This window comes from Amycolatopsis sp. NPDC049691 (genome assembly GCF_040675005.1).
Taxonomy (GTDB): domain Bacteria; phylum Actinomycetota; class Actinomycetes; order Mycobacteriales; family Pseudonocardiaceae; genus Amycolatopsis.
This window is the reverse complement of record NZ_JBFANX010000001.1, coordinates 1-448,678: the sequence shown is the minus strand read 5'-3', so window position 1 is coordinate 448,678 and position 448,678 is coordinate 1. Positions and strand designations below refer to the sequence as shown.

The window sequence follows — 448,678 nt, the reverse complement described above, 5'->3', positions numbered from 1 at the left end:
TGAGGAGGACACCGTGACCGGCGACTACGCGGTGATCGCGCTGTACATCGCGGGCATGCTCGGGGTCGGCTGGTACGGCCTGCGGCTCGCGAAGACGAAGTCCGACTACCTGGTGGCCGGACGGCGGCTGGGCTGGTTCATGTACTCCGGCACGATGTCGGCCGTCGTCCTCGGCGGCGCGTCCACCGTCGGCGGCGTGAAGCTCGGCTACAAGTTCGGCATCTCCGGCATGTGGCTGGTCGTCAGCATCGGCGTCGGCATCCTCGTGCTGCACGCGCTGTTCGCGCGGCGGCTGGTCCGGCTGAAGGTCTACACCGTCGGCGAGATGCTCGACCTGCGCTACGGCGGCCGCACCAGCGCGGTGTCCGGCGTGGTCATGTGGGGCTACACGCTGATGCTGACCGTGACCTCGACGCTGGCCTTCGCGACCATCTTCAAGGTGCTGTTCGACCTGCCGAACTGGGCGGGGATCGCGGTCGGCGGCTCGATCGTCGTCCTCTACTCGGTGCTCGGCGGCATGTGGTCGATCACGCTCACCGACATCGCCCAGTTCGTCATCAAGACCATCGGCATCCTCGCCATCCTGCTGCCGGTGGCGATCACCTCCGCCGGCGGCTTCTCCGGCATGAGCGAGAAGCTCGACGCGAGCTTCTTCAGCTTCACCTCGATCGGCACCGACACGATCATCACCTACTTCGTCATCTACACCTTCGGCCTGCTCATCGGCCAGGACATCTGGCAGCGCGTGTTCACCGCCCGCACCCCGGCGATCGCGACGTCCGGCGGCATCACCTCCGGCGTCTACTGCCTGGTCTACGGCCTGGCCGGCGCCCTGATCGGCACCGCCGCGCACGCGCTCTACCCGGACATCGCCAGCGCGCAGGACGCGTTCGCGACGATCGTCGAGCGGCTGCTGCCCACCGGCGTCCGCGGCCTGGTCCTGGCCGCCGCGCTGTCGGCGATGATGTCGACGGCCAGCGGCGCGCTGATCGCCTGCTCGACCACGACGACGTCCGACCTGCTGACGAAGCTGGGCCTGAAGAAGGGCGGCGAGGTCAGCCGCAACCGGATCGCCACGCTGGTGCTCGGCCTGCTGGCCATCGGCATCGCGATGGTCGTCGACGACGTCGTCAACGCGCTCACCATCGCCTACGACATCCTGGTCGGCGGCCTGCTGGTGGCGATCGTCGGCGCGCTGTTCTGGAAGCGCGGCACGCGGCAGGGCGCGTACGCGTCGATGGTCGCCGGCACGGTGTCCGTGATCGCGTTCATGATCATCGACGGCGTCGACGCCAACACCCCGATCTACTGGGGCCTCGGCGCGAGCCTGGTCGTCTACCTGGCGGTCAGCCTGGCCACGCCCCGCACGGCCGACTCGATCCTCTCCGTCTGGACCCGCCGCCTGAGCGGCGCGGAAGAAACACCCATCTCGAACCGGGAACAGGAGCCCACCAGTGCCTAACATCGGACCCCTCGACTCGTCGCGCGTCCCCCGGTTCGCCGGCTTCGCGACCTTCGCGCGGCTGCCGCGGATCGACCAGGTCGAGCGCGCCGACGTCGCCGTCGTCGGGGTGCCTTTCGACTCCGGGGTCTCCTACCGGCCCGGCGCGCGGTTCGGCCCGGCGGCCGTCCGCGAGGCGAGCCGGCTGCTGCGGCCGTACCACCCGGAGCTGGACGTCTCGCCGTTCGAAGAGAAGCAGGTCGTCGACGCCGGGGACATCGCGGTCAACCCGTTCGACATCGGTGAGGCGATCGAAACGCTGCAGCAGGAAGCCGAAGCGCTGCAGGCGGACGGCACGCGGCTGGTGACCGTCGGCGGCGACCACACGATCGCGCTGCCGCTGCTGCGGGCCGTGGCGAAGAAGCACGGACCCGTTGCCCTGCTGCACTTCGACGCGCACCTCGACACCTGGGACACCTACTTCGGGGAGCCGTACACCCACGGCACGCCGTTCCGCCGGGCGTCCGAGGAAGGGATCCTGGACACGAGCGCGCTGTCGCACGTGGGCACTCGCGGTCCGTTGTACGGCAAGCGAGACCTCGAAGAGGATCGCCGCCTCGGCTTCGGCATCGTCACCTCGGGCGACGTGCTGCGCCGCGGCGTCGCCGAGACGGTCGACGCGCTGCGGCAGCGCATCGGCGACCGGCCGCTGTACGTCTCGGTCGACATCGACGTGCTCGACCCGGCCCACGCGCCCGGCACCGGCACCCCGGAAGCGGGCGGGATGACCAGCCGCGAGCTGCTGGAGATCCTGCGCGGCCTGCGGGACCTCAACCTGGTCGGCGCGGACGTCGTCGAGCTGGCCCCGGCCTACGACCACGCCGAGATCACCGCCATCGCGGCCTCCCACGTCGCCTACGACCTGGTGAGCCTGCTGTCGCTGGGGAAGGGCGAATGACCCGCATCGGCGGCGACGTCGTCGTCGAAACCCTGCGCGCCTTGGGCGCCGACACGGTGTTCGGCCTGCCGGGCCAGCACGCACTGGGCCTGTTCGAAGCGCTGCGGCGGGCCGGCGACCTGCGCGTGATCAGCGGGCGCGTCGAGAACAACCTCGCCTTCGCCGCGGACGGGTTCGCCCGCGCGCGGCTCGCGGCGGACCCGGACGGGCCGGTGCCGGTGACGCCGCTGGTCGTGTCGACCGGCCCGGGTGCGTTGCTGACGTTGGCTTCGCTGCAGGAATCCCGGGCCGCGTCGGTGCCGGTGCTCGGCATCTCGAGCCAGGTCCCGGTCGCCGGGCTGGGCGGCGGGCGGCACGGCTACCTGCACGAGCTGCCCGACCAGCAGGCCAGCTTCCGGGATGTCGTCAAGTCGGTGCACGTCGTGCGGCGGGCGAGCCAGATCCCGACCGCGCTGCGGGAGGCGTGGACGTCGGCGGCGACCGCGCCCTACGGCCCGGTGTGGGTCGAGATCCCCCAGGACGTGCTGCTCGGCCCGGCCGGGGTCCCGCCGATCACGTCGGTTTCCGCCACTCCCCCGGCGCTGGAGCCGCTTCCGGAACTGGTGACCTCCGCGGCGGACCTGCTGGGTGCGGCGGCAAACCCGGTCATCCTGGCCGGCGGTGGCGCGTTGCGCTCCGGCGCTTCCGCCGAGCTGAAGGCACTGGCCGAAGCGCTGCGGGCGCCGGTGATCTCGACCTTCGGCGGCAAGGGCGTCTTCGGCTGGGACCACGAGCTGTCCGGGCGGTCGTGGCTGGAGGACTGGCACACCACGGAGTTCCTGGCGGACGCCGACGTGCTGCTCGTGCTCGGCTCCGGGCTCGGCGAGCTGTCCAGCAACTACCGCGAGTTCGCGCCGCGCGGCCGGGTGATCCAGGTCGAGGCCGATCTCGGCAAGCTGGAGTCGAACTACCCGGCCCTGGGCATCCACGCCGACGTGCGGCTCACCCTGCAGGCGCTGCTGGAGCAGGTGCCGATGCGGGCGTCCGACGGCCGGGCGGAGAAAGCGGTCTCAGGCTTGCTCGCGCGTGTCGAGTCGCGATTGGACGGCCAGGACCTGGCCGCCGAACGGAAGCTGATCGACGACATCCGCGCGGCGCTGCCGGAGGGCACGCAGACGTTCTGGGACATGACGATCGCGGCGTACTGGGCCTGGTCGGCGTGGAACCCCGAGGGCGCGCCGATCCACACCGCACAGGGCGCGGGCGGGCTGGGCTACGGCCTGCCCGGCGCGCTCGGCGGCGCGGCGGCCGGCGGTCCGGCGCTGGCCGTGTCGGGTGACGGCGGCGCGATGTACGGCGTCGCCGAGCTGGCCACGGCGGTGCAGCACGGCCTCGACGTGACGTGGCTGATCGTCGACGACGGCGGCTACGGCGTCCTGCGCGAGTACCTGACCGACGCCTTCGGCCAGACGACGGCGACCGAGCTGACCCGGCCCGACTTCGTCGCCTTGGCCTCTTCGTTCGGCGTACCCGCGCGCATGTCCTCTTTGGACACGGTGGGCGCGGACCTCGCCGAGGCGCTGCGCACGCCGGGTCCGTCCGTCGTCGTGCTCCCCGCGTTGCTGAAGCTGTTCGCGCCGACCCACCTGGAGCAGGCATGACTCGCACGCTCGACCTGACCGACCCGGCGACCGGCGAGGTGGTCGGCACCAGCCCGGTCGCCTCGCAGTCCGATGTGGACAAGACACTCGAAGCCGCCGCGCAAGCGTTTGCGGTGTGGCGTCGCAGTACCCCGGCCCAGCGGCAGCTGGCACTGCTGAGGATCGCCGACGCGCTGGAGGCGCGGGCTGCCGAGTTCGCCGACCTGGAGGTGCGCGAAACCGGCAAGATCCGGTCGGTGGTGCTCGAAGAAGAGATCCCGGAGTGCGTGAGCGCGCTGCGGTTCTTCGCCGGCGCCGCGCGGCACCTGGAAGGCACCGCGGCCGGGGAGTACGCGCCGGGCCACACGTCGGTGATCCGCCGCGAGCCGGTCGGCGTGTGCGCCCAGATCGCGCCGTGGAACTACCCGCTGATGATGGCGGTCTGGAAGATCGCGCCGGCGCTGGCGGCGGGCAACACGGTGGTGCTCAAGCCGGCCGAGACGACCCCGTCGACAGCGGTCCTGCTGGCTCGCGTCGCCGCGGAGTTCCTGCCCGAGGGCGCGTTCACCGTGCTGACGGGCGACCGCGACACGGGCCGTGCCCTGGTCAAGCACCCGATCACCGCGCTCGTCTCGATCACCGGGTCGACGCGGGCGGGCATCGACGTCGCCACGGTGGCGGCGGCCGACCTCAAGCGCACCCACCTGGAGCTGGGCGGCAACGCACCCCTGCTGGTGTTCCCGGACGTCGACCTCGCGGCGACGGCCGAAGGCATCGTGGGCGCGGCGTTCTACAACGCGGGTCAGGACTGCACGGCGGGCAGCCGGGTGCTGGTGCACGAGTCGATCCACGACGACTTCGTCGCCGCGCTGGCGAAGACCGCCGCTGCGCAGACTCCGGGCGTCGACTTCGGGCCGCTGAACAGCGCGACGCAGTTCTCCCGCGTCGAGGGCCTGATCTCGCGGCTGCCATCGCACGCGCCGATCGAAACGGGCGGTACCCGGTTCGGCTCGCGGGGGTTCTACTTCTCCCCCACGGTGATCTCCGGCGTGCATCAGGACGACGAGATCGTCCAGGAGGAGATCTTCGGCCCGGTCATCACGGTCCAGTCCTTTTCGGACGAGGCACAGGCGGTTTCGCTGGCCAACGGCGTCCCGTACGGACTGGCGTCGTCGGTGTGGACGAAGGACCTCGGCACCGCCGCGCGGGTGACGGCCGAGCTGGACTTCGGCTGCGTGTGGGTCAACACGCACGGGCCCCTGGTGGCGGAGATGCCGCACGGCGGGTTCGGCCACTCCGGCCACGGCAAGGACCTCTCGGCCTACGCGTTCGCCGAATACACCCGCGTCAAGCACGTGATGACGAGGTTCGCATGAGCGACAGGATCACGGAGGTCGAGCAGCACGGAATCGCCCCGATCCCGCCGGACGAGCAGACGTCGCGGCCACGCGACCTGTTCCGGATGGCGTTCGGCGGCGCGAACACGTTCGCGACGATCATCCTGGGCACGCTGCCGATCGCGTACGGCCTGAGCTTCCGCGACGCGGCGCTGGCAACAACGCTCGGCGTGGTCGTCGGCGGCCTGATCCTGGCACCGATGGCGTTGTTCGGCCCGCGCACGCGCACGAACAACGCGGTGTCGTCGGGAGCGCACTTCGGCGTGGTCGGCCGCTGCGTGGGCTCGTTCCTGTCACTGCTGACGGCAATCACGTTCTTCGCGATCTCGGTGTGGGTGAGCGGCGACGCGGTGGCCGGCGCGGCCCAGCGCCTGTTCGGCTTCGACGGCGGCCCTCTGTTGCGTGGTCTCGCATATGGCGTGATCGCGATCGCGACACTGGTGGTCTGCGTCTACGGCTACCGGTTCATGCTGCTGGTCAACCGGGTGGCGGTGGTCCTGGGCACGCTGATCATGCTGCTCGGCGTGCCGGCGTACGGAGGCTCGTTCGACCCGGGCTACGCGGGCACGGGAACGTACGCACTGGGAACGTTCTGGCCGACGTTCACGTTGGCGGCGCTGACGGCACTGGCGAACCCGATCAGCTTCGGCGCGTTCCTCGGCGACTGGGCCCGTTACATCCCGTCCCGCTACAGCAAGCGCTCTCTGCTGGCGGCGCCGTTCCTGGCCCAGGTGGCAACGTTGCTGCCGTTCGGCTTCGGCATCGCAACGGCAACGCTGGTGGCGAACCCGGCCGACTACATCACGGGCCTGACGGCGATTTCCCCGCTGTGGTACGCGATCCCCCTGATCGTGGTGGCGTTGATCGGCGGGTTGTCGACAGGAACGACGTCGCTGTACGGAACGGGCCTGGACTTCAGTTCGATCTTCCCGAGGTTGTCCCGGGTCCAGGCAACGCTGCTGATCGGAACGCTGAGCGTGGCGTTCATCTTCATCGGCAATTTCGTACTGGACATGGTGTCGAGCATCAACGCGTTCGCAACGCTGATCGTGCTGTGCACGAGCCCGTGGATGGTGATCATGATGATCGGCTTCGTCCAGCGCCGAGGCTTCTACGACGTAGAAGACCTGCAGGTGTTCAACGAGGGCCGCAAGGGCGGAAGGTACTGGTTCGCAAGAGGGGTGAACTGGCGGGCAATGGCGGCCTGGATCCCGGCAACAACACTGGGGTTGTTGTGCGCGAACACACCGATGATCGCGGGCCCGCTACGAGACGTGGCGGGTGGAGTGGACATCAGCTTGCCGGCAACACTGCTGACGGCAGCGGTGACCTACCCGGTGTTGGTGAAGCTGTTCCCGGAACCACCAGAGGTGTTCGCCTCGGTGCCACTACCGGCAGCCGAAGCCCTCCCCGCGGAGGCCTGAGCTGGTGGTCATCCCAGAGCCTGCCCGTCCGGCGAGGACAATCTTTCACCCACAGCAAAAGCAACGCCCACAGCCGCTCAACTACGGTTGGCATCCTTCTTGGCAGCCTGCTCCTCAGAACCCAGCCGCCCGGAAGCCCACTCGGTAACCCGCCGAGCAACATCCTGAGCGGTCAACCCGATCCGCCCAAGCACCTCATCCCGGCTCCCGAGGTCATGGAAAGCCTGAGGCACAGCCAAATCCCGCAGGGGAACATCACACTCGGCATCCCGGAACAGAGCGGCCAAGGCCGACCCGAACCCACCATGCCGCCCACTGTCCTCGACGGTCACAACGAGCTTGTGCTGCGAAGCCAAAGCCACAAGCTCAGCCGGAACGGGAAGAACCCACCGCGGATCGACGACGGTAACCCCGATCCCCTGATCGGCAAGCCGGTCCGCGGCCGCAAGCCCCAGGGTCGCGAACGGCCCCACGGTCACCAGCAGAACATCCGCACCCTCGGTCGGACGGCGCAGCACGTCAACCGTGCCCAGCCGCTCAACGGCGGCGACATCCGTCCCCACCTTGCCCTTGGAGAACCGCAACGCGGTGGGCCCATCGGAAACGGCAACAGCCTCCCGCAGCTCTTCCCGCAGCGTCCCCGGATCACGCGGAGCAGCCACGCGCATCCCAGGAACCATCCCGAGCAACGAAAGATCCCACATGCCGTGATGGCTGGGCCCATCCGGCCCGGTGATCCCCGCCCGGTCAAGCACCAAAGTCACGGGCTGCCGGTGCAACGCGACATCCATCAGCACCTGGTCGAAGGCCCGGTTGAGGAACGTCGAGTAGATAGCGACAACCGGATGCAGCCCACCCATCGCCAACCCGGCCGCGGACGTCACGGCGTGCTGCTCGGCGATCCCGACGTCATACCACCGATCCGGGAAAGCTTCGGCGAACTTGTCCAACCCGGTGGACCGCAGCATCGCCGCGGTGATGGCGACGACGTCCTCGCGCTCGGCACCGATCTTCGCCAGCTCGTCGCCGAACACACCGGTCCAGCTGGGCCCCTTCACAGGCGGCAGCCCGGTCTCGGGATCGATCGGATCGGTCTGGTGCATCTGGTCGTGCTCGTGGTTGACCGCGGGCGCGTAACCGTGCCCCTTCTCGGTCACGACGTGCACGATCACCGCGCCGCCGAACGCCTTCGCGCTGAGCAGCGCCTTCTCCAGCGCCACCTGGTCGTGGCCGTCGACCGGGCCGAGGTACTTCAGGCCGAGGTCGGAGAACATCGCCTGCGGGCTCAGCGCGTCCTTCAGGCCGGCCTTCGCGGCGTGCAGGGCGGCGTAGATCGGCTTGCCGACGACCGGGGTGTGCTTGAGGATCTCGCGGCCGCCGTCGAGCAGGCGCTCGTAGCCCGGCTGCAGGCGCAGCGCCGCGAGGTGGTCGGCGAGGCCGCCGATGGTCGGGGAGTACGAACGGCCGTTGTCGTTGATGACGATGACGACCGGGCGCTCCTTGTGCGCGGCGATGTTGTTGAGCGCCTCCCAGCACATGCCGCCGGTGAGCGCGCCGTCGCCGACGACGGCGATCGCGTGCCGCCCGGCACCGTCCAGGGCGAACGCCTTCGCCAGGCCGTCCACATAGGACAGACCGGACGACGCGTGGCTGCTCTCGACCCAGTCGTGCTCACTCTCCGCGCGCGATGGGTAACCGGTGACGCCGCCGGTCTGGCGCAGCCGGTCGAAGCCCTCCGCGCGGCCGGTGACGATCTTGTGCACGTAGGCCTGGTGCCCGACGTCCCAGACGATCGCGTCGCGCGGCGAGTCGAACACGCGGTGCAACGCCAGCGTGAGCTCGACGACGCCGAGGTTCGGGCCGAGGTGCCCGCCGGCGCGGCGGACCTTGTCGACGAGGAAGTCCCGGATCTCGGCGGCCAGTTCGCCGAGGTCCTCGACACTCATGCGCTTCAGGTCCGCCGGTCCGCTCAGGGACTCCAGCAACGTCACTCGTCTCCACCTCACTTGATCGGCACCGCCCCGCGTTCGGCCCAGTCTACGGAGACCCGCCAGGGTGGTTCCGCCCGCCGCGTCCGGCGTCACAGGCGGAGCGCGACCAGGCGTCATCACCCGGGGTGAACCTCGTCTCCGTGCGTCGCTGTGGCAGTCACGCCGCGTGGCCACGAGAATGGGTCCATGGCGGACTTCTTCATCGGCGGCGACTGGGTGGACGCGATCGACGGCGGGCGCCGGGAGATCCGCTGCCCGGCCGACGGCTCCCCGGTCGCGACGGTCGCCGAAGGCACCGCGAAGGACACCGAGGCCGCGATCGCGGCGGCGCGCCGGGCGTTCGACCGGGGGCCGTGGCCGGGCACGCCCGCGCACCTGCGCGGCGACCTGCTGCTGCGCACCGCCGACCTGCTGGACCGCGACGCGGAGGCGTTCGCCCGCGCGGAGTCGCTCGACACCGGCAAGCGGCTGGTCGAGAGCCGCTACGACATGGCCGACATCGCCGCGTGCCTGCGGTACTTCGGCAAGCTCGCGGCCCAGGACGCCGGGCGCGTCGTCGACACCGGCAACCCGGACGCGATCAGCCGGATCGTGCACGAGCCGGTCGGCGTCTGCGGGCTGATCACGCCGTGGAACTACCCGCTGCTGCAGACCGTGTGGAAGATCGCGCCGGCGCTGGCGGCGGGCAACACGTTCGTGCTCAAGCCCAGCGAGCTGACGCCGCACACCGCGATCCTGTTCATGAAGCTGCTGACCGAGGCGGGCCTGCCGCCCGGCGTCGCGAACCTGGTGCTCGGCGCGGGTACCGAGGCCGGCGCGCCGCTGGCGTCGCACCCGGACGTCGACCTGGTGTCGTTCACCGGCGGCCTGGCGACCGGCCGGGTGATCGCCGCGGCGGCGGCCGGGACGGTCAAGAAAGTGGCCCTGGAGCTGGGCGGGAAGAACCCGAACGTGGTGTTCGCCGACGCCGATTTCGAGACGGCCGTGGACTACGCGCTGACGGCGGTGTTCCTGCACTCGGGCCAGGTGTGCTCGGCGGGCGCGCGGCTGATCGTGCAGCGGGAGTGGCACGACGAGTTCGTCGACGAGCTGGTGCGGCGGGCCGAACGGATCCGCCTGGGCGGCCCGTTCGACGAGCGTGCCGAAACGGGCCCGCTGATCTCGGCGGCCCACCGGGAGAAGGTCGAGGCGTACGTGGCGGCGGCGCTGGCCGAGGGCGCGGTGCTGCGCACGGGCGGGCGCCGGCCCGAGGATCCGGCGCTGGCCGACGGCTTCTACTACCTGCCGACCATCCTCGACCAGGTGAAACAGGGGTCGTCGGCGGTGGTGGAGGAGTCGTTCGGGCCGGTGCTGACGGTCGAGACGTTCACCGACGAGGACGACGCCGTCCGCATCGCCAACGACACCCACTACGGCCTGGCCGGGGCGGTGTTCACGCAGGACGCGTCGCGGGCGCAGCGGGTGGCCGGGCGGCTGCGCCACGGGACGGTCTGGATCAACGACTACCACCCGTACCTGCCGCAGGCCGAGTGGGGCGGGTACAAGCAGTCCGGGTTCGGCCGCGAGCTGGGGCCGACGGGGCTGGGCGAGTACACCGAGGTCAAGCACATCTACCAGAACCTCCGGCCGGCGCCGCAGCGCTGGTTCGCCGGCTGAGCGGTCCTCCGATCGGGATCCCCCGGACGGCCCAGCGCGCAAAAGGTGATCGGAAAGCCGTTTCCGGCGAATTATGCTGCGTGCGTGACGCGAGCTTGGCGGGTTCCACGGGCGGTCGCGGCGGGGATCGCCGGCCTCGGGGTGATCGCCGGGCTGACCCTGCGCACGGCGGACTACCCGGGGATGCTGCCCCCGGGCACCCCGGACCCCGAGCTGGCCCTCGGCCTGCGCCTGGTCTGCGCGGCGGCGGTCCTGATCACGGGCACGCTGGCGTACTTGACGTTCGCCCGCCACCAGGACGAGCCCTTGGCGATGGCCTGCCTCCCGGGGCTGGTGGTGACGGGGGTGGTGCTGCGCCATTTGGTGGTGACGCTGCCGGGAGTGACGCGCATCCAACCGGCGGCGCGGGTGGTGCCCGGGGCCGGAGCGTGGGTGCTGCTGGTGTCGGGGATCGCGATGACGGCGACCGGCTTGGCGGCGGCTTTCGCGGTCCGCAGGGCAGGCTGAGGCGGGGCCCTGCGGGCGTGGGGCAGCTTCGGAAGCCAGACTCGGGCCGCGCTGGGCGGCCGCGGGGCCCGGTCGGTTCGGTGCCAGACCGGTGACGGCCGGCGCCGGGTTACCGCGAGGCCGGGCAGGAGCCAGACCGATCATGGCCCGCACTGGGCTGCCGCGAGGCCGGGCAGGTCCGGAACCAGACCGGCCACCGCCCGCACCGGGCACCGCGAGGCCCGCTCGATTCGGAACCAGACCGATCGCGGCTCGCGGCGGGTTGCCGCCACGGCGAGCCGCAACGCAGCCTGCCCTGGGGACGGCCACTCCCCCGCCGCTTGCAGCGCCCTGGCCCGAAGCCGACCGGTTCGAGCCGACCGCAGTCAGTCGCCGCGCCGCCTCCCCTCAGCCGCTCACCGCCTTCCGGCCCAGGAACGCCGCCAGCCGGTCCGCCGCCGTCGCGCCCTCTGGGGCGTCCACCTCCGGCCCGAACGGTCCTCCCGGCTGCCGCGGCGTCGAACCGAACCGTGCGCGCCACTGCTCCAACGCTCGTGTCGCCAGTTCCGGCAGCAAATCCGTCGAAGCGCCCGTCGCGTCGGCGATGTCCCAGCCGTGCACGAGGTACTCGTTCACCCGCATGTGCACCAGGAACACCCCCGGCACCTCGCCGAGCGGGGTCGTCACCTGCCGGTAGAACAACCCGGGCGTAGCCAGCACCGACCGCGCCGCCGCCACCGACGCCGTGAACGCCGGAACCGGCGCCGCACCCAGGTAGTCGCCCTCCGGGGCCGGTGGGCCCATTCCCGCCCAGAACGCCACTTTCGCGTTGCCGTGCGCCAGGTGGTTCACCACCGCGCGCACGTCCCAGTCCGCGCACGCCGTGGGCGCGTCCCAAGCCGAGGTGCCCGAAACCAAGCCGGTCACCGTCGAAGCCGCCAGGTCGAACTCGTCGAGTGGGGTCATGCGAGCAGTGTGACGGCCACCACCGACAAAAACTCAGGACAGCAGCGCCACGCACTCCACGTGGTGCGTCATCGGGAAGGCGTCGAACGCCCGCAGGTCGGTCAGCGAGTACCCGTGCCCGGCGAAGAACGCCAGGTCACGGGCCAGGGCCGCCGGGTCGCACGCCACGTAGACGATCCGATCGGGTGAACCCGCCACGATCGACTCCACCACCGCGCGGCCCGCGCCCTTGCGCGGCGGATCCAGCACCACGACGTCGACCGGCTTGGCCGCCGACGCCAGCACGTGCTCGACGCGCCCCGCCTGCCAGGACACCTGGGGCAGGTCCGCCAGGTTCTTCTCCCCGTCGGCCACCGCCCGCCGCCCGGACTCCACCGCCAGCACCCGGCCCGCCGGGCCGACCTGCGAAGCCAGCACCGACGCGAACAGCCCGACCCCCGCGTAGAGGTCCCACGCCGAACCGCCGGACGGCGCCTCCGCCCACTCCCCCACCACCGCCGCCAGCGTGGCCGCCGCGTCCGGGTGGACCTGCCAGAAACCGTGCGCGTCCAGGTGCCAGTCGCGGCCCGCCGCGTGCTGCACCGCGATCCCGCCGGCCAGCTGCCGCGCCCGGACCTTGCCGCGGACCGTCGACAGCTCGCGGACGTGCACGCCGCCGTCGCCGTCGCTGGTGACCTCCAGCTCGCTGCCCGGCCGCCAGCGCCGCGCCAGGACGTCGTCGAGCGCGCCGGGCACCGCGATCGGGCAGTCGTCCAGCGCCACCACCCGGTGGCTGTGGTGCGCGCGCAACCCCGCGCGCCCCTCGCGGTCGGCGACCAGCCGCACGCGGCTGCGCCAGTCCAGCGGGCCGCCCTTGAGGGCCTCGACGACGACTTCGCGTTCGATGCCGGCCAGCCGCTGCAGCTGCTCCGCCACCACCGCCGCCTTCAGCGAACGCTGGTAGTCCGGGTCGGCGTGCTGCCAGTCGCAGCCTCCGCACCCGCCGGGCACCGCGAGCGGGCACGGCGGCTCGACCCGGAACTCCGACGCCGAGAGCACCTCGACCGCGTCGCCGCGGCAGAACGAGCCGCCGTTGTCCTCGGTCACCTCGACGCGGACGTGCTCGCCGGGCAGCGCGTGCCGGACGAACACGACGCGGCCTTCCGCGCGGGCCACGCAGTGCCCGCCGTGCGCCACGGCGCCGACCTCGACCTCGAGGACCCGGCCCAGCCAGCTCGTCATTCGGCAGGCTCCTTGGGCTTCGGCGCCGCGACCGGCTTGCCGTTGGGCGAGAAGCCGCGGCGGACGTCGCCGGCCGCGGGCCGCTCGTTCCGGACGCGCGCGGCCGCCTTGGCCGACGACTCCAGCTGCCACGGCACGCTCGCCACGATCACGCCGGACTGGAACAGCAGCCGGCCCTTGAGCCGCAGCGCGCTCTGGTTGTGCAGCACCTGCTCCCACCAGTGCCCGACCACGTACTCCGGAATGAACACGGTGACCACGTTGCGCGGGTTGTCGCCGCGCACGCGCTTCACGTAGTCGAGGACCGGCTTGGTGATCTCGCGGTACGGCGACTCGACGACCTTCAGCGGCACCTTGAAGTTGTGCGCGTCCCATTCGGCGGTGAGCCGGCGCGTGTCGGCATCGTCCACATTGACCGTCACGGCCTCGAGGACGTCCGGGCGCATCGCCTTGGCGTAGGCCAGCGCGCGCAGCGTCGGCCGGTGCAGTTTGGACACCAGGACGATCGCGTGGTTGCGCGACGGCAGCACGGTCGGGGTGTCGCCGAGCTCCTTCAGCTCGTCGGCGACGCGGTCGTAGTGCCGCCGGATCGCCGTCATCAGCACGTAGATCGCGACCATCGCGGCGATCGCGATCCACGCGCCGAGCAGGAACTTGGTGATCAGCACGATCACCAGGACCGTCGCGGTCATGGTCAGGCCGATGGCGTTGACCGTCTGCGAGCGCCGCATCCGCCGCCGCACGCCCGCGTCGGTTTCCTTGGCCAGCAACCGGTTCCAGTGCCGGATCATGCCGGCCTGGCTCACCGTGAACGACACGAACACACCCACGATGTAGAGCTGGATGAGCCGGGTGACCTCGGCGTCGAAGGCGATGATCAGGACCAGCGCGAACGCCGCGAGGAACAGGATCCCGTTGGAGAACGCGAGCCGGTCGCCGCGGGTGTGCAGCTGCCGGGGCAGGTAGCGGTCCTGCGCGAGGATCGAGCCCAGCACCGGGAAGCCGTTGAACGCGGTGTTCGCGGCCAGCAGCAGGATGATGCCGGTGGAGAAGGAGATGTAGTAGAACGCGGGCGGGAAGTCGGCGAACACCGCGTGCGCGATCTGCGCGACGATCGTCTTCTGCTCGTAGCCGGCCGGCGCGCCGGCGAGCTGCCGCGCCGGGTCCTCGGCGAACTTGACGTCGGTGATCGAGGCGAGCGTGATGATGCCGACCAGCATCGTGACCGCCAGCAGGCCCATCATCAGCAGCGTCGTCGCCGCGTTCTTCGACTTGGGTTTCTGGAACGCCGGGACGCCGTTGCTGATCGCCTCGACCCCGGTCAGCGCCGCCGCGCCGGACGAGAACGCGCGCAGCACCAGGAACGCGTACGCGACACCCGCGAAGGTCCCCTCGGCGTTCAGCGTGAAGCCGGCGCTCTCGGCCTTCATCTCGGTGCCCGTGGCCGCCTGGACCAGACCCCACGCGACCATGACCAGAATGCCCAGGATGAACCCGTAAGTCGGGATCGCGAAGGCCTTCCCCGACTCCCGGATGCCGCGCAGGTTCAGCGACGTCAGCACGACGACGATGACGATCGAGGCCAGCACCTTGTGCTGCGCCACCCACGGCACGGCCGACCCGATGTTGGCCACACCGGACGAAGTGGACACCGCGACGGTCAGCACGTAGTCGACGAGCAGCGCGCTGGCCACCGTCAGCCCGAACTTGCCGCCCAGGTTGGTGTTGGCGACCTCGTAGTCGCCGCCGCCGCTCGGGTAGGCGTGCACGTTCTGCCGGTAGGACGCGACGACGACCAGCATGACCAGGGCGACCATGACGCCGATCCACGGCGCCAGCGCGTACGCCGAGAGACCCGCCACGCTCAGTGTCAGGAAGATCTCTTCGGGTGCGTAGGCCACGCTCGAGAGCGCGTCGGACGCGAAGATCGGCAGCGCGATGCGCTTGGGCAGCAGCGTGTGGGACAGCCGGTCACTGCGGAACGGGCGTCCGAGGACCAGGCGTTTCAGCACGGTCGGGAACTTCGACACCACGAAAGCGTAACCGTCGGGCTGCACGGTAGGTTCGGCGCTGGCATGTCGGGGTAGCAACGGACGGGTAACCGCCGAATGAGGAGGCAGGGCGTGCACGTGGTGATCATGGGATGCGGCCGGGTCGGCGCGTCCCTGGCCGCTGCGCTGGAGCGGCTCGGCCACGAGGTGGCCGTCATCGACAAGAACCAGCAGGCGTTCCGCCGGCTGGGCAGCGACTTCCACGGCCAGCAGGTCGTCGGCGTCGGGTTCGACCGCCAGGTGCTCATCGAGGCGGGCATCGAGCGGGCCGGCGCGTTCGCCGCGGTGTCGAGCGGCGACAACTCGAACATCATCTCCGCGCGGGTCGCGCGCGAGAACTTCGGCATCGAGCACGTCGTCGCGCGGATCTACGACCACAAGCGCGCCGCCGTGTACGAGCGGCTGGGCATCCCGACGGTGGCGACGGTCCCGTGGACTACCGACCGGTTCCTGCGGACGCTGCTGCCGGACGGCGTGGCGTCGGCGTGGCGGGACCCGTCGGGCAACGTCGCGCTGCTGCAGCTGCCGCTGCACGAGGGCTGGGTCGGGCACTCGGTGAAGTCGCTGCAGGAGGCGTCCGGCGCGCGGGTGGCGTTCATCATGCGCTTCGGCACCCCGGTGCTGCCCGACAACAAGACCATGGTCCAGGACGGCGACGACGTGTGGGTCGCCGCGCGCTCCGGCACCGTCAGCGACGTGACCAGCGTGGCGCAGCGCGAACCGGAGGACGAGAACTGATGCGGGTCGCGATTGCCGGCGCGGGTGCCGTCGGACGTTCCATCGCCAACGAGCTCATCGACGGGCGCCACCAGGTGATGCTCATCGAGCGGGAGGCCGACCAGTTCGAGCCGCACACCGTCGAGCAGGCCGACTGGGTGCTCGGGGACGCGTGCGAGGTGTCGATCCTGGAGGAGTCCGGGATCGAGCAGTGCGACGTCGTGATCGCCGCGACGGGCGACGACAAGGCGAACCTGGTCGTCTCGCTGCTGGCGAAGACGGAGTTCGCGGTCCGGCGCGTGGTGGCGCGGGTGAACAACCCGGCGAACGAGTGGCTGTTCAACGACTCGTGGGGCGTGGACGTGGCGGTCTCGACCCCGCGGATGCTCGCGGCGATGGTCGAGGAGGCGGTCAGCGTCGGCGACCTGGTCCGGCTGATGACGTTCCGCCAGAGCAACGCGAACCTCGTCGAGCTGACGCTGCCGGCGGAGACGCCGCTGGCCGGCAAGCCGGTGAGCGAGCTGACGCTGCCCCGGGACGCCGCCCTGGTGACGATCCTGCGGGGTGACCGCGTGATCGTGCCGCAGCCGGAGGACCCGCTGGAGCCGGGCGACGAGCTGCTGTTCGTAGCGACGGCGGACGTCGAGCCGGAGATCCGGACGGCGCTGGGTTACTGACCGTGTGAGAGAGGCCCCCGGCGAGTGTGCCGGGGGCCTCTCTCGTGGTCCGAAAACTGTCGGTGCCTGCCGGTAACGTGGAAACCGGGGGCTCCCCTACGCGCGCGGGTTGTGCAGGCGCGGGTCAGGCCTCGGGGGCCGCGTACTTCTCGCGCAGCCGGGCCTCGATCTCCGCGTCGGTCTCCGGCTTCGGCTCGTCCTCCGCCAGCGCCTTCAGGCGCTTGTCCGACCGGCGCACCGCCCACACCACCACCAGCAGGCCCAGCGCGTACAGCGGGTAGCCCATCGCGATCTTCGCGAAGGCCAGCCAGCCCGTGTAGTCCTCCTGGTACAGCCACCGCTGCACCACGAACCGGGCGGCGAACACCAGCGCCAGCGCCAGCGTCGCGATGTCGTAGCCGTAGCGGGACGGCTTGTCCTTGCGCCACGCCTGGCCCGTGCCGTTCAGCACGTTCCAGACCACGCCCGCGATCGGCCAGCGCACCACCACCGACAGCACGAAGATGCCGCAGTACACCAGGCTCGCGTAGATGCCGAAGAGGAAGAACCCCTTCGCCGAGCCCGTCCGGTAGGCGATGAACGCCGCGATCGCGACGCCGAAGAAGCCGGAGATCGCCGGCTGCAGGGGCTCCTTGCGGACCACCCGCAGCACGGTGATCGCCACCGCGCTGCCCACCGACGTCCAGATGGCCGCGGTCAGCCCGAAGAACGCGTTCGCCAGCACGAACACGATCACCGGCACCGAGGAGTAGATCAGGCCGGACACGCCGCCCATCTGCTCCAGCAGGGTCGGCTGCGGTTCGTCCGCGTCGGTCTTCTTCTCGCTCGGGGCGGGTTCAGTCACGATGGGTGATCAACTCACTGGGCTCTGGAGCTCGTAATAGGGGTTGTACAGCACCTTCTGGCCGTCACGCTCGGCCATCCGGCCGCGCACCTTGATCGTCCGGCCAGGCTCGATGCCCGGGATCCGGCGGCGGCCGAGCCAGATTAGCGTCACGCCCTGTGTTCCGTCGAACAGCTCCGCCTCCAGCGTGGCGGCCTCGTTCGTCGGGCAGAGCTCCACGCTGCGGAGTCTCCCCATCACGGTGACCTCTTCGCCGGAACGGCAGTCGCAGGCCCGCTGCGCCCCTTCGGCGCCGGACCTCATGGACATCTCGTCGGCGTCGAGCTCGTCGACGTCGCTGGTCAGCTTGCGTACCAGCCGGCTGAAGTAGCCGCCGTCTTTGGCGGACATAGGTGCTCCTGTGCTCCGGGGCCCCCGACAAACTGCTTGCGGCCCGTGCGATTCCAGCGTACTGCGGTCCCCGCCAGGGAAACGCCTTTGCGCAAAGATCGCAACGTGACGTCCGCAATCAGAGTTCCCGCCGCGGTGCTGCTGCCCGGCACCGGCTCGGACGAGGTGTTCGTCCGGGCCGTCTTCGGCGGCCCGCTGCGCGCCCTCGGTGTCCCGCTCATCGCGCCACCGCCGCCGCCCGGTGCGGCCCTTGCCGACGGCTACCTGGCCACCCTCGACGCGCTGGCGGACGAACACGGCGAACTGCTCGTAGGCGGCATTTCGTTCGGCGCCCACCTCGCCGCGGAGTGGGCGGTCGCCAACCCGGGGCGTTGCGGGGGCCTGCTGGCCGCGCTCCCGGCCTGGAACGGCGCCCCGGGCTCGGCACCCGCGTCGCTGGCCGCGACGCTGTCCGCCGATCTGGTGGCCGGCTCGGGGGTCGGCGCGGCGCTGGCGCAGACGGCGGGCAGCCCGGACTGGCTGCGGGCCGAACTGGACCGGGCGTGGCGCCGCCACGGCGCCGGGCTGGCGATGAGCCTGCGCGTCGCGGCGGGCCGTCCCGCCCCCACTCTCGACGACCTCGCCGCCCTCGACGTCCCGGCCGGGATCGGCACGTGCACCGACGATCCGATCCACCCGACGAAAGTCGCGTCGGAGTGGGCTCGCGCACTCCCCCGCGCCGTCCTCGGCGAGACGACGCTCACGGCGCTGGGCGCGGACCGCGAGTCCCTCGGCCGGGCGACCGTCCTGGCCTTCCTGAAAGCGCTTCGAACGCCGTGAGGGGCACCTTCACGAAAGCCGTGGAGGTGCCCCTCGTGGACGTGGGCTCAGCCCTGTTGCTGCTGGGCCGCGATGTGCTCGGCGACCGCGTCGGGCAGCGTGATGGTGAGCGGGGTGCGGACCGGCATCGGCGCGTCGCCGCGGTCGACGATCGTGCGCCGCACGATGCCCCGCAGCACCTCGACCGCCGCCGCGGCCTCCGACTGCGGCCCGGCGATGACGCCGCGCAGCATCCAGCGGGGCCGGTCGACGCCGACGAAGCGCAGCGCGACGTCGCCGACGATGGCCGAGATCTCCAGGCCCCACACGCCGCGGCCGATGTTGACCTTCGCGCCGTCGGCCCGCAGCTGCTCGGCCAGCTCGGTGCTGACCTCGCGCCACAGGCCGCCCGAGCGCGGCGCGGCGTAGGCGCTGACCGTGATCTGGCCCTGCTCGGTGACGACGTGCACGGCGCGCACGCCCTGCGTCTCCGGGTCCATCTCGACCTGCACCTGGGAACCGTCCGGCACCGGCACCTTCACCGAGCCGAGGTCGATCCGCGGGACGCCGTCGTCCTCGAAGTCCGCGACGTCGAACGGGCCGTCGGAGACGTCCGAAAGCTCCGATTCCTCGTCGTCGTACGCCTCGTCCTCGATCGTGTCGTCGGCCTCGGGCGCGGCGTGCCGTCCGGCGGACCCGCCCTCGGTCCGCCGCTTGCGTCCGAAAATCCCCACTACTTCTCCGTTCCTTCCCCCGTGCCGGCGCTCGCGGCGAGCGCCGGTGCTCCCAGTGTGGCGTGTCCACCCGTGGAGCCGTAGCCTCCGTCGCCCCGCTCGGTCGTGTCGAGCTCGCCGACCTCGACGAACACGGCGTGCTCGACCCGCTGCACGACCAGCTGGGCGATGCGGTCGCCGCGCGCGAGCTCCACCGGGTGCACCGGGTCGTGGTTGATCAGGCAGACCTTGATCTCCCCGCGGTAGCCCGCGTCGATCGTGCCCGGCGTGTTCACCACCGAGAGGCCGACCCGGGCGGCCAGGCCCGACCGCGGGTGGACGAACCCCGCGTACCCGGGCGGGAGGGCGATGGCGACGCCGGTGCCGACGACGCCGCGTTCCCCGGGTTTCAGCACGATATCCGAGGTCGTGACGAGATCGGCGCCCGCGTCGCCCGGCCGGGCGTAGGCGGGCAGCGGGACATCCGGGTCGAGCCGGGAGAGGAGTACCTGAACGCTGGACACGGGCGGCGAGATTACTCTCTACCCGTGGGTGAATCTGCGAAGACGGCCGCGAGTGCCGCGGTCCGGCACTCCGAGCGGCTGTACGTCCCGTGGTGGGGCTGGCCGCTGCCGGTGCTGGGCGCGATCCTGCTCGCGGCCGAGGTCGACATGGGCTACCCCGGCGTCCGGGCGTGGCTGCCGTACGTGATCGCGCTGCCGGTGGTCGTCGGGCTCATGCTGTCGCTCGGCCGGTCCAAGGTCCGCGTCACCGGCGGGGACGAGCCGGAGCTGTGGGTCGGCGACGCGCACCTGCCGCTGCGGTACGCGGGCGAGGTCGAGATCTTCGACAAGGAGGCCAAGCGCAAGGCGCTGGGCCGCGACGGCGACCCCGCCGCCTACGTGCTGCACCGCGGCTGGGTGGGCCCGGTCGTCCGGATCCGGCTGACCGACCCGGCCGACCCGACGCCGTACTGGCTGTTCAGCACCCGCCACCCCGAGCGCGTCGCCGAGCTGGTCAAGGGCGCCTAGACATGGGAAGGGGGCCGGCCTGCCGGCCGGCCCCCTTGTCCCCAGCGCTGCTCCGAGCCTCCCCCTTGGTGCCCTCGAGGCTCTTCGTCGCGTCTGTTCGTCCCCTGTCGAGAACCCCTGCGCTTGTCAGGCGCAGTCGCGGCAGATCAGGCGTCCGCCGTTGTCCTCGGCCAGCCGGCTGCGGTGGTGCACCAGGAAGCACACGGAGCAGGTGAACTCGTCCGCCTGCTTCGGCACCACCTTCACGGTCATGTCCTCACCGGAAAGCCCGGAGAGGTCGGCACCCGGCAGCTCGAAGTTCTCGGCGGTCGCGTCCTCGTCGACGTCGACGACGCCGGACTGGTTCTCGTTCCGCCGGGCCTTGAGCTCCTCCAACGAGTCTTCGGCCAGCTCGTCGGCTTCGCTGCGGCGCGGAGCGTCGTAGTCGGTAGCCATGTTGTCCCTCACCCCTGCGATCAGCTTGTGTAGTCGTTTTCCCGGACCCCCGGGTGCGCCCGTGAGTCCGCCGTGCCGCTGGTCAACGTTCCAGGGCCCCTGTTTGTGCCCGACGGCCGAAGTGACCGAGGTCTCTTCTTTATGGGCCTCTTCCTGCGGCCGGAGCCCGGGAAGGGTAGCTCACGCCCGCGACGGTTCTGCAACGAGTCAGACATTGCCGGGGAATCGTCACCCGACAGGGGGAACCCGCAGGTAAGACGCGGTGTCGTCCATTCGGGTTGCCCGGAGGTGGAGAACCTCACCGGCGGCCCGTGTCCGCTTGCCCCCGCGGGCGCCGCCGTGGTGCGATCGCCACACGGGGATCGGCCGCGCGCGGGGCACGCGGCACGGGGTGTTTCCGTCCGTGGTGACCCGGAACGGTGTGCGCCCGCCGCAGCGCCTAGGCTGAGCGGCCACGACGGTGCCGGGATCGCACCGGCCGGGTTCGGTGTTCGGGAAGGGACGGGCAGGTGGCGTCGGGGAACGGCATCGGGGACCGTGGGGCGCGGCCGTATCGCAAGCACAAGCCGCTGCCGGCGCTGATCGTCATCGGCGTGCTCGCGCTCGGCGCGATCATCGTCTGGATCAACGCGGCGGTCGGCAAGGGCGACGTCGACGAGGCCGTGAAGTGCGACCCGCCCGCGAGCCCGCCGCCGGGGGTCACGTTCAGCTCGCTGCCCCACAACGCCCTCGACGACCGCGCGCCGGTGCCGCCGGACAAGGTCGCGGTGAAGGTGCTCAACGCGTCCAGCACGCGCGGCCAGGGCGGCATCGCCACGACGGCGCTCAAGGAGCTGGGGTTCACCGGAGCGGGTGAACCGGCCAACGACCCGGCGTACGAGGGCCGCGAGGCGAAGTGCCGCGGCCAGATCCGCTTCGGCGAGAACGGCACGACGGCGGCCCGGACGCTCAGCCTGGTGGTGCCGTGCGCGGAGCTGGTCCAGGACAACCGCAAGGACGCGAGCGTCGACCTGGTGACGGGCACGCTGTTCGGCGACATCCGCCCGCGCGCGGAGGCCCGCCAGATCCTGACCCAGCTCGCCGACTGGTCGAAGGCCCACCAGGGCGGCGGGTCGAACGAGCAGTCGGCGGGGGCGAAGGCCCCGGTCATCGACCAGACGCTGCTGGCGTCGGCGCGCGACGTCGCCTGCTGACGGCCCGCTCGGGACCGTCCGCTCAGACCTCCGCCGCGCCGCAGTCGGCCAACGCCTTCCGGAGCGGGTCCGCGATCGACGGCGCCGCCGCGTACGTCGCGTCCGCTCCCAGCTCCGGGGCCGATCCCGGCAACCGCACCCGCGCGCCCGCCTCCGCCGCGATCAGCGCCCCCGCCGCCCAGTCCCAGCGGTGCAGCCCGTGCTCCACGTACGCGTCCAGCCAGCCCGCCGCCACCGCGCACAGGTCCAGCGACGCCGCGCCGTTGCGCCGGATGTCGCGGACGCGGCCCAGCAGCTCCGCCGCGAAGCGCGACTGGCGCGTCCGGCGCTCCGGCGAGTACGCGAAACCGGTTCCGACGAGCGTCAGCTCCAGCCGCGCGGGTGCCGACACCGCCAGGCGGCGGCCGTCCAGGAACGCGCCCTGCCCGCGCGCCGCCGACCACACGCGCCCGCTCGCCGGCTCCACCACCGCGCCGGCCACCGACTCGCCGGCGACCTGCGCCGCCACCGACACCGCGAACCAGGGCAGGCCGTAGAGGAAGTTGACCGTCCCGTCGATCGGGTCGACGACCCAGGTCACGCCGTCTCCGGCCGCGCCGCCGCCCTCCTCGCCCAGCACCGGCTCCCCCGGCCGCAGCGAGGCCAGCCGGTCGCGCACGAGCCGCTCGGACTCGTGGTCCACCGCGGTCACGACGTCGGTGTCCCCCGACTTGGTCCCGACGGCCACCGACCGGCCGGCCGCCATGCCCTCCCAGGCCTCCCGGACCAGCTCGGCGGCGTCCATCGCGACCTGCACCGCGACGCTTTTCAGCAACGACTCGTCAACTCCCACGTCCGACATGTCACCACATCCGGTTAAAGTCTCCGAGGCAGGCTTCTGAATCGTGCGAGAAGGGACCACGTCCGTGGTGGAGGCGACCCGCCGAGGTTTCGGCATCGACATCGGCGGCAGCGGGATCAAGGGCGCCTTGGTCGACCTGGACGCAGGACAGCTCATCGGCGACCGGATCCGGATCGAGACGCCGAAGCCGTCCACGCCGTCGGCGGTGGCGGACGTCGTGCACGACATCGTCACGCAGGCGGGCTGGGACGGCCCGGTCGGCGTGACGCTGCCCGCGGTCGTCAAGAAGGGCGTCGCGCACACCGCGGCCAACATCGACAAGCAGTGGATCGGGACCGACGCCGACGCCCTGTTCGCCAAGCGGCTCGGCCGCGGCGTCGACCAGATCGCGATGCTCAACGACGCCGACGCCGCGGGCATGGCCGAGATCCGCTTCGGCGACCCGGTCGCGCGCAAGGGCGTCACCGCGCTGCTCACCTTCGGCACCGGCATCGGGAGCGCGGTGTTCCAGGACGGCAAGCTCGTCCCGAACACCGAGTTCGGCCACCTGGAGATCGACGGCCACGACGCGGAGAAGCGCGCGGCCGCCTCCGTGAAGGACAACGAGGGGCTCTCCTACCCCGAATGGGCCAAGCGCGTGCACCGTTATCTGACCGTGCTCGAAAACCTGATCTGGCCCGACCTGTTCATCGTCGGCGGCGGGGTCAGCAAGAAGGCCGGGAAATGGGTGCCGCTGCTGGACATCCGCACTCCGGTGCTGGTCGCGACGCTGCAGAACAACGCCGGGATCGTGGGTGCCGCGGCGGCCGCCGCGGAGGGCATCCAGCACTGAATCCGGCCCGAAACCGGGCCGGAGGGTGATCGCTTCGCGACGCATGCGCGTACCGTCGTTACAATGGAACACGGCCCACGGCTGCGGAGGTCAAAACCGCAGGCCGAGGCGTGATCCCCGAATGTGAGGCAGCAGTGGCACCCGTGCCGTTGCTCGTCATGATCGACCGCTGCGAAAGGGCGTAAGTGGCAGCCGCAAGAACCGCAACCCGAGGCGGGACGAAGACCGCGACCGCAGCCGGCGAGCCGGCCGAAGAGGCAGCCACCGGGACGGCGAAGCCAGCGGCGCGCAAGACCACCACCGCCAAGAAGGCGCCGGCCAAGAAGGCTCCGGCGAAGAAGCCCGCGACCAAGGGCGCGAAGACCGAAGACGGCGAGCCGGACGGTCCCGGCGAGCTCGACGAAGCCGAACTCGACTCGCCCGACCTGTCGGACCTGGAAGAGGTCGAGGTCGACGTCGTCGACGAGACGGTCAACGACGAGCCGGACACCGACTCGGCCGACGACGACGATGACGACGAGGAAGCCGACGAGGAGACGCCGGCCCAGCGTCGTCGCGGCGCCGCGGCCGACAAGGCGGCGAAGAGCTCCGACAACCCGGACTTCGTCTGGGACGAGGAGGAGTCCGAGGCGCTGCGCCAGGCGCGCAAGGACGCCGAGCTCACCGCCTCCGCCGACTCGGTGCGTGCCTACCTCAAGCAGATCGGCAAGGTCGCGCTGCTGAACGCCGAGGAGGAGGTGGAGCTGGCCAAGCGGATCGAGGCCGGGCTCTACGCCGCCGAGCGCGTGCGCACCGCCGAGGAGGAGGGCGAGAAGCTCGTCACCCAGATGCGCCGCGATCTCAAGTGGATCGTGCGTGACGGCGAGCGCGCCAAGAACCACCTGCTCGAGGCGAACCTCCGGCTCGTGGTTTCGCTGGCCAAGCGCTACACCGGCCGCGGCATGGCGTTCCTGGACCTGATCCAGGAGGGCAACCTCGGCCTGATCCGCGCGGTGGAGAAGTTCGACTACACCAAGGGCTACAAGTTCTCGACGTACGCCACGTGGTGGATCCGCCAGGCGATCACCCGCGCGATGGCCGACCAGGCCCGCACCATCCGCATCCCGGTGCACATGGTCGAGGTCATCAACAAGCTCGGCCGCATACAGCGTGAACTGCTCCAGGACCTCGGCCGCGAGCCGACCCCGGAAGAGCTCGCGAAGGAAATGGACATCTCCCCGGAGAAGGTCCTGGAGATCCAGCAGTACGCGCGGGAGCCGATCTCGCTGGACCAGACGATCGGCGACGAGGGCGACAGCCAGCTCGGCGACTTCATCGAAGACTCCGAAGCGGTCGTCGCGGTGGACGCGGTGTCGTTCACGCTGCTGCAGGACCAGCTCCAGTCGGTGCTGCAGACGCTGTCCGAGCGCGAGGCGGGCGTGGTCCGGCTGCGCTTCGGCCTCACGGACGGCCAGCCGCGCACGCTCGACGAGATCGGCCAGGTGTACGGGGTGACCCGGGAGCGCATCCGGCAGATCGAGTCGAAGACGATGTCGAAGCTGCGCCACCCGTCGCGGTCGCAGGTGCTGCGCGACTACTTGGACTGAGTTTCCTTACGGGACAACGAAACCCCGCCACCTCGAGCAGGTGGCGGGGTTTCGTTCGTTCAGGGCCGTCCGGTGAGCGTCGCCCACGGGACGTGGACCACCACGCGTTCCCGCAGCTGCTCGTTCAGCAGCCACAGCTCGCCCGTCGCCGGCCAGTACGACAGGTTCTGGCTGTTCACCGGGGCCTGGCCGGCCAGCCGCGACGTCGACACCCCGCCGACTCCGCCGTGCAGGCAGGACGGGTGGTCGCCCGCCACTCCCGCGTACTCCGGGCACACTCCCGTCAGCACGAAGTAGCCGTTGCGCGACACCGCGCCCTGCACTCCCCACACCGGCGAGGAAAACCCCTCGACCGCGTGCACCAGTCCGTCGGCCGACGTCTTCAAGCGGCCGGCAGCCGGGTCGAACGGCCAGCGCAGGACCCGGCCGCCCGCTTCGGGTGCGTGCTCGGCCGTCACGAACGTGGAATCGCTGTGGTCGATGGAAAGCGTCGACAGGCACGGGCGGGCTCCCGTCGCCGTCGTGCACGCTCCGCCGCCCGGGTACCAGTACGCGCCGATCTGGGGCATCGCGTAGTCGTAGTACGCCGCGTGGTACTTGCCGTCGGTGCCGAGGCCGACCGTGGCCGCGCTGTCGTCGACCTTCCAGAAGTGCGTCGTGTCGAACACGCGGATCAGGCCGCCCGTGGTCGCGACGAACAGCAGGTTGCCCGACCACGTCATGCCGTGCCCGTGCCCGGCGACGGCCGCGAAGTCGGTGTCGGACGTCGGTTCCACCAGCAGCACGTGCCGGTAGCCCAGGCCGCCCGCGTCCACAAAGGACAGCCGGACCATAGTGTCGCCGGGCGTGTGCCACGACGTCGCCACGACGCGCTTGCCGCCCACCGTCCCGGTCGCCGGGTCGGCGTCGCCGGAGCCGGTGAGCCCCTGCGGGATCCAGTCGTTGGTCTTGTCGTCACCTCCGTCCTCCCAGCAGAACCCGGCGGGCTTCAGCGCGGCCGCGAGGTACGTGCCGTGGCAGAGCGGGCGGGCCGCGCGGTTGGCGTCACCCAGGACCGACGACAGCGCGCGCGGCGGGAGCTTGCGGTCCAGCGCGGTGATCCGGCTGCCGTAGGTGGCGAAGGAGCCGCCCGGGGTCAGCTGGTAGGCGTCGACGCCGGTGAGGCGGGGGAAGTTCGCGGCGGCCTGGGCCGTCGTCGTCAGGCCGAGCAGCAGCAGTGCCACGAGGCCGAGCACGATTCGCATGCCGCCAGCGTGCCGCGGCCGCGTACACGAGCCGTACAAGTCAGGGCACGGCCAGGCCGCGCTCCCGCAGCGACTCCTCGACGCGCAGGCGTTCGATCTCGCGGTCCATGCCCTCGGGCAGCTCGCCCAGCCGGTGCGGGACGCCCACCTGGCGGCACGCCTGGGTGAGCAGCTCGTCGTACGCCTGGCGGGTGCCCAGCCGCCGGGCGGCCGGGGTGCCGGAGGGGTAGCCGGCCAGCAGCCGGTGCACCCGCCGCAGGTCCGCGGCGACGCGCTCGATCGGCGGGCCTTCGGGTTGCGGCTTCGCGTGCTTCTCGCGGATGCGGTGGACGAGCTTCGGGACGCGGAGCGCGCACCAGAACAGCACCGTGGGGGCGATGCAGACCACGGCGAAGAGGATCAGGTTCACGAGGACGCCGCCGGCGCCGGTCATGCACCGATGGTAAGCCCGCGCGGGGGTGCGAGCGGAATCTTTTGTGCGCCGGGGCGGCACTTTCCCGGGAAGGTGCCGCCCGCGACGTCAGGTCAGGTCGGGGTCGGGCGGGGTCTCCTCGACCAGCCACAGCACACCCGCGGGCGGCAGCTGGAGCACCGCCGAGGCCGGCTGGCCGTGCCACGCGTCCTCCGTGGCTTCCACCGCCCCGAGGTTCCCGACGCCCGAACCGCCGTACGCCTCCGCGTCGGTGTTGACCACCTCGAGCCAGCGCCCCGCCGACGGCAGCCCCACCCGGTAGTCGTGGTGCGGCACCCCCGCGAAGTTCGCCACGCACGCCAGCCGCGAGCCGTCCGCGCCGATGCGCAGGAAGCTGAGCACGTTGCCGCTGGAGTCGTTCGCGTCGATCCAGCGGAAGCCGTCCGGCGAGGTGTCCTGGCTGAACAACGCCGGCGTCGACCGGTAGATCGCGTTCAGCGACCGCAGCAGGTCCTGCACGCCCCGGTGCAGCGGCTCGTCCAGCAGGTGCCAGTCCAGGGACCGCTGCTCCGACCACTCCGCGGGCTGGCCGAACTCGCCGCCCATGAACAGCAGCTGCTTGCCCGGGTGCGCCCACATGAACGCCAGCAGCGACCGCAGCCCGGCCGCCTTGTTCCACGCGTCGCCCGGCATGCGGCCCCACAGGGATCCCTTGCCGTGCACCACTTCGTCGTGCGACAGCGGGAGCACGAAGTTCTCGCTCCACGCGTACACGAGCGAGAACGTCATCTCGTTGTGGTGATACGCGCGGTGGATCGGCTCGTGGGAGAGGTACCGGAGCGTGTCGTGCATCCAGCCCATGTTCCACTTGAAGCCGAACCCGAGGCCGCCCAGGTGCGTCGGCCGCGTGACGCCCGGCCACGCCGTCGACTCCTCGGCCACCATCACGATGCCCGGGTGTCGCTTGTAGACGGTCGCGTTCAGCTCCTGCAGGAACTTCACCGCGTCCAGGTTTTCGCGGCCGCCGTACTGGTTCGGCAGCCACTCCCCTTCCTTGCGGGAGTAGTCGAGGTACAGCATCGACGCCACCGCGTCGACGCGCAGGCCGTCGAGGTGGAACTCCTCGATCCAGTACAGCGCGTTGGCGACGAGGAAGTTGCGGACCTCGTTGCGCCCGAAGTCGAACACGAGCGTGCCCCAGTCGGGCTGTTCGCCGCGGCGCGGGTCCGCGTGCTCGTACAGCGCGGTGCCGTCGAACTTCGCCAGCGCCCAGCTGTCGCGCGGGAAGTGCGCCGGCACCCAGTCCACCAGCACGCCGATCCCCCGCTGGTGCAGGCGGTCGACGAAGTAGCGGAAGTCGTCCGGCGAGCCGAAGCGGGACGTCGGCGCGTAGTACGACGTCACCTGGTAGCCCCACGAGCCGCCGAACGGGTGCTCGGACACCGGCAGCAGCTCGACGTGCGTGAAGCCCGTTTCGACCAGGTAGTCGCCGAGCTGGTCGGCCAGCTCGCGGTAGTCGAGCCCGGGCCGCCACGAGCCGAGGTGGACTTCGTAGACGCTCATCGGCGCCGCGGACCAGTCGGTCGCCTCGCGCTGCGCGACCCAGGCGTCGTCGTCCCACATGTGCCCGGAGGTGGTGACGACCGACGCCGTCGCGGGCGGCTGCTCGGTGCCGAACGCCATCGGGTCGGCCTTCTCGTGCCAGTTCCCGTCGGCGCCGAGGATGCGGAACTTGTAGCACGTGCCGGCGCCGACGCCGGGGACGAACAGCTCCCAGATCCCCGACGAGCCGAGGGAGCGCATCGCGTGGCCGCGCCCGTCCCAGCCGTTGAAGTCGCCGATCACGCGGATGCCGCGCGCGTTGGGCGCCCACACCGCGAACGACGTCCCTTCGACGACCCCACCGGGGGTCTCGTACGACCGGACGTGCGCGCCGAGCACCTCCCAGAGCCGCTCGTGGCGCCCCTCGCCGATCAGGTGCAGGTCGAGCTCGCCGACCGTGGGCAGCCACCGGTAGGGGTCGTCGGCGGTGGCGGTGTGCCCGTCGTACTCGACTTCCAGGCGGTAGTCGCCCGGGTGCTCCGGCACCCCGACCGCGAACAGCGCGTCGATCACCGGCTCCATCGGGTACCGGTGCGCACCCGCCCGCAGCGTGACGGCCTTGGCGCCGGGCAGCAGCGCCCGGGCCACGAAGCCCTTGCCCGCCGGGTGCACGCCCAGCACCGAGTGCGGGTCGTGGTGCGAACCGGCCAGCAGCCGGTCGATGTCCGCGGCCGGCGGGGCCGCGGCCGGGAGGCCTTCCGGAACCGCGTTCACGGCGTCATCCCTCTCCGTCGGTGATCCGGGCGATCGAGGCGAGCGGCACGCCCAGCCAGTCCGGCCGGTTCGCGTGCTCGTAGCCCACCTCGTAGACCGCCTTGTCCAGTTCGAAAGCGCGCAGCAGCTCACCCTGGTCGCGCGGGTCGGCCGCCACCGCCGCGTAGCCCTCGCAGAACGCCGCCCGGTTGCGCTCCGACCACTCGTGGGCGCGCTCGGCCAGCCCCGCGTCGTCCGGCTGCCCGACCAGCATCTGCTGGGCCGCGTAGTCGAACGACCTCAGCATGCCCGCCACGTCGCGCAACGGCGACCGCAGCGCGTGCCGCTCCTCCACCGGGGCCGCGGGCTCGCCCTCGAAGTCGATGAGCAGCCAGCCGGTGACGGTCCGCAGCACCTGCCCGAGGTGCAGGTCGCCGTGGATGTACTGCATGGTCACCGAGCCGGTGGGCAGCGCGCGCAGCTTCTCGAACGCCGCCCGCAGCGCCGGGGCGTGCGCGGCCAGCTCCGGGACCCGGCCGGCGATCGTGTCGAGCCGGTCGAGCATCGCCTTCGTCGAGCGTTCCAGCTCGTCGGCGTCGACGGGCTCGGTCCCGAGGGCCTCGGCCAGGTCGGCGTGCACCTCGGCGACGGCCCGCCCGAGCCGTTCGGCTTCGCCGGCGAAGTCGCCGCCGACCTCCTCGGCGTGCAGGTCGGCCACCGCCATCAGGTCGCGGACGCTGGTGGTGGCCATGGCCCAGCCGTCGACGGCGTCCGGGACGAACTGCTGGAGCATGCCGACCGTGGTCGGCTCCCCGTCGAGGTCGCCGGTGATCGAGCCGAGCGGCTGCGCGATGTGCTTGCTGCCGACGCCCTGCAGCGCGCGGTGCAGCAGCAGGTCCTTGTTCTTGCCGGGGGTCAGCTTCCGGAACAGCTTGAGGATGTACTGCCCGCCGTAGACCAGGGAGGTGTTGCTCTGCTCCGACGAGATCGGCCGCGCGCGCAGGCCGGTCTCCAGCTCCACGCCCGGCTCGTGCTCGAAGACGAGCGAGCCGACGCTGCCCTCCCGCGCCATCAGGTCCAGCAGCACGCCGGTGACGTCGAGGTCGCCGGACGCCTCGTAGGCGTTGAGGTCGCCGACCGCGCCGATCCAGCTGGTCGAGGCGATCTCCGGCGGGTGCGTCCGCCGGCCCACCAGCAGCTGGTAGGGCTCGCGCCGGTCGTCCTGGGCGACCTCGATGACCACGTGCAGCAGCTGCGGGTCGCCGGCGACCAGCTCGGTCACGCCGAGCGGCCGGACGCCGGTGACCGGCCGGTCCTTGCCGGCGAACCAGCGCTGCTCCGGCAGCCAGCGCTTCAGGTCCTCGGTCAGGTCGTCGACCAGCTCACGCGGGTCGGACAAGGGACTCACCTCGCTTCGCCTTCGTCTCCCGAGCTCGTCAGCTGGAACCAGTAGAAGCCGTGCCCCGGCAGCGTCAGCAGGTACGACAGCTCCCCGATGCTGGGGAACCGCACGCCGCCGGTGAGCTCCACCGGCGTGCACCCGCGGTGCGCGGACAGATCCAGCTCCACCGGCTGCGGGAACCGGGAGAGGTTGTTCACGCAGAGCACGACGTCCTCGCCGCCGTCCGGGCGCTTCCACTGGCGCTTGTAGGCCAGCACGCTCGGGTTGGACCCACCGAGGTCGACGAACTCGCCTTCGGCGAACGCGTGGTGCTGCTTGCGCACCTCGATCATCCGCCGGGTCCAGTTGAGCAGCGAGGCGTCGTTGTTCGACTGCGCCTCGACGTTCAGGCCCTGGTAGCCGTACACCGGGTCCATGATCACCGGCAGGTAGATCCGGCCGGGGTCGCAGGAGGAGAACCCGGCGTTGCGGTCCGGGGTCCACTGCATGGGGGTGCGGACCGCGTCGCGGTCGCCGAGCCAGATGTTGTCTCCCATGCCGATCTCGTCACCGTAGTACAGAACGGGCGATCCCGGCAGGGAAAGCAGCATCGCGGTGAACAGCTCCTGCTGGTTGCGGTCGTTGTCCAGCAGCGGGGCCAGCCGGCGGCGGATGCCGATGTTGGCCTTCATGCGCGGGTCCTTGGCGTACTCCGCGTACATGTAGTCGCGCTCTTCGTCGGTGACCATCTCGAGGGTCAGCTCGTCGTGGTTGCGCAGGAAGATGCCCCACTGGGTGCCGCTGGGGATTTTCGGCGTCTGGGTGAGGATCTCCGAGATCGGGAACCGCGACTCGCGGCGCACCGCCATGAAGATCCGCGGCATCAGCGGGAAGTGGAACGCCATGTGGCACTCGTCGCCGCCGACCGCCGGGTCGCCGAAGTACTCGACGACGTCCGAGGGCCACTGGTTGGCCTCGGCGAGCAGGATCCGGCCCGGGTACTCGTCGTCGACGACCTTGCGGCAGCGCTTGAGGAACTCGTGCGTGCGCGGCAGGTTCTCGCAGTTGGTGCCCTCCTGCTCGAACAGGTACGGCACGGCGTCCAGGCGGAACCCGTCGATGCCCAGATCGAGCCAGAAGCGCAGGACGTCGATCATCGCGTTCTGGACGTCGACGTTCTCGTAGTTCAGGTCCGGCTGGTGGGAGAAGAACCGGTGCCAGTAGAACTGGCCGCGCACCGGGTCGTAGGTCCAGTTCGACGTCTCGGTGTCGACGAAGATGATCCGCGCGTCGGCGTAGCGGGAGTCGTCGTCGCTCCACACGTAGTAGTCGCCGTACGGGCCGTCGGGCTCGCTGCGGGACTGCTGGAACCACGGGTGGGCGTCCGAGGTGTGGTTGAGCACCAGGTCGGTGATCACCCGGATGCCGCGCCGGTGCGCCTCGTTCAGCAGGAACACGAAGTCCTCGACGCTGCCGAACTCCGGCAGCACCGCGCGGAAGTCGCTGATGTCGTACCCGCCGTCGCGCAGCGGCGACGCGTAGAACGGCGGCAGCCACAGGCAGTCGATGCCCAGCCAGGCCAGGTAGTCGAGCCGGCCGGCCAGCCCTCTCAGGTCGCCGGTGCCGTCGCCGTTGGAGTCGGCGAAGGCGCGCACCAGCACCTCGTAGAACACCGCGCCCTTGAACCACTCCGGGTTGCTCGGCGCCTGCTGCGCCGACCGGAAGTCCCCCGCCTGGGGTTCCACGAGCATGCCGTCGGCGGTCATCGCCTCACCGGTGTGCGGCACGCCTTCCAGCCCCAACGCGGCGTCGGGCCGGGCATCTTCCGCCATGAGCTCCACCTCGTCCCTCGAGTCCCAGTCCTTCCGCCTCAGCCGGCCAGCCGGCGTCGCACCGACACGACGTGCGCCACGGCCCGCCAGGGTTCGAGCCGGACGAAGTTCGCCTGACCCCAGTCCCAGGTGTCGCCGGTGACCTCGTCGTGGGCGATCAGCCGCTCGTGCGCCTCGAACCCGAGCGCCCCGGTGTCCAGCCAGAGCGTGCCCTCCTGGGGCCCGTACGGGTCGAGCGTCACGACGGTGACCACGGTGTCGCCGGTGGCCGGGTCCTGTTTGGAGTAGGCCAGCAGCGCGTCGTTGTCGACGTGGTGGAAGTGCAGGGTGCGCATCTGCTGCAGCGCCGGGTGCGCGCGGCGGACGGCGTTGAGCTTCGCGATCCACGGCTCCAGCGAGCGGCCTTCGGCGAGCGCGCGCTCGAAGTCGCGCGGGCGCAGCTGGTACTTCTCGGAGTCGAGGTACTCCTCGCTGCCTTCGCGGACCGGCACGTGCTCGAACAGCTCGTAGCCGGAGTAGACGCCCCACGTCGGGGAGATCGTCGCCGCCAGGGCCGCCCGCAGCGCGAACATGCCGGGGCCGCCGCGCTGCAGCGACTCGTGGAGGATGTCCGGGGTGTTGACGAACAGGTTCGGCCTGCCCTCGTTCCAGTGGTCCCGCAGGTCGATGGCGAAGTCGATCAGCTCCTGCTTGCCGGTCCGCCACGTGAAGTACGTGTAGCTCTGGGTGAAGCCGAGCCGGGCCAGGCCCCACAGCCGCGCCGGGCGGGTGAACGCCTCGGCCAGGAACAGCACGTCCGGGTGGGCGTCCTTGACCGACTGGATCAGCCAGGCCCAGAAGTCCGGCGGCTTGGTGTGCGGGTTGTCGACCCGGAAGATCTTGACCCCGTGGTCGATCCAGACCGTGATGACGCGGAGCATCTCCTCGTAGACGGCCTTGGGGTCGTTGTCGAAGTTGATCGGGTAGATGTCCTGGTACTTCTTCGGCGGGTTCTCCGCGTAGGCGATCGAGCCGTCCGGGCGGGTGGTGAAGAACTCCGGGTGCTTCAGGACCCACGGGTGGTCGGGCGCGGCCTGCAGCGCGAAGTCGAGCGCGACCTCCATGCCGAGCTCCTCGGACCGGGCGACGAACGCGTCGAAGTCCTCGAAGGTGCCGAGGTCGGGGTGGATCGCGTCGTGCCCGCCTTCGTCGGCGCCGATGGCCCACGGCGAGCCGACGTCCTCCGGCTTCGCGTCGAGGGTGTTGTTGGGGCCCTTGCGGTTGACCCGCCCGATCGGGTGGATCGGCGGCAGGTAGACGACGTCGAAGCCCATCTTCGCGACCCGGTCGAGCGCGGCCGCGGCGGTGGTGAAGGTGCCGTGCACCGGCTTGCCCTCGGCGTCGAGACCGCCGGTGGAGCGGGGGAACAGCTCGTACCAGGACCCGAACGCGGCCCGGCGGCGGTCGACCCACACCTTGTGCGGCTTGCCCTTGGTGATCAGCTCGCGCACGGGGAACTCGCGCATGAGCTGCCGGACCTCGGGCGAGAGCGCGGGCCCGACGCGCTCGGCGAGGGCGCGCTCTTCGTCGCGCAACGCCGCCACCGCACCGGTCAAGAGCGCTTTCTCGGCCCGCCGGTCCGGGCGGCGGGAGACGCGCTCCAGCAGCCGGGCGCCGTTCTCGAGGTCGTTCGCGAGGTCCTCGGGCCCCTGCCCGGCGGCGACCTTCACCTCGACGGCGTGCTCCCACGTCGCCCAGGGATCGCCCCACGCGTCGATCCGGTAGGTCCACAGGCCGGTGGTGTCCGGGACGATCACCGCGGCGAAGGAGTCGGGGTGGTCGGGTCCCCGCGGCACCATCCGCGTCTGGCGCGTCAGGCGGTCGCCGGGGCCGCGCCAGGCGACGGTGGCGGCGACGGCGTCGTGGCCTTCCCGCCAGACGGTCGCGGTGACCGGGATGTGTTCCCCCACAACGGCTTTGGCCGGATACCGGCCGCAGCTCACGCTGGGGGAGACGTCGTCGATGCCGAGCCGGCCGGTCATGGGCAACGCCCCTCGGTGTGTCGGTTGGACGCAGGCGACGCCAGTCTGCCTGACTCGATCAAGCGCCTGGGAGGCAGGGTTCTCTTCGGTGTACCCACACGGCGGCGGACGAAACGCTTTCCCCGCAACGAATTTCCGGCGGATGTCCGGGACGTTAAGATCGCGCGCGAACGCGGCCCGCCGACACGCGGACCCGAACGGCCGACACCCGTACCCGAATGGACGAACGCCCCGGCCGCGAGGTCGCGCCGACCTCGCACCGGCGGTACGGGTCAGGGGCCTTCGACCGGCGCCTCCGCCGCCAGGCGCGGGGCCCGCAGCAACAGCAGCGAGCGCGACTGCAGCGTCACCCGGCTCTTGGCCTCCAGGACACCCGGGTTGGCCGGGCTGCCGTCGGCGGTGCTCGTGTCCAGCGTCGGCTTGAACGTCTCGCCGTACTCGCGGCCCGGCAGCACCACCTCGGCCGGCTCGTCGCCCGCGTGCAGCCACAGCAGCCACGAGTGGTCGGGCACCAGCTCGCCGTCGCGGTTGCGGGCCTGGCTGTTCGAACCGTCGATCCACATGCCGAGCGTGTGCCGGTCCTCGAACCAGTCGGTCTCGCCGAACTCCTCGCCGTCCGGCCGGAACCAGACGAGGTCGGGCTGGCCGGTGGGGGTCGTCCGGCCTTCGAAGAACTCCGGCTGCCGCAACGCCGGGCTGTTCGCCCGCAGCCGCACGACCCGGCGGGCGAAGGTCAGCATGGCCTCGGCCTCGGGGGCTTCCGGCGTCCAGTCCAGCCAGGACGTCTCGTCGTCGAGGCAGTAGGCGTTGTTGTTGCCGCCCTGGGTCCGCCAGAACTCGTCGCCCGCGGTGATCATCGGGGTGCCGGTGGACAGCAGCAGCGTCGCGAACATGTTCCGCACCTGCCGCGCGCGCAGCTCGCGGATCCCGGGGTCGGCGGTGTCGCCCTCGGCGCCGTGGTTCCAGGAGCGGTTGTCGTTGCCGCCGTCGCGGTTGTCCTCGCCGTTGGCCTCGTTGTGCTTTTCGTTGTAGGACACCAGGTCCCGCAGCGTGAAGCCGTCGTGGGCGGTGACGAAGTTGATCGACTGCCACGGCCGCCGCAGGTTGTGGTCGTACAGGTCCGACGAACCGGACAGCCGGTAAGCGAGGTCGCGGACGCCGGTCGCGCCGCGCCAGAAGTCGCGCACGGTGTCGCGGTAGCGGCCGTTCCACTCCGCCCACTGGGCGCCGAACCCGCCGACGCGGTAGCCCTCGCCGGTGGCGTCCCACGGCTCGGCGATGAGCTTGCAGCGCGAGAGCACCGGGTCGGTGGTGATCGCGGTGAGCAGCGTCGAAGCCGGGTCGAACGGGCCGCCGCGGGCCCGGCCGAGCGTGCTGGCCAGGTCGAACCGGAAGCCGTCGACGCCCAGTTCCTGCGTCCAGTACCGCAGCGAGTCGGTGACCAGCCGGACCACCGTCGGCGAGCCCGCCTCGAGGGTGTTGCCGCAGCCGGTGATGTCGGCCATGTGCCCGCGGTCGGTGTGCAGGTAGTACACGGGCGCGTTCAGCCCGCGGAAGCTCAGCGTCGGCCCGTCCGGCCCGCCTTCGCAGGTGTGGTTGAACACGACGTCGACGATCACCTCGATGCCCGCCGCGTGCAGCGCGGCCACCATCAGCCGGAACTCCTCCACCTCGTGGCCGGGCTCGCTGGCGTAGGCCGCGTGCGGCGCGAAGAAGCCGAGCGGCGAGTACCCCCAGTAGTTGTGCCGCCCGGCCCGCACCAGCGACGGCTCGTCGAGGAACGAGTGCACCGGCAGCAGCTCCACCGACGTGACGCCGAGCCGGGTCAGGTACTCGATGGCCACCGGGTGGGCCAGGCCGAGGTAGGTGCCCCGCAGCGCCTCCGGGATGAAGGGGTGCTGCTGGGTGAACCCCTTGACGTGCAGCTCGTAGATCACCGCCTCTTCGAACGGCACCTCCGGCTTGATGCCGGTGTCGGGGCCGCCCGGCGAGGTGACCACCGACAGCGGCACGCTGCCCAGGGAGTCCACAGTGGACATCGGGCCGCGCTCGGGGTCGCCGGTGAAGCCCTGTGCCGCGGTCAGGTCGGTGAGGCCGCCGGTGATCTGCCGGGCGTAGGGGTCGACGAGCAGCTTGTGCGGGTTGCAGCGCAGGCCGCGGGCGGGGTCGTACGGGCCGTGGACGCGGTAGCCGTAGCGCTGCCCCGGCGTCACGCCGGGCACCAGGCCGTGCCAGACGCCGAACGTGCGCTCGGTGAGCGCGATCCGGCGTTCCGACCCGTCGGCGTCGATCAGGCACAGGTCGACCGCGTCCGCGACGGCGGAGGTGATCGCGAACCGGACCCCGCCCGCCTCGGGGTGGGCGCCGAGCGGGAACGGGCGTCCGGCGCGGACGTGCTGGGTCGAGGGTCGTGTGGCCATTCCTGAATCGTCCCAGATCCGGCCGGTCCGCCGCGCCCCTATCCCGGGACGGTTACCGGGCCGCCGCCGTTTCGACGAGGGCGAAGGTGTCCGGCGGCAGCTGCGCGGCGCCCCCGTCCACAGTGGCGTCCGCCCAGGTCAGCACCGTCGTCGTGGCCCCGAGGGGGAGCGTGACCGGGCCTTCGCCGAAGTTGACGGCCAGCCGCAGCGCGCCGCGGTGCAGCACGAGCCAGGAACCGTCCGGCGCGGCGTCGACGCGCAGGCCGTCGACCCGCGGATCCGCCAGCTCGGGGTGGTCGCGGCGCACCCGGATCAACGCGCGGTACAGGTCCAGCACCTCTCGGTGACCGGGCCGTTCGGCCTCGGCCCAGTCGAGCCGGGAGCGCTCGACGGTCGCCGGGTCCATCGGGTCGGGCACCTCGGACTCGCCCCAGCCGTGCCGGGCGAACTCGCGGCGGCGGCCCGTGCGGACCGCCTCGGCCAGCTCCGGGTCCGGGAAGGAGGCGAAGAACTGCCACGGTGTGCTCGCCGCCCATTCCTCCCCCATGAACACCATCGGCGTGAACGGCGAGCAGAACAGGATCGCCGCGCCGCAGGCCAGCCGGCCCGGCGAGACCGTCGCGGACAGCCGGTCGCCGGTCGCGCGGTTGCCGATCTGGTCGTGGTTCTGCAGGTAGGCGAGGAAGCGGTGGCCCGGCACGGTCCGGGTGTCGACCGGGCGGCCGTGGGTCCGCTCCCGGAATGACGACCAGGTGGCGGCGTGGAAGAACACCTCGCGCAGGACCCGCTCGACGGCGTCCGGCGCGGCGAAGTCGGTGTAGTAGCCGGACGTCTCGCCGGTGAGCTTGACGTGCAGTGCGTGGTGGAAGTCGTCCGACCACTGCGCGTGCAGGCCGTACCCGCCGCGCTCGCGGGGCGTCACCAGCCGCGGGTCGTTCAGGTCGGACTCGGCGATCAGCGTCAGCGGCCGGTTCAGCGCCGCCGACAGCGCCTCGGTCTCGGTGGCCAGCTGTTCGAGCAGGTGGACCGCGCGCCGGTCGAGCAGCGCGTGCACCGCGTCCAGGCGCAGCGCGTCGACGTGGAAGTCGCGGAACCAGCTCAGCGCGTTGTCGAGCACGTACCGGCGGACCTCGTCCGAGCCGGCGCCGTCGAGGTTGAGGCCGGGGCCCCAGTCGTTCTGGCCGGCGAAGTACGGCCCGAACTTGTCGAGGTAGGCCCCCGAGGGGCCCAGGTGGTTGTAGACGACGTCGAGCACGACGGCCAGACCGCGCGCGTGCGCCGCGTCGACGAACCGCTTGAAGCCGTCGGGCCCGCCGTAGGGCTCGTGGACCGCGCCCCAGAGCACGCCGTCGTAACCCCAGCCCGCGGTGCCGTCGAAGGAGTTGACCGGCAGCAGCTCGACGTGGGTGATGCCGAGGTCGACGAGGTGGTCGAGCCGGTCGATCGCCGCGTCGAAGGTGCCGCCCTCGGTGAACGTCCCGACGTGCAGCTCGTAGAGGACGCCGCCGGGCAGCTGGCGGCCGTGCCACGCGTCGTCCGTCCACTGGAACTCGCCGTGGTCGTAGACGCGCGACTCCCGGTGGACGCCGTGGGGCTGCCACCGCGACCGCGGGTCGGGCAGCGGCTTCTCGTCGTCGTCCAGCAGGAAGGCGTAGTTGATGCCGTCGGCCTCGGCGTGCCACCAGCCGCCCTCGCCCGCGGTCATCTCGTGCACGCCGGCGTCGACGCTCACCCGGACCCGCCCGGCGGACGGGGCCCACACGCTGAACCTCATGCGTCTCCTCGCACCAGCAACGCGACGGGGTACCGATCGAACAGGGTGGCCACGTCGGAAGTCGCTTCGCGGCCGGTCAGGACGTCGGTCCAGACGCCGTCGGGCAGCGGCAGCACGGTGCCGCGCCAGCCGCCGGCGGCTGCCAGGCCGACCGGCAGCCGGGTGACCGCGACGGCCAGGTCGGCGGACCTCGTGAAGGCCAGCACGTGCTCCGCCGCGGGCCCCTCGGCCCGCAGCGGCCGGTAGCCGCGGAACAGCGCCGGGTGCTCCCGGCGCAGCCGCAGCGCCTTGTGCACGACCAGCAGCTTCGCCGCGCCGGACGCGTCGATCTCCGGCTGCTCGCCGTCGGCGATCCGGGCCAGGATCTCGCGGCGGACCGCGTAGTCGACCGGGCGGCGGTTGTCCGGGTCGACCAGCGAGAAGTCCCACAGCTCGGTGCCCTGGTAGACGTCGGGGACGCCGGGCGCGGTCAGCTGGACGAGCTTCTGGCCGAGCGAGTTCGCGTAGCCGGGCTTTTCGATCCGCGCGACGAACGCTTCGATGTCCGCCGCCAGCTCGGCGTCGGCCATGACGTCTTCCGGCCACGCGGCGACGTCGGCTTCGAACGTCTCGTCGTGGTCGGTCCAGCTGGTCCGGAGCTTGGCTTCCTTGGCCGCCTTGTCGAGGTAGTCGCGCAGGCGGGCCGGCTCGATCGGCCACGTCGACACGAGCGTCTGCCAGGCGAGGAGGTTCAGCGCCGGCTCGGCGATCGCGCGGCGCACCGTCCAGCGGCGGACGGCGTCGGCGAACTCGCCGGGCAGCTCCGCCAGCACGGCCATCCGCGCGCGGGTGTCCTCCGAGCGCTTGGTGTCGTGCGTGGTCAGCGTCGTCATCGCGGCCGGGTGCCCGGCCTCGCGCTCGGCCGCCAGCCGGTGGAATTCCTCGACGGCCAGGCCGAACCGGTCCGGGTTGCCGCCGACCTCGTTGAGCGCGGCGAAGCGGGTGTAGCGGTAGAACGTCGTGTCCTCGGTGCCCTTGGCGACGACCATGCCGGACGTCTGCTGGAGCCGGGTGGCCAGCTCGCCGTCCGGCTCGGCGCGGACCTGCGCGTCGAGCGTGTCCAGCGCGGCGGCCAGGTCGGGGCGCGCCTGGCGGGCCCCGGCGATCGCGGCCGCCCAGTGCGCCGCGCCTTCGGGCAGGTACGAGCGGTAGACGGGGAACGCGACCATGGTCTCGGCGACGGCCTCGCGCGCCGCGTCCTGGTCGATCCCGCGCACCAGCGCCGCGATCCGCCGGACCTCGGCGACGAGGATGCGGTCGGTGACCAGCCGCCGGGCCTCGGCCTCGACGCGGTGGTAGCCGGTTTTCACGCCCAGTTCGGTGGCCAGCTCGGTGAAGCCGGGCTCGCCCGCCGGGTCGACGAAGACGCCGGCGATCTCGCGCAGGGCGTCGTAGCCGGTGGTGCCGTCGACCGGCCAGCTCTGCGGCAGCGGCTCGCCGGGGTGCAGGATCTTCTCCGCGACGATCCACGCGTTCGGCGCGTTCTCCCGCAGCCGCCGGAAGTAGCCGCCCGGGTCGGCGAGGCCGTCCGGGTGGTCGACGCGCAGGCCGGTGACGTCGCCGTCGGCGACCCAGCGCAGCACCTCGCCGTGCGTCGCGGCGAACACCTTCGGATCCTCGACGCGGACCGCGGCCAGGTTCGTGATGTCGAAGAACCGCCGGTAGCCCAGCTCCGCGTTGCCGCGGCGCCAGCCGATCAGCCGGTAGTGCTGGCGCTCGTGGACCTCTTGGGGCGTCCCGCCTCCGGTGCCGGGCGCGATCGGGAACCGGTGGTCGTAGTAGGCCAGCTCGTCGCCGTCGACGGTCAGCTCGGCGACGGCGTCGTCGTCGCCGAGCACCGGCAGCAGCAGCGGGCCGCGCGCCCAGTCGATGTCGAAGAAGGACGCGTATTCGGAGTCGCGGCCGTGCTCGAGCACGTCCCACCACCACTTGTTCGCCTTCGGCACCTCGACCGACATGTGGTTCGGCACGATGTCGACCACGAGGCCGAGCCCGAGCTCCTTGAGCAGTGCGCTCAGTTCGCGGCGGGCGTCCTCGCCACCCAGCGCGGGCCGTGCCCTCGTCGGGTCGACGACGTCGTAGCCGTGCGTCGAGCCGGGTGCCGCGTCCAGCACCGGCGAGGCGTAGAGCGCGCCGATGCCCAGGTCGCGCAGGTAACCGGCGATGCCGGCGGCGTCGCTGAAGGTGAACTCCGGACGCAGCTGCACCCGGTAGGTCGACTCCGGCACCGTCATTCGGACTCCGTCTCCGTCCGCTGCAGCACGATCAGGGAACGGGCGGGCAGGGTGAACTGGCCACCCCCTTCGATGGGTTTCGCGTCGGCGGGCTCGACCTCGCCGGCGGCGGTGTCGATGACGACGGTCCAGGCCTGGCCGTAGCCGTTGCCCGGCAGCTTGGCGTCGATGTCCTCGTAGTGGGCGTTGAACGCGAGCAGGAACGAGTCGTCCTCGACCGGCATGCCCCGGGCGTCGAGGTCCGGGATCGCCTGGCCGTTGAGGAAGACGACGACCGCCTTGCCGAAGCCGTCGTCCCAGTTCTGCTCGGTCATCTCCTCGCCGGCCGGGGTGAACCAGGCGATGTCGCCGAGCTTGTCGCCCTTGCCGACCGGGCCGCCCTGGAAGAACCGGCGACGGCGGAACACCGGGTGCCGGTGCCGGAACGCGCCCAGCCCGGCGGTGAACCGGACCAGGTCGGCGTGCTCGGTGGCCAGCTCCCAGTCCATCCAGGACAGTTCGGAGTCCTGGCAGTAGACGTTGTTGTTGCCCTGCTGGGTCCGGCCGAACTCGTCGCCGTGCAGGATCATCGGGACGCCCTGGGACAGCATCACCGTCGCCAGCATGTTGCGCTGCTGGCGGGCGCGCAGCTCGTTGACCTCCGGGTCGTCGGTCTCGCCCTCGACCCCGCAGTTCCACGACCGGTTGTCGTCGGCGCCGTCGCGGCCGTCCTCGCCGTTGGCCTCGTTGTGCTTTTCGTTGTAGGACACCAGGTCCCGCAGCGTGAAGCCGTCGTGCGCGGTGACGAAGTTGATCGAGGCGAAGGGGCGGCGGCCGTCGTCCTGGTAGAGGTCCGACGAGCCGGTGATCCGGCTCGCGAACTCCCCCAGCGTCGAGGGCTCGCCGCGCCAGAAGTCGCGGACGGTGTCGCGGTACTGCCCGTTCCACTCCGTCCACAGCGGCGGGAAGTTGCCGACCTGGTAGCCACCGGGGCCGACGTCCCACGGCTCGGCGATCAGCTTCACCTGGCTCACGATCGGATCCTGCTGCACGAGGTCGAAGAACGTCGACAGCCGGTCGACGTCGTAGAACTCGCGCGCCAAGGCCGAGGCGAGGTCGAAGCGGAAGCCGTCGACGTGCATCTCCGTCACCCAGTAGCGCAGCGAGTCCATGATCAGCTGCAGGGTGTGCGGGTTGCGCACGTTGAGGGAGTTCCCGGTGCCGGTGTAGTCCATGTAGTACTCGGGCTCCCCCTCCACCAGCCGGTAGTAGGCCTCGTTGTCGATGCCCCGCATCGACAGCGTCGGCCCGAGGTGGTTGCCCTCCGCGGTGTGGTTGTAAACCACGTCGAGGATCACTTCGATGCCGGCCTCGTGGAAGGCCTTCACCATCCCCTTGAACTCCTGGACCTGACCGCCCTCGCCGGGCATCGCGGCGTAGGAGTCGTGCGGCGCGAAGTAGCCGATCGTGTTGTAGCCCCAGTAGTTCGTGAGGCCCTTCTCCTCCAGCCCGTGGTCGGAGACGAACTGGTGCACCGGCAGCAGTTCCACCGCCGTCACGCCGAGCTTCTGCAGGTGCTCGACGACCGCGGGGTGCGCCATCCCGGCGTAGGTGCCCCGCAGCGCCTCCGGCACGAACGGGTGATTCACCGTCATGCCCTTGACGTGGGCCTCGTAGATGACCGTCTCGTTGTACGGCCGCTTCGGCTGGCGGTCGTTGCCCCAGTCGAAGAACGGGTTCGCGACCAGCGAGTACGGCACGCGGCCGGCGGAGTCGGCGTCGTTGCGCTCCTCCGGGTTGGCGAACTGGTAGCCGAACAGCGACTCGTCCCACTTCACGCCGTGCGAGACGGCCTTCGCGTACGGGTCGATGAGCAGCTTGTTCGGGTTGCAGCGCAGGCCGCGGGCCGGGTCGTACGGACCGTGCACGCGGAAGCCGTACCGCTGTCCCGGGCCGACGTTGAGCAGGTAGCCGTGGTGGACGAAGCCGTCCACCTCTTCGAGCGCGTACCGCGTCTCGTTGCCCTCGGCGTCGAACAGGCACAGTTCGACTTGCTCGGCCACCTCGGAGAAGAGGGCGAAGTTCGTGCCCACTCCGTCGTAGGTCGCGCCGAGCGGGTAGGGCGTTCCGGGCCAGGGCCGCACTGGGGTCTCCTCGAGCTTTCGGGTCGTGCCGGTCGTCCGCGCTGACGGACGAGAGTCGTGTGCGCGGGGGTACCCGTTACCCGGGCAGGGGACGCGCCGCTGCGAGCGGCGCCACCGCGGCGCGCACCCCCTTCGCGGTGAAGAAGCCGTCGACACTGACGGGAAGGGGGATCCGCCAGTTAGGGTACTGGTCGACCGTCCCGGGCAGATTCGGCTGCCGCACCTGGCCCGAGACGTCCGCCGGCGACGTCAGCACCAGCCGGGACGCGGCCCGCGCGAGCAGGGTGTGCAGCGCGACGACCATGTCGTCGTCCGGAATCCCTTCGCGGGCAAGGAGTTCCCGCAGGGCCTGCCGCTCGGCGGCGGCCGCCTCTTTCTCCGCTTCGACCCCGCGGTCCAGCAGGCCCAGCTCGGCCCGGACCCGGACGTGCTCACCCTGAAGCCAGCCCGAGACCGTCGGCAGGTCGTGCGTCGAGATGCTGGCCATGGCCTCCGGGTCCCAGGTGCCCGGGCTGGTGAACGGCTTGCCCGGCGCGTCCCAGTCGCGTTCGAACCACAGCACGGCCGAGCTGAGCATGCCGCGTTCGTGCATGGTCTCGGTGACGGTCTCCTCGACCGTGCCGAGATCCTCCCCCACGACGACCGCGCCGGCCCGGTGCGCCTCGAGCGCGAGCACGCCGACCATGGCGTCGGCGTCGTAGTGGACGTACGTGCCGCGGTGCGCGGGCTCGCCCGGCGGGATCCACCACAGCCGCCAGAGCCCGGCGATGTGGTCGACGCGGATGCCGTCGGCGTACCGCAGCACCCCGCGGATGACGTCCCGGAACGGCGCGTACCCGGCCTCGGCGAGCTTGTCCGGCCGCCACGGCGGCAGGTTCCAGTCCTGGCCCTGCTGGTTGAAGGCGTCCGGCGGCGCGCCGACGCGGACGTCGGCGGCGAAGACGTCGCGCACCGCCCAGGTGTCGGCCCCGCCTGGGTGCACGCCGACCGGCAGGTCGTGCACGATCCCGACGGCCATCCCGGCCGCGCGGGCCCGGCTGCGGGCGTCGTCCAGCTGGATCCGGCAGAGGTGCTGCAGCCACGCGTGGAACCCGACGCGCTCCTTCAGCTCTTCGCGGGCCTTCTCCACCTCGGGCCCGGCCGGGTCCCGCAGGGGCTCCGGCCAGTCCCGCCAGTCGGCGCCGTGCTGCTCGGCGAGGGCGCAGAAGAGGGCGAAGTCCAGCAGGTCCCGGTCTTCGGGCAGCTCCTCGGCGCGGTGCGGCCACAGCAGCTCGAGGGCGGCGCGCTTGGCCGTCCAGACCTTGTCGTAGTCGATGAGCTCGCCGTCGCGGTCCGGGACCAGCGACTCGACCGCTTCCCGCGTCGCCGCGTCGGCCTTGGCGAACGTCTCGGTGGCGGTGACGCGCAGGTAGATCGGGTTGGCGAAGCGCCGGCTCGCGGGCGAGTACGGCGACCGTTCGACCGGGTGGGCCGGGCTGAAGGCCTGCACCGGGTTGACCAGCAGGACGCCGGCGTCCAGCTCCGAGGCCGAGCGGGCGGCGAAGGTGGCGAGGTCGGCGTAGTCGCCGATGCCCCACGAGCCGGCCGAGTGCAGGGCGTAGAGCTGGAGCATCCAGCCCCAGGCGGGCGGGACGTCGGGGAGCTTCGCGGGGACGACGGCGAGCACGACGTCCTGCTCGGCGGTGACCACCCGGTGCCAGCCGAGCGGCAGGTCGCCGGGGATTTCGCCGGTGGTGGCGCGCCGGCTGCCGTCTTCGAGCACGATCTCGGCGTCGCCGGGCAGCGGCCGGCTGACGCCTTCCTTCAGCACGATCGTCGGCGGCAGTTCGTCGGGCGCCCGCGCCGCGAGTGCTTCGGCGACGGCGTCGTCGCTGGTGGCGTCGACCCCGAACTGGCCCAGCACGGCGACGACGACGTCGTCTTCGACTTCGACCCACTCCTGGTCGGCGTTCTCGTACCGGGTGGCGACGCCGTAGCGGTCGGCGAGCTGGTGCAGGGCGCTGCGGGCGGGGATCTCGTCGGGCACGGTGACCAGCATTCCGGTGCCGGGCCTTTCCCGCCATCTGCACGGCCGCTTTGGGGGGTCCGGGTGGCGGAGCCCCCGGCCCGGGGCGAAGCCCCGATCGACACGGACGACGTCACCCCCGTCCTCTGTGCCGCCGGCCTGCCACCAGCACCCCCGCACCCGCCAGCACCATCACGACGCTCGCCGCGACGTGCAGCGACGGCGGCAGCAGGTGCAGCTGGAGGAACCAGCTCGGCGAGCCCGCCTCCAGCAGCCGGTTGAGCAGCCCGCCCGCGCCCTGGACGACCAGCAGGATCCCGAGCAGCTCGATCACGACCGCACCTCCGCCTGGCCGGCCAGCTCCTGCCAGAGCGGGCCGGTGACGAACCAGATCGCCGCGACGGTGCCCAGCCGCGGGAACCAGTCCCACAGCGGCGCGACCTGCTCCGGCGTGCCGATCGCGAAGATCGCCGCCAGCAGCGCCACGGCCGCGAGCCCGCAGGCGAGCAGGCACTTGCCGAACTCGCGCCATTCGTGCCGCGCCTTCTCCCGCCCTTGCCGCTTCGGCGGCGGCCCGCTGTGGCAACCGGGGCTTCGCCCCGGGCCGGGGGCTTCGCCACCCGGAACCCCCCGAAAGCCGACGGCGAACCGGTGCGCGAACCGCGCGTCGGCCCACCGGACCATGCCGGGCCCGAAGACGACGCTGAACCCGAGGTACACGGCGGCGAGGCCGTGGGTGAAGTTCGCCTTCGCCCCGCCGGCCAGGTCGAGCGCGGTGGCCACCAGCACCACGACGTCGATCAGCGGCACCATGGCCAGCAGGAGCACGGAGGCGCGCCGGGCGCGCAGCACGTACCGCACGGTGAGCCCGGCCGCGATCAGCACCCAGAACCCGATTTCGCCCGCGGCGACCACGGCGGCGGCCGGATTCTCCGCGAGGAACTTCCCGATCTCGTTCACGCTCCCAGGCTCGCCCGCGGGCCGCCCGGAGCGCGTCGTCGGAAAGCAGGACCGGGAGTCATCACTTCGTAGGACGCGCCCCGGTCACCCGGTGTGCTGGGATGGTCACATGTCCATTCCCCGCCTCCGCGCCCTCCCGGCGTGGCAGCAGGACGCGGTGATCGCCCTGGCCACGTGGGTGGTCGGCGTCCTGGTCTACGCGAGCGGCATCCACCGGCTGGTGACCGCGTACGACCACGCGCCCGTGTGGGTGCGGCTGCTGGAGCTGACCGCGCTGTGTGGTCTGGAGCTGCTCCGCCGGTGGGTGCCGGGCGCGCTGCTGCTGGCCACGGCGGTGCTGGCGGTGGACATCGGGCTGGGCCCGTCGCTGCCGGTGGTGGTCATCTACACGGACTTCCTGTACGCGGCCACGCTGTACGGCTCGCGGCGCACGAGCCGGGTGATGATCGGCGTCGCGGCGCTGTCGGTGGTGACCGTGCTGGCCGGGGTGCTGCTGCTCGGGCAGGAGTGGCGCACGGCGGTGCTGGCCGCGGTGGGCACGCTGCCGTTCGTCCTGACCCCGGTGTGGTGGGCGGCGAACATCCGCCAGCAGCGCGACATCGCCGACGCCGAGCGGGCGAACGCGGGCCAGCTGGCGAAGATCGCGGAGCTCGACCGCCGGGCGGCGGTGGCGGCCGAACGCGGCCGGATGGCGCGTGACCTGCACGACGTGATCGCCGGGCACCTTTCGGCCATCGCGATCCAGTCGGAGGCGGCGTTGTCGCTGTCGGACCCGCAGCTGGCGAAGACGGTACTGGCGTCGGTGCGGGCGAACAGCGTGAGTGCACTGGCGGAGATGAGGGCGATGATCGGCCTGCTGAAAGCCGAGGGCACGAGCGCGGAGACGACGGCGCCCGCCCGCCTGGCCGAACTGTCCCGATTGGTCGAGTCGGCGAGGGCGAGCGGCCTGGCGGTCAAGGTCGAGTCCACAGTGGACAAGAAGGTCCCGCTCCCGACGGCGGTGGACCTGACGGCGTACCGGATCGCCCAGGAGGCCCTGACGAACGCGGCGAAGCACGCCCCGGACGGCGGCCAGGTCGACGTGGACATCCGGCATTTCGACGGGATCCTGGAGGTCCAGGTCCGCAACGAGGTGAGCCACCCCCCACCCGAGGCGGCCCACGGCTCGGGGACGGGGCTGCTGAACATGCGCGAGAGGGCGGACGCGGTGGGCGGAACGCTGACGGCCGGCCCATCGGGCGAAGGGTGGCTGGTCCGCGCGGAGCTTCCGGTAGGCCCACCGGAAGGCACCGCCCGATGACCATGCTCCCCGCCGCCGAGCGACAAGCCCGCGCGCTGGCTGCCGCTCCGGACGGCCGGCATCCGCTCGGCCACCCGGCAAGCCCTGGACGCCACCTGATGGCCGCCCCCACCAAACGGCGAACCCGCGCGCTGACCACCGCCCCGTCCAGCCAACGCGCGCTCGGCCTCACACACCCGATGGTCACGACTGCCGAGCGGCAAGCCCGCGTGCCCACCACCGGCCAACTCCCCTTTGGCCCCACCCGATGACCGTCACCGTCCTGGTCGCCGATGACCACACCGCCATCCGCGACGGCCTGGCCATGATCCTCGACAACGCCGAGGGCGTCCGGGTCGTCGGCCAGGCCGCGGACGGCGCCGCCGCCGTGCGGCAAGCCCGCGCCCTCCGGCCCGACGTCACCCTCATGGATGTCCGGATGCCCGGCACCGACGGCATCACCGCCACCCGCCAGCTGCTCGCCGAAGGCCTGTCCGAAGTGCTCGTCCTCACCACCTTCGACCTCGACGAGTACGTCGACGGCGCGCTCCAGGCCGGCGCGGCCGGCTTCCTCCTCAAATCCGTCGAGGCGCCCCGGCTGATCGAGGCCGTCAAGCGCGTGGCGGCCGGGGAAGGCGTGCTCGCCCCGGAGGTCACGCGGCGCCTGATCACCGCCTATGCCGCCAACCGGGAGCCGGCGCCCGTCCCGCGCGGGCTCGATACCCTCACCGACCGCGAACGCGAGGTGCTCGGCTGCCTCGGCGCCGGCCTGTCCAACGCCCAGATCGCCACCCGGCTCTACATCGGCGAGACGACGGTGAAGACCCACGTCTCCCGCGTCCTGACCAAGCTGGACCTGCGCTCCCGCGTCCAGGCGGCGATCCTCGCCCAGGAGAACGGCCTCGCCGCCGCCGATCTGCGGGAACCCCCGTGACCTTCTAACTTCTCCTCATGGGTGTGCGGAGAACCTTGAACGTGGACGAAGTCCTGAAGCGCCAGGACTCCGGGGAGCTCAAGCGGCGGCTGCGCGGGCGCGACCTGGTCGGGTTCGGCGTCGGGATCATCATCGGCACCGGCATCTTCACCCTCGCGGGCGTCGAGGCGAAGACCCACGCCGGGCCGTCGGTGACGCTGTCGTTCGTGCTCGGCGCGATCGTCGCCGGCCTCGCGGCGCTCTGCTACGCCGAGCTCGCCTCCAGCGTGCCGACCGCCGGGAGCGCCTACACCTACGCCTTCGCCACCCTCGGCGAGGTCTTCGCCTGGATCATCGGCTGGGACCTGCTGCTGGAGTTCGCGCTCGGCGCCGCCGTGGTGTCGCGCGGGTGGTCCGGCTACCTGGCCAACCTGCTCGGCCTGTCCCCGGACTGGTTCGGCGAGGACGCGAAGGTCAACGTCGGCGCGGTGCTGATCATCGCCGTGCTGACCGTGGTCGCCGTGCTGGGGATCAAGGAGTCGGCCTGGCTGACCAACCTGCTCGTCTGCGTGAAGGTCGCCGTCTGCGTGCTGGTGCTGGCGGTCGGGCTGTTCTTCGTCAAGGGCGCGAACCTGACGCCGTTCATCCCGCCCGCCCAGGCGCCCGAGAGCGGGTCGACGGTGCTGGAGCAGCCGATCGTGCAGGCCGCGCTCGGGCTGGAGCAGTCGGTCTACGGCATCGCCGGCATGGTCACCGCCGCCGCGGTCGTGTTCTTCGCCTACACCGGGTTCGAGGCGCTCGCGAACCTCGGCGAGGAGACGCTCAACCCGCGCAAGGACCTCCGCGTCGGCATCCTCGGCGCGCTCGGCGTCTGCGCGCTGCTCTACATCGGCGTGTCGATCGTGCTGACCGGCATGATCCCGTTCACCGACATCGACACGGGCGCGCCGCTGGCCGACGCGTTCGACCGGGTCGGCCAGCACTGGGTCGGCGCGCTCATCTCCCTCGGCGCGGTGACCGGCCTGACGTCGGTGATGATGGTCGAGCTGGTGACGATCGGCCGCATCGGCTTCGCGATGGGCCGCGACGGCCTGCTGCCCAAGGCACTCGGCACCGCGCACCCCAAGTGGGGCACCCCGCACCGGATGACGATCGGCGGCGCCGCCCTGATCGCCGTGCTGGCCGCGTTCGTCCCGATCTCCGAGCTGGCCGACATGGTCAGCATCGGCGCCCTCTCGGCGATGATCATCGTGGCGGTGGCGGTCCCGGTGCTGCGCCGCCGCCGTCCCGACCTCGACCGGCCGTTCAAGGTGCCGTTCTCGCCGGTGGTGCCGGTACTCGCCGCGCTGGCGTGCCTGTACCTGATGCTCAACCTGAACGTGCTGACCTGGATCCGATTCGCCGCGTGGCTGGTGATCGGCCTGGTGATCTACTTCGCCTACGGCCGCAGGCATTCCCGCTTCGCGGCCGAGGCGGAAGTCAGTCCCAGTAGGACGGAGTGAGCCCGGCGACGCGGGCCGTCTCGCGGGTCGCCGCCACTTGGTCCGCGTCGACCACCACCAATACTCCCGATCCGGCCAGTGCCGCCGTCATCCACTCGATCGGCTGGTCGTGGATCCCGTTGTCCCCGAACGACGGGTAAGTGTCCACAACGGACAGCAGGGTGCCTTCGGCGCCGATGCGGATGCCCGCGACGAGCACGAAGTGGCCGCCGGGCGGGCGCCAGCGTGACGTCCACAGTGGAGGGACGCCCGTGTCGAGGTAGTCGAGCAGCGCGCGTTCCGGCGTGTCGTGGGCGCCGAGCTCGGCGGCGTCGATCCGGGCGATCACCGCGACGCGCGGGACGTCCCACAGGCCGGCCAGCAGGTCGAAGAGCGTCTCGGTGGTCCACTCCCCCGTCACCGGCACCGCCGCCAGAGCGCCGCCCGAGAGCGTGCCGACCGCCGTGGCCAGCCCGGAGACGCGCGTTCCCGCGGCGGCCGGGTCGTCGGCCACGGGCACGGGCAGCCGGAACTCCGGCCGGCCCGCCTCGCCCGGCGGGCGCTGCACCGGGCCGCGGACCGTGCCCGCGGCCACCGCGACGGCGTCCTGGTCGCGCACGTCGAGCCCGGCCGCGCGCAACGCGGCGAGGCCGCAGAACGCCGCGGCCAGGCCGTCCTTCTGGGGCAGCTCCGCCTGGGCCACCGCGGCCAGCCGGGCGCCGCCCGGCAGCCACCGCACCCCGGACAGGTCGAGCTGCCCGCCGTCGATCCCCGAAGACATCGGTCCCCTCAGGTCCTCAGTAGCGCCACAGGTGTGCGGCGACGATCTCCTCGACGCTGCGCTCGGCCGCCCACGCCGCGTCGGACGCCCGCACCGCGCGGAAGGCACCCAGCAGCTCTTCGCCGAGCACGCCGGCGATCCGCGGGGACGCGAGCAGCGCGGCGTCCTGTTCGGCGGTGTCGGCCGGGAGCCGGCGCACGCCGCGCGTCTCGCGTTCGCCTTCGGTCCAGCCGCCGGGGTCCTCGGCGATCGGGCCGGGCAACGCCACCGCGTCTTCGATGCCCGCCATCCCGGCGGCGAGCACGACCGCCAGGGCGAGGTACGGGTTGGCGGAGGCATCGGACGTCTTGAGCTCGACGTTCGCGTGGTCGGCGCCCAGCAGCGGCGAGCCGGGCACGTACCGCAGCGGCGCTTCGCGGTTTTCGATGCCCCAGAACGCGTACGCGCCCGCGAAGTAGCCGGGGCGCAGCCGCAGGGTCGACGGGACGCTCGGCGCGGTGATCGCGGTCAGTGCCGGGAGGTCCCGCAGGAGGCCGGCGAGGTAGCCGTCGTCGGCCGGTTTGCCGTCGCCGCCGGTCTCGAGGAGGTTGCGGCCCTTGCGACGGACGGAGGTGTGCAGGTGCCAGCCGTTGCCGGCGGCGCCGAGCCCGATCAGCGGCGCGAAGCTGGCGACGAGGCCGTGCGTGCGTGCCGCGGCGTGGATGGTCTGGCGGGCGAGGAGCTGGTCGTCGGCCGCGGAGACGGGATCCGTGGCGGCGAGCGACAGCTCGAGCTGGGCGACGCCGTATTCGGCGTGCAGCTGGCCGATCCGCAGGCCGTTGGCGGCGAAGTCGTGCAGCAGGGCTGCGACGAAACCGTCGAGGCCGACGAGGGCGTGCGGGCTGTAGGCGGGGCCGGGGTGCCCGGGCGAGGTGACGACGTCGGTGCTGCCCGCGGGCGCGACGGCGAACTCGAGTTCGTAGCCGGCCCGGAACTCCAGCCCCCGCCGCGCGCCCTCGGCGACCTGCGCTTCGAGGACGGCCCGCTGGCAGTACGGCCAGGGGGCGCCGTTCTGGGTGACCTGCCGGACGGGAGCCCAGGCGAGCGCGGGCTGCCCGGCGAGCCGCCGCAGCCGCTCGACGACGGGCACGAGCCGGATGTCCCCGGAGGGCGTGCCGAGGCCGGCGTGGCCGTACGTGATGGCGTCGTGGCTGTCGAAGACGGCGAAGAGCGAGGTGGCCCCGACCCCGCGGGTGGCGGCCTCGGCGAGCCCGGCGACGGGGACGATCCGCGAGCGCGGGATGCCGTTGTTGTCCGCCCAGGCGAGGTGGACCCCGCCCACTCCGGCGGCCGCGAAGTCCTTCGCCGCCGCCGACGCCGCCTTGGTCATGGCACCCCGCCTCCTCAGGCCCGAGCAGGCCCCGCCCATCCCGGGGGACGAGCCCCGCTTCAGCGTATCGGGAGGGTCCGACGAAAGGCGCGGGAAAAGGGGGTGGCGGGCCGGGTAGTCCACATCACGGGCGGGCTGTGGACAACTCCGTCGGGGGCCGGTGGCCATCGCCGAAGCGCAGCCGGTCGGCAGCATCGCGGCGGCGAAAGGGGCAGGGGTACTTCACCGTGGTCTCGTCCGTAGCGCAGCCGGCCCGCAGCACCTCGGCGGCGAACAGGAGCCGGGTTACTTCACCGTGGTCTCGTCCGTAGCGCAGCCGGCCCGCAGCACCTCGGCGGCGAGCAGAGGCAGGGCTTCTCCACCGTGGTTTTGTCGCAGCGCAGCCAGCCGCCAGCACTCCGGCGGCGAACAGGAGCCGGTTACTTCACCGTGGTTTCGTCCGTTCCGGGAGCCGGCGGGGTTGCCTCACCCCGGCGGCTCCGACGCGGGCCCCGCGGACTCGTCCCGGCTCCGCAACGCCACCCCGGCCACCACGGCCAACGTCCCGACAGCCTCCGGCACCGACGGCACCTGCCCCAGCAAGACGAACCCCATCACCCCCGCCGTCACCGGGAGCAAAGCCAGCAGCACCGCGAACCGGGCCTGTCCCACCCGCCGCAGAACCACCTGGTCCAGCGCGTAGGGCACCACAGTCGACAGCACCCCGACCCCGACGCCGAGCAGCAGCATCCGTGGCGAAGACCACACCTCACCCGTCCCGAAGGCCAACGGTGACAGCACCACCGTCGCCGCCGTGAAGCCGATCGCCAGGCTGTCCAAGCCCGACGACGAGGTCGAAGCCACCCGCTTGCCCAGCACGATGTACCCCGCCCAAGCCGCCGCCGCGCCCAGTGCGAACAACACGCCCGGAACCGACCCCGACAGCTGGACGTCCGCGATCGCCACCACGCCGCACGCCACCAGGACCACCGCCAGCACGTCGCGCACCGAGCGCGTGCCGAACGCCGCCACCAGGACCGGGCCGGCGAACTCCATCGCCACCACCGTGCCCAGCGGGAGCCGGGCGATGGCCTCGTAGAACAGCACGTTCATGCCCGCCGTCACCACGCCGAACACGATCGCCAGCACCAGCCCGCGGCCGCGCCAGGCCGCGCGCCCCGGACGGCGCCACGCCAGCAACACCACCGCCGCCCCGAGGCACCTGAGCCACGCCACTCCGGCCGGCGTCGCGTGGCCGAAAAGGTCGACCGCGATCGCCGCGCCCGCGTACATGGAAATTCCGCTGAGAACGAACAAGAGCGGAGCGGGTACCCCGGAAACCCGTCGGGGCGAAGTCACCGTACTCACCACCCCATGGTGCCTGACCACGGAAAACGTAACTCTCCGGGTATTCGTCTCCTGCATTGCGGGACGCGGCTACGACATCCGGGGTAAATCGGCGTGACTCAGGTCCCACCGGCGCGGGAACACTTGCGGGCCGCGAAACGTCTGCAAGAGTGGAAGCACGAACACCGCGGAGCCGGGAGCGAGCGTAGCGCCCGGCATCAGTCCCGAAGTGGGCGTAGCTGGATCGATGGCACCGGGCGACCGGTGCCGGGACGGAGGGAGACCCCCATGACATCGCCGACGCTCACCCGCCCCGAACTGACCGCCGCCGACCGCTGTGACCGGTGCGGAGCTGCAGCTCAGGTACGAGCCATCCTCTCCGGAGGTGGCGAACTGCTCTTCTGCGGGCACCACGCCCGCGAGCACGAGGCCAAGCTCAAGGAACTGTCCGCCGACATCCAGCGGTAACCACGCAGACGCGAAAGGCGGCCGGTGCGCACAGGCACCGGCCGCCTTTCTGCATCTTGCAAAGTGCGTGGCGTTTATCACGGCGAGGCCGCGAAAAGCAGTGATTCCGGACACGAAACCGGACAAGAAATCAGACAGAATCCAGTACGACTTCGAACGCCACTTCCGCGGCACCCAACAGCTTCACGTCGGCCCCCAGCGCGGAGCTGACGATCCGGGTGCCGCCGACCGCCCGGCTCACCAGGCTGCGCCGCCGCACCTCCGCGCCGACGTGCCGCAGCACCGCCTCCGGCAGCACCGTCAGCAGGTCGCCGAGGATCACCAGCTGTGGCCCGAGCAGGTTGACGACGTTGATCAGCCCCAGCGTCAGCCACTCGGCGAACTCCGCCAGCCGCGTCAGCGCCGCCTCCGGGTCACGCCCCAGCTCGCGCAGCTCGAACAGGATCGCGCCGCGCGGCGTGTCCTCCGGCAGCCCGAGAGCCCGGCACAGCGCCGCTTCGCCGACTTCGGTCTCCCAGCAGCCGCTGCTGCCGCAGTAGCAGGGCCGGCCGTCCGGGCGGATCACCATGTGCCCGATCTCGCCGACGTACCCCGAGCCACCGCGCAGCGCCGCCCCTTCGGCGATGACGCCGCCGCCGACGCCGACGTCCGCCGAGATGTACACGATGTCGGACGCCCCGCGGGCGGCCCCGCGCAGGTGCTCGGCCACCGCGCCGAACTCGGCGTCGTTGCCGACGAGGATCGGGATCTGCAGCACCCCGCCGAGCCGCTCGCCCAGGGCGACGTCGGTCCAGCGCAGGTTCGGGGCCTCGTGCACGTACCCGTCGGCCCGCCGGATGACGCCGGGCACCGACACCCCGGCCGCCACCGGGGTCACGTCGAGGTCGCCGGCCAGGATGGCCGTCGACTCGATGACGTGCGTGATGACCTCGTCGGGCTGGCCCATCCGGCCGCGCAGGTTCCAGCTGTTGCGGCCCAGGATCTGCCCGCCCAGCCCGACCAGGGCGATCGCGACGTGCTCGACCTGCAGGTCGACCGCGAGCACGACCGCCGCGTGGGGCTGGGGCAGGACCAGGAGCGAGGGGCGGCCCGCCCCTCGTCCCGGCCTCGGCACCTTCTCCTCGACGACGCCGGCTTCCGCCAGCCCGTCGACAAGGGTCTTGATCGTGCTCCGGTTGAGCCCCAGCTCGGCGGCCAGGGTCGCCCGGGTGCTCGGCCCGCCGACGTGCAGCAGGCGGAGCAGGGTCGTGCGGTTGTGCCGGCGCACCTCGTCCGGACGCGCGACGGGTGAGCTGGACACGGGCTTGATCATCCCATGCTGGTTCAGCGAGTCGACGCAGCCGCGCGGCGCCGGGACAGCGCGTCGACCGTGGCGGCGAGCAACAGGACCAGGCCGGTGACGATGTTGACCACCGCGGCCGGCTGCTTGAGCAGGCCGAGGCCGTTGATGACCACGGCGATCACCAGGCCGCCGACCACCGCGTCGGAGACCCGGCCCTTGCCGCCGAACAGCGAGGTCCCGCCGATGACGGCGGAGCCGACCGCGAACAGCAGCGTGTTGAGGCCACCGGACTGCGGGCTGACCGAGCCGACCTTCGACGCGGCGACGATGCCGCCGATGGCCGCGACCGCCGACCCGATGACGAACACGCTCGCCCGGATCTTCGGCACGTCGATACCGGCGCGGCGCGCGGCTTCCTTGTTGCCGCCGACCGCGTACACGAACCGGCCGTACTTGGTCCGGTTGAGCACGTAGGTCCCGGCGACCAGCAGCACCAGCATGAGCGGGATGACGTACGGGACGCCCTCGATCGTGACGACCGTCTTGTTCGGCGACCGGTTGATCGTCAGCAGCCAGGTGCCGACCGCGGACAGCACGACGAGCGCGCCGACCTTGATCAGCACCAGGGCCGTCGGCTGCACGACCAGGCCGCGCTGGAGCCGCTTGAAGTGGCTGAGCAGCGTGACCACGGCGAAGCCGCCGGCCGCGACGAGGAAGAAGATCCAGCTGCCCAGGGTGTTCAGGTTGCCGTTGGCGATCTTGTACAGGACGTCGGAGTTCGTGATGCCGATCGTGCCGCCCTCACCGATGAACTGCAGCAGGACGCCCTGCCACACGATGAACAGCGCCAGCGTCACGACGAAGGACGGCATGCCGATCTTCGACACGAGGAACCCGGTGATGCAGCCGATCGCGGTACCGACGCAGATGGCCAGCAGGATCTCCAGCCAGGCGTTCGCGGGCACGCCGATCGCGACGATCAGGAGACCGATCAGCGACAACGCGGCGCCGGCCCAGATCCGCTGGTAGGCCGACAGCAGCATGGCCGCGGCGAGCACGGCGATGAACGTGATGAAGACGCCGGAGCCCATGGAGCCCAGCAGGTTGCCCGCGTGGACGTAGTGCAGGGCCATCACCGACGCGGCCGTCCCCGAGGCCACACCGGCGGCGAGGTCGATCTCGCCGAGCAGCAGCACGAAGACGATGCCCATCGCGATGATGATCACGCCGGCGCCCTGCGGGAAGACGTTGGCGATGTTCGCCAGGGTCAGGAAGTTGTCCGACAGCGCGCTGAACAGGATGACGAGCACGAGCAGGCCGAACAGCGACGGCAGCGCGCCGAGTTCACCGGCCCGCAGGCGCGCGAAGTAGTCGCGGATCGCTTCGCCGGTTGACATCGATGTCGTGTCGATGCCGAAGTCGGCGATGGCCGCGGTGGAGGTCTGGGTCTGCGCGAGCGCGTCGGCGGGTGAGCCGACCTCGTGCTTGGCGGGAGTCTCAGTCATTTCCGGATCTTTCTTCGCGCTCACAGGACCACGGCTTCGGGCCGGGCCAGGCCGAGGTCACCGGAGCGACCCGCGGTGATCAGTTCCACGACCTGGCCGTGGGTGACGTCCTTCGTGTGCACCTCGGCGACGAGCCTGCCGAGGTAGAGCACGGCGATGCGGTCGGCGACCTCGAACACGTCGGCCATGTTGTGGCTGATCAGCACGACCCCGAGGCCCTGCTCGGCCAGCCGGCGGACCAGGTCGAGCACCTGCCGGGTCTGCGCGACACCGAGCGCGGCGGTCGGCTCGTCGAGCACGACGACCTTGCTGTTCCACAACACCGACTTCGCGATGGCGACGGTCTGGCGCTGACCACCGGACAGCGAGGAGACCGGCGTGCGGACGGATTTGACGGTCCGCACCGACAGGGAGGCCAGCGTCTCGCGAGCGGCCTTCTCCATGCTGGCTTCGTCCAGCTTCCAGCTGCTCCCGCGCTCGCGCCCGAGGAACATGTTCTGCACGATGTCGAGGTTGTCGGCGAGCGCGAGGTCCTGGTAGACGACCTCGATGCCGAGGTCGGCGGCGTCCTTCGGACCCCGGATGTGGGCGTCCTGCCCGTTGAACCGCACGGCCCCCGAGTCGTACGGGTGGATGCCGGCGATGCACTTGACGAGGGTCGACTTGCCGGCGCCGTTGTCGCCGACCAGGGCGGTCACTTCGCCCGCACGCACGTCGAAGTCCACGTCGTGGAGGACGTGGACGGGGCCGAAGCTCTTGTTCAGGCCCTTGATCTCGAGGATGGGCTCACTCATGGCTGGATGGTTTCTCCTGGGTGGGGACCGGGCCGGGACGCGCCGTCGGGGTGCGCGTCCCGGCCCGGCTGTTCATGGGTTGAGCGGACAGCTCAGGAGATGCCGAGCGAGGTGCACTTGGCGGCGAGGTCGCCACCGCAGATCTCGCTCGCCTTCACGTAGCCCTGGGTCACGACCGTCTTGACGTCCTTCTCCAGGATCGTCTGCGGCGTGAGCAGGACCGACTTGATGTCGCGGTTGCCCTTCGGGTCGTGGAGCTTGCCCGTGGCGACGGCGTCGGCACCCGCGGTGTCACCCTTGGCCAGGGCGGCAGCCAGCTTGGCGGTGGCCTCGGCCTCTTCCTTGATCGGCTTGAAGACCGTCATGTACTGCTCGCCGCGCATGACCGCCATCAGGCCGTCGGCGGTCGCGTCCTGGCCGGTGACCGGGACCTTCCCGTTGAGGCCGTTCTTCTTCAGGATGGTGATGACCGCGCCGGCCAGGCCGTCGTTCGCCGCGACGACGCCGTCGACCTTGCCGCCGTTGGCGGTGAAGATCTGCTCGAACGTCGTGCCACCGAGCTGGTTGTCCCAGTCGTTGATCGGCTGCTTCTGGATCCGCTTCAGCGTGCCCGCCGCGAACAGCGGGTCGAGGACGGAGTCCTGGCCCTTGGTGAACAGCGTCGCGTTGTTGTCGGTCGGGGCGCCCTCGATCTGGACGACACCCGCGCCCGGCTTGCTCTTCAGCGCGTCGGCCATGGCCTGGCCCTGCAGCTGGCCGACCTTCTCGTTGTCGAACGAGACGTAGTAGTCGGCGGAGCCACCGAGGCTCGGGCGGTCGTAGTCGATGACCGGGATGCCCGCGGTCTTGGCCTTGGCCTCCACCGCCGCACCGACGGCCGGGTCACCGGGGGCGATGACCAGGACCTTGACGCCGGAGCTGATGAAGCCGTCGGCCAGCGTCGAGAACTTCTGGTTGTCACCCTGGGCGTTCTGGACGTCGACCTCGAAGCCCTGCGCCGACAGCGCGGCGGTCAGCATCGGCTTGTCGAAGGCTTCCCAGCGCGCCGAGGTGGCGGTCTCCGGGAGGATGACGCCGACCTTGCCGTTGGCGCCGCCACCGGCGGCCGGGGCGGACGAGGAAGCGGAGCTGCTCCCCGTGCCCCCGCTGTTCGAACTGTTGGCACCGCAAGCGGTCAGCACCAGGGCGGTGCTCACCGTGGCGGCGAGGAGGGTAAGGGTTCTGCTGCGCATCCTCGTTCCTTCCGGATCCAAGCATTGGTGACGAGCGGGCCCTCGGCGTCGCTCCGGGCCCTGCGGGGCGGTGATCCGGAGGGTCCCGGCGCACCGACGCGCATATGTTGTGGGCGACAACATATGCCGCTGAGCGGCTGCGGGGAAGATAGCTGGATCGATTAAATGACACCAATTGGACACGGTTCGGCAACACGGGCTGAACCTCGCCCGGAAAGAGTAGATCCGCTGACGATGTGATCGCCAGCACTCACCCTCTGTTACATCCAGGTTTCTTGACGGCTTGAAGGTACTCCGCCGGGGTGTACTCAGCGCAATCCGCCGCGAAGTGGTGGTGAACCCACGTGACGGACCGCTGATTGGTCGCCGACTTGCGAACTTCGGAGCGGAAGGTGCCCGGAGGGGCAGCGAGTGGGGGACGCGCGGGCAGGTTCGCGGTGACACGGATGACACGGAGTGTCACGTACTGCCTGGTACGTACCAGGAACGGACGGTGACGGCGGAGTTCAGCCGCCTGGGCGACCCCCAGCGGGCTGGCGGGCCTCTCCGGCCGGGCGCGCGGACAGGCGGTTCGCGCCGGGGTGAGGTCCGGTCTCAAGCGCCCAATGTGGCCTTGGTTGCGTCAGACGCACCGAAGGCCACATTGGGGCGCTGGGTCGGCCGGCTACCAGGACCGCAGCGTCACGATCCGCTCTTCCAGCTGCTCGACAGTCGCCATCGCGGTCACCGGCCCACCGCAAACCCGCCGCAGCTCGTTGTGGATCGCGCCGTGCGGCTTCTTCGTCCGGTGGTGGTACATCCCCACCAGCGCGTTCAGCTCCTTGCGCAACGCACCGAGCCGCTCGCTCACCGACTGGGGGCGCGCCGCGGGCGGGGGCGCTTCCTCCTTGGCCGGCTTGCGGCGCTTCTCGTCCGCTATCTGCTCTTCCTGGCGCTTGCGCAGCAGCGCCCGGACCTGGTCCGGCTCCAGCAGGCCCGGCAGCCCGAGGTACTCCTGCTCCTCGTCGGAGCCCGAGAACACCGCCGTGCCGAAGGAGTTGCCGTCGTAGATGACCTGGTCGAGCTCGGCCGAGGCGCCCAGCGACGTGAACGCCTTCTCCTCCTCGCCCGGCTCGTCCTCGGTGCGGTTGGCCTGGGCCAGGAGCTCATCCTCCCAGCCCTCCTTCTCGCGGTGCGGCTTGCCCAGCACGTGGTCGCGCTGGGCCTCCAGCTCGCTCGCCAGCTCCAGCAGCACCGGCACCGACGGCAGGAAGACGCTCGCCGTCTCGCCCTTCTTGCGGGCCCGCACGTAGCGGCCGATCGCCTGGGCGAAGAACAGCGGGGTCGACGCGCTCGTCGCGTACACGCCCACCGCCAGCCTCGGGACGTCGACGCCTTCCGAGACCATCCGGACCGCGATGATCCAGCGTTCCTTCGTCTCGGAGAACTCCTTGATCCGGCCCGACGCCTTAGGGTCGTCCGAAAGCACCAGCGTCGGCGTCTCGCCCGAGATGCGCTCCAGGATCTTCGCGTACGCCCGCGCCGTCTCCTGGTCGGTCGCGATGACCAGGCCGCCCGCGTCCGGCACGTGCTGGCGGACCTGCGACAACCGGGTGTCCGCGGCCTGCAGCACCGCCGGGATCCACTCGCCGGCCGGGTCGAGCGCGGTACGCCACGCCCGGGCGTTCTGCTCCGCGGTCAGCGGCTCGCCGAGCCGCGCGGTGAACTCCTCGCCCGCGCTCGTGCGCCAGGACGCCTCGCCCGAGTACGCGAGGAAGACGACCGGCCGGACCACGCCGTCGGCCAGCGCGTCCGCGTAGCCGTACGTGTGGTCGGCCTTGCTGCGCTGGAAGCCGCCCGCGTCCGGCTCGTAGGTGACGAACGGGATGGCCGAGTCGTCGGAGCGGAACGGCGTCCCGGTGAGCGCCAGGCGCCGGACGGCCGGGGTGAACGCCTCGCGGATCGCGTCGCCCCAGGACTTCGCGTCGCCGCCGTGGTGGATCTCGTCGAGGATCACCAGTGTCTTGCGGTTCTCCGTGCGCACCCGGTGCAGCGTCGGGTGCGCCGCGACCTGCGCGTACGTCACCGCGACGCCGTTGTAGTCCGACGAGGTGACGCCGGTGGTGTTGCGGAAGTTCGAGTCGATGGCGATCCCGGCCGCCGCGGCCGAGGCCGCCCACTGGTGCTTCAGGTGCTCGGTCGGGGTGACGATGGTGACCGCCTCGATCGTGCGGTCGCTCAGCAGCTCCGCGGCGATCCGCAGGCCGAACACCGTCTTGCCGGCGCCGGGCGTCGCCACCGCGAGGAAGTCCTTCGGCTTCTGCGTCAGGTACTTGGTGAGCGCCCGCCGCTGCCACGCCCGCAGCGGGCGCGCGGTCGAGTCCTTCTCCGCGGGAGGCGCCCCGAGCTGCGTCTCCGTCATGCCGGTCCCCCCTCGCTCAAGTGCTTTGACGTGCGAAAACCCTCACTGTGGTACCGACTGCTGCGTCGGCGACTGCGGTGAGGGCACTGGAGCGAGTCTACCGGCCGGGTCCGACAGTTCCGGGCACCGGCACGGGTGATGTCCCCCGACACGCCCGGCCGCAGGGGGTGTGACGAGCCAAATCAGCACGGATGGACCATGCTGGACACGTCATGGGTGAGGTGCAGCCGTCCGCAGCGACGAAGGTGGCCCGCAAGGGGCCGTGGCGCCTCCTCACGCGCACGCTCGCCAAGGCCTGGGACGGCAACATCTTCTCCGAGGCCGCCGAAGCGGCCTTCTGGCAGACGTTGTCGCTGCCCCCGCTGCTGCTCGGGCTGCTCGGCAGCCTCGGCTTCGTCGGCGAGTGGTTCGGCCAGGACGTCGTCGCCGCGGTGCACGACCGCATCATCGGCTTCTGCCGGACGGTGTTCAGCCAGAACGCCGTGCACGACATCATCGAACCGACGGTGAACAGCATCCTCACCGTCGGCAAGGGCGAGATCGTCTCGGTCGGCTTCCTGATCTCGCTGTGGGCGGGTTCGTCGGCGATGTCGTCGTTCGTGGACGCGATCACCGTCGCGCACGACCAGTACGGCGTCCGCAACGACGTCTGGCAGCGGATCTTCGCGCTCCTGCTCTACCTGTGCGGCCTGGTGATCCTGGTCGTCGGGCTGCCGCTGCTGGCGATCGGCCCCGACCTGCTGCCGGAGTTCTTCCCGGCCGACTGGCGCCCGACCGTGACGTCGTGGGTGAGCGCGCTGTACTTCCCGACCCTCGGGGTGATGATCACCCTCGCGCTGACCACGCTGTACAAGCTGGCCCTGCCCCGGAAGCTGCCGTGGCACCGCGGGCTGCCGGGCGCGGTGCTCGCGATGGTCGTGTTCCTGCTCTCCTCGGTCGGCCTGCGCATCTACCTGAACTGGATCACCAAAACCGGCTACACCTACGGGGCGCTCGCCGCGCCGATCGCCTTCCTGCTGCTGATGTTCTTCATCGGGCTCGCCGTCGTCGGCGGCGCCTACTTCAACAGCGCGATCCAGGAGCTGTGGCCGGCGAAGGCGACCCGGCGGCAGCGGCGCAAGTGGCGGCGGCTGGAGATGGAACGCGCTTCCGAGCGGCTGCGCTCCGAAGAGGGCCGCAAGCTGTGGGAGCGCACGACCACGCCGCTGCGGCGCCCGCGCGCCGAAGACGTCTCCCCCAACGGCGACGCGCCACCCGGAGCACCACCGTCCGAAGAGGACCAGCCGTCACCGAGCGCGCCCGAACCGGCACCCAGCGCGCCTCAGGGTCGCGTCTCCTCCCAGGGGACGACCCGGAATCCACCCCCAGACTGAGTCGCTCCTCAGCTCGGACATGGCACGCTTCCCCCATCGTGCGCGCCGGCGTCGGCCGCCGCGTCCTTCCCGAGGGGGTTCCCACAGTCATGTCCGTGCTGGCCAGATTGAGCCTGCGCAACCGAAGCCTGATCGGCCTGCTCGCGCTGGTGGTCGTCGGCTTCGGCGCTTTCGCGCTGCCGCAGATCAAGCAGCAGCTGTTCCCGTCGCTGCAGTTCCCGCAGGCCCAGATCGTCACCTCCTACGCCGGCGCGTCGCCGGACGCGGTGGACCGGCAGGTCACCGAGCCGCTCGAAGGCGCGCTGCAGGGGCTGAAAGGCCTGGAGGAGATCGATTCGACGTCCTCGGACGGCGTTTCGCGGGTCGTCACGCGGTTCGAGTTCGGTACCGACCTCGACGCCGCGGTCTCCCAGATCCAGCAGGCGGTGAACCAGGTCCGGCCGCGGCTGCCGCAGAACTCCGAGCCGTCCGTGTCCGCCGGCAGCACCGACGACCTGCCGGTCGTGCTGGTCGCCGCGGGCACCGCCGGTGACCCGCAGCGGCTCGCGCCCGCGCTGACCGACCAGGTCGCGCCGGAGCTGCGCAAGATCGAGGGCGTCCGCACCGTGACCGTCACCGGCGTGCGGCAGCCGCGCGTCACGATCACGCTCGACTACGCGAAGCTGGCCGCGGCCGGCGTCGACCCGGCGTCCATCGCGACCACGCTGCAGACCGCCGGCGCCGCCGTGCCGGCCGGCACCCTGACCGAGGGCGGCAAGACGCTGAGCGTCCAGGTCGGCGGCGGACAGACCACTGTGGACACCCTCCGCAACCTCTACCTCACGCCGAGCGCAACGGCCCGGCAAGGCGCCCCGGCGCGGGGGCCGGTGAAGCTCGGCGACGTCGCCGACGTCCAGAGCGGCTTCGCGCCGCCGACGTCGATCACGCGCACCAACGGGAAGCCGAGCCTCGGCCTCTCGATCACCATGGTGGACAACGGGAACGCCGTCGCGATCTCCGACGCCGTCCGCGACAAGCTGCCGGACCTGGCGAAGAAGACCGGTTCCGAGATGAGCGTCGTGTTCGACCAGGGCACGCCGGTGAAGGACGCGATCAGCGGCCTGACCACCGAAGGCCTGCTGGGCCTGGCGTTCGCGGTCGTCGTCATCCTGCTGTTCCTGCTCTCGGTGCGTTCCACGTTGGTGACCGCGGTGTCGATCCCGCTGTCGGTGGTGGTCGCGCTGATCGCGCTGTGGACCGGCGACCTGTCGCTCAACCTGCTCACCCTCGGCGCGCTGACCATCGCGATCGGCCGGGTGGTCGACGACTCGATCGTGGTGCTGGAGAACATCAAGCGGCACTTGGGTTACGGCGAGGAGAAGCAGCGGGCAGTGCTCGACGGCGTCCGCGAGGTGGCCGGCGCGGTGACGTCGTCCACGCTGACGACCGTCGCGGTGTTCCTGCCGATCGCGTTCGTCGGCGGCTTCGTCGGCGAGCTGTTCTCGCCGTTCGCCGTCACCGTCACGGTGGCGCTGCTCGCTTCGCTGCTCGTGTCGCTGACCGTGGTTCCCGTGCTGGCGTACTGGTTCCTGAAGCGGCCCTCGGTGCCCGCGGACGCCATCGAAGCCGAGCGGGCGCGCGAAGCCGCCGTCGAGAAGGAGCGCCGCAGCTTCCTGCAGCGGGCCTACCTGCCGGTGATCCGGTTCGCGACCAGGCGGCGGCTGACCGTCGTCCTGCTGGCGCTGCTGATCTTCGCCGGCACGGTCGGGCTCGCGACGCGGCTGAACACGAACTTCCTGGACCAGTCCGGGGGCACCACGCTGAACATGACGCAGAAGCTGCCCGCGGGCACGAGCGTCGAGGCGAAGGAGCAGGCGGCGACGGCGGTCGAGCAGGCCCTCGCGGCCGAGCCGGCGGTGCAGACGTACCAGGTCAGCATCGGCGGGGGCGGCACCTTCGGCTTCGGCGGTGGGACCAACACGAGCATCTCCGTCACCGTCGCGAAGGACACCGATCTCGACGCGCTGTCGGACCGGCTGCGCTCGAAGCTGACGTCGCGGCCGGAGCTGGGCGAGATCAAGATCGGCGCGGACGCGTCCGGGTTCAACTCCGACCAGGTCTCGGTGACGGTGACCGCGCCGTCGGAGGCCGCGCTCAAGCCCGCGTCCGACCAGGTCGTCCAGGCGTTGTCGGGGGTTTCGGGGCTGACCGAGGTGAGCAGCGACCTGGCCGTGGGCTCGCCGCGGGTACAGGTCGAGGTGGACGACGCCGCGGCGGCCGCGCACGGGCTGTCGGCCAGCACCATCGGCCAGGTCGCCAACCAGGCGATCGCCGGCCGGACGGTGACGCAGCTGCCCGTCGACGGCCAGCGCACGGACATCGTGCTGCGCGCCGGCACGGCTCCGGTGACCGTCGACCAGGTGAAGGGCCTGCCGATCCCGGGTCCGGCCGGGGTCGTCCGGCTCGACGAGGTCGCGCAGGTGTCCACTGTGGACGGACCGGCGTCGGTGCACCGCACCGGCGGCGACCTGAGCACCACGGTGACGGCCAAGAACACCGGCGACGACCTGACCAAGACCACCGCGGACATCAAGTCCAAGCTGGACGGTCTGACGTTCACCGGCGGCGCGTCGTACTCGCTCGGCGGGGTGAGCCAGGACCAGCAGGAGGCGTTCTCGAACCTGTTCCTGGCGCTGCTGGCGGCGATCGCGATCGTGTTCCTGATCATGGTGGCGACGTTCCGGAGCCTGGTCCAGCCGCTGATCCTGCTGGTGTCGATCCCGTTCGCGGCCACCGGCGCGATCGGGCTGCTGCTGGCCACCGGCACCGCGCTCGGCCTGCCGGCGCTGATCGGCATGCTGATGCTGGTCGGGATCGTGGTGACGAACGCGATCGTGCTGATCGACCTGATCAACCAGTACCGCGCGGAGGGCATGAGCGTCACCGACGCCGTCACCGAGGGCGGCCGGCGCCGGCTGCGCCCGATCCTGATGACCGCGGCGGCGACGATCTTCGCGCTCGTCCCGATGGCACTGGGCATCACCGGCCAGGGCGGCTTCATCGGCCAGCCCCTCGCCATCGTGGTGATCGGCGGCCTGGTCAGCTCGACGCTGCTGACGCTGGTGCTGGTCCCGACGCTGTACACGATGGTCGAGACCCGCAAGGAACGGCGGCGCGCGCGGCGCGAAGCCAAGCGGACGCCGGCGAAGGCGCCGGAGTCGGAGTCCCTGGACCCCGCCCCGACCGCCTGACCGCCTGACGAAGGGCCGTGGCTTTCACGTGAAAGCCACGGCCCTTCGTGCGTTCACTGCTTGAAGCGGTAGGTCATCGAGTCGAAGAGGACGCAGATGCTCGGCGACATCACGATCACCCGCAGGGTGCCGTCGCGCTCGTCGAAGTCGATGCCCTCGACCTCGAAGTTCCCGCCGCAGCCGCTGCGCAGCGGCAGCTGGCCCAGCGACGTTACGTGCCCGGTGACGTCGGCGCCGTTGAGCGCCCCGGCCAGGTCCACCTGCAGCAGCGGCTTCGTCGTGCCGAAGAGGCTGCCGTCCGGGTCGTCGGACGCGCAGAGCAGGCGGGTCGCCGTCTGGAAGTCGCAGCCCTGGACGTCGCGGACCGGGTGGTCGAGGCGGATCGCCGAGGCGTAGGGGAGGTTCTGCGCCGGGTCCGTCGCCACCACGCCGGGCATCGGGTGGACCAGGAGCCGGTCCATGGTGCCCCACTCCCCCGCCACCAGCCAACGCGCGTCGGGCGACACCGCGGCGAAGGAGTTGTTGTTGGCTTCCCACGACTCGAGGTTGTGCTTGTAGTTCTTCCACGAGCCGTCCGGGGCCTGGACGCGGAAGAGCTTCGCGCCGCGGTCGTCGCGCTGGTAGGGCTCGACGTACCAGCCCTGGGCCGAGCCCGGGTCGCCGACGTGGTTCCAGCCCTGCGAGCCGAGGTCCGCCGGGATGGTGCCGATCCCGGTGTAGCGGATGGTGGTGCCGGACGGCCGCACGATCGTGGCGAGCCCCTGGCTCTCGTCGAGGGCGCGCGCGGAGTCCCGGCCGACCTCCGTCCAGCCGGTGACGGCCTGGGCCAGCGCGGGCGAAACCACGGCGAGCAGGGCGGCGAGGGTGAGCACGATCCCGGTTCTGCGCATGTGCGACTCCGGTGGGTGAGGGAACCTGGCCAGCTGGATTTACCAGGACTCCCGCACCCGGCACACCCGCCGAATGAAGGTTTTTCACGTTTGTTCGACGACTTGTCCGTTTCCGGACAGCCCGAAGACCCGGCGGGAACACCCGCCGGGGTTCAAGCCGGGGTCACTCCCCGGGGCGCAGCCCGTCGAAGATCTCCTTGCAGGCCGGGCAGACCGGCGACCCCGGCTTCGGCGACTTCGTCACCGGGAAGACCTCGCCGCACAGCGCCACCACGTGGTTGCCCATGACCGCGCTCTCGGCGATCTTGTTCTTCTTCACGTAGTGGAACATCTTCGGCGAGTCGTCGTCGGTGGTGTCCGTGCCCTCGGGCGTGGTTTCCGGCTTCGTCAGCGTCTCGGTGCTCACCCGTCCATTGTGCCCGAGACCCCGCGCGACGGGTCCTCGGCCTGGCAGGATCCACGGCATGTTCCAGAAGGTGCTCGCGACGTTCGGCTCGGGCGGGGCGAAGATCGACGCCCGCCTGCTCGACCGGACCGCCACCCCGGGCCGTCCCCTGCACGGCGAGGTCCTGCTGGCCGGCGGCGACGTCGACCAGGAGATCAAGGGCCTCGCCGTGACGCTGCTGGCCCGCGTCCAGGTCCCCGGCGCGGACAAGACCGAAGACCTCCCCTTCGGCACCCAGCACCTGGTCGGGCGCGAGGTCATCCGCGCGGGGCAGCAGGTGCGCGTCCCGTTCGAGGTGCCGCTACCCTGGGAGACGCCGGTGACCAGCGTCTACGGCAAGCCGCTGACCGGCATGGCGGTCGGCGTGCGGGCCGAGCTCGACCTGGCGACGTCGGTGTCCGACCCGTTCGACGCCGACGCCGTCGCGATCGAGCCGCTCCCGGCGCAGAAGCGCGTCCTGGACGCGCTGAGCCGCATCGGCTTCACCTTCCGCGAGGCGATCCTCGAGCAGGGCCGGATCACCGGCGCCCAGCAGCAGCTGCCGTTCTTCCAGGAGGTCCGCTTCACGCCTTCGCCCCGCTTCGCGAGCGTGTTTTCCCAGCTCGCGGTCACGTTCCTGGCGTCGCCGGACCGCACGGACGTCGTCCTGGAGGTGACCAAGCGGGTCCGGGTCGCCAAAACGGGCGGCTTCGGCGGGCGCGGGCAGGACTTCCTCGGGATGTTCACGATGAAGCCGGACGTGAACTGGGAGAAGCAGCTCGACGACTGGCTCGACCTCCTCGCCCGGCCGCGCGGGATCTTCGACTGATGGAGTGGGCCGAAGCGGTCGCCGTCCTGGGCGGCACTCCCGACGCCTGGCCCGAACTCCAGGCCCGCTACGGCGAACCCCACCGCCGCTACCACACGCTCGCCCACGCGGCCGCCGTCGTCCGCGACTCCGCCTGGCTGGCCGAAGGCCTCGGCGAAACCGACCGCGCGATCGTCGCCGTCGCCGCGTGGACGCACGACGTCGTCTACGACGCGAACCCCGGCGAAGACGAACGCGCCAGCGCGCGGTGGGCTCGCGACGCGCTGGACCTCGCCGACCGCCACCAGGACCGCGTCGAAAACCTCATCCTCGCCACCATCAAGCACGACGCCCCGCCGGAGGACGCACTGGCCACCGCCCTCCTCGACGCCGACCTCGCCATCCTCGGCGCCCCGAAGGAGCTGTACGCGGCCTACGCGCGAGGCGTGCGCGAGGAGTACGCGAAGTACCCCGACGACGTCTGGCGCGAAGGCCGCATCGCCGTCCTCGAGGGCATGCTCGCGCGCCGGCTCTACCGCAGCGAAGCCGCGCGAGCACGCTGGGCGAGCGCGGCCGAAGCGAACCTGACCGCCGAGCTGACCCACTGGCGCGGCAGGCGACCCGATCACCGATGATGGTCCCTCGTGACTACCGCACTCTCGCTGCACGAAGAGGTCGCCTCGGCGCTGCGTGACGGGCACCCCGTCGTCGCGCTGGAGAGCACCATCCTGTCCCACGGCCTGCCGCCGGGCCGCAACCTCGACGTCGCCCGCCGCCTCGAGCGCGTCGTGCGCGACGGCGGCGCCGTCCCGGCCACCATCGCCGTGCTCGACGGGCGCGTCGTCGTCGGCCTCTCCCCCGCCGAGCTCGAGCGCGTCTGCGCGCCGGACGCCGGCCTCGACAAGCTCTCGCTGCGCGACCTCGGCCCGGCCGTCGGCCTCGGCCGGTCGGGCGCGACGACCGTCGCGAGCACGTCGGCGCTGGCCGCCGCGGCCGGCATCGGGATGTTCGCCACCGGCGGGCTCGGCGGCGTGCACGTCGGCGCCGCGCAGTCCTGGGACGTCTCGGCGGACCTCGGCGTGCTGGCGAAGGTGCCGACCGTGGTCGTCTGCTCCGGCGTGAAGTCGGTGCTCGACATCCCCGCCACGCTCGAAGTGCTGGAGACGAACTCGGTGCCGGTGCTCGGCTACCGCACCGACGACTTCCCGGCGTTCTACCTCCGCTCGTCCGGGCACGCCGTCGGCTGGCGGGTCGACGAGCCGAAGCAGGCCGCCGCCGTGATCGACGCCCACCGCGCGTACGCGGATTCCGGTGTCCTGCTGGCGAACCCGATTCCCGAAGCGTCCGAAATGGACAAGCAGCTGCACGACCGGCTGCTCGCCGAGGGCCTCGCGCTCGTCGAGGAGCAGGGCGTGCACGGCGCCGACGTCACGCCGGTGCTGCTGGAGCACTTCCACACCGCGAGCGGCGGCGTGAGCATCGACGCGAACGAGGCGCTGGTGCTGAACAACGCCAAGCTGGCCACCGAAGTCGCGGTGGCGCTGGCATGAGCGGGATCGTGGTGGTCGGCGACGCCGCTCTGGACGTGATCGCCCGACACGACAAGCCGTTGCCGCACGGCGGCGACGCCCGCGCGAAGATCCGGTTCACCGGCGGCGGCTCGGGCGCCAACACCGCGCTGTGGCTGCGGCACCTCGGCGCGGAGACGACGCTGCTCGCCCGGATCGGCGACGATCCGGGCGGCCGGCTGATCCGGGCCGAGCTGGAGGCGGCGGGCGTGCGGTGCGCGTTCGCCGTCGACCCCGAGGCGCCGACGTGCTGCGTCGTCGTCATGGTCGACGGCTCCGGGCAGCGCAGCATGCTCGCCGACCGCGGTGCGAACCAGCGTTTCGCCCCCGAAGACGTCACGCCCGAGGCACTGGCCGGGGCGAACCACCTGCACCTGTCCGGGTACGTGCTGCTCGACCCGCCGTCACGCGCGGCCGGGCTCGCCGCGCTGGCCGCCGCTCGCGAAGCGGGGCTGACGACGTCGGTCGACCCGCAGGCGGCCGCGCACATCACCGACCCGGCGGCCTTCCTCGACGACGTCCGCGGTGTCGACCTGCTGATGCCGAACACCGAGGAGCTGGTGGCGCTGACCGGCTCGGCGGACCCGGTGTCGGCGAAGGAGCTCCTCGGCACGGTCGGCGCGGTGGTCGTGACGGCCGGGCTCGACGGCGCGAGCTGGGTGGACCGCGACGGCGTGACGAGCGTCCCGGCGGTCGAGGCCGACTGCATCGACTCGACCGGCGCGGGCGACGCGTTCGACGCGGGCGTGCTCACCGGCTGGCTGGCCGGGGAGTCCATTGTGGACGTCCTGCGGCACGGGACGCGGCTGGGCGCGCTGGCCGTCGGGAAGGTGGGCCCGCAGCCCGGCTGACGCTCAGCCGTCGATGACGCGGTGGCTGGTGCCTTCGATCGCCTTCGCCTCGCGCTGGTACCTCGAGACGTGCTCGGACTTGCGGGGCGGGCGGTCGTTGGCGATCAGCACCGCGACCCACGGCAGCGGCACCGAGATCGCGAGGAAGCCCAGCGCCAGCCACCACGTGTGGTAGGTCAGCCCGGCGAGGATCAGGCACGGGATCCGGCAGGCCATCATGATCACGTACTTGCGCTTGCGGGCGGCGAACTGCTCTTCGTACGACGGGGCCGCCCCGGTGATCAGCACCGGGTCCGAGTCCTTGGCGGGCGTGGTCACTGCACCACCTCCACGTCCCATCGTCCCACCTGTTCCGGTCATCCGTCAGCTGGGTGGGACAACTTGCTCAACGCGGCCGTGACGAGGGTCTCGATGCCCGTGCGCAGCGTCGGGTGCAGCACCGGGGCGAAGCGCGGCGAGTGGTTGGACGGGATGTCGCGCTCGAACCGGCCCTCGGTCATCGCCGTGATGACCGTCTGCGGGTCGAAGCCGCCGACCAGCCAGAACACCGACGGCACGCCGGCCGCGCGGCCGAACTCGCTGAAGTCCTCACTGCCGGTCACCAGCGGTGCCGGCAGCACCACGTCGGCACCGAAGTGGCCGCGGAAGACCTCGGTGAGCGCGTCGTTGGCGGCTTCGTCGTTCTCGGTGACCGGGTAGGAACCGGACCGGACGATCTCCGGCGGCTTCGGCGCGCCCGCCGTCGCCGCCTCGCCGTTGACGATCCGTTCGACCGCGGCCAGCACCCGTTCGCGGACGGCCTGGTCGAACGACCGGACGTTGACCTCCAGCACGGCGTCGTCGGCGATCACGTTGCTCGCGGTGCCCACGTGCAGGGAGCCGACGGTGACCACGGCCGAGTCGGTGGCCGCGATCTCGCGCGAGACGATCGTCTGCAGCTTGAGCACGACGGACGCGGCCAGCACGGCCGGGTCGACGGTCGTCTCCGGGCGCGAGCCGTGCCCGCCGCGGCCGTGCAGGGTGATGCGCAGCGTGTCGGTCGCGGCCATGATCACGCCGGGGCGGGTGAGCACCCAGCCCGCCGGGCCGGGCACCAGGTGCTGGCCGAACACGACGTCGGGGGTGCCCGCCCGGTCGAAGAGGCCGTCGCGGACCATCCGGACGGCGCCGCCCGCGCCCTCCTCGCCCGGCTGGAAGACCACCTGCAGCGTGCCCGACCACGTGTCGCGGCCCTTCGCGAGCAGCGCGGCGGCGCCCGAAAGCCAGGTGGCGTGCATGTCGTGCCCGCACGCGTGCATGACCGGGACGTCCTTGCCCTGCTCGTCGGTGCCGCGCGCGGTGCTCGCGTACGACAGCCCGGTCTTCTCCTCGACCGGCAGCGCGTCGATGTCGGCGCGCAGCAGGACCGTCGGGCCTTCGCCGTTGCGCAGCACGCCCAGCACCCCGGTGCCGGCGATGCCGGTGTGCACCTCGTAGCCGTCGTGCTCCAGCCGCCGGGCCAGCTCGGCCGCCGTCCGGGTCTCGGCGAAGGACAGCTCGGGGTGGCGGTGGAGGTCGATGTACAGCGCTTCGAGCTCGGGCAGCGCCGCGTCGAGCGGGGCGAGGACGCGTTCAAGGGTCACGGGGGCCATCGTGGCAGCATTACCCACCGTGAGCACGCGAAGCGTACTGCCCGACCTGTCCGACGACGTCTGCGCGCGGCTGCGCGAGGCCTTCCGGCGCGCCTCCTACGACGCCGACGGCGTGGTGGCCGCCCTCGGCGGGGCCGCCCACGCGGCGCTGGGCCGCGGCGAGCCGGTGCCCGCCGAGCGCGCGAGCCGCGACGCCGGCGACCTCGGGACGCTGATCCGGCTGTTCCTGCTGGGCGGCACCGAGCCGGAGACCGCGGTCAAAGCCGCCTTCGCGCCCCTGTCGCCGGAAGACGCCGTCGCCGCCGGGGTGCTGGCCCCGGTGGCGGACGGCTACCGCGCCGCCCTCGACATCCGGCCGCACGGCGACGACGAGGGCTCGTGGTGGGTCGTGTCCGACCTCGACGCCGACGTGCTCGGCACCACCGTGCCCGAGGACCACGTGCTCGGCGTCGGGCACGCGTCGCTGTCGCTGATCCGCGCGACCAGCCGCCGCCCGGTCGGCACGCTGCTCGACCTGGGCACCGGCAACGGCGTCCAGGCCCTGCACGCGACCCGGCACGCCCAGCGCGTCACCGCCACCGACGTCTCCGAGCGGGCCCTCTCCCTGGCCGCGGCGACGTTCCGGCTCAACGAGCTGGACGTCGAGCTGGTGCGCGGTGAGTGGTTCGCGCCGGTCGCGCGGCGGAAGTTCGACCAGGTCGTCTGCAACCCGCCGTTCGTGGTCGGCCCGGCCCGCGTCGACTACACCTACCGCGACTCCGGCCTGGCCGGCGACGACGCGAGCGCGCTGGTCGTCCGGCAGCTGCCCGGCTTCCTCAACGAAGGCGGCGTCGGCCAGCTGCTCGCGTCGTGGGTGCACACCGGGAAAGAGGACTGGGCCGACCGGGTGAGCCGCTGGCTGCCCGCCGAGACCGACGCTTGGTTCGTCCAGCGCGACGTCGCCGACCCGGCGCTCTACGTCGGCACCTGGCTGCGGGACGCGGGCCTCGACCCGCGCTCGCCGGAAGGCCGGGCGAAGGCGGCGGCGTGGCTCGACTGGTTCACCGCGAACGACGTCCGGGGCATCGGCTTCGGCTTCGTCACCTTGCGGCGCGCGTCCGGGCGGACACCGACCGTCGTCTGCGAAGACCTCCGGCAGGCCTACGACGACCCGCTGGGCCCGGAAGCGGCCGGCTGGCTGGACCGCGTGGAATGGCTGCGCGAATCGGGTGATTCATTGCTCGATGTCCGTTTTGTGGTGCCGGACACGGTTTTGCTGGAAAGCATCGAGGAACCCGGCGACGACGGCTGGGCGACGACCGTCCGGCGGCTGCACCGCACCGACGGGCCGGGCTGGCAGCACGAGGTCGACGACCTGGCCGCCCGGCTCCTGGCGGGCTGCCGCGGCGCGCTGCCCCTGGAGGACCTGATCGAGCTCCTCGCGTTCTCGCAGGGCCTCGACGCTTCGGAGCTGGCGGCCACCGCGCTGCCCGTCGTCCGCGAGCTCGTCCGGCACGGGATGCTCGTCCCGGCGGACCGGTGAAGGCGGTCGCGGCCCGCGTCACGCGGGCGGACGTGACCGTCGACGGCGAGGTCGTCGGGGCGATCGACGAGCCGGGTTTGCTTGTGCTGCTGGGGATCCACGTCGACGACGACGCGGCGAAGGCCGTGACGATGGCGCGCAAACTGCACGAGCTGCGCGTGCTGCGCGACGAGGAATCATGCGCCACGGCGAATGCGCCGCTGCTCGTGGTGAGCCAGTTCACGCTCTACGGCGACACGAAGAAAGGGCGGCGGCCGTCGTGGACCCGAGCCGCCCGGCCGGAGGTCGCGGAGCCGTTGGTGGACGCCGTCGTGGCCGAGCTGCGCGGCCGCGGCGCCACCGTGGCGACGGGCCGTTTCGGGGCGATGATGGCGGTCTCGAGCGTCAACGACGGTCCGTTCACCGTTCTCGTGGAGGTCTAGACCACCCCGCCACGGTTCACGTCTTGACATGATTCACATGGGATTCTCAGGTTTCCCGCCTCCCCGGCGTTCTCAGCAAAAGCTCAGCAATGGTCGAGCAACCGGAGCGCGCCGGCAGCCGTCTCCCTTTTAGGCGAGCCGGGAACGTTTTGGAAACCCGGAGCGTTGTGCCAGATGTCCAGCCAAGCCGGCCGGACCGGCGTACCGGGTTCCACAGGCCCCGGTCCGCGGGTACGCACCCGGTGGGACGACCGCAGCAGCACGTTCAGCCCGTGACCGGGGAGGCAGAATGTCAGTCCAGACTCTCGAACGCGAGTCGCGCGGGATTCGCGAGCGCATCCCGGCTCAGGTGTCCGAGGAGCCGGCGAGCGTGGGGGCGCTCACCGACGCCGACCTCGACGCCCAGAGCCCCGCCGCCGACCTCGTCCGCGTCTACCTCAACGGCATCGGCAAGACGGCCCTGCTGTCCGCGGCCGACGAGGTCGAGCTCGCCAAGCGCATCGAAGCCGGCGTCTTCGCCCAGCACATGCTGGACACCGGGGAGAACCTCACCCCGAAGCGCCGCAAGGAGCTTTCCGCCCTGGTCCGTGACGGGCACGTGGCCAAGAACCACCTGCTGGAGGCCAACCTCCGCCTGGTGGTCTCGCTGGCCAAGCGCTACACCGGCCGGGGGATGCCGCTGCTCGACCTGATCCAGGAGGGGAACCTGGGCCTGATCCGCGCGGTGGAGAAGTTCGACTACTCCAAGGGGTTCAAGTTCTCGACCTACGCGACCTGGTGGATCCGCCAGGCCATCACCCGGGGCATGGCCGACCAGGGCCGCACCATCCGGCTCCCGGTCCACCTGGTGGAACAGGTCAACAAGCTGGCCCGCATCAAGCGCGACCTGCACCAGCAGCTCGGGCGGGACGCGACGAACGAGGAGCTCGCCGCCGAGTCGGGCATCCCGGCGCACAAGATCTCCGACCTGCTCGACCACTCGCGCGACCCGGTAAGCCTGGACATGCCGGTCGGCACCGAGGAGGACGCCCCGCTGGGCGACTTCATCGAGGACTCCGAGGCGACCGACGCGGAGAGCGCCGTGATCTCGGGCCTGCTGCAGGACGACCTGCGCCGCGTACTGGCGACGCTGGACGACCGCGAGCAGCACGTGATCCGCCTGCGCTACGGCCTCGACGACGGCCAGCCGCGCACGCTCGACCAGATCGGCAAGCACTTCGGGCTCTCCCGCGAGCGCGTCCGCCAGATCGAGCGCGAGGTCATGTCGAAGCTCCGCCAGGGCGAGCGAGCCGACCGGCTCCGCGCGTACGCCAGCTGATCGCTTCTAGTGAAGGGGCGGGTGCAGAGTGCACCCGCCCCTTTCGCACGTGTTCGACCAGCGGTTCCACGTTTCACGCGGCCGCCGTCGAAAATTCTTCACGAAAACGGGGTTTCACCGCCTCCGGACGTGGGTAGCAACCCGTGGCCAGCACCCGTTCGGCAGCGTTGACTTATGACGTTCGTCACGACAGCCTCGTCTGAGGTGGCCAAAGGTGCAGGCACAGGCTTCGCAACCGGATGTGCACGCATCCGGAAGCGTTCCCCGGGAGGTCGGGTCCGTCGGGGTGGACCCGGCCTCCCGACCAAAAAGACCAAAAGACGGGGGCGCCCCGCGAACGCACGCCGGCAGCACAAACCCGCACCCCCACGAACCAGTCCGCCCCGCAACCCCGATCCGAAGCCAGAACACGGCCGGCAGTGCCGGGTCAAGGCACGCTTTCCCGCCTTGACGCGGTACTGCCGGCCGTAGTCACAATCGGGCTTCGGGGTTGTGGGGATCCCCAGCCTGCAGCCGAACGCGGAACGAGCGTGGGGTGGCCCACAGTGATCGCATGCCTCTTCGGCGCAACGACCGCCGCCGCATAAGGTGGGCCGATCCCGGAGCTGGCAAAGGAGCCTGGCAGTGCCGTCCACCACCACGTTTCAGCACACCGAAGTCCTCCCGCTGGGCAAGGACACCACGACCGAGTACCGGCTGGTCACCGACGAGGGCGTCGAAACCGTCGAAGCCGCCGGCCGGAAGTTCCTGAAGATCGCCCCGGAAGCACTCACCACCCTGGCCCGCACCGCGATCACCGACATCCAGCACCTGTTGCGCACATCACACCTGCAGCAGCTGCGCGCGATCGTCGACGACCCGGAAGCGAGTGGCAACGACCGCTTCGTCGCCATGGACCTCCTGCGCAACGCCGCCATCTCCGCGGGCGGGGTCCTCCCCATGTGCCAGGACACCGGGACCGCCATCGTCATCGGCAAGCGCGGCGAGGGCGTCCTCACCGGCGGTGACGACGAGCGCGCCCTCTCCCGAGGCATCTTCGACGCCTACCAGCAGCTGAACCTGCGCTACTCGCAGATGGCGCCGGTCAACTTCTGGGACGAGCGCAACACCGGCACGAATCTCCCCGCCCAGGTCGAGCTCTACCACAAGGACGGCCAGGACGACCCGGCCTACGAATTCCTCTTCATGGCCAAGGGCGGCGGCAGCGCCAACAAGACGTTCCTCTACCAGGAGACCAAGGCCGTCCTGAACCCGAAGCGGCTCGCGCGGTTCCTCGACGAGAAGCTGCGCGGCCTCGGCACCGCGGCCTGCCCGCCGTACCACCTGGCGATCGTCGTCGGCGGGATGTCGGCCGAGTTCAACCTGAAGGTCGCGAAGCTCGCCTCCGCGCGCTACCTCGACAACCTCCCGGCCGAGGGCTCCGAGCTCGGCCACGCCTTCCGCGACCAGGACCTCGAGCAGCAGGTGCTGGAGATGACCCGCCGGTTCGGCATCGGCGCGCAGTTCGGCGGCAAGTACTTCTGCCACGACGTCCGCGTCATCCGGCTCCCCCGCCACGGCGCTTCGTGCCCCGTCGGCATCGCCGTGAGCTGCTCCGCCGACCGGCAGGCGAAGGCGAAGATCACCGCCGACGGCGTGTTCATCGAGCAGCTCGAGCGCGACCCGGCGCGGTTCCTGCCCGACGTCACCGAGGAAGACCTCTCCGACGACGTCGTGAGCGTCGACCTCAACCGGCCGATGGCCGAGATCCGCGCGCAGCTTTCGCAGCTGCCGGTCAAGACGCGGCTTTCGCTCACCGGGCCGCTGGTCGTCGCCCGCGACATCGCGCACGCGAAGATCGCCGAGCGCCTCGACGCCGGCGAGGAGATGCCGGACTACCTGAAGAACCACCCGGTGTACTACGCCGGCCCGGCGAAGACGCCGGAAGGCTACGCGTCGGGTTCGTTCGGCCCGACGACGGCGGGGCGGATGGACTCCTACGTCGAGCAGTTCCAGGCCGCCGGCGGCTCGCTCGTCATGCTGGCCAAGGGAAACCGCTCGAAGCAGGTGACGAACGCGTGCCAGGCGCACGGCGGGTTCTACCTCGGTTCGATCGGCGGCCCGGCCGCGCGGCTCGCGCAGGACTGCATCAAGAAGGTCGACGTCCTCGAGTACGCCGAGCTCGGCATGGAAGCCGTCTGGAAGATCGAGGTCGAGGACTTCCCGGCGTTCATCGTCATCGACGACAAGGGCAACGACTTCTTCGCCAGCACCGGCGACCCGGTGCTGCAGATCAGCTTCCGTTAGGACGCAGGGGAAGGGGACACCGGCCCGCCGCCGGTGCCCCCTTTCTTCCCTGCTCCCTCAGCCGACGCGCTCGATCCGCGCGCGCCGGATGAGGAACTTTCCGGGTTCCCGAACCTGTTCGAAGGCCGCGTTGTTGAGCAGCGTGCAGCTGCCCGACACCGACGTGACCTCCACCGTCGTGGACTTCGAGTTGTCCAGGTTGGTCACCTTCAGTTTCGTCCCCGCCGGGAACTGGTTGCTGGACGCGGCGGGCGCGCCGCCTTCGCCCGAGAGCGTCACGGTCGAGCCCGGGCAGACGACTTCGCCGACGGCGCCGGTGTCCACTCCGGACTGGTTCTGCTGCTGGTTCTGGTTCTGCTGCTGGTTTTGCTGCGCCGGCGCCTGCTGCGCCGGCGCCTGTGCGGCCGGAGCCTGCGCGGCTTGGCCGTTGTTCGCGACGACGTTCGCGGTGCAGCCCGCGACCTGCCGCCGTTGCTGGATCAGGTCGACGACCGCCTGCCGGTTGGCGATCCGCGCGGCCGACTGCGCGTCCGGGTTCGCCTGCTGGCCCGCGATGAAGTTCAGGTTGTTCTGCAGGGCCGTGTCGAGTCCCCCGCAGTTTTCCTTGGGCGCTTCGGCGGCGTTGCCCGCGGGACTGCTCAGCGCGATGGCGGCCGCGGTGATGCCGGAAACGCCCAGCAACGCGGCCAGACCGACGGTCGCCTGCTTGCGGTGCCGACCACTGCTCAACCGGGGCATGTGCCCCTCCTCTCTGATCACCACCTCACCCTTGGATACGGCCCGGTAACACGGGCGGTTCACCGGAATCGCGGGAATTTTTTCGACAACTTCGATGCGTGAACAGAAATAGTGGTCCGGACCACTGACGACGAACCGGGCGATGACCAGCGCGGGGACGCGGTGTTCACACCACCGGGGCGGACTCGTGGTCCGAACCATTCACCCGAGCCGCGGTCGCCGATGCCCAGCGGCCCGTCGTCACCAGCCCCAGTACGAACACCACCACGCCGCAGCCCGCCACGATCGCCCACACCGCGTGCCCCGTTCCCGGTGGCGTCCCGGCCTGCGCCGCCACCACCGCGCCGATCACCGCCACCCCCAGCGACGTCCCCACCTGGCGGCTCGTCGACGCCACCGCCGCCGCCAGACCCGCCTGTTCGCGCGGCATCCCGGACACCGCCGCGTTCGTGATCGGCGCGTTGAGCAAGCCGTAGCCGATGCCGAAGCACACGTACCCCGTCACGACCGCGGCGATCGGCGAAGCCGGGCCGATCCCCGCCAGCACCACGCCGGAGGCCGCGATCCCCGCACCCGCCACCAGCAGCGGGAGCCGCGGGCCGCGCGCGCCGGTCAGGCGGCCCGACAGCGGCGCTCCCACCGCCGTCAGCACCGCCATCGGCAGCGTCAGCAACCCCGCGTGCAGCACCGAAAACCCGCGCGTCTCCTGCAGGTACAACGTGGTGAGGAACAGGAACCCCGACAGCGCCGCGAACCCGGCGATCGCCGTGAGCGTCGCGCCCGAGAACGGCACGCTGCGGAAGAACCTCAGCTCCAGCAACGGATCCCGGCGCCGTCGCTCGTACGGCAGCAGCGCCGCCAGCGCCGCGGCGGCGACCACGGAGCAGCCCACCATCACCGCGGTCCCCGAACCGCGGCCTTCGATGATCCCGTACGTCAGCGCCGCCAGCAGGACGATCACCAGCAGCTGCCCGACCGGGTCGAGGCGGCGCGGGCGCGGGGCGCGCGACTCGGGGACGAACAGCGCCGTCAGCACGATCGCGGCGATGCCGACCGGGACGTTGATCCAGAAGATCGAACGCCAGCCCGCCCAGTCGACCAGCACGCCGCCGAGCACCGGGCCGACCGCCAGGCTCAGCCCGTTCACCCCCGCCCACACGCCGATCGCGCGGGCGCGGTCACGGGGATCGGTGAAGACGTTCGCGACGATCGACAGCGCGACCGGGTTGAGCATCGACCCGCCGACCGCCTGCAGCGCCCGGAACGCGACCAGCAGCCCGATGCTCGGTGCGATCCCGCACAGCAGCGAGCCGAGACTGAACAGCGCCAGCCCGGTCTGGAACGTCCGGCGCCGCCCGATCCGGTCCGCGGTCGAGCCGGACAGCATGAGCAGGCTCGCCAGCACGAGCGTGTACGCGTCGATCGTCCACTGCAGACCGGAGACCGACGCGCCCAGCTCGCGGCGGATCGACGGCAGCGCGAGGTTCACGATCGTGTTGTCGAGCCCGACGATGAACAGGCTCAGGCAGCAGGTGGCCAGGACCACCCGCCGGCGCACCGGCTGCGGCACCGCACTCCCCAACTAGTTGCACGGACAATATTAAGCACTGTACAACTAATTGGGCGGGCCGCTCGTCAGGCCGGGAACAGCTCCCCGAGCCGCGCCAGCGTCTTCTCGATGCTCTCGGCGTTCTTGCGCGGGAACGGGCTGAGGCTGATGGCGAGCGGGAACTTCGCCGTCGACCAGTCGAACGTCTCGGTGACCTCGGTGCGGCCGTCGCCCAGCGGCTCGAGGCGCCAGCGCCAGCGGTGGCCGTTGAAGTGCCGCCAGGCGATGAGCCTGCCCTCTTCGAACTCGACGACGGTGTTGAGGATCTTGTACGACGCGCCCAGCTTCATGTCCATGCCGAACTTCGCGCCGAGCGCAAGCCGGTCCGGGCCGCCCGGCTGGGCGGCCCGGACCGTGCCGGATCCGTCGATGAGCGGGTGCTGGGCCGGATCGGCGAGCAGCCCGAAGATCTTCTCGGGCGGCGCGGCTACGATCGCGGTGCGTGAGACCTGGCGGCTTCCCATCACCCGAGCCTAGGCCAGGGTGATCACTTCGGCGGCGTGGTCTTCAGCACGACCTTGCGCTGGTCCAGCGGCGCGGCCAACGCGACCGAGATCACCGGGTACCGGATGTCCATGGTGCACATCTGCCCGGTCTGGGCCTTCGTCTCGCTCAGGTTGACGACGACGTGGTCGCCCGCCTGCTCGGTCGCCTCGCCGAGCGCGTGCCCGCAGCCGCCTTCCTGGGCGCGGACGTTGAGGATGGTGCCGCCGTTGGCCGTCCACACCTCGCGCGGGTAGCCGCCGGGCAGCGCCGAGGCGTCGACCTGGCCGGGCGGCACCGGCGTGCTCCCCTCGGGCACGGTGAGCCGCGGTTTGCCCGGCGGGTTGGCCGACGGCGACGTCGGCAGCACCGACTCGGTCGGCGACGTCGAAACGCTGCCGGTGGGCGCGGCGGTGTCACCCCCGGCCGCGGGCTGGCCGGTGGGCATGTCCCGGCCGGCACAGGCCGTCGCCATCAGCAGGAACGCGCCTGTCCCGACCACCTTCGCTAAGTACCTCATGTCCCGAAGACGGAACGGGCGGCGCCGCGGGTTGCACGGAAGATCGGCTGGTTCGTGCCTTTTTCACGAACCGGTCCCGGACGTGGTCCGGGAGGGCGGTCCCGGGCATCCCGGGGCCGCCCTCCCAGCGTCGGGGGAACTCCTCAGCCCTGGCGGAGCACCACCGTGCGCGTGCCGAGCGGCTCGGCCAGCGTCAGCGGGATGCTGACCTCCTTGAGGTAGTCCGGGCACATCTGGCCCTTCTTCGCCGCGATGACGGAGACCAGCACGACCACCTGCTGCGGCGTCTGGTCACCGACGTGCGCGGCGACGCGGCGGCAGCCACCCTCCTCCGCCTGGAGGATCACCGTCCGGCCGTCGAGGCTGCGGGTGAGGCTCCGGGGATAGCCCTCGGGCAGCCCGCGCGCGTCGACCTGGGACTCGGCGATCACGTTGTCGCCCGGGGCGATGCCCTGGGTCGGACGGCCGACGGTCTGCGACGGCGGCGGGGCGACCGTCGGCGAACCCGGCACCACCGGCGATGCCGACGTCGTGGGCGTTTCCGGTCCGGTGCTGCCCGGCGCGCCCGCGGTCCCCGCCGCCCCGCACGCCGTCAGCGTGAGGAGCAACAGACCCGTTCCCAGCAGTGTGCGCATACCTGCCAGACGGAGTGGACGCCGAAACGGTTGCACCTGCCGGTGCGAGGGCGTCCCGCGCAGTGGCGGAATCAGAGCCGGCCGGCCGCCACGAACACGCACACCGCCAGGATCAGCGCGTTCACCCCGACGTTCCGCCACTCGGCCGCCTTGTGCCGCACGACCGCCAGCCGGGTGTGCATCGCCATCGCGCCCACCATCACCACGGCCAGCCCGACCGCCGCCCAGCCGGTCAGCTCCGGCGCAACGCCGACGAGCACCGGCAGGACCAGGCCGGCCACCGCGAACAGCTCGCAGATCGCGGTGAAGCGGACGACCGGCAGCGGGTACGCCGCCGCGCCCGTCTGGCCGGTTTCGAGCAGCCGCTGCCGCGACATCGTCGACTTCAGCACGCCCGACAAGGCGAAGATCGCCGCCAGCAGGATCTGTCCGGCCCACAGTGCGATGTTCATGACGTCCTCCCGTTCGGTTGTGCGGGAGGAACGAACCGGCCGGCGGGAACGTGACAGTCAGGCGCGGCCCAGCCGGGTCAGGAAGCTCAGCCGGTCACCCCGGTACAGCGACCGCACCCGCTCGAACGGTGCCCCGTCCGGGCCCCAGGCGATCCGGTGCGTCAGCAGCATCGGCAGCGCCGGGTTGGTCCCGATCAGCAGCGCCTCGCGCGGCGTCGCCAGCACCGTCTCGACGCGCTCCTCGGCGCCGTCGAACACCACCCCGAGCTGCTCGCTCAAGCACGCGTACAGCGACTGCTCGGGGTCGAACACCTCCAACAGCGTCGGGAACCGCTCCGCCAGGAGATATGTCGACTCCAGCCCGACGCGCTCCTCGTCGGCCAGCAGGACCCGCTCGATGTGGATCACCTCGGCGTCCGAGGTGACCTGCAGGTCCGCCGCCAGCGCGCTGCCCGCCACGCGCCGCTCGAGCGTGATCACCGTGCGGCCCGGCCGGATCCCCTGGCGGCGCAACCCTTCCGTGTAGCTCACCAGGGCCAGCGGCTGCACCAGCTTCGGGCCGGCGACGAACGTCCCGCTCCCCTGGCGCCGGCTCAGCCTGCCCTCGAGCACCAGCTCGCCGACCGCCTGCCGTACCGTCGCCCTCGACACCTCGAACCGCTCGCACAGTTCCCGTTCCGTGGGCAGCACCGAGCCTTCGCCCAGTTCCGCGATCACCGCCAGCAGCTCGACCTTGACCGCGTAGTAGCGCGGGACACGGCCGTGCTCGGGAATCCCGTCGAGGACGGGACCGTCGGCGGACAGGCGGGAATGGCGTAAAGGGGCGGGCACGGAATCGACCCTATTCGTTTCCCGCCGCGCCGTGGTTCGCTGTGGCGCGTAACACGGCTGTCACACGGAGGATCACCCGGATGCGCTCGACACCACTCGCCCGCCGGCTCGGCCTCGCCGACGCCGTTTTCCTCGGCCTGGGCTCGATGATCGGCGCCGGCGTCTTCGCCGCGTTCGCCCCGGCGGCGCGGGCCGCGGGGGCCGGATTGCTCATCGCGCTGGTCCTCGCGGCCGTGGTCGCCTACTGCAATGCGATGTCTTCCGCCCGGCTCGCGGCCATTTACCCCCAATCCGGCGGCACCTACGTTTACGGCCGGGAAAGGCTCGGTGAATTCTGGGGTTACCTGGCCGGCTGGGGATTCGTCACCGGGAAGACGGCCAGCTGCGCCGCGATGACGCTGACCGTCGTCGCCTACGCCGCGCCCGGGCTCGGGCAGCCGTGGCGCGGCCTCCTCGCCGTCGCCGTCGTCGGCGCGCTCACCACCGTCAACTACTTCGGCGTGCACCGCTCCGCGCTGGCGACGCGGGTGATCGTGTCGTGCACCCTGCTCGTGCTCACCGCCGCCGCGGTCACGATGGCCGCCGGGGCGTCCGCCGGCGGCCCGCTCGTCGCCTGGCCCGGCACCGGCGGCGTCCTCGAGGCGGCCGGGCTGCTCTTCTTCGCCTTCGCGGGGTACGCCCGGCTCGCGACGCTCGGCGAGGAGGTCCGCGACCCCGCCCGGACCATCCCGCGCGCCATCCCGCTGGCGCTGGGCCTCACCCTCGTCGTCTACGCGGCGCTGGCGGTGCTGCTGCTCGTCCGCCTCGGCCCGGCCGCGCTCGCCGCGAGCCCCGACCCGATCGCGGCCGCCGTCCCGGGGTGGCTCGCCCCGGCCGTCCGGGCCGGCGCGGCACTGGCGGCGCTCGGCTCGCTGCTCGCGCTCATCCTCGGCGTCTCGCGCACGACGCTGGCGATGAGCCGCGACGGCCACCTCCCCCGGTTCCTCGCCGCCGTGCACCCCCGCTACGACGTGCCGCACCGCGCGGAACTCACCGTCGGGCTCGTCGTCGCCGTGCTCGCCGCGTTCCTCGATCTGCGCGACGCGATCGGCTTCTCGTCCTTCGCCGTCCTGACGTACTACGCGGTCGCCAACGCCGCCGCGCTCACGCTGAAGGGGAAGGTGCGGGCCGTCCTGGGCCTGGCCGGGTGCGTGGTGCTGGCCTTCAGCCTGCCGCTGCCTTCGGTGCTGGCCGGCTGCGTCGCGTTGGTGCTGGGCGCTTCGGCCTACGGCGTTCGCCGGATCCGGCGGTGAGAAATCACCCAACCGCCCGAAAGATCCGAAGAAAGTCGGTTGTCCGGGTATGTGAGCACCTGCTGTAGTCGTGGGGTCACCTTCGAGCTCGGCTTCCACTGTGGACACTGGAAGGACTGATCCCCTTGGCTCCCAAGCGCTGGTTCACCCTGCTCAGAAACGCCACCACCGCACTGGCCGCGCTCGCCGCGGCCGCGTCGTTCGCCACCCCGGCGATCGCCGCCCAGCCGCCGTCGACCGACGTCGTCGGCGGAACCCGGGCCGCGCAGGGCGAGTTCCCGTTCATGGTGCGGCTGTCCATGGGCTGCGGCGGCGCGCTCTACACCAAGCAGATCGTCCTGACCGCGGCGCACTGCGTCAGCCGGACGGGGTCGAACACCTCGATCACCGCGACGGTCGGCGTCGTGGACCTGCAGAGCTCGAGCGCGCAGAAGATCCGCTCGACCTACGTCTACCAGTCCCCCACCTACGGCACCTCGACCGGCGGTGACTGGGCGCTGATCAAGCTCGCCAGCCCGGTGAGCGGGCTCTCCACGCTGCCGATCGCGACGACGTCGGCGTACAACAACGGCACGTTCACCGTGGCCGGCTGGGGCGCGGCCCGCGAAGGCGGCGCGCAGCAGCGGTACCTGCTGAAGGCGACCGTCCCGTTCGTCGACGACGCCACCTGCCAGGCCCAGGGCGGCAGCTACCCCGACCTCATCCCGAGCGCCGAGATCTGCGCGGGCAACCTCGCCTCCGGCGGCGTCGACACGTGCCAGGGCGACTCCGGCGGCCCCATGTTCCGCCGCGACAACGCCGGCGCGTGGATCCAGGTCGGCATCGTCTCCTGGGGTGACGGCTGCGCCCGTCCGCACGCCCCCGGCGTCTACACCGAGGTGAGCACGTTCGCGTCGAAGATCGCCGCGGCCGCCGCCACGCTGTAACCGCTTCCGCGAAGAGGGGGCCCGCCGCGGCGGGCCCCCTTCAGCGCGTCTTGTCCAACCGGGACAGTGCTTTTTCGTAGCCGTTCACCAGGTCCGCGACGACGTCGGCGACCGGGCGGACCGCGTTCATCCGGCCGACGATCTGGCCCACCGGCATCGACACCACGCTCGGGTCGTTCGCCGCGTGGATCCGGTTGTGGGCGTGGGAAACCAGCAGGTTCTGCAGCGGCATCGGCAACGGCTCGGGCGCGTCCGGCGCGGCCCACGCCTCGGTCCAGCGGGTCTTGAGCAGCCGGGCCGGCTTGCCGGTGTAGATCCGCGTCCGCACGGTGTCCGACGAAGTCGCCCCGACGAGCGCCTGCTGCATCGCCACCGACTCGCCCATCGTCTGCAGGTACTCCTCGGTGGCCAGCCACATCGAGCCCATCCAGACGCCGGACGCGCCGAGCGCGAGCGCCGCGGCCACCTGCCGCCCGGACCCGATCCCGCCCGCGGCGAGCACCGGCACGTCGACCGCGTCGACGATCTCCGGCACCAGCACCATGGACGCGATTTCGCCGGTGTGGCCGCCGGCTTCGTAGCCCTGCGCGACCACGAAGTCGACGCCGTTCTCGACGTGCCGGACCGCGTGCTCGGCCTTCCCGGCGAGCGCCGCGACCGGCACGCCCTTGTCGTGGCACTGGGCGATGACGTCCACCGGCGGCGAGCCGAGCGCGTTGGCGATCAGCTTGATCGGGTGGTTGAGCGCGACCTCGACGTGCGAGCGGGCGACCGAGTGCAGCCAGCCGAGCACCCCCGCGCGCTCGTCGGTGTCGTCCGGCAGCGGCGGCACGGAAAGCTCTTTCAGCACCCGGTCGACGAAGGCGCGGTGGCCGTCCGGGATGTGCTTCGCCAGGTCGACCTGCGTGCCTTCGGCCGGGATCTTCGCCGGCATCACGATGTCGACGCCGTAGGGCTTGCCGCCGGTGTTCTCGTCCATCCAGGTCAGCACCCGGTCGAGCTCGGCGGCGTCGTTGAACCGGACGCAGCCGAGCACGCCGAGCCCGCCGGCGCGGCTGAGTGCCGCGGCGACGTGCTCCGAGGGCGTGAACCCGATGATCGGCAGGTCGATGCCGAGCCGGTCGCACAGGGGTGTCCGCACTTGCGCTTTCCTCTCAGACGGGCTGGGCCGTGGCCGGTTCGTGCTCGGCCGCGTAGCGCTGGGCCCACGGGTAGTCCGGCTTGCCGCTGGGCGACCGGCCGATCTCGCCGGCCAGCCAGATCGTGCGCGGCACCTTGTACCCGGCGATCTCGCCGCGGACGTGCTCTTCGAGCGAGGCGAGGTCCGGCGAAGCACCCTCGCGCAGCTGGACGACGGCGGCGACGCGCTGGCCGAGCCGCTCGTCCGGGACGCCGATGACGAGCGCGTCGAAGACGTCGGGGTGCGACTTGAGCGCCCCTTCGACCTCTTCCGGGTAGACCTTCTCGCCACCGGTGTTGACGCACTGGGAGCCGCGGCCGAGCAGCGTGACGGTGCCGTCCTCCTCGTAGCGGGCGTAGTCGCCCGGCACGACGTACCGGACGCCGTCGACCTCGACGAAGATCTTCTTGCTCTTCTCGGGATCGCCGTAGTAGCCGAGCGGGACGTGGCCGCGGCGGCCGATCAGCCCGACCGCGCCGGGCTTCTTCTCGACGACGTTGCCGTCGTCGTCGAGCAGGATGGCGTCCTGGCCGAAGGTCACCCGCGGACCGGCGCTGTGGTCGGAGTCCTTGCCGACCATGCCGATCCCGGTGAAGCCGCTTTCCGACGACCCGATCGCGTCGGTGATCACGGCGTTCGGCACGAGCTCGACGAACTCCTGCTTGACCGACTGGGAGAACAGCGCGGCGTGGCTAGACACGGCGACGAGCGACGAAGCGTCGTAATCGCCCTCGCGGAACGCCTCGATCAGCGGCCGCGCCATCGCGTCGCCGACGATCGTGAGGACCTGGACCTTGTGCTCCTGCACGGCTTTCCAGATCTCGTGGGCGTCGAAGCGCGGCACGAAGACCACCGGGCTGCCGGTGAACAGCGCGCCGAACGCGGCCCACTGCGCGGCGCCGTGGATGAGCGGCGCGGCGGGCAGCCGGGTGAGGCTCCCGGCCTTGCCCTGCTCGGCGAGCGTCCACTCGTCCGGGATGTACTCGCCGGTGACGAAGTTGATCCCGCCGCCGAGCGCGCGCCAGACGTCCTCCTGGCGCCAGAGCACGCCCTTCGGGTAGCCCGTGGTGCCGCCGGTGTAGAGGATGTAGAGGTCGTCGTTGCTGCGTTCCTCGAAGTCGCGTTCCGGGCTTTGCGCCTCGAGCGCGGCCTCGTAGTCGACGCCGCCGTAGCTCTCGTAGTCGCCGTCACTGCCGTCGTCGATCACGACAACGTGTTTCAGTTTCGGTGTCTCCGGCAGCACCGCGGCGACCTTGTCCGCGTAGCTTCTCTCGTGCACGAGCGCGACGATTTCGGCGTCGTTGAAGAGGTAGGCGAGTTCGCCGTGAACGTAGCGGTAGTTGACGTTGACGGCGATCGCGCGCAGCTTGTACGCCGCGACCATTGCCTCCAAGGCCTCGATCGAGTTGCGGGAATAGACCCCGATGTGGGACCCGCGTCCCACGCCGTGCGCGGCGAGGTGGTGGGCGAGCCGGTTGGCCCGCGCCTCCAGTTCGGCGAAGGTGACCCGCCGGTCGCCGCACACGACCGCGACGCGCTCCGGCACGGCGTCGACGGCGTGCTCCAGAAGATCCGCGATGTTGAGTGCCACGCCCTCAAAGTAGAACATGTTATCGTTCTGGGCAATGGCACTGCTCCTTCAGGAGGTCTCCCGTGGGTGAACCGCACGCGCTGGTTTCGCAGGAAGGGGCGACACTGGTCGTCACCATGAACCGCCCCGAGGCGCGCAACGCGATCACCGGCGAGATGATGTCGATCATGGTCGACGCCTGGGACCGGGTCGATTCGGACGAGGAGATCCGCAGCTGCGTCCTGACCGGCGCGGGCGGCGCGTTCTGCGCCGGCGCGGACCTGAAGTCGATGTCTCGCAACTCCCCGTCCGACTCGTTCGCCTCGGGCAAGTTCGACCCGTCCCGGATCCCCGGCCTCCTGAAGGGCCGCCGCCTGACGAAGCCGCTGATCGCGGCGGTCGAGGGACCGGCGATCGCGGGCGGGACGGAGATCCTCCAGGGGACGGACATCCGGGTCGCGGGTTCTTCCGCCCGGTTCGGGGTGTCGGAGGCCCGGTGGGGACTGTTCCCGATGGGCGGGTCGGCGGTGCGGCTGCCGCGTCAGATCCCGTACACGGTGGCCGCGGACATCCTGCTGACCGGACGTCATCTGTCCGCTTCCGAGGCGTTGGCGATCGGCCTGATCGGGCACGTGGTCCCGGACGGACAGGCCCTCTCGCGCGCGTTGGAACTGGCCTCCCTGGTGAACGCGAACGGGCCGGTCGCGGTGCGGGCGATCCTGCGGACGATCCGGGACACCGAGGGGCTCCACGAGGAGGAGGCCTTCAAGCTGGACTCGCAGTACGGCATCGAGGTGTTCGCTTCGGAGGACGCCAAGGAGGGGCCGCGGGCGTTCTCGGAGAAGCGGAAGCCGGAGTTCAAGGGCCGCTGACCTAGAACGCGTTCCACTGAAATCCGACCGCCTCGCGGAGGAACCTTGTCGACAGAACAAGAACATGTTTCACTCATGGACGTGACCGAGACACCGCTGGCGGCACCCCTCAACGTCGGTTTCGACTACACGCGCTCGACCGGGCCCGTCCTGGGCCGGTTCGTCACCTCCCTGCGCGAACGCCGGATCGAAGGCGTCCGGGGCAGTGACGGCCGCGTGCACGTCCCGCCCGTCGAGTACGACCCCGGGACCGCCGAACCGCTCGGGGAGTTCGTTCCCGTGGCCGACGAGGGCACCGTCGTCTCGTGGTCGTGGTGTCCCGAACCCCTCGACGGGCAGCCGCTGAACCGGCCCTTCGCCTGGGCGCTCGTCAAGCTCGACGGCGCCGACACCGCACTGCTGCACGCCGTGGACGCCGGCAGCCCGGCGAACATCCACAGTGGACAGCGGGTCCGCGTCAAGTGGGCCGACGAGACCGTCGGGCACATCCGGGACATCGCCTACTTCCTGCCCGTGGACGCCGAGGACACGAAGCCCACCGAGCCCGCTCCCCCGGTCGCCGAGCGCGAAGAGGGCGCCCCGGTCAGCGTGATCATCACGCCCGTGCACCTGAAGTACCTGCACTCCGCCTCCCCCGAGGAGAGCCGGTACCTGCGCGGCCTCGCCGAAGGGAAGCTGATCGGCCAGCGCTGCCCGAAGTGCGGGAAGGTCTACATCCCGCCGCGGGGCGCCTGCCCGACCGACGGCGTCCCCACCACCGACGAGGTCGAACTGCCCGACACCGGGATCGTCACCACGTTCTGCATCGTCAACGTCCCGTTCCTCGGCCAGCGCATCAAGCCGCCGTACGTCGCCGCGTACATCCTGCTCGACGGCGCCGACATCGCCTTCCTGCACCTCGTCCTCGGCTGCGACGCCCAGGACGTCAAGATGGGCATGCGCGTGCGCGCCGCGTGGAAACCACGTGACGAGTGGTGGACGTCGCTGGAGAACATCAGCCACTTCGAGCCGACCGGCGAGCCGGACGCGGCCTACGAAACCTTCGCCCACCACCTGTGAGGTCCTGATGCCAGACGTCGCGATCGCGGGCTTCGCGAAGGCCCCCAACGTCCGCGAGACCCCGGGCACCACCAACGGCGTGGAGATGCTCGTCCCGATCTTCGCCGAGGTCTTCGAGCGGACCGGTTTGTCCAAACAGGACATCGGCTTCTGGTGCTCCGGCTCGTCGGACTACCTGGCCGGACGCGCCTTCTCGTTCATCGCCGCCGTCGACGCGATCGGCGCGTTCCCGCCGATCCACGAGTCGCACGTCGAGATGGACGCCGCCTGGGCGCTCTACGAAGCGTGGCTGAAGATCAAGATGGGCGAGGTCGAGACCGCGCTCGTCTACGGCTTCGGCAAGTCCAGCGCCGGGCAGCTGCGCCGGGTGCTCGCCCTGCAGCTCGACCCGTACGTCGTCACGCCGCTGTGGCCGGACTCCGTGTCGATCGCCGGGATCCAGGCGCGCCTGGGCCTCGAAGCCGGGCTGTGGTCCGAAAAGGACCTCGCCGAGGTCGCCGCGCGCGGCACCGGCAAGGACGTCGCCGAACTCCTCGACACGCCGTACTACGCGGACCCGCTGCGCCGGCACGACATCGCGCCGATCACCGACGGTGCGGCCGTGATCGTCCTGTCCACTGTGGAACGAGCACGGGACATCGTCGACCGGCCCGCCGTGATCACCGGCATCGAGCACCGGGTCGACTCCCCCGTCCTGGGCGCCCGCGACCTCACGCGCAGCCCGTCCACCGAAGCCGCCGCGGCGGCCCTGGACCTCGACGGCGCCGACCTGGCCGAGCTGCACGCGCCCTTCACCCACCAGGAACTGATCCTGCGGACGGCGCTGAAGCTCGACGATTCCACGAAGATCAACCCGTCGGGCGGGGCGCTGGCCGCCAACCCGATGTTCTCCGCCGGCCTCGCCCGCATCGGCGAGGCCGCGGCCCGCATCCACAGCGGCGAATCCCGCAAGGCCGTGGCGCACGCGACGAGCGGCCCGGTCCTGCAACAGAACCTGGTGACCGTGCTGGAGGCCCGATGACCAAGCAGCTCACCGCCGTGCTCGGCACCGGCCAGACGCACCACCGCGCCAAGCGCCAGGACGTCTCGATGCCGGGCCTGCTGCGCGAGGCGATCGACCGCGCGATGGCCGACGCCCAGGTCGAGTGGGCCGACATCGACGCCGTCGTGCTCGGCAAGGCCCCGGACCTGTTCGAAGGCGTCATGATGCCCGAGCTGTTCCTCGCCGATTCCCTCGGCGCCACCGGGAAACCGCTGCTGCGCGTGCACACCGCCGGCTCGGTCGGCGGGTCGACGGCGCTGGTCGCCGCGTCGCTGATCCAGGCCGGCGTGCACCGCCGGGTGCTGACCGTCGCGTACGAGAAGCAGTCCGAGTCGAACGCGATGTGGGGCCTGTCGATCCTGCCGCCGTTCCAGATGCCGGTCGGCGCCGGCGCGGGCGGCTACTTCGCGCCGCACGTGCGCTCCTACATCCGCCGCTCGGGCGCGCCCGAGCACGTCGGCGCGATCGTCGCGGCCAAGGACCGCCGCAACGGCGCCCTCAACCCGTACGCGCACCTGCAGCAGGCCGACATCACCGTCGAGTCGGTGCGGAAGTCGCAGATGCTGTGGGACCCGATCCGCTACGACGAGACGTGCCCGTCGTCCGACGGCGCGTGCGCGATGGTGCTCGGCGACGAGGCCGCCGGGGACGCCGTCGAGGGCGGCGCGGCCTGGATCCACGCGACGGCGATGCGCACCGAGCCCACCACGTTCGCCGGCCGCGACCAGGTCAACCCCCAGGCCGGGCGCGACGCCGCGGCCGCGTTGTGGGCCGAGGCCGGGATCACGGACCCGATGTCCGAAGTGGACGTCGCCGAGATCTACGTGCCGTTCTCGTGGTTCGAGCCGATGTGGCTGGAGAACCTCGGGTTCGCGCCCGAAGGCGAAGGCTGGAAGGTCACCGAAGCCGGCGAGACGGCGATCGGCGGACGGCTGCCGTGCAACCCGTCCGGCGGGGTGCTCTCGTCCAACCCGATCGGGGCGTCCGGCATGCTGCGCTTCTCCGAAGCCGCGAAGCAGGTGATGGGCCGGGCCGGGGACTACCAGGTCGACGGCGCGCGGATCGGGCTCGGGCACGCCTACGGCGGCGGGTCGCAGTACTTCTCGATGTGGGTGGTCGGCGCCGACAAGCCGAATTGATACGCTCGACCCACCATGCCCAGACTCGCCGACCACGAGCAACGCCGCCGCCAGATCGCCGAAGCGGTCTGGCGGATCGCCAGCACGCGCGGGCTCGAAGACGTGTCGCTGCGCAAGGTCGCGGCCGAGGCCGGCGTCTCGCTGCGGCTGGTCCAGTACTACTTCGGGACGCGGGACGACCTACTGCTCGGCGCGCTGGAGATCCTCAACGCCGACGCCGGGGAGAGCATCCGCGCGGGCCTCGGCCCCGAGGAGGACGCGACGCCGCGCGAGGTGCTGCGGGCCATGCTCGTCGGGATGCTGCCGGTCGGCGACGAGCGCCGCACGCGCTACCTCGTGCACCTCGCCTACTTCGTCCGGTCCCTGTCGGACACCGGGCTCGCGTCGGCGTTCAGCGCCGCGCCGCCCGAGCTGGAACGGCTGACCGCGGACCTGCTGGCATGGGGCCGCGACCGCGGGGAGGTCGCCCCCGAGCTGGAGCTGCTGCCGGAGGCCGAGCTGCTGCTGTCGAGCGTCGACGGCCTGCAGACCAGCATCATCCTGGGCCAGCGGACGCCGGAGGCGGCGATCGCGCTCATCGACCACCAGCTGGACCGGCTCTTCAGCCTCGCGAACGTCGCCACTTGAGCGCCAGCAGCGTCCCGAGGACGCCCGTGACGACGCCGACGGTGGCCGGCACCGCGACCGGCGGGTCCACCACGACCACCGGGTTCAGCACCACCGGCGCCGGCGGCTGGACCGGCTTCGGCGGCGCGTCGGAGCCGGTCGCCGTCCACGCCGTGACGTAGACGAGCAGCCGCGCGACGAGCGAGATGAAGAAGATCAGGCCGATGACCGAGCCGAACGCGATGCCGGTCGGCGAGTCGCCGATCAGCCGCAGGTAGAAGCCCCCGGCCAGCTTGAGCACCTCGAACCCGACGGCCAGGGCGACCGCGCCGCGCACCGCGCTGCGCACGCCCACCTTCTGCCGCGGCAGCCGCGTGAGCACCCACAGGAACACCAGCCAGTCGGCGGCCAGCGACAGCGGCACCGAGGACGCCGAGACGAGCTGGTGCCCCCAGCTCGTGTCGTCGAGCCCGGCCAGCCGCAGCAGGTAGCTGCCGAGCGCGGTGCCGGAGATGGTGAGCGTGAACGACACGAGCAGCGCGGCGCTGAGGCCGAGCAGCGCGAGCAGGTCGACGGCGATGAGCCGCAGCAACGGCTGGTCGGACCGGTTCTGCCCCCACAGCGCCGTCAGCGAGTCCCGCAGCGCGTTCATCCAGTTCCAGCCGGAGTAGAGGCCGATGACCAGCCCGAATACCCCGACGCTCGTGCGCTGCTCGACGAAGCCGGTGAGCAGCTCGGTGGCCTTGTCGCCCAGGCCGCCGGGCAGCGTGGAGACGATCGCGTGGACCATCGTGTCGAGCAGGTGCGGCTGGCTGGCCAGCACGAACCCGGCGACCGACGAGGCGACCATCAGCAGCGGCACCAGCGACAGCAGGCTGAAGTAGGTGATCGAGGCGACGTAGTGGTAGCCGCCGCGGTCGATGTAGCGGTTGGTCGCGCGGGCGATGTGGTCCAGCCACCGGTACCGGGCGCGGGCCCGGGCCCAGGGGCTCGGGGTCTTGGGGGAACTGTTCACGGTCACTGTCTACCCAGCCGGAGCGCACTTCGCTCAGGCAACACGCGGTCGGACCATCAGCTCAGGACGACGAGCCCGGCGCCGTCGTCCACCGGGAGCGCGGCGTCCGTCGTGGCGAAGACCGTGCTGCCGAGGAAGTCGAGCTCGCAGCCGAGGGTGGCGAGGAAGGACGTGTCCGCGGCGTCGCGCCCGGTGGAGATCCGCAGCATGGTCTGCCGCGGCGCCAGGCGGGTGGCGTCGAAGACGTACCAGTGGCCGTCGATCCCGGCCTCGAAGACGGCGTGGAAGTCCATCGGTGACAGCCCGGGCGCGTAGACGCCGACGTAGCGGGCGGGGATGTCGAGGAACCGGCAGAGCGTGACGCAGACGTGCGCGAAGTCGCGGCAGACGCCCTCGCCGGCGAGCAGCGTGTCGACGGCGTCGTCGGTCGGCCGGCTGGAACCGACCACATAGGACAGTCGCTCGTGGACGTTCCGGACGATGGCGTCGACCCTCGCCTTGGTGCCCTTGGCCTTGAGCGCGGCGGGCGGGACGAGCCCGGCGACGCGGTCGGAGGGGCAGTACCGGCTCGGCCGGGTGAACACGGCGGCGTCGGCGAGCGTGACCGGCTCGGGTTCGGGCTCGGCCAGCGCGCGTTCGGCGTGGTAGGTGACGCGGTGTTCGCCCGGGGGCAGCGTGAAGACCTCGGCGCGGGTGCCGTGCTCGAACTCGACGAGTTCGCTGTCCCCGTGCCAGGAAACGGTGAGCTCTTCGGTGTCGGCGTGCGCCGCGGCGACGGAGATCGCCGCGGGACCGGGTTCGGTGACGCGGAAGGAGAACTCGACGTCGACGGTCGCTCGCGGGGCCATCACCCCATGATGTCACCTCCCGGCGGAATCGCCGGGTGGCCTGACGGGGCGGGGTCGTCCAGGAGGTGCTCCCCGGACGACCCGCCACCGCGTCGAGCGGTTCCTCAGGCGTAGTTCACCGGGTAGTGCTTGATGCCGTTCAGCCAGCTGGACCGCAGCCGCACCGGGGGTGCCGCCTCGGTGATGCCCGGCATCACGTCCGCGATCGCGTTGAAGATCAGGTCGATCTCCAGCCGGGCCAGGTTCGCGCCGATGCAGTAGTGCGAACCCGTGCCGCCGAAGCCCACGTGCGGATTGTCCTCGCGGAGGATGTCGAACTTCTCCGGGTCCTCGAACACCTCGTGGTCGAAGTTGGCCGAGCTGTAGAACATCCCGACGCGGTCGCCCTTGCGGATGTGCGCGCCACCCAGCTCGGTGTCGCGGGTGGCCGTGCGCTGGAACGCCACCACCGGGGTGGCCCAGCGGACGATCTCGTCCGGCGCGGTCTTCGGCCGCTGCTCCTTGAACAGCTCCCACTGGTCCCGGTGGTCCAGGAACGCCTTCATGCCGTGGCTGATCGCGTTGCGCGTCGTCTCGTTGCCGGCGACGGCGAGCAGGATGACGAAGAAGCCGAACTCGTCGGAGCCGAGCGCTTCGCCGTCGACGTCGGCGTGGATCAGCTTCGTGACGATGTCGTCCATCGGGCACTTGCGCCGGTCCTCGGCCATGTTCCAGGCGTAGCCGATGAGCTGCGCGGACGCTTCCAGGGGTTCGACCTCGTACTCGGGGTCGTCGTAGGCGACCATCTGGTTCGACCAGTCGAAGATCTTGAGCCGGTCCTCCTGCGGGATGCCGATCAGCTCGGCGATCGCCTGCAGCGGCAGCTCGCAGGCGACGTCGGTGACGAAGTCGCCCGACCCCTTCTTGCGCGCTTCCGCGGCGATCCGCTCGGCGCGCTCGCGCAGGGTGTCCTCGAGCTTCGCGATGGACCGCGGGGTGAAGCCCTTCGACACGATCCGCCGCAGCTTGGTGTGCTGCGGGGCGTCCATGTTGAGCAGCACCAGGCGGTTCGCGTTGAGGTTGTCCTCGGTCATGCTCTCGTCGAAGCGGATGATCGCCGTCTTCTCGCTCGACGAGTACAGCGTGCTGTCGCGGGACACCTCCTTGACGTCCGCGTGGCGCGAGACGACCCAGTAGCCGTCGTCGCGGAAGCCCGCGGTGTTGTGCTTCTGGGGGTTCCACCACACGGGCGCGGTTCGCCGGAGCTCGGCGAACTCGGCCACGGGCAGCCGTTGGGCGTAGAGGTCCGGGTCCGTGAAGTCGAAACCGGCGGGGATGAGCGGAGCGGCCACGGTGCCTCCCACGGTTCGCCTTTGAAACACGTTCTAACGGCGATTAGAGCATACGGTGTTAACTTGCGGAAGACCGTTCAGTGAAACCCGTTAACTTGACCGATGAGGCCAGGTGAGCGAGCGCTCACTCTTCGAAGATCAAGATCCCGCAGATCCTGGGGCCGCTTGCCTCAAACGATAACTTGTTCTAGTTTTCTGGTTACAGGACAGTGTTTCCCGACGAAAGGGACGACATGGGCGTGCCGGTCATCGTCGAAGCCGTGCGGACCCCGATCGGCAAGCGGGGCGGGCTGCTGGCCGGCCTGCACGCGGCCGAGCTGCTGGGCGCCGCGCAGCAGGCCCTCCTCGACCGCGCCGGGATCGACCCCGCGCTGGTCGAGCAGCTGATCGGCGGCTGCGTCACGCAGGCCGGCGAGCAGTCCAACAACGTGACGCGCACGGCGTGGCTGCACGCAGGCCTGCCGGAAACGGCGGGCGCGACGACGATCGACGCCCAGTGCGGCTCGGCGCAGCAGGCGACCCACCTGGTCGCGGGCCTGATCGCGGCGGACGCGATCGAGGTCGGCGTCGCGTGCGGCGTCGAGGCGATGAGCCGGGTGCCGCTGGGGACCAACCGGGCCGGCGCGTCACCCCGGCCGTCGTCGTGGTCGATCGACCTGCCCAACCAGTACGGCGCGGCGGAGCGGATCGCGGTCCGCCGCGGCCTGACCCGCGCCGACGTCGACGCGTTCGGCGCCGCGTCCCAGCAGAAAGCCGCGGCGGCGTGGGAAGCGGGGCGCTTCGACCGCGAAGTGGTGCCGGTGAAGGCACCGGTGCTGTCCTCCTCCGGTGAGCCGACGGGCGAAACGCGGCTGGTCGGCCGCGACCAGGGCCTGCGCGAGACGACCGTCGAAGGCCTGGCGCGGTTGAAGCCGGTGGTCGAGGACGGGATCCACACGGCGGGGACGTCGTCGCAGATTTCCGACGGCGCGGCGGCCCTGCTGCTGATGGACTCTTCGCGGGCTTCGGAGCTGGGACTGCGGCCGAGGGCCCGGATCGTGGCGCAGGCGCTGATCGGCGCGGAGCCGTACTACCACCTGGACGGCCCCATCCGCGCGACCGAACGGGTGTTGTCCCGGACCGGGATGACGGTCGGTGACGTGGACCTGTTCGAGGTGAACGAGGCGTTCGCGTCGGTGGCGCTGTCGTGGCAGCAGGTCGTGGACCCGGATCCGGCGCGGGTGAACGTCAACGGCGGCGCGATCGCCCTGGGCCACCCGGTGGGCAGCACGGGAGCCCGGCTGCTGACGACGGCGTTGCACGAGCTGGAGCGCCGCGACGCGTCGACGGCGTTGGTGACGATGTGCGCCGGCGGAGCACTGGCGACGGCGACGGTCGTCGAACGGCTCTAGCTGGCCAGCGCGCCGGGGTAGCGGGTCATCTCGGCGAAACCGACAGCCAGCGCCTGGGCCGCCGGTTCGGCGGAAAACGACCAGTGCACTGCGAACCCGTGCCCGGTCGAGAGGCTCACTTCGCCGTAGCGCATGACCGGTAGCCGGCGGTTGTTCTTGAACCGCCGGTCCGGACCACCCCGCTTGTTCACGTACTGCCAGGTCGTGTCCACCTGGACGGCGTCAGGCGGCACCGACCCGTCCTCGATGAACCGGGTCGATCCCGGAACGACGGAAACCGCTTGGTACGTCACATCCGCATAAGTGTTCCGATCGCGCACCAGGATGCGGTCAGGGAGGAAGTAGACCGACCGAGTAGCCGACTGCAGGGAGGGAATGGCGATGTTCGACTTGAGGTGGACCGAGCCGCCCAAACCTCGGCGTAGCGGCTCACGCCGCACCAGAGAACCCGCGCCCGCATTCACCTTGCGCTGGTAAGCGGTCTGCAGGTCGCCGCGCGCGACAGTGCTCCACGCGCTGTGCGACCGGCAGACGTCGTCGAAGGACCTGAGCAGGCGCTCGAACTGCGACTGAGCCGGGGCGTCCACCTCGTAGAAGGCCACCACAGTCCGGCGAATCCCGTCTCGCCAGCCGGTCCAGAGGGTGAGCGGAAGACCGGCCAGGAGAACCCACGGAGTCACGGCGGCGAGCAGGACGCTCACCACGAGCACCCAGGGCCAGATCCGGTGCGCTCCCGCAGCGGCGTTGAGCTGCGAGACGAGCGCGCTGGGGGACGCGGGCAGGAGCTCCTCAGCGCGCTTCCCGGTCACGTCGGAAAGCACGACGTCGCCGGGGTCCGGCAGAACCGGCGCAGAAACCGGCGCCGGTCCGCGACCGGCGGGATGCCGGGCCCGGCGCCCACCGACGGTCGCGCGGTACGACACGCCGCCGACACCGACCCGCACGTAACTCCCGCGCGGGCCGCCACCCACGCGCAACCCCGGAATACCCGCCGAGATTCCGATTCCCGACTTCGAAACGCCCACCCGGACCGGTCCCAGCCGGATGCTGGTGCGCAGGTAGATCGACATGCGTGCCTCGCTTCCCGTCGAACACCAGGTCGTAGTGAAAGCGGAGATCGCTACGGAGGACCACCGACCGCAACCAGGCCGTGATCGGCGCGAGACGAAGCCCATCAGGCGGACATCCACCTCGACTTCGACCTTCACGCGGGATCCACCGGACGCTGCCCCATCGCCGCGGCCAGCGGATTCGAAGCGGCCGTGCCGGACGTATCCGCGGGCGCTGCCGACCACCACGCCGTCGGGCGATGCGCTTGTGCTTGACTTCGGTGCATGATCTCGGAAAGCCGTTGCCCGGTGGAGAACGGTGAGCTCCTCGTCCGCCGCGGCGGCGAGGGTCCGGCGCTCCTGCTGATCTCCGGCGGCACCGGGTCGGGTGACTCCTACCGCGCGCTGGCGAAGCTGCTGTACGCGGGCTACACGGTGATCACCTACGACCGGCGCGGCCACTTCGGCAGCACGGATTCGACGACGGGCCCGGTCCCGGTGTCGTTGCAGGCGGACGACGCGCGGGCGGTGCTGGACCACATCGGCCTCGGCCCGGCGATGGTGTTCGGCACGAGCGCGGGCGCGCTGATCGGGCTGGACCTCGTGGCCCGGTTTCCCGATCACGTGACGACGCTGGTGGCGCACGAGCCGCCGGCGGTCCACCTGATGCCGGACGCGGGCGCGTGGCTGGAAGCGGCGGCGGAGCAGGTTCGCCTGGCCCGTTCGGGCGAGCTGATGACGGCGGTCACCCGCTTCGCCGACGCGATCGCCGGCGCGGCACTGCCGGACCTGCCGAACCTGCGGCTGCCGCACGAGGCCGACTGGATCCGGTTGTTCGACCGGGAGTTGACGGAGTTCTTCGACTACCTGCCGGACTTGCGCGCGTTGCGCAAGGCGAGCACGGAGATCGTGCCGGTGGCCGGGGAAGGCAGCCGGGGGCGCTACCACTACCAGCCGGCGAAGATCTTGGCATTGGAGCTGGGGTTGCCGTTCACGGAGATGCCGGGGGCGCATCTGGCTCCGCAGCGGAACCCGGGGAAGTTCGCGGCGGCGTTGAAGGACCTGCTGAGCCCGGAGCTGTGAGGGAAAGGAGCGCGCCGTGTGGTCACCGGACGAGCTGGTTCTCCTGGACACGGCCCAGGAGCTGGAGATCGCCGTCGAGCGCGCCGACGGCAGCTCGCGGCGGTGGACGCCGATCTGGGTCGTGTGCACCGGCGGGCAGGTCTACGTGCGGACCTGGTACCGACGGGACACCGGCTGGTTCGGGGACGCGGTGCGGTCCGGCCGGGGCCGGATCCGCGTGCCGGGCCTGGAAACCGAGGTCGCCATCGAGGACCTCGGCGCTCAGGTCACCGCGGATATCGACGCCGCCTACCGCACCAAGTACCCCGGCGGCGGCACCGACGCCATGGTGACGGCCGAGGCGGCGGCGACCACCCTGCGGCTGGACCCGCGCTAGCGTCAGACCACCCGGACCCCGTCCTTCCAAACCTCCCGGATGTTGGCAGCCAACCCCGGGAAGTCGTACGGATCCCCGCTCACCACGACCAGATCCGCCCGCAACCCCGGCGCGACCCGCCCCAGCTCGCCGTCCAGACCCATCAACCGCGCCGCCGAGGACGTGGTCGCCTCCAGAACGTCCCCCGGCGTCATCCCGCACGCCGCCATCAAAGCCAGCTCCTCCAGGTTCGTCCCGTGCGGCCCCACCCCGCTGTCCGTCCCCATCGCGATCCGGACCCCCGCCGCGTACGCGCTACGGACCGAATCCCGGTGCACCTCGACGACTTCCCGGGCCTTGGAAACCACCGCGGCGGGCAGATCCACCCCCGCGTCCGCCGCACGAACGACGTTCACCGGCGCGATCAGCGTCGGGACCAGCCACGTCCCGTGGCCCAGCATCAGCTCGATCGCCTCGTCGTCCAGGTAGATCCCGTGCTCGATCGAGCGCACCCCCGCGCGGACCGCGTTCTTGATGCCCGCCGCGCCCTGGGCGTGCGCCATCACCGGGCGGCCCTGCGCCGCCGCCTCCGCCACCAGGACCTCCAGCTCCTCCGGGGTGTACTGCGAGTGCCTCGGGTCGTCGCGGGGGGACAGCACGCCGCCCGTCGTGCACACCTTCAGCACGTCCGCGCCCGCTCGGAGCAGCGTGCGCGCGACCCGGCGCATTTCGTCGGGGCCGTCGGCCGTCGCGTCCGGGCGGCCCGGGTGCGGTACCAGCAGCGGGACGCACAGACCCGACGGGTTCCAGCTGTCGCCGTGGCCGCCGGTCTGGCTGATCAGCCCGATCGAAATCTGCAGCCGCGGCCCCGGGATCAGGCCGTCGTCCACGGCCTGCTTGATGCCGAGGTCGGCACCCGACGCGTCGCGGACCGTCGTGATGCCCAGCCCGAGCGTCGCCCACAGGTTCCGCGCGGCCTCGTAAAACTGGTAGGAGAACGGCTTCTGGACGCGCGCCAGCAACCCGATGTCCGACACCGTGACGTGCACGTGGCAGTCGAACAGCCCCGGCAGCAGCACCGCGCCCGAGCAGTCGACGCCCTCGTCGCCGTCGAGGTCCGTGCCGACGTCGACGATCCGGCCGTGCTCGACCACGACGTCGGCCGGCGCCGGGTCCGCGCCCGTGCCGTCGAACACCGAGCCGCCGGTGAAAACCGTGCGCGTCACGCCGCCTCCACGAGAGAAGTCCGTCGCGGCGCCACCACCGCGGCCGCGGCGAGGACGACGACGTTGACGCCGAGCCCGACCAGGCCCACGTTGACCGTGCCGACGAGGTGAGTGTCCACAAAGGTCAGCCAGACGACCACCAGCTCGCCCGCGATCAGCCCGGCGAACACCGGGCCCTTGCCGACCGGCACCCGCTTCAGGAAGCCCAGCAGGTTGGCCGGGGCCAGCTGGACCGACCCCGAATAGGTGAGCAGGAGCAGGTTGGCCAGCAGGTCCGGCCGGAAGATGCCGAGCACGAGGGCAAGAGTACTCGCGAGCACAACCGTGCCGTGGTTGATCCAGAACTGCCCGCGGCCACTGCGGACCCGGACTATGTTGCGCGCCACCAGCGACGAGATGCCGATCAGGATCCCGGCCGCCGGGACCATCGCGGTGGCCGTCGCGGCGACCACGATGATGCCGGTCACCCAGGTCGGCAATGCGTCCTTCGACAGCGTCAGCAGTACGCCGTTCGGATCACTCCCCTTGGGCACCACGATGATCGCGGCGAACCCCACGATCATCGGCAGCAGCAGGCACAGCTCGTAGATCGGCATCCAGGTGTAGTTGCGGCGCAGCACCTTCGGGTCGCGCGCCGACATCAGCGCCGGCCACGAGTGCGGCAGCGTCATCAGCCCGACGCCGATCGCGCTGACCAGCATGCTCGTCACGAACCACACGTGATCGTTCGCTCCACTGTGGACGATCAGCTTCTCGGGGTGCAGCTGCTCGATCTTGTGGAACACCCCGCCGATCCCGCCGGCGAAGTGCGTCGGCACGGCGATGATCAGCACCACCAGCGCGACCAGCATGATGCCGTCCTTGAAATAGGACGTCGCCGCGACGCCGCGCAGCCCCGCCCACAGCACGAACGCGACCACCAGCACGCTGCCGGTGACCATGCTCAGCGTGCCGGACGCGCTGTCGCCGGTGACCAGGCGGACGATCAGGCCGAGCCCGGTGATCTGCAGCTGCAGGTACGGCAGCACGAAGATCACGCCCAGTACCGCCGACAGCGTCCCGAGCGCCCGGCTGGAGTAGCGGTCCTCGAGGAAGTCGCCCTGGGTGAGGTAGCCGCGCTCCTTGCCCATCGTCCAGAGCCGCTTCGCGAGGAAGAACAGCACGACGTAGGCGATCGGGACGTACGGCAGCGCGTACATCGCCGCGACGCCGCCGGAGAACGCGAGGCCGGCCATGCCGAGGAAGGTGAAGGTGGTGAACACCTCGCCCGCCTGCAGGAACCACATGGTGAGCGCGCCGAAGCGGCGGCCGCCGACGGTCCACTCGGCCAGGTCGGCGACGGGCTTGCGCCTGCCGACGAAGCCGAGGACGCCGATCAGCACGATGCCGGCGAGGGTGAAGGCGAGGATCACCGGTCCTCCTCCCGCCCGCGCAGCAGGCGCTCGGACAGCAGCAGCGCCGGGGTGAACATGAGACACCAGAACGCGCCCCACACGATCATCCGCGGCAGCCCGAGCCACAGGCCGGTGGTGTTGACGAACGGCAGGAACGGCATCAGAACCAGCGCGACGACCGGGAGCACCGGCGGCCAGTGGTAGCTGCGCACGCGCGTCACCCCGCCAGGAGCCCGAGGCGGCGGACGGCGAGCTCGGCCAGCAGCGCGGCGCCGTCGCCGAGGACGCTGTCGTCGAAGCGGGCCCGCGGCGAATGGTTGTCCGGCGCGGTTTCCGGGTCGGTCGGGCAGGCGCCGAGGAACAGGTACGCGCCGGGAACCCGTTCGAGCACGCGGGAAAAGTCCTCCGAGCCGGTGATCGGATCGGCCATCTCGGTGAACCGCTCTTCCCCGAAGACGTCGCGGATCGTGTCGGCGACGAAGTCGTACGCCGCGGCGTCGTTGACCGTCGCCGGGTACTCGGGCTCGTAGGTGACTTCGACGTCGAGGCCGTGCGCCTGGGCGATGCCCTTGCACACCTGGACCGCCCGCTCCCCCACCCGCGCGGCGACCTCCGGCGAGAACGACCGCAGCGTCGCCTCGAACTTCGCGTCGTCCGGGATGATGTTGCGCCGCGTGCCGGCGTGGAACGAGCCGACCGTGACCACGACCGGGTCGAAGACGTCGAAGGTGCGCGTCACCATCGTCTGCAGGGCGGTCACCATCTCGCAGGCCGCGGGGATCGGGTCGCGCGCGTCGTGCGGCGACGAGCCGTGGCCGCCGTCGCCGACGACGCGGACTTCGAGGGCGCCCGACGCCGCCATCAGCGTGCCGGGCCGGGCGACGAAGTGGCCCTTCGCGTAGCTGGCGGCCGAAACGTGCAGGCCGTACGCGGCGTCGACGTGCTTGCCGGACGCCGTCAGCACGCCCTCCTCGATCATGTGGCCGGCGCCGTCCCAGCCTTCTTCGCCGGGCTGGAACATGAAGACGACGTCGCCGGCGAGGTCTTCGCGGCGGGCGGCGAGCAGGCGGGCCGCGCCGACCAGCCCCGCGGTGTGCAGGTCGTGGCCGCAGGCGTGCATGGCACCGTCGAGGGTGGAGCTGAACTCCTCGCCGCTGGCTTCGGTCACCGGGAGCGCGTCCATGTCGCCGCGCAGCAGCACGGCCGAAGTACTCCTTCCCGGTGAGGCCGCATCAGACGCAGTGCCGCCGGGTTTGCCGCCGCGGAGGACTCCCGTGATCGACGAGAGGTTCTTGCCGAGGCTCAGTTCGAGGGGAAGGCCGTCGAGGGCGGTGAGCACCCGCTCCTGGGTGCGCGGGAGGTGCAGGCCGATTTCGGGGATGCGGTGCAGGTCGCGGCGCAGGGCGACCAGGTCGTCGAGCAGGTCAGCGGCGTCCGAGCGCAGGGTCATCCGCAGATCATGCAAGTGTCGAGCACAATGGCCGGGGAAATTCCCGCAAACCACCGCTGCGAGAGCCGATGACCGAAGAATCCGCCATGTTGACCGAGCAAGATCTCAAACTGGTCGACGCGCTGCAGGCGGCGCCGCGGGCGTCGTGGTCGACGCTCGGCCGCGCGCTGGGCCTCGGCGCGGTGACGGCCGCCCGGCACTGGGACACGCTGGTCGAGCGCGGCGACGCGTGGCTCACCGCGTACGTCGGCGGCGAGCTGAGTGCGCGGCTGACCCTGGCGTTCGTCGAGATCGAGTGCCTGCCCGGGACGGCGTTGTCCGTGGCGGCCGAGCTGGCCGCGGACCCGCACGTGGCGACGGTCGAGTACGTGGCCGGGCCGTGCGACCTGCTCGCCCACGTCGTCGCGCCGACGCTGCGCGAGCTGGGCGCGCACGTGCTGGACCGGGTGGCGGCGGTGCCCGGGGTGGCACGGGTGCGGACGGTGCTGTCGCCTCGGATGTTCACCGAAGGCAGCCGGTGGCGGGTGCGGGCGATCTCGCCGGGGCAACGGGAGGCGCTGTCGGCGAAGCCGGCGAAGAACCGCGCGCCCCTGCGGTTCGACGACGCGGACCGCGCGCTGATCCTGGCCCTCGGGGTGGACGCCCGGGCGTCGGCGGCTTCGTTGGCGGCCGAACTCGGCGTCGGCGCGACGACGGTCCGGCGCCGGCTGGACGCGTTGCTGGCCCGGGGCGCGGTCCGCGTCCGGTGCGAGATCGCGCGGTCGGCGTCGCCGGCGCCGGTCACGGTGACGCTGTGGCTGAGCGTGCCGCCGGACAAGCTGGAGACGACGGCGCGGTCGCTGGCGATGCTGCCGGAGGTGCGGATGTGCGCGGCGCTGACCGGGACGGCGAACCTGATGCTGGTGGTGTGGTTGCCTTCTCAGCAGGAGACGCTGGGGCTGGAGGCGGTGCTCGCGGCGAAGCTGCCGTGGCTGGAGGTGGTCGCCCGGGCGGTGACGCTGCGGAGCATCAAGCTGATGGGCCGCCTGCTCGACGCGGCGGGGCGCGGGGTGGGCCGGGTGCCGCTGGACTTCTGGGCCGCGGTCCCCGTGCCGGAGCACGGGGACCGCAGCGTGGGCCGGTCCGGGGGATGAGGGGGGTGAGGTGGAGGGAAGCATCCACCGGACCGGGGTCTTTGGGGAGGAGCGGACTTCGGGGCCTGCTTGGCGGCTGAGGTTCCGGGCTGAGGTTCCGGGGCTGAGGTTCCGGGGCTGAGGTTCCGGGGCTGAGGTTCCGGGGCTGAGGTTCCGGGGCTGAGGTTCCGGGGCTGAGGTTGGGGCGCCGACTTCGGGCGCCGGGTTTCGGGGCCGGCTTTGCGCCGCCGGCTCGGGACCGGGGTTCCGGAAGCAATGCCTGCGGACTTTGTCGGAGCTCCGGCTCCGGCTCCGGCTCCGGCTCCGGCTCCGGACCGAGGTTCCGGAACCACCACCTGCGAACCTTGCTGCAGTGCCGGCCTCGCTGTGCCGGCTCCGAGCGGCCGTCCCGCCCGCCGCCCGAAGGGCGGGCGCCGGACCGGGAAGCCTGGAGGCAAATCTTCTCCGATCGGAACCGTGGCTCGCATGCCCGGCTGGAACGGATCTGGCCTGATCGGAATCTGCGGCTCGGGTGAACCGAAGCCGAACTCGGGGGGCGGGGAGGAGTTCCGGCGCGGTGAACTCGGGGGGTGAGGTGGAGGGAAGAACGTCCACCGGCCGGAACTCGCGGGCGGGAACTGCTCCCGCCTTGTTCCTCCTTCGCTGATCCGGCGAACCGGATCGGTGGGGGTGCGGAATCCCGGCCCGGGGGGACTTGGGGGGTGAGGTGGAGGGAAGTGTCCACCCGGGCCGGGGCTCGGGGCGCGGGACGGGGGTCCCGCGGTTCTTCGGGTGGTGCGACCGGCCCGGCGGACTGGGGGGTGAGGTGGAGGGAAGTGTCCGCCGGGCCGGGGTTCGTGGGGCGGGTCAGTGCCCGCCGGCTGTGGCGCCGTGGCGGGTCGCGCCGGCCTTGGCGGCGTCGGCGAGGACCGTGCCGAGATCCTCCACTGTGGACGGGACCTGAACCGTGCTCGCCGCGAGCTGCTGTCGTGCGACCGGCGCGAAACCGGCGATGGCGGCACTCGGACGAGCACGGTTCATCGGACGTTCTCCCTGGTGTGGAGTGACCGGACGGGGAGGGCTATTCCGCGCAGGCCTTCCCGGAGTTGATGCAGTTGACCAGCCGGCCCATGATCTTGCGGTTCATCACGTTCGCGAAGTCGTCGTGGTCGGACCGCGGGTTGTGCTTCTCCTGGGCGAAGGCGTCCACTTTGTACTGGCCCTTCTGCTGGACGTCCTGCGGGATGTCGTAGACCAGCGTCACCTGCAGCTGCGGCACGTTCTTGAAGCCCTGCGGGCACTTGCCCTGCTGGTTCGCGAACACGATGTGCGTGCGGTGGTTGGCGCTGTCGGTGTTCTTGCCGTCCCAGCAGTTCGGGAAGGCGTGGATGCGCTCGACCTTGCTGCCGGCCGGGCAGATCGGGTAGAGGTCGGTCAGCCGGTCCTCGAACCCGGTGCACGTCCAGCTGGGCCGGGCGTTGGCCGGGCCGTTGGTGCTCTGCTTGGCGTCACCGTAGAGGATCTTCAGGCCGAGCGGCATCGCGACGACGTTCTGCGCGCCACCGCCGATGAACTTCAGCGTCGCGGACTCCGGCTCGACGATCTCACCGTCGTTGTCGCCGACTTCTTCGTTCGCACCCTGCGGTCCGCCCAGCTCTTCGGCCGGCGGCGCGGCCGCCGAGCTGCTCTGGTTCTGGCCGCCGTTCTGGTTGTTCTGGCCGCCGTTCTTCCCGCCGCGACGGCGGTCCTGGTTCTGCTGCTGGGCGTTCTGGTCCTGGCCGTCCTGCTGCTGGGCGTTCTGGTCACCGCCGCGGCCCGCGCCGCCCCCGGTGTTGCGCCGCTTCTGCTGCTGCTGTTGCCCGTTCTGGTCCTGCGCGTTCTCGTCCTGCTGGTCCTGGTTCTGGGCGTCCTGGTTCTGGGCGTCCTGCTGGCCCTGCCCGGCGTCCTGCGCGTCCTGGGCGTCCTGGGCGCTCTGGTCCTGCTGGACGTCGCCGGTCTTGCCCTGCTGCTTCTGCTGGGCCTGCTGGTTCTCGCTCTCGTTGGCCGCCTTGTCTTCGCGGTCGATGCGGATCACGGGCCAGAAGTAGGCCGACTTGTCACCGTTCTTGCAGGTGGTGCCGCCGGCGAGGAGGCTCTTGAGGCTCGAGTCGGCGTCGGTGGTCACGTTGCCGACGTAGTCGTGCAGGTGCTGCGCACCGTTCTTGATCCCCGGCTGCGCGATGAAGTTGTCCGGGTTGTGGTGCGCGCCGTCCGCGTTCGTTCCACAGTCGACGGTGAAGGAACCCTGTACGCCCTTTTTCTTCAGGGCCGCGTTGACGTTGTTGCCGGCGGGAACCTTGTTGATGTCGATGAAGAACGACGGGTCCGCCGGGTCCGCGCTGGCCTCGCCCGTGCGGCCCGTCGTGACCGCGACGGCGAGTGCGCCGACGGCGATCGCCAGGCCGATCGCACCCATCGCGATCTTGGTTCGGCGGGCGACGCGATGCTTGCCCGTCACGGGGGACCGAGAATGGTTCCGGGCCATAGACTAGTTCACCTCGTTCGTTATTCCGGGCACGCCGAACACCGCGGTGGCCCGGGCAAGAACTACCGTTAGTTGAGGTCGATATCGCACGGAACCCGGGGGATGCTTGCGGTTCCGGCTGTCGGGATGCATCGGGGGATGCATTGGGGGATACGGACGCCGGCGCGGTGAGGTTCAAAAGCGACCAGCCCGTTATCTGTTCGTTATCGAGCGGAACGCAACCGGACGCCATTAACCCAGGTCACGGCTTCGCGGACGAAAAAAGGAAGCCGTGAACCGCCGACGTGGTTCAGACCAGAAGGAGACAACGGGTCAGCGCTGCACGACGACGAGCACCGTGCCGTCGTCGCCGCGGACCTCGAAGCGGCTGATCTGCTCCACCGCGAGCGAGGTGGAACCCTGCAGCCGCAACGGGTCCGGCGAGCCCGGGATGCCGAACCCCTTGGGCGGCACCGACCAGCCGGACACGACGCGGTCGTCGCCGGTCGTCGAGATGGCGACCAGCTGGCACTTGAGCGGGCCGACGATGCCGCGCAGCTCGAGGTCGACGCGGCTGCCCCACTCCACCGGGGACACCGTGACGACGGCGCTCACGGCCGACCCGCCGCTGCCGCGGCCGTAGGTCTGGCCGCCGCCGGGCTGGCTCGGCGCTCCGGCGGCCGGTGGCGGCACCGACGTCGCCAGGACGCTCGTCGCGGGCGGAGGCTGCTTGCTCGTCGGCGCGGCGAGGGCCGCGGGCGGGACGGCGTCGGCCGGCCGGACCGCGAGGGTCACCAGGGGGCCGGCGATCACCGCCGCAGCGGCCGCGGCGCCGGCGAGGATGCCGATCCGCTTGCGGCGGCGCCGCTTGACGGCGGCCTCTTCCATCAGGCCGCGCAGGACGCGGGGCCCGGGGGCCAGGGTGCGCGGGCCGGGCGCCGGCATCGGCGGCTCCGGCCAGCTGCGCTTGACCAGGTCGAGGACGTCCGGCAGCTGGTAGAGCTCGATCAGGTCGAGCTGGCAGTGCGGGCAGTTCATCAGGTGGGCTTCGAACTGGGTGCTCTCGGCCTCGCTGAGGACGCCGAGCACGTACGCGGCGACGTCGGTGTGTGCGGACCCGGCCACCCTCAGTTCACCCCCGCTCCCGCAGGGCCCGGCGCAGGGCGCGGACGGCGTGGTGGATGCGGGACTTGATGGTGCCCGGGGGCACGCCGAGGGTCGCCGCGACCTCGTTCACGGTGCGATCGCGCAGGTAGGTCTGCTGGATGGCTTCCCGCTGCTCGGGCGAAAGGCCCTGCAGCGCCTCGTAGACGATCATCGCGGCGAGCGTCCGGTCCGATTCGTCGGACACCGCGATCGCGTCGGACTCGATCTCCTCGAGCTCCTGGGGCCGGACACTGCGGCTGCGCCACCCGTCGATGACGGTGCGCCGGGCGACGGTGAACAACCACGCGCGCAGCATCTCCGGCTGCCGGTCGAGCTTGTCCGCGTTCCGCCACGCCTTGATCAGGGTCTCCTGCACGACGTCTTCGGCCCACTGCCGGTCGTGGCCGGTCAGCCGCAGCGCGAACGCCATGAGTGACCCGCCGAACTCCTGGTAGAGCGCCTTCGCCAAGTCATCGGAGGCGTCGCTGCGCTCGACAACGACTTCCTGATCTTGAACGGGTCTCAGCGCTCGGGTGTGCCGTCCCACGCGGGACATCCTGGTGCGCCGAAGGGCCTACGTCCAGTACCAAACAGACCCGAAACTTTTTTGAACCGTTTCCGGACCGTGTCCGTATCCCCTACCGAAGACCCCGACAAGGCGTTGTCCCCCGCAACGCTCCGTATCCACTCCGGACCGAATGTCCACTGTGGATCCTTCGCGCGCATTTTCGCCTCACCCCAGGCCAGATGCGCGTAGTCATGCCCTCGGAGGAGCAGTGATACGCATTCCCCGTACGGTGGTCCCCGCCGCCGTGTGCCTCACCGCACTCGCCCTGCTCACCGCCTGTACCGCCGGCGCGGCCACCACCTCGGGCGGCTACGCCGCCGGTGGCGCCGCCGGGATGCAGATGCCCGGTATGCAGCAGCAGGTCCCGATGACGATCGCGATGCCGCAACCGATCACGGCCAACCCGAACGACCCGGCGAAGAGCCAGCTCAGGGCCGCGAAGACCTTCGACCTCGGCCTGATGCTCGTCGACGGAACCGGTTACACGATCTACCGCTACGACCGCGACTCCACCGACCCGTCCCGCTCGAACTGCAACGACGCGTGCGCGACGAAGTGGATCCCGGTCAAGGCGGGCGGCCCCGCGCCGATCGACGTGGACCGGTCGCTGATCGGCCAGATCACCCGCGACGACGGCACCCAGCAGGCCACCCTCGCCGGCTGGCCGCTGTACCACTTCGCCGGTGACAGCGAACCGGCCGACACGTCCGGCCAGGGCGCCGACGAGGCCTGGTACCCGATCGCACCGGACGGCAAGAAGATCACGATGACCCAGGACCAGTGGAGGGAAAATGCTTTCGGCCTCTGAGCTCGTGGGGCTGGAGTCCCCCGTCGGGCGCTCCCGCCCGCTGGTCCGGATCCTGTTCGTGCTGGTCGCGGTGCTGACGCTGCTCGCGTCGGTGTCGCCCGCCTCCATCGCCCAGACCACCGCCGTCTCCCCCGAAGACGCGGTGCTGCTGACCAAGGTCCGCCAGGCGGGCCTGTGGGAGATGCCCTCGGGCATGATGGCGATGCAGAAGGGCAGCCCGAAGGTCCAGGCGGTCGGCTTCGCGATCATGATGGACCACGGCCGGCTCGACGTCGCCACGCGCGCGCTGTCGCAGAAGCTGAACTCGCCGGTCCCCGACCAGCCGTCGGCCGAACAGATGGGCTGGCTGGCCGAAGAGATGGCGGCGCCTCCCGGGGCGTCGTTCGACAGCGTCTTCGCCAACCGGCTGCGCGCGGCGCACGGCCAGGTCTTCGCGATCCTGGCGCAGCTGCGCGCCGGCACCCGCAACGACGACGTGCGGGCGTTCGCGACCGTCGGCAACCAGGCCGTGATGCGGCACATGACGATGCTCGAGAGCACCGGCATGGTCGACTACACCGCACTCCCCGCGCCGGCCGTCTCCACCACGGCCGCGCCCGTCGGGCAGCCGCTCGGCCTCGACACGTCCCAGATCGCCGTGGTGGCGGCGCTGTTCCTCCTGGTCGGCGGCGGCCTGTTCTACGTGCTGCGCCAGATCAAGGGCAACCGTGGCCGGGCCAGGGCGACGCGCCGGCCGGCCACCGTCAGAACCGGGGGTAGCCATGGTTGAGACCTGGCACGACGCGACGATCTTCCTCACCCAGCAGTTCCAGCCGAAGACCGACCCGGCGGCCCGCGGCCTCGCGGCCTTCGCCGCCCGGGCGTCCTACGCGGCGATGATGCTGACGCTCACCTGGGGCGTGCTCACCGCCACCGGCTGGGTGCGCTCGGTCACCGGCCGCAAGGCACTGCGCAGCACCCACATGGTGCTGGCCACCGGCACGCTGATCTTCGGCGGCATCCACGCGCTGGGCTTCTTCTACCTGACGGTCCAGCCGTACAGCCTGCAGTACCTCTTCCTCCCCTTCCTGTCGGGCCAGGAGACCCGGCACAGCATCGGCATCGTCGGCTTCGAGGTCATGCTCGCCATCGCGCTGACCGCCGGCCTGCAGCGGTTCACCTCCTACCGCCGCTGGCTGTGGCTGCACCGCTGCGCGTACCCGGCGGTCGCGCTCACCGCGCTGCACGCGTGGTTCGGCTCGATCGCCAACGGCCACCTCGCGGTCGTCTGGCTGGGCGGCATCACGCTGCTCGTCCCGGCGGTCACGGTGTCGCTGCTGCGGTTCATGCCCGCGCGGACCCTGGAACGCATCGGACTCGTGGAAGAGCAGGTGGCCTGAGATGCCTTTCCGTCTGCCCGGCAGCGGGCCCCGGATCAGCGTCGACAACGACCGGTGCGAGCTCTACGGCATCTGCGCCATGGAGGCGCCGGACGTGTTCGACCTCGGCCAGGACGGCCGCCTGCGCTTCCACACGCGGCTGCTGGACGAAACCACCATGGAACAGGCGAAGATGGCCGCCCGCTGCTGCCCGATGCAGGCGGTCGTGATGAGAGGGGACCTCGATGGCTGACGGCGACCGGATCGTCATCGTCGGCGCGGGCGTCGCCGGGCTGCGTGCCGCGGAACGCCTGCGGGAACTGAACTTCGACGGCGAGATCGTGCTCATCGGCGACGAGGCGCGGCGCCCGTACCACCGCCCGATGGTTTCCAAGGCGCTGGTGATGGGGACCGAACGGCCCAGCGACGTGGGCCTTTCGCACTACCTGCCGGATCTCGACGTGCACTGGCGCCTCGGCGCGCGGGTCACGCACCTCGACACCACCGAGCGCGTCGTGCACCTGCCCGGCGGCGAATCCCTCTGGTACGACGGCCTGATCGCCGCGACCGGCGTCTACCCACGGCACCTGCCCGGCGCGCCGCGGCACGACCCGCGGGTGCGGATCCTGCGCACGGTCGAGGACTCGATGGCCGTGCGGCGCTGCCTCAACGCGAGCAAGAAACCGGCCGTCGTGATCGGCGCCGGCCTGATCGGCAACGAGTTCGCCGCGAGCATGCGGCACATCGGCCGGGACGTCACCCTCGTCGGGCACGCGAAGGCGCCGCTGCACCGCTTCGGCGACCGCGTCTCCAGCGGCATCGTCGAGGCGCACCACGAGCACCGCGCGAAGCTGGCGATGAAGAGCGAAGTGCGGCACTGGATCAGCACGAAGGACACCGTCGGGCTGCACCTGACGAACAACCAGCTGCTGGTCGCCAGCGTCGTCGTGCTCGCCATCGGCAGCGTCCCGTCGGTCGACTGGATGCGCGGCTCCGGCCTCGACATCAGCGACGGCGTGCTCTGCGACTCGAAGCTGTTCGCCGAGGGCGCCTCCGACGTCGTCATCGCCGGCGACATCGCGCGCTGGCCGAACCTGCGGTTCGACGAGACCCCGCGGCGGGTCGAGCACTGGATCAACGCCGTCGAGTCGGCGCGGCACGCGGCCGAGAACCTGCTGATGGGGCACTCGAGCGCGAAGCCGTTCACCCCGCTCCCCCGCGCGTGGTCGACGCTGTACGACACCCGGCTGCAGATGTGCGGGATGCCGTCGCTGGCCGAGGACACCGTGTCGCTGGCCGACGGCATCACCGGTTTCATCCGCGACGGGCGGCTGGTCGGCATCTCCGCGTGGGACAAGCCGCGCGCGATGCTGGACTGGATGGCCGAGCTCGACCGCCGGCTGCCCGCGCCCGACTACGTGCCGGAGCCGGAGCCCGCTCCCGCCCCGGAGGTCGCGGAGGTCCCCACGGTCGAACCGGCGGTGGCCGCGCTGGCGGCCGACGTGCCGACGGAGTTCGACAGCGGCTTCGACCACCAGGCCTTCGAGCGCGAGTTCGAGAGCGAGTTCGCCAACGACATCCCCACGACGGCGTTCCCCGCGCTGGCCGCCCCGCCGACCACGGCGTTCGCGGCGCAGCCCGGGGCCGCGGCACCGCCGACCATGGCCATCCCGATGGGGAGGTAGTGAAGCCGGGACGTGGCTGCGCGCGGCGGCCATCGTCCCCTCGCCGGTCACCACACCCCCTCCGCGGCTGGGCGGTGTGGTGACCGGCCCCAACGTCCCCCTGCCCGCCTCGCGTGATTGCCACGAGCGCCCGGCGGGCCAGGAGAGGGCCATCCCGAGGGAACCCGACGCCCCCGGGGTGGCCTTCTTCCGGCGCACCGGGCGGGGGCCCGGGGTCGAGCGCCGCGGCGGTCTCGCACCGCCACGGCGTGCACGTCCGTACCGGCCTTTCCCGGGGGAAGGGTATGCCGCCGGGAAGGCCGGTACGGGCGCAAGTCGGGTTCGGGGTTGCACCGGCGAAGGCTGTCTCGAGGGAAACGGGAGCCCTCGAGGCGGCCTTCACCTCGTCCGCCGCCAGGACTCCGCCACGACCAGCGCGCCGAGCACCAGCACCACCACGCCGACCACGCGCAGCCCGGCGTCCGCGCCGGCGACGAACGCCGTGACGGCGCCGGATCCGCGGCTGGTCGCGGACATGACCGTGCCGATGACGGCGACGCCGAGCGCGCTGCCGAACTCGCGGGTGGTGGCCTGCAGCCCGGTGCCGACGCCCGCTTGTTCCGGTGGCAGCGAGCCGGTGATGACGCCCGACAGCGTGGGCAGCGCGAGGGTCACGCCGATCCCGGTCACCACGAGCCAGGCCGCGTAGGCCGCGTACGGCGTTTGCGTGTCGCTTGTGGACAGTCCGAGCAGGCCGCCGCCGACGGCCGCGAAGGCGAGCGCGACCGTGGCGTCCAGGCCGATGCGCCGGGTCAGCAGGCCGACGTGGCGGCCGCCGAGGATGATCGGGACGGTCAGCGGGACGATGCCCAGCCCGGTGCCCAGCACCCCGAACCCCTTGGCGTACTGCAGGAACGACGCGTTGACGTAGAACAGCGCGAACATGCCGAAGAAGACGGTCGTCAGGCCGAGGCAGGCGCTGCGCAGGCCCGGGATCCGGAACAGCCGCGGGTCCAGCAGCGGGTGTTCGGCTTTCAGTTCCCGCAGCGTCCAGGCCGTGAACAACACGGCCGCACCGGCGAACCCGGTCACGACGACCGCGCTCCCCCAGCCCGCCTCCGGACCCTGGACGATCCCGACGAGCAGGGCGACCGATGCGCCGACGAGCAACAGCGCGGCCACGGGGTCGAGCCGGCGGTCGTGGCGCGAGGACACCGGGGCCGTACGCGCCACGAGCGCGGCTTCGGCGAGCGCGATCGGCACGGCGGCGGCGAACAGCCAGCGCCACGACCCGGTCGTCAGGACCAGCCCGCCGCCGACGTTGCCGAGGACACCGCCGATGCCGGTCATCGACGCCCAGACGGCGATGGTCGAGGCCTTCTTCTCCGGCGGGACGGCGTGGAGCAGGACGGCCAGCGAGTTGGGCAGGACCGCGGCGGCCCCGACGCCGGTGAGCGCGCGGCCGGCGAGCAGGAGGACGACGTCCGGGGCCAGCGCCGACAGCAGCGCGCCGGCGGCGAACAGCCCGAGCCCGGCCAGCAGGACGCCCTTGCGGCCGTACCGGTCGCCCGCGGCGCCGCCGGGGATCACCAGGCAGGCGAACACGATGACGTAGGTGTCGACGATCCAGACCAGCGTGGCCGCCGTCGGGTGCAGCCCGCTCGCGGCGAGCATCGGGACGGCGAGGTTGACCGCCGCGACCATGCCGACGACGAGCGCGACGCAGGCGCACATGAGCGTCAGCAGGCCGCCGGTTCGTTGCTTGAGGTGCATGGGACCGACGGTAGGAACCGGCGCGGGTGTCGTGCCACGCAACTTCGGCAACAGTGGTTTGCGTACAGTGCAACCATGGCGGACCAGCTGGACCTGAACCTGTTGCGGGTGTTCGACGCGCTGCTGCGGGAGGGGAGCGTGACGGCGGCGGCCGAGCGCCTCCACCTGTCCATCCCGGCGGCGAGCCGCGCGCTGGGCCGGCTGCGGCGGGCGATGGGCGACCCGATCCTGGTGCGGGCGGGCCGCGGGATGGCGCCGACGCCGTTCGCGCTCCGCACGGCGCCGCGGGTGCGATCGCTGCTGGAGGAGGCGGCGTCCCTGGTCAACGTGGACTTCTCGGTCGCCGGCCTCGAGCGCACGTTCACGATCCGCATCAACGACGGCGTGGCGGCGACCCTGGCGACGGCGGCGGTCGAGGCCACGGCGGCGGCCGCCCCGGGCGTCACGCTGCGGTTCGTCGCGGAGGGCACCGAAAGCACGGAGGCGCTGCGCGACGGCTCGGTCGACCTCGACATCGGCGCGGGCGAGGTGCCGGCGCCGGACATCCGGACGGCGGTGCTGTACCGCGAGCGGCTGGTCGGCATCGTCCGCGCGGACAGCCCGCTGGGCCGCCGCCCCACGCTTGCGCAGCTGTGCCGCCACCCGCACGTGTCGGCCTCCCGCCGCGGCCGGGCGCGCGGCCCGCTGGACGACGCCCTGGCGGCGGCCGGCCTGCAGCGCCACGTGGCGGCGGTGGTACCGACGTCCGCGGTGGCGCTGCTGCTGGTGGCGTCGAGCGCGCACGTCGGGCTGGTGCCGGAGCGGCTGGCCGAGCAGCACGGGCCGGCACTGGGCCTGCGCTGGTTCCCGATCCCGGCGGAGCTGCCGGAGGTCGAGGTGAGCCTGTTCTGGCACGCCCGCCTCGACGCGGACCCGGCCCAGCGCTGGCTGCGCGACACGATCCGCGCCGCGCTCCGCTGAGTGCCGTTAACCTTTCGGGCGCCGCCGAAGCGTCCCGCGGCGGCCGTCCGGTGTGGCACGATCGTGCCGTGAGCAGCACGTCCGCCTCCGAGCAGTACCTGCGCGACCTCGCGCTGCTGCGTCGCGTCAAGGACCGGATCGACCGGGAGTACGCCCAGCCGCTCGACGTGGAGGCGCTCGCGAAGGGCGCCGGCATGTCCGCCGGCCACCTCAGCCGCCAGTTCCGCAAGGCCTACGGAGAGTCACCGTATTCGTACCTCATGACGCGGCGGATCGAACGCGCGATGGCGCTGCTGCGCAAGGGCGAGCTGAGCGTCACCGAAGTCTGCTTCACCGTCGGGTTCTCGTCGCTGGGCACCTTCAGCACCCGGTTCGCCGAGCTGGTCGGCGTGCCGCCGAGCGTCTACCGCGAAGAGCAGGCCCAGGCCACCGTCGGCATGCCGCCGTGCGTGGCCAAACAGGTCACCAGACCGATCAGGAATCGAGAAGCGCGGCCCTCGGCGGCCACCTAGGGTGACGACCATGGACGTCACCATTCACTCGAGCTTCCTCCCGCACACCGACCCGGAAGCCTCCCTCGCCTTCTACCGCGACCTGCTCGGCTTCGAGGTCCGGATGAACGTCAAGTACGGGGACATGGCCTGGATCACCGTGGGTCCGCCGAACCAGCCCGACACCGCGATCGTGCTGGCGCCGGCGACCGCGACCCCCGGCCTCACCGACGACGAGCGCCGCACCATCAACGAGATGATGGCCAAGGGCACCTACGCCGGCATCAACCTCGCCACCAAGGACCTCGACGCCCTCTTCGCGAAGCTCGAAGCGGGCAACGCCGAGGTCGTGCAGGAGCCGGTCGAGCAGCCCTACGGCGTCCGCGACTGCTCCTTCCGCGACCCCGCGGGCAACCTCCTGCGCATCCAGGAACTCCGCTGACCGAGGTCGCGGCCCGCTCCTACCGCCAGGTCCTGCGCGACCGGCGGGTGGCCGGGCTGCTGCTCGGCGACCTGCTGGCCAACGTCGGCACCGGCATGATCATCGTCGCGATGCCCGTGCAGACGCTGTCCCTGCACGGCAACGTCCCGAAGGCGATCGCGATCGGGCTGGTGGAGGCCGCGCCGTTCGTGCTGTCGACCGTCCTCGCGCTGGCCATCGGGCTGGGCCGGGTGCGCGTCCCGCCGCGCACCCTCCTCGTCGCCGACTGCGTGCTGCGGTCGCTCACCTTCGCCGCGCTCGGCGTCCTGGCGGTCACCGGCACGCTCACCCTGCCGGTGCTGATCATCGGGCTGCTGTTCGGCGCGACGGGCAAGCTCGCCGGGTCGAGCAGCCGCCGTCTCCTGGCGACGTCGGCGGCGGGCGAGGCCGGGCGGTTCTCGGTCAACGGCCTGCTCGGCCTGAACACCACGTTCGCGCTCTACATCGCCGGCCCGGTGCTGGGCGGGCTGGTCGTGGCGACGGCGGGCGCGGGGTACGCGCTCTTCTTCGACGCGGCCGGCGCGCTGGTCCTGCTCGCGGCCACCCTCCTTTTCGTCCCCCGCGCGGCCGAGGACCGGGACGCCTTGCGCGAGCCGAAGACGTCCGGCTGGCGGATCCTGCGGCGGCGCCCGGTGGCCGCGCGGCTGCTCGTGGTCGAGTTCTTCTTCAACTTCCTCTACATGCCCATCGAAGTGGCGCTCCCGCTGTACGTCAGCGGGACGCTGCACGCCGGCGCGTCCGGGCTGGGGCTGCTGTGGGGTGCGCTCGGGGTCGGCGCGTTCCTCGGCGCCGCGCTGGTCAACCAGCTGCGGAACCTGCCGCAGCGGCCGCTGCTGGTCGCGATCATCGGGCTGTGGGCGCTGTGCCCGATCGGGCTCGCGGTCACCGGCGACCTCACGCTCGCGCTGGTCGTCTTCGGCCTGGGCGGCCTGGTGTACGCGCCGTTCACGCCGGTTGCCTACAGCTTCCTGCAGTCGGGGCTCGCCCCCGGCGAGCAACAACAGGTCGTCACGTTGTGGACGACCGGCGCCACCGTGGCCGCGCCGCTGGGCCTGGCCCTCGGCGGCCCGCTGATCGAACTGACCGGCACCACCGGCGGGCTGGTGCTCTCCGGCGTGCTGACGTTGCTGCTGCTGCCAATTGCGGCCCGGGCGGTGCTCGGCCGCACGTCGAGAGGGGAACCGACATGTGTCTCGGCCTGACCGCCGCCGCGCGCGAGCACTTCCGCGAATTGGTGCTGCTGCGCCGCGTCCGCGACCGCATCGGCCGCGAGCAGTCCCTCGACGTCGAGGTGCTCGCCCACAGCGCGGGCATGACGGCCGAGCAGTTCCTCCGCCGCTTCCGGGACGCCTTCGGGCAGACCCCGCACGCCTACCAGCGGGCCGCCCGGGCGGCCCGCACGCTCACCTTCGACCGAGTCCTGGAGCCCCGATGAGCAAGCACGTCGCCGACAGCCACGACCTGATCCGCGTCCACGGTGCGCGCGTGAACAACCTCAAGGACGTCCACGTCGAGCTGCCGAAAAGACGGCTGACGGTGTTCACCGGGGTCTCCGGCTCCGGCAAGAGTTCCCTGGTGTTCAGTACGATCGCCGCGGAGTCGCAGCGGCTGATCAACGAGACCTACAGCACCTTCGTGCAGGGGTTCATGCCGACGCTGGCCCGGCCCGACGTCGACGTGCTCGACGGGATCACCACCGCGATCATCGTCGACCAGGAGCGGATGGGCGCCAACCCGCACTCGACCGTCGGCACCGCGACCGACGCCAACGCGATGCTGCGCATCCTCTTCAGCAGGCTCGGGCAGCCGCACATCGGTTCGCCGCAGGCGTTTTCGTTCAACGTCGCTTCGATCAGCGGCGCCGGCGCGGTCACGATCGAGAAGGCCGGGCGGCAGATCAAGGAGCGGCGCAGCTTCAGCATCACCGGCGGCATGTGCCCGCGCTGCGAAGGCCGCGGCAAGGTCAACGACATCGACCTGACCGCGCTGTTCGACGAGAACAAGTCGCTCAACGAAGGCGCGATCACGATCCCGGGCTACAGCATGGAGGGCTGGTACGGCCGCATCTTCCGCGGCTCCGGCTTCTTCGACCCGGACAAGCCGATCAAGAAGTACACCAAGAAGCAGTTCAACGACCTGGTGTACAAGGAACCGACCAAGATCAAGGTCGAGGGCATCAACCTGACCTACTCGGGGCTGGTGCCGGCGATCCAGAAGTCCTTCCTGTCCAAGGACGTCGACGCGATGCAGCCGCACATCCGCGCGTTCGTCGAGCGGGCCGTCACGTTCACCACCTGCCCGGACTGCGACGGCACGCGGCTGTCGGCGGAGGCCCGGTCGTCGAAGATCGACGGGATCAGCATCGCCGACGCGTGCGCGATGCAGATCAGCGACCTCGCCGCGTGGGTGGGGAAGCTTTCCGAGCCGTCGGTCGCGCCGCTGCTGGAGGCTTTGCGGCGCACGCTCGACTCGTTCGTCGAGATCGGGCTCGGCTACCTTTCGCTCGACCGTCCATCCGGGACGCTTTCGGGCGGGGAAGCCCAGCGCACCAAGATGATCCGGCACCTGGGCTCGTCGCTCACCGACGTCACCTACGTCTTCGACGAGCCGACGATCGGCCTGCACCCGCACGACATCCGGCGCATGAACGACCTGCTGCTGCAGCTGCGGGACAAGGGCAACACGGTGCTGGTCGTCGAGCACAAGCCGGAGGCGATCGCGATCGCCGACCACGTCGTCGACCTCGGCCCGCGCGCCGGGACCGAGGGCGGCGAGATCGTCTTCGAGGGCACGGTCGCCGGCCTGCGCAAGAGCAAGACGCTGACCGGGCGGCACCTGGACGACCGCGCGTCGCTGAAGTCGTCGGTGCGCTCGCCGTCGGGCTTCCTGGAGGTGCGCGGGGCTTCGACGCACAACCTGCAGGACGTCGACGTCGACATCCCGCTCGGCGTGCTGGTGGTCGTGACCGGCGTGGCGGGCTCGGGCAAGAGCTCGCTGATCCACGGTTCGGTGTCCGGCGGCGAAGGCGTGGTGACGGTCGACCAGACCGGGATCCGCGGCTCGCGGCGGAGCAACCCGGCGACGTACACGGGGTTGCTGGAGCCGATCCGCAAGGCGTTCGCCAAGGCCAACGGCGTCAAGCCGGCCCTGTTCAGCGCGAACTCCGAGGGCGCGTGCCCGAACTGCAACGGCGCCGGCGTCGTCTACACCGATCTGGGCATCATGGCGGGCACCGCGACGCCGTGCGAGGTGTGCGAGGGCAAGCGGTTCAACGCGGAGGTGCTGGAGTACACCTTCGGCGGCCGGGACATCAGCGAGGTGCTGGGGATGTCGGTGGCCTCGGCGCTGGAGTTCTTCTCCTCCGGCGACGCCGCATTGCCCGCGGCGCACAAGATCCTGACGCACCTGTCCGACGTCGGCCTGGGGTACCTGACGCTCGGCCAGCCCCTGACGACGCTGTCGGGCGGCGAGCGGCAGCGGATCAAGCTGGCGACGCACATGGCGGAGAAGGGCGGGGTGTACGTCCTCGACGAGCCGACGGCGGGCCTGCACCTGGCCGACGTGGAGCAGCTGCTGGGCCTGCTGGACCGGCTGGTGGAGTCGGGCAAGTCGGTGATCGTGATCGAGCACCACCAGGCGGTGATGGCGCACGCGGACTGGATCATCGACCTGGGCCCGGGAGCGGGCCACGACGGCGGCCGGGTGGTGTTCGAGGGGACCCCGGCGCAGCTGGTCAAGGCCCGGAAGAAGACGCTGACCGGCGAGCACCTCGCGGAGTACGTCGGCTGACGCCTCGTGAGTGTTCAGGGCGGTTGGAACCGCCCTGAACACTCACGACCGGCCTCCATCAGGAGCAGAGTTTGCCGGCGGCTCTGCAGAAGCATCTGCCGGCGCCAGACGATCTCGCTCGTGTGGGCACTGGCTTCGCCTCGCCCCACCAGTAGCTCGTTGTCGGGCACCAGCCCCAATGCTTCGGCTGACCACGGATCTCCCTTCCGTCGGACGCGCGAGCCGTTCGGCCACGCCTCGGCTGGTCGCCCGTGACACCTCGCGGAACGGTTTCCGGCAAGGGCCGCGCCCGCCTATACCAGAAGCCGGGGTAGGGTGGGCCCCCGCAAATTGCCTGGTGCGGTCCGGGTTCCGGCGCGGCCCCCTACCGCGAAGACTCGGGTGGGTGACCACCACAGAGATCAGCACCGGCAGCGACTTCGCCCGGCTGAGCCACCGCATCTCCGCCGCCGGCCTGATGGTGCGGCGGCCCGGCTACTACACCGCCCGGTTCGCCGTCGTCGGCGGGTTGTTCGCCGCCGGCTGGGTTGCCTTCGCGCTGCTCGGGAACTCGTGGTGGCAGCTGGCCGTCGCCGCGTTCCAGGCCGTCATGTTCGCGCAGATCGCCCTGCTCTCGCACGATCTCGCGCACAAGCAGGTCTTCCGGCGACGGCGGCCCACCGAGCTCGCCGGGATGCTCGCCGGCAACCTCGGCATCGGGATGAGCTACGGCTGGTGGATGGACAAGCACACCCGACACCACGCCAACCCCAACCACGAGGAGCTCGACCCGGACGTCGATCCCGACATCCTCGTCTGGTCGAAGGACCAGGCCCGCACCGCGAGCGGCGTCGCCCGGTTCGTCGGCAGGTACCAGGCTTTCCTGTTCTTCCCGCTGCTGACGCTCGAAGGCCTGAACCTGCACTGGTCCGGCATCCGCGCGGTGCGCAAGCCCGGCCTGCGGCGCCGCGGCCTCGAAGCCGCGTTGCTCGCCACGCACTTCACCGTCTACCTCACGGCGTTGTTCACGGTCCTCTCCCCCGGCATGGCGCTGCTGTTCCTCGCCGTCCACCAAGGACTCTGGGGTGTCTACATGGGATCGATCTTCGCGCCCAACCACAAGGGCATGCCGACGCTCACCGGGCGGCCCGAGCTCGACTTCCTCCGCAAGCAGGTCCTCACGTCCCGCAACGTCCGCGGCGGCGCCGTCACCGACGTCGCCCTCGGCGGCCTCAACTACCAGATCGAGCACCACCTGTTCCCGAGCATGCCGTCGCCGCACCTGCGGCGGGCGCAGCCGATCGTCCAGGCCTACTGCGCCGAGCTGGGCATCCCCTACCTGCAGACGAGCCTGGTCGAGTCCTACCGGCAGGCGCTCACCCACCTGCATGAAGCTGGGGCCCCTCTCAGGAACCGTTCGTAGACTCGGGGCATGAGGAAGACGATCGCGGCGCTGAAGGACCTGCCGGCGGCGTTCGGCGCGAAGGCCACCGGCGCCCGGGCCGAGCGGGTCCGCTCGTCGCCGCAGTTCGACGGCAAGGTCTTCCGCAACGTCGCACCGCGGCACCCGATGACCGCGGCGGCGATGCGGACGATCTTCCGCGAGATGTTCTTCGGCGAGCACCGCGAGCTGCGCAAACCCAACGGGGCGGTGCCGCTGGTCGCGGCGGCGCCGGTCGAAGCGACCGAAGGCCTGCACCTGACCTGGTACGGCCACGCGTCGGCGCTGGTCGAGCTGGACGGCGCCCGCGTGCTGCTCGACCCGGTGTGGAGCGACCGCGTGTCCCCCGCGGCGTTCGCCGGCCCCCGGCGGCTGCACGAGCCGCCGGTCCCGCTGTCCGGCCTCGGCCGGATCGACGCGGTGGTGATCTCGCACGACCACTACGACCACCTGGACCTGGCGACGGTCCGGGCCCTGGTGGCCGCTTCGGCAGCGCCGTTCCTGGTCCCGCTCGGGGTGGGCGCGCACCTGGAACGCTGGCGCGTCCCGGCCGACCGGATCATCGAGCTGGACTGGCACGAGGAGGCGACGGTCGCGGGCGTCCGGTTCGTGGCGACCCCGGCCCAGCACTTCTCCGGCCGCGGCATCACCAACGACGACACGCTGTGGACGTCGTGGGCGCTGCTGGGCCCGGAGCACCGCGTGTTCTACAGCGGCGACACGGGCTACTTCGACGGGTTCGCCGCGACCGGGGAAGCGCACGGCCCGTTCGACGCGGCCTTGATCCAGATCGGCGCGTACGCCCCGCACTGGCCGGACATCCACATGACGCCGGAGGAAGGCGTCGCGGCGGGGATCGACGTCCGGGCGAAGCTGCTGGTCCCGGTGCACTGGGCGACGTTCCAGCTGGCGATGCACCCGTGGGGCGAGCCGGCGGACCGGGTGTGGCGCGAGGCGAAGGCGGCGGACCTGCCGCTGGCCATCCCCCGGCCGGGCGAGCGCATCGACGCAGGCGCTCCCCCGGCGGTCGACGGCTGGTGGCAGGCACTGTGAAGCTGAAGCTCGACCTCCACGACATCTACAACCGCGGCGGCGAGATCGACCGGGCGCTCAAGGCGATCATCGACGAGGCCGTCGCCAAGAAGGCGCCGCTGGTCGAGATCATCCCCGGCAAGGGCTCGGGTCAGCTGAAGAAGCACGTGCTGCGGTTCCTCGAGCGCAAGGACGTCAAGGCGCTCTACCACCGCGTCGAAAAGGACAAGGACAACTTCGGCAGGGTGTTCGTGCACTTCCGCTGGAAGTGACGGTCAGAACCGGCTGTCGTGGCGGGCTTCGGCCCAGGCGCGGTCCCACGCCGACGCGTGGACGCGGCTCACCGCGAACCGGCCGATCCCGTACAAACCGGCCAGCGAGCCGGTGATCGCCACCCACAGCAGGATCGCCGCGAAGATGCCGTCGGCCACCGACGTCGACGGCGAGAGCGGCTCGTTCGTCAGCTCGCCGCGCTGGTCCAGCCACACCGAAACGCGGGTGCCCGCCGGGCTGCCCGCGTCGGCCAGGACGTCGCCGGTGTGCCGGTTCCCGCGCGCGTCGAACCAGGCCGCCTGGACCGTCGTCTGGTCGGCCGGCGCCCCCGCGCCGTCGGTGCTGTACGCCTGGTTGGGCGCCGCGGCCAGGGACACCGCGGTGGCCGGGTGACGGGTGACGCGTTCCTGCTCGGCGCGGGCGGTCTGCGCGGCGTAGGTCTCGGAGCCGAACGCCGCCGCGAACGGCAGCGCCAGCAGGGCCGCGGCGAAGACCAGCACCAGCAGCGCGGCTTCGACGCGGTCACCGAACCTGGTCAGCGGGTTGCGGCCGGGGTGCAACCGGCGCCGGAACCGGGCGATCCGTCCGCTGGGCCCACGCATGCGCGACACACTCCTCCCGGAAACACTGCAACTAGGTAACAGTGTGCGCGCGAAGGCTCGACTTTCTCTCGTAAATGGGATGCGGCCCACCTGTGAAACCCTGCACAACCACCCGGTCGCCTCAACTCCCGGCGAGCACCGATGACAGTGCGTGACCGATCCGGCCGGCGCCCGTCACTCAGAGCCAGTCGTCGGGACGCGGCCACGGCATCAGCGCCGACAGCGCGTCCTTCGCGGGTTCGGTCACCGCGTACCGGCCCCGGTGGAAGAGCAACGGCCGGGCGTCCGACGGCGCGCCCAGCGCGGTCACGCGGCCGATCACGACGTAGTGGTCGCCGGCCTCGTGCACGGCTTCCAGCGCGCAGTCGATCCAGGTCAGCGCGCCGTCGAGCAGCGGCGCCCCGGACGGCGCGGGCGTCCAGCCGACGCGGGCGAACTTGTCCTCGCCGCGCGCGCCGAACACCGCGCTGACCTCTTGCTGGTCCTCGGCCAGCACGTTGACCGCGAACCGGCCCGCCGCCGCCAGCACCGGCCACGTCCGCGACGTGCGCGCCGGGCAGAACAGCACCAGCGGCGGGTCCAGCGACAGCGCGGCGAACGACTGGCAGGCGAACCCGGCGAGCGTGTCGCCGTGCCGGCCGGTGACCACCGTGACGCCCGTGCAGAAGTGCCCGAGGACGCTGCGGAAGCCGGCCTGGTCGACCGCCACGGCGGTCATGCGCCCGGGGGCCGCGCGCCGACCGAGAAGTCGTGGCCCCACAGCGAAACCGCGGTGCTTTCGCGGGCGATCCAGTTGTCGTCGTCGACCTGCCGGCCTTCGCAGCCGAACTCGACGTCGAACCCGCCGGGGGTCTTCATGTAGAACGACAGCATCAGGTCGTTGACGTGCCGCCCGAGCGTGGCCGACATCGGCACCTTGCGCCGGATCGCGCGGTCGAGGCACAGGCCGACGTCGTCGGTGTTCTCGACCTCGACCATCAGGTGCACGATCCCGGACGGCGTCGGCATCGGCAGGAACGCCAGGCTGTGGTGGCGCGGGTTGCAGCCGAAGAACCGCAGCCACGCGGGCGGCCCGTCGGCGGGCCTGCCCACCAGCTGCGGCGGCAGGCGCATCGAGTCGCGCAGCCGGAAGCCGAGGACGTCCCGGTAGAACCGCAGCGACGCCTCGTCGTCCTTTGTGGACAAGACGACGTGCCCGAGCCCCTGCTCGCCGGTGACGAACTTGTGGCCGTACGGGCTCACCACCCGCCGGTGCTGCAGCGCGAGGCCGTGGAACACCTCCTGGGTGTTGCCGGACGGGTCGTCGAAGCTGATCAGCTCGTCGACGCGGCGGTCGGCCAGCTCCTCCGGGGTGCCTTCCTTGTACGGCACCGACGCACTGTCCAATCGCGACCGGATCTCGGCGAGCTCGCCGGCGTTGGCGGCCTCCCAGCCGGTCACCGCCAGCCGGTCCGCGTCGCCCGGGGAGATCACCAGCCGCGCCGGGAAGTCGTCCATGCGCAGGTAGAGCGCGTCCGGGTCGGTGCCGCTGCCTTCGACCATCCCGAGCACCTTGAGCCCGTACTCGCGCCACGCGGCCAGGTCGGTGGCTTCGATGCGGAGGTAGCCCAGTGACCGGATGCCCATCAGGAACTCCCGAGGAAGTCGAGGGCCAGCCGGTTGAACTCGTCGAACTTCTCCAGCTGGGCCCAGTGCCCGCAGCCGCCGAACACGTGCAGCTGTGCGCGCGGAATCGTCTTCAAGGCCACCAACGCGCCGTCCAGCGGGTTGACGCGGTCTTCGCGGCCCCAGATCAGCAGCACGCGCTGGCGCAGCCGGTGGGCCTCGCGCCAGAGCATGCCTTCTTCGTAGGTTTCGGGGTGGGCGAACGACTTCCCCATCGCGCGCATCGCGGCCAGCGACTCGGGGGTGTTCGCCGCGGCGAACCGTTCGTCGATCAGCTCGTCGGTGATCAGCGCCTGGTCGTGGACCATGATGCGCAGGAACGCTTCCATCCGCTCCCGGCTCGGCTTCGCGCCGAACTTGCCGAGGTTCTTGACGCCCTCGGTCGGGTCGGGCGCGAAGAGGTTGACGCTCAGCCCGCCCGGCCCCATCAGCACCAGGCGCCCGGCGCGTTTGCCGTGGTTCAGAGCGAACCTGACCGCGGCCCCGCCGCCCAGGGAGTTGCCGACGAAGTGGGCGCGTTCGATGCCGAGGGCGTCCATCAGGCCGGCGACGGCGTCGGCGCTGTGCCGGAAGTACTGCGGGTGCTCGGTCGGCTTGTCCGACCGCCCGAAGCCCGGCTGGTCGACGGCGATCGTGCGGTAGTGCTTGGCGAACTCCGGCAGGTTGCGGCCGAAGTTGCTCCACGCCGACGCGCCGGGCCCGCCGCCGTGCAGCAGGATCACCGTTTCGGCGTGCTCGGCACCCGCCTCGTGGTAGTGGAGGCGAAGGCCGCCCGCCTCGACGTACTTGCCTTCGGGAGCGGCCATCAGTACATCGCGTTCTCGACGGGGAGCCCGAAGGCACCAGTGCCGAACATGACGTACGCGCGCTCGGCGTCGTTGGCCGCGTGGACCCGGCCGGCGTGCGCGTCGCGCCAGAAGCGCTGGATCGGCGTGCCGCGCTGGATCGCGCGGCCGCCGGAGTTCTCGAAGAGCCGGTCGATCGCGGCGATCGCGCGCTCGGTGCCGCGCACCTGGTCGCGCCGGACGCGCAGCCGCAGATCCGCGGGCAGCCGCTCCTCGCGCTTGGCGAGCTCGTACAGCTCCTCGATGTTGCGGGTCAGCTGCAGCCACGCGGCGTCGATCTCGCTGGCCGCCTCGGCGATCCGCACCTTGGCGAACGGGTCCTCTTTGGACTGTTCGCCGGCGTACGCGGCCCGCACGCGCTTGCGCTGGTGCTCGACGTGCGCGTCGTAGGCGCCTTGGGCCATGCCGATGATCGGCGCGGTGATCGTGGAGGGGTGCACCGAGCCGTACGGCAGCCGGTACAGCGGACCGGGGTTGACCGCCTGGCCCGGCACCTTGCACTTCGACGTCGCGATGAAGCTCAACGCGCGGTGCTGCGGCACGAAGACGTCCTCGACGACGATGTCGTTCGACCCGGTGCCGCGCAGGCCCACGGTGTCCCAGACGTCGACGATGGTGTAGTCCGCGATGGGCAGCAGGTACGTGCAGAAGTCGACCGGTTTCCCGTCCTTGAACGCGGGTCCCCCGAGCAGCACCCACGTGCAGTGGCCGGAGCCGGAGGAGAAGCTCCAGCGGCCGGACAGCCGGTAGCCGCCGTCGACGACCTCCGCCTTGCCCATCGGCGCGTACGACGAAGAGATCCTGACGTCCTCGTCCTCGCCCCAAACCTCCTGCTGCGCCTGCGCGTCGAACAGCGCCACGTGCCACGGGTGGACGCCGAGGATGGAGGCGACCCAGCCGGTGGACCCGCACGCGCTCGCGATCAGCTTGACCGCGGTGTAGAAGCTCACCGGGTCGGTTTCGAGCCCGCCGAACGGCTTCGGCTGCAGCATCTTGAAGAACCCGGTCTCCTGCAGGGCCTTGACGGACTCCTCGGGCACGTTCCGCGCGTCCTCGGTGTCCTGGGCCCGTTCCCGCAGGACCGGCAGGAGGTCCCGGACCCCGGCGATCACCTGCTCGCTCATGCGCAGTTCCTCTCTCGCGTCACTGCCGCAAGACTAGAACACGTTCTCGTTTTTGTCGAGAACGCCCTGCGCCAGGGCACTGTTGATCCCTGCCCTGCGGCCGGAAAACACGCAGTCGGCCAGGGACAACCCGCTCACGTACGATCTGGAACAGATTCCCACCGCGGTGCGGCCGGCGGCGTACAGCCCCGGGATCGGCTCCCCCGCCGTGCTCCGCACCGCGCCGGTGTCTTCGTCGACGACCAGGCCGCCGAGGGTCAGCATCGGCGTCGGGTACCCCAGGTTGGGCCGGACCGAGATGTCGATGAGCGAGAACGGCGGCCGCTCGAGCCGCCGCCGGAACTCGTCGGGCTTGCCGACCGGGTCCGAAGCGCCGTGATAAGCCTCGACGCTCGCGCGCAGCCCCTCCGGATCGACCCCCGCCTTGCGGGCGACCTCCTCGACCGTCGCCCCGAGGACCCGGCCCCGGCGCAGCAGGTAGCGCAGCTGGAGCCATTGGAACCACTGGCTTTGCTTCCGGCCGTCGCGCCGAGCCTCGGCGACGATCGGCGCGTCGACGAGCAGCCAGCCCTTGCTCTCGTGCTCTTCGATGAGCTTCTCGCCGACGGCGGCGCCGTACCGGGACTCGTCGATGACCCGCCTGCCTCCCGCGTCGACGATGATCCCGCCGAGGAACGCGCTGGGCGGCGTGACGAACCGCCACGCGGAGACCCGGCCCAGCTCGCCGGTCGCGGCCCCGGCCTCGACGCCGAGCCGGATGCCCGACCCGTTGTCGGCGGACGTGCCGAGCGCGAGCCCGCCGCGGTACTTCGGCGCGTGTTCGCGCACCATTTCGCGGTTCGCGATGAACCCGCCGGCGGCGAGCACGACCCCGCGCCGGGCGGTGATCCGCAGCTCGCGGCCGTGGGCGCGCTCGAGGCGTTCGACGCGCCGGTGCAGCGACTTGCGCAGTGAAGGCACGTAGATCCCGGGCTTGGCGGCGTACCGCGCGAGCCGCCGGTGCCGGGCCTTGACTCCGGCGGGCGCGTGCCGCAGCGAGTCGGCGACGAGGCCGGTGACGCGGCCGTCTTCCCGCACCAGGCTCCGGACGTGCGTCTGGGTCAGCACCCGGATCCCGCGCTCGCGCACGGCGTCCGCGAGGCGGGCCATCAGCGTCTTCCCCGAGGTCCCGGGCCCCTTGACCCGGTGGCCGCGGGGAGCGGGCTTCGCCGCGTCGCGGAACCCGCCCGCGGCCTCGCTGCCGGAGTAGTACAGGTAGTGGGCGTCGCTGGGGTAGGACGTCTTGTACGGGCAGAGGCTGCCTTCGAACGGCACGCCGTTGCCCTCCAGCCAGGTGATCATCTCGCGGCTGCCCTCGCAGAACCGGCGGAGCGTCCGGTCGGAGACGACGTCGCCGGCTTCGAGCCGCAGGTAGGCGTACATCGCGTCGACGGAGTCGTCGACGCCCGCGTCGAGCTGCTGGGCGGTCCCGCCGCCCGCGTAGACCACACCGCCGCTGACCGCGCTCGCGCCACCGCCGTCGAACCGTTCGACGATGACGACGTCGGCGCCCGCGTCGGCCGCTTCGAGGGCGGCACAGGCGCCGGCCGCCCCGAACCCCACGATGACCACGTCCGCGAAGAGCTCGTCCATGGTCGATACCCTAGAACTGAAACACGTTCTCGTCTATGGTGAGCGAAAGCGGCTCCCAACTGGATACTCTTCTTGTGGAACACGTTACAGGTGAGGTGCAATGACGGAGCAGTTCGACGTCGTCGTCGTCGGCAGTGGCGCCGCCGGGATGACCGCCGCGCTGGCCGCGGCCCACCACGGCCTGAGCGTCGTCGTCCTGGAGAAGGCGCCCTGCTTCGGCGGCTCGACCGCCCGCTCCGGCGGCGGGGTCTGGCTGCCCGGCAACCACGCGCTGCGCGCCGCCGGGATCGACGAGCCGCCCGAGCGGGCGCGGGAGTACCTGGCCTCGATCGTCGGCGACGTCGTGCCGGCCGTCCGGCGCGACACGTTCCTCGACCACGGCCCCGAGGTCCTGAAGTTCGTCTGCGACCACACGCCGCTGCGGTTCCGCTGGGTCCGCGACTACAGCGACTACCACCCCGAGGCACCCGGCGGACGGCCCGGCGGCCGGTCGGTCGAGCCGATGGCCTTCGACGGCAAGCTGCTCGGCGCCGAGCTGGCCCACCTCGAACCGCCCTACAGCGCGCCCCCGCTCGGCGTGCCGATCACCCAGGCCGACTACCGCTGGCTGAGCCTCCTCGCGCGGCACCCGCGCGGGGCCGTCCGGATGCTGTCGCTGGGTGTCCAGTGGCTGGTCGGGCGGATCCGCGGGCAGCGGCTGCTGAGCATGGGGCAAGCGCTTGCGGCCGGCCTGCGGGTGGGCCTGACCAGGGCGGGCGTCGACGTCCGGCTGAACACGCCGCTGGTCGACCTGCGGGTGGAAGGGGACCGCGTTACCGGCGTCGTCACCGCGGACGGGGTCGTCGGCGCCCGGCGCGGGGTCATCCTGGCCAGCGGTGGCTTCGAGCGGAACCTCGAGATGCGCGAAAAGTACCAGCGCGCGCCGATCGGCATCGACTGGACCGTCGGCGCGGCCGCCAACACCGGCGACGGCATCACCGCCGGCCTCAAGCTCGGCGCGGCGCTCGACCTGATGGACGACGCCTGGTGGGGGCCGACGCTGCCACTCACCGGCGGCCCGTGGTTCGCCCTCGCCGAGCGGTCGCGGCCGCGCTGCATCATGGTCGACGCGCGGGGGCAGCGGTTCGTCAACGAGTCGGCGCCCTACGTCGAGGCCGTGCACGCGATGTACGGCGCCGGAGACGGCCCGGGCGAGCACATCCCCACCTGGCTGGTGTTCGACCAGCGCTACAAGGACCGGTACATGTTCACCGGCGTCGGCCCGCGCCAGCCGCTGCCCGGCCGCTGGTTCAAGGCCGGGATCGCGGTGAAGTCGGCCACCCTGGCCGGGCTGGCCGCGAAGATGGACGTCCCGGCCGACGGCCTGGAAGCGACCGTCGAGCGCTTCAACGGCTTCGCGCGCAACGGCGTCGACGAAGACTTCCGGCGCGGGGTCAGCAAGTACGACCACTACTACGGCGACCCCCGCAACAAACCCAACCCCAGCCTCGGCCCGCTCGACAAGGCGCCGTACTACGCGGTGAAGATCGTGCCGGGCGACCTCGGCACCAAGGGCGGGCTGCGCACCGACGAGCAAGCACGGGTCCTGCGGGAGGACGGCTCGGTCGTGCCGGGCCTCTTCGCCGCGGGCAACGTCAGCGCGGCCGTGATGGGCCGGACGTACGCCGGGCCGGGCGCGACCATCGGCCCGGCCATGGTGTTCGGCTACCTTGCGGCGACGCGGCTGGCGCACGAAGATCAAGGGACCACGGGAGGCGAGCGATGACGCAGGAGTCAGTACGCACGATCTACGCCGGTGAGCCGCCGACCCGGTTCGCGCGCGGCTGGCACTGCCTCGGCCTGGCCGAGCGGTTCCGCGACGGGAAACCCCACGCCGTCACGGCGTTCGGCACGAAGCTCGTCGTGTTCGCCGACTCTCACGGAGAGCTGAACGTCCTGGACGGCTACTGCCGGCACATGGGCGGCGACCTCACCCAGGGCAGCGTCAAGGGCGACGAGGTCGCGTGCCCGTTCCACGACTGGCGCTGGAACGGCAAGGGCAAGTGCGTCTCGATCCCCTACGCCAAGCGGGTTCCGCTGCGCGCGCGGACGCGGTCGTGGACGGTCTCGGAGCAGAACGGCCAGCTCATGGTCTGGCACGACCCCGAGGGCAACCCGCCGCCGCCGGAGCTGGCCATCCCGCGGATCGAGGCCGCCTACAGCGACGAGTGGAGCAACTGGACCTGGGACGAGATCTTCATCGACGGCTCCAACTGCCGGGAGATCATCGACAACGTCGTCGACATGGCCCACTTCTTCTACATCCACTACGCCTACCCGACGTACTTCAAGAACGTGTTCGAGGGCCACATCGCGACGCAGTACCTCAACACCAAGGGGCGCCCGGACATGGGCATGGCGTCGAACTACGGCGGCGAGGACAACCTGCTGCGGTCGGAGGCCTCCTACTTCGGGCCGTCCTACATGATCAACAAGCTGGTGAACTCGTTCCAGGGCTACGAGATCGAGAGCGTGCTCATCAACTGCCACTACCCCGTGACGCCGACGTCGTTCGTGCTCCAGTACGGCATGAAGGTCAAGAAGCAGCACGGGCTCACCGACGAGCACGCGGACAAGATCGCCGCGAAGCTGGCCCGCGGGATCGGGGCCGGGTTCCTGCAGGACGTCGAGATCTGGAAGCACAAGACGCAGATCGACAACCCGCTGCTGTGCGAAGAGGACGGTCCGGTCTACCAGCTTCGCCGGTGGTACCAGCAGTTCTACGTCGACGCGGCCGACGTCACCGAGGACATGACCCGGCGCTTCGAGTTCGAAGTGGACACTTCGAAGGCGAACGAGGCGTGGGCGGCCGAGGTGGCGGAGAACCTGGCCCGCCGGAAGACCGAGGCGGAAGTGTGACCACCGCCGAGCAGACCGAGTTCCTCTCGGGCGGGCTGCGGCCGCACGAGTGCCGCAGCTGCGGGACGTGCGTGCTGGTGAAGAAGAACAGCATCCAGCACACGAGCATCCAGTGGACGTCCCGGCCCGCCGACACCTGCCCGGTGTTCGCGGACGCGGACGTCCCGTCGGCGCTGCTCGACACGTGCCCGAAGCTGGCGGACAGCATCGGCGACGCGGCGCGCGAAGGCTCGCTGGCGGTGGCCGATGGGTGAGCGGTGCTACACGCTGACGGTCGCCGACGTCGTCGTCGAGACGCCGGACGCGCGATCGGTGGTCTTCGAGATCCCGCCCGAGCACGCCTCGGCGTTTTCCTACCGGGCCGGGCAGTTCTTGACCTTGCGGATCCCCAGCGAGCGGACCGGCTCGGTGGCGCGGTGCTACTCGCTGTCGAGCGCGCCGCACGAAAACCGCGTGCAGGTGACGGTCAAGCGCACCGACGGCGGGTACGGGTCGAGCTGGGTGTGCTCGTCGCTTCGCCCGGGCATGACCGTGGACGTGCTCGCGCCGGCGGGCGTGTTCTGCCCGACGTCGGTGGACGAGGACTTCCTGCTCTTCGCCGGCGGCAGCGGCATCACGCCGGTGATGGCGATCCTCAAGACGGCGCTGGAAACGGGATCCGGCCGGGTCGTGCTGGTCTACGCGAACCGCGACGAGAACTCGGTGATCTTCGCGGGCGAGCTGGCGTCGCTGGCCAAGCGGCACGGCGACCGGCTGGTCGTCGTGCACTGGCTGGAAAGCGTCCAGGGGCTCCCGGACGTCCCGCAGCTGCGGGGGCTGGCTTCCGCGTACACGTCGTACGAGGCTTTCCTGTGCGGCCCGGCGCCGTTCATGGCCGCCGCGCGCGAGGCGCTCGGGCAGCTCGGCGTGCCGCGTGACCGGGTGCACGTCGAGAAGTTCACGTCCCTGACCGGGAATCCGTTCGAGGACGTCGTCGAGGAAGAGCAGCCTTCCGACGAAGCACCCGCGTCGCTGACGGTGTCACTGGACGGCGAGACCCGCTCGATGGCGTGGCCGCGGCAGCGGAAGCTCCTGGACCACCTGCTGGACGCGGGCCTCGACGCACCCTACTCGTGCCGCGAGGGACAATGCAGCGCGTGCGCGTGCCGGATCGTGTCAGGTGAGGTGAAGATGCTGCACAACGAGGTCCTGGACGCCGAGGACATCGCGGACGGCATCGTGCTGGCCTGCCAGTCGCTGCCGGTCACCGACGACGTCTCGATCAGCTACGAATAGGAGCCCCGCGTGCCCATCGACCCCGCGGTCGCGATCGGCGCCGAGATCGGCGAGGTGAACTTCGCCTGGACGTCGTCGGACGTGCTGCTCTACCACCTGGCGCTGGGGGCCGGCCCGGACGAGCTGCGCTACACCTACGAGCAGGACCTGGTGGTGCTGCCGACGTTCGCGACGGTCGCGGCGAACCTGCGCGTGTTCGACCCGCCGTCGGTGTCGTTCCCCGGCGTCGAGATCGACCTGGCGAAGGTGCTGCACGGCAAGCAGGAGATCACCCTGCACCGGCCGATCCCGACGTCGGGCAAGGCGGTGGCCCGCTCGCGGATCGCGGACGTGTACGACAAGGGCAAGGCGGCGGTGGTGGTCCAGGAGGTGGCGGTCACGTCGTCCTCGGGGGATCCACTGTGGACGGCCCGGTCGAGCATCTTCGCCCGCGGCGAAGGCGGTTTCGGCGGCTCGCGGGGTCCGTCCGACCGGCTTTCCCGGCCTGATCGGGAGCCGGACGTCGTGCTCGAGACGCCGACGCTGCCGCAGCAGGCGTTGCTGTACCGGCTGTGCGGCGACCGGAACCCGCTGCACGCGGACCCGGCGTTCGCGCGGGCGGCCGGGTTCGACCGGCCGATCCTGCACGGGCTGTGCACGTACGGGATCGTGGCGCGGGTGCTGGTGAACGAGTTCCTGGACGGCGACCCGGCGCGGGTGGCGTCGTTCTCGGCGAAGTTCGCCGGGGTGGTGTTCCCGGGCGAGACGCTCCGGACGCGGGTGTGGCGTTCGTCCGATCGGTTGCTCGTGACGACGTCGGCGGTGGAGCGTGACGACGCGCCGGTGCTGGCGGACACGGTTCTGGTGCCCACTTCGTGAGACCGTCCCGGCCGTCGCCCGCTACCGTGGAGGGGTGACTTCGGAATACTTCGTGGTGCGGGGAACGGTCGAACACGGCGACGAGCGCGGCCGCGAGCTGGGCTTTCCGACGGCGAACATCGCCCTGCGCGACCAGGCGGGCTCGATCGGCGACGGAGTGTGGGCGGGCTGGGTCCGCAGGGCGGACGGAACGCACCTCCCGGCGGCGATCTCGGTCGGCCGCCGCCCGACGTACTACGGAGCGGACGGCTACCGGCTCCTGGAGGCCCACGTTCTGGACTTCACCGGCGATCTGTACGGCGAGACGCTCGTGGTGTGGCTGGGGTCGCACCTGCGGGAGCAGCAGAAGTACGCGTCGGCGGAGGACTTGATCACGGCACTGAAGAACGACATCGCTGCGGCGGGCCAGTGGACGGCCGAGCACCCGGCGGCTTCGCTGCCATCGGCCGGCGAAAGCCCGCTGGGAGAGGTCCGCCGAGTCGAAGGCTGACCCGGGTCTGCCGCGGCTTGTCGTGAGGGTTTGGGGCGGGTTCTGACCGCCCTGAAACTCACGAGGTCAGAGGGCCGCCGCCAGCATCATGTAGCCCATTCCGGCGCCCATCACCGCTCGGCAGACCGCTCGCGAGGCCTGCCCCGGGTTCGCAGGTCCGGACCCCACCATCGGGACTGCCCGGCTCCAGCCCGCTGCCGAGCCACGCAATGCCAGTGCCCCGGCTCGGGCCGCGTCGATCACGAAATACCCCGCCGCTGCCACCGCGAGCAGCGGCAACGCCAGCCGGGCGTCCATTGTGGACATCGTCAGCCAAGGTCCGTGCGCCGTCCCCCCGTGGGGCATCGCCGTCACCATGTACAGCATCGCCGCCGCCGACAGGGCGTGGTGGGCGCACCCCCGTCGGCGCCACCAGGCCACCGCGAACCAGCCCGTCGTCAGCGCCAGCACCGCCTGCCAGCCCGCCGCCGGGATCGGGCCGCCGACCGGGGAGAACATCGCCACCATCGCCACCACCAGCAGCAGCTCGGCCAGGTCGCCGTGGCGGACTCCGTGGCCCAGCCGCGCGTAGTCGAGGCGGACCAGCCGCACCACGCACGGCAGCACCAGCGCCGCGAACACCGCCGTGAGCGCCCAGTCGACCACCATCGCCAGTCGGCCTCACTCTCCGTCGTGGGTGGTGTATCCACCGTGACACCCACGACGGCCGCGCACCAGCCGTCAATGAGGTGAGGCTCAGTCACCCGTCAGGATGAGTCCACTGGTGGGCACCCCGGTACCCGCCGTGACCAGCACCCGCGCCGCGCCGCCGACCTGGTTGGCCGCCGTGCCGCGGATCTGGCGCACCCCTTCGGCGATGCCGTTCATGCCGTGGATGTACGCCTCGCCGAGCTGCCCGCCGTGCGGGTTGAGCGGCAGCTCGCCGTCGAGCTCCAGCGTGCCGCCGTCGATGAAGTCCTTCGCCTCGCCGCGGCCGCAGAAACCCAGTTCCTCCAGCTGTATCAGCACGTACGGCGTGAAGTGGTCGTACAGCACCGCGACGTCCACATCGGACGGTCCGAGCCCCGACTGCGCCCACAGCTGCCGCCCCACGACACCCATCTCCGGCAGCGCGGCCAGGTCGTCGCGGTAGTAGCTGGTCATCACGTACTGGTCGGGTCCGCTCCCCTGCGCCGCGGCGGCGATCACCGCCGGCGGCCGGGCGAGATCCCGCGCCCGGGAAAGGCTCGTCACGACCAGCGCGACCCCGCCGTCGCTCTCCTGGCAGCAGTCGAGCAGGTGCAGCGGCTCCGCCACCCAGCGCGACGCCTGGTGCTCCGCCAGCGTGATCGGCCGTTCGTGGAACCACGCGTTCGGGTTGGTCGCCGCGTGCTTGCGGTCGAGCACCGCGATCCGGCCGAAGTCCTCGCTCGTCGCGCCGTAGTCGTGCAGGTACCGCCGCGCCACCATGGCCACGGTGGCCGCCGGGGTCGCGATCCCCATCGGGTAGTGGAACGCGTTGTCCACACCGGACGAGTTGACCTGCCCCGCCGCGGCCGAGGACACCTGTCCGAACCGCATCCCCGAGCGCTCGTTGAACGCCCGGTACGCGACGACGACGTCCGCGACCCCGGTCGCCACCGCCATCGCGGCCTGCTGCACGGTCGCCGCCGCCGCGCCGCCGCCGTAGTGGATGCGGCTGAAGAACTTCAGCTCCGGGATGCCGAGTTCGCGGGCCACCGCGATTTCGGCGTTGCCGTCCATGGTGAACGACACCAGGCCGTCCACATCGGACGGCGAAAGGCCGGCGTCCGCCAGCGCGTGCGAGATGCATTCGGCCGCCAGCCGCAGTTCGCTGCGACCGGAGTCCTTGGAGAACTCCGTCGCGCCGATCCCCGCGATGGCCGCCCGGCCCGAGAGCGTCACGGCAGCGTCACCTCCACGGTCCCGGCGACGTGCTCGCCGAGACTGTCCACTCCGGACACCGAGACGACGACGTCACGACCCGAAGCCGAGACCACCCGGCCGGTGAACGTCAGCGTGTCGTAGGCGTAGCACGGCACGCCGAGCCGGATCTTGATCGACCGGATCAGCGCCTCCGGCCCGGCCCAGTCCGACACGAACCGCTGCACCAGGCCGGTGTCGGTGAGGATGTTGAGGAAGATGTCCTTCGAACCGCGCGCCACCGCGGCATCGCGGTCGTGGTGCACGTCCTGGAAGTCGCGGGTCGCCAGCGCCGTGCTGACGACGAACGTCGGCGTCGCCTCGATCGTCAGCGGCGGCAGCTCGGTCCCTTCGGTGACGGTCATCGGGCCACCTTCCACGCGGGCAGGGTCAGGTCGTCGTCGACGCGCACGAACGCCGCCACCACCGGCAGTCCGATGTGGACCTCCGCGGGTGTGGCGTCCAGCAGCTCGGCCAGCACCCGGACCCCTTCCTCCAGCTCCACCAGTGCGACGACGAACGGCAGCTCCTTGCCCGGCACGGGCGGGTGGTGGTGCACGACGTAGGAGAACACGGTCCCGCGGCCACTCGCGACGACGTAGTCCGGCTTCGCGTCGAGCGCGCCGTCCGGCGGCATCGGCCCCGGCGGGTGCCGCAGCGTCTCGCCCCACCGCTGGATGCGCAGTTCGCCCTGGCGGAGGCCCTCCCAGAAGAACTCCGTGTCCCGGCTGATCACCGGCCGCAGCACCGGCGCGGGCGGCGGCTTCGGCGCGGGCGGGCGGAACTTCAGCACCCGGAACATCATCTCCGCGACGGCTTCCGCGCCGACGTACCAGGTCATCCGGGTGGTGACGAACCAGCCCTCGCCTAGCGCGGTCCGCTTCGGACCGACGACGCTCTCCAGCCGGGTCCGCGCTTCGACCTGCTCGCCCGGACGCAGGTAGCGGTGGTAGGTCTGTTCGGAGTTCGTCGCGACGACGGAGGTGAACCCGGCCTCGTCGAGCAGTTCCATCATCAGGCCGAGCGGGTCGTCGCTCCCGCGCGGGACGTTGAGCCCGCCCATCGTCCACACCTGCGCCATCGCCGGCGGCGCGACCAGTCCCTTGTGGACGCTACGCGCGGCGAACTCCAGGTCGGTGTAGACGGGGTTGGTGTCCCCGATCGCCTCGACCCAGTTGTTCACCATGGCCTGGTTCACGGGATCGCGGGCGAGGCGTGGCGCGCACTCCCCACGGGCGGCGATCTCCTCGGCGGTCGTCAAGATGTCGGTCATCGCGGCACCCTCGGCAGGCCCAGGCCGATCGAAGCGATCAGCTCCCGTTGGATTTCGCTGACCCCGCCACCGAACGTCAGCACGATGTTGCGCTTGGCGGAGACGTCGAGCCACTCCGCCAGCTCGGCGGTGTCCGGATCGGCTAGGTCGCCGTGGCGCGCGACGAGTTCTTCGAGGTTCCGGCCGATCCGCTGGATGACCTCGGAGCTGAAGACCTTGGTCGCCGACGCGTCCGCGACGGCCACCGGCGCGCTCGCCGAGGACACCGCGACCTGCCAGTTGAGCAGCTCGTTCACCCGCGTCACCGCCATGGCGTCGGCCAGCACGGCCCGGACGTCGGCGAGGTCGAGCAGGCCGTGGGCGGCGGCCCAGGCGCGCACGCGGTCGTACAGCCCGCCGATCCGCCCGGCCGGGCCGAGCATGACGCGCTCGTGGTTGAGCTGCGTCGTGATCAGCCGCCAGCCCTCGTTCTCCTTGCCCACCAACCGGTTCACCGGCACGCGGACGTCCGAATAGTACGTCGCGTTGACGTGGTGGGCGCCGTCGCAGGTGATGATCGGCGTCCACGAGTAGCCGGGGTCGCTCGTGTCCACGATGAGGATCGAGATGCCCTTGTGCCGCGGCGCGTCGGGCGCGGTCCGGACGGCGAGCCAGATGTAGTCGGCGTCGTGGCCGCCGGTGGTGAAGATCTTCTGGCCGTTGACGACGTATTCGTCGCCGTCGCGCACCGCGGTCGTCCGCAGGGCCGCGAGGTCGGTGCCCGCTTCCGGCTCGGTGTAGCCGATCGCGAAGTGGATCTCCCCCGCCAAAATGCGAGGCAGGAAGAACGCCTTCTGCTCGTCGGTGCCGAACTGCTGCAGCGTCGGCCCGACGGTCTGCAGCGTCACCGACGGCAACTGGACGTCGGCGCGCACGGCCTCGTCGACGAACAGGTGCTGTTCGATCTCGCCGAAGCCCTGCCCGCCGTGTTCGACCGGCCAGCCGACGCCGAGCCTGCCGTCGCGGCCCATCCGGCGGACGATCGCGCGGAACACGGGCCCGTGCCGCTCGCGCCGCATCGCGCGTCGTTCCTCGGGGCTGATCAGCCCGGCGAAGTACGCGCGCAGTTCGGCGCGCAGCTCTTTCTGCGCCGCGGTCAGTTCGACGTGCATCCGCTCACCCCGCCACTCGTTCGCCGAGCCTGCCGAGCCGGTGCGCGGCGCCGCCGAGCGCCCGGCCGAGGTCCTTCACCTGCGACGAATACCGGTGCAGGGGATAGGTTTCGTCGACGCCGACCCCGCCGTGCAGGTGGTGGCAGGTCGCCAGTGCCACCGGCGCCTGGGTCGCGAACCAGTAGGCGGCGACGTCCAGTTCGGCGTCCGCGTCGAGACCGGCCGCCAGCCGCCACACCGCGGACGTCACGGCCAGGTGGACGGTCCGCGCGGCCACGTAGACGTCGGCGATCTGGCCCGCCACGGCCTGGAAGGTGGCGAGCGGGCGGCCGAACTGGGTGCGCTCGCCCACGTGCTTCACGGTCAGGGCCAGCGCGCCGGCCAGCAGCCCGTCCCCGAGCGCGAGCGCGCCGGCGAGCGCGAACCGGTGCAGCGCGGCGACGGCACCGCGGTCGAACAGCAGGTCGGTCTCCTCGACGGCGACGTCGGCCAGGCGCACGGTGCACTCCGGCGTCCCCGCCGAAGTGGGGGTCGGGACGAGCGTGACGCCGTCGGCGCGTGGATCGACGAGGTAGACGGCGGTGCCGTGCGGCGTCGACACGGGCGTGAGGATCCGGGTGGCCTCGGCGGCGTACGGGACGGCGGTCTTGACGCCGTTGAGCAGCCACTTCCCGCCGGCCGCCCGCGCGGTCGCGGCGGGCTCGCCGGCGAGCGGGGCGGACGGCTCGTGGCACGCCGCGGTGAGCAGGGCTTCCCCAGCGGCGACCGGCGGGAGGAACTCCGCACGCTGCTGAGGCGTGCCGAGCGTCTCGACCGGCAGGACGCCCAGCGCGAGCGTGGCGTAGGCGGGCACCGGCGCGGCGGCGCGGCCGACCTCGGTGAGGACCTGCGCGACCTCGGCGACGCCCAGGCCATCCCCTTCCAGGTCCGGCGGCAACGCGAGCGCCAGCAGGCCCGAGGAGGCGAGTGCGCGCCAGGAGTCGTCCCCCGCGCCGAGCACTTTGGCGGCGAGGGCGGCGATCTCCGTCTGCGTATCGTCAAGGGTGAAGTCCACGCCCGTCCCTCCGGGTTCGGCGCAATACTGAAACCTGTTCTAGTCTTAACCGGAAAGGGTCGGTACGGCAACCCCCGGCGGAGGACCTGGATGGCGGTGACCGAACGCGGCGGCGCGCGCCGCCGGCTGATCACCGTGCCGCCGACCGCCGGCGTGCCCGACCCGGATCCCCTCGACCTGCCCGGGCGCGGCCGGACCGTCGTCACCGACGTCGGGCCGCGCGACGCGCCCGCGCTCGTCCTGCTGCATTCGGTGGCCTGCACGGGCCTGCTGACCTGGTATCCCGCCCTCGACCGGCTGGCGCGCGACCACCGCGTCGTCGTGTTCGACCAACGGTGGCACGGGCGCGGCATCCGGTCGCCGGAGTTCCGGCTCGCCGACTGCGCCGGCGACGTCACCGCCGTCGCGGACGCGCTCGGCATCGACCGGTTCGCGCTCGCCGGGTACTCGATGGGCGGGATGGTGGCCCAGCTCGTCGCCCGCACGGAACCAGAACGTGTTACCGGACTGGTGCTCTGCTCGACCGCGAGCAACTTCCGCCGCGGGCTCCGCCAGCGGGTCGCGCTCGACGTGTTCGGCCGGACGCTGCGGCAGCTGCGCGAGCACGTGAAGCTGCCACCGGTGCCGGTCGCCGTCCCGCGCGAGCGCGTCGAGGACTACCGGTGGGGGCTGCGGGAGTTCCGGTCGACCACGCCCTGGGAGATCGCCGTCGCCGTCGACGAGATCGGCCGGTTCGACTCGACACCGTGGCTGCCCACGCTCAGGCTGCCCACCGCGGTCGTCGTGACCACGAAGGACCGGTTCATCTCCCCCGACCACCAGCGGTCGCTGGCCCGCCGGATCCCGGGCGCGGCGACGTACGAGGTCGCGGCCGGGCACGCCGCCTGCGTCCTGGCCGCCGGCCGCTGGGTGCCCGCGCTGCTCGCCGCCGTCCACTCCCTGTGAGGAAGGAATCCAGATGGGACGCTTCAGCCTGCCCGACGAGAAACCCGCCGGTCTCGACTCGCCCGTGACGGCCAAGGTCATGAAGTACGGGGCGAAAGCCCAGGTGGCGGTCTTCCGGCTGACCGGCGGGCGCGTCGGCAGCACGTGGCGGATCGGGGCCGGCTTCCGCAAGCCGGTGCCGACGCTGCTGCTGGAGCACCGCGGGCGCAAGTCCGGCCGGTTGTTCACGACGCCGCTGCTGTACCTGCGCTCCGGCGAGGACGTCGTCATCGTCGGCTCCCAGGGCGGGCTGCCGAAGCACCCGCAGTGGTACCGGAACCTGCTGGCGCACCCCGAAACCCGCGTCCACCTCAAAGGACGGCGGGACGTGCCCGTCACGGCCCGGGTGGCCGATCCGGCCGAACGCGCGCAGCTGTGGCCGCGGCTGGTCGAGCTCTACGCCGACTTCGCGAAGTACCAGGCGTGGACCGACCGGGAGATCCCGGTCGTCATCCTCAGCCCGCGGCCTTGAGCAGCCCGGCGAGGGCGTCCGGGAGCGCGTCGGCGAGCGGCCACAGGTCCTTGACGAGCTCCCGCGCGCCGAGCAGGCCGACGTGCACCTTGCCGGCGTTGGACAGCACCGTGACGTTCAGCCCGGCGCCGTGGAAGACCGGGCCGAGCGGGTAGAAGCCGGTGATCCGCGCGCCGAGCAGGTAGAGCGGCATCGGCGGGCCGGGCACGTTGGAGACGACCAGGTTGTGCACCACCGGGTGCTTTTCGGCCAGGCGCAGCGCCGAGTACGCGCGCACGGCGAGGCCGAACATCGTGGCCGCGGAGAACTGCGCCCAATCCTGCAGCATGTCGGCGTCGATGTCGTAGTGGTGGTCCTTCGACAGCCGGTTGGCCTCGGCGAGGAAGAACACGCGCGCGGCCGGGTCGTCGAGGTGGGTCGGCAGGGAAGCGAAGAACGCCGACACCTTGTTGCTGCCGTGCTCGCGTTCGGTCCGGTCGTGCACCGAAACGGGGACGGTCGCGACCAGCGGGTCGTCGGGCAGTTCGCCGCGGGCCGCGAGGAAGTCCCGCAGCGCGCCGGCGACGAGGGCGAGCACGACGTCGTTCACCGTGACGCCGAAGGCGTTCTTGACCGCCTTGATCTCGTCGAGGTCGAGCTGGGCGAAGGCGACGCTGCGGTGGCCGGTGATCGTGCCGTTCAGCGACGTCCGCGGCGCGGTGAACGGAACCGGCATCCCCTTGCCACGCAACGCTTTGCCGAGCCACCGTGGGACGAGTCCCAGCAGGTCCGGCAGCAGCCGGGCGACCTCGGCGGGCCGTCGGGCGAAGCTCTCGACGCCGGTGCGCAGCAACTGCACCGGCGACGGCAGCGCGGGGTTGCGGGCCGCCTCGACCTCCGGCATCGGCGCGTCGGGCTCGAGCCCGGCCAGGTAGGTGATCAGGCTGGCGCCGCTCACGCCGTCGACGCTGGCGTGGTGCATCTTCAGCAGCACGGCGAGCTGACCGTCGGCCAGTCCTTCGATGACGTACAGCTGCCAGAGCGGGTGCGCGCGGTCGAGCTGCTGGCCGGCGATGTGCGCGCACAGCTCGGCCAGTTCGGCGCGGTCGCCGGGGGCCGGGACGCCGATGCGGTGCACGTGGTGATCGAGGTCGAAGTCCTCGTCCTCGATCCACACGGGATGCCCGATGTTCCAGACCGGATTGTGCAGTTTGCGGCGGAACGCCGGGATCACCCGGACCCGGCGGTCGAGTTCGTCCTTGAGCTTGGCGAAGCTGTAGCCGCCGGGGACGGTCGAGCCGTCGAGCACGAGCAGCCCGCAGACGTGCAGGACCTGGGACGACGTCTCGAGGTACAGGAAGCTCGCGTCGAGGCCGCTCAGTCTCTGCATGACGGTCAGGGTAAGCCACTTCCGGCGCGCGGCGCGTCACCCTACTCGCCGGTATCATCACGCTGGTGCAGCCGAATTTCCTGATCCGTCGCGCGGTCCAGCTCGGTCTCACGGCGAACGCGCTCCGCCCGCTGCGGGCCCGGTCCACGACGATCCCGGCGTTCTTCGCGGGCTGGCTCACCAGCGAGCTGGCGCCCCAGTTCCTGGCGCTCACGGTGGCGGACTCGCTGGCCCACGTGGCGCGCCACGGCGTCCGCGACCGGTCGACGCGGGCGGGGCTCGCGATGGCCGCCGCGTCCGCGGCCGGGCTCGCCGCGCTGGTCCGGACGGGCCACGGCGCCCGTGAGGAGATCGAGAACGCGCTGACGGAGGCGCTGGGCGAGGACTACGCGGCGGAGCTGGGCCGCTCCGACCTCGGGCTGCCGTGGGGCGAGCTGGCGCTGCCGTTCCGGATGGGCGCGCCGGACGTGCGCGTGGACCGCGACATCGCGTACGCCCCGGGCGGGAAGCGGTTCCTCCTGGACGTGTACCGGCCTGCCGAGCCGGTGACGGGCGCGCCGGTGCTGCTGCAGGTCCACGGCGGCGCGTGGGTGATCGGCAACAAGGAGGAGCAGGGCCGGCCGCTGATGCGCTACCTGGCGCGCCGCGGCTGGGTGTGCGTCGCGATCAACTACCCGCTGTCCCCGACCCACCGCTGGCCGGCGCACATCGTGGCGGCGAAGCAGGCCCTGGCGTGGATCCGTTCTTCGATTTCCGCTTACGGCGGCGACCCGGACTTCGTGGCGGTGACGGGCGGTTCGGCGGGCGGGCACCTGTCGGCGCTGCTGGCGTTGTCCCAGAACGACCCGGCGTTGCAGCCGTCGTTCGAAGACGTGGACACGAGCATCCAGGCGTGCGTCCCGCACTACGGGGTGTACGACTTCGCGGCGACGTCGGGCTCGCGCGCGAGCCAGTACCGATTGGAGAGCCTGATCGCGCGCCGGGTGTTCGCGGCGGACCGGGACCCGGTGCGGCACCTCGACGACTACATCGCGGCATCGCCGTTGGACCGGATTTCCTCGGACGCACCGCCGTTTTTCGTGATCCACGGACGGGACGATTCGCTGGTGCCGGTGCGGGAGGCCCGCGAGTTCGTGCGGCGGTTGCGGGAGAAGTCGCGGCAGCCGGTGGCTTATGCGGAGCTGGCGGGGGCGCAGCACGCGTTCGACGTGTTCACTTCGGTGCGTTCGGCGCACGTGGTCCGCGGGGTGGCGCGCTTCCTGGACTTCACTTACAACGCTTGGAAAGCCGAGAACCGGTAGCGCGGACCAGAGGTGCCCATCATGCGAGGCGGAGAGAACTTCGGCCATCTGAGAACCATCGACAGGAAGCTTGCCCGCCTTGGCGCCTCCGCCGACAACCTTGTCGTCAACGAGCCGAATGCCTCCATGGTCAAATCCCGGCAATTCGTCGAACGGATGACTCAGATCCTCTGGGACCGAAGCATCACGGGCACCGGTGCCAGACCCCTCAATCAGCGCATCACCATCCTGGAGAGCAGAGGGGTAATCGACAGCGAAACCTGCGCATTGTTCCATAGCGTCCGCCTGGGAGGCAACAAAGCTGTCCATGAGTTCGACGAGTCACGCGCCGAGGCCTTCAGACTGGTGCGCGCATGCCACATACTCGGCAACTGGTTTGAATCAGCACTGCATTCTGATCATCAGCCAAGGATCTATACACCGCCGACACCTCAGGAGCTGGGCTACGACAGGATCGACAAGACAGGGGCATATCGCCTGGTCGATCTCACGGTCCCAGCACATCGACCCGGGTTGGAGTTCTCATTCGACGAGAGCTTCCCGCCAGCCGGCCGGTCATGGCGGTACACCGAACAGCGGCTTCGGGAACTGGACGACGAAGGTCGCATAGCCCGAAGCGCGTCCGGTCGCCCCTTACTGAAGCGGTACTTCCACGAGACATACAACAGTTGATCCCGTACCCAGCACACTGAGGCGGGAAAGCTGATCGACGGCGTTGTTCGAATTATACGCACCCAGCACCGTGCCTCGGCGCTGGACCGACAGGTCGAGCGGCCGCACCGGCGAGCCGAGCCCGCGACTGATCAGTAGGCCAGGTCGACCGGGCTTGCCGACGGCGGACCGTCCAAGCGCCACTCCGTTCCCTCGCGGATGAACCGGTACCAGCGCGCGTCGCGGCCGTAGCGCAGCTGCAGGTCCCCTTGGGTCAGGCGGTTGCGCCAGACCTTCGGTGTTCCCGGCAGTCCGGCCTCGGTCAGGACGGCCTGCGCCTCCGCCAGGGGGCCAGGGCCCGGCTGCCACGTCTCCCTCAGCGCCGCCAAGCCGCCGCGGCCTGCTTCGCGCCAGGCCTCCGCCCACCTCGTCAAGTCGCGGGCCGGCACTCCCGCTGCCGTGGCCAGCGCGGCTGTCTCCGAGGCCGGGCGGGTCGATGCGCGGCGGGCCAGGTCCTCCTCGAACGTCAGCTCGGCCGCCGTCGCGCCGGTGACCAGGAGGTCGCGGGCCAGGGAGGCCGCGTCGGCCGCCAGGCCGGCGAGCGCCGCCGCCGTCCAGCCGGTGCTCGGCGGCGGGTCCAGGTCCAGGACCGCCGGTGGCCCGGCCACGCGCGGTGGCGGGGGCAGCGCCGGGATCGCGCCCGGGCGGCGTGCGTAGGCCGCGCGGGGCGTCAGGCCCTCGTCGACGCGCTTCGGCAGCTGCGGTTTCTCGCCGCGCGCCGGCGAGCGGCGGGCCCGCAGCTCGGCCAGGACGTCCGCCCGCGGGCGGCCGCGCAGCAGGAACAACGTGAACGGGTCGCGGTCCACCTCGTCGGCGACCAGGTAGTACACCGCGGCCACGTGCTTGCACGGGTTCGCCGAGTCCGGGCACGAACACCGCGGCCGCAGGTCGCCCGGGCCGGGCAGCAGGTCGGCGCCCGCCTCGCGGGCCTGCTCGGCCAGTGCGCCCGGCAGCTCGCCGTCGAGCAGCGCGGCCGCGTGGCCGAGCTGCGTGCCGACCACGCCGAGCAGGGTGTCCCACTCGCCGTCGGTGAAGGTGCGCATCGCGATGGTCACCTTGTACGGCTGCGGCCGGCTGCCCCGCACCCGCGCCGTCATCTCCCCGGCGCCGAAGTGCAGCTCGGTGACCGTGCCCTTGCGCGCGTACGTCCGCCCGCGCGGCAGCCGGTTCGGGTCGAGCTTGGCGCGCTGTTCCAGGGCGTCGACCCAGGCGCGGCCCCACCACGTCGTGCCGAAGTTGCGCCTCGGGGGCATCATCCACTCCCGAGGCGGACCAGGTCGGCGAGCTCGTCGTCGGAGAGTTCGGTGATCCAGTCCTCCCCCGCGCCGACGATCGACTCCGCCAGCCCGCGCTTCTTTTCCAGCACCTGCGCGATCCGCTCCTCCAGGGTGCCCTCGGCGATCAGGCGGTGGACCTGGACCGGCCGGTCCTGGCCGATGCGGTAGGCGCGGTCGGTGGCCTGGTCCTCGACCGCCGGGTTCCACCAGCGGTCGTAGTGGATGACGTGGGTGGCGCGGGTCAGGTTGAGCCCGACGCCGCCGGCCTTGAGCGAGAGCAGGAAGACGGGGATTTCGCCGGCCTGGAACCGGTCGACCATGTCCTGGCGTTTCGCGGGCGAGCTTTCGCCGGAGAGCACCTCGGTGGGCAGGCCGCGTTCGGTGAGACGTCGTTCGAGGAGCCGGCAGAGCTGGACGTACTGGCTGAAGACGAGCACGCTCTCGCCCTCGTCGAGGATGACGTCCACCAGCTCTTCGAACGCGGCGAGCTTGCCGGACCGCCCGGTGAGCGCGCCGTGCGGTTCCTTGAGGAACTGGGCGGGGTGGTTGCAGATCTGCTTGAGCTCGGTGAGCAGCTGCAGGACCTGCCCACGGCGCTTGATGCCCTGCGTCTCGCGGATTTCGGCGAGGTTTTCGCGCACGACGGCTTCGTAAAGCGTGGTCTGCTCGGCGGTGAGCGGGACGAACCGGTCGGTCTCGGTCTTGGGCGGCAGTTCCGGAGCGATGTCCGGGTCGGACTTGCGCCGGCGCAGCAGGAACGGCCGGACGGTGGTGGCGAGCCGCTCGGTGACGGCCTTGTCCCGGTCGCGTTCGATCGGGCGCGCCACCGTCCGGCGGAAGCGGTCGAGCGGACCCAGCAGGCCGGGGGTGGTCCAGTCCACAATGGACCACAGTTCGGTGAGCCGGTTCTCGACCGGGGTGCCGGTGAGGGCGACCTTGGCGCGGGCGGGGACCTTGCGAAGCTCCTTGGCGGTGGCCGAGAGGGGATTCTTGACGTGCTGCGCCTCGTCCGCGGCGACGAGCCCCCAGTCCACTTCGGACAGTGTCTCCCGGTCGCGCCGGAGGACGCCGTAGGTGGCGAGGACGACCTCGTCGGGGGCGAGGTCGTCGAGGTGGCGGCTGCCGCCGTGGAACCGCCGGACGGGGATTTCGGGGGCGAAGCGGGCGAACTCGCGTTCCCAGTTGCCGAGGAGCGAGGTCGGGCAGAGGACGAGGGTGGGCCCCGGCGCCGTCGCACGGCGGTGCAGGTGCAACGCGATCAGCTGGATCGTCTTGCCCAGCCCCATGTCGTCGGCCAGACACGCACCCAGCCCCAGCCCCGTCATCGTGGCCAGCCACGCCAGCCCCGCCTGCTGGTACGGCCGCAACGTCGCCCGCAGCCCCGCCGGTGCCGCCACGTCACCCGACGCCCGGTCGCGGATCCGCGCGACCAGATCGTCCAGTACCGGCGGTGCCGTGAACTCCACGCGCTCGCCGTCCAGTTCCAGCTCGCCCGTCAACGCCGCCGCCAGGGCCTCGCCCGCCGCCAGCTTGCGCGCGCGGCCGCGCACCTTGGCCAGCAGCTGCGGGTCCACCCGCACCCACTGCCCCCGCAGCCGGACCAACGGCCGCTTCGCCTCGGCCAGCGCCGCGACCTCCGACGGCGTCAGCTGCTCCCCGCCCAGGCTGAGCTGCCAGCGGAACTCCAGCAGGCTCCGCAGCGCGAACTCCGCCTCCGTCACGCTCGCCGGGGCCTGGGTCGCGCTCGCCTTCGCCTTCACTTCGCCCGCGAACAGTCCCTTCGACCACAGCACCTCGATGCCCGCGCCGCCCAGCTCGCGCGCGCCGTCCGTGAGCAGGTCGACGACCTCGTCGTCGGACAGTTCCAAGGACGCCGGTGCCGGCTGGGCCAGCACCCGCCCCAGGGGTGCCCACGCGCGGGCGCCGCGGCGCAGGCCCAGCAGCAGCTGCGTCTCCACCTGGTCGCCGAGGCGGTTCAGCACCGCGTCCGGTGCGTCCCACAGCGTCGCCGCCTCCACCACCAGGCTCGGCTCCGCCATGCTCCGCACCGCCAGCACCCCGGCGAACGAGTCGTCGTCCAGGCCCTCGACCCGCAGCAGCACCTGGACGCCCCGCGGTTCCCGGGCCTCCAGCTCGGCCAGCCAAGCCGCGCCGTCCGGGCCGAGCAGCGCCGGTTCGCGCGCCGCGAACGCCGGGTCGCCCGCGCCGACCGGGGCCGCCGGGCTGCGCGCCAGCAGGTCGGCCGTCGCGTCCCAGAGCGCGCGGACCAGGGAGTCCGGTGAGTGGAGGCGGATGCGTTTCAGCCCGGTCAGCGGCAGCGCGTACGCCTCCGGCGGCAACGCACCGGCGAGCCCGCGCAACAGCTCTTCGTCGGCCGCGTCCAACGGCCCGATCCGCCACGCCGCCGCCCCGGCCGGGGAGACGGCGGGCCGCAGCCGGCCGCGCGCGACGAGGTTCACCCCCGCGTTGACGGCCGCCGCCCACGCCGCGACCGCCGGGCTCGCCTCCTCCCCCGCCGACAGGAGCCGGGGCAGGGCGCGTTCCAGCGGGACCAGCTCCGCCTCGACCTTCGTCCGCGCGAACTTGGCGCCCCGGGGCAGCACGAGCTCGATCGTGGTCCCGCCGGCCACGTCGTCGCCCCACAGGGCCAGCACGCCGTCCCGCGGGGGATCCGCGGGAAGGTAGGTGGCCCGGGTGTCTGCGCTGAACTCCACGACGGCAACGCTAGAACACGCCCCCGACAGTTTCGGGACCGACGGCGCGAACGGTCCGTTCGCGCCCTCCGGAAGATCACCGCGGCAGGCGCAGCAGCCGTTCCGCCGTCAGCGACCGCAGCACCTGCGTCGTCCCGCCCGCGATGGACAGGCACCGCGTCAGCAGGAACTCGTGCTGCGCCGGACCGCCGGCCACCAGCGCACCCGCGCCCGCCAGTTCCAGCGCGAACTCCGCGACGTCCTGCCGGTGCGCGACCCCGAGCAGCTTCCGCACGCTCGACTCCGCGCCCGGGTCCTGCCCCGCCAGCCGGCGCCGGGCCGCCCGCAGGTCGAGCACCGATCCGGCGACCCCGTCGGCCACCAGCGAGCCGAGCCGGTCCAGTGCGACGTCGTCCAGCGCCGCGGCGTCCACAGTGGACACCAACGACTGGACGCTCTCCCCCACCGCCGACCCGCTCCCGATGGCGACCCGCTCGTTCGCCAGCGTCGTGCGCGCCAGCCGCCACCCACCGCCCGGGACGCCGACGACGTCGGCGTCCGGGACGAACACGTCGTCGAGGAACACCTCGTTGAACACGGCCTCCCCGGTGATCTCGCGCAGCGGCCGCGTCGTGATGCCCGGAGCGCGCATGTCCACCAGGAAGTACGTGATCCCCTGGTGCTTGGGCGCGTCCGGGTCGGTGCGCGCCAGGCAGATGCCCCAGTCGGCTTCGCGGGCGAGCGACGTCCACACCTTCTGCCCGGTCAGCCGCCAGCCGCCGTCGACGCGCCGCGCCGCCGTCCGCAGCGACGCCAGGTCCGACCCGGCGCCGGGCTCGCTGAACAGCTGGCACCAGGTGAGCTCGCCCCGCAGGGTCGGCCGGGCGAACCGCGCGCGCTGCTCGTCACTGCCGTGCTCGAGGATCGTCGGCACGGCCCACGCCCCGATCACCAGGTCCGGGCGGCGGACCCCGGCGGCGGCGAGCGCGCCGTCGATCCGCAGCTGCTCCGCGGCGTCGGCACCCCGGCCGTGGGGCGGCGGCCAGTGCGGCGTGAGCAGCCCCGCGTCCGCCAAGGCGGCCCGTTGCGACGGCCCGGGCAGCGCCGCGATCCGGGCCACTTCCTCCGTCAGCGAAGGGTCTTCGCCGACGTCGACGCCCAAAGTGCGTTCGGTCCCGGCGAGAGCCAGCGAAGCCGCCTCACGGCGCCACGGGCCCGAGCCCCCGAGCCACTGCCGCAGCGCGACGGCCCGGCGCAGGTAGAGGTGGGCGTCGTGCTCCCAGGTGAACCCGATCCCGCCGAGCACCTGGACGCAGTCCTTGGCGTTGGCGACGGCCGCGTCGAGCGCGACGGCCGCCGCGCTGGCCACCGAAAGCGGGTGTTGCCCGGAAGCGGCGTCCCAGGCCAGCGCTTCGGCCGCTTCGGCGCGACAGAGCATTTCGGCGCACAGGTGCTTGACCGCCTGGAACGCCCCGATCGGCCGGCCGAACTGCTCGCGGACCTTGGCGTACTCGACGGCGACGGTCAGGCACCGCCGCGCCACGCCGGCCGCCTCGGCGGAAGCCAGCACGGCCGCGAGCGGAAGCACCGGTGGCAGGGTCAGGACCTCGGCACCGACGCCGGAGTACCGGACGCGTGCCAGCGGACGCGAGAAGTCGAACGGTGCAAGCGGCTCGACCGTCACCCCGGGCGTCCCGGGCGCGAGCAGCACGTGCCCGCCGTCGACCGGCACCAGCAGCCAGGACTCCGGGGTGGCGCCGGGCACGGGCCCGCTGACGCCGTCCTCGAGCGGCTCCAGCAGCACGGCGATCGGCGCTTCCCCTTCGGCGACCGCTTCGAGGAGTTCCTTCGCCGACGGGATCTCCGCCAGCAGGAGGCCGCCCAACGCGGTCCCGAGCACCGGGCCGGGAACGAGTTCCTCCGCCGCCGCGGCCAGTCCGGCGGCCAGATCGGCGACACTCCCCTCGGCGCCCCCGGCCGCGGCCGGCAGGGCGACACCGAAGAGGCCGAGCTCGGCGAAACCGGGCGGCAGACCGGCCCCGGTTTCCGCCGCGCGCACCGCCTCTCGCGGGTGGTGCGCGCTCGCCCAGGCGTGGATCGCCTCGGCCAGCGCGGCCTGTTCCTCGGTGAGCGCGACCGGCATGGGGCCTCCTCGCGGGACGGGATACTACTCGCGAGTGTAGAACGTGTTACAGTTTTTCGGCCAGTGGGTCGATTGTTGAACGTTTCGCCAGGCGAGGTACGCTACGTCGTGAACTGGAACAGGTTCCGGAGGACGGGGGAACACCGATGCCCGGCAAGACCAAGGCGCGCGGCAACGGCATGAGCGCGATCGGAGCCGACGAACTCGGTTCCGCCGCCCAGCGCGACCGCCGTCGCCGGATCATCGACGCCACCCTCGCCCTGGCCTCGAAGGGCGGTTACGACGCCGTCCAGATGCGCGCCGTCGCCGAGAAGGCCGACGTCGCGCTCGGCACGCTCTACCGGTACTTCCCGTCGAAGATCCACCTGCTCGTCTCCGGCCTCGCCCGCGAGTTCGAGCGCGCGCAGGAGAAGCTCGAGCGGCAGGCGATCCCCGGCGAGACGCCGGCCGAGCGGCTGATGTTCGTGCTCGGCCGCAACACCCGGCTGATGCAGCGCGACCCGCACCTGACCGAGGCGATGGTGCGGGCGTTCATGTTCGCCGACACCTCCGCCGCGGCCGAGGTCGAGCAGGTCGGACGGCTGATGGAGAACATGTTCGCCCAGGCCATGGGCATCTCCGAGCCGACCGAGGCCGACCGCGACATCTTCCACGTCGTCGCGGACGTCTGGATGGCGAACCTGGTGGCCTGGGTGACGCGCCGCGCGTCGGCCGCCGACGTCGCCAACCGCCTCGAGCTGTCGGTGCACCTCCTCCTGGACAAGTAGCCGCCGGCGGCCACCGGAGTGCGCCGCCCCGCCGCCGCCCGGCTGGACGCGCGGTCGTGTGCCGGCCCACGTCACCGACGCCGGCCGCGCGCTCGCCCCGAAGCCGCACGGCCGCGACGGCATCGTCGAAGCGATGGCGGGCCGGAGGGGCCCCTGGCCGGTCAGCGGTGCGCGGCGGCCACCTTGGCCAGCTCGTCGAGCGCCTTCAGCGTCTCCGACTCGGGCAGCGTGTCCAGCAGGAACGTGTAGCGCTCGACGCCGGCCTCGCGGAAGCCGTCGATCACCTTCGGCGTCGTCGGGCCGCCGAACACCGCGAACTGGACGTTGTCACGCCCCTGGTCGGCCAGCCAGCCCCGGACGCGCTTCGCCTCCTCGTACTTCGTGAAGCCGCGAAGCAGCCAGCCGTCGCCGTACTTGGCGAGGCGGTTCAGCGCCGCTTCGCTCTCGCCGCCGATGTAGATCGGCACGTGCGGCTTCTGGACCGGCTTCGGCCAGCTGAAGATCGGGTCGAGGTCGATGTGCCGGCCGTGGAACTCGGCCTCGTCCTTCGTCCAGATCTCCTTCAGCGCCGCCAGCTGCTCGTCCATCAGCGCGCCGCGGGTCTTCGGGTCGGTGCCGTGGTTGCGCATCTCCTCGCGGTTCCAGCCGACGCCGACGCCGAACAGGACCCGCCCGTCGGAGACGAGGTCCAGGGACGCGACCTCCTTGGCCGTGTGGATCAGGTCGCGCTGGGGCAGCAGCGCGATCCCGGTGCCGAGCAGCAGTTCCGACGTCGCCACGGCCGCCGCGCTGAGCGCCACGAACGGGTCGAGCGTGCGGTAGTACACCCGCGGCAGGTCGCCCCCGCCGGGGTAAGGGGTTTCCCGGCTGACGGGGATGTGCGAGTGCTCGGCCAGGAAGAGCGAGCCGAAGCCGCGTTCCTCCAGCGCCACGCCCAGCACGTCCGGCCGGATGCCTTCGTCGGTCACGAACGTCGAGATCCCGAATTCCATACTCAACGACTACCACCGGGTTGACACGGGGTGCAGGATGAAGTCATCTCATCATCTGTTGAATAAGGGGGCAGTCATGGACGTACAGGACGTCGACTTCGAACAGCTGTACCGGGGCACCACCCCGATGGGCCGCAAGATGCCGTGGGACCTCGGCGCGCCGCAGCCCGCGGTCGTCGCGCTGGCCGACGCCGGCGAGTTCACCGGCGACGTGCTCGACATCGGGTGCGGCCTCGGCGACAACTCGGCGTTCCTCGCCTCGCGCGGCCTGCGGGTCACCGGGCTGGACGGCGCGCCGTCGGCCATCGAGCAGGCGCGGACGCGGGCGCCGGGCGTCACCTTCGCGGTGGCCGATGCGACCAAGCTCGAAGGCTACGAAGGCCGCTTCGACACGGTCCTCGACAGCGCGCTGTACCACTGCCTGTCCGAGGACCAGCGACGTCAGTACCTCGCGGCTCTGACCCGCGCGACCCGGCCGGGCGCGACGCTGCACCTGTTCGCCTTCTCCCCCGAGGTGCCCGACGCGTTCCCGGCGCCGTACCTGATCACCGAAGCCAACCTGCGGGAGACCGTCGGCAAGGACTGGACGATCGAACGCCTCGAGCCGACCGTCTACACGACGTCGATGACGCCGGAGGAGCTGCGGCAGAGCGTGCGGATGATCCTGGACCAGGACCCGGCCGAGCTGGATCGCCTGGACACCGACAAGGACGGCCGGGTCCTGGTCCCGGTCTGGCAGCTGAAGGCGGTCCGGCGCTAGACGTTGCGCCGGTACTGGCCGCCGACCTCGAAGAACGCCTCCGTGATCTGACCGAGCGAGCACACCCGCGCGGCGTCCATCAGCACCCCGAACAGGTTGCCGCCGCGGGTGGCCGCCTCGCGCAGGTCCTTCAGCGCCTGCTGGGCCACCTCGTGGTGGCGGCGCTGGAAGTCCGCCAGCCGCGCCAGCTGGGACTTCTTCTCGTCCTCCGTGGCCCGCGCGAGCTCGACCTCCACGTCGTCCTCGCCCTCGCGCGGGTTGCGGAAGGTGTTGACGCCGATGATCGGCAGCGAGCCGTCGTGCTTCTTGCGCTCGTAGAGGATCGACTCGTCCTGGATCTTGCCGCGCTGGTAGCCGGTCTCCATCGCGCCGAGGACGCCGCCGCGCTCGCTGATCCGGTCGAACTCGGCCAGCACGGCCTCCTCGACCAGGTCGGTCAGCTCGTCGATGACGAACGAGCCCTGCAGCGGGTTCTCGTTCTTCGACAGGCCCCACTCCTTGTTGATGATCATCTGGATGGCCATCGCGCGGCGCACCGACGACTCCGACGGCGTGGTGATCGCCTCGTCGAAGGCGTTGGTGTGCAGGGAGTTCGCGTTGTCGTACAGCGCGCAGAGCGCCTGCAGCGTCGTGCGGATGTCGTTGAAGCTCATCTCCTGCGCGTGCAGCGACCGCCCGGACGTCTGGACGTGGTACTTGAGCTTCTGAGACCGCTCGTTCGCGCCGTAGCGCTCGCGCATGGCCACGGCCCAGATCCGGCGCGCCACCCGGCCGAGCACCGAGTACTCCGCGTCCATGCCGTTGGAGAAGAAGAACGACAGGTTCGGCGCGAAGTCGTCGATGTCCATGCCCCGCGCCAGGTACGACTCGACGTAGGTGAAGCCGTTGGACAGCGTGAACGCCAGCTGCGAGATCGGGTTCGCCCCGGCCTCGGCGATGTGGTAGCCGGAGATGGACACCGAGTAGAAGTTGCGGACGCCGTGCTCGATGAACCACTCCTGGATGTCGGCCATCATCCGGAGGCTGAACTCGGTGGAGAAGATGCAGGTGTTCTGGCCCTGGTCCTCCTTGAGGATGTCGGCCTGGACCGTCCCCCGGACATTGCGAAGCGCCCATTCGCGCAACTCGGCGGCCTCGGCGTCGGACGGCTCACGCCCGTGCTCCGCCTTGAACTCGTCGAGCTTCTGGTCGATCGCGGTGTTGAGGAAGAACGCCAGGATCGTCGGCGCCGGGCCGTTGATCGTCATCGACACCGAGGTGTTCGGCGCGGTCAGGTCGAAGCCGTCGTAGAGGACCTTCATGTCCTCCAGCGACGCGATCGAGACGCCGGACGTGCCGACCTTGCCGTAGATGTCCGGGCGCGTGTCGGGGTCGTGGCCGTAGAGGGTCACGGAGTCGAACGCCGTCGAGAGCCGCTTCGCCTCGGAGTCGGCCGAGAGCAGCTTGAAGCGGCGGTTGGTGCGGAAGGCGTCGCCCTCGCCGGCGAACATCCGCGCCGGGTCCTCGCCCTCGCGCTTGAACGGGAAAACCCCGGCCGTGTACGGGAAGTAGCCCGGCAGGTTCTCGCGGCGCAGGAACGACAGCAGCTCGCCGGATTCGGCGTACCGCGGCAGGGCGACGCGCGGGATCCGGTTGCCGGACAGCGTGTCGCGCCACAGCTGCGTGCGCAGCTCCTTGTCGCGGATCTTGACGACCAGCTCGTCCTGGCGGTACTCCTCGGCCAGCGCCTTGAACCGCTCGAGGAGCTTTGTCGACTCGCCGTCCACATCGGACTCGGCCGCGGCGAGCAGGCCGTCGAGCGCGTCGGTCGAGGCGTCCACCTTGGACAGTTCGGCCTTCGCCAGCGCCAGCGCCTCGCGCTTGCGGACCGCGGCGACCTGCTGTTCGGTCTTCGCGTGGTACCCGCGTACGGTCTCGGAGATCTCCGCCAGGTAGCGGGACCGGTTGCCCGGGATGATCGTCGACGCGTCGGTCGACACCTTGCCCTCGACCTTCGGCAGCGTGCCGGCCGAGACGGTCAGGCCGCGCTCGGCGAGCATGCCCCGCAGGTGCTGGTACAGCGCGGTGACGCCGTCGTCGTTGAACTTGGCGGCGCTCGTGCCGTAGACCGGCATATCTTCGGGCGCCGAGGAGAAGGCCTCGCGGTTGCGCACCAGCTGACGCGCGACGTCCCGGCGGGCGTCTTCGGCGCCGCGGCGCTCGAACTTGTTGATCGCGACGACGTCGGCGAAGTCGAGCATGTCGATCTTCTCCAGCTGCGACGCGGCGCCGAACTCCGGCGTCATCACGTACAGCGAGTTGTCGACGAAGTCGACGATGCCGGCGTCGCCCTGGCCGATGCCCGGCGTCTCGACGATCACCAGGTCGAACCCGGCCGCCTTGCAGGCCAGGATCGATTCGCTGAGCCCGGCCGGGATCTCCCCCGACGTCGTGCGCGTGGCCAGCGAGCGGAAGTAGACCGGCGAGCCGTCCAGGCAGTTCATCCGGATGCGGTCGCCGAGCAGCGCGCCGCCGCCCTTGCGCCGCGACGGGTCGACGGCGAGCACCGCGATCCGCAGCTTGTCCTCCTGGTCGAGGCGGAAGCGACGGATCAGCTCGTCGGTGAGCGACGACTTGCCCGAGCCGCCGGTGCCGGTGATGCCGAGCACCGGCACCGCCCGCTTGCCCGCGGCCTCGGTGATGCCGCTCAGCAGGTCGGCGGGCAGCTTCTCGGCCTGCAGCTGGGTGATGACGCGCGATAGCGAGGCGACGTCGCCGGAGAGCACCTTGTCCAGCGCGGGGGACTCGGCCGCGAGATCGGTGTCGCAGGCCTTGATCATCATGTTGATCATGCCCGGCAGGCCCATCTCGTAGCCGTCCTCGGGCGAGAAGATGCGGGCGACGCCGCGCGAGTGCAGCAGCTCGATCTCCTCGCGCACGATCACCCCGCCCCCGCCGCCGAAGACCTTGATGTGGCCGGCGCCGCGCTCGCGCAGCAGCTCGACCAGGTAGGAGAAGTACTCGACGTGCCCGCCCTGGTAAGCCGAGATGGCGACCCCCTGGACGTCCTCGGCGATGGCCGCGGTGGCGACCTCGTCGACCGACCGGTTGTGGCCGAGGTGGACCACCTCCGCGCCCTGGGACTGCAGGATCCGCCGCATGATGTTGATCGACGCGTCGTGCCCGTCGAAGAGGCTCGACGCGGTGACGAAGCGGACGGGGTGCACGGGGCGGTACAGCTCGCTGCTCATCCCTCCAAAATACTTTGGCTTCCTACTATTGGAAACCCGAGGACCCGTGACACGGATCTCAGGGGCACTCCAGGAGAACTTGACAGCCCCCTGATCGGCGCTATGTTTAACCAGTCCGTTAATTAACAAGGTGCTGAAATGACGACTGACCAGCTGAGCCGCACGTTCGCCGCCCTCGCCGACCCGACCCGGCGCGCCATCCTCGCCCGGCTTTCGGCGGGCGAGGCGACCGTCAACGAGCTCGCCGAACCGTTCACGATGAGCCTGCCCGCGGTTTCGCGGCACCTGAAGGTGCTCGAACAGGCCGGGCTGATCACCCGCGGCCGCACGCGCCAGTGGCGGCCCTGCCGGCTGGAGGCGAAACCCCTGGAAGACGTCGCCGACTGGGTCGCGACCTACCGCCGCTTCTGGGACGGCGGGTTCGACCGCCTCGAAGACCACTTGAGGAAGCTGACCGGCGATGCCTGACCTGACCATCACGCGCTTCTTCGACGCCCCGCGCGAACTCGTCTACGCCGCCTGGACCGACCCGGACCACCTGGCGAGCTGGTTCGGTCCGCGGGGCTTCACCTGCTCCGCCGTCACCGCCGACCCGCGCCCCGGCGGCCGCTGGCGCGCCTGCATCCACTCCCCCGACGGCGAGGACCACTGGATGCACGGCGTCTACCGGGAAGCCGACGCCCCCGGCCGGCTCGTGTTCACCTTCGCCTGGGAAGCCCAGGGCCACGAGACGCTCGTGACGATCGGCTTCGCCGACCTCGGGGGCAAGACCGAGATGACCTTCACCCAGACCGGCTTCCCGACCGCCGCCGAACGCGACGGTCACGAGGAGGGCTGGACCTCCAGCTTCGAGGACCTGACCGGCTTCATCCGAGGAAAGGACGCCCGATGACCGCCACCCTGCCCGAGATCGTCTCGCCGGAGGAATGGCAGGCCGCGCGCGACGCGCTGCTCGTCCGGGAGAAGGCCCACATGAAAGCCGGCGACCGGCTCGCCGCCGAGCGCCGCCGGCTGCCGATGGTCCGCTTCGACGCGAAGTACGAGTTCGCCGGCGCCGACGGACCGGTCAGCCTGCTTGGCCTCTTCGACGGCCGCCGCCAGCTGATCGTCTACCACTTCATGCTGCACCCCGGCGACGAGGCGGGCTGCCCCGGCTGCTCCCTGATCGTCGACAACCTGCCGCACCTGGCGCACCTGCACGCCCGCGACGTCACGCTGAAGATCGTCGCGCCGGCGACGCTGCCGGAGATCGAGCGGTACCGGACGCGGATGGGCTGGGACGTGCCGTGGGTGTCGGCGCACGGCACCGGCTTCACCGAAGACTGCGGCGTCGGCACGGGCTTCGGCGTCAGCGTGTTCCTCCGCGACGGCGACGACGTCTACCGGACGTACTTCACCTCCGGCCGGGGCGGCGAGATGTTCCTGGCCTCGCACCGCTACCTCGACATCACGCCGCTGGGGCGCCAGGAAGCGTGGGAAGAGAACGGTCACGGCGACGACGCGCCGAGTTCCTGGTGGCGCCGCCACGACGAATACTGAAGATTTCCGGGCGGGAGTGTCCGGTCTTCGCCCGCGGCTCCGACCTCCCGGTGACACCCATCAGGAGGAGCGGAAATGCGCGACATCGTCTACATGGTCCACACGTCGCTCGACGGCTGCGTCGAGGGCCCGAACGGCGAGTTCGACTGGCCGGTCATGGGACCGGAGCTGTCCGGGCATTCGCAGGAGATGACCGAACGCTGCGGCGAGTTCGCCTACGGGCGGAAGGTCTGGGACATGATGGCGGGGTTCTGGCCGACCGCCGAGACGGTCTCCGACCACCCGCACGACATCGCGTTCGCCCCCGTGTGGCGGGAGACGCCGAAGATCGTGTTCTCGCGGACGCTGGAGAAGGCCGACTGGAACACGCGGGTCGTCGGGGGCGCGCTGCCCGAGGTGGTCGCGTCTCTGAAGGCCGAGCCGGGCAAGGACGTGCTGCTCATGGGCGGCGCGGAGCTGGCGGCCGCGCTGACGGCCGACGGCCTGATCGACGAGTACCTGGTGTTCGTCCACCCGGTCGTCCTGGGCGGCGGCAAGCGCCCGTTCGCCGACGGCACCGCGCGGCTCGGGTTGGAGCTGGTGGAGTCGCGCACGTTCGACGGCCGCGTGGTGCTGCTGCGCTTCCGGCGCGCCTGAGCCGGGCCGGGCCCGGGGCTTCCCCCGGGCCCTGACGGCGTCAGCGGGACTTGGCCGCCCGCAGCGCGATCCACTGGCGCATCGCGTACTCGACCAGCGTGATCAGCGTCTGCTTCGTCGACTCGCGGTCCCGGGCGTCGCAGCGGACGATCGGGATGTTCGGGTCGATCGACAGGGCCTCGCGCACGTCGTTGATGTCGTGCTCCAGCACGCCGTCGAACGTGTTGATGCCGACGATGTACGGCAGGCCCCGGTCCTCGAAGAAGTCGATCGGGGCGAACGAGTCGGCCAGCCGGCGCGTGTCGGCCAGCACGACCGCGCCGATCGCGCCGCGGACCAGGTCGTCCCACATGAACCAGAACCGCTGCTGCCCCGGCGTGCCGAACAGGTACAGGATCAGGTCCGCGTCCAGCGACACGCGGCCGAAGTCCATCGCGACCGTGGTCGTCGCCTTGCCCGGCGTGTGGTCGAGGTTGTCGACGCCGACGCTCGCGTCGGTCATCATCGCCTCGGTGGTGAGCGGCACGATCTCCGACACCGACCCGACGAAGGTCGTCTTCCCCGCTCCGAAGCCACCAGCCACCACGATCTTGGCGGATGTCATGGTCGGGGGCGCGGTGTCCCGCGGTGCCTTAAAGCCGACGGAGTCCACTCAAAACCCTTTCCATCAACACCAGATGTGCCTCGGCGCCGTCATTGCCCGTTATCGTCTTGTGCACCGTGACCAGCCCCGCGTCGGCCGCGTCGCTGATCAGCACCCGGGCCACCCCCAGCGGCACCCGCAGGGCCGACACGATCTCGGCGACCGAACGGGGGGTCCGGCACTCTTCCATGATCGAGATGCACTCGATCTGCTCCGCGGCCACCTCGGGGAAGCCACCGGTGGCAGCGTAGTCCTTCGCGGAGATCAGTGTCTCCAGCTCCAGGGCGTAGTTCGCCCGGGTGCGGCCGCCGGTCAAAGCGTAGGGCCGGACGATCGCCGTCAGGTCCTCGGGCGCGGGCGGCTGCTCGAACACCGCGGGCATGACGAACTCGCCGCTGGGCGGGCCGGGGTCGAACAGCCCGCCCGGCCTGGGACTGTCCCCGTCGGTACTGCCGGGGGGCGAGACTAAAGAGGTCACACGATCTCCTTGGTCGGCCGACGGCGCGGGCGCCGGCGGTTCCGCGGCCGCGTGCGCACCGGCGGCCGGGGGTGGCGGGGACTCCTTGCTCTTCTTGCGCTTCCGGCGGGCACGGCCGGAATCCAGCGTGAACCCGTTCAGGACGTCGGCGAACGTGCCGTCGTCCCCGCGCCCGGCGGGGTAGTGCCCCTCGGGAGGTTCGCCGTCGAATCCGGACCCCGTGCTCATCGCGCCATCATCCCACCGGTTCGCCGATCAGCGACCCCCCGGAGCCCTGAAGCTGGGCGCGCAGTTCCGGGGTGAGGATCTGACCGACGCGATCGACGAGCATGGTCATCTCGTAGGCGACCTGGCCGATGTCGCAGTTGGGGGCGGCGAGCACGGCGAGGCAGGACCCGTCGCTGATCGACATCAGCACCATGATCCCCAGCTCCATCTCGACGACGGTCTCGTTGACCGCGCCGGCCTCGAAGCACCGGGCCGCGCCCTGGGTGAGGCTGACCAGGCCGGAGGCGACCGCGGCGAGCTGGTCGGCCCGGTCGAGCGGGAGCCGGTTCGACGCGGTCAGCAGCAGGCCGTCCGCCGAGACGACCACGGCGTGCGCCACGCCGGGCACCCGCTCCGCGAAGTCGTTCACCAGCCAGCCGAACTGATTCTGCGTCGGCTGCGCGCTACTCGGCGAGGTCATTCACCCTCCAGTGTCTCGTGGTTGGTCTCGGTCGCCCGAGCGGTGCGGTGGCGCCCGCGCTCGATGCCCTGCTGGAAGCTGCGCAGGCGGCCGCGCACGTCGTGTGCGTCCCGTTGTGGTCGGGGGGCCGTGGCCCCGGTGGGCGGTCCGGCGCTGCCCGGAAGCAGCTGCTCCCCACGACGGCGCCGGGGCAATCCTGCCGAAGTGAAGGTGGCGGGTGCCGACTGGGACACCGCTTGCACCGCCCGCCAGCCCTCATCGGTCCCGAAGTTCCACTCGGCGGTGGCCTCGACGACGGTCTCTTCGCTGCGCGGAGCCGGGGTTTCGGGGGCAGGAGCGGAGCCACGTCGGGAGGGCAGGGTCGACGGCGCCGCGGCGGGCCGGCCCAGGTCGGGCAGCTGACCGGACTCCTGGAGGACGGCCGGCTGGTCCGTCCCCTCGGGGGCCGGCGCCTGACGCGTCGGCCGCGGCTGCCTGCTCGGCAACGGCCCTGGCTCCGGCCGCGCGGCGGCTTCGCCGGACTCCGGCGAAGCGGGGGGCTGGTCGGCCGGCTGTGCGGGCTGGTGGAGCGCGTTCGGCTGCGGCAGCCCGTTCGCCGAGCCGGCAGGCTGCTGCGGTGCGGCTCCCTGCTGTCCTCGCCGGGGCAGCGCGTTCGGCGCGGCCGCGGGCCGGTCCAGTTGCGGCAGCGCACCCGACTGGGAGCCCTGCGCGAACGACTCCTCCGCCGGCGCGGCCGGTGCCGACTGTGCCGAAGCCTCCGGCCGGGCCGCGGGCTGCCCGGAGGCCTGCTGGTTGGCCGCCGCCTGGCGAGCCTGCTGGCGTCCCCGGGTCACGCCCTGCTGGAAGCTGCTCAACCGCCCACGGACGTCCGCCGGGTCGCGGACCGGGAGGTCGGACCTCGCCGGGGCCGGTGCCGGGGCTGCCGGGGACGGGGTCGCGCTGCCCGGCAGCAGCTGCTCGCCGCGCCGGCGGCGGGGCAGCCCCTTCTCGGTGAACGCCGTCGGCTCCGCCTTCGTGACCGCCTGGACCGTGCGGAAGTTCTCGTCGCTGGCGAAGTCCCAGCTGCGCACCTCTTCCGCGGCGGCGGGCTCCTCCGCGGCCGCCGGCTCTTCCGGCGTCGCCGGCTTGTCCTCGCGGAACCACGCCGACAGCATCTCGTCGAAGATCGGCGTCGTCTCCGAGGGGTCCGGGGCCCGCTTGGGCGCCGGGGCGGGCTCCGGCTTCGCGGTCGCCTGGCGCCACCAGTCGCTCAACGTCGTCTCGTTGGCGGAGAACAGGTCCTTGCCCGACGGCAGGTCGCCCGCCCGCGGCGGGTCCGGCACCGGGAGCACGGCGGGCAGCGTCGGCCGCGGCGGCGGGGCGTCGTCGTCCTTCGGCAGCGGGGCGAACAGCGCCGTCCCCGAAATCTCCAGGTCCGACGGCGGGCGCTCGGCGGGGCCGTGGCCGTTCGTCAGCCCGGCGAGGTCGCTCGCCGACGGCCAGCGCTCCTCCCCCATCGCCGGCTGCTGCGGGACCACCGGCCGCGGCCGGGAGTGGCCGTTGACCTGGCGGCGCGGCAGCTGGTTGCCCGCCGCGGGGCTCGTCGGGTGCTGCTGCAGGGCGCCGATCGGGCCGGTCAGCGGGCCGTCGGTCACCGGCATCACCAGCTCCGGCGGCACGACGACCGTCGCGCGGACGCCGACGATGTCCTTGCCGCCGTGCAGCGACACCCCGATCCGGTGCCTGCTGGCCAGCCGGCCGACGACGAACAGGCCCATCCGGCGCGAGGTGGCCAGGTCGACCGACCCGGCCTCGGTCAGCCGCGTGTTCGCCTCGGCGACCTCGGCCTCGTTCATGCCGATGCCCTTGTCGAGGATGTCGACGTTGAGCGAGCCGTCCTCGCCCAGCCGCGAAGCGACCGTCACCGACGTCTCCGGCGCGGAGAACGCCGTCGCGTTGTCCAGCAGCTCGGCGACCAGGCGCATCAGGTCGCTCGCGGCGTACCCGACGATCCGGGCCGGGGGCGGCGGCTGGACCTGGACCCGCTGGTACTGCTCGATCTCCGAGACCGCGGCGCGGAGCATGTCGGTGGTGCCGACCGGCTTGCCGGACCGGCGGCCCGGCTCGGCGCCGGACAGCACCATCAGGTTCTCGTTGTTGCGCCGCATCCGGGTGGCGAGGTGGTCGAGCTGGAACAGCGTCGCGAGCTGGTCGGCGTCCTCCTCGTCGCGCTCCAGCTGCTCGATCAGCTGCAGCTGCCGCTGCACCAGGCTCTGGCTGCGCCGCGACAGGTTGACGAAGACGCTGCCGAAGCCGGTGCGCATCGCGGCCTGCTCGGTCGCCAGCCGCAGCGCCTGGTGGTGCACCTTGTCGAAGGCCCGCGCCACCTCGCCGACTTCGTCGTCGGTCCGCACCGGCACCGGCACGATGTCCGTGCCCTGCGCGCGGCCCTCCTGGATGTTGCGGACCGCTTCGGGCAGCGCGGTCTCGGCGACGTCGAGGGCGCTGCGCCGCAACGCCTTCAGCGAACGCAGCAGCTGGCGGGTGATGAGGAAGACGACCGCGACGGCGAGCACCATCGCGGCGAACAGCAGCACCGCGAGCAGGCCCGCGCCGCTGCTGGCTTCGTCGACCAGCCGCGCCGACGTCGCCGAAGCCGACGCGCCGAGCCGGTCGGCGACCTGGCTGATCTCGGTGCGCATCCCCGTGGACGCGGCGTTCCAGTCGGCCGCCGACAGGGCGCGGAAGGCGTCGTCGACCGCGTTGGGCTGCGCGTTCAGCACGGTCTCGACCATCCGGGCCCGGCTCTGCGCCTGCTTGCCCTCGGCGATCGCCGCGAAGTCGCGCTGCAGCGTGTCGCCGGCCGCGGACCGGAAGTCGACGAGCCGGTCGGCCAGCCGCAGCTCGGCGGCGCGCAGCGTGGCCAGCTCGCTCGGCGTCAGCGCGGCGCGCGCGATGCCGTAGGAGACCATCGCCTGGCTGAGCGACACCTGCTCGCCCGCGACCAGCAGCTCGTGCAGCCCGGCGGGCGTGCCGCCGAGGGTGCCGTCGCCCTCGCCCGCGGTCGCCGCGGTGTCGAGGCTGATCAGCGACCCGGTGACCCCGGAGTAGGCGGTGACGGCCTGGGCCGGGTCGAGCTGCCCGCCGTCGACCTGGCGGCGGAGGAAGCCGAGGTTGTTGACCTGCGCGGTGGCCGCGCCGGCGGCGCCGGCCACGCCGGGCTCGGCGTCGGCCGCGCGGGCCTGCGCCGCGGTGAACGGCCCGGCCGCGGCGTCCGTGGCCTTGCGGGCCGCGGCCAGCTCGGGCGTGCCGCCGACGGTGCCCTCGGTCAGCATCGCCGCGGTGACCGTGCGCTCCTGCTGCAGCGCGCCGACGAGCGCGCGCGTCTGGCCGCCCAGCGCGACGAGCCGGTCGAGCCGCTGGTACTCGTCCGAGCGGCCGACCTGCGCCGCGATCGTCGTGACGCCGAGGACCAGCGCGAGGACGATGGGGACGACGGTGACGGCCGAAAGCTTGACGGGCAGGCTCCAGTCGCGCCAGCGCACGAGGGCGCGCCACGCGTCCTTCCCCTTGGACCGCCGGGGTGCTCGGCCGAGCAGCTCCCCCACGGGCACCTGACCTTCTCCTGCAACGGTCACGTGAGTGACTCCCTGTCCGGCGTCATGGATCCGCGTCGGCGGCGCGGTGTCCCGGCTCGCGGCGGGCGGGCGGACGGCCGTGCCGCCCGCGCCCTGCCGCGTCCCCGGTCCCCTCGCTCGGCCCCGGCCGCCCGGCCGACCGCGCGCGGGCACCGTCCCGAGGTCCCGTGCAAGGGACTGTGCACGTGCACGGCGCAAGATGCGTTCTGCACGGTCGTCGAGATCAACTTTATCGGTGCCAATCGATCGCTGTGGTCAGCTGGGCCAAAGAATCGTACCCCCGGAGCCCGGCCGGTCAATTTTGTTCCCCGCCCGGGCGCTGACCTGCGAAAAGTGCTTTCCGGGCCGGGAACTGCCCTCGACATTCGACCTCGCTGCCCCCGAAGAGGGAATTCCGGTTACCGGACGCGTCTCACCCGGGCATCCGGCCGTCACCCGATTAGCCCATGCAGGGCAGCATAGTACCTCGGACGATCTACACTCTGTACCCCCATCGGGTGGGTCAAGTCTCAAGATGTGCCCGATGTTGTGGCGTTCCGCATCGACACGCCCCGACCTGGTGATTTCTTTCGAGACCGCAGCCTGACCAGTGGATCTCCCCCGCCACGCCCACTCGAGAGCGACACTCTCCGGCGCGACAGCCCGTACTTCCGCCACGCTGGGTGATCGCTTTGGACGATCGTCCAAGATGATTAACCCGTTTGCCGCAGCCTAGGCCGGACGCGACAACGTCGAGTCACAATTCTTTTCATCTTGACGGGTGATCTGCCCGTGATCACGTAGCGAAGCGGGATTCGACGCTTTCGACGGGAAAACGAATACCACCTCTTCCGCACGGGGAGATCGACCGGCCGCCTCCGGTGTCCGCCGGACGGCCTAGTTACGATGTTCGCCTCGCAGTCCGCAAGGGCGGCCCGGCACCCCTGCCAGCAGGTGTTCCGGGGCCCGCCACCACGGAGGCACTCTGCCGGAGGCACCCATGTACGACGTCGCGCGTCCCGCGGCGGGCAACCCGATGGAGGAGACCGGCCAGCTGCCGGCCCTGTTCACCGGAGACCGCCCGTCCGGCGCCCAGCACCGACGCCCCGCTCCCCCGACGGGTCCCGACTACGCCGGGATCCAGGCCAGCCCCGAGTTCGTCTCGCTGCGACGGCGGTTCCGCGCCTTCGTCTTCCCGATGAGCTTCGCCTTCTTCGCCTGGTACATGACGTACGTGCTGCTGGCGGCGTACGCCCACGACTTCATGAGCCGCAAGGTGTTCGGTCAGGTCAACGTCGGCATCGTGCTCGGCATCGGCCAGTTCGCCAGCACCGCGCTGGTCACCTGGCTCTACCTCCGCTACGCGCGCCGCCAGGTCGACCCGCGCGTCGCCGAGCTGCGGGCCCGCGCGGGCCTGCCGGAAGGGACCCGCCGATGACCGCGCTCGCCGCCGAGGGCACGCCGGCCAGCAACCCCCTCGTCAACACGGCCGTGTTCGCCCTGTTCGTGGCGATCACGCTCTACGTCGTCTACCGGGCCAGCTCCCGGAACTCCTCGACGGCCGACTACTACGCCGCGGGAAGCGCCTTCACCGGCCGCCAGAACGGCATCGCGCTCTCGGGCGACTTCCTGTCGGCCGCGTCGTTCCTCGGGATCGCCGGCGCGATCGCGATGCACGGCTACGACGGCTTCCTCTACTCGATCGGGTTCCTCGTCGCCTGGCTGGTCGACCTGCTGCTGATCGCCGAGCTGCTGCGCAACACCGGCCGGTTCACGATGGGCGACGTCCTGAGCTTCCGGATGAAGCAGCGCCCGGTCCGCGCGGCCGCGGCGACGTCGACGCTGGTCATCTCCTTCTTCTACATGCTGGCGCAGATGGCGGGCGCCGGCGGCCTGGTCGCACTGCTGCTCAACGTGCACTCCAAGCTCGGCCAAGCGCTGGTGATCGGCGTCGTCGGGCTGGTCATGGTGCTGTACGTGCTGGTCGGCGGGATGAAGGGCACCACGTGGGTGCAGATCATCAAGGCGACGATCCTGCTGCTGTGCGGCGCGCTGCTGACGGTGTTCCTGTTCGGCAAGTTCGGCTTCTCGTTCTCGAACCTGCTCTCCTCGGCGGCGGAGAACAGCCCGCTGGGCGACAAGCTCCTCGAGCCGGGCGGCTCGTACGGCAAGAACGGCACCACCAAGCTCGACTTCGTGTCGCTCGCGCTGGCGCTGGTGCTCGGCGCGGCAGCGCTGCCGCACGTGCTGATGCGCTTCTACACCGTGCCGAACTCCCGCGAAGCGCGGCGAAGCGTCGTCTGGGCGACGGCGTGCATGTTCCTCTTCTACCTGTGCACGCTGGTGATCGGCTTCGGCGCGGCGGCGCTCGTCGGCGCGGACGAGATCAAGGCCGCGCCCGGCGGGGAGAACTCGGCGGCCCCGCTGCTGGCGCTGCACGTCGGCGGGACGCTGCTGCTCGGCATCATCGCCGCGGTGGCCTTCGCGACGATCCTCGCGGTCGTGGCCGGGCTGACGATCACCGCGTCGGCGTCCTTCGCCCACGACGTCTACGCGAACATCTTCAAGCACGGCAAGGCGGAACCGGCGGACGAGGTCCGGGTGGCGCGGCTGACCGCGATCGTGGTCGGGGCGCTGGCCATCGTCGGCGGCGTGCTGGCCAACGGGCAGAACATCGCGTTCCTGGTGGCGCTGGCGTTCGCGGTGGCGGCGTCGGCGAACCTCTCGACGCTGCTGTACTCCCTGTTCTGGAAGCGGTTCAACACCACCGGCACGCTGTGGGGCATCTACGGCGGCCTGATCGCGTGCCTGGTGCTGGTGCTGTTCTCCCCGGTCGTCTCCGGTGCGCCGGACTCGATCTTCAAGAGCATCGACTTCGCCTGGTTCCCGCTGAAGAACCCGGGCCTGGTGTCGATCCCGTTCTCGTTCCTCTGCGGGTTCGTCGGCACCTTCGTCGGCCGGTCGAAGGCGGACGCGGACAAGCACGCGGAGATGGAGGTCCGGTCCCTCACCGGGATCGGCAGCTGATCCCCGCGGACGGCCTGCGTCACGCGCGCAGGCCGTCCAGGATCACGTCCAGCACGCGCTTGCCGTCCTCCGGGCTGCAGTTGCGCACGGCCATCCCGGCGCCGTGCCCGAGCCGGAGCACGTCGGGCCCCGCGACGTCGGGCCGGATCAGCCCGGCGGCCGCGTCGACCAGCACCCCGACCGCCTCGCGCAGCCGGACCTGGCAGTACTGGAAGGTCTCCGAGCCCGAGTCGATCGACTCCTTGAGGATCGTGGCGAGCTTGTGCCGCTCCACGACCCAGGTGACCTGCTCCCCCAGCCAGGCCTCGAGGGCCTCCCACGGCGGCAGCTCGTCGTGCAGGACGTACGCGCGGTCGGCGAGCGTCTCGATCTCGTCGCGGTAGACCGCTTCGAACAGCTTCTCCCGCGTCGGGAAGTGCCGGTACAGCGTGCCCGCGCCGACGCCGGCCTTCTTCGCCACGTCGTCCAGCGGCACGTCGGCCCCCTGCGCGGTGAAGAGGTCCTTCGCCGTCGCGACGATGCGTTCGTAGTTGCGCCGCGCGTCCGCGCGCATCGGACGCTCCGAGCCCGCACCCGGCATCCCGGCCTCCTCGCCACTCAACCGGAGAGATTCTCCGAATTCACTTGCGCATCCGGAGACGCTCTCCATATTATCGGATCGCACGCAAGCGGAGAAATTCTCCGCTTCGCTCTCTTACTCCTCGGGGGAGTATCTCTTGTCCCAGCAGACGATCCACCGTGCGGTCGCGCCTGCCCCGGCGCGCCGCAGCGGGCTGGTCCTGGCCATCATCCTGACCTGCCAGCTCATGCTCATCCTCGACGCGACCGTCATGAACGTCGCGTTGCCGCGCATCCAGGCCGACCTGGGGTTCACCCCCACCGGCCTGTCCTGGGTGATGACGGCCTACAGCCTCGTCTTCGGCGGCCTGCTGCTGCTCGGCGGCCGGGCGGGCGACCTGTTCGGCAGGCGCCGGATGTTCGTGGCGGGCACCGCCCTGTTCACCGTCGCGTCGCTGGCCGGCGGCCTCGCCGGCTCGGCCGCGCTGCTCATCGCCGCCCGCGTCCTGCAGGGCGTCGGCGCCGCCATGGCGGGCCCGAGCACCCTGGCGCTGGTCACGACGACGTTCACCGAAGCCAAGGCCCGCGTCCGCGCCCTGTCCCTGTTCTCCGCGATGTCCAGCGGCGGCTTCGCCATCGGCCTGATCGTCGGCGGCCTGCTCACCGAGTGGATCTCGTGGCGCGCGGCGCTGTTCATCAACGTCCCGTTCGGCCTGGCGATCGTGCTGCTGGCCCCGCGGTTCGTGCCGGAGCCCGAACGCCGGCGGGCGCACCTCGACCTGCCCGGCGCGGTCACCGGAACCCTCGGCGTCGGCTCGCTCGTGTTCGCCTTCACCCACGCCGCGTCCGACGGCTGGGGCAACCCGGTGACGCTCGGCTCGCTCGCGGCCGGCCTCGCGCTGCTGGCCGGCTTCGTCGCCATCGAGGCCCGCACGGCGATGCCGCTGGTCCCGCTGCGGCTGTTCGCCGACCGCAACCGCAGCGCGGCCTACGTCAACTTCTTCCTCGGGCCGATGGCGATGATGTCGATGTTCTTCTTCCTCACCCAGTTCATGCAGGACATCCGGCACTTCGCCGCGCTGGCCACCGGGTTCGCGTTCCTGCCGATGGCGGCGCTGATCTTCACGATGAGCCGGCTCGTGCCGCGGCTGCTCCCCCGCTACGGGCCGAAGCCCCTCTCCGTCACGGGGTCCCTGCTGATGCTGGCCGGGGTCGGCTGGCTGGCGATGCTCACCACGGACAGCTCGTACTTCCCGGCGCTGCTCGGGCCGCTGCTGCTGATGGGCTTCGGCGGCGGGTTGGCGTTCGCGCCGCTCAACGTGATCGTGATGGCCACGGTGCCGACGGAGGACGCGGGCGCCGCGGGTGGCGTGCTGCAGACGATGCAGCAGGTCGGCAGCACCCTGGGCCTCGGCGTGCTGATCACCGTGTTCGGCTCGGTGACCCGGTCGTCGGCCGCGACGGGCAACCAGCTCGTCGTCGACGGGATGACGTCGGCGTTCGCCACGGCGGCGGTGTTCGCCGCGGGCACGGTCCTGGTGGCGCTGACGTTCCGGCGGGCTACAGCTTCTGCCCGGCCTTGACCTTGTGCGTCACCCGGCGCTCGACGAGGAACGAGACGAACGGGACGCAGCCGGCCAGCAGCACCAGCACGGTGCCCTTGATCGACCAGCGGGCCTTGATCGCCAGGTCGATGGTCAGCACCAGGTAGATCATGTAGAGGACGCCGTGGATCGGCGAGTACACCGCGGACGGCGTCGGGTTGTCGAAGCCGTACCGCAGCACCATCACGAAGCACAGGCCGAGCAGGCCGACGCCGGTGACGTAGGCGGCGGTGCGGAACCGGACCAGGGGGCCGGTGAGCGGCACCGCGGTCTGCGCGGCACCTTCGGTGCTGGTGGTCATCGGGTCGTCCTTCACTCTGCGGCCTGCTGGTCGCGGGCGTTCAGCTCGCGCAGGTACCGGTTGTACGCGGCCAGCTCTTCGTCCTCGTCCGTGACCGGGGTGTCCGGGCGGGGACGGGGAGCGGGCACCTCGGCGACGGGGGCGGGCTTCGGCTTCTCGTCGGCGGTGCCGTCGGCCTCGGCCTTCAGCCGCAGCTTGCGGATCCGCCAGAACATGAAGGCGGGGAACAGCCCGAACAGCGGCCACTGCAGGACGTAGCCGAGGTTCTGGAAGGTGCCGTTCGCGGAGGTGAAGCGGTCCCACTGCCACCAGGCGAGCCCGCAGCAGACGAGCAGGCTCACCAGGCAGGTCGCGACGATCGCGATCCGCCGCCCCCAGGGGGACGCGACCGGTGGCGGAGAAGCTGGCACGCTCCGACGCTAGCACTGAGCGGCTGAGGGGTGGTGGCCGACCGCGACCGGGGTGGCCCCGCTCTCAGCCCTGCTTGCGCACCGACTGGGCCGCCTTCGCGTACCCGTCCGCCAGCCCGAACACCTTCTGCGCGTACTCAGTCGAGTTGTTGTACGACAGGATCCCGGCCCACCACCCGCTCGGGCTCGCCATGTCCCGCCCGCCCGCGCAGAGGTAACGAGCCGCCGCCAGGGCCGCGTCGTCGATCTGCTGGGGGTCGCCGAGGCCGTCGCCGTTGCCGTCCGAGGCCCACTTGCGCCACGTGCCGGGGATGAACTGCATCGGGCCGACCGCGCGGTCCACGCCCGCATCGCCGTCATAGCGGCCGCCGTCGGTGTCGCCGATCGCCTGGACGCCCGCCGACCCGTCGAGCGGGACGCCGATGATCGGCTTGGACGGGCGGCCGTCCGCGCCGAGGACCGCGCCCGCGTACTGGCCGTGGTTCGACTCGATCCGGCCGATGCCGGCCAGCGTCGCCCAGGAGATCCGGCACTTCGGCTGGTCGGCGCGCATCGCCAGCTCCGCGTTGCCGTACGCCTGCAGTGCCCGCGCCGGCACGCCGGACGCCGCCGCGACCTGGCTCGCCCACTGCGAGAGCGTCGCCGGACCGGTGCTGCGGGCCTGCTGGGGTGACGTCTGCTGCTCGGCCCCGCCCGCGACCGCGCCACCGGCCGGCGCGACCGACCCCGGCCGGACGTCGGCCGCCTTGACCTGCAGGGCGGGGATTTCGGTGGTGAGGGGACTCGCCTCCGGCGTCGACGCTCGGGTCACGAGCCAGACCCCGCCGCCGGCCACGGCCAGCACGGCGAGGACCACGACCAGCCGGGTGAGCACGGCCACACCGGACGAGCGCGGCGCCGGCGCGGCGGGGGCGGCTTCCTCGACGGAATCGTCGATCGGGTCGTCCTCGGTCTTTCCGCTACTCGTGCGCACGAAACTCCGGTCCTCCAGCGTGGTGTCGACGAAGTGTCAACGAGCCCGCGCAGGTTAGCGTTACGCGGGTCGTCGCCATCGTCTCACCGCGCCGGTTCACCCGGCCGTGTGGAAAACGTCTCGTCAGGCGGACTTCTGCTGCCGCGCGAGCCGCGCGACGCACCAGGCCGGGGCGCTGCCGCGGCGCAGGTGCTGCAGGACGGTCATCGGCCCGAGCCGGCGGCTCAGGTCGGACGGCGCGAGCCCGGCCGCCCGGTAGTCGAGGGCCCGCTGGTCGAGCGGGCTGATGCCGGCGTCCCACCACTCCTCGGCCTCGGCGACGCCGCCGACCATCTGCCACCAGCCCGCGGCGGCGGTGAGGAGCTCTTCGGGCACGTCCGGCAGCCTGCTGCGCATCGCGGCGAGGTAGCCGGGGTCGGCGGACTCCACGGGGACGAACCGCGACTGCCCGGTCCGGGCTCGCTGGCCGGGGATGCCCGGGGCCTGCGCCGGCGCGTCGGCCAGCCACGCGGACGCGATGCGGTCGACCTCCTGCTCTTCGGGGGTCTGCTCGCGCTCGGCCGCCCACTGCCGGATCAGCGCGTCCACTCCGGGATCTCCGGTCATCCCTGCCTCCTTGTAGGTCCCCGACGGACAGGCCCTGACACCTGTCCCACGCGGTGGTGCCGCACGCACCAACCTGCACCTTGCTGAGTGGAAACTGCCTGCGTACCGGGGTTCTCGGGGGGATCGCGAACCACTCGATCACGCAATGTGAGCACCGTAGGGCCGGGGTGGTCTCCTTCGCCAGACCCCGGCAGCGACGAATTCGCCGACCTGCGCGTTTTCGGCCGCAATCCACCCGGATGGTCGAGTGGTGGAGTCCGAAATCCGAGATTCGTGACGCTCAGTGATTTACCGTCCGCTAACACACAGGGTGACGACCGGCGCCGCGGTTCGCGGTGCCGGTGAGCGGTGCGCACGGGTCAGGAGAAGAGCTGCCGGAAGAAGGTGACGATGGCTTCGGCGCCGTCCTTCAGCCAGCCGAGCACGCGGTGCACGAAGTCGGCGGACTGGTTGGGCTGGGTGATCAGGAAGAAGAGCACGAGCGCGACGACGCCCACGATGAGAACTTTCTTCATGCCGCTCGACATGGGCTTCCTCCCCGGCTCGCCGCGCCCGTCCTGGGAGTGGCCACGCCAATACTCTAGGGAAGGCGTGCCCGGAAGACACCCTGATCAACCCCCGAGGAGCGGCGATGACGCGGAACGTCCTGGTCGAGCGCGACGGCGAAGTGACGACGGTCACCATCGACCGCCCGGCCGCCCGCAACGCCGTCGACGGGCCGACCGCGGCCGAGCTGGCCGAGGCGTTCCGCGAGTTCGACGCGGACCCGGAAGCGGCGGTCGCGGTGCTCACCGGATCGGGTGGCGCGTTCTGCGCGGGCGCGGACCTCAAGGCGATCGGCACCGACCGGATGAACCGCACTCACCCGGACGGGGACGGCCCGATGGGCCCGACCCGGCTGCGGCTCGGCAAGCCGGTGATCGCGGCGGTGCACGGGCACGCGGTGGCGGGCGGACTGGAACTGGCGCTGTGGTGCGACCTGCGGGTCGCGGACGCGACGGCGGTGTTCGGGGTGTTCTGCCGCCGCTGGGGCGTGCCGCTGATCGACGGCGGGACGGTCCGGCTGCCGCGGCTGATCGGCCAGTCGCGGGCGATGGACCTGATCCTGACGGGCCGCGCGGTCGAGGCGGAGGAGGCGTACGCGATCGGCTTGGCGAACCGGCTGGTGCCGGCGGGCGAGGCGGTTCCGGCGGCGCAGGAGCTGGCACGGCAGTTGGCGGCGTTCCCGCAGGCGTGCCTGCGGGGTGACCGGCTGTCGACGCTGGAGCAGTGGGGGAAGTCCGAAGAGGACGCGGTGACGGCGGAGTTCGCCGCGGCGATGGGCGCGGGAGTGCTGGCGGCCGAGGCGGTCGACGGCGCGGCGCGCTTCGCGGGCGGAGAAGGGCGGCACGGCAGCTTCGGCTGACGCAGGGCGCGGGCACCCTTCGGCGCGCCCGGTGCCCGAGGCCCTCGGCCGGCCACCGTCCGCAACCCCCGTTCACCGGACCGGCTGGATCGCGCCTGGCCCCCGAGGTTTCCGGTCAAGCGGCCGATAAGGTCGCCCGATGGACGACGATGTCGACAGAGTCGTGCTCCGGCCCGTGGCCGAAGGCGATCTCGACCTCCTGGAACGTCTGACCAACGATCCCGTCGGCGCCGGGGAGCACCAGTGGTTCGGCTGGCACGATCCCGGCTACCTGCGCCGCCGGTGGCTGGAGACCGGCATGCTCACCGCCGAGACCGGGATGCTCGTGCCCACGCTCGGCGGCCGCGTCCTCGGGCTCGTCTCCTGGCACCGCAGCCGGAGCGGGCCGGCGTCCTACTGCTGGAACGCCGGCCTCGTCCTGGCGCCGGAAGCCCGCGGCCACGGCTACGGCACCCAGGCCCAGCGCCTGCTCGTCGAATACCTCTTCGCCCACACCCAGCTCAACCGGGTCGAAGCGACGACCGAGGTCGGCAACCGCGCCGAACAGCGCTCGCTCGAGAAAGCCGGCTTCACGCGCGAAGGCGTCCTTCGCGGCTACGACTTCCGGGACGGCGAGTGGCGCGACCACGTCATCTACTCGGTCGTGCGCTCCGACCTGGCGAAGAACTAGGCGATCGCGCCCGCCGACCGCAGGGCCTCGAAGTCCGTGACGCCCAGTTCCGCGAGCACCGCTTCGGTGTCGGATGCCTTGGCCCGCGGGGCTTCCGGCGTCGACGGCGGCGTGCGGTCGAACCGCGGCGCCGGGGCCGGCTGGACCATCCCGCCGATCTCGACGAACGTGCCGCGCGCCGCGTTGTGCGGGTGGGACGCCGCTTCCTCGGGCGACAGCACCGGCGTCAGGCACGCGTCGGTGCCTTCGGCGCGCGCGACGAGGTCGTCGCGCGTGTGCTTGGCGATCGCCCCCGCCACGATCTCGCGCAGCCGCGGCCACTGCGACTTGTCGATGTGCAGGGGCAGCGAATCGGGGTCCAGCTCGAGGACCTTGACCAGGTCGCCCCAGAACCGCATCTCGATCGCGCCGACGGCGACGTACTTGCCGTCCGCGGTTTCGTAGGTGTCGTAGAAGGGCGCGCCGCCGTCGAGCATGTTCTCGCCGCGCTCGTCCGACCAGAGCCCGGCCGCCTTGATGCCGTGCAGGCTCGTGGTGAGCAGCGCGGCACCGTCGACCATCGACGCGTCGACGACCTGACCGCGCCCGGACGTGGTCCGCTCGTACAGCGCCGCCAGGATGCCCATCGCCAGCAGCAGCCCGCCGCCGCCGAAGTCGCCGACGAGGTTGAGCGGCGGCACCGGCCGCTCGCCCGCGCGCCCGATCGGCTCGAGCGCGCCGGCGATGCCGATGTAGTTGATGTCGTGCCCGGCCGCCTTCGCCAGCGGGCCGTCCTGGCCCCAGCCGGTCATCCGGCCGTAGACCAGCCGCGGGTTGCGGGCGTGCACGACGTCCGGGCCGAGGCCGATCCGTTCGGCGACGCCCGGCCGGAAGCCCTCGATGAGGACGTCGGCGGTGTCGCAGAGCTTCAGCACCAGCTCGACGCCCTCGGGCGTCTTGGTGTTGATGCCGACCGACCGGCGGCCGCGGGCGAGCGGGTCGGTCTGGATGCCGAGCACGTCCTCCCCCGGCTGCGCGCGGTCGACGCGGACGACGTCGGCGCCGAGGTCGGAGAGGATCATCGTGGCGAACGGCCCCGGTGCGAGACCGGCGAGCTCCACCACCTTCAGGCCGCTGAGCGGACCTGCTTTCATGACCGAGGTCCTTTCAGAGCGAGCGGGAGATGATTTCCTTCATGATCTCGCTGGTGCCGCCGAAGATCCGGGAGATCCGGACGTCGGCCCACGCGCGCGCGATCGGGTACTCGGTCATGTAGCCGTAGCCGCCGAAGAGCTGCACGCAGTCGTCGATGACCTTGTTGACGCGCTCGGTCGTCCACAGCTTCGCCATCGCCGCGCCCTGGACGTCCAGTTCACCGCGCAGGTGGCGTTCGATGCACTGGTCGAGGAACGCGCGCGCCACCGCGGCCTCGGTGGCCGCCTCGGCGAGGGTGAACTTGGTGTTCTGGAAGGAGAAGAGCGGACGGCCGAACGCCGTGCGCTCCTTGGTGTACTCGAGCGTGAGGTCGACGGCCGCCTCCAGCCCGGCCACCGCGGTGACGGCGATGATCAGCCGTTCCTGCGGCAGCTGCAGCATCAGCTGGAAGAAACCCTGGCCCTCGGCGTCGCCGAGCAGGTTGGCCGCGGGCACGCGGACGTCGTCGAAGAACAGCTCGGCGGTGTCCTGGCCCTTGAGGCCGACCTTGTCGAGGACGCGGCCGCGGCGGAAGCCCGGGGTGTCGGTCTCGACCACGATCAGCGAGACGCCCTGCGCGCCCGCGTCCGGGTCGGTCTTCACCGCGACGACGACGAGGTCGGCGTGGAAGCCGTTGGTGATGAACGTCTTGGCGCCGTTGATGACGTAGTGGTCGCCGTCGCGAACCGCGCGCGTCTTGATGCCCTGCAGGTCGGAACCGGTGCCGGGTTCGGTCATCGCGATCGCGCCGACCATCTCGCCGGTGGCCATCTTCGGCAGCCACTCGCGCTTCTTCTCTTCCGAGGCGTAGGCGAGCAGGTAGTGCGCGACGATTCCATTGTGGACGGTCACGCCCCACGCGCTGTCGCCGGCGCGGGCCTGCTCCTCGTACAGCACGGCTTCGTGGGCGAACGTGCCGCCGCCCCCGCCGTACTCCTCGGGGATGGACAGGCAGAGCAGCCCGACCTCGCCCGCCTTGGTCCAGAACTCGCGGTCGACCTTCTTCTCGGCCGCCCACCGTTCCTGGTGCGGCACGGCCTCCTTCTGCAGGAACGACCGCGACAGCTCGCGGAGGTCTTCGAGCTCGGTGGTGCTCCAGGAGCTCTTCGGGAGTTGCAGCGGCACGGGACCCTCCTGCTGGAAAACATGACGATCAGCATGTAAGTTCTGATCGGAATGTACATCCATTCCGTCCGGTAGGTAAAGCAGGGAGGCCGCGGTGACCGAGACGGCACACCGGACCCAGGCGCAGCGGCGCGAACAGACCCGCACGGCGCTGCTCGACGCGACCATCGACTGCCTGGTCGACGTCGGCTACGCGCGCACGTCGGTGCAGGAGATCTGCGCGAGGGCAGGCGTGTCGAAGGGCGCGGTGCAGCACCACTTCACCGCGAAGGCCGAGCTGATGGCGGCCGCCGTCGAGCACCTGACGACGAAGCTGCGGCGCCAGCTCGCGACCTCTTTGGACGAGCTGCCCGGCGGCGGCACCGGCGTGACCGCCGCGATCGACCTGCTCTGGACCGGCTACTCGGGCACGCTCTCGACCGCCGTTACCGAGCTGTGGGTCGCCGCCCGCACCGACCCCGAGCTGCGCGCGGCCATCCGCCCGGTCGACCGCGCGCTCGGCCGCGCCACGCTCGAGCACGTCACCCAGGTCGCCGGCGAGCTGCCGCCCGAACGCGCGGAGATGCTGTTCTGGCTCACCGTGAACCTGACCCGCGGACTGGCGCTGGACGCCGAGCTCGGCGGCGACCCGAACCGGCGCCGCCAGCTGCTGGAAGAGTGGAAGCGGATCGCGGTCCTGCTCTACCAGGACGCAGCCACTGCGCCAAGCTGACCAACCGGGCACCGCAAGGGCTGGAATGCCCCTTATCCGCCCGGCGGATTCGTGGTCCAATCCCCCCGATAGAGGGGAGCTTCCATGACCGCCACGCCGTACCAGAACCCCTACGGTCCTCCCCACGGGCAGCCGCCACGGCCGCCCGCCGACCCCGGCGCCCGCCTGCGGCTCGTCGCCGCGATCGTCGGCGCGATCGCCGCGGTGGTCGTGCTGGCCGGGTCGTTCCTGCCGCAGACCAAGTTCGAGCAGGTCGTGAGCGGCAAGACCGAGAGCAGCCAGACGATCAGCGCCTGGACGCGCTCGTTCGCCGTCGAACCCGGCGACGAAGCCAAGAAGTTCTACGAGAACACCCACGTCGCGCGCTACGGGATCCCGCTCTCGGCGGGCGCGCTGGTGCTGCTGGCCGGGGCAGGCCTGGCGTTCGCGGGCGCGCGGCGTTCCGCGGGCAACGGGGTGCGTTCGAGCGCCCGGACGGCGCTGGTGGCGGGCGGCGCGGGCGTGGCCGCGGCGGTGTGGATGCTCGGCATGGACGTCTCGGCGACGTTGAGCTACGAGTCCGACGACGAGTCGGTCAGATCGCTCTACTCGACCGGCCTCGGGTTCTGGATCCTGCTCGGCGGCGGCGCGCTGGCCGCGGTGACGCTGGTCCTCGCGGCGCTGGCGGGACGGCAGGCGTCCGCCACCGCACCGGCCGGGCCGCCGCCAGGGCCGTACGGCGGCCCCTACCAGCAGCAGTCGCGGCCGTACCCGGTGCCGCCGCAGCAGTTCGCGCAGCCTTATCCGGGCGCGCAGGCCCCGTACCCGGGCGGGCCGCAGCAGCCCTACCCCCGCACGCCGCCGTCCCAGCCGTTCCCGGCGCAGAGCCCGCCCTCGCAGCCCTTCCCCGCCCAGAGCGGCCCGCCGCCGCAGCTCGCGCCGGCGCCATCGGGGGAACCCGAGCAGCCCGGCGGCCTGTCGGCGCGGCTCGAAGACCCCTATGGCGGGGCGACGCAGGCCCACCCGCCGCCCAAGCAGGAGCCGACCGAGCCGAACTACCAGCTCCCGCCGCTCAACCCGCCCAATACGTGAAAGATATTCATATCAGACTGGACATCTGACGTACCGACGGTATGGTGTACTCGTCGGTAACCCCTGCGCGGCGTCGCGCCCGGACCTCCGGACGCCGCGGAACGGAGACGTCATGACCAGCACGACCCCCGCGAACGCGCTCGAAGACACCCCCATGCCGCCGACCGTCGGCGGCGTCGCCGGGGCGCCCGGTTCGGCGCGGGCGGCCCAGCTCGTCGCCCGCGTGGCCGGGGGCGCCGACTCGGCGCCGATCCGCATGCGCGCGCCCTTCACCGGGCAGCCGATCGCGACGCTGCCCCAGGCCACCGACGCCGACGTCCGCGCGGTGTTCGCCCACGCCCGCACGGCCCAGCAAGCCTGGGCGGACCGCTCCCCCGCCGAGCGCGCCCGCGTCCTCACCCGGCTGCACGACCTCGTGCTCGCCCGGCAGGACGAGGTCCTCGACCTGGTCCAGGTCGAGGCGGGCAAGGCCCGGCTCGACGCGTTCGACGAGGTCAGCGCGACGGCGCTGGTCGCGGCCTACTACGGCAAGCACGCGGCGAAGATCCTCGCCCCGCGCCGGGTCGCCGGCGTCATCCCGGGCCTGACCCGCGCCGGCGAGATCCGCCACCCCAAGGGCGTCGTCGGCGTCATCTCGCCGTGGAACTACCCCCTCGCGCTCACCGCGATGGACGTCCTGCCGGCGCTGGCCGCGGGCAACGCCGTGGTGCAGAAGCCGGACAACCAGACCGCGCTCTCGGCGTTGTGGCTGCACGAGCTGGCCGAGGAGGCCGGGCTGCCGGCCGGGACGTGGCAGATCGTGCTCGGCCGCGGCTCGAAGATCGGCACGGCGCTGGTCGAGGAGTCGGACTACTTGTGCTTCACCGGTTCGACGCCGACCGGCAAGGAGCTGGCCGGGCAGGTGGCGAAGCGGCTGACGTCGTACTCGCTGGAGCTCGGCGGCAAGAACCCGATGATCGTGCTGCCCGACGCCGACGTCGCGAAGGCCGCGACGGGCGCGGTGACCGCGTGCTTCTCCTCGGCGGGCCAGCTGTGCGTGTCGGTCGAACGGATCTACGTCCACGAGGACATCCGCGACGAGTTCACCCGCGCGTTCGTCGCGCGGACCGCGGCGCTGAAGCTCGGCGGCGCGCTGGACTACCACGCCCAGATGGGGTCGCTGACGTCGGAGGAGCAGCTCGCGGCCGTGTCGGCGCACGTCGAGGACGCCCGCGCGAAGGGCGCGTCGGTCCTCACCGGCGGCCGCGCCCGGCCGGACCTCGGCCCGCTGTTCTACGAGCCGACGGTGCTTTCCGGCGTCACACCGGACATGGCGCCGTTCGCGGAGGAGACGTTCGGGCCGGTCGTCTCGATCTACGGCTACACCGATGTCACCGACGCCATCGACCGCGCCAACGACACGCCGTTCGGGCTCAACGCCAGCGTCTGGTCGCGCAACGGCCGCGCGGGCTGGGAGGTGGCGGCGCGCCTGAAGGCCGGGACGGTCAACGTCAACGAGGGCTACGCGGCGACGTTCGGCAGCGTGGGCGTGCCGATGGGCGGTATGAAGGACTCGGGTGTCGGCCGCCGCAACGGTACCGAAGGCCTGCTGAAGTACACCGAGTCCCAGTCGATCGCGCTGCAGCGCGGCCTGGCGCTGCGGCCGCCGAAGGGGGTCCCGGGTTCGCTGTGGTCGCGCGGTATGACGTTCGGCCTCAAGGCCCTGCGCCGCCTCCCCCGCTGACTCACGCGTGTTCGGCCGTGGGCGCCGTGAGGAGCCCGCGGTCGTACGCGATCGCCACTGCCTCCGCACGGCGGCTCGCGCCGAGTTTCGCCATCACGCGGGACAGGTGCACGCTGACCGTCTTCTCGCTGATGTACAGCTCCTCGCCGACCTGGCGGTTCGTGCGGCCGAGGGCCACGCGCTCGAGGACGTCGCGCTCGCGGTCGGTCAGCGGATCCGCCACCGTGCGCACCGGCGCCGCGGGTTCGGCGCCGGCCAGGTCGACGCGGGCGCGGTGGGCCAGGTCGCGGACCGCGTCGCGCAGCGGGATCGCGCCGAGGCGGACCGCCACCGCGTGGGCCGCTTCGAGCGCCGGACGCGCGTCGCCGTCCGCCGCCAGCAGCGCTTCCGCCTCGTGCCGGCGGCAGACCGCCTGCTCGTAGACGGCGCCGTAGCCGAACGCCTCCGCCGCGGCCGTCCACTTCGCCGGGTCGCCGCGGCCGGACAGGCAGGACGCCGCCGCCTCCAGCCGGGCCAGCCAGGCCCGGCCTTCCGGCCCGAGCGTCCCCGAGCGCGGCTGCCCGACGACCGAGCACATCCGGCCGTGCGCCAGCAGGCGCTCGCCCGCCGCCACCGCGGCGCCGGCCGCGGCCTGGTCGCCGCGGACCCGGGCGCCGGCGGCCTCCGCGGCCGCGGCGGACACGCCGAGGGCGGCCATCCGGATGCCGGCGAGCAGGCCGGGTTCGATCCGCTCCAGCCAGCCGATGGCTTCTTCCGCCCGGCGCGTCGCCTCGGCGTACTCCCCGCGCCAGTACGCCAGCTCGATCCCGGCGCCGCCGGCCGACAGCGGGATCTGCATGTCGGCGGTCCAGTGTTGCCGCAGCCCGGCGATCAGCTTCGCGGCGTCGTCGAACCGGCCGCGCGCGACGACGAACTGCGCCCAGATGGCCTGGATCCGCGCGGCGACCGCGCTGGACACCCCGCGCCCGGCCCGGCCGGCGCTCTCGTCCGGCCAGTCGCCCATGACGTACCGCAGGACCAGCTGCCCCGCCCGCAGTTCGAGCCCGAAGGTGCTCCAGCTCAGCCCGGCTTCTTCCGCCCGCGCGACGCCGCGCGCGGAGTGTTCCAGCGCCTCGGCGAACTCGGCCTGGTCGAGGTAGCTCAGCGCGAGGAAGTAGATCGCGCGGATCTCCGTGTTCGGCGCGCCCGCGTCGCGGGCCTTCTTCTCGGCCTTGCGCAGCCATTCGCGGGCCTCGGCGGCGTCGCCGCGTGAGTCGGCCAGCGTGCCCAGCGTGATCAGCGCCGACGCCTCCGCGCCCGCCGCCCCGACCGCCTGCGCGTCGGCGACCGCGGCGCGCGCGCTGCCCAGCGCCGCCTCCGGCTGTTCGAGGATCCGGAGGAACCCGGCCCGGCTGGCCAGCACCCACGCGCGGGTCCCGCTCGGCTCGGTGTCCTTCACCAGGTCCCACGCCCGGTCGATCGCCACGACCGCCTCGTCCAGGGTGCCTTCCAGCGCCAGCAGCGCCTCCGCCAGCCGGCGCCACGTCTTCGCCGCGCGGTCGGCCGAGGTGTCCGGGGTCAGCGCCTGGGTGGCCGAGCGCGCGAACGCGGCGGCCCGCTCGGGCTCGCCGGACGTGCCCGCGAAGTAGGACGCCTCGTGCAGCAGCCGCAGCTCGTCGAAGCCCTCGGGCCGGTCGGCGGCCGGCACGGCGTCCCAGATGGACAGTGCCTGCTCGACGTGCTGCAGCGCCGACCCGGGCGCGCCGAGCTTCTCCGCCTCGTCCATCGCGCGCAGCAGCGCCGGCAGCGCGGTGACCAGGTCGCTGCTCTGCATCGAGTGGTAGGCCAGCTTCGCGTCGTGCCCGCGGCCCTGCGGCCGCGCCTTGATCCGGGCGGCGTACGCGGCGTGCGTGCGCGACCGCTCCCCCGGCAGCAGATCGCCGTACACCGCTTCCTGGAGCAACGCGTGCCGGAACGTGTAGGAACCGTCGGAAAGCACCACCAGGACGTGGTGCTGGACGGCTTCGCGCAGCGCCTCGTCGAGCTCCAGGTCCCCCAGCGCGGAGACCTCGGCGAGCGCCGCGTGCATCACCGGCTCGTTGGCCACCGAGATCACCCGGGCGACCCGCCGCGTGTCCGGCGAGAGCCGCTCGAGCCGGGACAGGAGCACTTCGGCGAGCCCGGCGGGCAGGTCGTTGCACTCGGTCTTCGTGGCGAGCAGCTCCTCGGCGAAGAACGGGTTGCCTTCGGAGCGGCTGACGATATCGGCCACGATGTCGGCGGACAGCGGCTCGTCGGCCAGCGCCTCGACGAACTTGCGGGCGTCGGCCGCACCGAACGGGTGCAGGTCGACGCGTTCGACGGTGGCGAGCCGGAACAGCTCGGACAGCAGGCCGCGCAGCGGGTGGCGCCGGTGCACGTCCTCCTCGCGGTAGCTGCCCACGATCAGCAGCCGCTGTGCCCGCAGCCTGCTGAGCAGGAAGGACAGCAGGTTGCGGGTCGAGGCGTCGGCCCAGTGGAGATCCTCGAGCAGGATCACCACCGGGCGCGACTCCGCGATCTCGGTCAGCACCCCCAGTACCGCGTCGAACAACTGCAGCTGACCGAGATCCTGCTCGGGCCGGGGACGCACCATCGTCTCCCGGTCGTTCGAGGTCATCGGCGGGTGTTCGGCCGGGCGCGGTTCTTCCACGCCATGGCCCTGCGGCAGGAGCCGCCCGAGCGCGGGCCGGAGCCGCACCGCGGCGGCCACCGCCGGGTCCGCCGCGCTGCCCAGCGGGGCGAGCGCTTCGGCGAACGGAAGATAAGGGAGACCACCCTCGCGGACGTCGATGCAGCGGCCGGTGAGCACCAGCCCACCGCACGCTTCGACGTGCTCGGCGAGCGCGGTCAGCAGCCGGGTCTTGCCGACCCCGGCGTCCCCCGAGAGCAGCACCGCGCCGGCCTCGCCGCGTTCAGCACGGGCGAAGGCGGCGCGGAGCCGCCGCATCTCGTGGGTACGGGCGACGAGCGGGATTCCGGAGCCGAGTCGGGGCACGAGGAGCATTGTTGCCTACCCCACCGACAGTTTCCGACCGCTTATCGCCTTTGACACCATTACCCGGCCCTCATCGGGCGGTTTCGACGCCCGCGGTCTCCCGCGAGACCTCGCGGCGCTCCTGCGCCGGGACGGTGACGTCGGTGCGCGCGGCCCGCAGGTGGCGGACGGCGCGGCGCGCGCGGCCGGCCCAGGCGCTGCGCCCGGCCTTCCGCAGTTCCTCGGCCCGGTAGGCCGCTTCGGCCCGGACCGCGTCGAGCATCAGATCGCTGTGCATCGTGTTCCCCTGTTCCCGAGTTCCCTTTTCCGGTGACACTCAGGTTCGTCCTGAGGGGGCACCCCGGGCATCGGGTGATCACGCAGCCCTGCTCGCGAAAAGACCCCTTACTCCCGGCCGAGCCCAGCTCGGCGGGGGTAAGGGGTCTTCGCAAGCGCCTTGTTCCCGAGTGACTCAGTCGCGCGCCGGGCCGCCGGTCCGCACCGCGGCCAGCAGCCCCCGCCAGCCCGACGCGGGCAGGCGGAACGCACCACCTTCGGGGTCCTTCGAGTCGCGCAGCGCGGCACCACCGTCGACGAACGCGACCTCGACGCAGTCGTTCCCGCCGCCGCTGTGGCTGCTCTTGCGCCACCGCGCCCCGGAGAATTCGTCTTCCATCGTCCCCACTCCTTACTGTGTCCTCGGTTCCAGTTGGTGCACCGGAGCCGGTACGGCCGCCTGTTCGGCGAACCGTCCGGCCGCCTCGGCGATCAGGTCCACCGAGTCGTCCGGCTTCAGTGCGGCCGCGCGCAGATGGTCGAACATCAGCCCGTAGCGCCGGACGTCTGTGGGTTCCTCCAGGTAGAGGCCGCTGGACGTGCTGTCGTCGACGTAGACGACGTCCGGGTCGGCCTGCTCGGGGAACCCCATGATCAGGAAGGGGCCTTCCATGCCCGGGTGCGCGCCGGCGCCGAACGGCACGACCTGGATGGTCACGTTCGGCTTCTCGGCGACCGCGACCATGCGGTAGAGCTGCTCGGCCATCACCTCGGGACCGTCGACGACCCGGCGCAGCACGGCTTCGTCCATCACCGCCCAGTACTCCGGCGGCGGGGTGTCGGAGAGCAGCTCCTGGCGGGCCATCCGGGCGGCGACGCGGCGGCGGATCTCGGCGTCCTCGGCGTCCGGCCGCAGCGCGCGGATCACCGCGCGGGCGTAGCGCTCGGTCTGCAGCAGCCCCGGCACCAGCAGCGCCTGGAACGCGCGCAGCGAGCTGGCGTCGGCCTCGAGCCCGACGAACGTGCCGGTGAAGACCTCGTTGTAGGCGTGCCACCAGCCGCGCTTGCGGGCCTCCCTGGCCAGCTGGACGAGCGCCTCCTGCTCGTCGCCGGTGATGCCGTAGAGGGCCAGCATGTCGCGGGCGTCGCGCGGGGTGACCCCGACGTGCCCGGTCTCGATGCGGCTGATCTTCGACGCCGAGCACTCGAGCTTTTCGCCGACTTCGTCGATCGTCAGGTCGGCGGCTTCGCGCAGCCTGCGCAGCTCGCCCGCGAGCCTCCGGCGGCGAACCGTGGGGCTCTGTCCCCTTGCCATGGCGCACCTCCGGGATGTCGGCGGCGTCGTAGCCGCTCGCTCGCTGCCAGTATCCAACATGAACGGTCGAGTAATCGCACGGCACCGATTACCCGACCCGGTCCCGCGCCGCTTCTGCAATTTGCAAAATGCTTCTGTATGCTCGCACCCTGCGCGACGACAGGACGCGGCCAGGGCACGGCGGGCCTCTCCCCCAGCCCCGCGCCGAGCCTGTGATCAGCGTAGACGATGACCGGGCGGGATGCCGCGCGGTCGTCGGCGAAAGAGGCCCGGGGCCGTCCCCCGATCGGTCCCGGACCTCTTCCCCGGCCTTGGTGCCCTATTGGCAGAATGATTATTCCGCCCATTTGTCGCCCGTAAGGGTGATTTCCCGACCGGCGTCAGAGGACGCGCAGGAGTCCTTCTTGGACGACCGTCGCGATGAGCGTGCCGTCCTCGGCGAAGAACCGGCCCGTGGCCAGCCCCCGCGCGCCCGACGCCGTCGGCGAGACGCTGTCGTAGAGGAACCACTCGTCGGCGCGGAAGGGCCGGTGGAACCAGAGCGCGTGGTCGAGGCTCGCGCCGAGCACCTTGTCGGTGTCCCAGTAGACGCCGTGGCGCGCGAGCACCGAGTCCAGCAGCGTCATGTCCGAGGCGTAGGTCAGCACGCAGACGTGCAGCAGCTGCTGGTCGGGCAGCTTCCCGTCGGCGCGCATCCACACCTGGTTGCGCGCGGGCAGCTCCCCCGTCTCGCGGGTGACCCACGGCGGCTCGTTGACGTAGCGCAGGTCGATCGGCCGCGGCCGGCTGTGCGCGCCGATCGCGTAGCCTTCGGCGCGTTCCATCAGCGTCGGCAGCGTCTCCGGCGCCGGCACGCCTTCCGGCATCGCCTCGGCGTGCTCGATGCCCGGCTCGTCCTTCTGGAACGACGCCGACAGCGAGAAGATCGCCTTGCCGTGCTGGATCGCGACGACCCGGCGGGTGGTGAACGACCGGCCGTCCCGGATGCGGTCGACCTCGTAGATGATCGGCACGCTGGGGTCGCCGCCGCGGATGAAGTACGCGTGCAGCGAGTGGACCCGGCGTTCCTCGGGGACCGTCCGCCCGGCCGCGACGAGCGCCTGGCCGGCGACCTGCCCGCCGAACACCCGCACCGGCGAGTGCGCGGGCGAGACGCCGCGGAAGATGTTCTCCTCGATCTTTTCCAGGTCGAGCAGCGCGATCAGGCGGTCAAGCACCGGCTGGCCGCCACCCGGGAGCTCCGGCTCGGTGGCGGCCGTCCTGGCCATTTCAGTCATGGCCAGACCCTATGTGCTGCGGGGGCGGGACGTCCCTTATGCGTGGTCGTCTTCACCGAGGCGGTGCACGTGGATCAGGTTGGTCGAGCCCACGGTGCCCGGCGGGGAGCCGGCCACGATGACGACCAGGTCGCCCTTCTGGTACTTGCCCATGTCGAGCATGGCGTGGTCGACCTGCTGGATCATCTGGTCGGTGGACTCGACGCGCGGCACGATGTGGGTGTTGGTGCCCCAGGTCATCGCGAGCTGGCTGCGGACGCACTCCTCGGGCGTGAACGCCAGCAGCGGCAGCCGCGTGTGCAGCCGCGCCAGGCGGCGCACGGTGTCGCCGGACTGCGTGAAGGCGACCAGCGCCTTGGCGTTGAGCCGCTCGCCGATGTCGCGGGCGGCGTAGGAGATCACGCCGCGCTTGGTGCGCGGGACGTGCGTCAGCGGCGGGACGACCGGCGAGTCGGTCTCGACGGCCTCGATGATCCGGCCCATGGTCTGCACTGTCTCGATCGGGTACCGGCCGACGCTGGTCTCACCGGACAGCATGACCGCGTCGGTGCCGTCGAGGACCGCGTTGGCGACGTCGGAGGCCTCGGCGCGGGTCGGCCGGGAGTTGTTGATCATCGACTCGAGCATCTGCGTCGCGACGATGACCGGCTTCGCGTTCTCGCGGCAGATCTGGATGGCGCGCTTCTGCACCAGCGGGACCTGCTCCAGCGGCAGCTCGACGCCGAGGTCGCCACGGGCGACCATGACGGCGTCGAAGGCCAGCACGATGGCCTCGAGGTTGTAGACGGCCTCGGGCTTCTCGATCTTGGCGACGACCGGCAGGCGGCCCTTGCCGACCCGGTCCATCACCTGGTGGACCAGGTCGATGTCGGCGGGCGAGCGGACGAAGGAGAGGGCGATGAAGTCGACGCCCAGCTCGAGCGCGAACTCGAGGTCCTCGATGTCCTTGTCGGAGAGGGCGGGCACGGAGACGTCCATGCCGGGCAGCGAGACGCCCTTGTTGTTGCTGACCGGGCCGCCTTCGGTGACCTCGCAGACCACGTCCGGGCCCTCGACGCCCTTGACCACCAGGCCGACCTTGCCGTCGTCGACGAGCAGCCGGTCACCGGGCTTGGCGTCCTTGGCCAGGCCCTTGTAGGTGGTCGAGACGCGGTCGTGGGTACCGGCGACGTCCTCGACGGTGATCCGGACGACGTCGCCGTTGTGCCACTCGACGGGCCCCCCGGCGAAGGTGCCCAGCCGGATCTTCGGGCCCTGCAGGTCGGCGAGGACGCCGACCGCCCGCCCGCTCTCGGCGGCCGCGGCCCGGATGAGGTCGTAGACCTCCTTGTGGTCGCTGTGGCTGCCGTGGCTGAAGTTCATCCTGGCCACGTCCATGCCAGCGTCGACGAGGGCCCGCATCTTCTCCGGCGTGGCGGTGGCGGGGCCCAGGGTACAAACGATCTTCGCGCGTCGGCTCACGTTCGCACAGCGTAGTCCCTTCTCGCGCGTTCGTCTGTACCGATCCCGAAAAGTTCAGAAAAACTGTTCAGAAACCGGCCTCGTCCAGGGGCCGTCCCCTGGGTTGCACCACTGGGGTCGGCGGCGACGCGGCGGTTGGGGGGCGTCCGCGCGGCCGGGCTGGGTGTTGTCGGGGGCACCCGGCGCAGCAGGCAGGCCAGCCGGCACCACTAGGCAGGCCCGGCGTCCGGCGCGGCCGGGCGGCGATGGGCACCCCGGCGCGGCGCGCAGGCCGGGCCGGCGCAGCTAGGCAAGCCCAGGCGCCCAGCCGGCGGGGCAGGCATCCGGCGCGGCCGGGCGGCGATGGGCAACCCGGCGCGGCGCGGCCGGGTGCGACTCACCTAACGGCGAGGCTGCTCACTGGGCCCGACCCGGTCCCGGGCCCACTCGTTGAACTCGCGCACCTGCCGCCAAGCCTTCCGCACCCGCTCGAGGGCGCCCCGCTCGTGCAGGACGTCGTCCGGCTCCCAGACGCGGACCGCGTACACCGAGCGGTAGCGCAGCAGGTCGAGGCGGGGGTGGTCGGCGTCGAACCCGCGGGGCTTCGACTTCAGCCGGTCGCCGCGGATCTCCCAGCCCGCCCGGCGGAGCTTGGCCAGGATCTTCTCCAGCGCCTCGCCGTGCAGCTCGGTGTCGACGGCCTTCCGGAACCGCGCGATCTGGTCGGCCGCCAGGTGGAAGCAGCCACCGCCGACGCGCAGGCCCTCCGGACCGACCTCGACGTAGTAGGCGCCGCCGCCGCGGCCCTGCTCGATCACCGCGCCGCAGTGGGTCTTGTACGGCGTCTTGTCCTTGGCGAACCGGACGTCGCGGTAGGGGCGGAACACCTTGGGCTCGCCGAAGCCGTCGGAGAACTCCGGCGCCAGCTCCGCGAGCAGCGCCTCCATCGGCGCGCGGACGTCGGACTTGTAGGTCTCGACGTGGTCGTCCCAGTAGGGCTTCGAGTTGTCCTCGACGAGGCCGTCGTAGAAGTCGACGGCGTACTCGCCGAATCCGCTGAACTTCACGCGGTGGACGATAAACGGGGGCACCGACAAGTTTCGCCGGTGCCCCCGTCGCACTACTGCACTACTTCGCGACGGCCGTGATCAGCTCGCCGTCGGTGGTGTCGCCGGACAGTTCCCAGAACATCGCGCCGCCGAGGCCCCGCTGCCGGGCGTAGGAGACCTTGCCCGCGATGGTCGACGGGGTGTCGTAGCTCCACCAGTTGCCGCCACACCTGGCGTACGCGGTGCCGGCGACCGTGCCGGTCGACGGGCACGAGGACTTGAGCACCTTGTAGTCCTCGATGCCCTGCTCGTACTTGCCCGGCGCCGGGCCGGTCGCGGTGCCGCCCGGCGCGTCCTGCGTGACGCCGGTCCAGCCGCGGCCGTAGAAACCGATGCCCAGCAACAGCTTGCCCGCCGGGACGCCCTTGCCCTTCAGCTTCTGGATCGCCGCGTCGGAGTAGAACCCGGCCGTGGGGATGCCGGAGTACGACGTCAGCGGCGAGTGCGGAGCCGTCGGGCCCTGCGCGGCCCACGCGCCGAAGTAGTCGTAGGCCATCACGTTGTACCAGTCGACGTACTGCGCGGCCCCGGCGTAGTCGGCCGCGTCGATCTTGCCGCCGTCGGTGCCGTCGGCGGTGATCGCCGACGTGACCAGCTGCGAACCGAACTTGGCGCGCAGGGCGGCCATCAGGTTCTTGTAGGCCGCGGCGCCGCTGGTGTCACAGGACAGGCCGCAGGCGTTGGGGTACTCCCAGTCGATGTCGATGCCGTCGAAGACGCCGGCCCAGCGCGGGTCGTTGACGAGGTTGTAGCAGGAGTCCGCGAACGCGGCGGGGTTCTGCGCGGCCTGGCCGAAGCCGCCGGACCAGGTCCAGCCGCCGAACGACCAGATCACCTTGAGCCCGGGGTGCTTCGCCTTCAGCTTCTTGAGCTGGTTGAAGCTGCCGGCGAGGGGCTGGTCCCAGGTGTCGGCGACGCCGTCGACGCTGCCCGCGGCGTCGTAGGTCTTCTGGTAGTCGGCGTAGGCGTCGCCGATCGCGCAGCCGCCGTTCGTGACGTTGCCGAAGGCGTAGTTGATGTGGGTCAGCTTGCTCGCCGAACCGGAGGTTTCGATGTTCTTGACGTGGTAGTTGCGGTCGTAGACACCCCACTCGGTGAAGTAGCCGACCACTTTGCCGACGGACGCCTCGGTGGCGGCGGTGGCCACCGGAGCGGCCGCGGCTCCCGCGACGAGGCCCGCGGCGGCCGCCGCGGTCAGCAGCGCCGAGAAGCTCTTCCTGCGGAAACGGGACATGTGTTCTCCCTTCGGAGAATTACTCACGGCGACGGTGCCGGAGTGGTGAGGACCACACCACCGTAAGTGGACTAGACCACTAGGTCAATGGTTCAGACCAAGTCGGCGCGTCGTGCATTCCTTGACAGGAATATGCCCGGCGGAGCACATTTCGGGGGTGATGCAGACGTTCGAGGTGCTGGCCGAGCCCCGCCGCCGCACGATCCTGGACCTGCTGCGCGACGGCGAGCGGTCGGTCGGCGAGCTGGTCGACGAGCTGTCCCTCAGCCAGCCCGCGGTGTCCAAGCACCTGCGGGTACTGCGCGAGGCCGGGCTCGTGACGGTGCGGGTGGCGGCCCAGCGAAGGTGCTACGCGCTACGGCCGGAGCCGCTGGCGGAGGTCGACGCGTGGCTGGCGCCGTACCGCGCCTTCTGGTCGGACCGGCTCGACGCGCTGGAACGCCGGCTGGAGGAGACCGACCCCCGCTGACCGCAACGGATGTCAGGCCTCCGCGGGTGGGTCGAAGACGATCCCGCGGTCCGCGGCCCGGCGCTCGCCCCACTCGTACAGCGCCTGCAGTGCCGGGCGCAGCTCCTCCCCCACCTCCGTCAGGTGGTACTCGACGTGCGGCACCCGGCCGTCGAACTCCACGCGGCGCACGATGCCGTCCGCCGCCAGCTCGCGCAGCTGCTGGGTCAGCATCTTCTCGCTCACCCCCGGCATGCGCCGCCGCAGTTGGCCGTAGCGGTGGGCGCCCTCCTTGAGGTGCGCCAGGATCACCGGCTTCCACTTGCCGCCGATCAGGTCGACCGCCAGCTCCGTCGCGCAGTGGTACCGCTTCATCTCGCTCCTACGCACCGGAAAGTACGTGGTTGCCCGCCCGGAAAACCACTGGTTGCCTGAGCGGGTGATCGTGCCAGAAACCCCCACCCTGTACGACTGGGCCGGCGGCCACGAGGCCCTCGTCGAGCTGCTGACGATCTTCTACGGCCACGTCCTGGAAGACCCGCTGCTCGAACCCGTCTTCCGCGGCATGGACCCGGACCACCCCAAGCACGTCGCGGTGTGGCTCGGCGAGGTCTTCGGCGGCCCGGCCGAGTACTCCGCGAGCCACGGCGGCCACGCCCACATGGTCGGGCGCCACCTCGGCCGCGGCATCACCGAAGAGCAGCGCCGCCGGTGGGTGAACCTGCTGCTCGACGCCGCCGACGAGGCCGGCCTGCCCGCCGATCCCGAGTTCCGCGCCGCGTTCGCCGGCTACCTCGAATGGGGCAGCCGGCTGGCCGTCGTCTTCTCGGCGCCCGGTGCCGAACCGAACCCGGACGAACCCGTGCCGCACTGGGACTGGCCGATGCCGCCCTGGCAGCCACCCGCGTCCTAGCCGCATAGTGAGGGCAGCCGGAAAGGAGGCTGCCCTTGATCCGGGTGGACGGCCGGACCCTCAGGTGCGCCGACGTCGTGACCGCGGCGCGCACCGACGGGCCGCTGGGTATCGACGTCTCGATCGCCGCCATGCGCGCCGCCGAGCACGCGTGGAAGCTCGCCGAGGACCTCAGCACGCGGCGGGTGGTCTACGGCCGCACGACCGGCGTCGGCGCCAACAAGGACGACACCGTCGAAAGCTCGCGGGAGCACGGCCTGCGCCTGCTGCGCAGCCACGCGGGCGGCAGCGGCGAGGAGATGCCGCCCGGCCAGGTGCGCGCGATGATGCTGATCCGCCTCAACCAGCTCCTCGCCGGGCGCTCGGGCATCAGCCCCGAGCTGATCGGCGCGCTGGCCGAAGCCGTGCGCACCGGCGCGCTGCCGCTGGTGCACCGGCTCGGCGCGATCGGCACCGGCGACCTCGCGCCGCTGGCCGAGACCGCGCTGGCGCTCACCGGCGAACGCGCCTGGGTCGGCGGGCACGTCCCGCCGGTGCCGGTGCACGCGGGCGACGCGCTGGCGTTCATGAGCAGCAACGCCGCGACGCTCGCCGAAGCGACCCTCGCGGCGATGCGGCTGGACACGCTCACGCGCGCGAGCCACGCCGTCGCGGCGCTGACGTACGTCGCGCTCGACGGCAATCCCGAGGCCTATGCGACGCCGGTGCACGAAGCGCGTCCCCACGCCGGTCAGGTCGCGTGCGCCGCGGAAATGCGGCGGCTGCTGGGCATGCACCAGACGCCGAAACCGGGGCGCCGGATCCAGGACCCGTTCGGGCTGCGGGCGTTCCCGCAGGTGCAGGGCCCGGCGCTGGACGCGATCCACTACCTGCGGGACGTCTTGGCCGTCGAAATCAACGCCAGCACCGAGAACCCGATGATCTCGACGGTCCACGGCGACGCCTACCACCACGCGCACTTCCACACGGCCTACGTGTCGACGGCGCTGGACCAGGCCCGCGCGACCGTGCACCAGGTGGCGGAGCTGTCGGTGGCCCGGCTGGGCGACCTCGTCGAGCCGGAGTTCACCGGGCTGCGGCCGTTCCTCGCGGCGGGCCCGGCGGGCAGCTCGGGCGTGATGATCCTCGAATACGTCGCCCACGACGCGCTGACGGAGCTGCGGCAGGCGGCGCTCCCGGCGACGCTCGGCACGGCCGTCGTGTCGCGCGGCATCGAGGACCACGCGAGCTTCTCGACGCAGGCGGCCCGCGCGGCGACGGCGGCGTGCGCGGCCTACCAGCAGGTCCTGGCGTGCGAGCTGGTGGCGGCGGTCCGGGCGCTGCGGATGCGGGACGCGGACCTGGTGGACCTGCCGGTGCGCGACGCCTTCGAGAGGGCGTCCGAAGTGCTGGACGCGAGCGTCGACGACCGGCCCCTGACCGACGACATCGCCGCCGCGGTCGGCGTCCTGGACACCCTCGCCCGGATCTAGCGTGAACTCGAACCGCCCGAACCGCCAATAAGGGCAGCAGGTGGCGGACGACAGGCAGGCGGTTCATGAGTTCACCAGGCGCGGCCGTCGACGACGCGGCGATCATCGCGGCGTCGCTGCGGCACCCCGAGCGGTTCGCGGCGGTCTTCGACCGCCACGCCGCGCACATCCACCGGTACCTGGCCCGGCGGCTCGGCGGCCAGCTCGCCGACGACGTCATGGGCGAGACGTTCCTGGCCGCCTTCACCGGCCGCGGCCGGTACGACCCGGCCTTCCCGGACGCGCGGCCGTGGCTGTACGGCATCGCCACCAACCTGGTCGGGAAGCGCCGTCGCGAGGAGGCACGCGAGTACCGGCTGCGCGCCGCGCTCGGCCCGCCCGACGCGCAGGAGGGGCACGCGGACCGGGTGGCCGCGCGGGTGAGCGCGCAGGCGATGAACGACCGGCTCGCCGCCGCGCTGGCCGGGCTCGCCAGGGGCGATCGCGACGTCCTGCTGCTGATCGCCTGGGAGGGACTGGCCTACGACGAGGTCGCGGCGGCGCTGGGCATCCCCGTCGGCACCGTCCGGTCGCGCCTGAACCGGGCCCGCAAGAAGGTCCGCGCGGAACTCGCGCCCGCCGAGGAGGTCTCGAACCGTGGATGAGATGCAGCTGCTGCGCGACTTCGCCGGACCGGCGAACCTCCCGGCGCACGACGACCTCGCCCGGCAGCGAGCCGAGCTGCTCGCCGCCACGACCGCGCGCCGGCCGGCTCGGCGCTGGGTGTGGGGCTCGGTCACGGCCGCCGGGCTCGCCGCGGCCGCCACCGCCGTCATAGCGCTCGCCCCGACAGCGCCGCCGGCCCCACCGGCGGCTGCCGGTCCCCAGGAAATCCTGTACCGGGCCGCCGCGGCGGCCCGCGCCCTGCCGGACGCCGAGCCCCGGCCGGACCAGTTCCTCTACACCAGGACGCGGCTCGCGGACGGCCGGGAGAACGAGTTCTGGGCGTCGGCGGACGGAACCCGCGACGGGTTCGAGATCCTCTTCGGCCACGAAACGGAGATCGCGGGCTGCCGCGACGGGAAGCGCGTGCGGAAGGACCACGGGCGCACGGTGACCAGCCGGTGCGAACCGCGTCCGGCCGCCCACCCGGACCTGCCCACGGACGCCGACGCCATGCTCGCCTACCTGCACCGCAGCACCTACGGCGAAGGCGACACCCGGCACGACCTCGGCCGCGAGGTCGTCGACCTGGCCGGCGGCTACCTGCGGCCGGCGGCGCGGGCCGCGCTCTACGAAGCCGTGGCGAAGGTGCCGGGCCTGGTCGCCCGCACCGACGCGAAGGACGCCACCGGCCGGGCCGTCCTGGGCATCACCTGGGACAGCACGACCGAGCACGGGATCGGCAACCAGGACGAGTTCCTGTTCGACCCGGTCACCTTCGCCTACCTCGGCGACGGGACGACCGGCGTGGTGGTCGGCCAGGGGATCGTCGACGAAGTGCGGCAGCGGCCCTGAACGCGCGAAGGGCCGCCCCGGAACTCCGGAGCGGCCCTTCGCGGCAGCGAACTCAGCCGAAGAAGACTTCGGCTTCCTGGTAGCGCTCGGCCGGGACCGTCTTCAGCTCGGCCGTCGCCTCGGACAGCTTCACGCGGACGATGTCCGTGCCCTTCAGCGCCACCATCACGCCGAAGTCGCCGTCGGCCACCGCGTCGACCGCGTGCAGGCCGAAGCGGGTCGCGAGGACGCGGTCGTACGCCGTCGGGGTGCCGCCGCGCTGGACGTGGCCCAGGACCACCGCGCGGGACTCCTTGCCGGTGCGGTGGGCGATCTCGTCGGCCAGCCAGGTGCCGATGCCGCCGAGGCGGACGTGCCCGAAGGCGTCCTTCTCGCCGGTCAGCAGCTTCTCCTCGCCGCCCTCGGGCAGCGCGCCCTCGGCGACGACGATGATCGGCGCGTACTCCTTCTCGAAGCGGCTCTCGACGTAGGAGACGACCTGGTCGACGTTGAAGTGCTTCTCCGGCACCAGGATGACGCTCGCGCCGCCGGCCAGGCCGGAGTGCAGCGCGATCCAGCCGGCGTGCCGGCCCATGACCTCGACGACGAGGGCGCGGTGGTGCGACTCGGCCGTGGTGTGCAGCCGGTCGATCGCCTCGGTCGCGATGGAGACCGCCGTGTCGAAGCCGAAGGTGTAGTCGGTGGCGCCGAGGTCGTTGTCGATCGTCTTGGGCACGCCCACGACGCCGACGCCGTCGTCGGTCAGCCGCTTCGCGACGCCGAGGGTGTCCTCGCCGCCGATCGCGATCAGGGCGTCGACGCCCTGGTCGGCCAGGACCTGCTTGATCTTGTCGACACCGCCGTCGACCTTGTAGGGGTTGGTGCGCGAGGACCGCAGGATGGTGCCGCCGCGGGTCAGGATGTCTTCGACGTCGTTGAGGCCGAGCGGACGGCTGTCCCCGGTCAGCGGGCCGTTCCAGCCGTTGCGGAAGCCCACGAAGTCCCAGCCGTGCACCTCGATGCCCTTACGCACCACGCCGCGGATCACCGCGTTGAGCCCCGGGCAGTCGCCGCCGCCGGTCAGCACACCGACACGCATGAGAAGCCTCCGTTTGTTCTCTGGAGATGACAGTCACATTTCGTCAAGCGCCAGCGTAGCGGCAAACGTCTTGATCGGTGCAGCCCGGACCACCTGCCGAATCGGTCCGGCTCCGGCGTGTGCTACCTTGACGGCGTGCAGCGCTATTTCTGGTTTACGAAGCCGGCCCCGGGTGGGCACGGCGGCGTGAACCTGCGCTGACTTCCACCCCGAGCCGGATCTCCAAACCGGCTCGGCGAATCTTCCGCGGGTCGGTGTCCACCAGGAAGGACCACCCCCGCGATGACGCTCTCCGCCGGACCCGCCACCATCGGCGACCTCGACGCCGCCCGCACGACGTCGATCAGTCCGCTCATTTCGCCCGCGCTGCTGCGCGAAGACCATCCCGTCGGCCCCGCCGTCGCCAAAGTCGTGCGGCAGGGCCGCGCCGAAACGGTCGACATCCTCGACGGCCGCGACGACCGGCTGCTCGTGGTCGTCGGCCCGTGCTCGGTGCACGACCCGGAAGCCGCGCTCGACTACGCCCGCCGGCTGGCCGCGAAGGCCGACGAGCTGCGCGACGAGCTGCACATCGTGATGCGCGTGTACTTCGAGAAGCCGCGCACCACGCTGGGCTGGAAGGGCCTGATCAACGACCCGGACCTCGACGGCACGTTCGCGGTCAACAAGGGCCTGCGGCTGGCGCGCAAGCTGCTGCTCGACGTCTCCGAGCTGGGCCTGCCGGTCGGGTGCGAGTTCCTCGACCCGATCACGCCGCAGTTCATCGCCGACATCGTGACGTGGGGGTCGATCGGCGCGCGGACCGCGGCGAGCCAGGTGCACCGCCAGCTGTGCAGCGCGCTTTCGATGCCGGTGGGCATCAAGAACTCGACGGAGGGCGACGTGCAGGTGGCGGTCGACGCGACCCGCGCGGCGGCGGCGAGCCACGTGTTCCCGGGCATCAACACCGACGGGCTGGCGGCGCTGCTGACGACGTCGGGCAACCCGGACTGCCACGTGATCCTGCGCGGCCACAACGGCGGCCCGAACTACGACGCCGCAACGGTGGCGGACACGTTGGGGCGGCTGGCGAAGTCGGGTCTGCCGGAGCGGGTGATCGTCGACGCTTCGCACGGCAACAGCGGCAAGGACCACGTCCGGCAGGCGGCGGTGGTCCGCGAGCTGGCCGCGCGGATCGGCGCGGGTGAGCGCGGGATCGCGGGGCTGATGATGGAGAGCTTCCTGGCGGCGGGCCGGCAGGACCTTTCACTGGGGCACCCGGAGAAGCTGACGTACGGCCAGTCGATCACCGACGCGTGCTTGGCGTGGGACGACACGGCTCCGCTGCTGGACGAGCTGGCGGAGGCGGTGCGGGCGCGCCGCTGAGAGGTCCCCGGCCTGGGGGTCCCCCGGTTTTCACGTTACCGGGGACCCCCGACAGTTTCGGGCGGTCAGCGCAGCAGCGGCAGCGACCCGACCAGCCGGTCGACGCGTTTGCGCGGGCCGTACAGGGCGACGCCCACGCTGTCCAGGTCCGCGGTGGCGGTGGCCGCCACCTTGGCCGTGTACTCCTCGTACGTGCGGCAGCTCTGGGCCAGCGCGCTGAAGGCGACGAAGAAGATCTCGTCGTCTTCGGCGGCGGCCCGGACGATGGCGGCGACCGCGTCGCGCGGTGCCGTCAGGATCGGCAGCGGCACGTGGATGATCCCGGGATGCGTCACTCCGTCGGCGTCCTCGACGTCGGCGCCGACCAGGCCGTCGACCCGGTGCCCGAGGGTCACCGACAGGACGCCCGCGGCATTGGCCGCCAGGCCCACGGGCAGCTCCGCGCCGACCACCACGGCGCACTTGCGCCGGGCCGTCACTTCCGGCTCCCGAGGAAAACGCCGGCGAGCACGACAGCTCCACCAGCCACCTGCCACCAGGACAAGCTCTCCCCCGCCAGCAGCACCGCCCACCCGAGCCCCGCCACCGGGACCACGTTGAGCAGGTTGACCGCGACGCCCGGCTCCAGCCCGCGCAGCCCGTGGTTGTACAGCAGGAACGCCGCCACCGAACAGAACCCCGCCAGGAACCCGATCCGCAGTACCGTTCCGCCGGACGGGACGCTCCACCGGGAAGTCTCCGTCAGCGACAGCAGGACGAAGCCGCCCGCGCCCGCCAGCGTCTGGTAGTACGTCACCACGATCGGCGACGCTTCCTCGCGTCGCGCGACCACGTTGTAGGCCGCCCACGCGAAGCCGCCCGCGACCAGCAGGACGTCGCCCCACAGGTGGTGGCCGCCTGGCTGCTCCCGCACCACCAGCCACACCCCGCAAACCGCCACCAGCATGCCGGTCAGCCGGACCGGGGAAAACGCCGCGCGGCCGGACAGGACCAGCGTGATGATCGGGTAGGCGGCCACGATCAGCGTCGCGTCGGACGCCGTCGCCAGGTCGACGCCCGCGTTCTCCAGCGCGAAGTACGCCGTGATCCCGAGCAGGCCGGCGAACCCCATGGACAGGCGTTGCCGAAGGGACGGCCGGGGCAAGCGGCGCGCCAGGACGCCGAGGACGGCCGCCGCGAGGACGAACCGCAGCGCCCCGAGGGTCATCGGCGGGACCTCCGCCAGTGCCACCTTGGTGACCGCGAACGAGCTGCTCCAGATCAGCGCGGCGGCCAGGACGGCGGCCACCGAGAGGCGCCGTGTTTCCGTGATCATGGCGCGAGGCTAAGCAACGAACGGACCGCACCCGACGAACAGCGTGTTAGATTCGGCGTCTTACCGAAAACACCGAATTCCGCACCACCGCGGGGAGAGCACGGGCCCGATGGACGAACTGGATTCGGCGCTGCTGACCCTGCTGCAGGAAGACTCCAAGCAGACGAACAAGGAGCTGGCGCGCAAGCTGCACATCGCGCAGTCGACGTGCCTCGAACGGGTCCGGGAGCTGACGCGGCGCGGGATCGTGCGCGGGCACCACGTCGAGGTCGACCTCAAGAAGATCGGCCGGCCGGTGCAGGCGATGGTCGCGGTGCGGCTGCGCCCGCCCGACCGCGCGGTGATCGAATCGTTCCGCGCGTTCGTGGCCGGGCTGCCCGAGGTGCTGTCGGTGTTCGTGATGTCCGGCAGCGACGACTTCCTGCTGCACATCGCGGTCGCCGACAACGACCACCTGAGCGGGTTCGTCCTCGACCGGCTGACCCAGCGCAAGGAGATCGTCGACGTCCGGACGTCGGTGATCTTCAGTCACGTCCGCCGCACGGTCGTCACGCCGGTGGACTGACGCCTCAGCGGCGGTGGAAGTACTCGTCGATGACTTCCCAGCGGGCCAGGTTGTGCTTCGCGTCCGCCAAGGCGTCGTGCTGGTCGGTGGGGGCCGAGGGCAGCTTCGGCTTCCCCGCGTCCTCCCACCGCTGCCGCAGATCGCGGGTGAACCGCGGCAGCTGGCGGGGCAGCGCCGGCATCGGACCCCACAGCTGGGCCAGCGCCACGTGGTCGTACGCGGCGAACCAGGCCCACAGCTCGATGCCGCCCGGCGGCTTGCCGAAGAACTCCAGCAGGTCGGTGCGGATCTTCTCGCGGCTGCGCCACGCCCGGTCGGCCGGCGACGGCAGCTTGTCCAGGACGTTGTCGCGGACCCACTGCCCGGCCTTGGACGGGTCGAACTCCGTCGACACCGCGTAGAACTCGCGGCCCCGCTCGTCGACGACACCGATGGACACCAGGTCGATCGTCACGCCGTCTTCGATGAACTCGGTGTCGTAGAAAAAACGCACTGGTGAACAGTAGTGGGTCAGCCGACCTTGGATTCGGGCACCCGGGCCGCGTCGCGGGCCGCGGGCTGGGCCGGCACCGAAGGCTTCACCCCGGCGGCTTCGGCGGCCAGCAGCTCCTTCGCCTTCGCCGCGTAGATGTCCACGTACTCCTGTCCGGACAGCTCCATCAGCGCGTACATGATCTCGTCGGTGATCGACCGCTCGATGAAGCGGTCGCCCGCGAGGCCCTCGTACCGCGAGAAGTCCAGCGGCTTGCCGAAGCGGACCTCGAGGCGGCGCGGCCACCACATCTTCGAGCCGATCGGGTTGACCTTGTCCGTGCCGATCATCGCCACCGGGACCACGACGCCGCCGGACTCCAGGGCGATCCGGGCGACGCCGGTCTTGCCCTTGTACAGGCGGCCGTCCGGGGAGCGCGTGCCCTCGGGGTAGATGCCGAGCAGGTGCCCGGCCTTGACCAGCCGGATCGCGGTGTCGAGCGCGGCCTGCGCCGCGTTGCCGCCGGACCGGTCGATCGGGAACTGGCCGACGCCGGTGAAGAACCACTTCTTGAGCGTGCCCTTGAAGCCGGGCTCGGTGAAGTACTCGGACTTGGCCGGGAAGGTCACCTTGCGCTTGACCCGCAGCGGCATGAAGAACGAGTCCGCGACCGCCAGGTGGTTGCCGGCCAGGATCGCGCCGCCCGTCTCGGGGATGTTCTCCGCCCCGACGACCTTGGTCGGCCACAGCGTCTTGAGCAGCGGTCCGATGAATACCCACTTCATGAGCCAGTACAGCACCGGTACCTCAGTCCTCCATCACAGCCCGACCCCTGCCACCCGCGCCGACCAGCCTACGAAGCCCGGTGCCCGCCGCACAACGGAGACCACCCGGTTACCACCGGAGCAGCGATCGATCTCACAGGGAATTCCGGGCCCGGGCGGAGGCCCACAACGCCCGCGAGCCGTGAGAGCATGGACGAATCCACCGCTCACACGGAAGGCGATCGCATGGGCGTGCTCGCCGGCGCGGAACCGTTCGGCCACACCGGTTCGGCCGAGACCGGGTTCCTGCTCTGCCACGGGTTCACCGGCACCCCGGCGAGCATGCGGGCCTGGGGTGACCACCTGGCCGGGGCCGGGTTCACGGTGCGCTGCCCGCTGCTGCCCGGCCACGGCACCCGCTGGCCGGACCTCAACCGCACGACGTGGGAAGACTGGTACGGCGCCGTCCGGGAGGCCCTGCTCGCGCTGCTCGCGACGTGCAAGAACGTCTTCGTCGGCGGCCTCTCGATGGGCGGCACGCTGACCCTGCGCCTGGCCGAGGAGTTCGGCGACCGGATCGCCGGGATCGTCCTGGTCAACCCGTCGGTAACGCGGCTGAAGTGGGACACGCGGCTGCTGCCGGTGCTGGGCCGGATCGTGCCGTCGGTGCCGGCGATCGCGAACGACATCAAGAAGCCGGGCGAGACGGAGCTGGCCTACCCGCGCACGCCGGTGCGGGCCGCGGCGAGCCTGGCGAAGCTGTGGGCGGTCGTGCGCGCGGACCTGGCCAAGGTGACGCAGCCGGTGCTGCTGCTGCACTCGTCGGTCGACCACGTCGTCGAGCCGGTGAACTCGCAGCTGGTGCTGCGCGGGGTGTCGAGCACCGACGTCACCGAGGTGGTGCTGGAGAACAGCTACCACGTCGCGACGCAGGACAACGACGCCGAGGTCATCTTCACGCGTAGCGTCGAGTTCGCGAAGGCGCACGCCGCACAGCCTGAGGAGACCGCATGAGCCGGGGGAAGGACGGGCCGGAGGACGTCGACGCGACGTTCGCCGAGATCGTCGCCGACCTGCGGGCCGACGGGTTCGGGCTCCCCGAAGAGGACGACCCGGCCGGCACCTCGGTCACCGCGGAGACCGAAACCCGCAAGACGCCCGACCGGCCCGTGGAGCCGCCCGCCGCGGACCCCCCGCCGGAGCCCGGCTGGCGGTCCGGGGGCACGTCGTGGGACGCGACGATGTTCTCCGACGACCCGGCCGACGACGACGAGCACTACGTCCCGCCGGAGCCGCCGCCGCTGCCCCGGCCGAAGATGGGCGCGTTCCTCATCCTGCTGCTGTTCCTGGCCGGGCTGTTCCTGCTGATCCTGCCCGGCGCGATCGGCGTGGGCCCGACGGTGGCGACGCCGCTGGGCATCCTCGCGCTCGCGACGTCGATCGCGTTGCTGCTGCTGCGCGTCCGGCAGGGCCCGCCGCCCGGTGCCGACCCCAGCAACGGCGCCCAGGTCTGATCCGCCGAAGCGATGCACATCGAGTTCAGCCCTTCGCGGCGATCGACCGTCGGCGCGGAATGGGAGCTCGGCCTGGTCGACCGGCGCAGCGGTGAGCTGTCCTCGGTCGCCGAGCGGATCCTCGAGGCCGTCCGGCCCGACGGCCGGGACGGGCACCCGAAGATCAAGCAGGAGCTGCTGCTCAACACCATCGAGGTGATCACCGGCGTCTGCGACACGATCGCCGAGGTCAAGGCCGACCTGGCCGGATCGCTCGACGTGCTGCACGGCGTCGCGGACCCGCTCGGCGTCGAGATGTTCTCGGCCGGGACGCACCCGTTCTCGAACTGGTACCAGCAGAAGGTCACCGACAAGGAGCGGTACGCGAAGCTGATCGACCGGACCCAGTGGTGGGGCCGGCAGATGCTGATCTACGGCGTGCACGTCCACGTCGGGATCGACCACCGCGACAAGGTGCTGCCGATCCTCGACGCGCTGCTGAACTACGCGCCGCACCTGCAGGCGCTTTCGGCGTCGTCGCCGTACTGGGGCGCGGAGGACACGGGGTACGCGTCGAACCGGGCGCTGATGTTCCAGCAGCTGCCGACGGCCGGGCTGCCGTTCCAGTTCCGGAAGTGGGCGGAGCTGGAGAGCTACGTCGAGGACATGTTCACCACCGGCGTGATCGACCACTTCTCGGAGATCCGCTGGGACATCCGGCCGGCCCCGCACCTGGGCACGATCGAGATGCGCGTCTGCGACGGGCTGCCGACGCTGGAGGAGGTCGGCGCGATCGCGGCGCTGACGCAGTGCCTGGTCGACGACTTCAGCGAGCGCCTCGACGACGGCGAGGTCCTGCCGGCGCTGCCGCCGTGGCACGTCCAGGAGAACAAGTGGCGCGCGGCCCGCTACGGCACCGACGCGATCATCATCCTGGACGCGGCGGGGCGCGAGCGGCTGGTCACCGATGACGTCGCCGACCTGCTGGACCGGCTGGAGCCGGTGGCGCGGCGCCTGGACTGCGTGGCGGAATTGCGGGACGTCGAGACGATCTTGAAGTACGGGCCGAGCTACCGGCGGCAGCGGGCGGTGGCCCAGGCGCACAAGGGCAGCCTCAAGGCCGTGATGGCGTCGCTGGTCGCCGAAATGCGCGACGGGATCGCGAAGGACTAAAGCTCGTCGAGCTGCCTGCGCAGCGTGCCGGGGCCGAGGATCGACGCGCCGAGGGCTTCGACGCGCCCCTTCAGCTCCCGGTCGGCCGTCGCGACGAGGATCTTCCCCTTTTGCCGCGCGACGACCTCGACGATCTTCGAGTCGCCGTCGGTGTCCGCGGCGACGACCTCGACGCCGTCCGTGCCCGTGACGTGCTTGGCCTTGCCTTCGACGACCAGGATGATCCGGGGCCACCAGCTGATGGCGGGGTCGGCCGGGTCGGGCACGCCGGCTTCGGCCAGTTTCGCGAGCTGGTCGCGCAGGCGCTCGGCGGCGCCGTGGCGGTCGCGCCACCAGCCGTCCGGCCGCGACCCGACGACGTTGGCGGCGTCGACGACGAGGACGAGCTCCTGCCCGACGCGGTCGCGCAGGCCGGGCCAGGCGGCGGCGAAGTCGCGGTGCAGCCGGTAGCCGGGCACGTCGTCGGGGTCCACCCAGCGCACCTCCGCACTTTCGGTGTTGGCGACCCGCGCCTCGGCGCCGTGGGCGAGGGCGAGCACGGTGGTGTAGCTCCAGTCCCCATGGTCCACCACGGAGGCCGAGACCGCGCGGAAGGCCTCGGCGGGGACGGAGGCTTCTTCGAAGGCTTCGCGGGCGGCGGCGCCTTTTGCGGTCTCGCCGGCTTCGATGGCCCCGCCGGGCAGCGCCCAGGTGCGCCCGTGGTGCACCCACCAGGCCCGCCGCTGCAGGAGGACACCGCGAGCGGGATCGACGAGCAGCAGTCCGGCAGCGCCGTAGCGGCCCCAGTGCAGGTGCCCGCAGGAACACTTGACGAAGACGCTCGCGGAGGGGGCACTCACCGGTCCAGCCTGTCACAGGTCGGCCGGGGATCACCTCTCCGCGGAAGCCGGGGCTCGCGAGTCCGACTCGCGGGAAAGGCACGGCAGCGGACAGACCGGACGAGGTCAGACCGGGGTCTTGGCCGCTTCCAACGCCAGCGCGGCCGCGCCCACGATCGCCGTGTCGTCGCCCAGGTGGGCCGTCCGGATCCGGGCCAGCGGCCGGTGCCGCGCCCCCGTGATCGCACCCGCGTAGTGCTCTCGCGCCTCGTCCAGGAACAACGGTGCCGACTCCGACACTCCCCCGCCGATCACGATGATCTCCGGGTCGAACACGTCCGCCACCAGCGCCAGGCCCTCGCCCAGCCACTTGGCCAGCTCCGCCATCGCCAGCTGGGCGATCGGGTCGCCGTCGCGGGCCGCGCCCGCCACCCGGCGGCCCGTCACCGAGCCCGGGTCGCCCGCCACCTGCGGGGCCAGCACCGTCGAGCGGCCGGGATGCCTCGCCAGCAGCTCCACCGCCGTCGCCGCCAGGGCCGTTCCGCTGCAGTAGCGCTCCCAGCAGCCGTACTTGCCGCACGGGCACGGCCGGCCGCCGCGGACCACCGTCAGGTGCCCCAGCTCCGGCGCCACGCCGTACGCGCCGCGGAACAGCTTGCCGTCCAGCAGCAACCCCGCGCCGATGCCCGTGCCCAGCGCCACCAGCGCCGCCACGTGCGCGCCGCGGGCCGCACCGAAGCGGTGCTCGCCCACCATCGCCGCGTTGACGTCGTGCTCCAGCAGCACCGGCAGGCCGACGCGCTTCTCGATCCGGTCCGCGACCGGCGCGCCGCGCCAGGCCAGGTGCGGCGCGAACATCACCGACCGGCGGTCGCGCGCCACGAACCCGGCCACGGCCAGGCCCACCCCGGCCACGTCGTGCCGGTTGCGCAGGTCCTCGACCACCCCCGCGATGGCGTCCTCGAGGGCGCCTTCCTCGCTCGGCGTCGCGACGCGCGCCGTGTCCAGCAGGGAGCCGCGCTCGTCCACCACGCCGGCCCGGACGCTCGTCCCGCCGACGTCCACCCCTATCGTCCGCACTCAGCTCTCCCACTCGTCGCGCCTGCGGACGGTGATGTGCTGCACCCGCACCGAGGCCGAGGCGTCCGCCGGGGGCCGCGGCGCGGGCCGGAACCCGGGCATGTGCACGCCCTCGTCCGGTTCCCAGCGGTCCGCGAGCACCGCCCGGAGCAACGCCACGAGCTGCGCCAGCTGTTCCAGCAAGCGGGCCGCGAATTCGGGACGCTCACCGCGCACCACCGCGACGATCGCACACAGCGGGCACCAGCCGCACGCCGAGCCGTCCGGTTTCGCCTGGTCAGGGCGATCGTTACCGGTGCTTCGCCCCGGGCCGGGGGCTCCGCCACCCGGAACCCCCGAAAAGAAGGTGCCGTGGCCGGCGGCGACGACGCCTTCCAGCCACGGCGCGGCCTTCTCCACGACCATCTCGGCCAGCAGGCGGATCTCCTCCGCGAGCCGCGGTCCGGCCGTCTCGTCCTCTTCGCTCACCCGCGTCCCCGGTTCCCGGCCAGGTGCACGACCAGGCCGTCGGCGTCGGATTCCGCGCCGGTGATCCGGCACGGCCGCAGCGACTCCGGCAGGGCGATGAGCCTGCGGAAGCCGTCCACGGTGATCGCCAGGTCGTCGTCGACGCGGGCGAGGTCGACCTCGGCGTCCCGCCGGAGCGGGATCGCGATGCGCAGCAGGTACCCGTCCGGCGCCGGCCGCACGCGCAGCAGCGGGGTGACGGGGGTCCCGTCGCCGGCCAGGGGGTCGCCGCCGCGGTACAGCTCGGCGGCGATCTCGAGCAACGCGGGCAGCCCGACCGGCTCCACGGCCCGGTGCTCGACGCGTGAGACCGCCTCGAACCCGGCTCGGGTGAGCTCGGCCAGCACGGCGTCCTGCTGCGTCCGGCGCGTGCGCAGCCACGACGCGGCCCCGCCGCGCCAGAACCCGGGCGCGGGCATGAGCCGGTTGGCGATCAGCCCGTCGACGGCGATGCCGCGCAGCGCCAGGGAGCTGAGCGTCCGCCGCGCCTCGGCGACGACCACCCGCTCGGGCGTCAGGACGAGCCGGACGGTGGTGACCGACGGCTCGGTGAGCAGCGCGCGCAGGCCGTCGAGGTGGGCGCCGAGCCGGCGCACGGAGTCGGTGACGCGGCGGCCGAAGACGCGGGTCAGGTAGCCCGAGACGGCTTCGGGCAGGGAGAGCAGCCGCAGCGTCTCGGCCGTCGGCCCGCAGTCGACGACGATGGCCTCCCACGGCCCTTCCTCGGCCAGCCGGCGGACCTCGGTGAGGGCGAGCAGCTCGTCGACGCCGGGCAGCACGGTGAGCTCCTCGGCGTCCACTGTGTCGAGTCCGGCGCCGGACAGGGCCGACTGCAGCTCGGCGCGCAGCCGGTGCCAGCTGGTGTCCACCAGGGTGCGCGAGTCGATCTGCACCGCCGACAGCAGGGCGTCCACTTCGGACGGTTCGGCGCCGAGGGTGTGGCCGAACGCGTCGCCGAGCGAGTGCGCCGGGTCGGTGGACACGACGAGGGTCTTCCTGCCGCGGGCGGCGAGGGCGGCGCCGGTGGCCGCGGCCAGCGTGGTCTTCCCGACACCCCCCTTGCCGGTGAACAGCAGGATCCGCACGCGGCTACCCCTCGGCCCGCTTCTTCAGCTCCTTGAGCGCGGTGTCCATGACCATCTTCTCGGCCTTGCGGCGCAGCAGACCGATCATCGGCAGCGCCAGCTCGACCGACAGCGTGTACGTCACGCGCGTCCGGCCGCCGAGGTCCTCCAGCGCGTACCGGCCGTTCTGCGCCTTCTGCATCTGGCCCTTGACCAGGTGCCAGCTGACGCCGAGACCGTCACCGTCCCAGTCGTACTCGAGGGTGTAGACGTCCTTGATCGGGCCCGCGTCGAGCGTGAGCTTGACCTGCTTGGCGCGCCCGTCACCGTCGGTGTCGAGGACCTCGGTCTGCCGGACGGCCTTGGCCCATTCCGGGTACGCGGGGAAGTCGGCGATCACGGCCATCACCCGGCTGGGCTCGGCGTCGACCTCGATGGACTGTGTGGACTGCTCGGCCATGGGACGAAGCGTAGCCGCCGCGGCCGGTCACCAGCGCAGCACGTACGGCTGCCCGGTCTCCTTGAAGTGACCCACGTTACGGCACTCGGTCAGGCCGACCCGGGCGCGCGGCGCCAGGGGCTGGTGGACGTGGCCGAACACCGACCAGCGCGGCCGCTGGGCGCGGATCAGGTCGAGCAGCGCGGTCGAGCCGATCTCGCTGCGGCGCGCGACGACGTCGTAGGTCAGCTCCGGCAGGGCGGGCGGGCCGTGCGTGCAGAGGACGTCGACCTCGGTCAGCTGGGCGACGCTCGCGTCGTAGTCCTCGCGAACCCGCAGGTAGGGGCGCCAGGCGGCGCCCTTGCGGGGACGCGGGACGACGCCGTCGGGCAGCAGCGCGCCGCCGACGAACCCGAACCGCAGGCCGCCGATCTCGGCCACCTCGCCGTCGAGGACCCGGATGCCCTCGCCGGCGAACTCGGGCCACAGCGCCGGGGTGTCGACGTTGCCGGGGGTGGCGTAGGTGGGCGCGGTCATCGCCGCGAAGAGCGCCGCGTACTGGGTGCGGATGGCCTCGTCGACGGCGCCGGCCGGGTCGTCGAGGCTCGCCCAGAGCGCCCGCGAGTAGGCAACGGTTTCGTCACGGGTGCCCTCGCGGCGCAGGCGGGCGAACCCGGCCACCTTCTCCGCGCCGAACAGGGCGCCCATGATGCCCTTCTCGTGGTCGCGGTAGTCGACGAAGTCGACCAGGTCGCCGAGCACGACCAGCGCGTCGGCCCCGTCACCGGCCCGCTTCAGCGCGTCCGCGTTGCCGTGCACGTCCGAGACGACGTGTACCCGCACCCCTGGCCCCCTAGCCGTCCGTTCGCGGAGGAACGCCGGGCTCGCGCCCGTCCTCCAGGATCTCCTTGAGCCCGAGCGCGATCGCCTTCGCCGCGCGGGCCCGCCGGTCGAACTCCCGGCGCAGGTCGCGCGGCGCCAGTTCACGAGGCGTCCCGGCCGCGTCAGCGGGCGTCGCCCGCAGGAAGTAGTGCAGCAGGGTGCCGTCGAGCACCGGCTCGAGCCAGACCTCCATCGTACCGACGAGCGCGCCGCGCACGGTCCAGCGCAGGCCCTTGTCGCCCCGGTCGGTGTAGACCTCCAGGACCAGGTCGGGCCAGTAGCGCGTCCACGACCGGGGATCGGCGAAAACGGCGGCCACGGTGGCCGGCGGGACCGCGAGGAACGTCTCGTCGACGACGTCGATGGCGGGCGGTGCGTTCACGTGCGAAGAATGTCACGCCCTCGCCGTGCGGTGGCGATCAGCATGGTCTTAAGGTGCTCACCACGCTAAGTTGACTGGCGGGTAACAGCGGTGTCGCCCACCGCACGCGTTGAACACGGAGGTCCACGTGCGCGAATACAGCGCTCCCGCCGGGAAGCCGGTGGCCGACGACGAGAACATGTCCGATGTCGTCTGGGCGAACGCCGAGCGGTTCTCGGACGTGGTGAGCTTCCGCCGCCAGGTCGACGGGACCTGGCTGGACGTCACCGCCAAGGAGTTCGCCGGCCAGGTGCTGGCCGTGGCCAAGGGCATGGCGAAGGCGGGCATCGGCCGCGGCGACCGGGTCGCGATCATGTCGAAGACCCGCTACGAGTGGACGCTGATCGACTTCGCGATCTGGGCGGCGGGCGCGGTGACCGTGCCGATCTACGACACGTCCTCCCCCGAGCAGGTGTACTGGATCCTCTCCGACTCGGCCGCGAAGGGCGTGTTCGTCGAGACGAACGCCCATCGCGCGGCCGTCGACGAGATCCGGGACCGGCTCACCGAGCTGGACAACACCTGGCAGATCGAGGGCGACTCCCCCGCCGTCGAGGAGTTGGCCGCGCTCGGCGCGACGCTGTCCGACGACGAGCTGCACGAGCGCCGCCGCGAGGTCGGCGCCGACGAGCTGGCCACCATCGTCTACACCTCGGGCACGACCGGCCGTCCCAAGGGCGTCGAGCTGACCCACCGCAACCTGCTGGCCGAGATCCGCGCCGACATCGAGGCGTTCCCGCAGCTGATGGAGCAGGGCAACTCGCTGCTGTGCTTCCTGCCGCTGGCGCACGTGCTGGCCCGCGCGATCGCCGTGACCGCGCTCACCGCCCGCGTCACCCTCGGGCACACCCCGGACGTCAAGAACCTGGTCGCCGACCTCGGCACGTTCCGGCCGACGTTCGTCGTCGCCGTGCCGCGCGTGTTCGAGAAGGTCTACAACTCGGCGAAGCAGAAGGCCCACAGCGAGGGCAAGGGCAAGATCTTCGACGCCGCCGAGGCGGTGGCGGTCGAGTACAGCCAGGCGCAGGACACCGGCGGCGCCGGGCTGGGCCTCAAGCTCAAGCACCTGGCGTTCGACAAGCTGGTCTACGGCAAGCTGCGCGCGGCCCTCGGCGGCCGCTGCGTCGCGGCGGTGTCCGGTGGCGCTCCCCTGGGCGCCCGGCTGGCGCACTTCTTCCGCGGCATCGGCGTCCCGGTGTTCGAGGGCTACGGCCTGACCGAGACGTCCGCGGCGGCGAACGTCAACACCCAGACGGCGTTCCGCGTGGGCACGGTGGGCAAGCCGGTCAACGGCACGTCGGTCCGCATCGCCGACGACGGCGAGGTGCTCCTCAAGGGCGACGTCGTGTTCCGGGCGTACTACAACAACCCGCAGGCGACCGCCGAGGCGTTGACGGACGGCTGGTTCCACACGGGTGACCTGGGCGAGCTGGACTCCGACGGGTTCCTCAAGATCACCGGCCGCAAGAAGGAGATCATCGTGACGGCGGGCGGCAAGAACGTCGCCCCGTCCGGCCTCGAGGACACGATCAAGGCGGCCCCGCTGGTCAGCCAGGCGATGGTGGTGGGCGACCAGCGCCCGTTCATCGCGGCGCTGGTGACGGTGGACGAGGAGTACTTCCCGTCGTGGAAGTCCCAGCACGGCAAGCCGTCTTCCGCGACGGTGGCGGACCTCGCCGAGGACCCGGACCTCCTCGCGGAGATCCAGGCCGCGGTCGACGAGGCGAACAAGTCGGTGTCGAAGGCCGAGGCGATCAAGAAGTTCACGGTGCTGGCCAACGACTTCACCGAGGCCGGCGGGGAGATCACGCCCAGCCTGAAGCTGAAGCGGAACGTGGTCTCGAAGAACTACGCGAACGACATCGAAGGCCTCTACAAGAAGTAAGCGTCAGCCGAGCCGCTGGGCCGCGACGAAGTCGCGGTACCAGCGGAAACTCGCCCGAGGCGTGCGCCGCTGGGTCACGTAGTCCACGTGCACCAGACCGAACCGGTGCTTGTACCCGTGGGCCCACTCGAAGTTGTCCAGCAGTGACCAGCAGAAGTACCCGCGCAGGTCGACCCCCGCCGCCGCGGCGGCGCGGGCCGCCTCGATGTGCTCGCTCAGGAACGTGATGCGCTCGTAGTCGGCGAAATCGCTCCGGTCCGCGTACACGCAGCCGTTCTCCGTCACGTACAGCGGTGGCAACTCGGGATAGCGGTTGTGCAGGCCCACCAACGCTTCCGTCAACCCCTCCGGCTCCACCGGCCAGCCCATCCCCGTGCGCGGGACGTCCGGCAGCCGCGAGGTGTCCACCCCGATGTCGGCCACCGTGCGCTGCGCCGGGTCGGGTTCGCGGTGCGGGGCGTCCGCCACGTGCAGCCGGTAGTAGTAGTTGACGCCCAGGTAGTCCAGTGGTGCGCCGATCGTCTCCAGGTCGCCGTCGAGGCGGAACGAGAAGTCCGAGACGCCGCTGAACATCGCCGTCAGGCCCGGCGCGTACCGGCCGCCGAACAGCGGGTCGGTGAACTGGCGGCGCAGCAGCGTGTCCTGGCGGGCCGCCGCCGCGGCGTCCGCCGCCGAGTCCGTCACCGGTACCGCGGGCGACTGGTTCAGCACGATCCCGAACTGGTGCTGCGGCGTCGCCTGCCCCCGCATCGCCCCCACGGCCAGGCCGTGCCCGAGCAGCAGGTGGTGGGCCGCGGCCAACGCGCCGTGGCCTTCGCGCGCGCCCGGCGCGTGGCGGCCCTCGCCGTAGCCCGCGACCGCGCACGGGTACGGCTCGTTCAGCGTCGTCCAGTGGTCGACGACGTCGCCCAGCTCTTCGTGCACCAGCGCCGCGTACTCGGCGAACCGGTGGGCCGTGTCGCGGGACCGCCAGCCCCCTTCGTCCTCGAGCGCCTGCGGCAGGTCCCAGTGGTACAGCGTCAGGAACGGCTCGATCCCCTGTTCCCGCAACGCTTCCGCGAGCCGCCGGTAGAAGCCGAGGCCGCGGCGCTCGAAGCGGCGCCCGTCCGGCTGGACGCGCGGCCAGGACACCGAGAACCGGTAGGAGTCGACGCCCAGCTCGCGGAGCAGGGCGAGGTCCTCGCGCCAGCGGTGGTAGTGGTCCGCCGCCGGCTCGCCGGTGTCGCCGCCGGCCACCGCGCCGGGGACCGCGGCGAAGGTGTCCCAGATGGACGGTCCGCGGCCGTCCGCGGTGGTGGCGCCCTCGATCTGGAACGCCGAGGTCGCGACGCCCCAGCGGAAGCCGGGCGGGAAGCTGGTGGTCACAGTGAGCTCCGGGAGGGTCAGCCCTTGAGCGCGCCCTGCATGATGCCGCCGACGATCTGGCGGCCGAACAGCAGGAACACGAGCAGGACGGGGACGGTGCCGATGGTGGCGGCGGTGAGCACGAGCGTGTAGTCGGTGGTGTAGCCACTGGCCAGGGTGGACAGTGCGGTTTGGACGGTCGGGTTCTCCGGCACCAGCACGACCAGCGGCCAGAAGAAGTCGTTCCAGGCCTGCATGAAGGTGAACAGCCCGAGCACCGCCGCGGCCGGGCGGGCCGCCGGCAGCGCCACGTGCCAGAACAGCCGCAGCGAGCCGCAGCCGTCCATCCGCCCGGCCTCCAGGAGTTCCAGCGGCAGCGCGCGTTCGAAGTACTGGCGCATGAAGAACACGCCGAACGCGGTGACCAGGCCGGGCACGATGACCGCCTGCAGCTGCCCGGCCCAGCCGAAGTCGGCCATCATCATGTAGAGCGGCACGACACCCAGTTCGGTCGGGATCGCCTGGGTGGCGACGACGATGAGCAGCAGCACGGTCCGGCCGCGGAACTTCAGCTTGGCGAAGGCGAACCCGGCCAGCGTCGAGAACAGCACCACCGACACCGTGATCGTGCCCGCGACGATCAGCGAGTTGCCCAGCGCCAGCGCGAAGTCCGTCTCGTCGAAGACGCGGGCGATGTTCTCGAACAGGTGCCCGCCGGGGACGAGCACCGGCGGCACGCTGCCGACCGCCTCCGTCGTCTGCGAGGAGACGACGAACGACCAGTACACGGGGAACGCCGAGCCGGCCAGGATCGCGATCAGCGCGGCGTAGGTCCACGGGCTCGTGGCCCGCCGGACCAGCCGCCTCGCCCGGCCGGGCGGGCTCGGCGCCGCGGCGGGTGCCGAGGTCAGCACGGTGGTCATGTCGCTCCTCAGTCCGTTTGGATGCGCCGGGTCACCAGGTACGACACGCCGGCGACGAGCATCGTGGCAACGGCCAGGATCAGCGCGATCGCCGAGCTGTAGCCGAAGTCGTACTTGGTGAAGCCCTGCTCGTAGAGGTAAAGCGCGGCGGTCTGGAACTGCCGGTCCGAACCGCCCGTGGCGGCCGCCGTGCCGGGGTTGAACAGCAGCGGCTCGGCCAGCAGCCGCATGTTACCGGTCGTCGCGATCACCGTGGAGAAGATGATCTGCGGCCGCAGGAGCGGGACGGTGATCCGCCAGAACTGCTGCCACCCGCGGGCGCCGTCGAGCGTCGCGGCCTCGTACATGCTCGACGGGATCGCCTGCATCGACGCGAGGAAGATCAGCGCGTGGTAGCCGGTCCAGCGCCACACCACCATCGCCGCGATGGCGGTGTGCGAGCTGGCCGTGCCGGCCTGCCAGTCGACCTGGCCGGCGCCGAACCAGCTCAGCACCCAGTTGACCAGGCCGAAGTCCCGGCCGAACAGCTGCGCGAAGATGATCGTCACCGCCGCCACCGAGGTGATGTTCGGCAGGATCATGCCCATCCGGAACAGCGTCCGCCCGCGCAGCCTGCGGTTGAGCAGGTGCGCGATGCCGAGCGCGAACAGGATCTGCGGGATCGTGGTCAGCAGCCACAGGCTGACCGTGTTCCCCATCGCGTTCCAGAAGTACGGGTCGTGGAACAGCAGCTGCTCGTAGTTGCCGAACCCGATGAACTTCGCGCCCTCGGCGTCGAGCAGGTTCCGGTCCTGCAGCGACACGAAAGCCGTGTACAGCAACGGGAACAGCCCGAAGACGCCGAAGATCAGGAAGTAGGGGCTGATGAAGCCGAACGGCGACAGCTTGACGTCCCACTTGTGCCGCCGGTCGGCCCAGCTCAGCGTTTCCTTCAGTGCCATTACTTGATCTTCTTGACGTCGGCCACGAGCTGCTGCCACGCCGCCGCGCCGTCCTGCTTGCCCTGCTCGACGCGCTGCATCGCGTTGCCGAACTCCGTCTGGACGTCACCGGCCTTCGGGCCCTGGTACTGCGGGTTCAGCTTCTTGGCCGCGTCGGTGAAGAGCTTGCCGACGGGGGCGCCCGAGAAGAACGGGTTGGTGTAGCCGGTGATCTTCGGGTCGTCGTAGAGCGACGGCGTCGAGGGCAGCAGGCCCTGGCTGGTGAAGACCTTCGCCTGCTGCTCGGGCGCGGTCAGCCAGGCGGCGAGCTCGGCGGCTTCCTTGGTGTGCTTGCCCTGCTTGGGCACGGTCAGGTACGAACCGCCCCAGTTGCCGCCCCCGCCGGGCACGGTCGCGACGTCCCACTTGCCCGCGGTGTCCGGCGCCTGGTCCTTGATCTTGGTCATCATCCACGCCGGGCAGGTGACGGTGGCGAACTGGCCCTGCGTGAACCCGGTGTTCCAGGTCGGCGTGCTGTAGAGCAGGCCGGCCGAGAGGTTCGCCTTGACGGCGTCGACGACCTGGTCCCAGCCGGTGCGCAGCGCCGGGTTGCTGTCGACGACGAGCTGGTCGTTCCGGTCGTAGTAGCCGACGGGCGCCTGGCCGAAGATCGCGTTCAGCACGGTGGGGCCGCCGTCCATGAACTTGACGCCGTTCGGGGCCTTTGCCTGGAAGCGCTTGCCGGTCTCGAAGAACGCCTGCCAGGTCGGCCACAGCGCGGAGACGGCGTCGCGGTCGGCGGGCAGCTGGGCCTTCTCGAACAGGTCGCGGCGGTAGCAGATGGCCAGGCCGCCGACGTCGGTGCCGTAGCCGATCTGCTGGCCGCCCTTGCCCAGCGAGGCCGCCCACTTCCAGCCCAGCCAACGGTCCTTGAGCTTGTCGCCGCCGACGGTGTTGAGGTCGACGAACTTGTCCGGCGTCGCCTTGAACTGGGCGACGTACCCGGTGTCGATCGCCTCGATGTCCGCGGCACCCCCGCCGGTGGCCAGGTGCGCGGCGAGGTTCTTGTGGTGGTCGGAGTAGGACGCGGTCCGCTCGGTGATCTCGATGTCCGGGTGCGCGGCCTGGTACTCCTTGATCAGGTCGGTGTAGCCGAAGTTGCCGAAGAGGCCGAGGCTCAGCTTGACCTTCCCGCCACCGCCGGCGTCGCTGCTCCCGCAGGCGCTCAACGCGGTGACCGCGGCCAGGACAGCGCCCGCCACGGCGATCAGGCGGGTCCGTCGGGTTGTCGTTTTCGGGCGCATGAGATCTCCGTTGTTCTGCGGGCCGGTCGGAAAACGCGGGACCCATGAGAGCGCTCCCAGCGGTCATCCGTCAAGTAACGAAATGATAACCAGGCTCGGCATTTACCCAGTACGAGATCATGTGCTACCAATGTAACCGGTTACAGCTGCGCCATTCGAGGCTTCGCCTCCGTCGGGGGCTTCGCCACCCGAACCCCCGAAAAGCAGCAGTGGAGGTCAAGATGGTCACCGCCCGCGAGATCGCCCAGCTCTGCGGGGTTTCGGTCGCGACTGTGTCGCGGGTGTTCAACCGCCCCGCCACGGTCAGCGCGACGACGCGCGAGCACGTCGAGCGCGTCGCCCGGGAACTCGACTTCTCGCCGAACGAGTCGGCGCGGGCGCTGTCGCGGCAGCGCTCGGCGATGGTCGGGCTGGTCTGGGACACCGACCACCGGCGGCCCGGCTGGCGGCACCCGTTCCTGCAGGACCTGTTGCTGGGCCTCAAATCCGCGCTCAGTTCGCACGGCTACCACCTGCTGCTGCTCGCGACGAGCGACGACGCCCGCGACCGCAACCCCGGCGTGTCGCTGGCCGACCCGATCGCGTACGTCAGCATGACCCGCCGGCACCACCTCGCCGGGCTGGTGCTGATCGACAGCGGGACCGACGCCGACGCGTTCGGGACGTTCGCCCAGTCCGGGCTGCCGTGCGTGGCGCTGGACGTGGCGCTGTCCGGGCCGCGGGCGACCTACGTGACGTCGGACAACGCCGCGGGCGCGGCGGAGGCCGTCCGGCACCTGGCCGCGCTGGGCCACCGGCGGATCGCGACGATCACCGGCCCGCGCGGCAACGCGCCCGCGGCCGCCCGCACCGACGGTTACCTGCGCGGGCTGGCCGAAGCGGGGCTGGCGGCCCGCGAGGACTACGTGGTCACCGGGGATTTCTACCGCGAGAGCGGGTTCGTCGGGATGCGCCGGCTGCTGGCCCGCAAGGACCCGCCGACGGCGGTGTTCGCGGCCAGCGACGAGATGGCCGTCGGCGCCCTGCTGGCGGCGCGCGCGGCGGGACTGCGGGTGCCGGACGACCTGGCGGTGGTGGGGTTCGACGACATCGAGGTGGCCTCCCTGGTCGACCCGGCGCTCACGACGGTGGCCCAGGACAAGCCGGGTTTCGGCACGGCGGCGGCGGGCGCGCTGCTGTCGATGATCGACACGGGAGTGGCCCCGGATCCGGTGCGGCTGCCGACGAAGCTGGTGGTCCGCGACTCCTGCGGCTCCCCCTCGTGAGTGGGAAACAGTGTTCTAACGCGGTTTCTCACTCACGACCGGCTTGGTGCTCGGTGCGGATTTCGTCGAGGACGCGCCGGGCTTCGGTGGCCTCGCGGTCGTCGCGGCCTCGGGTGCGGGCGCAGGTGACGAGCGTTTTCCAGAGCGCCCAGCCGCGGCCGCGCGCCCACTCCGCGTCGTCGACGGCGAGGCGCTCGCGGAACACCCGCCGGCCGTCCGCGGTCAGCAGCGTCCACGCGATCGCCAGGTCGCAGGCCGGATCGCCCACTCCGCACGTCCCGAAGTCGATGACCGCGGCCAGTTCCCCGTCGGCGAGCAGGAGGTTTCCCTCGGCGACGTCACCGTGGAGCCAGCGCTCGACGCCGTCCCAGGGGGTGTCCAACGCGGTCTGCCAGATCTCGCGGGCCCAGTCTGCGCCGTCGAGGGAGCGTTGGACCAGTTCGTCGAAGGTGCGCAGGGTGCCGCCGCGGAACCAGTTGTGCTTGCCCGGCCGGGGCGCGCCGGTGGTGTCGACGCTCCGCAGCGCCGCCAGGAACCCGGCCAGGTCGGCCGCGAACCCGACGGGGTCGGCGACGCGTTCGGGCCGCGCGGGCTCGCCGTCCAGCCACGGGAGGATCGACCACTCGAAGGGGTAAGCCGCGCCCGGCCGGCCCTTCGCCAGCGGGACGGGGACCGGCAACGGCAGAAGCGGCGCGAGCACCGGGAGCCAGCGCTGTTCCTTCTCGACCGCCAAGGCGTATTCCGCCGCGCTGGGCAGCCGCGCGGTCATCGTGTCGCCGAGGTGGAAGGTCCGGTTGTCCCAGCCGCCGTCCGCGACCGGCCGCACCGGGAGGTGCGCCCACCGCGGGAACTGGTCGGCGACGAGGCGTCGCACCTGGTCCGCGTCGACGGTGATGCGCCGGGGCGGCGGGCCGAGCGTGCTCACCGGATCTTCGCGGTCCAGTCGATGTGGTGCGCGTAGACCCAGCCCGGCTTTTCGCCGACGTCTTCCCCCGCGCTCGACGCGACCAGCTTCTCGACGCGCTCGCGGCGAAGTCCTTCGTAGGCCGCGAACGCCGACGCCGGGTCCGGCCGGTCGCGCAGGCACTGCGCGAGGACGACGCTGTCTTCGACCGCCATGGACGCGCCCTGCGCGTCCGCCGGGGCGGCGGCGTGGGCCGCGTCACCGACGAGCACCATTTCCCGCGTCGACCAGATCCGCGTCCGGGGAAAGTCGTAGGAGTGGCCGCCGAACACCTCGTCACCCGTCGCGGCGATGATGTCCGCGCAGGGCAACGGTTCCCCGGCGAACGCCGCGTGCGCGAACTCGCGCCACCCCGCCGGGGTGACCGCCGCGAGCTCCGCGCGGGGTCGCTCGGCGTCGGGGATCCGGGCGAACCAGAACGTCGCGCCGTCCGGGTCGGTCGTGAACCCGAAGGCCGCCTTGCTGCCGCGGACCATCCGGTAGATCCCCGCCGCCGACGGCAGCCCGGGCGCCCGTGTGTAGCCCCAGACGACGGTCTGGCCGGTGTAGCGCGGCGCATCGGCGTCCGGGTCGATCAGCGTCCGGACCACCGAGTGCAACCCGTCCGCGCCGACTAACACATCACCTGTTTCGATGGTGCCGTCGGCGAACTCGGCCGTGACGCCGTCCGCGCCCGGCTTCGCGCTCACCAAGCGCTTGCCGTGCTCGAGCGGGACACCCCGGCGCGCGGCCTCCTCCTGCAGGACGCGGTAGAGCGTCGCGCGGGTGAGCGTGCGCGGCCCGTCGAGGCCTTCGGTGTCGAATTCGCGCCGCCCGACCGTCTCCCCGGTCGGGGCGACCAGCTCGACGCCGTACGCCGCGAAGGAGCTGTCGATCACCGGCTGGCCGGCGCCGATCGCGCGCAGGGCGTCCATGCCGTTGTGCATGATCGTGAGGAACGCGCCGATGTCGTCCCCGCCGGCCGGGTAGGCCTCGAAGACGACCGGGTCGTGCCCGGCCAGCTTCAGCGCCATCGCCGTGACCGTGCCGGAGATCCCGCCACCCGCGACCAGAACCCGCACTCCGCGCCCCCTCGTGAACTCCGCGTGCCGCCGCTCACGACGTTACCGTGAGGGCGGCACGCGGCGCTCACTCCTTGGCGCCACTGGTGGCGATGTCGCCGTTGAGGCCGCGCGGGAAGAAGCCGCCGGAGGAGACCTTGTCCGGGTTGAGGTAGGCGATGTTGAGGACGCGGTCGGCCGAGCGTCCGAACGCGACGCCGTTGGCGTCCGCGGGCACGAGGTTCGCCTTGCCGTCCTTGAGCACGCCTTCGTCGTCGTCGGCCTTGCCGTCGAGGCTGTCGCGGGCGTCGGACATCTTGTTCGTGACGTCGCCGAGGCCGCGTTCGAACAGCTGCGCGCGCACGATGCCCGCGTGGTAGGCCTCGACCGCGAGGATGCCCGCCGCCGCGTCGAGGAACGTCTTGTTGTTCACCAGGGGCGCCGCGCCCTTGTAGGCCGACACGCCGACGTCTTCGAACAGGAAGGCGGCGAGCAGGAAGTTGTTCTCGCTGGCGAACGGGTCGAACGTCTGGCCCTGCTTGATCACCCCCGCGGCCTGCATGGCCGCGGTGAAGCTGTTCTGGAAGTCGATCTCCGGCTGCGCGACGGCGGCTTTGTCGAGCGCCTTGCGCAGGAAGTTGACGTGGGCGACCTCGTCGCCGGCGATCTCCTGGACGATCTGCTTGACGTGCTCGCTCTTGAACTTCACGGCGTGCCCGCCGGAGACCTTGCCGAGGTTGCCGACGCCGTTGACGTACTTCTCGTTCAGCCCGTAGCCGTAGACGGCGAACGAGTACAGGTTCGCCTCGAGGTACTCCAGGTTGAGCGCGAAGTTCAGCACCGCGGCGTCGCTGGCGGCGGCGTCCTGCGCGTTCTGCTGCGGGTACTGCGAAGTAGCGCCCGCCGAGCCGAGGCCCAGCGACAGCGCGGTACCGAGCGCACCGGCGCCCGCGACGCCGAGTCCCGCCGCTCCCGCAGCCTTGAGGAAGCGGCGGCGGTCGGTCGCGTTCTCCGCGCTGCGCTCGATCAGCTGCTCTGTGTAGCGTTTTCCGAACACCGGGGGACGTCCTCTCGTGACGAGTTCGTCCACCTCACCCAACGGTGATACGTACCTGGACGGCCCCCGGCTCGGTCAAATCGGGAAAAAGTTCTTCCCGGTTCTGTTTGCGCAGGTCAGCCGCGTTGCGCGGCGGCGAGCCGGACGCACACGGCGAGCGCGCGGACGGCCTCCTCGACGTCGGCGAGCTTCGGGAAGGTCGGCGCGATCCGGATCACGGCGTCGGCCGGGTCGTTGCCGTGCGGGTGGGTCGCCCCGGCGGGGGTCAGCGCGACACCGGCCTCCTTGGCCAGGCGCACGACCTCCTTCGCGGTGCCCTGCGGCACGGTCAGCGAGATGAAGTACCCGCCGGTCGGCTTGGTCCAGGACGCGAGGTCGGACAGCTCCTCGGTGAGGATGCGGTCGACGGCCGCGAACTTCGGGCCGATGATCTCGGCGTGCTTGCGCATGTGGGCGCGGACGCCGTCCTCGTCCTTGAGGAAGAGGGCGTGCCGCAGCTGGTTGACCTTGTCCGGGCCGATGGTGCGCTTGCCGATGTTGCCGACCCACCAGGCGAGGTTGGCCTCGGAGGCGCCGAAGAAGCCCACGCCGGCGCCGGCGTAGGTGATCTTCGAGGTGGAGCCGAAGACGAAGACGCGGTCGGCGTTGCCGGCCTCGGCGGCGAGGGCCAGGATGTCGGCCAGGGCCGGCTCGTCGTCGGTCAGGTGGTGCACGGCGTAGGCGTTGTCCCAGAAGATCCGGAAGTCGGGCGCCGCGGTGCGCATGGTGGCGAGCCGCCGGACGACGTCATCACTGAACGTGACCCCGGTGGGGTTGCTGTACTTGGGGACGCACCAGATGCCCTTTACGGCGGGGTCCTCGGCGACCAGCGTCTCGACGGCGTCCATGTCCGGGCCCTCGGCGGTCATGGCGACCGGGACGAGCTCGATGCCGAAGCGCTCGGTGAGCGCGAAGTGGCGGTCGTAGCCCGGCACGGGGGCGAGGAACTTGAGGACGGGCTCATCGGCCCAGCGGCGCTCGGCACCGGGGAGCTTCGAGAGCAGCGCCTGGACGACGGCGTCGTGCATGAGCTCGAGGCTCGAGTTGCCGGCGGCGAGCAGCTGCTCGGCCGGGACCTGCAGCGCGCCGGCGAAGATGCGGCGCAGCTCGGGCAGGCCCTTGAGGCCGCCGTAGTTGCGCACGTCGGTGCCGTCCTCGGCCTTGAAGGAGCCGTCGCCGGGGAGGGTCAGCAGGCCGTTCGCGAGATCGAGCTGCTCCGGGGAGGGCTTGCCGCGGGTGATGTCGAGGGAGAGGCCGCGGTCGACCAGGGCCGCATAGTCGCGGCGGGCCGTGTCGACGTCGACGGAAGCAGTGGTCATGGCGTCAACGCTAAACCCGGCGTCGATACCATTTCGGGGCGGGTCCTGGCTAGGGTGGTAGGTGTGCATTTGGTAGTCCACGCCGACCAGCGCCAGTTCTCGTTGCGCGACTCCGGTTCCCGCCTGGACGGCAGCGGCTGGACATCAGCGGCGGTGGAATTTCACCGGATCGCAGCCGAGCCGGGCGGCATCGCGATCGCGACGGCGCGGTCGGATCTGGTGGAGTCTTCGGTGACGCTGCTGCCTTCCCCGCCGGCGTTGTCGCCTGCGGCCGAGCACGTGGTGGAAGCAGATCTTCCGGTTCCGAGCGGCCGGGTGGTGATTTCCGGGCCTGCCGACTATCCGTCGCAGGAGAAGTTCTTTTCGGTGCCGCCGGGGTTGTACCGGGCCCGGGTGTCTTATGTGCCGGCCGGGCCGCCGTCGGTCGACTGGAATGACCACGAGTACGGGGAGCATTACCGGTACGTGGTGGAGATGTGGCCGGTGTCGGTTCGGTCGGAGGTCGAGGTCCTGCGCCAGGGGGCGGCGGTCTGGGACGGTTAGGCGACGGGCGGTGGGCGCCGGCCTCGGCGGGGCTCCGGTGGGGTTATCGGGCTGGGGCGGTTGGACCGCAGATGGTTGCGAAGGTCACCCGTCCGGAACGGGGATGCGACCAGCGAGGCACTGCCCACTGCCTGGACGGTCGGGGCGATTGTGTAGGAAGCGAGCCGGAGTGCGGCCGAGGCGCTGAGACTGGGGACATCCGGCTGGACGAATGAGTGGTGGGCGCAGGCGGCTACGTGGGACACGGGCCGGACCGGGCGTCCGTGGCCGAAGCGCTGAAGTCGAGCACACCCGCCGGGGAAGATCAGGTGCCGAGCGCAGGCGGTTGCACAGGACACGAGCCGGAGCGGTGTGCCGGGTGAGGCAACAAGGTAGCCGCCTCATTCGGCTAGGTGGCGGGTGCAGGCGGTCGCACAAGACACGGGTCGGACTCGCCTGAGACGGTTAAGCGTTGGGTGCAGACGGCTACGCAGGACACGGGTCGGACCCGGGCTTCCGTGGCCGAGGCGCGGAGGACGGCGCACCCGCCTGGACGATCGGGGCGGACGCAGGCAGTCATGCAGACAGGCCGGAGCGCGTTTGCCGCGGACGAGGCGCTGAGGTTGAGCACGTTCGCCTGAGACGATCAGGTGGCAGGCGGTTGCGCAGGTCGCTAGCCGGAGCGGGGTTTGCCGCGGCCGAAGCGCTGAGGTCAAGCACGTTCCCTTGAGACGATTCCGGTGCGGTGCGTGTCTGGCATCGGGTTCGTTTGCTGGTGCGGGCCGGATATGGACGTGGGTGTAGGCCCGTAGCCTTGTGGCTGCGGGCCTTCCCGTGTGCGGTTGGCTCAGGCTGCGAATGGCAGCGGTTGGTGCAGGTTGTTGCGCCTGGGTTTTCGGTGCTCGTCCAGGAATGCTGGCGGGAGGAACTCCGGGAGGCCGTCGGCGGCGATGCGGACCTCCCAACCGGAACGGTGGAGTAGTCGGTGGTGGTGGGCGCACATCAACACCAGGTTGTTCAGGTCTGTCGGGCCGCCGTCGGCCCAGTGGTGGATGTGGTGGCCCTGGCAGTGGCGGGGTGGGCGGTGGCAGCCGGGGAAGGCGCAGCCTCGGTCGCGTAAGTAGAGCGCTCGGCGGAGGCCTGCGGAGATCAGGCGGCGGAGCCGTCCGAGGTTCAGGGGTTCGCTGTTCTCGCCCAGCACCGCGTGGATGATCATGCTGTCGCAGGCATGGATCCTGGCTTCTGCCGCCGTCATCGTGCCCGTGTCGCCCAGGGTCGCCTGACCGACGCCAGCTTTGAGGTCCTTCAGCGACACCGCGACCATCACGTGCGCCCGTTCCCCGGCCTGCATGGGCAGGTCCGGGGAGTTGAGGGCGAGGTCGATCGCGTCGGAGAAGGCGTCGCCGTAGCGTTCCTGCGGGGATCGCAGGTCGGCGCCCTCGGAGGGGTTGGTGCGGCGTTCGGCCAAGGCATCCAACAGGGCGCTGGCGCGGGTGCCGGTTTCGTCGTCGAAGCGGCCGTGCAGCTCCCAGATCCCGGTTCTTTTGCGGCGCAGGGACAGTTCCCGGGCGGGGACGGCGGGTTCGGTGGGGTCGGGTTCGGGGCCGTCGGGGTCGAGGTGGGCGATGATGCGGGCTCCCAGGGCAGCGACCTGCTTGTAGCCCGCCTGCGATGCCAGGGCCAGCAGGTGGTGTTCGGCGTCCTCGCGATGGGCGGGCGAAATCTGGGTGAGGGCACCGACGATGGTGTCGATCATCGGGTTGCTCAGGCGGCCCTCCGCCGCGGCGGCCGCGGTAGAGGGGGCGACGGGTGGAGGGCTGTCGAGGTGGTGGCCGGGGTGCAGGGACCGGGCTCGGTTGACCATCGTCTCCGCAGCCGACTTCGGGATGTCGGCGAGATGTTCGAGGAGTCGGGCGACCGAGCGGTAGCCGAAGAGTTCCATGACTCCGCGAGACTCGATTTCCACCAGCAGCGCACCGATCTCAGCCTCGGCAGACCGCACCACGGCGAGCAGGGTGGAGATGCGATCGGCCAGGACCATCGCATCTGTCTGCCGCACCGTTTCCGTTGCCATACAACAAGGTTAGCCGAACCCAAACACATGATCATCACACGATAGGGTAGAAAGAGTAAGCCCGGCAGGGACACCGTCGCGTGGGGAATCGGCGCTGCCGACCACAACAAAAGAGCAACCACCGGAGCGCCGATTCCCCACGCCCCGGCGAAGCCGCATCTTTGAACCCAACCACCTACAGCGCAGTCAAAGAAGCAAGCTTCCAATGACCATCAACCCGCTTGGCAGTAACAGAAAGTTGAGCAACAGCAGAAGAAGGAGCACCCCCACCAGAAGCAACGGTCTGCTGATCCAAGAAAAGCAAGAGCGAAGCATCATCCCCCACAAGGGACCGAACACCCACCGCCCGAACGGTGGTAGTCCGCACAAGCTTCTCCGCAACAGCCCGAGTACGAGCCGAAGCGAACTGGTCCTGATACTGACGGACCGCGTCGCCCATCAGGACCTGAGAAGCCGCCCGCTCAGTCCGAGCCAGATTCGCGTAGTCATACGAAAAGACCGACTTCACCGCATCACTGACCTCAGCCGACACGGCAGCGGTCCCAGCGGAATCCACCAAAGCCTGGTTGTCCCCCGGCGAAAGCGACGCCGTCTCGATCCCGAACCACACAGCGCAACCCAGAGCAAGAACCACAACGACAGCCAGCACCCGAGTCATGAGCCGGCCGCCTGAACGCCGGAAATCTTCCAGCCGTCAGGAGAACGGGACACGTCCACGGTCAACCGGTTCAGACGCGGAGCAGCGGCCGCGCCGCCCGTGGACACCCGGACGTCCAGCACCGCCAGCAACCGGGCCGAACCGGCGGCGACGTCGATCTCCGTGACCGCCGCCTGCACCAGCGACGCCGACGAGACCGTGCGGGCAGTCGAAGCCCGGTCGATCTGCAACTGGCGGTCGCCCGACAGGTCCTTTCCGTACTGCCCCGTCGTCGCCGCGATCCAGCGGTCCACGTCCGCGCCCGCCGAGCGGTAGTCGATCGTGTTCAGCGTCACCAGCTCCGGTCCCGCGGCGGCCAGCACCGCGTCGCGCTCGCGACCGCGGGCCAAAGAGTCGTCCGACGCCGCGCGCCACCAGGTCCAACCGGAGAACAGGGCCGCCAGTACCGACAGCACCGCCGCTACGACCAGTACCCTCACGGTGCGCCCAACAGCCGGCCGAGGCCACCGGACGACGGGCCCGTCAACAGGCTCAGCATCCCCGGAAGCTGTTGCGGGGCCGAGGAAGCAGCCTGCTGCGAAGGGGCCGCCGGAATCGCGGGCGGCTTCCCCGCGTAGGGCGCGTTCTGCGCCCCGCGCACGCCCGTCGGGCTGCCCGGCGGCTCGGCGCAGTACGCGTTCATGTTCACCGGGGCTTCGGAAAGATCGTTCGCCGGACGCTGCTTCGTCCCCTCGTACCCCTTCGTGCACGACGCCGGGTCGAAGAAGTTGAACACCACGCCCAGGTGACCGGTGCCGTCCGGGGACGTCGACGGCGAGAACGCCCCGATGATCGGGTACGCCACCAGCAGTTCCTCGATCGAGTCGCGACGGGACGACGTGATCTGCGCCGTCGTCAGCAAGTTCGCGAACAGCACACCCAAGTCCGTGCCGGACGCGGCGAGCACGTCGCTGATCTGGCGGCTCAGCTGCGGTGCCTGAGCGATCACGCGCCGCAGGTCCGGGTCGGACTTCTTGAGCTGACCCGCGATCGTCCGCAACCCGGAGGCGAAGTCGGTGATGTTCGCCGCCTGCCGCTGCTGCGTGTCCAGCACGACCCGCGAGTTCGCGAACAGCCCCTGCGTCTGCGGGACGTACTGCGTGGCGACGGCGGTCAGCGAGCCCGTGCTGTCCAGCAGCTGCTGCAGTTCCGGCCCCGCGCCGGCGAACGCGTTGTACGTCTCGTCCACGACCGTCCGCAGCGACTCCGGGTGCACGCTCGCCACCAGATCGTCCAAATGCGACAGCACGGTGTCCGGCGACGGCGGCAGTGACGTCTTGTCCGCCGTGATCACCGAACCGTCCTTCAGGTACGGCCCGCCGTCGTGCAGCGGCAGCAGGTCGACGAACTGCTCCCCCACCGCCGACCGGTTCGCCACCTGCGCGTGCGCGTCGGCCGGGATGTCCGGGGCTCCCGAGTCGATGTCGAGGGCCACGTCGACGCCGTGCTCGGTCAGCGTCATCCCGGTGACCCGCCCGACCGTCACCCCGCGGTAGGCGACCTCGGAGTTGACGAAGATGCCGCCGGAGTCGGTCAGCTGCGCGGTGACGACGTAGCCGCGGTTGCCGAACAGCCGGTCCAGCCCGGCGTAGTGGCCGCCGGCGTAGACGACCGACACCACCGCGATGACGACGAACGCGAACAGCTGGATCCGGATCTTGCGGGTGGTCACTTGCCACCCCCGATCAGGCCGAGCAGGCCGCCCAGCAGGTCGGGCCCCGCGGACTGCGGGACCGAACCGAGGTCGGGCAGCGGCAACGGCGGCGCGACGGCGGACGGCTGCCCGGACGGCAGCGCGATCGGCGGCTGCGACGAGTTCGTGAAGTTCGAGATCAGCGTGTCCAGGTCGAGGTTCACGTTCGCCTCGACGTTCGCGTAGTCGCCCTTGATCACGTTGCCCGCGTAGTCCGGGAACGGGTACGTCAGCAGGATCTGCAACGCGTTCGGCAAGTTGGAACCCGCTTCGCCGAGCTTCGTCAACGTCGGCTGCAGCGCCTTGAGGTTCGCGACGAGCTCGTCACGGCTCTTCGTCACGGTGTCGACGGCGACGCCGGACAACGTATTGAGCGCGTTCAGCATGCCGACCAGCTGGTCGCGCTGGTCGGTGACGATCTTCAGGCCCGGCGCGAGGTTGTCGAGCGCGTTCGACAGGTTCTGCGTCTGGCCGGCCAGGGTCTTCGACAGCTTCCCGAGCCCGTCGATCGCGCGGAGGATCTCGGTGCGGTGCCCGTCGAGCTGCGTGGCCAGTTCGTCCATTCGGGACAGCAGCGCGCGGATCTCCGGCTCGTTGCCGGACAACGCGTCGTTCAGCTCGTGGCTGATCTTCTGGATCTGCTCGACGCCGCCACCGTTGAGCAGCAGCGAGAGCGCGCCGAGCACCTCCTCGACCTCGGGGTTGCGGTTGGTGCGCCCGAGCGGGATCTGGGCGCCGTCGCCCAGGTGGCCGGTGGCCGGCTCGGCCGTCGGCACGCTCAGCTCGACGAACTTCTCGCCCAGCAGTGACGACTGCTTGAGCTCGGCCCGCGCGTTGGCGGGCAACGCGATGTCACCGTTGACGGTCATCGAGACCAGCGCGGACCGCGTGTCCGGCGTCAGGGAAATCTTGTCGACGCGGCCGACCGCGACGTCGTTGACCTTGACGCTGGACTGCGGCACCAGGTCGAGCACGTCGGTGAACAGCGCGGTGACGTGGTAGGGGTGGTCGCCGACGTCCGCGCCGCCCGGCAGCGGCGTGCCGTAGAGGCCGTTGAACCCGCCGTCGCTGCAGCCGGCGAGCACGAGCAGCCCGGCGAGCACCCCTGCGAACCGCTTCACTTGGCACCGCCCGAAAGCTGCTCCATCACGTCGACCAGCGGGAGCGGCAGCGGCGGGAGGGTCCCGTTCTGCAGCGAGTTGAGCACCTGCGGGATGGTCGGCAGCTTCAACGCGCCGTCCAGGACCGGCGCCAGCTGCTTGCAGATGTTCCCCAGCGTGTCCGGGACTTCCTTCGGCGTGAACGAGCTGATCAGCCGGCAGACGGTGAGGATCGGCGGGTTGGTCAGCTCGTTGAGGTTGTCGCGGACGGCGATCGTGCCCGACGCCGCGTCGTAGGAGTTGATGAAGTTCGTCGCGCCGGTCGGGGCGATGTCGAGGACTTCGGCGAGCGCCGCCCGCTGGTCGACCAGCACCTTCGACAGCGACGCCAGCTTGTCCACGTTGGACTCCAACGCGCCCTTGTTGTCGTTGACGAACTGCTGGACGTCACCGAGCGCCCCGCCGAGGGACTGCAAAGCCGCGCCGACGTCGGAAGAATCCGCCGCGAGGAACTGGCTGACGTCGGCGACACGCCCGTAGAACTCGTTGAGCTGCTGGTCGCTCTGGGCGAGTGCGCCGGTGAAGGAGTTCAGGTTCTGCACGGTCGAGAACAGGTCGTCCTTCGAGCCGTCGAGGGTCTTGGCCAGGTCCGCGAGCCGGCCGACCGTCGAGTTCAGCGAAGCGCCGTTGCCCTGCAACGTGTTCGCGGCCGTGTCCAGGACGCCGGACAGCGCGCCGTCCTTGTTGGCGCCGTTGGGTCCCAGCGCGGTCGACAGCTTGTCGAGACTCGAGTACAGGTCGTCCAGCTCGACCGGGGTCGCGGTGCGGTCGCGCGGCAGCACGGTTCCGGAAGCCAGGACCGGGCCGCTGTCGTAGGCCGGGGTCAGCTGGACGTACCGGTCGCTGACCAGGCTCGGCGCGACGACGACCGCGCCGACGTCGGCCGGCAGCCGGACATCGTCGACGCGCATGTCCACCCGCACCGCGTCGCCCTGCGGCGTGACGTCGGTGACCTGCCCGACCGGCACGCCGAGCACCCGCACCGACGAACCGGCGTAGAGCCCGACGGTCTTGCCGAAGTAGGCGGACAGTTTCGTCCCGGTGGATTCCCGGAACACCAGCCACAGCCCGGCCGTCACCACCAACGCGAGCACGCACGCGAACGCCAGCCACGTCACCAGGCTGCGCCCGCGGTAGGTCCGGATGGTCATCGGCCGCCCACCCCCTGGTTCGGCGCCGCGATCGGCGGGGTGCAGCCTTCGGGGTTGATCGTCACGACGCCGGCGTTGATCGTCGGCGGCAGCAGCCCGCACAGGTAGCCCTCGAACCAGCGGCCGTTGCCGGTGGCGTTCGCGCCGACGCGGGCGAACGGCGCCATCAGCTGCAGGCTCTTGTCGAGGTTGCCCTGGTTGCGCTGCAGGATGTCGGTCACCTTCCCGAGCTTGTCCAACGTCGGTTTCAGCTGCGCGCGGTTGTCCTGGACGAGCCCGGTGAGCTGCTGCGAGAGCTGCTGGGTGCCGGTGAGCAGCGCGTTGATCGCCTTCTTGCGGTTCTGCAGCTCGGTCAGCAGCAGGTTGCCGTCGCTGATCACGCGTTGCAGCTGGGCGTTGCGGTCGGACAGCGTCTTCGACACCTGGCTCGTGTTGGCCAGCAGCGTGTGCAGATCGGCGTCGCGGGAGGAAACCGTGCGAGCCAGTGACGACAGCCCGGTCAGCGTGTCCTTCAGGTACTGCGGGCTGTCCTTGAGGCTGTCGGACAACGCGTTGAAGCTGTCCGCGAGCTGTTTCGTGTCGATGTCGCCGACCGTCGTCGACAGCTGTTCGAAGGCGTCCTGCAGCTGGAACGGCGTGCGCGTGCGGGCCTGGGGGATCGTCGAGTCCGGCTCCTGGGTGCCGTCGCCCTTCGGGTCGAGCGCGAGGTACTTCTCCCCCAGCAGCGTCTTGATCTCGATGGACGCCGTCGTGGCGTCGCCGACCCGGACGTCCTTGACGCGGAACCGCACCAGCACCTGCTTGCCCCGGAGGGAAACCGACGACACCGTGCCGACCTTGACCCCGGCGACCTCGACCTCGTTGTCCGGCGCCAGCCCGGCGGACTCGCCGAAGTACGCCGAGTACGTCGTGCCGTTGCCGAAGAACGGGAGCTGGTCGGAGAAGTACGTCGTGGCCGTGACGAGCACGATCAGCACGAGCGCGACCGCGCCGACTCCCGCCTGGTTGCGATCCTTCAGCGGCTTCACGGACCACACCTCTCCGCGCGCTTCGTGCCGGGGAGCGGGACGATCGGCAGGGTGATGTCGAGCGAAGAAATGCCGATGGTGCCGGTGATCCCGCACAGGTAGTAGTTGAACCAGCTGCCGTAGCTCAGGGTCCGGGTGAACTTCTGCAGGTTGCCCGGCAGCACTTCCAGGAGGTGGTTGAGCAGCTCGCCCGAGTCGCCGAGGTTCTGCGACAGCACGCCGAGCTGTGCGACGTCGTCCTTCAGCGCCGGGCGCGCGTCGGCGAGCAGCCCCGTCGTGGACACCGCGAGGTCGCCGAGCGCGCTGACCGCGTCGCCGATCGGCTTGCGCTGCTCGGCCAGCCCGCTGACCAGCTTCTGGGTCTGCTCGATGAGGTCGCCGAGCTGGGGCCCGTGCGCGTTGACCGTGCCGAGGACCGTGTTGAGGTTGGCGATGACCTGGCCGATCACCTGGTCCTTGCTCGCGATCGCCGTCGTCAGCGACGCGGTGTGCTGCAGCAGGCTGGTGATCGTGCCGCCCTCGCCCTGGAAGACGCTGATGATCTCGGCCGAGAGCTGGTTGACGTCCTTGGGGCTCAACGCCTTGAACAGCGGCTTGAAGCCGTTGAACAGCACGGTGAGGTTCAACGCGGGCTTGGTGCGCTCGGGCGGGATCGTGCCGCCGTCTTCGAGGGCCTTCTGCCCGGGGACGTCGGTGCCGAGCGCGAGGTAGCGCTGCCCGACGAGGTTGCGGTACTTGATCGTCGCGGTCACCGTCTCCGGCAGCCGGTAGGTGCGCTCGACGTCGAACCGGACCTGGGCCAGGTTGCGCTCGCCCTCGACCACCTCGATCGCGTCGACCTGGCCGACCTTGACGCCGGCGATGCGGACGTCATCACCTTCCTTGAGCCCGGACGCGTCGGTGAACTTCGCCAGGTAGCCCGACGTCTCGCCGAAGTTCGTGTTCGCGATGGTGGCCGCCAGGATCCCGGTGAGCAGCACGGTGACGACGGCGAACACCGTGAGCTTGATCAGCGACGGGACGAAACTCCTCACTTCAGCTCCACCTCCGCGCCGCGGTAGAGCGGCCCGACGATCAGGCCGGCCCAGCCGGGCACGTCGCCGGGCGAGGTGCCGAGCGCGGGCGAGGCCAGCAGGTCGATCAGGTCGTTTTCGTAGGCCGAGCCGACGATCGTGCCGTCGCCGCCGATGGCGCCACCACCGGCGGGCAGCGACTCGGGCGGGTACTTCGGCGGCGGGGGCTTGCTGGAGCCGTCCTTGATGGCGCCGTCCGGCGGGTACTGCGGCCACACCCCGGGGTGGGGCACCTGCGGGTAGCAGCGCGGGCCGCGCTTGTCCTCGTACTTCGGCTCGTCGACGCCGGGGAGGTACTTGCCGCGGCTGGCGGCGAACTCGATGGTGACCCGGCTGACCTCGGGGTGCGCGGTGCCCTTGCCGAACGCCAGTTCCGCGCGCGGCACGGACTCCGCGAGCTGCCGCAGCAGGCACGGGTACTCGGGCGCGTACTTCGCGAGGACGTCCAGCGTCGGCTGGACCGCCGTGGTGAGCCGGATCAGGTTGTCCTTGTTGACCTGCAGGAAGCTCGTGAGGTCCACGGAAGCCGCGGTGACGGTGGCGTAGAGGTCGCTCAGCTGCGCGCGCTGGTCGACGATCGTCCGGCTGGTCGTCGTCAGGTCGGACAGCGCCTGCAGGAGGTCGGGCGCGGCCTTGTCGTAGGTGTTCGCGACGTTCGCGAGGCCGGTGATGTCGGCCTTGACGTCCGGCAACGACGGGTTGAGCTTGCCGAGGTAGTCGCTCAGCTGGACGAGGGTCTGGCCGAGCTGCTTGCCGCGGCCGTCGAGCGCGGTCGACACCGCCGTCAGCGTGCTCGACAGCTTTTCCGGTTGCACGGCCTGCAGCAGCGGCATGACGTCGTCGAGGACCTTCTGCAGCTCGATCGCCGCGCTGCTGCGGTCCTGCGGGATGACGTCGCCGGCCTTGATCGGGCCTTCGGACGTCTCGGGCAGCTGCAGCGCGACGTACCGCTCGCCGAAGAGCGTCTTCGGCAGCAGGCGCGCGGAGACGTTTCGCGGGATGACGTGCGTCTTGTCCGGATCCAGGGCCAGCTCCAGCTCGGCGTGGTCGCCCTTCGCCAGCACCGAGCGGACTTCGCCGACGAGCATGCCGCGGACCTTGACGTCGCCGCCGGTGCGCAGCTGGCTGCCGACCCGGTCGGTCTCCAGCTTCACGAGCGTGACGGGCGTGAACGTCTTGTTGTAGACGGCGAGGGTGAACGCGATGAACAACGCGGCCACGAGCAGGAAGGCGAGCCCCAGCACCTGGTACCGGAGCCGCTGCCACAGCTCGCGCCTCATCCGGAGATCCTCACCGTCGTGTTCGCGCCCCAGATCGCCAGCGACAGGAAGAAGTCCAGCACCGAGATCAGCACGATCGACGTCCGGACCGCGCGGCCCACCGCGACGCCGACGCCCGCCGGGCCGCCGCTGGCGTGGAAGCCGTAGTAGCAGTGGGACAGGATCACGAGCACGCTGAACACGATCACCTTCCCGAACGACCAGAGGACGTCGCCGGGTGGCAAGAAGAGCGTGAAGTAGTGGTCGTAGGTGCCGGCGGACTGGCCGTAGAGCCAGATGGTGATCTGCCGGGACGCGAGGTAGCTCGACAGCAGGCCGACCGCGTACAGCGGGATCACCGCGGCGACGCCGGCGAGCACCCGGGTCGTCACCAGGTACGGCATGCTCGGCACGCCCATGACTTCCAGGGCGTCGATCTCCTCGGAGATCCGCATCGCGCCGAGCTGGGCGGTGAAACCGCAGCCGACGGTCGCGCTCAAGGCGAGCCCGGCCGACAGCGGCGCGACTTCGCGGGTGTTGAAGTACGCGGAGATGAACCCGGTGAGCGCGGCCGTGCCGAGCTGGTTGAGCGCGGAATAGCCCTGCAGGCCCACGATGAGGCCTGTGAAGAGCGTCATCCCGATCATCACGCCGAGCGTGCCGCCGATGACGGCGAGGCCACCGGTGCCGAAGCAGACCTCGGTGAGCAGCCGCAGGGTTTCCCGGCTGTAGCGGCGGATCGTGCGCGGCGACCAGGCGAGCGCTTTCGCGGCGAACGCGAGCTGCTTGCCGAGTCCTTCCAGGCTCTGGCCGGGACGCGCGATGTACTCGAGCGTCCGGTCGCTGTCGACGGCCGTCATCACATGGCCTTCGGCGGGACGATCCGCAGGTAGATCGCGGTGAGCACGACGTTGATGAGGAACAGCAGCAGGAACGTGATGACGACGGCCTGGTTGACGGCGTCGCCGACGCCCTTCGGCCCGGGCGGCGGGTTCAGCCCGCGGAACGCCGCGACGACGCCGGCCACGAAGCCGTACAGCAGCGCCTTGATCTCGCTGACCCACAGGTCCGGCACCTGGGCGAGCGCGTTGAAGCTGGCCAGGTACGCGCCGGGCGTGCCGCCCTGCAGGACGACGTTGAAGAAGTAGCCGCCGAGCACGCCGACCACGCTCACCAAGCCGTTGAGCAGCACCGAAACGACCATCGCGGCGAGCACGCGCGGCACGATCAGCCGCTGGACCGGGTTGACGCCGAGGACCTCCATGGCGTCGATCTCTTCGCGGATCTTGCGCGCGCCGATGTCCGCGCAGACCGCGCTGCCGCCGGCGCCCGCGACGAGCAACGCCGTGATCAGCGGGCTGGCCTGCTGGACGATCGCCAGCGCGCTGGCCGCACCGGTGAACGACTGGGCGCCGATCTGCGCGGTCAGCGAACCGAGCTGCAACGCGATCACCGCGCCGAACGGGATGGCCACCAGCGCCGTCGGCAGGATCGTGACGCTGGCGAAGAACCAGCACTGCTGGATCCACTCACGGGTCTGGAACGGGCGTTTGAAGATCGCGCGCAGGACTTCCCAGGAGAGGGTCGCGAGGCGGCCGACCTGGGTCAGGGCCGCGGTTCCCGGGAGCGTGCCCGTGCTCTCGCTCACCACACCTCCCAGTAGGTCGTCGCTGACCTCCGAGTGTTCTCCATACCCGGTGCCCGATTTTCGTTAGCGGTGTTAACTGATCGTCTAGAAACTCAGGTTGAGCGCGTGCGACGCCGTGGCGCCGCCGTCCGCGACGAACTCCGCCCCCGTGCAGTACGCGCTTTCGTCGCTGGCCAGGAAGAGGACGAGCTTCGCGATGTCCTCCGGCTGCCCGACCCGGCCGAGCGCGACCTTCTTCCCGACGTACGACATGTCGACTTTCTGCCCGCCCGCCGCGGTCTCGACCATCTGCGTGTCGATCGCGCCGGGGTGCACCGAGTTGACGCGGATGTGCTTGCGGCCGAGCTCCATCGCGGCGACCTTGGTCATCCCGCGGATGGCGAACTTGCTCGCGGTGTAGGCGATCAGGTAGGGCATCCCGGCCAGTCCCTCCACAGAGGACACGTTGACGATGGAGCCACCGCCGGCGGCGGTCATCGGTTCAACGACCGAGCGCATCCCGAGAAACGCCCCGATCTGGTTCACCCGGATCACGCGTTCGTAATCGGCCAGCTTCGTCTGCCCGAGCTCGGAGAAGTGGAGGATCCCCGCGTTGTTGACCAGCACGTTCGGCGCCCCGAACTCGGTCGTCGCCCGGTCGACGGCGGCGGCCCAGCCGTCCTCGTCGCCGACGTCGAGGTGCTGGTAGACGGCCTGCTCCCCCAGTTCGGCGGCGAGCTGCTTGCCCTCGTCGTCGAGGATGTCGGCGATCAGCACCTTCGCGCCCTCGGCGACGAAGGCGCGTGCGGCCGCGGCGCCCTGACCGCGTGCGGCGCCGGTGATCAGGGCGATCTTCCCGTCCAGCCTCATGACTCTCCCAGGATCTCGGTGGCGGCGAACATCCGGCCGGGGTCGCGGTCGGCGAAGAAGGCGCTGACCGACGTCTCGAGCTCGTCGAGCGACCAGCGCCGCTCGATCCGCGGCGGCTCGACCAGGGCGACCGTGCCGCCGTGGACGATGAACACCTGGCCGTTCACGTGCTCGGCCGCGGGCGAGGCGAGATAGGCGACGAACGGGGCGACGTGCTCGACCGAGAGCGGGTCGGCACCCTCGGCGGGAGCGGCGCCGAACACGCCCTCGGTCATCGCCGTCCGCGCGCGCGGGCAGATCGCGTTGGCGCGGACGCCGTACTTGGCCAGGCCGCGGGCGGCCGACATGGTGAGCGCGGTGATGCCGGCCTTCGCCGCGGCGTAGTTGGGCTGGCCGGGCGAGCCGATGAGGAACGCCTCGGACGCGGTGTTGACCAGCCTGCCGTACACCGGCTGACCGTCCGCTTTGGACTTGTCCCGCCAGTACTTGGTGGCGTTGCGGGACAACAGGAAGTGCCCGCGCAGGTGGACGCGCAGGACGGTGTCCCACTCGTCGTCGGACATCGAGAAGAGCATCTTGTCGCGCAGCACGCCCGCGTTGTTGACCACGATGTCGAGCCCGCCGAGGTCGAGCGCGGCCGCCATGAGCGCGTCCGCGGTGGCCCGGTCGCCGACGTCGCCGGCGACCGCGACGGCCTTGCCGCCCGCGCCTTCGATCTCGTCGACGACGTCCTTGGCCTCGGTGATGTCGTTGACGACGACGGTGGCCCCGCGCGCGGCGAGGGCGAGGGCTTCGGCCCGTCCCAATCCGGCGGCGGCGCCGGTTACGATCGCTGTCCTGCCGGTCAGGCTCACGCGAGGCCTCCTCATCGAGTCCTGTGACCGCGCCTACACTAGAATCTGTTCTTGCTCTCCGCAAGAGGTTCAGTGAACAGTGCTAACCGGCGATGAACAGGGCGTTCTTCGGGCAGCCTTTGACCGCATCTATAACTTGTTCTATCCGATCGGTCGGCACCGGGCCCGGCTGGATGACGAGTTCCTCGTCGTCGTCCAGGTCGAAGACGTCCGGCGCGAACCCGACACAGACCGCGTTCGCCTCGCAGAGCGAACGATCGACGCCGATCTCCATGCTTCCTCCGCCGCGTGAGTCCTGGTACAACTAGAACAGGTTCTACTATAACGCCGGATCGAGGTGACGGGTGCGGATCGACTACACACCGGAGCAGCGCGCGCTGGCCGCGGAGCTTCGGGAGTACTTCGCCGAGCTGATGACGCCGGAACGGCGGGAGAGCCTGCGCGCGGGCGGCGGCGAGTACGGCGACGGCTTGGCCTACAAGGAGATCGTCCGGCAGCTGGGCAAGGACGGCTGGCTCGCGCTGGGCTGGCCGAAGGAGTACGGCGGGCAGGACCGGTCGATGCTCGACCAGCTCATCTTCACCGACGAAGCGGCGATCGCCGGCGTGCCGGTCCCGTTCCTCACGGTCAACACCGTCGGGCCGACCATCATGCGCTACGGCACCGACGAGCAGAAGGCGTTCTACCTGCCGAAGATCGCCGCGGGCGAGCTGCACTTCTCGATCGGCTACTCCGAGCCAGAGGCCGGCACCGACCTCGCGTCGCTGCGGACGCGCGCGGTGCGCGACGGCGACGAGTACGTCGTCACCGGCCAGAAGATGTGGACCAGCCTGATCGAGTACGCCGACTACGTCTGGCTCGCCGTCCGGACCGACCCGGACGCGAAGAAGCACCGCGGGCTGTCGATGCTGATCGTGCCGACGTCCGCCGAAGGCTTCTCCTGGACGAAGGTGCACACGGTCGCGGGCGCGGGCACGAGCGCGACCTACTACGACGGCGTGCGCGTGCCGGTGTCGGCGCGCGTCGCCGAGGAGAACGCCGGCTGGCCGCTGATCACCAACCAGCTCAACCACGAGCGCGTCGCGCTGACGTCGTCGGCGCCGGTGCGCAAGGCGCTCGCCGACGTCCTGGCGTGGGCGAAGGAAACCGGCGCCATCGACCAGGAATGGGTGCGGGTGCACCTCGCGCGGGTGCACGCCGGCGCGGAGTACCTGAAGCTGCGGAACTGGCGGATCGCCTGGGCGACCGCGGCGAGCGAGCTCGGGCCGGCGGAGGCGTCGGCGACGAAGGTGTACGGCACGGAGTTCGCGATCGAGGCCTACCGGCTGCTGATGGAGGTGCTCGGCGCGGCCGCCGTCGTCCGCGACGGTTCGCCGGGCGCGCTGCTCGCGGGACGGATCGAGCGGCTGCACCGGTCGGCGCTCATCCTCACCTTCGGCGGCGGCACCAACGAGATCCAGCGGGACATGATCGCCGCGACCGCCCTCGGCCTGCCCGTCACGCGCTAGGAGCGTCTCATGGACTTCACCCCTTCCGAGGCCTCGGCCGACCTCGCCGCGCTGACCCGGCGGATCGTCGCCGACAAGGTCACCCACGACCCGCACGGCACCGGCGGCTTCGACGCTCCATTGTGGACGGCGCTGGGCCAGGCGGGCGTGCTCGACGCGGCCCTGCCGTCGGCGCTGGGCGGTGGCGGGTTCGGGCTGCTGGAGCAGTGCGCGGTGCTCACCGAGATCGGCCGCTCTGTGGCGGCGGTGCCGTACCTGCCGTCGATCACGATGGCGGCCTCGGCGCTGGCCGAGTTCGGCACACCGCAGCTGGTGGACCGATGGGTGCTGCCGGTACTGCGGGGAGAACGCGTTCTAGCGGTGGCGCTGTCCGGGTTCACCGCGGCCGGCGGTCTGCTGTCCGGTTCGCAGTCCGCGGTCGCGTTCGGCGCGTTCGCCCACGGGTTCCTGGTCGCCACCGCGGACGAGGTGTTCCTGGTCGACGCGGCCGCGCCCGGGGTCTCGGTGCGGCCGCAGCGGACGACCGACCACGCGGACGCGTGCCTGCTGGAACTTTCCGACGTGCCGGGAACTTCACTGGGCGACATCGGCGAATGGCTGCGGCTGCGCGGGACGGTCGGGGTGTGCGCGCAGCAGCTCGGCGTCGTCGAGCGGGCCCTGGAGCTGACGGCGGCGTACGCGACCGAGCGCAAGCAGTTCGACCACGTCATCGGCGGCTTCCAGGCGGTCCGCCAGCGCCTCGCGGACGCCTACGTCGACGTCGAGGCGGTCCGGCTGATGTCGACGCAGGCCGCGTGGCGGCTGGCGTCGGACCTGCCCGCGGCGGAAGCGGTGGCGACGGCCAAGTTCTGGGCCGCGGAAGCGGGACACCGCGTCGCCCACACGACGGTGCACGTCCACGGCGGCGTCGGCATCGACGTGGACCACGAGGTGCACCGCTACTTCACCGCGGCGAAACGCCTCGAATTCGAGCTGGGCCCGGCGACTCCGCAGCTGCTGGCGCTGGGGAGCCTGCTCGCCGGATGACCGGCGGCCCGAGTCGTCACCGCTCGGCGGCGTACTGCCAGAACTCCCGCATCAGCGGCGTCGGCTCCGGGCTCGTCATCTCCACCTGCGTCAGCAGCACCGTGACCGCACCGGTCGCCGGGTGCAGGTGCCAGGCCGTGCCCGCGCCGCCGACCCAGCCGTAGCGGCCCGGAACCTCCCACGGCCGCGTCGCCCGGACGTCGACCGATCCGCCGTAGCCCCAGCCCTGGCCGTGCAGGAACGGCCGGCCGGCCTCGCGCTGGGCCGGGGTCAGGTGGTCGGTCGTCATCCCGTGCACCGACTGCGCGGTCAGGAGCCGGTGGCCGTCGACCGTGCCCTCGTCCAGCAGGAAGCGGGCGAACTTCAGCAGGTCGTCGGCCGTCGAGACCAGGCCCGCCGCGCCGGACGGGAACGCCGGCGCGCTGCTCCACCGGCCCTCCGGGGAGTCGATCAGCCGCAGCCCGCTCTCGGCCGGCCGGTACGCGCTGGTGAACCGGCCCAGCGCGGCGGTCGGCACCGCGAACCCGGTGTCGGCCATGCCCAGCGGCTCGAACAGCCGCTCCGCCAGGAACTCCGGCAGCGACCGGCCGGACACCCGTGCGATGAGCGCGCCCTGGATGTCCGAACCGGTGTCGTACAGCCACGCCTCCCCCGGCTGGTGCAGCAGGGGCACCTGCGCCAGCGCGGCCAGCCACTCGTCCGGCGTCAGCGCCCGCGGCGCCGCCGCCGGGTGGCCCAGCACCTGCAGCAGGAGGTCGACCGCGGGCAGCGTCATGTCCGCCGCGAGGCCGTACCCGCAGCGGAACGTCAGCAGGTCGGCCACCGTGATCGGGCGGACGGCGGGCACGACGTCGTCGACCGGCCCGGCCGGCGTCCGCACGACCACCGGCGACGCCAGCTCCGGCAGCCACCGCGCGATCGGGTCGTCCAGCGCGAGTGCGCCGTCGTCGACGAGCAGCAGGACCGCCGCCGCGACGATCGGCTTGGTCAGCGACGCGATGCGGAACAGCGAGTCGCGCGCCATCGGCACGGTGCCCTCGGCGTCGGCCGAACCCACGGCCGCCACTTCGAGCCGTTCGCCGTGCGCGACGAGCGCCACCACGCCCGGCACGTCTTCGCCGTGCTTGGCCAGCACCTCGGTCAAGGTCGCCATGGTCAGTCCAGGGGGTTGATGGCGCGCAGGCGCCGCGGGCCGGTGTCGGGCCGTGACGGCGGCGGCCCCAGCACGAGACGGGCGTTGGCGACGAAGGCGCCGTCCGGCGACGCCAGGATCGGGTCGAGCACCAGCGACCGCACCTCCGGGTTGTCCTCGGCCAGCGCGGCGACGCGCAGGACCATGTCCTGCAAGGCGGCGAGGTCGGCGGGCTCGTCACCGCGGTAGCCGGTGAGCAGCGGCGCCGTGCGGGGCTCCCGCAGCAGCGTGGCCGCGTCGACGTCGGTGAGCGGCACCGCCCGGTACGCGCGGTCGCCCAGCAGCGTGCTGACCAGCCCGGACAGCCCGAACGACACGAGCGTGCCGAACGACGGGTCGTCCTGCAGCCCGATCACGCACGACAGGCCCTTCGGCGCCATCCGCTGGACGTACACGTCGTCGTCGCCGGAGATCTCGCGCAGGCTTTCGTAGGCGGTGCGGACGGAATCCTCGGACGCCAGGTCGAGCCGGACGCCCGCCAGGTCGGGGCGGCCGCGCAGCCGCTCGTCGACGGCCTTGAGCGTCACCGGGTAGCCCAGCTCGGCCGCCGCGGCGACGGCTTCGTCCACTGTGGACGCCACCCGGAACGGCACGACGTCGATGCCGTAGCAGCCCAGCAACCGCACGACGTCGGTGTCGGACAGCAGCGTCGTCTTGCCGCTCTCGCTTTCGAGGAGCTCGCGCACGAGCCCCTGCGCCTGCTCGGTGTGGATCCCGGCCGGCCGCACCAGCGTGCCCTGCGGGCGCTGCCGCCACGCGGCGTACCGGACGACTCTGGCGAGCGCGTTCACCGCGCGTTCCGGGCTCGGGTACGACGGGATCGAGCCGCGCGTCGGCACGCCGTCGCCGGTCAGGACGGCCAGCTCGTCGGGGACGCCTTCGGCGGCGAGGAACGTCGAGACGATCGGCTTGCGCTGCCCGAGTTCGACCACGGTTTCGCGCAGGGCGCGCGCGTACGCCGTGCCGGGGATCGCCACCGGCGGGGCGAACACGACGACCAGCGCGTCGGTGTCCGGCGAGGTGAGGGCCTCCCCGACCGCCTTGGCGAAGTCGTCCGGCCCGGCCTGCGGGCCCACGTCGACCGGGTCGAAGGCCAGCCGCAGGCCCTGCATCCGCGCGGTGTCGGCGGCCAGCAGCCCGATCGCGCTGGAGTTGCCGACGATGCCGATCCGCGGCCCGGCGGGCAGCGGCTGGTGGGCGAACACGAGCGCGGTGTCGAACAGCTGCGCCAGCGACTCCACCCGCACGACGCCGGCCTGCTCGAACAGGGCCTGCACACTGGCTTCGTCGATCTCCGTGGACGTCGCCGCGAGCTGCGGGCGGACCGCGTGGCGGCCCGACTTCACCGCGACGATCGGTTTCGTGCGGGCCAGCCTCCTCGCCAGCCGCGCGAACTTGCGCGGGTTGCCGAAGGACTCCAGGTACAGCAGGACGAGGTCGGTGTCCGGGTCGGTTTCCCAGTACTGGAGCAGGTCGTTGCCCGAGACGTCGGCGCGGTTGCCCGCCGAGACGAACGTCGACAGGCCGAGGCCGCGCGACTCGGCGTCGGCGAGGATCGCGGTGCCCAGCGCGCCGGACTGGCAGAAGAAGCCGGTGCGCCCGCGCACGGGCAGGCGCGGGGCGAGGGTGGCGTTGAGCCGGATCCCGGGCGCGGTGTTGAGCACGCCGAGGGCGTTCGGGCCGACGACGCGCATGCCGTGCGCCCGCGCCTCGCCGACCAGCCGCAGCTCGGCGTGCAGGCCGTGCGGCCCCGCTTCGGCGAAGCCGCTGGAAAGGATCAGCAGCGTCTTGACGCCCTTCGCGAGGCAAGCATCCAAAACGGACTCGACCGACTCGGCGGGCACCGCGACGACGGCCAGGTCGACCTGGTCCGGGATGTCCAGCACCGACGCGTACGCGCGGACGCCGCGGACCGAGCGGTGCTCCGGGTTGACCGGGTAGACGGTGCCGGTGAACGCGGCGGCCAGGAGGTTCGCGAAGGCGACGTGGCCGACCTTGCCGGGCTCGGCGGACGCGCCGATCACCGCGACCGACGTCGGGTGCAGCAGATTGTGCACGCTGCGCGCCTCGGCGGCCTGCTCCCGGGAGCGCGCGACCGCGAGGGACTCCTCGGTCGGGTCGATGTCGAACTCCAGGTGCAGCACGCCTTCTTCGATCTCGCGGCTGACCTGGTAGCCGGCGTCGCGGAAGACCCGCACCATGGCGGCGTTCTCGGCGAGCACCTCGGCGACGAACCGGCGCAGCCCGCATTCGGACGCGGCCGCGGCGAGGTGTTCGAGCAGGATCGAGCCGAGCCCGCGGCCCTGGTGCGCGTCGCTGACGACGAAGGCGACCTCCGCCGACGGCCCGTGGTCGAGGCGCTCGTACCGGCCGACCGCGACGATGTCGTCGCCGAGGAAGGCGGCGAACGCGACGCGGTCGTGGTGGTCGACCGTGGAGAACCGCTTGAGGTCCTTCTCCGGGATCCGCGGGTACGCGCCGAAGTAGCGGAAGTAGCGGGTGCGCTCGGAGAGCTTGGCGTGGAAGGCGACCAGGCCGTCGGCGTCGGTGGGGACGATCGGGCGCAGGTGGACGGTGCCGCCGTCGGACAGCACGACGTCGGCCTCCCAGTCGCGGGGGTAGTCGAAGGGGTCCCGGCCGGTCATGGTCAGTCCCTGGGGTCGTCCGGATCGAGGCCGTGCAGGGGGAAGACGGCGCGGCGGGTGTCCCGGACGGCGACGTCGACCGGGTCGTCTTCGCCGTCGCCCCACGGCTTGAAAGCGGTCTCGCGGTCGTCGGTCATGGCTCGCGGCAGTTCGGCGTGCGGGGCGGCCTTGGAGACGGTTTCGACCCAGCCCGGCGGCAGCGGCGTCGCGGGGGCGACGTCCCGGTCGAGGACGGTGGCGATCAGGTGCGTCCACGACCGCGGGACGACCCGGATCAGCTGGTAGCCCCCGCCGCCGACGGCGATCCACTTGCCGCCGGCGTAGGTCTCGGCGAGGTCGCGGAGGGTGGCGTAGATGGTGCGGTGCCCGTCGACGGAGAGGGAGAGGTCGGCCAGGGGGTCTTCCTCGTGCGAGTCGACGCCGCACTGGGTGAACAGCAGCTGCGGCTCGAAGTCGGCGAGCAGCGAGGGGACGACGGCGTTGAAGGCGCGCAGCCAGCCGGGGTCTTTGGTGCGTGGGGGCAGGGGGACGTTGACGGAGGTGCCGTCCGCCTTCCCGCGGCCGGTCTCGGCGGAGTAGCCGGTGCCGGGCCAGAGCGTGAAGGGGTGCTGGTGCATCGAGACGGTGAGGACGCGGGGGTCGTCGTAGAAGGCGGCCTGGACGCCGTCGCCGTGGTGGACGTCGGTGTCGATGTAGGCGATGCGCTCGAAGCCGTGGTCGAGCAGCCAGCTGATGGCGACGGCGCAGTCGTTGTAGACGCAGAACCCGGAGGCCTGGTCGCGCATGGCGTGGTGCAAGCCGCCCGCGATGTTGACGGCCCGGGTGGCCTCGCCGTCGGCGATCTTCCGGGCGGCGAGGAGGGTGGAGCCGACGACGAGGGCGGAGGCGTCGTGCATGTCGGTGAAGACGGGGTTGTCGGCGGTCCCGAGCCCATGCCCGACATCCCACCCGACGAGCGGCGCCTCCCGCACGGCGGCGAGGTATTCGGGAGCGTGGATCCGGAGGAGTTCTTCGTCGCCGGCCCCGGTGGGGACGAGCAGTTCGACACCGTCGAGCACCCCGAGCTCGGTGGCCAGCCGGACGGTGAGCTCCAGCCGGACGGGGTTGAAGGGGTGATCGCCCCCCAGGTCATAACCGAGAAGGGCGGAGTCCCAAACGACGGCCGGCGACATGGGATCGACTCTAGTGCCGATCGGGGGAACGCGTGGACCGGAAGTGGGGGCAGGGGGTAGCCCAGGCGCCGCGGTGGCTGGGTGGGGCCTGCCGGGGTGGGGCAGCTTGGCGGGTCGGGGTTGGTGGCCGCGGGTCCCGTCGGGCTCGGCCGGCGAGTTGCTGGGTTGGGTTGGCGGGTTGCGGGGTTGGGTTGGCGGGTTGCGGGGTTGCCGGCGCAGCCAGGCGCCCCGCCAGCAGGTCCACCGCAGCTCGGCCAGGCGAGTTGGCGTCGCAGCCGACCGCCCCGGCCTCGCCGGTCCGCCGCCGCTCGGCCAGGCGGGTTGCGAGTGCCGTCGGCCGCCCGGTCGGGTTGCGGCTGCTCAGCCGGGCAGGGCGCCCGTTGCTGCCGGGCGCTTCGGGTCCCGCGACCAGTGGGACCACGAGCCGGCGTACAGGCCCGCGCCCGGGTGGCCCGCCAGCTCCAGCGCCAGCACCACCGAACTCGCCGTCACCCCTGAGCCGCAGTACGCGCCGACCGGCTCGCCCGGGCGCAGGCCCAGGTCCGCGAAGCGGGTGGCCAGCTCCTCGGGCGTGCGCCAGTGGCCGTCGTCGGTCGTGTGGCCGGCGAATGGGGCGTTCACCGCTCCCGGGATGTGCCCGGCCCGCGGGTCGACTGGCTCCGTCTCGCCCGTGTAGCGCGGGTTCGCGCGTGCGTCCAGCAACAAGCCGTCGCGGGCCAGGGCCGCCGCCTCGTCCGCGTCGAGTACCGGCATGCCGCCCGGCCGGACCGTGATGTCGCCCGGCTCCGGCGCCGCCTGCTCCGTGCTCACCGGGTGACCGTCGGCCGTCCACGCAGCGTAACCGCCGTCGAGCACCGCTACCTCGTCGTGGCCGGCCCAGCGCAGCAGCCACCACGCCCGCGCGGCGACCGAGCCGTCGGCGTCGTCGTAGACCACCACCGGCGCGCCCGTGCGGACGCCCGCCGCGCGCAGGTCGTGCTGCAGGTCGGCCGGGTCGGGCAGCGGGTGCCGGCCGCCCTCGCCCGGCTCGCCCGCGAGCACGCGGTCGAGGTCGGTGAACACCGCGCCGGGCACGTGGCCCTCGCGGTAGGAATCGGCGCCGGGCGGGCCGGCGAGCCGCCAGCGGACGTCGAGGACCACGGGCCGGTCCCCGGCCGGGCCGGCCAGCGCGGCGGCGAGGTCGGTGGTGCTGATCAGCGGACGCATGCCTCCCATCTTCCAGCGGCCGCCCGCCCCGCCGCGCCGGGGTGCGGACATATCCGTCACCGGCGGGTCGTTACCCCCAAGGGCCGCCGCCGCTGTCGGGGTCAACGACTACGATGAGCAACGCGGACGAAGGGGACAGCGTGAACGATCTCATCGACACCACCGAGATGTACTTGCGTACGATCTACGAGCTCGAAGAAGAAGGTGTCGTTCCGCTGCGCGCCCGCATCGCCGAGCGCCTGCAGCAGAGCGGCCCGACCGTGAGCCAGACCGTCGCCCGGATGGAGCGCGACGGCCTCGTCGTGGTCGCCGACGACCGGCACCTGCAGCTGACCGACCACGGCCGCGAGCTGGCCATCGCCGTCATGCGCAAGCACCGCCTGGCCGAGCGTCTCCTCGTCGACGTCATCGGGCTCGAGTGGGAGCACGTGCACAACGAGGCGTGCCGGTGGGAGCACGTGATGAGCGAGGCCGTCGAGCGCAAGCTGGTCAAGCTGCTCGACCACCCGACCACCTCCCCCTACGGCAACCCGATCCCCGGCCTCGACAAGCTCGGCGACGGCGACCCGGCCCCGCCCGCTGAGGCCGACCTCGTCCGGCTCGACGAGTTCGCCCGCACCGGCGGCGGCCGCGTCGAGATCCGGCGCATCGCCGAGCACGTCCAGCTGGACGAGTCGCTGATGACCGAGCTCAAGTCCGTCGGCATCGTGCCGGGCGGCACGGTCACCATCGGCAAGGCCAACGGCGGCACCGTCGAGGTCACCGGCGGCGAGACCACCGCCCAGGTCGCCAGCTCCGCGCTGCACGCTGTCCTGGCGCAGGCCAGGTGAGCCCCGCTTCGGAGGCCGTGGCGGCGTTCCGCACGGTCCACGGCAGCGAGCCCGCCGGCGTGTGGTCCGCGCCCGGGCGCGTCAACCTGATCGGCGAACACACCGACTACAACGACGGCTTCGTGCTGCCGTTCGCCCTGCCGCACCGCCTGGCCGCGGCGGCGTCGCCCCGCGAGGACGGCGTGCTGTCCGTGGCCACCCTGGGCGACGACGGCCAGCTCCAGCGCTCCGGCGAGCTGAAGATCGCCGACCTGGCGCCGGGCACCGTCGACGGGTGGGCCGCGTACCCGGCGGGAGTCGCCTGGGTGCTGCGCGACCAGGGCTTCCCGGCCGGCGCCGACCTGGTCGTCGCCGGGGACGTGCCGTCGGGGGCGGGGCTGTCCTCCTCTCACGCGCTCGAGTGCGCGGTGTCGCTGGCGTTGCTGGGCCTGGCCGGGCTGGAGCTCGGCGCCCCCGGCGACCGCGTCCCGACGCGACCCCAGGTGGCGCGGTGGGTCCAGCGCTCAGAGAACGACTTCGTCGGCGCGCCCACCGGCCTGCTCGACCAGACGGCGTCCCTCTGCTGCACCGAGTCCCACGTCCTGTTCCTCGACGTGCGCTCCGGCGAGCAGGAGCAGGTGCCCTTCGGCCTGGCCGACGCCGGGCTGCAGGTGCTGATCATGGACACCCGCACGAAGCATTCGCACGCCGAGGGCGGGTACGGCGAGCGGCGCCGCGGCACCGAGCGCGCGGCCGAGCTGCTCGGGGTGAAGGCGCTGCGCGACATCACCGTCGAGGGGCTCTCCGCGGCTCTCGACCGGCTGCCCGAGGACCTCGTGCCGCTCGTCCGGCACGTCGTCACCGAGAACCAGCGGGTCCTCGACACCGTCGAGCTGCTGCGTGCCGGCCGGCTGGCCGACATCGGCCCGTACCTGGACGCTTCGCACGTCAGCATGCGCGACGACTACCGGATCTCCACGGCCGAGCTGGACCTCGCGGTCGACTCGGCGCGGGAAGCCGGCGCGCTCGGCTCGCGGATGACCGGCGGCGGCTTCGGCGGCTCGGCGATCGCGCTGGTCCGCGACGCCGACCTGGAGGGGGTCAAGGCGGCCGTCGAAGCGGCGTACGAAAAGGCCGGCTACCGGCGGCCGCGGATGTTCACCGCGGTGCCGTCGCGCGGCGCCGGCCGCGACGAGGTCTGAGGCCGCGCAGGTCCGCGCGGGGCAACCCCCGGGCGGACCCGCGCGTCGGCCAGGGGGAAGACTGTGGCGCACAGTCACCCTCGACAGGAAGGCCTGGACGTGTCGGAGCAGAGCAACGCCCTGAAGCTGGTCGTGACGGGCGGAGCCGGGTACGTCGGCAGTGTCTGCGCCGCCCGGCTGATCGAGGCCGGGCACCAGGTCACCGTCGTCGACGACCTGAGCACCGGCCACGCCGACGCCGTCCACCCGGACGCGCGGTTCATCGAGGGCGACGCCGCCGAGGTGGCGGGCAGCCTGCTGCGCGAGGGCTTCGACGGCGTGCTGCACTTCGCGGCCAAGTCGCTGGTCGGCGAGTCGATGGCGGAGCCGGCGAAGTACTGGGAAGGCAACGTCGTCACGTCGCTGCGGCTGCTCGAGGCCATGCGCGAGCACGGCACGCCCCGCCTGGTGTTCTCCTCGACGGCGGCGACCTACGGCGAGCCGGAGCAGTCGCCGATCCCGGAGTCCGCGCCGGCCCGGCCCACCAACACCTACGGCGCGACGAAGCTCGCGATCGACCACGCGATCACCAGCTTCGCCGGCGCGCACGGGCTGGCCGCGGTGAGCCTGCGGTACTTCAACGTCGCGGGCGCGTACGGCGCGTTCGGGGAGCGCCACACCACGGAAACCCATCTCATCCCCCTCGTCCTCCAGGTCGCCACGGGCGACCGCGAAAAGATCCAGATCTTCGGTGACGACTACCCGACGCCGGACCACACGGCGATCCGCGACTACATCCACGTGGTGGACCTCGCGGACGCGCACCTGCTGGCGCTGAAGAGCGCGACGGCGGGTGAGCACCGGATCTACAACTTGGGCAACGGCACGGGGTTCTCCGTTCTGCAGGTCATCGAGGCGTGTCGTGAGGTCACGGGCCACCCGATCCCGGCGGCGGTGGCGCCGCGGCGGGCGGGCGACCCGTCGGTGCTCGTGGCGGCCAGCGACCGTGCCCGGGAAGACCTGGGGTGGAAGCCGGAGCGGACCGAGCTGACGGGGATCGTCCGGGACGCTTGGGAGTTCACCCAGTCCCGGCGGAGTGCTCGGGACTGAGTCGCGGGTCGTTAGGACAAGTGCGGCTGCGCGAGGTCTGACCACCGCTGGTTGACGGCGGTCGGACCTTGGTCGGCTTGTGGACGCGCGCCTCGGGATCGGCCGCCGAGCATTGCCCTGACCGGCACCGTCCGAGCCTGGCCGACGGCGGCCAGGCCTTGCGCTGCTCGCGAACGCACGCGCCCGGGATCGCCGGACTCGCAGCCCGCAACCGACCACCCGGCGCTCGGCGAAACCGGCGCGAGCAGCCAGCATGCCGCGAGAGCTGGGCCGCGAACATCCAGATGCCTGGGAGACGAGCCAGGCTCTGCGGGTCGTTCGGACGATGGCAGCGGGAGTTTGCTGCGCGAGGTCTGACCGCCGCCGGCCGGCGGCGGTCAGACCTCGGCCGGGCTTGTGAACGCTCGCCTTGGCGATCAGGCGCGTCGCCCCGCGCCGGCACCTGCGAGCGGCAGCCGAGGCAAACCCCGCAGCCCGAGCGCTCCGAGACTTGGCGCCGGCGGCGGCGGTCAGTGTTCAGGGGGCGATAACTCCCCTATGACTCCTCCCCCCACGAGCTCCGCGGGTCCACACACGACAGTCACCGGCGCACTGGCGTCCGCCTCTTCGAAGTCCAATGGCTCCAACCCGAACCCGCACAAACCGGCCGGGTCCGCCTCCAACGCCAAGCCCAGCAACTGCTCCGGGGGCATGCCGCGCCGCAGGACCGTTCTCAGCAATCCCGCCAACACGTGCTCGCTGTCCGCCTCCAGTGCGTTCTCCAGCGCCATCCCCGCGAACGCTCCGTCGCCGCGCATGAAAGCCGTGTAGCCCAGCAATGTCGCCGCTTCGGCTCGCTCTGGGGCCGGCAGCTCCTGGACCAGGGTCAGCCACAGGCGCTCTGCCTCGCGTGCCTGCGGGGTGTGGGGTGGGACCGCCATGCCCAAGCACGCGTCGCGGATCTCCGGGAGCGTCAACGCGCTCGCCAGCAGGACCGCTTGCTCGTCCGTCGGCGGGCCCGCGCCTCGCCGTTGGCGCTCGAACGCCGCTCGGATCACCGAAGCCGCCTCGGACACGCACGTCGACTCCGGCCAGGGCAATGACGACATCCGGGACAGAGACGCTGTCCGGCGCGCCACCGCCTCCGGGGAACGGGGCGCCAGCAGCGCCGCCAGTTCGTCGCGGCCGGCGAACGCCACCACACCCTCTTTCGTCGCCCATGCCGCCGCGACCGTCGCGCGGGGGTCCGGGAGCTCGCCGCCGCACGCCGGGTCCGTGTAACACCCCCAGGGCGCTCCTTCGCTGATGTCCGCGGCCCACAACACGTGCAGCAGCGGGACGCCGAGTTCGTCAAGCGCCTCCGTCAGCTCGCCCGCGAAGCCCGCGTGCGGTGGCGGGCCGCCGGGTCTTCGCTCGCCGCCGATGAGGACCAGCGTCACCGCCGTCGGCGGCGACAGGGCATACCTCGCCGCGAGCGCTCGGGCCTGCCGGCTCCGGTCTTCCGTGTGCGGGAGGTCGCCGCGCAGGACCAGGCCCACGCCGTCGGCTCGGTGGCCGATGAGGACGACGGAGTTCGCGGGCCGGAACCCGATCAGGTACGGGAGCGCGGCCAGCAGCTGCGCGGGGATTCGGAGGTCGACCGGCGGCCGGCCGGTCGGGGTGGGAGTGGTCATGCCTCCAGCGTGGGGCAGGACGGGGCCGGGTGGGGCGGTGGCGGCGAATCTGTGGATGGCCGGGGCCGATGTGGACGGAATCGGGCGGGCGGCGCCCGGGCGGCGGGTTTTTGTCGGTGGGGCGGGCTAGGGTGCCCGGCCCCACCGACCGGTCCGGCCTCAGCCGCAGTGCTCGAACCCGCTCTCGTAGGTGTTGCCGCCCACCGAGCCACCCCACTTCACGCAGGTCGCGGCGGCGGTCTTCTTCACCGGCCCGGCGTAGTAGGCGAAGCTGCCGGAGTCGGTCACCCGCGTCGAACCCTGGACTTCCAGGAACGCCGACACCGGGCTGGCGGTGCCGAGCGACGTCGCCTTCAGCGTCGTCACGCAGTTCGCCTTGGTCGAGGAGTTGTACAGCAGGTACGCCGTGCCCGAAGAGTTCGCCAGCGCCTGCTGGTCGACGACGGAGAAGCCGTCGCCGCAGACCTCTTCGGCGGAGTACGGGTTGCCGCCGCAGTTGTTCTTGCTCGTGAAGTTCGTGTGGCCGTAGTACGGCACGGCGACGCCGTTCAGCTTCGCCTTCTGCACCACGCCGTCCAGCCGCTCCTCGAAGTGCAGGTGCGGCCCGGTGACGCCGCCGGTCGCGCCGGCCTTGCCGATCTCCTTGCCGAGCGCCACGGACTGCCCGACCGAAACCTCCTGGGCCGACAGGTGGGCGTAGCGGGTGCGCCAGCCGCCGCCGTGGTCCAGTTCGATCCACTTGCCGTAGCTCGTGCTGCCTTCATCGGCGACCCGGGTCACCGTGCCGGACGCCGAGGCGAGCACGGGCATGCCGGTGATGCCGTCCTTCTGGAAGTCGACCGAGTACGCCGGGCTGTGGCCGCTGAACGTCGCCGCGGTCACGGTGACCCCGCACTTGAACGGCACCTGGAAGTTCGGCGCGGCCGACGCGGGCGCCTGGCCGGCGAGGGTGAGGCCGAGCGCGGGCAGCGCCGCGGCGGCGGCGAACACGGCGAGCCGTCGCAACCTGGACATGGGGCTTACCTCCTGACAAACGAGACAGCTTGACCCCACGAAGGGAAGCCCCCGTCGGTACATTTTCCGTACAAGCACCCGCGGAGGACCTTAGAAGATGACGCCCGGACTGGCCCGGTTCGACCGGTTTCCCCAGGGACAGGCCTACCTGCGCTGGGCGTTCATCGCCGTCCCGATGGTCGCCGCGATGCCCCGCGCGAACACGCTCGCCTGGATCCTCATCGGGATCACCCTCGCCCTGTCGATCCCGCTGCTGTGGCTGTACGACGTCGGCGGGCGACGGCTGCCGCCGGTGCTGCTCCTGGCCGTGATCCTGTGCGCCGGCACGCTCTGGGCGCTCGTGCCGAACAGCTGGGCGTCGGTGACGATGTTCAGCACCACGTTCTTCGTCGTGCTCCGGCACTCGGCCGTCCCGATCCTGCTCGCCATCGCGTTCGACCTGGGGGCGATCACCTGGTGGGCGTCGCTCCACGATGCCTGGGACGGCGCCCTGGCGACGTACACGGTCCTCGCCGTGATCGTGCTGCTCGGCCTGAACCGGCGGACCCGGATCGCCCGCATCGAACAGACGGAGCTGGCGCTGGCCCGCGCGCAGACGGCCTCCGAGGAACACGCCCGCGCGGCCGCCCTCGCCGAACGCGCCCGCATCGCCCGTGAGCTGCACGACGTGCTCGCGCACTCGCTGGCCGGGCTTTCCCTGAACCTCCAGGGCGCCCGGCTGATGCTGGTGCGCGACGGGGCGAGCCCGGACGCCGTCGCGCAGATCGAACGGGCGCAGAAGCTGGCGTCGGACGGCCTCGCCGAGGCCCGCAAGGCCGTGGCCGCGCTGCGCGAGGACGCCGTCCCGGTCGAACGCGCGATCGCCGACCTCCTGGCCGCCTACCGGCTCGACAGCGGCGCACGGGCGGACCTCAAGGTCGAAGGCGAACCCCGCGAACTGGACCCCGCGGTCGGCACCGCGCTGGTCCGCGCGGTGCAGGAAGCACTGGCGAACACGCGCAAGCACGCGGCGCAGGCCGACGTCGACGTCACGCTGGACTACGCCGGCGGATCGGTGGACCTGACCGTCGCCGACCGGCAGGGCAGGCGGCCGCCGGACGCGCCGGCGGCAGGCTACGGTTTGCGCGGGATGAGCGAACGGGTCGCGCTGCTCGACGGCCGGTTCGAGAGCGGACCGGGGGAGGACGGATGGCGGGTTCACCTGACGGTGCCGGCGTGACGCTGCGCGTCGTGCTGGCCGATGACCAGGCGGTGGTCCGGGAGGGCCTGGTCACGCTGCTCGGGCTGCTGCCCGGCGTCGAGGTGGTCGGCGCCGCCGCCGACGGCCTGGCCGCGCTCGCCCTCGTCGCCGAGCACCACCCCGACGTCGTCCTGGTCGACCTGCGGATGCCGCGTTGCGACGGCGTCGAGACCACTGAACGGATCCGCGCCGAGCATCCGGGCACCGAGGTCGTCGTCCTGACCACCTACGCCGACGACGAGTCGCTGCTGGCCGCGTTGCGCGCCGGCGCCCGGGGCTTCCTCACCAAGGACGCCGACGCCGAAGCCATCGCGCGGGCCCTGCGCTCGGCGGCCGCCGGGCAGTCCACAGTGGACGGCGAGCTGCAGCGGCGGCTCGTCGAAGCCGCCACCCGCAGCACGCCCCGGCGCGTCAAGGAGGTCGAAGGCCTGACCGCCCGCGAGATCGAGGTGCTGCGGCTGATCGCGGCGGGCCTGTCGAACACGGAGATCGCGCGCACGCTCGTGGTGAGCGAGGCGACCGTGAAGACCCACGTGAACCACTTGTTCACCAAGGCCGGGCTGCGCGATCGTGCGCAGGCGGTCGCCTTCGCCTATCGGGCGGGCATCGCCGACTGACTCACCCCGCGGGCGGGATGTTCGCGTTGTGGTGGAAGACGTTCCGCGGGTCGTACTGCGCCTTGATCCGCGCGAGCCGCTCGTACTTCGCGGGCCCGTACGACGTCCGGACCCGGTCGGCTTCGTACTCCGCCATGAAGTTGACGTAGCCGGCCGGGTTGGACGAGAACGGCACCAGCGCCTCCCAGAACTCGCGCACCCACGCGCGGTCCACGGCGAACGGCGCCGGCTCGGCGGCGATCGAGTCGATGTTGATCAGGATGCTTTCGCGGCGCGGGCCGCCGAACGCCGTCGCGTCGTCGGCGACCTCGGTGAAGGCGCCCCGCATCGCGAAGATCGGCATGATCGACATCGGGGACGTCTTGCGCGGCAGGAAGTCCGCGATGACCTCGATGACTTCGTCGCCGAACCCGTCGGCGTACGCGGCCTTCTCGTAGCCGAGGATGCCCCACGGCGCGGCGTCGTCGAGCATCCGCTGCAGCTCGACGTACGGGATCGGCGACACGAACTCGAACAGCGGCGCCGGCCCGGAACGCGCCGCCCGGATCGCGGCGGCGTGCTGCTCCTCCCCCTCGAACCCGGCGATGAGCAGGGCATAACCGGGCCGGAAGTGGTACCGCTCCGGGACGAACGGGGCGGGCGGCGCGTTGAGCCCGGCGACCAGCACGCCCATCTCGCCGGGCAGTTCCGCGATCACTTCGCGGGCTTGGCGCAGCGCCTCCACGCCGTCCTCGAGGCCCCAGAAGAACAGTCCCAGGTGGACGATCGGGCCGACCGGGTGCAGCCGGAACTCGAACTCGGTGACGACGCCGAAGTTGCCGCCGCCTCCGCGCAGCGCCCAGAACAGGTCGGGGTGCTCGACGGCGGACGCGCGGAGGATTTCACCGTCGGCGGTGACGACCTCGGCCGAAAGCAGGTTGTCGCAGGACAGCCCGTGCTTGCCGGTGAGCCAGCCGAAGCCGCCGCCGAGGGTCAGGCCGCCGACGCCGGTGTGGCTGATCGTGCCGCCCGGTACCGCGAGCGCGTGCTCCTGCGTGGCGGTGTCGAGCTGGGCCCAGGTCGCCCCGCCCCCGCAGCGCGCGGTCCGCCCGACCGGGTCGACGCTGATCGTCTGGAGAGAGCTGAGGTCGATGCAGACACCGCCGTCCACGACCGCCGCGCCGCCGTAGTTGTGTCCGCCTCCGCGCACCGAGACGTCCAGCCCGGCTTCGCGTGCGTACGCCAGCGCGGCTGCGACGTCCGCGGGCCCGGCGGGCCGCACGACGACGGCGGGGCGGCGGTCGATCTCCCCGTTCCAGACCGATCTGGCGATGTCGTAGCCGGGGTCGCCGAGGGTGAGGACGGTTCCGGTCAGCTGGGCGCGCAAGCTCTCCAACGTGGGTTCGGCGGTCGAGGTCATGGCGGTTCCTCTCGCAGCGGACAGAGCCCCTATAAGTCGCCTGACCTGCGAAGATCGTTACGTTGCGTGATCCTCAGCGGCGTGGGAGAAGACGCTGGGTGAACCCGGCCGCGGCCAGCCTGCCGAACGCCCGCTCGACGCCGGCCGGGATCGGCTGGGGGATCGCGAAGCCGCGCGCCGCGTACTCCGTGATGCGCTGGGTCTCCCCGACGAGCATGCTGACCACGCGCTCGACGTCCTCTTCGCCCGTGACGTGGTCCTCGAACGAGGCCGCCTTCGACGCGCACACGACGTCGACGCCCGGCCAGAGCCGCTTCGCCGTCGCGTACGCCCGGCGTTGCTGGTACGGCCGCGTCACCAGCGTCACCGACCCGATCCGCCGCTCGGCCAGCAGCCGCCGGGTGAACGCGATGTTGTCGCCCGTGTTGCGGGCCGCCGGCTCGACCAGGATCACCTCGTCGGGTACGCCCAGCTCCAGCGCGATTTCGCGGTAGTGGACCGCTTCGCCGCGCGGGAAGCGGTCCACCGTCGTCGGCGCGTTGGCGCCGGTGAAGACGACCAGTGGGAAGCGTCCCGCGTGGAACAGCTCGGCGGTGTGGACCGCGACGCCGGGATCGCGGCTGCCCAGCCCGATCCCGACGTCGGACCGCCGCGGTTCGTGCCGCAGGTCGTGGTACTCCCACAACGTGCGGACATCGGCGTCCAGGTGCTCCGGCAGCATCAGCCGAACGCGGCTCGCAGGGCCGGCTTGCCGCCCGTCACCGGCAGCGTCACCGACGTCCTCGTCAGGTCGAGCGCCAGTCCCGCGCCCGGCTTGGGCCGCAGCGTGTAGTCGTGGTCGCTCGACGCCAGCAGGAACTCCAGCCGGTGGCCCGCCGCGAGGATGTAGTCCTTCGGCATCAGCTCGACGCCGATCCGGTAGGTCTGCCCCGGCGTGATCGGCTCGGTGCGGGCCGGCGACGTGCGGTTCTGCGGGTCGGTCCAGCCGCGGCTGATGATGTGGGACGTGCCGTCGGGGGCGCGGTCGAGCAGGATCGCCGACACGTTCGCCGCGGGCCGGTCGAACGCCAGCGCCAGGTCGGCGCGCGCGGTGCCGGAGAGCCGTACGGACTGCTTCGCCGCCGAAGTCGCGTACAGCAGCCGGTTGCCGGAAGACGCGAGGCCGGCCAGCTGCTCGATCGTCTTCGACGAGTCGTCCGCGAGGGTCTCGACCGCCGCCGTGCCCGGCACCGGGTTGCGGGTGTCGATGGCGCCCTTCGCCCTGCCGCCCGGCCACGGGTAGACGCGGACGTCGGACGTGCCCGGCGCCGGCCAGTCCGCCTCGTCGGTCCACGACAGGTCCTCGCGCTGGATCGTCGCCTTCGGCTCGTTCTGGATGCCGTTGTCGATGCCGTAGAGGTAGTGCGACATCCACTTGTTCAGCGTCGCCAGCCAGACGTCGCGCCGCAGCGAGTACGGGTCGGCGTGGCCGGACTGGTGCAGCCAGATCTTGTGCTCCACGCCGTGCGCCTTCAGCGCGTCGTACCACTCGGCGACCTGGTCGGTCTTGACGTTCCAGTCGTTGAGGCCGTGCACCGCGAGCACCGACGCGTGCACCTCGGCGACGTCGTTGCGGTAGTTGCGGACGTCCCAGAACGGCGTGTAGTCGCCGGTCACGCGGTCCTGGTCGCGGGTCAGCCCGTCGATCACCGGGCGGCAGACCTGCCGGTCGGCCCGGGTGTAGACGTACTCGGCGAGCACGTCGGCGTCCTCGCCCTGGAACCCGCCGGCCGCGACGACGGCGCCGTCGTTGCGGTAGTACTGGTACCAGCTGGAGATCGCGGCGATCGGCACGATCGTCTCGAGGCCCTCGACGCCGGTGCTCGCGACGGCGTTCGGCAGCGTCCCGTTGTAGGAGACGCCCATCATGCCGGTCTTGCCGGTGCTCCAGTCGGCTTTCGCCGCGGCGCCGTTCGCGTCTCTCGCGGCCGCGCGGCCGTTGAGCCAGTCGACGACCGAGCGCGCGCCGATCGTCTCGTTGACGTCGCCGGTGGTCGGGCAGCCGGTGGAGAGGCCGCTGCCGAGCGACTCGCCGTACACGACGGCGAACCCGCGCGCGGTGAAGTAGTCCTGGTAGCGCCAGGTGATCGGGGTGGCCGGGCCGACGCCGTGCGCGGCGACGCGCGGGCCTTCCGGGCCGCGGGCGTACCCGGGTGCGTAGAGCTCGACGTCGACGTCGTGGTTCGCGATGTCGTTGCCACCGGCGTAGTACGGGCTGGCCTGGTAGACGACGGGGACCTTCAGGCCCTGCTGCGTCGCGCGCGGGCGGACGACCTGGGCGTGCACGAGGTCGTCCTGGCCGTCGTGGTCGCTGTCGACCGGCGCGGTGACCCAGACGTCTTCGCGGACGACGTCGGCGGGGTCGAACACCGGCTGGGCCTGGCCGCCGGTGAAGACCGGGGCCGGTGGCGCGGCTTCGGCGGTGACTGCCGTGAGCGGCAGTGCGAGGACGGCGGCGAGCACGACTGCGGCCTTCATCAAACCCCCAAGCCGGGCGAAGCGGACGACTGTCGAGACTTCCGTTCCGGCCGCGGGGGTGTCAAGAGACTAACGTCGGGGGCATGCCGACCGTGGAAGCGCCGATCGCCGCCGTGACCGTCTACCCGCAGCAGGCCCGGATCACCCACCGGGGCAAGGCCCCGCTCGACGGCGGGCCGCGCCTGACGTTCGCCGGGCTGCCCCTGTCGCTCGACCCGGGCTCGGTGCGGGTCACCGGCACCGGTCCCGCGCTGATCACGGGCGTCGACGTCCGCACCGAGCGGCACGCGTCCCCGGCCGACGCGGCGTTGCGGGCTTTGGTGGAGCAGCGGCGCGCGGACCAAGCGACGCTTGACGGCGTCGTGGACGACGAAGCGGCCGAAGCGATGAAGGTGGATCTGCTGACTTCGCTCGCGAAGCGCAGCGGCGGCAGCTTCGCGAAGGCGCTGGCGGCCGGGACTGCCGAGCCTTCGCGCGTCGCCGAAGTCACCGATGCGTTGAGTGCACGTCTGGCCGCGGCTTTGAAGGCCCGTCGAGTGCTTTCCGACCGGGTCGCGCGGCTGCGCGAGGACCTCGCTGCTTTGGATCGGCGGATCGGGTCCCACAGCGCTCAGTCCGAAGAGGACAGTACATCGGTAGTGGTGGAGCTGGAGATCTCGGACACTTCCGGATCGGCGGAGCTGGAACTGTCCTATGTGGTCCCCGGGGCGAGCTGGGAACCGGGGTACGACGTCCGGGTGCGCGGCACCGAGGTGAATGTGACGTCGTACGGGCTGGTCAGCCAGTACACGGGCGAGGACTGGCCGGAGTGCGAGCTGGCGCTGTCGACCGCGCGGCCGGCGGTTTCGGTCGTCGTGCCGGAGTTGTCGCCGTGGTACCTGGACCGCGTCCACCCGGTCCCGGCGGCCCCGGCGGCGGCTTACGGCGGTTCGGGCGGCGGGATCCCGGAGGGTGCGCGGACGCGGGGGTTCGCCGCGTTGGCCGCCGCTCCGATGGCGCCGAAGGTCGCTTCGGTCGAGCAGGGGACGACGGCGGTGACGTACCGGCCTTCGCGTCCGGTGGCGGTGCCGTCGGGGGCTCAGGGGCACCGGACGACGTTGGCGCAAGTGGATCTCACGGCTTCGCTGGGGTACGTCACCGCGCCGGTGCTGGCCGAGGAGGCGTACTTGCGGGCCACGGTCGTCAACACGTCGTCGTTGGCGTTGCGACCGGGGCGGGCTTCGGTGTTCCACGACGCCGAGTTCGTCGGGACGACCGTTTTGGCGGCTTGGGCTCCCGGGGAGGAGCTGGAGCTGGCGTTGGGGGTGGACGACCGGATCCGCATCGAGCGCGAGCTGGTGCGGCGGACGGCTTCGAAGGCGACTTTGTCGGGGCAGAAGCGGCGTGAGGCCGAGTACAAGATCTCGGTGGGCAACCACGGGCCTCGCGAGGCTGTGGTGACGGTGCTGGACCAGGCGCCGGTTTCGCGGGACGACGGGATCACGGTGAAGGATGTGAAGACGTCGCCGGAGCCGGTGGAGACTTCGGAGCTGGGTGAGCTGACGTGGAAGTTGACGTTGGCTCCGGGGCAGACCGGTGAGGTGAAGCTGTCGTACCGGGTGGATGTCGCGAAGGGCGTGGAGCTGTCCGGCTGGCGGGAGTAGCTGCCCGTTCTCCGGAAATCGAAAACAACCGCACCGGAAACGCTACGATGCGCGACGCCGGGAAAGCGACGGAATCGACGATCGGAGCCGGGTTTGAAAACGGGGGCGGACACCGCGCGGACGAAGATCGTCGAGTTCTGGCGGACCGTGGAAATGTTCAGCCCGCAGACGGTGGACAAAGCCAGCCGGGAGAAGGCGGTGTTCACCGTCCGCCCCGAGCAACCGCTGCCGTGGGAACCCGGCCACGAGCTCGCCCGCCGGAAACTGCCTCCGCACCAGGCCTGGCGGCACGTCGTCTACCTGGGTGTCTACCGCCTCGACGAGGTGTTCGAGGCACTCGCGCGCGTTTTCGAGCCGGACAAGGACAGCTACGACGAGCGGCCCGCCGGGGACAGCGCGCTCGCCGCCTTCGTGGTGAACGAGGAGGGGCGCGCCCTGCTCGACTCCGCGGTGCTGTCGTGCTGCGCCTGGGCGACCGGCCAGGTCGTGCGGGACCGCCGCTGCGAACCGGACTGGCCGGCGCTCTTCCAGGACGACCTGCTCGCTTTCTCGAAAGAGTGGCAAGGTCTGGTGACCGACGAACTGCACACGGAGGGCGAGACACCGCAGTACGTCCCCCACGTGCTCGACCACGACGCGCTCGCCGAGTGCCTGTCCGCCGCGGTGACCGCCACCGGAACGACCGGGACGCTGTCCGCCGCGGAAATCCGGATCAGCAGCCAGATCGTCGCGCGGCGCAAGGCGGACGACGTGGCCGGCCACGACTTCCTCAACAGCTTCATCATGGACGATCTCCACCACGTCGCCGGCCGGTTGGCCGAGGGGGACGTCGGGGTCGCGCTGCGCGACTACCTGCTTCCCAACGCCGCCCTGCGCACGGCCGAACGCGTCGACGTGCGCACCACCCCCGAAGTCGTGCTGGCCGCGACGGCACCCGGCGCCGTGCCGGACGGCCGTTGGCCGAGCAAACCGGAGCACGCGCTCGCGCTCAACCAGCAGCTCGCCGTGAGCACCGCGCTGCGGACGGCGGATTCGGGCGGCGTCATGGGCGTCAACGGGCCGCCCGGCACCGGCAAGACCACGATGCTGCGCGACCTGATCGCCGGCCTGGTGGTGGAACGCGCCCGTCGGCTGGCCGCGCTGCCCGAGCCGGGTGCCGCCTTCACCGGCCGGAAATCGAAGTGGCGCACCGGCGAACGCAACCGCGCGCTGTCCCACTGGCAACCCGAGCTGACCGGATTCGAAATGGTCGTCGCGTCGGCGAACAACGGCGCGGTGCAGAACGTCACCGACGAGATCCCGGCCGCGGACGCCATCGACGAAGTGTGGGCGAAGCACGCCGCCGCCGTCGACTACTTCCCCGCCATCGCCACCGCCTTGCTCGCGCCGGATCCCGACACCGACTCGCGCAAGGCGGACGGCGCGCCCGCCGAGCACCCGGCCTGGGCGCTGGTGGCGGCCCGGCTGGGCAACAAGGCCAACCGCGGCCGGTTCGTCAGCACGTTCTGGTACCACACCCCGGACGATCCCGGCGCCGACGACGCCTGGCACGGCATGCTGGCCGTGCTCAAGGGCTACGAGCAGGAGATACCCGAACAATCGTGGTCCGCGGCCGTGCGCGAGTTCCGGGCCGTCGAAGCCCGGGTCGCCGACGTGCGAGCCCGGCGCGAGGAACTCCACCAGACCGCTCTGCACCTCCCCCGGCTTCGCGAAAGCGTGGTCCGGCGGCGGAAAGAGCTGGCGACCGCCGAATCCCGGGTGGGAAAGGCGGAGGCCCGGCGGCTGGCGGCGGTGGCCGAGGAGAAGACGCGGGTCACCGAGGCGCTCGAGATCGCCCAGCGCCGCCGAGCCGAGCTCGAGGAGGCGGCCCGGGACCGCGTCGTCCAAGCCGAACGGTTCGTCGCGGCCCGCCGAGCGGACGTCGAGCGCCTCGGAACGGCTCGGCTCGCCGAAGCGGAACAAGCTGTGCGGGCGCGGCGGGCCGAACTCGATGGACGAGAGCAGGCACTGCTCGCGCACCGATCGGCCGCGCCCGGCCCGTGGGACCGGCTGCGGACGTTCGGCCGCGCGCACAAGCAGTGGCTCTGGCAGCACGACAGGTTGATGTCCCAGGAGGAAGCGGCCCGCCAGGACCTCGCCGCGGCACAGCGGACGCGCGATTCCGCGCAGTGGGAGGTCACCACCGCCCAGCGCGCGTACGACGACGCGGTCGGGGAGCTGAGCGCGGCGCGCGCCGTGCTGACCGCGGGGATCGCCCTGCCCGACGTCGACCACCCGCCCCTGGTCGCGGCGCGCCGCGAAGTGGCGCTCGCCGACCTGGAGCTTTCCACCGCGCTGGCTGCCCGGGCCGAAGCCCACCGCCGCCTGCGGGCCGACGAGGACGAGCTTTCGGCGAGCACCGACCGGATCGCCGAGGCGGAGCAGGCGCTCGGCCGGCACTTCCCGGACAGCACCTGGTGGACCGACCGCGAACGCCGGGAGTCCAGCGCACTGTGGACCGACGCCGAATGGAACACCGCGCGCACTGAACTGCTGTTCGCCGCATTGGCGCTGCACAAGGCATTCATGCGGCACGCGGCCACGAAGGTGCGGCAGAACCTCCAGGCCGCCATGGACGTCCTCGGCGGCGACGCGCCCCGTGACGCTCCGGCCGAAGCGATCCGGGTGGCGTGGCAGAGCTTGTTCTTCGTCGTCCCGGTGGTGTCGACGACGTTCGCCTCCTACGCGCGCCTGTTCGGCCGTCTCGGCAAGGAAGCCTTGGGCTGGCTGCTGATCGACGAAGCCGGCCAGGCGACTCCGCAGAACGCCGTCGGAGCCCTGTGGCGGACCCGGCGCGCCCTCGTCGTGGGCGACCCGCTCCAGCTGGAGCCGATCACCACCCTGCCGTTCCGCGCCGAACAGGCGATCCGCACCGAGCTCGCGGTCGACGAGCAGTGGCTGACCAGCCAGACCTCGGTGCAGCGCCTGGCCGACCGGCTGACGAGGCTCGGCACCCGGCTGCGCGACGACGACGGCGAGACGTGGGTCGGCGTGCCGCTGACCGTGCACCGGCGGTGCGACCAGCCGATGTTCCACATCGTCAACACGGTCGCCTACGACGGCCTCATGATCGACGGCACCGCACCCGTCCTCGGCGAGAAATTCACCGCCGCCTATCCGGATCTCCCGGCGTCGAAGTGGATCGACGTCGTCGGCGACGGCGCGCAAGGCCACTGGATTCCCGACGAGGGCCGTCAGCTCGACCGCATCCTCGCCACGCTCACCCGGCTGGACTTCGACATGTCCGAGGTGATGGTCATCGGCCCGTTCCGCGACATCGCCCGCCAGGTCGCGATGCGGGCCGGCCGCCACCGCGGGCTGGTGGCCGGCACGGTGCACACCGCCCAGGGCAAGCAGGCCGACATCGTCATCCTCGTGCTCGGCAGCGCGCCCGACCGGCCGGGCGCGCGCAATTGGGCGTCGAGCAAACCGAATCTGCTCAACGTCGCCGTCAGTCGCGCCAAGCGGCGGCTCTACGTGATCGGCAATCGCCGGGAATGGGCGCGGTGGCGGTATTTCGAGACGCTCGCCGCGCACCTGCCCCGTTCCGCGCCGGTCGGGCGGTGAGTCAGCCCTGGGAGATGTAGGCCTCCAGCTGTTCCTGGCTCTTCTCCAGCTGTTCCATCCGGTTCTTCACGACGTCCCCGATGGAAATGATCCCGCCCAGCCGTCCATCGACCAGTACCGGCACGTGGCGGATGCGGCGCTCCGTCATCAGGACCGACAGCTGGTCCACCGAATCGTCCGGGGTGCAGCTCGCCACCAGCTTCGTCATGATCTCCGACACCGGACCGTCCAACAGGGCCGGGCCGTGCTCGTTCAGGCGGCGGACCACGTCTCGTTCCGACACGATCCCCGCTATCGATCCGTCCGGGGCGACGACCACCATCGCGCCCACGTTGTGTTCGGCCAAGCCGGCCAGCAGCGCGGTCACCGTGGTCTCCGGGGTGACCGTTGCGACCGCCGACCCCTTCTTGCGCAGCAGATCCGCAATCCGCATGGCGATCCTTCCCGTCGGTGAGCTGGATCACCACAGGGTAAGGGTGCCGGGACCCACGCGAAAGTCCGGCAAACGGGGCGTTCTCGTGGTATTCAAACCGATTCAGCCGAGGCGTTCGGCCAGGCCTTCGAGAGCCGCGCGGATGCCCGCCGCGTAGTCGTCGTCGCCCAGGGCGTCCAGGCGGGCTCGGGCCAGTTCCAGCTGCTCGCGCGCCGCCGCCAGGTCACCCAGCTTGCGGTAGTCCTCGCCCAGGTTGAGGTGCAGCGACGGGTAGAAGCCGCGCACCGCCAGGGACGAGTGGTGCTCCTGGGCCCGCGAGTCGGTCAGCGAGTCCGCCGCCGCCAGGGCGCGCAGGTCCCACTCCAGCTCCTCCGCCGGGTCGTCGCAGACGTCGGCCATGTGGTGCGCCAGCGCGACGCGGTGCAGGGGGTCGCCGTCCGGGCCGATCGACGCCCACAGCCGCGTGAACGTCGCGTACGCGCCCGCGCGGTCGCCGCCGATGTGCTGCCGCAGGCCGGCGTCGATCGCCACCATCACGTCGTCGGTCACGCCGCTCCCCCGTCCGCCAGCTTGCGCAGCCGGGCCAGTCCCGGCCCGATCCGCTCGGTCGCGACCGCACCGTAGCCGAGCACCAGCCCGTGCCGGCGCTCGCCCACGGCGAAGTCCCCCAGCGAGTACAACCGGACGCCGGCGCGGCGGGCCCGGCGCACCAGAGCCGACAGGTCCGCCGAAGACACCGCGCTCACGTGCAGCCCGGCCGAGGACGGCAGCAAGCTCAAGAACGGGAACTCGCCGACCAGCGACGACAGCAGCTCGTGCCGCTCGCGGTAGACCTTCCGCATCCGCCGGACGTGCCGCGCGAAGCCGCCCTCGGCCATGAACGCCGCCAGTGCCGCCTGCTCGACGTTCGGCGCGTGCCAGTCCGTGAGGTAGCGGGCCTTCACCAGCGCCGGCACGAGCAACGGCGGCGCGACCAGGAACCCCAGCCGCAACGCCGGCGAAAGCACCTTCGAAAACGACCCGACGTAGACGACCCGGCCGCGGGAATCCAAGCTGTGCAACGGTTCCAGCGGCCGCCCGGTGTAGCGGAACTCGGTGTCGTAGTCGTCCTCGACGAGCACGGCGTCGTGCCGCTCGGCCCAGTCCAGCAGCTCCAGGCGCCGCTCCAACGACATCGACAGCCCCAGCGGGTACTGGTGCGACGGCGTCACGTACACCAGCCGCGCCTCCGCCGGGATCGCACGAACCACGATCCCCTGGGCGTCGACCGGCACCGGCGCCACCCGCACGCCCCGCGCGGCCAGCACGAGCCGCGGCGGCGGGTAGCCGGGGTCCTCGACGGCCGCGACGTCGCCCGGCCGCAGCAGCACGCGCCCGACCAGGTCCGTCGTCTGCTGGGCGCCGGCGGTGACGACGACCTGCGCCGCGCTCGCCCGGACGTCCCGCGACAGCCCGATGTGCCGCGCGATCTCGGTGCGCAGAGCACCGAGGCCCTGCGGGTCGCCGTAGGTCATCAGGTCGGCCTGGCCCGCGCGCAGCCGCTGCGTGACGAGGCGGCGCCACGTGTCGAACGGGAACCGCGTGAGGTCCGGGACGCCGGGCCGGAAGTCGAACTCCGGGGCCGGCGCGAACGGCGCGGGCGGCGCCGGCACCGCGTCCCACTCCGGCAGCGGGCGGACCCCCGACACCAGCGACGGCGCGGGAGGTGCCGGAAAGGAAGCCGTGACGAACGTGCCCGCGCCGACGCGCCCGGCGAGGAACCCTTCGGAGGTGAGCCGGTCGTAGGCCGCGCTGACCGTCGTCCGGGAGACCGCCAGCCGCTGCGCGAGCTCCCGCGTCGGCGGCAGCGCCTCGCCGGGCCGGATCCGGCCGTCCAGGATCGCCGCGCGCAGCTGCCGGTAGATCGCGTCGCGGTGCCCGCGCGTGCCGGTCAGGTCGATGTGGACGTCCATCACTCCAGATTGGCACACCGGAATAAGCGAGGATTTGGCACTTCTCGTGGTCCGCTCCCGCGCCTAGCGTGCGGAGCATGGATCTCCGCGAACTCGACCGCCGCACCCTGCTCGTCCTCGACAAGATCGTCGCCGCCGCCAAGCCGGAAGACCTCTCGCGCCCGACCCCGTGCGCCGGCTGGACGCTCGAAGATCTCCTCCGCCACCAGGTCGGCGAGAACCACGCCTTCGCGACAGCGGCCCGCGACGGCTCGGCCCCGGACTGGGACGCCGGCGACCTCGGCGACGACGCCGTCGCGGCCTACCGGGCGTCCGTCGACGACTTCCTCGCCGCCTTCGCCGACGACGCCGTGCTGGAGCGGCGGCTCACGATCAACCACTTCGGCACGTTCCCCGGCACGATCGCCGCGCACATGCACCTCGTCGACACCGTCGCGCACGGCTGGGACCTGGCCCGCACGCTCGACCTGCCCTACGAGCCCGACGCCGACGCCGTGCACGCCGCGCTGCAGCTGGCCGAACGGATCCCGGACGAGGGCCGTGAGAAGAACGGCTCCTTCGCCCACAGCGTCGAGACAGGACCGGAAGCGAGCGAGCTCGACCGGTTCCTCGCCCTCCTCGGCCGCGACCCGGCCTGGACGCTCAGCTGATGTCGGCGGGCGCCGCGCTCCACGTGTCGCACGCCTTGGTGTTCTTGCCCTCGTAGCCCGCCTTCGCCCACGAAAGCTGGTGTTCGCGCGAGCCGTGCGTGTCGCTGTCGTTCGCGCGGCCGTAGTCGGCGACGGCGGCGTTCGCCAGCGACCGGCTGACCGAGCCCGTGCCGGCGACGGCGGCCAGGAACAGCGCGCCGAAGCAGTTCGCCTGCAGCTCGATCCGGCGGACGACCTCCTTGTCGGCGGCGCTGTCCTCGTTCGGCGAGGTCATCTTGTCCGCCGCCGCGGCCAGGATGCCGCTCTCGCGCTGCACGTGGTGGCCGTACTCGTGGGCGATCGTCGCGATGTGGCGGGCCTTGTTGAGCCCGGCGTCCGACAGCATCCAGTCGGTCGGGGCGTAGATCGTCGTGTCGCCGCCGCAGTAGTAGGCGACGGCTTCGTTCTCCGTCGGCGCCGCGCCGCACGCGCTGTGCTCGGGCAGCGTCACCGAGACCGTGGCGGTCAGCGTCGGCTCGTTCGCCTTCTCCAGCGCCGGGCGCCACGACTGCTCCAGGCAGTCGACGAGCGCGCCGTAGTAGGCCTTGAGCTGCGCGGGCGCCCGGCCGAGGTCGGGCAGCGCGCACGTCGCGGGTCCGGGCGTGATGCCGGCCGACAGCAGCGGGTTGCGCGCCAGCTCGGGCACCGGCTTCGCGGGCTTGCCGTCCGAACCGCCGCTGTACGCGCGGCCGGTGTCGACGCCCTGGGCGACGTACGCGTGCCCGTCGACGCGGTGCGGGATGGTGGCCGCGATCAGCGAGATCGCCAGCACGACGATGAGCACCCCCGCGACGGCGCCCCAGAGCCGGCTGCGCGGCGGGGCGATCGGGACGGGCGGCGCGGCGGCCCAGTTCGGCGCCCAGGGGTTCGGTTCCGGGGCCCACGCGGGTTCCGGCGCCCGGTCCGCACCCGGCGGCGCGGGAAAACCGGACATTCCGTCGTCGTTCACGTTCTCCCCCTGCTCGGTGGCACCAGCATACGGACCCCCGAAGAGGGAAGGATCACGAAACGAAAACGCCGACCGGTGGCCACCGGCCGGGTCGGCGTACAAAACTGTCCGCATGAGTGTCGAGGACCCTTACCTGTGGCTGGAAGACGTGACCGGCGACGACGCGCTCGGCTGGGTGCGCGCCCGAAACGACGAAACGCTGGCCGAGCTGACCCGCGGCGCGCGCTTCGCCGAGTTGCGTGACGAGCTGCGCGAGGTGCTCGACGCCGACGACCGCATCCCGTACGTCCGCCGCCGCGGCGAGTTCCTCTACAACTTCTGGCAGGACGCCAGCCACCCGCGCGGCCTGTGGCGGCGGACGACGCTGGAGTCCTACCGGCGGCCCGAGCCCGAGTGGGAACTGCTGCTCGACGTCGACGCACTGGCCGAGGCCGAGGGCGAGAACTGGGTTTGGCAGGGCGCGACCGTGCTGCGGCCGGACTACCGGCGCGGCCTGGTCGAGCTCTCCCGCGGCGGCGCGGACGCCACCGTCGTGCGCGAGTTCGACCTCGACGCGCACGAGTTCGTCGAGGATGGCTTCACCGTGCCGGAGGCGAAGACGCGGATCGGCTGGATCGACTTCGACCGCGTCTACATCGGCACCGACTTCGGCGAGGGCACGCTGACCAGCTCCGGCTACCCGCGGCTGGCCAAGGAGTGGCGCCGCGGTACGCCGCTCGAAGAAGCCGTCACGGTCTACGAAGGCAAGCCCGACGACGTCTCGATCGGCGCGTCCCACGACCCGACCGAAGGCTTCGAACGCGACTTCGTCAGCCGCGCGATCGACTTCTACCGCTCCGAGCTGTACCTGCGGACACCCGAAGCGCTCGTCAAGATCGACGTCCCCGACGACGCGAGCGCGTCCGTCCACCGCGAATGGCTGCTGGTGCGGCCGCGGACCGCGTGGACGGTCGGCGGCACCGAGCACCCCGCCGGGTCGCTGATCGGCATCCGGTTCGACGACTTCCTGGCCGGCGACCGCGCCTTCGCGACGCTCTTCACCCCGGACGAGCACACCTCGCTCGACTACTGGGCCTGGACGCGCAACCACCTGCTGCTGGGCACGCTGCGCGACGTCCGCACCGAGCTGCGCACGCTGACCCCGGGCCCGGACGGCTGGACGGAGGAGCCCCTGGCGGGCGGCCCCGAGTTCGGCAGCGCCGACATCTTCGACACCGATCCCGACGTCAGCGACGAGTACCTGCTCAACTCCAGCGGCTTCCTCCAGCCGTCGACATTGAGCTACGGCCATGTCGGCGAAGAGGTCGAAGTGCTGAAGCAGGCTCCGGCGTTCTTCGACGCTTCGGGCATGAGCGTCGCGCAGTACTTCGCGACGTCGGAGGACGGCACGAAGATCCCGTACTTCGTCGTCCGGCCGTCCGGCGCCGAAGGCGGCCCGACACTGCTGACCGGCTACGGCGGCTTCGAGGTCTCGCTGACGCCGTCCTACAGCGGGATGATCGGCCGCGGCTGGCTCGCGCGCGGCGGCACGTACGTCGTCGCGAACATCCGCGGCGGCGGCGAGTACGGGCCGGGCTGGCACACGCAGGCGATCAAGGCCGAGCGCCACCGCGTGTACGAGGACTTCGCCGCCGTCGCCGCGGACCTCGTCGAACGCGGGATCACGACGCCGGACCGGCTGGGGATCCAGGGCGGCAGCAACGGCGGCCTGCTGATGGGCGTCATGCTGACGCGCTACCCGGACCGGTTCGGCGCGATCGTCAGCCAGGTGCCGCTGCTGGACATGCGCCGCTACCACCTGCTGCTGGCGGGTGCGTCGTGGATGGCCGAGTACGGCGACCCGGACGAAGCCGCGGAATGGGAGTACATCGCGAAGTACTCGCCGTACCAGAACGTCCACAGTGGACGCAAGTACCCACCTTCGCTGTTCGTGACGTCCACCCGGGACGACCGCGTGCACCCCGCCCACGCCCGCAAGATGGTGGCGCGCATGCGTGAGCAGGGGCACGACGTCCGCTACCACGAGAACATCGAAGGCGGCCACGGCGCCGCGGCCGACAACGAGCAGCTGGCGTTCAAGTGGGCACTGGTCTTCGAATTCCTGTGGGAGCAGCTCACGAAGTACTGAGCCGTTGGTTACCAATCCGACCACAGTCACGGCCGGATGGCTTTCGTGGCAACGGTTGCCTGCCGCTCAGGGGCCGGCCTACTTTAGGTCGGATTGGTAACGCGGGCGAGCACGACGCCGCCGACGATCAGGGCCAGCGCGGCCACCCGGCCGACGCTCACCGGGTCCTTGCTCACGACGACGCCGAGCACGATCGCGCCGACGGCGCCGATCCCGGTGAACACGGCGTAGGCCGTGCCCACCGGGACGGTGTCCATCGCGCGCGAGAGCAGGTAGACGGCGGCGGCACCGAGCACGAAGCACAGGAGCGTCGGCCACGGCCGCGTGAAGTTCTCCGTCGGCTTGATGCTCTGCGACCAGGCGATCTCGACGAGCCCGGCGAAGACGAGCGTCACCCAGCCCATCAGAGCGCCTTCAGGGCGGCTTCGCGCGACGCGACCCGCTCGCCTTCCCGCGCCGCCAGGTGCGGGTCGACGAGCGCGTTGGTCAGCTCGGCGTGCACGAACCGGACGTCGTCGACGTCGTAGTGCCCGGCGATGAAGTCGCGCAGGTAGCGCTCGTGGTGGTCGAACGGCGCGCGCGGCGTCCCCGGCGCGTACGTCCCGCCGCGGGCGCCGGCGATGACGAAGGCCTTGCCCCGCAGGGACATGCGCGGGAACGTCACCTGGTCGATCCACGTCTTGAGCGCCGCCGGGATCGAGAAGTTGTACATCGGCGCGCCGATCAGGACGACGTCGGCTTCGAGCAGTTCGGCCAGCAGCGGCTCGACGATCGTCCAGGCCTGCTTCTGCGAGGGCGTTTCGACGACGTCGGCGTAGTGCGCCGGGTCGGTGATCCCGGCGGTGAGCAGGGCGTCGCAGATCTGGGTCCACGCCTCGCCGATCACCGGGACGGGGTCGGCGGCGAGGTCGCGGTAGGTGCGGGTGCCGGTCCAGCCGGCGGCGTAGCGCGCGGTCAGCTCGCGCGAGAACGACGTGCGGCGGGCGCTGGAGTCGAGGTGCAGCAGGTGGGTCACGGTTCCTCCTCAAGTGGACGCGGTGTCCGCTTGACGTCAACTGGACGCCGCGTCCGCTTATTCCCTAGGCTGCCGCCATGCCCGAACGCGCCGACGCGGCCCGCAACCGCGCGAAGATCCTCGAGGCGGCGGAGGAGCTGTTCACCGCCCGCGGCGCGGCGGAGGTGACGATGGAGGACATCGCCCGCGCGGCCGGCGTCGGCCGCGGCACGCTCTACCGCCGCTACCCGGACCGCGCGGCGATCGCCGTGGCGCTCCTGGACGAGCACGAGCGCCGGCTGCAGGAGTCCCTGCTGCGCGGCGACCCGCCGCTGGGACCGGGCGCGCCGCCGGCCGAGCGGCTGGCGGCGTTCTACGCGGCGATGGTCGAGCTGCTGGAGCGGCACGCGCACCTCGTGCTGGGCACGGAGGTCGGCCACTCCCGCTTCACGACGGGCGCGTACGGCTTCTGGCGCACGCACGTCAAGGTGCTGGCGGCGGGCGCACCGGACCCCGACGTCCTGGCCGATGTCCTGCTGGCTCCCCTCGCCCCGGAGCTGTACCTGCACCAGCGCGCACGAGGGGTGACGCCGGAACGGATCACGGCGTCGCTTTCGGAACTGGCGCGCCTGCTTTAGACGAGGCCGCGCGGTCTTGCCCGTTTCGGGACGTACCGCGGCTTCGGCTTCGGCTGGTCACCCCGGATCTGCGCGAGGGCGGCTTCGAAGGCGGTGAGGACGTCGGCGACGAAGACGAGCCGTCCGACGCCGAGGCGGTGCAGCGCTGGGCCGTGGTCGGCGGCGACCGTGACCGCGACGCCGAGCAGCAGCACCCGCCAGGCGCCGAACACCGCGGCGCGCACGGGTTTCGAGAAGCCCGCGAAGCCGATCCGCAGGCGGTGGCAGTGGAAGGGCACGTGCCGCTCTTCGTCGGCGAGGATCCGCGCCGCGACCTGCGTGACGAGCGGGTCGCCGGTGCCGTCGCGCAGGGCGCGGTAGTACCGCAGCGCGACGACCTCGGCGATGAGCAGCACCATCAACTCGAGCCGCAGGCCGAGGGCGCGCCGCAGTCGGACGAACACCGCGTCCGTCCAGTGCGTGGCGATCGTGGGCACACCGGCGGCCGCCAGGAGTTCGGCGAGCATCCGGGCGTGGTTCTGCTCCTCGGCGACGAAGAGCCTGACGGCGGCGAGGTAGTCGCCGTCGCCGGCCTTCGCGATGAGGTTGGCACCGTCACCGGCTTCGCCGACCTGGAAGCGCTGCACGCTTTTCGCGACGTCGGGGTGGAGCCGGGCCCCGCGCGCCCAGGGCGGGTCCTCCCGACGTCGTCGCCGTTCCGCTTCCGCTTCGAACTCCCGCAACCAGTTCATCGAGCCCGATGATGGCGGACCGTCGTGGACTTTCCGGGCAGCTCCCGTGGAGATCCGGTGAAGGTTGACGCGCTAGTTACCTAGAATGCTAGCATGCTGTCATGGCGGACAAGGACGTCAAGCAGTTCAACGTGTACCTCCCCGTGGACCTGATCCGGGAGGTCAAGCACCACGCCGTCGACCACGGGCAGTCCCTCTCGGCCCTCGTGACCGATGCCCTGCGCCAGTACCTGGCCAAGACCGAAGGAGACCAGCGATGACCATCGAAGCCGTGTACCTCGAGACCCACAACTGGGGCAAGGCCGCCCGGTTCTTCCAGGCCCTCGGGTTCGAGCTCGACTTCGAGACCGACCACAACTCCGGGCTGCTGCGGGGCGGCGACGGGCCCTACGTCTTCGTCGCCGAAGTGCCCGAGAGCCAGCCCACCGGGATGAAGATCGTCCTCAAGGGCAAGGAGGTCACGCCGGACGTCGAAGTCGTCTCCCCCTTCGAGGACACCCACTTCGGGACGCGCGAGATGACCGTCCGCGACCCCGACGGGCGGGAGTGGATCCTGCAGGCCGGGAGCTGACGTGCGGCGCACCCTGGGGATGCTCGTCGTCATGACGGGCGTGCTGGTCGCCGCCGTCGACGGGACCGTCGTCGTGCTCGCCCTGCCCGCCATCCAGGCCGATCTCGGCGTCGGCCTGGATGCGGTCACCTGGGTGGTCATCGGCTACCTGCTGGTCGTCACCGTGCTCGCGACGCAGCTGGGCCGGCTCGGCGACCTGTTCGGCCGGGTGCGGATGTACCGGGCCGGGTTCGCGGTGTTCGTCGCCGGCTCGGTGCTGTGCGCCCTCGCCTGGGACGCCGCGTCGATCATCGGGTTCCGGGTCGTGCAGGGGCTCGGCGCGGCGCTGATCGCCGCCAACAGCGGGGCGATCATCTCCGAGCTGTACCCGCCGGCCGAACGCGGGCGCGCCTACGGGTTCAACGCCCTCGGCTACTCGGTCGGCTCGGTCGTCGGCGTGCTGCTCGGCGGCGTCATCGTGACGTCGGTGTCGTGGCGGTGGATCTTCTGGATCAACCTGCCGATCGGCGCGGCGGCGCTGGTGCTGGCCCTGCGCGTCCTGCACGACCGCGGCGAGCGGACGCGGCCGCGGCTCGACCCGGCCGGCCTGGTCACCCTCGGCCTCGGCCTGGCCGGGGTGTCGTGGGCGATGACGTCGCTCGCCGCGGAACCGCTCCGGTGGACCCACCTCGCCCTGCTGGCCGGCGGTCTGGCGCTGCTCGGGGTCTTCGTGCTCGTCGAGCTGCGGCACCCGGCGCCGACCGTAGACCTGTCGCTGTTCCGGCTCCCCGCGGTGGCGCCGTCCCTGCTGGCGTCGCTGCTCCAGGGGCTCGGCAGCTTCGCGGTGCTGTTCCTGGTGATCATGTACCTGCAGGGGCCGCGCGGGCTGAGCCCGATCGACGCGTCACTGCTGCTCCTGCCGGGTTACCTCCTCGGCGCCGCGGTGGGCCCGTACGCGGGACGGCTCGCGGACCGCTTCGGGCCGGTGCTCCCCGCGACCGCCGGGCTCGGCCTCTCGGTCGTCGCGCTCCTGGTCTTCTCGCGGATGACGACGACGAGCAGCCTGTGGCTGCCGGCGATCGGCAACGTCGTGCTCATGGTCGGCGGCAGCTTCTTCTACCCGGCCAACAGCGCGGCGGTGATGAAGGCCTGCCCGCCCGAGCGGCTGGGGATCGCCTCGGGCGTGCTGCGGACCTTCGCGAGCATCGGCATGGTGCTGTCGTTCACCACGGCGATCCTCGTCGCGGCCCGGGCGGTGCCGCGGGGCACGGCGTTCGCGGTCTTCGTCGGCACGGCCGGGCTGGACGGCCCGCTCGCGACGGCGTTCACGGAGGGGCTGAGCACGGCGTTCACCGCGCTGACGGTGGTCATGGCCGCCGCCGCGATCCTGTCGGCGGTCCGCGGCAGGCGCACCGCACCGTCGATTCCGGAATAAACGCGGAACTACCTGAGCGTGTGATTCGGCGGCATTCACGCCGACATCATTTGACGCCCGGCCTACGCTGTTCCGGTGCCTTTCCGCCGTTGTCCTCCGGCGGGCGGGTTCGCCGCACCGATCGGGTATCCATGCAGGTCAGCAGCCCGGATTGCCGGGTACCGTCCGAAGTGGGCAGATGTTCTGTCCCGGCACCCGGAAACCCCGAGAATTCCCGGGAGCCGCAGCCAGGAAGGAACCCCGATCACTCATGTCCACATTGCGTCGACTCGCCTTGGCGGGCGCATTCGCATTGCCGATTTCCCTTGTCGCCGTCGTCCCGGCGTCGGCAGGCACGCCCGACGGGCCCTATGAGCCCTGGACCCCCTGGAGCCACTTCGAAACCTCCGGCACCTACGCGGGAATCGGCGGCGCGGCCACCACCGAGACCGAAGGCGGTTCGGACTGGTGGGGCCACCACTGGTCGGAGACCGACGGCGCCTTCGCCGGCATCGGCGGCGCGGGCGTGGTCCACAGCGAGGAGTCCGGCACCGACGACGACACCGACTGGGACGACGGTGACGACGACAACGGCTGGTCCGGCCACTGGACCGCCCACCACCCGGCCGTGGCCCACCACGTCCAGCACCACGCCGTGTCCCACCCCGACCCGGTGGACACCGCGGACCACGTGACCTACACGCAGCCCGCGGCCGACACCGACGACGACGATGACGGCGACGTCGGCTACGTCCAGGAGGCCCACTGGGCCGGTGCGGACGGCGCGTCCTCGGCGCACATCGTGAGCCACGCCGGCGACCACCACGCCACCTACGACTCGGGCCACCTGACAGCCGGCCCCGACGGCGCGTCGTCCGAGGGCGTCCACGCGCTGGCGGTGCCGGGGTACGCCGGCTACCACAACTGGTACACGGCGGCCGGCACGGGCGGCACGGCCGTGCACTCGGTGACCGCGGAAGCCGACGCCGACACCGGCGACCACGGCTGGCAGGGTTACGACGAGGACTACGACTCGTACGACAGCTGACCCGTGAACCCCACGAGCCGGGCCCGCAGCCGCGGGCCCGGCTCGTTCGCGTTCACGACCGCGGCGCGCGGGCCGCGATGCCGTCGAGCACGACGGTCAGGCCGAAGGCGAACACCTCCTCGGCGGTCCGGTCCTCCCCCTCGATCACCCGGCGCGCGAACTGCGGGTACTCGCCGCTTTCGATGACTTCGCGGATGTACGGGCCGACGCTCGCCTGCCACTGCTCCTTCGTCAGCCCGGACCGGCGCTGGGCCTGCAGCTCCGCCAGCTCCTGCGTCACCGTGCCGAAGACGTACGCGAGCACCACGTCCACCACCCCGGCCGCGAAGGTGATGTCGCCGGTCAGCGGCGCCGCCGCCGCGAGGGCGGCTTCGTGCCGGCGCAGCGAGTTCGTCCCCAGTGCCGGGCGGCCGGGGATCTCGCCGCTCAGCCAGGGGTGCCGCAGCAGCGTCGCGCGGACCTGGTGGGCGACGCTCGCCAGGTCGGCGCGCCAGTCGCCGGTGAGCTCGGTGTGCTCGGCGCCCTTGACCTCGTCGATCATCAGGTCCAGCAGCTCGTCGCGGCTCGCGACGTACCGGTAGAGCGACGCCGTGCCCGAGCCTAGGTCCGCCGCGACCCGCCGCATCGAGAGCGCGGGCAGGCCTTCGGCGTCGGCGATCGCGATCGCCGTCCGCACGATCTGCTCGACGCTCGGGGCCTGGCGTCGCGGGCTCCGCCGTTCCTTGGCCCAGACCAGCGCCGGCTCGTCCGCCATCTTCGTTCTCCCGTCGTCCGTTGCGAACAGCGTACCTGATTGGCTACGGTGTATCCGTAGTGAGAACACCGTAGCCATATGGGGGTCATCATGTCTCGCGTCCTCGTCGCCGGTGGCGGCACCGTCGGCCTGTCCACCGCGCTCTTCCTCGCCTGCCACGGCGTGCCGGCGCTCGTCGTCGAACGCGCCGACGGGCCGTCCGCGCACCCGCGCGCGACCGGCCTCGGCTTCCGGACCTTGGAGTTCTTCCGCCAGGCGGGGATCGCCGACGCGGTCGAGGCGGTCGCCGTCCGGCGCACCGCCACCCTCGGGAAGATCTCCGCGCCGACCCTGGTCGCCGCGGATCTGCCCGACACGCCGCCCGCGACGCCGAACAGCCCGAACCTCGCCGCGTCGCGGCACAGCCCGAGCGTGCTGCGCGGCACCTGCCCGCAGGACCGGCTCGACTCGGTGCTCCTCACCGCGGCCCGCGAACGCGGCGCGACGGTCGAGTACGCGACGACACTCGTCTCGGTCGAGCAGGACGACACCGGCGTCACGGCGGTCCTCGACGGCCCGGGCGGGCGGCGGACCGAGCGCGTGGACTACCTGGTCGCGGCGGACGGCGGCCGCAGCGAGGTGCGGTCGGCGCTCGGCATCGGCACGACGGGCCCGGGCGCGCTCGGGCAGCCGCTGCTGAACATCCTGTTCCGCGCCGACCTGACGCCGTACACGAAGGGACACCACTTCGCGAACTGCACGATCACGACACCGGACGCGCCCGGAATGCTCGTGACCGTCGACGCCGAGAAGGACTGGATCTTCCACACCGAGCTCGGCGACGAGCCGGTGGAGGCGTTTCCGCCCGCGCGGTGCGCCGCGCTGATCCGGACCGCGGTCGGCGTCCCGGACCTCCCCGTCGAGGTGCTGAGCGTGCTGCCGTGGCGGGTGCGCGGGCTGCTGGCGGACCGGTTCCGCGCCGGGCGGGTGTTCCTGGCCGGCGACGCGGCGCACGCGGTGCCGCCGCTCGGGGCGTTCGGCGCGAACACCGGCATCGCCGACGCGCACAACCTGGCGTGGAAGCTGGCCGCGGTCCTCGACGGCACCGCGGGCCCGGCCCTGCTGGACACCTACGAGGCCGAACGCCGTCCGGTGGCGGCGCTGGCGCTCGACCAGGCGTTGCGGCGGCTGAAGGATCCGCGGCTGCACTGGGAGCAGAGCCCGGAGGCCGCCGCCGCCCGCGCCGCCGCGGGCGTGGTCAACGCACCGATCGTGCACCTCGGCTACCGCTACGACTCGGCGGCGGTCCTCGGCGCGCGGCCCGGGCTGCCGTCCACGGAGGACGTCGTGCTCGACGGGACACCCGGGTCCCGGGTCCCCCACGCCTGGCTGGCCGACGGCCTGTCCACAGTGGACCTGATCGGCCGACGGCTCACGCTGCTCACCGGTCCCGGCCACCACTGGCCACGGACGGGTGATTTCGACGTCCACGTCGTCGAGGACGAAGACTGGTTGCGCGCCACGGGCATCGCGGACGGCGGCGCGGTACTGGTGCGGCCGGACCACTTCATCGCGTGGCGCGGGCAGCCGGCGGAGTTCGCGGGCGTGGTGGCGCGGGTGCTGGCCCGCTGAGACCGTTGTCCGGCGGCCGTCTCGGGAGGAAGCTGAACGCATGACGACGGCCGACGACTTCCGGGCCCTGCACGAGCGGCCCGAGCCCTTCCTGCTGCCGAACCCGTGGGACGCCGGGACGGCCCGGCTGCTGGCCCACCTGGGGTTCCCGGCCCTGGCGACGACGAGCCTGGGCGTGGCGAACGTGGTGGGCCGGACCCGCGCGACCCGGGCGGAAATCCTGGCCAACGTCCGGGAGATCGCCGAGGCGACGCCGTTGCCGGTGAACGCGGATCTCGAGAACGGCTTCGCCGACGACCCGGCCGAAGCGGCGCAGATGATCGCCGAGGCCGCCGACGCGGGCGCGGTGGGCGCGTCGATCGAGGACCACACGGGCGACCGCGCCACCCCGATCTACGAATTCGGGTTGGCGGTGGACCGCGTCCGCGCGGCGGTGGAGACGGCCCGGCAGCGTTCGGTGGTGCTGACGGCCCGCTGCGAGAACCTGTGGCTGGGCGTCAACGACCTGTCCGACACGATCAAGCGGCTGCAGGCGTTCGAGGAGGCGGGCGCGGACGTGTTGTACGCGCCGGGGTTGCGGACGCTCGAGGAGATCCGCGCGGTGGTGTCGTCGGTGGGCAAGCCGGTGAACGTGGTGATGGGCTTCGCGGACCCGTCGATCACGCTGGAGCAGCTGGCGGAGGCGGGCGTCCGCCGGATCAGCATCGGCGCGGCGCTGTCCCGGCTGGCGTTGAAGTCCTTCGTGGACGGTGCACGGGAGATGCTCGCGGGCCGGTTCGGCTTCGTGGGCGAGCTGCCTCCGATCACGGAGCTGCAGCAGGCGTTCGACTGAACCGAACGCCTGCCGCGGCTCCGCTTGTCAGCTACAACCGGAGGTCGCGCCGCAGCCTTCGCACGCGTAGCACGAGCCTGCCGGGCGCATCTTCGTTCCGCACGTCATGCACAGCGGGGCGTCCGCCGCCTTGCCGAGGCGCAGCTCCATCAGCTCCGTCGTCGTCTGGGCTTCGCGGTGCGGGTGCTCCGGCTCCGTCACGTGCGGCTCCGGTGAGGCGTCCACTGTGGACTGAAGCGCCTCGAGGTCGACCTTCGGCGAGCCGTAGGTGGCCTCCACCTCCGCCGAACGCTCGTCGGCCGACAGGATGCCCAGCTGCGAGCGCTTTTCGTACGGCAGGTAGTCCAGCGCCAGGCGGCGGAACAGGTAGTCCATCACGCTCGTCGCGATGCGGATGTCCGGGTCGTCGGTCATGCCCGCCGGCTCGAAGCGCAGGTTCGAGAACTTCGAAACGTAGAACTCGAGCGGAATGCCGTGCTGCAGACCGACCGAAATGGACATCGAGAACGCGTCCATCACGCCGGCCAGGGTCGAACCCTGCTTGCCCAGCTTGACGAAGATCTCGCCGAGGCCGTCGTCCGGGTACGAGCCCGCCGTCAGGTAGCCCTCCGCGCCGCCGACCGTGAACGACACCGTCTGGCTCGGGCGCTTCTTCGGTAGGCGCTTGCGCACCGGGCGGTACTCGACGACCTTCTCCGGCTCGGCGGAGTCGGCCGCCTTCTCCTTCTTGGCCGTCGACAGCGGCTGGCCGACCTTGCAGTTGTCGCGGTAGATCGCGAGCGCCTTGAGGCCGAGCTTCCAGCCCTGGAAGTAGATCTCCTCGACCTCTTCGACCGTCGCCGACTCCGGCATGTTGACCGTCTTCGAGATCGCGCCCGACAGGAACGGCTGCACCGCGGCCATCATCCGGACGTGCCCCATCGGGGCGATCGAGCGCTCGCCGACCGCGCAGTCGAACACCTCGTAGTGCTCCGGCCGCAGCCCCGGCGCGTCGACGACGTGGCCGTGCTGCGCCACGTACTCGACGATCGCCTCGACCTGCTCGTCCTGGTAGCCGAGCGCGGTCAGCGCGCGCGGCACCGTCTGGTTGACGATCTGCATCGAGCCGCCGCCGACGAGCTTCTTGAACTTCACCAGCGAGAAGTCCGGCTCGATCCCGGTGGTGTCGCAGTCCATCATGAAGCCGATGGTGCCGGTGGGCGCGAGCACCGACGCCTGCGCGTTGCGCCAGCCGTGCTTCGTGCCGATCTCGATGCCCTTCTTCCACTCCTCCGTCGCCAGCGCGCGGACCGCGGCGTCGTTCGAGTGGTAGGTGCGGACCAGCTCGTTCGCCGCCGCGTGCTTGCGCATCACGCGCTGGTGCGACTCGGCGTTGCGGGCGTAACCCTCGTACGCGCCGACGACCTGGGCCAGCTCCGCCGACCGCCGGTACGACACGCCCGTCATCAGCGAGGTGATCGCCGCCGCGAGCGCGCGGCCGCCGTCGGAGTCGTACGCGTGGCCCAGCGCCATCAGCAGCGCGCCGAGGTTCGCGTAGCCGATGCCGAGCTGGCGGAACTTCCGCGTGGTGTCGGCGATCGGCTCGGTCGGGAAGTCCGCGAAGCAGATCGAGATGTCCATCGCCGTGATGACGAATTCGACGGCGCGCGCGAACAGCGGCGCGTCGAACGTGCCCTCGGGCGTGACGAACTTGAGCAGGTTCAGCGAGGCGAGGTTGCAGCTCGAGTTGTCGAGGTGCATGTACTCGCTGCACGGGTTCGACGCGGTGATCCGGCCCGACTCGGGGCAGGTGTGCCAGTCGTTGATCGTGCCGTCGTACTGGATGCCGGGGTCGGCGCACTCCCACGCGGCCTGCGCGACGCTGCGGAACAGCTTCTTCGCGTCGGTCCGGTCGATGACCTCGCCGGTGAGCCGGGCGCGCAGGCCGAAGTCGGTGCCGTTCTCGACCGCCTGCATGAACTCGTCGGACACGCGGACCGAGTTGTTCGCGTTCTGGTACTGCACGGAGGAGATGTCCGCGCCGGAGAGGTCCATGTCGAACCCGGCGTCGCGGAGGACCTTGATCTTCTCCTCTTCGCGCGCCTTCGTCTGGACGAACTCCTCGATGTCCGGGTGGTCGATGTCGAGCACGACCATCTTCGCCGCGCGCCGGGTGGCGCCGCCGGACTTGATGGTGCCCGCAGACGCGTCGGCGCCGCGCATGAACGAGACCGGGCCGGACGCGGTGCCGCCGGAGGTCAGCAGTTCCTTCGAGGAGCGGATGCGGGAGAGGTTCAGGCCGGCGCCGGAGCCGCCCTTGAAGATCAGGCCCTCCTCGCGGTACCAGTTGAGGATCGACTCCATGGTGTCGTCGACGGCGAGGATGAAGCAGGCGCTGACCTGCTGCTTCGACGCCGTTCCGACGTTGAACCAGACCGGGGAGTTGAAGCTGAAGACCTGGTGCAGCAGCATCCAGGTGAGCTCGTGCTCGAAGATCTCGAGGTCCTGCGGCGTGGCGAAGTAGCCGTGGTCGCGGGCGGCCTTGACGTACGTCTTCACGACGCGGTCGATGAGCTGCTTCAGGCTGCGCTCGCGCTGCGGGCTGCCGACGGCGCCGCGGAAGTACTTGCTGGTGACGATGTTGGTGGCGTTGACCGACCAGAAGTCGGGGAACTCCACGCCGCGCTGCTCGAAGTTGACCGAGCCGTCGCGCCAGTTCGTCATCACGACGTCGCGCTGTTCCCAGGTCACCTGGTCGTAGGGGTGCTTCCCCTCGGTGGTGAAGACGCGCTTCACGCTCAGCCCGCCGGCCGCCTTGCTCTTCTTGCCGGCGGCCGCGCCGGCCCCGGTTCCCACGGTTTCGGTCATCGGTCGAACCCTCACTCCCGCAGCGGGACGGTCAATCGCCGTCTTCGCGCTGATCGCTCTCCTCCGGAGCAGCAGAACCCGCCATGGCCTCACGAAGATCGGCTATCTCCTTCTCGAAGTCCTCGACCGAGGAGAAGGAGCGGTAGACGCTGGCGAACCGGAGGTAGGCGACCCCGTCGAGCTCACGCAGCGGGCCCAGGATGGCCAGGCCGACTTCGTGACTCGGGATCTCCGCCAGACCGGCGGAGCGGATCGACTCCTCCACGCGCTGCGCGAGCTGCTGCAGCGCGTCGTCGTCGACCGGCCTGCCCTGGCAGGCGCGGCGGACGCCGCTCACCACCTTGTCCCGGCTGAACTGTTCGGTGACCCCGGACCGCTTGACGACGGCGAGCACCATCGTCTCCGAAGTCGTGAACCGCCGTCCGCAGGACGCGCACGAGCGCCGCCTGCGGATCGCCTGGCCTTCATCCACCTCTCGGGAGTCGACGACCCGGGAGTCCGCATGCCGGCAGAACGGGCACCTCATCCGCCGATCACCTTCCCCTCCTCGCCGGCCGCCCGCGGTCGACGTCCCCACGGCCACCATGCACCCCTGCACCTGGTGATCGTTTTGTGGACATCCGGTGGGTAAACGCCGACCAGCTGTGGACAACTGCTGCCCAGTCTACCCCAACCTGTGGACCAACTACAGCGGTGTAACTACTACATATAGCGGGCGAGCGTAGAACTCGGCGGGGGTGTGCGCAAGCGACGCGGCCGGTGCCGGACCCGCCCAGGTGAGGGTGGGGTGGCGCTTCGCGCGGGGGTGTCGCGGCGGCGCCGAGGGGACGGCGGGGTGGTCGCCCTGGTCGGGGCGGGGTTGGTCTGTTCGGGTGGCGCGACGGGGGGCTCTCGCTGGCGGCTCGGATGGGGCCGGCGGGTGGTTCGGCGGGCCGGCGGTTTCACCGGGGCGGGTGATTTCGTGGCGGGCGTTCGCGGCGGTCGACGGAGACGGACGGCTCAAGACGCGCAGCCGCGGCCCGGGAGGCTCGATCGGCGCGCACTAGCCGGCGCGGCCCATCGCGACCGCGGCCCGGAAGGATCGATCACCCACGAGAGCCGGCACAGTCCATCGCGATCGCAGCTCGGGCACGAGGCTCGATCGCCCAACAGGAGCCGGCGCGATCCACCGCAACCGCGGCCCGGGAGACTCGATCACCCACGCGACCCGGGGCGATCCCATCACCACGCAGCCGCAGAGCGAAGCTCGGCGCGCCCAACGGCGGCGCCCTGATCCCAACCACACCTCAGCCGGCCCTACTGCCCCGCAGCGGGCGGGCCGATCAAGGCGCCGAGACCGGAACCGTCAGCGGCAACCCTGGCACCAGCACGGCATCGTCCAACCGGTTCAGCTCCTTGATCCGAGCGACCACCGCACCCGTGTCGCTGTCCGGCGCGAACCTCGCCGCGATCGACGAAAGCGTGTCGCCCTGGCCCACCGACACCGTGGCCGTCTGCGCCGGGACCGGGGCCTCCGCCGTCCCGCCGCCGAACAACCCCAGGCCCGTGACCACCAGGCAGCTCGCCACCGCCAGCGCCGCCAGCCACGGCCAGCGCACCGGGACCCGGCGGGGTGCCGCGCAGGGTGCGCCCGCGGGGCGGCGGCCCGCCACGACCCGTGCGCGTGTCGGCGGGCGCTGGACCTCGCCGCGGCGGCCGCGCAGGACGCGGACGGGACGGGGCTGTGCCGGGACCGGGGTCGCCGGGCGGGCGTGCCCGCGTTCGGCCAGAATGGACATCCGAACCTCCTCGAAACCCTGGTGTCCGCCCGTTTCCGGGGCCGGGGCCGGCCCGTGGATCAAGGTCGAACAGGCGTTCTATCGAACGCCCGTGCGAAGGTCTACCACCTACCACCGACAAAATCGAGCGGACACGGCGTGTCGATCGAACAGATGTTTGAAATCGTCGTGCCCGGGGGCTAACGTCGGTGACCAGGGCATCTGCCGGGCAGATGCCGCCGGCGAGGCTGCCCGCACCCGGCGGGCGGCGGCCGGCGCGCGATACGTGCAGCGAACGTCTGGGAGGCGACGCAGTGGCGAAGGAGAACAAGGCGGGCAGGACCAGTGGGTCCCCCGGGGGCAGCGTGCACCCCATGCCCGAGGTGTACGACGTGGACGAGACCCTCACCGTCCGCCAGCAGCAGGTGCTCGACGTCATCCGGTCCTGGGTGAGCCGGTTCGGCTACCCGCCGAGCGTCCGCGAAATCGGCGAGGCCGTGGGCCTGACGTCGACGTCGTCGGTCTCGCACCAGCTGCGCGCCCTGCAGCGCAAGGGTTACCTGCGCCGGGACGCGAACCGGCCCCGCGCGGTGGGCGTGCTCTCGGCGACCGACGACAACCCCATGGGCATCGAGATGGACCAGCAGCCGGTCATGCCGAAGGCGGCGTACGTGCCGCTGGTCGGCCGGATCGCCGCCGGTGGCCCGGTGCTCGCCGAGCAGGCCATCGAAGACGTGTTCCCGCTGCCGCGGGAGATCGTCGGCGAGGGCGAGCTGTTCCTGCTGAAGGTCACCGGTGACTCGATGGTCGACGCCGCCATCACCGACGGCGACTGGGTCGTGGTCCGCCAGCAGCCGGACGCGGACAACGGCGAGATCGTCGCGGCGATGATCGACGGCGAGGCCACGGTCAAGACGTTCAAGCGCAAGGGCGGCCACATCTGGCTGATGCCGCACAACGAGGCGTACGAGCCGATCCCCGGCGACGACGCCACGGTGCTCGGCAAGGTGGTCGCGGTTCTGCGCCGGCTCTAGCCGAGGTGCCCCCGGGCTTTCGCACGGCCCGGGAGTTTCACCGGATCGGATGATCTTCGGCCGTGGGGAGCCGAGATCGGGAAGTGAGCCTGACCGCGGTGCGGCGGGTGGACGGGAAGCCCGGCCCCGTCCGCCGCCGCGGCGGTCGAGGTTTCCTTCGCGCGGTGCGCAGGACTGCGCGGCCCACGCGGCCGCGCCCCGCACCGCGCGAAGGAAGATCCCTTGTGGACGGCGAAGGGGCGCGAACGGTCCGTTCGCGCCCCCAAGGCAAAACTCATCCCCTCCGCCGGCGCAGCCGGCTGAACCCGAACCACCCGAGCCCCACCACGGCCACCGCGATCCCCGCCGCCGGCAGCAGCGGTACTCCCCCACCGTCCGAACCGGACTGACCGCCCGCGCTCGAAGCCGGCTTGCCGTCCGAAGAAGGCGCGGGCGCCAAGGCCGCCGCCCCTCGCACCGCGCGGATCGGCTCCCCCACCCCTTCGCTGCCCGACAGCAGCGTCCCGTCGGGGTCGAACGCGATCGCCTCGCCCTGCTTCTCCCCCGGCAACGGGATCCGGACCGGCGTCCGCTGCAACGCCGCCAGCACATCGCCGTCAGGAGCCGAGTACACGTACGCGTCGGTGTAAGTCCGCAATGCCACCACGGTTCCGTCCGCCGACGACGCGCCACCCGTCACCAGCACCGAACCGATCGACCCCACCGGGCCGCCCTGGGTGTCCGTCGTCGCGATCTTCACCGTGCCGACCTTCTCCAGGTTCGTCGGCCCCGGGCTCCCCAGCGGCCCCTGCGGCCGGTACACCCGGGCCTCGCCCAGGATGTCCTTGGTGATCAGGTACGGCGTCCCCGCCTTGTCCATGATCAGCGCTTCGGTGTCGTGCTGGCCGTCCGGGTACGTGAGCCGGTGAACCGTCAGCTTGCCCGCCGGGCTGAGCTCCAGCAGGGCGACCGTCAGCCGCCCCTTCTTGTTGTCGCCCGTGTCCGACAGCCACAGCGTGCCGTCCGGCGTGCGGGCCAGGTCCTCGACGTCGAACGGGTCCGTGCGATCCGTCAGGACCTTCTGGACCTTGCAGTCCCGCCCGAGCACGAACACCTGGACCTTGGTGCCGCCGTCGTTGATCGCGTACAGCTTCGAGCCGTCGGAAACCAGGCCGGACAGCTCGCCGATCCGGGAGTCCTTCACCGTGCACAACGGCTGGGGCGCCTCGGCGGCCGACGCGGGCACCGCCCCGCCCAGCACGGCCATGAAGACGAGAACGACCACCCAGCGCACCCAGCCACCTCCGTAGTGTGCGATCCACTCGGAAAGCACACTACGGAGACGTGTCAGGCCCGGGTCGAGTTGGTCTCGTACTCGCGCAAAGCCGCGGCCAGGTCCGGGCGGACCCGCACCAGCAGGCGCGTGCCGTCCGCGACGTGCTCCTCTTCGAGCACCTCGCCGTCCGCGTGCGCCCGCGCGACCAGCTCGCCGCGCGAATACGGCACCAGGACGTCGACCGTGACCTCCGGCCGCGGCAGGCGGTCGGCGATCACCTCGACGAGCTCCGCGATGCCCGCCCCGGTCCGCGCCGACACCGGCACCGAGCCGGCCAGCGCGTGCCGCAGCCGGGCGAGGCTGACCTCGTCGGACGCGTCGATCTTGTTGATCACCAGCAGCTCCGGCGGGAGCGGCTCCTTGCGCTTGCGGGTGATCTCGCCGAGCACCTCGCGCACGGCACTGACCTGCTCCTCCGGCGCCGGGTCGGACCCGTCCACCACGTGCAGCAGCAGGTCCGCGTCCGCGGCCTCCTCCAGCGTCGAGCGGAACGCGTCCACCAGCTGGTGCGGCAGGTGCCGCACGAAGCCGACGGTGTCGGTCAGCGTGTAGCCGCGGCCGTCCGCGGTCTGCGCGCGCCGCGTGGTCGGGTCGAGGGTGGCGAACAGCGCGTCCTCCACCAGCACCCCGGCCCCGGTCAGCGCGTTGAGCAGGCTCGACTTGCCGGCGTTGGTGTAGCCGACGATCGCCACGCTGGGCACCTCGTTGGCCAGCCGCCGCCCGCGCTTGGTCTCGCGGATGGTGTCCATGGCGGCGATTTCGCGGCGCAGCTTCGCCACGCGCTTGTTGATCCGCCGCCGGTCGGTTTCGAGCTTCGTCTCACCGGGACCACGCAGGCCGACGCCGCCGTTCGCGCCGCCGGCACGCCCACCGGCCTGCCGGGACAGCGACGCACCCCACCCGCGCAGCCGCGGGATCAGGTACTGCAGCTGGGCCAGCTCGACCTGCGCCTTGCCCTCCTTGGACCGGGCGTGCTGGGCGAAGATGTCGAGGATCAGCGCGGTCCGGTCGATGACCTTGACCTTCACCTTCTCCTCGAGCTGGCGCAGCTGGCCCGGCGAGAGCTCGCCGTCGCAGATCACCGTGTCGGCGCCGGTGGCGGAGACGATGTCCCGCAGCTCCTTCACCTTGCCCGAACCGATGTAGGTGGCCGGGTCCGGCTTCGGACGCCGCTGGATGAGGCCTTCGAGGACCTCCGAGCCCGCCGTCTCGGCCAGGCGCGCCAGCTCGGCCAGCGACGCCTCGGACTGCAGGGCCGTGCCCTCGGTCCACACGCCGACCAGCACGACGCGTTCCAGCCGCAGTTGCCGGTACTCGACCTCGGTGACGTCCTCGAGTTCCGTGGACAGTCCCGCGACCCGGCGCAGTGACGCGCGGTCCTCGAGCTCCATCTCGCCTGTCGACGGGTCGTACAGGTCGTCGTCGTGGTCTTCGGTGTGTGTCAGTTCTGTCATCGTGCCTCCATGTTCCCACGTTTCGCCGCGGGAACCGAACTTTTACGTGCTGGGATAGGTGGCGAGGTAGATCGCGGTGCGTTCCGCGCCGGGACGGCGGGGACGCGAGCGGAACTCCTCGAGCAGGGCGTTGAGCCGCGTTTCCAGCTCCGCCCGCTCCTCGGGGGCCACCTGGACGACCAGGCGCGACTGGTGCACGCCCTCGAATCCGGTCTCGGCGATCTCGGCCAGATAGGCCTCGAGTACCGCCTGTTCCACGCCCTTGTCACCGCATGAGTCGAGTGTCCACGAAAGGCCCGTCGAAAGATACGGGATTTCCTTGGCGCCCCGGGCTCCGCGGCGCGGCGGCTGCGCGGCGAGGAAGCCGGTCTCGACGAGCTTGCGCACGTGGTGCAGCGTCGTCGCCGGGTCCCGGCCCAGCCTTTCGGCGAGCTCCTTGTTCGTCAGCGCCTCCGAGAAGGTCAACCGGATGATGCGCAGCCGTATTCCGGAGGCCAGCGCGGCGGCCTCGGCTTCGGTGGCGGCACGTCGTTTCGCGGGGAGCACGCGGGACAGCTTAGAGCGAACAGTGATTGACACTTTCCAATCACTCGGGCCAGACTCGGGTGCCATGCACCGGGGGTCACTCTTCCGCCACGCCGACTTCAGGCGGCTCTTCGCCGGCGACACGGCCAGCCAGTTCGGCGTGTTCGTCGGGAACACCGCCGTCCCGCTGCTCGCGGCGGTCACGCTCGCCGCGACGCCGTTCGAGATGGGCCTGCTGACCGCGGCCGAGACGCTCGCCTTCCTGCTCATCGGGCTGCCCGCGGGCGTGTGGGTCGACCGGATGCGCCGCCGCCGGGTCATGCTCACCGCCGACTTCACGCGGGCGGCGCTGCTGCTGAGCGTGCCGGCCGCCTGGTGGGCGGGGGTGCTGACGCTCGCCCAGCTGCTCGTCGTCGTGTTGTTCGTCGGCATCGCGACGGTGTTCTTCGACATCGCCTACCAGTCGTACCTGCCCTCGCTCGTCGGCCGGGAGCACCTCCTCGAGGGCAACGCCAAGCTGCAGGCCGTCCAGTCGACCGCGCAGATCGCCGGGCCGAGCGCCGCCGGTGTGCTGGTCCAGCTGGTGACCGCGGCGAACACCGTGCTGGTCACCGGCCTCGGCTTCCTCACCTCGGCACTGTGCCTGCTGCGGATCCGCGCGCGGGAACCCGGGCCCCGGCACGACGGCCACGCCCGGTTGCTGCCGCAGATCGCCGAGGGCCTGCGGTTCGTCTTCTCCGACCGGCCGCTGCGGGCGATCGTGGGCACGACGGCGACGGCCAACTTCTTCAACGGCGCGTTCGTCGCCGTGAACGTGCTGTTCCTGACGCGGACCGTCGGGCTGCCGCCGGCCGCGGTGGGCGCGCTCATGGCGGTCGGCGGCGCCGGCGGCATCCTCGGCGCGGTCTGCTCGGGCGCGGTCACCCGCCGGGTCGGCCAGTCCCGCGCGATCTGGCTGGTCCCGCTGGTCACCGCGCCGGCCTACCTGCTGGTCCCGCTCGCCGCGCCCGACTGGCGGCTCGGGCTGTCCGGGTTCGGGCTCGTCGCCAGCGGGTTCGGGATCATCATCTACAACATCGCGCAGGTTTCCTACCGGCAGGCGATCTGCCCGGACCGGCTGCTCGGCCGGATGAACGCGAGCGTGCGGTTCGTCGTCTGGGGCACCATCCCGCTGGGCGGCCTGCTCGGCGGCGCACTCGGCGAAGGACTCGGGCTGCGCGGCGCGATGTGGGTCGCCGTCGCCGGCGAGGCCGCCGCCGTCCTGTGGGTCGTGTGCTCGCCCTTGCGGCACATGCGCGATCTGCCGACCGCGGCGAAAAGCGATTCCGCCGCCGCCTAGAGTTGCTTCATGAGTAACCCATACGAACGCCCGCGAGTCCCGGACAAGGTCGGTGTCGACGGTCTGGAGGCCAAGTGGGTACCCGTATGGGAATCCACCGGCGCCTACCGTTTCGACCGCACGAAAACCCGCGAAGAGATCTACTCGATCGACACGCCGCCGCCGACGGCCAGCGGGTCGCTGCACATCGGGCACGTGTTCTCCTACACCCACACCGACGTGCTCGCGCGGTTCAAGCGGATGCGCGGGGCCGAGGTGTTCTACCCGATGGGGTGGGACGACAACGGTCTGCCGACGGAACGCCGCGTGCAGAACTACTTCGGCGTCCGCTGCGAGCCGTCGCTGCCCTACGACCCGGATTTCCGGCCGCCGGAGAAGCCGGGCAAGGACGTCGTCGCGGTGTCGCGGCGGAACTTCGTCGAGCTGTGCGAATCCCTGACCGTGACCGACGAAAAGGTCTTCGAGGAACTGTGGCGGCGGCTCGGGCTGTCGGTCGACTGGACGATGACCTACCAGACGATCGGGCACGACTCGCGGCTGATCTCGCAGCGCGCGTTCCTGCGCAACCTCGAGCGCGGCGAGGCGTACCAGGCCGAAGCGCCGACGCTGTGGGACGTCAGCTTCCGCACCGCCGTCGCCCAGGCCGAACTGGAGGACCGGGAACGCCCCGGCGCCTTCCACGACCTCGCGTTCACCGGGCCGGACGGCGCCGACGTCGTGATCGCGACGACCCGGCCGGAGCTGCTGCCCGCCTGCGTCGCGCTGGTGGCGCACCCCGACGACGAGCGGTTCGAGCCGTTGTTCGGGAAGACCGTGCGGACACCGGTGTTCGGGGTCGAGGTGCCCGTGGTGGCGCACCACCTCGCGGATCCGGAGAAGGGCCGCGGGATCGCGATGGTGTGCACGTTCGGCGACACCACCGACGTCACGTGGTGGCGCGAGCTGCGGCTGGCGACGCGGGTGGTGCTGGGCCGCGACGGCCGCTTCCTGCCCGACGCGCCGTCCGGCGTCTCTCCCGAGGCCTACGCGCCGCTGGTGGGCAAGACCGTCCACACGGGACGCGAGATCATGGTGCGCCTGCTGCGCGAATCCGGGGCCCTGCGCGGCGAACCGCGGCCGATCACGCACTCGGTGAAGTTCTACGAACGGGGCGACAAGCCCCTGGAGATCGTCGCCAGCCGGCAGTGGTACCTGCGCAACGGCGGCACCGACGTCGCCTTCCGGGAGAAGATGCTGGCCCGTGGCGAAGAGCTGAACTGGGTGCCGAAGCACATGCGCGTGCGGTACTCGTCGTGGGTGGAGAACCTGGCCGGGGACTGGCTGATCAGCCGTCAGCGGTTCTTCGGCGTGCCGATCCCGCTGTGGTACCGGCTCGACGAGCACGGCGAACCCGACTACGACGCGCGGTTGCTGCCCGCCACCCTGCCGGTCGACCCGAGCAGCGACGTCCCGCCGGGCTTCACCGAGGACCAGCGCGGGAAGCCGGGCGGGTTCGTGGCCGACCCCGACGTGATGGACACGTGGGCGACGTCGTCGCTGACGCCGCAGATCGTCGGCCGGTGGAGTATCGACGACGACCTGTTCGCGCGGGTGTTCCCGATGGACCTGCGGCCGCAGGCGCACGAGATCATCCGCACCTGGCTGTTCTCGACGGCGGTGCGCGCGGAACTGGAGCACGGCGTGCTGCCGTGGCGGGAGACGGCGATCGCGGGCTGGGTGCTCGACCCCGACCGCAAGAAGATGTCGAAGTCCAAGGGCAACGTGACGACCCCGGTGGACCTGCTGGAGCGCTTCGGCTCGGACGCGGTCCGCTACTGGGCGGCGAGTGGCCGCCCGGGCGTGGACACGACGGTGGACGAGGGACAGATGAAGGTCGGCCGCCGGCTGGCCACGAAGCTGCTCAACGCGAGCCGGTTCGTGCTGGGCCTGGGCGTGCCGGCTCCCGGCGCGGTGGCCACCGAACCCCTGGACCGGGCGGTGCTGGCGTCGCTGGCCGTCGTCGTCGAGCAGGCGACCGCGGCGCTGGAGGCGCTGGACTACGCGCGGGCGCTGCAGGTGACGGAGACGTTCTTCTGGACGTTCTGCGACGACTACGTCGAGCTGGTGAAGGGCCGCGCGTACGGCGACCTCGGCGCTGCCGAGGCAGCTTCGGCGCAGGCGGCGCTGGTCACGGCGTTGTCGGCGGTGCTGCGGCTGTTCGCGCCGTTCCTGCCGTTCGCGGCCGAGGAGGTCTGGTCGTGGTGGCAGGAGGGGTCGGTCCACCGGGCGTCGTGGCCCGCCGCACCGGCCGTCGAAGGTGATCCGGAACTGCTCGCCCTGGCCGGCGAGGTGATCGCGGCGGTGCGCCGGGCGAAGACGGACGCGAAGGTGTCGATGCGGTCCGCCGTCGAGACGCTCACCGTGACCGGGCCGGCCGAGCTGCTGACCCGGTTCGCGGCCGTCGAGCCGGACATCCGCACGGCGGGCGCGATCGCGAACGTGGAGACGCGGGAAGGCGACTTCGCGGTCGACGCGAAGATCTGACGCCGGGGGCCGCCGTCACGAACCGGCGGCGGCCCACCAGGCTTCGTCGATCTCGCCGCGCGCCACGATCTCCGCCGGGCCCGACAGCGTCGACGCGCCGCGGGACACCGTCACCGTCACCCGGCCGCCCGGGATGTCCACAGTGGACTCGCCCGTGTCCGTGCCCGCCAGGTGGAACGCCGCCGCCACCGCGGCGACCGTGCCCGTTCCGCACGCCCGGGTCTCCCCCACCCCGCGCTCGTGCACGCGCATCCGCAGCGCGCCCTCGCCGAGGCGGTTGACGAACTCGAGGTTGACCCCGTGCGGGAAGACGTCGTGGTCGAAGTCGGGCTGGTCGCGCAGGTCCAGGTCCGCCACGTCCTCGTCGATCAGCGACACCAGGTGCGGGTTGCCGACGTTCACCGCGACACCCGAGAACGGGCGGCCGGCCACGACCGTCACCGACGTCCCGGTGATCGTCGCCGGGCCCATCTGGACGGTCACCGAGTGGTCGGGGTGCACCACCAGCGGGCGATCGCCCGCGCGGGTGCCGATGACGAACTCGCCCGCGGTCTCCAGGCCCGCTTCGACCAGGTAGCGGGCGAACACGCGGGTGCCGTTGCCGCACATCTCGGCGATCGACCCGTCGGCGTTGCGGTAGTCCATGAACCACTCGCCCGCGGACGGCTCGTCGATCGCCGCGGCGCGGACGATGCGCAGGACGCCGTCGGCGCCGAGGCCGCGGTGGCGGTCGCACAGCGCGGCGACCCGGGCTTCGGTCAGCTCGAGGCGGCCCGCCGGATCGGGGAGCAGCACGAAGTCGTTCTGCGTGCCATGCCCCTTGAGGAACTCGATTCCGCCCATAGGGGCAAGATTACCGGCCCAGGGTATCCAGGACGCGCGCGGCCAGCCCCGGATCGGCGCCGTCGAACCAGTGGATCCGCTGGTCGCGCCGGAACCAGGACCGTTGCTTCCGGACGAAGCGCCGGGTCGCCTGCGCCGTCGCCGCGGCGGCCGCCTCGAAGTCGCCTTCGCCGTCCAGTTCGGCGAGCACCTGCTGGTAGCCGAGCGCCCGCGACGCCGTCTTGCCCTCGCGCAGGCCGCGCTTCTCCAGCTCGCGCACTTCGTCGACCAAGCCGGCCTCGAACATCCGCCGGACGCGCTCGTTCACGCGCTCGTCGAGCTCCTCGGGCGCGCGGTCGACGCCGATGACGACCGTGCCGTAGCGGGCGGGCCCCGGCTTGGGCAGGTTCGCCGAGAACGGCTCGCCGGTGATCTCGATGACCTCGAGGGCGCGCACGATCCGGCGCGTGTTGGTCGGCAGGATCGCGGCCGCGGCGGCGGGATCGCGCTCACCCAGCCGGGTGTACAACGCGGGCGTGCCGAGCCGCTCGGCTTCCGCGTCGAGCCGGGCCCGGACGGCCGGGTCGGTGCCGGGGAACCGCAGGTCGTCGAGCACCGCCTGGACGTAGAGGCCGGACCCGCCGGCCAGCACCGGCACCCGGCCGGCGGCCAGGAGCCGCTCGATTTCGGCGCGCGCGTGGCGCTGGTAGGCCGCGACGGACGCCGTCTCGGTCACGTCCAGGACGTCGAGCAGGTGGTGCGGGACGCCGCGGCGCTCCTCTTCGGTGGCCTTCGCGGTGCCGATGTCCATGCCGCGGTAGAGCTGCAGCGCGTCGGCGTTGACGACTTCGCCGCCCAGTTCCAGCGCCAGCTCCACGGCCAGCGCGGTCTTGCCGGTGGCCGTCGGGCCGACCACGGCGACTCCGGCGACGGGGCTGTTCACGGCGGCTGACGATACCGGCGGGCCGACACGGAGCGTCCACCGGAAGTAGGATCACGAGCTTCGAGTGGCTCATCCGGTACCACGGTGCGCGCTGAGCTGCTTGAATGCCGACTGGAGGCCGTAGCATCCGAGCACGGCCCGTGACGACCGCATTACCCGGCCCCGCTTCCGCGGCGGGGCGCCCGCGCGAGCGGGCGTACAGGCGATAAGGAGCCTGCGATGGCCCAGGAGAACACTTCCACCGGTACCCCGGCCCCGCACCCGGTGCCGCACGCGCTGCACGCCGGGCACGCCGCCCCGCCCGTGCCGCCCGCCGAACCCACCCCGTCGACCTGGGGCCGGATCGACGACGAGGGCACCGTCTACGTCATCACCGCCGAGGGGGAACGCGCCGTCGGCGTCTGGCAGGCAGGCAGCCCCGACGAGGGTCTCGTGCACTACGCCCGCCGCTTCGACGACGTGCGCACCGAGGTCGAGCTGCTGGAGACCCGGCTGGTGTCCGGCGCCGGCGACCCGAAGCACGCGCTGTCGAGCGCCACCCAGATCCGCGACGGGCTGGCCGAGGCCGCGCTGGTCGGCGACCTGGCCGCGCTCGCCGCGCGGCTGGAGTACGTCATCGGGCACGCCGAGAAGGCGCTGGCCAGCGCGAAGGCGGAGCGCGAGGAGGCCCGCGCGGCCGCCGTCGCCCGCAAGCAGGAGCTGGCCGAAGAGGCCGAGAAGATCGCCGCCGACTCCACCCAGTGGAAGGCGGCGGGCGACCGGCTGCGCGCGATCCTCGACGAGTGGAAGACGGTCAAGGGCGTCGACCGCAAGACCGACGACGAGCTGTGGAAGCGGTTCTCCAAGGCCCGCGAGGCGTTCAACCGCCGCCGCGGGTCGCACTTCGCGGAGCTGGACAAGCAGCGCGCGTCGGCCAAGCAGCGCAAGGAAGAGCTCATCGCCGAGGCCGAGGCCATCAGCGAGTCCGAGGACTGGGGCGAGACGGCCGGCCGCTACAAGGACCTGATGACCGAGTGGAAGGCGGCCGGGCGCGCGCCCAAGGACAGCGACGAAGCGCTGTGGCAGCGGTTCCGCGCGGCGCAGGACAAGTTCTTCGCCCGCCGGTCGGCGGTGTTCTCCGAGCGCGACGCGGAGTTCTCGCAGAACGCGGCCCGCAAGGAGGAGCTGCTGATCGAGGCCGAGAAGATCGACGCGTCGGCCAACCTGGAGGCGGCGAAGAGCGCGCTGCGCCGGATCCAGGAGCAGTGGGACGAGATCGGCAAGGTCCCGCGCGAGCGGATCCGCGAGCTGGACGGGCGGCTGAAAGCCGTCCAGGACGCGGTCAAGTCGGCGGAGGACACCCGGTGGCGCCGGACGGACCCGGAGGCGCAGGCCCGGGCCGCGCAGTTCCGGGAGCGGGTGGAGCAGTTCGAGTCCCAGGCCGCGAAGGCGCGTGCCGCCGGGGACGAGCGCCGAGCCAAGAAGGCCGAAGAGCAGGCCGCCCAGTGGCGGGAGTGGCTGCAGGCCGCTGAGGCGGCGGTCGCGGACCGCTGACCTTCCGGGCGGGCTTGCGTTGGTCGGTTGCCGAGGTTTCCGGGTGGGTTGCGCTTGCCGGTCGCCGAGGTCTCCGGCCGGCTCGCGTTGGCCGGTTGCTGAGGTCTCCGGGCGGGTTGCGCTTGCCGGTCACCGAGGCCTCCGACCGGCTCGCGTTGGCCGGTTGCTGAGGTCTCCGGGCGGGTCGCGCCTGCCGGTCACCGAAGACTCCGGCCCAGTTCGCGCCTGGCCGTCGCCGAGGTCTCCGACCGGCTCGCGCTGACCGATCACCGGAGTCTGCGGCCCAGCTCGCGCCTGCCCGTCGCCGAGGTCTCCGACCGGCTCGCACTGACCGGTCACCGAAGACTCCGGCCCAGCTCGCGCCTGCCGGTCACCGAGGTCTCCGACCGGCTCGCGCTGACCGGTCACCGGAGTCTCCGGCCCAGCTCGTGCCTGCCGGTCACCGAGGTCTGCTGCCCAGCTCGCGCTTGCCGGCCACCAAGGTTCCGGCCGGGTTGCGCTTGCCGGTCACCGAGGTTCCGACCGGCTCGCGCTTACCCTTCGCCCACGCGTCCAGCCGGCTCGCGTTTATCGGTCGCCGAGCATCGAGGCCGGCTTGTCCACATCACGGTGCTCCTGTGGACAAGTCGGCCCCTCAGCCGGATTTCCGGCATTCCCGTCGGTGGGCGCCGATACGCTGGAAGCGGGGCAGCCCCCCAGGGAGGGCGGGGTCGTGGCGCCCCCCCCGGGTAATCGGACGGTTAACGGATCACCCGAAGCGGTCCGCTCACCCCCACTACCGGGGGTTTCGGGGCGCTCTCCGCGGCTCCCGGTGCTCCACTTCGATCATGACCAGCACACTTCTCAGCGCCAGAAGGACCCTCTCCGCGCTGGCGATCGGCATCGCCGTCGCCGGGCTCGCCCCGGCTCTCGCCGCTCCCGCCGGTGCCGCGCCCGTCACCGCGTCCACCGAAGCGGGCAAGGGCAAGGTGAAGGTCGACGGCAAGCTCGGCAAGGACCACGTCAAGGTCAACGAAAAAGTCGACCTCAAGGGCAACCTCAAGGTGCTCGATGCGCCCCGCGCCGACGGCACCCAGACCCTCGAAACCGTCATCGTGCAGCAGCTGCAGGCGGGTGTCTGGGTGAACCTCGCCGACACGACCTGCCGGCCGAACGGCGGCTTCACCTTCAGTCTCAGCTTCAGCCTGAGTGCCACGGTCTCGCTGCGGCTCTACCACCCCGAGACGACGCTGTACGCCGCCGCGTACTCGTCGAGCACCCTCACCCTCCGGGTGGGCTGAGTCCTCAGGAACGCGAGAACGCGGTGCGCATCCACTGCACCGCGAGGCAGATCATCGCGATCCAGGCGATGATCAGGCCGTACCCGGGTCCGCCGCCCGCGGCTCCGCTGGCGTGCGACGACTGCTGCGACCAGATCGCCAGCAGCCCGTCCACCGAGGCGAACCAGCCGCCGGCGGCGCACACCCAGGCCAGCCACCACCGGCGCGTCACCAGCGCCAGCGCCGACGCCAGGATGCCGACGCCGGTCGACGTCGCCGCGAACAGCTGCGGGATGCCGCCACCCTCGCCGGCCAGCACCTGCCAGCCCGCGTGGTCGCCGACCCACGGCAGGATCAGGCAGATCAGCAGCACGAACGTGAACACCGCGATCGTGAACCCGCGCCGGCCCAGCTCGACCGTGCGCGACGCGCGGTCGCCCACCTCGTCGATCTCGGCGGCCAGCTCGGCCAGCTCGCCGTTCCCCTTGGACTCCGTCACAACGCACACCCGCTCACCGGCTCCGGCCGGGCGGCCGGGGCACCGAACCCCGGCAGTCCCAGCGTGACGCCGCTCGTCTTCGGCTTCAGCCCGGCTTCCGCGTTGTCGCCGGCTCGCGTCCGCCGGTGGGACAGCAGGTCGCCGTCGGCCACCAGGTGGTGCGGGGCGCCGTAGGTCACGACCGTCTCGACGACGTCGCCGGGGCGCACCGCGCGGTCGACGTGCGCACCGGTCGGCGTGAAGTGCACGAGGCGGCCGTCGCGGGCGCGGCCGCTCATGCGGTTCGTCTCGGCGTCCTTGCGGCCCTCGCCCTCGGCGACGAGCAGTTCGACCCGGCGGCCGACGATCTTCTTGTTCTCTTCCCAGGAGATGGCGTTCTGCAGCTCGACCAGGCGGTCGTAGCGCTCCTGCACGACCTCCTTGGGCAGCTGGCCCGCCATCGTCGCGGCGGGCGTCCCGGGGCGCTTCGAGTACTGGAAGGTGAAGGCGCTGGAGAAGCGCGCCTGCTCGACGACGTCGAGCGTGGCCTGGAAGTCCTCTTCGGTCTCCCCGGGGAAGCCGACGATGATGTCGGTGGTGATGGCCGCGTCCGGCATCGCCGCGCGCACCTCGTCGAGGATCTTCAGGAACCGCGCCGACCGGTAGGACCGCTTCATCTCGCGCAGCACCCGGTCGGACCCGGACTGCAGCGGCATGTGCAGCTGGTGGCAGACGTTCGGCGTCTCGGCCATCGCCTCGATGACGTCGGAGGTGAACGCGGCCGGGTGCGGCGAGGTGAAGCGCACGCGCTCCAGGCCGTCGATGGCGCCGGTCGCGCGCAGCAGCTTCCCGAAGGCGAGCCGGTCGCCGAACTCGACGCCGTAGGAGTTCACGTTCTGGCCGAGCAGCGTGACTTCGAGCACGCCCTCGGCCACGAGCGCCTCGACCTCGGCGAGGATCTCGCCGGGCCGGCGGTCGCGCTCCTTGCCGCGCAGCGCGGGCACGATGCAGAAGGTGCAGGTGTTGTTGCACCCGACGGAAACCGACACCCAGCTCGCGTAGGACGACTCGCGCTTGGCGGGCAGCGTCGAGGGGAAGGTCTCGAGGGATTCGAGGATCTCGACCTCGGCCTCGGCGTTGTGCCGCGCGCGTTCGAGCAGCGTCGGCAGCGACCCGATGTTGTGCGTCCCGAAGACGACGTCGACCCAGGGAGCGCGCTTGACGATCTCCCCTCGGTCCTTCTGCGCGAGACACCCGCCGACGGCGATCTGCAGCCCCGGGTTGGCGACCTTGTCCGGGCGCAGGTGGCCCAGGGTGCCGTAGAGCTTGTTGTCGGCGTTCTCCCGCACGGCGCAGGTGTTGAACACGATCAGGTCGGGCTTGGCCCCGCGGTCGACGGGGACGTACCCGGCGTCCTCGAGCTGCCCGGCGAGGCGCTCGGAGTCGTGCACGTTCATCTGGCAGCCGAAGGTGCGGATCTGGTACGCCCTGGGTGCCTGGTTCTCGGTCATCGTCCTTCAGGGTAACCCTCGCCTGACCAGGCCAAGCCGCCGCCCGCCCGGGGCCGGCGCTACGCCGATCGGGCGACATCCGCGAGCGGACCTCAACCGCCTGCGCCGTTCGGGTGTGACAGCTGCGCGGACCTCCGGGTCGACCGGATCCGCACCACCGGGAACTGCGGCCAGGGAGAACCACGATGAGCGCTGGGAAACGACGCGTCGGCAACGCGGTGCTGGCGGTGGGGAGCGCCCTCGCCGCGCTCGTGGCCGTGGCGCCCGCCGCGGGCGCCGCCCCCGTCCGCAACGGGACGTGCGAAGCCGGCGAATTCTGCCTCTACTACCAGTACGACCTGCAAGGATCGGTTTCGGACTTCACCACCTCGATCGCGAACTACGGGAGCACCCAGCCGACCTGCTACGAGTTCAAGGGCGCCGGCGCCGGCCAGGGCCAGTGCGTCAAGAACCGGGCGCTCTCGGGGTACAACCGGACCAGCCACGTCGTCAGGCTCTACTTCAACAGCAACTACGGCGGCACCTACATCGACTTCCAGCCCAACGACGCCAGGGACGGCGGCCTGGGCCCGCTCGACCTGAACAACGCCTCGCACAAGATCCTCTAGCGGCGGGTCGAAGACCGGCTCTGGAACTGATCGAACCCCTGATCCCGTCCCGACCAGCGCCGCGCGGTCCGGGTGGGCGGCCCCGGATCGATGACCGTGCCGCGCTGGAGGGGATCTTGTTCGTGCTCGACACCGGCTGCCGCCGGCGAGGCCTACCCGAGCAGCTCGGATGCGGTTCCGGGCCGAGGGAGATCGATCTCCTGGAGGAGGCTGCAGCTTCAGAGGCGTTCGACGCGGTCGGCCTGCGGGCCCCGGTCGCTCTGACGCACCGCGTACCGGACCCGGTCACCCTTCTGCAGCGGCTCCGACCCCATGACCACGGACACGTGGGCGAAGAGATCGTCGCCGCCTGCGTCCGGGGTGATGAAGCCGAAGCCGCGGTCGGCGTCGTAGCGCGCGACGACGCCCTCGCCGCCTCGTGCGGGCACGTCCCGCGCCGCCGGCCCTGCGGCCGCGGCAGGTGCCGTCTGGGGCTCGGCGCCCCGGACCAGGTGCACGTCGCGGGCCTGCGGGCCCTTGTCTCCACTGGCCACCTCGTAGGCGACGCGGTCGCCCTCCGCGAGCCACGTCAGCCCCTCGGCCAGGGCCCGGGCGTGCACGAAGACGTCCCCGGCGCCGGAGTCGGGGTTGATGAAGCCGAAGCCCTTGTCCTCGTCGTACCAGGCCACCGTGCCGTCGGCACCGTCCGCGATACCGGCCGCAGCGGGTGAACCGGCCCCTGCTCCCAGCGGGATCACGTGCCCGGCCTGCGGGCCGCGCTCGCCTTCGACGATCAGGAAGGCCACCCGCTGCCCCTCGGTGACCACGCCGCCGGTCACGATGGCGGAGCTGTGCACGAAGATGTCGGCGCCGCCGCCGTCCGGCGACGCGAAGCCGTACCCCTTGCCCGGCTCGTACCAGTTGATGGTGCCGAGCAGGCCCACGGCGCTGCCGGTGGCCGCATCGGCGGTGACGCGAACGCGCAGCGCCTGGGGCCCGCGGTCGTTCTCGCCGACCTCGAACACGACGGCCTGACCCTCGCGGAGCAGTTTCGCGCCGCCGTCCCCGATGATCTCGGAGGCGTGCACGAACACATCCGGCGAGCCGTCCTCGGGCGCGAGGAAGCCGAAACCCCGTTCGGCGTCGAACCAACGGACGGTCCCTTGCGGCATCAAAAACTCCAGGTCGAGAGAGCGGGCACTGGCCCCCAGTCTCTCTGACAGACCTCGCGGTCCGTCGGCCGGGCCCACAGGTGGGCGGTGCGGAGCCAACGGCCCGCCGGGTTTCGAGACCAGGTCTAAGCGCCGCGCATGACGTCGTAGACGTCCTCCTCGCCCGCTTCGGCCGCGGCGCGGGGGAACATCGCCTTTTCGTACTCCCCCAGCGCCTTCTCCGGGTCGCCCGGGTGCGCGGCGATCGCCTGGGCGAGGGAAGCGCCGTCCAGCATGGCCAGGTTGGCCCCTTCGCCGTTCGGCGGCAGCAGGTGGGCCGCGTCGCCGATCAGGGTCACTCCCGGGACCCGCTCCCAGCTGTGCCCGGCCGGCAAGGTGAACAGGCGGCGCAGCACCGGCGGGACGTCGCTGTCGGTGAGCAACGCCGTCAGCTCCGGGGCCCCGCCGCCGAACTCTTCGGCGACCCGGCCGGACCAGTCCCGCGGCTTGCGCAGCTGCGCGTACGTGTGCAGCGTCCCGCCGCGTTCGCGGTGCGCCAGGATCCCCTTGCCCGGTGCCAGCGCGAACATCGACCCCGCGCCCACGGCTTCCGCGGCGGCGGGGTGGCGCGTGTCCGCGTCGAACAGGAAAGTCTCGACCACCGAAACGCCGGCGTACTCCGGAACGGCGTCCGACAGCAGCGGGCGGACCCGGGACCACGCGCCGTCCGCGCCGACGAGCACGCTCGTGACGACGGTGGTGCCGTCCGCGAAGCCCACCTCGTGGCGGCCTTCGCCGAGAGCCCGGGCGCCGGTCGCCTTCCGTCCCCAGTGGACGGTCCCGGGCGGCAGCGAATCGAGCAGCAGCTGCCGCAGTTCGCCGCGCTGGACCTCGGGCCGTTCGCCGGTTCCGTCGTCGGGCCGGTCGAGCAGCACCCGTCCCGTCCGGTCGAGGACGCGGTAGGACTCCCGGCCCGCCAGCACCAGCTCGCGGAACCCCTCCGTGAGGCCCGCCGCTTCGAGCGCCTTCTGGCCGTTCCACGGGTGGATGTCGAGCATGCCGCCCTGGCGGCGGGTGGCCGGCGAGGGCTCCGCTTCGTAGACCGTCGCCGGGATGCCGTGGACGTGCAGGACCCGGGCCAGCACCAGGCCGCCGAGTCCGGCTCCGATGATCGTGATGGTTCTTTGGATCGTCACTCCAACGACGCTACCACGACTTTGGATCGCCGATCCAACCATGGCATGATGAGCCCATGGCGAAACGACGCACGGACGGGCTGTCCCGGGAGGTGATCGTCAAGGCCGCGGCCGAGCTGCTCGACGACGGTGGTGAGGCCGCGCTGACCTTCCGCGCGCTCACGACGCGGCTGAGCACCGGCTACGGCGCGATCTACCACCACGTGGCGAACAAGAGCGACCTGCTCGCGGCGGCCACCGACGACGTCATCGCCGACGTCCTGACCGGCGTGGTCGTCACCGGGGACCCGCTGGAGGCCCTGCGGACCGTGGCACTGGGCCTGTTCGACGCGATCGACGCCCACCCGTGGGTCGGCGCCCAGCTCTCCCGGGAGCCGTGGCGCCCCGCGCTGCTGGAGATCTACGAAAGCACCGGCCGGCTGCTCGACGCGCTCGGCGTTCCCGAACAAGCGCTGTTCGACGCCGCGGGCGCGCTCGTGAACTACGTCCTCGGCGTCGCCGGGCAGAACGCCGCGAACGCCCGGGTCCTCGCCTTCGGCGAAGCGGACCGGACGGCCTTCCTCGCCAAGGTCGCCGCGCAGTGGGCGGAGCTGGACCCGGCGAGGTACCCGTTCGTGCACCGGGTTTCCACGCGGCTGCGCGAGCACGACGACCGCGCGCAGTTCCTCGCCGGCGTCGACATCTTCCTGGCCGGGATCGCGGCCCTCCGGTAGCCGGCGGCCACCGGAGGGCCGGGCCGGTCACCAGCCGACCGCGACCACCAGCCACTGCGGGTCGCCGTGGGAGACGAACGACGACTGGGCGGCCACGTCGTCGTACGGGAAGCCGTACGCGAGGTGGTTGATCCCGTGGTCGTGCCAGAACTTCGCGTAGTAGTTCGCCGGCGCCGCCTGGTAGTACCGCGCCGGGTCCTGCCACTGCGACTGCGGCAGGTGCGCGGTGTGGCGGTTCAGCGCCGCGCACATGTCGGGGTTGCCGGCCAGCGAACCGGCGCAGCCGGTGATGTTCGACGTCGGCTCGTTGACGCCGACCGACTGCGCGTAGGCGGTGAAGTAGTTCGCGTACTTGCCGCCGGCGCGGAAGTCCGGCGCGCTGCCCGGGGCCGGGATGCGGTACGGCGCGTTCACCGTCGCCAGGCCCTTGAACTCGGCCGGCACCTCGGACTGGAACCGGGCGAAGGTGGCCGACCGGTCCTCCTGGAACAGGCCGTAGTCGTCACCGACCTGGACGTCGTAGCCGTCGTGCGCGTGCAGCCGCATGGCCAGCTTCAGCGCGAACGCGTCGACCCGGGTGGTGTTGCCGTTGAACACGTCCGGCCCGACGGTGAACTCGATGAAGTCGGCGTACTGGCTGTTCGGGCTGCCCAGGTAGAAGTACATCCGGCCGGCGGAGTTGGCCGGCATGTCGATATACGGCTGTTCGGCGATCGAATGCGTCTGGCCGCCGAAGTTCCAGTACACCTGGCTGTCCGGGTACTTGCCGTTGGTGCGGTTGAGCACCTTCACGGTGAGCACGTTGTGCGCGGCCGGGATGCTCGCGGTGTCACCCCAGAACGAGTCCGGCGGGGTGCCCGCGCCGGGTTGCGTCGTCCCGCCGCCGGTGCCGAACACCTGGAACTCCCACAGCGAGACGCCGTACGGGGTGGCGCGCGCGGTCGTGGCGAGCCGGACGTACCGGCCGGAGCCGGTCACGTTCAGCGTCTGCGTGCCCCCGGTGCCGGTGGTCGTCTGGTACACAGTGGACCACGTGGAACCGGTGGCGGACACCTGGATCTGGTACGCCGTGGCGTAGGCGGCTTCCCAGCGGAGCACGACCTGGCTGACGGTCGCCGCCCCGCCGAGGTCGACCTGGATCCACTGTGGATCGCTGAACTGCGACGACCAGCGGGTGGCGGTGTTGCCGTCCACCGCCGCGCTCGCGGGGGTGCCGGCGTTCTCCACCGACGACGCCGTGGCGGGTTTGCCTTGGGAGATCAAGGCGTCCGCCGCGGTCGCCGGCGGCGCGGCGAGGCCGAGGACGGCGACCGCGAGGGCCGCCGCGAGGGTCGCCAACCGGGTACCGGGTCCGCGGCGACGGCGCCGCGGCGGGACGTTCGAGGGCATGGTTCCTCCCTGGCCGGGGAAGTGGGGCGGACCCGCCGCCGGTCAGGGGACGGCGCGGCCCGGCTCGTCCCCTGAACGCCGGGCGGATGCCCTCGAGGGCCGGCGGGGAACGATCGGTGAAAAGGTTCATACCACCGCACCCGACCTGTCAACCCTTGACAGTTCCGCGCCGCGGAGCGATCCTCGGAACCGGTTCCACCTCGAACCTCTGCGTGGCGCCGCCACCCGCCCAGGGGCCCCTCCCCGGGAGTCAGCCATGCCCATCCCCGCCGTCCACTGTGGACTTACGCGACGAGGTCGGCCAAGGCCGCCGCGGCCGCCCGCTGCCCGGACACCAGCGCGCCCTGCACGGACGGCGTGTCCCGGTGGTCCCCGCACACGTACCGGCCCGGGCCGACCCGCACCGGGCGGCGCAGCGGGGCGCCCGGCCCGAACACCGGCAGCGCTTTCGGCACCGCGTATGTCCCGAGCAGCTCCCAACCGCTGGTGTCCGTCTCGTAGAGCCGCGCCAGCCGCCGCCGGACCCTCGGTTCCAGCCCCGGGTCGGCACGGTCCGGCACCGACGCGGCGATCAGCGCCGAGCCCTCCGGAGCGTAGGCCCGGGACACCTCGCTGAGCACCGCCGTGTTCAGCAGCAGGTCGTCGAGGCCGTCGACCAGCAGGGTCGGTGAGCGCAGCGGCGAGGTGCGCGCGCGGTAGTAGAACGTCGTGACCGCGTGCCAGCCCGGCGCCTCGACCCCCGGCAGCAGCCGCGCGGCCGTGTCCCCGTCGGTCGCCACCACCACGGCCCGCGCGCGGACTTCTTCGCCGTCCCGCGTGCGGACGCCGTCCTCGGTGACCGCGTCGACCTCGACGCCGGTGCGCACGGTCAGCCCGGCCGCCAGCTGCCGCGGCAGGGCCTGCATCCCCTCGGCGGGCAACGCGCCGCCGCCTCGCAGGAAGCTGCGCCAGATCAGGTGGAACATGCGGCTCGACGTCGTCAGTGCCGGGTCGAGGAACACCCCGGCCAGGAACGGCCGCAGCACCTCCTCGACCGTCGCCCGGGTCAGCCCCCAGTGCCGCAGCTCCTCGGCGGTGCTGCGCCCGTTGTCCGTCCGGTCGGCCGTCAGCACGTCCTTGGCCGCCAGCGCCGCCATCCGCGCGCCGTCGGCGGGGCGGCTCACCGCGAACGCGGCGGCCCCGCGCAGCGCGGGCAGGCCGTGCCACGGCCCGGCGAGCCACCGGCGGCCCGAGCCGGTCATCGCGATCGCGCCGCGCGTGAAGGGCCGCGGCCGCAACGCGGCGACGTCGGCCAGCCGCCGCAGCGCCGGGTACGCGGGCAGCAGCACCTGGAACCCGCGGTCGAGCCGGAACCCGGCGACGACGTCGGTGCGCACCCGGCCGCCGACGTCGTCGCCCGCCTCCAGCACCGTGACCTCGGCGCCGGCCCGGCGCAGCCGCCGCGCCGCGCTCAGCCCCGCCAGCCCGCCACCCACGACGACGACGTCCATGCCGCTCTCCCTTCCTCTGCGCGAGGGGTGCCCGGATCGCCCGTCGCCAACCGCCGGGGCGCCGGATCTGGCACGATCGGGCCGTGGCCACGACGCGGCGGAGGCAGGCGCTCGCGATGGCGGCCGCCCTGGTCCTGGTACTCTCGGCGTGCAGCTCGGGGTTCGGCGACCTGAAGCTGCGGATCGCCGCCGGCAACCCCGGCGGTGTCTACGACAAGCTCGCCCAGACCCTCGCCACGGCCTGGGCCGCCGGCCTGGGCATCGAGCGGCCCGCCGTGCTGCAGACCCAGGGCTCGCCCGACAACATCGACAAGGTGCTCGCCGGGGCCGCCGACGTCGCGTTCGTCGCCGCCGACGTCGCCGCCGACCGGTACAAGAGCGATCCGCGGCTGACCACGCTCGCCCGCATCCACGACGACTACCTGCACGTCGTCGTGCGCGCCGACTCCGATATCAAGACCGTCGGGCAGCTGCGCGGCCGCCGGATCGCGACCGGCGCGAAATCCTCGGGCGTGGAGTACATCGCCCGCCGGCTCCTGCAGGCGACCGATCTGACCGGGTCGGTCACCACCAGCTCCCGCGGGCTCGACGACTCCGTCAAGGCCCTGCTCGACGGCGAGATCGACGCCTTCTTCTGGTCCGGCGGCCTGCCGACGCCCACGCTGGCCGCCTACAACGGCACGCAGTCGCTGCGCCTGCTCGACATCGCCGACGTGATGCCGAAGATGCAGGAGATCAACCAGGTCTACGGCACCGCGTCCATCCCGGCGAGCACGTACAACCAGCCGGGCCCGGTGACCACGCTGCTGGTGCCCAACTTCCTGATCGTCCCGAAGTCGATGAGCGACGACGTCGCCGAGGCGCTGGTCCGGGGCCTGTTCGACGCGCGCCAGCAGCTGGCGCTGGCCAACCCGGCGGCGCTGTCGATCGACGTCCACCCGGGCATCGAGACCCAGCCGATCCCGCTGCACCCCGGCGCGCTGCGGTACTACCGGGACAAGAAGACCTAGGCGGCCGGGAACGTCATCGTGATCCGCAGGCCGCCGCCTTCGGGCAGGTCGAGCGCCAGCTCGCCGTCGGAGTGCGCGGTCAGCTCGGACACGATCGCCAGGCCCAGCCCCGAACCCGGCACGTTCTGGTGCGCCGGGCTGCGCCAGAACCGGTCCAGCGCCCGGTCGAGCTCCTCGGGCGGCAGGCCCGGCCCGTGGTCGCGGACGGACAGGCGCACCCGGTCGCCGTCGCGTTCGACCGCGATCCGGATCTCGGTGCCGGCCGCGGTGAACTTCAGCGCGTTGTCCAGCAGCGCGTCCAGGATCGTCTCGGCGCCGCGCGGCGGCATCCGGACCCGCGCGCCGTCGCCCGCCGCGTCGACGACCAGGCGCACGTCCCTGGCCTCGCCGACCACCGACCAGTCGGCGACGCGCTCGGCGACGGCATCGTCGAGCACCACCGGGTCCAGCTCGCCCCCGGACGCCTCGGCGCGGGCCATCGAGAGCAGGCCGTCGAGGATCTGGTGCAGCCGCCCGGCGTCGACGCGCGCGGCCTCCAGGTCGGCGGCGGACTGGTCGTCGACGACGTGGCCGTCGAGGTTCCCGAGCCGGATCTTCAGCGCGGTCAGCGGGTTGCGCAGCTGGTGGGAGGCGTCCGCGACGAACGCGCGCTGCGCGGCCAAGGCGGTCGACACGCTTTCGGCCATCCGGTCGAAGGAGCGGCCGAGCTGCCGCAGCTCCGGCGGTCCGCCGCCCTCCCCCACCGGCTCGGCCTCCCGCCCGCTGACCACGGACGCCACCAGGGCGCCGGTCGCGTCGTCGAGCCGCTTGACCGGCTTCAGGATCCACCGCACGACCGGGATCGCCACGGCGAGCGCCAGCACGAAGGCGAGGATGCCGCCCGCGGCGAGCAGCAGCCACCACCACAGCACGGCGGCGCGCTCGGAATCGGTGGTGGACACGGTGAGCACCGCCCCGCGCACCTCGCCGTCGGCGAGCACCGGCTCGGCGAGCACCAGCGGCGTCGAGTCCCACGGCATCAGCACGCCGGCGGGCTGCGACCGGCGGCCGGCCAGTGCCTCGTGCACCGGGTCGCTGATCCGCTCGTCCTTGAGGTCGATCCGCGCGGCGGCCGGGCCCAGCGACGTGACTACCGGCCTGCCGTCCTGGTCGACGACCACCACCTGGACGCCGTACACCTCGGTGTAGCGGCGGACGTCGGGCTCGATCAGGTACGGCTTGTTGTCCAGCAGCGGCCGCTGCGCCAGCGACGCGAAGCGCGCGGTGTCGGTGAGCCGGTCGAGGAAGAGGTCCTGCTGCGCGCCGGCGGCGATCGAGATGGCCAGCGGGATGCCGAGGCCGAACACCAGCAGCGCCACCAGCGTCAGCACGATGCCCTGCAGCCGGACGCGCACGTCAGCTCCGGGCGGCCGCGCCGCCGAGCCGGTAGCCGACCCCGCGGACCGTCTCGATCAGCGCCGGGCGGCCCAGCTTCGTCCGCAGCGTCGCGACGTGGACGTCCAGCGACCGGCTCTCCGCGGCGCCCCGGTGCCCCCACACCTCGGTCAGCACGTGCTCGCGCGAGCACACCGCGCCGCGCGCGCCGGCGACCAGCGCGAGCACCTGGAACTCCTTGCGGGACAACGCGATCGCGCGCCCGTCGACCAGCACCTCGTGCCGCGCCAGGTCGACGCTGACGTCACCCACCTCGATGACCACCGGCTCGGTGACGGTGTGCTCCGGACGGCGCCGGCGCACGGCTTCGACGCGGGCGAGCAGCTCCTCGACGTCGTAGGGCTTGACGAGGTAGTCGTCGGCGCCCGCGCGCAGGCCCCGGATCCGGTCGTCGACCTCGCCGCGGGCCGACACGACGATGATCGCGACGTCGCTGACCGCGCGGATCTGGGTGCAGAGGGTGACGCCGTCGATGTCCGGCAGCCCCAGGTCGAGCAGGACGACGTCGACCTCGTGCACGCGCTCGAGCACGCCGGCGCCGGTGGCCAGCCGCGCGATCGCCAGGCCGCGGCGGGTCAGCGCCGGGATGAGGGCGCCCGCGACCCGGTCGTCGTCCTCCACCAGCAGCACCCGCACCCGTCCGCCTCCCATGGTGAGCCGCTCCACCGGCCGGTAGCGCCGAACTCTAGGACGTCCCGCCGCACCGCGCACGGGCCACCCGGACGGTGACTGTGGGTTACGCTGACGCCGATACCCCCAAAATGGACATCGATACGCAGTTGAAACCCTAAGTATTGCTCAACTCGGCTTGCCAGCCGGTAAAGCAACGGTAGGTTCTCGCCATCGCGTGGTGACCCACGCCGCATTCGAACGACCCTGGAGGCCAGATGACCGCGGAGGTGGCGGCGCCGATGATCAAGGCGTCCGCCGTGAACAAGTACTTCGGCGACCTGCACGTGCTCAGGGAGATCACGCTCGAGGTGCCTCGCGGCCAGGTCGTCGTGGTGCTGGGTCCGTCGGGGTCGGGCAAGTCGACCCTGTGCCGGGCGATCAACCGGCTCGAACCGATCAACTCGGGCGAGATCGCCGTCGACGGCGTCCCCCTGCCCGCCGAAGGCAAGGCCCTCGCGGCCCTGCGCGCGGACGTCGGCATGGTGTTCCAGTCGTTCAACCTGTTCGCGCACAAGACCATCCTCGAGAACGTCATGCTCGCGCCGGTGAAGGTCCGCAAGACCTCGCAGGCCGAAGCGCGCAAGACGGCGCTGGAGCTGCTGGAGCGCGTCGGCATCGCCAACCAGGCCGACAAGTACCCGGCGCAGCTGTCGGGCGGCCAGCAGCAGCGCGTGGCGATCGCGCGGGCGCTGGCGATGCGGCCGAAGGTCATGCTGTTCGACGAGCCGACCTCGGCGCTGGACCCGGAGATGGTCCAGGAGGTCCTCGACGTCATGACCGGCCTGGCCAAGGACGGCATGACGATGCTGGTCGTCACCCACGAGATGGGCTTCGCCCGCCGGGCAGCCGATCGGGTGATCTTCATGGCCGACGGCGAGATCGTCGAGGACACGACGCCGGACGAGTTCTTCACCGCGCCCAAGAGCGAGCGCGCGAAGGACTTCCTCGGCAAGATCCTGACCCACTAGCACTTTCCCCGGCCGTGCGGCCGGACGAGATTCGGAAGGAACACCAGAGACGATGCGGTTGAACCGAGTTCTGCAGGTCGGCGCGGTCGTGATGGCCGCCGGGCTGGCCCTGACGGCCTGCGGCGGCGGGTCCGGCAGCGGCGCGAGCGGCGACAAGAACCTGGTCCAGCGGGCCAAGGACAACAAGAAGCTGACGATCGGCATCAAGTTCGACCAGCCGGGCCTCGGCCTGAAGAAGCCGGACGGCACCTACGCCGGCTTCGACGTCGACGTCGCGAAGTACATCGCGAAGCAGCTCGGCGTGGACGAGTCGGGGATCACCTGGAAGGAAGCGCAGTCGGCGCAGCGCGAGGACCTGATCAAGAAGGGTGAGGTCGACTTCATCGTCGCCACCTACTCGATCACCGACAAGCGCAAGAACGACGTCTCCTTCGGCGGCCCGTACTTCGTCGCGCACCAGGACCTGCTGGTCCGCCAGGACAACACCGACATCACCGGCCCCGAGTCGCTGACCGGCAACAAGAAGCTCTGCTCGGTCAAGGGCTCGACCCCGGCGCAGAACGTGAAGTCGAAGTACGCCAAGGAGGTGCAGCTGCAGGAGGTCGGCAAGTACACCGACTGCGTCACCGCGCTCCTCAACGGCACCGTCGACGCGATGACCACCGACGACGTGATCCTCGCCGGCTACGCCGCGCAGCAGCCCGGCAAGCTCAAGCTGGTCGGCAAGGGCTTCACGGACGAGAACTACGGCGTCGGCCTGAAGAAGGACGACGCGGACGGCAAGGCCGCGATCAACAAGGCCATCCAGGCGATGGAGCAGGACGGCTCCTGGGAGAAGTCGCTGCAGGCCAACGTCGGCCCGTCGGGCTACAAGATCCCGCAGGCGCCGGCGATCGCTCCCTGATATCCGGTTTGTGAAGTCGAACGGTGCGCCGTGACCGCGGCGCACCGTTCCCATACCGAGGCCAGGTTGGACAACCGTGTTCGATTTTCTGAACAACCCTGACTACAACCTCGTCGAGGCGTTCTGGACGACGATCCAGCTCACGTTCTTCTCGGCGATCGGGGCGCTCGTCTGGGGCACGATCCTCGTCGCGATGCGGGTCAGTCCCGTGCCGATCATGCGCGGCTTCGCGACGGCGTACGTGAACATCTTCCGGAACACCCCGCTGACCGTGATCATCATCTTCACGTCGCTGGGTCTGTCGTCCACGCTGGGCATCAACCTGGCCGCGGCGGACTCGCCCACGTCGCTGGCCGACAACGCGTTCCGGCTGGCCGTGCTGGGCTTCATCGTCTACACGGCGACGTTCGTGTGCGAGTCGCTGCGCTCGGGCATCAACACCGTCCCGGTCGGCCAGGCGGAGGCGGCGCGGGCGCTGGGGCTGAACTTCCTGCAGGTGCTCACGCTGATCGTGCTGCCGCAGGCGTTCCGCTCGGTCATCGCGCCGCTGGCGAACGTCCTGATCGCGCTGCTGAAGAACACCACCGTGGCCTCGGTGATCGGGGTCGCCGAGGCGTCGCTGCTGATGTCGACGATGGTGGAGAACGAGTCCGACTCGCTGTTCCTGGTCTTCATCCTGTTCGCCGCGGTGTTCGTCGCCCTGGTCCTGCCGCTCGGCCTGCTGCTGGGCTGGGTCGCCAAGAAAGCCGAGGTCAAGCGATGAGCACGCAGTCCGTCCTCTACGACATCCCCGGCCCGAAGGCGCGCACGCGCAACTGGATCTACAGCGTGCTGTTCGTGCTGGTGTTGCTGCTGGTGGCGTGGTTCGTGTACCGGGGCTTCGACGAGAAGGGCCAGTGGGCCGGCGCGCTCTGGAAGCCGTTCGTCGACGGCTCGACCTGGACCCAGTTCCTGCTGCCGGGCCTGCTGAACACGCTGAAGGCCGCGGCGCTGTCCATCGTGATCGCGCTGCCGATCGGCGCGCTGCTGGGCATCGGCAGGCTGTCCGAGCACAGGTGGATCCGGATCCCGGTCGGTGCGGTGGTGGAGTTCTTCCGCGCCATCCCGGTGCTGCTGCTGATGGTGTTCGCGGCGTCGTTCTACGCCTACTACACCGGCATCGAAGCCGACACCCGCCCGCTGTTCGCGGCGGTGACCGGCCTGGTCCTCTACAACGGCTCGGTGCTGGCCGAGGTGTTCCGCGCGGGCATCCTGTCCCTCCCGAAAGGACAGACCGAGGCCGCCTCGGCCCTCGGCCTGCGCAAGACGCAGGTGATGACGAACGTCCTGCTCCCGCAGGCCATCACGCTGATGCTGCCGGCCCTGGTCAGCCAGCTGGTGGTCATCCTGAAGGACACCGCGCTCGCCGGTCAGCTGACCATCGGCTACGACGAGCTGATCCGTGGCTCCGGCCCGATCACCGGCAACTTCAACAACACGATCCCGACGCTGATCGTCATCGCGATCATCTTCATCGTGCTGAACCTGCTCCTGACCCGGCTCGCCTCCTACCTGGAGCGGAAGCTTTCGCGCCGGAAGAAGGCGCCCCGCGGGGCGAAGCCGCTCGAAGAGGCTCCGTCGTCGATCGTGGCGGAAACCGACATGGCCACCGGCCGGGGTGTCTGACTCCCGGTCGGCTCGGCGAGCGGGTGGGTGCGCAGGCCGCACCCACCCGCTTTTTCGTGGCCGGGTTGTCCTACCCGGGGGTCTCCCCTAGCGTCGGGCGCATGGGTGTCGCACTGGTGACCGGCAGTTCCCGCGGGCTCGGCCGGGTGATCGCGCGCAGACTGGCGCGCGACGGGTTCGCCGTCGCGGTCAACGGCCACCACGACGACGCCGACCTCAAGACGGCGGCGGAGGGCATCCTCGCCGAAGGCGGCAAGGCGGCGGCGTTCGCCGCGGACGTCACCGACCGCCGTCAGGTCGGCGAGCTCGTCGACGGCGTCACCGCGCTGCTGGGCCCGATCACGGTGCTGGTGCTGAACGCGACCGGTCCGCAGCCCGAGGCCCCGGTGTCCCAAGTGGACTGGCCGGACCACCTGGCGCAGCTGGACTTCTTCGTGCGGTCCCCGGTGCTGCTCGGGCACGCGGTGCTGCCGGGGATGCGGGCCCGCGGCCACGGCCGGATCGTCCACGTCGACTCCGAGGTCGCGGACCGCCCGCCACCCGGCCGCTCGGCGTACGCGACGGCGAAGAGCGCGCAGATCGGCCTGACCCGCGCGTGGGCCCGCGAGCTGGCCCCGGACGGCATCACGGTCAACACCGTGGCCCCGGGCTTCGTCCCGGTGGAGCGGCACGCGGAGGTCGACGAGGCGGAGCGCGAGGCGTACCGCGCGTCGGTCCCGGCGGGCCGGCTCGGCACCCCGGAGGACGTCGCGGCGGCGGTGAGCTTCTTCGCGTCGGAGGACGCGGGGTTCGTCACCGGCCAGCGGCTGCTGGTGGACGGCGGCCGCGCCCTCGGTTGAGCTGCAGCACGGCCAGCACACCGAGGATGAGCACCAAGGCCAGTGCCAGCGCCGTCCACATCGCGACGTGCAGCTGCAGCAATCCGCCGGCCAGCGCGCCCATCAGCATCGCGCCCACCGCCGCCACCTTCCGCAGCGGGTGCGACCCCGGGCCGCCGGCCGCCTTCGAGTCCGCCGCGAAGCCGGTCAGCGTCATCGTCAGGACCGTCGTCGTCAGGTCGGGCGCGCCGATCCGGCGGACCGCCGCGTTCTGCAGGCCCATCGCCAGGCCCAGCACGACGATCAGCAGCTCGCTGCCCGGCCGCGTGCCGGCGCCCAGCGTCGCCGACAGCACCACCGCCACCGCCACCAGCGCCGCCTGGACCGCCGTCGCCTGCCGGAGGGCGTCGTGGTCGTCGTCGCGGCGGGCCAGCCGCCCGCCCGCGAGCGCGCCCGCCAGGAACGCCAGCACCGCGGTCAGCGACGCGAGCACCGACAGCGTCGTCTCCCCCGCCGCCGCGAACCCGAGGAACACGACGTTGCCGGTCATGTTGGCGACGAACACCCGGCCCAGTCCGAGGAAGCTGACGGCGTCGACGACGCCGGTCACGACGGTCAGCGTCAGCAGCGGCGCGGCCAGGTCGCGCGGTTTCGGTTCAGCCATGCGCGCAGTCAACCACCGCGCGGGTCAGTGCGCGGTGTCCGAGCACGTCGGTGCTGTCGACGAACTGGTCGATCGCCCCGGTCATCGGCGTGTCGCCGACCAGCGAGCGGACGAACCGTTCGGCGTGGATCACCCGGAACGGCCGGTCGAAGAAGCAGCTCACGCGGGGCTCGACCGGTTCGGTGAGGCCGAGCGCGTTGTGCTGCCGGGCGACGTTCTCGCAGGCCGCGACGAGGTGGCGTTCGCGCTCCCGCCAGTCCGTCGCCGCGAGGGCGCCGGTGAGGTGCGGGGTCAGCGCCGCGGCCGCGGGCAGCCGCGCGAAGGCGCTCCCGAGCCACTTGCTGTACGGCGGGTACCGGCGGGCCATCAGCAGGCACAGCCGCATGAGGTCCCGCACGAGCCGCGCCGCGACGACGGCGGAGCCCAGCTCGTCCCCGACCTCCCCGCATCGGCCGACGAACGCGTCCTCCTGCCCGATGCGCTGCCATTGGCAGGCGAGGACGTACCGCCAGACGTCGCCGGGGTACCAGGCGACGCGCCGCCGGAGCGCTTCGAACCCGAGGTCGTCGTGGTGCACCGCCCCGCCGGTGAACTCGGCGAAGACCTGGGTCGGGGTGGCGAGCCAGTCGTGGCGGCCGGCGTCGCGCGGGTCGAAGCCGAGGAAGCCGCGGACCCACTCGTCGAGCGTCGCGACTTCCAGTTTCGTGGGGTGGTCTCCGAAGGTGGCGGGGACCGGGACCTCCCGGACTTCCGGGAGGAACAGGAAGACGCGGGCGGTCCAGTCGTGGTCGGTGGAGCGCGCGGTGTCGAAGCCGAGGACCTCGGAGCCGGGCCCGACCAGCGCGGCGGTGTGCGGACCGTCGACGACCGGCGCGACGGCTTCGGCGTAGAACCGGCGGCTCAGCTCGATTCCGGAAAGGAAGGTCATGAATGCCAGTGTGGCTTGGCAACCCGCGAAGCGCGCTTCATTTATGCGAAGCTGCTTCGCAGCGCTTCGCGAGCGGAATCCGTTGTCGCACAGGCAGAACAGCAACATCCGTTCCGGTGAACCCCTGCGCGGCAGGAGCCGTTTTGTCGGTGGTTGCCTTTAGCGTGCGGACATGACCGAAAAGAGCACAGTACGGACGCGGGAGATGGGCGTCGAGCTGAAGGCCCAGCGCGAGGCGAAACAGATGTCGCTGCGCGAGGTGGCCCGGCGCGCCCACTGGTCGGCGTCGAAGGTGTCGGGCTGGGAGAACGGCCGGCGCATCTCGCCGATCGACCTGGCGATCTACCTCGCCCACTGCGGCACCGAGGCGCCCGAGCGCGAGCGGCTGCTGCAGCTGACCCGGCCACCGAGCGAGCTGTACTGGGTGCGGCCGTACTTCGACGAGCTCGTCGACCCGATGAAGTCCCTGATCATCCAGGAAAACCTGGCGACGGCGGTGATCTCCAACAGCCCGGCGGCCCTGCCGGGCATGCTCCAGACCGAGGACTACGTGCGCGGCATCTACGAGCTGTCCGGCCGCTACACCACGGATCGGCTGAAGAGCCTGGTCCGCGCGAGGATGGACCGGCAACGGCTGCTGCAGCGCCGAAACCCGCCCCACTGCGTCTACTTCGTCTACGAGCACACGTTGAGATCGATCCTGCGCGACCCGGCGCTGATGCACGAACAGCTGCAGTCGTTGGTACTGGCCACGAACCTGCCCCACTGCACGATCCGGGTGGTGCCCGCCTCGGCACCGCCGTACCACCTGGTGGGCAGCCGGTTCACGATCCTGGAGTTCGCCGAACACCCGCCGGTGGCGTACGAAGAAACCTTCGCCGCCGGCCTGTTCGTCGACGACCGCGTGGCGGTCGAAGCCTTCTACATCCTTCGCGCCCGCCTCGAACAGGCAGCGTTGTCCGAACGCGAGTCGCGGGAGTTCCTGGTCCGCCTGACCGAGGAGTTCGATCTCATGGCGAAGTGACCAGCTGTCCGTCGTGCCAGACTGCCCGGACCCGGGCCGGTAGCTCCGACACGTCGAGATCCACGCCGTCCAGCAGCACCAGGTCCGCACGCAACCCCGGCGCGACCCGGCCGCGGTCGTCGTCGAGCCTGAGCAGCCGCGCCGCTTCGGACGTTGCCGCCTTCACCGCGGCCGCGTTCCCCAGCACCTCGGCCAGCAGGCGCAGCTCGGTCGTCAAGTCGACATGGGGACGCGGGGCCATGTCCGACCCCGCGGCGATCCGGACGCCCGCCTCCACCGCGAGGCGCAGCGAACGCCGGTGCGTGGCGGCGGACTCGGTGTCGCTCATCGGCGAGAGCGTCGGCACGTACCAGGCGTCCGCCAACGCCGAAACGGCCGCGTCGTCGAGGAACGTGCCGTGCTCGATGCTGCGTGCCCCCGCACGGGCCGCCGACACCACGGCCGCCGAGGTGTGCGCGTGCGCCAGGACGTCACGGTCGCAGCGGGCGGCCTCGTCGACCACGGCGGCGAGTTCGTCGTCGGTCGGGCGGACGTCCACGCCCGCGTGGACCGCACGCATCGAGCTGCTCGCGCCGACCTTGATCCAGTCGGCGCCCGCGCGCACCATCCGGCGGACGGCCGCGCGGGCGGCGTCCGGCCCGTCGAACAACGGGTCCGGCAGCGACGGGTCGCCGTAGTTGTCGACGGCTCCCGCGGCCGGGTCCCACACGTCGCCGAGCCCGCCGGTCGGGCCCAGCTGACGCAGGCTGACCAGCAGGTCCGGTCCGTCGATCCAGCCCTCGGCCAGCGCGTGCTTGAAGCCGGCGTCGGCGCCCCACGCGTCGCGAACTGTCGTGATCCCCCGCGCCAGTAGCCGCCGCAGCACCGGCACGGCCTCGAGGATCCGGGCACTGCGCGGCAACGGCGAAGGCCGCCGGAAGGCGACGTGCACGTGGCAGTCGATGAGCCCGGGGATCAGCAGCCCACCGGAGCAGTCGACGGGCGGGCCGTCGAGGCCTTGCCCGACTTCGGCGATCCGCGCGCCGTCGAGCCGGACGTCGGCGCGGGTCGTCTCGCCGCTCTCGGGGTCGAACACGTGCGCCCCGGCGAGCACCGTCACCCGAGTGCCTTGCGGTAGATGAGGAAATCGCACGGCGTGGCCAGCGACGGCGCGAGGTGCGGGTAGTCCACCGCGAGGTCGGCGCGGTGCGTCACGCGGTAGCCGAGCCGGTCGTACCACTCGGCGAGGAACTGCTTGGCCGGGTGCGTCCACTCCCGCGGCACCAGCAGTTCCAGCTGCATCTCGCGGCAGCCCGCGTCCCGGCTCGCCCGCTCGGCGAACGCCACCAGCTCACGTCCGATGCCGAGGCCGCGTCGCGCGGGGTCGGCCGCGAGCATGCCGAACTCGCCGGTCGTCTCGTCGAGCCGCTGGATGCGCACCGACCCGGCCAGGTCGCCGTCGACGAAGGCGGCAGCGATCTCCCCGGCCCGCACGAAGCCGGCCACCTCGTCGGCGGAGGTCCGGTCGGTGCTGCCCTGCCAGAGCCCCTTCTCGGACTCGGCGTAGACGTGGTTGACGAGCGCGGTGATCCGGTCGATCACGGCGCGGTCGGCCGACGGCGGCAAAACCTCGATCTCGGAACGCGATTCGACTCCCACGAGACCCATCCTGCCACGCCGGGCGAAGCACGAACCGCAGCTGGTTTCCCATCGGCAAAACGCTCGCGAACCGGTTCGGCGAACCGGTTCGCGAGCGTCAGGGGTGAAGCGCTACTTGTCGCGGCGGAAGAGCTTGTTGCCCAGCCACACGATCGGGTCGTACTTGCGGTCCGCGACGCGCTCCTTCATCGGGATGAGCGCGTTGTCGGTGATGTGGATGCCCTCCGGGCAGACCTCGGTGCAGCACTTGGTGATGTTGCAGTACCCGAGGCCGTGCTCGTCCTGCGCGGCGTCCCGGCGGTCCGCGACGTCCAGCGGGTGCATCTCCAGCTCGGCGATGCGCATCAGGTACCGCGGCCCGGCGAAGGACTCCTTGTTCTCCTCGTGGTCACGCACCACGTGGCAGGTGTTCTGGCACAGGAAGCACTCGATGCACTTCCGGAACTCCTGTGACCGCTCGACGTCGACCTGCTGCATCCGGTACTCGCCCGGCTTCAGCCCCGGCGGCGGGGTGAACGACGGGATCTCCCGCGCCTTCGTGTAGTTGAACGACACGTCGGTGACGAGGTCGCGGATCACCGGGAACGTCCGCAGCGGCGTCACGGTGATCACCTCGTCCTCGGTGAACGTCGACATCCGCGTCATGCACAGCAGCCGCGGCTTGCCGTTGATCTCCGCCGAGCACGAGCCGCACTTGCCCGCCTTGCAGTTCCAGCGCACCGCCAGGTCGGCCGCCTGCGTGGCCTGCAGCCGGTGGATGATGTCGAGGACGACCTCGCCCTCGTTCACCTCCACCTTGAAGTCCTGCAGGTCGCCGCCGTCCTCGTCGCCGCGCCACACCCGGAAACTCGCCTTGTAGCTCATGCTTTGCTCCCGGGGTGGGTTTCGAGCTCGCCGTCGGTGTAGTACTTCCCGAGCTCGCCGAACTCGAACAGCTCCAGCAGGTCCTGCCGCAGCGGCACCTGCTCCTTCACCGTGACGTCGATGTCCGGCACGACCGGGTTGTCCCCGTCCGAGGCCGAGCACACCAGCAGCTTGTGCCGCCATTCGGCGTCCATGCTCGGGTAGTCGTCCCGCGTGTGCCCGCCGCGGCTTTCGGTCCGCGTCAACGCGGCCTTCGCGACGCACTCGCTGACCATCAGCATGTTGCGCAGGTCGATCGCGAGGTGCCAGCCCGGGTTGAACTGCCGGTGCCCTTCCACGGTGACGTGCAGGATGCGCTCCCGCAGCTCGGCCAGCTTCGTCAGCGCCTGCTCGATCTCACCGGCCTTGCGGATGATGCCGACCAGGTCGTTCATCGACTGCTGCAGCTCGGTGTGCAGGGTGTACGGGTTCTCCGCCGACGCGCCGGCGGGCGGGTCGAACGGCGCGAGCGCCATCTTCGCCGCGGCGTCCACATCGGACTCCAGCACCGCGGGACGGCCGTCGAGACCGGACACGTACTCGGCCGCGCCGAGGCCCGCGCGGCGCCCGAACACCAGCAGGTCAGACAGCGAGTTGCCGCCGAGCCGGTTGGAGCCGTGCATGCCGCCCGAGCACTCGCCCGCGGCGAACAGGCCGGGCACGCTCGCCGCCGCCGTGTCCGGGTCGACCTCGATGCCGCCCATGACGTAGTGGCAGGTCGGGCCGACCTCCATCGGCTCCGCGGTGATGTCGACGTCCGCCAGCTCCTTGAACTGGTGGTACATCGACGGCAGCCGCTTCTTGATCTCCTCGGTCGGCAGCCGGCTGGCGATGTCGAGGAAGACGCCCCCGTGCGGGGAGCCGCGCCCCTCCTTGACCTCGGAGTTGATCGCGCGGGCCACCTCGTCGCGGGGCAGCAGGTCCGGCGTGCGCCGGTTGTTGTCCGCGTCGGCGTACCAGCGGTCGGCTTCCTCTTCGCTTTCGGCGTACTGGCCCTTGAACACCTCGGGGACGTACTCGAACATGAACCGCTTGCCGTCGGAGTTCTTGAGCACGCCGCCGTCACCGCGCACGCCCTCGGTGACGAGGATGCCCTTGACGCTCGGCGGCCAGACCATCCCGGTCGGGTGGAACTGGACGAACTCCATGTTGATCAGCTTCGCGCCCGCCCGCAGGGCCAGCGCGTGGCCGTCGCCGGTGTACTCCCACGAGTTCGACGTCACCTTGAACGACTTGCCGATGCCGCCGGTGGCGAGCACGACGGCGGGCGCCTCGAAGAGGATGAACCGCCCGCTCTCGCGCCAGTAGCCGAACGCGCCGGCGATGCGCCCCTCGGTGGTGAGCAGCTCGGTGACCGTGCACTCGGCGAAGACCTTGATCTTGGCCTCGTAGTCGCCGGTCTCGGCGAAGTCCTCCTGCTGCAGCGAAACGATCTTCTGCTGCATCGTGCGGATCAGCTCGAGGCCGGTGCGGTCACCGACGTGCGCCAGCCGCGGGTAGGTGTGCCCGCCGAAGTTGCGCTGGCTGATCCGGCCGTCGGCGGTGCGGTCGAACAGCGCGCCGTAGGTCTCCAGCTCCCAGACGCGGTCCGGCGCCTCCTTGGCGTGCAGCTCGGCCATCCGCCAGTTGTTCAGGAACTTGCCGCCGCGCATGGTGTCGCGGAAGTGGACCTGCCAGTTGTCGTTCGAGTTCGCGTTGCCCATCGACGCCGCGCACCCGCCCTCGGCCATCACCGTGTGCGCCTTGCCGAACAGGGACTTGCACACGACGGCGACGCGGAAACCGCGTTCGCGCGCCTCGATCACCGCTCGCAGACCGGCGCCACCGGCCCCGATCACCACCACGTCGTAGCTGTGGCGTTCGACCTCGGTCATAGAAGAATTCCACCTCGGAACTGGGGATGTCGCTGTCGGGAAGAAGGGTGCGCTAGTTGACGAATCTGAGGTCCGAGATCGCGCCGCTGGCGACGAGCATGACGTAGAAGTCGGTCAGCACCAGCGTGCCGAGCGTCGTCCAGGCCAGCGCCATGTGCCGGGTGTTGAGCTTCGAGACCTTGGTCCAGATCCAGTAGCGCACCGGGTGCTTGGAGAAGTGCTTCAGCCTGCCGCCGGTCACGTGCCGGCACGAGTGGCAGGAAAGCGTGTACGCCCACAGCAGGATCACGTTGCCGAGCAGGATGATGTTGCCCAGCCCGAACCCGAAGCCGCCGGTCTTCCCGTGGAACGCCGTGATCGCGTCGTAGGTGTTGATCAACGAGACGATCAGCGCGACGTAGAAGAAGTAGCGGTGGACGTTCTGGATGATGAGCGGCAGCCGCGTCTCGCCGGTGTACTTCGCGTGCGGTTCCGCGACGGCGCAGGCGGGCGGGGAGAACCACACGGCCCGGTAGTAGGCCTTGCGGTAGTAGTAGCAGGTCAGGCGGAACCCGAGCAGGAACGGCAGCACGACGAAGCCGAGCGGGATCCAGCCGGGCAGGTCGCCGAACCAGTGGCCGAAGTGGCTCGAGCCCTCGACGCAGGAAGTGGACAGGCAGGGCGAGTAGAACGGCGTCAGGTAGTGGTAGTCGGGCACCCAGTACGCGGTGCGCACGAACGACCGGACCGTCGCGTAGATGATGAACGCCGACAGTCCGAGCACGGTCAGCAGCGGCTGGAGCCACCACCGGTCCGTGCGGAGGGTGCGCTCGGCGATCCGGGCCCGCTTGGGGGCCCGGACGCCGGTGCCGACGCCGTTGTCAGCGGGAGCGCTCACCGCTGGTCGCGCTTGTAGCCGCCGACGCCTTCGTCATCGGCGCCGTGCCACAGCGACGGGTCGTACGGGGTGTCGGGTACGGGGACGCGTTCGGCCGCCTTCGCCTGCGCGGGCACCGCGAGCGGCGTGCCGTCGAGGTCCGCGGTGTCGATGTCGAGGCGCTCCACGTCGTTGGCGAGCCGGCGGACCGCCGAAGCGTCGCCGTAACGCGAGCGCAGCGCGCCGACGCACTGCCTGAGCTGGCCGATGGTTCGCCGCAGCTCGGCGATCTCGGAGGTGGACATCAATCCTCCCGGTGTGGTGGGGCCGGCGGAGCCGGGCGATCACTCGCCCCTACGGCTTTACCGTGCGTCGTGCAGTGTGACAACTAGCACACTAACGGTTCTGGGGGTGATCGGGGTCACGCGGGTCGATCTTCTGAATCGATTTTGATTCGGCGTTTTCGCGAGGTACTGTGGCCAGTGTCACGACCCAGAGGCGTCAGCGCTGCCGTCCCGCGGACCACCCCACACCAGTGATCCGGAGCCGGACATGAGCCCCACCCCCACCACGAAGCTGCACCGAGTCGTCGCCGACGTCACCGAGCGCATCGCGGCCCGCAGTGCCGCGACCCGCGCCGCCTACCTCGACCGCGTGGCCGCGGCCCACGAAGAAGGCCCGGTCCGCCGCGGTCTCGCGTGCAGCAACCTCGCCCACGGCTTCGCCGCGATGGACGGCGTCGACAAGGAAGCGCTGCGCGCGGCGCGCGCCCCCGGCGTCGCGATCGTCTCCTCCTACAACGACATGCTGTCGGCGCACCAGCCGATGCAGGAGTACCCGGCGTGGCTGAAGAAGTCGGTGCGCGGCGCGGGCGGTGTCGCCCAGTTCGCCGGCGGCGTGCCCGCGATGTGCGACGGCATCACGCAGGGCCGCGCGGGCATGGAGCTGTCCCTGTTCAGCCGCGAGGTCATCGCGATGTCGACGGCGATCGCGCTCTCCCACGACATGTTCGACGCCGCGCTGCTGCTGGGCGTCTGCGACAAGATCGTGCCCGGCCTGCTGATCGGCGCCCTCTCGTTCGGGCACCTCCCGGCGATCCTGGTCCCCGCCGGGCCGATGAACTCCGGCCTGCCGAACAAGGAGAAGGCCCGCGTCCGGCAGCTCTACGCCGAGGGTCTCGCGACCCGCGAAGACCTCCTCGACGCCGAGGCGGCGTCCTACCACTCGGCCGGCACCTGCACGTTCTACGGCACGGCCAACTCCAACCAGATGGTCGTCGAGGTGATGGGCCTGCACCTGCCGGGCGCGAGCTTCGTCCAGCCCGGTTCGGCGTTGCGCCGGGCGCTGACCGAAGAAGCGGGCCGCCGGGTCGTCGCGCTGTCCCGCGGCGAGGAGTACACGCCGGTCGCGCGGATCCTCGACGAGAAGGCGTTCGTCAACGGCATCGTCGCGCTGCTCGCCACCGGCGGCTCGACCAACCACACGATGCACCTGGTCGCGATCGCCGCGGCCGCGGGCATCCAGCTGACCTGGGACGACTTCTCCGACCTCTCGGCCGTCGTGCCGCTGCTGGCGCGGGTCTACCCGAACGGCAGCGCCGACATCAACCACTTCCACGCCGCCGGCGGCATCCAGTTCCTGGTCGGCACGCTGCTCGACGCCGGGCTGCTGCACGAGGACGTGCACACGGTCGCCGGGTTCGGGCTGCACCGCTACCGGGCCGAGCCGATCCTGTCCGACGGCGAGCTGGTCTGGCGCGACGTCCCCACCCGCAGCCTCGACGAGGACGTGCTGCGCCCGGTCTGGCGCCCCTTCGCCGCGGACGGCGGGCTGCGGATGGTCGAGGGCAACCTCGGGCGCGGGGTGGTCAAGGTGTCGGCGGTGGCGCCCGAGCACCGGGTCGTCCAGGCGCCGGCGCGGGTGTTCACCACCCAGGAGGGGTTCAAGGCCGCGTTCGAGGCCGGCGAGCTGGACCGCGACGTCGTCGTGGTGCTCCGGCAGCAGGGCCCGCGGGCCAACGGCATGCCGGAGCTGCACGGCCTCACCCCGGCGCTGGGCGTGCTGATGGACCGCGGGTACGCCGTGGCGTTGCTCACCGACGGCCGCATGTCCGGCGCGTCGGGCAAGATCCCGGCGGCCATCCAGGTGACGCCGGAAGCCGCGGCGGGCGGCCCGATCGCGCGCATCGCCGACGGCGACGTCGTGCGGCTCGACGCGACCGCGGGCAGCCTCGACGTGCTCGTCGGTGACGAAGAACTCGCCCGCCGTGAACTTGTGGACTCGCCGCCGTCCGAAGCATCCTGGACCGGCACCGGCCGAGAGCTGTTCGCCGCGTTGCGCCGGGCGGTCGGCCCCGCCGACCAGGGCGCATCGGTGTTCGGCGGTTTGACCCCGGAGCACCTCGGCGCCCTTTCGGGGGTCCAGGGGGGCTTGCCCCCCGGCCGGGGTCTGGGGCTTGGCCCCAGAGAACACGGAACGCCCGCTTTCACAACCCAGGAGGTCGGTCAGTGACCACCGGTCAGGACCTGCTCGAGCTGTCCCCCGTGATGCCCGTCGTGGTGATCGACGACGCCGACGACGCGGTGCCCACGGCCCGGGCCCTGCTCGCCGGCGGGATCGGGGTCATCGAGCTGACCCTGCGCACCCCGGCGGCGCTGTCCGCGATCGAGCGCGTCGCCACCGAGGTGCCGGACATCGTCATCGGCGCCGGCACCATCACCGCGGCCGACCACGCGAAGCAGGCGGCCGACGCGGGGGCCAAGTTCCTCGTGACGCCGGGCTGCACCGACGCGGTCGTCGACGCGTGCTTCGAGACCGGGCTGCCGTTCCTGCCCGGCGCGAGCACCGTGTCCGAGGCGATGCGGCTGGCCGAACGCGGGCTCACGGCGATGAAGTTCTTCCCGGCCGAGGCGTCCGGAGGAGTCGCGTACCTGAAGTCGATCGCGGGCCCGTTGCCGTCGTTGAAGTTCTGCCCGACGGGCGGGATCACGGTCGCGTCGGCGCCGTCGTACCTGGCACTGCCGAACGTCGGCTGCATCGGCGGTTCCTGGCTGACGGCGTCGCTCGATCCCGCCACGATCGAGAAGCTGGCCGCGGAAGCCGCGCAGCTGTAGCGGAGATCACCCCGCGTCGTCGCCACGCCCGAACGGCGGAATTGGCGTCCGCATTCCGGGAGCACCGTTCCAGGTTTCTGGAACGGTGCTCCGAGCGGGTGTGGTGGCGGTCATGATTCCCGCTGAATGGAGCAATTGCGGCCTCGGTGGGTGATTTACCGGCCTGTTATCGTTTCCCCTCGCTGTTTCGAGCGAGGAGATCCGGTGTCCCTGACCGATGTGGTCGCCCCCAGTCCCGCCCCGAGAACGTCGCCGCACTCGTCGGTGAACGTCTTTCGCTGTCCGCCCTCCACCAGCTGGGCGGCACCCTCGGTGGCTATTCCTTCGTCAAGGTGGTGGTCGACCGCGAAAACGCGGTGATCCACTTCCTGAACGACGCCCGCCATTCCTTTCACGCGATCTATATCGGGGAAGAGATCCTCGGCGTGCCCGGAGAACGGGTGCGCGCGGAGATCGATTCCTACAACCAGGACTTCTACCACGCACCGGACCGCCGGTTCCTGCTCGGCATTCTCGCCCGCCACCCGCAGCTGCTTTCGCTGGAGACGGTCGAGGTCGACACGATGCCGGCCGCGCTGATCCGCGAGTTCCACACGTTCGTCGCGCGGTACGTCGACCCGGCGCTGCCACTGGTGTTCAAGCCGGCCAACCAGCTGCAGGAGCGGATCGTCCGAGAGATCCCGCCCGGCGAGCTGCCGCGGGTGTTCGCGCACGAGCTGTTCTCGACGGCGCCGTTCGTCCCGCTGAACCCCGGCACCGCGACGGGCCGGCTGCGCGCGTTCCGCACCGAGGCCGAGTACCGCGCCGCGACGCTGGAGTGGTCGGACATCATCGTGATGGACCGCGTCCCCGACGACATCCCCCGGCTGTCGGGCATCGTCAACGCCCGCCACACGACGCCGTTGTCGCACACCAACGTCCTGGCCACCGGCTGGCAGATCCCGAACGCCGTGCAGGTCGGCGCCCTGGCCGACATCGAGCGGCGCGGGCTCGACGGCAAGTGGGTCGAGTACACAGTGGACGCTCAAGGGCTCTCGCTGCGGGAGGTCCCCGAGCCCGCCTCGGCCGCGCCGCCGAAGTGGTACGCCCAGCGCGTCAAGCTGGAAGAGCCGGAGTCCGAGCACAGCCCGATCGTCAACCTGGAGCGGCTGCGCGCGACCGACCGCTACCGGTACGGGACGAAGGCGGCCAACCTCGGCGAGCTGTACCACGTGCTGGCGCACGGTTCGCAGCGGTTGCTGGGCTTCTACCAGGTGCCGCGCCCGCCGCGGGAGAACCTGCTGCCGTACCTGGCCCGGCTGCTGGACGTCCCTCTTGACGCCGACTTGGGCGCCGCGGCCCGGCGGCTGCTCGACGAGCGCGTCCGCGTGCCCCGCGGGATCGCGTTGCCGTTCTCGCTGCAGCGGCGGTTCCTCGAGTCGTCACCGCGGATCCAGCAGGCCATCGGCAAGCTGAAGCTGGCCCTGGAGCTGGACGCCCGCGAGATCGAGCCGCTGTGCGTCGAGCTGCAGGGCCTGATCCGGTCGGCGCGGATGCCGGGCGCGCTCGCCGGGGAGATCGACTCCGCGCTGGTGTCGCAGCTGGCCGGGGTGCGGTCGTTCGTCGTGCGCAGCTCGTCGAACGCCGAAGACCTGGCCGGGTTCTCGGCGGCCGGGATCTACGAGTCGCTCAACCACGTCACCACGGCCGAGCGGATCTTCGCCAGCGTCAAGGAAGTGTGGGCGTCGCTGGTGTCGGTGCGCAGCGTCCGGCTGCGGCACCAGGCCGGGATCTCCCTCGACGAGTGCTACATGGGCGTGGTGATCCAGGAGCAGGTCGCGGCCGACTTCGGCGGCGTGCTGGTGACGACGAACCCGATGAACCGCGCGGACTTCCGCACGGTGTACGTCAACGTGTCGCCGCGCGTGACCGACGTCGTCGAGGGCTCGGCGCTGCCGATGCAGTACCTGTACTCGACGGTCGAGGGCGGCGGCCGCACGGTGTCGCTCGGCGACGCGACGTCGGACCTCGACCCGCGGGCCCACGACCAGCTGCAGCGGCTCGCGATCGCCGGCCGCCTGCTGCAGGGGCACTTCTCGCCCGACTACACGTTCGACTCGCCGGTGGACATCGAGTGGCTCGCCGACGGTGAGCACCTGCACCTCGTGCAGCTGCGTCCGTATTCCGTTTGAGTTCAGGAGAAATCGTCATGCTGGGCCTTCGCCTGCCCGCGAACCCCGCCGTCGGGCGCACCGTCCGGCTGACCTACGGGTTCCAGTTCTTCTTCGGCCTGCTGCTGTGGGTGCCGGTGTTCTACCAGTACCAGAAGCTCGTCGGCCTGTCCGACGGCGAGATCTTCGGCATCCAGAGCATCTACTACGTCGTGTTCTGCCTGCTGGAGATCCCGACCGGGATGCTCGCCGACCGGTTCGACTACCGCACCTCGCTCGCGGCGGGCGCGGGCGTGCTCGTGGCGGCGAACCTGGTGCCGGTGTTCCTCGGCTCGTACACCGGCTTCCTGGTGCACTTCATCCTGATCGCCCTGGCGCGGTCGCTGGTGTCCGGTGCGCAGAGTGCGTACCTGTACGAGTACCTGCACGCGTCGGGCGCCGGTGAGCACTACCTCCGGGTGGAAGGCGTCGGCCGCGCGTACAGCCTGGTCGGCAAGATCGTGTACTGGCCGGTGATCGGCTTGCTGATGGCGTGGAACCTCCCGTCGCCGTACTGGTTGACGGCGATCAACGCCGGCGTGGCCCTGGTGTTCGCACTGAAGCTGCCACCGATCCTCGGCGGCCGCCGGGTGACGGGCAAGACGGCATCGCTGGTGGCCGGTGTCGGCGGCGCGCTGTCGGCGTTGCGGTCGTCTCGGTGGCTGGTGTTGCTGATGGTGCAGGGCATCGCGATGTTCACGCTGGTCCGCATCTGCCAGGTGAACCTGTTCCAGCCGATCCTGGAGTCGAAGTCGCTGTCGGTGAGCTGGTACGGAGCGGTGCTGGCGGCCATGACGGTGTTCGAGGCACTGGGCGCGGCCCGCCCGCACCGCCTCCGCCGCGCGATCGGCCCGGTGGGATCGGTGTTCACGTTGACGATCGTGATGGCGCTGTGCCTCGGCGTGGTCGTGTTCGTGGGCGCGTTTCCGACGGTGGTCCTGTTGTGCGTGTTCGCGGTGGCGACGGGAATCTCGTTCCCGGTGCAGAAGCAGCTGCTGAACGATTCGATCCCGGACTCCCGCTACCGCGCGACGCTCCTGTCGATGGAGTCCATTGTGGACCGTGCGGTGTGCGCCCTGGTGGCGGTGGCACTGGGCGCGTACCTGGCGGCCGGGCGGCTCGACGAGTTCCTGGTGCTCTCGGCGGTGGTGACGTGCGCGGTGATGGGGTTGCTGGCAGTGCTGCTGCTGGCGGTCCGCAAGCACCGCTCGGACCGCAGGGTGCCGGCAGTTCGCCGCGGCGACCAGGAGCCGGCGTGCGAGGCAGCGTCGGCCAGCCCTGGGCTTGCCGGTTCCACCACGCTCAGCGGCTCGGCGGAGTTGGAAGGCCGGTTCCCCGGCTCGCAACTCCGGTCACGAGAGGTAGACCAGGTCGGCAACTAGCCCGCCTGGCACTCGCTGGCTTGCGAAGTCCGGCCGAAGCCGCGCCGGCCACCGCCCGCCCGGCGCAACTTCCTCACGGCCGCAACATCCGGTCGACGACCACCATCCGGCCGACCCGGCCTTCGCCACGCCCGCAGCGCCTCGCGCCGGCCATCGTCCGACCGGCGCGGCCTTCCCCACGCCACAAGCTCCCCGCGCCACCACCTCTTGCCCAGCGCGGCTTCCCCACACCCACAGCACCCGGTCGCGGACCACCGTCCGGCCGACCCGGCCTTCTCACACTCCCACCCCGCAGCGCCCGCTCACCAGCCAACGCCCGCCCGGGGCGGCCTCTTCCCACACCCGCACCGGCAGCGCCCGCTCACCGGCCACCGCCCGGCCGCCCCGGCCTCCCGCGCGGTGCCCAGCCGCGCGGGTCAGTCGATGACCGCGTCATCAAGGAGGGTGGACTCCGCGCCGTACTCGCGGAGTTCCTCCCTGATCACCGTGTACGCCAGCCCCTGCGGGTAGCCCTTGCGGGCGAGGAAGCCGAGCAGCCGCCGCAGCGCCGTCTGTTCGTCGACGTTGCCGAGGGACCCGAGGCGCTTGCGGACCAGTTCCCTGGCCATCTGCTCCTCGGATTCGCGGTCGACCTCCTCCGCCGCCTGCGCGGCGACCTCACCGTCGACGCCCTTGCGCCGCAGTTCGGCCACCAGCGCGGTGCGGGACAGGCCTTGGTTCGCGTGGCGGGACTTCACCCACAGCTGGGCGAATTCCTCGTCGTTGACCAGCCCTGCCCGGTCGAGCTTGCCGAGCAGGGTTTCGCTCGTCTCCTCGTCGAACCCCTTGCGGTGCAACGCCTGCCGCAACTCTTCCTGAGTCCGCGGACGAGCGGCCAGGAGATCGAAGCAGATCTCCTTGGCCTTCTTGTACCGCTCCTCGGGAGGCAGCTCGGCCGGCGGGACCTTGGGCGCCCTCGCCACCTACGTCACTCCTCAGAAGTCGACCGGCGCCGGGACCGCTTCGACGGCGTCCGCGTCGAGCTGCGGGCCGATGCCGAGCTTCTCCTTGATCCGCTTCTCGATCTCGTTGGCGATGTCCGGGTTGTCGCGCAGGAACCGGCGCGCGTTCTCCTTGCCCTGGCCGAGCTGGTCGCCTTCGTAGGTGTACCAGGCACCGGACTTGCGCAGGATGGACTGGTCGACACCCATGTCGATCAGCGAGCCCTCGCGGGAGATGCCCTGGCCGTACAGGATGTCGAACTCGGCCTGCTTGAAGGGCGGGGCCACCTTGTTCTTGACGACCTTGACGCGGGTCCGGTTGCCGACCGCCTCGCCGGCGTCCTTCATCGTCTCGATGCGGCGCACGTCCAGGCGGACCGACGCGTAGAACTTCAGCGCCTTACCACCGGTGGTCGTCTCCGGGGAGCCGAACATGACGCCGACCTTCTCGCGGAGCTGGTTGATGAAGATCGCCGTGGTGCCCGAGTTGGACAGCGCACCGGTGATCTTCCGCAGCGCCTGGCTCATCAGGCGGGCCTGGAGGCCGACGTGCGAGTCGCCCATCTCGCCCTCGATTTCGGCGCGCGGCACGAGCGCGGCCACGGAGTCGATGACGAGGATGTCGAGCGCGCCGGAGCGGATCAGCATGTCCGCGATCTCGAGCGCCTGCTCACCGGTGTCCGGCTGGGACACGAGCAGCGCGTCGGTGTCGACGCCCAGGTTCTTCGCGTACTCCGGGTCGAGCGCGTGCTCCGCGTCGATGAACGCCGCGATGCCGCCGGCGCGCTGGGCGTTCGCCACCGCGTGCAGGGCGACCGTCGTCTTACCGGAGGATTCCGGGCCGTAGATCTCGACGACCCGGCCGCGGGGCAGCCCGCCGATGCCGAGCGCGACGTCGAGGGCGATCGACCCGGTGGGGATCACGGCGATGGGCGGCCGGGTGTCCTCGCCGAGGCGCATCACCGAGCCCTTGCCGTACTGCTTGTCGATCTGCGCGAGCGCGAGCTCGAGCGCCTTGTCCTTGTCGGGTGCTGCAGGCATGGAAGTCCACCTCGCTGGTCGAAGCCCCGGCTCTCCGGGGGCTCTGTGTCGGTTCTTCAGCTGTCCGGTCCGACGCTAGCGGCGGGGACCGACAATTCCAGGCGCGGCGCCCAATCTGTGGATCGCTGGACCCGATGTGGACAACACCATAGACGAACACCTGTTCGAGGTCGGCAGCGACACACCCTTGCGCTAGGATTTTTCGCCCACCCTGGTCGGACGCCCGGGGAAACACCCAGGTCAGCGCCGTTCGCGGGGGACGTCGAAGGCGTCGCAGACCTCTCGCCAGATGTCCTTGGCCGGGATTCCCGCGGTCAGCGCCTGGTCGACGGTGCGGCCGCCGAGCCCGCTGAGCACGTGGTCCCTGGCCAGTACCTGGGCCCGCCCGGGGCCGAACTCCTCGGCCATCAGCCGCCGGAAAACCGTGATCCGCATCGAACCCACTCTAACCGGCGGGCGCGAACGGTCCGTTCGCGCCGTCTACTCCCCCGGCTGGACGCTCGCCTCGAAGTAGTCGGCCAGCGTGCCCGGGGTGGTCGCCTCGGCCTGGTCGGCCGAATTCAGCTGGTAGATGAACCCCACCAGCGGCCGGTCCGACACCGTGAACACGAGCACCGCCGACGTCCGGCCCGCGGCCGACGAGTAGTGCCCCTTGAGCCCGTTGCCGCCCCAGTCGGCCTCGGTGCGGTCGCCGCCCGCGGAGGCGAGCAGGCCGTCGGTGTACTGCTTGAGCGTGTCGGCGTTGTCGCCCTGGACGTAGGTCACCTGCGTGCCCGCCCGGCCCGGCGCGGAGCAGGTCGAGGACACGCCGAGGCTCTTCGCCGGCGCCGCCGGGCCGTTGCCCATGCCCGGCTTGCAGTCGCCGGTGTCGGCGATCTTCCCGGCGAGCTGGCGCAGGCAGCCGGTGAGGCCCCTGGCGTCGGCCCGCCCCGGCGTCCGGCACTGGTCGGCCGTGTAGGTCGTCGCCGAGGACGATGACGTCAGGAAGTAGGTCAGCCCCGCCGCGAGCACCACGACGAGCGCGGCCGCGATCCCGATGAGCAGCTTCTTCTTCCCGCCGGGCTTCGGTTCCGGCTTCTCCGCGGCAGCGGGCGAGTACGCGGGGAAGTTCGACGGCACCGGTTGCGGCCCGCTGGGCGGGAAGTTCGCCGGCGCGTACCCCGGGTACTGCGGCGGAGGCGGCGGGGGCGCGTACTGCGGGCGGGGCGGGGCACCCGCGGCCACCGCTCCTTCGACGTTCTGCGTCCGCGCGCCCATGCCGTCGCGCGCGACGTGCTGGGCACCGAGCGCGACGGCGGTCTCCGGCTGGTCGAGGCTGCCCGGCACGACGCCGAGCTTCTCCGCGATCATCGTGCCGACCAGCGGCAGCCTGCTCGACCCGCCGACGAGGTAGATGCCGGCCAGCCGGTCCGGGGTCAGCCCGGACGAGCGCAGCGTCCGCGAAAGCAGTTCGACGCTGCGCAGCATCGCCGGCCGGACCAGGCCTTCCAGCTCGCCGCGCGTGACGAGGACGTCCTTGAACGGCTCGGGCATCGGCACCTCGGTCTGCGGGTGCCGCGACAGCGCCTCCTTGGCCGCCTTGACGTCCTCCTGCAGCGCGCGCCGGGTGCGCCGGTCGCCGGTGGACTCGGGCCGCAGGAGCCGTTGCCAGCGCTGCGGGTCCGAGTGCGAGACCTCACGCCCGACGTGCACCATCAGCGCCTGGTCGACGTCGAGGCCGCCGAGGTCGGGCAGGCCGTCCTCGGCGAGCACCGTGAACCCGTTCTGCGTGGCGCCGACGACGGCGACGTCGAAGGTGCCCGCCCCGAGGTCGTAGACGGCGAGCGCCTGGCCGGGCGCCAGCGACTTGCCGGGGAACGACGCGAAGTGCGCGGCCGCGGCGACCGGTTCGGGCACCAGCAGGATGTTCTGGCCCATGCCGGCGAGCCGGGCGGCGGACATCAGCACGTTGCGGCGGGTCTGGCCCCACTGCGCGGGGTGAGTCAGCCGGACCTCGTCGGGCTGCTCGCCGCCGAGCTGGCGGGAGGTTTCTTCGAGGACGCGGCGCAGGATCGCGGCCAGCGCGTCGGTCACCGGGACGACGTCGGTGCCGAGCAGCAGGGTCTGCTCGTCGATGCGGCGCTTGGGGTTCGGCTCGAAGCGCGTGGGGTCGAGGCGGGCGCGGCGCTCGGCGTCGCGGCCGACCATGATCGTGCCCTCTTCGGTGGCGAACACGGCCGACGGCATGTTGGCCGAGCCGTCGACCTCGACGACCCGGGGCGGCCTGCCGTGCGCCGACAGGACGGCGACGGTGTTGGACGTCCCGAGGTCCACGGACAGGATCCGCACAGCACTCCCCTTCGCGAAACACGCCGTGACGGCGTTCGCGGTGATGCTGCCATGCGCGCGGTCACCGTGCGTGCGGACCCGCGAAAGTCACCGCCGCTTGACGGAGAGGTGGATCACGGTGCACGATAGTTGCGCAGTTCGGTCATCCGAGTTGCACGAACTGCGCAAAGGAGCGGGTGATGCCGAAGCTGCTCGTCCTCGGGGACGACCTGACCGGCAGCAACGCAACCGGAGCGCTGTACGCCCGCTTCGGGCTGCGCGCCGTTTCCGTCAACGCGCCGCTCGAACCGGGCGCGCCCTGCCTCCGCGCGGAGAGCGGGATCGACGCGCTGGTGGTCAACCTGGGTACCCGGCACGCCTCGCCACCACACGCCGCGCAGGCGGTCCGCGAGGCGGTCGAGCTGGCCGGGCCCGTCGAGCTCACGGTGAAGCGCGTGGACACGACCCTGCGCGGCAACGTCGGCGTGGAGACCGAAGCCGTCCTGGCCACGGCGCCGGAAGCCCGCGCCCTCGTCGTGCCCGCGTTCCCGGACGCCGGCCGCGTCACCCTCGGCGGCCTGCACCTCGTCGACGGAGTGCCGCTGGCGGAAAGCCCGGCCGCCCGCGACCCCCTCGCGCCGGTCAGGACGTCGCGGGTCCGCACGCTCCTGCGGCCCACCGACCGGGAGATCGCCGAGCTGCCGCTGGACGTCGTCGAGGACGGGGTGGAGGCGGTCGTGGCCGCGCTGCGCCGCCCGGCGGGGATCGTCGTCTGCGACGCCACGACGAACCGGCACCTCACCACCGTCGCCAAGGCCGCCGCCCGCCTGGCGGCCGAAGGCACGCGCTGGATCTCCGTGGACTCCGGGCCGTTCGGGGTCCGGCTGGCGGCCGCGCTGGGCCTCGCACCCGGCCACGGCACCGTCCCGCCGGTGCTCGCGGTGATCGGCAGCATCACGGGGCAGACCAGGGACCAGGTCCTGGAAACCGAGCTGGTGCTGGACGCGCGCTACGTCGACGTCGACCCGGAACACCCCGATCCACCGTCGATCGCCGCCGCGGCGGGCGAGCTTCTCGACGCCGGGCACCGGGTGGTGGGTATCCGGACCCGGGCGCCCACGCCGGGCGCCCCGATCGACGCCGGCGTCGCGGCGCGGATCCCGCCCGCCCTGGGCGAAGCGACCCGGCTCGTGCTCGGCGCGCACCGGATCGGCGGGCTCTACGCCACCGGCGGCGACATCGCCGTCGAGGTCACGAAAGCGCTGGAAGCCGACGGCTTCGAGATCGACACCGAAGTGCTGCCGCTGGCGGTCGCCGGGCGGCTCTCCGGCGGCCCGCACGCCGGGCTGCCCTTCGCCACGAAGGGCGGGCTGATCGGCGGCCGGGACGCCGCCGTCGCCTGCCTGGAGCACCTGAACCACGTCCTGGCCACCGGAAGGAAGAACCCGTGAGCGACCTCCCGATCCTCGCCGTCACCCTCGGCGACCCCGTCGGCATCGGCCCGGAGATCACCCTGAAGACCCTCCTCGAACCCGAGGCGCTGCAGCTGGCCCGCGGGGTCGCGGTCGGCGACGCGGTCGTGCTCGAGCGCGTCGCCCGGCACCTGGGCCTGCACGTCGAGATCAACCCGATCGCCACGGTCGCCGACGCGCGCTTCACCACCGGCGTGGTCGACGTCCTCAACCTCGGCGTCGTCACCGAAGACCTGCCGTGGGGCGAGGTCAACGCGACCGCGGGCGCCGCGGCCGTCGGCGCGATCGAGGTCGCCACCCGGCTCGCACTGGCCGGCGAGGTCGACGCGGTCGTGACCGCGCCGATCAACAAGGAGGCGATCTGGGCGGCGGGGTCCCGGCACCTCGGGCACACCGAGATGCTCGGGGAGCTGACCGGGTCGACGAGGTTCAACACGATGTTCTGGGTGTCCGGGCTGAAGATCTTCTTCGCCACCCGTCACCTCTCCCTGCGCGAGGCGATCAATCAGATCACGCGGGAGAACATCGAACACGCGATCCGCGAGGCCTACACCGCGCTGGAGGTCTTCGGCACGGAGAAACCGAGACTCGCGGTGGCGGCGCTGAACCCGCACGGCGGGGAGAACGGCAAGTTCGGCGACGAAGAGATCGTGGCGATCGCCCCGGCGGTCGCGGCCGCGCGGGCGGCCGGGCTCGACGTCGTCGGCCCGATCCCCGCGGATTCCGTGTTCCACCAAGGGATCCAGGGCCGGTTCGACGGCGTGCTCTCGCTCTACCACGACCAGGGGCACATCGCGTCGAAGACGTACGACTTCGACGGCACGGTCTCGGTGACGGTCGGCCTGCCGATCCTGCGCACCTCGGTCGACCACGGCACGGCGTTCGACATCGCCGGCACCGGCCGCGCGTCGCACGGCACGATGCGTGCCGCGTTCAAGGCCGCGGCCACGCTGGCGCCGTACGCGCGGAAACTGCCCGCCAGCTACCCACCGAGCGTCCGATGATCCCCCGCAAGCGCTGGGCGTACGTGATCCCGGTCGCGGTGGTCATGTACATGCTGGCCTACCTCGACCGCACGAACGTCGCGGTGATCCTGCCCTACATCGGCGACGACTTCCCGTTGTCCGCCAGCGCGAAGGGCCTGGCGAGCGGCATCTTCTTCGTCGGCTACCTCGTGCTGCAGATCCCGGCCGCGGTGCTGGCGGCCAAGTGGAGCGCCCGCAAGACCGTGCTGATCCTGATGGTCGCGTGGGCGTTCGCGGCCGTCCTCTGCGGTCTCGTGCGGAACGAAACGCAGCTGCACCTGGCGCGGCTGCTGCTCGGGCTGTTCGAGGGCGGCGTCTGGCCGGCGGTGCTGATCCTGCTGGCCTCCTGGTTCCCGCAGGCCGAACGGGCCCGGGCGAACGCGCTGTGGATGACGTGCCTGCCGATCTCCGCGATCGTCATGTCCCCGCTGTCCGGGCTGATGCTCGACCACATGTCCTGGCGCTGGGTGTTCGTCATCCAGGGCCTGCCGCCGCTGCTGTGGGCGATCGTCTGGTGGTTCGCGGTGGCCGACCGGCCGGCGAAGGCCCGCTGGATCTCCGCCGAGGAGCGCGAACACCTCGAAACCACCCTGCGCGCCGAGGAGGAGGCGAAGCCCGCGTTCGTCAAGCAGGGGTACCGGCAGGCACTGGCGAACCGGCAGGTGCTGCTGCTGATCGGCGTCTACTTCTTCTGGATCACCGGCTTCTACGGCTTCAGCCTGTGGCTGCCGTCGGTCGTGAAGACGATGACCGGCGGCTCGGCCACCGCCGTCGGGTTCCTGTCGGCCGTGCCGTACGTGCTCGCGCTGGCCGGGATGGTCGCGTGCGCGCACTGGTCGGACCGCACCGGCAACCGGCGGCTCGCCGTCGCCGTGCCGCTGGTCGTGGCCATCGCCGGGCTGCTGCTCGGCAACCTCGTGCACTGGCCGGCGTGGGTGCAGCTGGTGCTGCTCTGCGTCGTCGCGACCGGCGTCTACATGCCGTACGGGCCGTTCTGGGCCGTCCCCAGCCGCATCCTCGGCATCGAGGTCGTGGCCGTGGCGATGGGCCTGATCAACGCGCTGGGCAACCTCGGCGGGTTCGCCGGGCCCTACCTGGTCGGCTGGCTCACCGACGTCACCGGCAGCGCGACCACCGGGTTCGTCGTGCTGGCCGCGTTCCTCGCCGTGGCCGCCGCGCTGGCGTTCTTCGGACTGAAACCGGCCGTCGTGGAAGACTCGGCGCATGTCCCAGCCGCGACCAGGAACCCGTGACCGGCGCGCGATGCTGCTCGAAGCCGTCCGCGACGGCTCGGGCGGCATCGCGGAGCTGGCCGAGGAGTTCGGCGTCTCGGAGTCGACGATCCGCCGCGACCTCGCCTCCCTCGCCGGGGCCGGGCACGTCGTCCGCACCTACGGTGGCGCGCTCGACACCGAACGCAGCCCGCGCGAGAAGGACCGCGAGAACGCGGCGGCGAAGGACGCCATCGCCCGGCAAGCCGCCGCGCTGGTGCGCGACGGCGAAGTAGTGCTGCTCGACGCCGGCACGACCACCGGCAGGCTCGCCCGCCACCTCGCCCACCGCGAGGGGCTGACCGTGGTGACCAACGGCGTCACCGCCATCCGCGAGCTGGCCGGCTTCTCCGGGATCGACCTGATCGTCCTCGGCGGCCGGCTGCGGCACCCCAACGAGGCCATCCTCGGCGAGAGCGTGCTCGCCCAGCTGCGGCACATCTCACCCGATCGGGTGTTCCTGGGCGCGGACGGCCTGGTGCCGGGGCGCGGGCTGTGCTGCCCGTCACTGGAGCAGTCGGTGGTCAAGCACGCGATGCTGCACGCGGGCGGCGAGGCGTACGTGCTGGCCGACCACTCCAAGCTGGACCAGGCCCCTTTTTCCTACTGGACACCGCTCGACCGCGAGTACCGGCTGATCACCGACGAGCCGACGATCGACGCCGTGTACCCGGCGTTCGCCGAGAGCGTGATCCTCGCGAGCGGATCCGAAACTGTCGGTGGTGCCGCGCATCATGGACGACGTGGCAGTTGACGTGCTCGACCTCTTCTCCCCCGCGACCCGGGACTGGTTCGCGGGGGCCTTCGCCGCGCCCACCGCGGCCCAGGAAGGCGCCTGGCGGGCGGCGCACGCGGGCGAGCACGCCCTCGTCGTGGCGCCGACCGGGTCCGGCAAGACCCTGTCCGCGTTCCTCTGGGCGCTGGACCGGCTTTCGGTGGAACCGCCGCCGGCGGAGGCCACCAAGCGCTGCCGGATCCTCTACGTCTCGCCGCTGAAGGCCCTCGCGGTCGACGTCCAGCGGAACCTGCGCGCCCCGCTCGCCGGCATCTCGCAAGCCAGCAGGCGGCTCGGGCTGCCGGTGCCCGAGATCGAAGTCGGCATGCGCACCGGCGACACCACCGCGGCCGAGCGCCGCTCCTTCACCAGAACCCCGCCGGACGTGCTGGTGACCACGCCGGAGTCGCTGTTCCTGATCCTCACGTCGTCGGCGCGGGAGTCGCTGCGCGGCGTCGAGACCGTGATCGTCGACGAGGTGCACGCGGTCGCCGGCGGAAAGCGCGGCGCGCACCTGGCGTTGTCGCTGGAGCGGCTGGACTCGCTGCTGCCGAAGCCGGCGCAGCGGATCGGTCTCTCGGCGACGGTCCGCCCGATCGACGAGGTGAGCGCCTTCCTGGCCGGCGGCCGCCCGGTGCGGGTGGTCCAGCCGAAGCTGGCGAAGACCATCGAAGTCCGCGTCGAGGTCCCGGTCGAGGACATGGGCAACCTCGACGCCCCGCGCGGCGGCCCGGCGCCGAGCCCGCTCGACGCGCTGGAGTCCCTGGAGTCGCTGACCGAGGCGTTCCCGCCCGGCGACATCGCCCCGGGTGGGCTGGGCACGCTGGAGGAGATGGCGGGTAACCCGGTCCAGCGGCCGTCGATCTGGCCGGCCGTCGAAGAGCGCGTGCTGAGCCTGATCCAGGCCCACCGGTCGACGATCGTGTTCGCCAACTCGCGCCGGCTCACCGAGCGGATGACGGCCCGGCTCAACGAACTGGCCGCCGAGCAGACCGAGCTCACGCCCGCCGACGCCTTCCCGGCCGAGGCCGTGGGCCAGTCCGGGGTGAGCACCGGCGCGCCGCCGGTGATCGCCCGGGCGCACCACGGGTCGATGTCGCGGGAGCAGCGCACCCACGTCGAGGAGGACCTCAAGTCGGGGCGGCTGCCGTGCGTGGTGGCGACGTCGTCGCTCGAACTGGGCATCGACATGGGCGCGGTCGACCTGGTGGTCCAGATCGAGGCGCCGCCGACGGTGGCGTCCGGCCTGCAGCGCGTCGGCCGCGCCGGGCACCAGGTCGGTGCGGTGTCGTCCGGCGTGATGTTCCCCAAGTTCCGCGGCGACCTCGTCTCCTGCGCGGTGGTCGCCGAACGGATGGCGAGCGGCGCGATCGAGGCCGTCCGCTACCCGCGCAACCCGCTGGACGTCTTGGCGCAGCACGTCGTCGCGATGGTGGCGCTGGAGCCGTGGACGGTGCCGGACCTCGCGGCGCTGGTGCGGCGGGCGGCGCCGTTCGCGTCGCTGCCGGACGACGCGCTGCACGCGGTGCTCGACATGCTCGCCGGCCGTTACCCCAGCGAGGAGTTCGGCGAGCTGCGGGCGCGGATCACCTGGGACCGCATCAGTGGCGAGCTGCGCGGGCGCCCCGGCTCGCAGCGCCTGGCCGTCACGTCGGGCGGCACGATCCCGGACCGCGGCCTGTTCACCGTCATGACGCCGGGCGGGGACGACAAGCCCGGCTCGCGCGTCGGCGAGTTCGACGAAGAGATGGTGTACGAGTCGCGCGTCGGCGACACCATCCTGCTCGGCACGTCGTCGTGGCGGATCACCGACATCACGCACGACCGGGTCATCGTGGTGCCCGCGCCGGGCGAGCCGGCGCGGATGCCGTTCTGGAAGGGTGACGCGCCGGGCCGTCCGCTGGAACTGGGCCGGGCGCTGGGGAAGTTCGTCCGCGAACTGTCCACATCGGACGAAGAGAAGGCGCGCGAGCGGGCCGCGGCGGCGGGACTGGACGAGCGGGCGTGCGACAACCTGCTGAACTACCTGGCCGAGCAGAAGTCCGCGACCCGGCACGTGCCGAACGACCGGACGATCCTCCTGGAGCGCTACCGCGACGAGCTGGGCGACTGGCGGATCGTCGTGCACTCGCCGTTCGGCGCGCAGGTGAACGCGCCGTGGGCGCTCGCGATCGCCGCGCGGCTGCGCGAGAACCGCGGGGTCGACGCGCAGGTGGCGCACTCCGACGACGGCATCGTCCTGCGGCTGCCCGACGCCCTCGACGCCGAGGGCGCGGACGTCACGATCGGCGCGGACGACATCCTGCTCGATCCCGAAGAGGTCGAGCAGCTGATCGTCGCGGAGGTCGGCGGTTCGGCCGTGTTCGCGGCGCGGTTCCGGGAGTGCGCGGCGCGGTCGCTGCTGCTGCCGCGCCGGGATCCCCGGCGCCGCACTCCCCTGTGGCAGCAACGGCAACGCGCGTCGCAGCTGCTGTCGGTCGCTGCGAAGTACGAGCGGTTCCCGGTCGTGCTGGAGGCGATGCGCGAGGTCCTGCAGGACGTCTACGACGTGGGCGGCCTGCGCGAGCTGATGACCGACGTGCGGGCCCGCAAGGTCCGGCTCGTCGAGGTCGAGACGCCGGCCGCGTCACCGTTCGCGCGCAGCCTGCTCTTCGGCTACGTCGGGATGTTCCTGTACGAGACCGACGCACCGCTGGCCGAGCGGCGGGCGGCGGCGCTGTCGCTGGATTCGGCGCTGCTGGCCGAGCTCCTCGGCACCGAGGCGATCCGAGAACTGCTGGACCCCGAGGCCGTCGCCGAGGTGACCCGGTCGCTGCAGCGGCTCGACCCCGACCGGCACGCGCGCTCGGCGGAGGACGCCGCCGACCTGCTGCGGTTCCTCGGCGACCTGACCGTCGAGGAAGCCGCGGAGCGCGGGATCCGGGCGGAGTGGCTCACCGAGCTGGAGGCGGCGCGGCGGGCGATCCGGGTGCGGATCGGCGGCACCGAACGGTTCCTGGCGATCGAGGACTCCGGCCGGGTCCGCGACGCGCTGGGTACCGCGCTGCCGGTCGGCGTGCCCGAGGCGTTCACCGAACCGGTCGCGGACCCGCTCGGCGACCTGCTGTCGCGCTACGCCCGCAGCCGGGGGCCGTTCGCCGCGGCGGACGTGGCTAAGCGGTTCGGGCTCGGCCTGGCCGTCGTCACCGGGGTCCTCGACCGGATGACCGGCGAAGGTCGCCTGGTGCGCGGCGAACTGAGCCCGGTCGGGCACCCCGATACCCACGGCGTGGGTGTCGAGTACTGCGATTCCGCGGTGTTGCGGCGGCTGCGGCGGGCGTCGCTGGCCAAGCTGCGGGCCGAGGTGGAGCCGGTCGAACCGGCGGCGCTGGGCCGGTTCCTGCCGGCGTGGCACGGGTTCGGCGGCCGCGTCCGGGCGGCGCCGACGGCGGACGACGTGCTGTCGGTGGTCGAGCAGCTGGCCGGGGCGCCGTTGCCGGCGAGCGCGGTGGAGTCGCTGATCCTGCCCGGGCGGCTGCCGGGCTACTCCCCAGCGCTGCTGGACGAGCTGACCACGGCGGGCGAGGTCACGTGGGCAGGCTGTGGCGCGTTGTCCGGTGGGGACGGCTGGATCGCCCTCGCGCCGACCGATGTCGCCGACCTGCTGCTGCCGGAAGTCGTCGAAGACATCCCGACCGGCCCGCTGCACAACGCTCTCCTGTCCACTTTGGAGGGTGGCGCGTTGTTCTTCCGCCAGCTGGTGGACCGCGCGACCGTGCTGGTGGACAAGGCGCCGAACGACGCCGAAGTCGTGGCCGCGCTGTGGGACCTGGTGTGGGCCGGGCTGGTCACCGGCGACACGCTCGGGCCGCTACGGGCCCAGGTGGCCGGGCACGGCGCGCACAAGCCACGGCGCCAGGCCCCCCGTGGCCGGTACGCGCGGCTGCGGGCCGGGCGGCCGCAGATGCCGTCGCGGTCGGGGCCGCCGACCGTCGCCGGCCGCTGGGCGCTGACGCCGAACCGCGAGACCGACGCGACCCGCCGCGCCCACGCGCGCACGGAGGCGTTCCTGGAACGCCACGGCGTCCTGACCCGCGGCGCGCTCGACACCGAACGCGTCACGGGCGGGTTCTCCGGGATCTACAAGGTGCTGCGCGGCATGGAGGACACCGGCCAGGTGATCCGCGGCTACGTCGTCGAAGGGCTGGGCGCGGCCCAGTTCGCGGCGAAGGGTGCGGTCGACCGGCTGCGCGCGCTGTCGGGTCCCGGCCGCCCGGCGCCCGGCCGCGCGGTGGTGCTGGCGGCGGCGGACCCGGCCCAGCCGTACGGCGCGGCGCTGCCCTGGCCGGCGGCGACGGGCGACACGAAACACCGTCCGGCCCGCAAGGCCGGCGCGCTGGCGGTGCTGGTGGACGGCGTGCCGGCGCTGTACGTCGAGCGAGGAGGCAAGTCACTGCTGAGTTTCACGGAGGAGCGGCAACCGCTGGTGGACGCGGCGCAGGCGTTGTCGGCGGCGGTGCGGGAGGGCTGGCTGGGCCAGCTGTCGGTCCAGCGCGCGGACGGCGAGCAGGCCCTGACGTCGGAGCTGGCGGAGGTGCTGAGGGAGGCGGGTTTCCGGGCCACGCCGTCCGGTCTGCGCCTGCGGGCCTAAGCTGCCGGTTCGACACCGCACGAAGGATGTTCTGCTCATGGCGATGCGCGAACTGCGCTATTTCGGCGACCCGATCCTCAAGTCCGTCTGCGATCCGGTCACCGTGTTCGACGAAAAGCTCGAAGCGCTCGTGCGCGACCTGGTCGACTCGGTGAAACCCGCCGGACGCGCCGGGCTGGCGGCACCGCAGATCGGCGTCGGGCTGCGCATCTTCAGCTACGACGTCGCCGGGCTCACGGGGTACGTGATCAACCCGGAGATCGTCGAGCTGTCCGAGGAGACGCACGAGATCAACGAGGGCTGCCTGTCGGTCCCGGAGCTGTGGTTCCCCACGAAGAGGGCGATGCACGCGAAGGTCCGCGGCGTCGACATCCACAACGAGCCGATCGAGGTCGAGGGCGAAGACGTGCTGGCCCAGTGCCTTCAGCACGAAACCGACCACCTCGACGGCATCCTCTACCTGGACCGCCTGACGGCCGACCGCAAGAAGACGGCGCTACGCGAAGCACGCGACAAAGACTGGTTCTGGAAGCGCTGACCAGCTGAGCCGGCGCCGGCGGACGCGGATCGGCCGGGCCACCGCGGCTCTCGCGGGTCGCTGCCCGCGCGACCGGCCCTCAGTCGCGCAGGAACATCCGCAGCTGGGTGCTCTCCTCGGCCGAGCGTTCCGCGCGCAGGCCCGCGCGGGCCGCCGTGCGGGGCAGCACGTCGTCGCCGGACAGGCAGTCCGCTCGCAGCTCCGTGATCCCCTGGGCCTCCGCGAGCACCGCCAGGCGGGACAGCAGCTCCGTGCCGATGCCCTGGCGCTGCCAGTCGTCCTCCACCAGCAGCGAGATCTCCGCGCCGCCGGAAGCCGACGGGATCAGCTGGGCCAGCCCGATCACCTCGCGGCCGAACACCGCCAGCACGCTCGTGCCGCGCGGCGGCACCAGCAACCGGTGCAGCCAGCGGCGCGGGACCGTGCGGACGCCCGTGTGGTAGCGCCGGAAGAGCGTCGCCGTCGAGCAGCGGCGGTGCAGTTCGGACACCGCCTCCGCGTCGGCCGGGACGCCCTTGCGCAGGACGATCGCCGCGCCGTCCGGGCGGTTGAGCACCACCGGGCCCGCGACGTTGCGGGCGGCCGCGCCCAGCAACGTCACCAGCGCTTCGGCGCGGGTGAGTTCCAGCTGCACGAACGGCGCCCAGCGGCGCCGCGCCACCAGCGCGTCCCCGCCCAGCGCGAACACCGCGCGGTGCCCGCTTTCGGTGCGGCCCGGGTTCGCCTCGGCCGCGGGGACGCGCGTGACCACGTCCGCGGCCAGCACGTCCTTCAGCACCTCGGCGAGCCGGGCGGGGTCGTCGATCGCGCGCCGGGCCGCGAGCAGCGTCGACGACGACGGGTCGACCAGCTCGTGGACGTCGGCGTCGATGATCGCCGTGCACTCGCAGCCCTCGGCGCGGATGGCGTCGACGAGGTGCCGCCGGGGCAGGCCGGTCGCCGGGCGCAGGACGATCTCGTCGAGCACACCGCCGGGCACGGGCAGCACGGTCAGGCCGAGGATGTTGCACTCGAGATCGGCGAGCCGGATCGCGATGCGGGCCAGGGTGCCGGGGTGGTCGTGCATCCGGATCCGCACCCGCCACGCCGACGGCGCACCCGCCGCGTCGACGTCGGCCGCCGGACCGAGCTGGGGCAACGCTCTGGAGGTCTCCATGACTCCACGGTCCCCCGCGTGTGTTGCCGCTCCGGGACGCGGGTGTTTCGCGCAGATCAGCGTTCGGGACGGCTCGGCAACGCGGGCGAAACGCCTCAGCGCGGTGTCAGCACGCAGAACTCGTTGCCTTCCGGGTCCATCAGCACGCGCCACGGCAGGTCCGGGCCGCCGAGGTCGGCGGGTGCCGCACCCGCGGCCACCACCTCGGCCACCGACTCGCCGTGGTCGGCGCCCGCCGGAGGCGCGACATCGAGGTGCAGCCGGTTCTTGACCCGCTTCACGTCGCCGTTGCGGAGGAACTCCAGCCACGGCCCGCGACCCGACGGCGCACGCAGCCCGACCAGGGCGTCGCCCTCGCGAGCACTGATCGGCCAACCCGTCAGCCGGGTCCAGAAGCCGGCCAGGCTTTCCGGGTTGTGGGCGTCGACCACGATCGACGCGACCGCGCCCGCTCCGGCGTACCGGTCGCGTGGCTCGAGGACGCAGAACTCGTTGCCCTCCGGGTCCGCCAGCACGACCCACGGCACGGCGCCCTGCCCGAGGTCGACGCGGCGACCGCCCAGCTCCAGGGCGCGCGCCACCAGCTCGGCCTGGTCCGCGGGCGTCGTGCTCGCCAGGTCCAGGTGGATCCGGTTCTTCACCTCCTTGGGCTCGGGCACCGGGACGAACACGAGGTCCAGGTCCCAGCCGTCGGTCTCCGGGGCGCGCACGTCGACCTCGTCCGGCTCCTCGACGGCGACGCGCCAGCCGAGCAGCGCGGCCCAGAAGTCCGCGAGGACCCTCGGCCGCGCCGCGTCGATCACCAGGTTCACCAGGCGCGTGTTCATGCGCCGCAGGCTAACCGCCACCCCCGACAGTTCCGGTTCGGCTTCCCCACCTACCGGAGTCATCGGGTCGCGAGCCGCAGCAGCGCCCAGAGCTGGGCCGCCTGGTCGTGCACGCCCCGCACGGTCACCGAGGTCAGGGACGACCGGCCCCACAACCACAGGTAGATGCGCTCGGGCTCGGCGGCGGTGACGACGTCGTCCGCGGCCTCGGCCTCCTCGGCCGAGCAGCGCCAGGCCTCCGTCACGTCGGGCCCGGCGCGGGCGATCCAGCTGTGCGCGCCGGTGCGCACGCCGACCGAGCCCGCCTTCGTGCCGGTCAGGCCCAGCATCGGCAGTTTCTGGCCGAACCACAGCGTGAGCGCCTCGTCGATGCCGTCGATCGCGAGGTCTTCGTCGATACCGCGCGGCTCCGCGCCGGCGGCCTGTTCGACGTCGACGCGGTGGACCAGGGTTTCGTGCAGCATCCGGCGTCGCCAGAAGCCGTACGTCGGGTCGGCCGGCCACCAGGTGTCGGCGTGGTCCTCCGGGTCGTGCGCGGCGAGCTCGTCGAGCAGCTCCGTCAGACCCGTTTCCAGGTAGCCGGTCAGGCTCTGGCCCGGTTCGGGGTCGCGCTGCCAGTCTTCCGGGCCGCGGCCGTCGGCCAGCCGGCGCCGGACCATCCGGTAGAGGCTCCCGACGTGCCGGGCGACCTCCCCGATCGACCACCCCGGGCAGGCGGGCACGGGCGCTTCGACCGGCGCCGCCTGGACGGCTTCGGCCAGCACCCGGCCTTCGATTCCCAACGCCGTGAGCAGCCGCCCCTGGTCGACCGGGCCGTGCTCACGCGACATGGGCTTCCCCGGTGATCGGAAGGCCGTGCACGAGACGGCGGACGAGTTCGAGGAACGGAGTGGCAGCACGTACCAGCCCGGCGGCCGACTCGGCGGTGACCTTCCCGGTGATCCCGGCCTGCGCGGCGGCGCGCGCGGCCGAGTTGCTCGCGAAGAAGGCGGACCATTCCCGCAGTTCGGGGGCAACGGAGTCGAGCAGCACCCAGGTGCTGGCCGGCCGAGCACGCCCCCGGTGCGGGCGGCCCCGGGCAGCGAGCACGGCGGCGGCCCCGCGCAGGGCGGCGAGGTAGGCACCGACGAACCGTTCGACGGGATCGGTTTCGCGTTCGGCTTCGGCGAGGCCGCGCCGGGCTTGGGCCAGCAGCCCGGCGGCAACGGGCGGAGCGGGCGGCCGAAGGGACATGGGCAGCTGGGACTGTTCGCGATCAGCATCGGCGGCGGGCGGGCGAAGGGGTAGCTCCGACGGATGCGACGAGGGCTCCACGCCGACGGCAGGCGCGCGCGAGGGCATCGGCGGTTCCGGCTCGGCCACGACAGACTCCGCGATGGGCGCGGCGGCCGGCCGCGACGGCTCAGTCCGCTGCTCCGCGGATTCAGTGCCGGCAACCGGCGGGCGCAGCGGCACCTGGGGCTCGGCAGCCGGCTCCGGGGTCATCGGCAATTCCGGCTGGCCGGCATCCGCCGGGCGCCGCCGGGGTTTGCGGGGCTCCGCGCAGCCCCGGACCGGCGGGGCCGACGATACCGACGGGCGCAGCGGGGACCGCCCGGTGTGCGGGCGCAGCGACATGGGCAGCTGCGGCTGCCCGGACTCCGTGGGGGACACGACCTTGACGGACATGACGACCCTCCTCCTGCGCGGGGTGAGCCCGATCATGTGCCCGGCGCCGAGACGCTTCCCCCGCCCCGGAGCCGGGCACCTGACCGGTGCGCGCTCACCGATGTCGAACGTCTGTTCGAACAAAATCCAGAGTAACCCTCGACCCGGTGTCCGCTCAACCCCAGGGGTGGAATCCCGCGGGACACCAGGTCGGCGGCGTGATCTCATAGGCTCATGAGTTCGCTGGACCACCCCGCCGTCGCCAAGGTGGCGGCCGCGCTGGCCGAAGCCGGGCAGCACGCCGCCGCCGAGGGCATCCGCGTGCTGCCCGCCGAAGTCCGGACCGCCGCCCAGGCAGCCGAAGCGCTCGGCGTGCCCGTGGGGGCCATCGCCAACAGCCTCATCTTCCGCCTGGGGTCCGACAAAAACGCGCTCCTCGCCCTGACCTCGGGGGCCCACCGGGCCGATCCGGCCACCCTCGAGCGCCTGGCCGGGGGCGAAATCGGCAAGGCCGACGCCGGTTTCGTGAGGGCGCACACAGGGCAGCCGATCGGCGGCGTCGCGCCCACCGGGCACCCCACGAAGCTGCCGACGCTCGTCGACACCGCGTTGCGCGCCCACGACGTCGTGTGGGCCGCCGCCGGGCACCCGAAGACCGTCTACCCGACCACCTTCGCCGAGCTGGTGGCCTTGACCGGGGGCACCCCCGGCGCGCTCGACGGCGCGGAGGAAGATGAACAGCCGTGACCGCGATGCCCGCCGGCTGCTCCCGCTACGTCCAGCTCTCGACGGACGAGTTCCGCGCACGCCTGCCCGAAGCACTGGACATCTACGTCCGGGCGATGCGGTACCCGGCGGGCACCGCCGAGCAGCGCGCGCCGATGTGGCTCACCCACGCGCTGCGTGAGGGCTGGCGCTGCATGGCCGCGCTCGACGCCGACGACGTCCTGCTCGGCCTCGCCTACGGCTACCGCGGCCGGGCCGGGCAGTGGTGGCACGAGCAGGTCCGCCACGGCCTGAGCCGCCGGTTCGGACCCGAAGCGGCCGAGCGCTGGCTGTCGGACTACTTCGAGCTGACCGAGATCCACGTCAAGCCGGAGAACCAGGGCCACCAGATCGGCGAGGACCTGCTGCGCGGCCTGCTGGACGGCGTGCCGAGCGCGAACGTCCTGCTGTCGACGCCCGAGGGCACCAGCCGGGCGTGGAAGCTCTACCGCCGGACCGGGTTCGTCGACGTCCTGCGCGACTACCACTTCGCCGGCGACCCACGGCCGTTCGCGATCCTGGGGCGCTCGCTGCCCCTCGACCCGCGCTGAGCCGAGGGGCAGCGTCCGCTACCGGGGTTCCGGCCGCCAGTACCCGATCACCAGCGCCGCGACCAGCACGGCGGCACCGCACCAGGCCGTGACGCCCAGCCGTTCACCGAACAGCACCGCGGCCAGGATCGTGGCGGTCAGCGGCTCGAGCACCGCCGACAGCGCGCCCAGGACGGGGTGCGCCGTCGCGAGGCCGCGCAGGTACGCGGCGTAGGCGAGCGCGGTCGGCACCGCGCCGAGGTAGCAGACCACCGCGAGGACGTCGGCGTGCAGCGGCAGCGCCATGCCCGTCCAGCTCGCCACGGGGGTGAGCAGGAGGCCGCCGACCAGGCAGCCGAACGCGGTCGTGGCCAGCGGGTCCATCACCGGCTTCGCCGTGAGCAGCGTGAGAGCCGCGAAGCCGGCCGCCGCGAGCAGCGCGAAGCCGAGGCCGCCGAGGAGGTGCGCGGGTTCCTCGGGTGACCAGCGGAGCAGGGCCAGGCCGGCGAGGGTGCCCGCGACCGAGACGAGCGTCCAGCGGCCGGATTTCCGCACCGCGGCGAGGGTGACGAAGACCGGGGCCGCGCCGATCGTGGTCATGGTCGCGATGCTGACGGAACTGAACGCGACGGCGGCGAAGTAGCTCGCCTGGAAGAGCGCGAACAGCCCGCCGACGGCGAGGAGCCGTTTCGCGGCTTGGGCGGTGCGCGGGAAGGTGCCGCCCTTGAGGAGGACGGCCAGGGTGGCGATCCCGCCACCGACGAGCAGCCGGTAGGCGGCGACGGCGAGCGGGTGGAGGTCGGCCAGCTGGGCGAGCAGCGAGCCGGCGAGACCGCCGGTGCCCCAGAGGACCCCGGCGAGGACGAGCGCGGCCGAAGAACGGGCGCGCGTGGGTAGGACGAGGGACATGAACGCTCCTGCGTCTGTGTCGAAAGGAAAGGAAGTTCGACGACGCGGGGCGGCGCGCAAGACGAATCAGCCGCGGGCACCGGAGGCCACGCGGCGGAGGACCACCCCGCTCAGTCGCGGGGCGGCGGGGTGACGAAGAGAATTCGGCGCACGAGGGGAAGCTACCCGGATCGCATCATCTACGGCCAACGAATTCCCGACAACTCAGCGCCGTCTCCAGCCACGGACAGTCTCCACGAAGGCCGGCCCGCTTCGACTATCCCCTTGCGGCCCGACAACCGACTTCTGATTCGCCTGACCGGCGCCGGAAAACGGCGGCCTACCTGGAATTCCTGAGGGAAGGCAGGTTTCGCGAGGAAAGGGCCGGTCACGCGACTCGTGCGCGCCGCAGCGCTGCCCTTGACCCGGCTTCGGCTCCCCGCCCGATCGGCGGGGAGCCGAGCATGGATTTTACGAAGATCGTCGCTGGAGGTGGCGCGGCCGGCCCCGCCGGCGGTAGCGGCGGGTCCGGCCACCAGCCCTCAGTCCAGCTGGGCCAGCTGCTCCCGCAGCGTGTCCAGCCCCATCCCGCCCATCCTCAACGCCTCCGTGTGGAACCGCTTGATGTCGAACCCCGCCCCCGCGCGCCCCTGGGCCTCGGCTCGCGCTGCCAGCCACAGCCGCTCGCCGATCTTGTACGCCGGGGCCTGGCCCGGCCAGCCCAGGTACCGGTCGATCTCGTCGCGCACGTGGGCCTGGTCCGTGATCGTGCGGGTCAGCATGAACTCCAGGCCCAGCTCCGGCGTCCACCGCGACCCCTCGTGGAAGCGCGTGCCCGGCGGGATCACCAGCTCCAGGTGCATCCCCAGGTCCACCACCACCCGGGCCGCGCGGAACAGCTGCTCCGACAGCATCCCCAGCAGGTCTCCGTCGTCGGCCAGGTAGCCCAGCTCCTCCATCAGGCGCTCCGCGTACAGCGCCCAGCCCTCCGCGTGGCCCGACGTGAACGCCATCAGGCGCTGGTACTTGTTCAGCCCCTCGGACTGGTCCACCGCCGTCGCGATCTGCAGGTGGTGGCCCGGGGCTCCCTCGTGGTACACCGTGCTCGTTTCGCGCCACGTCGAGAACTCGTCGCGGCCCGCCGGCAGGGACCACCACATGCGGCCCGGGCGGCTGAAGTCCTCGCTCGGGCCCGTGTAGTACGCGCCGACGCCGCCGCCCGGCGGGGCGATCTTGCACTCCAGCGCCATCACGCGGTCGGAGATGTCGAAGTGCTTGCCGCGCAACGACTCCAGCGCCTCGTCCGACAGGTGCTGCATCCACGCCTCGAACTCGGCGCGGCCGCGGACGCGGTAGCGCGGGTCGGCGTCGAGGGCCGCCGCGGCCTCCGCCAGGGACGCGCCCGGCTTGATCCGGTTCGCGACCGCGCGCATCTCGGACTCGATGCGCGCGAACTCGGCCCAGCCCCATTCGTACGCTTCGCGCAGGTCCAGCGCCGCGCCGACGAAGTAGCGCGACCACAGGCGGTAGACGTCCTCGCCGACGGCGTCCTTCACCGGGGCCTTCGGGGCCAGTTCGGCGCGCAGGAACCCGGCGAACTCCGCGAACGCCTCCTCGGCCGCCCGCGCGCGGTGCGTGAGGTCCGCCGCGAGCGCCGAACCAGGCGCGCCACTGACGAGCCGGCTGAAGTAGCCCTTCTCGTCCTTCAGCCCGGCCCACGTCTCGCACTGCTCCGCGACCTTGCCGACCTGGCGCAACGCCGCGACGTGCCCCGCGTCGGCCGCCGTGAGCAGGCCGCTGCGGACGTTCGCCAGCGCCCGCGGGACCTCGCCGAGGCGGGCCGAGACGACCGACCAGTCCTGCTCGGTCTCCAGCGGCATCAGGTCGAACGCCATCCGCAGTTCCTGCACCGGGCTCGAGATGACGTTCAGGCTCGCGACGTCCAGGCCGGCCTCGTGGATCTCCAGCTCCAGGCCGACGCGCTCGGTGAACACGGCCTTGGCGGCGCGCTCGGCGGCGTCGCGCGGCTCGGCGGCGGTGACGGCGGCGTGCGCCCGCGCGGCCAGCCCGGCGCGCTCGGCGAAGCCGTCCGCCGAGAAGTCGGTCAGCCGGTCGTCGTGACCCTTGATGCCGTAGGCGGTCGCGGCGACCGGGTCCGCGGCCGCGTAGTCGTCGACGTAGCGGTCACAGATGCCGTGCACGCCATCGGAAGCAGTAGAAGCCATGCGCCGCACGCTACCGGGCCACCATGGCCCGGTGGTACGTACTTAAGCACGGGCCGGGACGAGCCCCAGCCGCGCGATCACCTCGCGCGTCGCCTTCGACCGGTTGAACGTGTAGAAGTGCAGGTTCGGCACGCCCTCGGCGATCAGCTTCTCGCACAGCTCGGTGATGACGTCGATGCCCGCGGCGCGGAACGCCTTGGGGTCGTCGGCCAGCGGTTCGAGCCGGTCCAGCAGCTTGCGGGGCGCCGGCGCGCCGGACAGCTTGATCGTCGTCTGCAGGGTCCGCATGGTCGTCAGCGGCATGACCCCCGGCAGCACCGGGACGTCGCAGCCGGTCGCGGCGACGCGGTCGCGCAGCCGCAGGAAGTCCTCGGCGTCGTGGAACAGCTGCGCGATCGCGAAGTCCGCGCCCGCGCGCAGCTTGCGGACCAGGTACTTCGTGTCCGATTCCAGGTCGGGCGAGCGCGGGTGGCCGTAGGTGTACGCCGACACGCCGACGCAGAAATCACCCAGCGACCGGACCAGCTGCACCAGCTCCTCGGCGTACGTCAACCCCTCCGGGTGCGGGATCCACTCGCCGTAGACGTCGCCCGGCGGGTCGCCGCGCAGCGCGAGGATGTTGCGGACGCCGACGGAGGCGTACCAGCCGATGACGTTGCGCAGCTCGGCGACGGTGTGGTTGACCGCGGTCAGGTGCGCCATCGGCACCAGCGTCGTCTCGGTGGCCACGCGGGCGATGCTGCGGATCGTGCCGTCGCGGCTGGAGCCGCCGGCGCCGTAGGTGATCGACATGTAGGCCGGGTCGTACGGCTCGAGCTCCCGGATCGCCTTCCACAGGACGGTCTCGTCCGCCGCGTCCCGGGGTGGGAAGAACTCGATGGAGAACTTCGGCCCGTCTCCTCGCAACCGCTCGATCACCGACGTCATACCTCGAATGTTAAGGGTCACGGCTTTAGACTCGATACAGGAGTGAGCGATGAGGTACGACGACGCGAGCTGGGACGAAGACGTGCGCCTGGCCGTTTACCACGCCTTCGCCGACCGCGGCCGCGCGCCGACCGGGCCGGAGCTGGCCGACGCCGCGGGCGGGTCCCTCGCCGTCGCCAAGCAGGCGCTGCACCGCCTCGCCGACGCCCACCACCTGGTGCTCGACGAGTGCGAGCACGTCGTGCTGGCGCACCCGTTCGCCGCGAAGTCACTCGGGTTCTCCGTGATGGGTTCGCACACGCTGTGGTGGGGCGGCTGCGCGTGGGACTCGTTCGCCATCCCGCACCTGGTCGACGACGAGCCCGAGGTGCTCGTCGCGACCCGCTGCCCCGGCTGCGGCCAGCCGCACGCCCTGGTCGTGGACCGGGCGGCACCGCCGGAGGGCGCCCAGGTGGCGCACTTCCTCGTGCCCGCGGCGCGGATGTGGGACGACGTGCTGCACACCTGCGGCAACCAGCGGCTGTTCTGCTGCGAGTCCTGTGTGGACGCCTGGCTCGCGGCGACCGGGCAGGCCAAGGGGTACGTGATGGACCTCGTCACGCTCTGGCGGCTCGCCCGCGGCTGGTACGCGGGGCGGCTCGAGCGCGGCTACCGGCGGCGCGAGCCGGACAGCGCGGTCGCCTACTTCGCCGAGGCGGGCCTGACCGGGCCGTTCTGGGCCCCGGCCACGGCCGGAGTCTGATTCGCCACATCCGGGTGCCCCGGCGGCCCGCGACCCCGCCGGTTCCGCGAGGATGGCGGGATGAACGCGCCCGTCTCCGACGCCGACCTGCCCGCCCACGTCGAGCGCGCGCTGGCCGGGTTCCTCGATCGGGCGGGCACCGAGATCCTGAGCACCGAACCGACCGTGGCCGCGGGGATCGACGCGCTGCGCGGGTTCGTGCTGAACGGCGGCAAGCGGCTGCGCCCGACGTTCGCGTGGTGGGGCTGGCGCGGCGCGGGCGGCGACCCGGCGGGCCCGGCCGCCGAGGGCGTGCTGCAGGCGGTGGCCAGCCTCGAGCTGATCCAGGCGTGCGCGCTGATCCACGACGACCTCATCGACTCCTCCGACTCCCGCCGCGGCTTCCCGACCGTGCACATCGCGGGCGCGAAGCTGCACGCCGACCGCGGCTGGCTCGGCTCCCCCGCGACGTTCGGCCTGGCCACCGCGGTGCTCGTCGGCGACCTGGCCCTGGCCTGGGCGGACGACATGTTCGCGGACGCGCCGCTGCCCGCCGAGACGCTCGCCGCGGCCCGCCCGGCCTGGCGCGCGATGCGGACCGAGGTCCTCGCCGGCCAGTACCTCGACGTCCGCACGCAGGCCACCGGCGACGCCTCCGTCGAGGCCGCGCTGAAGATCGACCGGCTCAAGACCGCCGCCTACACCGTCCAGCGGCCGCTGCACCTGGGCGCCGCGCTCGGTGGGGCGTCCGACGAGCTGATCGCCACGCTGCTGGAGTTCGGCGGCGAGGTCGGCGTGGCGTTCCAGCTGCGCGACGACCTGCTGGGCGTGTTCGGCGACCCGTCGGTCACCGGCAAGCCCGCCGGCGACGACCTGCGCGAGGGCAAGCGCACCCTGCTCGTCGCGCTCGGCCTGCAGCTCGCCGCCGAGAAGGGCGAGACGGCCGCGGCGACGGTCATCGCCGACGCGATCGGCGACGCGGACCTCTCCGACGAAGGCGTCGAGACCGTCCGGATGGCGTTGCGGCAGGTCGGCGCGGTCGACGCGGTCGAGCGGCGGATCGACGAGCTGACTCGAGCGGCGATGGCCGCGCTCGACCGTGCGCACCTGGCCGAGCCCGCGCCCGAGGCGCTGACCGGGCTGGTCGTCAAGGCCACCCAGCGGACGTACTGACGTGCGGACGATCGACGGGCCCGCCGACCACGTCGTCGTGATCGGCGCCGGGCTGGCCGGGCTTTCGGCGACCCTGCACCTGCTCGGCGCCGGCCACCGCGTCACGCTGCTGGAACAGGCGGACACCCCGGGCGGGCGCGCCGGGCAGCGGACCTTCGACGGCAACGCCGTGGACACCGGCGCGAGCGTGCTGACCATGCCCGAGCTGCTGGAAGAGGCGTTCGCCGCGGTCGGCGAGCCCCTGGCCAAGAACCTGCGCCTGACCCGGCTGGACCCGGCCTACCGGGCGCGGTTCGCCGACGGCTCCGAACTGGCGCTGCACACCGACGGCGACGCGATGGAAGCCGAGATCCGCGAGTTCGCCGGGGCCCGCGAAGCCGTGGGCTACCGGGCGCTGCGGCGCTGGCTGAGCGAGCTGTACGCCGTGCAGAAGGACCGGTTCATCGGGACGAACTTCGACTCGCCGTTCGACCTCGCCCGCCCCGAGCTGGCGAAGCTCGCCGCGCTGGGCGGGTTCGGCCGGCTCGGCCCGCGCGTCGGCCGGTACCTGCTCGACGAGCGCGTCCGGCGGCTGTTCACCTTCCAGGCGCTCTACGCCGGTCTCGACCCGGCGAGCGCGATCGGCGCGTACGGCGTCATCGCCTACATGGACACCGTCGGCGGCGTCTACTACCCCGAAGGCGGCATGGGTGAGATCGGCCGGGCGATGACCGGCGCGGCCGCGCGGGCGGGCGCCGAGGTCCGGTTCGGCACCGAAGCTGCCTGGCTGGAACGGGTGAACTCGCGGGTGCGCGCGGTCCGGACGCGCTCGGGCGAGCGGATCGCGTGCGACGCCGTCGTGCTGGCCACCGAGCTGACCGCGGCCTACCGGCTCATCGGCGCGCGGCCGAAGCGGCCGGTGCCGCTGCGCTACTCGCCGTCGGCCGTCGTCCTGCACGGGCGGACCACCGCGAAGTGGAACCTCGGGCACCACACGATCTTCTTCGGCGGCGCCTGGGAGCGGACGTTCGCGGAGATCGTCCGCGAGGGCAAGCTGATGAGCGACCCGTCGCTGCTGGTCACGAGGCCGACGGCGACCGACCCGGGGCTGGCCGGGCGCGGCGGCGAGATCGTCTCGGTGCTCGCGCCCGCGCCGAACCTGCGCAGCGGGCCGATCGACTGGGACCGCGTGCGCGGGCCGTACCGCGAAGAGCTGTTCCGCACCTTGGAGGCCCGCGGGCTGACCGGGTTCGGCGACGAGTTCACCGTCGACGAGACGATCACCCCGGCGGACTGGGCGGCGCGCGGGCTGGCCGCCGGGACGCCGTTCTCGCTGGCGCACACGTTCGCGCAGACCGGCCCGTTCCGGCCCGCGAACCTGGTGCGCGCGGCGGGCAACGTCGTGCTGGCCGGCTGCGGCACCACGCCCGGCGTCGGCATCCCGCCCGTGCTCATCTCCGGACGACTGGCAGCGGAAAGGATCACCGGCCGGTGAACGAACTCGACGCCGCGGGCATCACCGGGCCCGCGCTGCGGGCCGCGTACACGGAGTGCCGCCGCATCAACGCCCACCACGGGCGCACGTTCTTCCTGGCCGCCCGGCTGCTGCCGGCGCGGGCCCGGCCGGCCGCGCACGCGCTCTACGGCTTCGCGCGGATGGCCGACGAGCTGGTCGACAACCCGGAGCCGGGCAGCGACCCGGCGGCGGCCCTCGACCGGGTCGGCGCCATGGTGGAGGTCGTCTACGACGGCGGCACCCCGGCCGACCCGGTGCTCGTGGCCTTGGCCGACACGGTGCGGCGCTACGGCATCGCGCGCGACCTGTTCGTCGCGTTCCTGAAGTCCATGCGGATGGACGTTTCGCCGGTCGAGTACCGCACGTTCGCCGAGCTGGGCGAGTACATGTACGGCTCGGCCGCGGTGATCGGCCTGCAGGTACTGCCGGTGCTGGGCACGGTCGTCCCCCTGGCGGACGCTGCGCCGGGCGCGATCGCGCTCGGGGAAGCGTTCCAGCTGACGAACTTCCTGCGCGACGTCGGCGAAGACCTCGACCGGGGGCGGCTGTACCTGCCTTCGGAAGAACTGGCGGCCTTCGGCGTCACCCGTGAGCTGCTGGAGGCGCGGCGCCCGGACCCGCGGATCCGGGCGGCGCTGGCGTACTTCGTCGCGCGGACGCGGGCGGTGTACCGGCGGGCCGAAGCGGGCGTCGCGCAGCTTCGCCCGGAATCGCGCGCGTGCGTGCGGACGGCGTTGACGCTGTACGAAGGGATCCTCGACGAGATCGTGGCGCTGGACTACGACATCCTCACCCGGCGCGCGGTGGTCCCGAACTCGCGCAGGCTGGTGGTGGCACTACCCCCGTTGGCCACGGTCTGGGCGCGCGAGACGTTCCGGAGCGGTCGTAGGCTGCGATCATGACCGAACGACGCATCCGGATCGGCCTGCAGCTCCAGCCGCAGCACGCCGACTACGACACCATCCGGCGCACCGCCTCGGCCGCCGAGGACCTCGGCGCCGACATCGTCTTCAACTGGGACCACTTCTATCCCTTGTACGGCGACCCCGACGGCATGCACTTCGAGTGCTGGACGATGCTCGGCGCGTGGGCGGAGTCGACGTCCCGGGTGGAGATCGGCGCGCTGGTGACCTGCAACAGCTACCGCAACCCCGAGCTGCTGGCGGACATGGCGCGCACCGTCGACCACATCTCCGGCGGGCGGCTCATCCTCGGCATCGGCTCGGGCTGGTTCGAGAAGGACTACGACGAGTACGGCTACGAGTTCGGCACCGCGGGCGGCCGCCTCGACGACCTCGCGGAGTCGCTCCCCCGCATCGAGTCGCGGCTGGGCAAGCTGAACCCGGCCCCGACGCGCAAGATCCCGGTGCTGATCGGCGGCGGCGGCGAGAAGAAGACCCTCCGTCTCGTGGCGAAGCACGGCGACATCTGGCACGGCTTCGGCGACCCGGAGGTCGTCGAGCGCAAGGTGAAGATCCTCGACCGGCACTGCGCGGACGTCGGCCGCGACCCGGCCGAGATCGAGCGGTCGTGCGGCGTCCAGGGCGAGCCGGACGAGCTGGGCCCGAAGCTCCTGGGCCTGGGCGTCACGACGTTCACGGTCGGCGTGGGCGGCCCGGACTACGACCTCGGCGCGCTGGAGAAGTGGATCGCCTGGCGGGACAAGACGAACAGCTGATCACGCTCGCGCCCGGTGTGCGGCGACTCGTTCCCGCGTCGCGCACCGGGTTGAGCAATACCTTCGCGGGCTCCCTCCCCCCGTGTGGGCGAACGGTTTCCCGCACGACGGCGACGCGCACAACCCGCCCGGCACGTCCTGGCGCTCGGCCAGCAGCGCGGCCAATCCCAGCGCCGACGACGTCACCAGCCACGCTCCCCACGGCCCGTCGTCCGCCGCGTCCACGTGCAGGTGCCAGCCGTAGCCCTCTTCGTGGTCCGTCAGGCGCGGCGGCCCCGCGTACGCAGCGAACAACGCGTTGAGCGCCGAAGCCGCCGAAGCCACGTCCGGGGCCGCGAACACCTCACGCAGTTCACGAGCAGCAGCCCGCAACGAAGAGACCTCCGCGGCCGACAGCCGGACGTCCGGTTCGCCGTGGGAACGCAGCACGTCCGAAACGGCCGTCGGCGAAGGGTCCGGAACCAGCAGGACGCCCAGCAGGTCGACCGCGCGCTGCACGGAATCCCGGTGCGGAAAGGCCATGCCCCACTGTAACGTCTCGGCCATGCTAAGGCGTTACCTGGCGGGGGCGACGCTCGCGCGGACCGGCGACGAGCTGTCCGGGCCCGCGCTGCTCCTGCTCGGGCTCACCGCGGGCCCGCACGCCGGCTCGGCGCTGCTCGCCGGGCTGACCGCGGCCGCCGCCGTGGGTGGGCCCGTCTTCGGCGCCTTCCTCGACCGCAGTCCCGCGCCCGGACGGCTGCTCGCCGTCGCCCTCGCCGGATACGCCGGTGGGCTCGCGGTCATCGCCACGAGCTTCGGGCACCTGCCACTGGTGGGCGTGGTCGCCATCGCGGTCGTGACCGGCCTGCTCAACCCGGCCATCGCGGGCGGCTGGACCGCTCAGCTGCCCGGCGTCGCCCCGGAGACACTCCCGAAAGCCGGCCGCCTCGACGCCCTGACCTTCACCGCCGCCGCGCTGGCCGGGCCCGGGCTCGCCGGGCTCCTCGGCGGCCCGGCCGGCCTCGGGCTGGCCGTCGTCCTGGTCGCGGCCGCCGCGCCGATCGCCTGGCGTCTCCCGGGGAAACGTCCGCCGAAGAAGACCCGCCTCCGCGACGGCTTCACCGTCCTCGTCCGCAACGTCCCGCTGAGGCGCGCGACGACGGCGTCGGCGATCTCCTGCGTGGGCATCGGCATGGTCACCGTCTGTTACCCCTTGCTCGGGGCGGCTCACCTACGCGGCCCAGAAGACGGCGCCCTGCTGCTGACCGTCCTCGCGGTCGCGTCGCTGCTGACCAACGTGGTTCTCACGCGCAAACCGCCGCCGCCGGAGCGGACCGTCCGGGTGAGCACGCTCGTCCTCGCCGCGAGCGCCGCGCTGGCGGCCGTCGGCCACGGCGCCACAGCGCTCATCACGGCCGCCGCGATGGCCGGGATCGCCGAAGGACCGCAGCTCACGGCCCTGTTCGCGATCCGCCACCGGGAAGCGCCGGAGCACGTGCGGGCTCAGGTGTTCACCACGGCGGCGAGCGTGAAGATCACCGGCCTGGCGGCGGGAGCGGCGCTGGCCGGCCCGCTCGCGGCGTGGTCGCTCCCGGCGTGCCTGCTCGCCGCCGCGGTCGTCCAGCTCGGTGCCACGGCCTGTTCGAGCAGGTCAGAACGCCATCGCCTGCGCGCGGCGCTTCACCTCGGTGCCGTGGCTGGTGCGCAGCGCGTTGATCGGGGTGCTGCCGGGCAGGGTCTCGTCGGCGGTGAACAGCCAGCGCAGCATCTCGGTCCGCGAGAACCCGGAGTCGGCGAGCACCGTGATCGTGCCGGCCAGGCCCTTGACGACCCCGTCCTTGACGAAGAAGTCGCTGGGCACGCACAGGTCGCCGTCGCGCTTGAGGGCGATCAGCTGCCCGTCGCGCAGCATCTGGCGGACCTTGTTGGCGGAGGTCCCGAGGACGTTCGCCACCTCCGCCAGCGGAAGAACCGCGATGGCGGTGTCGAGGACGTCGTCGGCGACAGGAATCCCACTCACACGTGACACTCTGCCACATTCCGCACTCACTCCCGCTAGTGCGCACGGGTGACCCGCGAGGTCTCCTCCACGAACCGTGTGCGGTTCCGTACGATCCATACTCGTGACTCGCACCCACCCCAGCCTGGTCGGCACGCTCCTCGAGTGCCGCTACCGGGTGGACCGGCTGCTCGCGCACGGGGGGATGTCTTCCGTCTACCGGGGGACGGACACCCGGCTGGACCGTCCGGTCGCGATCAAGATCATGGACCCGCGGTTCGCCGACGACCGGTCGTTCGTGGACCGCTTCGTCCGCGAGGCACAGTCGGCGGCGCAGCTGCACCACCCGCACGTGGTGGCGGTGCACGACCAGGGCTTCGACCTGCCGCAGGGCGCCGAGTCTGGCCTCGCGTTCCTGGTGATGGAGCTGGTGGACGGCGGCACCCTGCGCGACCTGCTGGACGACCGGGGTCCCCTGGACGTCGCGGTGGCGCTGAGCGTGGCCGAGCCGGTGCTCTCGGCGCTGGCCGCCGCGCACCGGGCGGGGCTGGTGCACCGGGACGTCAAGCCGGAGAACGTGCTGATCGGCCGGACCGGGCCGCACACCGGCGGCGCGGTGAAGGTCGCCGACTTCGGCCTGGTGCGGGCCGTGGCGAGCGCGGGCACGACCAGCTCGAGCGTCATCCTCGGCACGGTCGCCTACCTGTCGCCGGAGCAGGTCGAGACCGGCGCGGCGTCCGCGCGCGGCGACGTCTACTCGGCGGGCATCCTGCTCTACGAAATGCTCACCGGGCAGGTGCCCTACACCGGCGACACCGCGATCTCGGTGGCGTACCGGCACGTGAACGACGACGTCCCGCGGCCGAGCGAGCTGCGCCCGGACCTGCCGCCGGAGCTCGACGAGCTGATCACCCGCGCGACCCGGCGGGACCCCCAGCTGCGCCCCGCCGACGCCGGGGAGTTCCTGACCGAGCTGACGGCGGTGCGCGCACAGCTGGGCCTGCTGCCGGTGACCGTCCCGGTCCCGGTGTCGCACGGCCAGGGCGACCTCGCCGACACCGAGCGCACGCTGCCGCGGATCCCGCAGGTGGCGCCGGACAGCGAGAAGACGATGCCGGTGCACCGCCCGAACGCGACGCGGGCGCTGAGCCACCCCGGCACCCCGCCGCCGGGCATCACCCAGCAGATCCCGCCCGTGCGGCCGCCGGTCGCCCGGCGCCGGAGCGAGCCGGAGCCGGACAAGCCGGCCGACAACCGGAAGCGGATCGCCGTCATCGCCGGTGCGGTGCTGCTGTTCGGCGGCCTGATCACGGCGTTCATCTTCATGCTCACCGACACCGGCGGGGACAAGACGGCCACCGTGCCGAAGCTCGTCGGGCTCAACCAGGCCGCGGCGGGCGACGCGCTGCGCGCGGTGAAGCTGAACCCGCAGTTCAGCCAGGAGTACGACAACTCGGTGCCGTCGAACACCGTGCTGCGCGCCGAGCCCGCCGAGGGCACGCCGCTGGCCCCGAACTCGACCGTGTCGGTCGTGCTGTCGAAGGGCCGCCCGACCGTGCCGGACATCCGGCCGGGCACCGCGGTGCCCGACGCCGAGCAGGCCATCAAGGCGTCGCAGCTGACGCCGGTCCGCGGGGACGACGACTACGACGCCGAGGTCCCGCAGGGCGCGGTCATCCGGACGACGCCGTCGGCGGGCAGCCAGCTGACCATCGGCGGCCAGGTCACGATCATCGTGTCGAAGGGCCCGCTCCCGCTGCCGCCGGTCCCGGACGTCACCGGGCGGAGCAAGGACGAGGCGTTCCAGCTGCTGCAGCAGGCCGGCTTCGAGCCGTTCCAGGCGGGCGAGGAGTTCAAGCAGGAGGTCCCGGGCGGTGCCGTCACGCGGACCGACCCGCCGGCGAACTCCCAGGCCAAGGAGAAGCGGATCGGCGTGTTCGTCAACAACGCCGTCCAGGTACCGGACGTCCGGTTCCGCTCGTTCGACGACGCCCAGAAGATCCTCGAGCAGGCCGGGCTGAAGGCCGACCGCGACGGCGGCAAGGGCCGCGGTCCCGGTGGTGGCGGTGGCGGGTTCGACTTCGTCTTCCAGCAGGACCCGCAGCCGGGCACGTTCGTGCAGAAGGGCTCGAAGGTCAAGCTGAAGGGCTTCGGGGGATGATCGGGAGCCGAGGCCGCGTGACCGGCACGATCGGCCCCGGCCTCATCGGCGAAGTCCTGCTGAACGTCCGGGGCGGCACGGAGGCGTTCTACGCCTACCCGGCCGACCCGGAGGAGACGTTCAGCTCCGGCACGCAGGTGCTCGTCGTGGACTTCGAACCCCCGCGGACGGTTTATGTCGAGCGGTGGCAACCGTTGACCCGCTGACGGCGTCGAAGGGGCACCAACACACCCACAACAGAAGAGCGAGGGGGTCGGTGCCATGAGTCTCGTGGAAATCCTGCTGCTTTCCGCCGGTGGACTCGTCGTCGCGCTGGTTTTGATCTTCGGGATCCTGCGGCTGCTGTACAAGGTCGCGGAGCCGAACGAAGCGCTGATCATCTCGGGGCTCGGCGTCCGCGTCGACCGCGCCGACACCGCGGACAGCCTGGGCTTCAAGATCATCACCGGCCGCGGGGTGAACGTCCTGCCCGGCTTCCAGACCGCGCGCCGGCTGTCGCTCGACACGCGCGGGGTCAACCTGCAGGTCTCGTGCGTCACCAAGCAGGGCCTGCCGGTCACTGTCCGGGCCGTCGTCATCTACAAGGTCGGGGACGACTTCGCGTCGATCGCCAACGCCGCCCGCCGGTTCCTGGACCAGCAGAAGGGCATGAACGACACGATCCACGAGCTGTTCTCCGGGCACCTGCGCTCGATCGTGGGCGGGCTGACCATCGAGGAGATGATCCACAACCGGGACGCGCTCACCGGCGAGGTGCGCCAGTCCTCGGCCACGGAGATGATCAAGCTGGGGCTGATCGTCGACTCGCTGCAGATCCAGGAGATCGACGACGAGTCCGGCTACATCCTGAACCTCGGCAAGCCGCACGCCGCCGCGGTCGCCGCGTCGGCCCGCATCGCCGAAGCCCAGCGCGACCAGGAGGCCGCCGAGGTCGAGCAGATCTCGGCCGCGAAGAAGGCGGCGGCGGTCCGCGAGAGCCAGATCCAGCAGGCCGGCTACCAGGCCGAGGTGGACCAGGCGCGGGCGAAGGCGTCGCAGTCGGGCCCGCTGGCCGAGGCGACCGCGCGCCAGGAGGTCGTCGTCCAGGAGACGCGGGCGGCCGAGCTGGAGGCGGCGCTGGCCGAACAGCGGCTGCAGTCGCAGGTCCGCAAGCCGGCCGACGCGAAGGCGTACGACACGCGGACGACGGCCGACGCCGCCCGTGACGCGTCGATCGCGAAGGCGCAGGCCGAGGCGAAGGAAACCGAGCTGCGCGCCGCGGCGGACGCGACCCGCGTGAAGACGGCCGCCGAAGCCGAGGCGCAGGCCACGAAGGCCCGCGCGGAAGCGACGGCGGACGCGACCCGGGCGACCGGTGAAGCCGAGGCCGCCGCGGCCAAGGCCCGCGGTCTCGCCGAGGCGGAGGCCGCGAAGGCCCGCGGCCTGGCGGAAGCCGAAGCGGCCCGCGCGAAGGGGCTCGCCGAGGCGGACGCGATCAAGGCCCGGGCGGCGGCGCTGGCGGACAACCAGGAAGCGGTCGTCGCCCAGCAGCTGGCCGAGCGCTGGCCGGAGATCGTCGAGGCGGGCGCGAGCGCGTTCGGCAACGTCGACCACATGGTCGTGCTCAACGGCGCCGACGGCATGTCCGACATGTTCGCCAAGGCGCTGTCGCTCGGCGGGACCGGCCTCGGCCTGGCCCGGCAGCTGATGGACGCCATGGGCAAGCCGGCCGAGAAGGAGCTCGACGAGGCCGCGCGGAAGAACGGCGAGCTCAAGCTGAGCGACTGAGGGGTTACGGAACGTACGGCCCTTGTGTCCCGGATCACGGGAAGCAAGGGCCGTACGCCCGATCGGGGGCGGAAATTCCCGGGCGCTTGTCCTACCGTGGGCGCATGGTGCCGGACAGCGTGTCGCGGGCCGCCCGATGAGCAGCTTCTTCACCGGCGGTCCCCGCGAGCGTCCCCTGTTCCCCGTCCCGGAACAGGAGCTCTACGCGTTCAACGGCCGGCACTGGACCGATCCCCCGCGCGAGTACATCGTCCCGGCCGTGCTGCCGCTGGCGCAGCCGCTGGGCCGGTCCGACCGCACGATCGTCGCGCTGCGCGCGGTCGAGGTGTGGCCGCAGGCGTTCACCCTGCGCGTCACCGTCTACTCGCGGGACAGCCTGGTCGACGACCCCGCCGAGGGCCTGATCGACCACCGGCGCAAGCCCGACTACAACGGCCTGCTGATCGGCGTGCTCTACGCCGACGGCAGCCGGGCGAGCTCGGAGACGGTCTCGGTGCCGTCGGCGTCCGAACCGGACGAACCGGTGCTGCGGGCGCAGCCCGTCGGCGGCACGCGCTTCGCCGTCGAGCACGAAGTGTTCCTGTGGCCGCTCCCGCCGGCCGGCCCGCTGAAGCTGGTCGTCCAGTGGACCGACCGGCAGATCCCCGAGACGCGCACGACGCTCGACGGCGGCGCGATCCGGGCCGCGGCGAAGGACGCCGCGGAGATCTGGCCGGGACTGGGCAAGCGGCAGGTGAACGGCCTGCCGGTGCGCCGCGTCGGCAAGCAGGTGGCGCTCACCCCCGAATGGGGGCCGGCGGTGGTCCGGGCGGAAGAAACCCCGCCTACGCCGGAAAGCTGAACGTTTTTCTTGATCTGTGACCCCGGGCACCGGGGCCCGGGGTATCTCGAATGGATGAACGGGGTGGGTAGTTAGCGTCGTGGAAACACTTCGACCACCCGGCCGTCATGTCGGGCTGGTGCAGTGGGTTTCCCTCCCTTCCGACGCACGTGGCCGTGCACACCCGCGAAACCCGGAAAGGTCGCCCATGGCAGGCTCGCCGCTCAGCGCACTCGACGTCGCTTTCCTGTGCCTGGAAAGCGAAAACTCCCCGATGCACATGGGTGCGGTGGTCACCTTCACCGCCCGCGGCCCGGTCGACCCGGCCAAGCTCACCGCGGTTCTGGCCGAACGCGCCGCGCGGCTGCCGAAGCTGCGCCAGCGCGCCCGCGCGGAGCTGTTCCCGCCGGGGTCGGCCAGCTGGAGCGACGACCCGGGATTTGTTGCCGCGGACCACATTCACCACGTGACGCTCAGCTCGCTGTACGAACCGGACCCCCTCGCGGCCTACGCGTCGCAGTGGATCGCCGAGCCGCTCGACACGTCCCGGCCGCTGTGGCACCTGACCCTGGTGACCGGGCTGCCGGACGGGAAGTTCGCGCTGCTGCTGAAGCTGCACCACGCGCTCACCGACGGCGCCGGCGCGTACGCCGTGGCGGCCGGCCTGCTCGACGGCGTCAAGCTGCCGGAGCGGATCTCCCCGCCGTCCCGGCCGATCCCGGCGCCGCGCTCCACTTTGGACACGGTGAAGGACGCGCTGGGCACGGTCTGGGGCCAGGCGAACGAGACGGCCGGGATCGCGTCCTCGCTCGTGCGGGCCGCGCGGCCGCCGCTGTCGCCGGTGTCGGCGCCGCAGTCGGCCGAGCGCCGGCTCGGGTTCGTCCGGCTGCCGCTGACGGAGCTGCGCCGCGTGCGCAAGGCCCACGGCGGCACGACCAACGACGTCGTGCTGGCGGTGCTGTCCGGCGCACTGCGCGAATGGCTGGTGAACCGCGGCCACCGCGCCGACGGGCGCACGCTGCGCGCGCTGATCCCGGTGAGCGTGCGCGGCCGGGCGGGCGACCAGCTCGGCGGCAACAAGCTGTCGGGCTACCTGTGCGACCTGCCGGTCGGCGAGGACGACCCGGTCGAGCGGCTGCGGGTGGTGCGCCGGGCGATGACCCGAAACAAGGCGGCGGGCCCGAGCCGCGGCGCGGGCGCGCTGCCGCTGCTGGCCGGCCGCGTCCCGCCGCTGCTGCACCGCCTGGGCACGCGCACGGCGGGCCTGGCCGCGCCGATGCTGTTCGACCTGGTGATCACCACGGTCCCGGTGCCCCCGGCCCGCCTGTCCCTCGGCGGTGCCCGGCTGGCGGAGGTGTACCCGTTCGTCCCGCTGGCCCCGCGGCACGCGGTCGGCATCGCGGTGGCGACCTACCGCGACTCGGTCCACATCGGACTGCAGGTCAACGGCGCGGCGGTGCCGGACGTCGGCTCCCTGCGGGACGCGGTGCTGAAGTCGGCCGCCCGGCTGGTCGACGCCTCCTGACTCACGGAGCCGCGCCCACCACTTCCAGGAACGCCAGCGCCTCGGCGCCGCGGGAGCCGGGCGGCGCCGTGTAGAGCACGAGGTGCTGGTCCCGCTCGGGCAGGGCGAGGGAGTCGCAGTCGACGGTCACCTCGCCCACCACCGGGTGCCGGAACGTCTTGGTGAGCACCGGCGTCGCCTGGACGTCGTGGCGCTCCCACAGCCGGGCGAAGTCGGCGCTGCCCGCGCGCAGCTCGTCGACGAGCCCGCGCACCGCCGGGTCGGCGGGGTAGCGGGCCAGTGCGGCCCGCAGCTCCATGACGACGGTGAGCCGGAACTCGGCGGCGTCGGAAACCCCGTACAGCGCCGGCCCGAGGAACGCCTTGCGGGCGAGGTTGCGCCGCTCGGGCGGCACGGCGGCGAAGTCCTCCATGAGCGCCGCGGCGAGGTCGTTCCACGCCAGCACCTCGAACGTGGCGGAGATGACGAAGGCGGCCGTCTGCGGCAGCCGCTGCAGCAGCGCGAGGATGCTGGGCCGCACGTCACGGCGGTGCAGACCGCTCCGGACGGGCGCGGTGCCCGCCACGACGTGCAGGTGCTCGGTTTCGGCGTCGGTCAGCCGCAGCGCATCCGCGATCCCGGCCAGGACCTCGCCCGACGGGCGCGGCGCCCGGCCCTGCTCGAGGCGGACGTAGTACTCGGTGGAGATGTGCGCGAGCACCGCGACCTCCTCGCGGCGCAGGCCGGGGGTCCGCCGGCGCGGGCCGGCGGGCAGGCCGACGTCCTGCGGCCGCAGCCGCTCGCGACGGGTGCGGAGGAACGCCCCGAGCTCTTGCTTGTCCACGTTCCCCAGTATGCGCGGGGTCCGGCGCCGGACCCTGGTACGGCTTGTGCCTGTCTGGCGGCTCCGGACCGGAGCACCGTCGAAACCATGACGAACACCAGTGAATCCCCCTCGATCGGCCTGCTCGCCGGCAAGGTCGTGCTCATCACCGGCGCCAGCCGCGGCATCGGCGCGGCCGCGGCCCGCCTCTTCGCCGAGGAGGGCGCCGCCGTCGTGCTGGCCTCGCGCAGCACCGGCGCCCTCGACCGCCTCGCCGCCGAGATCCGCGCGGCGGGCGGCACCGCCGACGCCGTCGCGCTGGACCTGGCCGATCCCGCGAGCGTCCGGGCCGCCGTCGGCCGCGTCGAGCAGCTCCACGGCCGCCTCGACGGGGCGTTCAACAACGGCGCGGCCATCCAGCGGCCCGGTCCGCTCGAGACGACCGCCGAAGAAGAGATCGACGAGCAGTTCGCGGTGAACTTCCGCGCGCACTGGATCGCGATGACCGCCGAGGCCGAGCTCATGCGCCGGGGCACCGGCGGGGCGATCGTGAACACGTCCAGCATCGGCAGCCGCCGCGCCAACCCCGCCCTGCCCGCCTACGGCGCCATGAAGCGGGCGCTGAACAGCCTCACCGAGACCGCGGCCGTGACCTGGGGCCCGCACGGCGTCCGGGTCAACGGCATCACCCCCGGCGGGACCGCCACGGACATGATCGACGCGTGGGAAGCGGCCTCACCCGGGGTCGTCGCGCAGATCACCGCCTCGATCCCGCTCGGGCGCATGGCCGAGCCCCGCGAGGTCGCCGAGGCGGCCGCGTGGCTGCTCAGCGACCGCGCGGCGATGGTGACCGGGGCGATCGTGCCGGTCGACGGCGGTGCCGGAGCCTAACCGCGGAGCATCTCCGCCACGAGGAACGCCAGCTCCAGCGACTGCTGCGTGTTCAGGCGCGGGTCGCAGGCCGTCTCGTAGCGGCCCGACAGGTCGATGTCCGAGATCTCCTGCGCCCCGCCCAGGCACTCCGTGACGTCCTCGCCCGTCAGCTCCACGTGGATGCCGCCCGGGTAGGTGCCCAGCTGGTTGTGGACCTCGAAGAAGCCCTGGACCTCGTCGACGATGCGGTCGAAGTGGCGGGTCTTGTACCCGGTGGACGACTCGTGCGTGTTGCCGTGCATCGGGTCGCACTGCCAGATGATCTTGTGCCCGGAGGCTTCGACCTTCTCCACGATCGCCGGCAGGACCTCGCGGACCTTGGCGTTGCCCATCCGGGAGATGAGCGTCAGGCGGCCCGGCTCGAAGCGCGGGTCGAGCCGCTCGACGTACTCCAGCGCCTGCTCGGGGGTGGTCGTCGGGCCGATCTTCAACCCGATCGGGTTGGCCAGCAGCTCGGCGAACGCGATGTGCGCGCCGTCCAGCTGGCGGGTCCGCTCGCCGATCCACAGGAAGTGCGACGACAGGTTGTACAGCTTCGGGTTGGCCGCGTCGGCGTTGTCGAGCCGCAGCATCGACCGCTCGTACTCGAGCAGCAGCGCCTCGTGGCTGGCGAAGATCTCGGTGGACTGCAGCGACGTGTCGGTGACGCCACAGGCCGACATGAACCGCAGGCCGCGGTCGATCTCGTTGGCCAGCGCTTCGAAGCGCTGCGCCGCCGGCGACGCCGAGACGAAGTCCTTGTTCCAGTCGTGCACCTGGTGCAGGTCGGCCATGCCGGCGCCGGTGAGGGCGCGGACCAGGTTCATCGCCGCGCCCGCGTTCGCGTAGGCGCGGATCATCCGGCCGGGGTCGGGCACGCGCAGCTCGGGCTTGGCCACCAGGGAGTTGATGATGTCGCCGCGGTAGACCGGCAGGCCCAGCGCGTCCGTCGCCGCCGAGCGCGGCTTCGCGTACTGGCCGGCGATGCGGCCGACCTTGACCACCGGCAGGCTCGCGCCGTAGGTCAGCACGACCGCCATCTGCAGCAGCGTGCGCAGGTTGGCGCGGATGTGCGGCTCGGTGTTGGACTCGAACGTCTCGGCGCAGTCACCGCCCTGCAGGAGGAACGCCTCGCCACGGGCGACCATCGCCAGCCGGTCCTTGAGCCGGTCGATCTCGGCCGGGACCGTGATCGGCGGCACGCTCTCCAGCACGCCGCGGACCCGCCGGGTCGCCTCCGGGTCGGGCCACTCCGGCTGCTGCGCGGCGGGCAGGGCCAGCGCCTGGTCGAGCCGCGCGCGCAGCTCGGGCGGCAGCGGCGGCAGTTCGGGCAGGGTGTCGACGGGGACGTCCACAGTCCAGTTCACGAGCACCAGGATAAGGTTCCCGCTCCTGGGCGCTTCCTCAGGTTCACCGACGCCCAGGTCGTGAGTGGGAAACAGTGTTCTAACCCCGTTTCCCGCTCACGACCCTGGGGGGCCGGTCAGCCGCGCGGGACGAGCCGGACGACCGAGCCCGTGCCCTGCGACGTGCCGTTGTTGCTGACGAACACCTCGTCACCGCGCACGGCCAGCCCGGTCGCCGCGGCCAGGCCGTCCGACGCCAGCACCGTCCGGCTGCCGTTCCGCTCCACCCGGGTCAGCACGCCGGGAGAAGGCGGTGCCGCGATCCCGTCACGAGCGAACGTCAAGGCCAGCAGCCTGCCCGCGCGGTCGAAGGCCAGGTCGGTCAGTGCGGTGAAACCGTCGGCGTGGATCTTCGGCTGCTGCCCCGGCACCACGCGCCAGACGCGGGCGGCGCCGACCGCGACGCTGCTCAGCTCGGACACGTAGAGCGCGCCGTCGGGGCCGACGACGACCGACGTCGGCACGCTCTGCACCGGGATCCGCGTCCCCGGCGGCAGGCCGAGGGCGGGCGGCGCGGTGACGAGCTTCGGCGGGAACACCGCGAGCACGCTGATCCGGCCCCGGCCGTCGACGTAGAGCAGGTCGTTGCCGGCCGCGTCCGCGACCGCGAAGCCGTCGCGGTAGCGGGTCATCCCGAACGGGTTCGAGTCGATCACCGGCGTGTCCGGGCTCGCGCCGGCGCCGTGGTCGGGGTTGTTCCTCGCCTCGAACGCGGCGAAGTCCGGGCCGGGCACGACGTGCCTGCCGAAGGCGACCGAGAGCTTCCCGAGCAGCCGCCCGTCCGGGCCGAACGGGTTGGCGCCGGTCGCCGGGTCGATGAGCACGTCGCCGGCGAGCAGGGCCGGCAGGCCGTGGACGAACGCGACGTCCGTCGGGCCGGCGACGGCGGCGCCGCCGGGCGCGGCCGCGGACGGCAGGCCGGTCAGGATCCGGCGCACCCCGCTGTGGCCGTCGAGCAGCGCCACCGAGCCGCTCAGGCCGAAGCAGGCGGGCCCTTCGGGGCCTTCGACGCACTTCCCGGTGCCCCCGGCGCCGGCTTCGGCGACGTACACCTTGCCGTCGTGGACGGTCAGGTGCCGCGGGTTGTTCAGCCCGGTGGCGACCGTCTTCAGGCCGCTCTGGCCGGCATCGGCACCGGGCGCGGCGACGACCACGGCCGCGGCCGACACGGCCACCACCGCGGCCCGCACGAGTCTGGACATGACTTGCCACCTCTCCGCCCGGCTCCGTGCTTGATCCACAGTGGATCCGAGAGGCCGGGCGGAGTGATTGTGCGCCACGGAAACGGGAAAACCGGCCGTGCTGACCGGTTGGGTGACCTAGTCAGCCCCATCGGGCAGCGGGGATTTTCCCACCGGCAGGCGCGATCCGTCACCGGGAACTTCAGCCCAGGGCCGGACCCTTGCGTCCGGCCCTGGGCTGACAGTGCTCACGCGGCTTGCGCGCGGTTGTACAGGTTCTGCGCGTCGGTGCCGAAGTACGGCCCGAACATGTAGCCGGGCAGGAACGTGTAGCCGAAGCTGTTCACCGAGGCCTGGACGCCGGTGCCGGTGCCCTCGTTGAACGACAGGAACCACGGCCCGCCGCTGGAGCCGCCGGTCATGTTGCAGTTCATGCCGTGGTCCTTGGTCAGCAGGAAGTCGGTGAAGGTGCTGCCGCTGCAGTAGATCAGCTTCGTCCCGTCGTAGGGCGAGGCGGCCGGGTAGCCGAAGGTGTACATGTTCTGGTTCTTCGGCTGGTTGAAGGCGATGCCCTGGGCGCCGACGACGTCGGTGAGCTTCTGCCCGTTGAGCGGGTTCACCACGGCCATGCCGACGTCGTAGTTCATGTCCTCGCTGGCTTCCCACTGCGGCGTGGTCAGCGTGGACTTCGCGGCCCACTGGCCGTAGGGCGCGTTGCCGTTGTTGTAGCCCGGCACGAAGACCCACTCGGTGTGCCAGCTGCCCTGGTACTTGACGCAGTGCCCGGCGGTGACGACGACGCTGCCGTTGGCGCTGGTCACGGCGTCTCCGGAGCACGAGGCCTTCTGGCCGTTGAAGAGGAAGAACACGCGGCCGGCGGTCTGGGTGACCTTGCCGCCGCCGGTCCAGGCGCCCCCGCCGTTGGGGATGCTCTGGATGATCGCGCTCTGCCCTTTGGCCACGTCTCTCGGCGTGAAGGCCGGCGCTTTGACGAGGTTGTCCATGGGAACGGCCGCCCGCATGGCATCGGGCGTCCAGAAGGGTTTCGGCGCGGCCTGGGCGGGCGCGCCGACCAGGGCGAACGCGAGGGAGAGAACGGCGGTGACGACCGCGGCCCGGAATGTCGTGTGCTTCAAGACGCCCACCTTCCCGCGAGTGAACCGTCGCAAAGGCGACATAACTACTCGAAAGTAGTTGTCACATCACGGAGTGCACACCGCCGTTCGGCAGTACCCGGTACGGCCGAACGGCGGTGTGGTGGGTCAGACGACGGCGAGCGGCAACGCCGTCGGGTGGACCGGGGCCGGGAGGTCCGACGCCCCCGTCAAGAACGCGTCGACCGCGTTGGCCACCGAGCGGCCCTCCGCGATCGCCCACACCACCAGCGACGCCCCGCGGTGGGCGTCGCCGCAGACGAACACCCCCGGGGTCTCCGTCTGCCAGTCCGCGCCGCACGACAGCGTGCCTCGCCTGGTGAGCGACAGGCCGAGCCCGTCCAGCAGCGGCATCTCCTCGACGCCCTCGAAGCCGATCGCCAGCAGGACCAGGTCCGCCGGCAGCGTCTCGACCTCGTCGTTGACCGGGATCACCTGGCGGCGGCCCGTTGCCGGGTCCTTCTGGACCTTCACCTGCTGCAGCTCGACCGCCGTCACGCGACCCTCGGCGGAACCGACGAACCGCTTGACCGCCACCGCGAACTTGCGCTCGCCGGCCTCCTCGTGCGCCGGGTAGGTGCGCAGGATGTACGGCCAGGTCGGCCACGGCGACCGCTCGTCGTCCCTTGTGGACGGTGGCATCGGGTACTGGTCCAGCTGGGTCACCGACAGCGCACCCTGGCGGGTGGCCGTGCCGTAGGAGTCGGCGCCGGTGTCGCCGCCGCCGATGATGACGACGTGCTTGCCCTTCGCGTCGATCGACGGCGGACCGTCGCCCTCGACGAACTTGTTGGCCGGCACCAGGTGCTCCATCGCCAGGTGGATGCCCTCGAGGTCCCGGCCCGGCGTGGTCGTGTCGTCGCGGCCGCGCAGCGCGCCGACCGCGAGCACGACGGCGTCGTACTGCGCGCGCAGGTCCTCCACCGACAGGTCGACGCCGACCTCGCAGCCGGTGACGAACCGGGTGCCCTCCTTGCGCAGCTGCGCCAGGCGCCGGTCGAGGACCTTCTTCTCCATCTTGAACTCGGGGATGCCGTAGCGCAGCAGCCCGCCGAGGCGGTCGTCGCGCTCGAACACCGTGACCTCGTGGCCGGCGCGGGTCAGCTGCTGGGCGGCCGCGAGCCCGGCCGGGCCGGAGCCGACGACGGCGACCCGCTGCCCACTGGACACTTCGGACACCTGCGGCTGGACGTAGCCCGCTTCCCAGGACTGGTCGGCGATCGTCGCTTCGACGCGCTTGATCGCGACCGGCCCGCCCGACAGCGGCGAGATGGACAGCACGCAGCCCGCCTCGCACGGCGCCGGGCACAGCTTCCCGGTGAACTCGGGGAAGTTGTTGGTGGCGTGCAGCCGGTCGCTCGCGGCCGCCCAGTCGCCGCGGCGGACCAGGTCGTTCCACTCCGGGATCAGGTTGCCCAGCGGGCAGCCGGAGCCACCGGAGTGGCAGAACGGGATGCCGCAGTCCATGCAACGGGACGCCTGCTTGCGCACCTTTTCGTTGCGCTCGCCCGGGTCGACGTCCGCGTAGACCTCGCCCCACGAGTGCAGCCGGTCCTCTTTGGACTTCTTCTTCGGCTCTTCGCGGTCGTACTTCAGGAAACCGGTCGGGTCAGCCACGAGCGGCCTCCATGATCGCCTCGTCGACATCGCGGCCGGCGGCCTTGGCCGCCTTCGCCGCGTCCAGGACCCGCTGGTAGTCACGCGGCATCACCTTCGTGAACGCCACGGACCGGCGCGGCCAGTCGCCGAGCAGCGAGGCCGCCACCGCGGAGCGGGTGAGATCGTGGTGCTGCTGCACCGTTTTCTTGAGCCAGGCCAGGTCTTCGGCGGTCGGCCGCAGCAGGTCCACCATGTCCTGGTTGACCTTCTTGCGGTCGACGTCGAGCACGAAGGCCATGCCGCCGGACATGCCGGCCGCCAGGTTCCGCCCGGTCGGGCCGAGCACCACCGCGCGGCCGCCGGTCATGTACTCGAAGGCGTGGTCGCCGACGCCCTCGGCGACGACCGTGGCACCGGAGTTGCGGACGCAGAAGCGTTCGCCGACCTGGCCGCGCAGGAAGATCTCGCCGCCGGTGGCGCCGTAGGCGATCGTGTTGCCCGCGATCGTCTGCGCCTCGGCGGCGAAGGTCGCCTCCGGGTCGGGGCGGACGATGATCCGGCCGCCCGAAAGCCCCTTGCCGACGTAGTCGTTCGCGTCGCCGACCATGTCGAGGGTGATGCCGCGCGGCAGGAACGCGCCGAGCGACTGGCCCGCCGAACCGGTGAGCCTGACGTTGATCGTGCCCTCGGGCAGGCCGTCCCCGCCGTAGCGGCGGGTGATCTCCGACCCGAGCAGCGTGCCGACGGTCCGGTTGACGTTGCGCACCGGCAGTTCGATGTTGACGTGGTGCGCGTCTTCCAGCGCCGCCTCGGCGAGCTGGATGAGCGTGCGGTCGAGCGCGTGCTCGAGGCCGTGGTCCTGGCCGCGGGTGCGTCGCTTGGCGCCGCCGTACGGAGTCTCTTGCGGCATCTCGAAGATCGGCGCCAGGTCCAAACCGGACGCCTTCCAGTGCTCGACGGCCTCGTCGGTGTTCAGCAGCTCGGCGTGGCCGATCGCCTCGTCGAGCGTGCGGAAGCCCAGCGCCGCCAGGGTTTCCCGGACTTCTTCGGCGACGAACTTGAAGAAGTTGACGACGTGCTCGACCTGGCCGGTGTAGCGCTTGCGCAGCTCGGGGCTCTGCGTGGCGACGCCGACCGGGCAGGTGTCGAGGTGGCAGACGCGCATCATGATGCAGCCCGCGACGACGAGGGGGGCCGTCGCGAAGCCGTACTCCTCGGCGCCGAGCAGCGCCGCGATCACGACGTCGCGCCCGGTCTTCATGGCGCCGTCCACCTGCACGGTGATCCGGTCGCGCAACCCGTTGAGCAGCAACGTCTGCTGGGTCTCGGCGAGGCCGATCTCCCACGGCGTGCCCGCGTGCTTGAGCGAGTTCATCGGGGAGGCGCCGGTGCCGCCGTCGTGGCCCGAGATGAGCACGACGTCCGCGTGCGCCTTGGACACGCCCGCCGCGACCGTGCCGACGCCCAGCGAGGACACCAGCTTCACGTGGATGCGGGCGTGCTCGTTGGCGTTCTTGAGGTCGTGGATCAGCTGGGCCAGGTCCTCGATGGAGTAGATGTCGTGGTGCGGCGGCGGGGAAATGAGGCCGACGCCCGGCGTGGAGTGCCGGGTCCGCGCGATCCACGGGTACACCTTGTTCGGCGGCAGCTGGCCGCCCTCGCCGGGCTTCGCGCCCTGCGCCATCTTGATCTGGATGTCGTCGGCGTTGACCAGGTACTCGCTGGTGACGCCGAACCGTCCACTCGCGACCTGCTTGATCGCGCTGCGGCGCTCGGGGTCGTAGAGCCGCTCGGGGTCTTCGCCGCCCTCACCAGTGTTGGAGCGGCCGCCGATGCGGTTCATCGCGATGGCCAGCGTTTCGTGCGCCTCGGCCGAAATCGAGCCGTACGACATCGCGCCGGTGTTGAAGCGCTTGAAGATCGCCTCGGCGGGCTCGACCTCGTCGAGTGGGACCGGCTCGCGCACGCCGTTCTTGAAGGAGAACAGCCCGCGCAGCGTGCCGCCCTCGCGGTAGAGGCGGTGCACCTCGTCGGTGTACTTGCGGTAGACCTCGTCGCGGCCGGTCTTGGACGCGTGCTGCAGCAGGAACACCGTCTCCGGCGTGAACAGGTGCAGCTCGCCCTCGCGGCGGTAGGCGTACTCGCCGCCGGTGTCGAGCCCACGGTGGACTCGCTCGGTCGGGTTGTCCGGGTACGCGCGGCGGTGCCGGACGGCGACCTCTTCGGCGAGCACCTCGAGCCCGACGCCGCCGAGCTTCGACGACGTCCCGGTGAAGTACTCGTCGAGCAGGTCCTGGCTCAGGCCGAGGGATTCGAAGACCTGGGCGGCGGTGTACGCGCCGACCGTCGAGATGCCCATCTTGGACATGATCTTCAGGACGCCCTTGACCAGCGCCTGCACGTAGTTGCGGACCGCCTTGGCCGGCTCGATGCCGGTGACCGCGCCCTGCCCGATCATGTCCTCGATGGTCTCGAAGGCCAGGTACGGGTTGACCGCGGCGGCGCCGTAGCCGAGCAGCAGCGCGATGTGGTGCACCTCGCGCGCGTCGCCGGATTCGACGACCAGCGCGACGCGCAGGCGTTCCTTCGTGCGGACCAGGTGGTGGTGCACCGCGGAGACCAGCAGCAGCGACGGGATCGGCGCCATCCGGTGGTCGGAGTCGCGGTCGGACAGCACGAGCGTGCGCGCGCCGGCCGCGATCGCCTCGGACGCCTCCCGCCGGACGCGCTCGATCGCGCCGGCCAGCGCCTCGGCGCCGCCGTCCACTTCGTACAGTCCGGAAAGGACGCTGCACGCGAAGCCGGGGAGGTCGCCGTCGTCGTTGATGTGGATGAGCTTCGCGAGCTCGTCGTTGTCGATCACCGGGTACGGCAGCTTCAGGTGGCGACAGGACGCCGGGCCCGGGGCCAGGAGGTTGCGCTCCGGGCCCATGATCCGCGCCATGCAGGTGACGAGCTCTTCGCGGATCGCGTCGAGCGGCGGGTTGGTCACCTGGGCGAAGTTCTGCTTGAAGTAGTCGTAGAGCAGCCGGGATCGCTTCGACAGCACCGCGGGCGGCGTGTCCGAGCCCATCGAGCCGATCGGCTCGGCGCCCTTCTCGGCCATCGGCGCGAGCAGGATCTTCAGCTCCTCTTCGGTGTAGCCGAAGGAAAGCTGGCGACGCAGCACCGAGTCGTGGCTCTGCACCACGTGGTCGCGGTCGGGCAGCTCGGCGATCTTCAGCAGGCCCGCGTGCAGCCAGCCCTCGTACGGGAGCTTGCCGGCGAGCGCGGACTTGACCTCTTCGTCGTCCACGATCCGGCCGGCTTCGGTGTCCACGAGGAACATCCGGCCGGGCTTGAGCCGCCCCTTGGCCACGACGTCCTTGGGCGCGACGTCGAGGACGCCGGCCTCGCTGGCGAGGACGACGCGGTCGTCGGCCGTGCGCCACCAGCGTGCCGGGCGCAGGCCGTTGCGGTCCAGGACCGCCCCGACCAGGGTGCCGTCGGTGAAGGTGACGCACGCGGGGCCGTCCCACGGCTCCATCAGGCTCGCGTGGAACTGGTAGAACGCGCGGCGCTCGGGCTTCATGGTGGCGTGGTTCTCCCACGCCTCCGGGATCATCATCAGCACGGCGTGCGGCAGCGACCGGCCGCCCAGGTGCAGCAGCTCGAGGACCTCGTCGAAGGACGCGGAGTCGGACGCGTCCGGCGAGCAGATCGGGAACAGCCGGGACAGGTCGCCGGGGATGAGGTCCGACTCCAGCAGCGCCTCGCGGGCCCGCATGCGGTTGCGGTTGCCGCGGATGGTGTTGATCTCGCCGTTGTGGGCCACGAACCGGAACGGGTGCGCCAGCGGCCACGACGGGAAGGTGTTGGTGGAGAAGCGGGAGTGCACCAGCGCGATGGCGCTTTCCAGGCGCTCGTCACGAAGGTCGCCGAAGAACGCCGGCAGCTGCTCCGGCGTCACCATGCCCTTGTAGACGATCGTCCGCGAGGACAGCGACGGGAAGTAGGTACCGCAGCCGGAGTTCGCGCTTTCGTGCTCGACGCGCTTGCGCAGGCAGAAGGCGAGCCTGTCCAGCTCCAGGCCGGTTTTTCCGTCCGCCGTCACGAAAAGCATGGCGAAGTGCGGCATGACCGAGCGGGCGGTCGGGCCGATGTCGGCGCGGTCGGCGTCGACGGGGACCTCGCGCCAGCCGAGGACCTCCAGTCCTTCTTCGACGGCGATGCGTTCGGCCAGCTCGACGGCCTTGCGGCGCTGCTCGGCGTCTTCGGGGAGGAACGCGATGCCGGCGGCGTAGGCGTGGTGGCCGTGTTCGTCGGGTTCGGGAAGCGCGAAGCCGGCTTCGGCGCGCAGCAGCTTGTCGGGCAGCTGCAGCAGGATTCCGGCGCCGTCGCCGCTGGTGGGTTCGGCGCCGGCGGCGCCGCGGTGGTCGAGGTTGGTCAACGCGGCCAGGCCGTCGGTGACGATGCCGTGGGAACGGCGCCCGCGGATGTCGGCCACCATGGCCACACCGCAGGAGTCCTGTTCGGTCTCCGGGTCGTAGAGACCCTGCTTGCCGGGAATGGCGGAGAAGATCATGAAGGGACCTCCTTCGTCGTCTGTCGTGCGGGGCCGGGCTACCGGCCGGGGAGCGCACGGGACGACGATGGCCCGCTTGTTAGCGCGACTTTAACACCTGGGAAACATGCCAGCACCTGTTCAGAGCGCCCCGAGCGACGTCGGACGGTAACGATCTGGCTGCGCGGAACGACGTAGTTCCTGATGGGTTCCCGGTAGTTCGTTCCGCTAAGTATACGGCCCGGAAACTCGCGTCAAGCCTAACGTGACGGGTCCGACCCGGCAGCGCGGGATTGTGCCGCCGGTCACTAGAACGTGTTACATTTCGCCGCATGATCCTCGATCGGTTCAAGCTCACCGGCCAGGTCGCGGTGGTCACCGGCGCCGGAAGGGGAATCGGCGCGGCCACGGCCGTGGCCCTCGCCGAAGCGGGCGCCGACGTGGTCATCGCGTCCCGCACCTCCGCTCAGCTCGACGAAGTCGCTTCGCAGGTCTCGGCGGCCCGCCGGCGGGCTTTTCCCGTTCCGGTCGACCTCTCCGCGCCGGAGGCCGCGGCGGAGCTGGCGTCGACGGCGGTGGCGGAGTTCGGCCGCCTCGACCTGGTGGTCAACAACGTCGGCGGCACGTACCCGCGGCCCCTGCTGGAGTCTTCGGTGGACTTCCTGGAGGAGGCGTTCCGCTTCAACGTGGCGACGGCGCACGCGCTGACCGTGGCGGCGGCGCCCGCACTGCTGGAGACGGGCGGCTCGGTCGTCAACATTTCGTCGGTGATGGGCCGGGTGTCGGGCCGCGGCTTCGCGGCGTACGGAACGGCGAAGGCGGCCTTGGCGCACTACACGCGCTTGGCGGCGGCGGACCTGGCGCCCCGGGTGCGGGTGAACGCGATCTCGGTGGGTTCGGTGGCGACGTCGGCCCTGGAGATCGTGGTGGGCAACCCCGAGCTGAAGGCCAAAATGGAGGCCGCGACACCGCTGAAGCGCATCGGCGAGGCCGAGGACATCGCGGCCACGGTGGTGTTCCTGGCTTCCCGGGCCGGCGGGTACATCACGGGCAAGATCCTCGAGGTCGACGGCGGCCTGCAGGCGCCCAACCTGGAGCTGGGCCTGCCCGACCTCGGCTGACGCCGGCGCTCGGAGGCCGGATACGCCGAAGACCGCCACCAGGGCTCCGGCAGCGGCCTTCGGAAAGCGCTCAGCTCTCGTCGGTCTTCTTCGGCTCCTCGGCCGCGGCTTCCGCGCCCTCCGAAGCGGGCTTGTCCGCGGCAGGCGCCTCGGCCGCCACCTTGGCGTGCTCCGGCTCGTCCGCGGTCTCCGCGGCCGGGGCGTCCTCCGAAGCCTCGACCGGGACCTCGTCCGGACCGACAGCGTCCTTGCTCACCAGCGTCTCCGGCGCCTCCCGCGGCCCCCGCTTGCCCGCGAGCACGAAGTACACCACCGCCGCGATGAACAGCAGGATCGACGTCCACACGTTCACCCGCAGCCCGAGGATGTGGTTCGCGGTGTCGGTCCGCATCATCTCGATCCACCCGCGGCCCACCGTGTAGCCGGCCACGTACAGCGCGAACGCCCGCCCGTGCCCCAGCTTGAAGCGCCGGTCCGCCCACACCACCAGCAGCGCGACCAGCAGGTTCCAGATCAGCTCGTACAGGAACGTCGGGTGGACCGGGCTCTCCGGCAGCGGGATGTGCCCCGTCGCGACGCCGTTCAGCAGGTTGTCCGGGTCCTCCGGGTTGAAGCGCTGGAAGACCTCCAGGCCCCACGGCAGGTCCGTGTGCGCGCCGTAGAGCTCCTGGTTGAAGTAGTTGCCGATGCGGCCGATGGCCTGCGCGACGACGATGCCCGGGGCGATCGCGTCCGCCATCGCCGGCAGCGGGATGCCCTTGCGGCGGCACGCGATGAGCGCGCCCACCGCGCCGAGGGCGATCGCGCCCCAGATGCCGAGGCCGCCGTCCCAGATCGCGAACGCGTTCCAGGGGTTCTTGCCCTCGGTGAAGTACAGCTCGGGGTCGGTGATGACGTGGTACAACCGGCCGCCGACCAGGCCGAACGGCACGGCGAACACGGCGATGTCGATGACCGTGCCCTTGGTGCCGCCGCGGGCGGCCCAGCGCCGCTCCCCCCACCAGATCGCCACGATGATGCCGGCGATGATGCACAGGGCGTACGCGCGGATCGGGATCGGTCCCAGGTGCCACACCCCGCGGTCGGGGCTCGGGATCGTCGCGAGGTAGGCGGTCATCACGCGGCCACCGTAGCGCTAAGGCGCCGGCGCCTCCAAGGCGGCCAGGTACCCCGCCACCAGCGCGTGCGCCACCTGGACGACAGCCTGGTCGCGCGGGAGGAACCGTTCGTCGTGCAGGCTGGGCACGCCCGCGGTGTCGCCGAGGCCGACGAACAGCATCAGGCCGCGGGTCGCGCCGCCGCAGTAGTGGGCGAAGTCGTCCGCGCCGAACGACCGGAACCCGTCGTCGACGACGAAGCCGCCGTGGCTCAGCCAGCGTTGCGCCCCCAGCGCCAGCGCCGGGTCGTTGTCCAGCACCGGCTCGCACGGGCTGATCTCCAGCTCGGCGGTGCAGCCGTGCGCCCGCGCGGTGCCGTGCACGATGTCCGTGAGCGCCTCCAGCGCGCTCTCGCGGTCCTTCGCCCGCATCACGCGCAGCGAGCCGAACGCGGTCGCGGTGTTCGGGACGACGTTGGCCGCCGTGCCCGCCTGGAGCCGGCCGATCGAGCAGACCGCGCCGAACACCGGGTCGATCCGGCGGGACGCGAGCTGCTGCAGGCTCACGACCAGCTGCGACAGCGCCAGGATCGGGTCGCGCAGCAGGTGCGGGTAGCCGGCGTGGCCGCCCTGGCCCTGCATCGTGACCTCGAACTCGTCGGTGGACGCGTTCACCGGCCCCGGCACCGCCGCGACGACGCCGTGCGCGATCCGCGGCTGGACGTGCGCGCCGATCACCGCGTCCACCCCGGCCTCGGCCAGCACCCCGGACCCGACGACGTCGAGCGCGCCCGGCGGCGACGTCTCCTCGCGCGGCTGCAGCAACGCCAGAATCGGCCGCGGCACGCCGACGCGCAGCGCCGCGCGGCAGACGGCGACCAGCGCGGCGAGGTGGACGTCGTGGCCGCACGCGTGCATGAACTCGTTGCCCGACGCCCACGGCACGCCGGTGCCCTCCAGCACCGGGAGGGCGTCGAGCTCGGCCCGCAGCGCCACCGCCGGGCCTTCGCCGCCGGGCAGGAGGATCGCGCGGCCGGTCTTGGCGACGCGGACGCCGTCGCCGGCCCCGAGCGCGCCCGCGACCAGCCGGGCGGTGTCCTCTTCGTCGCCGGAACCGCGCGGGTCGGCGTGCACCGCGTGCCGCAGCTCGATCGCCGCGGGCAGCTCGTCCTCGATCGCGCCGGTCCAGGCGTCCCACAGATCACTCACGCGTGCTCCAACCGGTAGATCCTCTTCGCGTTCTCGTGCCCCACCAAAGCACACAGCCGGACGGCGTCCACTTCGGACATCGCACCGGCGGCCAGCCCGGCGCGCAGGAAGTCCGAAAGCCCCTGCCGGAACAGGGCGGTGCCCAGGTGGTACAGCTCGGCCAGGCCGAACGCGTCGGTGGAGAAGAGGACATTCCCGAAGGGCGCGATCTCCAGCAGCTCGGCCAGGATCGCCGGCGCGCGGAACCCCGCATTGTGGGTGGCGAGCCCGACGTCGGCGAACACGTGCTCGAAGACCTGCGCCAGATATGCGGCGTTGCGGTGGAACGGGTAGTTGTGCAGCAGAAGGATCGGCACGCCGCGGTCGCGGGTCGCGCGCAGCAGCCCGGTCAGGTGCAGCGGGTCGCAGCGGTGCAGGTCGACGTCGGAGTCGCCGTAGCCGACGTGGAACTGCACCGGCAGGCCCAGGTCGAGCCCGGTGAAGACGAGGAACCGGTGCAGCACCTCGTCGGCCAGCCGGCCGCCGCCCGCGGCGAGCCACCGGCCGGCGGCGGCTTCGACCTCGGACGGCGACGGCCGCTCCCCCGCCAGTTCCAGGCCGACGCGGTAGGCCGCGATCGACTTGAGCCCGACGGCCGTCTCCGCGCGTTTCCCCAGCTCGTCGGTGAGCGCGGCGGCGAACCCGGCCGCCGTGGTCCCCTGGATGACGTGCTCGGCCACCTGCTCCAGCCGGACGATGTCGTGCGCGCGGGTACCGGCCAGCTCCGCGAACTCGCCGGTCGTGGTCAGCGTGTCCGGCAGGAAACCCCCGTCCAGCAGGAAGTCGGTCGTGCCGGTGGCGCGCAGGAACCGCCGCGCCACCTCGGCCGCGCCCAGCTCGGCGCGGCGTTCGAGGTAGGCGTCGGCCTCCGCGTGCGCGGGCAGGTCGAGCACGGGTGCGCAGCGTGCGCGCACCGCGAGCCCGATCAGCGAATCGAAGAGGCTCGTGCCGAGCGGCGACGTCGTGTCCGCCTCGGTCAGCATCGCCTCGAAGCCCGCGCGGGCCACGTCGTGCCTGACGACGCCGTGGCAGTGGTGGTCCACCAGCGGCAGGTCCGCGACGAACGGGAGCAGGTCGGTCATGCGCCTCCGTCCACGGTGGTCAGCCTCTCCCCCACCCTACGAGCGAACCCGGGCGCGGACAGCACCAAGATCACCGCCAGCACCAGCACGGCACCGGCCACCACGGGGAACCACCGCGCCGGGCCCTCGGTCGGGTACGGCACGACGTTGACGTAGACGGTGTACCCGAGCACGGCGAGCGCGCCGACCGGGAACACGAGGTGCCACGCCGGCACGCGCATCCGCCGCTTGACGAACAGCAGCAGGATCGCGCCGGCCGTCGTGAGCAGGTAGATCACCAGCAGGATCAACGTCCCGATCGAGCCCGACCACGCGAAGGTGTCCGACGCCGTCGCGCCGAAGAACAGCGCGCATACTCCGATGATCAGGACCGCCGCGCCGGTCACCGCGCTGACCGCGGCCACCGGCGTGCCGCGGGTGGACGTGCGGCCGATGCCGCGGCCGCCGTACGCGTCGCGGCCCAGCGCGTAGAGCAGCCGCGACCCGCCGACCACGCAGGCCAGGCAGCAGCCGAACGCGCTGATCGCGGCGCCGACGCTGATGACGTCGCCGACCCACGCGCCGGCGTACCGGCTGCCGAGGTCGCCGAGCAGGGACGGCGAGTCGTGGAACGCCGTCGCGTCCGCGCCGAACGCCATCATCTCGACGGCGGTGACCACGACGAAGTAGATGCCGCCGAAGATCGCCGTGCCGAGGATCGCGCGCGGGATGTTGCGCCGGGGGTCGTGGGTCTCCTCGCCGAGCGTCGCGGCGGCTTCGAACCCGGCGAAGGACAGGAAGCCGAAGACCGCGCCGAGGAACACCCCGGACAGCCCCGTCTCGGGGACGAAGACGTCGAGGGTGAACCGGCCGCCCCCGGGCGCGTTCCCGGCGAGCAGCCGGACCAGGATCACGACCGTGACCAGCAGGATCACCGCGATGGTCGCGCCTTCGACGGCGAGCAGCGTGCTCGTGCCGCGGCGCGCGGGCACCACCGAGAGCAGCCACGCGCCGATCAGCGCGACGGCCGTCAGCACGAACGGCCCCCAGGACGGCGGGTCCGGCCAGATGCCCACTTGCGTCAGGAAGGCCGTGCCGAGCGTGCCTGCGGCCGAGCTGGTGACGACCGCGTAGAAGGTGTACGTGCCGAGGAGACCGATGCCGGAGACGACGCCGGCGCGCGGGCCGAGCGTCGCGCCGACGAACGCGTACACCGACCCCGCGTGCTGGTAGTACTGGCAGAGCTTGACGAAGCCGTAGGCGACCAGCAGCACGCCGACCGCGGAGAGCAGGAAGGCGAGCGGGACGGCGCGGCCGGCGGCGGCCGCGGTCTGCTGGGGGTTGATGTTGGCGGCCATGCTGGGGGCCATCAACGCCACCGACAGGCCGACGGCCTGCCAGACGGAGAGGGAGCGGCGCAGCCCTGGACGGGTTTCGACGGTGTCTGACACGATCTCCACCTCTTTTCTGCGGTGAAACCTCAAGTGAACATCGACGGGAGCACGATGAGCCAGCTCGATCGGGCAGAACTCGCACAACAGGGCGCGCTGCGGGCCGACGCCCTGCGCGCGGCCGGCGTCGAGCTCGTCGCGCTGACCTTCGTGGACAACAGCGGCATCGCGCGCGTCAAGGCCGTCCCGGTCGACCGGCTGTGGTCGGCGGCGGCGTGGGGTGTCGGCGCGTCCAACTCGTTCGACTTCTTCCTGGCCACCGACGACATCACCGACGGCGAGTACTCGCGGGGCCCGGTCGGCGACCTGCGGCTGCACCCCGACCTCGACGCGCTCGTGCCGCTGGCCGCGCAGCCGGGCTGGGCGTGGGCGCCGGTCCGCAAGTACGACCAGGAAGGCGAGCCGCACCCGCAGGACGCGCGGGCGCTGGCCGCGACCGCGGCGGCGCGGGTCGTGGAACTCGGCTACAACGTGCGGACGGCGTTCGAGATCGAGTGGGTGATCACGTCGGCGGACGCACCGGACGACCCGCGCTCGGCCACGGCGGGCCCGGCCTACGGCTTCGCGCGGCTGTCCGCGCAGGCGGCGTACCTGCGCGCGCTGGTGTCCACTTTGACCGCTCAAGGCGTGACGGTGGAACAGATCCACCCCGAGTACGCGGCCGGGCAGTTCGAGCTGTCGGTGGCACCGGACGACCCGGTGCGCGCGGCCGACATCGCCGTGCTGACGCGCGAAACGATCCGGATGGTGAGCGAGCAGCACGGGCTGCGGGCGTCGTTCACGCCGAAGTTCTCGCCGGACGGCGTGGGCAACGGCGGCCACGTCCACCTGAGCCTCTGGGACGGCGACCGGAACCTGTGCGCCGGCGGCGACGGCCGGTTCGGCCTGACACCGACGGCGGAGGCGTTCGGCGCGGGGATCTTTTCGCGGCTGCCGGCGCTGCTGGCGATCGGGGCGCCGTCGGTGGTCAGCTACCTGCGGCTCGAGCCGCACCACTGGGCCGGCGTGTTTTCGGTGTGGGGCCTGGAAAACCGCGAGGCGCCGCTGCGGCTGGTGCAGGGCCCGGCCGGGCAGCGCGACCGGGCGGCGAACTTCGAGGTGAAGTGCTTCGACCTGACGGCGAACCCGTACCTGGTGGTGGCGGCGCTGCTGTTCGCGGGCCTGGCCGGCCTCGCGGCGCCGGCTTCGTTGCCGGAGCCGGTGGACGTCGACCCGGGCACGCTCCCCTCGGCCGTGCGGCTGCCGACGTCGCTGGCGGACGCGGTGGCGGCGTTCGAGGCGGACACGGCGTTGACGACGGCGTTCGGCGCGGAGTTCGCGACGACGGTGATGGACGTGCGCCGCGGCGAGATCGCGCGGCTGGGCTCACTGCCGCCCGGCGAGCTGTGCGCGTTGATGCGCTACCTGCATTGAGACTTCTTCCCTGAGCTGGGGCAGCTTGGCGTAGAGGCGCTCGCCGGGGCATTCGGTGTTGTAGAAGTCGCGGTGGCCCTTGATCTCGTCGACGGGGATGCCGTACTGGCGGCAGATGAAGGCGCAGAAGACGACCAGGGAGGCCCACTGCGCTTCGGGCGGCTCGACGCTGGTGTAGGTGCCTTCGTTCTCGATGCCGATGGCGTTGGTGTTCTGCCCGGGGCAGTGCGCGCCCTGGATCATGGTGGTGCCGCTCCGGAGGGCGTCGAGGCTGCCGTGCCGCCCTTCGAGCCGATACCCGCCGCGGCTGACGGTGAAGTGCTGGCCGGTGTCGGACCAGCCGTTGTTGTCGATGTGGTCGTGCTGATCGTCCCGGGCGACCTGGAAGGCGTGGGCCAGGGAGTAGTCGGTGCTGTTGGGGCAGGCGATGTGGTGGATCAGGATGCGGTTCGCGGGGTGGTCGAGGGTGGTGAGGGCATCGGCCGGCGGGCGGGCTCCCCATTCTGCGCAGGAGTAGATCCGGGGTTCCGTCGCGGCGCGGGCGGCTTGCGGGAGCAGGAGACCGGCGGCTCCTGCGGCGGCCAGGCCGGCGGCGCCGCGGAGGAAGGTGCGCCGCGGGAGGGGTGCGAAGTCCATGGGGTGGAGCTTGGGCCGGCCACGTACAGCTTTCGTACAAAGGCGCGAGTGACCGGCTCAGCCCGCCGAGGCCAGTTCTCCAGCGCCGCTGTAAAGCTCGATCTTGAAGCGGATGTGCTCCTGGTGCTCCTGCAGCCGCGCGATCTGGGACGCCACCCTCGCCTCATGCTCCCGCAGTACTTCGACCCGCTCTTCGCGCGTCGCCTCGCCGGATCGCAGCAGCTCCACGAACCGCAGCATCTCCGCCACCGGCATGCCCGTGTACCGCAGGCACCGCAGCAGCTGCAGGAACTCCACGTCCTGCTCGGTGAAGAACCGCCGCCCACCCGCCGTTCGGCCCACTTCGTGGAGCAAGCCGATGCGCTCGTAGTACCGCAGCGTGTCGATCGTGAAACCGGTCTTCTCGGTCACCTGGGCCGGCGTGTAGGACGTCACCGATCCAGGGTGGCACCTGGAGTGCGCTCCAGGTCAAGCGGTGGCGACCGCCCGGCGGACGCCCTCCGCCAGCTCCGCCGACAGCGCCTGGACGCCGGATGCGCCCTCCGCCGCCGCCGTGACCAGGGCCGAACCCACGATCACCGCGTCCGCGAACGACGCCACCTCGGCCGCCTGGTCGCCCGAGCGGACACCCAGGCCGACGCCGATCGGCAACGACGTGTGCGCCCGCGTGCGGCGGACCAGTGTCTCCGCTCCCGCGCCGACCTGGTCGCGCGCGCCCGTCACGCCCATCACCGCGGTCGCGTAGATGAACCCCGACGACGCGGAAGCCGTCAAAGCCAGCCGCTCCTCCGACGACGACGGCGCCACCAGGAAGATCCGGTCCAATCCATGCGAGGAAGACGCCGAAATCCACGCGGCGGCTTCGTCCGGGATCAGGTCCGGCGTGATCAGGCCGAGCCCGCCCGCCGAAGCGAGGTCGCGCGCGAAACGGTCCACGCCGTAGCGGTTGACCGGGTTCCAGTACGTCATCACGACCGCGCGGCCGCCCCGCGCGGCCACCGACTCGACGACCTCGAACACGTGCTTGAGGCGGAAGCCGTTGTCCAGCGCGGTCACCGACGCGGCCTGGATGGTCGGGCCGTCCATCACCGGGTCCGAATACGGGACGCCGACCTCGATCAGGTCCGCGCCGCCGTCGACGCACGCCGCGATCAGGTCCTTGGACCCGGAAACCGTGGGGAAGCCCGCCGGGAGGTAGCCGACCAGCGCCGCGCGGCCCTCCGCGCGCGTGGCAGCGAAGAGGTCGTCCAGCCCGCTCATTCGTTCACCAGTCCGAACCACTTGGCCGCCGTGTCCATGTCCTTGTCGCCGCGGCCGGAGAGGTTCACGACGATGAGACCCGAAGGACCCAGCTCGCGGCCCAGCACCAGCGCGCCGGCCAGTGCGTGCGCCGACTCGATCGCCGGGATGATGCCCTCCGTGCGGGACAGCAGCTTGAAAGCGTCCATCGCCTCGGCGTCGGTCACCGGCCGGTACTCGGCGCGGCCGGTGTCCTTCAGCCACGCGTGCTCCGGGCCGACGCCCGGGTAGTCGAGCCCGGCCGAGATCGAGTGCGACTCGACCGTCTGGCCGTCCTCGTCCTGCAGCAGGTACGTCATCGCGCCGTGCAGGTTGCCCGGCGTGCCCTTGGTCAGGGTCGCGCCGTGGCGGTTGCCCTCGATGCCCTCGCCGCCCGGCTCCAGGCCGACCAGCCGCACGGACGGGTCGTCGTAGAAGCCCGAGAAGATGCCGATGGCGTTCGACCCGCCGCCGACGCACGCCGCGACGACGTCGGGCAGGCGCCCGGCCTGCTCGAGGATCTGCTCGCGGGCTTCGGTGCCGATGACGTGGTGGAAGTTGCGCACCATCGCCGGGAACGGCGCCGGGCCGGCGGCCGTGCCGAACAGGTAGTGCGTGGTGTCGGCGTTGGTGACCCAGTCGCGCAGGGCCTCGTTGATCGCGTCCTTGAGCGTCCGCGAACCGGTCTTGACCGGGATCACCTCGGCGCCGAGCAGCCGCATGCGGGCCACGTTCAGCGCCTGGCGCTCGGTGTCGACCTCGCCCATGTAGACGACGCAGTCGAGGTCGAGCAGCGCGCACGCGGTGGCCGTCGCGACGCCGTGCTGGCCCGCGCCGGTCTCGGCGATCACGCGCTTCTTGCCCATCCGCTTGGTGAGCAGCGCCTGGCCCAGCACGTTGTTGATCTTGTGGGAGCCGGTGTGGTTCAGGTCCTCGCGCTTGAGGAACACCCGTGCGCCACCGGCGTGCTCGCCGAAGCGCTTGGCCTCGGTGAGCAGCGACGGACGACCGGCGTAGTCCTTCAGCAGGCGCTTGAACTCGGCGTCGAACTCCGGGTCGTGGCGGGCCTTGTCGTACTCGGCCGCGACCTCGTCGACGACGCCGATCAGCGCCTCCGGCATGAACCGCCCGCCGTACGGGCCGTAGTAGCCCCGCTCGTCCGGGTCGTGCTTGTCGTGCTCAGCGGTCACCGCGAAGGCCTCGGGCAGGCGGGGTGCGAACCGGCGGTGACCAGCTTGACCAGGGCGCCCTTCGGGTCGCCGGACGCGACGAGACCCTCGCCGACCAGCACCGCGTCGGCGCCGTGGCCGGCGTAGGACATCAGGTCGCCCGGCCCGCGGACCCCGGACTCGGCGACCTTGTAGACGTCCATCGGCAGGCCGGGGGCCAGCCGCGAGAAGACGTCCCGGTCCACCTCGAGGGTGTGCAGGTTGCGCGCGTTGACGCCGATGACCTTGGCGCCCGCCTCGAGGGCCTTGTCGGCCTCCTCGGCGTTGTGGATCTCCACCAGCGCGGTCATGCCGAGGGACTCGACGCGGTCGAGCAGCGCGACGAGCGCGTTCTGCTCCAGCGCGGCGACGATCAGCAGCACCATGTCGGCGCCGTGCAGGCGGGCCTCGTGCACCTGGTAAGGGCTGACGATGAAGTCCTTGCGCAGGATCGGGATGTCGACCGCCGCGCGGACCGCGTCGAGGTCGGCCAGCGAGCCGCCGAAGCGGCGCTGCTCGGTGAGCACGCTGATCACGCGCGCGCCGCCGTCTTCGTAGTCCTTCGCCAGCGCGGCCGGGTCGGGGATGTCGGCCAGGTCGCCCTTGGAGGGGCTGCGCCGCTTGACCTCGGCGATGACGCCGATGCCGGACTCGCGCAGCGCGGACATCACGTCGCGGGGCGCCGGGGCGGCCGCCGCGCGGATCTTCAGCTCGTCGAACGGCAGCACGGCCTCGCGTGCCGCGAGGTCCTCGCGCACGCCGGCGACGATGTCTTCGAGCACGGTCACCGGGCGCCCCCGCCCGGGCACGTGCTCACGGATTCACTCGCAAGGTCGCTCACAAAAACCTTCCCCTTCCCGCCGAAACGATGCTAACCCCCGCATCTCGAGCGCCCGGTTCCGGGTGCGGGCGTTACTCCGAATGCCTCCTCCCGACATCGGTCGGGTCCTCCCCTTCCGACAGCGCTTCCCACAGCTCGGCGTCCGGATCGCGGACCTTCTTCCGGGTCGCCGGCGCCGCGTACTTGGTGCCGAGCCGCGCCGTCCCGGCCGCGCCCTTGACGGCTGCCAACCCGCCGGCCGCGACGAGAATTCCCCCCAGCACGGCCAGGCCGCGTCCCAGCAGCAGCTGCGTCACGGGCAGACCGTCGGCCCAGCCGGAGAACTTCACGCCGGACACGCCCGACCAGACTGCGGCGACGCCCGCCAGCGCCAGCACGACGCCCAGCACGCGCCGCGCCCAGCCGCCCGTCGCGATCACCCCGGCCACGCCGGCCAGGGACAGCAGGGCCAGCGGCACGAGCGCCGTCGCGCGCTGCTCGCCGGTCTCGCGGTAGAGGACCGTGCCGCGCACGCCGCCGTCGCGGAACTCGGCGAACCACGTCAGCCGTGACGCGCCCCACAGCGCCAGCGCGCCGAGCAGGAGCGCGGCGACGATCATCCACAGTGGACGCCGGGACGCCTTGGCCTCCTCAGACATGCGCGGAGTCCGCGGCCGGGTCGAGGGAGCCGGCCGCGACCATCGTCTGCGCGGCGGCGACGGCCGAAAGCACGGTCCTGGCCTTGTTCAGCGACTCGGTGTCCTCGTAGTCCGGCACCGAGTCGGCGACCACCCCGCCCCCGGCCTGGACGTGCGCGATGCCGTCCTTCACCAGCGCGGTGCGGATCGCGATCGCCGTGTCGGCGTCGCCGGCGAAGTCGAGGTAGCCGACGACCCCGCCGTACAGCGCGCGGCGCACCGGCTCCAGCTCCTCGATGAGCTGCATCGCGCGGACCTTCGGAGCACCCGAGAGCGTCCCCGCCGGGAAGCACGCGGTGACCGCGTCGAACGCCGTCTTGCCCTCGGCCAGCTCACCGGTGACGGTCGACACGATGTGCATGACGTGGCTGTACCGCTCGATCTGGAAGAAGTCGACGACGCGTACGGTGCCCGGCTTGCAGACCTTGCCGAGGTCGTTGCGGCCGAGGTCGACGAGCATCAGGTGCTCGGCGCGCTCCTTCTCGTCGGCGAGGAGGTCCTTGGCCAGCTGGGCGTCCTCTTCGGGGTCGGCGCCGCGCCAGCGCGTGCCCGCGATCGGGTGCGTGGTCGCGCGGCCGTCCCGCACGGTGACGAGGGATTCGGGGCTGGAGCCGACGATGTCGAAGCCTTCCAGCCGCAGCAGGTACATGTACGGGCTCGGGTTCGACGTCCGCAACACGCGGTAGATGTCGAGGGCGTCGGCCGCGGTCGGGATCTCGAACCGTTGCGACGGCACGATCTGGAACGCTTCGCCGGCCTTGATCGCCTCGACGGCCTTCTCGACGGCCGCGTGGAAGTCCGCCTTGGAGCGCTTGCGGACGAACTCCGGCGCCGGCCGGTCGAACGCCGCGACGGTGGCCGGCGCGGGCACCTGCAGCTGCTCGGTCATCGCGCCCAGCCGGGCGACGGCGTCGTCGTAGGCCGCGTCCACGCGCTCGGGCGAGTCGTCCCAGTTGACGGCGTTCGCGATGAGCGTGACCGTGCCCTCGTGGTGGTCGAACGCCGCGAGGTCGGTGGCCAGGAGCATGGTCAGCTCGGGGATGTCGAGGTCGCGCTCGGCCAGCTCGGGCAGCTTTTCCAGCCAGCGCACGGAGTCGTAGCCGATGTAGCCGACCATGCCGCCGGTGAGCGGCGGCAATCCGCGCAGCGGCTCGGTGTGCAACGCTTCGATCGTTTCGCGCAGCACGGTCAGCGGGTTGCCCTCGGCGGGCAGGCCGACCGGCGGGGTGCCGGTCCAGACCGCTTCGCCGTCGCGGACGGTCAGCGCGGCCGGGCTGCGGACGCCGATGAACGACCAGCGCGTCCAGGAGGCACCGTTCTCCGCGGACTCGAACAGGAACGTGCCCGGCCGGTCGGCGGCGAGCTTGCGGTAGACCCCGATCGGCGTCTCGCCGTCGGCGAGGACCCGGCGCACGACCGGGATCACGCGGCGGCTTTCGGCGAGGGCGCGGAAGTCCTCGCGGGACGGGCTGACCGAGCCGGGCCCGGACTTGCTGCTCGAGGTGCTGACCATGACCCTCATTGTGCTGCACCCCCGGGAAGGGGTTTTCCCAGACCCCCGAATTCAATGATTGTTGAATTCAGGGAGTGCGTGCGTCATGATGAGGGCGTGAGCACCACCGAGCCTACTTCGCGCCGCCGCGGGCGGCGCCCCGCCGGTCAGGACACCCGGACGGCGCTGATCGAGGCCGCCCGGGCCGTGTTCGCCGAGAACGGCTACGACGGCGCGACCGTGCGCGCGATCGCCACCCGCGCGGGCGTCGACGCCGCGATGGTCAACCACTGGTTCGGCGGCAAGGAGGGCCTGTTCGCCCAGGCGGTGCTCAAGCTGCCGTTCGATCCGCTGGAGCTGCTGGGCATCCTGCGCGACGGCCCCGACGACGAGCTCGGCGAGCGCATCGTCCGCACCTTCGTCACCCGCTGGGACAGCGCCGGCGGCGGGCAGTTCGTCGCGCTGATCCGCAGCATCACCGGCCACGAGCAGGCCGGGCACGTGCTGCGCGACTTCTTCCAGAAGTTCTTCACGGCGCTGATCTCGTCGATCGGCGCCGAAGACGTGTCCCTGCGCATGACGCTCTGCGCGTCCCAGATGGTGGGCATGGGCATGATCCGGTACGTCGCGAAGTTCGAGCCGTTCGCCAGCCAGGACGTCGAGGTCCTGGTGCGCGCGGTGGCGCCGACCCTGCAGCGCTACCTCACGGGCGAGATCGGCTGACCCGCTCGCGGAGCGCGTGGACGGCCAGGACGTACGGGCCGTCCTCGTGCGCCACGACCATCGTCTTGTCCCAGCCGCCGACCCAGACCCGCTTGTTCTTCCAGCCGGCCGACGACGACAGGGCGAGGGCGCCCCAGGAGCGGCGGAGCGTGACTTCCGTCCCGTCGCGAAACTTCGCCTTCAGGTACCGCCCGTCGTGCGGTCCCGGCCCCTCGCTCGCGAGGGCCGGCCGCCACCCGGTGCGCTCGACGGCCCGGATCCGGCGCCGCCAGCCGGCCGCCAGCCCGATCGAGAACGGCAGGCCGAACAGGGCGGCCAGCATCGGGACCACGCCGGAGCCGAGCAGGGCCTGGTTTTCGTTCGGTTCGTCGGCGGTGCGCACGCGTGCCGGGTCGGCCGGGTCGTAGATGACGACCACCTCCTCACCGATGTAGTAGTCGTGGTCCGACTCCCAGATGATCCCGTCGGTCCGGTCGCCGTGGCGCACCCAGATGTAGGGCGTGCCCTTGGCGCTGGCGTGCACGTTGACGACCACACCGGGCTCGTGGAAGCCGGTGGCGAGCAGGTCGTCGGCGGCCACGCCCGCCAGCGCGACGCCGGTGAACCCGGCCGCGAACACCACCGCCCAGCCCACGGCGAAGCCCGTCGCGCGCCGGGAAACCCGGCGCATGCGGGCGTTCAGTTCCGGGTGGTCACCGTCGGCGGGATCCGCCGCGGGCAGCCACCGGCCGAAATCCCGGGCGGCGGCCAGCGCGCCGCGGTCGAAGACCCGCAGCCCGTGCAGGCCGATGGCGGCGAAGACGAGGCCACCGGCCAGCAGGATCGCGTTGCCCGGCAGATCGTCGTCGCCGGAGAGGAGCGAGTACACCGTGGCCGCGGCGCCGAGCGCGGAAAGGACCGAAAAGAAGACGACGATGACCACCCAGAGTGCCCGCATGGAGTGATGGTAGGGCCGGTGGCCTGCGCGAACGCTGCGAGAAACGGCATACGACGGAGAGGCAACCGGGACGCCTCGTCAAGCGTGTAAGGGATCAGGCGTCACCTTTCGCTGACACCGTTCGCGCATTCGGGGAATCGACGGGATTCGTATGCTTCCTCCGTGAAGCCAACGTCTTCAAGCCCGGCGGCGAGAACGCTCGCCGCTTCTCTGCGGGAAGAACGCGAAGCGCGCAAAGTCGGCCTTCGCCGGCTCGCGGAGAAATTGGGAGTCCTGCCGCAGGTGCTGTCGTTGTGGGAGAAGGGGCAGCGGTTGCCGAGCGTCGAGGACGTGTCGGCGATCCTCGCGCTGCTCGGGGTGACCGGGGAGAAACGGGACCGCATCCGGACCCTGGCCCGGCACGCACGGGAGCCCAATTGGCTCGCGTCGAGCAACACCGACACGCCATTCGCACTCACCACCCGGCTGAACCTGGAAAGCACCGCGACGGTCATCACCACGTGGTCGCCGCTGATAATCCCCGGGCTGCTGCAGACCCCGGACTACATCCGCTCGATCATGGACAAGCTCTCGCTGCCGATCGAACAGGCCGACAACCGGCTCCGGGTCAGGCTCGATCGGCAGCGGATCCTCACTCGCCAGGACCCGGTGCGGTTCAGCGCCTTGATCGGCGAGCAGTCCCTACGAGAAAACTTCGGCGGCGCGGAGGTCATGTCCGACCAGGTCGATCACCTGCTGGAAATGTCCGGGCGCGCGAACATCAGCCTGCGCATCGTGCCGTCTGGCATCGGCTACCACCCCGGGCTGATCGGCCCGTTCGACATTTACGAGTTCGCCGACTCACCGCCGATCGCCTCGGTGGAACACGTCAGCTCGACTGCCTTCCTCCACGAGGAATCCCAGACCACAGGCCATAAGCACGATGCTAAGGTGCTACGCGGACTAGCTCTGAGCGAAGAGGCTTCCCAGGCCCTGCTTCGGGAGGCCGCCCGATAACGGAGGCGATCGTGGGCTCGACCGGTTGGCGCAAGTCTTCCTACAGCGGCCCGAACGACAACTGTGTCGAGGTGGCGCTGGGGCCGGTCGTGGGCGTCCGGGACACCAAAGCGCGGCACGCGGGTCAGCTCACCGTGTCGGCCGCCGCTTGGCGCGCCGCGTTGCCGGTTTTCGGCCGTCGGTTCTCCGGGCGCCGGCGATAGGTCTCGGCCCTGGCGCGCCCGTACCCGGCGACCAGCCCGGGCAGTCCACGGACCCCGCGTGGCCCACGCCTGCGGGCTAGCGGGCGATCAGCAGCGCGATCAGGGCCAGCGCGCCCGGCAGCACCTGCACGAACAGGATCCGCCTGCTGGCCGTCGCCGCGCCGTAGAGGCCCGCGATGATCACGCAGACCAGGCCGTACAGCTGGAGCTGGAACTGGCCGGCGACCAGGCCCCAGACGAGGGCCAGCGCGAGGAAGCCGTTGTACAGCCCCTGGTTCGCGGCCAGCGTCTTGGACTCCTCGGCGAACTCCGGCGTCGTGCCGAAGGCGGCGCGGGCGCGCGGGGTCGTCCAGAGGAACATCTCGAGGACGACGATGTAGACGTGGATCAGGGCGACCAGCCCGATCAGGACGTCGGCGACGATGGTCACGCGAGCTCTTTCTCGTCGGCCAGGAGCAGGCGCTCCTCGGTGTCGAAACAGGTGTGCGTGCCGGTGTGACAGGCCGGGCCGGTCTGGTCGACGCGCAGCAGGACCGTATCGCCGTCGCAGTCGATCCGCACCTCGCGGACGTGCTGGTAGTGGCCGGACGTCTCGCCCTTGACCCACAGCTTCGCCCGGCTGCGGGACCAGTACGTGCCGCGGCGGGTGGCCAGCGTGGCCGCGAGGGCGTCGTCGTTCATCCAGGCCATCATCAGCACGTCCGAAGTGGCGTGCTCGACGACGACCGCGGCGATCAGGCCGTCGGCGTTGCGCTTGAGGCGCGCCGAGACGGCCGCGTCCAGGGTCATGCCCGTACTCCCAGGATGTGCCGCTTGAGCGGCATCGAGTTCAACAGGACGAAGGCGTAGCCGTACCCGGCGAAGGACAGGCCCGAGAACAGCTTGTTCCACCACAGCGCGGCGCCGAGCAGGAGGAACGCGTGCAGCAACGCGAAGACGACGCTGACGACCAGGCCGCCGATGCGGGCGCTGCCCATCTTGAGCACCAGCCCGGTCGTCACGACGCCGCCGAGGATGAGCGCGAGCGCGGGCATCCGGTAGATCTCGAGGCCCGACCCGGCGCTCAGCACCGGGATCAGGTCGAGCAGCGCCCACGCGACCGGCAGCCCGACGAGCAGCGCGGCGGTGACCTTCACCTCGACGGGTGCCTGCCAGGACTTCACCGGACCTCGACCCCGCCTTCGCGCAGCGCGTCCTTGACGTCGCCGATCTTCAGCTGTCCGAAGTGGAACACGCTGGCCGCGAGCACCGCGTCCGCGCCCGTCTTCACGGCGGGCAGGAAGTGCTCGACCGCGCCCGCTCCCCCGCTGGCGATCACCGGGACGCGCACGGCCTTGCGGACGAGCTCGATGAGCTCGAGGTCGAAGCCGTTCTTGGTGCCGTCGGCGTCCATGGAGTTGAGCAGGATCTCGCCGACGCCGAGTTCCTCGCCGCGGGCGGCCCACTCGACGGCGTCGATGCCGGTGCCGCGGCGGCCGCCGTGGGTGGTGACCTCGAACCCGGACGCGGTCGGTTCGCCGCCTTCGGGCACGCGGCGCGCGTCGACCGACAGGACGATGCACTGGGCGCCGAACCGTCTCGACGCTTCGTGCAGGAACTCCGGCCGGGCGATGGCGGCGGTGTTGATGCTCACCTTGTCCGCGCCGGTGCGCAGGAGCCGGTTGACGTCGTCGTTGCTGCGGACGCCGCCCCCGACGGTGAGCGGGATGAAGACCTGCTCGGCGGTGCGGCGGACGACCTCGTAGGTGGTCTCGCGGTCGCCGGAGGAGGCCGTGACGTCGAGGAACGTCAGCTCGTCGGCTCCCTCGGCGTCGTAGCGCCGGGCCAGCTCGACGGGGTCGCCGGCGTCGCGGAGGCCGGCGAAGTTGACGCCCTTCACGACCCGGCCCGCGTCGACGTCGAGACAGGGGATCACCCGCACCGCGACAGACATGCCCACCAGCGTAGTCATGGGCGTTCTAAGCTCGGACGATGGCACGGGCGGGACGGCGGCCGGGGCAGACGGAGACGCGCGAGAAGATCCTCGACGCGGCCCGGCACCGGTTCGCCGAGCTGGGGTACGACGGCGCGACGGTCCGCGGGATCGCCGCCGACGCGGGCGTCAACGCGGCCCTGCTGCACCACTTCTTCGGCAGCAAGCAGGCGCTGTTCGCGGCGGCGATGAACCTGCCGGTGAACCCGGCGTCACTGGTCCCGGCGATCCTGGCGGGCCCCCGCGCCGGCGTGGGCGAGCGGCTGGCGCGGGCGTTCCTGGGGGTGTGGGCGGTGCCCGAGGGCCGCACACCGTTCATCGCGATGCTCCGCGCGGCGGCGACGAACGAGCAGGTCGCGCTGATGATGCGCCAGTTCATCGAGCGCACGGTCCTGGCCGAGGTGGCGCGCGCGCTCGACGTGCCGAAGATCCGCGTGACGGGGATCGCGGCGCAGATGATGGGCGTGGCGCTGCTGCGGTACGTGATCAAGCTGCCCCCGCTGGCCGAGGCGGACGACGAGGAAATCGTCGCGCTGCTGGCCCCGGTGGCCCAGTACTACCTCGACGGCCGCGAAACTGTCGGTCCCCCGCCGTAGACTGGAGACCGGGGGCTGCGCCACACCGCTCGTTCACGTCCCGGCCACCCGATTCGTCTACTTTGCCGCGCGTGCGCAGACTCCTCCCGGTGGCCGTGGCCGCCCTCTCGCTCCTCACCGCCGTCCCCGCCTCGGCCGCTCCGCGCGATCCCTCGCCGGTCCTGCAGACCCAGGCCTTCGCCGAGCCCGCCGACGCCGACGACCCCGCCATCTGGGTCCACCCCCACGACCCCACCCGCAGCGTCGTCCTCGGGACGCTGAAGGAAGGCGGCCTCGCCGCGTTCGACCTGGACGCGCGGACCCTGCAGCTCGTGCCGGCCGGGGCGGGCGGCCGGTTCAACAACGTCGACGTCGTCGGCGACCTCGCCGTCGTCAGCGATCGCGGCCGGGACCGCGTCCGCGTCTACCGGATCGACCCGCGGGGCGCCGCGGCCGGGGCGAACGTCCTGCGGGACGTCACCGACCCCGCCGCCGCGCGGGTGTTCCCGGAGTCCGATGTGGACGAACAGCGCACCGCCTACGGCCTGGCCGCGGGCCGCGACCCGGTCACCGGGATCCGCTGGGTGGCCGTGACCCGGCGCCACGAGACGCGGGTGGCGCTGCTGAAGCTCGTCGACCTGCCCGGCGGCGCCGTCGGCACCGCGAGGCTGGCCACCGTCGACCTGCCGTCGTCCTTCCGCCTGCCGGACGGGACGACGTGGTCGCCCTGCGAGGAGCCGGGTGAAGGGCCGCAGCTGGAGGGGTCGGTCTTCGACGGCCGCGTGCTCTACACCGCGCAGGAGGACGTCGGGATCTGGCGGATCCCGCTCACGTCCGGCGGCTTCGGGCGGCCCGAGCTGGTCGACCGCGTCCGCTCGTTCGGCGTCCCGCAGCGGTGGGACGCGGCCAGCGAAGAGTGCGTGCCCGACGGTGCCGACCCCGGCTTCGGCGGCCAGTGGCTGACCGCCGACGCCGAGGGACTGGCCGTCGCGCACGGGACGCTGTTCGCCTCCAGCCAGGGCGACTCGCGGTTCGTGGTCTACGGCCCGCGCACGCGTGACCTGCGGATCGTCGCGGGCCGCGGCACGGACTCGGTGGAGCACTCCGACGGCTCGGCGATCAGCACCGCCTCCCTCGGGAAGCGGTTCCCGCACGGCCTCCTGGTGGTCCACGACGGCGAGCGCCGCCCGGCCGCCGGGGACGTCGCGACCACCGGATTCGCCTTCGTCCGGCTGGGCGACGTCCTCCCCCGGTAAGGGGATAATTGCATTGTCCGGCATTTGTCCAGTGGCCGGTCGCGGTGATTCTTTCACCGTGACCGGCCCCTTCATTCACGACCCGAACTTTCCACTTATGGCGGTATTCCCGCCCCCGATCTCGCGTAGGTTCACGGCATGCCGCGCCCCCATTCCGCGCTCGCCGTCCTGCTCCTGGCGACTTTCGCCACTCCCCTTTTCCCAGGCTCCGCACCGGCCGCCGCCGCCGCGACCGGCGCCGTCTGCGACCACCAGCCCGCCCTGAACCCGCAGGCCCCGGCCGGCGCCGTGGTCGTCGACCCGGCCGTCGAAGGCGACCTGTCGGTGAAAACGCAGTCCGCGCCACCGGGCACCACCTTCTGGCTGCCACCGGGCACGCACCTGCTGGCCCCGGACCAGTTCGGCCAGGTCATCCCGAAGGACGGCGACGTCTACCTCGGCGCGCCCGGCGCCGTGCTCGACGGCCGTTCGGTCAACCGCGCCGCGTTCACCCAGCAGGCCAAGGACGTCGTCATCCGCGGCCTCACCATCCAGAACTTCGTCGCCCCGCAGGACCAGGGCGTGGTCAACCACGACTCCGGCGCGCACTGGGTGATCGAAAACAACACGGTCCAGAACAACCGCGGCGCCGCGCTGATGGCCGGCGTCCGCCAGGAAGTGCGGGGCAACTGCCTGCGCGACAACGGCCAGTACGGCATGAACGCCTACCGCCCCGACAACGCGATCACCGGGCTGGTCGTCGAGGGCAACGAAATCTCCGGCAACAACGTCGACGACTGGGAAACGCGCAACCCCGGCTGCGGGTGCAGCGGCGGAATCAAATTCTGGGCGGTCGACGGCGCCGACGTGCGCGGCAACTGGATCCACCACAACCACGGCGCCGGCCTGTGGGCCGACACCAACGACAACGATTTCCTGATCGAGGACAACGTCATCGAGGACAATGACGCCGAAGCGATCTTCTACGAGATCAGCTACAACGCCGTCATCCGCCACAACGCCATCCGCCGCAACAACGTGGTGGCCGGCAGCAGGCGCGCGTCCCGCGGCGACAACTTCCCGTCGGCGGCGGTGTACCTCTCGGAGTCCGGCGGCGAACCGCGCGTCCCGGCCCGCACGGACGTGCTGGACATCTACGGCAACACCTTCGAGGACAACTGGTCGGCCATCACGCTGTGGGAGAACGCCGACCGCTTCTGCAACAGCCCGGCCAACACGTCGACGGCGAGCTGCACCAAGCTGGTCACCGACCGGACGCTGTGCTCGGCGCCGGGCATCGACGACGACCCGCTGTACGGCGACTGCCGCTGGAAGACACAGCGGGTCGAGATCCACTCGAACACGTTCCGCTTCGACCCCGCCCGGCCGGGCTGCAACGGCCTGTGCGGCCGGATGGCGGTGCTGTCCAACTACGGCACCTACCCGGCGTGGTCCCCGTACCACGGCACCCTCGTGCAGGACGCGATCACCCACGACCAGGACAACTACTGGTACAGCAACGACTACTACGGCCCGTGGACGTTCGTGGCCGGCGACAACTCTCGCAGCCTGACGCCGGACCAGTGGCAGAACGAGCCGTGGAACCAGGACGACTGCGCCTCCTTCGACGGCGTGACCCCGAACTGCTGAGTGTGACCGCGGCCACTCCGCCCGCGTGCAGCAGTCCGGCCGTCCCGTGCGTCCCTAGGGGGTGGGTTTCGAAGAGTTCGTGGCGGAGCGGCTGGACGGGCTGCTGCGCTACGCCACCGTCCTGACGAACGACCCGCACCTCGCGCAGGACATCGTCCAGGACGTGCTGCTGCGCGCCCAGCAGCGGTGGGACGGCATCGCCGCCCCGCCCACCTACGTGCGCCGGATGGTCACCAACGAGTACCTCTCGTGGCGACGGCGGGCGGTGCGGCGGATGGTGCCGAGCAGCCACGACGTCCTCGACGCGCTCGGCCCGCCGTCGGCCGACCCGTCGACCGCCTTCGACGAACGCGACGCGATGCTCGGCCTGCTCGCCACGCTGCCCCGCAAGCAGCGCGCGGCGATCGTCCTGCGCTACTACGAGAGCTACTCCGACGCCGAGATCGCCGCCGTCCTGCGCTGCGGGACCTCCACCGTGCGCAGCCAGATCTCCCGCGCCCTCACCACCCTGCGGGCCGCCCCGCACGCCGCCGTCCTCACCACCGGAGACCACGGATGACCCGCAGCGAGCACGAGACCGAGACGCTCATCCGGGACAGCCTCGACCGCCTCGCCACCCGCGCCCCGGACGGCCGCGCGGTGCGCGACGCGCTGGCCCGCGCCGGGCGGCGGCGGCGTCCGGCGACGAAGCTGGCCCTGGTCGCCGCGGCGGTGGTCGTGCTGGTCGCCGGCGTCTTCGTGGGCACGCGGGTGCTGACCACTCCGGACCTGGACGCGGCAGCCGGCCGCCCGGTGCTCGGCTACAGCCCCGGCTGGCTGCCGGACGGCTTCACCGAGCAGTACCGCGAAGGCGGTCCCGGCACCACGCCGCAGGTCCGGCGGTGGTTCGCCGGTCCCGCGGAGGTCACGCTGTCGGTCTACTCGACCGCCGACCCCGAGTGGTCGCAGACCGAGCTGCGGATCGCGTCGATCCGCGACCAGGTCCTGGTGCGCGGCCGCGTCGCCATGGTCACCGGTGACACCGGGACGGCCGCGCTGATCACCTGGCTCGCCGACGCCGAGCACGTCCTGACCGCGCGGGTCGGCGGGGTCCCCGACGCCCGCGAGGTGGCCCTGCGGATCGCCCAGGGGGTCACCGCCACGCCGGTCGGCGTCCGCGGCGAGCTGCGCTTCGGCGCGCTCCCGGCGGGGCTGACCGAGCGCTCGGCCGCGGTCGGGGGCACCGGCCCGGCCGACGCGAGCACCGAGCTGACCGCGGCCGACCCGGCGCGGCCGTCGGTGGCCGCGGTCCGGGTCACCGCGAGCGCGAACCCCCCGGGTGTCGACGGCGCCACACCGGTCACCGTCCGCGGCGGCCAAGGGTTCTTCGTGGCGGGCACGGTCGCCGTCCGGCTGCCGTCCGGGCGCTGGCTGACGGTGTCGGGCGCGCGGCCGGAGAGCGAGCTGATCGCCGTCGCGAACGGCGTCCAGCTCGACCCCGCGCCCGACTACCGGTGGCTCGGCCGGGCTACCAGCTGACCATCGGGAACCAGATGATCCCCAGCCTGCCGAGCACGCGGACGTCCCAGTACAGCAGCGTGAACGTGCCGCCGACGAGCAGCGCGGCCCCGGTCACCGCGGCGATCCGGGTGGGCTTCGCGGCGAACCAGCGCTGCAGGCGCCCGCGCGTGGCGTAGGTCAGGACCAGGAACAGGACCGCCATGAGCACGATGTTTCCGAGCGACTGCAGGGCGAACGCGGCGGCGCCGTAGAAGACGTTGTGCTGCTCGGCGGCGCTGCGGAACATGATCCGGAACAGCGGGTACGGCCGCCCGATGAGGAAGCCGCCGATGAGCGCGCCCATCAGGACGTGCGGCGCCGCCGGGTGCCGCCGGGTGAACGCGGCGAAGGGGTTGCCGACGATGCCGAGCGCGACCAGGCCCATCAGCAGGAAGACCAGGCCGACGACGCCGAAGGCGACCATGGACTGGATGCTGCGCGGGCTCAGCCCGGTCGTCTGCGCGGTGGAGAACTGCGGCATGCCCGTGCCGACGAGCGCGACGACCACGCCGTAGGCGATCGAAACGGTGAGCATGCCCGCGGCGATCCAGCCCAGCGGCTTGAACGGGCTGCGCTTCTCGCCCGCCTGCCCACCGACCAGCGGCGCGACGGCTCCGAAAGCGGCGATGTTGCAGGCGGTGAACGAGCCGGCGAGCCCGGAGACGAACGCGAAGAGCGTCCCGGCGAGGGCGCCGCTGATCGGCGTCGCCTTGGCGTCGTAGCCGAGGAGCCCGTTGGCGACGCTGTCGCCGATCACGGAGTCCACGAAGGGCGCCGACCAGATCGCGGTCAGCCCGAAGCCGGCCAGGACCGCCACGACGGCGATCGCGGCGCGGCGGGCGGGGTACGGCCCTTCGCCGAAGAAACCTGCTTGGGGGTGGACGGGGACTTCTTGCTGGACAGCCATCGACGTTCCCTCCAGTACGCGGGCGCACGCCCGCCCCATGAATCGTCGCAAGACCGGCGGTTGGCGCGCTTCTGCCGTCATGCCCCATCGCGTTGCGCCGCCTGTCCCCTTGACTCCCGAAACTCATCGCGCGCAGAATTAATCACATGACTAATTCGGCGCTCGAGGTCACCGGGCTCCGCGTCCGGCGCGGTGGCCGGCCCGTAGTGCGCGACCTGAGCTTCGAGGTGCCGCGCGGCACCGTCACCGGGCTGCTCGGCCCGAGCGGCTGCGGCAAGACGACGCTGATGCGGGCCGTCGTCGGCGTCCAGATCGTCGAGGGCGGCACGGTCACCGTGCTCGGCCTGCCCGCCGGGAGCCCGCCGCTGCGGCGGCGGATCGGCTACGCGACGCAGAACCCGGCGATCTACGCCGACCTGACCGTCCGCGAGGCGCTCAAGTACTTCGCCGCCGTGCTGCGCGCGCCGGTGTCCGATGTGGACCGGGTCATCGCCGAGGTCGGCCTGGCAGACCACGCCGGGAAGCTCGTCGGCTCGCTGTCGGGCGGGCAGCACAACCGCGCGAACCTGGCCGTCGCGCTGCTCGGCACGCCGGAGCTGCTGGTGCTCGACGAGCCCACCGTCGGGCTCGACCCGGTGCTGCGGGACGAACTCTGGGCGCTCTTCCGCCGGCTCGCCGACGGCGGTGCCACGCTGCTGGTGTCCAGCCACGTCATGGACGAAGCCGCGCGCTGCGATCGCCTCCTGCTCATGCGCGAAGGCACCCTCCTGGCCGACGACGCTCCGCTCGCCCTGCGCGAGCGCACCGGCGCCGCCGACCTCGAACAGGCCTTCCTGCACCTGGTGCGGGCCGCCTCGTGAACCCCGCACTGACGCTCGCGACCACGCGGCGCATCCTCACCCAGTTGCGACACGACCCGCGCACCGTCGTGATGCTGGTCCTGGTGCCGACGCTGCTGATGGTCCTGCTGCGGTACGTCTTCAACTCGAAGCTGGTGTTCAGCCACGTCGCGCCCGCGCTGCTCGGCGTGTTCCCGTTCCTGATCATGTTCCTCATCGCGTCGATCACGACGTTGCGGGAGCGGACGACGGCCACCCTCGAACGCCTGATGACGCTGCCGATCGGCCGGCTGGACCTGCTCTTCGGCTACGCGCTGGCGTTCGGCGCGATCGCCGTCGTCCAGGTTTCGCTGGCGGCGGGTGTGTCGCTGTGGTGGCTCGGGCTCGACCTCGCGGGGTCGGTCGGGATGCTGCTGGTGATCGCCGTCCTCGACGCGCTGCTGGGCATGGCGCTGGGGCTGTTCGTCAGCGCGTTCGCGCGCACCGAGTTCCAGGCCATCCAGTTCATGCCGGTGTTCGTGCTGCCGCAGATCCTGCTGTGCGGCCTCTTCGTGCCGCGAGGCGACATGGGGTGGCTGCTGCGGTGGCTCTCGGACGTCATGCCGCTGTCGTACGCGGTCGAGGCGCTGACCCGCGTCACGGCGTCGTCGACGGTGGACGCGGTCATCCTCCGCAACCTCGTCGTGGTCGCGTGCTGCGCGCTGCTGGCGCTGGTGCTCGGCGCGGCGACGCTGCGGCGGCGGACGCCGTGACTACCGTGGTGCCATGGCCTCCGAAACGGACCGGCTCGCCGCCGAGCGCTACGTCCTGCTGACCACGTTCCGCCGTGACGGGCGCGCGGTGCCGACCCCGATCTGGCTGGCGGGCGACGCGGGCGAGCTCGTGTTCTGGTCGGAGCGCAAAGCCGGGAAGGTCAAGCGCATCCGCAACAGCGGGCGCGTCGAGGTCCAGGCGTGCGACCTGCGCGGGCGGAAGACGCACGGCGCCGTCGCGACCGGGCAGGCCCGGCTGCTGGACCTGGCCGGGACCGAGCGGGTCCGCCGGGTGATCGGCCGCAAGTACGGCGTCATCGGGCGGATCACGATGTTCTTCTCGAAGCTGCGCGGCCCGGCCGACCGGACGGTCGGGATCGCGGTCAAGCTGGACGGCTGAAGCTGCGGAACCCGCGGCGCAGGTAGTTCGGCAGCGCGTTCGGGTGGTCGAGCGTCGAGGTGTGCAGCCAGACCCTCTTCGCGCCGGGGAGTGCCCACGCGTCGGCGACGACGAGGGTGAGCGCGTAGCCGCCGAGCCCCTTGCCGACGAACTCGGGCAGCAGGCCGAAGGTGGTGATCTCGACGTCGCCATCGCCTTGCGGCTCGAAGTCGGCGGCGCCCGCGATCTCGCCGCGGTAGTCGACGAGCCGGTAGCGGCGACCCGGTTCGGCCAGCCAGTTCGCCCAGTCTTCGTCGCTCCTGGTCGCGCTCGGCCACCGGTAGGGCGTCCCGATCCGGACGTGCAGGTCCCGGATCACGGGGCCGGGCTCGGTGGCTCTCAGCGTGACGCCGTCGACGACCGGCGCGGGGTTGAGCTGCTCCGCGGCGGTCATCTCGAGCTCGGTGACGATCTCTTCCACCCGCGGCAACCTACGACTCCCGGGGCCGGGTGTCAGCCCCTTTTCCGGCCGATGCCCGGAGCGCGGCGCCCAGCGCGGCCGAGTCGTGGTCCGGGCCGCAGCCTTCGACGAGCACGAGGTCACCCGGGATGTGGTCCGCCCGCATCGACAGGATCGCCTGGTAGGCGGCGGAGCCGTACCACTCGCGGGCGGCGGCGAGGTCCGGGAACTCGATGACGACGAGCGTGCCGGGCCACTCCCCTTCCATGACCTCGACGGGCGCGCCGTGCACGACGAACTTACCGCCGTAGGGGTCGAGCGTCGCCTGGATGCGTTCGAGGTACTGGAAGACCTCTTCGTGGAGCACGGCGGGCGGGCGCAGGTGGGCGAGTCCGTAGGCGGTCATCGTCTTCCTTTCGTTGTCCTGAAAGGAATCCTGACGCGGTTCGCGCACGGCGTCGATTACGCCGGAGGTAATGCTAGCGCCGCTTCGCCTTCCGGATCTCCTCCGACGCTTCGCGGTAAGCCGGTGCGGCGCGGGCGAAGTAGTCGAACAACACCTCCTGCTGCTCCGGGGAGTACCGGCCGAGCACCTCGGCGATGCGGCCGCGGGCCGGGCCGACGATCCGCTCCACGCCGGCCAGCGCGTCCGGCACCGGTTCGACGAGCACCTTGCGCCGGTCGGCCGGGTCGGCGGCGCGGCGGACGTAGCCGGCGCGCTCGAGCCGGTCGATCAGCCGGGTCGTCGCGCCGGTGGTGAGGCCGGTGCGCACGGACAGCTCGCCGGAGGTCAGCGGGCCTTCGAGGTCGAGCAGGCTCAGCGCGTACCACTCCGTGGCGTGCAGGCCGGCGGCCTCGGCGCCGGCCAGGCCGTGCAGGCCCACCGCGTCCAGGTACCGCCGGAAGACCACGTGCCGCTCCTCGAGACTTGCCACCGTGTCGTCCTCCTGCCTAATATCTGCATGTGTGCAGATACTGCACACGAGAAGCCAAGTATAGGAGACGACCATGCAGACCACGACCGCCGTCCTCGACTCGCTCGCCGACGCGTGGAACCGGGGCGACGCCGACGCGTACGGCGCGCACTTCACCGAAGACGCGACGTACGTGACGTTCGTCGGCACGCGCTACCAGGGCCGCGACGACATCGCCGGCAGCCACCGCGTGCTGTTCGAGAAGTTCCTCAAGGGCACGAAGCTCGCGCACGAGGTCCTGGACGTGCGCCACCTCGGCCCGGACGTCGTGGTGGTGAGCACCGCCGGCGACACCTACAAGGGCGCGCGCCCGAGAAAGCTCGCGAAGGTCCAGACGTACACGCTGGTCCGCGACGGCGAGCGCTGGCTCGTCGCGGCGTTCCACAACACGCAGCGCAAGCCGTTGCTGGAGCGCGTGTCGTTCGCGTTCGCGCCGGAGACGAAGCCCCAGGCTGGCCGGTGAAGGCACTGGTGACCGGGGCGAGCGCGGGCATCGGCCGGGCGTTCGCCGAGGTGCTGGCGGCCGCCGGCTATGCGGTGACGGCGGTGGCCCGCCGCCCGGACCCGGGCGCCGCCCACGACGTCCTGGCGGCGGACCTCACCACCCCGGAAGGCCTGCGCGCGACCACCGACCTGCTCGCTTCGTCGCGCTACAGCCTGCTGGTGAACAACGCGGGCGCGGCGGTCCACGGCGACTTCGCCACGACGTCGTTGCCGGAGGCCACCGGCGTGCTCGACCTCAACTGCCGGGCGGTCGTGACGCTGGCCCACGCCTTCCTCGCGCGGGCGGAACCGGGCGCGGCGCTGGTGAACGTCTTCCTCGACGCTGGGGTTCGCGCCCAAGCCGGGGCTGAGCGTCTACAGCGCGTCGAAGGCGTTCGTGACGTCGTTCTCGGAGAGCTTGTGGCACGAGCAGAAGGGGCGCGGGGTGCACGTGCTGGCGTTGTGCCCCGGGGTGACCGCGACGGCGTCCCAGCAGGCAGGCGATGTGCCGTCGTGGCTGGTGCAAACACCGGAGCAGGTCGCGGCGCGGGCGCTGCGGGCCGTCCGGCGCCGGGAAGGGCCGACCGTCGTGTCCGGCCGGCGCAACGCCGTCCTCACCGCGATCACCGGGCTGCTCCCGCGCCGGGCCGCGCTCTCCCTGCTCGCCTAGACCTTCGCGACCGCGGCGAGGGCCTCGGGCAGCGTGAACGCCCCGGCGTACAGCGCCTTGCCGACGATGGACCCCTCGACCCCGTCCGAAGCCAGCCCGGCCAGCGCGACGAGATCGTCCACACTGGACACCCCGCCCGAGGCGATCACCGGCGCGTCCGTGCGCGCCACGACGTCGCGCAGCAGCTCGAGGTTCGGGCCGCGCAGGGTGCCGTCCTTGCTCACGTCCGTCACGACGTAGCGCGAGGCGCCGTCGCGGTCCAGGCGCTCCAGGACCTCCCACAGGTCGCCGCCGTCGGAGGTCCAGCCGCGGGCCGACAGCCGGTGGCCGGCCTCGGTGATCCGCACGTCGAGGCCGATCGCGACGCGGTCGCCGTACTCGCCGATCACGCGCGCGGTCCACTCCGGGTCCTCGAGCGCGGCGGTGCCGAGGTTGACGCGGCGGGCGCCGGTGGCCAGCGCGGCCTTCAGCGACGCGTCGTCGCGGATGCCGCCGGACAGCTCCACCTGCACGTCGAGCCGGCCGACGACGTCGGCGAGCAGCTCGCGGTTGCTGCCCTTGCCGAAGGCGGCGTCGAGGTCGACCAGGTGGATCCACTCGGCGCCGTCGCGCTGCCAGGCGAGCGCCGCCTCCAGCGGGCTGCCATAGGAGGTCTCGGTGCCGGCCTCGCCCTGGACGAGTCGCACGGCCTGGCCATCGGCCACATCAACGGCGGGAAGCAGCGTGAAAGTCACGCCGGTAACTCTAGGGCGGAGACGAGCGTCACCCGGTCAGAGGGTCGCGAGCCAGTTCTTCAGCAGCTTCGCGCCCGCGTCGCCGGACTTCTCGGGGTGGAACTGGGTGGCCCAGAGCGGCCCGTTCTCGACCGCCGCGACGAAGTCCTCGCCGTGGTGGGCCCAGGTCACCTTCGGCTCCTGGCCGATGCCCGATTCCAGCTCCCACTTGCGCGCGGCGTAGGAGTGCACGAAGTAGAACCGCTCGTCCGGGTCGAGCCCGGCGAACAGCCGCGAGTCCGCGGGCGCCCGCACGGTGTTCCAGCCCATGTGCGGCAGGACGTCGGCGTTGAGCCGGTCGACGACCCCCGGCCACTCCCCCGTGCCCTCGGTCTCCTCGCCGTGCTCGACGCCGCGGGAGAACAGGATCTGCATGCCGACGCAGATGCCGAGCACGGGACGGCCGCCGGCGAGGCGCTTGCCGATGATCCGGTGGCCCTTGACGTCGAGGAGCCCGGCCATGCACGCCGAGTAGGCGCCGACGCCGGGCACGACCAGGCCGTCGGCCTCGATCGCGGCATGCGGGTCGGCGGTGACCTCGACTTCGGCCCCGGCGCGCGCCACAGCGCGTTCGGCGGAGCGGAGGTTGCCGGAACCGTAGTCGAGGATCACCACACGAGACACGCCACCCAGCGTAGCCGCAGCGCTCAGCGGCGCTCGAACGAATAGACGTCCGTCACGGTGTTGCACGGCGACGGCGGCACGACCTCGACGCGCAGCACGCCGGCGTCGTAGTCGACGCCCTCCGGGGTGAACGTGCCGGTGCAGGTGCCGGCCAGCGGGACCTGGCTGATCTCGCGCACCTTCGCGGTGACGTCGTGGCCGGTCAGCGACCGCGGGAGGTCGATCTGCAGCAGCTGCAGGTTGGTCGGGTACAGGTCGTTGTAGGGGTCGCTGGTCGCGCAGATCAGCCGGGTCGGGGAGACGAAGTCGCAGCCCTGGGCGCTGCGGATGTGGTGGTCGAGGTGGATGCGGGCGGCGACGGGCAGGTCGCCGGCGGTCCGCGGGCCGCGGGGGTTGAGGAACGGCGTCGGGGAGACGTAGAGGCGGTCGATCTCGCCGAGCGGCCCGGAGACGAGCCACTGGCCGTCGGGCGTGACGGCGACCTGGGCGTTGGCGTTCGCGGCGGGTTCGTCGCGCTGCAGCGGGTGGACGAACTCGGTGGTCGTGCCGTCGGGCTTGGTGACCAGGTACATCTTCCTGGTCGGCGTCGGGGTGACGGTGTCCTGGTAGACGTCGAAGACGTAGCCGCGCAGCGAGTCCGGGTCGCCGACGTGGCCCCAGCCCTCGTCCTTGAGCGGCTGCGGGATGGTGGCGCCGTTGCGGTAGACGAGTTCGGGCGCGTGCCCGGGCAGGCGCAGTGTGGTGAGCCCCTCGCCGCTGATCCGGTTTTCGGCGGTCGTGTGGCCGACCTGCCGCCACTGTGTTCCGTGCGCGGAAGCGACGCCGGTGGCGGTGAGCAGGGCGGCGGTGGTGAGGGCGAGCAGACTGGCCGCGCGCATGTGCGCTCCTCGGGAGTTGAGGCGGTGGCGGCGGCGACGCGATTCTGCCACGGGGCGATCGCCCGCCGGAAGAATCTTGGAGAAGGACGTTTCGGCGTCCCGCTCGCTGGGTATCAAGTCAGCCGATCGTGTGGGCTCAGCCCGCGCGACCGGACGCCAGGGAGGCGAAGATGGCCGAGGACGATCTGCTGTCCCAGATGCTGCACGCCTGGCGTGAAGACATCGAGAGCGTGCCGTTTCCGCAGTTCAACGAGCTGCTGATCCCCCGCCAGCAGGTCCGCCCGCGGTGCACGCCGTCCGCGTCTGCTGTCCGCGTGACGAACGCCACGCGGAGGACAGACGCCTGACTGTGGTTTCCTGCGGGGGCCGCATCGACGCGTCCCCCGGGAGCCCTCATGAGCAGCCGCACCCCTGACCCGCACGACTTCCTCGACCTCGACGCCGGGCTCGCCGAGGAGGAGCGCGCGATCCGTGACGCCGTCCGGGCGTACGCGAAGGACCACCTGCTCGACCGGATCGCGGACTGGTACGAAACGGGCGCGCTGCCCGCCGCCGAGCTCGCCAAGGGCTTCGGTTCGCTGGGCCTGCTGGGCATGCACCTGGAGGGCTACGGCTGCGCCGGCACGAGCGCGGTCGCGTACGGCATCGCGTGCCGCGAGCTCGAAGCCGTCGACTCGGGGTTGCGCAGCTTCGTGTCGGTGCAGGGGTCGCTGGCGATGTACGCGATCCACAAGTGGGGCAGCGAGGAGCAGCGGCAGGAGTGGCTGCCGCGGATGGCCACGGGCGACGCGCTGGGCTGCTTCGGCCTGACCGAGCCGGACGCGGGCAGCGACCCGGGTTCGATGCGGACGCGGGCGGTGCGCGACGGGTCGGACTGGGTGCTGTCGGGCACGAAGATGTGGATCACCAACGGAACGGTCGCGGACGTGGCGGTGGTCTGGGCCCAGACCGACGACGGGATCCGCGGCTTCGTCGTCCCGACGTCGGCACCGGGGTTCACGGCCAACGAGGTCAAGCACAAGCTGTCGCTGCGGGCATCACTGACGGCAGAACTGGTCCTGGACGGCGTCCGGCTGCCCGACTCGGCGGCGTTCCCCGAGGTCAGGGGCTTGCGCGGACCGCTGTCGTGCTTGAACGAAGCCCGCTACGGAATCTTGTTCGGCGTGGTCGGCGCGGCTCGGGCGTGTTACGAAGCGGCGTTGGAGTACACGCTGTCGCGGTCGCAGTTCGGCAAGCCGCTGGCGGGGTTCCAGCTGACCCAGCGCAAGCTGGCGGACCTGCTGGTGGAGGTCAACCGGGCCGGCCTGGTGGCCCTGCAGATCGGGCGGCTCAAGGACGCGGGGACGTTGCACCACAACCACGTGAGCTTCGGCAAGATGGCGAACGTGCGATCGGCTCTTTCCGCGGCGCGCGAGGCCCGCTCGATGCTGGGCGCGAACGGGATTTCGCTGGAGTACCCGGTGATGCGCCACATGGCGAACCTGGAGACGGTCCTGACGTATGAAGGCACGGAGGAGATGCACGCGCTGTCGCTCGGCCAGGCGGTGACGGGGCTGGCGGCGTTCCGCTGAGCGGTTTTGTCGGTGGTGGGCGCTAGCTTTTCGCCGTGGACTTTTCTTCGTACGAGACGGTGCTGGAGCTGCGCCGCTACACGCTGCACCCGGGGCGTCGTGACGAGCTGATTTCGTTGTTCGAGCGCGAGTTCGTCGCACCGCAGGAGGCGCTGGGGCGCACTTGTTCGGGCTGTTCCGGACTCCGTCGTCCCCGGACGAGTTCGTGTGGCTGCGGGGGTTTTCTTCCCTCGAGGCTCGCTTCGAGGCGCTTTCGGCGTTCTACACCGGGCCGGTCTGGCGGCGTTTCCGAGACGAGGCCAACGCGACGATGGTGGACTCGGACAACGTGCTGCTGCTGCGCCCGGTCGTGCGGGGGTTGGCTTCTCCGCCACCGGGGTCGGGGGTGCACTTGTCGTTCGGGGTGGCGCCATCGGCGTTCGCGGTGTTCGAGACCGAGCCCGGGCCGAACAACTTCCCGCAGCTGCCGGTGCGGACGGACGGGCCGTTCACGGTGTCCTTCAGCCGGTCGGCTTCTCCCGGTTCCGAGTCCCTGGAGGCGACTTCGCGATCGTTACTCCGATGAGAGCAGTTCGGTGAGCCCGTTGGGGTAGAGGATCTTGTCGCCGCTCTTGAAGTCGTCCAGGTCGACCCAGCGGGCGGTGGCGGGATCGTCGAGGATCTTCATTTCGTCTTTGGCGTACAGCTCGGGGTCGACGAACTCGGCGGCGTAGACGAAGGCGATCTCGTGCCCGGGGTTGCCCCGCCAGGCGAAGACGTTCTCGAGGACGCCGAGGAGTTCGCCGACCTTGACGTCGGCGTCGAGTTCCTCGCGGAACTCCCGCTTGAGGGCTTCATCGCTGCGTTCGCCGAACTCGACACCGCCGCCGAGGGGCCGGTAGTAGGTCTCGCCTTTGACGTCATCGCGCCCTTCGAAGACGAGGATTTGAGCACGCCGCCGAATCAGGCCGAGCGCGATCGGCCGAATGCTGGACCCCATGGACGTCACGCTATAGGGGCGCGCCTCCCGAAGCACGACCCAACCGAGCCAGCCAACCCCGGCGGCGACCAGAGCCCCGACGGCAACCCAGGCCCAGGAGGCACCGAACGCCCCGGCCGCGGCGACGACCAGGATCCCGGCAACGGGCACCGCCCAGGGCGAGAAGCCCATCACCACCTCGTCTCACGTTGTCGACTAGGCCTGAATGCTGACCTAACATGGTCGAATCCTGGAGGGGCGGGGTGAGGCGGATGCGCAGACTTCGGCTCATCCTCGGGCTCGCGGTTCTCGGTGGCGACAAGAGCCCCATCGGGTTGCCCGGGCACGGCGAAGACGATGGCCCAGGCCGCTGCCCACGGCACCCGAACACGTACCTGCTCGAAGAGCACAATGATCGGTTCTGGTGCCAGAAGGGCAGGCACTACGTCGACAAGAAGGACCGTCTTCTGCCATGACGGCGCCCTCTCTCACCGATGCGGCCTTGGGTACCGGTTCACGTATCGGTCGCTACTTCAGCCTGGTCAGCGTTCTCCCGGCCCTGTTCCTCTCGGCGTGGTCCGTGCTCCTCGTCGCCGCCAGAGCGTGGGCAGGAACTCCGGACCTGACGAAGGTGGGCGAGAACCTGAGCGCTCTCAAGCTGAGCGGCTACGCGTGGATCCTGCTCGCGACGGTACTCATCGCGCTCTTCCTCCATCCCCTGCAACTCGGCATGACCCGGCTGCTCGAGGGTTACTGGGGCAGCTCCAGAACGGCGACAGTGTTCCTCAGACTGCGCATCACCCGCTACCGCAAGAAGAGGCTCCGTCTCAACCGCCGGCGAAGCCGGCTTCGCCTGAAGCGCGAACGAGTGCTCCGAAAAGTGCTGATCCGCCAGTACCTCGACGACCTCGCGGATGACCCGAGCAGCGCCCAAGATCCGCTTGCCTTGGAATCCCACGAATTGCAGGCACGTCTCGAAGAACTCATGCCGCACGACAAGGCTCACGCCGCGAGCGGTACCCATGCCGCATTGGCAGCGATTCCGTACCAACTCGCGCGTTATCCGTCCGCGCACCGCATGATGCCGACCCGGCTGGGCAACGCTCTCCGGGTCGCGGAAGATCGGATCGGACGTCAGTACGGCCTCGACGCCATCCTCACCGCGCCCCACATCGCGCTCATCGCACCCGAGTCGCACACCGGACAACTGCAGGACACGCGACAGCAGATGGACACGTCCATCCGGCTCTGCGTGGTCGCACTGCTCGCCGCCGTGGAGTCGGCCGCGGCCCTGATGACCGACCGGTGGTGGCTGCTGGCGGCACTCCTGCCGTACTCGCTGGCCTGGATCGCGTACCGAGCGGCCGTGGCAGCCGCAGATGAGTACATGACAGTGGTCGCAACGGTACTCGACCTGAACCGGTTCCGGCTCTACGAAGAGCTCAAAGTCAAACACCCGGGCGACACCGATGAGGAACGGCAGAACAACAGGAAGTTGATGGACCTGCTCCGCGGCAGGGCAGCAACTCTGGAGTACCGGGATTCCAGTGCGGGCACGAACGAACCTACTCCCCCAGGAAATCCCTGATCGACAACCTCAACGACCCGGCGTCCAGCCCATGAGCCAAATCATGATCAGCGATCCCACCATAAGTCCGCACCTCCACATCCCGCCGCACCCCCAAAGACTTCACCCGATGCGGCACATCCGACAACGCCTCGGCCACCCAATGGGCCGAAGTCCCCGCCAAGTAAGGCTCGACCATAACCACCGAAGGCGCAGCCGAAAGCACCGCCGACCGAAGACCCGCCGAATCGAAAGGACGAATGGTCGACGCATAAAGCACAGTCACGTCCAGACCGGCGCAAGCCCGCAACACCCGGTCCAACACCGGCCCCACCGCCACCACCACCCCCGAAGACCCGAACCGCAGCCGGGTGAAACCCACCCCCAGGTGCGGTGCCGCGTTCGTCTGCGCCGAAAGCCGCAAATACACCCGGCCGTCTCCCGGGATCGACTCCAACAGCAACCGGCGGGCCTCGTCGGCGTGGCCCGGCACGTGAATCGTCCATCCCGGCAGCGAATCCATCAGCAAAACGTCGCCCGGAGCCTGATGCGTCCGCCCCTCCGTCGACATGTCGTACGACGCCCCGTACGACACCAAAACCCCACCCACGTCCTGGTGGGAGAAGTCCAGCTTGATCTGCTCGAACGCCCGCTCCACCAGGAACGACGGGAACGTGTGCACGATCGGCCGCAGCCCCGCCAGCGCCAGCCCCGCTCCCGCGCTCACCAGCAGCTGCTCGCGGATCCCCACGTTGATCACCCGGTCCGGGTGGCGCTGGGCGGCGCTGGCCAGCTGGGCCGCCGAAATGTCCGCCAAAACCACCGCCACGTCCGGGTCCGCGTCCAGGATCTCCTCCGTGACGCGCAGAAACGTCTCCCTCATGATCAACCCCTCGGCTCGACGACGGCGACCACAGCCAGCGGCCGGCCCGGATGCGGCGCGGTGAACGCCGTGTACAGCTCCGCGTGGTCGCGGCCGGACACCGTGCGCGTCTCCCAGCCCTCCACCTCGAAGCGGCGGCCTATCCCGCCCGGCCAGCCCCGCGTCGACGACCGGTTGTCGATCACCACCGTCGTCAGGTTCTCCAAGCCCGACCGCGCCGCGACGACGATCGCCTCGTGGTTCGAACCCTCGTCCAGCTCCGCGTCGCCCACCAGCGTCACCACCTTCGACTTCCGGCCGCGGGCGCGCAGGCCCAGCGCCGTCCCCAGGGCGATCGGCAGGCCGTGGCCCAGGGAACCGCTCGAGATCTCGACGCCCGGTACACGCCGGCGGTCGGGGTGGTGGCCCAGGCGGGACAGCGCGTTCGACCACGTCGGCAGCTCGGCCTCCCGCAGAAAGCCCTTCACCGTCAGCACCGCGTAGTACGCCATCGGACCGTGTCCTTTGGACAGCAGGAAACGATCGCGGTCCGGTGAGCGGAAGTTGGACGGCGTGATGTCGAGCACGCGGTCGTAGAGCACCCAGAGGACGTCCACAGTGGACTCCGCGGCGGCGTGGTGCTTGTCGTCGCCGGTCATCAGCGAAATCAGGCGCGGCAGCTCGGCGTATCCCGGTTCGGTCGCAGTGGTCATGTCTCCGACGATGCAACCTCGACTAAACTCGAAGTCAAGGATAGCCTGAGCAGGTGACGAGGCTCGCTGAACATCTCAGCATCGGACAGGTGGCGGACCGCAGCGGGGTGCCGCACACGGCACTGCGGTTCTACGAGGAAAAAGGGCTGATCAGCTCGGAGCGCTCGGCGGGCAACCAGCGCCGCTACCCGCGCTCGGTGCTGCGCCGGATCGCGTTCATCCGCGCCGCGCAACGGGTCGGGCTCTCCCTGGAGGACATCAGTTCCGCGCTGAAGACGCTGCCCGCCGACCACGCCCCGACGAAAGCCGACTGGGCGCGCCTGTCCCGCGACTGGCAGCACGAGCTCGACGCCCGGATCGACGCCCTGCAACGCCTTCGCGACCGGCTCACCGGCTGCGTCGGCTGCGGGTGCCTGTCGCTGCGCAGCTGCGCCCTCTACAACAACGACGACGAGCTGGCCCGCTTCGGTCCGGGGGCGAGCAAACTGCGTCCGGCGGTCGAGGGCGGCATCTAAATCGCTTGCCCGCCGCGGGATCCTGAGCGGGAAATGAACGAGAAAGAAACGATCCGCCTCTCCAAGCGGCTGGCGCGGCACCTGCGCCACGATCCCGCCGCCATCGGCCTCACGCTCAGCCCGGACGGCTGGGCGCCGGTCGAGCAGCTCGTGCGCGCGCTGAAGATCACCCGCGAGCAGCTCGACGAAGTCGTCGAGACGAACAACAAGCGCCGCTTCGCTTTCGACGAGACCGGCACGCGCATCCGCGCGAGCCAGGGGCACAGCGTCGCCGTCGACCTCGGGCTGGCGGACGCCGTCCCGCCCGACGTGCTTTACCACGGGACGGTCACGAAGTTCCTCGACGCGATCCTGCGCGAGGGACTGCGCCCGATGAACCGCCACGCCGTCCACCTCTCGGCGACGATCGACACCGCACGCACCGTCGGCGCCCGGCGGGGGAAGCCGGTGATCCTGCGCGTCGACGCCGCGGGGATGGCCGCCGCGGGCCACGCGTTCCAGGTCAGCGCGAACGGCGTGTGGCTGACGGCCGCGGTACCGCCGGTGTACTTGTACCGCGTCGGCTGACCCCTAAGTCACCGACGCGAGCCCGCGACGACGGGGACGGCCCAGCAGGCGCCTGCCCACGTCCAGCAGCTCCGCGCGCAGTTCTTCGTCGCTCAGCCGAGCCAGGTCCGGGGATCCGCCGGCCATCGCGATGCCCGTCAGCGTCACCATCGCGTTGACCCGGGCCGCCGGTGTCGGGTCCGGACCCGACAGGATGCCCAGCAGCGCCTGCCCGAAGCCCTCCATGCCGCCGTGCGCCGACTTCTCGATCGCGCGGGCGATCCCCGGGTCGCTCGAAAACAACGCCACCAGCGCGCGGTGCCGGATCACCAGGTCGACGAACCCCTCCAGCAGCAGGTCCACCTGCGCGCCGCGGCGCTTCTGCGCGGCCGCGCGAAGCACCAGCTCGTCCAGGTCGCGGACGCCGGGCTCGGCCACCGCTTCGGTGATCTCCGCCTTCGTCTTGAAGTGGTAGTAGACCGCGGCCTTGGTGACGCCCAGCGCGTCGGCGATCATCTGCAGCGACGTGCCCTCGACACCGTGTTCGGTGAACAGCCGCAGCGCGGTCTGCAGCAGTCGGGTCCGGGTGTCCCCGTCCGGGCCGGCGGTCATTCTTCCTCCTCAGCGAGCCGTCGGAGCGTACGTCACGCCCTGTCGATCGGCAAACCGGTTACTAGCCGATCGGCTGGGATAAACCTTGCTGTTCGGCAAGTCACATACTTGCCGATCGGCTTGGAGCTCTCCTTGCCGATCGGCTAGCTTGGTCGGTAATCAGATGGAGTGAACCGACCCCGTTCGGGCGAAACGGAGCTGACTCGTGGCGACCTTCCTGTACCGGCTCAGCCGGTTGTCCTTCCGACGGCGGGCGCTGGTCGCCGCCGTCTGGGCGGCCGTCCTCGTGGCGCTCGGGCTGGGCGCCCTCACGCTGTCCGGCCAGCTGTCGAACTCGGTGACGATCCCGGGCACCGAGTCGCAGCGGGCCGTCGACCAGCTGACCGCGAAGTTCCCGCAGGCCAACGCCGGGGGCGCCACCGCGCGCGTCGTCATCGAGGCCCCCGCGGGCACCACGGTGACCGACGCCAAGGGCAAGGCCGCCGTCGAGGCGCTGGTGGGGCAGCTGAAGACGGCGCCGAAGGTCGCCGCCGCCGTCGACCCGTTCCAGGCGCAGGCGATCTCGCCGGACCAGCGCGTCGCGCTCGCCCAGGTCAGCTACGGCGCGAAGGCGTACGAGCTCACCGACGGTGACCGCCAGGCCCTGCTCGACACGGCGAACGCGGCGCGCGACGCCGGGTTCACCGTCGAGTTCGGCGGCGACGCCGTGCAGGGCATCCCCGAGACCGGCGCGACCGAGGGCCTGGGCGTCGCGGTCGCCGCCGTCGTGCTGATCATCACCTTCGGCTCGCTCGTCGCCGCCGGGATCCCGCTGCTCACCGCGCTGATCGGCGTCGGCACCGGGATGGCGGGCATCTTCCTCGCGTCCGGGTTCCTGGAGCTGAACTCGAACACGCCGATTCTCGCGCTGATGATCGGGCTGGCCGTCGGCATCGACTACGCGCTGTTCATCGTCTCGCGCTACCGGCACGAGCTGAGCCTCGGCCGCGAACCCGAGGAAGCCGCCGGCCGCGCGGTCGGCACCGCGGGCTCGGCCGTCGTGTTCGCCGGGCTGACGGTCATCATCGCGCTGGCCGGCCTGACCGTCGTCGGCATCCCGTTCCTCGGCCAGATGGGCGTCGCCGCGGCCGTGACCGTCGCGGTCGCCGTGGTCATCGCGCTGACACTGCTGCCCGCCGTCCTCGGCTTCGCCGGGTCGCGGGTCGCCGGCGGCCGCGTCCGGCTGCGCCGCAAGCCGGTCGAAACGACGCACGGCGAGCGTTGGGCGCGGTTCGTGGCCCGCCACCGGATCCCGGTGCTGCTCGTCGCGCTGGCCGGGATGGCCGTCGTCGCGCTGCCCGCGCTCGGCATGCAGCTCGGCCTGCCCAACGACAGCACCGCCGCGCCCGAGTCGACGCAGAAGAAGGCGTACGACATCGCCAGCCGCAGCTTCGGCGAGGGGTCGAACGGGCCGCTGCTGGTCGTCGTCGACACCGGGGCCAGCACCAACCGCCAGGCCGCGCTCGGCCAGGCCGCCGCGGACATCCAGAAGCTGCCGGACGTCGCCGCCGTCACCCCACCGCGCGTCAACCAGAGCGGTGACACGGCGTTGCTCACGGTGATCCCGAAGAGCGGGCCGAGCAGTACCCAGACCGAGGACCTGGTCGCCGCGATCCGCAGCGAATCCGGCGTCCTCGAGAACGCGACGGGCGCGAAGCTGGCCGTCACCGGGCAGACCGCGGCGAACATCGACGTCTCGGAGAAGCTGTCCGACGCGATGCTGCCGTACCTCGCGCTGATCGTCGGACTGGCGTTCGTGCTGCTGATGCTGGTGTTCCGCTCGGTGGTGGTGCCGCTGAAGGCGACGATCGGCTTCCTCGGCTCGGTGGCGGCGACGTTCGGCGCGGTGGTAGCGGTGTTCCAGTGGGGCTGGCTGACGGACCTGCTCGGCGTCGAGTCGACCGGGCCGATCATGAGCATGCTGCCGATCCTGCTGATCGGCGTGCTGTTCGGGCTCGCGATGGACTACCAGGTGTTCCTGGTGACGCGGATGCGCGAAGAGCACGTGCACGGCGCGGAGCCGCAAGAGGCGATGGTGACGGGCTTCCGCCACGGCGCACGGGTGGTCGTCGCGGCGGCGCTGATCATGATCAGCGTGTTCGCCGGGTTCGTGCTGGCCGAGTCGACGCTGATCCAGTCGATCGGGTTCGCGCTGGCGTTCGGCGTGCTGGTGGACGCGTTCGTGGTCCGGATGACGCTGGTGCCGGCGGTGATGTCGCTGCTCGGCCGCGGCGCGTGGTGGCTGCCGAAGTGGCTGGACCGGATCCTGCCGGACGTCGACGTGGAGGGCGAGAAGCTGACCAAGCAGCTCGACGCTCCGGGCGACGAGCCCCGGGAACTGGTGGGTGCGAGCCACTGAGTCCTGGTTGTCCACAACCCTGCGGGGTTGTGGACAACCAGGCTTCGGCCGCGGATTTTGTCGGCGGCCGCCGATAGACTGGACAAGGGCACGCCCCCCAGGGAGGGCGGGGGTCCGTTCTGGGGCCCTAGCTGGCGAGCCAGAAGATGGCGCCGCCGATTGCCAGCAGGGCCGCGACTCCCAGTACCACCGCCATGAACTTGGCCGTCTTCCACGTCGAATAGACGCCGCCCACCAGGAAGCCGCCGAGTGCCAGCAGGAGGACGCCGATCACGCTGTTGCTCACAGCACGCCCTTCGTCGACGGGATGCCGCCCGCCCTCGGGTCCGGCTCCGTCGCCGCTCGCAGTGCCCTTGCCACCGCCTTGTACTCCGCCTCCGCTATGTGGTGCGGGTCGCGGCCGTGGATCACCCTCACGTGCAACGCGATCTGCGCGTGGAACGACAGCGAGTCGAACACGTGGCGCGTCAACACGAACGGGTAGTTGCCGCCGATCGTGAACGTGTTGAACTGCTCCGGCTCCCCCACGTGGACGCAGTACGGCCGGCCCGATACGTCGATTGCCGCGTGCGCCAGGGTTTCGTCCATCGGGATCCACGCGTCGCCGAAGCGGCGGATTCCGCTCTTGTCGCCCAGGGCCTGGCGGATCGCCTGGCCCAGCACGATCGCCGTGTCCTCGACCGTGTGGTGCGCGTCGATGTGGATGTCGCCCGTTGCCTCCACCTTCAGGTCCAGGGACCCGTGGACGCCGAACGCCGTCAGCATGTGGTCGTAGAACGGCACGCCCGTGGAGATCTCCACCTCGCCCGTTCCGTCGAGGTCCAGCTGCACGAAGATCGAGGACTCCTTGGTGGTCCGTTCGACCTTGCCGATGCGGGTCATCGCGAGACTTCCTTACTCGCCTCGAGGAAGGCGTCGTTCTCTTCCGGGGTGCCGATGCTCACGCGCAGGTGGCCCGGGATCCCCGGGTCGCGGATCAGCACGCCGCGATCCAAATAGGACTGCCAAGCCGCCGACGGGGACGCGAACCGTCCGAAGAGGACGAAGTTCGAGTCGCTCGGCACCGGGTCGTAACCCAGCCCCGCCAACGCCTCCACGACGCGGTCGCGTTCCGCGGCCAGCTTGTGCACACTGTCCAAAGTGGCGTCCGCATGCCGCAGCGCCGCCCGCGCCGCCGCCTGGGTCAGGCGTGACAGGTGGTACGGCAGCCGGACCAGCTGCAGTGCGTCCACCACCGCCGGGGCCGCCGCCAGGTAGCCGAGCCTGCCGCCCGCGAACGCGAACGCCTTGCTCATCGTGCGCGAGACGATCAGCCGCGAAGGGTAGTCGGCCAGCAGGTGCACCGCGCTGTCCTGCGACGAAAACTCCGCGTACGCCTCGTCGACCACGACGATCCCGGTGGCCGCGTCGAGCACGGAACGCAGCTCGTCGAGCGGGATCGAGCCGCCGGTCGGGTTGTTCGGGCTGGTCACGAACACGATGTCGGGCCGACGGGAAGCGATGACCGCGGCGGCCGCGGCCGTGTCCAGCGTGAAGTCCTCGCGCCGCGGCGCCGGGACCCACTCGGTGCGCGTGCCGGACGCGATGATCGGGTGCATCGAGTACGACGGCTCGAACCCCAGCGCGCTGCGCCCCGGCCCGCCGAACGCCTGCAGGATCTGCTGCAGCACCTCGTTGGACCCGTTGGCGGCCCACACGTTCGCCTCCGACAGCACGACCCGCGTCGACACGCTCAGATAGTCGGCCAGGTCCTGCCGCAGCGCCACCGCGTCGCGGTCCGGGTAGCGGTGCAGCTTGGCCGCCTCGAGACGGACCGCCTCCGCGACGTCCGCGACCAGTGCCGGCGGCGGCGGGTACGGGTTCTCGTTGGTGTTGAGCCGGATCGGGACGTCCAGCTGCGGCGCGCCGTACGGCGTTTTGCCGCGCAGGTCTTCGCGCAGCGGCAGCTGGTCCAGCGTGACCTCTTCGCCGATCGTCATCGGACCGAACCCCCGAACCGCGCCGTGACGGCCTCGCCGTGCGCGGGCAGGTCCTCGGCGTCGGCCAGCGCGACGACCCGGCCGGCGACCTCGCGCAGCGCATTCTCGGTGTAGTCCACGACGTGGATGCCCTTGAGGAAGCTCTGCACGGACAGGCCCGAGGAGTGGCGGGCGAACCCGCCGGTGGGCAGGACGTGGTTGGACCCGGCGCAGTAGTCGCCGAGCGACACCGGGGCGTACGCGCCGACGAAGATCGCGCCCGCGTTGCGGACCCGGGCGGCGACCGCGCGCGCGTCCGCCGTCTGGATCTCCAGGTGCTCGGCGGCGTAGGCGTCGACGACGCGCAGACCGTCGTCCACTGTGGACACCAGGATGACGCCGGACTGCTTGCCGGACAGGGCTTCGGCGACCCGCGAACTGTGCTTGGTCGCGGCGACGCGGTTGATCAGCTCCTTGTCGACGGCGTCGGCCAGCTCGATCGACGTCGTCACCAGCACGCTCGCGGCGAGGGGGTCGTGCTCGGCCTGGCTGATCAGGTCGGCGGCGACGTGCACCGGGTCGGCGGTCTCGTCGGCGAGGATCGCGATCTCGGTGGGGCCGGCCTCGGCGTCGATGCCGATCAGGCCGCGCAGCAGCCGCTTGGCCGCGGTGAGGTAGATGTTGCCCGGCCCGGTGACGATGTCGACGGGCGCCAGTTCGGCGCCGTCGGTGTCCGTGCCGCCGTACGCGAGCAGCGCCACGGCCTGCGCGCCGCCGACCGCCCACACCTCGTCGACGCCGAGCAGCTCGGCCGCGGCGAGGATGGTGGGGTGCGGCAGGCCGCCGAACGCGGCCTGCGGCGGCGAGCAGACGACCAGGGAGGCGACGCCGGCGATCTGCGCCGGGACGACGTTCATCACGACGGTCGACGGGTAGACAGCCAGGCCGCCCGGGGCGTACAGCCCGACGCGCTCGACCGGCACCCACTTCTCGGTGACCGTGCCGCCCTCGACGACGGTCGTCGTGACGTCGGTGCGGCGCTGCTCGGCGTGCACCTTCCGGGCGCGGCTGATCGATTCCTCGAGCGCGGCGCGCACGGCCGGGTCCAGCTCCGCCAGTGCCTGCGTCAAGGAAGCCCGCGGCACCCGCACGGACGCGGGGCGCACCTTGTCGAACTTTTCGGTGTACTCGAGGACGGCTTCGACACCGCGGTCACGGACCGCCTCGACCACCGGGCGCACGTGATGCAGCGCCGCGTCCACGTCGTATTCGGCGCGAGGGAGCGTGGCGCGCAGTTCGGCGGCGGTCGGGACCTGCCCGCGCAGGTCGGTGCGGTTCAACATGCCCTCCAGGGTACGAGGTCACGCCCAGCCGGTTTTCAGCGATACTCCCCGGTGACGGCCGATCCCAGCATGCAGGAGGCAACGGTGGCGCGAATCGCGTTGTGCCAGGTCAACTCGGGTGACGATCCGGAGGCGAACCTGAAGCTGATTCGCACCGGCGTCGAGGCCGCGGCGGCCGACGGCGCGCGGATCGTCGTGTTCCCCGAAGCGGCGATGGCGCGGTTCGGGCGTCCCCTCGCCCCGGTCGCGGAGGAGCTCGACGGGCCGTGGGCGACGGCGGTGGCCGCGGTGGCGGCGGAGCACGACGTCGTGGTCGTCGCCGGGATGTTCACCCCCGCGGACGGCGGCCGGGTGCACAACACGCTCCTGGTCACCGGCGGCGGGCACCACCGCGGCTACGACAAGATCCACCTCTACGACGCGTTCGGCTTCGCGGAGTCGGACACGGTCGCGCCCGGTGCCTCCCCGGCCACCTTCGAGCTGGACGGCGTCGTCTACGGCGTCGCGACCTGCTACGACGTGCGGTTCCCGGAGCTGTTCCGCGCGCTGGCCGACGACGGCGCCGACGTCGTGCTGCTGCCGGCGTCCTGGGGCGCCGGCGAGGGCAAGCGCGAGCAGTGGGAGGTGCTGGTGCGGGCGCGGGCCCTGGATTCGGGCTGCTGGGTGCTGGCGTGCGGCCAGGCCGACCCGGCGGCGACGGGCATCACGGTGAACCCGAAGGCGCCGACCGGGATCGGGTACTCGCTGGTCGCGGACGGTTTCGGCCGGGTGCACGCCGCCGCCGGCGCGGGCCCGGAGACGCTGCTGGTGGACGTCGACCCGGCGGTGTCGGCCAAGGCCCGCACGGCGACGGGGGCCCTGGCCAACCGACGGCTCTAGCGGAGCAGGCCTTCGCGGATCGCGACCCGGACGAACCCCGCGCGCCGGCGTTCACCCGTCTTGTCGCGGATGCGGTCCAGGTAGGACCGGACCGTCCGGACGCTGATGTTCAGGATCTCCGCCACGTCGACGTCGCGTTCCCCGGCCGCCACCAGCCGGAGGACCTGCTTCTCCCGCTCGGACAGCACGATCTTGGGCCCCGCGTGCCGTTCTTCGCTGTCCTGGATGATCATCCCCGCGAGCGTCGGCGACACGTACGCGTTGTCGTCGGCGATCGTGCGGATCGCGCGCAGGAGCTCGTCGCCGTCGACGTCCTTCGACAGGAACCCCTTCGCGCCCGCCTGCATCGCCCCGAGGACCTCCGGCTGTTCCGCGTGCGCGGACACCACCAGCACCTTGTGCCCCATCTGCCCCACTTCCAGGACCGCGGCCGCGTCCTGGACGCCCCGGAGCTTGAGGTCGAGGACCACGACGCTGCCCGCCGGCTGGTCCTGCACCGCGAACCGGGCCACCGAATCCGCCACCGCGCCGAGCTCGATGTCGGGCGCTTCGGTGAGCACGCGCGTCAGCGCGTACCGGTAGAGCGGGTGGTCCTCGATGACCCCGACGGCGATGCGGCGCGGCGCCGGAGCCGGGGCGTCGTCGGCCGGTTCGCTCATTTGCGGCCGCCGCGCCGGGGCCCGGAGCCGCCGATGAGGCCGCGCCGGATGGCCTCCTTGACCAGCCCCGGCCGCCGCCGTTCGCCGGTCTTGTCGCGGATGCGGTCGAGGTAGCCCCGCACGGTCCGGACGCCGATGCCGAGGATCAGCGCGATGTCGACGTCGCGCTCCCCCGCCGCCACCAGCCGCAGCACCTGTTCCTCGCGCGGCGACAGCTCGACGTCCGCGGAGACGGCGGGCCGGTCCGCGTTGTCCTTCATGATCATCCCGGCGACCACCGCGGAGACGTACGCGCCGCCGTCGGCCACCGTCTTGATCGCGATCAGCAGCTCGTCCGCGTCGACGTCCTTCGAGAGGAACCCCCGCGCCCCCGCGGCGATCGCCCCCAGCACGACCTCGGGCTCGGCCTGCGCGGAAACCACGAGCACGTGGTGCCCGAGCTCGCAGACCTCCAGCACGGCCGCCGCCCCCGCGACGCCGGGCAGGCCCAGGTCCAGCAGCACCACGCTGCCCGGCGGCTGCCGGTGGACGTGGAACCGCGCCACCGAGTCCACCACCGCGCCGAGTTCGATGAACTCGGCTTCGGCCAGCACGCGTTCCACCGAGACGCGGTACAACGGGTGGTCCTCGATGACCGCGACCCGGACCCGCCCCAGGTCCGCTTCGCCGGTCGAACGCTCTTCTGTCATTTGCACGACTTTCACCCCGTTCCACCCGACGGAGCCGGCCGCCCGGCCGTGGCCGGGTCCAGCGCGGGGCCCGTCGGCACCAATGCCAGCAAACTACCTGCGACCGGTGACTTCGCCACGCTTCCGTAGCCGAGCGAGGCCAAAGCCTGCGCGTTCACCACCGGGTACTTCCGGCCCGTATCGGTCACCAGGTACGTGGTGGCCGAGCCGGCTTCGACGACGACGGCTCCCCCCGACGGAGGGACGAACACCTCGTCCGCCACCCGTGCTTCGGTCCTCGTGGCGACCTGGATTGCCTTGGCGCCAGGGGAAAGCGGGAATTCGGCCGAAACGAGCAACCGGCTGCCCTGAACGCACAACGCGACCGAGCCGCCGGTGATCGGCGCCTTGCCGGGGATGCGGTCCGGGAAGGCCGCGGGGTCGGCGCCGCCCGCGCGGGGCGCGGCGACCTTCGGCACGGCGGCGACGTCGGCCGCGCGGACCTCGACCGGCTTCGGCCTCCCTTCGTAGGCGGCCGCGTTGGCCTCGGTGGTGACCAGCAGGCTCGCCTCGGTCTGCCCGACGGGTTCGAGCCCGTCCCGGCGCACCAGGTAGTACGACGTCGCGGACCCGGGCGCGGCCATCGCGTCCACGACGGCGAGCACCTCTCCGACGCGGGAGCCGCGGCCGCCCACCGCGGGGCCGCGGTCACCGGCGCCGTCGACGGGCAGCGCGGTCAGGTCCCGGCCGGCCGGGACGGTGTCGATCCAGCGCGCGGACACCGCGATCGTCGGGTAGCTGTCGAACTGCAGGGCGGTCGCGGCCTCGTCGGAGAGCTTGTAGCGGCGGCCGCCGGCGAGCAGGAACCGGTCACCCTGCGGCAGCCGGACGATCACGCCCTGGTCGCGCGGCAGCTCGACGCCGGAGGCGGGCGCGGCGAGCAGGACGGCGGTGCGCGGCTCGGCCGAGGCGGGCGCGTCCTGGGTGGTGCGGCTGCAGCTCGTCCACGGCGTCGTGACGAGCGCGCCGGCCGCGGGCAGCGAGTCGGGCGCGCCCGGGATGCCGATCTGGGTGCCGCGGCCGGCCTTGCCGAGGTTTTCCGAGGAGACGGACACGGTCGCGTCGCCGGCTCCCCCGGCCAGCAGCCGCGCGGAGGCGTAGTTGAGCACCGGGTGCAGCACGCCGTCGGCGCCGAGCACGAACCGGGCGCCGGTGCCCTCCTCGACGATCACCTTGCCGCCGGCCAGCCAGTCCTTGCCGCCGGAGGGGTTGAGCAGGCCGATGATGCCGAAGACGGCGGTGACGAGCAGGGCGGCCACGAGCCCCAGCACGGTGCCGAGGACGAGCCGGCGGCTGGGCGAGACGGGGTGGTTGGCGTCGGCGGCGACGAGTGCGGAGACGAGCCTGCGCCGGAGGAACTGGTAGGCCTGGATCTGGTCCCGCTGCGTCCACACGCTGACTGGCCCCCGGCTGTGCGTCGTCCTCCCGAGTGCCCGACGTTAGGTGCCCGGCGAAGGCAAGGGGAGGGTAATTTTTACGCCCACGCGGCATCTGGGGAGGCAGTAGCGTCGGGACCCCGGGGAAAGGGGAGCCCGTGTCCGTCGAAACCGCCGGCGCCGTGCGCCCGGCACCGCCGCGGCCCGCGTCCACGCCGCTGCCCTGGCTGCTGCCGATCCGGCCGCTGCAGGCCGCGCTGTGGGAGATCGCCGGGATCGCCGTGCTGCTCGCGTGGCTGGTCGACGGCGTCACGCAGCCCGTCCGGATCGGCGTCAGCGTGGCCGCCGGCCTGCTGGTGCTGCTGACGTCGGTGCGGTTCGCCGGGCGGCACCTGGCCGGCTGGGCGCTGACCTGGACGGCGTTCCGGCTGCGGCGCCACGACACGCGCCGCGAGAGCCCCGACCCGCTGCTTTCGGTGGCCGGGCCGGTGAAGGTGCGCCAGCACGTCGACCGCGCGGGCAACCGCTTCGGCGTCGCCGAGGTCGACGGCGGCTGGAGCGCGCTGGTCCGGCTGACGCAGGGGCCGGGTGCGCCGGGACCGCTGGTGGAAGCGTTGCGCTCGGCCTACCGACGGACCGACGTCCCGCTGGCGTCGGCGCAGCTGCTGACGTGGGCCATCCCGCGCGGCGACCAGGTGCTGCGGGTCCGCTGGCTGGCCGTCCGCTACCGCCCGGACCTCGCGCCGATCGCGGCACTGGCCCGCGGCGGCGGCGACCTCGGCGCGTTGCGGAGCACGGCGTCGGCGGCGCTGAGCCTGATGGGCGCGCTGGCCGAGGCGGGGTACCAGAGCACCGTGCTGGAGGCCGGGGAGCTGGCGAAGGAGCTTCGCGTGGCACTGGGCGTCCAGGGCGCTCCCGGTGGCGAACCCGACCGGTGGCGGTCGTGGACGTGGGGTGGCGCGGCGCAGATGTGCTTCCGGCCGCGGTCGGCCCGGGTACTGGACTTTTCGGTGCCGGGAGCGGCTTTCACGGCGACGTCGTACACGCTCACCCGGACGCCGGGCGGGCGCGAGAAGGCCGAAGTGACGATCCGGGTGGGTGCCCGGCCGGGTGCGCCGGTGCCGGCGCCGGGGATCCCGGTGGTGCCGCTGCACGGGCGGCACGGTGCCGCGGTCCGCCAGACTCTGCCTCTTGCCTTGGACAGCTGAAAATCGTTGGTGCGGCGCGGCTGTCTGCCGTTATCTTGCGCCTGACCGAGTCGCCCAGCCCAGGACGTGCCGTTGTACATCGCGTGAGAACACCCGAGCGCTTGACCGTCGCGTGACGCACCTGTGCGTCACGCCGCCTTCTGCTGCGGAATTCTCACGGGAACCGGTGTACTTCTGTGCTCTCCCCTTGGTTCGTCCTGCCCACCCGCCTGCCGCTCGTCCGCCGCCGCTGCCACGCGTGCGCGTCGGAGACCTTCCGGACGACCGGCAAGTTCCGGGTCAACGCCCACCACAAGCTGATCGACGCGTGGCTCCTCGCGCTGTGCGTTTCGTGCGGGGACACCATCAAGCTCACGGTCTTCGAGCGGACGAACGTCCGCGCGGTGCGTCCCGAGCTGCTGGATCGCCTGCACCACAACGATCCCGGCCTGGCCGCGGAGCTCTTGCGGGACCCGGTGCTGCTGCGCCGCAACCGCGTTGCTCTCGACTGGGACGGCGCCTGGCGTCTCGACACCGGCGGCACCGATCACCTCGACCGGGAGGTGATCGACGTGTCGGTCCACTTCGCCGCGCCGATCCCGATCCGGCCGGTACGGCTGATCGCCGACGGCTGCGCGCTGTCGCGGGCCGAGGTCGAAAGGCTGCTCGGGGAAGGGAAACTCGTGTCGGCGGTCCGGCTGGACGGCCGGCTTTCGAGTGACTTCACCTTCACGCTGAAACGCTGACCGTCGCGCCCGCGCGGTCGGGGTCGGTCTCGCTACGACTGCGCCGACCCGGCCGCGCGGGCGACCCGCTCCAGCTTCTCGCGGTACTCCGCCCACGTGTCCGCGTCCTGATCGGGCAGGTTCGACGCGTCGGCCCGCAGGCCGGCGCCGCCGTCGACGAGTTCACGGACGATGTCGGCGTGGCCGGCGTGCCGGTTGATCTCGGCGATCACGTGCACCAGCACCCGGTGCAGCGTCGTCTCGCGGCGCTCCGGCGGCCACCACGGGACCTCGCCGACCGCGTCCAGCGGGGTCGACTCGACGGTCTCGTCCGCGAACGCCCAAACGCGCCGGTAGAGCCCGACGATGTCGTCGCGCGACTCGTCCTCGGCCGCCCAGAAGTCGACGTTGGGCTCGTCGTCCATGGCCTCGTACCACGGGGGCGGCTCCGGGAACTTCCGGCCGAAGGTGTCGCCGAAGTACCCGATCTCGACCCCCGCCATGTGCTTGACGAGGCCGAGCAGGTTAGTCCCGGTGGGCGTCATCGGCCGGCGCATGTCGTATTCGGAAAGGCCGTCCAGCTTCCACACCAGCGCTTCACGCGCCGTCTGCAGGTACCGCCGCAGATCGTCTTTGGGATCGGAGGTCATGCGACGAAGCTATCCTAGCCGCGGACGGCCTCGTAGACTCCCGCGATCATGCCCACGAACGGCACCAGCGACAGCAGCACCAGGAACTCGGACACGTCCAGAAGCCGTGACCAGTAAGGGGAACGCAGCCCGCGCGCCACCCGGGTCGCGTATACCAGGCACACCACCGCGGCCAGGATCACCGTGCCGCCCGCCGCGAACACCACCGTGCGGTCGCCCGACACCACCAGCCACACGCCCGCGCACACCAACGCGAGAATGCCGAAGCCGACCAGCACCAGCCGTTGCACCCGCCCCGCGTACGACCGGGACCGCAGGATCCACGCCACGCCCAGCACCCCGGCCAGCCCCGCTTCCCAAGGCCCACCCGTGGAAAGCACGACCGACGAAGCCAGCACCACCAGTCCGAGGCCCACCAGCAACCCCGTCAGCACGGCCTGCGCGCGGGACGTGCGGCCGATCATCTCCGTGCCCAGGGACGGCTGCTCGTCCGCGCGGAACGCCTCCATGTCGTCCGGGACGCGCGGAAGCGGCAGGCGGGCCAGGCGCAACGCCAGCATCGGGGCCACCGCCGCCAGCGCCGTGGCCAGCACCGCCACCACGGCCGCCGCCGACACCGGAGACACGCCGGCCAGCAGCACCACGCCCGTCGTCACCGCGCCGAAACCCGCCGACGAAGTGATCGCCACGAACCACGGCAACCGGTCGGCCACCGAGACCGCCGCCAGGACGCCGTACACCGTCACCGCCGCCAGCCCCGCGGCCAGCGGGCCCGCCGACAGCGAGAACAGCGGGTGCGGCGGCAGCACGGACATCCCGGCCAGCAGCGCGACACCGACCCCGGCGGCCGCGCCGGCCGCGCCCGCTTCGGCGTCGCCGTAGGCGCGGCTCAGCGCGCCGCCGCCGAGGAGCAGCACCAGGGCCAGCAGCCCGGTCCCGATCGGCGCCAGGACGCTGCCGGACGCCGCCGCCTGCACCAGGAGGCCGCCGGCCAGCAGCAGCACGACCGCCGCGACCAGCCCGGACCTCCGCGCGACCGCCGGGCTCCAGCCCCCGGAAGAGTCGGCGACGCTGGCGATCGAGTCGACGACGTCGTCGAACAGCAGCGGACCCCGCGGGCGCTCCCGCGGGGTCAGGTGCAGCACTTCGCCGTCCCGGATCTGGGCCGCGGCGACGCTCAGGCCGAGGGCCAGCGGCGCGCCGCCCAGCCGGGACAGCACCCAGCCGGGGTGCTCCGCCGAGGCCTGCCCGGCGGCGCCGGCCAGCCGGACCAGCTGCGGCACCAGCTCGGCGAACGTCGACTGCTGCGGCAGGGCGACGTCGACGCGGGCCCGCGGGGTCACCACCGTGACGCGCCGGGTCGTCCCCGTGAGAGCGGCCGTCATCAGACGTTCTTCGCGGCCGCGATGACCGGGGCGAACTTGGCGTTCGACGCCTCGGCGAGCTTCTGCAGCCCGGCGTTCACCGCTTCCAGGACGATCTCCGACAGGTTGCGGGCGTCGTACTCGCGGATCGCGCGGGGGTCGATGTCGATCGAGGTGAAGCGCCCGTCGCCGCGGAGGGTGACGGTGACCTCGTTCTGCCGCGAGTGCGCCTTGACCTCCATCGCCTCGACCGTGCGCTGGATCCGCTGGACCTCTTCGGTCTGCTTGCGCACCTGTGCGAGCAGCTCGTCCATGTCCGGCACCGCGTACGGATCGGTCACTGTGCTTTCCCTTCGTGCTGGCGGACGCGGACACTGCCCACGAACCGCTGGAAACCGGGTGAGAGCCGCCGCGCGGTCGCGGGCGCGGCCGTGCAGGCGAGCTCGAGCACCAGCCGGTCCGCCGGCACCGCGCCGGGAACCGTCAGGTGCACCTGGGTCTGGATCAGCTCGTCGCCTTCGCCGGTACGCAAGCGAAGCAGCTGCATGACCGCGGGCGCGGCCGGCTCGCCGACGTCGCGGCGGCTCAGCACTTCCAGGCCGGCCAGCGTCCGCGAAAGGCGTTCGACGGCTTCGTCGGCGATGGCGTCGATCGACGCGTCGTCGGGCCGCTGCTGCACGCTCACGGTGATGTTCGGGACGAACTCGCCCGGGGAAGCGTCGTGCACGGCGACGAACACCGCGCCGGAATCACCCGGGTCGACGGCGGTCCAGCCGTCCGGGATGACGAAGTCGAGGGGAAGCGTCATCACAGCCCCACGTACGAAACGGCGTCGTCCCAAGCGGATCCGACGGCGTCGGCCGCGTCGCTTGCCGCGTGGCCGACCGCGTCGACGGCAGCGCCGCCGTACTCGCCGATGGTGTGGCCGAGCTTCGGCAGGTCGATGTCGATCTTCGCGCCGACGCCGAGCCCGAGCCCCAACGCCGCGCCCGCCTTGAAGTTCACCTTGATGTGCCCGGCGTCGTAGACGGCCTGGGCGTCGAGCTGCGCGCCGAGGCCGTACTGCAGCGTGCCGTTCGCGCCGACGCCGATGCCGGCGACGTCCGCGGCGACCTCGCCTTCGACCTTCCCGCCGACGAACGCGTTCGCGTGCGCGCCGACACCGTGGGCGCCGATGGTGCCGGACGCGCTGACCTCGCCGCCCGCGAAGACCGTGCCTTTGGCGTGCGCTTCGGCGACGCCCCACTCCTTCTTGAGCTCGGCTTCGCCGTGCAGCGCCGCGAGTTCCGCGTGCCCGGACGCGCCGGCGTCCCAGCCCTTCGACGTGATCTTCCCGTCGTACTCCGGGGAAAACCCGTCCTGCTCGTGCTGGAACTTGTAGTACGTGATCTCGGTGTTGCGGCCGATCTTCTCCTTGAACCCTTCGGCTTCGGGCTGCCCGAACGGCGTGTCCGCCTTCTTCGGCGCGCGGGTGCCTTCGAGGCCGTCCCAGGTGAGCTTCTTCCAGCCGGAGTTGCCGAACCACGACGGCACGGTCCGCGGCCGCTTCCGGCCGTCGAGCGGCTCGCCGTTGAGCCAGTGCAGCGGCCCGCGCGCCCACTTGCCCAGCTCGTGCTCCAGCCGGCCGACGCCCTCGGGCGGGAACAGCTCGGCGAGCGCGTCGGAGAACTCGTCGACGACCTGGCGGGCGGCCTGCACGCTCTGTTCGCCGAGCTGCCGGGCGGCCTGGATGAACGCGCCGACCGAGCCGGAGTTCACCGCGCGGGCCTGCGCGGTGAGCTGCTGGGCGTACTGGTCGAACTGCGCGATGATCGAGTCGACGGCGGCCTTCGCGGACTGGACCAGCCGAGCCGCCGTCGCAAGCCGTTTCGCCTGGTCGTCGAGCTTCGTGGCCGCCTCGGTGAGGTCCTTGCCGAGTTCGCCGGCCGCGGTGGCGAACGCGGTGTAGGCGTCGCCGTCCCAGTCCGCGTGCAACGCCTTCGCGGACTCGTCGACTTCACGAGCCTTGCCCGAAACCGTCGTGGCCTGGGTGGCGACCCGCTGGGAGGCGGCACTCAGCGCACCGGGATCACCGGTGACGCGTCTCCGGCATTCGACCAGGACGCGCCGGTACCCGGACAGCACGGAGCTGACCACGCCCGACGCGTCGACGACCCCCGAGGACCACACGGCTAGTTCCCGGCGGCGTCGTAGCCGACGTGCTGGCTGAAGTGCTTGCCGTTGTAGTCCAGGTCGATGTCGAGGTCGAAGTCCTGGCCGCCGGGAGCCTCCACAGTGGACTCACCGGTGGTGAGGTTGGTGTGGATGACGACCTCGTCGGCGCTGTGCACCGGCTGAGTCGCCGGAGCCGGCTGGGCGACCGGCGCCGGCTGCGTCGGCACGGTGGCGCCGTGCTGCGCCGGGTCGACGGCGATCCAGCTGTTCGCCGGGTTCAGCGGGGTGCCGTTGCCGGAGACGGGCACGCCGGAAGAGCTGGAACCGCCGCCGGTGGCGAGCGCGGGCGGGGTGTAGTCGGTGAACGAAGGCTGCTGCGGGATCCCCCCGCCGCTCCCGCCCGCCACCGCCTGCTGCCCCGACGGGCTCGCCACCGGCGACGGGGCCTGGGGCGCCGTGACCGGGGTGTTCCCGATCGACGGCGTCGTCGCGCCCGAGCTACCGGAGTCGTGGTGGAAGAGCTTCTCGATCTGGCCGATGACCTGCGCGAGCTGGGTGATCTGCTGGGCGAGGTCGACCGCGCCCAGCGCCTTGAGCAGCGCGCCGATCGCCGTGATGAACGCCCGCAGCGACGCGCTCGTCGCGGTCGACAAAGCGACCGCCGCGCCGTAGGTCCACCAGTTCGACATCAGCGCGGCGACCGTCGGGTTCACCGCCGAGACCACCGCGCGGTAGGCCTCCTGCGCGGTCTTGATCAGCGTCCCCGAGACACCGAGCAGCTCGGCGCCCTTCTGGACGACGTTGATGATCTTCGTCAGCTGGTCGAGGGAGTCGGAGATCTTCTTCAGCGCCGACTCGCTCGCCGCGCCGGACCAGATCTTGCCGAGCTGGTCGGCGGCCTTCGTCAGCTCGTTGTACATGCTGAGGAACTGCTCGGCCTTGCGGACCAGGTCGGCCACGTGCTTCGCGATCTGCTCCGGCTGGCCGGTGACGATCTGCGGCAGGATGGTGATCGGCCCGCCCGAGGACGCGGTCGCGTCCATCGCGCTGGAGTTCGGGAAAGTCAGCATCGGACCTCACAGAGATTCAAGGAGCGGACGATCAGGCGACGACGGACGCGGGCCGGTACACGCTGACCTTCGCCAGCCCGCTGATGCGGGCGTCGAGGAGCCCGTGGTTGTAGAGGCGGCCGCCGTCGCCGGCGACGCCGATGACCGGCTGGCGGTCGGAGAACAGCAGCGGCTCCACGACCACGACGTCCCCGCTGTGCACCCCGCCGGGGACGTCGGAGAAGGTGCGCGCGGTGCCGGCGTAGACCTCGATCAGCCCGACGCGCGCCTGGTTGTCGGCGTCGCCGGCCAGCCAGTCGTTGAAGTCGGCGACCCCGTGGAAGCGGGTGTCGGTGATCGGGTGGTCGCCGAGCCGCCCGAGCCGCGCGTCCCCCAGGTAGCGCAGCACGTTCCCGACCGACGACGGCTCGCCGTGGGCGCCCGCGCTGTCGTTGATCGCCAGGGTGGCCAGCTCCGAGGCGTGCGGGCTCCCCCAAATCGACGACGTGGGCGCCGCGGAGCCGTCGTGGCCGCCGCCGTAGCCCGCCGCGGTGGCCTCGTCGGCCGCCTGGTAAGCGTCGGCGCTGGCCTTGACCAGGCCGTTGATCTGCTGCAGCAGCTGCAGCAGCGTGCGGACGGCGGTGACCTGGCTGGAGTGCAGGGCGGCGTTCGCGGCCGCGACGGCGCTGCCCAGGCCCGCGAACGACAGCGGCTGCACGACCAGGCGCTCGAGGTCGGACACCGCGTTGATGCCGTGGGCGATGATGCCTCCGACGTTGCCGACCGAAGAGCGCATCGCCTCGGGCTCAGCCCGGTACTCGCCGGCCATGGCTCTCCTTCCGCGGGTGGCTGCTCGGCAGAGCGTAAGTTCGGCCCCGGAAGCGGGCGGACGGCAAAAGTACCCACCGCGACGGGTCGGCGAGTGGCCAAAATACCGGTCAGAGCCACCCCGATCCGCTGGAGCATTGCTACATGAGCCTCTCGCCCGAGCGTCCGACCGAGATCGTGCTGCAGTCGCCGCCGATGCTCCCGAAGAGCTCGTCCGGCGGCATGGTGCAGCTGATGATGTTCCTGCCCATGATGCTCGGCATGGGCGCCATGTCGTTCGTCTACATCGGACGCGACGGCGGGGTGATGACCTGGATCTTCGGTGCGCTGTTCGTCTGCGCGATGGGCGGCATGGTCGTGATGTCGCTCGGCCGCGGCGGCATGGCGAAGAAGGCGCAGATCAACGACGAACGCCGCGACTACCAGCGGTACCTCTCCGGCCTGCGCAGCCAGGTCCGCGACATCGCCGACGGCCAGCGCGCGGCGATGATCGCCGTCCAGCCCGACCCCGCCGACCTGTGGGCCTACGTCGAAACCGGGAAGCTGTGGGACCGGCGGCGCACCGACGGCCAGTTCGCGCAGGTCCGCGCGGGCACCGGCCCGCAGCGGCTCGCGACGCCGTTGAAGGCGCCGCAGACCGTGCCGCTGGAAGACCTGGACCCGGTGTCCTCGACCAGCCTCAAGCACTTCATCCGCACGTATTCCACGGTCGACGGGCTGCCGGTGGCGTTGTCGCTGCGCTCGTTCGCCGCGGTCACCGTGGCCGGGCGGCGGCCGGACGTGCTCGGTCTGGTCCGGGCGCTGCTGTGCCAGCTGGTCACCTTCCACTCCCCCACCGACCTGCGGGTCGCGCTGTGCGTGCCGGCGGACCGGCAGCACGACTGGGAATGGGCGAAGTGGCTGCCGCACGCGACGGCGGCCGGCGCCACCGATGCCGTCGGGTCCCGGCGCCTGGCGGCCGACTCGGCGGCGGGCCTGGCCGAGCTGCTCGGCGCCGACCTCGGCGAACGCCCCGCGTTCAGCCGGCGCGCGGCGGCCGAGCTGGACCTGCCGCACCTGATCGTCGTCGTCGACGGCGGCAACGCCCACGGCGAGACCCGGCTGATCGGCGAGGACGGCAGGCTCGGCGTCACCGTCATCGAGATCGGGCCGGAGCACCCGCGGACGTACTCGACCGAGCGGCTGCTGAGCCTGCACACCGCGCCCGACTCGCTCGGCATGGTCGTCGGCGACGGCACCGAGCAGCGGCTCGGGTTCCTCGGCCGCCCGGACGTCCTCGACCGCGGGGCCGCGGAAGCACTGGCCCGCATGCTGACGCCGTTGCACACCCCCGCCGCGGTCGTCGGCGAGAAGCCGATGTCGGCGACGTTCGGGCTGGCCGGGCTGCTCGGCATCGGCGACCCGCGCGACACCGACACGACCGTGACGTGGGCGCCGCGCGCGGCCCGCGACCGGCTGCGGATCCCGCTGGGCGTCAACCCCGAAGGCCGGCCGGTGGAGCTGGACCTCAAGGAGTCGGCCGAGGGCGGGATGGGCCCGCACGGCCTGGTCATCGGCGCGACCGGGTCCGGCAAGAGCGAGCTGCTGCGAACGCTGGTGACCGCGCTGGCGGTGATGCACTCGTCGGAGACGCTGAACCTGGCGCTGATCGACTTCAAGGGCGGCGCGACGTTCGCCGGGATGACCGGCCTGCCGCACACCTGCGCCGTCATCACGAACCTGTCCGACGACCTCGCGCTCGTCGACCGCATGGCCGACGCGCTGAACGGCGAACTGCTGCGGCGCCAGGAACTCCTGCACGCGGCCGGGAACTACGCGTCGGTGCGGGACTACGAGAAGGCCCGCGCGGACGGCGCGCCGCTCGAGCCGCTGCCGTCGCTGCTGGTCATCATCGACGAGTTCAGCGAGCTGCTGTCCGCGCGGCCGGAGTTCATCGACCTGTTCGTGGCGATCGGCCGGCTCGGCCGGTCCCTGGGCATCCACCTGCTGCTGGCGTCGCAGCGGCTCGAAGAGGGCCGGCTGCGCGGGCTCGATTCCCACCTGTCGTACCGGATCGGCCTGCGGACGTTCTCGGCCGCCGAAAGCCGCGCGGTGCTGGGCGTCGCCGACGCCTACCACCTGCCGCCGGTGCCGGGGTCGGCGTACCTGAAGGCCGACACGGACTCGCTGATCCGGCTCAAGGCCGCGTACGTCTCCGGGGAGCTGCCGCCGCGCAGCACGGTCGTGCGCGAGGACGGGCAGGAGCTCGGCGTGCTGCCGTTCTCCCTGGCACCGGTGGAGATCCCGGTGACGACGGAAGTCGAAAACGCGCCCAAGGCCGACGGGACCGGCGAGACGATCATCGGCGCGATGCTCTCGCGGCTGGAGGGGCGCGGGCCGGCCGCGCACCAAATCTGGCTGCCGCCGCTGAACGAGCCGCCGACGCTGGAGCAGCTCCTGCCGCCGCTGGGCGAGGACGCCGCGCGCGGCCTGTGCCCGCTCGGCTGGGGCGGCAACGGCAAGCTGACCATCCCGGTCGCGCTGGTGGACAAGCCGTTCGAGCAGCGCCGGGACATGCTGTGGGCCGACTTCTCCGGCGCCGGCGGGCACGCGCTGATCGTCGGCGCGCCGCAGAGCGGGAAGTCGACGCTGATGAAGGACATCGCGGGCATGCTCGCGCTGACCCACACCCCGGCCGAGGTGCAGCTCTTCGTGCTGGACATGGGTGGTGGCGCGCTCGCGCCGATCGCCGGGCTGCCGCACGTGTCGGGGTACGCGACCCGCCGGGACGCGCAGCGCTGCCGCCGGGTCGTCGCCGAGCTGACGGCGTTGCTCGAACAGCGCGAGGAGTTCTTCGCCGCGCAAGGGATCGAGTCGATCACGACGTTCCGCCAGCGGCGCGCGGAGTTCACCGAGAGCACCGACGGCCGCGAGTTCGGCGACGTGTTCCTGTTCGTGGACAACTGGACCACGATCCGCCAGGAGTACGAGCAGCTGGAGGAGCAGATCACCGGGCTGGCCGCGCGCGGGCTCGGGTTCGGCATCCACGTGATCGTCTCGCTCAACCAGTGGATCGGCGTCCGCGCGCAGCTGCGCGACGCGATCGGCACGCGGTTCGAACTGCGGCTGGGCGACCCGATGGACTCCTCGATCGACCGCAAGGTCGCGGTGAACGTCCCGGCCGACCGGCCCGGTCGCGGCATCACGGCGGAGAAGCTGCACTTCCTGGCGGCACTCCCCCGCATCGACGGCGACCAGCGCCCGGAGACGATCGGCGCGGGCGGCGTCGACCTCGTCCGCCGGATTTCGGACGCGTGGCAGGGCCCGCGGGCGCCCCAGGTCCGGCTGCTGCCGCCCGAGGTGCCCCTGGACACGCTGCCCGCCGCCCCCGGCAAGCAGGTCACGTTGGGTATCGCGGAGTCGACGTTGCGCCCGGTGTACCTGGACTTCGCGGCGGACCCGCACTTCGTGGCGTTCGGCGACGTCGAGTCGGGCAAGAGCTCGCTGCTGCGGGCGATCGCGCACGGGATCACCTCGGCGTACAGCCCGGAAGAGGCGGCGATCATCGTCGCGGACTACCGCCGCGGCCTGCTGGGCGCGGTGTCCGAACCGCACTTGCTGGGCTACGCGGGCGCGGAGGGCAAGCTGACGGACTTGATCGCGGAGTGCGCCCAGGCCATGCGCAACCGCCTCCCGGGACCGTCGGTGACGCCGGAGCAGCTGCGCAACCGCTCGTGGTGGCGCGGACCGGAGCTGTTCGTGCTGGTGGACGACTACGAGCTGGTGGCGACGGTCGGGCGGAACCCGTTGCAGCCGTTGCTGGAGTTCCTGCCGCAGGCGCGCGACATCGGGTTGCACGTGATCATCGTGCGGGGGTCCGGTGGCGCCGGACGGGCGTTGTTCGAGCCGGTCCTGCAGCGCTTGCGGGAGCTGGGTTCCCCGGGATTGATCATGTCGGGGACGAAGGACGAAGGGGCGTTGCTGGCGGACGTGAAGCCGTCGCCGCAGCCGCCGGGCCGGGGCACGCTGGTGTCCCGCCGGCACGGGACCGGGCTGGTCCAGGTGGCGTGGACCAAGCCGGTGGAGAGCTGATCAGCGCACGGACGCGGTCATTTCCGTTGCGAAGCGGTAGTAGCAGACCGCCCGGTGCCTGGCGTCGTCCCAGCTGTTCGGGGTCAGGACCTGGACGCGGGTGTCCGGGAGCGGGTGCGCGGCGGCGGTGCAGCGGTCGAGCGTCTGCTGGTAGGGCTGATCGGACAACGAGCCCTCCGCGATCGGCAGCACGGCGAACGCCTCCGCGGTGTGGGGCTCGGTGCAGGACCTCAGCAGCACGTCGACCTCGCCCGTGCCCGTCGGGGACCAGAAGCACTGGCCCGCGGAGACGTCGAGGCCGTGCGCCGTGCCCTCGGGCAGCCGCTCGGGCTGGTTGGCGGCCCGGTAGGCGAGCCCGCCACCGACCATCAGCACTCCGAAGGCGACGAGTCCCGCGGCCACGCGGCGGCCGACCGCCGGGCGGGCGCGGCTTCGTTCCTCCCGCATCAGCTCGTCGAAGAGTTCGGGATCGTGGTCCGGCGCAGTCATGGTTCCCCCTCGCGCGGAACTCTAATGGCCGCGCGCACGGGCGAGGACACCGGTCACCGTCGGCAAGTTACCGACTTCGGTAGGTACCTGGAAACCTTCCACGAACCTACTTTTGTGCTCGTCGCCCGGTTTCGGGGCCGACATCCGGATCACCTTGGCGAAGGGCATTTTCATGCGAATGTCGAGGGCTGTTGCCGCGGTGGGTGCCGCCGCCGCGGCGCTGAGCCTGGTCTCCGCAGGGGTTGCGGACGCCCAGCAGGACATCATCGGCGGGACCACCGTCTCCTCCGCGCCGTGGGGCGCCCAGATCTACTGGAACAACGTCACCACCTACGGCGGCTTCGAGTGCTCGGGGACGATCATCGCCCCGCAGTGGGTGCTCACCGCCCGGCACTGCCTGAACTCGCCGGGCATGCACGTCAAGGTCGGCAACGTGACGCTCCAGCAGGGCACGAACGCGAACGTCGACCAGCAGAAGGCCTCGCCCAACGGCGACATCGCGCTGCTGCACCTGACGACGGCGGTGAACACGACGTACATGAAGCTCGGCACCGGGAACCCGCCCACCGGGTCGACCAACCAGATCTACGGCTGGGGCCGCACCCAGGGCAGCAGCCCGCCGTCGAGCACCCTCAAGACCGCCAACGTCCGCGTGACGGGCCTCAGCTCGGACGCCTTCGGCGGCACGGCCATCGCCAGCCAGGGCATCAACGGCTCGGCGTGGCACGGCGACTCGGGCGGCCCGCAGCTCTACAACGGCGTCCAGGTCGGGGTGTGCTCCACCGGCAACAACTCCGGTTCGAACACCCAGGGCACGCAGAACTACGCCAGCATCGCGTCGAGCCGCAGCTGGATCCAGCAGACCGCCGGCGTCTGACCCACCCGTGCCGGCCTCCCCGCCCGGGCGGCCGGCACGCGGCATACTCGCGGGCATGGAGTTCCGCACGCAGGTCCTGCTCGGCGGCAAGACGGCGACCGGGCTGCCGGTGCCCGACGCCGTCGTCGAAGCGCTCGGCGCCGGCAAGAAGCCCGCGGTCACCGTGACGCTCGGCGGGCACACCTACCGGACGACGGTCGCCAGCCGCGGCGGGCAGTACCTAATCCCGCTGAGCGCGGAGAACCGCGAGAAAGCCGGTGTGGCCGCCGGGGACGAGGTCGACGTCGAGATCGCGCTGGACACCGCCCCGCGCGAGCTGGAGATCCCCGCGGACCTGGCGGAAGCGCTTTCCGCCGACGACACCGCGCGCGCCCGGTTCGAAAGCCTGTCCTACAGCGCGAAGCAGCGGTTCGTGCTGCCGATCGGCCAGGCCAAGACGGCCGAGACCCGGCAGCGGCGCGTCGCCAAGGTGATCACCGACCTGCGTGCCGGCAAGTGATCGACGCCGCCACGGTCCTGCGCGTCCTCGACGCCGTGCGCCCGTCGGACGTGTGGCTGGCGGGCGGCTGGGGCATCGACGCCCTCCTCGGCCACCGGACGCGAGAGCACCGCGACCTCGACCTGCTCCACCGCCGGGACCAGGAAGACGCCGTCCTGGCGGCACTGGCCGCCCTGCGCTACCGCGAGACGCTCGACCTGCGCCCGGTCCGGTTCGTCCTCTCCGACGGCGACGGCGAACTCGACCTGCACCCGCTCGTCTTCGCCGAGGACGGGTCCGCCGTCCAGGCCGCCGACGACCGCGGCGCGACGTTCCCCTACCCCGCCGACTGCTTCGTCACCGGACGGATCCTCGGCGTCCCGGTACCGTGCGTTTCGGTGGCGCAGCAGGTCTTCTTCCACCAGGGTTACGAGCCGCGGCCGCACGACCTCGCGGACATGCGCCACCTCCGCGAAGCCTTCAAGGTCGAAACCCACTTCTAGGAGGCAAGGTGTTCGGTTGGAAGAAGAAGCTCAACGATCTGAACGATCTGACGGCGCAGCTCAGGCCCGACCTGAGCCGGGAATCGCTGGGCGTCGGGCCCGGCTTCCCGGGCGTCGCCCCGAACCCGCTCCTGAGCGGTGACGCACGGAAGCGCACCGCGGAACTGCGCACGGGGACGCTCGCGCTCGGCGTTCTCGTCGACTGGCGGGAGGTCAACAGCAATCCCCGCGTGATCCTGATGTTCGACGTGGAGACCGCCGACGGCACCTCGTTCCGCGGTATCGCGGACGAAGACCTGACGATCACCGAGCTCACCCGGCTCGCGCCAGGACAGACGTTGCCCGTGCGCTACCGGCCGGCCGTCATGGACCACTACGTCGCCCTTGCCCGGGACGTGGACCCCGCAAGGGTGCAGCAGCTCTCCGACGAGATCGCACGCCGCAAGCGGACCTGACCCGGGCACTTCTAGTCCACGACAGACCGTCGCAACGCGGCCTTGTCCGGTTTCCCCGACGGGGCAACGGGAACCGCGCCCACGAAGCTGAACCGCGCCGGCACCGCCGCCTCCCCCAGCTCCGCCGCCACCGCCTTGCGCACCGCGCCGAGGTCCGGCTCGCGGCCCGGGACCGGCACCACGAACGCGTGCGCCGCCTCGCCCGTCACCGGGTCCGGCACCGCCACGACGTAGGCCTGGTCGACGTCGGGGTGCGCGGCGATCGCCCGCTCGATCGGGCCGGTGTAGTGGATGACCGCGTTGACGATCACGACGTCGCGGGCGCGCCCGGACAGGTGCAGGTACCCGGCCTCGTCCAGGAACCCGAGGTCCTGGGTGCGCACCCAGCCGTCCCGCAGCACCTCCGCCGTCGTCGCGGGATCACGCCAGTAGCCGGCGAAGGCCGACGGCGTGCGCACCCAGATCTCGCCGCCGCGGCTCTCGATCTCCACCGTGTCGCAAGCCTTTCCGACCGACCCGGGCCCTTCGTCGGCCCGGCAGATCGTCAGCATCCCGGTCTCGGTCTGCCCGTACGCGTGGTGCATCGCGGGCCCGATCCGCTCGGCCGCCTCGGCCAGCCGGTGCGGCGGCACCGGCGAGCCCGCCACGATCAGCACCCGCAGCGAGCTCAGGTCGACGTCCTCGGCGCGCAGGACGTCGAGCACCTGGTGCAGCCGCGGCACGGTCATCAGCGCCGCGGTGATCCGCAGCCGCGGCAGCACCCACGGGAAGTCCGGCAGCTCTTCGGGGACCACCGCGGTGCCGCCCGCCATCAGGCACACGCCCAGCTGTTCGAGCATCACCGCGCTGGTGAGCGTGCCGAACAGCAGGTACCGGCCGAACCCGGCACCGAGCCGTTCGTGGTTCGAGCCGGGCACCGGCGGCCGCCACACCCGGCCCTCGGTCAGCGCGCGGTAGCTGTAGGCGACGCCCTTCGGCACGCCGGTGCTGCCGCTGGTGAACACGACCGTCGCGACGTCGTCGGGCCGCCCCCGCGGCACCGGTTCTTCGTACGCGGCCAGCAGTTCGGGCCCGACGCGCAGGATCGGCACGCCGGCGACGGTGCCCAGCAGCTCCGGCGACTCGGACGCGGCGTCGACGACCAACGCGTCGACGTCGCCGACGACGTGCCGCAGCTGCGGGACGGGCAGGCCGGGCCGGATCCCGACGACCCGGCAGCCCAGCACGTGCGCGGCGACGATCGCGGCGAACCCTTCCGCCGTGACGGCGGTGGCGATGCCGACGCCGTCACCGGGCCCCAGCCCGGCCGCCCGCAGGCCCGCGGTGAACCGGCCGACCAGCTCCCGCAGCTCGCCGCGCGACGTGCCGCGCGAGCCGTGTTCGAACGCGGGAACGCCCGGGGCGCGCCCCAGCTCGTCCAGCAGTGCCTGCGGGTGGACCATCTCGACCGCCTTTCGCCCGGGGGTCCCCGGTCTACCGGGCGGATCTCAGAATTTCGGCAGAAGGCCGCAGGGCCACGGCCGCCGCCACCGCGACGGCGCCCGCCAGGACCGCGGCGGCGGTGAGCGTCGGGAAGTCGGGGTGCACGATCGACTGGCCGCGCTGGGCCTGCCAGGTGAGCAGCACCAGCAGCCCGGCGTAGCCCGCGCCCGCGATCCGCACCAGCCGGCGGCGGACGACGTCGGAGCCGAGCGCCGGGTTCCGCCGGGCGAGCAGCAGGAGCCCGAACGCGACCAGCGGCAGCACCTGCAGGCCGTGGATGCCGACGAAGTGCGGGATGCGCATGTCCCCGCCGACCGTGCTCCAGCCCAGCACCGGCAGCCCGGGGCCGCCGTCCTCGACGCCGACGGAGTGCGCGCCGAACGTCGCGGGCCTGCCGCCCGCGTCGAGCACCGCCTGCTGCGCCGGCGACGGGGCGAACATCAGCATCGCGACCCCCATCCCGGCCAGCGCCAGGCCGGTTCCCCAGCGCAGCGCGGAGGTCAGCGCGCGGTCCGGCAGGCGCTGGAAGAGCAGCAGGACGACGACCGCGGCGGTCATCAGCCACGCCGCGTACGCCCCGCCGGCGACGACGTTGTTGATCATCACGTCGGCCGGTGTCGCCTTGTTGAAGTGGAGCGTGCGGTCCCGGAAGATCATCTGCACGACGATCAGCGCGACGTCGACGCCGATGCCGGCGGCGAACACCGTGCCGAACCACCAGCCGGCGCGCCGGCCGCGGCGCACGTGGGTCAGCAGCCAGGCCAGCGTCAGCGCGTAGGTGCCGACCGAAATCGAGAACTTGAGCGGCTTGAGCCAGATCGGTGCGTTGACGAGCGTGCGATCATCGAAGAGCAGGCCGAGCAGCGACGCCGCGCACAGCACCCCCATCACCCCGGCGAGCACCACCAGCGGGCGGTGCCACGACCGAAGCGTGACCAGCGGATTTCCCTTGTCTGCCATGGCATACAGCCTGGCCGGGGCGGCCGCCGCGGGCACTGGAGCACGCCCCCGTCCGGGGGTGGGGCGGCCCCTACCGGTCCCCTGTGGGTAATAGTGCCGTCACTACGACCGGCAGTTGTGCCGTTTGACCACACAGGCCTCTTTTCTAGCGTGACTTTCACACCGCGCGGACCACCGCGCCAGGGGATTACCGCTTCAGGAAGGAGGTGGCCCGTCGATGTCCAGTCCGGGATTCCAGGCAGATTCCGCTGCCATGACGCGCGCCGTCCAGGGTTTCGAGGAAACCGCGACGAACGCCAAGTCCACGATGGCCAGCTTGGAGTCCGAGCTGACCGAGGCGCTGCGCAACTACAAGGGTGACCAGGCCGTGGCGTTCTGGGACCTCCAGCGGCGGCTCCAGGAGAAGATGAGCGCGGCGGTGAAGGAGCTCGACACCATGTCGCAGCTCGTCCACACCAGCCACGCGAACTACGGCCGCGGCGACGCCGACGTCCACCAGAGCTTCCAGGGGGTCGGCAACACCCTCGAGGGCTCGGGCGTGCTCCCCCGCCTCAACCCCTGACCCGAGAGGACGCCCACCATGGCCGACGTCGTCGAAATCAACTTCGCCGCGCTGCAGCACAGCTCGGCATCCCTGGCCGCCAAGGCCAAGGCGCTCACCTCGCAGCTGGAGCAGCTGCACCAGAACCTGCAGCCGATCACCGCGACCTGGTACGCCTCCGGCAGCTCCGCCGGTGACGCGGCCCGCCAGGCCGAGACCCGGCTCCGCCAGGCCACCGCGGACATCGTCGCCATCATCGCGCAGTTCGGCGGCAAGGTCGGCGAGGCCCACGACCTCCAGCAGTCGCTGGAGAACCGCAACCAGGGGCTGTTCGCGGGCTGAACCGCGCCCAGACGTCGGTCGGCCGGTGCGGGAAACCCCCCGCTCGCACCGGCCGACCGGCTTTCCCCATGTCAGCCGTCGCGCCAGAGAGCCGGGACCGATGCCAGACCAGTCGTACTACGTCCACCTGGAATCGCTGAAGGACTTCGTGCGGGAGCTGGAAACCCAGATCCACGCGATGTCGAAACCGAACGACTTCCTGCTCACCCTCGGCGCTGAGCCGCTGCTGTTCGGCGAGTTCGGCGAAGCCGGGTCGCTCGCCGACGCCCACCGCGCGGCCGTGTCGGAGATGCAGGGCCTGCTCGACCAGGTCCGCAGCGCGATCGGGTTCGCCCAGGACGTCACCACCACGGTCGCCGACGGCTACCAGAATGCCGACCAGGAGGTGGCCGGCGACCTCCACCACTCGGGCGCGGTCACGAACCTGCTCGACCCCGTGCTGGGCCTGCTGGGCCTCGGTGACTCGGACGGGAGCCGCAAGGGATGACGAAGCACAACACCGCGCACACGAACTTCGCCGCGTACAGCCACCAGCAGCTCTACGCGATGCTCCAGGCCGGTGACCCGAACAGCGCGCGGCACGCCGCCGACAAGTGGAAGTCCGCCGCGCTGCACCTGCACGAGCAGGCCCACAACCTCAACGCGGAGCTGACCGAGTTCAAGGACCAGTGGACCGGTGGCGCGGCCGAGCAGTACCAGCACATGATCGTCGACCTCGCGAACGGCATCTCCAAGGTGGCGCAGACGGCCGAGGCGATGAACGTGATGCTCGACGACGCCGCCGACGCGCTGGTGAAGGCCAAGAAGGAGATGCCGCCGCCGGTCGCGGTGCCGGACGTCTCCCCCGCCGACGTCGCGCTCGCGGTCAACCCGCCGCTGCTGCCGCCGGACGCCTCGCCCGCCGTCGTCCAGGCCGCGGCGCAGCAGCGCCAGCAGGCCATCGCGAACGTCGAGGCGCAGCAGTCCGCCGCGACCGCCGCGGGCAACGCGCAGGCCAAAGCGGTCGCGGTGATGACCGAGCTGGCCGGCGAGTACACCGTGGCCGAGGAGTCGATCCCGGCGTCGCCGAACGCCGTGCAGACGCCGACCACCCTCCCCACCGGCGGCGGGGCCGGCGGCGCGGGCTCGCCCGGGCTGGTCGGCAACGGCGTCACCGATCCCGGCGTCGTCGTCACCCCGACCGACGGGCACCCGCTGCCCTCGACCGGGACTCCGCAGCAGCCCGGGACGTCCGTGCCGACGTCGAACCCGCTGTTCGGCGACATGTTCACCGCCGGGCTCGCCGCGGCCTCGGCCGCCGCGTTCGGCCGGTTCGGCTCGATCATGCCGAAGGTGCCGTCGTGGGCCACCGGCAAGGATCCCAAGGACAGCAAGGAAGAACCGCCCGGCACGAAGCTCGGCGGCGGCGGGGCGGGCGTCGAAGGCGGCGCCGGCGGCGGCATCCCGATCGGCGGCGGTGACGCGCCTTCGCTGGGCGGCGCCGGCGGCATCCCCGGCGGCGCGGCCATCGGCGGCGGTGGCGACGGCCCGGCGGCGCACTCCGGCCTGGCCGGCGACGGCGGCGCGGGCAACGCGCTGTCCGGCCTGGCGGGCGGCGCGGCCGGAGCCGCGGCGGCGTCGGCGGCCAAGGGCGCGATGCCGATGATGCCCATGATGCCGATGGGCATGGGCGGCGGTGGTGACATGGGCTCCGGACGCCGGATCCCCGCGTGGCTGGTGGAGACGGAGAACGTCTGGGGCCAGTCGGCCCCGGTCGCGCCGCCGGTCATCGGCGAAGAGCCGGAAGCGTACTGACCACTCGACGAAACGGAGGCGGGCCGTGACGGCTGCCGGCTATCGCGTCGCCCCGGCCCGCCTCGACACCGTGGCCGGCGAGTTCGGTTCCCGTGCCGATGCCGTGGGCACGGCGCAACAGGCGGTCGCGGGCGAGAAGGTCCCGGCCGCCGCCTTCGGTCAGGTCAGCGAATCCGCGGCCGCGGCCAAGACGTTCGAAAAGACCATGACGGAGCTGGGTTCGAAGCTCGAGTCGAGCGTGTCCCGGCTCCGGACCATCCAAAGCGGACTGACCGCGTCCGCCGCGGGCTACCGCCGCACCGACGCGCAGATCGCCGCGATGTACCGGGCCCTGTTGCCCGAAGATCCCTTGCCTGCCGCCGGAAACCCGGCGGGCATCGGTGGTTCGGCCGACACCGGCGCGTGGGCGCGGGCGATCGCCGCCAACCGCGCGAAGGTCGCCGACGCGCTGACCGCCGAACGGTCCCGGCTGGCGTCGCTCACCGACGCCGACGAGATCAAGCGGTCGCAGGCGCGGATTTCGCTGTACGAAGACATCCTCGCGAACCACCGGCAGGTCCTGAAGTTCGACCCGGCGGGCAACGGCCGGATCGCCGAGCTGGTCGGGCACATCGAGCCGGGGACGCGGAACGTCGGGTTGTTCGTCCCCGGCGTCAACACGCAGATGTCCAACTTCGACGCCTACGCCGGTCTCGGGCGCAGCCTGGTGGCCGCGGACCCGACCGGCCGCACGGCGATGGTCGTCTGGGCGGACGGGGTGTTCCCGCAGAACCCGGTGGTGCAGGGGCCGGACGCGAGCTACGCGGAAGCGATGGCGCCGGACCTGAAGACCTTCACCGACGACCTGCGCGGCGAGATCGCGAGCCACGCGGGCTCCGACGTCACGCTGACGGCGATCGGCCACAGCTACGGCGGCGCGACGGTCGGGCTGGCCGAGACCCACGGCCTGGACGTCGACCGCGTGCTGCACGTCGAGTCGGCGGGCATGGGCCACGGCGTGTGGTCGCCGTCGGACCTGCCGGCGAGCCAGGCGGGCGTCCAGCGGTATTCGATGACGGCGCCGCTCGACCCGATCGAGATCGCCCAGGGCAACGCGTGGGGCCTGGAGTGGACCGGCATCGGCCACGGCGCGGACCCGGACACGTTCCCGGGGGTGACGGAGCTGGAGACCGGGCGGTCCGCTGACGGTTCGCAGTTGTGGGGCTTGTCTTCGCACAGTGACGTGCTGAAGCCGGGGTCTGAGTCGTGGACGAACATGTACCGGGTGCTGACGGCCGGGCCGGTGTCCCTCGACGGCACGTTCCGGCCGGATGGCATCCTCGAACACGGCGTGGAGTTCCTGAACGACGGAGGTGTGCTGCGATGACTTCCGAGCTGGACCGCTTGGCGGGCGAGCTGACGGACGTGATCGACAGCGTCGCCTCGGCGTTCGGCACGTCGGCGGACCGCACCGTGAACGGCGAGCTGGACTGCGACCCGACGCGGCCGGGCAGTCTGCTGTGCTGGCAGTACGGCGTGCGGCTGGAGAAGGCGGGCGAACCGGAGCGCCGCTTGGCGGAGGTGGTCCTGCCGACGTTGGAGCAGCGCGGCTGGCAGGCGCACGACCGGAGCACGCCGCGAGAGCTGATCGCGCGGTTCAGCCGGGAGGGCGCGGATTTCACGGTGCACGTGGCCCGGGCGAGCCACGCGGTGGCGATCATCGGGTCGACCCGCCCGGTCCCGGCTGCCGCGGCGGGCTGACTCGGCCACCTGCCGAACCGGGGCCGCCGCGAATTCGCTTACGCCGCACCGAACCGCCGCCGGCTCACTCGCCCAGCCCGGCCGAACCGCAACCGCCCGCCGCGCTACGGCGCGAACCGCGGCGGCCGCCAATTCCGCTTCCGCCCCCGTCGGCTCGCTTGGCCCACGGGACCGCGGCCGACCTGGCTTCCCGCCCGGACCCAACCGCAGCCGCCTGCCTTGCTGCCAGCCCCGCCGAACCACGGCTGCCGTCAGCGCGCCCGCCGACCCGGCTCAACCGCAGCCGCCCACCGGCCCGCCCCGGCCGAACCGCGCTACGGCGTGAACCGCGACGGCCGCCAACCCCGCTTCCGCCCCCGTCGCACCGCCGCCACGGCCACCCCCGCGGCCGCCGCCAACGCCACTCCCCCCACCGCGATCGTCCCCGCCGGCACGTCCGCGCGGTGCGACACCGGTGCCGCCGCCGGGATCACCGCCGGCTCCGCGGCCGCCGGCACCGCCGAACCCGGACCCGCGATGTCCGCCGGCAACGTCGACGACACCGCCGCGTACGCGTCCAGCACCCCCCACCCCAGCCGCGGGTCGTGGCCACCCGACGCCGGGCGGTGGGCCGTCAGCTCCAGCCGCGTCACCACCTGGTCGCCGGTCAGCTTCGGCTGATACGCCCGGACCAGCGCCGCGACACCCGCGACGTACGCCGCCGCCAGACCCGGGTCCGTCACCGGCCAGCGGTGCGCCACCGCGCCGCCCGCTCCGGCCGAGGTGCTGACCAGCTCCGCTCCCGGCGCGGCGACGCCCAGGTAGTCGCCCGCCTCCGTCTGCACCGGGTCGCCCGCGGGGTTCACCGACCCGACCGACAGCACGCCGGACGTCGCCGTCGGGTACGACCGCGCGCCCTGCTGGGACGCCGCCGCCGCGGACACCACCACCGCGCCCTCCGACCGCGCCCGCGCCACCACGCCGGACAACGCCGGGCTGTCGAACGCCGCGGGCACCGCCACCAGGATCACGCCCGCGTGCCGGTCCAAAGCCGTGTCGATCGCGCCGGCCAGCGCGCCCGGGTCGCCGCCGTCGCGCGCGGAACCGTCCGTGTAGCGGATCGGCAGCAGGTGCGCGCCGGGCGCGACGCCGGCGAACGTCGTCGAAGAATCCGGTTGCGCGCCGACGATCCCGGCCGCGATCGTCCCGCGGCCGTCGCAGTCCGACCGCTCGGTGCCGTTGCCGCCTTCGAGCTGCCCGGGCGCGAACTGCGTGTTCTGCCCGTCGACGCCGGTGCCGATGACGGCCACCAGCTGCCCTTCGCCGCGCGTCAACGGCCACAGCCGCGCCGGGTCGACCAGCCGCTGCCCCCACGGGACGTCGCCGGTGTAGGTGCCGGACGGGTTCGCGCACTGCGCCTCGGGTGCCGCGACGGCGGACACGGGCGAGCCGAGCGTGAGCAGGCCCGCGACCGCCAGAACCGCCGGTATCCGCACCCGATCCCCCCGCAACGAAAGACGGTGGCGGAAAAGGACTTCCGCCACCGTCAGTTTACCCGGGAAAGGCCCGTCAGCGAAGGTCCATGCCCAGATCCAACGCGGGTGACGAATGGGTCAGCCCGCCGACCGACAGGTAGTCCACACCGGACTCGGCGTAGGCCTTACCACGGTCGAGGGTGAGCCCACCAGAGGATTCCAGCCGCGTCTTCGGCGAAACCTCGTCGCGGCGCGCCACCGCACGGCGGCACTCCTCCGGCGTGAAGTTGTCCAGCAGCACCTCGTCCGCCCCGGCGGCCAGCGCCTCCTCCAGCTGCGCGAGCGTGTCGACCTCGACCTCGCACGCCAGTTCCGGCGCGTGCGCGCGAGCCGCGTCGAGCGCCGCGGTCACCGAACCCGCGGCGACGACGTGGTTGTCCTTGATCAGCACCGCGTCGCCCAGCCCGAGCCGGTGGTTGACCCCGCCGCCGCACCGGACGGCGTACTTCTGCAGCAGCCGCAATCCCGGCAACGTCTTGCGGGAGTCGCGGATCGCGCAACCGGTACCGTCCACTTCGGACACCCAGGCGGCGGTCGCGGTCGCGACGCCGGAGAGGTGGCACAGCAGGTTCAGCGCCGTCCGCTCGGCGGTCAGCAGCCCGCGCACCGGGCCGCGCAGCACCAGCGCGGGCTCGCCCGCGACCAGCCGCTCGCCGTCTTCGCGCCCGGCCAGCACCTCGTAGCCGTCGCCCAGCACCATGTCGAACACCGCGAGCGCCACCGGCAGCCCGGCGATGACACCGTCCACGCGCGGGGTCAGCTCGGCCACCGCGACCGCGGAGGCGGCCACTGTGGACTCCGTGGTCGCGTCGGGCCCGTACCGCAGATCCTCGCCGAGCGCCGTCGAAACCACCCTCGTCACGTCGTCGACGTCGAGGCCGGACGCGGCGATCAGGCGCCGGACCGGTTCGGAGATCGGGAACGTCATGCCACGCCCTCCAAGGGGATCGGGTCGGCCAGCACGGGCTGGCCGGACGGGCTGAGCCGGATGAGCTGGCTGCGCCGCCAGTTTTCGTCGAGCGCCGGGAAGTCCGACCGCACGTGGCAGCCGCGCGACTCGGTGCGCCGGACGGCCGCGGCGAGCAACGCCTGCGCCACCACGGTGAGCGCCGCGTCCTCCACCGCCGCGTGCGTCCACAAGGGACTGTCCTGAGCGGACAGATCGAGCACGGAGCCCGCCGCGGCGAGCCCGTCGGCGTCGCGGCCGATCGCCGCGTACCGGCTCATCACGCGCTGCAGCGCGTCCCGCTCGGCGGCCGGCGCGGTGGTCCACGACGGCAGCCGGCCCCGCGCCGGATCGGCCAGCAGCCCGGCCGCGAGGTCCGCCGCGACGGCCTCGGCGACCCGCTGCCCGACGACCAGCCCTTCGAGCAAGCTGTTGGACGCCAACCGGTTCGCGCCGTGCAGCCCGGTCCGCGCGACCTCGCCCGCGGCGTACAACCCGGGCACCGACGAGCGCCCGTCCGCGGTGGTCACCACACCGCCGCACGAGAAGTGCGCCGCCGGCACCACCGGGATCGGATCGGACGCCGGGTCGAGCCCCAGTGCCGCGCACGCCCCGGACACCGTCGGGAACCGCGCCGCGAACCCGGGAATGCCGGTCGCGTCGAGGAAGACGTGGTCGTCGACGCCACCCGGCGCGGTCGCCATCCGGCGCGTGATCGCCGCGGAGACGACGTCGCGGGGCGCCAGGTCGCCGAGCGGGTGCACGCCCGCCATGACCGGCGCGCCGGTGGCGTCGACCAGTGTCGCGCCCTCGCCGCGCACGGCTTCGGTGACCAGGGGGCGGCGCCCGCGCGCGCCCGGGGTGTACAGGACGGTCGGGTGGAACTGGACGAACTCGATGTCCGCCACGGCCGCCCCGGCCCGCAGCGCGAGCGCGATCCCGTCGCCGGTGGCCATCTCCGGGTTCGACGTCGCCTGGTAGAGCTGCCCGATCCCGCCGCTGGCCAGCAGCACGGCCGACGCCCGGACGACCCCCGGCACGCCGGTCGAGTCGAGCACGGTGACCCCCGCGACCCGGCCGCCGGGCGTGCGCAGCGCGTCGACGGCGATGTGGTGCTCCAGCACCGGCACCCGCGCCTGCCCGGCCTGGGCGACGAGAGCCCGTTCGACCTCGGCGCCGGTGGCGTCGCCGCCCGCGTGGATGACGCGGAAAGCGCTGTGCCCGCCCTCGCGGGCCCGCGCGAGCAGGCCGCCTTCCGCGGCGTCGAACCGGGCGCCCTCCGCCCGCAGCCGGGCGACGGCCGCCGGGCCGCCGTCGAGGATCGACCGGGCGGCCGCCTCGTCGACCAGCCCGGCCCCCGCGGTGAACGTGTCCTCCGCGTGCTTGGCGACCGAGTCGTCGAGGTCGTGCTCGTCCTCCAGCACCACGGCGACGCCGCCCTGGGCCCAGCGCGTGTTGCCGTCCTCGACCGCCGCCTTGGTGATCACCAGGACGTGCAGGCCGAGCGCCTGGGCGCGCAGCGCCGCGGTCAGCCCGGCGACGCCGGAGCCCACCACGACCAGGTCCGCACGCGCTTCCCAGACCGGGGTTTTTGCCTGTGAATCAGTAACCGGCGGGGTCATTCGCCGCCGCCGGGCTGCCCGATCTCGATCATCCGCTGCACCGAAGCCCTCGCACGGGCGGCCGTCTCGACGTCGACGTGGACCTCGTCGAGGCCGTCGCGCAGGCACCGGAGCAGGGCAGCGGGGGTGATCATCTTCATGTACCGGCAGGACGCGCGGTCGTTCACCGCGCGGAAGTCGATGCCCGGCGCGGCCTTGCGGAGCTGGTGGATCATGCCGATCTCGGTGGCCACCAGCACCGACTTCGCGCGGGTGTCGCGGGCCTCGTGGACCATGTCGCCGGTCGAGAGGATCTTGACCCGCTCCGGCGCCACCGCGCCCTCGCCCGCCAGGTAGAGCGCCGACGTCGCGCAGCCGCACTCGGGGTGGATGAACAGGTCGGCGTCCGGGTTCTCGGCGGCGCGCTCGGCCAGCTCGGCACCGTTGATGCCGGCGTGGACGTGGCACTCCCCCGCCCAGATGTGCATGTTCTCCCGGCCGGTCACGCGCTTGACGTGCGCGCCGAGGAACTGGTCCGGCAGGAAGAGAACCTCCTGGTCGGCCGGGATGGAGGCGACGACGTCGACCGCGTTCGACGACGTGCAGCAGATGTCGGTCTCGGCCTTCACCTCGGCCGTGGTGTTGACGTAGGAGACGACCACCGCGCCCGGGTGCTCGGCCTTCCAGGCGCGCAGCTCGGCGCCGGAAATGGAGTCGGCGAGCGAGCAGCCGGCCCGCGCGTCCGGGATCAGGACGGTCTTCTCGGGCGAGAGGATCTTCGCGGTCTCGGCCATGAAGTGCACGCCGCAGAAGACGATGGTGGACGCGTCGCTGCTCGCCGCGATGCGGCTGAGGGCGAGGGAGTCGCCGGTGTGGTCGGCGATGTCCTGGATCTCCGGCACCTGGTAGTTGTGCGCGAGCAGGACCGCGTCACGCTGCTTCGCCAGGCGCCGCACCTCCTCGGCCCAGGCCGCGTTCGCCTCCACGCCGCCATAGGGGGTGAGGTCTTGTTCGAGCGTCGAAGTCATGCTGGCCCTCCTGGACCCGTCTCCGGTTTTCGCCTTACAATCGAAAACCGTGCGAAGTCATCTTAACACCCAGGCCCCCCTCGCCCACGAGGTTTTGGGAGCGGTCCTTCAAGTGCGCTCGAACACACTGCGGGTGCTGCTGTGGCGCCGCGCGCTCGACCCGCACCTCGGCCGCTGGTCGCTGCCGGGCGGGCGGCTGCGGCCCGACGAGGACGTCGAGACGTCGGTCCGGCGCCAGCTCAAGGAGAAGGTCGACGTCCGGCAGCTCAAGCACGTCGAGCAGCTCGCGGTGTTCAGCGACCCGCACCGGGTGCCCGGCCCGCGCGTGGTGGCGACGGCGTTCCTGGCGCTGGTCCCGTCCGACGTCGACCCGGAGGTGCCGGAGGACACCGAGTGGCACGACGTCGCGAAGCTGCCGCGCACGGCGTTCGACCACGAGGCGATCGTGCTGCGCGCCCGCGACCGGCTGCGCTCGAAGCTCTCCTACACCAACCTCGGGTTCGCGCTGGCGCCCGACCAGTTCACGATTTCGGCGTTGCGCGGGCTGTATTCGGCGGCGCTGGGCTACCGCGTCTCGGCGACCAACCTGCAACGCGTGCTCTCGCGGCGCGGCCTGCTGGTTCCCACTGGTCAGACGGCCCCGCCGGGCCGCGCGGGCGGGCGTCCGGCGGCCCTGTTCTCCTTCGCCGGCAAGGGCATGCAGATCACCGATCCGTTCGCGGTGTTCAAGCCGCCGAACCGGTGACCATCCTGCGGCGGCGGCGTTCTCCCCTTACCGTGGACGCGTGACGGAGCCGGAATCGGAAAGCGACGCGACGACGACCTTGCTGCCGTTGTTCCCGTTGCAGACCGTTCTGCTCCCGGGGACCAAGCTGCCGCTGCACATCTTCGAGCCGCGGTACCGCCAGCTGACGGCGGACCTGGTCAGCGGAACCGTGCCCGGGCGCGAGTTCGGCGTGGTCGCGCTGCGCTCGTCGCTGACCCGCGAGGTACGTGGTCTGGACCAGCTGCACGAGATCGGCTGCAGCACGGTGCTGCGCGAGGCGAAACGCCTGCCGGACGGCCGGTTCGACGTCGTGACGCAGGCCCAGCGCCGCTTCCGCCTGACCGACCTCGACTGCGTGTCGGCGCCGTACCTGATCGCCTCGGTCGAGTGGGTCGACGACGACCCGGTGTCCCCGTCCGGCGACATGGCCGAGCGCCTGGCCGACGTCGCCCGGGCGGCGCACCAGCGCTACTGCGAAACGGCGTGGCGCAGCGACGACTGGCACGCCCCGGACGCGGACACGGACCTGGCCGAGCTGGCCTACCGGCTGGCGGCGGACTGCCTGCTGCCCCTGGAAGACCGGCAGCGGCTGCTGGAGGAACGCCACCCCCTGCGCCGGCTGCGCATCGCGTGCCGCCTGCTGACTCGGGAGACAGGATTCCTGGACACGCTGGGCGCGGTGCCGCTGCCGCCGGGCGAGCTCACCGACCTCAGCCGCCCGGCCAGCCTGAACTGACTCAGTCCGCGGAGCCGTTGCCGAACTTGCTCCACACCTTGCCGGCCGTGCTGGACACCGCCTCGCCGACGTCGCTGAACACCTTCGTCAGCGGGTCGGTCGACGAGCTCCAGGAGTCCTTGTACGACTTGGCGGCCGACTTGAGGTCGTCCTTCCAGTCGGACGTCGGCGCGTCGTCGTCGCGGCGCGGGTAGTCGCCGGCCAGGATCGCGCGGTACTCCTCGGAGGCCGCCCACTTCTGCAGCTGGGCCGCGCGGACCACCGCGAACGGGTGCGACTCCGTCTCGACGAACCTGAGCTTGAGGAAGCTGTCGCGGACGTCTTCGACCGACTCGTACTCGCTCGCCTGCCGCAGGAACGACGGGATGTCGATGCGGGCCGGGTCGATCCCGCCCGCGATCTGGATCTGGGCGCGCAGCGCCGCCGTCGGGTCCTGGCCGCAGAGCAGGCCGGCGCGGTCGCACGACAGTTCGGCCTTGCGGAACCACTCGCGCAGCGCCGCGATGACCGCGCGGATGCCGAGCGCGCTCACCGGCGTCCAGGACAGCGACATCTGCAGCATGATCAGGCGCACCATCATCGTGCGGTAGACCGCGTGGCCGGACAGCACGTGCCCCATCTCGTGCCCGAGCACGAACCGCAGCGACTCGTGGCTCATCAGGTCGACGAGCCCGGTGCTGACCCGGATGAACGGCTCGTCCATGCCGACCGTCTCCGCGGTGACGCGCGGATCCTGGTAGACGAACAGGTTCGGCACCGACGGCAGGTCGAGCGTCTCGGCGCACTCGTGGCGCAGGCGGTCGAGCTCCGGGTACTGCTTCGGCCCGACGCGGATCGACGAGGCCAGCGCCATCAGCCGCTCGCCGCGCTCGCTGTAGAAGCCGGAGATGGCCTTGACGACCTGCGCGAACCCGGGCACGGTGCGCAACGTGGCGAGCGCGCCGCGGTCCACGGGGTGCTCGTAGGCGCGCGGGCTGATGCCCGGGAAGCGGACGGCGTGGTGGCGCGAAACTTCGATGTCTTCGGTCACTGCTGGATCCCCCTGTGGTCGAGGGGGCACAGCTTAGGACAAGATCATCAGCCGAGGCGGCGGCCCAGGTCGTCGCGGCCGTTCCAGGTGGCGAGCAGGCTGTAGGCGATGGTCACCCCGAGCGGCCCGGTGAGCAGCACCCACCACGACTCCAGGCGCGGCGCGAGCTCGATCACCGAACCGAGCGCGGGGGCGCTGGTGATGGCGTAGTGGCTGTTCGCCCAGCCCACGCCGAGCAGCATCGCCAGCGCGGACGCGAGGGCGACCCCGAGCACGGCGGCGACGAGGACGACCGGCCCGCGGCGTTCGCGCAGCAGCCAGGTCACGACGCCGACGACGAGCCCCAGCCCGAGGGTCATCAGGCCGAAGACGGCGAGGTCGTCGAAGCGGTGCCAGCTCTCCAGCTCGAGGGGCCCCTGGGTGCCGTCGGCGGAGATGATGCGGACGCGCTCGGGCGGCGCGAGCCGCGACCAGGCGAAGGCGAGCGGGAAGCTCAGCAGGCTGAGGGTGCCGAGCACGCTCACGGCGGGCAGCAGGTCGGCCTTGACGACCACGCGCGGCCGCCGTTCCCGGACCAGCACGGGCACCGACCACGGACCGGCCACGGCCGACGGCCGGTGCGCGGGCCCCGACGACTCACTCACCCGGACTCCCTCCTGCGACGTGCCGCTGCGACACGGCGCCACCGAGGGTAACCGGTCGGTGGTCGAACGCGGTGAGCCGGACGCTGTGTCGCCCCGACGGGCGTGGTTCGTCCCCGGCCGCCGTCGTCAGCCGCTCGCGGTCTCGCCGTGGCGGCTGCAGCGGGCCGTCCAGCCGAGCGGGCTCACCTGCACCACCAGCCGCCGGGCGCAGAACGTGCAGTACCGCGGCGGCTCGAGGGCCGTCCGGGGGTTGTGGCACGCCGGGTGGTCCGCCCCACCCGGCGACTCCTGTCCACAGTGGACACAGAAGGCGGGAGCGTCAGAGGCTGTCACTGAGAGCCTTGATGGGCATCTTGAGCTCGTCCAGCATCTCGAGGTCCGCGGAAGCCGGCCGACCCAGGTTGGTCAGGTAGTTGCCGACGATGATCGCGTTGATGCCGCCGAGCATGCCCTGCTCCGCGCCCAGGTCGCCGAGGGTCAGCTCGCGCCCGCCGGCGAAGCGCAGCATCGTGCGCGGCATCGCGAGCCGGAACGCCGCGACCGTCCGCAGCGCGTCCTTGCCCTCGACGATTTCGTAGTTCTCGTACGGCGTCCCCGGCTGCGGGATGAGGAAGTTCATCGGCACCTCGTGCGGGCTCAGCTCGGCCAGCTGCACCGCGAACTCCGCGCGCTGCTCGACCGTCTCCCCCATGCCGATGATGCCGCCGCAGCAGACCTCCATGCCCGCCTCGGCGACCATCCGCAGCGTGTCCCAGCGCTCTTCCCACGTGTGCGTCGTGACCACCGACGGGAAGTGGGAGCGGGCCGTCTCGAGGTTGTGGTTGTAGCGGTGCACGCCCATTTCGACGAGCTCGTCGACCTGCTCCTGCGTGAGCATGCCGAGGGAGCAGGCGATCTGGATGTCGTTGCCGTCCTCGCGGATGGCCTTGACGCCTTCGCGGACCTGCGAGAGCAGCCGCTTGTCCGGGCCGCGGACGGCGGCGACGATGCAGAACTCCGTCGCGCCGGTCTCGGCGGTCTGCCGGGCGGCCTTGACCAGGTTGGGGATGTCGAGCCACGCCGAGCGCACCGGCGTCGGGAAGCGGCCGGACTGGGAGCAGAAGTGGCAGTCCTCCGGGCAGCCGCCGGTCTTGAGGCTGATGATGCCCTCGACCTCGACCTCGGGCCCGCACCAGCGCATCCGGACCTCGTGCGCGAGCGCGAGCAGGTCGGGCAGCCGGTCGTCGGGCAGCCGCAGCACCTCGAGGACCTCGGCCTCGCCCAGGCCGACGCCGTTTTCGAGGACGTGCTCGCGCGCGTAGGCGAGCAGGTCGGTGTCCGGGACTGCGGTCACGGCGGCTCCTTGGTCGTGGTGGAAGCGTCCCTCATCGTGCACGAAGGCACCCCGGGACGACAGCGACGCAGGTCACTTCCCGGCGGAAGCGCACCCGGCGAACAGCTCGGGGTCGAACTCGCCGCCGAACCACGGCGAGAGCCCGGCCCGCGCGGCGGACAGGAACTCCTCGGGCGAGGCGTCCCCGAGCCCGGCGGGCAGCGCGCCGAGCAGCGGCGCCCCGGCGGCGACGGGCAGGTCTTCGAGGTTGGACAGCGCGGCGAGGTCCGGTTCGGCGGGCCACGAGCCGATGATGACGCCGGCGACGGTCAGGCCCCGCTTGGTGGCGACCTCGGCGGTGAGCGCGGTGGCGTTGAGCGTCCCGAGCCCTGCCTCGGCGACGATGATCACGAGCGACCCGAGCGACCAGGCGACGTCGGCGAGGCTCGAGCCGGCCTTGTCGAAGCGCACGAGCAGGCCGCCGGCGCCTTCGACCAGCGTGAGGTCGTGCCCGGAGTCGAGGTCGGACGCCGCCCGCGCGATCTCCCCGGGATCGAGGGAGGGCAGGCCACTGCGCCGCGCGGCGGCTTCGGGCGAGAGCGGATCGGGGTAGCGCCGCAGCTCCCGGGTGGTGACCTCGCGGCCCGCGAGGCGCCGGACGTCGGCGAGATCGCCGGGCTCATCGGGCTGGACCCCGGTCTGGGCGGGTTTCAGGACGGCGACGCGCTGCCCGCCGGCCACCGCCAGGGCGGCGATGGCCGCCGTGGTGATCGTCTTGCCGACCCCGGTCCCGGTCCCCGTCATCACCAGCATGGTCACGGACCATCAACTTAGTGACCCGGGGCGGGGGCGCGCACCGCGGGCGTCGAAAGCGCAGGTCGGGCGCCCGGTGCCGGTGGTCGTGAGTGTTCGGGGCGGTTAGCTAACCCCAAACAAAAAAAACAAACCGACCCACAAAGAATTAAACTCCCCCCCCCCAGATGTGGTGTAGGCACAACAACCCG

The 448,678-nt window shown here is 71.8% G+C and carries 427 protein-coding genes and 4 pseudogenes; 187 read left to right on the top strand and 244 right to left on the bottom strand.

From position 1 onward, the window contains the following. Positions 1-13 precede the first annotated feature (13 nt). The 5 genes from AB0J40_RS02155 to AB0J40_RS02135 are packed head-to-tail and all read left to right on the top strand — an operon-like array spanning position 14 to position 6,839. Positions 14-1,462: a sodium:solute symporter gene (locus tag AB0J40_RS02155; protein WP_364446276.1), complete on the top strand. Its 1,449-nt coding sequence runs from the start codon at positions 14-16 to the stop codon at positions 1,460-1,462. Continuing rightward, positions 1,455-2,399 carry an agmatinase gene (speB, locus tag AB0J40_RS02150; protein ID WP_364446273.1) on the top strand — a complete coding sequence of 315 codons (945 nt, stop codon included), beginning with the start codon at positions 1,455-1,457 and terminating at the stop codon, positions 2,397-2,399. The genes AB0J40_RS02155 and speB overlap by 8 nt, the downstream gene beginning before the upstream one ends. Continuing rightward, entirely contained in the window at positions 2,396-4,039 is a 1,644-nt protein-coding gene (locus AB0J40_RS02145) for a thiamine pyrophosphate-binding protein (protein ID WP_364446270.1), read from the top strand. Before speB ends, AB0J40_RS02145 begins: the two co-directional genes overlap by 4 nt. Next, a complete protein-coding gene (locus AB0J40_RS02140; protein WP_364446267.1) occupies positions 4,036-5,394 on the top strand; it encodes an aminobutyraldehyde dehydrogenase in 1,359 nt (452 codons plus the stop codon). The genes AB0J40_RS02145 and AB0J40_RS02140 overlap by 4 nt, the downstream gene beginning before the upstream one ends. Beyond that, positions 5,391-6,839: a cytosine permease gene (locus AB0J40_RS02135; protein ID WP_364446265.1), complete on the top strand. Its 1,449-nt coding sequence runs from the start codon at positions 5,391-5,393 to the stop codon at positions 6,837-6,839. Before AB0J40_RS02140 ends, AB0J40_RS02135 begins: the two co-directional genes overlap by 4 nt. Before the next feature lie 77 nt (positions 6,840-6,916). Here AB0J40_RS02135 and dxs read toward each other — a convergent pair whose 3' ends face one another. Further along, the gene (gene dxs / locus AB0J40_RS02130; RefSeq protein WP_364446264.1) at positions 6,917-8,830 is read right to left on the bottom strand and encodes a 1-deoxy-D-xylulose-5-phosphate synthase; all 1,914 of its coding nucleotides are present in this window, start codon (positions 8,828-8,830) and stop codon (positions 6,917-6,919) included. Between the two features lie 186 nt (positions 8,831-9,016). On the opposite strand from dxs, the gene AB0J40_RS02125 reads away from it, so the two are divergent. Then, positions 9,017-10,486 carry an aldehyde dehydrogenase family protein gene (locus tag AB0J40_RS02125; protein ID WP_364446261.1) on the top strand — a complete coding sequence of 490 codons (1,470 nt, stop codon included), beginning with the start codon at positions 9,017-9,019 and terminating at the stop codon, positions 10,484-10,486. Positions 10,487-10,570: 84 nt separating this feature from the next. Further along, on the top strand, positions 10,571-10,993 hold the full coding sequence (locus tag AB0J40_RS02120) for a hypothetical protein (protein WP_364446258.1): 423 nt from the start codon (positions 10,571-10,573) through the stop codon (positions 10,991-10,993). Positions 10,994-11,380: 387 nt separating this feature from the next. Here the strand turns inward: AB0J40_RS02120 and AB0J40_RS02115 are convergent, their stop codons facing one another. Genes AB0J40_RS02115 through AB0J40_RS02105 form a run of 3 tightly spaced genes read right to left on the bottom strand, consistent with a single transcriptional unit; the run spans position 11,381 to position 15,189 of the window. Then, a complete protein-coding gene (locus tag AB0J40_RS02115) occupies positions 11,381-11,938 on the bottom strand; it encodes a TIGR03086 family metal-binding protein (RefSeq protein WP_364446256.1) in 558 nt (185 codons plus the stop codon). 33 nt (positions 11,939-11,971) lie between these two features. Then, a complete protein-coding gene (locus tag AB0J40_RS02110) occupies positions 11,972-13,159 on the bottom strand; it encodes a class I SAM-dependent RNA methyltransferase (RefSeq protein WP_364446253.1) in 1,188 nt (395 codons plus the stop codon). Beyond that, positions 13,156-15,189, bottom strand: coding sequence for an APC family permease (locus AB0J40_RS02105; RefSeq protein ID WP_364446251.1), 2,034 nt, complete (start codon positions 15,187-15,189; stop codon positions 13,156-13,158). The genes AB0J40_RS02110 and AB0J40_RS02105 overlap by 4 nt, the downstream gene beginning before the upstream one ends. Before the next feature lie 93 nt (positions 15,190-15,282). Between AB0J40_RS02105 and AB0J40_RS02100 the strand changes: the two genes are divergently transcribed. Both AB0J40_RS02100 and AB0J40_RS02095 read left to right on the top strand, forming a co-directional pair. After that, positions 15,283-15,948 (top strand): TrkA family potassium uptake protein, encoded by a 666-nt coding sequence (locus tag AB0J40_RS02100; protein WP_364446249.1) that lies wholly within the window; start codon positions 15,283-15,285, stop codon positions 15,946-15,948. After that, positions 15,948-16,604: a TrkA family potassium uptake protein gene (locus AB0J40_RS02095; RefSeq protein WP_364446246.1), complete on the top strand. Its 657-nt coding sequence runs from the start codon at positions 15,948-15,950 to the stop codon at positions 16,602-16,604. Before AB0J40_RS02100 ends, AB0J40_RS02095 begins: the two co-directional genes overlap by 1 nt. Before the next feature lie 124 nt (positions 16,605-16,728). Here AB0J40_RS02095 and AB0J40_RS02090 read toward each other — a convergent pair whose 3' ends face one another. Together AB0J40_RS02090 and AB0J40_RS02085 are read right to left on the bottom strand one after the other, a co-directional pair. Continuing rightward, complete coding sequence (locus AB0J40_RS02090; RefSeq protein WP_364446243.1) at positions 16,729-17,448, bottom strand: DUF3159 domain-containing protein; 720 nt, start codon at positions 17,446-17,448, stop codon at positions 16,729-16,731. A 9-nt stretch (positions 17,449-17,457) separates the two neighbouring features. Next, positions 17,458-17,838, bottom strand: a complete 381-nt coding sequence (locus tag AB0J40_RS02085; RefSeq protein WP_072480405.1) for an OB-fold nucleic acid binding domain-containing protein — start codon at positions 17,836-17,838, stop codon at positions 17,458-17,460. A 135-nt stretch (positions 17,839-17,973) separates the two neighbouring features. On the opposite strand from AB0J40_RS02085, the gene AB0J40_RS02080 reads away from it, so the two are divergent. Beyond that, positions 17,974-18,657, top strand: a complete 684-nt coding sequence (locus AB0J40_RS02080) for an alpha/beta hydrolase (RefSeq protein ID WP_364447272.1) — start codon at positions 17,974-17,976, stop codon at positions 18,655-18,657. A gap of 47 nt (positions 18,658-18,704) precedes the next feature. Here the strand turns inward: AB0J40_RS02080 and AB0J40_RS02075 are convergent, their stop codons facing one another. Further along, a complete protein-coding gene (locus AB0J40_RS02075) occupies positions 18,705-19,370 on the bottom strand; it encodes a DUF3710 domain-containing protein (RefSeq protein ID WP_364446241.1) in 666 nt (221 codons plus the stop codon). Then, positions 19,370-19,873, bottom strand: a complete 504-nt coding sequence (gene dut, locus AB0J40_RS02070; RefSeq protein ID WP_364446238.1) for a dUTP diphosphatase — start codon at positions 19,871-19,873, stop codon at positions 19,370-19,372. The genes AB0J40_RS02075 and dut overlap by 1 nt, the downstream gene beginning before the upstream one ends. A 24-nt stretch (positions 19,874-19,897) precedes the next feature. Between dut and AB0J40_RS02065 the strand changes: the two genes are divergently transcribed. After that, entirely contained in the window at positions 19,898-20,380 is a 483-nt protein-coding gene (locus AB0J40_RS02065) for a DUF3093 domain-containing protein (RefSeq protein ID WP_364446236.1), read from the top strand. A gap of 126 nt (positions 20,381-20,506) precedes the next feature. On the opposite strand, the gene AB0J40_RS02060 is transcribed toward AB0J40_RS02065, so the two are convergent. After that, complete coding sequence (locus tag AB0J40_RS02060) at positions 20,507-20,815, bottom strand: DUF4193 domain-containing protein (RefSeq protein WP_013224476.1); 309 nt, start codon at positions 20,813-20,815, stop codon at positions 20,507-20,509. A gap of 509 nt (positions 20,816-21,324) precedes the next feature. Between AB0J40_RS02060 and cei the strand changes: the two genes are divergently transcribed. Next, the gene (gene cei / locus AB0J40_RS02055) at positions 21,325-22,008 is read left to right on the top strand and encodes an envelope integrity protein Cei (RefSeq protein WP_364446233.1); all 684 of its coding nucleotides are present in this window, start codon (positions 21,325-21,327) and stop codon (positions 22,006-22,008) included. A gap of 22 nt (positions 22,009-22,030) precedes the next feature. Here cei and AB0J40_RS02050 read toward each other — a convergent pair whose 3' ends face one another. Further along, the gene (locus AB0J40_RS02050) at positions 22,031-22,849 is read right to left on the bottom strand and encodes an inositol monophosphatase family protein (protein ID WP_364446230.1); all 819 of its coding nucleotides are present in this window, start codon (positions 22,847-22,849) and stop codon (positions 22,031-22,033) included. A 67-nt stretch (positions 22,850-22,916) separates the two neighbouring features. Between AB0J40_RS02050 and ppgK the strand changes: the two genes are divergently transcribed. After that, positions 22,917-23,681 carry a polyphosphate--glucose phosphotransferase gene (gene ppgK / locus AB0J40_RS02045; RefSeq protein ID WP_364447270.1) on the top strand — a complete coding sequence of 255 codons (765 nt, stop codon included), beginning with the start codon at positions 22,917-22,919 and terminating at the stop codon, positions 23,679-23,681. A 185-nt stretch (positions 23,682-23,866) separates the two neighbouring features. Then, positions 23,867-25,267 carry an RNA polymerase sigma factor gene (locus AB0J40_RS02040; protein WP_364446227.1) on the top strand — a complete coding sequence of 467 codons (1,401 nt, stop codon included), beginning with the start codon at positions 23,867-23,869 and terminating at the stop codon, positions 25,265-25,267. 59 nt (positions 25,268-25,326) lie between these two features. On the opposite strand, the gene AB0J40_RS02035 is transcribed toward AB0J40_RS02040, so the two are convergent. The 13 genes from AB0J40_RS02035 to AB0J40_RS01975 all read right to left on the bottom strand — a co-directional run bounded on the left by AB0J40_RS02035 (position 25,327) and on the right by AB0J40_RS01975 (position 46,007). Further along, positions 25,327-26,511 carry a hypothetical protein gene (locus tag AB0J40_RS02035; protein WP_364446226.1) on the bottom strand — a complete coding sequence of 395 codons (1,185 nt, stop codon included), beginning with the start codon at positions 26,509-26,511 and terminating at the stop codon, positions 25,327-25,329. 40 nt (positions 26,512-26,551) lie between these two features. Then, complete coding sequence (locus tag AB0J40_RS02030; protein WP_364446223.1) at positions 26,552-26,944, bottom strand: hypothetical protein; 393 nt, start codon at positions 26,942-26,944, stop codon at positions 26,552-26,554. An 87-nt stretch (positions 26,945-27,031) separates the two neighbouring features. Then, positions 27,032-29,239: a 1,4-alpha-glucan branching protein GlgB gene (gene glgB, locus AB0J40_RS02025; RefSeq protein ID WP_364446220.1), complete on the bottom strand. Its 2,208-nt coding sequence runs from the start codon at positions 29,237-29,239 to the stop codon at positions 27,032-27,034. Between the two features lie 4 nt (positions 29,240-29,243). Then, entirely contained in the window at positions 29,244-30,617 is a 1,374-nt protein-coding gene (locus AB0J40_RS02020; protein ID WP_364446217.1) for a phosphotransferase, read from the bottom strand. Positions 30,618-30,622: 5 nt separating this feature from the next. Continuing rightward, complete coding sequence (gene treS, locus AB0J40_RS02015; protein WP_364446214.1) at positions 30,623-32,431, bottom strand: maltose alpha-D-glucosyltransferase; 1,809 nt, start codon at positions 32,429-32,431, stop codon at positions 30,623-30,625. A gap of 38 nt (positions 32,432-32,469) precedes the next feature. Next, complete coding sequence (locus AB0J40_RS02010; protein ID WP_364446212.1) at positions 32,470-34,452, bottom strand: alpha-1,4-glucan--maltose-1-phosphate maltosyltransferase; 1,983 nt, start codon at positions 34,450-34,452, stop codon at positions 32,470-32,472. Between the two features lie 272 nt (positions 34,453-34,724). Next, on the bottom strand, positions 34,725-36,872 hold the full coding sequence (gene glgX, locus AB0J40_RS02005) for a glycogen debranching protein GlgX (protein ID WP_364446209.1): 2,148 nt from the start codon (positions 36,870-36,872) through the stop codon (positions 34,725-34,727). A gap of 52 nt (positions 36,873-36,924) precedes the next feature. Beyond that, positions 36,925-38,646, bottom strand: coding sequence for a malto-oligosyltrehalose trehalohydrolase (gene treZ, locus AB0J40_RS02000; protein ID WP_364446207.1), 1,722 nt, complete (start codon positions 38,644-38,646; stop codon positions 36,925-36,927). Beyond that, positions 38,643-40,919 carry a malto-oligosyltrehalose synthase gene (treY, locus tag AB0J40_RS01995; RefSeq protein ID WP_364446205.1) on the bottom strand — a complete coding sequence of 759 codons (2,277 nt, stop codon included), beginning with the start codon at positions 40,917-40,919 and terminating at the stop codon, positions 38,643-38,645. The genes treZ and treY overlap by 4 nt, the downstream gene beginning before the upstream one ends. Next, positions 40,916-43,042, bottom strand: a complete 2,127-nt coding sequence (glgX, locus tag AB0J40_RS01990; protein WP_364446203.1) for a glycogen debranching protein GlgX — start codon at positions 43,040-43,042, stop codon at positions 40,916-40,918. The genes treY and glgX (AB0J40_RS01990) overlap by 4 nt, the downstream gene beginning before the upstream one ends. 76 nt (positions 43,043-43,118) lie before the next feature. Further along, entirely contained in the window at positions 43,119-45,080 is a 1,962-nt protein-coding gene (gene malQ, locus AB0J40_RS01985) for a 4-alpha-glucanotransferase (protein ID WP_364446201.1), read from the bottom strand. Positions 45,081-45,180: 100 nt separating this feature from the next. Beyond that, on the bottom strand, positions 45,181-45,381 hold the full coding sequence (locus tag AB0J40_RS01980; RefSeq protein ID WP_364446198.1) for a hypothetical protein: 201 nt from the start codon (positions 45,379-45,381) through the stop codon (positions 45,181-45,183). Continuing rightward, positions 45,378-46,007, bottom strand: coding sequence for a hypothetical protein (locus tag AB0J40_RS01975; RefSeq protein WP_364446196.1), 630 nt, complete (start codon positions 46,005-46,007; stop codon positions 45,378-45,380). Before AB0J40_RS01975 ends, AB0J40_RS01980 begins: the two co-directional genes overlap by 4 nt. A 109-nt stretch (positions 46,008-46,116) precedes the next feature. Between AB0J40_RS01975 and AB0J40_RS01970 the strand changes: the two genes are divergently transcribed. The 3 genes from AB0J40_RS01970 (at position 46,117) to AB0J40_RS01960 (ending at position 49,701) form a co-directional block, all read left to right on the top strand. After that, on the top strand, positions 46,117-47,307 hold the full coding sequence (locus AB0J40_RS01970) for a histidine kinase (RefSeq protein ID WP_364446193.1): 1,191 nt from the start codon (positions 46,117-46,119) through the stop codon (positions 47,305-47,307). A gap of 247 nt (positions 47,308-47,554) precedes the next feature. After that, the gene (locus AB0J40_RS01965) at positions 47,555-48,220 is read left to right on the top strand and encodes a response regulator transcription factor (RefSeq protein ID WP_364446190.1); all 666 of its coding nucleotides are present in this window, start codon (positions 47,555-47,557) and stop codon (positions 48,218-48,220) included. Positions 48,221-48,261: 41 nt separating this feature from the next. Then, positions 48,262-49,701 carry an amino acid permease gene (locus AB0J40_RS01960; RefSeq protein WP_364447267.1) on the top strand — a complete coding sequence of 480 codons (1,440 nt, stop codon included), beginning with the start codon at positions 48,262-48,264 and terminating at the stop codon, positions 49,699-49,701. Here AB0J40_RS01960 and AB0J40_RS01955 read toward each other — a convergent pair. The 3 genes from AB0J40_RS01955 to AB0J40_RS01945 form a co-directional block, all read right to left on the bottom strand. Next, positions 49,679-50,461: a hypothetical protein gene (locus AB0J40_RS01955; RefSeq protein ID WP_364446188.1), complete on the bottom strand. Its 783-nt coding sequence runs from the start codon at positions 50,459-50,461 to the stop codon at positions 49,679-49,681. The two genes, AB0J40_RS01960 and AB0J40_RS01955, sit on opposite strands and share 23 nt — an antisense overlap. A gap of 16 nt (positions 50,462-50,477) precedes the next feature. Next, positions 50,478-51,830 carry a glutamine synthetase family protein gene (locus AB0J40_RS01950; protein ID WP_364446185.1) on the bottom strand — a complete coding sequence of 451 codons (1,353 nt, stop codon included), beginning with the start codon at positions 51,828-51,830 and terminating at the stop codon, positions 50,478-50,480. A 465-nt stretch (positions 51,831-52,295) separates the two neighbouring features. Beyond that, positions 52,296-53,102 (bottom strand): EamA family transporter, encoded by an 807-nt coding sequence (locus AB0J40_RS01945; protein WP_364446182.1) that lies wholly within the window; start codon positions 53,100-53,102, stop codon positions 52,296-52,298. A 342-nt stretch (positions 53,103-53,444) separates the two neighbouring features. Here AB0J40_RS01945 and AB0J40_RS01940 point away from each other — a divergent pair, with 342 nt between their 5' ends. Continuing rightward, positions 53,445-53,624, top strand: a complete 180-nt coding sequence (locus tag AB0J40_RS01940) for a hypothetical protein (RefSeq protein ID WP_086674396.1) — start codon at positions 53,445-53,447, stop codon at positions 53,622-53,624. Between the two features lie 130 nt (positions 53,625-53,754). On the opposite strand, the gene AB0J40_RS01935 is transcribed toward AB0J40_RS01940, so the two are convergent. The 5 genes from AB0J40_RS01935 to AB0J40_RS01915 form a co-directional block, all read right to left on the bottom strand. After that, on the bottom strand, positions 53,755-54,936 hold the full coding sequence (locus AB0J40_RS01935) for an ROK family transcriptional regulator (RefSeq protein ID WP_364446179.1): 1,182 nt from the start codon (positions 54,934-54,936) through the stop codon (positions 53,755-53,757). A gap of 11 nt (positions 54,937-54,947) precedes the next feature. Beyond that, a complete protein-coding gene (locus AB0J40_RS01930; RefSeq protein ID WP_364446177.1) occupies positions 54,948-56,411 on the bottom strand; it encodes an ABC transporter permease in 1,464 nt (487 codons plus the stop codon). Positions 56,412-56,431: 20 nt separating this feature from the next. After that, positions 56,432-57,205 (bottom strand): ATP-binding cassette domain-containing protein, encoded by a 774-nt coding sequence (locus AB0J40_RS01925; RefSeq protein ID WP_103351750.1) that lies wholly within the window; start codon positions 57,203-57,205, stop codon positions 56,432-56,434. A 92-nt stretch (positions 57,206-57,297) separates the two neighbouring features. Next, positions 57,298-58,437: a substrate-binding domain-containing protein gene (locus tag AB0J40_RS01920; RefSeq protein WP_364446174.1), complete on the bottom strand. Its 1,140-nt coding sequence runs from the start codon at positions 58,435-58,437 to the stop codon at positions 57,298-57,300. Positions 58,438-59,101: 664 nt separating this feature from the next. Further along, a complete protein-coding gene (locus AB0J40_RS01915) occupies positions 59,102-60,838 on the bottom strand; it encodes a DEAD/DEAH box helicase (RefSeq protein WP_364446172.1) in 1,737 nt (578 codons plus the stop codon). Positions 60,839-61,050: 212 nt separating this feature from the next. On the opposite strand from AB0J40_RS01915, the gene AB0J40_RS01910 reads away from it, so the two are divergent. Next, positions 61,051-62,211, top strand: coding sequence for a YihY/virulence factor BrkB family protein (locus AB0J40_RS01910; RefSeq protein WP_364446169.1), 1,161 nt, complete (start codon positions 61,051-61,053; stop codon positions 62,209-62,211). An 89-nt stretch (positions 62,212-62,300) separates the two neighbouring features. Further along, a complete protein-coding gene (locus AB0J40_RS01905; protein WP_364446167.1) occupies positions 62,301-65,441 on the top strand; it encodes an efflux RND transporter permease subunit in 3,141 nt (1,046 codons plus the stop codon). A 53-nt stretch (positions 65,442-65,494) separates the two neighbouring features. Here AB0J40_RS01905 and AB0J40_RS01900 read toward each other — a convergent pair whose 3' ends face one another. Together AB0J40_RS01900 and AB0J40_RS01895 are read right to left on the bottom strand one after the other, a co-directional pair. Then, positions 65,495-66,331, bottom strand: coding sequence for a hypothetical protein (locus tag AB0J40_RS01900; RefSeq protein ID WP_364446164.1), 837 nt, complete (start codon positions 66,329-66,331; stop codon positions 65,495-65,497). 163 nt (positions 66,332-66,494) lie between these two features. Further along, positions 66,495-66,737, bottom strand: coding sequence for a DUF3039 domain-containing protein (locus tag AB0J40_RS01895; RefSeq protein ID WP_163046767.1), 243 nt, complete (start codon positions 66,735-66,737; stop codon positions 66,495-66,497). A gap of 58 nt (positions 66,738-66,795) precedes the next feature. Between AB0J40_RS01895 and AB0J40_RS01890 the strand changes: the two genes are divergently transcribed. The 4 genes from AB0J40_RS01890 to AB0J40_RS01875 are packed head-to-tail and all read left to right on the top strand — an operon-like array spanning position 66,796 to position 69,982. Further along, positions 66,796-67,584, top strand: a complete 789-nt coding sequence (locus tag AB0J40_RS01890; RefSeq protein WP_364446161.1) for a sporulation protein — start codon at positions 66,796-66,798, stop codon at positions 67,582-67,584. Beyond that, positions 67,584-68,198: a hypothetical protein gene (locus tag AB0J40_RS01885; protein ID WP_364446159.1), complete on the top strand. Its 615-nt coding sequence runs from the start codon at positions 67,584-67,586 to the stop codon at positions 68,196-68,198. Before AB0J40_RS01890 ends, AB0J40_RS01885 begins: the two co-directional genes overlap by 1 nt. A gap of 9 nt (positions 68,199-68,207) precedes the next feature. Further along, on the top strand, positions 68,208-69,113 hold the full coding sequence (locus AB0J40_RS01880) for a pseudouridine-5'-phosphate glycosidase (RefSeq protein ID WP_364446156.1): 906 nt from the start codon (positions 68,208-68,210) through the stop codon (positions 69,111-69,113). Beyond that, a complete protein-coding gene (locus AB0J40_RS01875; RefSeq protein WP_364446153.1) occupies positions 69,110-69,982 on the top strand; it encodes a carbohydrate kinase family protein in 873 nt (290 codons plus the stop codon). The genes AB0J40_RS01880 and AB0J40_RS01875 overlap by 4 nt, the downstream gene beginning before the upstream one ends. A 3-nt stretch (positions 69,983-69,985) precedes the next feature. Here the strand turns inward: AB0J40_RS01875 and AB0J40_RS01870 are convergent, their stop codons facing one another. Then, the gene (locus AB0J40_RS01870) at positions 69,986-70,321 is read right to left on the bottom strand and encodes a DUF3099 domain-containing protein (RefSeq protein WP_364446150.1); all 336 of its coding nucleotides are present in this window, start codon (positions 70,319-70,321) and stop codon (positions 69,986-69,988) included. Positions 70,322-70,338: 17 nt separating this feature from the next. Further along, entirely contained in the window at positions 70,339-71,604 is a 1,266-nt protein-coding gene (locus tag AB0J40_RS01865) for an amidohydrolase (RefSeq protein ID WP_364446147.1), read from the bottom strand. Positions 71,605-71,632: 28 nt separating this feature from the next. Between AB0J40_RS01865 and AB0J40_RS01860 the strand changes: the two genes are divergently transcribed. The 4 genes from AB0J40_RS01860 (at position 71,633) to AB0J40_RS01845 (ending at position 77,161) form a co-directional block, all read left to right on the top strand. Further along, a complete protein-coding gene (locus AB0J40_RS01860; protein ID WP_364446144.1) occupies positions 71,633-73,135 on the top strand; it encodes a methyltransferase in 1,503 nt (500 codons plus the stop codon). Then, entirely contained in the window at positions 73,132-73,557 is a 426-nt protein-coding gene (gene dtd / locus AB0J40_RS01855) for a D-aminoacyl-tRNA deacylase (protein WP_364446142.1), read from the top strand. The genes AB0J40_RS01860 and dtd overlap by 4 nt, the downstream gene beginning before the upstream one ends. Positions 73,558-73,846: 289 nt before the next feature. Then, positions 73,847-74,875, top strand: a complete 1,029-nt coding sequence (locus AB0J40_RS01850; RefSeq protein ID WP_364446140.1) for a sigma-70 family RNA polymerase sigma factor — start codon at positions 73,847-73,849, stop codon at positions 74,873-74,875. A 624-nt stretch (positions 74,876-75,499) separates the two neighbouring features. Next, on the top strand, positions 75,500-77,161 hold the full coding sequence (locus AB0J40_RS01845; RefSeq protein WP_364446137.1) for a fumarate hydratase: 1,662 nt from the start codon (positions 75,500-75,502) through the stop codon (positions 77,159-77,161). A 57-nt stretch (positions 77,162-77,218) separates the two neighbouring features. On the opposite strand, the gene AB0J40_RS01840 is transcribed toward AB0J40_RS01845, so the two are convergent. From AB0J40_RS01840 to AB0J40_RS01810, 7 genes are all read right to left on the bottom strand, one after another. Beyond that, positions 77,219-77,899, bottom strand: coding sequence for a hypothetical protein (locus AB0J40_RS01840; protein ID WP_364446135.1), 681 nt, complete (start codon positions 77,897-77,899; stop codon positions 77,219-77,221). A 166-nt stretch (positions 77,900-78,065) separates the two neighbouring features. Then, complete coding sequence (locus AB0J40_RS01835; RefSeq protein WP_364446133.1) at positions 78,066-79,469, bottom strand: MFS transporter; 1,404 nt, start codon at positions 79,467-79,469, stop codon at positions 78,066-78,068. Positions 79,470-79,534: 65 nt separating this feature from the next. After that, entirely contained in the window at positions 79,535-79,972 is a 438-nt protein-coding gene (locus tag AB0J40_RS01830) for an SRPBCC family protein (RefSeq protein ID WP_364446130.1), read from the bottom strand. 23 nt (positions 79,973-79,995) lie between these two features. After that, positions 79,996-80,511 (bottom strand): hypothetical protein, encoded by a 516-nt coding sequence (locus AB0J40_RS01825; RefSeq protein ID WP_364446128.1) that lies wholly within the window; start codon positions 80,509-80,511, stop codon positions 79,996-79,998. Between the two features lie 143 nt (positions 80,512-80,654). Next, a complete protein-coding gene (locus AB0J40_RS01820; protein ID WP_364446126.1) occupies positions 80,655-81,146 on the bottom strand; it encodes a hypothetical protein in 492 nt (163 codons plus the stop codon). Between the two features lie 71 nt (positions 81,147-81,217). Beyond that, positions 81,218-81,598 (bottom strand): DoxX family protein, encoded by a 381-nt coding sequence (locus AB0J40_RS01815; protein ID WP_364446124.1) that lies wholly within the window; start codon positions 81,596-81,598, stop codon positions 81,218-81,220. Between the two features lie 57 nt (positions 81,599-81,655). Beyond that, complete coding sequence (locus AB0J40_RS01810; protein WP_364446122.1) at positions 81,656-82,429, bottom strand: GntR family transcriptional regulator; 774 nt, start codon at positions 82,427-82,429, stop codon at positions 81,656-81,658. An 80-nt stretch (positions 82,430-82,509) separates the two neighbouring features. On the opposite strand from AB0J40_RS01810, the gene AB0J40_RS01805 reads away from it, so the two are divergent. Together AB0J40_RS01805 and AB0J40_RS01800 are read left to right on the top strand one after the other, a co-directional pair. Next, positions 82,510-83,721: an amino acid permease gene (locus AB0J40_RS01805; protein WP_364446119.1), complete on the top strand. Its 1,212-nt coding sequence runs from the start codon at positions 82,510-82,512 to the stop codon at positions 83,719-83,721. A gap of 125 nt (positions 83,722-83,846) precedes the next feature. Further along, positions 83,847-84,647 (top strand): serine protease, encoded by an 801-nt coding sequence (locus tag AB0J40_RS01800; protein WP_364446117.1) that lies wholly within the window; start codon positions 83,847-83,849, stop codon positions 84,645-84,647. A gap of 40 nt (positions 84,648-84,687) precedes the next feature. Here AB0J40_RS01800 and AB0J40_RS01795 read toward each other — a convergent pair whose 3' ends face one another. Both AB0J40_RS01795 and AB0J40_RS01790 read right to left on the bottom strand, forming a co-directional pair. Then, the gene (locus AB0J40_RS01795) at positions 84,688-85,788 is read right to left on the bottom strand and encodes a nitronate monooxygenase family protein (protein WP_364446115.1); all 1,101 of its coding nucleotides are present in this window, start codon (positions 85,786-85,788) and stop codon (positions 84,688-84,690) included. 13 nt (positions 85,789-85,801) lie between these two features. Next, complete coding sequence (locus AB0J40_RS01790; protein ID WP_364446113.1) at positions 85,802-87,418, bottom strand: acyl-CoA synthetase; 1,617 nt, start codon at positions 87,416-87,418, stop codon at positions 85,802-85,804. 62 nt (positions 87,419-87,480) lie between these two features. On the opposite strand from AB0J40_RS01790, the gene AB0J40_RS01785 reads away from it, so the two are divergent. The 5 genes from AB0J40_RS01785 (at position 87,481) to AB0J40_RS01765 (ending at position 92,136) form a co-directional block, all read left to right on the top strand. Next, positions 87,481-88,269 carry a crotonase/enoyl-CoA hydratase family protein gene (locus AB0J40_RS01785; protein WP_364446111.1) on the top strand — a complete coding sequence of 263 codons (789 nt, stop codon included), beginning with the start codon at positions 87,481-87,483 and terminating at the stop codon, positions 88,267-88,269. 75 nt (positions 88,270-88,344) lie between these two features. After that, entirely contained in the window at positions 88,345-89,328 is a 984-nt protein-coding gene (locus tag AB0J40_RS01780) for an OB-fold domain-containing protein (protein ID WP_364446108.1), read from the top strand. A gap of 7 nt (positions 89,329-89,335) precedes the next feature. After that, a complete protein-coding gene (locus AB0J40_RS01775; protein ID WP_364446105.1) occupies positions 89,336-90,349 on the top strand; it encodes a thiolase domain-containing protein in 1,014 nt (337 codons plus the stop codon). Continuing rightward, the gene (locus AB0J40_RS01770; RefSeq protein WP_364446103.1) at positions 90,346-91,509 is read left to right on the top strand and encodes a thiolase domain-containing protein; all 1,164 of its coding nucleotides are present in this window, start codon (positions 90,346-90,348) and stop codon (positions 91,507-91,509) included. The genes AB0J40_RS01775 and AB0J40_RS01770 overlap by 4 nt, the downstream gene beginning before the upstream one ends. A gap of 15 nt (positions 91,510-91,524) precedes the next feature. Beyond that, positions 91,525-92,136, top strand: a complete 612-nt coding sequence (locus AB0J40_RS01765) for a TetR/AcrR family transcriptional regulator (protein WP_364446100.1) — start codon at positions 91,525-91,527, stop codon at positions 92,134-92,136. Here AB0J40_RS01765 and AB0J40_RS01760 read toward each other — a convergent pair. The 3 genes from AB0J40_RS01760 to AB0J40_RS01750 form a co-directional block, all read right to left on the bottom strand. After that, complete coding sequence (locus AB0J40_RS01760; protein WP_364446098.1) at positions 92,111-93,130, bottom strand: YhjD/YihY/BrkB family envelope integrity protein; 1,020 nt, start codon at positions 93,128-93,130, stop codon at positions 92,111-92,113. The genes AB0J40_RS01765 and AB0J40_RS01760 overlap by 26 nt on opposite strands. 56 nt (positions 93,131-93,186) lie before the next feature. Continuing rightward, a complete protein-coding gene (locus tag AB0J40_RS01755; protein ID WP_364446096.1) occupies positions 93,187-93,978 on the bottom strand; it encodes a transglutaminase family protein in 792 nt (263 codons plus the stop codon). Between the two features lie 104 nt (positions 93,979-94,082). Further along, complete coding sequence (locus AB0J40_RS01750; protein WP_364446093.1) at positions 94,083-95,309, bottom strand: cytochrome P450; 1,227 nt, start codon at positions 95,307-95,309, stop codon at positions 94,083-94,085. A 233-nt stretch (positions 95,310-95,542) separates the two neighbouring features. Between AB0J40_RS01750 and AB0J40_RS01745 the strand changes: the two genes are divergently transcribed. Beyond that, positions 95,543-96,700, top strand: coding sequence for a steroid 3-ketoacyl-CoA thiolase (locus AB0J40_RS01745; RefSeq protein WP_364446090.1), 1,158 nt, complete (start codon positions 95,543-95,545; stop codon positions 96,698-96,700). On the opposite strand, the gene AB0J40_RS01740 is transcribed toward AB0J40_RS01745, so the two are convergent. Then, positions 96,697-97,770 carry a DUF4236 domain-containing protein gene (locus tag AB0J40_RS01740; RefSeq protein WP_364446087.1) on the bottom strand — a complete coding sequence of 358 codons (1,074 nt, stop codon included), beginning with the start codon at positions 97,768-97,770 and terminating at the stop codon, positions 96,697-96,699. The genes AB0J40_RS01745 and AB0J40_RS01740 overlap by 4 nt on opposite strands. A gap of 264 nt (positions 97,771-98,034) precedes the next feature. Between AB0J40_RS01740 and AB0J40_RS01735 the strand changes: the two genes are divergently transcribed. Together AB0J40_RS01735 and AB0J40_RS01730 are read left to right on the top strand one after the other, a co-directional pair. Next, positions 98,035-98,832 carry an alpha/beta hydrolase gene (locus AB0J40_RS01735; RefSeq protein ID WP_364446085.1) on the top strand — a complete coding sequence of 266 codons (798 nt, stop codon included), beginning with the start codon at positions 98,035-98,037 and terminating at the stop codon, positions 98,830-98,832. 16 nt (positions 98,833-98,848) lie between these two features. Then, a complete protein-coding gene (locus AB0J40_RS01730) occupies positions 98,849-99,208 on the top strand; it encodes a DUF2255 family protein (protein ID WP_364446082.1) in 360 nt (119 codons plus the stop codon). A 2-nt stretch (positions 99,209-99,210) separates the two neighbouring features. Here AB0J40_RS01730 and AB0J40_RS01725 read toward each other — a convergent pair whose 3' ends face one another. Genes AB0J40_RS01725 through AB0J40_RS01710 form a run of 4 tightly spaced genes read right to left on the bottom strand, consistent with a single transcriptional unit; the run spans position 99,211 to position 103,257 of the window. Beyond that, on the bottom strand, positions 99,211-100,413 hold the full coding sequence (locus tag AB0J40_RS01725; RefSeq protein WP_364446079.1) for an amidohydrolase family protein: 1,203 nt from the start codon (positions 100,411-100,413) through the stop codon (positions 99,211-99,213). Continuing rightward, a complete protein-coding gene (locus AB0J40_RS01720) occupies positions 100,410-101,825 on the bottom strand; it encodes a sodium:solute symporter family protein (RefSeq protein ID WP_364446076.1) in 1,416 nt (471 codons plus the stop codon). The genes AB0J40_RS01725 and AB0J40_RS01720 overlap by 4 nt, the downstream gene beginning before the upstream one ends. Continuing rightward, on the bottom strand, positions 101,822-102,019 hold the full coding sequence (locus AB0J40_RS01715) for a hypothetical protein (protein WP_364446073.1): 198 nt from the start codon (positions 102,017-102,019) through the stop codon (positions 101,822-101,824). Before AB0J40_RS01715 ends, AB0J40_RS01720 begins: the two co-directional genes overlap by 4 nt. 5 nt (positions 102,020-102,024) lie before the next feature. Further along, a complete protein-coding gene (locus tag AB0J40_RS01710) occupies positions 102,025-103,257 on the bottom strand; it encodes a M20 family metallopeptidase (protein ID WP_364446070.1) in 1,233 nt (410 codons plus the stop codon). A gap of 86 nt (positions 103,258-103,343) precedes the next feature. Between AB0J40_RS01710 and AB0J40_RS01705 the strand changes: the two genes are divergently transcribed. Beyond that, positions 103,344-104,390: an Lrp/AsnC ligand binding domain-containing protein gene (locus AB0J40_RS01705; RefSeq protein ID WP_364446067.1), complete on the top strand. Its 1,047-nt coding sequence runs from the start codon at positions 103,344-103,346 to the stop codon at positions 104,388-104,390. An 846-nt stretch (positions 104,391-105,236) separates the two neighbouring features. Here the strand turns inward: AB0J40_RS01705 and AB0J40_RS01700 are convergent. The 4 genes from AB0J40_RS01700 to AB0J40_RS01685 all read right to left on the bottom strand — a co-directional run bounded on the left by AB0J40_RS01700 (position 105,237) and on the right by AB0J40_RS01685 (position 108,565). Then, positions 105,237-105,410: a hypothetical protein gene (locus AB0J40_RS01700; protein WP_364446065.1), complete on the bottom strand. Its 174-nt coding sequence runs from the start codon at positions 105,408-105,410 to the stop codon at positions 105,237-105,239. Between the two features lie 40 nt (positions 105,411-105,450). Then, positions 105,451-106,893 (bottom strand): DUF1996 domain-containing protein, encoded by a 1,443-nt coding sequence (locus AB0J40_RS01695; protein ID WP_364446063.1) that lies wholly within the window; start codon positions 106,891-106,893, stop codon positions 105,451-105,453. Positions 106,894-107,205: 312 nt separating this feature from the next. Next, positions 107,206-107,997 (bottom strand): zf-HC2 domain-containing protein, encoded by a 792-nt coding sequence (locus AB0J40_RS01690; protein WP_364446060.1) that lies wholly within the window; start codon positions 107,995-107,997, stop codon positions 107,206-107,208. Between the two features lie 7 nt (positions 107,998-108,004). Further along, complete coding sequence (locus AB0J40_RS01685; protein ID WP_364446058.1) at positions 108,005-108,565, bottom strand: sigma-70 family RNA polymerase sigma factor; 561 nt, start codon at positions 108,563-108,565, stop codon at positions 108,005-108,007. Between the two features lie 265 nt (positions 108,566-108,830). Between AB0J40_RS01685 and AB0J40_RS01680 the strand changes: the two genes are divergently transcribed. From AB0J40_RS01680 to AB0J40_RS01660, 5 genes are read left to right on the top strand one after another with little or no spacing between them, the layout of a single operon-like run. Then, complete coding sequence (locus AB0J40_RS01680) at positions 108,831-109,394, top strand: hypothetical protein (protein WP_364446055.1); 564 nt, start codon at positions 108,831-108,833, stop codon at positions 109,392-109,394. Next, complete coding sequence (locus tag AB0J40_RS01675) at positions 109,378-110,163, top strand: DUF4142 domain-containing protein (RefSeq protein WP_364446053.1); 786 nt, start codon at positions 109,378-109,380, stop codon at positions 110,161-110,163. Before AB0J40_RS01680 ends, AB0J40_RS01675 begins: the two co-directional genes overlap by 17 nt. Then, positions 110,156-110,773, top strand: a complete 618-nt coding sequence (locus AB0J40_RS01670; RefSeq protein WP_364446050.1) for a ferric reductase-like transmembrane domain-containing protein — start codon at positions 110,156-110,158, stop codon at positions 110,771-110,773. The genes AB0J40_RS01675 and AB0J40_RS01670 overlap by 8 nt, the downstream gene beginning before the upstream one ends. Position 110,774: 1 nt before the next feature. Continuing rightward, complete coding sequence (locus tag AB0J40_RS01665; RefSeq protein WP_086865695.1) at positions 110,775-111,005, top strand: ferredoxin; 231 nt, start codon at positions 110,775-110,777, stop codon at positions 111,003-111,005. Further along, complete coding sequence (locus tag AB0J40_RS01660; protein ID WP_364446048.1) at positions 110,998-112,437, top strand: FAD/NAD(P)-binding oxidoreductase; 1,440 nt, start codon at positions 110,998-111,000, stop codon at positions 112,435-112,437. The genes AB0J40_RS01665 and AB0J40_RS01660 overlap by 8 nt, the downstream gene beginning before the upstream one ends. A gap of 378 nt (positions 112,438-112,815) precedes the next feature. Here AB0J40_RS01660 and AB0J40_RS01655 read toward each other — a convergent pair whose 3' ends face one another. Then, on the bottom strand, positions 112,816-114,150 hold the full coding sequence (locus AB0J40_RS01655) for an MFS transporter (RefSeq protein WP_364447264.1): 1,335 nt from the start codon (positions 114,148-114,150) through the stop codon (positions 112,816-112,818). Positions 114,151-114,264: 114 nt separating this feature from the next. Between AB0J40_RS01655 and AB0J40_RS01650 the strand changes: the two genes are divergently transcribed. The 9 genes from AB0J40_RS01650 (at position 114,265) to AB0J40_RS01610 (ending at position 122,634) form a co-directional block, all read left to right on the top strand. Beyond that, positions 114,265-115,149 (top strand): LysR family transcriptional regulator, encoded by an 885-nt coding sequence (locus AB0J40_RS01650; RefSeq protein WP_364446045.1) that lies wholly within the window; start codon positions 114,265-114,267, stop codon positions 115,147-115,149. A gap of 68 nt (positions 115,150-115,217) precedes the next feature. Continuing rightward, positions 115,218-115,661, top strand: coding sequence for a helix-turn-helix transcriptional regulator (locus AB0J40_RS01645; protein WP_364446042.1), 444 nt, complete (start codon positions 115,218-115,220; stop codon positions 115,659-115,661). Between the two features lie 10 nt (positions 115,662-115,671). Further along, a complete protein-coding gene (locus AB0J40_RS01640; RefSeq protein ID WP_364446040.1) occupies positions 115,672-116,082 on the top strand; it encodes a VOC family protein in 411 nt (136 codons plus the stop codon). 47 nt (positions 116,083-116,129) lie between these two features. After that, on the top strand, positions 116,130-117,323 hold the full coding sequence (locus AB0J40_RS01635) for an MFS transporter (RefSeq protein WP_364446038.1): 1,194 nt from the start codon (positions 116,130-116,132) through the stop codon (positions 117,321-117,323). Beyond that, positions 117,308-117,556, top strand: a complete 249-nt coding sequence (locus AB0J40_RS01630) for an AraC family transcriptional regulator (protein WP_364446035.1) — start codon at positions 117,308-117,310, stop codon at positions 117,554-117,556. Before AB0J40_RS01635 ends, AB0J40_RS01630 begins: the two co-directional genes overlap by 16 nt. After that, positions 117,553-119,910: an excinuclease ABC subunit UvrA gene (locus tag AB0J40_RS01625; RefSeq protein ID WP_364446032.1), complete on the top strand. Its 2,358-nt coding sequence runs from the start codon at positions 117,553-117,555 to the stop codon at positions 119,908-119,910. Before AB0J40_RS01630 ends, AB0J40_RS01625 begins: the two co-directional genes overlap by 4 nt. A gap of 385 nt (positions 119,911-120,295) precedes the next feature. Continuing rightward, positions 120,296-121,312, top strand: coding sequence for an acyl-CoA desaturase (locus tag AB0J40_RS01620; protein ID WP_364446029.1), 1,017 nt, complete (start codon positions 120,296-120,298; stop codon positions 121,310-121,312). A 9-nt stretch (positions 121,313-121,321) separates the two neighbouring features. Beyond that, complete coding sequence (locus AB0J40_RS01615) at positions 121,322-122,383, top strand: MBL fold metallo-hydrolase (protein ID WP_364446027.1); 1,062 nt, start codon at positions 121,322-121,324, stop codon at positions 122,381-122,383. After that, entirely contained in the window at positions 122,368-122,634 is a 267-nt protein-coding gene (locus AB0J40_RS01610; RefSeq protein ID WP_364446025.1) for a Smr/MutS family protein, read from the top strand. The genes AB0J40_RS01615 and AB0J40_RS01610 overlap by 16 nt, the downstream gene beginning before the upstream one ends. A gap of 3 nt (positions 122,635-122,637) precedes the next feature. Here AB0J40_RS01610 and AB0J40_RS01605 read toward each other — a convergent pair whose 3' ends face one another. From AB0J40_RS01605 to AB0J40_RS01580, 6 genes are all read right to left on the bottom strand, one after another. After that, a complete protein-coding gene (locus AB0J40_RS01605; RefSeq protein ID WP_364446022.1) occupies positions 122,638-123,237 on the bottom strand; it encodes a hypothetical protein in 600 nt (199 codons plus the stop codon). Positions 123,238-123,415: 178 nt separating this feature from the next. Further along, positions 123,416-123,955: a 3-hydroxy-9,10-secoandrosta-1,3,5(10)-triene-9,17-dione monooxygenase reductase subunit gene (hsaB, locus tag AB0J40_RS01600; protein ID WP_364446019.1), complete on the bottom strand. Its 540-nt coding sequence runs from the start codon at positions 123,953-123,955 to the stop codon at positions 123,416-123,418. Then, positions 123,952-124,863 (bottom strand): iron-dependent extradiol dioxygenase HsaC, encoded by a 912-nt coding sequence (hsaC, locus tag AB0J40_RS01595; protein ID WP_364446016.1) that lies wholly within the window; start codon positions 124,861-124,863, stop codon positions 123,952-123,954. Before hsaC ends, hsaB begins: the two co-directional genes overlap by 4 nt. Then, the gene (gene hsaD / locus AB0J40_RS01590; RefSeq protein ID WP_364446013.1) at positions 124,863-125,708 is read right to left on the bottom strand and encodes a 4,5:9,10-diseco-3-hydroxy-5,9,17-trioxoandrosta-1(10),2-diene-4-oate hydrolase; all 846 of its coding nucleotides are present in this window, start codon (positions 125,706-125,708) and stop codon (positions 124,863-124,865) included. Before hsaD ends, hsaC begins: the two co-directional genes overlap by 1 nt. After that, positions 125,708-126,871 (bottom strand): 3-hydroxy-9,10-secoandrosta-1,3,5(10)-triene-9,17-dione monooxygenase oxygenase subunit, encoded by a 1,164-nt coding sequence (hsaA, locus tag AB0J40_RS01585; protein WP_364446010.1) that lies wholly within the window; start codon positions 126,869-126,871, stop codon positions 125,708-125,710. Before hsaA ends, hsaD begins: the two co-directional genes overlap by 1 nt. Positions 126,872-126,904: 33 nt before the next feature. Next, positions 126,905-128,503 carry an FAD-binding protein gene (locus tag AB0J40_RS01580; RefSeq protein ID WP_364446008.1) on the bottom strand — a complete coding sequence of 533 codons (1,599 nt, stop codon included), beginning with the start codon at positions 128,501-128,503 and terminating at the stop codon, positions 126,905-126,907. 100 nt (positions 128,504-128,603) lie between these two features. Between AB0J40_RS01580 and kstD the strand changes: the two genes are divergently transcribed. Genes kstD through AB0J40_RS01550 form a run of 6 tightly spaced genes read left to right on the top strand, consistent with a single transcriptional unit; the run spans position 128,604 to position 134,024 of the window. Beyond that, entirely contained in the window at positions 128,604-130,268 is a 1,665-nt protein-coding gene (gene kstD, locus AB0J40_RS01575; protein ID WP_364446005.1) for a 3-oxosteroid 1-dehydrogenase, read from the top strand. Further along, a complete protein-coding gene (locus AB0J40_RS01570; protein ID WP_364446003.1) occupies positions 130,265-131,401 on the top strand; it encodes a Rieske 2Fe-2S domain-containing protein in 1,137 nt (378 codons plus the stop codon). Before kstD ends, AB0J40_RS01570 begins: the two co-directional genes overlap by 4 nt. Then, positions 131,398-131,655, top strand: coding sequence for a hypothetical protein (locus tag AB0J40_RS01565; protein ID WP_364446000.1), 258 nt, complete (start codon positions 131,398-131,400; stop codon positions 131,653-131,655). The genes AB0J40_RS01570 and AB0J40_RS01565 overlap by 4 nt, the downstream gene beginning before the upstream one ends. Further along, the gene (locus tag AB0J40_RS01560) at positions 131,648-132,676 is read left to right on the top strand and encodes a ferredoxin--NADP reductase (protein ID WP_364445997.1); all 1,029 of its coding nucleotides are present in this window, start codon (positions 131,648-131,650) and stop codon (positions 132,674-132,676) included. Before AB0J40_RS01565 ends, AB0J40_RS01560 begins: the two co-directional genes overlap by 8 nt. 9 nt (positions 132,677-132,685) lie before the next feature. After that, entirely contained in the window at positions 132,686-133,534 is an 849-nt protein-coding gene (locus AB0J40_RS01555) for a MaoC/PaaZ C-terminal domain-containing protein (RefSeq protein WP_364445994.1), read from the top strand. 34 nt (positions 133,535-133,568) lie between these two features. Continuing rightward, complete coding sequence (locus AB0J40_RS01550) at positions 133,569-134,024, top strand: riboflavin kinase (RefSeq protein ID WP_364445991.1); 456 nt, start codon at positions 133,569-133,571, stop codon at positions 134,022-134,024. Positions 134,025-134,090: 66 nt separating this feature from the next. Here the strand turns inward: AB0J40_RS01550 and AB0J40_RS01545 are convergent, their stop codons facing one another. The 6 genes from AB0J40_RS01545 to AB0J40_RS01520 all read right to left on the bottom strand — a co-directional run bounded on the left by AB0J40_RS01545 (position 134,091) and on the right by AB0J40_RS01520 (position 139,425). Then, complete coding sequence (locus AB0J40_RS01545) at positions 134,091-134,672, bottom strand: DUF5134 domain-containing protein (RefSeq protein ID WP_364445989.1); 582 nt, start codon at positions 134,670-134,672, stop codon at positions 134,091-134,093. Between the two features lie 87 nt (positions 134,673-134,759). Further along, positions 134,760-135,929, bottom strand: a complete 1,170-nt coding sequence (locus tag AB0J40_RS01540) for a lipid-transfer protein (RefSeq protein ID WP_364445986.1) — start codon at positions 135,927-135,929, stop codon at positions 134,760-134,762. Then, positions 135,926-136,312: a MaoC family dehydratase gene (locus tag AB0J40_RS01535; protein ID WP_364445983.1), complete on the bottom strand. Its 387-nt coding sequence runs from the start codon at positions 136,310-136,312 to the stop codon at positions 135,926-135,928. The genes AB0J40_RS01540 and AB0J40_RS01535 overlap by 4 nt, the downstream gene beginning before the upstream one ends. Further along, complete coding sequence (locus tag AB0J40_RS01530) at positions 136,309-137,220, bottom strand: OB-fold domain-containing protein (protein WP_364445981.1); 912 nt, start codon at positions 137,218-137,220, stop codon at positions 136,309-136,311. Before AB0J40_RS01530 ends, AB0J40_RS01535 begins: the two co-directional genes overlap by 4 nt. Next, the gene (locus AB0J40_RS01525; protein WP_364445978.1) at positions 137,217-138,371 is read right to left on the bottom strand and encodes an acyl-CoA dehydrogenase family protein; all 1,155 of its coding nucleotides are present in this window, start codon (positions 138,369-138,371) and stop codon (positions 137,217-137,219) included. Before AB0J40_RS01525 ends, AB0J40_RS01530 begins: the two co-directional genes overlap by 4 nt. A gap of 4 nt (positions 138,372-138,375) precedes the next feature. Beyond that, entirely contained in the window at positions 138,376-139,425 is a 1,050-nt protein-coding gene (locus AB0J40_RS01520) for an acyl-CoA dehydrogenase family protein (RefSeq protein WP_364445976.1), read from the bottom strand. 90 nt (positions 139,426-139,515) lie between these two features. On the opposite strand from AB0J40_RS01520, the gene AB0J40_RS01515 reads away from it, so the two are divergent. Both AB0J40_RS01515 and AB0J40_RS01510 read left to right on the top strand, forming a co-directional pair. Continuing rightward, positions 139,516-140,370 (top strand): alpha/beta hydrolase, encoded by an 855-nt coding sequence (locus AB0J40_RS01515; RefSeq protein ID WP_364445973.1) that lies wholly within the window; start codon positions 139,516-139,518, stop codon positions 140,368-140,370. Positions 140,371-140,383: 13 nt separating this feature from the next. Beyond that, positions 140,384-140,881 (top strand): nitroreductase family deazaflavin-dependent oxidoreductase, encoded by a 498-nt coding sequence (locus AB0J40_RS01510; RefSeq protein WP_364445971.1) that lies wholly within the window; start codon positions 140,384-140,386, stop codon positions 140,879-140,881. Here AB0J40_RS01510 and AB0J40_RS01505 read toward each other — a convergent pair. Continuing rightward, complete coding sequence (locus tag AB0J40_RS01505) at positions 140,865-142,250, bottom strand: wax ester/triacylglycerol synthase family O-acyltransferase (RefSeq protein WP_364445969.1); 1,386 nt, start codon at positions 142,248-142,250, stop codon at positions 140,865-140,867. The two genes, AB0J40_RS01510 and AB0J40_RS01505, sit on opposite strands and share 17 nt — an antisense overlap. A 65-nt stretch (positions 142,251-142,315) precedes the next feature. On the opposite strand from AB0J40_RS01505, the gene AB0J40_RS01500 reads away from it, so the two are divergent. After that, a complete protein-coding gene (locus AB0J40_RS01500) occupies positions 142,316-143,551 on the top strand; it encodes an alpha/beta hydrolase (RefSeq protein ID WP_364445966.1) in 1,236 nt (411 codons plus the stop codon). Between the two features lie 21 nt (positions 143,552-143,572). Next, entirely contained in the window at positions 143,573-144,223 is a 651-nt protein-coding gene (locus tag AB0J40_RS01495) for a DUF4145 domain-containing protein (protein WP_364445964.1), read from the top strand. Between the two features lie 131 nt (positions 144,224-144,354). On the opposite strand, the gene AB0J40_RS01490 is transcribed toward AB0J40_RS01495, so the two are convergent. The 3 genes from AB0J40_RS01490 to AB0J40_RS01480 all read right to left on the bottom strand — a co-directional run bounded on the left by AB0J40_RS01490 (position 144,355) and on the right by AB0J40_RS01480 (position 150,375). Then, positions 144,355-145,515, bottom strand: coding sequence for an SWIM zinc finger family protein (locus tag AB0J40_RS01490; RefSeq protein ID WP_364445961.1), 1,161 nt, complete (start codon positions 145,513-145,515; stop codon positions 144,355-144,357). Continuing rightward, on the bottom strand, positions 145,515-148,253 hold the full coding sequence (locus AB0J40_RS01485) for a DEAD/DEAH box helicase (RefSeq protein ID WP_364445958.1): 2,739 nt from the start codon (positions 148,251-148,253) through the stop codon (positions 145,515-145,517). The genes AB0J40_RS01490 and AB0J40_RS01485 overlap by 1 nt, the downstream gene beginning before the upstream one ends. 76 nt (positions 148,254-148,329) lie before the next feature. Further along, a complete protein-coding gene (locus tag AB0J40_RS01480; protein ID WP_364445955.1) occupies positions 148,330-150,375 on the bottom strand; it encodes an acyl-CoA dehydrogenase family protein in 2,046 nt (681 codons plus the stop codon). A 146-nt stretch (positions 150,376-150,521) separates the two neighbouring features. Between AB0J40_RS01480 and kstR the strand changes: the two genes are divergently transcribed. Beyond that, positions 150,522-151,142, top strand: a complete 621-nt coding sequence (kstR, locus tag AB0J40_RS01475; RefSeq protein ID WP_091389771.1) for a cholesterol catabolism transcriptional regulator KstR — start codon at positions 150,522-150,524, stop codon at positions 151,140-151,142. Between the two features lie 161 nt (positions 151,143-151,303). On the opposite strand, the gene AB0J40_RS01470 is transcribed toward kstR, so the two are convergent. Beyond that, a complete protein-coding gene (locus AB0J40_RS01470) occupies positions 151,304-152,134 on the bottom strand; it encodes an LLM class F420-dependent oxidoreductase (protein WP_364445952.1) in 831 nt (276 codons plus the stop codon). 76 nt (positions 152,135-152,210) lie between these two features. On the opposite strand from AB0J40_RS01470, the gene AB0J40_RS01465 reads away from it, so the two are divergent. Then, a complete protein-coding gene (locus AB0J40_RS01465) occupies positions 152,211-152,894 on the top strand; it encodes a class I SAM-dependent methyltransferase (protein ID WP_364445950.1) in 684 nt (227 codons plus the stop codon). Here AB0J40_RS01465 and icmF read toward each other — a convergent pair. Continuing rightward, positions 152,891-156,124, bottom strand: coding sequence for a fused isobutyryl-CoA mutase/GTPase IcmF (gene icmF / locus AB0J40_RS01460; protein ID WP_364445947.1), 3,234 nt, complete (start codon positions 156,122-156,124; stop codon positions 152,891-152,893). The genes AB0J40_RS01465 and icmF overlap by 4 nt on opposite strands. A gap of 138 nt (positions 156,125-156,262) precedes the next feature. Here icmF and AB0J40_RS01455 point away from each other — a divergent pair, with 138 nt between their 5' ends. The 4 genes from AB0J40_RS01455 (at position 156,263) to AB0J40_RS01440 (ending at position 158,299) form a co-directional block, all read left to right on the top strand. After that, positions 156,263-156,592 (top strand): metalloregulator ArsR/SmtB family transcription factor, encoded by a 330-nt coding sequence (locus AB0J40_RS01455; protein ID WP_364445945.1) that lies wholly within the window; start codon positions 156,263-156,265, stop codon positions 156,590-156,592. After that, on the top strand, positions 156,585-157,016 hold the full coding sequence (locus AB0J40_RS01450) for an SRPBCC domain-containing protein (protein ID WP_364445943.1): 432 nt from the start codon (positions 156,585-156,587) through the stop codon (positions 157,014-157,016). Before AB0J40_RS01455 ends, AB0J40_RS01450 begins: the two co-directional genes overlap by 8 nt. Further along, a complete protein-coding gene (locus tag AB0J40_RS01445; protein WP_364445941.1) occupies positions 157,013-157,663 on the top strand; it encodes a DUF899 domain-containing protein in 651 nt (216 codons plus the stop codon). The genes AB0J40_RS01450 and AB0J40_RS01445 overlap by 4 nt, the downstream gene beginning before the upstream one ends. A 75-nt stretch (positions 157,664-157,738) precedes the next feature. Next, positions 157,739-158,299, top strand: coding sequence for a dihydrofolate reductase family protein (locus AB0J40_RS01440; protein ID WP_364445938.1), 561 nt, complete (start codon positions 157,739-157,741; stop codon positions 158,297-158,299). Between the two features lie 40 nt (positions 158,300-158,339). Here the strand turns inward: AB0J40_RS01440 and AB0J40_RS01435 are convergent, their stop codons facing one another. From AB0J40_RS01435 to AB0J40_RS01420, 4 genes are read right to left on the bottom strand one after another with little or no spacing between them, the layout of a single operon-like run. Further along, positions 158,340-158,951 (bottom strand): ATP/GTP-binding protein, encoded by a 612-nt coding sequence (locus AB0J40_RS01435; RefSeq protein WP_257922501.1) that lies wholly within the window; start codon positions 158,949-158,951, stop codon positions 158,340-158,342. Then, the gene (locus tag AB0J40_RS01430) at positions 158,932-159,648 is read right to left on the bottom strand and encodes a DUF742 domain-containing protein (protein WP_364445936.1); all 717 of its coding nucleotides are present in this window, start codon (positions 159,646-159,648) and stop codon (positions 158,932-158,934) included. The genes AB0J40_RS01435 and AB0J40_RS01430 overlap by 20 nt, the downstream gene beginning before the upstream one ends. Positions 159,649-159,655: 7 nt before the next feature. Next, positions 159,656-160,108, bottom strand: coding sequence for a roadblock/LC7 domain-containing protein (locus tag AB0J40_RS01425; protein ID WP_004561253.1), 453 nt, complete (start codon positions 160,106-160,108; stop codon positions 159,656-159,658). Continuing rightward, entirely contained in the window at positions 160,105-163,701 is a 3,597-nt protein-coding gene (locus AB0J40_RS01420; protein ID WP_364447261.1) for a nitrate- and nitrite sensing domain-containing protein, read from the bottom strand. The genes AB0J40_RS01425 and AB0J40_RS01420 overlap by 4 nt, the downstream gene beginning before the upstream one ends. A 1,003-nt stretch (positions 163,702-164,704) precedes the next feature. On the opposite strand from AB0J40_RS01420, the gene AB0J40_RS01415 reads away from it, so the two are divergent. Next, the gene (locus tag AB0J40_RS01415; protein WP_364445935.1) at positions 164,705-165,142 is read left to right on the top strand and encodes a DUF485 domain-containing protein; all 438 of its coding nucleotides are present in this window, start codon (positions 164,705-164,707) and stop codon (positions 165,140-165,142) included. Then, entirely contained in the window at positions 165,139-166,731 is a 1,593-nt protein-coding gene (locus AB0J40_RS01410) for a cation acetate symporter (RefSeq protein WP_364445934.1), read from the top strand. The genes AB0J40_RS01415 and AB0J40_RS01410 overlap by 4 nt, the downstream gene beginning before the upstream one ends. 19 nt (positions 166,732-166,750) lie before the next feature. Here the strand turns inward: AB0J40_RS01410 and AB0J40_RS01405 are convergent, their stop codons facing one another. Continuing rightward, positions 166,751-167,311: a TetR/AcrR family transcriptional regulator gene (locus AB0J40_RS01405; protein WP_364445932.1), complete on the bottom strand. Its 561-nt coding sequence runs from the start codon at positions 167,309-167,311 to the stop codon at positions 166,751-166,753. A gap of 136 nt (positions 167,312-167,447) precedes the next feature. On the opposite strand from AB0J40_RS01405, the gene AB0J40_RS01400 reads away from it, so the two are divergent. Next, positions 167,448-168,872 (top strand): MFS transporter, encoded by a 1,425-nt coding sequence (locus AB0J40_RS01400; RefSeq protein ID WP_364445931.1) that lies wholly within the window; start codon positions 167,448-167,450, stop codon positions 168,870-168,872. On the opposite strand, the gene AB0J40_RS01395 is transcribed toward AB0J40_RS01400, so the two are convergent. From AB0J40_RS01395 to AB0J40_RS01375, 5 genes are all read right to left on the bottom strand, one after another. Beyond that, the gene (locus AB0J40_RS01395) at positions 168,850-169,194 is read right to left on the bottom strand and encodes a DUF3817 domain-containing protein (RefSeq protein ID WP_284741204.1); all 345 of its coding nucleotides are present in this window, start codon (positions 169,192-169,194) and stop codon (positions 168,850-168,852) included. The genes AB0J40_RS01400 and AB0J40_RS01395 overlap by 23 nt on opposite strands. Positions 169,195-169,205: 11 nt before the next feature. After that, positions 169,206-169,559: a hypothetical protein gene (locus tag AB0J40_RS01390; protein ID WP_364447258.1), complete on the bottom strand. Its 354-nt coding sequence runs from the start codon at positions 169,557-169,559 to the stop codon at positions 169,206-169,208. 109 nt (positions 169,560-169,668) lie between these two features. After that, the gene (locus tag AB0J40_RS01385; RefSeq protein ID WP_364445929.1) at positions 169,669-170,577 is read right to left on the bottom strand and encodes a lytic murein transglycosylase; all 909 of its coding nucleotides are present in this window, start codon (positions 170,575-170,577) and stop codon (positions 169,669-169,671) included. A gap of 123 nt (positions 170,578-170,700) precedes the next feature. After that, a complete protein-coding gene (locus AB0J40_RS01380; RefSeq protein ID WP_364445927.1) occupies positions 170,701-171,183 on the bottom strand; it encodes a helix-turn-helix transcriptional regulator in 483 nt (160 codons plus the stop codon). A 359-nt stretch (positions 171,184-171,542) separates the two neighbouring features. Then, complete coding sequence (locus tag AB0J40_RS01375; protein WP_364447317.1) at positions 171,543-171,698, bottom strand: hypothetical protein; 156 nt, start codon at positions 171,696-171,698, stop codon at positions 171,543-171,545. Positions 171,699-171,814: 116 nt separating this feature from the next. On the opposite strand from AB0J40_RS01375, the gene AB0J40_RS01370 reads away from it, so the two are divergent. Continuing rightward, positions 171,815-172,588 carry a crotonase/enoyl-CoA hydratase family protein gene (locus tag AB0J40_RS01370; RefSeq protein WP_364445925.1) on the top strand — a complete coding sequence of 258 codons (774 nt, stop codon included), beginning with the start codon at positions 171,815-171,817 and terminating at the stop codon, positions 172,586-172,588. 139 nt (positions 172,589-172,727) lie between these two features. Continuing rightward, a complete protein-coding gene (locus AB0J40_RS01365) occupies positions 172,728-173,258 on the top strand; it encodes a GNAT family protein (protein ID WP_364445923.1) in 531 nt (176 codons plus the stop codon). Here the strand turns inward: AB0J40_RS01365 and AB0J40_RS01360 are convergent. Both AB0J40_RS01360 and AB0J40_RS01355 read right to left on the bottom strand, forming a co-directional pair. After that, a complete protein-coding gene (locus tag AB0J40_RS01360; protein WP_364445921.1) occupies positions 173,255-174,391 on the bottom strand; it encodes a CaiB/BaiF CoA-transferase family protein in 1,137 nt (378 codons plus the stop codon). The genes AB0J40_RS01365 and AB0J40_RS01360 overlap by 4 nt on opposite strands. Positions 174,392-174,404: 13 nt before the next feature. Next, positions 174,405-175,556: an acyl-CoA dehydrogenase family protein gene (locus AB0J40_RS01355; protein WP_364445920.1), complete on the bottom strand. Its 1,152-nt coding sequence runs from the start codon at positions 175,554-175,556 to the stop codon at positions 174,405-174,407. A gap of 94 nt (positions 175,557-175,650) precedes the next feature. Here AB0J40_RS01355 and AB0J40_RS01350 point away from each other — a divergent pair, with 94 nt between their 5' ends. The 3 genes from AB0J40_RS01350 to AB0J40_RS01340 all read left to right on the top strand — a co-directional run bounded on the left by AB0J40_RS01350 (position 175,651) and on the right by AB0J40_RS01340 (position 179,062). Next, positions 175,651-176,268 (top strand): TetR/AcrR family transcriptional regulator, encoded by a 618-nt coding sequence (locus tag AB0J40_RS01350; RefSeq protein ID WP_364445918.1) that lies wholly within the window; start codon positions 175,651-175,653, stop codon positions 176,266-176,268. An 84-nt stretch (positions 176,269-176,352) separates the two neighbouring features. Then, a complete protein-coding gene (locus AB0J40_RS01345) occupies positions 176,353-177,339 on the top strand; it encodes a hypothetical protein (RefSeq protein WP_364445916.1) in 987 nt (328 codons plus the stop codon). 112 nt (positions 177,340-177,451) lie between these two features. Next, the gene (locus AB0J40_RS01340; protein WP_364445915.1) at positions 177,452-179,062 is read left to right on the top strand and encodes a succinic semialdehyde dehydrogenase; all 1,611 of its coding nucleotides are present in this window, start codon (positions 177,452-177,454) and stop codon (positions 179,060-179,062) included. Position 179,063: 1 nt separating this feature from the next. Here the strand turns inward: AB0J40_RS01340 and AB0J40_RS01335 are convergent, their stop codons facing one another. The 8 genes from AB0J40_RS01335 to AB0J40_RS01300 form a co-directional block, all read right to left on the bottom strand. Continuing rightward, entirely contained in the window at positions 179,064-182,087 is a 3,024-nt protein-coding gene (locus AB0J40_RS01335) for an AAA family ATPase (protein ID WP_364445913.1), read from the bottom strand. A 61-nt stretch (positions 182,088-182,148) separates the two neighbouring features. Beyond that, on the bottom strand, positions 182,149-182,355 hold the full coding sequence (locus AB0J40_RS01330; protein ID WP_364445911.1) for a hypothetical protein: 207 nt from the start codon (positions 182,353-182,355) through the stop codon (positions 182,149-182,151). Positions 182,356-182,529: 174 nt separating this feature from the next. Beyond that, positions 182,530-182,733, bottom strand: a complete 204-nt coding sequence (locus AB0J40_RS01325) for a DUF397 domain-containing protein (protein WP_364445909.1) — start codon at positions 182,731-182,733, stop codon at positions 182,530-182,532. A gap of 12 nt (positions 182,734-182,745) precedes the next feature. After that, positions 182,746-183,648 (bottom strand): helix-turn-helix transcriptional regulator, encoded by a 903-nt coding sequence (locus AB0J40_RS01320; protein ID WP_086678774.1) that lies wholly within the window; start codon positions 183,646-183,648, stop codon positions 182,746-182,748. Positions 183,649-184,028: 380 nt separating this feature from the next. After that, positions 184,029-184,925, bottom strand: a complete 897-nt coding sequence (locus AB0J40_RS01315) for an acyl-CoA thioesterase II (protein ID WP_364445907.1) — start codon at positions 184,923-184,925, stop codon at positions 184,029-184,031. Between the two features lie 36 nt (positions 184,926-184,961). Continuing rightward, positions 184,962-186,386, bottom strand: coding sequence for a pyruvate kinase (pyk, locus tag AB0J40_RS01310; RefSeq protein ID WP_364445905.1), 1,425 nt, complete (start codon positions 186,384-186,386; stop codon positions 184,962-184,964). Positions 186,387-186,766: 380 nt separating this feature from the next. Continuing rightward, complete coding sequence (locus AB0J40_RS01305) at positions 186,767-187,432, bottom strand: DUF2461 domain-containing protein (RefSeq protein ID WP_364445903.1); 666 nt, start codon at positions 187,430-187,432, stop codon at positions 186,767-186,769. 61 nt (positions 187,433-187,493) lie between these two features. Further along, on the bottom strand, positions 187,494-188,708 hold the full coding sequence (locus AB0J40_RS01300; RefSeq protein ID WP_364445901.1) for a glycoside hydrolase family 18 protein: 1,215 nt from the start codon (positions 188,706-188,708) through the stop codon (positions 187,494-187,496). 160 nt (positions 188,709-188,868) lie between these two features. Between AB0J40_RS01300 and AB0J40_RS01295 the strand changes: the two genes are divergently transcribed. Further along, positions 188,869-189,177 carry a metalloregulator ArsR/SmtB family transcription factor gene (locus AB0J40_RS01295; RefSeq protein WP_364445900.1) on the top strand — a complete coding sequence of 103 codons (309 nt, stop codon included), beginning with the start codon at positions 188,869-188,871 and terminating at the stop codon, positions 189,175-189,177. Positions 189,178-189,189: 12 nt separating this feature from the next. Here the strand turns inward: AB0J40_RS01295 and AB0J40_RS01290 are convergent, their stop codons facing one another. Beyond that, positions 189,190-189,531: a helix-turn-helix domain-containing protein gene (locus tag AB0J40_RS01290; RefSeq protein WP_364445898.1), complete on the bottom strand. Its 342-nt coding sequence runs from the start codon at positions 189,529-189,531 to the stop codon at positions 189,190-189,192. A gap of 64 nt (positions 189,532-189,595) precedes the next feature. On the opposite strand from AB0J40_RS01290, the gene AB0J40_RS01285 reads away from it, so the two are divergent. The 4 genes from AB0J40_RS01285 to AB0J40_RS01270 all read left to right on the top strand — a co-directional run bounded on the left by AB0J40_RS01285 (position 189,596) and on the right by AB0J40_RS01270 (position 193,038). Then, a complete protein-coding gene (locus AB0J40_RS01285; protein WP_364445897.1) occupies positions 189,596-190,069 on the top strand; it encodes a group II truncated hemoglobin in 474 nt (157 codons plus the stop codon). A gap of 35 nt (positions 190,070-190,104) precedes the next feature. Then, a complete protein-coding gene (locus AB0J40_RS01280) occupies positions 190,105-191,541 on the top strand; it encodes an aromatic amino acid ammonia-lyase (protein ID WP_364445895.1) in 1,437 nt (478 codons plus the stop codon). 65 nt (positions 191,542-191,606) lie between these two features. Then, positions 191,607-192,185 (top strand): RNA polymerase sigma factor, encoded by a 579-nt coding sequence (locus AB0J40_RS01275; RefSeq protein ID WP_364445893.1) that lies wholly within the window; start codon positions 191,607-191,609, stop codon positions 192,183-192,185. A 1-nt stretch (position 192,186) separates the two neighbouring features. After that, positions 192,187-193,038 (top strand): CU044_5270 family protein, encoded by an 852-nt coding sequence (locus AB0J40_RS01270; protein ID WP_364447255.1) that lies wholly within the window; start codon positions 192,187-192,189, stop codon positions 193,036-193,038. A gap of 52 nt (positions 193,039-193,090) precedes the next feature. Here AB0J40_RS01270 and AB0J40_RS01265 read toward each other — a convergent pair whose 3' ends face one another. Further along, the gene (locus tag AB0J40_RS01265; protein WP_364445891.1) at positions 193,091-194,116 is read right to left on the bottom strand and encodes a 6-phosphofructokinase; all 1,026 of its coding nucleotides are present in this window, start codon (positions 194,114-194,116) and stop codon (positions 193,091-193,093) included. A gap of 282 nt (positions 194,117-194,398) precedes the next feature. Here AB0J40_RS01265 and AB0J40_RS01260 point away from each other — a divergent pair, with 282 nt between their 5' ends. Further along, positions 194,399-195,481, top strand: a complete 1,083-nt coding sequence (locus tag AB0J40_RS01260; RefSeq protein ID WP_364445889.1) for a 3-deoxy-7-phosphoheptulonate synthase — start codon at positions 194,399-194,401, stop codon at positions 195,479-195,481. Positions 195,482-195,546: 65 nt separating this feature from the next. Here AB0J40_RS01260 and AB0J40_RS01255 read toward each other — a convergent pair whose 3' ends face one another. Continuing rightward, on the bottom strand, positions 195,547-195,960 hold the full coding sequence (locus AB0J40_RS01255; RefSeq protein ID WP_364445887.1) for a DUF2000 domain-containing protein: 414 nt from the start codon (positions 195,958-195,960) through the stop codon (positions 195,547-195,549). Further along, positions 195,957-196,796 (bottom strand): DMT family transporter, encoded by an 840-nt coding sequence (locus AB0J40_RS01250; protein WP_364445885.1) that lies wholly within the window; start codon positions 196,794-196,796, stop codon positions 195,957-195,959. The genes AB0J40_RS01255 and AB0J40_RS01250 overlap by 4 nt, the downstream gene beginning before the upstream one ends. Positions 196,797-196,905: 109 nt before the next feature. Here AB0J40_RS01250 and AB0J40_RS01245 point away from each other — a divergent pair, with 109 nt between their 5' ends. Further along, positions 196,906-197,361, top strand: a complete 456-nt coding sequence (locus AB0J40_RS01245; protein ID WP_364445883.1) for an Lrp/AsnC family transcriptional regulator — start codon at positions 196,906-196,908, stop codon at positions 197,359-197,361. A gap of 4 nt (positions 197,362-197,365) precedes the next feature. Here the strand turns inward: AB0J40_RS01245 and AB0J40_RS01240 are convergent, their stop codons facing one another. Together AB0J40_RS01240 and AB0J40_RS01235 are read right to left on the bottom strand one after the other, a co-directional pair. Then, positions 197,366-197,854: a polyadenylate-specific 3'-exoribonuclease AS gene (locus AB0J40_RS01240; RefSeq protein ID WP_364445882.1), complete on the bottom strand. Its 489-nt coding sequence runs from the start codon at positions 197,852-197,854 to the stop codon at positions 197,366-197,368. A 17-nt stretch (positions 197,855-197,871) separates the two neighbouring features. Continuing rightward, the gene (locus AB0J40_RS01235) at positions 197,872-198,633 is read right to left on the bottom strand and encodes a lysophospholipid acyltransferase family protein (protein WP_364445880.1); all 762 of its coding nucleotides are present in this window, start codon (positions 198,631-198,633) and stop codon (positions 197,872-197,874) included. A 210-nt stretch (positions 198,634-198,843) separates the two neighbouring features. Between AB0J40_RS01235 and AB0J40_RS01230 the strand changes: the two genes are divergently transcribed. From AB0J40_RS01230 to AB0J40_RS01220, 3 genes are read left to right on the top strand one after another with little or no spacing between them, the layout of a single operon-like run. Then, the gene (locus tag AB0J40_RS01230; RefSeq protein WP_364445878.1) at positions 198,844-199,611 is read left to right on the top strand and encodes an alpha/beta fold hydrolase; all 768 of its coding nucleotides are present in this window, start codon (positions 198,844-198,846) and stop codon (positions 199,609-199,611) included. Continuing rightward, positions 199,608-200,111 (top strand): hypothetical protein, encoded by a 504-nt coding sequence (locus tag AB0J40_RS01225; protein ID WP_364445876.1) that lies wholly within the window; start codon positions 199,608-199,610, stop codon positions 200,109-200,111. Before AB0J40_RS01230 ends, AB0J40_RS01225 begins: the two co-directional genes overlap by 4 nt. Positions 200,112-200,123: 12 nt before the next feature. Beyond that, the gene (locus AB0J40_RS01220) at positions 200,124-201,263 is read left to right on the top strand and encodes a glutamate--cysteine ligase (protein ID WP_364445874.1); all 1,140 of its coding nucleotides are present in this window, start codon (positions 200,124-200,126) and stop codon (positions 201,261-201,263) included. Here the strand turns inward: AB0J40_RS01220 and AB0J40_RS01215 are convergent. From AB0J40_RS01215 to AB0J40_RS01185, 7 genes are all read right to left on the bottom strand, one after another. After that, a complete protein-coding gene (locus AB0J40_RS01215; RefSeq protein ID WP_364445872.1) occupies positions 201,260-202,102 on the bottom strand; it encodes an NUDIX domain-containing protein in 843 nt (280 codons plus the stop codon). The genes AB0J40_RS01220 and AB0J40_RS01215 overlap by 4 nt on opposite strands. A 105-nt stretch (positions 202,103-202,207) precedes the next feature. Further along, positions 202,208-203,146: an ROK family protein gene (locus tag AB0J40_RS01210; RefSeq protein WP_364447251.1), complete on the bottom strand. Its 939-nt coding sequence runs from the start codon at positions 203,144-203,146 to the stop codon at positions 202,208-202,210. Between the two features lie 15 nt (positions 203,147-203,161). Continuing rightward, on the bottom strand, positions 203,162-203,629 hold the full coding sequence (locus AB0J40_RS01205) for a hypothetical protein (RefSeq protein ID WP_364445870.1): 468 nt from the start codon (positions 203,627-203,629) through the stop codon (positions 203,162-203,164). Beyond that, positions 203,626-204,753 (bottom strand): ArsA family ATPase, encoded by a 1,128-nt coding sequence (locus AB0J40_RS01200; protein WP_364445868.1) that lies wholly within the window; start codon positions 204,751-204,753, stop codon positions 203,626-203,628. The genes AB0J40_RS01205 and AB0J40_RS01200 overlap by 4 nt, the downstream gene beginning before the upstream one ends. 4 nt (positions 204,754-204,757) lie before the next feature. After that, positions 204,758-205,192, bottom strand: a complete 435-nt coding sequence (locus AB0J40_RS01195) for an SRPBCC family protein (protein WP_086678751.1) — start codon at positions 205,190-205,192, stop codon at positions 204,758-204,760. 27 nt (positions 205,193-205,219) lie between these two features. Beyond that, positions 205,220-206,014: a metallophosphoesterase gene (locus tag AB0J40_RS01190; protein ID WP_364445867.1), complete on the bottom strand. Its 795-nt coding sequence runs from the start codon at positions 206,012-206,014 to the stop codon at positions 205,220-205,222. Between the two features lie 10 nt (positions 206,015-206,024). After that, entirely contained in the window at positions 206,025-206,435 is a 411-nt protein-coding gene (locus AB0J40_RS01185) for a polyketide cyclase / dehydrase and lipid transport (protein WP_364445865.1), read from the bottom strand. Positions 206,436-206,562: 127 nt separating this feature from the next. Here AB0J40_RS01185 and AB0J40_RS01180 point away from each other — a divergent pair, with 127 nt between their 5' ends. Further along, positions 206,563-208,359, top strand: coding sequence for a long-chain fatty acid--CoA ligase (locus tag AB0J40_RS01180; RefSeq protein ID WP_364445863.1), 1,797 nt, complete (start codon positions 206,563-206,565; stop codon positions 208,357-208,359). A 3-nt stretch (positions 208,360-208,362) separates the two neighbouring features. Here the strand turns inward: AB0J40_RS01180 and AB0J40_RS01175 are convergent, their stop codons facing one another. The 4 genes from AB0J40_RS01175 to AB0J40_RS01160 are packed head-to-tail and all read right to left on the bottom strand — an operon-like array spanning position 208,363 to position 212,850. Then, entirely contained in the window at positions 208,363-209,724 is a 1,362-nt protein-coding gene (locus tag AB0J40_RS01175; RefSeq protein ID WP_364445861.1) for a GH1 family beta-glucosidase, read from the bottom strand. Between the two features lie 17 nt (positions 209,725-209,741). After that, complete coding sequence (locus AB0J40_RS01170; RefSeq protein WP_364445860.1) at positions 209,742-210,626, bottom strand: carbohydrate ABC transporter permease; 885 nt, start codon at positions 210,624-210,626, stop codon at positions 209,742-209,744. Positions 210,627-210,634: 8 nt separating this feature from the next. Continuing rightward, entirely contained in the window at positions 210,635-211,567 is a 933-nt protein-coding gene (locus tag AB0J40_RS01165; protein WP_364445858.1) for a sugar ABC transporter permease, read from the bottom strand. Beyond that, on the bottom strand, positions 211,567-212,850 hold the full coding sequence (locus AB0J40_RS01160) for an extracellular solute-binding protein (RefSeq protein WP_364445856.1): 1,284 nt from the start codon (positions 212,848-212,850) through the stop codon (positions 211,567-211,569). Before AB0J40_RS01160 ends, AB0J40_RS01165 begins: the two co-directional genes overlap by 1 nt. Positions 212,851-213,071: 221 nt before the next feature. Here AB0J40_RS01160 and AB0J40_RS01155 point away from each other — a divergent pair, with 221 nt between their 5' ends. Next, positions 213,072-214,115, top strand: a complete 1,044-nt coding sequence (locus AB0J40_RS01155; protein ID WP_364445854.1) for a LacI family DNA-binding transcriptional regulator — start codon at positions 213,072-213,074, stop codon at positions 214,113-214,115. Between the two features lie 28 nt (positions 214,116-214,143). Here AB0J40_RS01155 and AB0J40_RS01150 read toward each other — a convergent pair whose 3' ends face one another. The 4 genes from AB0J40_RS01150 to AB0J40_RS01135 all read right to left on the bottom strand — a co-directional run bounded on the left by AB0J40_RS01150 (position 214,144) and on the right by AB0J40_RS01135 (position 218,534). Beyond that, entirely contained in the window at positions 214,144-215,040 is an 897-nt protein-coding gene (locus AB0J40_RS01150; protein WP_364445852.1) for an aminoglycoside phosphotransferase family protein, read from the bottom strand. Next, positions 215,037-216,140 carry an FAD-dependent monooxygenase gene (locus tag AB0J40_RS01145; protein WP_364445850.1) on the bottom strand — a complete coding sequence of 368 codons (1,104 nt, stop codon included), beginning with the start codon at positions 216,138-216,140 and terminating at the stop codon, positions 215,037-215,039. The genes AB0J40_RS01150 and AB0J40_RS01145 overlap by 4 nt, the downstream gene beginning before the upstream one ends. Positions 216,141-216,207: 67 nt before the next feature. Then, positions 216,208-217,176: a ferritin-like domain-containing protein gene (locus AB0J40_RS01140; protein ID WP_364447248.1), complete on the bottom strand. Its 969-nt coding sequence runs from the start codon at positions 217,174-217,176 to the stop codon at positions 216,208-216,210. A gap of 116 nt (positions 217,177-217,292) precedes the next feature. Continuing rightward, entirely contained in the window at positions 217,293-218,534 is a 1,242-nt protein-coding gene (locus AB0J40_RS01135; RefSeq protein WP_364445848.1) for an aminotransferase class I/II-fold pyridoxal phosphate-dependent enzyme, read from the bottom strand. Between the two features lie 63 nt (positions 218,535-218,597). Between AB0J40_RS01135 and AB0J40_RS01130 the strand changes: the two genes are divergently transcribed. Continuing rightward, entirely contained in the window at positions 218,598-219,077 is a 480-nt protein-coding gene (locus AB0J40_RS01130; protein WP_364445847.1) for a hypothetical protein, read from the top strand. 826 nt (positions 219,078-219,903) lie between these two features. On the opposite strand, the gene AB0J40_RS01125 is transcribed toward AB0J40_RS01130, so the two are convergent. The 14 genes from AB0J40_RS01125 to AB0J40_RS01060 all read right to left on the bottom strand — a co-directional run bounded on the left by AB0J40_RS01125 (position 219,904) and on the right by AB0J40_RS01060 (position 232,816). Then, positions 219,904-221,130, bottom strand: a complete 1,227-nt coding sequence (locus tag AB0J40_RS01125) for a DUF222 domain-containing protein (RefSeq protein ID WP_364445845.1) — start codon at positions 221,128-221,130, stop codon at positions 219,904-219,906. Positions 221,131-221,305: 175 nt separating this feature from the next. Next, on the bottom strand, positions 221,306-221,788 hold the full coding sequence (locus AB0J40_RS01120; RefSeq protein ID WP_364445843.1) for a hypothetical protein: 483 nt from the start codon (positions 221,786-221,788) through the stop codon (positions 221,306-221,308). After that, complete coding sequence (locus AB0J40_RS01115) at positions 221,785-222,267, bottom strand: hypothetical protein (RefSeq protein ID WP_364445841.1); 483 nt, start codon at positions 222,265-222,267, stop codon at positions 221,785-221,787. Before AB0J40_RS01115 ends, AB0J40_RS01120 begins: the two co-directional genes overlap by 4 nt. Then, the gene (locus tag AB0J40_RS01110; protein ID WP_364445839.1) at positions 222,264-223,499 is read right to left on the bottom strand and encodes an MCE family protein; all 1,236 of its coding nucleotides are present in this window, start codon (positions 223,497-223,499) and stop codon (positions 222,264-222,266) included. The genes AB0J40_RS01115 and AB0J40_RS01110 overlap by 4 nt, the downstream gene beginning before the upstream one ends. Then, positions 223,496-224,641 carry an MCE family protein gene (locus AB0J40_RS01105; RefSeq protein ID WP_364445837.1) on the bottom strand — a complete coding sequence of 382 codons (1,146 nt, stop codon included), beginning with the start codon at positions 224,639-224,641 and terminating at the stop codon, positions 223,496-223,498. The genes AB0J40_RS01110 and AB0J40_RS01105 overlap by 4 nt, the downstream gene beginning before the upstream one ends. Beyond that, positions 224,638-225,831, bottom strand: a complete 1,194-nt coding sequence (locus AB0J40_RS01100) for an MCE family protein (protein ID WP_364445835.1) — start codon at positions 225,829-225,831, stop codon at positions 224,638-224,640. Before AB0J40_RS01100 ends, AB0J40_RS01105 begins: the two co-directional genes overlap by 4 nt. After that, the gene (locus tag AB0J40_RS01095) at positions 225,828-226,859 is read right to left on the bottom strand and encodes an MCE family protein (protein WP_364445833.1); all 1,032 of its coding nucleotides are present in this window, start codon (positions 226,857-226,859) and stop codon (positions 225,828-225,830) included. The genes AB0J40_RS01100 and AB0J40_RS01095 overlap by 4 nt, the downstream gene beginning before the upstream one ends. Further along, positions 226,856-227,893, bottom strand: coding sequence for an MlaD family protein (locus AB0J40_RS01090; RefSeq protein WP_364445831.1), 1,038 nt, complete (start codon positions 227,891-227,893; stop codon positions 226,856-226,858). The genes AB0J40_RS01095 and AB0J40_RS01090 overlap by 4 nt, the downstream gene beginning before the upstream one ends. Beyond that, complete coding sequence (locus AB0J40_RS01085) at positions 227,890-229,212, bottom strand: MCE family protein (RefSeq protein ID WP_364445829.1); 1,323 nt, start codon at positions 229,210-229,212, stop codon at positions 227,890-227,892. The genes AB0J40_RS01090 and AB0J40_RS01085 overlap by 4 nt, the downstream gene beginning before the upstream one ends. Continuing rightward, positions 229,209-230,051 carry an ABC transporter permease gene (locus tag AB0J40_RS01080; protein ID WP_364445827.1) on the bottom strand — a complete coding sequence of 281 codons (843 nt, stop codon included), beginning with the start codon at positions 230,049-230,051 and terminating at the stop codon, positions 229,209-229,211. Before AB0J40_RS01080 ends, AB0J40_RS01085 begins: the two co-directional genes overlap by 4 nt. Then, entirely contained in the window at positions 230,051-230,839 is a 789-nt protein-coding gene (locus tag AB0J40_RS01075; RefSeq protein ID WP_364445825.1) for an ABC transporter permease, read from the bottom strand. Before AB0J40_RS01075 ends, AB0J40_RS01080 begins: the two co-directional genes overlap by 1 nt. 84 nt (positions 230,840-230,923) lie before the next feature. After that, the gene (locus AB0J40_RS01070) at positions 230,924-231,688 is read right to left on the bottom strand and encodes a glucose 1-dehydrogenase (protein ID WP_364445823.1); all 765 of its coding nucleotides are present in this window, start codon (positions 231,686-231,688) and stop codon (positions 230,924-230,926) included. After that, the gene (locus AB0J40_RS01065) at positions 231,685-232,542 is read right to left on the bottom strand and encodes a 3-oxoacyl-ACP reductase (protein ID WP_364445821.1); all 858 of its coding nucleotides are present in this window, start codon (positions 232,540-232,542) and stop codon (positions 231,685-231,687) included. The genes AB0J40_RS01070 and AB0J40_RS01065 overlap by 4 nt, the downstream gene beginning before the upstream one ends. An 82-nt stretch (positions 232,543-232,624) precedes the next feature. Beyond that, positions 232,625-232,816, bottom strand: a complete 192-nt coding sequence (locus AB0J40_RS01060; protein WP_364445819.1) for a ferredoxin — start codon at positions 232,814-232,816, stop codon at positions 232,625-232,627. Between the two features lie 70 nt (positions 232,817-232,886). Here AB0J40_RS01060 and AB0J40_RS01055 point away from each other — a divergent pair, with 70 nt between their 5' ends. Both AB0J40_RS01055 and AB0J40_RS01050 read left to right on the top strand, forming a co-directional pair. After that, a complete protein-coding gene (locus AB0J40_RS01055) occupies positions 232,887-234,050 on the top strand; it encodes an acyl-CoA dehydrogenase family protein (protein WP_364445818.1) in 1,164 nt (387 codons plus the stop codon). A gap of 9 nt (positions 234,051-234,059) precedes the next feature. Further along, positions 234,060-235,076, top strand: a complete 1,017-nt coding sequence (locus AB0J40_RS01050; protein WP_364445816.1) for an acyl-CoA dehydrogenase family protein — start codon at positions 234,060-234,062, stop codon at positions 235,074-235,076. Positions 235,077-235,092: 16 nt separating this feature from the next. Here AB0J40_RS01050 and AB0J40_RS01045 read toward each other — a convergent pair whose 3' ends face one another. The 4 genes from AB0J40_RS01045 to AB0J40_RS01030 all read right to left on the bottom strand — a co-directional run bounded on the left by AB0J40_RS01045 (position 235,093) and on the right by AB0J40_RS01030 (position 241,291). Continuing rightward, complete coding sequence (locus AB0J40_RS01045; protein ID WP_364445814.1) at positions 235,093-236,229, bottom strand: serine hydrolase domain-containing protein; 1,137 nt, start codon at positions 236,227-236,229, stop codon at positions 235,093-235,095. A gap of 2 nt (positions 236,230-236,231) precedes the next feature. Continuing rightward, positions 236,232-238,913, bottom strand: coding sequence for a GNAT family N-acetyltransferase (locus AB0J40_RS01040; protein ID WP_364445812.1), 2,682 nt, complete (start codon positions 238,911-238,913; stop codon positions 236,232-236,234). A gap of 2 nt (positions 238,914-238,915) precedes the next feature. Further along, positions 238,916-240,085, bottom strand: a complete 1,170-nt coding sequence (locus AB0J40_RS01035) for an acetoin utilization protein AcuC (protein WP_364445810.1) — start codon at positions 240,083-240,085, stop codon at positions 238,916-238,918. 360 nt (positions 240,086-240,445) lie between these two features. After that, positions 240,446-241,291, bottom strand: coding sequence for a sulfurtransferase (locus tag AB0J40_RS01030; RefSeq protein ID WP_364445808.1), 846 nt, complete (start codon positions 241,289-241,291; stop codon positions 240,446-240,448). A 113-nt stretch (positions 241,292-241,404) separates the two neighbouring features. Between AB0J40_RS01030 and AB0J40_RS01025 the strand changes: the two genes are divergently transcribed. The 3 genes from AB0J40_RS01025 to galE all read left to right on the top strand — a co-directional run bounded on the left by AB0J40_RS01025 (position 241,405) and on the right by galE (position 244,391). Continuing rightward, positions 241,405-242,121, top strand: a complete 717-nt coding sequence (locus tag AB0J40_RS01025; protein ID WP_364445806.1) for a metal-dependent transcriptional regulator — start codon at positions 241,405-241,407, stop codon at positions 242,119-242,121. Further along, on the top strand, positions 242,118-243,302 hold the full coding sequence (galK, locus tag AB0J40_RS01020; protein ID WP_364445804.1) for a galactokinase: 1,185 nt from the start codon (positions 242,118-242,120) through the stop codon (positions 243,300-243,302). The genes AB0J40_RS01025 and galK overlap by 4 nt, the downstream gene beginning before the upstream one ends. A 99-nt stretch (positions 243,303-243,401) precedes the next feature. Beyond that, on the top strand, positions 243,402-244,391 hold the full coding sequence (galE, locus tag AB0J40_RS01015; protein WP_364445802.1) for a UDP-glucose 4-epimerase GalE: 990 nt from the start codon (positions 243,402-243,404) through the stop codon (positions 244,389-244,391). Between the two features lie 509 nt (positions 244,392-244,900). Here the strand turns inward: galE and AB0J40_RS01010 are convergent. Both AB0J40_RS01010 and AB0J40_RS01005 read right to left on the bottom strand, forming a co-directional pair. Next, on the bottom strand, positions 244,901-246,043 hold the full coding sequence (locus tag AB0J40_RS01010) for a DUF4192 domain-containing protein (protein ID WP_364445801.1): 1,143 nt from the start codon (positions 246,041-246,043) through the stop codon (positions 244,901-244,903). Positions 246,044-246,202: 159 nt separating this feature from the next. After that, positions 246,203-247,057: a M23 family metallopeptidase gene (locus AB0J40_RS01005; protein ID WP_364445799.1), complete on the bottom strand. Its 855-nt coding sequence runs from the start codon at positions 247,055-247,057 to the stop codon at positions 246,203-246,205. Positions 247,058-247,154: 97 nt separating this feature from the next. On the opposite strand from AB0J40_RS01005, the gene AB0J40_RS01000 reads away from it, so the two are divergent. Next, complete coding sequence (locus AB0J40_RS01000; protein WP_364445797.1) at positions 247,155-248,276, top strand: histidine kinase; 1,122 nt, start codon at positions 247,155-247,157, stop codon at positions 248,274-248,276. Then, positions 248,273-248,914, top strand: coding sequence for a response regulator transcription factor (locus AB0J40_RS00995; RefSeq protein ID WP_364447246.1), 642 nt, complete (start codon positions 248,273-248,275; stop codon positions 248,912-248,914). The genes AB0J40_RS01000 and AB0J40_RS00995 overlap by 4 nt, the downstream gene beginning before the upstream one ends. 1 nt (position 248,915) lies before the next feature. On the opposite strand, the gene AB0J40_RS00990 is transcribed toward AB0J40_RS00995, so the two are convergent. From AB0J40_RS00990 to AB0J40_RS00980, 3 genes are all read right to left on the bottom strand, one after another. After that, positions 248,916-250,313, bottom strand: a complete 1,398-nt coding sequence (locus tag AB0J40_RS00990; protein ID WP_364445795.1) for an FAD-binding oxidoreductase — start codon at positions 250,311-250,313, stop codon at positions 248,916-248,918. Between the two features lie 73 nt (positions 250,314-250,386). Next, on the bottom strand, positions 250,387-251,034 hold the full coding sequence (locus AB0J40_RS00985; RefSeq protein ID WP_364445793.1) for a YdcF family protein: 648 nt from the start codon (positions 251,032-251,034) through the stop codon (positions 250,387-250,389). Beyond that, the gene (locus AB0J40_RS00980) at positions 251,034-252,830 is read right to left on the bottom strand and encodes a Xaa-Pro dipeptidyl-peptidase (RefSeq protein WP_364445791.1); all 1,797 of its coding nucleotides are present in this window, start codon (positions 252,828-252,830) and stop codon (positions 251,034-251,036) included. The genes AB0J40_RS00985 and AB0J40_RS00980 overlap by 1 nt, the downstream gene beginning before the upstream one ends. Positions 252,831-252,913: 83 nt before the next feature. Between AB0J40_RS00980 and AB0J40_RS00975 the strand changes: the two genes are divergently transcribed. Continuing rightward, positions 252,914-254,473 carry a DUF4139 domain-containing protein gene (locus AB0J40_RS00975; RefSeq protein WP_364445789.1) on the top strand — a complete coding sequence of 520 codons (1,560 nt, stop codon included), beginning with the start codon at positions 252,914-252,916 and terminating at the stop codon, positions 254,471-254,473. Positions 254,474-254,566: 93 nt separating this feature from the next. After that, positions 254,567-258,079: an AAA domain-containing protein gene (locus AB0J40_RS00970; RefSeq protein ID WP_364445787.1), complete on the top strand. Its 3,513-nt coding sequence runs from the start codon at positions 254,567-254,569 to the stop codon at positions 258,077-258,079. A gap of 1 nt (position 258,080) precedes the next feature. Here AB0J40_RS00970 and AB0J40_RS00965 read toward each other — a convergent pair whose 3' ends face one another. The 3 genes from AB0J40_RS00965 to AB0J40_RS00955 form a co-directional block, all read right to left on the bottom strand. After that, a complete protein-coding gene (locus AB0J40_RS00965) occupies positions 258,081-258,512 on the bottom strand; it encodes a CBS domain-containing protein (RefSeq protein WP_364445786.1) in 432 nt (143 codons plus the stop codon). Between the two features lie 102 nt (positions 258,513-258,614). Next, the gene (locus AB0J40_RS00960; protein WP_364445784.1) at positions 258,615-259,061 is read right to left on the bottom strand and encodes a hypothetical protein; all 447 of its coding nucleotides are present in this window, start codon (positions 259,059-259,061) and stop codon (positions 258,615-258,617) included. Beyond that, complete coding sequence (locus tag AB0J40_RS00955; protein WP_364445782.1) at positions 259,058-260,464, bottom strand: PLP-dependent aminotransferase family protein; 1,407 nt, start codon at positions 260,462-260,464, stop codon at positions 259,058-259,060. The genes AB0J40_RS00960 and AB0J40_RS00955 overlap by 4 nt, the downstream gene beginning before the upstream one ends. Positions 260,465-260,541: 77 nt before the next feature. On the opposite strand from AB0J40_RS00955, the gene AB0J40_RS00950 reads away from it, so the two are divergent. Beyond that, the gene (locus tag AB0J40_RS00950) at positions 260,542-261,114 is read left to right on the top strand and encodes a TIGR03086 family metal-binding protein (RefSeq protein ID WP_364445780.1); all 573 of its coding nucleotides are present in this window, start codon (positions 260,542-260,544) and stop codon (positions 261,112-261,114) included. Here AB0J40_RS00950 and AB0J40_RS00945 read toward each other — a convergent pair. Further along, on the bottom strand, positions 261,107-262,087 hold the full coding sequence (locus AB0J40_RS00945) for a neutral zinc metallopeptidase (RefSeq protein ID WP_364447243.1): 981 nt from the start codon (positions 262,085-262,087) through the stop codon (positions 261,107-261,109). The two genes, AB0J40_RS00950 and AB0J40_RS00945, sit on opposite strands and share 8 nt — an antisense overlap. Positions 262,088-262,214: 127 nt before the next feature. Between AB0J40_RS00945 and AB0J40_RS00940 the strand changes: the two genes are divergently transcribed. Next, the gene (locus AB0J40_RS00940) at positions 262,215-264,230 is read left to right on the top strand and encodes a prolyl oligopeptidase family serine peptidase (protein WP_364445778.1); all 2,016 of its coding nucleotides are present in this window, start codon (positions 262,215-262,217) and stop codon (positions 264,228-264,230) included. Between the two features lie 83 nt (positions 264,231-264,313). Here AB0J40_RS00940 and AB0J40_RS00935 read toward each other — a convergent pair whose 3' ends face one another. Next, positions 264,314-264,634, bottom strand: coding sequence for a multidrug efflux SMR transporter (locus AB0J40_RS00935; protein WP_364445776.1), 321 nt, complete (start codon positions 264,632-264,634; stop codon positions 264,314-264,316). Further along, complete coding sequence (locus tag AB0J40_RS00930; protein ID WP_364445775.1) at positions 264,634-265,245, bottom strand: NAD(P)H-dependent oxidoreductase; 612 nt, start codon at positions 265,243-265,245, stop codon at positions 264,634-264,636. The genes AB0J40_RS00935 and AB0J40_RS00930 overlap by 1 nt, the downstream gene beginning before the upstream one ends. Before the next feature lie 77 nt (positions 265,246-265,322). On the opposite strand from AB0J40_RS00930, the gene AB0J40_RS00925 reads away from it, so the two are divergent. Continuing rightward, complete coding sequence (locus AB0J40_RS00925; protein WP_364445773.1) at positions 265,323-265,862, top strand: helix-turn-helix domain-containing protein; 540 nt, start codon at positions 265,323-265,325, stop codon at positions 265,860-265,862. On the opposite strand, the gene AB0J40_RS00920 is transcribed toward AB0J40_RS00925, so the two are convergent. Then, positions 265,859-266,593, bottom strand: a complete 735-nt coding sequence (locus AB0J40_RS00920) for a ferritin-like domain-containing protein (protein ID WP_364445771.1) — start codon at positions 266,591-266,593, stop codon at positions 265,859-265,861. The genes AB0J40_RS00925 and AB0J40_RS00920 overlap by 4 nt on opposite strands. Positions 266,594-266,694: 101 nt before the next feature. Here AB0J40_RS00920 and AB0J40_RS00915 point away from each other — a divergent pair, with 101 nt between their 5' ends. The 4 genes from AB0J40_RS00915 (at position 266,695) to AB0J40_RS00900 (ending at position 269,605) form a co-directional block, all read left to right on the top strand. Beyond that, a complete protein-coding gene (locus AB0J40_RS00915) occupies positions 266,695-266,853 on the top strand; it encodes a ribbon-helix-helix domain-containing protein (RefSeq protein WP_364445769.1) in 159 nt (52 codons plus the stop codon). Next, positions 266,850-267,164, top strand: coding sequence for a VOC family protein (locus AB0J40_RS00910; RefSeq protein ID WP_364445767.1), 315 nt, complete (start codon positions 266,850-266,852; stop codon positions 267,162-267,164). Before AB0J40_RS00915 ends, AB0J40_RS00910 begins: the two co-directional genes overlap by 4 nt. 1 nt (position 267,165) lies before the next feature. Beyond that, positions 267,166-268,578: an MFS transporter gene (locus AB0J40_RS00905; protein ID WP_364445765.1), complete on the top strand. Its 1,413-nt coding sequence runs from the start codon at positions 267,166-267,168 to the stop codon at positions 268,576-268,578. A 250-nt stretch (positions 268,579-268,828) separates the two neighbouring features. Further along, positions 268,829-269,605: a hypothetical protein gene (locus AB0J40_RS00900; protein ID WP_364445763.1), complete on the top strand. Its 777-nt coding sequence runs from the start codon at positions 268,829-268,831 to the stop codon at positions 269,603-269,605. A 52-nt stretch (positions 269,606-269,657) separates the two neighbouring features. Here the strand turns inward: AB0J40_RS00900 and AB0J40_RS00895 are convergent, their stop codons facing one another. Then, positions 269,658-270,359 carry a TetR/AcrR family transcriptional regulator C-terminal domain-containing protein gene (locus AB0J40_RS00895; RefSeq protein ID WP_364445761.1) on the bottom strand — a complete coding sequence of 234 codons (702 nt, stop codon included), beginning with the start codon at positions 270,357-270,359 and terminating at the stop codon, positions 269,658-269,660. A gap of 90 nt (positions 270,360-270,449) precedes the next feature. On the opposite strand from AB0J40_RS00895, the gene AB0J40_RS00890 reads away from it, so the two are divergent. Next, on the top strand, positions 270,450-271,970 hold the full coding sequence (locus AB0J40_RS00890; protein ID WP_364445759.1) for an FAD-dependent monooxygenase: 1,521 nt from the start codon (positions 270,450-270,452) through the stop codon (positions 271,968-271,970). A 40-nt stretch (positions 271,971-272,010) separates the two neighbouring features. Then, positions 272,011-272,802 carry an isocitrate lyase/phosphoenolpyruvate mutase family protein gene (locus tag AB0J40_RS00885; RefSeq protein WP_364445757.1) on the top strand — a complete coding sequence of 264 codons (792 nt, stop codon included), beginning with the start codon at positions 272,011-272,013 and terminating at the stop codon, positions 272,800-272,802. Between the two features lie 27 nt (positions 272,803-272,829). Here the strand turns inward: AB0J40_RS00885 and AB0J40_RS00880 are convergent, their stop codons facing one another. From AB0J40_RS00880 to AB0J40_RS00870, 3 genes are all read right to left on the bottom strand, one after another. Then, complete coding sequence (locus AB0J40_RS00880; RefSeq protein ID WP_364445755.1) at positions 272,830-275,649, bottom strand: vitamin B12-dependent ribonucleotide reductase; 2,820 nt, start codon at positions 275,647-275,649, stop codon at positions 272,830-272,832. Between the two features lie 31 nt (positions 275,650-275,680). Beyond that, positions 275,681-276,175, bottom strand: a complete 495-nt coding sequence (gene nrdR / locus AB0J40_RS00875; protein ID WP_086676168.1) for a transcriptional regulator NrdR — start codon at positions 276,173-276,175, stop codon at positions 275,681-275,683. A 796-nt stretch (positions 276,176-276,971) separates the two neighbouring features. After that, complete coding sequence (locus tag AB0J40_RS00870) at positions 276,972-277,427, bottom strand: LysM peptidoglycan-binding domain-containing protein (protein WP_364445753.1); 456 nt, start codon at positions 277,425-277,427, stop codon at positions 276,972-276,974. Between the two features lie 353 nt (positions 277,428-277,780). Between AB0J40_RS00870 and lexA the strand changes: the two genes are divergently transcribed. Next, positions 277,781-278,440, top strand: a complete 660-nt coding sequence (gene lexA / locus AB0J40_RS00865; RefSeq protein ID WP_051736098.1) for a transcriptional repressor LexA — start codon at positions 277,781-277,783, stop codon at positions 278,438-278,440. 274 nt (positions 278,441-278,714) lie between these two features. On the opposite strand, the gene AB0J40_RS00860 is transcribed toward lexA, so the two are convergent. Genes AB0J40_RS00860 through AB0J40_RS00850 form a run of 3 tightly spaced genes read right to left on the bottom strand, consistent with a single transcriptional unit; the run spans position 278,715 to position 281,755 of the window. Next, positions 278,715-279,713, bottom strand: coding sequence for a hypothetical protein (locus AB0J40_RS00860; RefSeq protein WP_364445752.1), 999 nt, complete (start codon positions 279,711-279,713; stop codon positions 278,715-278,717). Positions 279,714-279,766: 53 nt separating this feature from the next. Further along, positions 279,767-281,209, bottom strand: a complete 1,443-nt coding sequence (hflX, locus tag AB0J40_RS00855) for a GTPase HflX (RefSeq protein WP_364445751.1) — start codon at positions 281,207-281,209, stop codon at positions 279,767-279,769. A gap of 42 nt (positions 281,210-281,251) precedes the next feature. Continuing rightward, complete coding sequence (locus AB0J40_RS00850) at positions 281,252-281,755, bottom strand: winged helix-turn-helix domain-containing protein (RefSeq protein WP_364445749.1); 504 nt, start codon at positions 281,753-281,755, stop codon at positions 281,252-281,254. Between the two features lie 64 nt (positions 281,756-281,819). Between AB0J40_RS00850 and AB0J40_RS00845 the strand changes: the two genes are divergently transcribed. Then, positions 281,820-283,073, top strand: coding sequence for an MFS transporter (locus tag AB0J40_RS00845; RefSeq protein WP_364445747.1), 1,254 nt, complete (start codon positions 281,820-281,822; stop codon positions 283,071-283,073). Between the two features lie 9 nt (positions 283,074-283,082). Continuing rightward, positions 283,083-285,596: a valine--tRNA ligase gene (gene valS, locus AB0J40_RS00840; RefSeq protein ID WP_364445745.1), complete on the top strand. Its 2,514-nt coding sequence runs from the start codon at positions 283,083-283,085 to the stop codon at positions 285,594-285,596. 15 nt (positions 285,597-285,611) lie between these two features. On the opposite strand, the gene dapF is transcribed toward valS, so the two are convergent. Together dapF and miaA are read right to left on the bottom strand one after the other, a co-directional pair. After that, on the bottom strand, positions 285,612-286,439 hold the full coding sequence (gene dapF, locus AB0J40_RS00835) for a diaminopimelate epimerase (RefSeq protein ID WP_364445744.1): 828 nt from the start codon (positions 286,437-286,439) through the stop codon (positions 285,612-285,614). A gap of 10 nt (positions 286,440-286,449) precedes the next feature. After that, positions 286,450-287,361: a tRNA (adenosine(37)-N6)-dimethylallyltransferase MiaA gene (gene miaA / locus AB0J40_RS00830; protein WP_364445742.1), complete on the bottom strand. Its 912-nt coding sequence runs from the start codon at positions 287,359-287,361 to the stop codon at positions 286,450-286,452. Between the two features lie 219 nt (positions 287,362-287,580). On the opposite strand from miaA, the gene AB0J40_RS00825 reads away from it, so the two are divergent. After that, the gene (locus AB0J40_RS00825) at positions 287,581-288,894 is read left to right on the top strand and encodes a DUF349 domain-containing protein (RefSeq protein WP_364445740.1); all 1,314 of its coding nucleotides are present in this window, start codon (positions 287,581-287,583) and stop codon (positions 288,892-288,894) included. Between the two features lie 827 nt (positions 288,895-289,721). Next, positions 289,722-290,174, top strand: a complete 453-nt coding sequence (locus tag AB0J40_RS00820) for a hypothetical protein (RefSeq protein WP_364445739.1) — start codon at positions 289,722-289,724, stop codon at positions 290,172-290,174. Between the two features lie 4 nt (positions 290,175-290,178). Here AB0J40_RS00820 and AB0J40_RS00815 read toward each other — a convergent pair whose 3' ends face one another. Both AB0J40_RS00815 and miaB read right to left on the bottom strand, forming a co-directional pair. Continuing rightward, positions 290,179-290,652, bottom strand: coding sequence for a hypothetical protein (locus AB0J40_RS00815; RefSeq protein ID WP_364445737.1), 474 nt, complete (start codon positions 290,650-290,652; stop codon positions 290,179-290,181). Next, positions 290,649-292,142 carry a tRNA (N6-isopentenyl adenosine(37)-C2)-methylthiotransferase MiaB gene (miaB, locus tag AB0J40_RS00810; RefSeq protein WP_364445735.1) on the bottom strand — a complete coding sequence of 498 codons (1,494 nt, stop codon included), beginning with the start codon at positions 292,140-292,142 and terminating at the stop codon, positions 290,649-290,651. The genes AB0J40_RS00815 and miaB overlap by 4 nt, the downstream gene beginning before the upstream one ends. A 185-nt stretch (positions 292,143-292,327) precedes the next feature. Between miaB and AB0J40_RS00805 the strand changes: the two genes are divergently transcribed. Next, entirely contained in the window at positions 292,328-292,750 is a 423-nt protein-coding gene (locus AB0J40_RS00805; RefSeq protein WP_364445734.1) for a peptidase inhibitor family I36 protein, read from the top strand. Positions 292,751-292,770: 20 nt separating this feature from the next. Beyond that, positions 292,771-292,932, top strand: a pseudogene (locus tag AB0J40_RS00800) (transposase); the annotation flags it as partial. A gap of 36 nt (positions 292,933-292,968) precedes the next feature. Here AB0J40_RS00800 and AB0J40_RS00795 read toward each other — a convergent pair. Together AB0J40_RS00795 and AB0J40_RS00790 are read right to left on the bottom strand one after the other, a co-directional pair. Further along, positions 292,969-293,901: a cold shock domain-containing protein gene (locus AB0J40_RS00795; protein WP_364445732.1), complete on the bottom strand. Its 933-nt coding sequence runs from the start codon at positions 293,899-293,901 to the stop codon at positions 292,969-292,971. A 125-nt stretch (positions 293,902-294,026) separates the two neighbouring features. Next, positions 294,027-295,070: an NAD(P)/FAD-dependent oxidoreductase gene (locus AB0J40_RS00790; RefSeq protein WP_364447241.1), complete on the bottom strand. Its 1,044-nt coding sequence runs from the start codon at positions 295,068-295,070 to the stop codon at positions 294,027-294,029. Between the two features lie 62 nt (positions 295,071-295,132). On the opposite strand from AB0J40_RS00790, the gene AB0J40_RS00785 reads away from it, so the two are divergent. Further along, a complete protein-coding gene (locus tag AB0J40_RS00785; protein WP_364445731.1) occupies positions 295,133-295,789 on the top strand; it encodes a helix-turn-helix domain-containing protein in 657 nt (218 codons plus the stop codon). Between the two features lie 27 nt (positions 295,790-295,816). Here AB0J40_RS00785 and AB0J40_RS00780 read toward each other — a convergent pair whose 3' ends face one another. The 3 genes and pseudogenes from AB0J40_RS00780 to AB0J40_RS00770 all read right to left on the bottom strand — a co-directional run bounded on the left by AB0J40_RS00780 (position 295,817) and on the right by AB0J40_RS00770 (position 298,668). Then, positions 295,817-296,455, bottom strand: coding sequence for a glycoside hydrolase family 64 protein (locus tag AB0J40_RS00780; RefSeq protein WP_364447239.1), 639 nt, complete (start codon positions 296,453-296,455; stop codon positions 295,817-295,819). A 195-nt stretch (positions 296,456-296,650) separates the two neighbouring features. Beyond that, positions 296,651-297,178, bottom strand: a pseudogene (locus AB0J40_RS00775) (discoidin domain-containing protein); the annotation flags it as partial. Between the two features lie 284 nt (positions 297,179-297,462). Then, positions 297,463-298,668, bottom strand: coding sequence for an FAD-dependent oxidoreductase (locus tag AB0J40_RS00770; protein ID WP_364445729.1), 1,206 nt, complete (start codon positions 298,666-298,668; stop codon positions 297,463-297,465). An 83-nt stretch (positions 298,669-298,751) separates the two neighbouring features. Between AB0J40_RS00770 and AB0J40_RS00765 the strand changes: the two genes are divergently transcribed. Further along, the gene (locus AB0J40_RS00765) at positions 298,752-299,678 is read left to right on the top strand and encodes a TAXI family TRAP transporter solute-binding subunit (RefSeq protein WP_364445727.1); all 927 of its coding nucleotides are present in this window, start codon (positions 298,752-298,754) and stop codon (positions 299,676-299,678) included. Here AB0J40_RS00765 and AB0J40_RS00760 read toward each other — a convergent pair. After that, on the bottom strand, positions 299,675-301,072 hold the full coding sequence (locus AB0J40_RS00760) for a HAMP domain-containing sensor histidine kinase (RefSeq protein WP_364445725.1): 1,398 nt from the start codon (positions 301,070-301,072) through the stop codon (positions 299,675-299,677). The two genes, AB0J40_RS00765 and AB0J40_RS00760, sit on opposite strands and share 4 nt — an antisense overlap. Before the next feature lies 1 nt (position 301,073). Beyond that, on the bottom strand, positions 301,074-301,748 hold the full coding sequence (locus tag AB0J40_RS00755; RefSeq protein ID WP_364447236.1) for a response regulator transcription factor: 675 nt from the start codon (positions 301,746-301,748) through the stop codon (positions 301,074-301,076). 275 nt (positions 301,749-302,023) lie between these two features. Between AB0J40_RS00755 and AB0J40_RS00750 the strand changes: the two genes are divergently transcribed. The 5 genes from AB0J40_RS00750 (at position 302,024) to AB0J40_RS00730 (ending at position 306,160) form a co-directional block, all read left to right on the top strand. Next, entirely contained in the window at positions 302,024-302,752 is a 729-nt protein-coding gene (locus AB0J40_RS00750; RefSeq protein WP_364447233.1) for an amino acid ABC transporter ATP-binding protein, read from the top strand. Positions 302,753-302,804: 52 nt separating this feature from the next. Continuing rightward, a complete protein-coding gene (locus tag AB0J40_RS00745) occupies positions 302,805-303,656 on the top strand; it encodes a glutamate ABC transporter substrate-binding protein (protein ID WP_364445724.1) in 852 nt (283 codons plus the stop codon). Between the two features lie 76 nt (positions 303,657-303,732). Further along, positions 303,733-304,419 (top strand): amino acid ABC transporter permease, encoded by a 687-nt coding sequence (locus tag AB0J40_RS00740; RefSeq protein ID WP_364445722.1) that lies wholly within the window; start codon positions 303,733-303,735, stop codon positions 304,417-304,419. Next, a complete protein-coding gene (locus AB0J40_RS00735) occupies positions 304,416-305,321 on the top strand; it encodes an amino acid ABC transporter permease (protein ID WP_364445721.1) in 906 nt (301 codons plus the stop codon). The genes AB0J40_RS00740 and AB0J40_RS00735 overlap by 4 nt, the downstream gene beginning before the upstream one ends. A 101-nt stretch (positions 305,322-305,422) precedes the next feature. Next, on the top strand, positions 305,423-306,160 hold the full coding sequence (locus AB0J40_RS00730) for an SDR family oxidoreductase (RefSeq protein WP_364445719.1): 738 nt from the start codon (positions 305,423-305,425) through the stop codon (positions 306,158-306,160). Here AB0J40_RS00730 and AB0J40_RS00725 read toward each other — a convergent pair. Together AB0J40_RS00725 and AB0J40_RS00720 are read right to left on the bottom strand one after the other, a co-directional pair. Continuing rightward, the gene (locus AB0J40_RS00725) at positions 306,114-306,803 is read right to left on the bottom strand and encodes a YoaK family protein (protein WP_364445718.1); all 690 of its coding nucleotides are present in this window, start codon (positions 306,801-306,803) and stop codon (positions 306,114-306,116) included. The genes AB0J40_RS00730 and AB0J40_RS00725 overlap by 47 nt on opposite strands. Further along, entirely contained in the window at positions 306,796-307,731 is a 936-nt protein-coding gene (locus tag AB0J40_RS00720; RefSeq protein ID WP_364445716.1) for a DUF4037 domain-containing protein, read from the bottom strand. The genes AB0J40_RS00725 and AB0J40_RS00720 overlap by 8 nt, the downstream gene beginning before the upstream one ends. Positions 307,732-307,903: 172 nt before the next feature. Between AB0J40_RS00720 and AB0J40_RS00715 the strand changes: the two genes are divergently transcribed. Then, complete coding sequence (locus AB0J40_RS00715) at positions 307,904-308,755, top strand: helix-turn-helix transcriptional regulator (RefSeq protein ID WP_364445714.1); 852 nt, start codon at positions 307,904-307,906, stop codon at positions 308,753-308,755. Here the strand turns inward: AB0J40_RS00715 and AB0J40_RS00710 are convergent. The 6 genes from AB0J40_RS00710 to AB0J40_RS00685 form a co-directional block, all read right to left on the bottom strand. After that, on the bottom strand, positions 308,742-309,854 hold the full coding sequence (locus tag AB0J40_RS00710; protein ID WP_364445712.1) for an amidohydrolase family protein: 1,113 nt from the start codon (positions 309,852-309,854) through the stop codon (positions 308,742-308,744). The genes AB0J40_RS00715 and AB0J40_RS00710 overlap by 14 nt on opposite strands. Next, on the bottom strand, positions 309,851-310,393 hold the full coding sequence (locus tag AB0J40_RS00705) for a GNAT family N-acetyltransferase (RefSeq protein ID WP_364445710.1): 543 nt from the start codon (positions 310,391-310,393) through the stop codon (positions 309,851-309,853). The genes AB0J40_RS00710 and AB0J40_RS00705 overlap by 4 nt, the downstream gene beginning before the upstream one ends. Positions 310,394-310,504: 111 nt before the next feature. Next, positions 310,505-311,257 carry a succinate dehydrogenase/fumarate reductase iron-sulfur subunit gene (locus AB0J40_RS00700; protein WP_364445708.1) on the bottom strand — a complete coding sequence of 251 codons (753 nt, stop codon included), beginning with the start codon at positions 311,255-311,257 and terminating at the stop codon, positions 310,505-310,507. After that, positions 311,254-313,170 carry a fumarate reductase/succinate dehydrogenase flavoprotein subunit gene (locus AB0J40_RS00695; RefSeq protein ID WP_364445707.1) on the bottom strand — a complete coding sequence of 639 codons (1,917 nt, stop codon included), beginning with the start codon at positions 313,168-313,170 and terminating at the stop codon, positions 311,254-311,256. The genes AB0J40_RS00700 and AB0J40_RS00695 overlap by 4 nt, the downstream gene beginning before the upstream one ends. Before the next feature lie 52 nt (positions 313,171-313,222). Continuing rightward, on the bottom strand, positions 313,223-314,047 hold the full coding sequence (locus tag AB0J40_RS00690; RefSeq protein WP_364445705.1) for a hypothetical protein: 825 nt from the start codon (positions 314,045-314,047) through the stop codon (positions 313,223-313,225). After that, positions 314,044-314,331: a hypothetical protein gene (locus tag AB0J40_RS00685; RefSeq protein WP_167379786.1), complete on the bottom strand. Its 288-nt coding sequence runs from the start codon at positions 314,329-314,331 to the stop codon at positions 314,044-314,046. Before AB0J40_RS00685 ends, AB0J40_RS00690 begins: the two co-directional genes overlap by 4 nt. Before the next feature lie 247 nt (positions 314,332-314,578). Here AB0J40_RS00685 and edd point away from each other — a divergent pair, with 247 nt between their 5' ends. The 4 genes from edd to AB0J40_RS00665 all read left to right on the top strand — a co-directional run bounded on the left by edd (position 314,579) and on the right by AB0J40_RS00665 (position 320,710). After that, a complete protein-coding gene (gene edd / locus AB0J40_RS00680; RefSeq protein WP_364445703.1) occupies positions 314,579-316,537 on the top strand; it encodes a phosphogluconate dehydratase in 1,959 nt (652 codons plus the stop codon). Then, positions 316,534-317,139: a bifunctional 4-hydroxy-2-oxoglutarate aldolase/2-dehydro-3-deoxy-phosphogluconate aldolase gene (eda, locus tag AB0J40_RS00675; protein ID WP_364445701.1), complete on the top strand. Its 606-nt coding sequence runs from the start codon at positions 316,534-316,536 to the stop codon at positions 317,137-317,139. Before edd ends, eda begins: the two co-directional genes overlap by 4 nt. Positions 317,140-317,474: 335 nt before the next feature. After that, positions 317,475-319,310 (top strand): PEP/pyruvate-binding domain-containing protein, encoded by a 1,836-nt coding sequence (locus AB0J40_RS00670; protein ID WP_364445700.1) that lies wholly within the window; start codon positions 317,475-317,477, stop codon positions 319,308-319,310. Between the two features lie 17 nt (positions 319,311-319,327). After that, complete coding sequence (locus tag AB0J40_RS00665) at positions 319,328-320,710, top strand: MFS transporter (RefSeq protein ID WP_364445698.1); 1,383 nt, start codon at positions 319,328-319,330, stop codon at positions 320,708-320,710. Positions 320,711-321,126: 416 nt separating this feature from the next. On the opposite strand, the gene AB0J40_RS00660 is transcribed toward AB0J40_RS00665, so the two are convergent. The 4 genes from AB0J40_RS00660 to AB0J40_RS00645 form a co-directional block, all read right to left on the bottom strand. Continuing rightward, entirely contained in the window at positions 321,127-321,672 is a 546-nt protein-coding gene (locus AB0J40_RS00660) for a regulatory protein RecX (RefSeq protein ID WP_364445696.1), read from the bottom strand. Between the two features lie 12 nt (positions 321,673-321,684). Further along, complete coding sequence (gene recA, locus AB0J40_RS00655; protein ID WP_364445695.1) at positions 321,685-322,731, bottom strand: recombinase RecA; 1,047 nt, start codon at positions 322,729-322,731, stop codon at positions 321,685-321,687. Between the two features lie 240 nt (positions 322,732-322,971). Beyond that, a complete protein-coding gene (locus tag AB0J40_RS00650; RefSeq protein ID WP_364445693.1) occupies positions 322,972-323,166 on the bottom strand; it encodes a DUF3046 domain-containing protein in 195 nt (64 codons plus the stop codon). A gap of 45 nt (positions 323,167-323,211) precedes the next feature. Then, a complete protein-coding gene (locus tag AB0J40_RS00645) occupies positions 323,212-325,059 on the bottom strand; it encodes an Hsp70 family protein (RefSeq protein WP_364445691.1) in 1,848 nt (615 codons plus the stop codon). A 179-nt stretch (positions 325,060-325,238) separates the two neighbouring features. Here AB0J40_RS00645 and AB0J40_RS00640 point away from each other — a divergent pair, with 179 nt between their 5' ends. From AB0J40_RS00640 to def, 6 genes are read left to right on the top strand one after another with little or no spacing between them, the layout of a single operon-like run. After that, a complete protein-coding gene (locus AB0J40_RS00640) occupies positions 325,239-326,489 on the top strand; it encodes a four-carbon acid sugar kinase family protein (protein ID WP_364445690.1) in 1,251 nt (416 codons plus the stop codon). Next, positions 326,486-327,514 (top strand): 4-hydroxythreonine-4-phosphate dehydrogenase PdxA, encoded by a 1,029-nt coding sequence (gene pdxA / locus AB0J40_RS00635; RefSeq protein ID WP_364445688.1) that lies wholly within the window; start codon positions 326,486-326,488, stop codon positions 327,512-327,514. The genes AB0J40_RS00640 and pdxA overlap by 4 nt, the downstream gene beginning before the upstream one ends. Beyond that, complete coding sequence (locus AB0J40_RS00630) at positions 327,511-328,788, top strand: MFS transporter (RefSeq protein ID WP_364445686.1); 1,278 nt, start codon at positions 327,511-327,513, stop codon at positions 328,786-328,788. The genes pdxA and AB0J40_RS00630 overlap by 4 nt, the downstream gene beginning before the upstream one ends. Next, positions 328,760-329,560 (top strand): DeoR/GlpR family DNA-binding transcription regulator, encoded by an 801-nt coding sequence (locus AB0J40_RS00625; RefSeq protein ID WP_364445684.1) that lies wholly within the window; start codon positions 328,760-328,762, stop codon positions 329,558-329,560. Before AB0J40_RS00630 ends, AB0J40_RS00625 begins: the two co-directional genes overlap by 29 nt. Further along, complete coding sequence (locus AB0J40_RS00620) at positions 329,541-334,211, top strand: DEAD/DEAH box helicase (RefSeq protein ID WP_364447230.1); 4,671 nt, start codon at positions 329,541-329,543, stop codon at positions 334,209-334,211. The genes AB0J40_RS00625 and AB0J40_RS00620 overlap by 20 nt, the downstream gene beginning before the upstream one ends. 37 nt (positions 334,212-334,248) lie before the next feature. Next, positions 334,249-334,749: a peptide deformylase gene (def, locus tag AB0J40_RS00615; RefSeq protein ID WP_364445682.1), complete on the top strand. Its 501-nt coding sequence runs from the start codon at positions 334,249-334,251 to the stop codon at positions 334,747-334,749. Between the two features lie 79 nt (positions 334,750-334,828). Here def and AB0J40_RS00610 read toward each other — a convergent pair whose 3' ends face one another. From AB0J40_RS00610 to AB0J40_RS00595, 4 genes are all read right to left on the bottom strand, one after another. Beyond that, entirely contained in the window at positions 334,829-335,815 is a 987-nt protein-coding gene (locus AB0J40_RS00610; protein WP_364447227.1) for a GNAT family N-acetyltransferase, read from the bottom strand. Between the two features lie 185 nt (positions 335,816-336,000). Next, the gene (locus AB0J40_RS00605) at positions 336,001-336,732 is read right to left on the bottom strand and encodes a VOC family protein (protein ID WP_364445680.1); all 732 of its coding nucleotides are present in this window, start codon (positions 336,730-336,732) and stop codon (positions 336,001-336,003) included. Positions 336,733-336,791: 59 nt separating this feature from the next. Beyond that, a complete protein-coding gene (locus AB0J40_RS00600) occupies positions 336,792-337,562 on the bottom strand; it encodes a maleylpyruvate isomerase family mycothiol-dependent enzyme (RefSeq protein WP_364445678.1) in 771 nt (256 codons plus the stop codon). Continuing rightward, positions 337,552-337,965, bottom strand: coding sequence for an SAV_6107 family HEPN domain-containing protein (locus AB0J40_RS00595; RefSeq protein WP_364447225.1), 414 nt, complete (start codon positions 337,963-337,965; stop codon positions 337,552-337,554). The genes AB0J40_RS00600 and AB0J40_RS00595 overlap by 11 nt, the downstream gene beginning before the upstream one ends. A gap of 648 nt (positions 337,966-338,613) precedes the next feature. Between AB0J40_RS00595 and AB0J40_RS00590 the strand changes: the two genes are divergently transcribed. Continuing rightward, on the top strand, positions 338,614-339,126 hold the full coding sequence (locus AB0J40_RS00590) for a YbaK/EbsC family protein (RefSeq protein ID WP_364445676.1): 513 nt from the start codon (positions 338,614-338,616) through the stop codon (positions 339,124-339,126). Continuing rightward, entirely contained in the window at positions 339,123-339,695 is a 573-nt protein-coding gene (locus AB0J40_RS00585; RefSeq protein ID WP_364445675.1) for a GNAT family N-acetyltransferase, read from the top strand. The genes AB0J40_RS00590 and AB0J40_RS00585 overlap by 4 nt, the downstream gene beginning before the upstream one ends. A gap of 18 nt (positions 339,696-339,713) precedes the next feature. Here AB0J40_RS00585 and AB0J40_RS00580 read toward each other — a convergent pair whose 3' ends face one another. The 3 genes from AB0J40_RS00580 to metF all read right to left on the bottom strand — a co-directional run bounded on the left by AB0J40_RS00580 (position 339,714) and on the right by metF (position 343,714). Continuing rightward, complete coding sequence (locus AB0J40_RS00580; protein ID WP_364445673.1) at positions 339,714-340,583, bottom strand: EamA family transporter; 870 nt, start codon at positions 340,581-340,583, stop codon at positions 339,714-339,716. A 521-nt stretch (positions 340,584-341,104) separates the two neighbouring features. After that, positions 341,105-342,787 (bottom strand): DUF885 domain-containing protein, encoded by a 1,683-nt coding sequence (locus AB0J40_RS00575; RefSeq protein WP_364445672.1) that lies wholly within the window; start codon positions 342,785-342,787, stop codon positions 341,105-341,107. A 42-nt stretch (positions 342,788-342,829) separates the two neighbouring features. Beyond that, positions 342,830-343,714 (bottom strand): methylenetetrahydrofolate reductase [NAD(P)H], encoded by an 885-nt coding sequence (gene metF / locus AB0J40_RS00570; RefSeq protein ID WP_364445670.1) that lies wholly within the window; start codon positions 343,712-343,714, stop codon positions 342,830-342,832. Positions 343,715-343,763: 49 nt separating this feature from the next. Here metF and merB point away from each other — a divergent pair, with 49 nt between their 5' ends. The 5 genes from merB to AB0J40_RS00545 are packed head-to-tail and all read left to right on the top strand — an operon-like array spanning position 343,764 to position 348,781. Continuing rightward, positions 343,764-344,456, top strand: coding sequence for an organomercurial lyase (gene merB, locus AB0J40_RS00565; protein ID WP_364445668.1), 693 nt, complete (start codon positions 343,764-343,766; stop codon positions 344,454-344,456). A gap of 60 nt (positions 344,457-344,516) precedes the next feature. Then, complete coding sequence (locus AB0J40_RS00560; protein ID WP_364445666.1) at positions 344,517-345,608, top strand: polyprenyl synthetase family protein; 1,092 nt, start codon at positions 344,517-344,519, stop codon at positions 345,606-345,608. A gap of 1 nt (position 345,609) precedes the next feature. After that, positions 345,610-347,082, top strand: a complete 1,473-nt coding sequence (gene crtI / locus AB0J40_RS00555; RefSeq protein ID WP_364445664.1) for a phytoene desaturase family protein — start codon at positions 345,610-345,612, stop codon at positions 347,080-347,082. Further along, positions 347,079-348,005: a phytoene/squalene synthase family protein gene (locus AB0J40_RS00550; protein ID WP_364445662.1), complete on the top strand. Its 927-nt coding sequence runs from the start codon at positions 347,079-347,081 to the stop codon at positions 348,003-348,005. The genes crtI and AB0J40_RS00550 overlap by 4 nt, the downstream gene beginning before the upstream one ends. Then, positions 348,002-348,781 carry an LLM class F420-dependent oxidoreductase gene (locus AB0J40_RS00545; protein ID WP_364445660.1) on the top strand — a complete coding sequence of 260 codons (780 nt, stop codon included), beginning with the start codon at positions 348,002-348,004 and terminating at the stop codon, positions 348,779-348,781. The genes AB0J40_RS00550 and AB0J40_RS00545 overlap by 4 nt, the downstream gene beginning before the upstream one ends. On the opposite strand, the gene AB0J40_RS00540 is transcribed toward AB0J40_RS00545, so the two are convergent. Further along, positions 348,782-349,303, bottom strand: a complete 522-nt coding sequence (locus AB0J40_RS00540) for a CGNR zinc finger domain-containing protein (RefSeq protein WP_364447222.1) — start codon at positions 349,301-349,303, stop codon at positions 348,782-348,784. Between AB0J40_RS00540 and AB0J40_RS00535 the strand changes: the two are divergent. Continuing rightward, a pseudogene (locus AB0J40_RS00535) lies at positions 349,302-350,234 on the top strand (MFS transporter); the annotation flags it as partial. The gene AB0J40_RS00540 and the pseudogene AB0J40_RS00535 sit on opposite strands and share 2 nt — an antisense overlap. A gap of 180 nt (positions 350,235-350,414) precedes the next feature. Here the strand turns inward: AB0J40_RS00535 and AB0J40_RS00530 are convergent. Then, on the bottom strand, positions 350,415-350,783 hold the full coding sequence (locus AB0J40_RS00530) for an Rv2175c family DNA-binding protein (protein ID WP_364447219.1): 369 nt from the start codon (positions 350,781-350,783) through the stop codon (positions 350,415-350,417). Between the two features lie 103 nt (positions 350,784-350,886). Between AB0J40_RS00530 and pknB the strand changes: the two genes are divergently transcribed. The 5 genes from pknB to AB0J40_RS00505 all read left to right on the top strand — a co-directional run bounded on the left by pknB (position 350,887) and on the right by AB0J40_RS00505 (position 357,035). Further along, positions 350,887-352,923 carry a Stk1 family PASTA domain-containing Ser/Thr kinase gene (gene pknB, locus AB0J40_RS00525; RefSeq protein ID WP_364445659.1) on the top strand — a complete coding sequence of 679 codons (2,037 nt, stop codon included), beginning with the start codon at positions 350,887-350,889 and terminating at the stop codon, positions 352,921-352,923. Beyond that, positions 352,920-353,129, top strand: a complete 210-nt coding sequence (locus AB0J40_RS00520; protein WP_310976463.1) for a hypothetical protein — start codon at positions 352,920-352,922, stop codon at positions 353,127-353,129. Before pknB ends, AB0J40_RS00520 begins: the two co-directional genes overlap by 4 nt. Before the next feature lie 55 nt (positions 353,130-353,184). Then, a complete protein-coding gene (locus AB0J40_RS00515; RefSeq protein ID WP_364445657.1) occupies positions 353,185-354,690 on the top strand; it encodes an SPFH domain-containing protein in 1,506 nt (501 codons plus the stop codon). Between the two features lie 136 nt (positions 354,691-354,826). Beyond that, positions 354,827-355,531, top strand: coding sequence for a hypothetical protein (locus AB0J40_RS00510; protein WP_364445655.1), 705 nt, complete (start codon positions 354,827-354,829; stop codon positions 355,529-355,531). A gap of 187 nt (positions 355,532-355,718) precedes the next feature. Then, positions 355,719-357,035, top strand: coding sequence for a wax ester/triacylglycerol synthase family O-acyltransferase (locus tag AB0J40_RS00505; RefSeq protein WP_364445653.1), 1,317 nt, complete (start codon positions 355,719-355,721; stop codon positions 357,033-357,035). Between the two features lies 1 nt (position 357,036). Here the strand turns inward: AB0J40_RS00505 and AB0J40_RS00500 are convergent, their stop codons facing one another. Continuing rightward, positions 357,037-357,858: a helix-turn-helix transcriptional regulator gene (locus tag AB0J40_RS00500; RefSeq protein WP_364445651.1), complete on the bottom strand. Its 822-nt coding sequence runs from the start codon at positions 357,856-357,858 to the stop codon at positions 357,037-357,039. Between the two features lie 87 nt (positions 357,859-357,945). Here AB0J40_RS00500 and AB0J40_RS00495 point away from each other — a divergent pair, with 87 nt between their 5' ends. Beyond that, positions 357,946-358,728, top strand: a complete 783-nt coding sequence (locus AB0J40_RS00495) for an SDR family oxidoreductase (protein ID WP_364445649.1) — start codon at positions 357,946-357,948, stop codon at positions 358,726-358,728. On the opposite strand, the gene AB0J40_RS00490 is transcribed toward AB0J40_RS00495, so the two are convergent. The 5 genes from AB0J40_RS00490 to gltB form a co-directional block, all read right to left on the bottom strand. After that, the gene (locus AB0J40_RS00490; protein WP_364445647.1) at positions 358,725-360,116 is read right to left on the bottom strand and encodes a class II 3-deoxy-7-phosphoheptulonate synthase; all 1,392 of its coding nucleotides are present in this window, start codon (positions 360,114-360,116) and stop codon (positions 358,725-358,727) included. The two genes, AB0J40_RS00495 and AB0J40_RS00490, sit on opposite strands and share 4 nt — an antisense overlap. A gap of 116 nt (positions 360,117-360,232) precedes the next feature. Continuing rightward, positions 360,233-361,357: a ScyD/ScyE family protein gene (locus tag AB0J40_RS00485; RefSeq protein WP_364445645.1), complete on the bottom strand. Its 1,125-nt coding sequence runs from the start codon at positions 361,355-361,357 to the stop codon at positions 360,233-360,235. 227 nt (positions 361,358-361,584) lie between these two features. Further along, positions 361,585-362,472 carry a peptidase gene (locus AB0J40_RS00480; protein ID WP_364445644.1) on the bottom strand — a complete coding sequence of 296 codons (888 nt, stop codon included), beginning with the start codon at positions 362,470-362,472 and terminating at the stop codon, positions 361,585-361,587. A 126-nt stretch (positions 362,473-362,598) separates the two neighbouring features. Then, positions 362,599-364,107 carry a glutamate synthase subunit beta gene (locus AB0J40_RS00475; RefSeq protein WP_364445642.1) on the bottom strand — a complete coding sequence of 503 codons (1,509 nt, stop codon included), beginning with the start codon at positions 364,105-364,107 and terminating at the stop codon, positions 362,599-362,601. Further along, positions 364,100-368,653 carry a glutamate synthase large subunit gene (gene gltB / locus AB0J40_RS00470; RefSeq protein ID WP_364445640.1) on the bottom strand — a complete coding sequence of 1,518 codons (4,554 nt, stop codon included), beginning with the start codon at positions 368,651-368,653 and terminating at the stop codon, positions 364,100-364,102. The genes AB0J40_RS00475 and gltB overlap by 8 nt, the downstream gene beginning before the upstream one ends. Before the next feature lie 311 nt (positions 368,654-368,964). On the opposite strand from gltB, the gene AB0J40_RS00465 reads away from it, so the two are divergent. Beyond that, positions 368,965-369,753, top strand: coding sequence for an SDR family oxidoreductase (locus AB0J40_RS00465; protein ID WP_364445638.1), 789 nt, complete (start codon positions 368,965-368,967; stop codon positions 369,751-369,753). 70 nt (positions 369,754-369,823) lie between these two features. Here AB0J40_RS00465 and lgt read toward each other — a convergent pair whose 3' ends face one another. The 4 genes from lgt to AB0J40_RS00445 are packed head-to-tail and all read right to left on the bottom strand — an operon-like array spanning position 369,824 to position 374,609. Further along, positions 369,824-370,870: a prolipoprotein diacylglyceryl transferase gene (gene lgt / locus AB0J40_RS00460; RefSeq protein WP_364445636.1), complete on the bottom strand. Its 1,047-nt coding sequence runs from the start codon at positions 370,868-370,870 to the stop codon at positions 369,824-369,826. An 18-nt stretch (positions 370,871-370,888) separates the two neighbouring features. Then, a complete protein-coding gene (locus tag AB0J40_RS00455) occupies positions 370,889-372,058 on the bottom strand; it encodes an amidohydrolase (RefSeq protein ID WP_364445634.1) in 1,170 nt (389 codons plus the stop codon). Beyond that, entirely contained in the window at positions 372,055-373,179 is a 1,125-nt protein-coding gene (locus AB0J40_RS00450; RefSeq protein WP_364445632.1) for an amidohydrolase family protein, read from the bottom strand. Before AB0J40_RS00450 ends, AB0J40_RS00455 begins: the two co-directional genes overlap by 4 nt. Further along, positions 373,176-374,609, bottom strand: a complete 1,434-nt coding sequence (locus AB0J40_RS00445) for an APC family permease (RefSeq protein WP_364445630.1) — start codon at positions 374,607-374,609, stop codon at positions 373,176-373,178. Before AB0J40_RS00445 ends, AB0J40_RS00450 begins: the two co-directional genes overlap by 4 nt. Before the next feature lie 54 nt (positions 374,610-374,663). On the opposite strand from AB0J40_RS00445, the gene AB0J40_RS00440 reads away from it, so the two are divergent. Further along, the gene (locus tag AB0J40_RS00440) at positions 374,664-376,022 is read left to right on the top strand and encodes a glutamine synthetase family protein (protein WP_364445629.1); all 1,359 of its coding nucleotides are present in this window, start codon (positions 374,664-374,666) and stop codon (positions 376,020-376,022) included. Here the strand turns inward: AB0J40_RS00440 and AB0J40_RS00435 are convergent. The 7 genes from AB0J40_RS00435 to AB0J40_RS00405 form a co-directional block, all read right to left on the bottom strand. Continuing rightward, entirely contained in the window at positions 375,975-376,658 is a 684-nt protein-coding gene (locus AB0J40_RS00435) for a peptidoglycan recognition family protein (RefSeq protein ID WP_364445628.1), read from the bottom strand. The two genes, AB0J40_RS00440 and AB0J40_RS00435, sit on opposite strands and share 48 nt — an antisense overlap. 57 nt (positions 376,659-376,715) lie before the next feature. After that, positions 376,716-377,093, bottom strand: coding sequence for a MerR family transcriptional regulator (locus tag AB0J40_RS00430; protein WP_364445626.1), 378 nt, complete (start codon positions 377,091-377,093; stop codon positions 376,716-376,718). A 33-nt stretch (positions 377,094-377,126) separates the two neighbouring features. Next, the gene (trpA, locus tag AB0J40_RS00425; RefSeq protein ID WP_364445625.1) at positions 377,127-377,918 is read right to left on the bottom strand and encodes a tryptophan synthase subunit alpha; all 792 of its coding nucleotides are present in this window, start codon (positions 377,916-377,918) and stop codon (positions 377,127-377,129) included. Then, positions 377,915-379,144, bottom strand: coding sequence for a tryptophan synthase subunit beta (gene trpB / locus AB0J40_RS00420; RefSeq protein WP_364447216.1), 1,230 nt, complete (start codon positions 379,142-379,144; stop codon positions 377,915-377,917). The genes trpA and trpB overlap by 4 nt, the downstream gene beginning before the upstream one ends. Beyond that, entirely contained in the window at positions 379,123-379,932 is an 810-nt protein-coding gene (gene trpC / locus AB0J40_RS00415; RefSeq protein ID WP_364445623.1) for an indole-3-glycerol phosphate synthase TrpC, read from the bottom strand. Before trpC ends, trpB begins: the two co-directional genes overlap by 22 nt. Before the next feature lie 124 nt (positions 379,933-380,056). After that, on the bottom strand, positions 380,057-380,584 hold the full coding sequence (locus AB0J40_RS00410; RefSeq protein WP_364447214.1) for a Trp biosynthesis-associated membrane protein: 528 nt from the start codon (positions 380,582-380,584) through the stop codon (positions 380,057-380,059). Positions 380,585-380,615: 31 nt separating this feature from the next. Further along, positions 380,616-382,175: an anthranilate synthase component I gene (locus AB0J40_RS00405; protein ID WP_364445621.1), complete on the bottom strand. Its 1,560-nt coding sequence runs from the start codon at positions 382,173-382,175 to the stop codon at positions 380,616-380,618. A 96-nt stretch (positions 382,176-382,271) separates the two neighbouring features. Between AB0J40_RS00405 and AB0J40_RS00400 the strand changes: the two genes are divergently transcribed. Further along, positions 382,272-382,877 carry a TetR family transcriptional regulator gene (locus tag AB0J40_RS00400; protein WP_364445619.1) on the top strand — a complete coding sequence of 202 codons (606 nt, stop codon included), beginning with the start codon at positions 382,272-382,274 and terminating at the stop codon, positions 382,875-382,877. Here the strand turns inward: AB0J40_RS00400 and AB0J40_RS00395 are convergent. Continuing rightward, positions 382,858-383,814: a hypothetical protein gene (locus AB0J40_RS00395; protein ID WP_364445618.1), complete on the bottom strand. Its 957-nt coding sequence runs from the start codon at positions 383,812-383,814 to the stop codon at positions 382,858-382,860. The genes AB0J40_RS00400 and AB0J40_RS00395 overlap by 20 nt on opposite strands. A gap of 162 nt (positions 383,815-383,976) precedes the next feature. Between AB0J40_RS00395 and AB0J40_RS00390 the strand changes: the two genes are divergently transcribed. Beyond that, positions 383,977-384,810 (top strand): helix-turn-helix transcriptional regulator, encoded by an 834-nt coding sequence (locus tag AB0J40_RS00390; protein ID WP_364445616.1) that lies wholly within the window; start codon positions 383,977-383,979, stop codon positions 384,808-384,810. 11 nt (positions 384,811-384,821) lie between these two features. Further along, on the top strand, positions 384,822-385,013 hold the full coding sequence (locus AB0J40_RS00385) for a DUF397 domain-containing protein (protein WP_364445614.1): 192 nt from the start codon (positions 384,822-384,824) through the stop codon (positions 385,011-385,013). A gap of 76 nt (positions 385,014-385,089) precedes the next feature. Here the strand turns inward: AB0J40_RS00385 and AB0J40_RS00380 are convergent, their stop codons facing one another. The 4 genes from AB0J40_RS00380 to hisF are packed head-to-tail and all read right to left on the bottom strand — an operon-like array spanning position 385,090 to position 386,946. Next, positions 385,090-385,443, bottom strand: coding sequence for a DUF1304 domain-containing protein (locus tag AB0J40_RS00380; RefSeq protein WP_364445612.1), 354 nt, complete (start codon positions 385,441-385,443; stop codon positions 385,090-385,092). Further along, positions 385,440-385,802 (bottom strand): phosphoribosyl-AMP cyclohydrolase, encoded by a 363-nt coding sequence (gene hisI / locus AB0J40_RS00375; protein ID WP_329049944.1) that lies wholly within the window; start codon positions 385,800-385,802, stop codon positions 385,440-385,442. Before hisI ends, AB0J40_RS00380 begins: the two co-directional genes overlap by 4 nt. Further along, positions 385,799-386,176 (bottom strand): hypothetical protein, encoded by a 378-nt coding sequence (locus AB0J40_RS00370; RefSeq protein WP_364445610.1) that lies wholly within the window; start codon positions 386,174-386,176, stop codon positions 385,799-385,801. Before AB0J40_RS00370 ends, hisI begins: the two co-directional genes overlap by 4 nt. Beyond that, on the bottom strand, positions 386,173-386,946 hold the full coding sequence (gene hisF, locus AB0J40_RS00365; RefSeq protein WP_364445608.1) for an imidazole glycerol phosphate synthase subunit HisF: 774 nt from the start codon (positions 386,944-386,946) through the stop codon (positions 386,173-386,175). Before hisF ends, AB0J40_RS00370 begins: the two co-directional genes overlap by 4 nt. 38 nt (positions 386,947-386,984) lie before the next feature. On the opposite strand from hisF, the gene AB0J40_RS00360 reads away from it, so the two are divergent. From AB0J40_RS00360 to AB0J40_RS00340, 5 genes are all read left to right on the top strand, one after another. Then, on the top strand, positions 386,985-387,581 hold the full coding sequence (locus tag AB0J40_RS00360; protein WP_364445606.1) for a TetR family transcriptional regulator: 597 nt from the start codon (positions 386,985-386,987) through the stop codon (positions 387,579-387,581). 89 nt (positions 387,582-387,670) lie between these two features. Next, complete coding sequence (locus tag AB0J40_RS00355) at positions 387,671-388,816, top strand: phytase (RefSeq protein WP_364447212.1); 1,146 nt, start codon at positions 387,671-387,673, stop codon at positions 388,814-388,816. A 138-nt stretch (positions 388,817-388,954) separates the two neighbouring features. Then, the gene (locus tag AB0J40_RS00350) at positions 388,955-390,445 is read left to right on the top strand and encodes a right-handed parallel beta-helix repeat-containing protein (protein ID WP_364445605.1); all 1,491 of its coding nucleotides are present in this window, start codon (positions 388,955-388,957) and stop codon (positions 390,443-390,445) included. A 61-nt stretch (positions 390,446-390,506) separates the two neighbouring features. Further along, on the top strand, positions 390,507-391,004 hold the full coding sequence (locus AB0J40_RS00345) for a SigE family RNA polymerase sigma factor (RefSeq protein WP_364445603.1): 498 nt from the start codon (positions 390,507-390,509) through the stop codon (positions 391,002-391,004). Continuing rightward, the gene (locus AB0J40_RS00340) at positions 391,001-391,963 is read left to right on the top strand and encodes a hypothetical protein (protein WP_364445601.1); all 963 of its coding nucleotides are present in this window, start codon (positions 391,001-391,003) and stop codon (positions 391,961-391,963) included. Before AB0J40_RS00345 ends, AB0J40_RS00340 begins: the two co-directional genes overlap by 4 nt. On the opposite strand, the gene AB0J40_RS00335 is transcribed toward AB0J40_RS00340, so the two are convergent. Continuing rightward, the gene (locus AB0J40_RS00335) at positions 391,953-392,891 is read right to left on the bottom strand and encodes a hypothetical protein (protein WP_364445600.1); all 939 of its coding nucleotides are present in this window, start codon (positions 392,889-392,891) and stop codon (positions 391,953-391,955) included. The genes AB0J40_RS00340 and AB0J40_RS00335 overlap by 11 nt on opposite strands. A 146-nt stretch (positions 392,892-393,037) precedes the next feature. Between AB0J40_RS00335 and AB0J40_RS00330 the strand changes: the two genes are divergently transcribed. The 3 genes from AB0J40_RS00330 to AB0J40_RS00320 are packed head-to-tail and all read left to right on the top strand — an operon-like array spanning position 393,038 to position 394,882. Further along, positions 393,038-393,751, top strand: a complete 714-nt coding sequence (locus tag AB0J40_RS00330) for an ABC transporter ATP-binding protein (RefSeq protein WP_364445598.1) — start codon at positions 393,038-393,040, stop codon at positions 393,749-393,751. Next, positions 393,748-394,482, top strand: a complete 735-nt coding sequence (locus AB0J40_RS00325; RefSeq protein ID WP_364445596.1) for an ABC transporter permease — start codon at positions 393,748-393,750, stop codon at positions 394,480-394,482. Before AB0J40_RS00330 ends, AB0J40_RS00325 begins: the two co-directional genes overlap by 4 nt. A 13-nt stretch (positions 394,483-394,495) precedes the next feature. After that, on the top strand, positions 394,496-394,882 hold the full coding sequence (locus AB0J40_RS00320; protein ID WP_364445595.1) for a PPOX class F420-dependent oxidoreductase: 387 nt from the start codon (positions 394,496-394,498) through the stop codon (positions 394,880-394,882). On the opposite strand, the gene AB0J40_RS00315 is transcribed toward AB0J40_RS00320, so the two are convergent. From AB0J40_RS00315 to AB0J40_RS00305, 3 genes are all read right to left on the bottom strand, one after another. After that, a complete protein-coding gene (locus tag AB0J40_RS00315) occupies positions 394,866-395,342 on the bottom strand; it encodes a GNAT family N-acetyltransferase (protein ID WP_364445593.1) in 477 nt (158 codons plus the stop codon). The genes AB0J40_RS00320 and AB0J40_RS00315 overlap by 17 nt on opposite strands. Before the next feature lie 10 nt (positions 395,343-395,352). Further along, positions 395,353-395,727 (bottom strand): DUF1330 domain-containing protein, encoded by a 375-nt coding sequence (locus tag AB0J40_RS00310; RefSeq protein WP_364445592.1) that lies wholly within the window; start codon positions 395,725-395,727, stop codon positions 395,353-395,355. Positions 395,728-395,800: 73 nt separating this feature from the next. Then, positions 395,801-396,256, bottom strand: coding sequence for a MarR family transcriptional regulator (locus tag AB0J40_RS00305; protein WP_364445591.1), 456 nt, complete (start codon positions 396,254-396,256; stop codon positions 395,801-395,803). Between the two features lie 73 nt (positions 396,257-396,329). Here AB0J40_RS00305 and AB0J40_RS00300 point away from each other — a divergent pair, with 73 nt between their 5' ends. The 3 genes and pseudogenes from AB0J40_RS00300 to AB0J40_RS00290 all read left to right on the top strand — a co-directional run bounded on the left by AB0J40_RS00300 (position 396,330) and on the right by AB0J40_RS00290 (position 397,448). After that, positions 396,330-396,758: an SgcJ/EcaC family oxidoreductase gene (locus AB0J40_RS00300; protein ID WP_364445589.1), complete on the top strand. Its 429-nt coding sequence runs from the start codon at positions 396,330-396,332 to the stop codon at positions 396,756-396,758. Further along, positions 396,755-397,081 (top strand): annotated as a pseudogene (locus tag AB0J40_RS00295) (SDR family NAD(P)-dependent oxidoreductase); the annotation flags it as partial. The gene AB0J40_RS00300 and the pseudogene AB0J40_RS00295, both read left to right, overlap by 4 nt. 94 nt (positions 397,082-397,175) lie before the next feature. Next, positions 397,176-397,448: a hypothetical protein gene (locus AB0J40_RS00290; RefSeq protein ID WP_364445587.1), complete on the top strand. Its 273-nt coding sequence runs from the start codon at positions 397,176-397,178 to the stop codon at positions 397,446-397,448. Here AB0J40_RS00290 and priA read toward each other — a convergent pair. From priA to AB0J40_RS00275, 3 genes are read right to left on the bottom strand one after another with little or no spacing between them, the layout of a single operon-like run. Next, entirely contained in the window at positions 397,445-398,182 is a 738-nt protein-coding gene (gene priA, locus AB0J40_RS00285; protein WP_364445586.1) for a bifunctional 1-(5-phosphoribosyl)-5-((5-phosphoribosylamino)methylideneamino)imidazole-4-carboxamide isomerase/phosphoribosylanthranilate isomerase PriA, read from the bottom strand. The two genes, AB0J40_RS00290 and priA, sit on opposite strands and share 4 nt — an antisense overlap. A 36-nt stretch (positions 398,183-398,218) precedes the next feature. Beyond that, complete coding sequence (gene hisH, locus AB0J40_RS00280) at positions 398,219-398,836, bottom strand: imidazole glycerol phosphate synthase subunit HisH (RefSeq protein ID WP_364447209.1); 618 nt, start codon at positions 398,834-398,836, stop codon at positions 398,219-398,221. 32 nt (positions 398,837-398,868) lie between these two features. Continuing rightward, positions 398,869-399,723, bottom strand: coding sequence for a hypothetical protein (locus AB0J40_RS00275; RefSeq protein ID WP_364445584.1), 855 nt, complete (start codon positions 399,721-399,723; stop codon positions 398,869-398,871). Positions 399,724-399,893: 170 nt separating this feature from the next. On the opposite strand from AB0J40_RS00275, the gene AB0J40_RS00270 reads away from it, so the two are divergent. The 3 genes from AB0J40_RS00270 (at position 399,894) to AB0J40_RS00260 (ending at position 401,859) form a co-directional block, all read left to right on the top strand. Next, on the top strand, positions 399,894-400,070 hold the full coding sequence (locus AB0J40_RS00270; protein WP_364445582.1) for a hypothetical protein: 177 nt from the start codon (positions 399,894-399,896) through the stop codon (positions 400,068-400,070). A 48-nt stretch (positions 400,071-400,118) separates the two neighbouring features. Continuing rightward, positions 400,119-401,294, top strand: a complete 1,176-nt coding sequence (locus AB0J40_RS00265) for an acyl-CoA dehydrogenase family protein (RefSeq protein WP_364445580.1) — start codon at positions 400,119-400,121, stop codon at positions 401,292-401,294. A gap of 163 nt (positions 401,295-401,457) precedes the next feature. Then, positions 401,458-401,859: an NIPSNAP family protein gene (locus AB0J40_RS00260; protein ID WP_364445578.1), complete on the top strand. Its 402-nt coding sequence runs from the start codon at positions 401,458-401,460 to the stop codon at positions 401,857-401,859. Here the strand turns inward: AB0J40_RS00260 and AB0J40_RS00255 are convergent. Next, on the bottom strand, positions 401,848-402,444 hold the full coding sequence (locus tag AB0J40_RS00255; RefSeq protein ID WP_364447207.1) for an NUDIX hydrolase: 597 nt from the start codon (positions 402,442-402,444) through the stop codon (positions 401,848-401,850). The genes AB0J40_RS00260 and AB0J40_RS00255 overlap by 12 nt on opposite strands. An 80-nt stretch (positions 402,445-402,524) precedes the next feature. On the opposite strand from AB0J40_RS00255, the gene AB0J40_RS00250 reads away from it, so the two are divergent. Then, complete coding sequence (locus tag AB0J40_RS00250) at positions 402,525-402,728, top strand: hypothetical protein (RefSeq protein ID WP_364445576.1); 204 nt, start codon at positions 402,525-402,527, stop codon at positions 402,726-402,728. Next, positions 402,725-403,840, top strand: coding sequence for a hypothetical protein (locus tag AB0J40_RS00245; RefSeq protein WP_364445574.1), 1,116 nt, complete (start codon positions 402,725-402,727; stop codon positions 403,838-403,840). Before AB0J40_RS00250 ends, AB0J40_RS00245 begins: the two co-directional genes overlap by 4 nt. Here AB0J40_RS00245 and AB0J40_RS00240 read toward each other — a convergent pair. Both AB0J40_RS00240 and AB0J40_RS00235 read right to left on the bottom strand, forming a co-directional pair. Beyond that, complete coding sequence (locus tag AB0J40_RS00240; protein ID WP_364445572.1) at positions 403,818-404,708, bottom strand: transketolase; 891 nt, start codon at positions 404,706-404,708, stop codon at positions 403,818-403,820. The genes AB0J40_RS00245 and AB0J40_RS00240 overlap by 23 nt on opposite strands. After that, positions 404,705-405,394: a thiamine pyrophosphate-dependent enzyme gene (locus AB0J40_RS00235; protein ID WP_364445571.1), complete on the bottom strand. Its 690-nt coding sequence runs from the start codon at positions 405,392-405,394 to the stop codon at positions 404,705-404,707. The genes AB0J40_RS00240 and AB0J40_RS00235 overlap by 4 nt, the downstream gene beginning before the upstream one ends. A 53-nt stretch (positions 405,395-405,447) precedes the next feature. Here AB0J40_RS00235 and soxR point away from each other — a divergent pair, with 53 nt between their 5' ends. Together soxR and AB0J40_RS00225 are read left to right on the top strand one after the other, a co-directional pair. After that, positions 405,448-405,909: a redox-sensitive transcriptional activator SoxR gene (gene soxR, locus AB0J40_RS00230; RefSeq protein ID WP_364445569.1), complete on the top strand. Its 462-nt coding sequence runs from the start codon at positions 405,448-405,450 to the stop codon at positions 405,907-405,909. A gap of 33 nt (positions 405,910-405,942) precedes the next feature. After that, a complete protein-coding gene (locus AB0J40_RS00225; RefSeq protein ID WP_364445567.1) occupies positions 405,943-406,476 on the top strand; it encodes an RNA 2'-phosphotransferase in 534 nt (177 codons plus the stop codon). Positions 406,477-406,479: 3 nt separating this feature from the next. Here the strand turns inward: AB0J40_RS00225 and AB0J40_RS00220 are convergent, their stop codons facing one another. Beyond that, positions 406,480-407,067: a TetR family transcriptional regulator gene (locus AB0J40_RS00220; RefSeq protein ID WP_364445566.1), complete on the bottom strand. Its 588-nt coding sequence runs from the start codon at positions 407,065-407,067 to the stop codon at positions 406,480-406,482. Between the two features lie 205 nt (positions 407,068-407,272). On the opposite strand from AB0J40_RS00220, the gene AB0J40_RS00215 reads away from it, so the two are divergent. Further along, positions 407,273-409,465 (top strand): MMPL family transporter, encoded by a 2,193-nt coding sequence (locus AB0J40_RS00215; protein ID WP_364445565.1) that lies wholly within the window; start codon positions 407,273-407,275, stop codon positions 409,463-409,465. A 127-nt stretch (positions 409,466-409,592) separates the two neighbouring features. Here AB0J40_RS00215 and AB0J40_RS00210 read toward each other — a convergent pair whose 3' ends face one another. Genes AB0J40_RS00210 through hisD form a run of 4 tightly spaced genes read right to left on the bottom strand, consistent with a single transcriptional unit; the run spans position 409,593 to position 412,766 of the window. Then, positions 409,593-409,751: a hypothetical protein gene (locus tag AB0J40_RS00210; protein WP_364445563.1), complete on the bottom strand. Its 159-nt coding sequence runs from the start codon at positions 409,749-409,751 to the stop codon at positions 409,593-409,595. Beyond that, entirely contained in the window at positions 409,748-410,347 is a 600-nt protein-coding gene (gene hisB / locus AB0J40_RS00205; RefSeq protein WP_364445561.1) for an imidazoleglycerol-phosphate dehydratase HisB, read from the bottom strand. Before hisB ends, AB0J40_RS00210 begins: the two co-directional genes overlap by 4 nt. After that, the gene (locus AB0J40_RS00200) at positions 410,344-411,444 is read right to left on the bottom strand and encodes a histidinol-phosphate transaminase (RefSeq protein ID WP_364445560.1); all 1,101 of its coding nucleotides are present in this window, start codon (positions 411,442-411,444) and stop codon (positions 410,344-410,346) included. The genes hisB and AB0J40_RS00200 overlap by 4 nt, the downstream gene beginning before the upstream one ends. Further along, a complete protein-coding gene (gene hisD, locus AB0J40_RS00195; RefSeq protein WP_364445558.1) occupies positions 411,441-412,766 on the bottom strand; it encodes a histidinol dehydrogenase in 1,326 nt (441 codons plus the stop codon). Before hisD ends, AB0J40_RS00200 begins: the two co-directional genes overlap by 4 nt. An 84-nt stretch (positions 412,767-412,850) precedes the next feature. On the opposite strand from hisD, the gene AB0J40_RS00190 reads away from it, so the two are divergent. After that, the gene (locus tag AB0J40_RS00190; RefSeq protein ID WP_364445557.1) at positions 412,851-413,645 is read left to right on the top strand and encodes a carbon-nitrogen hydrolase family protein; all 795 of its coding nucleotides are present in this window, start codon (positions 412,851-412,853) and stop codon (positions 413,643-413,645) included. Here AB0J40_RS00190 and AB0J40_RS00185 read toward each other — a convergent pair. From AB0J40_RS00185 to eccB, 3 genes are read right to left on the bottom strand one after another with little or no spacing between them, the layout of a single operon-like run. Continuing rightward, the gene (locus tag AB0J40_RS00185; protein ID WP_364445556.1) at positions 413,642-414,304 is read right to left on the bottom strand and encodes a response regulator transcription factor; all 663 of its coding nucleotides are present in this window, start codon (positions 414,302-414,304) and stop codon (positions 413,642-413,644) included. The genes AB0J40_RS00190 and AB0J40_RS00185 overlap by 4 nt on opposite strands. After that, complete coding sequence (locus AB0J40_RS00180; RefSeq protein ID WP_364445554.1) at positions 414,301-414,993, bottom strand: response regulator transcription factor; 693 nt, start codon at positions 414,991-414,993, stop codon at positions 414,301-414,303. Before AB0J40_RS00180 ends, AB0J40_RS00185 begins: the two co-directional genes overlap by 4 nt. 11 nt (positions 414,994-415,004) lie before the next feature. Then, a complete protein-coding gene (gene eccB / locus AB0J40_RS00175) occupies positions 415,005-416,426 on the bottom strand; it encodes a type VII secretion protein EccB (RefSeq protein WP_364445552.1) in 1,422 nt (473 codons plus the stop codon). 140 nt (positions 416,427-416,566) lie between these two features. On the opposite strand from eccB, the gene AB0J40_RS00170 reads away from it, so the two are divergent. Both AB0J40_RS00170 and AB0J40_RS00165 read left to right on the top strand, forming a co-directional pair. Next, a complete protein-coding gene (locus tag AB0J40_RS00170; protein WP_364445550.1) occupies positions 416,567-417,616 on the top strand; it encodes a type VII secretion protein EccE in 1,050 nt (349 codons plus the stop codon). 176 nt (positions 417,617-417,792) lie between these two features. Further along, positions 417,793-418,341, top strand: a complete 549-nt coding sequence (locus tag AB0J40_RS00165) for a DUF1062 domain-containing protein (RefSeq protein WP_364445549.1) — start codon at positions 417,793-417,795, stop codon at positions 418,339-418,341. Between the two features lie 32 nt (positions 418,342-418,373). On the opposite strand, the gene AB0J40_RS00160 is transcribed toward AB0J40_RS00165, so the two are convergent. From AB0J40_RS00160 to AB0J40_RS00130, 7 genes are read right to left on the bottom strand one after another with little or no spacing between them, the layout of a single operon-like run. Further along, positions 418,374-418,970, bottom strand: a complete 597-nt coding sequence (locus tag AB0J40_RS00160) for a DinB family protein (RefSeq protein ID WP_364445547.1) — start codon at positions 418,968-418,970, stop codon at positions 418,374-418,376. A gap of 14 nt (positions 418,971-418,984) precedes the next feature. Beyond that, entirely contained in the window at positions 418,985-420,355 is a 1,371-nt protein-coding gene (eccD, locus tag AB0J40_RS00155) for a type VII secretion integral membrane protein EccD (protein WP_364445545.1), read from the bottom strand. Continuing rightward, positions 420,355-420,675, bottom strand: a complete 321-nt coding sequence (locus AB0J40_RS00150) for a YbaB/EbfC family nucleoid-associated protein (protein ID WP_364445543.1) — start codon at positions 420,673-420,675, stop codon at positions 420,355-420,357. The genes eccD and AB0J40_RS00150 overlap by 1 nt, the downstream gene beginning before the upstream one ends. Next, positions 420,672-421,142, bottom strand: coding sequence for a hypothetical protein (locus AB0J40_RS00145; RefSeq protein WP_364445542.1), 471 nt, complete (start codon positions 421,140-421,142; stop codon positions 420,672-420,674). The genes AB0J40_RS00150 and AB0J40_RS00145 overlap by 4 nt, the downstream gene beginning before the upstream one ends. Beyond that, entirely contained in the window at positions 421,142-422,503 is a 1,362-nt protein-coding gene (locus AB0J40_RS00140) for a WXG100 family type VII secretion target (RefSeq protein WP_364445540.1), read from the bottom strand. The genes AB0J40_RS00145 and AB0J40_RS00140 overlap by 1 nt, the downstream gene beginning before the upstream one ends. A 2-nt stretch (positions 422,504-422,505) precedes the next feature. Beyond that, on the bottom strand, positions 422,506-423,558 hold the full coding sequence (locus AB0J40_RS00135; RefSeq protein WP_364445539.1) for a hypothetical protein: 1,053 nt from the start codon (positions 423,556-423,558) through the stop codon (positions 422,506-422,508). A gap of 31 nt (positions 423,559-423,589) precedes the next feature. Further along, positions 423,590-424,366 carry a WXG100 family type VII secretion target gene (locus AB0J40_RS00130; RefSeq protein WP_364445538.1) on the bottom strand — a complete coding sequence of 259 codons (777 nt, stop codon included), beginning with the start codon at positions 424,364-424,366 and terminating at the stop codon, positions 423,590-423,592. A 143-nt stretch (positions 424,367-424,509) separates the two neighbouring features. Here AB0J40_RS00130 and eccCa point away from each other — a divergent pair, with 143 nt between their 5' ends. Continuing rightward, positions 424,510-428,436 carry a type VII secretion protein EccCa gene (gene eccCa / locus AB0J40_RS00125; RefSeq protein ID WP_364445536.1) on the top strand — a complete coding sequence of 1,309 codons (3,927 nt, stop codon included), beginning with the start codon at positions 424,510-424,512 and terminating at the stop codon, positions 428,434-428,436. Here the strand turns inward: eccCa and AB0J40_RS00120 are convergent, their stop codons facing one another. Further along, positions 428,437-428,925, bottom strand: coding sequence for a hypothetical protein (locus AB0J40_RS00120; RefSeq protein WP_364445534.1), 489 nt, complete (start codon positions 428,923-428,925; stop codon positions 428,437-428,439). 178 nt (positions 428,926-429,103) lie between these two features. Between AB0J40_RS00120 and AB0J40_RS00115 the strand changes: the two genes are divergently transcribed. Genes AB0J40_RS00115 through AB0J40_RS00100 form a run of 4 tightly spaced genes read left to right on the top strand, consistent with a single transcriptional unit; the run spans position 429,104 to position 431,238 of the window. Further along, positions 429,104-429,802 (top strand): trypsin-like serine protease, encoded by a 699-nt coding sequence (locus AB0J40_RS00115; RefSeq protein ID WP_364445532.1) that lies wholly within the window; start codon positions 429,104-429,106, stop codon positions 429,800-429,802. 55 nt (positions 429,803-429,857) lie between these two features. Then, positions 429,858-430,301: a YdeI/OmpD-associated family protein gene (locus AB0J40_RS00110; RefSeq protein ID WP_364445531.1), complete on the top strand. Its 444-nt coding sequence runs from the start codon at positions 429,858-429,860 to the stop codon at positions 430,299-430,301. Beyond that, positions 430,298-430,783 (top strand): aminoglycoside adenylyltransferase, encoded by a 486-nt coding sequence (locus tag AB0J40_RS00105; RefSeq protein ID WP_364445529.1) that lies wholly within the window; start codon positions 430,298-430,300, stop codon positions 430,781-430,783. Before AB0J40_RS00110 ends, AB0J40_RS00105 begins: the two co-directional genes overlap by 4 nt. An 8-nt stretch (positions 430,784-430,791) precedes the next feature. Next, positions 430,792-431,238, top strand: a complete 447-nt coding sequence (locus AB0J40_RS00100) for a hypothetical protein (RefSeq protein WP_364445528.1) — start codon at positions 430,792-430,794, stop codon at positions 431,236-431,238. Between the two features lie 11 nt (positions 431,239-431,249). Here AB0J40_RS00100 and AB0J40_RS00095 read toward each other — a convergent pair whose 3' ends face one another. Together AB0J40_RS00095 and AB0J40_RS00090 are read right to left on the bottom strand one after the other, a co-directional pair. Beyond that, positions 431,250-432,680: an AMP-binding protein gene (locus AB0J40_RS00095; protein ID WP_364445526.1), complete on the bottom strand. Its 1,431-nt coding sequence runs from the start codon at positions 432,678-432,680 to the stop codon at positions 431,250-431,252. Between the two features lie 31 nt (positions 432,681-432,711). After that, positions 432,712-433,680: a hypothetical protein gene (locus AB0J40_RS00090; RefSeq protein WP_364445525.1), complete on the bottom strand. Its 969-nt coding sequence runs from the start codon at positions 433,678-433,680 to the stop codon at positions 432,712-432,714. A 217-nt stretch (positions 433,681-433,897) separates the two neighbouring features. Between AB0J40_RS00090 and AB0J40_RS00085 the strand changes: the two genes are divergently transcribed. The 6 genes from AB0J40_RS00085 (at position 433,898) to AB0J40_RS00060 (ending at position 438,097) form a co-directional block, all read left to right on the top strand. Beyond that, positions 433,898-434,242 carry a WXG100 family type VII secretion target gene (locus AB0J40_RS00085; RefSeq protein WP_152603733.1) on the top strand — a complete coding sequence of 115 codons (345 nt, stop codon included), beginning with the start codon at positions 433,898-433,900 and terminating at the stop codon, positions 434,240-434,242. A gap of 18 nt (positions 434,243-434,260) precedes the next feature. Continuing rightward, positions 434,261-434,563 (top strand): hypothetical protein, encoded by a 303-nt coding sequence (locus AB0J40_RS00080; RefSeq protein ID WP_003057455.1) that lies wholly within the window; start codon positions 434,261-434,263, stop codon positions 434,561-434,563. A 100-nt stretch (positions 434,564-434,663) separates the two neighbouring features. Further along, complete coding sequence (locus AB0J40_RS00075) at positions 434,664-435,050, top strand: hypothetical protein (RefSeq protein WP_364445523.1); 387 nt, start codon at positions 434,664-434,666, stop codon at positions 435,048-435,050. Then, entirely contained in the window at positions 435,047-436,357 is a 1,311-nt protein-coding gene (locus tag AB0J40_RS00070; protein ID WP_364445521.1) for a WXG100 family type VII secretion target, read from the top strand. Before AB0J40_RS00075 ends, AB0J40_RS00070 begins: the two co-directional genes overlap by 4 nt. 25 nt (positions 436,358-436,382) lie before the next feature. After that, on the top strand, positions 436,383-437,723 hold the full coding sequence (locus tag AB0J40_RS00065; RefSeq protein WP_364445519.1) for an alpha/beta hydrolase: 1,341 nt from the start codon (positions 436,383-436,385) through the stop codon (positions 437,721-437,723). Further along, positions 437,720-438,097 carry a hypothetical protein gene (locus AB0J40_RS00060; protein ID WP_364445517.1) on the top strand — a complete coding sequence of 126 codons (378 nt, stop codon included), beginning with the start codon at positions 437,720-437,722 and terminating at the stop codon, positions 438,095-438,097. The genes AB0J40_RS00065 and AB0J40_RS00060 overlap by 4 nt, the downstream gene beginning before the upstream one ends. Positions 438,098-438,411: 314 nt before the next feature. Here the strand turns inward: AB0J40_RS00060 and AB0J40_RS00055 are convergent, their stop codons facing one another. The 4 genes from AB0J40_RS00055 to nadA all read right to left on the bottom strand — a co-directional run bounded on the left by AB0J40_RS00055 (position 438,412) and on the right by nadA (position 443,186). Continuing rightward, positions 438,412-439,572, bottom strand: coding sequence for a S8 family serine peptidase (locus tag AB0J40_RS00055; RefSeq protein WP_364445515.1), 1,161 nt, complete (start codon positions 439,570-439,572; stop codon positions 438,412-438,414). A 73-nt stretch (positions 439,573-439,645) separates the two neighbouring features. After that, complete coding sequence (gene nadC, locus AB0J40_RS00050; RefSeq protein ID WP_364445514.1) at positions 439,646-440,539, bottom strand: carboxylating nicotinate-nucleotide diphosphorylase; 894 nt, start codon at positions 440,537-440,539, stop codon at positions 439,646-439,648. Continuing rightward, positions 440,536-442,179 (bottom strand): L-aspartate oxidase, encoded by a 1,644-nt coding sequence (locus tag AB0J40_RS00045; protein ID WP_364445513.1) that lies wholly within the window; start codon positions 442,177-442,179, stop codon positions 440,536-440,538. Before AB0J40_RS00045 ends, nadC begins: the two co-directional genes overlap by 4 nt. Then, the gene (gene nadA / locus AB0J40_RS00040; RefSeq protein ID WP_364445511.1) at positions 442,176-443,186 is read right to left on the bottom strand and encodes a quinolinate synthase NadA; all 1,011 of its coding nucleotides are present in this window, start codon (positions 443,184-443,186) and stop codon (positions 442,176-442,178) included. The genes AB0J40_RS00045 and nadA overlap by 4 nt, the downstream gene beginning before the upstream one ends. A 112-nt stretch (positions 443,187-443,298) precedes the next feature. On the opposite strand from nadA, the gene AB0J40_RS00035 reads away from it, so the two are divergent. Further along, positions 443,299-443,931: an NUDIX domain-containing protein gene (locus tag AB0J40_RS00035; protein WP_364445509.1), complete on the top strand. Its 633-nt coding sequence runs from the start codon at positions 443,299-443,301 to the stop codon at positions 443,929-443,931. 40 nt (positions 443,932-443,971) lie between these two features. After that, complete coding sequence (locus tag AB0J40_RS00030; protein WP_364445507.1) at positions 443,972-444,688, top strand: LON peptidase substrate-binding domain-containing protein; 717 nt, start codon at positions 443,972-443,974, stop codon at positions 444,686-444,688. 1 nt (position 444,689) lies between these two features. Here AB0J40_RS00030 and AB0J40_RS00025 read toward each other — a convergent pair whose 3' ends face one another. From AB0J40_RS00025 to bioD, 5 genes are all read right to left on the bottom strand, one after another. After that, the gene (locus tag AB0J40_RS00025) at positions 444,690-445,718 is read right to left on the bottom strand and encodes a M48 family metallopeptidase (protein ID WP_364445506.1); all 1,029 of its coding nucleotides are present in this window, start codon (positions 445,716-445,718) and stop codon (positions 444,690-444,692) included. 47 nt (positions 445,719-445,765) lie between these two features. Continuing rightward, positions 445,766-446,362 carry a DUF2567 domain-containing protein gene (locus tag AB0J40_RS00020; protein WP_364445504.1) on the bottom strand — a complete coding sequence of 199 codons (597 nt, stop codon included), beginning with the start codon at positions 446,360-446,362 and terminating at the stop codon, positions 445,766-445,768. Between the two features lie 126 nt (positions 446,363-446,488). Next, positions 446,489-446,695, bottom strand: a complete 207-nt coding sequence (locus AB0J40_RS00015; protein ID WP_364445502.1) for a hypothetical protein — start codon at positions 446,693-446,695, stop codon at positions 446,489-446,491. After that, a complete protein-coding gene (gene bioB, locus AB0J40_RS00010; protein WP_364445501.1) occupies positions 446,682-447,695 on the bottom strand; it encodes a biotin synthase BioB in 1,014 nt (337 codons plus the stop codon). Before bioB ends, AB0J40_RS00015 begins: the two co-directional genes overlap by 14 nt. A 72-nt stretch (positions 447,696-447,767) precedes the next feature. Continuing rightward, positions 447,768-448,493 (bottom strand): dethiobiotin synthase, encoded by a 726-nt coding sequence (gene bioD / locus AB0J40_RS00005; RefSeq protein WP_364445499.1) that lies wholly within the window; start codon positions 448,491-448,493, stop codon positions 447,768-447,770. Positions 448,494-448,678 lie beyond the last annotated feature (185 nt).

Coding starts and splice junctions, on each gene's coding strand:
- AB0J40_RS02145 (WP_364446270.1), top strand. CDS start 2,396: ATGACCCGCATCGGCGGCGACGTCGTCGTCGAAACCCTGCGCGCCTTG.
- AB0J40_RS02140 (WP_364446267.1), top strand. CDS start 4,036: ATGACTCGCACGCTCGACCTGACCGACCCGGCGACCGGCGAGGTGGTC.
- AB0J40_RS02135 (WP_364446265.1), top strand. CDS start 5,391: ATGAGCGACAGGATCACGGAGGTCGAGCAGCACGGAATCGCCCCGATC.
- AB0J40_RS02125 (WP_364446261.1), top strand. CDS start 9,017: ATGGCGGACTTCTTCATCGGCGGCGACTGGGTGGACGCGATCGACGGC.
- AB0J40_RS02115 (WP_364446256.1), bottom strand. CDS start 11,938: ATGACCCCACTCGACGAGTTCGACCTGGCGGCTTCGACGGTGACCGGC.
- AB0J40_RS02110 (WP_364446253.1), bottom strand. CDS start 13,159: ATGACGAGCTGGCTGGGCCGGGTCCTCGAGGTCGAGGTCGGCGCCGTG.
- AB0J40_RS02095 (WP_364446246.1), top strand. CDS start 15,948: ATGCGGGTCGCGATTGCCGGCGCGGGTGCCGTCGGACGTTCCATCGCC.
- AB0J40_RS02085 (WP_072480405.1), bottom strand. CDS start 17,838: ATGTCCGCCAAAGACGGCGGCTACTTCAGCCGGCTGGTACGCAAGCTG.
- AB0J40_RS02060 (WP_013224476.1), bottom strand. CDS start 20,815: ATGGCTACCGACTACGACGCTCCGCGCCGCAGCGAAGCCGACGAGCTG.
- AB0J40_RS02050 (WP_364446230.1), bottom strand. CDS start 22,849: ATGTCGGACGTGGGAGTTGACGAGTCGTTGCTGAAAAGCGTCGCGGTG.
- AB0J40_RS02035 (WP_364446226.1), bottom strand. CDS start 26,511: ATGCGAATCGTGCTCGGCCTCGTGGCACTGCTGCTGCTCGGCCTGACG.
- AB0J40_RS02030 (WP_364446223.1), bottom strand. CDS start 26,944: ATGACCGGCGCCGGCGGCGTCCTCGTGAACCTGATCCTCTTCGCCGTG.
- treS (WP_364446214.1), bottom strand. CDS start 32,431: ATGGCGGAAGATGCCCGGCCCGACGCCGCGTTGGGGCTGGAAGGCGTG.
- AB0J40_RS02010 (WP_364446212.1), bottom strand. CDS start 34,452: ATGACCGGCCGGCTCGGCATCGACGACGTCTCCCCCAGCGTGAGCTGC.
- glgX (WP_364446209.1), bottom strand. CDS start 36,872: ATGGCCACACGACCCTCGACCCAGCACGTCCGCGCCGGACGCCCGTTC.
- treZ (WP_364446207.1), bottom strand. CDS start 38,646: ATGAGGTTCAGCGTGTGGGCCCCGTCCGCCGGGCGGGTCCGGGTGAGC.
- treY (WP_364446205.1), bottom strand. CDS start 40,919: ATGACGGTGCCGGAGTCGACCTACCGGGTGCAGCTGCGTCCGGAGTTC.
- malQ (WP_364446201.1), bottom strand. CDS start 45,080: ATGCTGGTCACCGTGCCCGACGAGATCCCCGCCCGCAGCGCCCTGCAC.
- AB0J40_RS01970 (WP_364446193.1), top strand. CDS start 46,117: ATGTCCATTCCCCGCCTCCGCGCCCTCCCGGCGTGGCAGCAGGACGCG.
- AB0J40_RS01965 (WP_364446190.1), top strand. CDS start 47,555: ATGACCGTCACCGTCCTGGTCGCCGATGACCACACCGCCATCCGCGAC.
- AB0J40_RS01955 (WP_364446188.1), bottom strand. CDS start 50,461: ATGTCTTCGGGGATCGACGGCGGGCAGCTCGACCTGTCCGGGGTGCGG.
- AB0J40_RS01950 (WP_364446185.1), bottom strand. CDS start 51,830: ATGACCAAGGCGGCGTCGGCGGCGGCGAAGGACTTCGCGGCCGCCGGA.
- AB0J40_RS01945 (WP_364446182.1), bottom strand. CDS start 53,102: ATGTACGCGGGCGCGGCGATCGCGGTCGACCTTTTCGGCCACGCGACG.
- AB0J40_RS01940 (WP_086674396.1), top strand. CDS start 53,445: ATGACATCGCCGACGCTCACCCGCCCCGAACTGACCGCCGCCGACCGC.
- AB0J40_RS01935 (WP_364446179.1), bottom strand. CDS start 54,936: ATGATCAAGCCCGTGTCCAGCTCACCCGTCGCGCGTCCGGACGAGGTG.
- AB0J40_RS01930 (WP_364446177.1), bottom strand. CDS start 56,411: ATGACTGAGACTCCCGCCAAGCACGAGGTCGGCTCACCCGCCGACGCG.
- AB0J40_RS01925 (WP_103351750.1), bottom strand. CDS start 57,205: ATGAGTGAGCCCATCCTCGAGATCAAGGGCCTGAACAAGAGCTTCGGC.
- AB0J40_RS01920 (WP_364446174.1), bottom strand. CDS start 58,437: ATGCGCAGCAGAACCCTTACCCTCCTCGCCGCCACGGTGAGCACCGCC.
- AB0J40_RS01915 (WP_364446172.1), bottom strand. CDS start 60,838: ATGACGGAGACGCAGCTCGGGGCGCCTCCCGCGGAGAAGGACTCGACC.
- AB0J40_RS01910 (WP_364446169.1), top strand. CDS start 61,051: ATGGGTGAGGTGCAGCCGTCCGCAGCGACGAAGGTGGCCCGCAAGGGG.
- AB0J40_RS01905 (WP_364446167.1), top strand. CDS start 62,301: ATGTCCGTGCTGGCCAGATTGAGCCTGCGCAACCGAAGCCTGATCGGC.
- AB0J40_RS01900 (WP_364446164.1), bottom strand. CDS start 66,331: ATGCGCAGAACCGGGATCGTGCTCACCCTCGCCGCCCTGCTCGCCGTG.
- AB0J40_RS01890 (WP_364446161.1), top strand. CDS start 66,796: ATGTTCCAGAAGGTGCTCGCGACGTTCGGCTCGGGCGGGGCGAAGATC.
- AB0J40_RS01885 (WP_364446159.1), top strand. CDS start 67,584: ATGGAGTGGGCCGAAGCGGTCGCCGTCCTGGGCGGCACTCCCGACGCC.
- AB0J40_RS01875 (WP_364446153.1), top strand. CDS start 69,110: ATGAGCGGGATCGTGGTGGTCGGCGACGCCGCTCTGGACGTGATCGCC.
- AB0J40_RS01870 (WP_364446150.1), bottom strand. CDS start 70,321: ATGGGACGTGGAGGTGGTGCAGTGACCACGCCCGCCAAGGACTCGGAC.
- AB0J40_RS01850 (WP_364446140.1), top strand. CDS start 73,847: ATGTCAGTCCAGACTCTCGAACGCGAGTCGCGCGGGATTCGCGAGCGC.
- AB0J40_RS01840 (WP_364446135.1), bottom strand. CDS start 77,899: ATGCCCCGGTTGAGCAGTGGTCGGCACCGCAAGCAGGCGACCGTCGGT.
- AB0J40_RS01830 (WP_364446130.1), bottom strand. CDS start 79,972: ATGGGAAGCCGCCAGGTCTCACGCACCGCGATCGTAGCCGCGCCGCCC.
- AB0J40_RS01825 (WP_364446128.1), bottom strand. CDS start 80,511: ATGAGGTACTTAGCGAAGGTGGTCGGGACAGGCGCGTTCCTGCTGATG.
- AB0J40_RS01820 (WP_364446126.1), bottom strand. CDS start 81,146: ATGCGCACACTGCTGGGAACGGGTCTGTTGCTCCTCACGCTGACGGCG.
- AB0J40_RS01815 (WP_364446124.1), bottom strand. CDS start 81,598: ATGAACATCGCACTGTGGGCCGGACAGATCCTGCTGGCGGCGATCTTC.
- AB0J40_RS01805 (WP_364446119.1), top strand. CDS start 82,510: ATGCGCTCGACACCACTCGCCCGCCGGCTCGGCCTCGCCGACGCCGTT.
- AB0J40_RS01780 (WP_364446108.1), top strand. CDS start 88,345: ATGGACGTGACCGAGACACCGCTGGCGGCACCCCTCAACGTCGGTTTC.
- AB0J40_RS01775 (WP_364446105.1), top strand. CDS start 89,336: ATGCCAGACGTCGCGATCGCGGGCTTCGCGAAGGCCCCCAACGTCCGC.
- AB0J40_RS01770 (WP_364446103.1), top strand. CDS start 90,346: ATGACCAAGCAGCTCACCGCCGTGCTCGGCACCGGCCAGACGCACCAC.
- AB0J40_RS01765 (WP_364446100.1), top strand. CDS start 91,525: ATGCCCAGACTCGCCGACCACGAGCAACGCCGCCGCCAGATCGCCGAA.
- AB0J40_RS01755 (WP_364446096.1), bottom strand. CDS start 93,978: ATGGCCCCGCGAGCGACCGTCGACGTCGAGTTCTCCTTCCGCGTCACC.
- AB0J40_RS01745 (WP_364446090.1), top strand. CDS start 95,543: ATGGGCGTGCCGGTCATCGTCGAAGCCGTGCGGACCCCGATCGGCAAG.
- AB0J40_RS01740 (WP_364446087.1), bottom strand. CDS start 97,770: ATGTCGATCTACCTGCGCACCAGCATCCGGCTGGGACCGGTCCGGGTG.
- AB0J40_RS01735 (WP_364446085.1), top strand. CDS start 98,035: ATGATCTCGGAAAGCCGTTGCCCGGTGGAGAACGGTGAGCTCCTCGTC.
- AB0J40_RS01710 (WP_364446070.1), bottom strand. CDS start 103,257: ATGACCCTGCGCTCGGACGCCGCTGACCTGCTCGACGACCTGGTCGCC.
- AB0J40_RS01705 (WP_364446067.1), top strand. CDS start 103,344: ATGTTGACCGAGCAAGATCTCAAACTGGTCGACGCGCTGCAGGCGGCG.
- AB0J40_RS01700 (WP_364446065.1), bottom strand. CDS start 105,410: ATGAACCGTGCTCGTCCGAGTGCCGCCATCGCCGGTTTCGCGCCGGTC.
- AB0J40_RS01695 (WP_364446063.1), bottom strand. CDS start 106,893: ATGGCCCGGAACCATTCTCGGTCCCCCGTGACGGGCAAGCATCGCGTC.
- AB0J40_RS01675 (WP_364446053.1), top strand. CDS start 109,378: ATGCTTTCGGCCTCTGAGCTCGTGGGGCTGGAGTCCCCCGTCGGGCGC.
- AB0J40_RS01670 (WP_364446050.1), top strand. CDS start 110,156: ATGGTTGAGACCTGGCACGACGCGACGATCTTCCTCACCCAGCAGTTC.
- AB0J40_RS01665 (WP_086865695.1), top strand. CDS start 110,775: ATGCCTTTCCGTCTGCCCGGCAGCGGGCCCCGGATCAGCGTCGACAAC.
- AB0J40_RS01660 (WP_364446048.1), top strand. CDS start 110,998: ATGGCTGACGGCGACCGGATCGTCATCGTCGGCGCGGGCGTCGCCGGG.
- AB0J40_RS01655 (WP_364447264.1), bottom strand. CDS start 114,150: ATGTGCGCCTGCGTCGCGCTCGTCGTCGGCATGGTCGCGGCGGTCAAC.
- AB0J40_RS01650 (WP_364446045.1), top strand. CDS start 114,265: ATGGCGGACCAGCTGGACCTGAACCTGTTGCGGGTGTTCGACGCGCTG.
- AB0J40_RS01640 (WP_364446040.1), top strand. CDS start 115,672: ATGGACGTCACCATTCACTCGAGCTTCCTCCCGCACACCGACCCGGAA.
- AB0J40_RS01630 (WP_364446035.1), top strand. CDS start 117,308: ATGTGTCTCGGCCTGACCGCCGCCGCGCGCGAGCACTTCCGCGAATTG.
- AB0J40_RS01625 (WP_364446032.1), top strand. CDS start 117,553: ATGAGCAAGCACGTCGCCGACAGCCACGACCTGATCCGCGTCCACGGT.
- AB0J40_RS01615 (WP_364446027.1), top strand. CDS start 121,322: ATGAGGAAGACGATCGCGGCGCTGAAGGACCTGCCGGCGGCGTTCGGC.
- AB0J40_RS01605 (WP_364446022.1), bottom strand. CDS start 123,237: ATGCGTGGGCCCAGCGGACGGATCGCCCGGTTCCGGCGCCGGTTGCAC.
- hsaB (WP_364446019.1), bottom strand. CDS start 123,955: ATGACCGCCGTGGCGGTCGACCAGGCCGGCTTCCGCAGCGTCCTCGGG.
- hsaC (WP_364446016.1), bottom strand. CDS start 124,863: ATGGGCATCCGGTCACTGGGCTACCTCCGCATCGAAGCCACCGACCTG.
- hsaD (WP_364446013.1), bottom strand. CDS start 125,708: ATGGCCGCTCCCGAAGGCAAGTACGTCGAGGCGGGCGGCCTTCGCCTC.
- hsaA (WP_364446010.1), bottom strand. CDS start 126,871: ATGAGCGAGCAGGTGATCGCCGGGGTCCGGGACCTCCTGCCGGTCCTG.
- AB0J40_RS01580 (WP_364446008.1), bottom strand. CDS start 128,503: ATGGACGAGCTCTTCGCGGACGTGGTCATCGTGGGGTTCGGGGCGGCC.
- kstD (WP_364446005.1), top strand. CDS start 128,604: ATGACGGAGCAGTTCGACGTCGTCGTCGTCGGCAGTGGCGCCGCCGGG.
- AB0J40_RS01570 (WP_364446003.1), top strand. CDS start 130,265: ATGACGCAGGAGTCAGTACGCACGATCTACGCCGGTGAGCCGCCGACC.
- AB0J40_RS01560 (WP_364445997.1), top strand. CDS start 131,648: ATGGGTGAGCGGTGCTACACGCTGACGGTCGCCGACGTCGTCGTCGAG.
- AB0J40_RS01545 (WP_364445989.1), bottom strand. CDS start 134,672: ATGGTGGTCGACTGGGCGCTCACGGCGGTGTTCGCGGCGCTGGTGCTG.
- AB0J40_RS01535 (WP_364445983.1), bottom strand. CDS start 136,312: ATGACCGTCACCGAAGGGACCGAGCTGCCGCCGCTGACGATCGAGGCG.
- AB0J40_RS01530 (WP_364445981.1), bottom strand. CDS start 137,220: ATGACCGACATCTTGACGACCGCCGAGGAGATCGCCGCCCGTGGGGAG.
- AB0J40_RS01525 (WP_364445978.1), bottom strand. CDS start 138,371: ATGCACGTCGAACTGACCGCGGCGCAGAAAGAGCTGCGCGCCGAACTG.
- AB0J40_RS01515 (WP_364445973.1), top strand. CDS start 139,516: ATGGCGGTGACCGAACGCGGCGGCGCGCGCCGCCGGCTGATCACCGTG.
- AB0J40_RS01510 (WP_364445971.1), top strand. CDS start 140,384: ATGGGACGCTTCAGCCTGCCCGACGAGAAACCCGCCGGTCTCGACTCG.
- AB0J40_RS01505 (WP_364445969.1), bottom strand. CDS start 142,250: ATGCAGAGACTGAGCGGCCTCGACGCGAGCTTCCTGTACCTCGAGACG.
- AB0J40_RS01495 (WP_364445964.1), top strand. CDS start 143,573: ATGCGAGGCGGAGAGAACTTCGGCCATCTGAGAACCATCGACAGGAAG.
- AB0J40_RS01490 (WP_364445961.1), bottom strand. CDS start 145,515: ATGCCCCCGAGGCGCAACTTCGGCACGACGTGGTGGGGCCGCGCCTGG.
- AB0J40_RS01480 (WP_364445955.1), bottom strand. CDS start 150,375: ATGCCGGTCGCGCTCACCGAGGAACAGGCCGCGCTGGCCGAGGCGATC.
- kstR (WP_091389771.1), top strand. CDS start 150,522: ATGCCCGGCAAGACCAAGGCGCGCGGCAACGGCATGAGCGCGATCGGA.
- AB0J40_RS01470 (WP_364445952.1), bottom strand. CDS start 152,134: ATGGAATTCGGGATCTCGACGTTCGTGACCGACGAAGGCATCCGGCCG.
- AB0J40_RS01465 (WP_364445950.1), top strand. CDS start 152,211: ATGGACGTACAGGACGTCGACTTCGAACAGCTGTACCGGGGCACCACC.
- icmF (WP_364445947.1), bottom strand. CDS start 156,124: ATGAGCAGCGAGCTGTACCGCCCCGTGCACCCCGTCCGCTTCGTCACC.
- AB0J40_RS01455 (WP_364445945.1), top strand. CDS start 156,263: ATGACGACTGACCAGCTGAGCCGCACGTTCGCCGCCCTCGCCGACCCG.
- AB0J40_RS01450 (WP_364445943.1), top strand. CDS start 156,585: ATGCCTGACCTGACCATCACGCGCTTCTTCGACGCCCCGCGCGAACTC.
- AB0J40_RS01445 (WP_364445941.1), top strand. CDS start 157,013: ATGACCGCCACCCTGCCCGAGATCGTCTCGCCGGAGGAATGGCAGGCC.
- AB0J40_RS01440 (WP_364445938.1), top strand. CDS start 157,739: ATGCGCGACATCGTCTACATGGTCCACACGTCGCTCGACGGCTGCGTC.
- AB0J40_RS01430 (WP_364445936.1), bottom strand. CDS start 159,648: ATGAGCACGGGGTCCGGATTCGACGGCGAACCTCCCGAGGGGCACTAC.
- AB0J40_RS01425 (WP_004561253.1), bottom strand. CDS start 160,108: ATGACCTCGCCGAGTAGCGCGCAGCCGACGCAGAATCAGTTCGGCTGG.
- AB0J40_RS01415 (WP_364445935.1), top strand. CDS start 164,705: ATGTACGACGTCGCGCGTCCCGCGGCGGGCAACCCGATGGAGGAGACC.
- AB0J40_RS01410 (WP_364445934.1), top strand. CDS start 165,139: ATGACCGCGCTCGCCGCCGAGGGCACGCCGGCCAGCAACCCCCTCGTC.
- AB0J40_RS01405 (WP_364445932.1), bottom strand. CDS start 167,311: ATGCCGGGTGCGGGCTCGGAGCGTCCGATGCGCGCGGACGCGCGGCGC.
- AB0J40_RS01395 (WP_284741204.1), bottom strand. CDS start 169,194: ATGACCACCAGCACCGAAGGTGCCGCGCAGACCGCGGTGCCGCTCACC.
- AB0J40_RS01380 (WP_364445927.1), bottom strand. CDS start 171,183: ATGACCGGAGATCCCGGAGTGGACGCGCTGATCCGGCAGTGGGCGGCC.
- AB0J40_RS01375 (WP_364447317.1), bottom strand. CDS start 171,698: ATGAAGAAAGTTCTCATCGTGGGCGTCGTCGCGCTCGTGCTCTTCTTC.
- AB0J40_RS01370 (WP_364445925.1), top strand. CDS start 171,815: ATGACGCGGAACGTCCTGGTCGAGCGCGACGGCGAAGTGACGACGGTC.
- AB0J40_RS01365 (WP_364445923.1), top strand. CDS start 172,728: ATGGACGACGATGTCGACAGAGTCGTGCTCCGGCCCGTGGCCGAAGGC.
- AB0J40_RS01360 (WP_364445921.1), bottom strand. CDS start 174,391: ATGAAAGCAGGTCCGCTCAGCGGCCTGAAGGTGGTGGAGCTCGCCGGT.
- AB0J40_RS01345 (WP_364445916.1), top strand. CDS start 176,353: ATGACCGCCACGCCGTACCAGAACCCCTACGGTCCTCCCCACGGGCAG.
- AB0J40_RS01340 (WP_364445915.1), top strand. CDS start 177,452: ATGACCAGCACGACCCCCGCGAACGCGCTCGAAGACACCCCCATGCCG.
- AB0J40_RS01335 (WP_364445913.1), bottom strand. CDS start 182,087: ATGCTCCTCGTGCCCCGACTCGGCTCCGGAATCCCGCTCGTCGCCCGT.
- AB0J40_RS01330 (WP_364445911.1), bottom strand. CDS start 182,355: ATGCACAGCGATCTGATGCTCGACGCGGTCCGGGCCGAAGCGGCCTAC.
- AB0J40_RS01325 (WP_364445909.1), bottom strand. CDS start 182,733: ATGGAAGACGAATTCTCCGGGGCGCGGTGGCGCAAGAGCAGCCACAGC.
- AB0J40_RS01320 (WP_086678774.1), bottom strand. CDS start 183,648: ATGGCAAGGGGACAGAGCCCCACGGTTCGCCGCCGGAGGCTCGCGGGC.
- AB0J40_RS01315 (WP_364445907.1), bottom strand. CDS start 184,925: ATGACTGAAATGGCCAGGACGGCCGCCACCGAGCCGGAGCTCCCGGGT.
- AB0J40_RS01300 (WP_364445901.1), bottom strand. CDS start 188,708: ATGTCCCGTTTCCGCAGGAAGAGCTTCTCGGCGCTGCTGACCGCGGCG.
- AB0J40_RS01295 (WP_364445900.1), top strand. CDS start 188,869: ATGCAGACGTTCGAGGTGCTGGCCGAGCCCCGCCGCCGCACGATCCTG.
- AB0J40_RS01290 (WP_364445898.1), bottom strand. CDS start 189,531: ATGAAGCGGTACCACTGCGCGACGGAGCTGGCGGTCGACCTGATCGGC.
- AB0J40_RS01275 (WP_364445893.1), top strand. CDS start 191,607: ATGAGTTCACCAGGCGCGGCCGTCGACGACGCGGCGATCATCGCGGCG.
- AB0J40_RS01270 (WP_364447255.1), top strand. CDS start 192,187: ATGCAGCTGCTGCGCGACTTCGCCGGACCGGCGAACCTCCCGGCGCAC.
- AB0J40_RS01265 (WP_364445891.1), bottom strand. CDS start 194,116: ATGCGTGTCGGTGTGCTGACCGGCGGCGGCGACTGCCCGGGGCTCAAC.
- AB0J40_RS01260 (WP_364445889.1), top strand. CDS start 194,399: ATGACGCTCTCCGCCGGACCCGCCACCATCGGCGACCTCGACGCCGCC.
- AB0J40_RS01250 (WP_364445885.1), bottom strand. CDS start 196,796: ATGATCACGGAAACACGGCGCCTCTCGGTGGCCGCCGTCCTGGCCGCC.
- AB0J40_RS01245 (WP_364445883.1), top strand. CDS start 196,906: ATGGACGAACTGGATTCGGCGCTGCTGACCCTGCTGCAGGAAGACTCC.
- AB0J40_RS01230 (WP_364445878.1), top strand. CDS start 198,844: ATGGGCGTGCTCGCCGGCGCGGAACCGTTCGGCCACACCGGTTCGGCC.
- AB0J40_RS01225 (WP_364445876.1), top strand. CDS start 199,608: ATGAGCCGGGGGAAGGACGGGCCGGAGGACGTCGACGCGACGTTCGCC.
- AB0J40_RS01220 (WP_364445874.1), top strand. CDS start 200,124: ATGCACATCGAGTTCAGCCCTTCGCGGCGATCGACCGTCGGCGCGGAA.
- AB0J40_RS01195 (WP_086678751.1), bottom strand. CDS start 205,192: ATGGCCGAGCAGTCCACACAGTCCATCGAGGTCGACGCCGAGCCCAGC.
- AB0J40_RS01170 (WP_364445860.1), bottom strand. CDS start 210,626: ATGACCACCGTGCTGACCTCGGCACCCGCCGCGGCGCCGAGCCCGCCC.
- AB0J40_RS01165 (WP_364445858.1), bottom strand. CDS start 211,567: ATGGCACTGAAGGAAACGCTGAGCTGGGCCGACCGGCGGCACAAGTGG.
- AB0J40_RS01160 (WP_364445856.1), bottom strand. CDS start 212,850: ATGCGCCCGAAAACGACAACCCGACGGACCCGCCTGATCGCCGTGGCG.
- AB0J40_RS01155 (WP_364445854.1), top strand. CDS start 213,072: ATGGTCACCGCCCGCGAGATCGCCCAGCTCTGCGGGGTTTCGGTCGCG.
- AB0J40_RS01135 (WP_364445848.1), bottom strand. CDS start 218,534: ATGACCACTGCTTCCGTCGACGTCGACACGGCCCGCCGCGACTATGCG.
- AB0J40_RS01125 (WP_364445845.1), bottom strand. CDS start 221,130: ATGGCAACGGAAACGGTGCGGCAGACAGATGCGATGGTCCTGGCCGAT.
- AB0J40_RS01120 (WP_364445843.1), bottom strand. CDS start 221,788: ATGACTCGGGTGCTGGCTGTCGTTGTGGTTCTTGCTCTGGGTTGCGCT.
- AB0J40_RS01100 (WP_364445835.1), bottom strand. CDS start 225,831: ATGACCATCCGGACCTACCGCGGGCGCAGCCTGGTGACGTGGCTGGCG.
- AB0J40_RS01085 (WP_364445829.1), bottom strand. CDS start 229,212: ATGAGGCGCGAGCTGTGGCAGCGGCTCCGGTACCAGGTGCTGGGGCTC.
- AB0J40_RS01080 (WP_364445827.1), bottom strand. CDS start 230,051: ATGACGGCCGTCGACAGCGACCGGACGCTCGAGTACATCGCGCGTCCC.
- AB0J40_RS01070 (WP_364445823.1), bottom strand. CDS start 231,688: ATGAGGCTGGACGGGAAGATCGCCCTGATCACCGGCGCCGCACGCGGT.
- AB0J40_RS01060 (WP_364445819.1), bottom strand. CDS start 232,816: ATGGAGATCGGCGTCGATCGTTCGCTCTGCGAGGCGAACGCGGTCTGT.
- AB0J40_RS01050 (WP_364445816.1), top strand. CDS start 234,060: ATGGACTTCACCCCTTCCGAGGCCTCGGCCGACCTCGCCGCGCTGACC.
- AB0J40_RS01045 (WP_364445814.1), bottom strand. CDS start 236,229: ATGGCGACCTTGACCGAGGTGCTGGCCAAGCACGGCGAAGACGTGCCG.
- AB0J40_RS01040 (WP_364445812.1), bottom strand. CDS start 238,913: ATGACCGGCCGGGACCCCTTCGACTACCCCCGCGACTGGGAGGCCGAC.
- AB0J40_RS01035 (WP_364445810.1), bottom strand. CDS start 240,085: ATGTCGCCGGCCGTCGTTTGGGACTCCGCCCTTCTCGGTTATGACCTG.
- AB0J40_RS01030 (WP_364445808.1), bottom strand. CDS start 241,291: ATGCGTCCGCTGATCAGCACCACCGACCTCGCCGCCGCGCTGGCCGGC.
- AB0J40_RS01025 (WP_364445806.1), top strand. CDS start 241,405: ATGAGCAACGCGGACGAAGGGGACAGCGTGAACGATCTCATCGACACC.
- AB0J40_RS01010 (WP_364445801.1), bottom strand. CDS start 246,043: ATGACCACTCCCACCCCGACCGGCCGGCCGCCGGTCGACCTCCGAATC.
- AB0J40_RS01005 (WP_364445799.1), bottom strand. CDS start 247,057: ATGTCCAGGTTGCGACGGCTCGCCGTGTTCGCCGCCGCCGCGGCGCTG.
- AB0J40_RS01000 (WP_364445797.1), top strand. CDS start 247,155: ATGACGCCCGGACTGGCCCGGTTCGACCGGTTTCCCCAGGGACAGGCC.
- AB0J40_RS00990 (WP_364445795.1), bottom strand. CDS start 250,313: ATGACCTCGACCGCCGAACCCACGTTGGAGAGCTTGCGCGCCCAGCTG.
- AB0J40_RS00985 (WP_364445793.1), bottom strand. CDS start 251,034: ATGCTGCCGGAGCACCTGGACGCCGATGTCCGCACGTTGTGGGAGTAC.
- AB0J40_RS00980 (WP_364445791.1), bottom strand. CDS start 252,830: ATGAAGGCCGCAGTCGTGCTCGCCGCCGTCCTCGCACTGCCGCTCACG.
- AB0J40_RS00975 (WP_364445789.1), top strand. CDS start 252,914: ATGCCGACCGTGGAAGCGCCGATCGCCGCCGTGACCGTCTACCCGCAG.
- AB0J40_RS00965 (WP_364445786.1), bottom strand. CDS start 258,512: ATGCGGATTGCGGATCTGCTGCGCAAGAAGGGGTCGGCGGTCGCAACG.
- AB0J40_RS00955 (WP_364445782.1), bottom strand. CDS start 260,464: ATGGACGTCCACATCGACCTGACCGGCACGCGCGGGCACCGCGACGCG.
- AB0J40_RS00950 (WP_364445780.1), top strand. CDS start 260,542: ATGGATCTCCGCGAACTCGACCGCCGCACCCTGCTCGTCCTCGACAAG.
- AB0J40_RS00945 (WP_364447243.1), bottom strand. CDS start 262,087: ATGTCCGGTTTTCCCGCGCCGCCGGGTGCGGACCGGGCGCCGGAACCC.
- AB0J40_RS00940 (WP_364445778.1), top strand. CDS start 262,215: ATGAGTGTCGAGGACCCTTACCTGTGGCTGGAAGACGTGACCGGCGAC.
- AB0J40_RS00935 (WP_364445776.1), bottom strand. CDS start 264,634: ATGGGCTGGGTGACGCTCGTCTTCGCCGGGCTCGTCGAGATCGCCTGG.
- AB0J40_RS00925 (WP_364445773.1), top strand. CDS start 265,323: ATGCCCGAACGCGCCGACGCGGCCCGCAACCGCGCGAAGATCCTCGAG.
- AB0J40_RS00920 (WP_364445771.1), bottom strand. CDS start 266,593: ATGAACTGGTTGCGGGAGTTCGAAGCGGAAGCGGAACGGCGACGACGT.
- AB0J40_RS00915 (WP_364445769.1), top strand. CDS start 266,695: ATGGCGGACAAGGACGTCAAGCAGTTCAACGTGTACCTCCCCGTGGAC.
- AB0J40_RS00910 (WP_364445767.1), top strand. CDS start 266,850: ATGACCATCGAAGCCGTGTACCTCGAGACCCACAACTGGGGCAAGGCC.
- AB0J40_RS00900 (WP_364445763.1), top strand. CDS start 268,829: ATGTCCACATTGCGTCGACTCGCCTTGGCGGGCGCATTCGCATTGCCG.
- AB0J40_RS00895 (WP_364445761.1), bottom strand. CDS start 270,359: ATGGCGGACGAGCCGGCGCTGGTCTGGGCCAAGGAACGGCGGAGCCCG.
- AB0J40_RS00890 (WP_364445759.1), top strand. CDS start 270,450: ATGTCTCGCGTCCTCGTCGCCGGTGGCGGCACCGTCGGCCTGTCCACC.
- AB0J40_RS00885 (WP_364445757.1), top strand. CDS start 272,011: ATGACGACGGCCGACGACTTCCGGGCCCTGCACGAGCGGCCCGAGCCC.
- AB0J40_RS00880 (WP_364445755.1), bottom strand. CDS start 275,649: ATGACCGAAACCGTGGGAACCGGGGCCGGCGCGGCCGCCGGCAAGAAG.
- nrdR (WP_086676168.1), bottom strand. CDS start 276,175: ATGAGGTGCCCGTTCTGCCGGCATGCGGACTCCCGGGTCGTCGACTCC.
- AB0J40_RS00870 (WP_364445753.1), bottom strand. CDS start 277,427: ATGTCCATTCTGGCCGAACGCGGGCACGCCCGCCCGGCGACCCCGGTC.
- lexA (WP_051736098.1), top strand. CDS start 277,781: ATGCCCGAGGTGTACGACGTGGACGAGACCCTCACCGTCCGCCAGCAG.
- hflX (WP_364445751.1), bottom strand. CDS start 281,209: ATGACAGAACTGACACACACCGAAGACCACGACGACGACCTGTACGAC.
- AB0J40_RS00845 (WP_364445747.1), top strand. CDS start 281,820: ATGCACCGGGGGTCACTCTTCCGCCACGCCGACTTCAGGCGGCTCTTC.
- valS (WP_364445745.1), top strand. CDS start 283,083: ATGAGTAACCCATACGAACGCCCGCGAGTCCCGGACAAGGTCGGTGTC.
- dapF (WP_364445744.1), bottom strand. CDS start 286,439: ATGGGCGGAATCGAGTTCCTCAAGGGGCATGGCACGCAGAACGACTTC.
- AB0J40_RS00825 (WP_364445740.1), top strand. CDS start 287,581: ATGGCCCAGGAGAACACTTCCACCGGTACCCCGGCCCCGCACCCGGTG.
- AB0J40_RS00820 (WP_364445739.1), top strand. CDS start 289,722: ATGACCAGCACACTTCTCAGCGCCAGAAGGACCCTCTCCGCGCTGGCG.
- miaB (WP_364445735.1), bottom strand. CDS start 292,142: ATGACCGAGAACCAGGCACCCAGGGCGTACCAGATCCGCACCTTCGGC.
- AB0J40_RS00805 (WP_364445734.1), top strand. CDS start 292,328: ATGAGCGCTGGGAAACGACGCGTCGGCAACGCGGTGCTGGCGGTGGGG.
- AB0J40_RS00795 (WP_364445732.1), bottom strand. CDS start 293,901: ATGCCGCAAGGGACCGTCCGTTGGTTCGACGCCGAACGGGGTTTCGGC.
- AB0J40_RS00785 (WP_364445731.1), top strand. CDS start 295,133: ATGGCGAAACGACGCACGGACGGGCTGTCCCGGGAGGTGATCGTCAAG.
- AB0J40_RS00780 (WP_364447239.1), bottom strand. CDS start 296,455: ATGTACTTCTACCTGGGCAGCCCGAACAGCCAGTACGCCGACTTCATC.
- AB0J40_RS00770 (WP_364445729.1), bottom strand. CDS start 298,668: ATGGACGTCGTCGTCGTGGGTGGCGGGCTGGCGGGGCTGAGCGCGGCG.
- AB0J40_RS00750 (WP_364447233.1), top strand. CDS start 302,024: ATGATCAAGGCGTCCGCCGTGAACAAGTACTTCGGCGACCTGCACGTG.
- AB0J40_RS00745 (WP_364445724.1), top strand. CDS start 302,805: ATGCGGTTGAACCGAGTTCTGCAGGTCGGCGCGGTCGTGATGGCCGCC.
- AB0J40_RS00735 (WP_364445721.1), top strand. CDS start 304,416: ATGAGCACGCAGTCCGTCCTCTACGACATCCCCGGCCCGAAGGCGCGC.
- AB0J40_RS00730 (WP_364445719.1), top strand. CDS start 305,423: ATGGGTGTCGCACTGGTGACCGGCAGTTCCCGCGGGCTCGGCCGGGTG.
- AB0J40_RS00725 (WP_364445718.1), bottom strand. CDS start 306,803: ATGGCTGAACCGAAACCGCGCGACCTGGCCGCGCCGCTGCTGACGCTG.
- AB0J40_RS00720 (WP_364445716.1), bottom strand. CDS start 307,731: ATGACCTTCCTTTCCGGAATCGAGCTGAGCCGCCGGTTCTACGCCGAA.
- AB0J40_RS00715 (WP_364445714.1), top strand. CDS start 307,904: ATGACCGAAAAGAGCACAGTACGGACGCGGGAGATGGGCGTCGAGCTG.
- AB0J40_RS00700 (WP_364445708.1), bottom strand. CDS start 311,257: ATGAGCTACAAGGCGAGTTTCCGGGTGTGGCGCGGCGACGAGGACGGC.
- AB0J40_RS00695 (WP_364445707.1), bottom strand. CDS start 313,170: ATGACCGAGGTCGAACGCCACAGCTACGACGTGGTGGTGATCGGGGCC.
- AB0J40_RS00685 (WP_167379786.1), bottom strand. CDS start 314,331: ATGTCCACCTCCGAGATCGCCGAGCTGCGGCGAACCATCGGCCAGCTC.
- edd (WP_364445703.1), top strand. CDS start 314,579: ATGAGCCCCACCCCCACCACGAAGCTGCACCGAGTCGTCGCCGACGTC.
- AB0J40_RS00665 (WP_364445698.1), top strand. CDS start 319,328: ATGCTGGGCCTTCGCCTGCCCGCGAACCCCGCCGTCGGGCGCACCGTC.
- recA (WP_364445695.1), bottom strand. CDS start 322,731: ATGCCTGCAGCACCCGACAAGGACAAGGCGCTCGAGCTCGCGCTCGCG.
- AB0J40_RS00650 (WP_364445693.1), bottom strand. CDS start 323,166: ATGCGGATCACGGTTTTCCGGCGGCTGATGGCCGAGGAGTTCGGCCCC.
- AB0J40_RS00640 (WP_364445690.1), top strand. CDS start 325,239: ATGCCGAAGCTGCTCGTCCTCGGGGACGACCTGACCGGCAGCAACGCA.
- AB0J40_RS00630 (WP_364445686.1), top strand. CDS start 327,511: ATGATCCCCCGCAAGCGCTGGGCGTACGTGATCCCGGTCGCGGTGGTC.
- AB0J40_RS00625 (WP_364445684.1), top strand. CDS start 328,760: ATGTCCCAGCCGCGACCAGGAACCCGTGACCGGCGCGCGATGCTGCTC.
- AB0J40_RS00620 (WP_364447230.1), top strand. CDS start 329,541: ATGGACGACGTGGCAGTTGACGTGCTCGACCTCTTCTCCCCCGCGACC.
- def (WP_364445682.1), top strand. CDS start 334,249: ATGGCGATGCGCGAACTGCGCTATTTCGGCGACCCGATCCTCAAGTCC.
- AB0J40_RS00610 (WP_364447227.1), bottom strand. CDS start 335,815: ATGCACGACCACCCCGGCACCCTGGCCCGCATCGCGATCCGGCTCGCC.
- AB0J40_RS00605 (WP_364445680.1), bottom strand. CDS start 336,732: ATGAACACGCGCCTGGTGAACCTGGTGATCGACGCGGCGCGGCCGAGG.
- AB0J40_RS00600 (WP_364445678.1), bottom strand. CDS start 337,562: ATGTCGCGTGAGCACGGCCCGGTCGACCAGGGGCGGCTGCTCACGGCG.
- AB0J40_RS00595 (WP_364447225.1), bottom strand. CDS start 337,965: ATGTCCCTTCGGCCGCCCGCTCCGCCCGTTGCCGCCGGGCTGCTGGCC.
- AB0J40_RS00590 (WP_364445676.1), top strand. CDS start 338,614: ATGAGTTCGCTGGACCACCCCGCCGTCGCCAAGGTGGCGGCCGCGCTG.
- AB0J40_RS00580 (WP_364445673.1), bottom strand. CDS start 340,583: ATGTCCCTCGTCCTACCCACGCGCGCCCGTTCTTCGGCCGCGCTCGTC.
- AB0J40_RS00575 (WP_364445672.1), bottom strand. CDS start 342,787: ATGGCTTCTACTGCTTCCGATGGCGTGCACGGCATCTGTGACCGCTAC.
- metF (WP_364445670.1), bottom strand. CDS start 343,714: ATGACGTCGGTGATCGAGCGGTTGCGAGGAGACGGGCCGAAGTTCTCC.
- merB (WP_364445668.1), top strand. CDS start 343,764: ATGAGGTACGACGACGCGAGCTGGGACGAAGACGTGCGCCTGGCCGTT.
- AB0J40_RS00560 (WP_364445666.1), top strand. CDS start 344,517: ATGAACGCGCCCGTCTCCGACGCCGACCTGCCCGCCCACGTCGAGCGC.
- AB0J40_RS00545 (WP_364445660.1), top strand. CDS start 348,002: ATGACCGAACGACGCATCCGGATCGGCCTGCAGCTCCAGCCGCAGCAC.
- AB0J40_RS00540 (WP_364447222.1), bottom strand. CDS start 349,303: ATGGCCTTTCCGCACCGGGATTCCGTGCAGCGCGCGGTCGACCTGCTG.
- AB0J40_RS00520 (WP_310976463.1), top strand. CDS start 352,920: ATGATCGGGAGCCGAGGCCGCGTGACCGGCACGATCGGCCCCGGCCTC.
- AB0J40_RS00515 (WP_364445657.1), top strand. CDS start 353,185: ATGAGTCTCGTGGAAATCCTGCTGCTTTCCGCCGGTGGACTCGTCGTC.
- AB0J40_RS00510 (WP_364445655.1), top strand. CDS start 354,827: ATGAGCAGCTTCTTCACCGGCGGTCCCCGCGAGCGTCCCCTGTTCCCC.
- AB0J40_RS00505 (WP_364445653.1), top strand. CDS start 355,719: ATGGCAGGCTCGCCGCTCAGCGCACTCGACGTCGCTTTCCTGTGCCTG.
- AB0J40_RS00495 (WP_364445649.1), top strand. CDS start 357,946: ATGACGAACACCAGTGAATCCCCCTCGATCGGCCTGCTCGCCGGCAAG.
- AB0J40_RS00485 (WP_364445645.1), bottom strand. CDS start 361,357: ATGTCCAGACTCGTGCGGGCCGCGGTGGTGGCCGTGTCGGCCGCGGCC.
- gltB (WP_364445640.1), bottom strand. CDS start 368,653: ATGATCTTCTCCGCCATTCCCGGCAAGCAGGGTCTCTACGACCCGGAG.
- AB0J40_RS00465 (WP_364445638.1), top strand. CDS start 368,965: ATGATCCTCGATCGGTTCAAGCTCACCGGCCAGGTCGCGGTGGTCACC.
- lgt (WP_364445636.1), bottom strand. CDS start 370,870: ATGACCGCCTACCTCGCGACGATCCCGAGCCCCGACCGCGGGGTGTGG.
- AB0J40_RS00450 (WP_364445632.1), bottom strand. CDS start 373,179: ATGACCGACCTGCTCCCGTTCGTCGCGGACCTGCCGCTGGTGGACCAC.
- AB0J40_RS00440 (WP_364445629.1), top strand. CDS start 374,664: ATGAGCCAGCTCGATCGGGCAGAACTCGCACAACAGGGCGCGCTGCGG.
- AB0J40_RS00435 (WP_364445628.1), bottom strand. CDS start 376,658: ATGGACTTCGCACCCCTCCCGCGGCGCACCTTCCTCCGCGGCGCCGCC.
- trpA (WP_364445625.1), bottom strand. CDS start 377,918: ATGAGCGGGCTGGACGACCTCTTCGCTGCCACGCGCGCGGAGGGCCGC.
- AB0J40_RS00410 (WP_364447214.1), bottom strand. CDS start 380,584: ATGATCGTCGCCGCGCTCCTGCTCGGCGCGCTGGCGCTGTGGGGCGCG.
- AB0J40_RS00405 (WP_364445621.1), bottom strand. CDS start 382,175: ATGGTCAGCACCTCGAGCAGCAAGTCCGGGCCCGGCTCGGTCAGCCCG.
- AB0J40_RS00395 (WP_364445618.1), bottom strand. CDS start 383,814: ATGCGGGCACTCTGGGTGGTCATCGTCGTCTTCTTTTCGGTCCTTTCC.
- hisI (WP_329049944.1), bottom strand. CDS start 385,802: ATGACCCTGGACGCGGCCGTCTCGGCGCGCCTCAAGCGCAACGCCGAC.
- hisF (WP_364445608.1), bottom strand. CDS start 386,946: ATGTCTGTCGCGGTGCGGGTGATCCCCTGTCTCGACGTCGACGCGGGC.
- AB0J40_RS00360 (WP_364445606.1), top strand. CDS start 386,985: ATGGCACGGGCGGGACGGCGGCCGGGGCAGACGGAGACGCGCGAGAAG.
- AB0J40_RS00350 (WP_364445605.1), top strand. CDS start 388,955: ATGCCGCGCCCCCATTCCGCGCTCGCCGTCCTGCTCCTGGCGACTTTC.
- AB0J40_RS00340 (WP_364445601.1), top strand. CDS start 391,001: ATGACCCGCAGCGAGCACGAGACCGAGACGCTCATCCGGGACAGCCTC.
- AB0J40_RS00335 (WP_364445600.1), bottom strand. CDS start 392,891: ATGGCTGTCCAGCAAGAAGTCCCCGTCCACCCCCAAGCAGGTTTCTTC.
- AB0J40_RS00330 (WP_364445598.1), top strand. CDS start 393,038: ATGACTAATTCGGCGCTCGAGGTCACCGGGCTCCGCGTCCGGCGCGGT.
- AB0J40_RS00320 (WP_364445595.1), top strand. CDS start 394,496: ATGGCCTCCGAAACGGACCGGCTCGCCGCCGAGCGCTACGTCCTGCTG.
- AB0J40_RS00310 (WP_364445592.1), bottom strand. CDS start 395,727: ATGACCGCCTACGGACTCGCCCACCTGCGCCCGCCCGCCGTGCTCCAC.
- AB0J40_RS00300 (WP_364445589.1), top strand. CDS start 396,330: ATGCAGACCACGACCGCCGTCCTCGACTCGCTCGCCGACGCGTGGAAC.
- AB0J40_RS00275 (WP_364445584.1), bottom strand. CDS start 399,723: ATGCGCGCGGCCAGTCTGCTCGCCCTCACCACCGCCGCCCTGCTCACC.
- AB0J40_RS00270 (WP_364445582.1), top strand. CDS start 399,894: ATGGCCGAGGACGATCTGCTGTCCCAGATGCTGCACGCCTGGCGTGAA.
- AB0J40_RS00265 (WP_364445580.1), top strand. CDS start 400,119: ATGAGCAGCCGCACCCCTGACCCGCACGACTTCCTCGACCTCGACGCC.
- AB0J40_RS00255 (WP_364447207.1), bottom strand. CDS start 402,444: ATGGGCTTCTCGCCCTGGGCGGTGCCCGTTGCCGGGATCCTGGTCGTC.
- AB0J40_RS00250 (WP_364445576.1), top strand. CDS start 402,525: ATGCGCAGACTTCGGCTCATCCTCGGGCTCGCGGTTCTCGGTGGCGAC.
- AB0J40_RS00245 (WP_364445574.1), top strand. CDS start 402,725: ATGACGGCGCCCTCTCTCACCGATGCGGCCTTGGGTACCGGTTCACGT.
- AB0J40_RS00235 (WP_364445571.1), bottom strand. CDS start 405,394: ATGACCACTGCGACCGAACCGGGATACGCCGAGCTGCCGCGCCTGATT.
- AB0J40_RS00225 (WP_364445567.1), top strand. CDS start 405,943: ATGAACGAGAAAGAAACGATCCGCCTCTCCAAGCGGCTGGCGCGGCAC.
- AB0J40_RS00220 (WP_364445566.1), bottom strand. CDS start 407,067: ATGACCGCCGGCCCGGACGGGGACACCCGGACCCGACTGCTGCAGACC.
- hisB (WP_364445561.1), bottom strand. CDS start 410,347: ATGACCCGCATCGGCAAGGTCGAACGGACCACCAAGGAGTCCTCGATC.
- AB0J40_RS00200 (WP_364445560.1), bottom strand. CDS start 411,444: ATGACGATCGGCGAAGAGGTCACGCTGGACCAGCTGCCGCTGCGCGAA.
- hisD (WP_364445558.1), bottom strand. CDS start 412,766: ATGTTGAACCGCACCGACCTGCGCGGGCAGGTCCCGACCGCCGCCGAA.
- AB0J40_RS00185 (WP_364445556.1), bottom strand. CDS start 414,304: ATGAGCGAACCGGCCGACGACGCCCCGGCTCCGGCGCCGCGCCGCATC.
- AB0J40_RS00180 (WP_364445554.1), bottom strand. CDS start 414,993: ATGACAGAAGAGCGTTCGACCGGCGAAGCGGACCTGGGGCGGGTCCGG.
- AB0J40_RS00160 (WP_364445547.1), bottom strand. CDS start 418,970: ATGACCTCCGATCCCAAAGACGATCTGCGGCGGTACCTGCAGACGGCG.
- eccD (WP_364445545.1), bottom strand. CDS start 420,355: ATGACGGCCGCTCTCACGGGGACGACCCGGCGCGTCACGGTGGTGACC.
- AB0J40_RS00145 (WP_364445542.1), bottom strand. CDS start 421,142: ATGACGCTTCCCCTCGACTTCGTCATCCCGGACGGCTGGACCGCCGTC.
- AB0J40_RS00135 (WP_364445539.1), bottom strand. CDS start 423,558: ATGCTGACTTTCCCGAACTCCAGCGCGATGGACGCGACCGCGTCCTCG.
- AB0J40_RS00130 (WP_364445538.1), bottom strand. CDS start 424,366: ATGGCCGGCGAGTACCGGGCTGAGCCCGAGGCGATGCGCTCTTCGGTC.
- eccCa (WP_364445536.1), top strand. CDS start 424,510: ATGAGCCTCTCGCCCGAGCGTCCGACCGAGATCGTGCTGCAGTCGCCG.
- AB0J40_RS00120 (WP_364445534.1), bottom strand. CDS start 428,925: ATGACTGCGCCGGACCACGATCCCGAACTCTTCGACGAGCTGATGCGG.
- AB0J40_RS00115 (WP_364445532.1), top strand. CDS start 429,104: ATGTCGAGGGCTGTTGCCGCGGTGGGTGCCGCCGCCGCGGCGCTGAGC.
- AB0J40_RS00110 (WP_364445531.1), top strand. CDS start 429,858: ATGGAGTTCCGCACGCAGGTCCTGCTCGGCGGCAAGACGGCGACCGGG.
- AB0J40_RS00095 (WP_364445526.1), bottom strand. CDS start 432,680: ATGGTCCACCCGCAGGCACTGCTGGACGAGCTGGGGCGCGCCCCGGGC.
- AB0J40_RS00090 (WP_364445525.1), bottom strand. CDS start 433,680: ATGGCAGACAAGGGAAATCCGCTGGTCACGCTTCGGTCGTGGCACCGC.
- AB0J40_RS00085 (WP_152603733.1), top strand. CDS start 433,898: ATGTCCAGTCCGGGATTCCAGGCAGATTCCGCTGCCATGACGCGCGCC.
- AB0J40_RS00080 (WP_003057455.1), top strand. CDS start 434,261: ATGGCCGACGTCGTCGAAATCAACTTCGCCGCGCTGCAGCACAGCTCG.
- AB0J40_RS00075 (WP_364445523.1), top strand. CDS start 434,664: ATGCCAGACCAGTCGTACTACGTCCACCTGGAATCGCTGAAGGACTTC.
- AB0J40_RS00070 (WP_364445521.1), top strand. CDS start 435,047: ATGACGAAGCACAACACCGCGCACACGAACTTCGCCGCGTACAGCCAC.
- AB0J40_RS00060 (WP_364445517.1), top strand. CDS start 437,720: ATGACTTCCGAGCTGGACCGCTTGGCGGGCGAGCTGACGGACGTGATC.
- nadC (WP_364445514.1), bottom strand. CDS start 440,539: ATGACGTTCCCGATCTCCGAACCGGTCCGGCGCCTGATCGCCGCGTCC.
- AB0J40_RS00045 (WP_364445513.1), bottom strand. CDS start 442,179: ATGACCCCGCCGGTTACTGATTCACAGGCAAAAACCCCGGTCTGGGAA.
- nadA (WP_364445511.1), bottom strand. CDS start 443,186: ATGACTTCGACGCTCGAACAAGACCTCACCCCCTATGGCGGCGTGGAG.